The following is a 355,320-nucleotide window of genomic DNA, read 5'->3' on the forward strand; positions in this document are numbered from 1 at the left end:
TCTCATGGATAAATTGAATTTAGTTTGTTCTCAATTCTGACATTTAATCTCGCCAAAGGTACGGAAATAACAACAAAGAAATAGTGATGGTGATTACATTAATTGCAAGTAATACGATTATTTCTTTGCTGCTGGAAGCCCTTTCTAGGCCTTCTATTGCATTGCGAGACAGCTTGATTAATACGATCAGCAGCGGAATAATGGCGGGGAAACTCAAGATGGCCATTAGAGTGCTATTGTTGCCCGCTTTGGAGCTGATCCCGGAGATCATGGTAAAAACAGTAGCAAAACTAATGCTGCCCAAGATGACCGAAATGAAGTAAAGCGTTGGATCACCGACAGGGTTTCTGAATATTGTCGAATAGACAAAATAGGCAATGATGGCCAGCAGGCTCATCATCATCATATTGTAAATGACTTTCGCTAAAATGATTGCTCTGGGATCGACCAGTGAATAATAATAAAGTTGCCGGTTTGGGTTTTCTTGGACGAAGCTTTTGTTGATTGCATTGATCGAAGCGAAGAGCATAATGATCCAGAATAATGCATTCCAAGTAGCCGTATCAACTGATTTGAACGCTTGATAGCAGACGAAAACAGTTGATACGACATATAGTAGAATTCCGTTAATAGCATATTTTGAACGCCATTCCAGAATGATGTCTTTAAGAATTAAAGTTTTTACCTGTTGCAGCAAAGTCATATGCAGCAAAGATACAAATGTATTTTGACCACGAGAGTGACCAAAACCATCAATTCTTAAAAAAGCTGTTTTTTTACTTATGCGTTAGAAATTTTGGACTTTGCAGCATCAGTTGTATTGTCGATTTTGCTTGCCAAATTTTGAGCGGCATTATTGGCGTGGTCCAAAGCTTCTCTGCCGGCTTCTGTTGCTTTGTTTTTCAATGCATCTGCATCATCTGAAGCTCTGCTGAACGCTGCTTGTGCCTTTGATTTCAAATGGTCTAGTTCAGCCGAAGCTCTGTTAGCTAGTTTTTGTGCCTTTTTAGCTTCTTTTTTTGAAAGATCTTTCAATGACTTAGTTAAGCTTTTAATGCCATCATTTGCACGATCTAATTGTTTTTTTCCATCATCAGTTCCTAAAAGATACCATGCAGCAGCTCCCGCAGCTAATCCTACCAAAGCAAATGCCACTAATCCATTTTTGCTATTTTTCATAATTCTTCTATTTTGTTATATATTCAATTTTGTTATATATTCAAATGATAATCAAGTATGATACCAAATGAACAATCACAGGGTGAATTTGTTTAAAAAGAATCAATAATTAACAAAATTTTACATATCAATTTTCTGCTGCTTTGACTGTAGATTATACAGATGCTGATAGAGACCACTTTCTTTTTGGAGCAGTTCAAAGTGAGTGCCGCTTTCGGACACGATTCCATTTTCGACAACGATAATTTTATCGGCATCAACAATGGTCGATAGTCGGTGTGCAATAATGATCGAGGTGCGTCCACGCATTAATTCCTCCAATGCCTCCTGTACCTGTCTTTCTGACTCTGAGTCTAAGGAAGAGGTGGCTTCGTCCAGGATAAGAATTGCAGGGTCTTTTAAAAGTGCACGGGCAATGGCAATGCGCTGGCGCTGACCACCGGAGAGTTTAACGCCACGTTCACCAACGAGGGTGTCATAGCCTTCAGGAAAATTTAAAATAAATTGATGTGCGTTGGCTCGTTTCGCAGCTGCTATAATTTCATCTTCTGTAGCCTCGAGCTTACCATAAGCTATATTTTCACGTATTGTCCCGCCAAATAGCAAAACATCCTGTGGTACGATAGCGACTTGGTTGCGGATATCACAAAGTTCAAAATCGGATGCGGGTCTGTCGTCGTAACTTACTTCCCCTTTTTTTGCTGTGTAGAATTGCAGAATCAATGAAGCTATTGTTGATTTTCCGGTTCCACTTGGGCCGACTATGGCGACTTTATCGCCCGCATTGGCTGTAAAGTTGATGTCTTTCAGGATTTCAATATCGGGACGGCTTGGGTAGGCAAAGGAAACATGATTGAAGCTTAGTTTACCAGTCATGGTCTTGTGAATTTCCTTACAAGTCGGCTTCACATTGAGGTTTTCTTGCGGCTCATCTAAAATTTCCAAAATCCGTTCACTCGCTCCTAGGGAACGTTGGATATTGGCATATAGCTCAGGAAAACTACCCATAGAACCTGCTACAAACATCGAATATAGAATGTAGGTCGTGAGGTCGCCTACTGTCATTTCATGGATAGAAACTAATGCCGCTCCATACCAGATGACAGCGATCACAGCTCCGAAAATACAGAAGATAATAAAAGACGCAAAAGCACCTCGGAAAGTAGCTCCTTTGACCGCTAATTTCACGACCGAATCCATCTGATTACTGTAGCGGTTGAATTCGAAATATTCATTCACAAAGGCTTTTACGTTGCTTATTCCCAACAATGTTTCCTGAACAATACTATTTGACTCGGCCATTTTATCCTGTGCCTGCCGCGACAATTCGCGAATGAATTTTCCGAAAATAATAGCAGCCACAACAATGATCGGTAATATACAAAGGTTCATGAGCGCAAGTTTGGGCGATACCCAAACCAAAAGGAATACACCGAAACAAAGACTAATCAACTGTCTCAAGATTTCAGCCAATGTTGTTGTTAACGTGTCCTGAATCTGTGAAAGGTCTGCAGACAAGCGGCTGTTTAATTCTCCAACACGACGATTGGCGAAAAATTCGATTGGTAATGAAATGAGTTTGAGGTAGGTGTCCTTGCGTAATGCGGATAGCGTACGCTCAGCAATCTCAACAAAAATTCGTATACGAAAAAAAGAGACGACTGATAGAAAAGACAGAATAATAAAGGCAATTCCACCAATATAATAAACGTGTGGTGCAAGCCAGGGATAAGTTTGCTTGCCTTGCGCAGCATCAATCATAGCACCAAGCAAAGCCGGAAAGGCGAGCATGGCCAAACTGGATAATACCAAGAAAAACATGCCGACCCCAAATTTAAACCGATAAGGTTTTAAATAGGTCATCAATTTAGATGCTCTCAATAGGAGCTCCTTATTCAATTTTGGTTTTGGTAGATCTTCTTCTTGTTTATTACCGCTGTTGAATCCTCTTGCCATATCCGCTACTTCAAATTTTGTTGCGAGGACAAATGTAAAGAGATTAAAAATATTTTGCTATCATACTTTAGTCAATTTTTGAACAGAATCGTACTTTTTCTGATTTAAACAGCTGTTTTAAGTAGCTTGTCGTTGTGCAAATGCTTATCGCTGTGGTGCTTTATCCTAAATTTTGTTGTTTCGAAGCTGTTTGTTGCGCTTTAAATTTATAGAGTAAATATCCCAATACGGCGATAATAAGTAAAGCGATATAAAGGAGGATGTTGCTTAGCGGCAGATTCCCGGATGTTTTGTCTCCCTGTGCCCGCAGCTTTTCGTTTTCTTTTTGAAGCTTACTTATGGTTCCAATATAGGCTGAGACCTGCTTGTCGTAATCTGTTGCCAATTGTTGGTATTTATCCTTCTCAAAATCTTTGATTTTCAATAGTTTTTGGGTTTCCAGGAAAATGTTGTTATCTGTGATGACGATATCTTTTAGGATATCAATGCTCTTTTGCATATCACCTTTTGATTTGAAAAGGCCAAAAAGTCCTGTTTTTTGAGTGAGGCTTGTGTCATAAGCCCCGAATTTCTGTTGTCTAGCATCGAGTAGGTCATTTACACGGCTTCGTTGTACCTCAAAAGAGCTGGAGTCTGCGTTGTTTTGCGACTTGGCCTGTCCAAAGAAGCAAAATAGAACGGCGATTGGAAGTAGGAATCTTAAGAATTTCATCATGTATTTGGACGATCTATTTATCAAATGTTTAGTTTAAACTAACGTTCATGGTAAAATTTTATTTTGCCATAAAGCTACATCTACAATTTTAGCCCTATGATCAGTTTGACCAAGGATAAAAAAATGGAGCGAAAGCACTACAAATGAATTTATGAAATTAATCTTTAAATTCTATACGAATTACATTGGAATCGTCATCATGAAGTCCGAGTAGCTGGCTTGCATTACCTTTATTGATGGCGATTTCAAGGTAGTTGGAAATACCAAATAAACAAAGTTTCTCGCCTTCTCCAACTTCGTTGTAATGCCAGGAAAGGTTGGTAATGGTTTCATTGCGTTTGAAATAAAGGACAAAATGACGTTCTTTTTGAACTTTATTGAATAGATCTTTTGAGATATTGGTAATGGCGTTGCCGAAAGCATCAACATAAATGACGTTGCCTCGGATCATGTCTTTATCAAAGATAGGCTGCAAAGTTACTTTTTCGATGAGCTGTTGCATTGAAGTCCCGATTTCTTTCAGTTTGCCCCCCTTGGCAATATGACAAGCGGATTTAGAAAGGATATCTGCAAGCGGAAAGTGAAGATACCGAAGGTCTTGCATTAAGTTGAGCTCATAGAGTTCCTGTGGTTCATTGCCATTCAGCAATAGACTGAAAATACCATTGTCGGCCCCGACGAAATAATGATCGTTGTATTTCATGCCGATATATTTCGATTCTTCATGAAACAAAGTGTTAATTCCGATAATGTGTACAGTTCCTTTAGGGAAATAATGATAAGCGTTACCTAATACAAAGGCCGCACGAGGGATGTTGAACGCGGGAATTTCATGGGTAATATCAACAATATTGGCACCGGACAGCTGCGATAAAAGACTACCTTTTAACGCGGCTTGATAAAAATCTTTGTGTCCTAAGTCTGTTGTTAATGTAATTACTGCCATTATAATCTAAATCCTAGATCGAATTGCTGTCGAATTCCCTTAAATATACCCTTATATTTATCTAAATAGTGGACAAAATTACTATTTATCAGATGATTTATAAAGCTAATTGGATAACTTATTTTGAATCGGTCTTTTTTCGATTGATATACACAAACATAGCGAAGATTTTATGTATAATGAAATCTTTGTGTCCCTTTGTGGTCTGTCTCCATAAGCTTCTAAATCATCGTCGTTTGTACGCTGTATCTTCTTGGTTGTTTCGTTAGAATACGTTAATTTTGAATAGTATTATACAGGAACGATATTGTGTAATGGCTACAATCTAATTAATTCTAAATAGGATAAAATTTGAACGAATTACTAATTGCATTAGATGGTCTGAATTTGCCCATATTATGGGGAGCAGACAATGAGCACTTCGATTATTTGAAGAAGCAATTCCCAAAACTGCGGATTGTAGCTCGCGGAAGTGAAATGAAAGTGTTGGGAGACGCGAAGGAATTAGATCTGTTTGAGCAATCGTTTAAGGAAGTCATGGCTCATCTGGAGAAATTTAACAACGTTACTTTATTGGATTTTGAAAATCTCCTTGGAGCAAGTGCAGGTTCTGCTGTTCAACAAGAAAAAGAACTTGCGGCCAAACATGCAGCCTTTGGATCCGAACCGATCGTTTATGGGCCTAATGGTATTATTGTACGTGCACGTACGGCCAACCAGCGGAAGATGGTGGATAGTATTTCGAAAAATGACATCTTATTTGCTATCGGACCGGCGGGTACAGGAAAGACCTATACAGCGGTTGCATTAGCTGTTCGAGCACTTCGAAATAAAGAAATCAAAAGAATCATTCTAACAAGACCAGCCGTAGAGGCCGGCGAAAATCTCGGTTTTTTACCTGGCGACTTAAAGGAGAAGGTAGATCCCTATTTGAGACCGCTCTACGATGCGTTGGACGATATGATTCCAGCGGAGAAGCTAAAAGGTTATCTGGAAAATCGGACCATTGAGGTCGCCCCTTTAGCGTTTATGCGTGGACGAACACTTGATAACTGTTTTGTGATTCTGGACGAAGCTCAGAATGCAACGGATATGCAGCTGAAGATGTTTTTGACCCGTATGGGGCCAACGGCAAAATTTATCGTTACAGGTGATATGACACAGGTAGATTTACCGAAAAAAAATCAATCTGGATTATCTACTTCGATTCGTTTATTGGAGAATATCGAAGGAATAGACATTATCCACCTCAGTGGTGGAGATGTGGTTCGCCATAAATTGGTTCGCCGCATCCTCGAAGCGTATGGTGATATTTAATATTAAAAGGCAAATCGAGCAGAGCGAGCTCTTAAATCAATGCGCTGCATCTATGAATGCCATTAAACGCAGTCATAAATGAACAATTACTTACATTTGAATTTTACTTTGAACATGAATGCTATAAAAGAAACAAATTTCAATTTCGACAATCAGACTGCTTTTTACAGGGGAAAAGTACGTGACGTATATACGATTGCCAATACTTATTTGGCGATGGTTGCCTCAGATCGTATTTCGGCATTTGATGTGGTACTTCCACGCCCTATACCCTATAAAGGGCAGGTGTTGAATCAAATTGCGGCCAAATTTTTAAAGGCTACGGCTGATATTATTCCAAATTGGGTTGTATCTGTTCCGGATCCAAGTGTAACTATCGGTCAAATGTGTGAGCCGTTTAAAGTAGAAATGGTTATTAGGGGCTACTTGTCGGGACACGCTTGGCGTGAATACGCTGCAGGCAAACGTGAAGTATGTGGTGAGGCATTGCCAGAAGGACTGAAAGAAAATGACAAATTGCCTGAGCCAATTATTACACCGACAACAAAGGCTGCTGTTGGACATGATGAAGATATTTCACGTGCCGATATCTTGAAAAAAGGTATCGTAAGCGAGGAAGATTATGTTCAATTGGAGCAATATACCAAAGCGTTGTTCCAAAGAGGAACTGAAATTGCGGCGCAAAGAGGGCTAATATTGGTGGATACAAAATATGAGTTTGGAAAAAAAGACGGCAAAATTGTGCTGATCGATGAGATTCATACACCAGATTCTTCCCGTTATTTTTATGCAGAAGGCTATCAGGAACGCCAGGATAAAGGTGAGTCACAAAAGCAATTGTCGAAGGAGTTTGTTCGCAAATGGTTAATCGAAAACGGCTTCCAAGGGAAAGACGGTCAGGTCGTTCCGGAGATGACCGATGAGATCGTGGCTTCCATTTCTGAACGTTATATTGAGCTATACGAGCATATCGTCGGAGAGAAGTTTGTGTACCCAGATCAGGAAAACGTACTGGAACGTGTGGAAAGAAATGTGGCAAACGCCTTGAAAACGCTAAATTATTAGTACATTGTATCCTCAAACAAAGGAGATAGACTAATGAAGTATACCATTGATAAGCACGATCGCTATATTGTCATAGAACCTCATGTCGATGTGATTGACGCGGATAATGCCGCTAAACTCAAAGGGGAGTTTTTGTTGCGGAATACGATTGGACAACGGAATATCGTTTTGGATATGATCCACGTTAAGCAAACGGACGAGGTAGGTATCCGTTTAGGCGTGCTTGCCCATCGTTTATGTCAGTCTGTTGGTGGCATATTTATTTTGGTTAATCTTTGTCCAACGTTAATGGATATGGTTCGTGTATCGCATTTGGATAAATCGCTGAAAATAGCACCATCTTTAAAGGTTGCGGAGGATTTAATCTTTGCACACGAATTGGAATCTGAGTATCGGGGGACAATTGAGGATTAATATGAAGTTTGAAGTTCTGATATTAGGAAATAGCTCGGCAACGCCAATGTTTGATCGTCATCCGACTAGCCAAGTGTTGAACTTTAATGAGCAATTGTTTTTGATCGACTGTGGAGAAGGCACACAGATGCAACTCAGCAGATACGGTATCAAAAGCAATCGCATAGGACATATATTTATTAGCCATCTGCATGGGGATCATTATTTGGGCTTGGTGGGGCTGCTTTCATCAATGCACCTTGTCGGCCGAAAAAGTGATCTCCATTTGTATGGCCCACCTGCGTTAAAGGAAATTTTAGACGTGCAGTTTTTGCATTCCGAGACTATCTTACGCTATAATCTTGTTTTTCATCCGATTTCACCGGAACAGCCTGGCGTTATTTTTGAAAACAGAACATTAAAAGTAAGTGCTTTTCCATTAAAGCATCGTATTTCCTGTACTGGCTTTCGTTTTGATGAGGGACCCCGCGCGCGAACATTGCTTGGCGATGTTGTACAGGAATTAAATATACCTACCGCCTATTTTCCGATGATCAAAAAAGGATTTGATTACGTCGATGAAAGCGGTACAGTATATCGTGCAGACGACCTGAGCCTTCCTGCCCCCTTATCGCGCAGTTATGTGTATTGTTCGGATACCGTACGGACGCCAGAATATCTGCCTTATGTGCAAAAGGCTAATCTGATGTATCATGAGTCTACATTCTTGCACGATATGGTTGATCGCGCAAAAGAGACGTTTCACACAACAGCGCTGGAAGCTGGAGAAATCGCCCAGGAAACTCACGCAAAGAAGTTGCTATTAGGTCATTATTCAGCTCGGTACAGAGATTTAAATCCCCTGTTGGAAGAAGCGAGAACTGTATTCCCAAACACGGAACTCTCTGTGGAAGGTAGATGGTTTTCCGTTTAGTTTTTTTTGAATTTTCTCTTACATCCCAACGATGAATGGGTTAAGACCTATGAATAATTGCTTATTATATTGCATATGATGAACAATTTATCTAAGTTTACGGCTCTAATTTTTTTATAATGGATAATCCATTCAACTTAAACAACCTACTACGGGAAAATATTAAGAAGCTCGTACCTTATTCATCCGCAAGAGATGAATTTAAAGGGGAGGCATCCATATTGATTGATGCCAATGAAAATCCTTTTGGATCCCCCTTAAACCATGATTACAACCGATATCCAGACCCTCTCCAACATCAAGTTAAAGCCAAACTTTCTAAAATAAAAGGTGTACCATCAGAGAATATCTTTTTGGGAAATGGAAGTGATGAAGCTATTGATATTTTATACCGTGCATTTTGTACCCCTGGTGTTGACAATGTCATATTAGTTCCGCCAACTTACGGGATGTATGAAGTTTCTGCGAACATCAATGATGTTGCTTTCAAAAAGGTAAACCTTACTGCTGATTACCAGCTGGATTTGGATGGTATTGCCAATGCAATAGACGCACATACTAAACTGATTTTTATCTGTTCTCCAAATAATCCAACAGGAAACTCAATCCGTCGTCAGGATATTGAAACGATCTTGAATAATTTTCAGGGGCTTGTTGTTGTGGATGAGGCTTATATTAATTTTTCTGCTGTCAAGTCATTTACGCAAGAACTTGCTGAATACCCCAATCTAGTGGTATTGCAGACTTTGTCTAAAGCTTGGGGGCTTGCGGCCCTACGCCTGGGCATGGCTTTTGCCAGTAAAGAGATTATAGCTGTTTACAATAAAATAAAACCGCCATATAACATTAATCAGGCTACACAAGATATTGTGTTGGAAGCCTTAGATCAGGTTGATCAAGTCAATGACTGGATCAAGGAGACAGTGGCAGAGCGTGAGAAACTCGTGCGTGAATTGCTTGAACTGGACTATGTGCAGCATATTACACCTTCTGATGCCAACTTTATTTTGGTCAAGATGGAGCAGCCACGTGAAGTTTACGATTATCTAGTTCAGTATGGAATTATCGTTAGAGATAGATCCAAGGTCGAATTATGTGAAGGCTGTCTGCGGATCACTGTTGGAACGCCTGCCGAAAATCAAATATTGTTAGAAAAACTTAATCAAATCAATAAATAATACTATGCCTGAAAACTTAAAACGTGTACTGTTTATAGACCGCGATGGAACATTAATTTTGGAACCTGAAGACGAACAAATCGATTCTTTTACCAAATTAAAATTCTATCCTGGTGCTTTGCAGTATCTTCCACGTATCGCAAAGGAGCTGGATTTCGAATTGATCTTGGTTTCCAACCAAGATGGTTTAGGAACGTCTTCCCATCCGGAGGAGAATTTCTGGCCAGTCCATCATTTTGTGATTGATACGTTTGCAGGAGAAGGAGTAGTGTTTGCCGAGGAACATATTGATAAAACCTTTCCACACGAGAATGCGGAAACCCGAAAACCGGGAGTTGGTATGCTTGGAGCTTATTTTGATACGTCGAAATACGATTTGAGCCAATCCTTCGTCATCGGCGATCGTGTGAATGATGTTAAATTAGCACAAAACCTCGGCGCAAAGGCAATTTGGCTGCGTGCTAACGATCAATTAGGTGTTTTGGAAAACCTTGCGATAGATCCAACTGTTATAGCTTTAGAGACAACAGATTGGAAGACGGTGTATGAATTCCTTAAATTGGGTACGCGCACTGCCGAACATCATCGTAAAACCAATGAAACGGATATTTTTATTCAGTTGAATTTGGACGGTTCGGGTAAGTCTGATATCGAAACGGGATTGCCGTTTTTCGACCATATGTTGGATCAATTGGCTAGACATGGAGCACTTGATTTGACCATTAAGGCGAAAGGGGATCTTCATATCGACGAACATCATACCATCGAAGATACGGGTATCGCACTGGGCGAGGTCTTTTTGAAGGCTTTAGGAGACAAACGTGGAATTGAGCGTTATTCCTATACTTTGCCAATGGATGATTGTTTGGCTCAGGTTGCATTGGATTTTGGTGGTCGCAACTGGATTGTGTGGGATGCGGAATTTAAACGGGAGAAGATTGGCGATATGCCTACGGAAATGTTTTTCCATTTCTTTAAGTCGTTTTCAGATGCTTCACGATCGAATTTAAACATTAAAGCGGAAGGTGACAATGAGCACCATAAGATCGAAGCGATCTTCAAAGCTTTTGCTAAATCTATCAAGAAGGCGGTAAGACGCGATGCCGACCATATGCAATTGCCAAGTACAAAAGGAGTATTGTAAGATGATAGGAATTATTAATTACGGTGCGGGGAATATTTTCTCTTTGACAGCGGCACTGGATCGTGTTGGGCTTACCTATGGTATGGTCAATACCGCAGATGATATCGATCAATACGATCGTATCATCATTCCTGGAGTGGGGCATGCTGGCGCAGCAATGGACAAACTACAGGAATCAGGATTGGTGCCTTATATCAAAAAGCTAAAAAAGCCTGTATTGGGGATTTGTGTTGGTATGCAATTACTGACGGCTTTTTCAGAAGAAGGAAATGCCGAAATGTTAAAGCTATTTCCTTTGAAGACGTTACATTTTGATGTCGAAAAGTCGGGTAAAGTACCACATATGGGCTGGAATAGTGTTTCCGTGCCAGCAAATAGTCCTTTATTTGCACATATTGAAGATCAGACTTATTTTTATTTTGTCCACTCGTACTTTATCGAATTCGATGCGACATATACCGCGGCAAAATGTGTCTATGGACAGCCTTTTTCGGCTGCAATTTCTAAAGACAACTTCTTTGGCGTACAATTCCATCCAGAGAAATCTGGAAAAGCAGGAGAGCAGCTGTTGCTCAATTTTTCAACTATTCAAATTGATTAAAAATATTCGACTATGTATATCATTCCAGCAATAGACGTCTTGGACAAAAAAGTTGTCCGTTTGAGAGAGGGTAACTACAATGACGTTACAACGTATGCGATTAGTTTAGAAGAGCAAATCGAAACCTACCGTGCAAATGGTACGGAACTCGTCCATATCATTGATTTAAATGGTGCAAAAGGAGACTTCAGCAATCAGGCCTATTTATTTGATATCATCCAGAAGACGGATATGAAGATTCAATATGGCGGTGGTGTTAGAAGCATAGAGAAGGTTAAAGAATTGGTAGATGCGGGTGTTTATCGCGTTATTGTCGGAACACAGGCAATCACAAATCCTTCATTTTTGGAGGAACTGGCTACATTGAACGAAGGTAAAGTAAAATATGCCGACCACATCGTTATAGCAATTGACGTTTTGGATGAAGTCATCAAATACTCCGGGTGGCTGGAAAGTTCTCCAATCAAATTGATCGAATATATTGATAAATGCTTGGTTTTAGGATTCTTTAGGTTCTTATGTACCGATATTAGTAAAGATGGTAAATTGGGCGGTGCAGGCGTTGAATTGTACCAAAAGTTGTTAAACCATTCTCCAATTATCAAGTTAATTGCTTCTGGCGGGATCAGTTCAATGGATGATATTCAGAAACTTCAGGAATTGGGCAGTGTAGAATCTGTTGTCGTTGGTAAAGCAATCTATGAAAATAGAATCTCGATCGATGAAATCAAAGATTGGAATTTAAAATCGTTAATCAGATTTTAAAATGCTGGCAAAACGTATAATTCCCTGTTTGGATGTCAAGGATGGGCGGACTGTAAAAGGAGTCAATTTTGTGGATCTGCGCGATGCGGGTGATCCCGTTGAATTGGCCTATGAATATTCTCAACAAGGGGCTGATGAACTCGTTTTTCTGGATATTACAGCGACACATGAGGAGCGTAAAACGACAATTGATTTAGTCAAAGCGGTCGCACGTCAGGTGAATATCCCTTTTACAATCGGCGGTGGTATCAATGAAATCAAAGATGCTGACATCCTGTTGAATGCAGGTGCAGATAAAATTTCCATCAATTCCGCTGCGGTACGTAACCCCGCTCTTATCAATCAGATGGCGGCAGCTTTTGGTGCGCAGTTTGTTGTGGTTGCTGTGGATACTAGATCCATCGAAGGGCAGAATTTTGTCCATCTGAGTGGCGGGCGTATCAAGACGGAATTGAACACAGCAGATTGGATACTTGAAGCGCAGGAACGTGGAGCAGGAGAGATCCTGCTGACGTCAATGGATCATGACGGAACAAAAAATGGCTTTGACAATGGTTTTTTAAAAACAATAAACGACCAGATTCATATTCCACTGATTGCCTCTGGCGGAGCTGGTAATCAACAGCATTTTGTGGATGTTTTTCAGCAAGCTAACGTGGATGCTGCCCTGGCGGCATCGGTCTTCCATTATGGTGAAATATTGATTCCCGATCTTAAAGCTACCTTGCGTCAAAATGGAATTGTCGTAAGATAGGAAACAAGATTGATCAAGGAGAAGTAAGCCATAAACTTGCTGATTGAAATCCTGAGAAGTTAAAACAGAGCTCATGGCTCTTCGAAAATAATTAAAAATTGAAATACTAAAATCATGTTAGATTTTGCAAAAAGTGACGGCCTCGTTCCAGTGATTGTGCAGGACTTCCAAACGTTGGAAGTGTTGATGTTAGGCTATATGAACGAGAAAGCTTGGGAGAAGACACAAGCAGAAAAACGTGTTACGTTTTTCTCCCGAAGCAAAAATCGCCTTTGGACAAAAGGAGAGGAGAGTGGAAACTTTTTGAATGTAAAAAGCATCCATGTTGATTGTGATAAGGACACTGTTTTGATCAAAGCAGAACCAATGGGGCCAACCTGTCATACAGGGAGCAGAAGCTGTTTCAGTACAGACTTCAACCAAAACTTTCTGTTGGAGCTAGAGCGTATTGTCAACCATCGCTATGAACATCCTTCTGACGAATCTTATGTCAATCGTCTGCGTTCTCGCGGTATCAATAAGATTGCCCAAAAAGTTGGCGAGGAAGCCGTAGAAACAGTAATTGCAGCATTGACAGAAACAGATACTGATTTTATCAATGAAACTTCAGACTTACTGTTTCATTTGATCGTATTGTTGCGTGAGAAAGGATTTTCTTTGGAAACAATTGCGAAAAACCTCGAGAGCAGACATCAATAGGTATTTGGACAATGGCATTACCTGGAAAATGGCATTACCGTTGAACAAAATCCGAAGCCGGGAGAAGGCTTTAAGCTAAGATGACAAAATAATCTAAGAAGTGCAGTATATTTGTGGATATACTGCACTTCTTGTTTCTACGGGCTAACAATACGTATTGCTGTATTGATCTTTACTGGATGCATAGCTTGATCAGCGGAGAATTTAGCCCTACAGCATAAAAAATGGGCGTAAAATATGCGATCCGGATAGAGAAAGAGTTTTAGCGAAATTACTATGGATATTACATTAAAATCGACATTACCAGGACATCAAAACCCTATTTTTTGTGTAGAAAAGGGCTATTATACGCATACATTTTTTACGGCTGGTAACGATAAGGGCGTTGTCGAATGGGATATTGAGCAGAATGCATTTAAGCGTATTCTCTGCGCGGTAAGTTCATCGGTTTACGCTTTACGGTTGATAACGGGTACGCCGATTCTGGCCATAGCATTGCGCGAGGGCAAGCTGCTTTTTGTACATGTTGAAGAGCAAAAGCTTGTAGCAAGCATACAACTGAGCACCAAAGCTATTTTTGCATTGGCTTATATGTCCTGGAAAAATGAGCTTTTGGCAGTAGGTGAAGAGGGGACATTGTATGTTATTGATTTGGAAACTTATAAAAGTATTTACGAGAAGCGTATATCCCCAACAACAATTCGAGCAATTGCAATTGATGAAGGACTTGGACGAATAGCATTGGGCGATAAAGATGGAAAGGTTTATATGTTGGACAGTGCTGACTTTCATGTTATTAATGATTCAAAATTGCATAGTATGCCCGCTACGTCGCTGGCATTTATCCATAATAAATTGCTAAGCGGTGGAAGGGATGCGCAATTGGTGATTTCAGATCCAAATCAATTGACAACTAATTTTTCCTTTGTACCTCATCTTTTTACCGTATACGGAATATATCCCCATCCTGAAGCGCCAGTTTTTGCAACTGTCAGTCGCGATAAATCGTTGAAATTTTGGTCCACAGCCGATTTTGCACTATTGAAAAATATGAGCCGCGAGAAGATGCAAGATGGCCATCATTTATCTGTAAATGCAGGAGCATGGTCCGAAAATGGACAATATTTCTTTAGTGTCGGTGACGACAAATTAGTAAAAGTCTGGGAATTTCATTTATAAAAGATTGGGCAGAAGGTACGGACTAACTGAGCAGATAAAAAAATAGATTTCCTCTGTAGCGAATTCATAATTATATAGTTAACTATGGTAATTATAAATTTAATTGACCTTATAGTTATATTTTATGAAAAGAATTTGGCTTATCTTATTAGGCTGTATAGCGCTTTCGAGCTGTGATAAAATCGAAAGTAAAGGAATGTATCTGACTCGAGTGCCCATATTCGAAACAATGGAAAGTATACGGGCTAAAGCTAATCCCGTGAGCAGCCCCACGACAATTGTTCAAACTGGAAAGATCTATATTTATCAAGATTACCTGTTTATTAATGAGCCGGGTAAAGGTATTCATATTTTTAATAATGTCGATCCGTCAAAACCTCTGGCGATATCGTTCCTGAGTATACCTGGCAATGTGGATCTTGCGGTTCTAGATGGAAAGCTGTATGCTGATAGTTTTACAGATCTATTGACCTTCGATCTCGAAAACCCTGCATCTCCCAAATTATTGACACGGAATAAGGATGTGTTTAAGATGTTGCTTCAAATGGATTACTTCAATAACAGTGCCGATCGCATCATTACAGGATTCCGAGATAGTCTGGTAAGCTATAGCCAAAAAGATAAATATTCACCTTATGACCGAAAAGAACCTCTCTATAACGAGACCAATTCGGGATCAGGACAGGGCGGATCCATGGCGCGATTTACCATTGCGAATAAACACCTCTATGCTGTAGATCAAACGACATTACACCTTTTTAACGTACAGAATGCAAGTAAACCGGCCTATGTAAAGGATATCAAAATAGGCCCTGGTATCGAAACAATTTTTCCCTTTAAAAATAGCCTGTTTATCGGTTCCAATACAGGCATGGTGATTTATGATATCACGACGGCATCTGCTCCCGTAGAACTGTCACGTTATGCACATATTCGTGCCTGTGATCCTGTCGTTGTCAATGAGAAATATGCCTTTGTAACTTTACGTGCAGGCGTGGTATGTGGTGGACAACAAAATTTGTTGGAAGTTATCGATATCCAAGATTTGACAAAACCGATGTTGAAAAATACCTTCACTTTGGAGAATCCCTATGGCCTGGCGCTAGCAGACAAAACCTTATATGTCTGTGATGGAAAATTCGGATTGAAGTCATTCGATGCCAGTGATGTTAGCCAAACAGGTAATAAGCTTTTAGAAACTCACAAAGATCTGATGAGCATAGATGTTATCGCTGGACCAAAATCGCTGATCGTTGTTGGAGAAAAAGGTGTACATCAATATGATTATAGCAATAAGGCCAAATTGAAGGAATTGAGCATTATTCCTGTTATTAGATCCAATTAAGAAACTATTTCAAGAGCTTCATTATTCTGATATGAAAAGACTTTCGATTGCCATTTTGGCTCTTCTCGGGTATTTAACTGTTGATGCCCAAACAAAAAAATATACAAATCATAATGAATTTTCGGTTATTACTTATGGCCCTGCCTTTCTCGAATCTGGATTTGGTCTGCATACATTCCATGGGGTGCAGCTCCATGAAAATATCGCTCTGGGTTTAAATACAGGGGTGGATAGGTATCCTGTAAACAATGAAGGATCAAAATGGTTTTTACCACTCTCAGCCAGAGTGAATTATGTGGAATTCCCTGACAGAAAACGTAGTTTTTTTGCAGGATTGGATTTAGGCTATAGTTTTGCTTTCTTAAATAAAAATCTAGTCGAGAGCAATTTAAAATATGAATATCAGGGCGGCTTGTTGGTAAATCCACAGCTGGGTTGGCGCTTTAAATTTAAGAATTCAGCGAAATATTGGTCTTTGGCAACGGGATACCGGTATCAGCACTATAGCCGAAAGGATACTTATACGCGTCCCTCAGCAAACTTACCAGACACTAGCATAGGGTATGGAACAACACAAATGGATAAAAAATATGATCTGCACCGTTTTACTTTACAGGTAGGATTTGGTTTTTAGGTATCGATCGGATGTTTTTTTGGATTAACAGGTGTCGATAGCTTGAATTATAAAAAAATAGCGTAAGTATACGGTTCGTTTTTCAAATCTAGACCGATACTTACGCTATTTCACTCTTCAGTTGTAGAGCTTACTTATTCGTTGTCTAAAAGCTGTAATATCTGCGTAAGGTATTTCTCATCGACTTCATCAAAACTATTTAATTCACTGCTGTCAACGTCTAGCACACCGATAATCTGTCCCTGTTTAAAAACGGGTAGCACTATTTCGGACCGCGAGAGCGAACTACAGGCAATGTGTCCCGGAAATTGCTCCACATCAGGAACAATCAATGTTTTTTCCTGTGCCCAAGCACCCCCACATACGCCACGACCTTTTTTTATACGTGTGCATGCAACGGGTCCCTGAAAAGGGCCTAATACGAGCTCGTCTCCATCCACAAGATAGAAACCAACCCAGAAAAAATTGAATTGTTCTTTCAGTGCAGCAGCGATGTTAGCCAAATTGGCAATTTGATTAGGTTCGCCTTGCAATAGTCCTCCGATCTGAGGAAGTAAATTTTGATATTGTTCTTCTTTGCTACCTTTAGCTATTTGTAAATCCTCTGCCATAAAAATCTATGTAAAAAAAATAATCATGCATTTGCTATCAGGATTACAATTGCCAAGCATGTTTTGCCTGTCCGGAAGGCTTCACGGCATATTGCGTTCCAACCTGCATGAAATGAAAAAGCGCTAATACGCTGTTCAAAGTTAACAGAATATTAGCGCTTTCGCATCAGGCAAATGTTATTATTTCTTGGTGTTGATAATGTTCACCCGAATGTAGTTGCTTCTTTTGCCGGAAGGCGTTACAACAACGGCTTTGAAAACACGTTCCTTGCTATTAGGAACCGTAATTTTCACTGGACCTGTATATTCTAAATCCAATTCTGAAGGATCATAGTTGTCCAATGTGTAATAAATTTTGGCCCCTTCAACAGATGGTTTCAAACCTCTGATCGTATATTCCGAAGCATATACGGTGGTATCTGTTATGCCATATACTTCCGGTACACGATAGAATGTATTGGTTTGGTCAAGTTTAGCCAGCTGATTTGCTGCACGCTGTTCTGAGAAATTTTTCCAGTTCTTTTTCTCTGGCTGAGTCCAGGCAATTTCAGAAAGCGCTAAAACGCGCGGTAGCACTGTAAATTCGACTTTATTGGATGATCCAATATACTCTGTCCAAATATTTGCTTGTACACCTAAAACGTGTTTTTTGTTGTTCTCAGCAATTTTGCTAGGCATTGGGTCAGACGAATATACTTTGCTCAATGTGGAAAGTCCGCCGATACTTAAAGGTTCTCTGTTTTGATCAGGACCTTGTTTGTGATCAAAATATAGACCATAGCTGTTTGCCGTAATGATCACATCGTGACCTTGATTGGCTGCATCAATTGCACCTTGATCGCCTCTCCAGCTCATGACAGTCGCATTAGGCGCTAAACCGCCCTCTAAGATCTCATCCCATCCAATGATACGTTTACCTTTACTATTGATGTATTTTTCCATACGTTGGATAAAATAGCTCTGTAACTCATGTTCATCTTTGAGGTTGTTATCTTTGATTCTTTTTTGACAAAATGGACATGTTTTCCATTTTGTTTTTGGACACTCATCACCACCGATGTGGATATATTCGCTAGGGAATAAGGGAATGACTTCATCAATTACATCTTCTAACAATTTGAATGTTTCTTCTTTTCCGGCACAGAAAACATCGTCAAACACTCCCCAAGTCTGAGCAGCTGTATAAGGTCCTGGCTTATCACCACAGCCCAATTCTGGATAAGCCGAAAGTGCTGCTAGTGCATGCCCTGGCATCTCGATTTCGGGTATAACCGTTACATATTTAGCTTTTGCATAAGCAACCACTTCTTTGATTTGGTCCTGGGTATAGAAACCACCATAAGGTGTGTTGTCATAATCGCCATCTGTCTTGTAGTTACCCAGCAGTGTTTGCTTGCGGTAACCGCCAATTTGAGTCAATTTTGGATGTGATTTGATTTCTATACGCCAGCCTTGGTCGTCTGTCAAATGCCAATGAAACGTATTCAATTTGTAAGATGCCAGAATATCAATGTATTTTTTTACAAATTCTACAGGAAAGAAGTGACGGCCAACATCGAGATGTAATCCACGATAGGCAAAACGCGGTTCATCCTGGATTGAAGCTTGTTGAATTTCTATGCTGGCCTTTTTATCTACAGGTAGCAGTTGGATCAACGATTGCATACCATAAAATAGACCGGCAGCTTTTCCGCTAATAGTTGCGCGGTCCGAACTTATGTTAAGTTCATACGCTTCAGCATTAGTGGATTTTGCGTTTTTGGAGGAGAAATAGATCGTATTGCTGCTCGCTGATTTCACTACTGATAAATTGAGATTGTAGTTGCTTTTTAGGAAATCCTGAAACAGCGTTGCAACTTTTTTGTCCTCTTCGCTATCAAAGGCGATTTTGGTGTTAGCGTTGATTTTAAACGTGCCATTTTTAATTTGAACCTGTTGCGGTAATGGCACAATGTTCAAGGTAGCATCTTTCTTTTCTTGCGCAAATACTGCTGCTCCTACACTTAGAGCCAGCGCAAGTGAAAATAGTTTCTTCATGCGTGAGATTATAACTGAAATAAGAAGTCCTAAAAATAGGTGAATAAATACGTTTTAGCAAAGAGAAAATGTAACAAATAGGGTATAAAAACACTGTTAAAAGTGTTCTTGGGCACTTAGAAGTGTTTTGGGTAATAGCCTGTTTGAAGTAGATCAATCGTTTGTTTAGCCTGTTAAAGCTGACATTTTACTTCGAGGAATGCGATCTAAATTCGCGTAAAAAAAATGTGCTTTTTAACTGTTTTTTCTTTTTATGGCCGGATGATCTACCCATAAATATCATTTGCTGTGCAGGCGGCTGATTTAGACGATTGAAGCGATAGAGGAGATAATAACCTTGGACCATCTTCTGACGACAGCCATTTTTAATCTGTTATTACGACTTAATTTATAGGTATGTTAAACGGATCTTATAGGGGCTTATCCGAATAAGGTCCGAATGAGGTCCCTATAAAGTCCCTATTAGCTCCTTATAATTTATGGATATATTGTTTTGATGCTTTATATTTGAAGCACTGTGAATAGCGACCGATTTGTAGCAAAACTGAGGTTCGGGAAATGACAAAGGAACCCGAAGGTTCCTTTATATCTTTTACGCTACAGCATTAACAACATGTATTCATCATCCAATGATTGATATCGGATATGTTCAGCAAATGTTTATGCATTAAAGTCGTTTCAGTGCTAATTTGATCATATCTTCTACGGAAAGATTGCTTTCGGTCTTTAAAATGGTATTTAACACCTTCTCTGCCGCGGCTTTGTTGAATCCGAGCATAACCAGCGCTGATAAAGCTTCTTCTGGCACAGATTGGGATTGGATAGGTGATGCCAAGGCTTCGAAGCCCTGTTTTTTTAATTTATCCTGAAGTTCCAATATAAGACGTTGTGCTGTTTTAGGGCCGATTCCTTTAATCTTTTGAATTAGGGCAACCTGGCCATTGACGATGGCAGACTGGATCTCATCCGGTGTGTTTGACGATAGGATCATACGGCCTGTATTTGGGCCAATACCGGAAACAGAGATCAAATTTTCGAATAATTTTTTCTCGCCTTCTGTCGCAAAGCCATAAAGCGTGTGTGAATCTTCCCGAACTTGAAATGAAATAAATAGTTTACAATTTTCCTGATCCTTGATTTGGGAGAAGGTATAGAGAGAGATGTGGACATAATAACCAATCCCACTCACATCGATAACAACATGAGTGGGGGCTTTATATGCTAATTTTCCATTGAAATATTCGTACATAGTATACGAATATAGGAAGATTTTAAGCTATTCTATAAATTTTTAAGATGTGCTTGTACATCTACTACGGCAATGGTAACCATATTGACGATTTCGCGCACAGAGCTGTCCAATTGCAATACGTGAATTGGTTTGTTCATACCCAAAAGGATTGGACCTACAGCCTCAGCTTCACCAACTTCTTGCAATAATTTATAAGCGATATTTCCGGACTCCAAATTAGGAAATACGAGTGTATTCGCAGATTTTCCATTTAAGCAGCTGAAAGGGAAGTTTGCTGTCAACATTTCGCTGTTTAAGGCGAAGTTTGCTTGTAAATCACCATCAGCAATAATCTCTGGATGTTGATCGTGCAGGATCTGCGCTGCCGCTCTCACTTTTGTTGGCGTTTTTCCTTCACTTGAACCAAAATTAGAGTAAGATAGTAATGCAATACGTGGCTGAATGTTCATGCGTCTCACAGCTTTATCTAGTAACAGGGTAATGTCTGCTAATTCTTGTGCTGTAGGGTCTTCATTTACGGTTGTATCACCCATGAAGATTGGTCCTTTTTTAGTTAACATCATATACATACCTGCGACACGGCTGCCTGGTTTAGCACCGATTACATGTAATGCAGGACGGATTGTATTTGCATAATTTTTGGTCATACCGGAAATTAGGGTATCAGCTTCGCCAAATTCCACTAAAGAGGCACCAAAATAGTTACGGTCGTACATCAACTTACGGGCATCGTATTTCGATATACCACGGCGTTGTCTTTTGATGTAAAGATGTTCAATAAATTTCTTCGAACGCTCCGTTTCGTTGTCAACTTCAGCAACTGGGTCGATAATTTCAAGACCATCCAATTCAAAAGCATATTCTTTGATTAAACGTTCGATTTTATCTCTTCTACCTAAAAGAATTGGAATCGCAATGCCTTCTTCTTTAACAATCTGTGCCGCACGCAACGTTTTGTAATTGTCTGCTTCTGCAAAGACAACACGTTTAGGATCTCTTTTAGCAGCCATAGTCAAATTGCGCATAATCGCATCATCTTTACCAAGACGTTTACGTAGGGCATCGCTGTATTGATCCCAATCTTCGATTACGGTCTTTGCTACACCTGATGCGATGGCAGCTTTTGCAACAGCCATGGAAACTTCAGTGATCAAACGCGGATCAGTAGGTTTTGGAATGATATATTCTTCCGAGAATTTTAAATTACTCGTGTTATAGGCTTGATTTACTTCTTCTGGAACAGGTTGTTTCGCCAAATCTGCAATTGCACGCACTGCGGCAATTTTCATTTCCTCGTTAATTGCTGTTGCACGTACATCCAAAGCACCACGGAAGATATATGGGAAACCCAATACATTGTTTACTTGGTTGGGATAATCTGAACGACCTGTACCCATGATAATATCGTTACGTGTTGCCATCGCCAAATCATAAGCAATCTCAGGATTTGGATTTGCCATTGCCAATACAATTGGGTTTGGAGCCATCGATAACAACATCTCTGCCGACATGACGTCTGCTGCCGATAGACCGATAAATACATCCGAATCTTTTACAGCATCTGCCAGGGTGCGAATATCGCGATCTGTTGCATATTGTGCTTTCATACTGTCTAGATTTTCTCTATCAGTACGGATTACACCTTTGCTATCCAGCATCACAATATTTTCTTTGCGAGCACCTACTGAAATATACATTGCTGTACACGACATTGCAGCTGCTCCAGCACCATTGACGACGATTTTTACTTTTGAAATATCTTTACCGATAATTTCACAGGCGTTGATCAATGCTGCACCTGAGATGATTGCCGTACCATGTTGGTCATCGTGCATCACTGGGATGTTCATTTCTTCTTTTAGACGGCGTTCGATTTCAAAACATTCCGGTGCTTTGATATCTTCCAGGTTGATCCCTCCAAAAGTAGGCTCCAATGCTTTGACGATGTTGACAAACTCATCCACATTTTTGGTGTCCACTTCGATGTCAAATACATCAATGTCGGCAAAAATTTTGAATAATAAACCCTTACCTTCCATGACTGGTTTACCAGCTTGGGCGCCGATATCGCCTAAGCCCAATACTGCGGTACCATTACTGATAACAGCAACGAGGTTTCCTTTTGCGGTATATTTATAAGCATCTTCTTTGTTCTCAGCAATAGCCAAACATGGCTCCGCTACACCTGGAGAATATGCTAATGATAAGTCTCTTTGCGAATTTGTTGGTTTGGTCGGAACAACAGCTATTTTACCAGGTCTACCCATTGCGTGGTAGTTTAACGCTGCCTGTTTACGATTAGTGTTACTCATTACGATTTTATTAATTTAAGGCTACAAATCTATCATTCTTTTTGATAATTGGAAATATTTGCCAATATCTTATTATAATTAGACAATAATATGTTACTTCAGGACATCCAACAGTTTAAACATTTGCTGACGCATGCTGGAGGCCGACCCAGAATAGTTGTTAACCAGTAAAGTGTAGGTAAATGACTGTCCTGTTTTATTGGTATGTACACCTGTATAACCAAGTACGCCGCCGATTGTTCCACTTTTCATCTTCATATTGTTATAGGTGGGAAGACTTTCGTAGAAAGCAGGGTACCAACTTTGTTTTTGTGCATACTGCATAATCTTATTCATCGCTGATGTGGTCACTCGATTTTGAGGCGATAGTCCCGAACCATCCATACTATTGAGCTCACTGGATTTTATGCCTAATTTGGCATTCCAATATTTTTGGATATAATAGGCGCCATCGTCGGTGCCCGTTTTACCCGCTGTTGTATAAGCGATCGCTTTCAATAGAGCTTCTCCATAGAGATTGATGCTCTTTTGGTTAAACCAGTAGACAATTTTATCTAAGGTTGGGGATAGGTGAATATCCAGGGTTTGTTTTTTTGAAACATCGACTGAATCCATTTTTGCCCCAGTAGCAGGTCGTTCGCTGGCAACAATACCGTTGTTGTTTAAGACTTCGTTTAATTGATAAGCGAGATCGTAAGCCGGATCGGGAGAGGAGAGCTCAATTGTTTTCTTGAGATCCTGGCCATACGAACCACGCACAAATATCTTGGTTGAATAGGGGGCAGCATAGGCGTATACATTGTCGCCGCTTCCTGATTTACCAGTGGTTGTTTCATTGATAATTTCCAGATAGGGAACTTGGGCTGTATAACTAAGGATCTCCGCTTTGGCGCCAATTTTATTACTTGGGGTAAAATTGATGCCAAAAGCGTTCTCACACCAATTGAGCGAAGAAATCCCCGCGCCGTAGTAGTTACCCATGTCAGTCCAGATCCAGCCACCCGGAAGCTGGTTCCCATTATAAAGCCGATCATCGGCGATAATAGCGCCATTAATACTTTTGATACCGGCATTTTGGATCGCTGTAAGCCACTTGTTCAGTATCGTTGTTGCCTGAGTCTCCGGATAGCGAGCGCTGCCAAGGGTGGGGTCTCCCGTGCCTGTCACAATAATACTTCCGTTTAACACACCATTCTCGTCGATTTCACCTGTATAATACAGGGTTGTTTTGAACTGAAAATTCTTGCCCAGGAAGTCCAAGGCCGTCGCCGAAGTGATTACCTTCATGGTGGATGCGGTTGCTAGTCCGATATTTTCATTTGCCGCGAATACAGTCTGGCCTGTTTTTCCGTCGAAAACTATCAGTGAGCTCAAACCATTCCTGAGGCTTTCCTGATTTTGAAACTGCGTAAAAGCATCCTGAATTTTACTGCGAAGATCCTGCGCAAATAATGGAGTGGTAACGGTCGTTAACGCGTAAGTAGAAAAAGCAATGGTACTTAGCAGAAATTGGTTCATATATATTATTTTTTATCGTCCTATGGTATATCCCAGTTTATCTTCAATGAGTTTGTAAACACGGTTATCTCTATTCGTGCTGGCAATCATGGATATTCCATTGGATTTATCATGATGACTTGAACGCAGCCTATTTTAAGGGAAAAGCGTTCGCTGTACTTCGTTTGTTTTATTTGGCTTAAAGTTAGGCATTCGACCCTAAAAAATCCTAACTTGCATAAAATTGTATAGACGACATGAAGCATATCGAAAAATTAGCTGCCATTCGTGAGGCGATGAAGGTTCAGGGAATCGATGGATATATCATTCCATCTTCAGATCCTCATATCAGTGAATATCTACCGGAACGTTATAAATGCATTGCCTGGGCCTCGGGTTTTACCGGGTCAGCAGGTACGTTGGCAATCACACAAGATTTTGCCGGCCTTTGGACCGATTCTCGCTATTTTGTCCAAGCAGTGGAGCAATTGGCAGGAACAGGTTTTGAATTGGTGAAATTGAAAGTGCAGGGCGCAGCGGAGTATGCAGATTGGTTGGGCGAGCAGTTGGGTGCTGGTGCTAAGGTTGCTTTTGATGGCAATCTCGCTTCTTTATTGGTGGCTCAATCTGTTCAGAATACTTTGGAGCCTTTGGAGATTAAAGTAGATGGTCATGTTGACCTGTTGTCATCATTATGGGAAGGACGACCAGAGCTGCCTAAGGCACAGGCCTACCTGCTGGACGAAAATATTACGGGGCAGTCAACAGTTTCTAAAATTGAAGCTGTCCGCGCGGAGATGAAAAAGAACAGAACGGAGGCTCATCTGATCTCATCTTTGGATGACCTGGCCTGGTTATTAAACATCCGTGGTCAGGATGTACCTTGTAATCCTGTTGTTTTGGGATTTGTATTGATTACAGCAGAAAAAGCAACGCTTTATATTGAACCTTCGAAGTTGACAACTCAGGCAACGGAAGAACTGAAAGGCTATGGAGTGGATATTGCAGCTTATGAGGATGTTTTTAAAACGATTCCTACATTAGATATTACTTCAATTTTAATTGATCCCAAACGGACTTGTTTTGCTGTTTTCGACAGCGTACCTAAACAGGTTAAAATTGTTGAGAAAATAAACCCTTCGACGAGTTTAAAAGCAATTAAGAATAAGGTTGAAGTTGAAAATAACCGCCATACATTTGTAAAAGACGGTATAGCGTTGACTCGTTTCTTCAAATGGTTGGAAGAGAATGTCTCCTCTGGTGAGCTTTCTGAATTATCTATTGCTGACAAATTACGTGGATTTCGCGAAAGTCAAGATGGCTTTGTTGACGTCTCATTCACGACAATTGCGGGATATTTGGATCATGGTGCCCTGCCGCATTATTCGGCTAATGAAAAATCGAATTATGCACTAGAGCCTAAAGGTTTACTATTGGTAGATTCTGGGGGGCAATATACTACAGGTACAACGGATATTACAAGAGTGGTAACGCTTGGAGGCCTTACGCAGGAGGAAAAAGAGGATTATACGCTTGTACTCAAGGGAACAATAGAAGGTTCTCAGGCCATTTTCCCTACTGGAACACGGGGCTATCAGATCGATGCAATTACGCGTCGTCCATTGTGGGAAACATTACGCAATTATGGGCATGGTACGGGACATGGTGTCGGTTTCTTCTTGAACGTACATGAAGGTCCACAAGTGTTCAATGCAGCTGCAATAGATGTTGCTGTTGAACCAGGTATGATTACTTCGATAGAGCCTGGATTGTATCGCGTCGGCAAACATGGTATTCGCATTGAGAACCTCGTGTTGACCCGTAAAGCAGGATCTTCCGAATTTGGAGAATTTCTGGACTTTGAGACACTAACAATATGTTATATCGCAACCGATTTAGTCGAAAAATCCTTATTGGATAAGAAACATATTGCCTGGCTAAATAACTATAATCAGTGGGTATTTGATCAATTATCGACTCATCTTACTGTTGAGGAAAAAAATTGGTTGGCAGATAAGTGTCAGGCAATTTAATCGCTCAAAAAGAATAACGACAGTGGCTGTCCGCTGTCCACAACAATAAGTTGTCAAAATAAAAGGCCCCCCAATAATTAAGTAATAAAGTTTGGGGGGCTTTTTTTAATCGATTTTTTTCAAAATTTCATAAATAGATTCTTTTCCAAAAGGTTTCAGAATGAAACCGCTTATAAAAGGATAATTAGCCAGTTGCTCCTGATCGTTTTTGCTCGTAGAGGAACTGACAATAAAAATCTTGGTTCGTTTGATGAAGTCGGTCCTGTTTTCAAGTACATCCATTAGCTCCCAACCAGTCATAAATGGCATATTGATATCCACAAAGAGTATGGGTGGCATCAACGACTGGCTGATGTCATTGTTATCCAAAAAATCCAATGCATCCAGTGCATTTTTGAAGGAATGAAAGTCAATCTCATATTCGGTAAATCCCTGTAGCATATGACCGAAAATAGTACGTAAAATGGCATTATCATCAATGAGAATGATCGTTCTTTTAGTTTCAGGAGTCATGGTCTTTTTGATTAATAATTGTTTTCATCGTGTCAATAAACCTCATCTTTGTTGTTGATTGACATTGCAGTTTTTCTTTTACTCTTTTACTTGTGATATCACGCTGTCCAGGATCGTAGCAGTCATTTTCTACGAACAGGATTGAACACTATTTTTTTATTATAGTTGTATCAGCGGATCTTTATATGCTTTTTCTAAAAATTTGACATAAAAGGTACTACCCGAATCGATTTTACTTTGTACATCGATCTTTCCGCCCAATGATTCGATTTGATATCTAATGAGAAACAACCCGACACCTTTAGTCTCAAATCCACGGTGAAAAACCTTTTTAAACATAAACAGCTCAGATTTGTATTTTGGCAGGTTAATACCCAGCCCGTTGTCTTTAACCGTTAATAACGTTCCTTCTTGTTCCAGATGTGTATGTATTTCGATCCTAGGGGCTCTATCTTTTGTCGTAAATCGGAGTGCATTACTCAGGAGATTGCTTAAGATACTTTCCAGGTAAATCTTAGGATAATAAATGTCTTTTACATTGAATTCGATGGAAATAGTCGCATTTTTTTGCTGTATTTCTTCCATAAATTGCTGTTGCACTTTTTTGAATACGTCTAGAAAACTACATTGCTCGTAAATCAGTGAATTGTTTGATTTGATATCAAGTATACCCCCCAAATCATGTAATGTTTCGTTCAGGTTGTCACTGCTAATATGCAGAAGGTTCATAAAATCAGCCTTTATTTTTTCATCATCCGTTACCTTGATTTCGTCAATAAGCATCTGTATATTGCTGAGCGGGCCCTTTAGATCATGAGCGAGGATGTTAGCAAATTCTTCTAGTTGTCGTATTTTGGTTTCAAGATCTATTTTGACTAGATCCGATTCAATCTTTTGCCTTTTTAGGATTTCGATATTCTTTTTTGATTCTGAAATATCTTGCACCTGGACGATCAGAAATTGTGCGGTATTGGCATTATCAAAAACTGCCGCAACCGTTACAGAACACCATACAAAATGCCCTAATTTATGTAGATAGCGTTTTTGAAGCGTAAATGCTTCGATTTCGCCCCTGACAAGTTTTTCTCTAAGTTCAACATCTTTATCTATATCGTCTGGGTGTGTTCGATCAGTAAACTTGGTTGTCGACATTTCTTCATGAGAATAACCAAGAATTTTGGTTAACATGTTATTGGATTCTATGCAGTAACCTTCGAGACTTGTCAACGAGATTCCCAGACCAGATAAATAAAATGCTTGATTAAACTTGTGTTCATTGAATTTACTCTTTTCATTGGACTCGACTTGTTTTGTAATGTCGGAAATAACCAGGGCTACCCGGTTCAGCGCCCTATGTATAGGTTTAATCTGTAACCGGTACCATTTGTCTTTGTGCTCTTTTAAATTGGATTGAAAATCCATCTTAAGTTCGCGGTCCAATTTTAATGAACTTTGTATTAATTGAAGAGCGGGCACTGCAAGATCAGGTGGGAAGAGTTCCGTGAGGCTCTTATTTAGAAATTCTTCTGGCGTATAGAACAATAGATCCGGATTGTTGGTCCAGTAGTTTTTAAAAACCCCAGTATCGGTTACTTCGAATACAAGATCATTCAATGAGGCAACAAGCAATTGAAGTTGGTGTTGTTTATCTTCTAGGACACGATTTTTGTTGACCAATTTCGATACATCAATAAATGAGATTAAAAGACCTTTTTTATTGTCTTCTATAATAAGATGAACATTGAATTGATACCATCTAAACTCTTGATCCTTTTTTCGTCCTAGGATAATTTCATTTTGGTTTTGGTTTTTGGAAAGAGCACTAAAAAATGGCGTTTCTGTAGGCGATAGTTCTGAAAGATCATCAGCTGTATAAAACGTAATTAATTCATGTAGTTTGTTGGTATCTGCCGTACTTTCGAGGTCTAAAAGCTCTTGTGCGCGTTTGTTAAACAGTAGAATAGTGCCATCATCGGTGGTCGTGATTAATCCTTCCAACCTTGTATTTACAGTTTGGTCAGAAAGCATAGATAAAGAGTCCCGTTGCAGATGCATTATCCAACAATGTTTAGGGTTAATTTTCTCATTTATAAGCATAAGTGGCCTATCAGCCCCTATTTGCAAAATTGGTAACTTTTACCCCAAAATAATAAATAAATATTAAAATATGTAACTTTTTGTATAAATTACTAGCAAGCAGATTGTTATGTGTGCATAGTAATCTGCTTGCTGGTATTTTACATCTTCTGTACCTAAGGACTTATGTTTAATTCTTAATTTTTTCGAGCCACATCCAGTTAAACCAAAGTGGCTGTAATTCTTTACTTTTTAAGGTTACGATATATTTTCCGGGCTTATCGAATTTAAATTTGCCGATGCGGTTTTCGACAAATTCTTCTGTGTAATTGTTTTCATTGGGCTCGACCACCATTTTGTTTGTAGGAGCAAAACTTCCTTTCAGCAGCTGATTGGCAGTACTGACTTCAAAAACACTGTTTTGTTTATTGGGATTATGTGCTGAGAAATCGAGTGAGTAGACGCCTGCTTCAGGGATGGTTACCTCCCAATCGATCTTCGTATCACCCGTCAGGATCGCATGCGTTGGATTTTTGCCGTTATAGCGTACAATTTTGAGCCCTTGGTTGAGGCTATTGGTTGATTTCAACGAAAAGCCACCAAAGGTTGATTCCGGGATTGTATTTTTGTCCAATTCCAGCGGACTGTTAAAAGTCAATTTAACTTCTGAAACATAGTGGTCAGGTTGCGCGTCAGGTAATTGGATATGGATTAGACTGAGACTTTGATCAAATTTTAGTGCCGTAGATACACTTCCCTTCATTAGTGAAACCTGTTCTGGGGTCGATTTGATTCCTGTAATCCGAAGTGTATGATCTAAGGGCCAATTAAAGACGTGCGCATATACGACTGTTTTTTGTCCTTCTTTTTTGGTCGTTAGGTAACCCCAATCGAAATGATTGTTTTTTAGATCAAGGCCGGTACTGCCATAGATGCCCTCTCCATAGCTGTTTAGCCAATCTCCGACTTCGTGCAGACGACTGACACTTTCGTAGGGAACTGTTCCGTTGGCACGTGGCCCGATATTTAAGGTGAAGCCCCCGTTGAGACTTACATTGGAGATTAATGACTGGAAAATTTGACTGGTTGATTTCCATTCATTCTCCTGACCGTTGTAACCCCATGAATGCGCGATGGTGCCCGGTGTCTCCCATGGATGGTTAATGTAATTGCTGCCAAATTGGTTATCTCCTAATGTTTCAAAATCCACATTCTCCGCATCCGTAGGAAGACCTAGACGTGAATTAATCAGGCAATTAGGCTGTAGTTCACGGATCAGTTTGACAACTTGCAGTAATTGTTCTTTTTTAATGATCGACTTTTGATAAGGGATCCACATGTCGAACCATATCAATGCAATGTCGCCATAGTTAGTCATCAGTTCGCGAAGTTGAGGGATAACTTTTTCCTGCCAATATTGATTGTATTGAGCATCGGTAACATGTCCCGACAGCTCCTGTTGATGGTTCCAGCCGTATGGATGTTCCCAGTCAATCCAATGTGAATAATAAAAACCTAATTTCATGCCGTGCTTTCTACAAGCCTCTGCGATATCTTTGATGACATCCCGATTGGAACCACTCAATTTTGGGAGGCTATAATGACCAACTTTTGTGTCCCAAAGGGCAACACCATCATGATGTTTGGCGGTGATGATGATATATTTCATCCCAGCCTCTTTTGCTAGAAGAACCCATTGCTCAGGATCTATTTTACTCCAGTCGAAACGTTTTGCCAAAGTACCGTACTCTTCTTTGGAAACGCGGTTGCGATATCTTAACCACTCGGCATAGTTATTCATATAACGTAAAGGTTCACCCTTCCACATGCCTTCAGCCGCACTGTATAGTCCCCAATGAATGAACATGCCAAAGCGGGCATCTTTAAACCAAGAGGCTTTTTCAGAAGTTTGTGCAAATAGTTTGGCCGAAATACTGAATAGCAATAATGACAAAATCAGTAGTCGCTTGATTGATGGTATCATAAAGGTTGTTCTTTTTTTTTTGACTTACAAGATAGGCAAAAAATCGAACATCAATCCTTAAATTGGATTTTGGAGTGGTTGTAAACTATGGAATGTAGTCGGTGAAAAAGTGAAAACCCCTCGTATTTAAACTAAGGGGTTTCATGTTGTATGAAAACTTTAAAGCGATTATTTCAAGTTATAGGCTTGGATAATCTTTTTAAAAACGGATGTATTGTTGTAAATGCCCATAAAATTTTGCGCACCTGGTCCATAAGCAAAGACAGGTACCATAATATTGGTATGGTCATCGCTACTGAAATTACCCCTAACAGTTCCCTTTTTATAATTGGCATCCAATAGGGAAAGTCCGCCAGTTTCGTGATCTGCAGTGACAATGACTAGTGTTTCACCATCTTGGTCCGCAAATTTTAGGGCTTCCCCTACAAGCCGATCAAAGTCATGTTGCTCGGTGACAACATAGGGAAGATCGTTGGCATGGGCTCCATAGTCGATTTGTGCACCCTCGGCCATGATAAAGAAGCCATTTTTATTTTTAGACAAAAGCTGAATCGTTTTTGAGAGGGAATTTTTTAGCATTTCTCCCCGTCCATCGAGTATTCTTCTTGTCGCAGAATCCGCTAGGAGCACCAACTGTTTGCCCGATGTCGCTTTTTCAAAGTCGTCTAAATTTTGCTGAAGCTGATACCCTTTTTCGGTCAGTTGCTTCATCAGCGTGTTATCCTTGTTGTTGAGGAAGCTTTCGCGACGGGATCCAACTAAGATATCCACATGGCTATTTTTGAAATCTGCCGCAATTTCCTGTGACATTGTTCGGTCGATCTGATGTGCGTAAAATGCAGCCGGAGTAGCATCTGTAATATCTCCCGCACTGATGATACCACTTTTGATCCCATGTTGCGCCAGCGTATCTGGTATAGCGCTGATCAGTTTGCCATTGGCATCCACACCGATATACCGATTATTGGTTTTATGTCCAGTAGCCAAAGCTGTCCCGCCCGCAGCGGAGTCGGTAAAATCCGAATTGGATGCTTCGGTGCGCGAAAGACCAATATGTTTCATATTGATGATATTGGACTGACCAAAATTGGCACTTAAACCTGCTTGTATTTGGGCCAAGCCCATTCCATCACCAATAAGTAAAATAACATTTTTGACCTTACTTGTTGCGCCATCATTTTTATAGGTTGGCTGATAGGGAACGTAGGCCTTTGGATTTGCGTATTCGACTTTAGCGTTGTTTAAATAGAAATTCTTAAGCGCAGTAGGATGGTCTGTATTGATCCAGTCTACCCCCATGTGACCAAGTTCTTTCCAACTATTGGGACTGTCTTTGGTTGCCCAGAAACGAAAAGGTTTACCCAATTTATGCGCTTTGTCTATCACAGATTTCATCTTTTCAAGGTCGGGTGGAGTAGGCGTCCCTTTGCCATTCCAGACAGAATACTGTTTAATATCCTGACTGATCATCCCAATATGTTTGAGCTGTGCCGGCGTATAATCTTTTTCCGGCCGGCCATCAAAATAAATCATCGATGGATAATTGTCGAACTTTTCCGGCGGCGGGATTTCACCGCTGACGACAATTTTAATGGCGGAAGGATTTTTCTGCTGGTCGAATATAGATTCGTTGCCCTTCAAATCGGCCAACAATTTAGACAATACCTGTTCGTAATTTTCTTTGATATCAATCACGAGCTGTAAGGTCTGCTCAGGTTTGGCATAAGGTTTATTGCCGTTCTCCTTAAAGAAAGCAATTAAAGGGTCGATGTAAAGTTTTTTTAACGTCTTCCCTGGTTTGATTTCGCTGCTTTCATGGGCGACGTAAAGCTCTCCATTGCGATAGAAGACGTCCGCTTCGATAGAGCCCATTCCAGCATAGTAAGCCTCCAACAGCGGGATTTGTTGTTTGTAATCATTGTGGCTATGACCTGCATTGGCAGTCAGTTTCTGTTGTGCAGAAACTGACTGAATGCTTAGGCCGGCAAATAGCAGCCACATTAATTTATTGTTTTTTACCATCCTGCATTCTGTTTAATGACACCGGAACTGTTGTCGATCTCGCGTTGCGGAACTGCCCAAACATCATGTACTTGCGGATTGAAATTTCTAGCCGGCCAAATTACAGCACCATCGAAATCGTGTAAAGGTTTGGCATAGGTAGCTTGCGCATCGCCCCATCTGACCAAATCACGGTGACGGTCTGCCCATTCACCAGCAAGCTCATTGCGGCGCTCACGTTTTAGGTCTACAAGAGTCATTCCGCTCTTTGCTATTAAACCAGCTCTCTTCCTAATTTTATTTAATTCAGTATCACCGGCCCCAGCCCCATTTAAATTAATGGCTGCCTCAGCTTTAATCAATAATACTTCGGCATAACGCATCAATGGTACATTGAGGTCTGTTGTTCCGTTATCGCCATTTGGATTGACATGTGTTGGAATAGGGTCTTTATAAGAAAACGGCTCCATGTATTTCTTGAATTGGTAATTGGATGTAGCGCCTCCGTCTTTTGTGAAAGTGCGTTCATTGCCAAAAAACTGGAATTTATCCCCAGGTTTCAATATCGTCGCTTCACGGCGTAGATCTCCAGATTCAAAAGAATCATACAGTTCTTTTGTCGGTAGATAGTAGCCCCAGCCATTGTAGATTCCCCAAGCCTTGTTGGTGAGCATAACACCGGGAAGTTTACTTCCCCAGCCAGTACCACCGCCATTTGGTGTACAGACCACCGACCAGATATATTCTTTGGACCAGTTGTTAGCCGCTTTAAACACATCCACAAAATTGGTCAATAAATCATGTTTGCCCGAACTGATCACCATATCCGCGTACTTCACAGCATTGGTATAATCTTTTTTGTACAGATATACTTTTGATAAATAAGCCCATGCAGCAGTTTTGTGCGCTTTACCGTAATCCGAAGCATTCATATCTGAGAAATACGGAAGGTTTTCTGCTGCTTTTAGAAATAAAGAAGCAATGTAGTCATAGTTCTCGTTGACATTGTTAGCACGGGGTACGGGTACGGTTGCATCTGTTTCAGGTTTAACAATAGGCACACCTGCCTTGTCGTTGCCATAGTTTGCTGCCAATTGAAAATAAACCAGACCGGCATTGAAATAGGCATCGCCAATGATCTGTTTTTTTCGAGCTTCATCCATGCTTATATTGGGAACATTAATAATAATATCGTTAGCTCTTTTTATAATCGCATAACGCATGCTCCATTGAGATTCGGTATAACCACCACCGATGTAATTGCGGTTGAAGTTTTTGATATTATCGGCTTCCGGTTTGTTACGTCCCGTTACCATGTCGTCACTGGCATTAATAAACCAAAACATCCCACGACCGTAATAATCCTCTTCATTGTATTTTTCATACATACCAGCCTCCGCTTTGATGGCATCCTGTTCGGTTTTCCAAAAATTCTGAGCGGAAGGTGAACCTTCAGGCGTTATATCCAACTGTTTGTCGCACGATGCAAAAAGTGCTACTGCTGCTATTGCAAGGTATTTGATATTCGTTTTCATCGTTTTATTTTTTTAATGACTGATAAAACCTGGGTAAAGTCTTCCGTCTGTGAATGACAACTTTTATTTTTCGGTTTCATCATTTTTATTTTTCTCGTTTTAATAATCGATAAGATCTTAAACTAAATAATCCTTGTAAGAAGTAACCTTCGTTTAGATCCCATTGGCATTCTGCTAATATTAAAAATTGACATTTAGACCGAAGATAAAGCTGCGGGCTTGTGGGTAACGTCCGACATCAAGTCCATTGTTATCCATACCAATTTCTGGATCAAAACCAGTGTATTTTGTAAACGTAAATAAGTTGTTCGTAGTCGCATAGACTCTCACGTTTCCAAGTTTATATCTGTCAGTCAAAGATTTTGGTAGTGTATAACCTAATGTGACATTTCGGATACGAAGGAAAGAACCATCTTCAATATAGAAATCTGATGCATTAAAGTTTCCGTTGGCGTCTGAACTGGAGATAATAGGCACTTTCCCATTCGGGTTTTCTGGTGACCATGCATCTAGGATTCCTACTAATTTGTTGTATGAGGGACCGCTCGCGCTGTAGGTTGTTCTTTTGATGGCGTTAAATAATTTGTTCCCTTGTACACCTTGTGCAAAAATATTGAGATCAAAGTTTTTGTAATTCGCATTGAAGCTCAGACCGTAAGAAAAATCAGGATATGCACTACCGGCGTAATAGCGATCTTCTGGTCCGATCGAACCATTCCCATCGATGTCTACAAATTTGAAATCGCCCGCTTTTGCATTGGGTTGAATTTTTTGTCCATTGGCATTTTTGTAGTTATCAGCTTCTGCCTGACTCTGGAAGATACCATCCGTCTTTAATACGTAGTAACTGTAAAGAGGTTGGCCAACAGTAATTGTCAACGGAGCTAGCTCATTTCTAAAATTAGTACCTACTGCGATATTGTTCAATCCAGGAGCCAATTCTTGAACGTTGTTGGTTAATTTGGTTAGCGTCGCATTAATAGAGTACGAAAAATCTTTATTTTTAGCACTACTATAAGTTAACCCTAGTTCAATACCTTTATCTTTTACTAAACCCCCGTTAATCGTTTGTGTGCTCAAGCCCGCTGTTCCCGGAAGAGGTTTGGTTAAAATCATCTTATTTGTTTCTTTGACAAAATAATCTGCTACCAAGCTCAATCCATTCAAAATTCCAAGATCTAAACCTATATTGGTTTGTTTACTTTCGGCCCATCGCATATCCATATTGGGTAACACATTCTGAGCATATCCATTTTGTAGTTTTGGATTTTCACCAAAATAGGCATCGGCACGAATAAGAAGAGGGTTAACATCCAGTGGATTTAGGTTGGCTAGACCACCCAATTTACCGTAACTAGCTCTTAATTTAAGCTCGTTTAACCATTCTACAGATTTCAAAAAATCTTCTTTGTGTAGAGCCCATCCAGCAGATGTTGAATAATAGTACCGCGCTCTATTTTCTTTTAATGGAATTATGGATGAAGCATCTCTTCTGCCAATTAAGGATAGTAGGTATTTTTCATTGTAATTATAGTTCGCTCGTAGGAAAAGAGACGAAAGTGCTGTGGCTCCATAACCACTTTCTGACGGTTGTATTGTATTGGCGTTATTCAGGTATCTGTATTGTTTGGATTCGTCGTCAAAGCCGGTACCCGAAGCATTCAAATAACTACTTTTGGTTTTTTGAAAACTATAACCACCAGTCAAATCAAGTTGATGAACGTCAAATTTAGTCTTATAATTTAGCACTTGTTCGGCAAGGATATCATTTGCGTCACTCGCTCTTTCCACTAGACTATTGCTCAAAACGGGTTTCCCTATTTCAGGACGTTTTGGTGTAAAGCTTTTATATTTAATGTTCGATTTGGTAATGCTTAAGTTAGATCTGAACGTTAGGCCTTTTGCTAATTGGATATTGGCATATGGATTTACAACCAGGACACTGACAGGATTATTAATGTCTATGCGCATCAATTCTGCGACAGGGTTAATGATATCACCATAGTCGCCAGGGAAAGGTCCTGGCAAACCAGCAAAGCTCCCATCAGCATTGTAGGGCGTTCCATTGGTTGGATAATAAATAGCCGACAATAGCGCCCCAGTATAGTCGCTGCTCGTATTGGCGCCATTTCCATTGGTATTGCTGTAGGATAGATTTTCACCTACTTTTAACCACGGTGTAATTTGATGTTCTGAGTTTATCCTGAAGTTGTAACGTTGTGTTTTTGTATTGAGTACAATACCTTCTGCTTTACGGTAATTGAAGCTCAAGTAAAAATTTGACTTTTCATTTCCGCCATTTATTGCACCATTGTAATCTTGCAATGTCGCATTTCTAAATACTTCATCCATCCAATTGGTTTTTGTGACAAGCCCATCTGGATATTTTGTTGGATCGAAAGCTGGTAAAATGGCTGTTCCGCCATTTTTTGCTGCCGTTGCTGCTACCTCAGCGCGTTGTTCCGCATTTAAAGGCTGTAATTTACGCCATGCACTTTGTTGGCCGATTTTGGCATCGACACTGATCTGCATCTGTCCTTTTCTCCCTTTTTTAGTGGTGATCAATACCACACCACCAGAAGCTCTCGCTCCATAGATTGCTGCCGACGCGTCTTTAAGGACCGAAATGGATTCAATATCGTTGGGATTTAATTGTGGTGTACCTAAGAAAATCGAACCGTCAATAACGTAGAGTACATTTTCACCATTGATACCACCGGCACCCCGAATATTAATGCGAGGAGGCGAAGTTGGATCGCCACCTTCGTTTGTCACAATGACACCAGGAGATTTTCCAGCCAATACTTCTCCGACACTGTTTACCGATCGTGAGGATAATTTATCAAGGGAAACCACACCTATAGCACCCGTTAGTGTCTCTTTTTTCTGGGTTCCATAACCAACAACAACAACTTCGGATAGGGTCGAACGCTCTTCGCTTAGCGTTACATTTATAACTTCATTTTCACCAACAGAAACATCTTTAGAATGGAATCCGACCATCGAAAAAGAAAGTACGGCCTGTGGTCCAGCCTCGATTCGAAATGCACCCTTTGTATCTGTTGTGGTTCCTACCTGCGTACCCACTACTTTTACAGAAACACCCGCAATTGCAGTCCCTGTTGTATCTCTTACAAAACCGGTAACGATTCGGTCTGCCTTGATGTTTGCTTGCGTGTTCAGGATCACATAGTCCTCTTTTTCCACTGCATTGATTCCAAGCTTATTCAAGAGAGAGCGAACGGGTTCAGTTTTAAAGCTGCCGCTTAAGACTGTGTTCCGTTCTTGCAATAGATCGGGATTGTAAACAAAATGAAGGCCCGAAAGACTCTCGATTTTGTGGAGAATCACATCGAGTTTTTCGCCCTTGCTTATTTTGATGTTTACACTGCTTTTGTCCAAACGTTGGGCCATGCTTGGGGAGGCCATCAATGAACTGCAGAATACTGAAGTAATCGAAAATGCGATGCAGGGATACTTCATGATCCGGTAAAAAGAGAATTCTCTCTTGAATGCAGGTGTTTTCATTTTTTTGTAATAATTAGGTAATGAATTACGCATGGTGACTAAGATGTTTTAGGTAAATTTTTAGACATTATTTGTGGATTTTAAATACTTTATCCTTTTCAATCGTACTGTACTTTAGGTGATGCAGGCTGCAGATGATATCCAGTATTTCGGCCGGATTTTGTGTGCTATTGAATGTGGCTGTTGTTTTTAGAGACGTAAGCGATGTATCCTTTAAGATAATTTCAATGTTGTAGATATATTCCAGTTTTTTTGCGACCTCTTGTAGATTTGTTCCATCAAACGCTATGGCGACAGCTGTATTTTTTTCTACTACGCTACGTGAAGATTGTGCGGTTTCTTTGCTGTAACGTAGACTTTGGTTTTTGGTTAATATACCCAAGATTTTATCTTGTTGCTGTACCGCCACCTTACCGGTAGCAACGGTGACTTCGACTTGGTCGGAAGCCTGATAAGCTCTTATCCGAAAGGAGGTACCCAATACTTTAACCGCTAGCTTGGATGCAAGCTGTACCTGAAATGGGTGTTGTTCGTCGTGGGCAATATCAAAGAAAGCTTCCCCCTCGGTAAGTGCTATTTCACGGATATTTCCCTTGAACTTACTTGGATAGCTGATTTTTGAAGATGGTTCCATGATAATTTCCGAACCATCTGCCAATACAATCTTTTTATGTTCACCTGCAAGGGTTGTCGTGACGATCTGCGAAGATGGTGCGATAGGTTGATTATTTACTTTCCAATAAAGAAGTCCTATGGAAGCAATCATTAAAATAGCGGCCGCTATTTTGAATACAGGTGAATACGGCAGGGGAGCTCGTTTACTTTCCTTTTCTGAAATACCGGACTGGATATTGGCCAATAATTGTTCGCGCAGTGCTGCTTTGCGTTCCTGCGGAATTTTTTTTGATGCGTTATCCAGTTGGGCGTACCAATCTTCGACTTGTTTAATCTCGGCGGCGCTGGCCTCTCCATTTAAATATTTTTGCAGTAGCTGCTTTGCTTTTTCTTCCATCATTTGAATACATGTCACTTCAAATGGGAATTGGTACTAGTCGAAAATATTAGGAGTATATTAATTTATTGTTAACACTCAAAAAAATGTAGGAACTGCCTAAGAGAGGCTTTTTTTGAGCAGTTTCATGGCCGAGGTAATTTGATTCTTGACGGTTTGTACCGATACATTCAGCTCGCTCGCAATTTCCTTGATTGATTTTTCTTGCTTGCGGCTCATTGTGACGACCAGCCGCATACGTTCGGGAAGCTGCATTAAAGCTTCTTCAACTTTTTGCTGCGCATCTTTTAGGATCAGCAGGTCGTCCGCTGAATCAGCATATTGTTGGTTCATTAAAGTCGCTAGTTCGGCTTTGTGTCCATCTTTAACTGTCGTATTCCGAAAATGGTTGATTACTTTGAATTTTACAGCCCCATGTAGATAGGCTGCAAGGCCACCGGATATGATGACCTGCTCACGGTTTTCCCACAGCGAAATGAAGATTTCCTGGGTAATGTCCTGAGCCACATTTTCGTCACCTATTTTCTTAAAAGCTGCATCAAATATGGCTTCCCAATACAGATTAAAAATCTGTTCCATGGCAAAGTGGTCACCTTGCTTTAATGATGCTATCAATAATTCGCTCACAAGATCAGTTTTAATTGGACAAAGCTAATAACTCAGTATTCCTTTAAAGTTAATAAATCTTAAAGAGTATATTTTGTCTGTTATAAATTAATCTTGGGGATTTCTGCTGAAATTGAGCGGTATATTTTTATTCTTTATATTCCTCGCCTGTAGCGATGTCTATAAAATAGCTCTCATTCTGATTGTGTTCATTTTTATGCTGTACCCAACCGTTTGGATTGATGGTCATGTAGCTTTTGTTGCCGATTCGTTGTTTTGTCTTATTGTTGTATAAAGTATAGCGACCATCTTTATGTTCCTGTAATGCGAAGATTTGTCGTTTACCATCTAAGGTTTCAATATGTTCGAAATCGGGATTTATATCCCAAGTCTTTGCACTTGAATTCCATAGGCCTTTTGTAGGTTCCAGATCACCTCGTTTTACATCAATTAAATAAAGATCTTCTGATGAATCGATGTATTTTATTTTTCCGGTCTTCCATTTCTTCTCCATGGCATTTGAGGTGAGTAACATGTGTTTGTCTGGCCAGACCAAATTACCCACCTGATCCAGGATATAGAAATTCGGGGCTTTGATGGTGTCCAATAAGTTGCCATCTTTATCTATATATAGCCAATCATAAGCCCAGATGGCATGATCGTAGTTAAATCTGCCTAGAATAAAATAGGGCGAATTAGTCACCGAATAAACTAAGGATATTTCTTTTAGAAAGGCAATCTGTGTAGCATTGGCTTGTCTAATTTGTTTTGGAAAAGCTTTGTCGTATTGTGGAAAGGCATATATGCTGCCTGTATTATTGTCCTTTAGTAGTTTGGGGATTGCTGGGCTGTAGCGCTCCTGATTGATGGAATCGAGCTGTATGGCCTCATTTTTCCAAAGAAGGTCTATTTTGTCTATGCCTGTCAAAGCGGATAAAACCGGTTTTTTGCTTTGGATATCAAGGATGGCAAAACTGTTTGCTGATGCTGGAATATAACGTCCGTTTTCCAAGGGCATTTCAATGTGTTCTTCTATTTTCTTAAGTTTTTGATCTTTTAGCAGATACAGGTTCCCGTTGAGGATCAGGTGCTTGTCGCCTAAGGGGTAAGTTGCAAGGTTATACTCGTTCTCATCGTAAGGAATATCTTTTTTCAGCAGGACCTGATTACTTTCCAATACCCGTATTTCGAGCTTGACATAAGTAGCTGTTTTCTTGATATAACTGCTTAGGATATTCCAGTCCCATTTCCAGAAGGGCAATTTCTTTTCATATTCCTGGCGTTTCATTACGAGAGTCACCTGTTCGAGGTCTAAGAGCTGTAAATCTGCGTCGGAATAATGTTCGATAAATTCACCTTTGCTGTTAATGATCCCCGTTTGATCCTTTTCATTGGCTACCAGTGCATATCCTGTGGACGTGAAAGGCTGAGCCCAATGGAACTCTTGGGATAGCTTCTTATGGAATGCGCTGTCGACATAGACAAACTGCTTATTTTTGGTTTGATAGGGAATCCATTTAACCCGGTCATTTTTTGTGATTATGGCGGATTCCTGTGCACATGCTGTGATACATAGCATAGCTGTTATACTTAGCAATAATGATTTGATCATCCTTTTTTTTCTATAAATTGGACCTACTTGTTTGCAGCTCGCATGTTATTGCAATTGCTCTCGTTGATCGAGGCCGAATGCGAATCGTACACGCTCTGAAACGCGTTGGTTTCGAAGCTAAAGTAGTGGAAAACAAGCTTTAGAAAAATAGCCGATTTCAGTGATTATCTTGACGGCAATCAGGGGAGATTTAGTGTAATGAAAGTGAAATGGAATGCGGTATATTGTAAGTTATAGCCTGTTGGCGTGTAATATTAACCGTTGATTGGACAGATGATATCGGGAAGGAGTAGCGCTAATTTTGGGGTCGAGCCGATTAAATTGGTTAATCGGCTCAAATTTTGCTTATTGTTGAGCCGATTAGTGTGATCACTTTTTAGTAACCGGAACCAAAATAACCTCCCCTTTGTTGGTTTGGTACCAGTATTTGTTGCCCAGGTCATCTTCGAAATCATGGTTTACTCGCGACTTATCAACCTTTCTGAAGCTTTTTACATCAGGGCCATTGAATATTTTATTTCCAATGAAAATGTGGTTCGCGTCTTTTGCTACAGCGAACTTGAGAACCTCGAAGGTTTTCGGATCTGCTTCGGCAAATAATTGTTGCTCGTAATAGACATGATTTTTGTCGCGCGACCAAAGGACTTTTCCATTTGCCCCTTCCAATAGCTCGAAACTTTCGGCATCCACCGCTGCATATTCAAATTTCTTACCCAAGATAATCACCAATTGGTCAATGATTACTGTCTTATCATTAAGGAATTTTATGTTGTTTGACGAGGGAAGTTCGATCTCCAGTATGCCGATGTTTTGATAAGGCTCGTAGTAGAGCAGTATTCGGTCATTCAGTAGTAGATAGGCTATATTGAGAGCCTTAACGTTCTCTGTTTTATAGTGGAGCGGAAGAATCGCCTTGTCTGTTACTACGAAAAGCTGATTTTTATCTTTTACAAAATTACTGTTAACTACGTTGAATGAAGCATAGTCGACGTTCAGCGGTTGATACCTATAAAAGTAATGTGCTTTATCTTTAGCTAGTGCTGGAAGGTGATGATATAACGTTGTATACGTTGCAGGATCGGCACCTTCGATAATTGTAAGCTGGTTTTGATTGCACGTTGAAGTAGCCGAAGCAAAACCTTCAAACTTGAATACATGCTCCTGATCGATTGGAATGTTGTTTTTCAGTTGAAAGGTCTTTACATCGACCAGCTCTTGCGGGCATCCCATAAAATAGACGTGATCTTTATCGCGGGCATAGACCTCTTTGATCACAGCAAAACTTGCCAGATCGGCAACCATCTTTCTCGAACCTCGTTCAAAGCCGTTTCCGCCCGGTATAAAATAAATCGCACCGCTCTTTTTGTAGTAATCTTCAGACAAAGGACTCACTTGCTCTTTGCAGGAAAAGAGCAGACCTATCAAAGCACTTATTATTCCCATTTTTAAGATATTTTTCATACTCGCCAACGTTATACTTTATCGCAATTATTGATTATTCATTGATGTAACGCACCGCAAAATCGATCCAGTCTGTAATAGATTCATCCAGATAGATGTCTGGCTGTATACCTATATTGTCAATTGGATATTGTGGTAGTCGAGTAGATCGGTAGGTCGGCAAAAGGAGCTGGTAGTTGTCGCAACCAAATTTGAACTCACGTATAGAGCCATAATCAAGGGCGCCCATACTCGGGGTTCCCATGATTTTTACTTTTTTGCTCTGGCGGGAACTGAATAAAAAATTCTCCGCTGAACTGGCTACATTTCTATTGGCTAGGATAATGACCTGTTGCGGACTCTTTTTATTAAGGACAATCGTATCTATGATCACCTTCTTGTCACCATACAGTACAAATTTTCCGATATTCTCCCTGTATTCCCGCAGATCTTCGTCAATTCTCTTTACTTCATTCAGAGAATCCTGCTTGATATTCTTGATGGCATAATCACGCAAACCATTGACTAAGGTTTGTGTCGCAAAAAACTCAACACTCATAATCCGGATGGGATTAGTTAAGATGTAAGGCAACAGCGGCTGGTATACATCGTCCGTTCCACCACCGTTGTTTCGTACATCTATAATAAGTCCTTTACTGCTTTCGATCTTTTCTTTGTTTTTTTCGATCAGCTCTTTGAAAGGGGCTATGTTTTCATACCCGAAGCTTGAGATCTTAATATAAAATATATCGGGACTGATCGATTTTGAACTTATTTCCTCTTCTGGTTCTGCCTTTGGGGTTTCGGTACTTGTCTGTGGAGCATTTTTCTTTTTGGAAAGATCATCTAAGACAATGTGTTCATCGTGGAAGAAGTCAAGATATTCCTGCAAAAGTTGCATACAGGTCCCATTTGAAACCAGCAAGCTTTTCTTCGTTAATATATTTTTTTTAGCTTGATACAGGTCCTTATTCTGCTTGGTTTTTTCTGGAAAACCAGGGTACTCGCTCTCTATTTTTATAATTAATTGCTTAAGTGACTGTGAGCAGTTGCAGGTGGTTTGACCATATATTGGTCGAACAAAGAAAACAAGACAAAAGATGAGGAATAATTTGGTATTGGTCATGGATATGGTTGTTAAAATTAATGCAATTTAAGAAATAGCGTATTCTCTATAGCTTAATAATTGAATAGCCTAAAAATAGTAGAAATATATAATTGATTCGTGAGTTGTTTACAATTCGCAGCATATATTTATAATTTGTAAAAGCCGGAAATAAATGGTCGTGTGTTTATGTACAGGCCGATATCCTTTATTTAAAACTTTAATGATAAATAATATTTTGATTTGGTTTTGTTTATTTATATATTTGTATATATAAACTATATTAATGTATTCTATTTTGTTTTTCTTTTAATGGGAAAACAAAGTGTTTTATCTGTCTATATTGCCAGCGACGGGAAACACTTTTTCGCTAAATGAATGATTTGAATACATGTTGATTTAAATGCTGGTATTTCCTGAAAAGCCAAGGGGCGAACGTCTATATGTAGTAATGTGTTAACCCCTCTTTAGTCTCCTTGGTTGTAATACTGTTTTTTTTACAATAAAGTATTGATTATTTGCAATAATGATCTGTAACAGTCTGATCTGTTGGGGTAATTTATTGTGCCAAATTTTTAATCTTAAATCATTTAGTATGGAAATTAATAGCCAATTAATTATCGATCGGCTTTCTCAGCGTATGGATCTCGATCGTGCCTATCTTTTTAAATATCAGTTTCTCGGTCAGGAGTATTATCATTTGCTTCTGGCGCTCAAGCATGTGAGCGGGCTTTCACCGAAGGTCTTAAAGCCTATTGTGGAATTATGTTTAATGGACCAGAAGAATATTTCCTTTGAGCTGGTGCCAATTGCTGAAATGCTCAGTAAAGTCAAAGTGGGGAGTCTGTATTATTCCTATGCCTCCCTACCTAAAAATACCGTTCATCAGGCTGGTAGCAAAAAGAGCCCACCCCTTCAAGCGAAAGAGCTAAAAAGTGTTCTAGAAATAGCTGATGAATATTACCAGAAGCTCTTACCTATTTCAGCGGGCTTCTTACAGGGGGCTGAAACATTTGGTCAACAGGGCAACTATCAAAGGGCTGTATTTATGTTACATCAAAGTATGGAAAACCACTTGCGTTTTTTACAGCTAATGATTGACGGAAAAGCCAATAATGTACATCATGTTAATAACAGAATTAAAAGCCTCAATGAGCATTTTTCCATGTTAAGGGAGTCCCTTGTCGGAAAGGATGAGGAAGAAAAGAAACGTTTTAGATTATTGGACAGTGCCTTTGATGCGGTGAAACAAAACAAGGACCTCGAAATCTCCGCCTTTGATGCCTCCTGGCTTTATGAGCATTGCAAGTTTGTTCTTCATACAATTGAACAGCTGTACTTGAGTTTTATGGAAGGCCTTAAAATGGGCTATGAAAAATTGTTGGCAATAGCGGAACAAAAAGTCGCAAATAAAAACGTCGAAGTTGCAGTAGGTAATCTGGCGGCGAAGGAGACTACATTATCGAATGCCACGACCTCGCAGTTTCATGCATTTCCTTGGCCGGAGCGGTATAAGGCAGATATACTTCATGTGCTGGCTCAGATTCGTCAGGAGAATAATCCCGAACAAATGATGCTGCTCAATTATTACGTAAGCGATGCACATGGAAAAGGACTTTTTCATTTTCCTGCGGTGGAAAATGAAAAGGCAGAAATCTACCTTGCAGTAATAAAAAAGAAAATAGGTCACTGTCATTTTCGAAAAATCGTTTATGGTCGAGTTACTGCAGTTGTAGCTTTTATGAGTACAGATTTCCTGGCAACAAAACTGGATCTGGGCAGCCGTTTCTCCCATACCATCTGGAATGAATCTGTTGTTGTTTACCGTCGTCCGAGTTATAAGCCAACATATTCCGTTTCTCCTGTCAATTGGCATGATACATTGTTTAAGACATCCATTTCATGGACACGCAATTCAAAACTCATGCAGGATCTGCTAGGTGTATTTGCTTTTGAAGGACTTGCTAGTCCACAATTGGCTGTATTATTTTTAAATCAATTGACTTCAATTGGACTATACAGTTATCTCTACCTCCGGATCGGTTATGCCCCAATGAATGTGACTATAGCCGATCTGGTAGACTGGACCTGTATCTGTGATAAAAAAGTGAAAGAGTTTTTTACAACCAGAGCTGATATAGAAGAAATATTGAATGCAGAGTTATTAAAACAGATGAAAGGGCGGGTCTATGAGCTTCCTTCACAATTAGCTCAGCTTGATATGGACTACTTTAGGTCAAAAGCGAGAGAAATTACAGATTTCTTTGTCGATCTCTGTGGTCAGAGCATACGGTATATGGAGCTGAAATCGGAGGTTAATTTCAATAAGCACTAAAGAAGGATCTATGGGAAATAATGTTGAAAATCTGGGGCTAGCAACAGATGTTGCTCCGATTATACCTGACAAAGAGAAGAATAGCTTTATTATTCCCTGGGAAAACCGGGAGGATCTTTATATTTCATCAGACTACTTTCTTAAGCTCTATAAAGGAGAAATACCACTGGAAGATTTCCGTCTTTATAGTTACAGCGTTAGGATAATCAAAGTCAACAAGTTTAAATGGTCACTTTCTCTAAGAAGAGACGGAAATTATAAAAACAAATATCTCAAAATTGATCTCGAGATCAAAGAAATCGGATTGAAGGTTAAGTGTGATTGTAAAAAGCATCATGATAGTCTGTGTGATTATGTAATTATTGGGCTTTATCGTAAGTTTTTACTCAGTAATAAATTCTTACATGATTTATATGCAAAAGACATTGCCATCCTGCCCGAAAGTCAGCATAAGTTCTTTCAATTGGGTATTTCTAGACTATATTACCGCAATGATAAGGTTTGTATTGAAAACCATAAGCAATTTGGTCAGGTATATAATTATTTCGACCACCAGGAGCTTGAATCGGAATTGCTAGATGCAGCATCTGAAAATCGATGGCTGGGACAGCATGGGGCGCCTTTCCCGGATTTTATGTATGTTATTCCTAGTGAGCGTCAGGTGGACGGACTGCCCTTTTTAATACCTTTTGAAATAGACAGTAAGATAAATTATTTAGGAGAATTTGGTAATGAGTTGGCGAATTTTGCTGATAGTGATGTCTTAAAAATCGATTTATGTCGTAAGATTTTAGCCTTTTCCAAAAGTCCACAAAGACAAATAAGGGATAGGGAACAAGATAACCTGCGAAATGACTTTGATCATGTGGAGAAGGATTTTATCGTCAGTGCTTGGCGTAAACTTTTGGAAGGAAAATCGGATCAAAGATTACGTGTTGCCTTTGTCGATAGGAATAATTTTAAAACCACAATTGAAAACTTTAAATATCCATCCAAATATCGTACAACTTATCGGAATGTGATTTTGGCGGGCGATGATCTTAGCCTGAAATTTCATTTGAAAGAATATAGCGATCACCTGCTTCTATCGTTAATTCTTGTCTACAAAGGAGAGGAGTTGAAAGACTATACATCCGAATGTCGGTCCAATTTCTTCTTTATCAATCTAAATGAAGATGAGTGTCTTTTTGTTGATAATCTACAAAAGGAGTTTCTATTACGTTTCTTTCACAGTATTTCCACTAAAATAACGGTGTTAAAGAGGGACTATGAAGACTTCTTTACGCGTATGTTGATTCCATTGTCAACATCCCTTCATATAGACCTTGAACCTTTAAACAAGGATACAGTTTTTATTTCTAATACCGCTCATCATGTGCCGCAATTTAAGGTTGTGGTGGAGAAAGACGACGATGATCATTTAAATTTCGAATTGAAAGCTATGCTGAGTGAAAAGGAAGAATATGTAATTCCATATGGAGGAAACTTGATTTTAAAATCGGAAAATGGAACCTGCCTATATACTGAGCGAGATCTTGTTGGCGAGAATGAGTTTAATACCTTTATTGAAGCACAGTTGCCAAATTTGAAAAGTTGCAGCAATAGGATGGTTAAGCGCTTGGAATGGCAGGGGTATAGCAACAGAAATAGACTGTATGAATTTATAAAAAAATGTAAGAGCAAGGGGTACAAAACTATACTGAACAATATTTCAAAGGGAGCTTATTTGCTGCCGCACCAACTGAAATGGGAAGTATTGGATATTCGTCAGGACAATAATGTATTTTCCATTTACATGATTTTCAAATTTGGAACTATGATCTATTTACCGGGAGAGTTTGAAGAAAAGATCGTAAACGACTACAGTAGCATTCAATTGGCGGACAAATCTTTCGGATATATCAAAGCCTCAGATAAAGCATTATTTGATGTGCTGTTTAATTATGCGGTTGTTGAAACCGACTGTCTTAAACTCACTTCAGCCCAATTGCTATCTTTCCAAACACTGCTGGATCGAATTGATCCCCGTATTATTCAAAATAGCCTAGCGGAACGTCGAAAGAAACTGTTGAATACGGATGAAATAGCCTTGTTGGATGTTCCGAAAGAGATCCAGGCAGAGTTGCGCCCTTACCAACAGGCAGGGTTTAGCTGGATGGTATTCTTAAGCGATTTTCAATGGGGCGGTATCTTGGCTGATGATATGGGATTAGGGAAAACCTTACAGGCAATAACGCTTTTGGAATATTTCTATCAAAATAATCCAAAGGCAGCCCCCTCAATTATTATTGTACCCAATTCCCTGCTATTCAATTGGCTGGCAGAATTTAAGAAATTTTCCCCAAATCGTCGGACATCTATTTATCATGGACAAAAAAGGAGGGAAGTCACAGAAATAGAGAACGAATCCATCTTGATTACAACCTATGGAACAGTTATGATGGAGCTCGATTTTCTTAAATCCCAGTCCTTTAGTTACATGATTTTAGATGAGTCGCAGGCGGTGAAAAATCGTAATTCAAAAAGATTTAAATCGCTTACTGAGCTAAAATCCTGCTATCGCATAGCGATGACAGGAACACCTATTGAAAATGGCGTGGAGGATATCTATGCACAAATGAGTATGGTCAACCCGGGTTTTTTTGGAACTTATGGCAATTTTAATAACACCTATCGGGGGATCAAAGATGAAAATACAGCGCAAGAAACTGTCCTTGGCCTCCAAAAGATGATCCAACCTTTTATTCTTCGGCGTACAAAAAAACAGGTTGCTTTGGACCTTCCTGAAAAGACCGAAACAATTCTGTATATGGATATGCTTCCGGAGCAAAGGAAAATATACGATAAGGTCAGAAAAATATTCAAGGGAGAGATTGAAAATAATCTGAATAACGCTGATTCCCCGAAATCCAAATTTTGGGCGATCGAGGCGCTGCAAAAACTACGGCAGCTTTGCAACTCGCCCATTCTGATGAAAGATGGCGGCTTCGGTCATGAATCTATTAAATTGGATTTTATTGATGATATCATGGATGAAGTAGCTCCAAATCATAAGATTCTTCTCTTTTCGGCGTATACTTCCATGCTTAAGCTGGTGGCTCAACGAATCGAAAATAAGGGAATAGCTTATGCCTACCTTGATGGTAAGATGAATCAAGATCAGCGGCAAAATGCGGTCGAAAGATTTCAGAAAGAGGACGAATGCCGTGTGTTTCTCATCAGCCTTAAAGCGGGAGGAACAGGATTAAATCTAACGGCTGCCGACTATGTCTATATTTTGGACCCCTGGTGGAATCCTGCTGCCGAAGCACAGGCGATAGATCGTTGTTATCGAATAGGGCAAGAAAAGCATGTGATGGCTTATAAGATTGTTTGTCGGGATTCCGTTGAGGAGCACATCTTAGCCCTTCAAGAAAGTAAAAAACGAATATCCGAAGGACTGATTTTAGATGAGGCCAATCTAATGAAATCGATCAGTAAAGATGAGCTGCTTAAATTATTTGAATAACCAATTGTACACTATAATGATGAAAAAAGTATCTAGACTAAAGGTATCTTTTGGAGGAATGATGTATTCGCACGATTTTCAACTATGGTACACCTATCTAAAACGGAGGATAGAAAAGGGCTGGAGACCTGAAGAACTGTCGTTCCTGGTTGGTAGACCTGATCATGCATATTTAGACTTTGAAAAAATGTATCAGGTACGAAGTTTTTTGACCCAGGAATCGATCTTGCTGGATCGAATATACATGAGCTCATGCATTGAACCGATGGAATTCCATCGCGAAAGATATGAAGTTACCGAAGAACGTCTCGTCCGTCTTCATATTGAAGAGGACGAGGTCAGATGGCATTATTCTATTGAAATTCCTTGGCAGTTTGTCTCTCAAAAAAAGTCTTCAATTGCATTGCAATTTGAGGAATGGAAAGCTGAAAAGGATATCCAGCTTGAATCGGATGCGATGTTACATGTGCGCCAAAAGATTGAAGGGCTATTGGATCTGGAATTCTTTGTGCATGGCGCAGCTCCTTGGCAACTGTTTCGGAAAGTTAAGGAAACGGGGCAGGTTCATCTCCAGATTTATCCAAGGCATTTGAAAAATGTGCTGTATGGACTCATTCAGCAAAATAGGTTGGTCGTCAGAAATGTGGAAGGAAGGTATTCTTTTTATCCGGTTGATAGAAAGATGGGACATGAGAAATTCAATTAATGATAGTGAGAGATAAAACAACACATACAGCATAATGCTATGTTAAGTTTGATCAACCTTGTAAAATACGAGGATCAAAATGTTTAAACCTAACTAGTCATTAATAGGGCAACGATAGTGATTATAACATGCAATCAAAATGAATTGCTATATTTAATCATGCATGCAAAACCTGAACAACGAAAAACATCAATAGTACCAGTATTATGCAAAATTCTTGTTGGGACTATTGGTGTTTTTGCTATTTTGACCGCTTGTTTCTATCATAATCAACTTGATGTTGACGGCAGCTTGACGATAGGATTTCCCTGGACATTTTATAGGGAAGGAAGCGGTTATAGCCCAGATCTTAATGAGCAGGTCGGATACCATGAATTTGAACCTCTAAAATTGATCGGCAATATTCTTTTTGCTGCAACCCTGGCTTTGATGATTTTCCGGATTTATAGCGTCACCATACGAAAGCGCTAGGTGGTCTATGAATTTCATAAAGAATGTCAAGCATACCTTTTCTAATTTGAAGCTCTTTAGCTACATCAGATTATTCTCCTTAATAAGATTTCTGTAGAATTGTAAACTTTCCTCCAAATAAGAAATATAACTTTCTTTGTCCCGTAAAAGCTGCTTTTCCTTTGCTAAGGGTAATTTTTCTCCCTTTATCTGAGCTGTCGGAGGATTGATCAAGCTATTCATATCCGTTTGTAATATATCCGCAATTTGCTGTAGACGTTCAATGTCTATCTTCGTCGTTCCAATCTCAAGGTTCTGATAGGCTTTTAAGGAAATATATAGCTGTTCAGCCATTGCCCGTTGTGATATCTTGAGATATTTCCTACGCTCTTTAACGGCTTTGATAATTTCTTGTGATGTAACATTGCTCATGGTTAGTACAATTCAAATTAATGTGAACACAGGGTTTGGTATAGCCAAAGATAAGTAATTTGAAAATATAATCTACTTATATGGTAGTCTTTATTTTTATTTATTTCAAAACTACTGTTACCTCCTCGAAAAATCTTTCCCGCTAAGGCGTATTAAATGTTCATAGCACCATTTAATATAGGAATATTTTCTACCTAACTGTTGGAAATGAATAGTCAAACCCCTTATTTTTGAGTAGTCTACTTATTTAGTAGTTTTTATTAAAAAATAAACATATGACTAAAGTATTTACATTGATTGCATCGCTCACTTTCTCTACAGCGATTATGGCGCAGCATAAAACTGCCCTGCTAAACGGTCAAGTGACTGGCTATACAACGCAGGACAAAGCTTTTCTGAGCTATCGGAATGGTACACAACGCATAGCCGATTCGGTTATCATCGGTTCAAACGGAACATTTCAATTCAATTATACGATTGCCGATCCGACAATAGCTAGCCTTACGATAGGTAAAACACTGGCCTTAGCGCAACGTTCAAAAAGTCTGACGTTCTATCTTGAAAACACAGCGATCAAGGTTCAGTCTACCGATTCATTGAAAAATCCATCGGTTCAAGGAGGAAAGACAAATACGGAGCTTAGCCAATTAAAGACGCGGCTTGAAAAAATTGCCCCTTTGCGTGATGCGCTGAATACAAAATATTTTTCGGCAAGCCAAGAGCAACGAAACTCCCCCGAATTCAAAAAGGAAATCGAACAGCTCAGCGAAAACTATCAGCTTGAGAATAAAAAAATCCTGGAAACCTTTATTTCAGAGAATCCCAATTCTTTCGTCAGCCTAGACCGTATTGCAGAGGTCGTAGGCTATGCTCCCGAAGCTGAGGACCTGGATCGATATTTCAAACAGCTCAGTCCAGAAATACGTCATTCAGAAAAAGGAAAAGCTTTTGCACTACAGATTGATCAAACCAAAGCGACGTCGATCGGACAGATTGCTCCGGCTTTTACGCAAGCTAACCCAGAAGGTAAAAATATTTCCCTTGCTGATTATCGAGGTAAATATGTGTTGTTGGATTTCTGGGCAAGTTGGTGTGGTCCCTGCCGTCATGAAAATCCAAATGTCGTAAAAGCTTATCATGCCCTAAAAAACAAAAAATTTACCGTGCTCGGCGTATCTTTAGATCAACCTGGCAAAAAGAACAATTGGCTAAAGGCTATTGCAGATGATAAATTAGAGTGGGATCAGGTTTCGGATCTTAATTTTTGGGATAACCAGGTCGCTAAGCTTTATAATATCCGATCGATTCCTCAAAATTTTCTGATCGATCCCAATGGAAAAATAATTGCCAAAAACCTTCGTGGTGAAGATTTGGAACTCCAACTTTCTAAATATATCGTTGATTAAACAGTAAACATACAGAATTTATGAAAAGACAGTTATCGATTTTATCCCGTAAAAAATCCATTGCTACGACGACAGTGCATTTTGTTGATTCAGTCTATATTTCCCAAGCACGAATGTGCATGCCTATTCCATATATGTAGGTCTAAACTACTCCCTCTATTTTATTTATTGACGATATGGGGTTTACCTCATGTTGTTATATTTTTTGTCGCAAAAAGGGATGCTGAGCAAATGCCCCTAGGGCATTGCCTTGTCCCTGTGTGACATGCTACACTTTTATTAATCGAAAATTACAATGAAACAAAAATTAATCTATTTTTTGTTGGGGATCCTCTTTGCCATCCATGTTCAGGCACAGTCTTCTCGTAAAGTCAGCGGAATTGTATCTGCACCGGATGGTACTCCTTTGGCTGGAGTTTCTATCCGGGTGGAGAATACGAAGGAGGCCACACAAACAGGTAGAGATGGTCAATATAGCATCCGTGTCGCTGCTTCCGAAAAACTTATATTTAGCTTCATAGGCTATCAGGTCCGTCACATTGATTTAAAAGGACGATCATCGTTGGATGTTGTGTTACTGAAAGAGGAATCTGTATTGGATGAAGTTGTGGTATCAGCAGGGGGGATTCTCAGGACTCCCCGCGAGCAGGGCTATGCAACAACGCAGGTCACCGGCGAAAATCTCACCCAAGGGAAATCACCGACTATTGCTGGGGGGCTTCAGGGGAAGGTACCGGGATTGCAGATTAATCAGATCAGCAGTGGTGTGAACCCTAATTACCGGTTGGTGCTTAGAGGAAACAGATCTTTATTGGGCGACAATACAGCTTTAATCGTGTTGGATAATGCTGTTGTGAGCAGTGATCTGCTCAACAATATTAATCCTGCAGATGTAGAAAATGTACAGGTTCTGAATGGAGCTTCAGGTGCTGCTGCGTATGGAGCTGAAGGATCCAATGGGGTGTTAATCATTACAACGAAAAAAGGACAGGCGGGACGTACCGCGATCAACTTGAGTAATACCTTTACGTTGGAAGAAATCAGTTTCTTTCCGAAGTTACAGGATAAGTTTGGTGCAGGATCCACTTCGGGTACACAGATCTACAACCCCGAAGAAAACCAACAGTATGGTCCTGCTTTCGACGGGTCTACCGTTGCGATCGGTAATCCGCTGGAAAATGGGGAACAGCAATATGGTACTTATTCAGCACGTAATGATCGTTTTGATTTTTGGAATGTCGGCCGCAATAACCAAACTGATCTTTCGATCTCCTCCGGAAATGATAAATCTTCGCAATACATCGCCGGTCAATATCTTACCGGTCGAGGAACAACTCCCGGCGATAAATACAACCGGATCTCTTTTCGTTTAAACGGTACAAGAGCTTTTTATCCCAATCTGAATCTGGATTATTCAGCGAGTTATGTCGAGAACTTTTATGATATTACCTCAGCGACAAGCTCCATTTATACGCAGTTAACACAGACTCCAGCCAATATTCCATTATTGAGCTACAAAGACTATGTCAATAATCCCTTTGCGACACCTGATGGCTGGTACAATCCTTGGTACTTAAATCCTTATTGGACAGCGGATAATTATCGGTCGAAAACAAAAAACAGCTATCTGACAGCCAAAATCGAATTAAAGTATCGTCCGACAACTTGGTTAGAGTTTACCTATAGACCCTCAATTTCCAACCGATGGTATGATACAAAATCTGTTTCACCCAAACAGACTTATTCGAGCTATTCTGTCAATACTATTGGACGTACCAATTTAGCGGGTGGTGTTTCGGACACCGAATATAACAGTGCCCGTATCAACCATGATCTTCAGATAGGGATAAAAAAAGATGTCAATGACTTCTCTTTCAATTTTAATCTGACCGGTACTGCTATTAGCCGACGATATAAATCGGTAGCTGTTTCGGCATCGGGTCTTGAAATCCCAGGGCTTTACAATGTGTCCAACCGAATCGGGGAAGCTGGCGCCAGCGAATCGAATACCCTGGCACGTACATTTGCGGTATGGGGTGACCTCTTGGTCGGATACAAAGATTACCTTTTCTTACATGCTACAGGCCGAAACGATTGGACATCAGTCCTCAGCAAAGCAAATAGATCTTATTTCTACCCTTCTGTAGACTTGTCTTTCATTCCAACGGATGCCTTTAAGCAACTAAAAGACAATTCGATTGTCAATTACTGGAAGTTGAGAGGTGGTCTGTCGCGCACTGGCTATGTCAACGTGGATCCTTACTCGCTGGTACCTACCTTCTCCTCAGTTACAGGATATAGTAGCGGAACATTCTTTTCTCAGGGAAGCCGCATTATTTCATCTAATTTAAAACCAGAGATTACTACAGGGTTTGAGTTTGGTACCGATTTTAGATTGTGGGATAACCGCATTGATGCAAATATCACGTACTATCATACAGGAACAACAGGACAGGCGATTCCTGCCGGGATAGCGATTTCCTCCGGCTATTCTCAATTTTATGTCAATACGGGTAAAGTAACGAACGAGGGGATCGAAACCGCTTTGCATATCACGCCTATTCGTAGCAGGGATTTCCAACTAACAGTTGGCGGAAACTATACGCACAATAAAAACATCTTACAGGATCTTTACCCCGGGCTAGATCGTATTTCTATTAATGGAAGTAGTGTGATCTATGGACAGAAGGGCCTGGAGGTGAATCAGATCATCGTTTCAGATTATGCTCGTGATGAACAGGGCCGTGTCATCGTCGATGCAAATACAGGTTACCCTTCCGTGGCTTCTGAAAGTAAGATACTTGGCAATACCACACCACGGCACCGTCTGGGCCTTGACCTTTCTTTACGCTGGAAGGATTTCTCTTTCAGCACCCTTTTTGAATATCGTGGTGGGTACAAATTTGCCGCTATAGACCTCGGTAGCACGCTTGATTTTGGCGGGTCATCGGCTCGAAGTGCCTACTACAACCGGGAGGCGTTTGTCTTTCCAAACTCCTCTTATTTAGATGCTACCAGTGGTCAATATGTAACTAATGATCATATTACAGTTTCAGACGGTGGAGCTGGATTTTGGACTTCGGGCACATACAATAGAGGTGTGTACAGCAATTATGTGATTTCTGGTAATTATTGGAAATGGCGCGAGGCCTCGCTTTCCTACCGCTTACCACAGCGTATCCTTTCTCGCCTAAAAGGTGTTAAAGCTGCTTCGGTCAGCATCCAAGGACGTAATCTTTTGCTATTTACCCCTAAATCCAACGAGTATACCGACCCCGATTACAGTGCCAATGATAACAATGCCATAGGGGTCTCGACGACAGGGCAGACTCCACCTACACGCTATTTTGGGGCTACACTGTCACTTACTTTTTAACTAGTGAACTATCATACACTTATTCTCAATGAAAAAATTACATTTGAAAAATATATTGTCTCTTGGGATAATCATTGCACTATCTTCTTGCTCGCAATTGGATATCAATGAAAATCCCAATGCGGCAACCGAAGCGACCATAACACCCGACCTGGTGTTGACGCAGGCGATCGCGAGCACAGCTTCCAATATTGTTAGCTATCATTCTTATGGCGCATTTTTGGTTGGATATCAGCTTCCAGGTGGCGGAATTGGCGGTTATGGAGATACATATACCTATAACATTACATCCAATACCAACGTTGGATTGTGGAACAATGTGTTCAACAATCTTCGCGATTATCAGTTTATTATCAATTATGCACAAAAAAGTCCCGAGTATAAATTTTTTGGTGATATAGCGCGCATTTTTAAAGTATTCAATTATCAGTTGCTTGTCGATGCCTACGGAGATGTTCCTTACACGGAAGCGCTCCAAGGAGATAACAACTTGGCTCCTAAGTTTGACGATGATGCAGTCGTTTACCAAGCTTTGGTTACCGAGCTCGATGCAATTATCGCGGATATTAAGCAGTATAAAGGTGATCTAAATTACCGGAGTTTATCGAAAAAGACCGATCCGGTGTTTGCTGGTAATCTCGATAACTGGATTAAGTTTGCTAACAACCTTAAATTGCGTCTTTTGGTGCGGGCAAGAGGCACTTCTATTGACAGCTTTGTCCAATCGGCTTTTAGTAAATTCTCGACGGATGGATTTCTGATCGATGATGTACTCGTAGATCCCGGATATCAGGCCACGGCAACACAGAACCCCCTATTTGCAACTTTTCATAGCTCAACTGCTGGTTCAATTTCGACGGCAGCCAATTATTATGTGCCTTCTAAATATCTGTTTACCTTCTATGACGGTCGTAAAATAACCGATGAAAAACGGGGCAAGCTTACGTTCCGAAATTTCCCCAATACATCCATCGGTCAGCTCGGCGATGAAGTTAATAATCCCAATTCTGATGACTATGTCTGGTATGTTGGAACAGGAAGTGCAGATGCCCTAGGTGTATTGAAAGGACGTACCGCAGGTTTACCTATATTTCTTGCTTCGGAAACATATTTCTTATTGGCCGAGGCAGCTCTATATGGGCACGAGCTTAGTGGCTCGGCATCAGCCAACTTCGAAAAAGGCATTTTAGCTTCATTTACTTATCTGGAAAAGAATGCGACTAACGCGTTAGCAACAGGACAGGTACCTGCTAACGATGCTGCGAATTATAAAACAGAAAATAGTACAAATTATCTTGTCAATTACGCATTGGCTACCACAACCGCACAACGGTTGGAGGCTATCATCACGCAGAAATATATTGCTTTGAATTTTTTCCATGGTCATGAGGCCTGGAACGAATTTCGCCGTACAGGATATCCAAAAATTGTCAATGGTTCGCAAGTTGCCACGGAAACATTTGCATCGGTCCAATCGGGTTCGCCCCGTACAGATAAACTTCCAATACGCAATCTTTATCCACAGACTGAAATAAATTTAAATGCGAACGTTCCCAAATTGACGAATGGATTTTCGGATCCAATCTTTTGGGATATCAATTGATCAACATCATCAACTAAAGCTTGAAAATCAATGAAAATAAATAAAAAATCACTATTAGGCGTGGCAGCTGTCGCCTTGAGTATGACGCTCTGGGGCTGCGTGAAAGAAAAAGGTGTCTTTGAAGATGGTGGAAGTTCAGGTATCGTGCAGCTTGTACTTCCAGCACGGACAAGCAGTACGGCAATTGCCCGTGCTGTGACGACTGTTTTTGAAGCCCTGGACGTTGTGACGCTGCCTGTAAAAGTTCAGTTGACAGGTGCACAGGGTGCCACAGAAGAGCTGAAGCTAACCTTGAAAATAAACGACGGCTCTGTTGAAAAATACAACCTGGCCTGGCAATCTAAATATGAAGCATTGCCTACTCGTTTATATGCTGTGGACACTTATGATGTTATCATCCCCAAAGGGGCAAAAGAAGCTATCTTGAATATTAAAATTTATCCTCCACGTTTTACTGCCATCGATTTTACCAAATCCTATGCGCTTGGCGTTCAGATCCAGTCTGCGACAGGAGGAAAGATCAGCGGAAATTATGCCGAAGGGGTTTATGCGGTGTCGATAAAAAATAAATACGATGGTATTTATGAGGTCACAGGAACCTATCAGGACTATGTTAATGCTGCATTCACGGGAATCTATCCACAGACCGCAAATCTGGTTACGCTCACAGGTAATACCAGTGAAATTAATTATACAACCTTCAATAACGGTAGTTCTCCGCATTCCTATTACTTTAACGCAGGGGGATCAAATTCATATTTCGGCAATTGGAGCCCGATATTCACGTTTGACAATGCAACGAATAAGGTCACAGGGGTGGCAAACTATTATGGACAGGGTACCAATAGTAGTGGACGGTATGGCGAGATCGACAATACGGCAAATAACTATTATGATCCAGCAACTAAGACCATACATGTGACGTATTATCTTGTCCAGCCTTCCGGGCGGCGGGGGAAATTTACGGAGATTTATACGTTCAAAAAAACGCGTTAGTTGATACGAGGTTTCCGCAGCACTTTTTTAATATATTTATAGCTATTTTGCAGGGCGGCTGAGTACACAGTCGCCTTTTTCGTATTACCTTTTTGTTAAGCTTCCGTAGCTTGCTAACTCGGTTTAGTTAAAAACTGTTAATGTTTTATTGACCCTACCTTCATATAGCATTTGTAATCTTGTACCCATAAATCAAATGCGCTACTTATGAAATTTAAAGCCAACAATGTCTTTTGGTTGTTATGTGCCATTGCAGCGAGCTCACCCGCTGTTCAAGCCAAATCGCTCACACTAACCACGTCACAATTTACGTATGCACAGGGGATCGTTAAAGGCCGTGTCGTTGACGCCCAAGGAAATGCTGTCGCAGGAGCAACCGTTCAAAATTTGAAAAGTAAAAAATCTGTTCAGTCTGACGAAAAAGGAAATTTTCAGATCGAAGCCGAAATGGGTGATAACCTGGGTATTTCTTTTATTGGGTATAGCAGACTTGTGCAAGCTGTTACCCAATCCAATGGGCAGATATTTTCTCTACAGACCGATGAAAACACACTGGAAGAGGTGACCATCTCTATCGGATATCAGCGGATCAGAAAGTCGGACGTCACTGGCGCGATCGCTAGCGTTAAGGCCGAGGAACTTAATTTGAGCGCACCAAAATTATCCCAGGCATTGGTTGGTAAAGTAGCGGGCGTACAGGTGATGCAAACAAGTGGTGCTCCATACGATGGGACCAAAATGCGTGTTCGCGGAATGGGATCGATCAATGCTGGTTCGGATCCATTGTACGTTATTGATGGTTATCCAGCAGGGAACAATCTAAATATCAACCCCAATGATATTGAGTCTATCGATGTTTTAAAGGATGCCGCTTCTGCAGCGATCTATGGATCTCGTGGCGCTGGTGGTGTTGTATTGATTACGACCAAGCGTGGCAAGGAAGGTAAAAGTAATGTGGACTACGAAGTATTGGGGGGCTTTGGTCAACTTTCCAAGAAAATCGATGTTTTAAATTCGGAACAGTTTATTGATCTTTTGATTGATGGTCGTAACAATTCCTATAAAGACCTTCTGGCTACGAAAGGGATTGCTTGGAGTGATAGTAGACGCTTTGATGATAATAAAACGCGTATCGCCAATGTCGGAAATGCCGGTTCAGTAAGTATTCCTGAAGACTACTATGACTTTGCGTCCGGTACAGCAAAAAAAGCGAAATATGATACGGATTGGCAGGATGCCTTATACCGTAATGCTCCTTTCCAACGTCATAATCTCTCTACGTATGGCGGTAACGAAAAAAATCGCTATTTCCTAAGTGGATCTTATCAGAATCAACAAGGGATCATGCTTGGGACGGATCAAAAAGTCTTTAATTTTCGTGCCAATATCGATAGCAAAGTAAGCAAGAGGTTGACCGTCGGCGCAAATGTTTCGTTTACATATAACGACAATAACGAGGTGACGACAGGCCGTTACGACAGAAGTCCGTCTATGGCAGCTTTAATCTATCTGCCGACACTGCCGGTTTATAATGAAGATGGAACCTATGCCAAATACCTGATGGCCGATCTTTCGGCGAATAATTACGGTATCCAGAACCCTGAAAACCCATTGGCTTATGTTACTGAGATTAAAAACAACCGTCGTGGAAAGAGGGGGCTATACAACGCCTTTGCTGATTTTTCCATTATTGACGGCCTAAATCTAAAAGTAAACGGTGGACTGTCTACTTATGACGAGAAGTATGATTATTTCCGTCCGACAAGTATATCCGATGGAAACAACAAACCGTTTTCACCGCAGGCAATTTCTGCTGCCTATGCAGATGCCAAGACAAAAAATGAATTGGACAAATTGCTGGAAACAACGCTAAACTATAACAAGACCTTTGGTGGTAAACATCAGGTATCCGCTTTATTGGGCTATTCGGCTCAACGAACAGATTACGATTATCAAGGTGTGAGAGCCAACGGTTTTAATAATAATGCAATTGGGGAAATTACAGATAAGGGAGCCGATCCTTCTAATTTCCAATTGCTAAAAGACGATACGTTCAAACGTATAACAACGCTCCAGTCTTATTTCAGCCGCGTAAATTACAGCTTTGATTCGAAATATTTCCTTTCGGCATCCATTCGTACAGACGGTTCGTCGCGCTTTGGACCGAACAGTAAATGGGGAACTTTCCCATCGGTTTCAGCCGGGTGGACCCTCTCCAAAGAGGAGTTTTATACGGATTGGTTAGGGCAACAATCGACAGTCAAACTAAGAGCGAGCTGGGGTCGTAGTGGAAATAATAATATTGGTGATTACAATGCGATATCCGTGATCAACTCACCAGCGGGTGTGATCCTTGGGGATAAAGTAGAGACCTCTTATACGGCAGGCAATCTACTCGATCCAAAATTGAGCTGGGAAACAACTTCGCAATACAACGCCGGTCTTGATCTCGGTTTGTTGAAAGGCCGCCTCAACATTATGACCAACTTCTACCTGAGCCGTTCCTTCAATTTATTATTCAACCAGCCACTCTCCGCTGTATCTGGATCAACAACGATCTTGACCAATCTGCCAAATTCGAAGGTGCAGAATAAAGGTTTTGATCTACAGATTGATGCAACACTGATTCGCAAAAATGAATTTGAATTAGGATTCAGTGGAAATATCAATGTCAACAGAAATAAAGTGCTCGATCTTGGTGGGGCTTCTACCATCTTGACGAATGGTGCTGAACGCTCCTACTTAACGCATATTACACAAGAAGGAAGTCCAATTGGTATGTTCTATGGTTTTAAAGTTCTGGGGGTTGCAACAGAGGAAAACTATAAAACTGTCGCACCTTCAGCGGCTTCAACAACTCCGCTACAACCTGGAGATCTTTATTTTGAAGATGTAGATGGCAATGGTATCGTCAATGACGCCGATAAACGTGTGATCGGCAATCCGCATCCTAATTTTACCTATGGCTTTGCCGTCAACGCACGCTATAAGGCATTTGATCTACGCGCATCATTTAATGGCTCCCAAGGGAATAAAGTGCTGGATGGCTATGATTATTACCTCTACAATATGGAAGGTTCCGGCAATCAGTATGCGGATGTCGCACAACGCTACCGTTCGGCTCAAAATCCGGGAAATGGTAAAGTCTACCGTGCCTCGCGTGGCGGTACGCAAAGTAACAGTACACGTCTTTCCGATTTTTATCTGCAGGACGGTTCATTCTTGCGTATGACAAATATTGCTTTGGGTTATAATCTTCCCAAAAGCCTAGCAGAAAAACTAACACTTTCTGGGGTAAGAGTCTACGCGACAGTGGACAATCCATTTACGATTTCTAAATACAAAGGCTACAATCCGGAACCGGATTATAATCAACGCGGCAACCTGACTCCAGGTGTGGATTATGGGCTTTATCCATTGGTGAGATCATATAACCTTGGTGTGAAAGTAACGTTCTAATAGCAGGATCGATGAGCTATTGTGCATAGGAATATCAAGGAAAACCCCGTGTTAATAGCTCCAGTATTGTAAAAATAGTCCTACAGACTGCTCTTTGCCGTTCCGTGGGCTGATGAAAAATAAAAAAATAACAGGATGAAAAAAAGATATATATTACCCTTTGTTTTGTTGGCATTGTCTTCATGTACCAAAGATTTTTTAAATCAGAAAAATCCCAACGCCGTTACGATCGATGATTACTTTAAGTCAGAAAATGATGTGCTCTTGGCGGTTAACGGTCTTTACCAGTCCCTTCGTTCGGGAAGTACGATCGGTGAATCCAGTACATTGTATAACGAGGAACGTTCGGATAATAGTGGACGTAATGATAACCAATCCAACGCTGGGGAGCCATTCCAATTCAATGACTTTTCGTTGCTGCCAAGTAATACCTATCTAAAGACTCATTGGTCGGCTATGTATGCGGCAATCAGCCGCTGTAATGTGGTTCTATCACATGTCGACGATGTAACCTTTACAAGTGCAGAATTAAAAGGACGTTATATTGCGGAAGCGAAATTCGTTCGTGCATTATTATATTTCCATATGGTGCGTAAATTCGGAGATATTCCATTATCTACGGTACAGGTGACCAGTAAAGAGCAAGCAAATGAATTGGCTTTTCGGCAAAAAGAGTCGGTTGTGTACGAACAGATCATTAAGGATTTGACGGAGGCATTGTCCAGCAATCTTCCCAATATACAGAAAGATTACGTCATTGGCAGAGCATCTAAATCGGCCATTAATGCAATTTTGGGTCAAGTATACTTAACGTTGGGAGCAACGCAGACGTCGGGGAGTGCAGAAAATTTTGCGAAGGCAGAACAGTACCTCAATGCGGCCTACCAAATGCGAACTTTTGGCAAACTGAACGAAATCCCCTATGCGGATGTTTTCGATGTGACTAAGAAGAATAGCTGTAAAGAACTTGTTTTTCAGATTCAGTACAAACAAGGTGACCAAAACTATAGCTCGAGTATTGCCCGTAATTACCAGGCGAGAGGAGAGACCATCAACTCACGCTACAATTCAACAGGTGCTGGTGAGGTAGCAAAACTAGATCTGATTAAAGATTATGAGCAAGACGATATCCGAAAAGGCTTCTCGGTAAAGTTTGCAGCGAATACACAGGTTAACGATTGGTTTGTAACCAAATTTAGAGATAATAGTGACGCTGCCGGTACCAATGGTTGGGGCGGAAACGACTGGATCTTGATCCGTTACGCCGATGTGATGCTGTTGTTGGCAGAAGCAAAATATCACTTGGGTAAAGATGCGGAAGCTATCGCGCTTTTGGATCAAGTACGTGAACGTGCAGGATTGCCTTCGTATGCTACTTCCATGTTGAATACGGCTTATCGTAGTAAATATCCAACCTTAAAGGAGGCCATATTGCATGAACGCCGTGTAGAACTGGCATTTGAAAACCAACGTTGGTTTGATTTGATCCGTAATTATAATGCACAAGAACTGGTGACTTATTTCAAAACGAAGAGCCAGGCTGATTATGGAAATGCTAAAATCTCCAATATCTCGACAAAAGATAGATACTATCCAATTCTTTTTGATGAATACAAGCTGGATCCGGCACGTATGTATCAAAACCCCGGTTATTAATCTGCAATTGAATAGATATGATAAAAAATATCAGAAAGATCTTGTTACTTACCTTGGGAATATGCTGCCTGCATATTTCCAAAGGTCAAGTAAACAATATGCCTGTTGGTCCACAGGATTGGCTGATCAAGAAGAATTATTATGCATCCTATTTGCTCTTAAAAGATCCTGCCCTTATACAGGAGCTCGTGGGCTCCAAGCCGGTAGCACAGGTGTTGGAAAAACGGTTCGAACGTTTTAACAACAGCGCCAGTTGTCCTGATCTCATGTGCTATTTGAATGCCTTCAAATGGCAGGATAACGAAATTGACCTGTTGGCAGAGCAGTTGGCGGAGCAAATTGGTCATAACAAGAAATTGGACCAGCTTGTTCAGGCTAATCTTATTCCATCAATGACCTATGGTGTGTTGCATCATGAAACGGCAAAGGCCTATTTTATGAAAGCCTTGAAACAGGATTTAAAAGCAATGAATTATGTGGTGGACGTCTATGGAGGAGGCAAAAGTCCCAATTACCCCAAGATAGATTCGATCTCTTTCGATGTAAGACGTGCGGCCTACCTTCATCTTTTGGACGATGTTCGCCAAGACATCCGCAAAGATATTCCAACACATAAAACGGCATTTTTTTTGACCATGATGACTGCTGTACGCTTGTTGGAAATTAATGAGCGATGGGACGCGGCACAACTGGAGCCGCTGATTGAACTCGAAAACAAGAAAGCTTACGAAGCGGTCAAAAATACCGACTTCGCAAGCTATCCCTATAGTCTGTTGCTGACCTTAGGTGCAGGCCCCGAGGTGTATGGACAGCCTATTAGTCCTGGTGGAATGTTACGTGCGCGAATGGCAGCCCGAAGCTACTTTGAAAAACTAGCCCCTTTTATTGTGTTGTCTGGCGGTAAAGTACATCCCTATAAGACTCGCTTTATTGAGGCAATAGAAATGAAAAAGTATCTGATCGAGGTTATGGGAGTACCTGAAGCGGCAATATTGATTGATCCACATGCAAGGCATACGACCACAAATTTGCGTAATACTGCACGTATTCTGTTGAATTATGGTTTTCCGAAAGATAAATACGCCATCGTTAACAGTAGTAAAGTGCACATTGATGCGGTGGAAAAGATGGGCGATCGTTGTATGCGTGAATTGGGGTATATTCCCTATACATTGGGTAAACGAATTTCAGATGTGATCATCGAGTTCAAGGCAAAAGAAGAGGCCTATACAATCGATCCTGATGAACCCTTAGACCCCTAGTCGACTAACTAGGCCGATTGCTAATCTATTAACTGAGCAGATCGGGGTTGTATATGGCTTATGGGAAGGCATGAAAAAGGTCCGTAGCGGTGCAAGCTACGGACCTTTTTTATTTTAAAACAATGGATTTTCCTTCTTTAGCCGAGCGTTTTGCCGCTTCCAGGATTTCGACCACAGTGACATTATTATTGATCGATCCGAGATCATTTTCTGGTGGCATGGCATCTTTCAGAACCTGTTCCAGATAGGCAATATGGTTCTCAAAATAGGGGACCGTAGTCGTTATATTTGTAGGTGGATCATTCTGCTGTTTGTATTTTAGAAGCTCTTTATCGTTTTTAGCGTAGAGCTGAGCTTTTGTGCCAAAAACCTGCAGATCTTTAACACTGTATGGCCAAGCCCAAGAAGCTTGAATAATACCTGTGCTGCCGTCACGGTAGCTTAGTATGATGGTGGCATTGTCGTCTACCTTTGGATAAACATCTGGCTTGAGCTGTTGTGTAAAGGCTGTCACTGAAATTGGCCTTTCTCCATTTTTGAGCCAGGTCATCAGATTGGCACCATAACAACCAAAATCCATCACGGCACCGCCACCATTTTTTTTCGGATCAGTAAGCCAGTCGAGGAAGTAATTGCTACAGCCAATTTCTTTAGGTCCTTCGTGCCCGTCTTTTACAAGTATGCGTGTGATTTTTCCAATTTCACCCTTGTCGACCAGCTGCTTCAACTGTTGATTACTTTTATACCAGGTCGTTTCGTAATTTACCAAAAAGGGTGTTTCGAACTGTTTTGACAAAAATGCAATACGTTTTGCGTCAGAAAGAGTCGTAGCAAGGGGCTTCTCTACCATTACAGGGATCTTAAGCGGGAGACAGGTCTCTGCGACGCGGATATGCTCATCGGTTGGATTGTAGGCAAGTACCGCATCCGGTTTGACATGTTTCAATAAGCTGGGTAAGTCATGATAGAAGATTGCGTCAGGTAAATTATACTGCGTTCGTATTTTGTTTGATAAGGTTTGATTCGGTTCGGCAATACCGATAATATCGACTTTTTTATCCTTATATAAATTTAAAAGCAAGAATACGTGGTCATGGTTGAGCCCTGCAACAGCAACCTTAAGCCGTTCACTGGCCTGTGCAATTTGTTGGAAGAATAGGAGCAGGAAAACTAGGCGGATAAGATGCTTCATATGTTAAGTTTAGTTATTATAAATATACCGATTTGTGCTGAGGATACCCGTTGTAAATCCAGGTTACTTTGCGGTGCGATTGGATGATGTCGGCCACAATGTCAAAATAGGTTTCTCCACGACCAGCTTTTAGCTCATCGAGTTTCTTTTGAAAATGCGTTTGATTGAACGGTGATTCTGCTCCAAGTTTACCTTGATAATACGCCAAAGTTGTTTCAACGCCCAATGACGTCCTGCTGTGTGCAATATCCTTCCAAACAATGCAATGTGAAGCTGCGTCTTTGAAGGTCCCAAATCCACCGTAAAGCAGGTCGTCAAAGCCGTCTAGGCTTCCTATCTTCCAGCTTTCGCTGGACATGTAGACGGCATTGATTTCTTCGTAAAAACTTGCAATATCGTTGATGTTACAGCAATCAATCACAGCCACGCCGAGATCGGGATTGCTCCCCACAAGTTGCTTAAAATCCGTCCAGAGATCCTCCCCAAGAAAAACTGTTCCAGCAGCTTTGTTTTGCCATTTGTTCAACAATTGAACGAGTTCGGTTCTAATGGTACTGGGCTGATAGGTCAATGAACACAAAAATGACCTTAATGCAGTGCCATCCGAATCACTGACCAAAAAATGAGCAAGTGTACCGACCAATTTTTTTTCATCTGTTTTCATCTCTGACCTTTATTTTTAATCGTCTAAAAATAGCCTAACGAAATCGTTTGCGGTTTTTTAACAAAAAATCCTATACATTTAACGATACATTTAAGGATAAATCTAATGTTATGATCTACCGATTTACTTGCTATAGTATATTAACTCTTGTGAATATACTCTTTAGGTTTGGGATTCCTGTATTCGGACAGCAACATCCTAACGTTATTGTCATCCTGAGCGACGATGGAGGTTACGATGATTTTGGTTGTTACGGCGGTAAGGAGGTCTACACTCCAAATATTGATGCACTTGCGAAAAATGGCGTGCGTTTTCAGTCGGCCTATGCCTCAGCTTCAGTATGCGCTCCTTCTCGGGCGGGCTTACTTTCTGGCCGCTACCAGCAGCGCTTTGGTTTTGAACATAATATTTCGAAACGCCCGACTGCGGGTGTCGCACCGGAAGATATCGGAATGGATACGCAGGTAGCCACCATTGCTGACTTCATGAAGTATAACGGCTATAAAACTGTAGCGATTGGCAAATGGCATCAGGGGGATGGTCCACAATTTAATCCATTGAAACGTGGGTTTGAACATTTTTATGGTTTTATTGGTGGTGACCGGCCTTACTTCCCAATCCATGGAGCCGTGAAGCCAACGCAGCTGCTTTATGACGATCGACGTATAGTCCCCGAAGACTCAATTCATTATTTGACTGAAACATTGACCAATAAAGCAATTGCGTATATTCAACAGTATCGAAGCCAGCCTTTTTTTATGTATTTAGCTTTCAATGCTGTGCATACACCCGTCGAAGCGCCCTTGAAGACCATTGATAAGTATAAAGATGTAGCGGATCCTTTGCGACGTGCTTACTTGGCTATGTTGGACAATATGGATGAAAATATTGGACGTCTGATCGAACATTTAAAGCAAGAAGGACTTTATGAAAACACCTTAATTATTTTTATGAATGATAATGGTGCGGCAACAAATAATGGCGCAGACAATGGGCAATTGCGTGGTTTAAAAGGATCGAAATGGGAAGGTGGAATTCGGGTTCCCCTTATCATGCAATGGCCAGCCAAGCTACCGAAAGGGATAACATCAAATGCCATGGTATCGGGAATGGATATTTTACCCACCAGCATCGACGCAATAAAAGGGAAGAAAATCCAGGGTCAGCAAATCGATGGCATCAGTTTACTCTCTTCCTATAAGGATGTGAAAAATGGACACGACTATTTATTCTGGCGTCGAGGGATTGCACGTGCTGTGCGACACAAAGAGTGGAAACTGATTGTGGTTAAAGATGATCCGATATTATTGTTCAATCTTAGGGATGACCTTCGGGAACAGCATAATCTGGCCGCTAAATACCCTGAGCATGTAAAGGAGATGCTGCATAAACTGACGGAATGGGAAAAGGGACTGGAGAATCCCAAATGGCTGAGCTCCGTATTGGACAATGATCAAAATCAACTGATGAAACACCGGATGGATGTCGTCGGACGAGCCGCAGAACGACAATATCCTTAAGTAATGAATACTAAAAACAGATGAAAGGACTAATCCTATTTTTATTGTCCTTTGCCTTGGTTATGGCAAAGGCGCAGAACAGCGATACGTTTGTGCGTATTAAAAAGCATGTATACGATGATGAGTTAAGTGGCCCATTGCCAAATGCAGATAAAACGTTGAGCCTATGTAATCAACTGCGTACTGATGGTACTTGGGCAGATATCGATTACAGCAGTAAGTCAATATCGCTTTGGCCTCCGGGAGAACACTTGGATCGGTTAAGGACACTTATTGTCGCCTATGTGTCTCCACAAAGTGCATCTTATCAGCAAAAATCACTTTACGATAAAATCCTGCTTGCCGCACAATATTGGGCAAATAATCGTTTTGAGTCTTCAAATTGGTGGCATAACGAGATCGCTTCGCCAAAAGCCATCGGTGTCTGTCTTATCCTGATGAAATTTGGAAAGGAAAAAATTCCTACTACACTAGAGACTCCACTTGTTGAGCTGATGAAGCGTGGTGATCCTTACACAAAAACAGGGGCGAATAAAAGTGATATTGCCATGCACTATTTTTATCGTGCATTGATCTTGGAAGATGAAAATCTTTTAGCTGCTGCTATGGAGCAGCTGCTTTTTCCGATACAGCTCGTGAATGGCAAGGAAGGACTGCAATACGATTTCTCTTACTTACAACATGGCCCTCAATTATACATTGCAGGCTATGGGGAGGAATTTCTGAAGGGGATCTCAAAAGTTATGGCCTATGTGCGCGAGACACCTTATGCTGTAGACATGAAGAGACTCGGCCTTTTTGAACATTTTCTTACAGAAACCTACCTGCCAATTATTCGTTCGCGCTATATCGATTTTAATGTACATGGTCGCGGGATCTCACGCCCCAATATCTTGGAAAAAACACAGGAAACCGCCATATTACAACAAATGAAGTTGATTGATCCCGCCAAAAATACCATTTGGAATAAAGCGCTAGCGAAACTAGATAGCGTCCAGCCTTTTGACGCTGAGAATATCGAGGCTCACCGCCATTACTGGAAAGGAGACTACACGACTCATCTGCGTAAGCAATTCCATTTTAATGTTCGGTTGGCCAGTAGCCGTACCAATAAATCGGAGTCTGGAAATGGAGAAAACGTTCTTGGTCGCAATATGTCTGATGGTGTGACCAATATTCAGGTATTTGGACCCGAATATTATAATATTATGCCCGTATGGGAGTGGGATAAAATTCCTGGAACGACAACACGCGATTATCCAGGCGACCTGGAATTGAAAGAACAATGGGGAGCACTTGCTGCAAATAACTTTGCGGGCGGCGTAAGCAACGATAAGACAGGGGCTTCAGCTATGTCGGTCCAGTACGACGGGGTCAGGGCTCAAAAAGCCTGGTTCTTTTTCGATCGGGAAATTGTTTGTTTGGGTGCTGGGATTCATTGTGCTGCGCCAGAAGCTGTGGTAACAACCTTAAACCAAACTTGGCTGAATGGACCCGTTGTCTGGAATGGAAAGGAAATGTCTGCACTCGATTCAGTACAGAGACCTGTCAAAGCAGGCGATTTTATAACCCATAACAATGTTCTGTATTATTTTCCAGCAGCTATGAATGTTGGATTGACAACCAAAGATCAGGTTGGTTCCTGGTACCGGATCAACCGTTCCCGTTCCAAAGATGTTGTACATGGAAAGGTCTTCAAGCTTTGGTTTGATCATGCTGTTGCTCCAAACAATGCGAGCTATGCTTATATTGTTGTGCCTGGTACCAAAACTGTTGATACAAAAGTAATGCAGCAGCTAAAAATTTGGCAGAATACATCGGATTTACAGGCCGTGGAGCATGAAGGGAGCCGGATTCTACAAATTGTTTGTTATCAAGCAGGAACGTACCAAGTTGGCGATTGGTCTATAAAGCTCGATCAACCTGCTATCATGCAATTGAACCTACGAGAAGCAACTAGCATGCAGCTTGATGTGGCAGATCCACTCCAAAGAGCCAAAACAGTGAAGGTTCTGCTCGTCAATAAACAGCTTCGTGTAAATCAATCGTTGGAGGTTTCGCTTCCACAGGGCGAATACGCCGGGAGTACTGTAAGTAACCAAATCGCGATCGGGAAGAAATAATCCAGATTCAATTGGAAAGCTTATAAAAATACAAAGGGGAGATATTAAATATCTCCCCTTTGTATTTTTATTTTTTGAGCTGCTCCAACCGTGTCAAACCTTCCAGATAATAATAATCTGCATAGGTCAGCGGAACATCGATTTCCGAATGATGGGGTAAGCTACCCACACTATGCTGCAGTAAGAAACCGCCATTGCTTGCATATTTAGCAAAATAGGTGGCTCCTGATAGTGTTTGCAGGCTTTCCTGAGCAAATGTCAAATAGGATTTGCTTTCGGTGCCAGTGGTCAATGTTGAGAGTTCAATCAGTGCAGACGCAACAATGGCCGCAGCTGAGGCATCGCGCGGTACAAAATTTAATTTCAAGGAAGAAAAATCAGCATCCGATTTATAACCCGGCTTTCCGGCATTAAAATCCCAATACGGAATTTTATCTTTTGGAAGATTCGGATGGGTCATGTAAAACTTCGCCGCCGCTTTTGCCGTTTTAAGAAATTCTGGTTTTTTGGTCTCCCGGTACATCATGGTAAATCCATAAATAGCCCAGGCTTGACCGCGTGCCCAGGTTGAATTGTCGGCATATCCTTGGTTCGTTTGTTGGTGGATAGCATGGCCATTACCATCGTAATCGACAACATGGTAAGTACTGTAGTCTTTACGAAAATGGTTTTTCATGGTTTGGGTGGCGTGGCTGATGGCCACATCCTTATATTTGGTATCTCCAGTCAAGTCGGACACATAACACAGCATTTCCAGGTTCATCATGTTGTCGATAATAACTGGATATTTCCATAGGGTCTTGCCGTCCCAGGACTTCTTCTCGTTCCATGATTTGATGACGCCCACCTGTGGATTATAACGTTTAAGCGCAGTATTTGCCGAGTGGATGAGGATATCCTTATAAGCGGCAACCTTTTTGGGATCTTTGAGGTATTTAATGGCATTGCCATAGGAACAATACATCACAAAACCAATATCATGATGTTGATCAAGGTCTTTGGCTTTTTCAAGCGCCTCTGTCCATTTGATCGCCGCAGCTTCGGTCTCTTTGTTATGGGTATGGTTGTAGATATACCACAGTGACCCTGGGAAGAAACCGCCGGTCCAATCCCATTCGTCTGTCCCTACCAGTTTTCCTGCAGGACTCAATGTGCGTGGAAATTTGTGCTGCTTTTCTGCAGCTTGTTCTAAAAATTGATATTGTTTTTCTGCAGCTTTAAAACTTGTGTCAATAAAGCTTGGTTTTTGATCTGTAAAACTCAGTGCAATCAGACTGGATGTGATCACAAAAAGTGCTTTTAGACCAGGTTTTCTTTTTTTCATAACGGCTTATATTCTTAGTAAGTTACATAATAATCTCGATTCTTTTTATTTTATAGCCTCTTGGCGAATCGTAAAGGTGTATTTTCCAGCGGATTTGATGCTTTTAGCGGTGAGTTTGATACGATAGAGTTCCTTACCCCATACCTGACTCAAACGGGAGTCATCCTGAGGAATGACTTCGTAGCTCGCTGTGAACTGTCCGGCATCAAAGTGTAGGGTTGCGTGCCCATTATTGAGGCGGATTTCCCCTTTGCCAATTTTTGGTTCCTGAGCAACCAGAAAATGGATAATATTGGCCTGCTTAGGACCTGTGATTTTAAACTCATCCTGAATGTCCAGCCCGTTTTGTACGAGGGTGTAACTTCTATTCCAGTGTTCAACATTCGCCGACTTCGGATATGCTTTTCCAATATCAAGTTGGAATCTATTTTGTGCAGGCAGAAATGCTACATTTTCAGCTTTATATTCCTTTCCAAAAGATTGGTCGGCTCCATTGATCATCGGAACATTATGGTAAGCACTCTGCATCGTCCAGATACTGTATCTGTCATCGCTAAAGGTCTTTTTGGTATAGGTGCCGACGCCGGCATCAATGAACAGTGGTTGTTGATCTTCGTATAAGATAAAACTCCCGACATCGTTATGGTTGTGACTTTCATTATTGAAACCACCTTTGGCGGCAAAGAAAAACGGACCCTTTTTGAGATATATAAATTGTGTTTCCGGATACCACTTCGCATTATTTTGAGGGAGCGCAGCGGTAACACGCTCTAGTTGTGGATAGCATCTCAGGTCTTCGAAGGCGCGAAAAATATCCCTTGAAGGTTTGAAATTTGCAGTTTTGTCGCCGGTATTTTCCATATATCGGGCAAATTGCATCATCTCGCTACTATTGACATCCTGTCCATAACGGTAGATCAATAGTGGGTCGCCGCCCCCTTTTGCCGAAGCGTCGGCAAAATTAACTACCCATTTATCTCCGCCAATATAGGATTGTGCAATGTACTCGCCCATATCGCGAATTACAGGTTTATCAAAAATATTGATCTTGCCCTTGGTGGCCAGCGAAAGTATTTTTAAATAATCGTACAGTTTGCCCGCAGCATGGCCCCAATAGGAGGGACCCTCTTCGCAGGCACCGTCTGTTTTGACATAATTGATAAAGCGATCCACAGAAGACATTGTCTTATAAATTCCCGCCAGTTGTATATCGGGATTGTCCTCAACCAAAAGCAAGGCCGTAAGAACATTAAAGTTACACCATGGATTCCAGTTATTGACCACCTGTGTTTCCTTGAGTTCAAATGCCTGCCACCACATGTCGTTACGATCCAGATAGGGCTGTATAATGCGTTGTTGGATCTGTTGTTTTAGACGGGTACTGATTTCGGGGTTTATTGTATTGAATGTATCGCGGAAGAAATAATGAACCCAGGAGAGGAGCGAGCCTACATCACCGGCCATCAGATCGACTACTTTTGTGCGCTCTTGCGGCAATGATCGCTTACTGGACTGAAAGGCCCCAAGGTGTGCCGAGAGAGACCATGTTGCCATTTCCGTCAATTGCCAACTGCCGTTTAGGATTTGGTCAACAAAGCGCCCCTGTCCTTCTGCAAGCTCCGCCAACAGTAGGTTGGTCAGCGCGGTACAATTTTCATTCATTGGCTTTTCCATTATGCTGCGGTTGCCTGAACGCTCATATTCAAGGTAGTCGGTTGCTTTGACGACCTGCCATTGGTAGTTCAGGGCCTCGTTTCCCTTTTTTATAATACGCTCTTTAAAGGGAGCCATCAGCTTATCCCAGGCTAAACGGTCGGAATAAGCAGGGTAGGGAACCCAAGATTTGTCATCGCCTAGGCTGGCTTTCAGGTTCTCCTGTTTAAAAGCTCCTGTTAGCAGGTTCAGATCTTTCCCTAGCAGTCTTTGGAAAGAAAAACTGCTAAGGAAAAATAGTAGGATTAAGTAAATTCTCATAATTACCAATCTTGATTTTGTGGTAGTAATGCCGGGTTCATTTCAATCTCTTGCCCTGGTATTGGCCAAAGCTTATGACGGCTTTGGTAACCACGCGTAACGAGATTGTCTCCGGTAATACTTTTTTCAATGTAGTCTTTGGAGAGGCTTTCTAAAAGGTTCCAGCGCTTAAGATCAAAATAACGCCATCCTTCACCTGCTAGTTCTACAGCGCGTTCATGCTGAATACGTTTGCTCATATCTGCTTTGCTGCCGACAACCAAAAATGAGCTGCCACTATTTAGTGCTGGCATTTTAGAGCGTGTACGTACTTTATTAAGCTCAGTAATCGCTTTGTCCAATTGATTGGACTCGTTGTACGCTTCGGAAAGCATCAAAAGTACATCGCCCAAACGTATAATAGGGAAATTGATCGGTGTATGTGCACGATCGGTAATGGCGCCTTTTAGGTTCCCTTCAGGAACAAATTTCCGCCATAGATAGGTGTACCAACCCCGATTGTTGCGGATCTGACCAAAGTTTTCGTTTACACCGGTTGCCAATATCAGCTGCATATCTCTTTCTTTGTTGGCATTCCATCCTAAGTAATGCGAATAAGGTACGATCAAGGTTTGATTCATCCGAGGATCGCGATTGGCATAGATCTGACGCAGTTTTGCTGTATCTGGTACTTTGGTAAGCGTGCCTCCAGATTGCGTAGACTCCATCGCCTGTTTTTTGACCGCATTATCGGTTGTATAGTTGGGGAAATAATCATTCCAGTTGAATGGACTACCATCGCGGTTTTCGTAGCGATCAGCAAGACGTGTGCTCGGCATACAGTTGTTCCAGTCGCTACCAAAGGTTGAACGCGTTCCCATATAGAAGGCCATGGGCATACCATAAGGGAAGCCCGTACCACCCATATTCTGAATGGCAAAAATCATCTCCGGCGATTGATCACCATCCATGGTGAATAAGGTCGAGTAGCTTGTGCTTAAACTATAGCCATAGGTGTTGGTCTTGTTGTAAACAATCTCTTCAAAATCCCGGATTGCTCCCGCCCAATCTTTATTGTAAAGGGCTACTTTCCCTCTCAAAGCATACGCAGCTCCTTTGGTGACCCGGCCATAATACTTTGCATCATAGCTTACCGGCAATTTTTCAATTGCATAGTTCAGATCATTGAGGATAAACTTATTGACATCTTCTACCGAAGACCGACTGTTTTTAAGATCAGCGAAATCTTTGTTCAAGTCGACAGTTTCATCGTATATCGGCAAGGCGCCATATAGATTGGTGAGCTGGAAATACATGAGCGCACGTAAGAACTTCGCTTCTGCAATAAAGCCCTCCTGTTTGGCCTTGTCTATGGTCATGGGCTGGATATGCGCGATTGCATGATTACAACGTTGGATAAGATCGTAACCCGCTTGCCATCTATCCACAATAATTGACGAACGGTCCGTAAAAGTACCGCTGATTACTTCGCCCAAACCCGGAGGATCATAGCCCAGACCAATATCGGTAAGTCCATCGTAAGAAAATTGCAAGCCAAAGGTGGCTTCTTTTTTTAAGTCGTTATAACAGCCCAGTACGCCAGCTAAGGCCTGGTCTTCATTCTGCCAGAATGTGCTAGCACTTACCTGACTGTAGGGGTTGGTATCAAGCTTATAACAAGATGATAAAGCAATGCATCCGGCTATGAGTAGTGAAATCTTTTTCATGAGGTTTAATTAATTAAAAGCCCTATTCAACTTTTGTTCATAATTTATCTGTTACAGGTAGGGAACATATCCCCTGTCGCACACCTTTCTTCTTAAAAGGATAAGCTAACTCCAAAAACGGCCTGTTTCATTGTTGGATAGTTGGTACCGCTGATCTCCGGATCGAAACCTTTATATTTGGTAATGGTCCAGAAATTTTCCAGCGAAGCAAAGACGCGTAGGTTTTGTACCTGTATCCGCTTGGTGATATCGTTCGGAATTGTATAGCCCAGCTGGATATTTTTTACGCGGATAAATGCCTTGTTCTGTAACCAGAAATCACTGTTTTTGGTATTTCTTGTATCTGTATAAGGCAACAATCGCGGAAATTTTGCATCTGTTGCACCTTCAGTCCATCGGCCATCAGCAATTTCCTGATTGATTTGATAGCCCCAGCGAACAGTAGGTGTGTAATAACCGTCTGTCCACACGACTTTGTTGCCTGCGTTACCTTGCAAGAAGACTGAGAAATCAAATCCTTTATAATCGAATCCCATGTTAAAACCATAGGTCATCCGTGGCGCTGTACCATGACCTACCGGGACCCGGTCATTGTCGTTGATGACGCCGTCGCCATTGGTGTCTTTATACAAGAGATCACCTTTTTTAGGTGTACCATAGGATGCGAATGGATTGACTTTTTGATTGGTGTTTGGGTCGATTGGCGCATTATCGATCATCTGTTGCACGAGCTGCATATCAGCATCTGTCTGTAAAATGCGGTCTGTCAACAGAATATATTGGGTATTGATGGCATAACCTTCCTGAAGCAAATTGGAACCGCTAATAGACTTGTCATTGCCTTTAAACTTGACTACTTTATTGTCAATGAAAGTAAAGTTACCTCCAATGTTGAATTTAAAATTATCGCCAATTTTATCGCGGTAAGTCAAATTCAGCTCGACACCATTATTGCGTACTTTCGCTGCATTGGTGCGTGGTATTGTTGCATTTCCGACAACAAGCGGAGCGGGTAGGTTGATTAAGATGTTGTCTGTTACTTTGTTGAAGACATCGATCGAGCCTCCTAGTTTGTAATTGAAAAGGTCAAAATCTAAACCAGCATTCAGGATATAAGTGTTTTCCCAAGTCAGAAGCGCATTACTCAATACGGTCTGTGCAAAACCTACATAGAGCTGGTTGTTTAACACATAGTTTGTTGGATTATAAAGCGCTTGATATTCATAATTGTTGATGTTGGCGTTTTTGCGGAAAGACTCATCGGAGGTTCCATTGTTACCCAAGGCGCCATATGATGCGCGGAATTTCAAAGTGGGCATCCATTTGATGTCATAGAAATCCTCTGAAGAAACTTTCCAGCCAAAAGAAGCTGAAGGAAAAGTTCCCCATCGACTTTTTCCGCTCATAAAACGCGATGAACCGTCTGTCCGTAGATTGGCTTCCAACAAATATTTGTCATCCCAGGATAGGTTGATCCGACCAAAAAACGAACGCATAGCCCAATCGGTGATATTGCCGGATGCTGAGGCATCCATAGTCGCCGCATTCAGAACGGTCAGCGACGGATCTACAAGATCGAGTTTGGATGCAGCAAACCAGCCATCTTTAAAATACTCCTGGCTGGCACCGACCATGACTTCATAGTTCAGTTTCTCAAAGAGCTTGTTTTTATATTTGGCAATTCCATCCATGTAATAGCGGTAGGATTTGATTGATTCGTTAGTTACCGACGAACGGCCTGTACCCGCTGAGGCAATTGTATTTGTCAAAAAGTTCCACCGGTCATTGAACACGGGTTGGGAATAGACGAAATCATCATCATAGGTATAGGTGTATGATCCTTCGATGGAAAGTCCCTCAATGGGTTTCAGTTTTCCGTAGAAGCGCGACACGAAGCGGTTTTTGTTGATGTTACCTTTCTGCGCATAAAGGCGGTGAAGTACGTTGTTGGACTGCGGATCATCTTCCGGATTGTTTGGCGAACCAAATCTTCCATCTGGAGCACGCAGTACCATTCCCGGAGTACTTGCTGCAGCAAAAGTAAATACATCATCGATGATGTTGGTACCAATATCTGTTTTGGAAACGACACCATTGATGTTGGCTCCCAACGTTAACCAGGGTTTTACATCAGCTTCTAGATTGATACGTCCGGTATGACGTTTATAGGTTGCCTGTTCGATGATCCCAGGGTTGTTGAGGAGACCATAGGAACCAAAGAATTTGATTTTGTCACTACCTCCGGTAAAGGAAAGGTTGTGGTTTTGGCTGATTTTGTTCTGGAAAAGATCCGAAACCCAGTCCGTATTGGGATATTTCAATGGATCCTGTCCAGCGTCCTGGCGCCAAAGGTCAATTTTTTCCTGCGAAAATATGGGCTTAGCATTTGGATCGCCATTGCGATAGCCTTCATTGATCAGCTCCATATAGTTGGCATAGTTGGAAACCATTCCAATGGTATTGGATGGTTTTTGACTCGAGAAATAATTTTTGTAAATAACTTTAAATTGCTCCGATTTACCCTTTTTGGTTGTAATGAGGATAACGCCATTTGCGGCTCTTGAACCATAAATTGATGCCGAAGCTGCATCTTTTAAAACAGATATGCTTTCAACATCTTGCGGGTTGATCAGGTTCATGTCGCCAATAACACCGTCGATCACGACAAGAGGATTGGCATTATTGAGTGTTCCCTGTCCACGAACACGTAGTGTTCCCCCATCACTGCCCGGTCTGCCTGAGCCCTGATTAACATATAATCCCGGCGCCTGTCCAGCTAGACCAGCTGACAAGGAGGTTACAGGTCTGCTTTCCACAACCTCGGACATCTGGATGGAAGAGACCGAACCGGTTACATTCTCTTTTTTCTGTGTACCAAAACCGACAACAACAACCTCGTCGAGTCCCTTGGACTCATTCTCCAAGGTGATCGTAAGCGGGCTGCCAGCTTGCGCCTTCGTTTCGATACTTTTATAACCGATGCTCGTGAAAATCAATGTTGCGTCGTTCTGCTGACTCTTGATTTCGAATGAACCACTTGCATTGGTCGATGTTGCTAGATTCGTTCCTTTAATCTGAACGGTGACATTGGCGATGCCTTTGCCATCTTTGTCTACAACCTTACCCCGAATGGTTGTCTGCTGCATGGCCAGTGAAAGCTTGCTGTTTGTTTTAACAGGTGCAAATGGAGTCGCTTGTGTTGTCAGGCTAGATACGACCAACAAGCAGGATAATGGTATTGCCGGATACATCCAACGATTCTTCGAAACGGATGTGTTCTTGATCTTGATCATAGGCTTTTAGATTTAATTGGTCTGAAAAATGAATTTTCTGTGAAGTGAATTTACAGTATTGATAAAGAACAATAAGGACGTTTTCTCGCAATCGTTTTCGTAACAACCCGCCTAAAAACCGAAAGATTTTTGGTTAATATCTGTTTATAAAGGTATGCCTGCTGGGAGTATTTGGATCAATAATTCAAAGGTCAGTGTAGCGTCTGTAAGCGATTGTCGTTTAATAAGGAAATTATGTAAGCCTATTTCTTTTCGTATGATGAATATCAAATGGTGAATATCAAATGATGAATATCAAAAAAACCGCGTTATTGTTGTATCTGTCACTTGGAGCATATGCAGGCTATGCACAGACAAAATGGAATGTAAAAGCCGGAGTTGCCTTTTCAAATGTGGATGCTATACGTAACCGCCTTAGGTATTTCAGTTGGCTATCGGTTTTAGTAACTTAAAAACAGCGAATAATTAAGAGCGTTGTTGGAAGCATGAGCTCGTCTCATTAATCCAATCGTTTGTCTTCAGCGGCTAGTGTCTGGAGACAAACGATTGGAAATAAACCTTTTCGTTGTACTTGCTATTATTGCGTATTAGAATTCAATCCGGTAGTTAATGGTTGGAATAATACCAGTCCATTTTTGGGGTTCAATGATGCGTTTGCTGAAATTGTAGTGCATACCCACAGTGTTCTCTCTATTAAGTAGATTCTGAATATCCAAAATAAACAGATGGCTTACTTTTTTGCGGTTAACCCGATAGCTCGATGAGAAATCAACACGTACGTAGGGGGCGGCAGTCAGTGTATTGATGCGATCTTGGTCAATAACTTCTTCGTCTAAACGAAGCGATTCTTCTTCCAGAACAGGAGAGTACTTTCTTCCCCCGGCATAAATTAATTTTGCATTAAGACCGAACAGATTATTTTTACTCTTTCCCACGGTCCATTCTTTCCCCATCAGTATATTTCCTACATAACGTGTATTAAATGTGGTATTATATTCTTTGCCATTGCGTGCTTTGAATTTGGAATCAAAGAAGGAGGTCGTTACCATGAAGTAATAACCCTTACTCAATGATTTCTCAAGCGTTAGCTCAATGCCGTAATTTTTGCCGGTTCCTTTATTGATAAGCTGATGATAGTTTGATGTGCCAATGGCTGCAATATCCGATACATTGAGTAAGGAGAAGTTGATGTCGGAATCGGTAGATACTGGGACATCATAAAGATGCTGATAATAGATTTCTGTCTTAAACCGGAGTGTTCTGCTTAGGTTCTTTTCGTAGCCAATAACAGCCTGGGCAGATTTCGTTGGCGAAAGAGGCTTGTTTGGCTCAAGACTTGTTTGATCGCTACTTTTGGCAAAATAGTAGACCAAGGGCTCCAGTCGGTTATATAGACCAGTCCCAAAGGAGATCGTTTGATCTGTGGTAATACGCCAGTTTAGGCCAAGCCTTGGCTCGATAGACCAGCTCTTGCTCAAGGCGAAGTAATTTGCATGTATTCCTGTATTTAGCGTTATTTTGTCGTTCAAAACTGTTTTTAACTGTGCAAAAGCATCATAAGTACTTGTATTCCCAGTTTCATTAATCCGCTCTTTCAATGCCGCTAGCTCGGTGTCGTAGGACAGCGCATAGAGGTCATAGTGTAATAAACTTGCATTTAAGCCCGCTCTAATCGTGTTTTTACTGTTGGCGCGATAGTTAAGCGTACCCGCATAGCGAAGAGCCGTATTCGTAAATTTGTCCTTGTGATAAAGGCTGGAAATATAGTCCCGTGTTAATGTATCGGTGCTATTGGAATTACGGCTAAGGGACATGGAAACAATATCGGTGAAATATAATCTGTCGTTTGCAATGTATTGATGTTTTAGTCCAGCACTCCCCGCGTTGAACTTTAAATTTAGATCCTGGGCATCTGTTCGTTCCTCCCATTTTTCGTAATTACGCTCGGCAGTTTGTTGAAGTTTCCCCAAGCCACCTATACCGAATAAGGAAAAGGTTCCGGCTTTTTTTGTGGGAAATACAAAATTAAAAGAAAGGTCCTGATATTTTGGGACGCCAGTGTCTGAAACTTTTACACCTACTTTTTCCAGTAGACTCAATGAAGAATAGCGGTAACTAATCAAATAAGATGCGTCACTTCCTTTTTTGAAAGGCCCCTCTAACGTTGCTCCTACGCCCAGGACTCCGACGTTGAATGTGTATTCGCGTTTGTCGGTATTTCCTTTACGGAACCTAAGATCAAAAACACCTGCTGTTGCATTGCTGTATTCCGCGGCAAGTCCACCGGTATAGAAATCAGATTTTCCCAATACCATGGTATTGAGCATACTGATTCCGCCGCCTGCAGCGCCTTCGGCTCCAAAATGATTGGGATTTACAATTTCGATACCTTCAAGCCGCCATTGCAAGCTTTTGGGGGAATTTCCGCGAACAATAATTTCATTGTCATCGCCGCCGGCAGCAACACCTGGAAAACTCTGTGCCATACGGGCGGGATCAAAAAAGGCGCCAGCATAGCGGTTGGTCTCTTCCGGCGAAAAAGAGCGTCCACTCGTCATTGCCATCTGGTTGAGCGGTTGTTTTCCGGCATTGGCATAGACGACAGCTTCATTTAATGCATTTATTTGCGGCTCCATTTCCACATTGACCATATTCTCCCGTCCACTGGTGATCAGTAATTCCGTAAATTCTTCTGGTTTATATCCAGCCATGCGAACTTGAAGCTGTTGACGCCCAACCGGAACTTGCTGCAGCCGAAATATGCCCTGTGCGTCTGTACTTACAGACTTTGTCCCATCACTGGATGAAATGACAATTGTGGCACCTGTAAGCGGTAGTCTGGTATTTTTATCTATCACGGTTCCTTTGACAGTTTCGGTCACAACCTGATTTTTTTGCTTTGGCGATGCTGGTTGCTGGGCGAATGTAAACCCTGCTTGAAGCGATAATCCAATGAGTAAGATTGGCGATAGTTTCATAAAAGATTAGTTTTTATCTTTATGACAGCCGACTTTCAATTTACCCTTAGCTTTTACCGAATTTTTTGTTTTTCACCCCACGAATATGCATGATTCAACTTTTGTTAACATGTCATTACATGAAATTTATAGGTTTTACTGATAAGTAGTTATTAACATGAAGGTTGTTGATTACAAGTTAATTAACATTGTTGTTAACATTTTGTCTGAACTGTTTTTGCCCTAAATGCCTAATTGTAAAAAAATAGGAAGTCCGCTACGTTTTTAACAAAAGATCTGCTCTATACTAGAAAGTTAACATGTTTATTAACAATTTTTGGGACGTTTTTTTACAAATGCCAGGCGGAGTGCATTCAAATGGTGGAGTGCATTCAAATGGCGCAGTTCATTCAAATAAAAGCTTCCCGAAAAATTAACATTTTGATAATCTGACGAACCTATCTTTGTTAGGTGAAAACTACCGAAGCCAATGTAGATAACCACTATGTGTTGCGTTTTAAAGAAGGTGACCCCATTGCCTTTGCTTATTTCTTTGAGCGGTATTGGGAGGATCTATACACCGTCGCTTTTCGTCATCTTCGGGAAGAGGATCAGGCTAAGGATCTTGTGCAGGAAGTATTCATCCATATCTGGGAAAAACGATCGCTCGTGAGTACTGAATACTCCGATATAAAATTCTATTTTCACAAAGCCCTCAAAAACAAAATACTGAATTACTACGCCTCGGAGCGTGTACGAAAACAGGTCCTGGAGAAATCAATGGAACGCATGGAAGCTTTTTCCAATTTGGATAGCCAGGCCTTTGCCAGGTATAGGGCGCTGGAGGCTATTGTGGATGATTCGATAGACAAATTGCCTAAATTGATGAAAGCAGTCTATCTAATGCGTTCTGACAATTATTCAATAACACAAATTGCCAAGGAACTCAATCTGGCGGAACAGACCGTTAAAAATTACCTGTCAGAGGCCAAAAAGATCATGCGGTACGAATTGACAAGAAGATTTGCCAACCACGATTCTGTATTTTTATTGCTTGCGGGTAGCTATCTCCTTTATGATTATTTAATATAAAGAACATATTTAATTAAAGTACTTTGCCCGTTTTGATCTGTATTAGTATAAAAATTAATGCAGGTGAATTTAGAACGCTTTAAACTTATCATAACAGATTATCTCGAGGGGAAATTGACTGAAGGGGAAAAAGGTCATGTTGACGACTGGTACGAGTCTATTTCAAACGACGACATTCCACCTTTTATAGATGCAAATCATCGGGAAAAAATCAAACAAGAATTATTTATTCGTGTAGGAATAGCTGAAGAACCTGCCAGGGCAAAGAAGGTGCCCAACATACCGATCAGAAAATTCTCCTGGCTTTCTGCAGCGGCGGCTATTTTGGTCCTAGGAGGCATCAGTCTGCTATTTTTACAGCACAACCCGATGTCGCTTTCTCGGAAGCGTACAGAAACGGTCGCATTACTGACGGAAACGGTTACGAATGCGGGCGAATTGAAAGAAATTCAGTTACCTGATGGCACATCCATTTTTTTAAACGGAAATACACGTATCCGCTACGATCGTAAGAATTTTGCATCAAATAGAAGATTCTTTTTAGATCGGGGGGAGGCATTCTTTCGGGTCAGACGGGATACTTTACATCCATTTAAGATAGAAACAGGCAGCGTCTCTGTTGCAGTCCTAGGAACATCATTCAACGTCAACAATTCGATGTCTACTAAACATGTCACCGTCGAAGTTAAAACTGGGCGGGTGAGTGTTCTAAATGCAAAAAATGGAGCAAACCATATTCTTACAGCAGGTAAGGCCGTCCGGTATAGCGTAGATAAAAATGATTTTGAAACTTTCGATAGCGATGCAGCTTACATCAGTCTTTGGACACAAGGCGGTATGCAATTGAATAACATCAGCTTCAAGGAACTGAAAGAAATAATCTATAACCGCTTCGGTGTTGTGTTGCTTACCGAAAATCTGAATACAGATACTTTCAATTATTCGCTTATGATACCGCATGTACAGTCATTAGACCAGGTGCTGAATATCGTTTGCAATATTCATCAAATCAAATTTAGGAGGGAGAAAAATGAAATAATCTTATACAAATAAGCTGTAGGGGGTAGAACAGCATAATTTATCTGCCCAAGAAAAGTGCTCATCTGGCAAACCGCTAAATCGACCAGTGAGCACCTGAATATTCATGTTTAAAACATTCATACAAATATATGTATAAAATAATTAAGCTTACCGGCCTTGCGACAAAGCTTGCCATCTGCGCTATGGTCTCTTGTGCTGTAACCAATAGCCATGCTGAGGGATTGGAAAAGATCAATCACGCTTACTGGGATAATATCAATATTCATTTGTCTAGTGGTAACGCCGCGCAGGCGGTACTGCAGTTGTCAAAACAAACAGGTCAAGCGATCGGCTACGATCGGAGTATGCTCCAATTAGATCGGATTTTAATTGCCGAAAAAAAATTCCAGAATGCGAGCTTCGAGGAAGTCCTTGCCTATATCCTGAACGGGACCAACATTAAGTCAAAAAGAGTGTCAGGGGGTATTGTCCTTGTAAAAAATACGGGTAAACAAGAGTCTTATGATTTGAAATTGCAGCTTGTCGATCGCACAAAACGACCTATTGGAGGAGCTTCTGTACATATTCCACTGACTGGACAGAGCGCCTTGTCGAATGCCAAAGGTGAAGTGACCATTCGATTAGCTGCCGGCGTATATGATGTACTGATAAGCCATGTTGGCTATGAAAAAAAAGAGTTGAACGATCTCAAGCTCGATGCCAACACAGCAGGTATACGTCAGGTGGTCTTAAACGAAGATGACAACGAATTGGATGAAGTGGTCGTGACTGCATTGGGCATCAAACGACAGGATCGTTCCCTTGGTTATGCTGTCGGTAAAATTAAGGGCGAGGATATCAATCGGGTCAATAATGATAACTTTCTGGTTGGTATGGCAGGTAGAATACCCGGGGTTTCGATTAGTTCTACAGGACCCACCGGTTCCAGCGTGAATATGGTGATTCGGGGGGCATCATCGCTAAGTACAGACAACCAGCCGCTATTTGTCGTAGATGGAGTGCCCTTGATGAATAGTTTAAATAATGTTGGTCAGATCGGTGACGACAACAAAGTGGATTATGGTAATGCAATTGCCAATATCAATCCCGAAGATATTGACAATATTTCCATCTTGAAGGGGCCAAGTGCAGCTGCGCTTTACGGCTCACGTGCAGGTAATGGTGTGGTGCTGATCACAACCAAAAGTGGTAAGAATGCGGAGAAGATGACCATTGCTGTGACTAGTAACACAGTATTTGATATCCCGTATAAATTTATTGAATTGCATAACAAATTTGCAAGCGGTACCTTGCCATGGCGACCAGGCGACCTGCCCGGCAATTTAGTTATTGAGGAGGAGTCTAGTGTTATGGTAGGCCCTGCACTGGATAAGGGGTATAAAGCTGTCCAATGGAATAGTCCACTTGACGAGAACGGCAAGCCCATTCCTACGGAACTAAAAGCGTACCCAAATAACATTAAAAACTTTGTCCAGACTGGGGTCACAAGTACCAATGGGATTTCCCTCAGCAACAGAAGCGAAAAATTGGACTATCGTTTCTCGTATTCCAATATGGCCAATAAGGGTATTATCCCCAATTCGGATCTGTTCAGAAACACCTTGAATATCAATTCGACCATGCGCCTTCGCAATAGTTTGACATTGGGGCTCTCGCTAGATGCCAGCAGAAATAACTCCAACAATAGACCTGCGGGAAATCGGGGAACCAATCCGATGCAAGCGGCTTATGAAGTTGCACCTCACATCAATATTCTGGACTTACAGGATTATTGGCTGCCAGGGCAGGAGCAGATCCAACAGCGTTCACAGTCTATTGGCAACCACAATAATCCGTATTTCCTTGCTTATGGAGTAAATAATGCTTTTACAAGAGACCGCGTCTTTGGAAACTTACGGTTAGATTGGACCATCAAAAAAGATTGGACGGCCATGATACGGTACGCAACAGATATTTATTGGGAAAATAGGGAAACAAAAATCCCTTACAGTTATACGAACGAACCCAGAGGTGCTTATGGGATTGTTAATCTGATGAATATGGAACAGAATATCGATTTTCTGACAGCATATACAAAGAAGATGAGCGACTTTCAGATCACAGGGTCATTGGGTGGAAATTTGCGGTATAATCGTGGTAAATCCGTGCAAAATACCTCAAAGAATGGCGCAGGATTAATCACGCCGGGACTCTACACATTGGCCAATATCAGTCCATTAAATTTGGATTTCTACAGTACAATTTCTGAAAGAGCCATAAACAGTGTTTACGGACTGATCAATCTAAGCTACCGGGATATGGTTTATTTGGATGTGACTGGGCGCAACGACTGGTCCAGCACCTTACCTGTGAACAATCGATCCTATTTCTATCCTTCGGCATCCCTAAGTGTGTTGGCTAACCAGGTGTTTTCTCTGCCTAAAACGATCAATTTGGCAAAACTGAGAGCGGGTATTGCGCGCGTGGGAAATGATACTTATCCCTATAATCTCTCCAATGTACTGAGTAATCCCGGTAGCTGGGGTGATGTATTGCGACTAACACGTTCGGGGTCACTCTTGGTTCCTAATCTGAAGCCCGAAATTGCCACATCTTACGAATTTGGCTTGGATCTGGGCATGTGGAATAATCGACTGAAGTTTGAAGGAACCTACTATAAGCTGGAGAACAAAAACCAAATTATTTCAACAACACTTCCCGGATCAAGTGGTTTCAATTCGAAAAATATCAACGCCGGACTGTTAAGCAGCCGCGGTATTGAACTTGCTGTTTCCGGGCGACCTATTGCCAAGGAAAATTGGTCCTGGGACGTTGGTGTCAACTGGCATCGCAATCGTACTCGTATCGATGAGCTTTCTGATGGTGTAGAATTCTATACCTTTTGGACCGACGGTCGGGGTGGGGCACGTACCTATGTCGGGGAAGAGATCGGGGATCTGTACGATTCCAAGTTAGTGACCGTGGAGGATCAATCGTCGCCGTACTATGGTTTTCCTATTCTCAATAAAAATGGTTCTTGGCAGGCTGTACGGATCAATAATAGCCGAAACAAAATCGGAAATTTTAATCCCGATTTCACGATGGGCCTACAGTCAAGTCTTCGCTATAAAAAATGGACAATGAATATTGCCGCAGATATGCGTTTTGGAGGGAAATTTATGTCGCAGACCTATCGCTATTTCGAATCGAATCTAACCACGCAACGTTTTCTTGATCAGATGATCAATCCCAATGGGATGACAGGCGAAACGCTACGCAATTATTTGGTCGATAACAATCTTGTTCGCGTGCAGGGCAATAGGTATCCCATTGTTGGAGGACCAGGCGAAGAGTATGGTGGTTATCCGATCAGTGTGGGTGGTCTTGTTGGCAATTTTGGGGTGTTTAATCCAGGTGTTATCGCACAATATGATGATAAAGGTAATATCACAGGTTATACAGAGAATCTTGGTGGTGAAGGAACAAAATATATCGCTTATTCAGACAATTACCCTTGGGATTTTATGAATGCGGCGACATTTGATGCTTCTTTTATCAAGCTTCGGGAACTGTCCTTTAGCTACGATTTATCAGGAAAATGGCTGAAACGTCTTGGAATAGAGAATGGCAGCGTGGGAGTCTATACCCGTAACCTGATCTTATGGACCAAAGCGAAAGTAGGTATAGATCCGGAAATGGCCTTTCAGCCAGAAACTGGTGTTGGATTTAAACAGGGGATTGAGCGCTACAACGTTACCCCTTGGTCAATGCCTATTGGATTTAAAGTAAATGTGACATTTTAATATACGACATAAATGAAAAATCAGTTGAAGAGATTCACCATGGCTGTAGTAGGCCTTGGGATGGTATGGAATATTTCAGCTTGTAAAGATCTGACCGAACTTAATATCAATCCGAACGGTGTAAGTGAGGAAGATGCCAATCCCAATCTGTTATTGCCGACGATATTGACAGGAACAGCGAAAAAATACAACGAATTGAGTTTCTCAGATCTTGGCGGAGTTATGCAGCATACCCAATTTGATGCGTGGTTCAATTCACATAATGACTACGAATGGACAGGAGGAATTCTGAGCTGGGATGCCTATTATGGTTTTCTACGTGACAATGAGCTTATGCGTAAACGTGCGGAGAAATTGGGGCTAGATTTCCATAAAGGAGTTTCGCTCGTAATGCGCGCTTACTTATTCGGATTGGTGACTGATCTCTGGGGAGACGCTCCTTATACCGATGCCTTAAAAGCGGAACTGGGAGATGCTGTATATAATTTTCCGAAATACGATAGTCAGGAAATAATCTATAAGGGAATTATCGAGGAGTTGAAGCAAGCCAATGAACTTCTATCCCGCCCCGATGGTTCCTATGAGGTGCTGGCGAATGCGGATGTTTACTTTGGCGGAAAGGCTTCGAAATGGCGTCGTTTTGCCAATTCTTTGGCATTACGGTATTATATGCGTATTTCAGCAAAGTCTGCTGACTTTGCCAAACAGGGGATTGAAAGTATTGTTGCCAATCCCGATAAATTTCCAATTATTACGAGTACCACTGATGATGTATTGATGGATTTTGTTGGAAATAATGCAAATGACTCCTGGCCGTCAAATACGGTGTATGATGCCAGTGGAAGTAATTTTAGACGAATGAAAATGTGTGCAACACTGGTCGACCGACTACAGGAACTTGGCGACCCTCGTTTGGCGGTTTGGGCAAGAAAGGTAGATATACCCATTGAGATCCGCAGCAACGAGCCCGCAGGTACAGATAAGATCGTCAATGGTGTTCGTATTGTATCGCCTGACGTCGTCAAAGGTGTTCCCGTGGATACCGATAAGGAGTATGTTGGACTGCCGCCAAGTGTATCTAAAAACCCTTCAGCCTACAACCTCAATCCAACGCCCGGGCAGACCTCGATCAATCCGCATGTTTCTTACCTGAGTGATAGCTATCGTTCGGCGAAGGGAAGTTTATTAAAAGCACGCTTGCTTTCTGCTGCCGAAGTTAATTTTATTTTGGCTGAAGCAGCCTGGAAAGGATGGGGGCTGCCTGAATCAGCCAAGACCTATTATGAGCGTGCTATACAGGAATCGTTGGCAAGCTGGGGAAGGGGCGCAGACTATTCCAACTATGTCCGTCAGAAAGGTGTGGCGTTTGAAAATACGCAAGTGCAGATCATTGAACAAAAATGGATCGCCAGCTGGTCAACTGCCGCACAGTCCTGGTTTGATTATCGTCGCACAGGGTACCCCGCTTTAAAGGCCGGCCCCGCAGCCATTCGGACACAGCTTCCTGTTCGTGTACCTTATATGCAAACCGAAATGAGTGTGAATCAAAAAAATGCCGAGGAGGCCTTGAAACGTATTGAAAAGACGGCTTACTCACAGGCAGACAATGAAAATAGTGCCTGGTCAAAACCTTGGTTATTGCAAGGAACAAACAAGCCCTGGTAATTAGTAATCATCAATTAAAAATTATTAAACATAACAATCAAATCGCTTATAAAATCAATATCACAATGAAAATCAAACATATTCTTCTTGCTGTAGTACTGTGCTGTGCTTTATTGGAAGGGAAAAGCCAGACGGATAATAGGGACAAACAACCTGACCGGATTACGTTGACCTGGTCCGATGAGCCCAGCAGTACGCAGTCTGTTTCTTGGCGGATCAATGCGGATAGGACCAAAATAATTGGTCAGATTACTGAAGAACAGAGCAATCCAGAACTTGAAAAAAGCGCGATTACAATAAATGGAACAGCGCTATCTCTCGAGCGAGGACAGCAAGAGGATGCTTATGGACAGGTAACCTTCCGTGACCTGAAACCCGGTACAGTTTATGCCTATCGCGTTGGAGATGGCAGCAATTGGAGTGCCTGGAATCAATTTAAGACTGCGGAGCGTTCAGGCGCGTTTTCATTTATCTATTTGGGCGATGCACAGAACGACTTACGTTCACGCTGGGCACGTGCCATTCGGCGTGCTTTTCAGCAGGAAGCGAATGCACGCTTTATTGTTCACACGGGCGATCTGATCAATCGTTCGAATGCAGACGAGGAGTGGGCGGAATGGCATGAGGCAGCAGGATTTATTCATCAGATGATCCCTGCTGTTCCAACACCGGGTAATCACGAGTACCGTCGCGACTCGCTTGGGAAGCTTGTACTTGACCCGCATTGGAAAGTACAGTTCAACTTGCCGAGGAATGGCCCTGAGGGTATGCAAGACGCTGTTTACTACCTCGATTACCAGGATCTACGTATGATCTCCCTAAATTCTCAATTGATTATGCTCGACTCTACTGCAGCAGCGATACAGGAAAAGTGGCTGGAGAAAGTGTTGTCTTCATCACCAAAAAAATGGAACATTGTTGTCATGCACCATCCCGTATACTCTACGGCAAAAAATCGTGACAATACCATCTTGAGAGAACGTTTCAAACCTATTTTCGAGAAATATGGTGTCGATTTGGTCCTTCAGGGCCACGATCATACCTACGCTCGTGGCGGGCTGGGTAAAAAGCGGCCTGTCTATCTCCTGTCTGTAGCGGGGCCTAAGATGTACGAATCTGATTCTGAACGCTGGATGGAAGTTGCAACGTCACAGACGCAATTGTATCAGGTGATCAAGCTGACCGATAATAGACTGTATTTTTCAAGCTACAAGCTGAATGGGCAGTTGTTTGATTCATTCGAGTTGTCGAAAAGGTAGAACTACATAGACGGAAGGTGATCCATCCAAACCGGATTACTTTCCGTCAATATAGGTGCGGGATTCAATCCATGACGCGATTAAGATGTAACTGCGGCGAGATCGCCGGTTTCAAAGGTATAACAAAAAGAGATTGCAAAAAAATAGCTATACAGCAATGAAAAAGATTTTATTTTCTACTATCTTGTTGAGTATGATAGTAAGTTCTACAACCCACTTATATGCTCAGTCAAACGATTTAATAAAAAAAATAGATAAAAAAAGTTTACACGTTGCCGCACACCGGGGAGCTCATCTGGAGCAACCTGAAAATTCAATTGCTGCTATCGAAGAGGCCATTCGGCAGGGGGCTTCCGTGGTAGAGGTAGATGTGCGGGCCACCAAAGATGGTGTACTTGTGCTGATGCACGATAAAACAGTCAATCGGACGACAACCGGGCAAGGAGAGGTCGCCAAACAGACCTATGCCGAGCTTCAGCAGCTCCACTTACGCAAAAAGGCTAATGGTGAAGCCTCGGATCATGTTATACCAACCCTATCGGAAGCTTTGCGCGTTGCAAAGGGAAAAATCCTTGTTGATCTCGATTTTAAAGAAGATCGTAAAGAGTTTATTAAGAAAACCTATGCGCTTGTTGAACAGGAGGGGATGGAAGACCAAGTACTGTTTTTTCTTTACGATTACAAAGACATGCCCAAGATTTACAAATTCAATCCAACGATCACGCTTTTTCCGAGGGCACGAAGTATGAAGGATCTAACGGCCATACTGAAGATGAAATTAACCTCAATTGTCCATCTTGATGAATCATTTACTGATACCGAAAAACTTAATGCATTGCGCCAACAGGGCATTTATTTTTGGATGAATAGTTTGGGGGAATATGACGATAAAGCAGAACAGGAGGGAAGGGAGGCTTATCGATCTTTTTTGGAGAAATATCCTTTTGTACGTCTTATTCAAACAGATCATCCTAGCTTGTGGCGCGAAGTGCTTTCCGGCTCTTAGTCTATTTTTATCTGTTTAGTTAAAAATGCTTGATTTTATTGTAGCGATATTGGTAAAATGATCGTCATCAAGATATAACTAATGGAACCACAATGAATAAATTATTTACTGGAAGTTTTGCTATTCTCTTTTTACTGACGAGCTGCAGTAAGGAAAATGAAGTGACTGTACCTATGGATGTTCAAAAACAGCTGGAAAGTTTTGAATGGAGCCCTGTCGTGTCTGCGAAAGGGACGACAAACGAGCAATTGAAGCATAAACCGAAAGATTGTGAAAAGGATAATGTGTATACGTTTACATTTGCTGAACCAGCGAATAAGTTCACTGTCAATCGTGGTAAAGAACTATGTGGGGATGATAAGCTAACATTTGAAAGTTTGATTTTTGCTGAACTACAGCATCGCGCATTTACCTATGATAAAGAGAAGAAAAGTATCAAGTTTGCTGATAGTGATCCTTACCAAAGTTATGAGGTACAGCTTGATGCTGATCAGCTCATATTAATTTCGCGCAATAATAATCCTGTAGCATTAGCAGCACCAATTGAATACCATTTTCAAGGTAAGCGAACGGCTGCAACAAAATAAGTTGTATATTTCCTTTAACATTCAAAAGAAAGACGGCTAGCCGTCTTTCTTTTTTTGTTCAATTCTGTTTTGATGAAGTTGCAATTGAATATTTCACATTAATTTTTTCTTTGTCTAACTGTTTTGTTGTTGCCCAACGTGCAAGAATGAATTTCGTGAATATTTGCCATTTGTTCTCCTCTACTTCAATACATAAAGTAGACCCTGTGTCAGGTTGTTTAGATGAACGCTGTTCAAGCCAATGCTGCCGCCCTATAGATTGTTAAAAGAATTAGGAATCAAAATTTAACTTGATTATTTAGGCTAAATCGTTAATTTAGTGTTTTGGAAACCGGTTGCATAGATGGAGTGAAATAATAAAACCGGATCCAATTAATGAAGAAAACTAGATAAATAATAATCCACTTATGAAAGTCCGTATATTACTTATGGCGGCAATGACGACATTGCTCTGCCCACAACTTCAAGCCCAGCAATTGCCTTATAAGAATAGTACGTTACCAATTGAAAAACGGGTAAGTGATCTATTGGGAAGAATGACTGTGGAAGAGAAAGTCGGGCAATTGAGCAAATTGCTGGGCTGGGAAATGTATAGCAAAAACGGAAAGCAGGTTACAATCAGCAATAAATTGCGAAAGGCCGTAAAAGAACAGCATATCGGATTATTATGGGCAACCTTACGTGCCGATCCTTGGACACAGAAAACGTTGCTGAATGGTCTGAGCCCTGTAGAAGCTGCGCGCGCTACAAATGCGATCCAACGTTATATGGTGGATAGTACTCGACTAGGGATTCCATTGTTGTTGTCTGAGGAGGCGCCACACGGACATATGGCGATTGGTGCAACAGTGTTCCCTACCGCGATCGGACAAGCGAGTACATGGAACCCACAGTTGATTCAGGATATGGCATCAACAATCGCCATGGAGACTTATGCTGTGGGTGGTAAAAACGGCTATGGTCCTGTATTAGATTTAGCGCGAGATCCACGTTGGTCGCGTACTGAAGAGACCTATGGGGAGGATCCCTATCTGATCGGTCAGATGGGAACTGCAATGATCCGTGGTTTTCAGGGTGAGAAGTTAGGTGAGCGCGATAAAATAATAGGAACTTTAAAGCATTTTGTAGCCTATGCTGCTCCAGATGGCGGCCACAATGGTGAGTCCGTATCGTTTGGAGAACGAAGCCTGAGACAGTATTTTTTGCCGCCTTTTGAGCGTGCTGTAAAATCAGGAGCTGGGTCGGTAATGACAGCATATAACAGTATTGATGGTATTCCTTGTTCTGCCAATCCCTGGTTGCTGAATGACATTCTACGTAAAGACTGGGGATTTACGGGGTTTGTCGTATCGGATCTACTGAGTATATCAGGGCTCAATGGAGGGCATGCAACAGCAGCGACTGCAGAAGAAGCGGCTTCACAAAGTATACATGCCGGATTGGATGTCGATCTAAGCGGGACTGGTTATGGTTCAAATCTGCTTAAGGCCGTCCAACAGGGGTTCGTTGAACCTGCTGTTCTTGATACAGCAGTGGCCCGTGTACTGCGAATGAAGTTCAATCTGGGGCTTTTTGATCATCCTTATGTGGATGAAAAGTTGGTAGCGCAAAAAGTCGCTACGGCACAAAATAAAACGGTAGCAAGACAGGTGGCCCGCGAGTCGATTGTTTTGCTTAAAAACGATCAGCATATCTTACCCTTAAGTAAATCGTTGAAACGAATAGCCGTTATAGGACCGAATGCCGACAATGCCTATAATCAGCTGGGCGATTATACTGCTCCACAAGCTGAGGGAAAAGTTCAGACCCTCTTGACGGGAATACGGGCGGCAGTTGGTAACAGTACCAAGGTCGATTATGTGAAAGGTTGTGCGATCCGTGATACAAGCAATTCCGATATCGCTGCCGCCGTCGCAGCTGCAAAGCAGGCCGATGCGGTGGTTTTAGTCCTGGGTGGTTCGAGTGCACGTGATTTTAAAACGTCGTATCAAGCAACTGGAGCAGCCAATGTTGATCCCAATACGGTGAGTGATATGGAGAGCGGAGAAGGATTTGATCGCGTTTCTCTGGATATGATGGGCGATCAGATCAAGTTGCTGAAAGCGATACAGGCGACGGGAAAACCAGTTGTACTTGTTACGATTATGGGAAGACCATTGAACTTAAATTGGGCAGCTGAACATGTGCCTGCGATCGTGAATGCCTGGTATCCGGGACAGGAAGGAGGCCTGGCTATTGCCGATGTATTGTTCGGTGATTATAATCCGGCTGGAAGATTACCGATTTCGGTACCTCGTTCGGTCGGCCAGCTTCCGGTACATTACAACCATACAAAACCCAAACATCACGATTATGTGGAAATGTCGGCCAAACCATTGTATGGTTTTGGTTATGGGTTGAGCTACAGTAGTTTTGATTACTCCAATTTACAGGTCTCTCTGAAGGAGAATGGCAATGATTTTGTATGTATGGTGTCGTTCGACGTGGCAAATAACGGCAAATTGGCGGGCGATGAGGTCGCTCAGTTATATGTTGTGGACGAAGTAAGTTCGGTTGTGACACCTGTTATGCAGTTGAAGCGGTTTGAGCGTAAAAACATTGCCGCAGGAAAGAAAGAAAGTTATTCTTTTCAATTGACCAAGGAGGACCTCAAACTTTGGAATGCAGGTAACGAATGGAAGACGGAAAAAGGCAGGTTTAAACTTTTGGTCGGCGCATCTTCCGATGATATCCGGTTGAAGGGAGAAACGGTTTTAACAAAGGATTATTAATCCTAGACAAAAATATGAAATGGGGCGGTCCAGTTTTTTTGGACCGCCCCATTTTTTATCTTGCGAGTTGAAACCACCTACTGTATCATTTCAAACTGCTGTATTATTTCGAATATTGGGCCCACAGCGATTTATATTAAATGCTAGGCAGTCTCTTTTTTGCTGTACCAATAGCTTGGTGTCTTAGTCGTATCTACTGGCGCTGTTTCTGTTCAGGAACGTTACCTGAGCACAATATGCTTGATACTTTTCCTATTCCAGGTATAGGTGATATGGATAAGACCGTTTGTGTCCTGAATAATTGTCGGATAAGAATACTCATCGTTCTTTACCCCATCTTCAAGGGTTAGGACATCTTTCCACTGTAAGCCATCCTTTGATATGGCGACATGCAGTTTTGTGCGTCCTTCCCACCAGTCGTTGCCAGCGATGGCCGGATTGAAGACGATCATAAATAAACCATTATTTAAACGGATGGCATCGGTGGCTGAATTGGGATTGAGCAGGTTTGTCGCTTGCCAGGGGCTCCAGGTAAGGCCTTGATCTGTTGAGAATGCTGCCATCACCTTATTTTCTTTACTTCGACAGAGCACCTGAATGCGATCATCCGCATGTTGGATCACACTTGGCTGAATAACCTGGATACTGGTATCGGGGCGTATCGCGCTGACGGACCAGGAGCGGCCATGATCGCGGCTGATTTCCAGGTGTGCTTTCCAGATTTCTTCTTTGGACTCCGTGCTGGAAGGAGAGAGAATCAGTCCGTTTGTCAAGGTGAGCGGTTTATTCTTGATAGGTCCCAAAATACCTCCAGGCAACTGCTGCGCTGCAGACCAGGTCGTTCCTTTATCCAGCGAATGTTTGACATAGCCTTTCCATTCTCTGGGGTTGGGCCCTATTTTATAATACAAAGAGAGTGTATCACTGTGCGGGTATTGATAGAAGACAGGATTCCATGTTGGAAAGCGGTTGTCAGCAAGGATTCCATCTGCAATCTGTACAGGACGCTGCCATTGGCCATGGCTATACAGTGAACTCCATATGACAACATCGGGATTAGATTCATGCGTGCCGCCAAACCAGGCCGCCAATAAACTGTCTTTTCCGATGACTTGAATCGTGGAAGCATGGCATTGTTGGAATGGAACCTCGCCTGTTTTAAAAATTTGCTCTGACACCAGGATCTGAGGTTTATACGTTGTACATGAGGATAGAAAAAGAAGGATAAATAGTGGAAATAGGTTGATTTTTTTCATTGGAATTTAAGGTTCTAAAAACCCCATAGTTTGTTGATGACTTATTTTCTTATTCCTGAGCAGAAGCTTTGGGAATATTGAGATGTTCAGGCGGTGATCGGTAAATAATGACCTTGTTAAATGATAAAATTCCGTTGGATTATATCCAACGGAATTTTATATTATTTGCTTTGCAATTGAATTGCAGTAGCATAGCTAAATCGTGTGCTAGGGCTTCTCAAGGTAATTTGGTTACCACGTTGAGACCAGTCCAATTTACCTTTATGACCCAAAATAGCGATTTTCTTTACGCTAAAATTATCAGGTACTTGAAAGACGTATTCATTGGGTTGTTGGTAAGTATCACCTTCAGAAAGATGGAATACATTGACCACTTTACTGTCTTTGCTTCTAGTGTAGTAATAGTCACCTTGGTGATATGGAGCAATCGTACGTGTTGCAAACACTGCCGTTTGATTGATTTTCATCCAGGCTGCCAGTTCGTTCAAGCGATCGTATGCTGCCTGGTCATAATCTCCTGTTGGGCCAGGGGCTATGTTCAATAGGTAGTTTCCACCTCGGGAAATAATTTTTACCAATGTTTCAACAATCTTTTTGGTCGGCTTGTATTGGTCGTTGGGCACATAGCTGAACGAATTACCCATGGTGATACAGCTTTCCCATGGAATATCCAACGGATGTTCAGGGATCGCTTGTTCAGGTGTAACATAATTTTCCCAGTTTCCAGGTACTGTACGGTCGACAACGATAATGCCGGGTTGATTTTTCCTTGCCATGCCACCAATGCGGTCCATGTCAATATTCTGATCCATTTTGATTGTTTGCTGCCAGTCAACAGATTTGTCAACGGTTTCTAAGGGGCGCACCTGGCCACCATCCAACCAGAGGATATCGACTTTGCCATATTCTGAGGTCAGCTCGTTGATTTGATTGTAGGTAAAATCTTTGAATTTTTGCCAACGATCCGGATATTTTTTAGGATCATAATTTACATTTCTGTCTTTTGGCGGAAAGTATGACCACCAGTAGTAATCGGAGTGCCAGTCCGGTTTGGAGAAATAGGCCCCAATTTTAAAACCGTCATTGCGGAAGGTATTGAAGATTTCTTTGGTCACATTTGCCTTTGGATTTGTCGAAAATGGTGTTTTGGAGGATGTAATTTTATAATCCGACTCTTTGGTATCGAACATGGCAAATCCATCGTGATGTTTTGTTGTAAAGACGACATATTTCATGCCGGCAGCTTTCGCGGCATCGGCCCATTTTTGTGGATTGAAATCCGTAGGATTAAAGGTGGTCTGTAGATTTTCGTAGTTCTTTAGGTATTCAAAATAAGTTTTACCATGTTCGGGTTTGCGTTGGGTCCAGCCTTCATCTTCAGGGCAGATACTCCAGCTTTCAACGATTCCCCATTGACTATAGGTACCCCAGTGCATGAAAAGACCAAACTTCATATCTTGCCATTGTTCGAGATTTTCAATTACTAAGGGATCAGTCGGTTTTTGATAGCCATTAGATACGTTGTGTGCCTGGCCAAACGCTAGTGTTGCGCTTGAAGCAATCAGCGCAGTGGATATAATGGTTTTTAGTGTTTGCATTTCTAAAGATAATGAAAATGATAAAAAGAAGGCCACCTTAGGTGGCCTTCTTATAGATACATGTAGTTTATGCGTTAATTAACGTCCCAGAAAAGTTTGGTATTGACATTGTCTTGTGCTTTTACAGCATTGTAATTTGCTGAATTATAAACGCTTTCTGAAGGTGGTAAGTTGAATTTGACGGGTACTGTCTTTTGAATGTCAGCGTTTTGAACAACAAATTCAAATTTAGGCAGATCCAAACGACGTTGCTCGGACCAAGCTTGTACAGTTTGCAAAACATTAAAATGTATCCATTTTTGCGTTGCAATTAGTTCAAGTTTATTAGATGCGCCAGCCCAGTTTACATTATTGATATAGGTAGTGATCGCTTCAGTAGTTGGAGCAGCGGGCGCAACAACTGTATTGTCGTTGGATCTGCTTCTAATAATGCGATATAAATCAACAGATTCTTTAATGCTGTTTTCAAATGCTGTTTTCGCGGACGATGCATTTCCAGCTTTATTGTAGTATTCCGCCAACAGTAAATTTGTTTCTGTTGCTGAAAATAATATACCTGGGAAATATTGATTTCTTGAGTATGTAGATCGATTATAGATGGCTAAAGTTCCACCTATTGCCAAGGCATTCTGATCTGCACTTACTTTACTTTGATCTAAACCTATGTATTTGCCAGCAGCTTTTGCTCCAGGCTCAAACATAAAAGGTAATCTTGGATCTACTTTTTCAAGCATGTTGTCGATCATCCGCTTACTAGCTAAGTTTGCATACCAACCACTAGCTTCGAAGGCATCTTTGATATTTTTAGTTTGGATACTGTTATCGTCGAGGTTATAAATATCAAGTTGGGCGTTGTCTGCATTCGTTAAGATCAAGGGGTTAGTCGTTTGATTATTAACAATTTCTGCAATTTCTTGATTTGCTTGTGTAGCGAATTTTGAACTGGCGGAAACTCGTGTTAAAATTCTTAATCTAAGTGAATTACAGTATTTTCTCCATAGAGAGATGTCGCCATTGTTGATCAAATCTTGCGTCTTGAATTTGTTGGCCGTAGCGGCGCTAACAGCAATTGAATTCAGTTCGGCACTTATGCTCTTTAAGTCAGTCATCATAGTCGAATAGATATCTTCCGGTTGATCGTAAGCAGGGTATGAATTTTGATAGTCACTGTTATTTGTACTTAGCATACCCGCTTTAGACCATGGAATGGCCCCATGTAGGTCGACGGTTTGCTGTGTTTCATCGTAAAATAGAACTTTAGCAGTTAGATAGTAGATTCTACTCTCTTTCTTATCTATTTCATCAGATTTATTGTAGATTGTTTCAAGTTCTCTATATTGTGCAAGTCCTTCGTAAAATCTTGACCAACGGTCTTCTATAGCAGCGGCTCCTGGCAATAACTGGTTTGTCTCATTAATCCAGCCAGTAGTATGCAAATATCTAAATATGGTCGGTCTAAGCGTAACAAATAAATTTCTATATTCAGGGACAATTAGTTGTCTGTAACTGTAAATCATACCTGCAAACTGTTTTTCGACGGTTGTCTCGGTTACTTTTCCTGGGTCACGGTAGTTTTCATCAAATGAACTCTTGCTGCAAGAATTTGTGAAAGCTAATGTGGCTGCGCACAGCCCCATATATAATATGTATTTTTTCATGTCTTTAATAATTAGAAGCTAGCACGTAGCATTAAACCATATGTTCTTGTTGCCGGACTTGTTCCTGCATTGGAAACTTGATCGACCCAATTTGACCCACCAGTCATTTGTTCAGGATCTAGATCCTTTATACTTCTGTATATAAAGAATAAATTACGTCCAAATGCAGAGATTTGAAGGTTTTTAGCCCTTAATTTCTGTGCAACTGATTTTGGTAGGCGATAAGCTATTGAAAGCTCGCGCATCTTGATATAATTATTCTTTTGTACATATAGTTCGTAACGTGAGTTAGAATATTGTGGTCCGCCCCAGTTGTATGTGTTGTTGTAATAAACGGCTTGTGAAATAATGTTGTCGTTTTGCGATCCGTCGGCTTTAACTCCAGACATCAACATCCCATCATGATAAACAGTCTCTCCATTTGGACCTGTACTTCCGGTTGTTGAGATCCCTTTCCCATTAGCGATATAGTAGCTAAGCCCACCATGTTCTGTATCCATGTTGTTTAAACTTTCCTCTAAGAGACCTCTACTGATCATCCAGTTTATACCGGTAGGCATAACATGGCCACCCCAGCGAAAATCAAGTAAGGCATCCAAGGTGAAATTTTTATACGTGAATGTATTTGTTAAACCACCGACAGCTTTAGGCATTGCATTTCCTGCTTTGATCCAAGAATTGGCATCCACTTGGTATAAGCCGTTATCTTGGACAATTTTGTTACCATTTGCATCAGTAGCCAATGGGTGTACCATGATATCGCCCATTGGTTGACCTACCTTTGATACCAATTGTGCTGCTGAACCATCATAATCTTTATGCAAAAGCTCGGAAACGCCTCCAGGTAGCTCTTCTACGATATTTTTGTTCATCGAGAAGTTTAGTACTGTATTCCATTTAAAGTTCTCATTTTGAATTGGTGTGCCCGTGATTCCAAACTCCCATCCTTTATTGCGTAATGTTCCTACATTGGCCACGATTGAACTTGAACCCATAGAGATCGGTAAAGTATAATTTAGAATTTGATCTTGAATTAAGCCGTTATAGTAGGTGATATCAAAACCTAAACGATTATTTAGTAATCTTGTTTCTAAACCGAATTCATATTCTTTTTTGCGCTCAGATTTAATCTTTTCATTTCCAAAGGCACTTGTCGGTACATTCGTATAAATTACAGCTTGCCCACCCTGAGTTTGTACTCCCATGGTGTTCTGCGTATAACTTAATGGACTTTGGTAGATCTGTGGATAGTTACCAACAATACCAAATGATCCCCTTAATTTAGCGTAACTAAATATTTCAGGTAAATGGAAAGCTTCTGACAAGACTAAGCTTGAGTTTACGGAAGGATAGAAAGTAACATTGTTGTCTGGATGCATAGTAGAGATAATTTCTCTTCTCAATGTTCCCTCAACAAACCAATAATTTTTATAGTTGAAATTCAAAGTTCCGAATAACGCATCTCTCAATTGATTTCTGCGGTAATTGTATTTTGAATTTCCACCAATAGTATTTACCGAAGCGTTGATATCATACCAATTTCTTACGCTTAGTCCACCGGCAGTTTCCCGTTGTACATAGGTATCCTGACTCTTGGTCGCAGTATAACCGAGCATAGCACCAACTTTGATGTCTTGATTGATCTGTTTGCTATAAGAAGCCAAGAAATCTGCATAATAAATATTGGCATTTTGTTGGCCTAGACCAAAATACCCTGTATTTTCATAAGCTAGCGGTTTTTCATTAGGTTGTTTATCTTCGGTACGGAGTGAGGTCATATCTGCGGAGAATCGTGCTCTCAAAGAGAAATCACTTGTCACTTGCCAGGTATTGGTTACCGAACCCAACACGCGATTGGAATACTCATCATATTGTCTCGCTTTTGAATTCCAGATAAAATCCAATACGTCTGTTTTATACCCATTATAGATTAAATTTTCAGATGGTGTTAAGCTTTGGTCTGTGCCGGTAACATATTTATAGCCTAAACTCGTTTTATATTTGTTTAGATACCACTCAGGATTGTCAAATGTTGAAATCATCCCGGTGAAGTTATTGATTAAACGATCCGTAAGGAATGGTCTGTTATGTGTATGTTGGTTCACATAATTAACTACCACGTCTGTTGTTAGTTTATCCCAAAGTTTGAACGAGGAATTTAAATTGGCAATATTCTTCTTGTTTGAAGATTCAAGCGCGGTCATCTGATTATCCTGGCGTGTGACCGAGAATCTTGTATTTGAATTTTCAGTAGTATGACCGAGGGCTAAATTGAATGAAGTATTGTTTGGGTTGTTGAATAGTTTGTTGTATGAATTTTGAGCAGAATATGGGCGTACAACACCGTCCCAAGAAATAATGTCTTTACCGTCAAATTTAGGTCCGAAGTTTACTGTTGCTGGAAGTACGCCGCGCGTTACGCCGTTGATAGCTCGGCTATTATCATAATAGAAAAACATATCATCAGCCTGTCCATCATTCTGATAAGCTTTTGTATAACCAGGGCCTCTGACATCTTGAAATCTTGGTAGATAAGCAATTTTATCATGAGTGTAGGTCGCATTAAAATCTATAGAAAAGCCCTTTCCACCTTTCCCAGATTTTGTCGTTACCAATACCACCCCGTTCATTGCCTCTGACCCATACAAAGCTGCTGCAGAAGCACCTTTTAGAATGCTGATATTTTCAATATCTTCAGGGTTGAGATCTTCTAAACCATTTCCGCGAGCACGTTGATCACCCCAATAATCCGAATTGTTAAAGCTTGATTGTCTCATCGGTACCCCATCAATGATAACCAGTGGCTGTGAGTTTCCTGTGATTGAGTTAGTACCACGGATATTGATGTTAATACCCGATGTTGCTCCTCCGGGTGCTGCTGAAATACGAACTCCAGGAGCTTTACCATACAATGCCCCCGCAAAGTTCGGTGAACCGGTTTTTGTTAACTCTTTAGAGTCGACCGTACTCATGGCATAACCAAGTTCCTTTGGAGCTCTTTTAATGCCCATGGCAGTAACAACAACCTCTTCCAGGTTGGAAGCATCTTCTGTTAATTTGATATTAATCGTTTTTGAGGAACCAACGACTATTTCTTGGGACTTGTATCCGACAATGGATACACGTAAGACTTCACCTTGGGAAGCTTGAATTGTAAAAGACCCATTGGCCCCTGTTTGTGTACCCCTAGTTGTTCCCTTAACGGAAACTGTTGCGCCAGAGACTGGTCCATTAGCATCTGAAACTATTCCAGAAATGCTTTGCTGCGCATAAAGCGATGTAGCACTGAAAAGTGTACATAACGCCAATCCTGCAGTTTTTTTGTAAAATAGACTCATGTTTTAGGTATTTGTGTAAAACGTTAGTTAATAATGTTTGTGATGTATTTTTCTATGACTAATGCTGTTGTGCCGAGTTGCTGTGCTCTTTTGTGGAGGTCGGAGATCTCAATGCTTGTTTTCTTCGATATTTTAGGAATGCTATATTCATTTACTGCAACTTGAATATGAGGCGCAAGGATATAACCGATTTCCGCTCCACGACCACTGATGATAATTTTGTTCGGATTGAGAATATGTATCAACGTTGATATTCCTTTACCTAGTAAGTACCCAATTTTTCCGATATTATTGATTGCTATCTGATCACCAATGTGAACGGATTCAATAAGAGCTTCAGCTTTGTTGTCATATTCTTCTACAAGTTTTTCATATATAGAGTATTCGCCGTTCTTTATATCCTTTTCAATATTACGGATAGCAGCGCTAACAGAAGCTTCCACTTCTAAGCAGCCTCTCTTTCCGCAAGAGCATAGTGTTAATTCGTCGGAAAGAGGGATGTGACTGAACTCGCCAGCAAAACCAGAAGTTCCTTTAAAGATGTCGTCATTAATAAGAATACCCAAACCTACCCCCCAATTAAGATTAATGACAAGGGAGTGCGAGGAATCTTGTGCATTCCCAAATTTTTTTTCAGCCCAGGCGACACAACGTGAATCGTTGTCAATTACTGCAGGCACGTTAAACTTTTGTTCGATGAGTTCCTTTATATTATATAAAGGGGAATCACTGTTGTAGGATTCATTTAGCCCTGTTTCTGAATTGACAAAGCCCGGCATGCTAATCCCTATGCCGATAACCTGTTTTAAATCAATATTATTTGAAGAAAAAAAGCGATCTACGGTTTTTAATAGTACGTTTGCTGCATCAGGATCTTTAAGATCAATCGGAAGATTCTCTAACGATGACATGATATTCCCTTTAAGGTTTGATAAGGTAATTGCTGTGTAGAACTGGTCGATCGTTATGCTAATGATCGTATAGTTTAGATCTTCACTTAGCATAAATCGCATTGCCTTTCTGCCACCAGTTGATGCAGCATGGCCTTTCTCAACGACGATATTCTTTGAAAGAAGTTCGTTGATCTGTTTGGTAACAGAAGGTATACTTCGTGAAAGTGAGTTCGCAATATCTGCAATCGGTTGCATTGGCCGATAATACAGTTTTCTTAAAATCTCTACGACCATCTCTAGTTAAACATTGTTAATGCGTAATTTTTTGATTTATAATATCTTTTAAAATATGATATTATCGTTTTGTAATATCATAGGTAGTTGGTTTTCACCCATCTGATTTGTTTAATTTAGATTCGAGGCAGATGAGTTTTGTTTATGCTTGTTTTTAGTTTATAATCTAAAGATATATATAGTTTATTTTAAGTTCCAAATTCTTTTTAAATTTTTTAAAAAGAATTCAAAAGATCCTTTATTTTGACTAAAATTGCCCTTTTTTTGACCCTTTATTAAATGTTATTGTAACAAATATATGTGGACATACTGCCTTAAAAACAAAAAAGCCAGCTTTAAGCTGGCTTTTTTGTTTTTAAGGAAAGCTATTTCTGCTTAGCCCACCAAAGTGGTGTTAATACTTTGTCAGTGCCGCCCAATAAGCTTACAGCTTCCTGGTATCCTGCTGGATCGGTATCCCTAAATGATGACGGGAATGCTAACCGTTGAGGGAAGAATTTAATGCTGCTTGTCATGTAATTTGCAGATGTAAGATCAGGCAAGTTTGGCAATGCATTTTCAATAGCTGGATTCTCAAAGAATGGTAGTCCCAATCTTCTTTGGTCATTCCAAGATTCTAATGGTAACCATGGTAAATTAGCAATGAATTTTTGGGTAATAATTTTTGTTAACAAGTCATTGCGTACTGTTCCATTTTTATAAAGTGTATTTACGGGATACTTGATAGTTGCGGTTCCTGCAACATTTGTATAACCATCAATATAATTCATAGTATGGGAATCCCCTGGTTCGGCTACATGCGTAAAGCTAACAGATGTACCAACACGATTGTAATCCATCGAATTAATATATTCCGTCGCAAATTGACCTACACCCCAGTAATCGAAATTGGCTTTAATCCCATTTTCATATGCAGCTTGTGCTGAAGTTCCAGTAGTCCAGCCTTTTAATGAAGCTTCTGCCAGAAGAAAATAAGTTTCCCAGTTAGCGAAGAAAATACGACTATTTGCACTTCTTCTGAATTGTACACCAATCGCTGGAACTTTCCCTACAAGTGTACTTCTTAATCTATTATTTGTCCCTTTTGCAGCCCAGTCACCTAATGAAAATGCATTCCATGTATATTTGGTGTTAACAGCAATTTTAGTACTGCCGTTAACCAGGGTATCAACGGTTGTTTCTGAATCGTCGCCATTCATAAAGAAATTCTGATTACTGAAATCACCCGGAATGAAAAATGCTTTTAAAGCACGTGGGTCAATTTTATTTGGCAGACCATCTAACCAGTATCCCGCAGAAGGGTCATTTGTCATTGTGGTGAAATGGTTACTATAGCGTTTCCCAATGTAATTATCGGCTTTCACAGAAGATTTTAATGGCTCTGCAACTTGTTGTTCCGTTGGAATACCACCTAGCCCAAGGTATAGATTATTTAATGTAGCAGAAAGTGCTTGGTAGTTCCAGCTCCGGCTCATAACTCCAGTTAATGGGTCCCAGCCATCTTTTTCGGCCACCGTAAAATTATCCACTGTATTGATGATAAACTTATTGGATGCTACTGCTGCTTCAAACTCAGATTTCGCTTTCGTAGCATCTACTTCAGAAAGGCGCATTGCAAGACGCATACGCATGGAATTAGCATATTTGATCCATTTTTCATCATTGAAAGCATAAGCTCGGTCAAACTTCATCACATCGTCGGGTACTTTGACTCCTGACTTCATTTTGGATGTAGCATCTTTCAGCTCCTCAAAAAGATAATAGTAAACATCTTTAACAGAGCTGTATTTGGGATTAACACCTTGCGCAAATTCAATTGGCATAGGACCAAAGTTGTCTGCTGCTTCGCTGATCAGATATGCTCTCCAGATACGGGTAATCTGGAGCAGATTGTTGGTATATTCTTTTGCCGATCCTGCATTGATCTCGTTGGTGGCAATTTCGATCCCCTTTGTTGCATTTTTGATCCATTCAGCTGAATATCTGTAATACTCTTTTGACCAATCGTCGTTTACAGTTCCTGTTGCAAGACCATTGGTCATATGTTGGCGACCTGTAGTTTTCCAGTCCAAAACAAAGATACGCTCCGCAATATTAGGATCTTGTTGTGCTCCAGTAAGGGAATTGTTAAAAAAGAATTCAATTTTGACCTGATCGTCTGAGGCTTTATAGGGATTATTGTTCATCTCATCAAATTTGGAACATGAGCTGATAACTCCCCCTAGGAGTAAAGCAAAACTTATTTTTGATATGATATTTTTCATCTATTTAAATGTGTTTATTCATGAGCCTATTTTCTCTTTAAGGCATTCATGCCGCCTTCCGCGGTTTCAATTGTGATGAAGCCGTCAAATTTGTTTATTTCTATGTGAAACGGAATTTGTCGTGATGGCTTCATTATTTATCGTTTTTATTTGATTAGAATCCTAACGTGACATTAAGGAAGAATGATCTGGATGTTGGTGTTGAAAAGTTTTCAAAACCAGTTGCATTCGAGTTGATCGCAAATACAGATTCTGGATCTATACCGTTTGCATAACTCTTAATCATCCAGACATTATTTGCGGTCAAACTAACTTTAGCACGCTGTACGATACTGTTGCCAAGAATACTCTTTGGAAAATTGTAACTTAATGTCACATTTCTTAAACGGATATTGGTAGCATCATATACGTTCTGTTCTGTAATACCGTAGTTTCCTGAGGTAGATGTTACTTGAGTCCAGTATAACTGTTGTGTTGTTTGGACAGTATTTTTTGTATAAGATCCGTTGGATGTAATTACTCCATCAACCACAAATGGATTACGTTCTCCATTTGGAGCCGTAACAGCAGCATTACCATTTGCCTGTAAATTAAGATTCGTTCCGGAGAAGAATTCGCCGCCAAATCTTCCATCTACCTGAAAGCTTAAGCCAAAGTTTTTGTATGCAAAATTATTGCTCCAGCCTACTAATGCTTTAGGCGCTTGGTTTCCAAGTTTATGTAGTCCGCTCGCTGCTTGAGGCAATCCACTGCCATTTAGGATTAATTGACCATTGAATTCACTGTTAGAATCTTCAACACGTAAATATTTGGTTCCATAGATATCACCATACAATCCACCTTCTAATGCTCTAATCGATACATTGTCATATGAACCTAACGGATACATATCTACACCATCAGCCAAACTGATAATTTTATTTCTATTTCTTGAAAAGTTCAAGCTAGAATTCCAGATTAAACCTTCCTTGTTGGTTAAGATTCTTCCGTCTAATACGATCTCGAAACCCGAGTTTTGGATATTACCCGCATTAATTTTTTCGTACTCATAACCGCTAAACGGATTCATTGGAAGATCAATTAACTGATTAGTTGCGTTGGTTTTATACCATGCGAAATCCAAACCGAGTCTGCCGTTGAATAATCTTGTGTCAAAACCAAACTCGATCGTTTTAATGAGTTCACTAAGAATATCCGGACTAAACTTCGTGTTGCCCATTCCTGCGGTTGTGTTTCCATTTGGATCTTTCCCGATATTAAACACATTGTACAATTGAAAAGAGGGAAGGTCATTACCAACTTCGGCATAAGATCCTCTTAATTTAGCGAATGTTAACCAGCTTGGCAATGAACCACCATTTTTACTAACCATATCTGAGATAACCCATGATCCGCTGATGGAAGGGTAGAAGAATGATCTGTTATCTAATCCCAAGGCAGACGACCAATCGTTTCTTCCGGTCACATTAAAGAACAAGTAGTTGTCGTAGTTGATCTCCGCTGTTGCATAAAGTGAGTTTATCTGTTTCTGTAGTAAGCTCTGTTCGATGGTAGGGAAAGACTTACTATTATTGATGTAGAATAGATTTGGTACTTGTAATTCTCCTGTACTAGCGTCGATTCCTGTAGATCTCGTCTTCATGATCTGTCCAAATAAAGAGGCAGATCCACCCCATTTTCCAACCAAATTATCTTTGCGGGCGTTTACTGCCAACGTAAAATTATTTTCAAAGAATGTATTTTTACCGACACCATAGCTTCCGCCTGTAATTAATGGACTTCCACCATAAGTTTTGTTTTCGTAGTTGGTTGTATACTGATCTCGACCGAACCTAGCTTCAGCATTTAACCAGTCATTGAACTTATATTTGATATTGCCGTTCATAATAAAACGGTCACGGATATCATTGTTTAAGCGGTATTTTTCAAGCCAGTAAGGGTTCATTGTTTTGTTTTCACTCGTTCCGTACCAAGCCATATCACCAACAGAATTCAATGGATTTTTGAAATCCAAAATGTTCATGGAGCGAGGCATGGTAAATAAAGTGCTGTATACATTCGAATTGTTTTGCCCTGAAATTGGTCTATTTTTGGCATTCATGTTCATATACTGCACTTTGACATCGGTTGTCCAACGTTTGTCTGGGCCAAATGATGAAGTGACCTTCGTCATCAAATTGATCCTTTCTAATGAAGAACCCGGGATCTTACTTTGGTCATTTAAATAAGTCGCGGAGGAGTAAATATTTGTTTCGCCAAGTTGTTGTTGGAAAGCAAGGTTTTGCGTATGGTTGACCCCTGTGTTAAAATAAGCGCCGATGTTGTCGTAAACCTTCGTCGCTTTATCACCCCAACTCGTCGTGCTTATTGGATTGTAGACCCCATCTTTACCTTGACCAAAACTATTCTGGAGTTTAGGTGTCATGAAGATGGTTTCAATACCTAATGTAGAGGAATACGTAATACCAGCTCCTTTTTGAGCTTTACCTGATTTTGTGGTAATGACAATAGCGCCATTTCCAGCTCTTGAACCGTATAAGGCCGAAGCTGCGCCTCCTTTCAGCACAGACATACTTTCTATGTCGTCAGGGTTGATATCACCTAGACCACCTCCCATATCTGTTGCTGGGTTCCACATGTCGTTATTTTTATCACCATTTCCTTTCATACCACCAAGGAAATTATTCATTGGTACGCCATCAACAATGATTAACGGCTGGTTGTCACCAGTTAAGGAATTGTTTCCACGGAGTGTGATTTTTGTCGAAGAGGCAGGCCCTGCTGATCCTTTGATAACCTGAAGACCAGAAACTTTACCGACTAAAGCATTGGCAACGTTTGTTTCTTTTGCATCGGTAAGCTGTTCAGATTTAACTTCTTGAAAAGAATAACCCAGTGTTTTCTTCTCTCTTTTTATACCCATTGCTGTCACAACGACTTCTTCCAGCGCCGATGCATCTGCTGTTAGTGTGATGTTAATCGTTTTAGTCGAGCCAACAAGAATTTCTTGTGATTTATAGCCTACGATGGTTACGCGAATAGTTTCGCCTGGAGCTGCATCAATATGAAATGATCCGCTTGCATTAGTCTGGGTAGCTTTTGTAGTTCCTTTAACAGTTACAGTGGCTCCTGAAATAGGTCCTTTGTCGTCGGACACTTTGCCAGTAATCGATTGTTGTGCATATAGGGCTGATGCGCTGAATAACGTGCATAGCGCCAACCCCGTTGTCTTTTTGTAAAATAGACTCATTTTTTAGGTAATTAAGTAAGCTTTTTTAATTCGTTAAAATGTGATTGATATAATGTTCGACAACTAAAGCTGTTGTCCCTTTTTGTTGCGCCGTTTTATGTAAATTCGAGATTTCTATTTCGGTCATCCTAGCAATCCGGGGGATACTAAATTCATTCATTGCATTTTGAATTTGAGGAGCCAGTATATTTCCAATTTCAGCCCCCCTACCGCTAATGATAATCTTGTTTGGATTGAGAATATGGAGCAGCGTAGATATTCCTTTCCCAATCATAAAACCAATTTTTCCGATTTGATAAATGACCAACTGATCGCCAATTTTGGCAGCTTCAATCAGTGCATTGCTCTTGTTGCTCATCGTTTTTATCAATGTACTATATATTGAATATTCACCTTGTTGGATTGATATTTCGGTTTGATCAATAGCCGATTTTAAAGAGGCTTCGACCTCAAGACAGCCCCTTTTGCCACATGAACACAAGCTATTTGTGTTGGATAATGGGATATGGCTAAATTCGCCCGCAAATCCTGTTGCTCCCGTGAATATTTCACCATTGATGATAATTCCCAACCCTACTCCCCAATTCAGATTAATAACCAGAGAATGTGTACTGTTGATTCCGCTGCCAAATTCTTTTTCAGCCCACGCAACACAGCGAGAGTCATTGTCAATGACGGTCGGTATATTAAATTCTGTCTCAACGATTTTTTTGAGATTGTACAGTGGGTTATCCTCTGTGTATGAGTTGTTAAGGCCTGTGGTTGAGTTGACAAATCCTGGCATACTTATTCCGACACCAATTACTTTTTTAGTGTCGATATGGTTGTTTTCGATGAAGATTCTAAGGTGCGTAAGGATAGCAACACCGGCAGTTGGATCTGTGAGATCTAATTTGATGTCAACTTCCTCTCCTAAAATTTCTTGATGTAAATTACTGAGATGTATAGAAGTGTAAAATTGGTCAATTGATATACTAACGATTAAATTGTCGAGGTTTTCATTTAAAGAATACAACGCTGCTCTTCGGCCTCCGGTAGATGCAGCTAGTCCTTTGTCGACAATGATTCTTTGTTCGAGCAATTCATTAATTGCTTTTGTAACAATCGGTGTGCTTTTTGAAAGGCTTTTTGAAAGCCCTGCAATAGACTGTTCCTTTAAATAATATAGATAGGTAAGGATTTTCTCCTTTAATTCCATGTAATAATAAGTGTTTCGTTAGTGTATCCCTTTTAGCGTGTGCTAAAGATATGTTATTTTTATGTTAAGATAAAATAACTTTTTAAAAATTTTAAAAAGTTTTATTTTTTGATGAGCGTCTTTTAAATAGATTGGTATGATCATAAAAAAGAGCGCTCCAGTATTGGAGCGCTCGTGTATTAAGAAACTTTAGGACTTAATTAATATTTCACCACACTTTGCTTTTTTTGCCATTCGGTACTGTTGATTTCTCCTTTTGACGCTAAGAGTGTATTTTCTCGGTTGTAATTGAGGGTAACTATAATTTCATTAGCTTAGTTGCGTATTCGTATGATTTTTTGATCTAAATTTGCGGCGGTATTGCTACCTAAATCTGCTTAGTTTATGATGTTTTCTATTAGATGGTCTGCAACAAGTGCTGCAGTCCCCATCAGTTGTGCATTTTTATGAAGTGAAGATATTTCAATGGTTGTCATCTTCGCTATTTTCGGTATACTGAATTCATTAATGGCAACTTGTATTTGTGGTGCTATAATATTTCCCACTTCAGCACCGCGTCCACTGATAATTATTTTGTTTGGATTGAGGATATGTAGCAATGTTGAAATCCCTTTGCCTAACATGTAACCTATTTTTCCGAGGTTATTAATTGCAATCTGGTCTCCGAGTTTGGCAGCTTCGATTAATGCATCGGATTTATTGCTGCTTGCTTTTACGAAGGTGGAGTAGATAGAATATTCGCCATTTTCGATATCAGATTCTGTGTTTTGTATAGCTGCATTAAGAGATGCTTCAACTTCTAGGCAACCTCGTTTACCACAAGAGCACAAGGTGTTTTTGTCAGACAAAGGGATGTGACTGAATTCTCCCGCAAATCCGGTAGCACCTTTGAATATTTCTCCATTAATGATGATTCCCAAGCCGACTCCCCAATTTAGATTGATGACAAGTGTGTGCGCAATGTCAACTCCGTGTCCAAATTCTTTCTCTGCCCAAGCAATACATCGCGAATCGTTATCGATAACTGTATTGAGGTTTAACTTATCTTCGATTTGCTTATAGAGATGATGAAGAGATGAATTTTTAGGATAAGAATCGTTAATCTTCTCTTCGGGATTAACAAAACCTGGCATACTGATGCCGACTCCAATTATATGTTTTTTATCTATTTCACTTGTTGCTATAATACGTTCTAAATGCTGTAATATCATTTCTCCAGCGTTTTGATCTTTAAGATCTATGCCAACATCTTTTTGTTGAGCAATGATATTATGGGCTAAATCGGATATTGTGAAAGAACTGTAGTATTGATCAATAGCGATACTTGCTATTAGATGCGGCAGCTGTTTGTTTAATCCATATTGGGATGCACGTCTTCCACCTGTAGATTCTCCAAGTCCAGTGTCGAGGAGTATACCTGATTTAACAAGCTCATTAATCGTTTTTGTGACAATTGGTGTACTTTTAGAAAGATATTTTGAGATTTCCGCAATGGATTGCATTTCATTATAATATAATAATCGTAATATGTCAGCTTTCATCATTAGTGTAATTGGCTTGTGAAATAATGGTTATAATTCTATAATAAAGATAAAGTGTTTTTATCGTAAGTTCAAAATACTTTTTAAAAGTATTTAAAAAGTTGTGATTGTTCAAAACACTAGGTTGCATTGTTGTAATAAAGTTGCTGATCGCAAGGTTGAAGTTATAATCTATATATCTGTTGGAATTTTAAATGTACGCTTGTCAGAATCTTTTTTTAATAAAAAAGCTATTTTCCAAATATGGTTATTCTTGATCATTCCTATGACGTCGCTTGATCGGAGAGATTTCTTAGTGAGTATGAATTGCAGTGGAAAAAAACATGTTTTTTTCCACTGCAATTCGACAGTTCCTTCATTTTAGCGCGTTGCTTATTCGACAAGCCAATCATTTGTATAAAAGCCCGCATCAATAAGTGAACTTGGACCATATTTCAACATATCCAACTTGAAAAACATATAATCCGGGAAACCACTTGCACCAGCAAAGTATTGGTTTGCAGTAGCGGCTTTCATACCTTTGATTCCAGTGCCGGTAATAATGCCGATCGTATGGATATTACTTCCCTGCTTTTTCCAGATAAAGTAACCACCTAGATCATTACCTTCATATTTATGCACTCCCAATTTTATTGCTGAAGATGTTACGGAAATAGGACAGTCTGTCAAGAGTACGTTCCAAGCGCAGTTGGTCTGGCTGTTGCCGATAAGAATAATATTTCTATTGGCATATGCTGTGGTGTCAAATTCAGTGTCGGCGATGATGTCAAATGAGCCATTACCGCGGTAATACCATGACTCAGCATCGTATTTCGCTTTTTCAATTGCCCATTTATTTTCCTCGGGTGTACCTTTCGTACCATAAACGTATACCATGTTGTGGTTGAAGGCCTCTTTGAACATTCCGTTTCGGTGTGGTCCCTTTTCGGCAGGCGAAGGCTTTTCGATGATCTGCCATCCCTGTTTCGCCTTCCTTAAATAGATCATCGCATCTTTTGCTGATCTTTGGTAGCTGATCTGTGATAGCGAATCCAACATGATATTAATATGTTGACCTTCAGGAAAGGCGTCCAGATTTAAGGCCAGGGTTTTTAAATTGTCTGTTCGGCCTTGGATCGTATTGTTTTCTAGGTCACGAGTGAGCTGGATGTGTGAATAGGATAGTGCTTCTTCCTGTTGATAAATGGTGGCCCAATAGTAAGAAGCCGATATGCCTGGATTTGCTGTTTTAAAATCAATCTTATTGACGTCCTTATCGACTTTACGTTTATGCCATTTGAAATAATCAAACATGGGTTTCCAATCTACACTTTCATTACTATACCAGTGCGATCCACCGGGATATTCGTAATAACTGAAATCAGGATGGAATTCACCAAGAATGTTGCGCATTTGACGTGCATAGCTTATCGGTACGGTGCGATCGGCATCGCCGTGCAAGACGTAAATTCCCAGTGGCTTGTAGTTTGATGTGTAGGCGATGACGTCACTTTGGTTACTCGAACGGAGTAAAATATTTTCCATTTCATTGCGGCCTTTTTCGGGAATTAATCCGTCTGCCGAGCCGTAGCCTTTAAGTGTCGGGTAGCCGGCGCAAGGAGCAATTGCAGCCCATTTATCTGGATAAGTAGCGCCTAAGAACCAAGTTCCATGCCCGCCCATAGAATGTCCGGTTAAATATACACGCTGTGTGTCTGGTTTTAATGTCTGTTTTGCTAAAGCAAGTACTTCTAATGCATCTAAGCGTCCCCAATCCTCCCAGTTGAATCCACGAGGCCTACGGTTTGTTGGAGCTACTAATGTTCCCCAGTCTTTTGCGTGATAGGCCTGGGCCTGCCCTAATGCTTCCACGCCCGCACCGTGTACGGAGAAGAATAAAGCATCGCCTGATTTTTCACCGCCGGTCGCGGGATTCACCGCAAAATACTGTAGACTACCGTCGATTTCACTGGTAAAAGTATGGCGGTAGGGAGTGCTTGCAGATACGCTACGCAGGTTGATATTTTTCTGATCGATCAGTTTTCCTTTTTTGAACAAACCGAGCTTTACTGTGGGCGAACCGATGGCTACAATTTTTGACGCATCTATCTGCACGCTAATTTTTCTCGTACTATATGCCGGGATAACTGGAACATGTGTTGTACTTGTGGATCCTTCAATAGTATTCTCTATATTAAGGTCATACATGTTCTTGGATGTATTATTGATCACAACAACACCCGCCAGTAATTTACTGTTATTTTTACCCAAAACGATATCAGGAAGTGTAGCGTCGTTAATGTCCAATATCGCTGGCTGAGTAGGAAAAGATAGCTCAGCCTGTACCAATATACCACGTACATAAAATTCATTCAATCCTTTATTTAGTTGTACAGGAATGTTTAACCAGCCCATGCGATAGGGGTCACCGGAATGGAGTTCGCCGTTGATCAAAACAGCACTGTTGCCTTTGATATTAAGAATAGCAGCTTGCGCTTTCTTTGCGTTATAAGTCAGATACAAATAGGTAGGACCTAATCCACGTCGTGGGTTAGCGTTTTGTTGTGTACTGGTAGAATTAGCTATCTTTTCGATTCTTCCCGGGCCTGCAGGGTTATTGGGATTTCGTAGGTTTCCCCCCATACCGGGCGACGGTCTAAAAAAACCAGAGGTGTCAGTCTGGATAAAAGTCCACTTTGCTTGATCAACCTGCTTTCCATTTATGCTTTTCCCTTCTTTTGGCTCAATAAAGGTTCCATTGTAATAGTTCCAAAGAAACTCGTCTGAATAGACTGCTTCTCTGCCATAGGAATGCGTAATTTGTAAGTATAGTCCTTTTTCAAAACGATATTTGTTTTGGGCAAGTAAGCCAAAATGTAAAAAAGCGAAAGGTATTATAATTAATTTACTAACTGCGCAGGAGAAGATTTTTTGTGTCATCATTTTGATTCTTCTAAAAGTTGTTAATTATTATCGAGTTTAATAACAAATATTGTTAGTCAGGCGAAGTGCTGAGCTTTTCGTCATCTTCCTTGTATGGTACATAAATAAGTAGCATTGTCATCATCTCTTGGTCGGATTGCATATTGGAGTAAGAATATATATTTTGTGGTGGATTGAACGGATTGAATGGGTTTTTTTCGGTATTATCATACGTACATTCCATATGTATAGTAGAGCCGCGGGGTATCTTCATAAATTTTTTATAGCGATACATCTCTTGCCATCTATAATCCCATTTTGGAATATTTACGAGTGGAATAGTATCTCCCAGATTATTGGTGTAGTATGCCTTGAACGATTTCCCGATATAATGCATGTGTGGCCATATATAAAGTAAAGAAAGATCTTCGGTGGGATTTGTAAATTTCAATGTATAATCCTTTACTTGATTAGCTGGGATCATAAAAAAGGAAGGTCTAATATCCTTTTCTCCTAAACCGCCAGAGCCGAAGCTTACAACAGTAACTTTTCTTTTTATCGGTTTTTTGGTAAAAAATAAATGTATACCATTAACGGACTGCTCATCAATAGGTGTAGGAGAAAAATGGATAGATAGCAATATTATACCACGTTTAGGCATTGTCCATCCTATTCCTTCGGGATAAGATTCAGGTGACGAGCCTGGGATCCATCCTCCATAGTATGCCATATCACGCTTGAAAATTCTGTATGGATCTGTATAAATAGTATTGCCGTCGGTATGATTGGCAAATTTTGGTTGTTGATGAATATCTATTGCTGGATCTGAAATAACCTGTACTGAATAGTTAGCATGGTGGATTAAGCGTTTATTGTTGCTAAAGAATTCTACTCCTTCTATAGCTTGTTCTTGATCCAATTCAAAAGGTATCTTGAATTCTACGAAACGTTCTTTGTTATTTCCTTTGACGGTAAATGTATCTAAAGCTGTCAGTGTCAAATCTGGAGTTCGTCCATATCCAGTGATACTATACAGTTCACTTATTTCAGTAGTTGATTTTTTGCCTTTTTTTACTCCGTTATCGATCCAGTTGACGACTGTTTCGATTTCTTTTTTAGTCAGTGACCTATCGTTAGAAAAATGGACATAATTATTATCTGCAGTCCAAGGAGGCATGTATCCTGAAGTGATTACTTTTTTTATGAAATTACTTCGTTTAGAAATGTCGTTGTAGGTCAAAAGTGGAAAAGGAGCTGCTTCACCGGGTCGATGACAGGGTGCACATTTTGATAAAATAATAGGTTCGACATCTTGATAATAGGATTGAGCATAAGAATTTGTATCTATAAAGCCCACTACTATAAATATTGTTTTTAATACACTTGATATAACTTTATAAATAGCTGTTTTGTTCATGGCAATATTAAATGAGCGAGTCAATATCAGTTAATGATACACCCGATAGGTTCTGTCTTTTTTATAGTAATCGCTTGTTTTGACAGGTGTTGTCGTAAAGCATCTGCTAAATAGTGTGCTGTTGTCACTGTTCTTTTTTTGCCCAAATCAATTGCCCAATTATCAATAGCTCCAAAATAAATTACTTTTCCTTTTTCGACGAACGTAACTGTGGGAGTGATTTTAACATGAAGAAAATTGGTTAGATTTAAATTGCTGTCTCGGAATAATGGTATGTTAAGTTTGTATTTCGTTGCAAAAGCCTGAATTTCGGAGGACTCGTATAATTCTCCAGGAAAAATACCAATAAATGATATTTTATCACCATACTGCTTTGCCAAGGCATTTATGTCTTTTGTATAGTTTTGACACAATGGGCATTCGGGCGATAAAAAGATATAGACTGTAGCCAATTCAGAAGGCACAAATGAAGTGTCTGAATTTTTATTGATGTCTGTCAACCTAAATATTTCTTTATTTATGGTTTGTAAGAATGCTTTCGAAGGAAAGAATAACATCAATAGAAGGCTCATCATGAGTCCTTTTCCAAGTAATCTTTGGATATTTATTATGGGCATAACATTTTCCAGTTTATTAAAGTAAAAGAACTTACCTGATCCAATAAAGGGTCAGGTAAGTTGCATTGTGTTGTATTATTCACTTTTGTCCCACCATACACGTCCCAATATGCTTGTTGGCTCTCCGAAATCAGGATCTTTTCTCATTTCTTCGATTGCATCGAAACGATTTTGATAATTGTAATCGCCTGCTAATGGATAGTTTATTACGAATCTCCGTGGCATTTTTATTGCTTGACCTTCAACGAACCAAGGTTCAAAAGCAATTGCCGTGTTATTATTTGGCATATTTGTTCTTTTTACTATTGCCCACGCTTCATTATAATTTTTGAAGAAATTTAAATAAGCTTGCAATACAATTTGTTCTAATCCTTTGCTTGCTTTGAATTTAATGTCCGGCTGTTGTTTAAACGTTGCTATTTCAGTATCTGTCAAAGGAGAGTAGTCATAGATAAGCGCTTTTTTTGCTGCTTTATCATAAAACTTTAAAGAGGCTTCAACACCTTTATAGTACCATTCTTCAGCACTTTCGCTAGTTGTTCCACGTTGGGCTAGTTCAGCACGCATAAAGCATACATCAGCATAAGTTATCAATGGCATTGTACCTAATCCCGTGCCACCGTTATTTTCGGGTTGGAATAATCTATCTTGTATTCTGGAAACTGTATCTAATGTAATCGTACTTTGGCCATTTGCTATCTGAATTGGCGTAAAGAATCTTGATTTTTTTGGATCGTTTGGAGACGAAGGGCTAGAGTACTGACCATAATAACGCCTTGTATCAAAAATGGATGAGGACGGTATTTTGCCTTGTGCTTTAGCTAAAGCGAAATTATCTTCGCTCCACATATTTTTCACAAAGAAGAAACGTAAGCGCGGATCTTGATTATTCCACATATAATCAATCACATCGTGGTCTCCTACAAAAGCCCTTCCGTTGCCTGTAATGTTCCAATTGCCACCGCCAGTAAACTGAGCTCCTGGATAAAATACCCATTCTTCATCTGCACTGTTAATTACATTACTACTATTGGCAAGTACTTCTTTAACAATCGTTGCCATGCGTTGCGGGTCGCGTTTTGACAAGCGTAATGCAATTTTTAAACGAAGCGAATTAGCTGCCTTAATCCATCGAGACACATCACCTTTGAAATAAAGATCACTGTTACCATAGCTAAATTGTTCAACGGGTTGTTCTTTTTTTAGAACTTCTACTGCTGCCTTTAATTCTTGATCAAAGGTCGCATATAATTCGCTTTGTGTTTCGTATTTAGGGGTTAAGGTACCGCCGTATCTCGCCCCAAATGCCTCGGTATAAGCTAAACTGCCGTTAACGTCAGAAACATACCAGGCGTTATATACTTTTAGTATTGTTGGAATGGTGCGCATATAGACATATCTGGCCTTTTCGTCTTCACTCATTTTATCGACAGTTTTTTGGATATCAACAAGGACATTCCCAACACCAATATAAAATCTTCCATAGCGATTATTTGTATTGGCCGCATTTTCTGAAACCGTTATACCATTTCCTGTTCGTGACAGAAAAGCACGAGACCATCTTGAAATGAAATTGTAATTATCATAAAACGCTTCGAAATCATTGTTGTGGGCTGAAGTGATTGCTTGCGCGAATAGTGGTGGTAAAGAGATATTAATAACCGCATCAGGATCCGTGTTATATTCTGCGAAATCTTTTTTGCTACACGCACTTAGTGTAGCGATAAATATAGATAGAATAGTAATTCTATTTAAGTGTCTTGATAATATTTTCATGATCAAACTTTTTAACTTAAAAATTGGTGTTTAACGTGACAGAGAAGCTTCTTATTAGTGGCGTTCCTCCACCTAAAAATGCAGATGCAGATCCAGTACTACGATAATCTTCTGGATTGATATTGTCTGGTAAACTATTGTAAAGATATCCTAAATTCCTGCCAGATAGTGTCATGCGCAAATTGTTAAGTTTGAATCTTGATGCTGTTGTACGAGGCAAGTCGTAGCTTACAGAGACGTCTCTTACCATTACCCATGAGGATTCGAACGCAGATTTTTCGCGGATACCAGCACCCCAACCGAATGTGTTATTGTAGTATGCATAGGTGAGCATAGGATTTTTTAATCCCTGATCTACTGCTTCCTGATAGCTCATACCTCCAACATCTTTACCGCCTAACATTGTTCCTTGGGCAAAAACGCCATCGGGAATAAGTCCCCAAGCCTCATTTCCATTTGCATCCTTAAATTGTATCCCTCCAGCTTCTCCTTTTCGACCGTATAATGTACTCGCTATTTGTCCAGTTTGAGAGCCATAATTGTATGTTGGAGAATATACATATCCGCCAAATTTAGAATCGAGCATTACACTTAATGATAGGGCTTTGTAGTTCACGGTGTTAATAATGCTTCCGAGGAATTTGGGTTGTGTGGACCCAATTTTAACTTCTTTCTCTAATCCTTGCGCATAGTTTTGCGAACGTACGTACGATGCTCCCGTTGTTGTAGGTGACATAACGTATTTACCATTGCTCGGATGATCTATTGGATTTCCTGAACCATCTCTTGCCTGGAAACGAGCTAGACCATAAGAGGCAACCATAACGCCGTATTCTCCTCCTACTTCAGCGATAGCCCTAATACCGTCATCGCCTTCTAGTGATGAGACTGTTACACCTGGTGCCAATGCAATAATTTTGCTTCTATTACGCGTATAATTAAAAGCTACGTCCCAAGAAAAATTTTCTTTTTTAATGGGAGTACCATATATCTTAGCTTCGATTCCTTGGTTTCGGATATGACCACTGTTGATAAGCGCATTGCTTACGCCTGATTCTTGTGAAACTGGTAGGTTGATAATCTGATTTTTAGTGTTTTTTTGGTAATATGTAAAATCAATTCCCAAACGATTATTTAAAAATCTTAAATCAGTACCTGTTTCCCAGGTAGAGCTTTTTTCTGGGACAAGATGCCTGTTTCCTAAATTATTTGAGTCGAAATAATAACGCGTTATTTCGCCGTTTTCTGCACTAATATAATTACTAGTAGGAAGATAATATCCAGTCATCGCTCTGTATGCATCAGTTCCCTTTCCTACGATATTGTAAGAAAATCTTAATTTGGAGAAGCTGAATATAGTGGAAGGTAATTTCAAAGCGTCATGGAATGTCCACGCTAGATCCATTCCTGGGTAAAAATAGGAGTATGTACCAGTCTGGTCAGGGTATAGAAGAGATGAATCCCAGTCATTACGTCCGTAGAGATTTAATGTAAGCCATTTTTTATAGGTGACTGCACCTTGAAATAACAAGGAAAAACTTTGACTAATATAAGGTTTGCTTTCAGAATAGCCTATAGCGTTTGTTGAATTGGAAAGACGGAATATGTCTGGGATACGCATGCCATTGGTCCACGCTTCTAACCCCTTACGTTCGGAGCGATTTACTTCAGCTCCTCCTAATGCAGTGACTTCAAAGTCATTGAAAGTTTTTCTATAGTTAATATTACTATGATATCTTGTTTGGATTACTCGATACTGATTTGTGCGGTAGCTACCTCCGTTAAAATTAGATTCTTGTCCCCTGTTTCTCTGTTCGTTATTGGCATTGAATAGATTTACGCTGAAGATATTTTCCATTTGTAGCCAATCCGTGAAGTTAATCTTTGCATTGATATTACCACGGAAGTTTTCTTCTTTTTGAAGTTGTTTTTGTTCGTACAACGTGAAAAATACGCCTTGTGATGAAGTCGGATCTTGATCACTAACACCGCCATTGATAGGGTTTAGATATTGATCTTTCCAATACATTAGGTCATACTCTCTAGGCATTCCCCATGTGAGACCATACATTAAATTGTTTCCTCCAGAAGAACGATTTGGGTTGAAACTGTTGCTCCCAACATATGTTGCCCCCGCATCTATTACGACAGCTTTTCTAATGCGATGAGTAGCTCTTAATGCAATACTATTTCTATCAAATTTATTTTGTGGAACTACTCCTTTTGCATACGAATTTGAATAGGAGATACGAAATGTCGTTTGTTCGTTTCCTCCAGAAAGCGCTAAATTAGAGTTTCTGTATTGGCCTGTCTGGTAGAGATCAAGGATGCTGTTGTTTGGCTGAAATTTTATTTCGTGCCCGGCAGGATCTTTCAGCGTGCGTCCGTCAAAGGCTGGTCCAAAACTATAGCCAAAATAAGTGGCGGGAATCTGTTCTAAGCCATCATTACCTTTGGGATAAACGTAGTTCGGTAATATTCCGGTGCCGTATTTATCTTGAAAGTCTACTGTTGCATAAGGATCGTCGATTCCTTGTGTGTGGGTAAAAGAAACTCCCAGTCCACGTTGAGAATAACCTTTTTTGGTCGTAATTAAAATTACCCCATTACTTGCTCTACTGCCATAAAGAGCGGTAACGGACCCTCCATTTAAAACAGAGATAGATTCGATATCATCTAAGTTGAAATTTTTAAGAATGTTACCGAAATCTTGTTCTCCACCGCGATTTGGTATGACGACGTCATCATCCATAATGATACCGTCTACGACAATTAAAGGGGTATTGCCGAAAGGATCGAGCGAGCTTGCCCCCCGAATAAGAAAACGCGGAGTCGATTGAGGGCCACCGGTACCAACGTTAACTTGCATGCCGGGGACCATTCCTTGCAAAGCTGCAATTGGGTTAATAGCATTTGTTTTTGCAATGTCTTCTCCACTGATTTGTGTCATTGCGTATCCCAGTTGTCGACGCTCTCTGGATTCACCTAAGCCAGTTACAACAACTTCATCTAAAGCGGATGCATTTTGTGATAATGTGATACTAATTTTTGTATTGGTACCGACTAAGATTTCTTGTGGAGTGTAACCAACTCGTGTTATACGAATCGTTTCGCCCTGTGCCGCTTGGATATTGAAGGATCCATTTACGGTGGTTTGTGTGGCCCTAGTAGTGCCTTTTACAGCAACTGTTACCCCAGAAATTGGTCCATTGGCATCCTTTACCGTTCCGGTAATAGTCTGCTGCGCATAGAGAGCCGATGCACTAAAAAGAGTACATATCGCCAATCCTGCGGATCTTTTGTAAAATAGACTCATGCTTATAATATTTAGTATTAATAATGATTAGTTTTTATTTACAACTTCTAACGTTGTTTAAGTTTGTTATATGGTCTCTCATTCGTTACCGTTACTGCTAACGGTTGATATGGATGGCTACTAAAATAATTTACCGCTAATTTTAAGGCTTTTATTTTCTCCATTCAGCCCTAGGCTAACGGCATATGATTTACTTTATAGCCTGATCCAAATTCATTCGGGTGTTCATCGAAAAGATATTGACTATCAGATTGATTTGATAATTGTTAAGGCTTTTCTTTACAGTTTAAGATTGTTTAAATAATTTTTTTTGCACTTTGTGGGCAACTTAAAATAGGATTTACGTCATTTCAGGAAGCTGAGAGATTGAATAGCGTGCTTGCCTCTCTCGCTGAATTAATAAAGTTCGTTGTGCTTGCTTGGAAATTGTACTAAGCGGCTTCACTTGCTTTTTCGCTTGTTTTTTTTGCGTAATAAATTCATTTTCTATTATTTAAGGTTAGTAAAGTTGTTTTATGATGGGCAAATCCATGGGATTACACCTGATGTTTACTGTTAATCTAAGGTACTTTCGTTAATAATTTTTTATGGCCAGACGGTTATTTCTGACTGTTTCGTTTAAACAACAAAATATGGTTAGTATAAAAGTTGTTGGCTAAAATTAGTTATTTACCGTTAAGTTTCAAATACTTTTTAAAAATATTTAAAAAGTATTTGATTCTTAGCCATTAAATCTATGCAAACGTTTGTTATTGTAACAATCTTATCGTTTAACCTTCCTGTTTATGCCATTAAATTGTGGATTAGGCATAAAAATGAAGGTCAAATACCTTATATTTACCTCTTAATTATAGTATCTGATTATGAAACAACGCTATTACTCCTTGGATGTCTTTCGTGGGGCTACTGTGGCACTGATGATTATGGTAAATAATCCAGGGACATGGGCTCATATGTTTGCACCGCTAAAACATGCAGAATGGCATGGATGTTCACCTACAGACCTGGTTTTTCCTTTCTTTCTTTTCGCAGTGGGTAATGCCATGTCTTTTGTTATACCTCGTTTACAGGAGGCGGGGCCTACAGTATTTTGGCAAAAAGTAATTAAACGGACGATCTTGATTTTTGCGATTGGACTTTTCATCAATTGGTGGCCTTTTGTGAAATGGGATGGTGCGGAGCTTATTTTTAAACAATGGGTTGATGGCACTGATCCGAGCCGGGGAATTCGGATTTTCGGTGTACTCCAACGCATCGCAGTTGCATACTGTTTTGCTTCGATTTTAGCTTATTATTTTAAAGAAAAAACGATTATTTGGATCTCGGCAATCATACTGTTGTTATATTGGGCAATCTGTGCAATAGCCGGAGGAGCAGATCCCTATAGCTTAGAAGGCTGGTTCGGTACAAAGTATGATATAGCAATCCTAGGTTTACCGCATGTTTACAAAGGGGAAGGGGTGCCATTTGATCCAGAAGGGCTGATGAGCACATTACCGACAATTGTTCAGGTCGTCTTTGGCTATTTAGTTGGTGTATTTATAAAAAAGCAAGGTCAGGTGGATTGGCTTTGGTCCAAAGTGCCGGCCTCGCATGAGCCCCATTTTAAATTGCTGGCGGGGATGTTTGTGACCGGATTTATTTTGGTCGTATTGGCTTGGATATGGGCTTTGGGTTTTCCGATCAACAAAAAAATATGGACAAGTTCCTATGTGCTCTATACAACAGGTTTGGCAACTATGACACTAGGTGGTATGATCTGGTTTATTGAGGTACAGGGTGTCAAAAATAAATTGACACAGTTTTTTGATGTTTTTGGTAAAAATCCGTTATTCATCTTTGTATTGAGCGGGATTTTGCCACGCTTTTTGGGATTGTTCCGTATTCCCGATGGTGTAAAAGAGGATGGCACGCAAAAATACCTCGACGCTTTTGCCTGGTTCTATAAATACGTTTGTGCGAAAGCCCCCGGGATACCGGAAGTAGGCTCTTTTGTATATTCCTTATGTTTCCTGACGTTGATGTGGGTAATCTGCTATTGGTTGGATAAAAAGAAAATTTATGTAAAGGTGTAGCATCAGCTGGATCTTTGCTTGTTAAATTATTTTGGCACTCAAAGATTTTTACTATCTTTGCAGCCAATTAATAAAATTTTTAACGCTTTAATATTATTCAGGAAATGTATTTAAGTAAAGAGTACAAAGCTGGAATCTTCGCAGAATTTGCTGGATCAGCTACAAACACAGGATCTACTGAAGGTCAAGTTGCTTTATTCACTAAGAGAATTGCTCACTTAACTGAGCACTTGAAAAAAAACAGAAAAGATTTCGGTACACAACGTGCCCTACAAATGTTAGTAGGTAAACGTCGTTCATTATTAGCTTATCTTTACAAAAAAGATATCAACCGTTACCGTGCGATCATTAAAGGTCTAGGTTTACGTGATATTATCAAATAAGCTTTAATACAAAGGTGTTAAGAAAGCCATCCAATTTTTGGATGGCTTTTTTTATTGTGCTTATCGTGCCCGAATTGTTATAGGACTTTTCGCATCAGCATGGTCGTTTTCTGTTCGTCATGGCTTTTGTCGTAGTTCAGGACTTCCTTAGGTTAGCGGACGAGATTGGGCTAGTTGTCCCTTACTTCAGTTTCACTATTTAGTCGTTATTTAATCGCTTTTTCCTCGGAGCTTGTTCGCTATTTCTTCGCTACCAACCGAAGAAGTACCGAAGAAGCTCCGAACAAGTACCGAAGAAGCACCGAGGAATCTCCGAAAATGATAACTATGTCTTATACTTGTTTTTATTGTCTTATACTGCGCAATAGGTTAAATCCACCGTTACAACTGATAGGTCTTTGTAAGCCTTTTTCGAGAGATAAGAGAACTTGAGGGAACTTCAATCGATTCATTGCTTGACAGATTAAGGCAGTTGCTGCCGTATTCCGATGGTTTGATGATTTAGCCTGCTGTTAATTGCATTAATCTTAATATTTTAATTTACCTTTGTGCTGAAATCTAATGTATTTAAAATATTGGCATGCTGCCAACAAGATGAAAAGCATGTCGCAAACAAGATTAAATGAATTACAACGAAATTAAAACGACCATCGATATGGGTAATGGCACCCAGATCGAATTGTCTACAGGGAAATTAGCAAAACAGGCTGATGGTGCTGTAGTATTAAAACAAGGTGATACGATGTTGCTTGCAACAGTCGTTTCAGCTAAAGAAGCTAAATCTGGCGTTGATTTTTTACCTCTTTCGGTAGATTATCAAGAAAAATATGCGGCAACAGGACGTATTCCAGGAGGTTTCTTACGTCGTGAAGCTAGACTATCGGATTATGAGGTATTGATCTCGCGTTTGGTAGACCGCGCATTACGTCCTTTGTTCCCTGAAAACTATCACGCAGATACACAAGTGGCAATCAGCTTGATCTCTGCAGATAAAGATATTATGCCTGACGCTTTAGCAGGTTTGGCTGCTTCTGCAGCTATTGCTGTTTCTGATATTCCTTTCAATGGACCAATTTCTGAAGTTCGCGTAGCAAAGATTGATGGTCAACTGGTGATCAATCCAAAATTATCTGAACTTGAAAAAGCAACTTTAGAATTTATTGTTGCTGGTTCTGCACAAGATATCGGTATGGTTGAAGGTGAAGCGAAAGAAATTTCTGAAGCTGAGATGGTAGAAGCGATTGCTTTTGCTCATGAAGCTATCAAAAAACAAGTTGCTGCTCAAGTAGAATTGGCTAACTTAGTTGGTAAAACTGTGAAGCGTGAGTATAACCATGAGCCTGAAAACCTTGAATTGAGAGATGCTATTTTTGCAGCTACTTACGATAAGGTTTACGCTATTGCAAAATCTGCTTCTGCAAAACATGACCGTTCTGAGAACTTCGCAAAAATCGCAGAAGAGTACAGAGCAACAATGCCAGAGGAATTGGATGATGACACGGCATTCTTATTTAAAAAATATTTCCACGATGTTCAGTATGATGCTGTCCGTAACCTAGTTTTGGATGAAGGTATGCGTTTAGATGGACGTGATGTACGTACTGTACGTCCGATCTGGTCTGAAGTGGATTACTTGCCTGCTGCACACGGTTCGGCTGTATTTACGCGTGGTGAAACACAAGCATTGACTTCGGTTACTTTAGGTGCTAAAGACGATGAGCAAATGATCGATGGTGCTTTTATCAACGGTTATAACAAATTTATTCTTCACTACAACTTCCCTGCATTCTCTACAGGTGAGGTAAGACCTAATAGAGGTCCAGGCCGTCGTGAAGTTGGTCACGGTAACTTAGCAATGCGTTCATTGAAACAGGTACTTCCTGCAGACAGTGAGAATCCATATACTATCCGTGTTGTTTCTGATATCCTGGAATCAAATGGTTCTTCTTCTATGGCAACTGTATGTGCTGGTACATTAGCACTTTTGGATGCCGGTGTAAAATTGAAAGCGCCAGTTTCAGGTATTGCCATGGGATTGATTTCTGATGAGAAAACTGGTAAATATGCGATCTTATCGGATATCTTAGGTGATGAAGATCATTTAGGTGATATGGACTTTAAAGTAACTGGTACAGAAAATGGTATCGTTGCTTGTCAAATGGACTTAAAAATCAATGGTTTGAAATGGGAAGTGTTGACGCAAGCTTTGGATCAAGCAAAAGAAGCGCGTTTACACATCTTAGGTGAGATGAAGAAAACAATTTCTGCTCCACGTGAAGACTACAAACCACATGCACCTCGTATCGTTCAACTGTTGATCGATAAAGAATTTATTGGTGCTGTAATCGGACCGGGTGGTAAAATTATCCAAGAGATGCAACGTGAGACCGGTGCTACAATTTCGATCGAAGAAGTTGATAACAAAGGTGTTGTTCAAGTATTCGCAGATAATAAAGCGGCTATCGATGATGCAGTAGGTCGTATTAAAGCAATCGCTTCTAAACCAGAGATTGGTGAAACTTACGAAGGTAAAGTGAAATCAATTATGCCATTCGGTGCTTTCGTTGAAATCATGCCTGGTAAAGATGGTTTATTGCACATCTCTGAAATCGACTGGAAACGTCTTGAAACAATGGACGGTATCTTTAAAGAAGGTGATAAAGTAACGGTTAAATTGTTGGATATCGACAAACAAGGTAAAATGAAGCTTTCTCGTAAAGCGTTATTACCTCGTCCTCCGAAAGAAGACAAACCAAAGCAGGATAAACCTGCTGGCGAAGCTCCTGTAGCTGGCGCTGGCCAAGAATAAGTTTATCTTTTCAAATGATAAGAAAAGCCCGCTTTAAGCGGGCTTTTCTTATGGAAAATAAGGCTTACCTGCATCTTTATCCTATGAAAAGTATACTTCGTTTGTTTCTGTTTAAACCTGGTCAGATTTTGGTGTTTGTCCTCATGCATGTGTCAGTGCATGGTCAGCGGTCTTACGGGGATAAATTCCAGGAGCTGTCTGCCACTGTACAGCATTATGCAGATAAAAATAATATGATCTTGCCCAAGGGGCGTTATGAGTTTTATAAACTGGATCGTGCCATTTTGTGGTCCTATAAACAGGATTTATTTTGGCCTCTTAATAGGTTAATCTTAAAGGATAAAGCTATCAGAGATTCAATGACAGATGAGCTTTACATTAATTTTGATCGGGAATATAACCGCTTTGTGGTGGATGTGTATGAAAGCCCTTATAAATTTAACGAGGCGAGACCATTTGAAGCACTTTCCGTGCAGGGCTCATTCAGAGGTGGGATGTCACCGCTTGTGGAGCGTTTGTCCAAGTTTTTATTGGATCATCAAGGACGCTGGGGCCTCAATCTGTCTTCTTTTACCTTATATATGGATCGTGAGCTTAGTGCTGTGCCCTTAGCATACGATGGCGAGCCAGAAGTAGTGAAATTGCTCAAGCAATTTTTTGAGGAGGCCAAGATTCCCCATAAACCTGGTATTTACTATGGGAATCCAATGTATTGTTCGTATCGATTTGACTGGATGGCTAATAAAAATAAAGAGATTACGCTCGATTGCTCAGTATATAAAGACTATTTTAATATACTGTTTAGTGAAACGAAGTTATATGCGCTGGGCGGGACTTGGAATAGCTTGAATGGACAAATGTCTTTCTTTTATGATCGGAAAAATAGCTGGAAACAGTTTGCTGCCCGACGGGATGTCAAACGAATTTTTGATTTTTTAAATGAGGAGACTGCTGTTAATCTATTCAAGTTGCACTATGCTAGTAAGAGATTTAGCGGCGATTATTGGCTTGATGTCGTTATGATGAAATAGGGGAGTAGTAAGGCTAATATGTAGATCAGAAAACAAATCAGGCTGTCGAATTGACAGCCTGATTTTGTGGTTTTATAACATGATAACACCTTTTATCTTCGCTACTTCTTTGTAGAAGTAGATCACCTGATCGGCGTCTTTTACGTTCAAGTTTACCGTAATTGAAGTATACTTACCTGTTTTGGAATCCTTAAAATCAAACTGAGCACCTGTTTCATCAAATATGCTCTGGATTTGATTGAAGTGGTCCTGATCTTTTGGTAAGATAAATTTATACGTATAGTCCTTTGGAAATGTTTCTAAGTCTTCTAAGCGCTCTTTGAAAGTTTCATAGAAGTCTTTTGGATTATCACCTCCATCGGGGATATCTTGTATATTGATGTTTTTGTAATCTGCCATGTTTTGTTTCTCCTTAAATATGTTATTAAGGTATTAACAAATATTAATCCAGTAATGTTTTACTGACAATTTTTCAGTTAATTATTGTCAATGCTTGAAGGCCAATCGGCTTTGTTTTTACCAAAGTTTTTGTTTGGCGTAGCACTCATCTCGATTTCCATCTGTCCACCTTCTAAAAGCTGTGCGTGTGTAATGAACGATTTAGCATAAGGTTTACCATTCAATTTGATCGATTTAATGTATTGATTTGCTTTACCTTGATTTTTAACATCGATAGCTAAAGTTTTGCCATTTGGTAAATTGATGTTCGCATGTTGCATCATTGGAGAGCCGAAGACATAAACACCACTCATTGCATTCAGTGGATAGAAGCCCATTGCTGAGAACACATACCATGCGCTCATTTGTCCGACGTCATCATTGCCACATAGACCAGCTGGACTGTTTGTGTAAAACTCCGTCATCGCTTTACGTACTAAGGCTGCACCTTTCCAAGGTTGTCCAGCGTAAGCATATAAATAAGGGATATGGTGATTAGGTTCGTTACCTTGCGCATATTGGCCGATTAGTCCTGAAATATCTGGAGAAGCTTCACCACCAAGATCCGATGACATGGTCGTAAAATAATCTAGTTTTTTCAAAAATTTCTCCTCACCACCGAAAAGATTGATCAGACCTTTGACATCTTGAGGTACTAACCAGGTATATTGCCATGCATTTCCTTCGCAATAATCATTCTCGCGGTGTTTGGCCATTAGCGGGTCGAAAGGTCTGCGGAACTCGCCATTGGCTTTTTTACCGACGAAATGACCTACTTCTTTGTCAAAATACTGCTCATATAGTTTGTAGCGTTTTTTGAAATAGGCAGCGTCTTCTGTTTTACCTAGCTTTTCAGCAATTTTATAAGCACCAAAGTCGGCAATCGCATACTCTAATGCCCATGCTACAGACTCATTAGGCATGCTGTCGATAGGAATGTAAGTCAGCTCACGGGCATATTTCAAGCCGTGATCATTGCCCATAGCTGTGGTCTTAACAGCTTCCCAAACCAAATGATAATCTTTCTCGTCAATAATTCCTTTTAAGAAAGCGTCTGCAATCACTGGAATCGCAGGCAGGCCCACCATGGTATTGGTTTCATTGCCTTGTAAGTGCCACATTGGCAATTTACCTTGTTGTTGATAGATAGCCAACATCGTCTTGATAAAATCCTGGTTGATTTTACGGTCCTCCAAGATGGTCATCAAAGGGTGAAGCCCACGGTAGGTGTCCCAAAGCGAAAATACGGTATGGTTGACAAAATCCTGTTTTTCGTATACTTGTTTGTCAGTTCCTAAATAATCGCCATTTGCATCGTTAAAGATGGTAGGAGCGAAGTAGGTATGGTATAATGCGGTATAGAAGATGGTCTTCGTATCTTTGTCGGCTTCAAATTGAATCTTATTTAAGGTTTTGTTCCAACGTTGATCGGCTTCTTGCTTTACTTTTTCAAAATTCCAGCTTGGAATCTCTGCATTGATATTATTCAGGGCATTGGTCGAGCTTACGGGAGAGATACCAACTTTGAGTTCGATGGTTTTGTTTTTAACAGCATCAAAGAATAAAGCTGCTTTGATCGCCTGTCCTTTAAATGTTGTTTGGCCTAATTTTTCTTCTTTACCGTCGAAAAATCTTACTTTTTGTATCGGCTGGGAAGTTCTGATCGCAAAATACAATTTTTGGTCAGTTGCCCATCCTGTTGAAAAGCGGTAACCAACAAAGGTCGAGTCGTTAACCTGTTTGATGTAGGTGTCTGTCGGTTTATCCCAATTGATATGGTAACCTAAGTCCACTAAAATATGTGCATTATCTGTTTTTTCATAGCGATATTGATGATAGCCAACACGTTCGGTAGCCGTCAAATTGGCCTGTACCTGATAGTCATCTAAATAAGCGCTATAGAATCCGGGCTTGGCAACCTCATTTTCCTTTTTGAAGGAAGAACCATAGCCTGTATTCATTTTATTGAATTCCGCTGGCGTTAATTGTAATTTTCCGTTGGCTGGAACAATCATGAGGTCGTTGAGGTCACCGATACCTGTTCCGCTCAGGTGGGTATGGGTAAAACCCAAAATTTCCTGGCTTTTGTAATTGTATCCACTGCACCAATCCCATCCGTTGAACTTGTCCCAAATCTGTGGAATTTGGGTAGGTCCCAATTGTACAGCACCTAAAGGTACATTTGCACCAACAAAGACGTGACCATGATCCGCTGACCCAATAAAGGGGTTGACATATTGCGTAAGATTTTGCTGGGCTTGCGCACAAAATGGCAAAATTATTGTGCCCAACACTGTTTTGAGTAGTTTATTTCCTGTCATAGGTTTTGTTCGGGTATTTGAAAACTGCTTAAAATTAGTAAATAAAACCTTTTAGCGCAATTTTATTATTATTTTAGTAAATTGTCGTTAAATTTTTTACTTTAGTAATCTTCGTAATAAAAAACTTAACAAACCTACTACTACTACATGAAGAAACGTATTCTGATCAGTGATATCGCAAAGGCGTTGGGGATTTCTGTAACTACTGTGTCCTTTATTTTGAATGATAAGGCAAAAGAAAAGCGTATTAGTGAGGCTTTGACTAAGCGGGTTTTGGACTATGTCAAAAAGGTCGGCTATAAGCCCAACGAATTGGCGAAAAGTCTCCGCACAGGGAAGACGAAGATTTTGGGTTTGATTATCGAAGATATTTCCAATCCTTTTTTTGGGAATATAGCACGTCTGATCGAAAGTAAGGTCTATGAGCAGGGCTATCGTATTATTTATTGTAGTACCAACAATGATGTGGAAAAAGCGAAGGAGTTAATCCAGATGTTTTACGATCGGCAGGTAGATGGTTTTATTATTACACCTTCCGATGGTTTGGAAGATACAGTAAAGCAGTTGCAACAGAATAATATTCCGGTTGTGCTCTTCGACCGTTATTTTCCGGATCTTGAAACAGACTATGTTGGTGCGGATAATTTTCAGGGGGCCTTTGATGCCAGTAACCATTTGTGCCAACAGGGCTATAGACGTATCGGATTTGTATCGCTCTATTCGGATCAGACTCAAATGAAGGAGCGTTCAGATGGCTATATGAAGGCTATGGATAATAATAAGCAGCAAAGTTTTATTCAAAAGATTCAGATGGATGCTTCGGATGAGGAAGCAATGGAATCTTTGCGGGAGTTTATCTGTGAAAATAGGCTGGATGCCGTTTTGTTCTCAACGAACTATCTGGCGATTTCGGGTTTGAAGGCTTCCAAAAAATTTAATTTTACGATGCCGGCGGTGATTGCTTTTGACGACCATACGGTTTTTAAGCTGGTCGAACCTTCTATTACGGTTGTTTCGCAGCCGATCAAGGATATTGCTGAGAACCTGATCAATATTTTGTTGCTTCGTCTTCAGGGTAAAATAAAAGCAACACGTAGAATGGTGTTGCCTTGTGAACTGAAAGTTCGTGAGTCGACTAAAGTGAAAGTTACTTCGTAGTATCGGCTACAAATTTCATTGAAATAGAATTAACGCAGTGACGCGTGTTTTTTGTCGTAAAGCCTTCTCCGAGGAATACATGGCCTAAATGCGCGCCACATTTACTACAAAGGATTTCAGTGCGGCGACCATCGGCATCGGTGATCCTTGTAATTGCTCCAGGAATCTCATCATCAAAACTTGGCCAGCCACAGCCAGATTCAAATTTTGACTCCGAACGGTATAGTGGACTGTCACAACGGCGGCAGATATAGGTTCCCTTGACCTTATTGTCTAAAAGTTCGCCGGTAAAAGGCCGTTCAGTTCCCTTATGTATAATAATGTATTCCTCTTCTTTACTTAACGGGTTGTATTCTTTGTTTGTTTCCATGATTGTCTTGTGTTTAGTGTTGAAGCTGGCTTTACTAGGAACTACCCAATAGGAATGCGTTATTCTTTCGATTTAATGAGCTATTCCTTCTATATAAAGACATCATCCAGATTTTTTTATTGTTAGCTTGGGACCTGACCCTGACCAGATTTCCGTTCATCTTGATAAAGTTCTCGATTCGTCTTATAAAGGTACGGAAATTAGGCCGAAAAAAAACTTTTTGTGTCTTCTGCGATCCGCTGTTTTGAGTATTTTAAATTGTCATGGAATTGTCTTATATTTGAGTGGCTATCCAAATGAAAAGTTGTAGCGATGGAACCACTTTAATAGCTTAATGCTGTTTTTATCCTTGTTTAAACGCATTTGTTTAGAATGATTATAAATTGATATTAAAGGTCACAAAATTGTCAGCGATTTGTTAATAAATCATACTTTTGTGGCATTGTTAGGGGGGTAGTGGCTCCTTTAACCATGGGAGTTAATTTTTTACATTCACAAATAAATAGTATAAAGTGCTAAATATGAGAACTATCTCATCCGTTTTGGGAAGCCTTGCGAGGGTGGTGTCAACGAGTTTGATGCTATTATTTGCCGTTACGACGTTGCATGCGCAAGATGTCAAGGAAGGTGAAAAAATCTTCAAATCTAAGTGTACATCCTGTCACGCCATTGACAGAAAAGTGGTTGGTCCTGCTTTAAAGGGGATTCCAGAGACGAAAGACGAAGCTTGGTTAATCAAGTGGATCAAGAACTCTCAGGCTTTAATTGCGTCTGGCGATGCTGATGCAGTTAAAATCTTCGAAGAGAACAACAAGCTTGTGATGACTTCTTTTACTGATTTATCTGACGATCAGATCAAGTCGGTATTAGCGTATATCACAGATGCTTCTAAGGAGAAACCGAAAGAGGCTGCTGCTGGTGGCGCTGGAGCTAAAGATGATAACGCGTCTATGTTCATGATTTTGGGCTTGATCGCAGTTGTTGTTTTGGCTGTAGTAGTTATCGTGGTGTTGAATCGTGTGATCCGTACCTTAGAAAATGTAATTGCTAAAAACCAAGAAGCTATTGCTGCGCAACAAGAGCCAGAAGATAGCCAACGCTTTGTGAAGTTTGCGAAAGCATTCGTTAAAAACAAGAAGTTGGTTGGCTTTACAGTCTTGATGTTGGTTGCATTATTAGCTGTAGGTGGTTGGAAAACAATGTGGAACGTTGGTGTTCACCAAGGCTATCAGCCGGTTCAACCAATTAAGTTCTCGCACCAAATCCACGCAGGTGTTAACAAAATTGAGTGTCAATACTGTCACGGTGGAGCATTTAAATCTAAAAATGCGTCTATTCCATCGGCCAACGTATGTATGAACTGTCACAATACAATCACTGCTTCAGAGCATTATGATGGTGAAATTTCTCCGGAAATTGCTAAAATCTATCGTGCATTGGATTGGAATCCTGATACGCGTACTTACGGTAACAATCCGAAACCAATTCAATGGGTTCGTATCCACAACTTACCTGACTTTGCTTACTTCAACCACTCACAACACGTTGTGGTAGCTGGTGTTGAGTGTCAAACTTGTCACGGTCCGATCCAAAATATGGAAGAAGTATACCAATACTCTCCGTTGACGATGAAATGGTGTGTTGATTGTCACAAAAAGACAGATATCAAATCGGATAACAAATACTATGAAGATTTGATTAAAGCACACGAAAGAATTAAGAAAGGTGAGAAAATGACTGCAGCCATGATCGGTGGTCTTGAGTGTGGTAAGTGTCACTATTAATAATTATTTGAAATACGCAATCTTATATACAGCTTAAATGGATAGCAATAAAAAATATTGGAAAGGTTTGGAAGAGTTAAATCAAACTCCTGCTTTCGTTGAAGGAAGCAAGGGTGAGTTTGCCGAATCTATTCCTGTAGAAGATGTATTAAACGAAGCTGGCTTGAGTACTAAAACTCCTCGCCGTGACTTCTTGAAAGCATTAGGATTTGGTTTGGGTGCTGTTTCTTTAGCGGCTTGTAACCGTACTCCTGTGCATAAGGCAGTTCCTTATTTGATTAAACCTGAAGAGGTAACTCCAGGTATCCCTAACTATTATGCTTCGACGTTCAACGGTCAAAGTATCTTGGTTAAAACTCGTGAAGGTCGTCCGATTAATGTTGAGCCTAACCCGAATGCAATTGGTTTGAACCAAGGTTTGGATTCAACGACTGCTGCTTCTGTATTGGATTTATATGATGAGTCCAAATTGAAACAGGCGCAATTGAAAGGTCAAGATGTTGAGTGGTCTAAATTGGATGGGGAAGTTGTTAAAGCTTTGAATGCAGCAGCATCTTCTGGTAAACAAATTACGATCGTTTCTAACACCGTAAACAGCCCTTCAACGTTGGCGGCTATCGCTGCTTTCGCAACGAAATTCCCAACAGTTAACCATGTACAATACGATGCTGTTTCTTACAGCGGTATTATCGAGGCGAATAAAGCTTCATTTGGTAAAGCTGTTGTCCCTTCATACAATTTTGAAAAGGCAAATGTGATTGTTTCCGTTGCAGCTGATTTCTTAGGAACTTGGTTAGCAGGTGAGGAGCATACACAACAATACGCTAAAAACCGTGATTATAAATCGTTGAAAAACGGCAAAATGTCACGTCACGTGCAATTTGAGTCTGGTCTTTCCATGACGGGTACAAATGCGGATGCACGTATCGCAATCAAACCTTCGGAAGAAGGTGCTACATTGGTTGCTTTATATAATGCAATCACTGGTCAGTCTTTGGCTGGTGCTACTGCAAACAAAAAAGCACAAAAAGGTGTCGCTCTAGCGGCGAAAGAATTGGTGAACAGCAAAGGCGCAGCAGTTGTTGTTGCTGGTTCTAACGATGTCAATGTACAGGTATTAGTTAATGCAATCAACGTTGCATTAGGTGCTTACGGTACAATCATCGATTTGGATAACTATTCTAAACAATACCAAGGTTCGGATTCTTCGTTCCAAGCTTTCTTAGCAGCAGCGAAATCAGGTCAAGTTGGTGTTGCGTTCTTCTTGAATAGCAACCCGGTGTATGACTACTTCAAAGCAGATGATGTAAAAGCAGCGTTGAAACAAGTTCCTTTCACCTTATCATTTTCGCAACGTGCGGATGAAACAGCTTCTGAATTGACAGCGATTGCTCCAGCAAGTACGTTCTTGGAATCTTGGGGTGATGCGAATCCAAAAGAAGGTTTGTTCTCTATCGTTCAACCAACAATCAATCCTGTTTTCAAAACACGTCAAGTTGAACAAAGCTTGTTGACTTGGGCAGGAAATGATACTGATATGTACAACTTCGTTAAGAACTTGTGGTCTACACAAATCTTAGCGGGTTCTACGAAAAACTGGGATGCTATATTGCAAACTGGTTTTGAATATAAAGGTGCTAAAGCTGCAACAGCTCCTACATTTACAGGAAATGCTGCAGCAGCGGCTTCGGCAATTGAAGCATCAAGCAAAGCAATTACCGGTGAGTTTGAGTTGAAACTTTACGAGCCTTCTGCACTTCGCGATGGTCGTTATGGAAACAATGCTTACTTGCAGGAATTGCCTGACCCGGTTTCTAAAGTAACTTGGGATAACTATGCTGCTCTTAACCCGAAAGATGCTGAGAAATTAGGTTTGGGTGAAGATGGTAAAGTAACTGTAAAAGCAAATGGTGTTGAATTGGAATTGCCAGTTGTACAACAACCAGGTCAAGCACAAGGAACAGTTTCAGTTGCTGTAGGTTACGGCCGTACAAAAGTTGGTAAAGCAGGTAATGAAGTTGGTAAAAACGCATTCCCTTTTGCTTCTATCATCAATGGTACAGTACAAGGTGTTGCTAAAGCAACTGTAGCGAAAGCGTCTGGTACTTACCAATTGGCACAAACACAAACACACCACACGATCGAGGGTCGTAACGTTATTCGTGAAACGACATTTGCGAATTATTTGAAAGATCCTAACTCTGAGGCAGGACGTTTTTCAGATAATCACAAAACATACGATTTGTGGAACAAATATGAGCAACCTGGTCACAAATGGGTGATGGCGATCGACTTGAACGCATGTACAGGTTGTGGTGCTTGTATCGTTGCTTGTAACGTTGAAAATAATATTCCTGTTGTAGGTCGTGATGAGGTTCGCCGTCGTCGTGAAATGCACTGGTTACGTATTGACCGTTACTATACGATCGAAGGAAAAGATCAAGATCTTACAAAAGAGAAAGAAATTGCAAGAGCTTCGGCTGATTTAGATTTCGAAGATATCACTGTTGTTCACCAACCGATGTTGTGTCAACACTGTGGTCACGCACCTTGTGAAACGGTTTGTCCAGTATTGGCAACAGTACACTCTTCAGAAGGTTTGAACCATATGGCATATAACCGTTGTTTTGGTACACGTTACTGTGCGAACAACTGTCCTTTCAAAGTTCGTCGTTTCAACTGGTTTGCATACTGGAATGATTCACGTTTTGACAACTACTTGAACAATGAGTTCACACAATTGGTATTGAATCCAGATGTTGTTACTCGTTCACGTGGGGTAATGGAGAAATGTTCAATGTGTATCCAACGTATTCAAGCAGGTAAATTGCAAGCTAAGATTCAAAATCGCAAAGTTAAAGATGGCGATATCCAAATGGCTTGTCAACAAGCATGTTCTGCAAATGCAATCATCTTTGGAGATGCAAATGATCCAGAATCAGAAGTATCTAAAGCATTACGCAACGAGCGTGTTTATTACGTACTTGAGGAAATCAATGTTCAACCGGGTATCGGTTATATGACAAAAGTTAGAAACACTTTTGAGGCGTAATCTTGTACAATATTTGAAATAAAAATACTATGTCATCGCATAACGAATCAATATTAAGAGAACCATTAATGACCGGTAAGGACATTACGTATGCAAAAATTACGGATGATATCTTACTACCGGTTGAAAATAAACCGAATAAAGCATGGTGGATTGGTTTTACCGTTGCTGTATTAGGTGCTTTATTATGGGTAGTTAGCGTTAGTTATACCTTTTGGACAGGTATCGGCGCTTGGGGTCTGAATAAAACTGTAGGCTGGGCTTGGGATATCACCGACTTCGTATGGTGGGTAGGTATCGGTCACGCGGGTACGTTGATTTCAGCTGTATTATTAATCTTCCGCCAGAACTGGCGTAATTCAATCAACCGTTCTGCAGAGGCGATGACGATCTTTGCGGTAATCTGTGCGGCTACATACGTTGTAGCTCACATGGGTCGTCCTTGGTTGGCTTATTGGATTTTCCCACTTCCAAATCAATTTGGATCACTTTGGGTAAACTTCAACTCTCCTTTGGTATGGGATGCGTTTGCGATCTCAACTTACTTTACAGTATCCTTGGTATTCTGGTACTGTGGTTTGTTGCCGGATATCGCGACAATTCGTGACCGTGCTACTGGATTAAAACAAAAAATCTATTCTGTATTATCATTCGGATGGAATGGTTCAGTTAAGACTTGGCAACGTTTTGAAATCGTGTCATTGATCTTGGCAGGTATTTCTACTCCGCTGGTACTTTCTGTACACACGATCGTATCCATGGACTTTGCAACTTCGGTTATTCCTGGATGGCATACGACGATCTTCCCTCCATATTTCGTGGCGGGTGCGATCTTCTCTGGTTTCGCGATGGTACAGACTTTATTGTTGATCTTACGTAAAGTAATGAACTTTGAGAACTACATCACGATGTTCCACATTGAGTCGATGAATATCATTATCATGACGACAGGTTCTATCGTGGGTGTAGCTTATTTGACTGAGTTGTTTATCGCAATGTACTCTCGTTCAGAATACGAAATGTATGCTTTCGAGAACCGTATGTTGGGTCCGTACGCTTGGGCTTACTGGTCAATGATGACTTGTAACGTAATTTCTCCACAGTTATTCTGGTTCAAAAAAATCCGTACAAGTATTCCAATCTCATGGATCTTATCGATTGTTGTAAACATCGGTATGTGGTTTGAGCGTTTTGTAATTATCGTGACTTCATTGCACCGTGATTACTTGCCTTCATCTTGGGCAATGTTCTACCCAACTTGGACAGACGTAGGTATCTTTGTAGGTTCAATTGGATTATTCTTTACGTTATTCTTATTGTTCTTACGTTTCTTACCGGGTATCGCTATCGCCGAAGTGAAATTGTTGTTGAAATCATCTTCATTACAACATAAAACTAAATTGGCTCAAGAAGGCGCATTCCCTGAGGAACAAGTTAAGTACTTCCAAGAGTCATTAGAGAAATATGATTCAGTGACAGAAGAAGAGATTAAAGAATTATCAGTTAGAAAATAATCAGCAATGAGCAATACAAAATATATAATAGGTAGTTTTGCGGATCCCGATGAAATGATGCATGGGATCGACAAATTGCAAGCAAATAATATAAGTATTTACGACTGCTTTACTCCGATGCCTATTCACGGCATCGAAGCGAAGTTAGGTGTGAAACCTTCTCGCTTGCCTATCGCAGCATTTTGCTTTGGAGCATTAGGAACGACATTGGGTTTTAGTTTGTTGTATTATACAATGGCATACGATTGGCCGATGAATATCGGTGGTAAACCATCATTTGGTATGCCAAACTTTGTTCCGGTTACATTTGAGGTTACTATCTTATTGTGTGCCTTGGGTATGGTTGCTACGTTTTTCTTCCGTAACCACTTATTTCCAGGACGTGCACCTCGTGTAATGGACTTGAGAGCAACAGATGATCGTTTCATCCTTGCAGTAGATGCCAATGAAAATACAGATCACGCTTTGATCGATAGCTTATTGAAAGAAGCTGGCGCTGTTGAAGTTAAGTACAATGATAGAAAATATGTTAGCTATGAATAAGAAGAATTTACTTGGAACGCTATGCGCAGCTGTGGCATTGACAGCACTTGTTTCTTCTTGTGGTGACAAAACAACTCGTAGTACAGGTTTAGAGTTTTCTCGTAACATGTACGATCCGCTTGCTTTCAATCCGGATCAACCTAATGCGAATTTTGCTGATGGAAAAACAGCACAGGCACCTCCTAAAGGTACAGATCCAATTGGTTTCACTCGTTTTGAGTACGCCAATACATTAGAGGATTATGAACGCGCAGGAAGAGAAGCAAAAAGTCCTTTGGTCGTAAATGCCGAGAATCTTGAAAAAGGTAAAGCTTTGTTCACAACTTATTGCTCTATATGCCATGGAGTAGAAGGTAAAGGTGATGGTCCTATCACGAAAGATCGTAGCGTGACTGATTCAAGAGGCACTCGTCAATTAGAGAACTTTCCTCCGCCACCATCTTATCATAGAACAGATGCGGCGAGCTCTTCAAGAGGTGGTTTGATGGCTGACTTGACTGATGGTAAAATTTACCATACAATTTATTACGGACACAACTCCATGGGATCACATGCATCTCAATTGTCTCCAGAGGAGAGATGGAAAGTTGTTATGTATGTTCACGAATTACAAAAGAAATAATCTAACATCAGATATATAAATGGGAACTCACAGTCATCATCACGATTATAATTTCAACGAGCGATACGAGTTTGCTGGCAAAGCTAAAATGTTCAGTATTGTCGCTGTTGTACTAGGCGTAGCTGCTGTAGCTTTCGGGTTGCTTTCGGGCGATCACGTTACTGTAGAGCGTACTTATGCCAACTTGTTATTGATGGGTTATTACTTTACATGTGTATGCGCAGCTGGAACATTCTTTGTTGCCTTGCAATATGTAACACAATCTGCATGGTCTGCAGGTTTGGTACGTATACCTCAGGCTATGGCGGGTGTTTTACCAATTGCTTCATTGATTTTATTGGTTATTGTAGGTTTAGGTTTAACCACACATAACTTATATCATCACTGGAATGCAGACGGTATCACTGATCCGCATAGTACAAATTTTGACCCTATTATCGCAGGTAAATCTGCTTATTTAAATGTTCCATTCTTCTTGATCCGTCAGGTCGTATTTATGGGTACATATAGCATTTTTGCCGTTATTTTTGCGAAACTTTCTTATAAAGAAGATTTGGAAGGCGGATTGACTTCTTATAAAAAGTCATTCAAATTGTCGGCGATCTTCTTAGTTATCTTCGGTTTTACTACACCTATCTGGTCTTTCGATACAATAATGTCTTTAGAGGCACACTGGTTTTCGACAATGTTCGGTTGGTATAACTTTGCAGCAATGTGGGTAAGCGGTATTTCATGTATCACGATCATCGTTGTTGTATTGAAGAAAGCTGGTTATATGAACTGGGTAAACGAAAATCATTTACACGATTTGGGTAAATTGATGTTCGGTTTCTCCATCTTTTGGACTTACGTTTGGTTTGCACAATTCATGTTGATTTGGTATTCAAACATCCCAGAGGAAACAGTTTATTTCTACAAACGTTGGGAACCTGAATACAAACCTTGGTTTTGGTTGAGTATTATCATTAACTTTGTGGCACCATTGTTACTATTAGTGGATCGCGATGCTAAACGTAAACAAAACGTGATGTTGTTCGTAGCGATTCTATTATTGGCTGGTCACTGGCTAGATTATTATATCATGATCATGCCTGGTACTGTTGCTGAACATAGAGGATTTGGTATCATTGAAATCGGAACTGCACTTGGTTTCTTAGGTTTGTTCATCTTTTTAGTGATGAGTAAATTGAGCAAACAAGCATTGGTGCCTAAAAATCATCCTTTCTTGGATGAGAGTTTGCATCACCAGATATAGTTTCACTTTTAAAGGAAGGTTACGTAAAAACGTTATAAAAGAAATGAGCTTTAAATTAAATAATAGATTCAAATCCATCTCGGGTTTTGTGCTTGCACTAGGATTGCTTTTTGCGACTCCTATCCTTGCAAGTCAACAAGATACAGTAGCATCTGATTCTGCTAAAGCGGCGACTACAGCAGTAGCTGCCCCTGCAGCAACGGATTCGGTTGCAAAAGATACAACAGCGGCAGCAGGTACTGCTGCTGTTGCATCTGCTAGTTCTTCTACTGAAGCTAGTGCTGCTGCTCCTGCTGTTGAAGAAGTGAAGCAAATAGACCCTCAGGTTTATAAAAACTTCACATATTATGTCTTGTTATTCTTGGTTATATGTACAGTTGTTGCCGTTATTGGTAAAGTACTTTCGATCTATGAATTGACAAGAAAGATGAACGGTAAATACAATCCGTTTGCGAATAACACGTTTCAATCTGCATTGTTATTCATTTTCTTGGTTGTATTCCTTTACGGTGTATATTGGTCATATGTACACTGGGGAGCCGCTTATTGGAGATCGGCAGTAACTGAGCACGGTGAGCGTATTGATACAATGTTTATCATTACCACAGCAATTACAACATTTGTATTGGTTATCACACACATCTTGTTGATGACATTTACATTCTTGTACCGCATGCGTGCAAAACGCCAAGCTTATTATTACCCACATAATAATGCGATCGAGAAATTGTGGACAATCGTTCCTGCTGTTGTTTTGACAGTATTGGTATTGTTCGGTTTCTTTACATGGAGATCAATCACAAATATTCCTGAGGATCTTCAAAAATCAGCATTACAAATTGAAGTATTGGGCGAGCAGTTCCAATGGAATGTACGTTATGCTGGTTCGGACGGTATTATTGGTAAACGTAATTATAAAATGACTACGCCAACGAACCCGTACGGTATTGACTTTAATGATAAAAATTCTTGGGATGATATTCAAGGATCTGAAATCTGGTTGCCTGTAAATAAACCTGTACGTTTCCATATCGTTTCGAAAGATATTATTCACTCTTTCTTTATTCCAGATTTCCGTGTTCAAATCAATGCGGTACCGGGGATGACCAACTATTTCCAATTCACACCTACTGTAACAACAGAAGAGATGCGTGATCGTTTGGGTGATTATAATTATGACTTTGTGATGTTGTGTAACAAGATCTGTGGATCTGGTCACTACAATATGCAAAAGAAAGTGGTTGTCGTAACTGAGGAAAAATATAAAGAATGGTTAGCTAAACAAAACAAGTATTTTACTGAGGATTTGCAAAAAGAGTTCAGCGGTAAAACAGCTAACGTGAAAAAGGATAGCGTACAAGTTACAGCATCTTTGAACTAATTAAGAATTTTTGAATATAAAATCGAATATGTCAAGTACAGTAATATCGCATAGCGCTGAACATCACGATTCGCACGGCCATCATCACGAAGAGTCGTTCATCAGAAAGTATATCTTCTCGGGTGACCACAAGATGATTGCTAAGCAATTCTTGATCACTGGTATCATCATGGCAGTTTTTGCGATGCTTTTATCAGTATTATTCCGTATCCAATTAGCATGGCCGGATAAAGAGTTCCCTATATTAGAAGTATTCTTGGGTAAATGGGCTGAAGGTGGTCGTATAAAACCGGAGTTTTTCCTTTCCCTGGTAACCATTCACGGTACCGTTATGGTATTCTTCGTGTTAACGGCTGGTCTATCAGGTACTTTTAGTAACTTATTGATTCCATATCAAATCGGAGCACGCGATATGGCATCTCCTTTTATGAACATGTTGTCTTACTGGTTGTTCTTTGTAGCATCAGTGATTATGGTTGCATCGTTCTTTGTAGAAAGTGGACCTGCTTCTGCTGGTTGGACGATCTACCCGCCATTATCGGCTGTACCTACAGCAATCGCAGGATCTGCAACAGGTATGACGTTGTGGTTGGTGAGTATGGTTCTATTTGTAGCTTCACAGTTGATCGGTGGTATTAACTATGTAAGTACAATTTTGAACATGCGTACAAAAGGAATGGACTTATGGAAAATGCCTTTGACAATCTGGGCGTTCTTCTTAACTGCTATCGTGGGTATGTTGTCATTCCCAGTATTGGTTTCGGCGGTTGTTCTTTTGATTTTTGACCGTGCTGCTGGTACGTCATTCTATTTGTCGGATCTTGTTGTTCAAGGACAAATTTTACCAAACGAAGGTGGTTCACCAATTTTGTTCCAACACTTGTTCTGGTTCTTAGGTCACCCTGAGGTATATATCGTTGTTATGCCTGCTTTAGGTTTAACTTCTGAGGTTATTGCAACCAACTCACGTAAACCAATCTTTGGTTACCATGCGATGGTTTATTCGTTGATCGGTATCACTGTATTATCGTTTATCGTATGGGGTCACCACATGTTTGTAACAGGTATGAACCCGTTCTTGGGTGGTGTATTTATGATTACAACATTGATTATCGCGGTTCCTTCTGCTGTAAAAGCGTTTAACTATCTTGCAACGTTGTGGAAAGGTAATATCCGTTTCACTCCAGCGATGATGTTTGCTATCGGTTTGGTATCATTCTTTATCTCTGGTGGTTTGACCGGATTATTCTTAGGTAATGCGGCTTTAGATATCAACTTACACGATACCTATTTTGTTGTTGCCCACTTCCACTTGGTAATGGGATCGGCGTCAATCTTCGGTATGCTTTGTGGTGTTTACCACTGGTATCCTAAGATGTTCGGTCGTATGATGAACACAAAATTGGGTTATTTACACTTTTGGTTGACTTTCGTTGGTGCTTACATGGTATTCTTCCCAATGCACTTTATGGGTATCGATGGTGTGCCTCGCCGTTACTATGCATTTACTGAGTTTGCTTTCATGGCGAAATGGGTTTCTGTAAACAAATTGGTAACTTGGGCTGCAATCATCGCCGCTTTAGGTCAGATAGCTTTCTTGTGGAACTTCTTTACATCGATTTTCTTCGGTAAAAAAGCACCACAAAACCCTTGGCAGTCAAACACGTTGGAATGGACTACTCCGGTAGAGCATATCCATGGTAACTGGCCAGGAGAGATTCCAACTGTACACCGTTGGCCTTACGATTACAGTAAGCCAGGTCATGGTGAGGATTTTATTCCTCAAAGTGTTCCTTTCTCTGAAACAATGAGCTCTAATCTGCCTCATGATTTCGAAGGAGACGAGGAAGCTGAGCGTATCCAGGCAGAATGGAATGCTCAAAATGGTAGAAAAGACTAATAAAATCTTATAAAATAGAGTAGGGATTCCTACTCTATTTTATAGAAGTTTGTATTTTAAGAGGTAGGGGTAGTATTATGTTTCCAGCAGCTGAGAAGCGATTTATAAAGACCAATTTTATAACGATAATTGTATTGTTTTTGGTCATTATTGCTGGGGGAGTTGTTCGGAGTACAGGGTCAGGAATGGGATGTCCAGATTGGCCTAGATGTTTTAACCGTATTATTCCTCCAACAGATATCTCCCAATTACCTCAAGGATATGAACAGCATTATATTGAAGGAAGAGCAAAGAAGAACGAACGTTTCGCGAAAATTGTAGAATTTTTCGGGGATAAGGAAATGGCTTACAAGCTCCGTACCGATAAGAGTATTTTGCAGCATGAAGAGTTTAATGTTGCGAAAACTTGGACGGAATATATCAATCGGTTGGTAGGCGTTGTTTCCGGATTCTGTTTGTTATTTACAGCTATTTATTCTTTCACCTATTTAAAATCAAAAAGCTCGATCGTTGTTTGGTCAGTGATTAATCTTTTTGTTGTAGTAGTTCAGGCTTGGCTGGGATCGATCGTTGTATCGACCAATTTGATGCCCTGGATTATTACGGTACATATGCTCTTAGCCATTGTAATTGTTTGTATTAGTATTTATACATATTTCAAAGCAGTTACTTTGCGAAATAAGACCTTACTGGTCAATCGTTCTTTGGGTATATTAAAAGGACTTGCTATTGCTTCAATTTTATTGATGCTAACACAGGTAATTGTCGGAACGGGAGTTCGTGAGGAGGTTGATTTATTAACCGGTTCAACGATAGCCCGGACTGATTTTATAACAACTATTGGTCAACAGTTTGAGTTACATCGCTGGTTGGCATATTGTTCTTTGATTTTAGTTATTGTATTATTCTTTTTGGTCCGCACAAGTTTTAATACGGGTTCTAAGCAATATAAATTTGCTTTAATCGCATTGATTCTAGTGGGTATCCAAATGCTATCAGGAATTATCTTAGCTCGATTTGCAATACCTGCATTTGCACAGACAACGCATTTGGTGGTAGCGACGCTTCTATTTGGCGCACAGTTCTACCTGTTGTTATTGTTAAACAAGCAAAGGCACTAATCTTGGAATTCGGGATGTTTATGTTTAAAAGTACGTGTTTAATTACACTGATAGTAGGAGGTCTCTTTTAGTTATGAAAGAATTTATTTCAGATTTCAAAAAGCTTGTTAAGTTGAGACTTACGTTGACGGTCGTATTTTCTGCGTCAATTGCTTTTCTGATAGGATCAAAACAACAGGGTGATATATTCTGGTTCAATTGGTTATTGTTGACTATAGGTGGTTTTCTGGTGACAGGTTCTGCCAATGGTTTTAATGAGATCATTGAAAAGGATTTGGATAAACTGATGAAACGTACGGAGGACAGACCGTTGCCATCAGGCCGCATGACAACAGGACAGGCTTTGGTATTGAGTGTCTTTATGGGCATCTTAGGAACCTTGGTGCTTGTTCGTTTAAATTTTGTCGCTGGTCTGCTGTCTGTTTTCTGTATCCTTCTTTACGCATTTATCTATACACCATTAAAAAGAAAATCACCAATAGCAGTGTTTGTCGGGGCGTTTCCGGGTGCATTTCCGCCATTAATTGGATATTATGCAGCCTTTTCGCAAGATGATTTGGCCTACTATAGTGGACATAACGAAGCGGCAATTATTATTATTCCCTTTGTGTTGTTTGCTATTCAGTTTTTATGGCAGTTTCCGCATTTCTGGGCAATTGCCTGGGTTGTGGATGACGACTATAAATTAGCGGGTTTTCGCTTATTGCCGACGACAAAACGTGATAAGATATCTGCTTTTATGGTATTCATTTCAGGTTTGTTTATGATACCTGCAGGTTTTATACCTTATCATTTTGGCTTTGGTGGGATTTGGTTTACGATTGTATCCGTGGTCGGTGGAATAATGTTTGGTTATTACGGTTATTTGCTGTTTAAGAATTGTGATATTCCTTCAGCGAAGAAAGTGATGTTTACCTCATTTATCTATTTGCCTGTGACACAACTCGTATTATTGCTTAACTTTATTCCGTTGAAATAATGTTAGATATACAAGCACAAACTGACGAGAAGTTAGTACAGAGAAAAGCCCAAAAGTTCAACCTGTGGTTGGGTATGTTGGGTATGTTCATGATGTTTGCTGCGTTATCCAGTGGTTTCATTGTATATACAGCGAGCGGCGTGGACAAAGGGATTAAGACCCTATTGCCAAATGCACTTTTATATAGTACCTTGGTGATTGTGGTTAGTAGTCTAACGATGTTTTTAGCACATAGAGCGGCTAAAAATGGCGAGTCTTCCAAACAGCGGTTGTTTTTGATAGCAACTTTTATTTTGGGAGTTGTATTTTTTGCCTTGCAAGTTCATGCTTGGAATGTATTGATCGATAGGGGTGTTTATTTTGTGAATAACAATGCATCGCAATCTTTTATTTACGTTTTTATCTGGATGCACTTGGCGCATATTATTGCGGGGTTGATCGTTTTGATTGGCGCGATTATAGGAATTAACAAACTTCCTAAAGACGGCAATCTTTTCCGCATGGATCTTGCCAGTATTTTTTGGCATTTTCTCGATCTTTTATGGATTTATATATATGTTTTCTTACTTTTGAATCAATAATAGTAAACAATGAGTACAACAGTATCGCAATTGGATAAGGTAAAAACTGGTCCATGGAATGGTGGAAAATCACCTTGGAACTTAGAGTATGGAAAAATCATGATGTGGTTTTTCTTGGTAGGGGATGCCTTCACATTTTCTGCATTTTTGGTTTATTATGGCGCACAACGATTTTCACACGCTGTATGGCCGGATCCTGATAAGGTTTTTCAATCTATTCCAGGAATTACTGACGGGGGACAACCCTTAGTATTTGTCGGTTTGATGACATTTATTTTGATTATGTCTTCAGTAACTATGGTGTTGGCGGTTGAAGCTGGACATCGTAATTCGAAGCATGAGGTTGTTAAATGGATGTTATGGACAATCTTAGGTGGTCTTTGTTTCGTTGGTTGTCAGGCATTAGAGTGGACGCATTTGCACCACGAAGGCTTTTGGTTCGGACGTAATCCTGCTACTGATATTGCTACACATATGGAAGGCGGAAATGTTGTTGAAAAATTGAGCCATTTCTTTACGGGAGATGTGTCGTATACATCAGCACTTCAGTTTGCAAACCTATTCTTTACAATTACTGGTTTCCACGGTTTCCACGTAACTGTTGGTATTATTTTGAACATCATTATTTTGTGCATGACTTTAAATAATACTTTTGAAAAAAGAGGGTCATATTTAATGATTGAAAAAGTAGGTCTATATTGGCACTTTGTGGATTTAGTGTGGGTATTCGTGTTTACACTTTTCTACCTTGTTTAGTAAAACAATTTAATTACAAAAGCTATGTCACAATATCAAGATAATATCGCTCACGGAGAGCACGCTCACGAAGGTGGGTTGGATAAAAAGGCTATATGGAGAGTGTTTGGAGTACTTTTGGCCCTTACTTGCCTAGAGTTCTTAATCGCATTAGGCTTCGTTCACCACTGGCAAATTCTGTCTAAAGGGGTATTGGTTAATTCAATTTACATTATACTTACTTTAGTTAAAGCTTATTATATCATTGCATTCTTTATGCACTTGAAATTCGAGAAATCGAGCTTCATTGTCACTGTAGGAATCGTCTTTATTTTTATTATTTATTTTATTGTTTTGATGCTAGTTGAAGGAGGCCATTTAGCTTCTGCATTCCAAGAACATCAAATATTTCCAAATAAATAGATAAAGTGAATGGATAATAATACTGGACAAAAGAAAGGTATTAAAACTATATTGATCCTGGCTGTAATTCTTTTACTGCCAGGATTTTTATATTTTATACTAAATAAAAGTGGCTCGAATAGCTACGCTTCTTTGCCAATTTTTGGGAAGAAAGAGGTTCCGGGAACCACTCATCGTAAATGGGGACGTGATATTCCCGATACCATCTACCATACTGTACCCCCGGTTGATTTTGTGAATTTTGATGGCAAGAAAGTGCATCTATTGGATAATGATACAACACTTTCTGTCGTCCATCTGATGTACTCTAGAGATGCTTCATTATCGCGGACAATGATTAAGCGTTTAGATCAAATCGCTAATCGATTTATTCAGAATAAGAAGGTTCGCTTGTATTCAATTACGGTTGATACGGCATACGATACACCAGAAGTGTTAGCTAAATACTCAAAAGTTTACAAACCTTGGACCAAATCTTGGTTTTTTGTGACAGATCCTTCTGTTGATATCTTTAAATTTGCCAAGGAAAGTTTGCTGCAGGATGCACTTGTCAACAATGAAGGCGGCAAACCATTTATTATTGGGTCTAATTATCTTTTACTTGATACAAAAGGAAGGATAAGAGGGATGTATGACATCAATGTCAAAACAGATGTTGACCGCCTTGAGGATGAAATTAAATTATTATTGGTCGAGGAAATCCGAAACCATCCAGCTACAATAGAACAAAAAAGGTAATTATATCATGGAAGAGAGTCTTAACAAGGAAAAAAAGTATAGTAAATGGATTTGGTTGTTATCTATTGTTATACCGATAGTGGTTGCTATCCTTTTTACGGTGAATTTACAAAAGCTGGGTTATGATGTAAAACCGCTAACATTTTTGCCTCCTATCTACGCGGCTATCAATGGAATTACAGCTGTATTGCTTTTTTGGGCCGTGGCTGCGATAAAAAAAGGCAATAAGCCCTTGCATGAGCGTTTGATCAAAATGTGTATTGCTTGTTCCTTAGCTTTTCTGGCGATGTATGTCGCTTATCACATGACTTCAATCGAAACGAAATATGGCGGCGAGGGAATTTTGAGACCGATCTATTTCTTTATCCTGATCACGCATATTTTGCTTTCCATTATCATCATCCCTTTTGTACTCTTTACATTTGTTAGAGGTATATCGGGTTCTTATGAGCGTCACAAAAAGCTTGCCCGTATCACTTATCCCATGTGGCTTTATGTGGCTGTTACTGGGGTGATCGTTTATTTGATGATCTCTCCGTATTATATTGGTTAGTGATAAGAGTTGAGGGGCAGGGTATTGTGATCAAGTACAATGGCACGCCGGATTCGATTTGTTGAATCTGGTTTAATATTTAAATGAAATTGGATGCGATGGAGACTATATTCCATGTATCTGGGAGTATAAACAGTATAGGATTAATCAGTTGATTCGTATCGGCTAGATGGATCTGTAAAAAATCATTCACATATGAAGCGTATTTGGATTTATCAGGCAGATCGTCTATTAACGGCGGCAGAGGGACAAGAAATTGGTACTGAGCTTGAAGCTTTTGCTGAACAGTGGAAAGTACATGGAAAGCCACTTTCTGCTTCCGCAGAATTGCGGGATAATCTTTTTATCATCCTTAAGGTGGACGAGGAAGTCGCGGCTGCATCAGGTTGTTCTATTGATAGTTCGGTTCGATTTTTAAAAGGAGTTGAATCCAAGTACGGTATTCAACTATTTGATCGAATGCAATTTGCTTATAAAGCGGATCAGGGAATAGGCGTAGTTAACCGTGACGGATTTGAGAAGTTATTGGCAGACGGTACCATCAACGATAATACCTTAGTATTTGATAATACCATTACCCATGAGCATCAAATGGAAGACGCTTGGGTAATACCCTTCCATCAAAGCTGGCATAAACGACTTTTTAGATAGGTTGTAAAACCATGTTATATAAGAAAGGCCATAGTTACATATGGCCTTTCTTTTTGATCTATAGATCTGTATTGCTTCTCTTCTGATCGATCCGCCGAACAGCGATAGTTTCGCTTATTCGGGAATAGTATAATGATGCATATATTTTGCTATCGCATTTGCACGTCTATTGACATAAGCAGAAGGGTTACGCGCATCCCATTCTCTTGGGTTTGGCAATATGGCTATGATCAATGCGGCTTGTTTTTTGGAAAGATTGCTGCCTGTTTTGCTAAAGTAATACGAAGCTGCCGCATCGGCACCATAAACTCCCTGTCCCATTTCAATCACATTGAGATAAACTTCAAGGATGCGTTTCTTGCTCCAGAATGTTTCGATAAGAATGGTAAAATAGGTCTCGAAGCCTTTTCTTAACCAGGAGCGCCCAGGCCATAGAAAGACATTTTTGGCTACCTGCTGACTGATTGTACTTCCGCCGCGTAATTTCTTTCCCTGTGCATTTTTTTTAATGGCATTCTGAATGCCTTGCATGTCGAACCCCCAGTGTGTCATAAAGTGAGCATCTTCTCCTGCGATGGCTGCTAACTTTAGGTTGTCCGAAAGTTCATCGTAATCCAGCCAGTTTTTTTCCAGTTTAAATCCCTTGCCCTGTTCTTTTAGCTCAAACCCACGTTGAATCATCAACCAAGTGATGGGAGGATTAATAAACCGCAGGCTAATGACCCAAAAGAGTGAAATACCAATAAAATAGAGGACTACCCGTGTCACAATGCGCAGGATAGGAGATTTTATGGACCTCAATGGGTTGAAGGATGTTTTTTTGAAGGTATTTTGTTGTTTGCTGGACGTATTTTGTTTACCAGATCTTTTGATGGCCATGACTAATTTTTTTCGGATACAAACTTAGCTTATATTCTTGTTTAATGGAAATGATTTTGTCGAGAAGTTGAGTGTATCGTTTGCCAAAGCGACGATATTATCCTATTTTTACGCTTCATAAAAATTGATTTTAAAAGTTGGCAAAAGAAAAGAAAGTGACCCCATTGATGCAACAGTACAATGCGATCAAGATTAAGTATCCTGGAGCGTTGTTGTTGTTCCGTGTTGGCGATTTTTACGAGACATTTGGTGAGGATGCGATCAAAGCTGCCCAGATTTTGGGCATCGTTTTGACGAAGCGTGGCAATGGCTCGGAATCGGAAACTGCATTGGCTGGTTTTCCCCATCATTCACTGGAAACCTATCTTCCGAAACTGGTGCGTGCTGGCCAACGGGTGGCGATCTGTGATCAGCTGGAGGATCCGAAGACGACAAAAACAATCGTTAAGCGCGGTGTGACCGAGCTGGTGACGCCTGGAGTCTCCTACAGTGACAATATTGTTCAACAGAAATCGAATAATTATTTAGCATCAATTTTTATCGAAAAGGAGCGGATCGGTATTTCTTTCCTCGATATTTCAACAGGCGAATTTCTGGTTGCTCAAGGTAGTGTGGCCTATATCGATAAATTGCTTCAAGGTTTTAAACCGAGAGAAATTATTCTTTCCAAAAAACAGAGCAAGGATTTTACAGAGCAGTTTGGATCACAATATTACACCTATTTTCTTGACGAGTGGCCTTATACGGGTGATTATGCCACTGAAACGCTATTGAAGCATTTTGAAGTCTCCTCGATGAAAGGATTTGGCGTGGACCGCATGACAGCAGGAGTTGTTGCTGCTGGTGTAGCATTACATTACCTCAATGAAACCGAGCATCGTAATCTGCAACACATTTCTACGCTTTCCCGTATTGAAGAGGACCGTTTTATGTGGCTGGATCGTTTTACGATTCGCAATTTGGAATTAATCGGATCGTTGAATGAAAATGCGGTTACGCTATCCGATGTACTGGATCATACATCCAGTCCAATGGGAGCGCGTCTGCTTAAGCGCTGGATCGTGATGCCGCTGAAAGACAAAAAGAGTATTCAGGAGCGATTGAATGTGGTCGATTTCTTTTTCACTAACCGTGATTTACGGGATGAACTGATTGGTCAGATCAAGCAGGTAGGAGATCTGGAACGTTTAATTTCCAAGATCGGACTGCAAAAAGCGAATCCGCGGGAAATTGTGCAATTGAAGCGCGCATTATATGCTATTGAGAAATTGAAGGAACTTACAGATCGTAAAGATGCTGATGCTCTTCGGACAATCTCAGATCAGTTAGATGCTTGTGCTGTTATACGTGAAAAAATAGAGCAACAGGTTCAGGCGGAACCTCCTGTCGCAATCAATAAGGGGAGTGTAATCGCGGAAGGGGTAGACCCTGAATTGGATCGATTGCGCAAGATCGCTTTTGGTGGCAAGGATTATCTGCTTGAGATCCAAAAAAGGGAAGCGGAGCTCACAGGGATTCCTTCTTTAAAAATAGCGTTCAATAATGTTTTCGGTTATTATCTGGAGGTCACTAATACACACAAAGATAAGGTTCCGACGACGTGGATCCGTAAACAGACACTGGTGAATGCTGAACGTTACATTACGGAGGAACTTAAAGAATATGAAGAACAGATTCTCGGTGCTGAGGAGAAGATCCAAGCGCTTGAGAATAGATTATATGCTGAGCTATTGGTTGCCATTGCTGAATACATCAAACCTATTCAGCTCAACGCCCAGCTCATAGCTAAGTTGGATGTACTGCTTAACTTTGCTGTTGTAGCGGAGAAAAACTATTATGTAAAACCCGAAGTCAGTGAGAGCAAGATTTTGGATATTAAAGGTGGAAGACACCCTGTCATTGAAAGAAACCTGCCAATAGGTGAGGATTATATTACCAATGATACTTTTTTAGATCCGAAAACACAGCAGATTATTATTATTACGGGCCCTAACATGGCGGGTAAATCTGCATTGCTCCGTCAGACTGGATTGATCGTGCTAATGGCGCAAATTGGTTGCTTCGTTCCGGCAAAAGAGGCTAAGATTGGCCTGGTTGACAAAATTTTCACCCGTGTAGGTGCTTCGGACAATCTTTCTTCGGGGGAATCTACGTTTATGGTGGAGATGAATGAAACCGCGAGCATCATGAATAATCTATCGGACCGCAGTCTTATTCTTTTGGATGAAATCGGTCGTGGTACAAGTACTTATGACGGTATTTCTATTGCCTGGGCTATTGCCGAGTTTTTACATAATCATCCTGCTGCTAAGGCAAAAACCTTGTTTGCCACGCATTACCATGAATTAAACGAGCTGACTACTTCGCTGGATCGTATAAAAAACTATAATGTAACGGTGAAGGAGGTTAATAACAAAGTTATTTTCTTACGTAAACTTGTTCCAGGAGGCTCAGAGCATAGTTTCGGAATCCATGTGGCAAAGCTCGCTGGAATGCCGCAAAAGTTGCTTAATCGGGCTAATCAAATCTTGAAAAGGCTGGAGCAGGAGCGTACAGGTGGAGAGCAGATTAAAGATAGCATGCGCAAAATCCAGAAGCAGGCCTACCAATTGCAGATGTTTTCTATCGATGATCCTGTCTTGAATAAGATCAGGGATATGCTGAATAATCTGGATGTTAATTCGCTTACTCCGGTTGAAGCATTAATGAAATTGGATGAGATACAACGCCTTTTAAAGAATTAAATCTTCCTTTGGGCTTGGACACTTGCTCTCAAGCGGAATTTGTTTTTTCGATTTACATACGCCAGATGATGTTTTTTAATACAGACATCATCTGGCGTATTTTTTTTCTGAAAGTGTCTGATCTTATTGGTCAGAAAGAACCTTCAGCTCGCTTTTATTACTGTTGGTGTCTGCGAAGTCATCAGGTTTTTGAGGGCTATTTGCTTAAAATCTGAAGAATAGCTCCAAGCTTCCGTAATTTGCCTGTATCGGGATCAATACCTTGCTGCTTGCATCATAAGGCGTGTAATGATAGCCGAGTTCGAAACCAATGTACTTTTGGTTTTTCATGCGAAATAGGGATGCGAGACCAAGTCCTAGGTGCACATTATTGATGGTTACCATACGATCGGTGTACCCACCATCATAATAATAACCATCCGGATCATAATAACCAGAGGAATAAGCACTTTCTGTAATGCCGGTATCTGTAATATCTATGCCAAGAATACCTTTTGGAATCAGTATAAATTTGTCGTTGTCAAAAACTTTGTAACCTACAGTACCGCCCATAAATGCGGTCGCTGAAGAATTGACCGAAACATTGGAGCCCTCGTAATTGTAATCAATATTGCGGTCGTTTGAGTTGATGCGCACCTTGAAGCCACCTTCGAAAATAAATTTTCTTTCCAGCGAGCTCATCAGCATAAATCCAAAGTTTATGTTGGTTCCGAAAATTTTGTTGGCTCCGCCAAGTGGGGTGACTACACCGATTGACGGAACATAGCCCAGTTTGGCTTTCTGTCTATCTCTGTACACTTTGGGGGCTGGAAACCGCTGTTGATTATCTTGTTCGTTAGCTTGTCGGTCTTGTACGGTACTGGCAACTTCAGTATCTGAAAAAAGCTGTAAAATATCTTTTTCCTGATCGGTTAGCGTATAACTATCGGAAGCAAGAAGGGCTTTGGCTCTTACTTTTATCAGGCCGTCCAGGGGATGCCTTAATGGCACAAAATTGTATTTTTCCTTATGCTGTTCGTATTGTGTTGAAAAATCGTCCTGGTCTGCCGCATTCAGTCTCTGTAGAAAATTTTTATCGAATTGATTGTCTACATAATGTTTGATCTCTGTTGTGGTATTCTTTTTTTCAATGATGTATATAAGAATACGTAAACGCTGTACAAACTCGTTGGTACCACAGCTAGCTTGTATGCTATTGAGTAAAGGATCAATTTTGTCAAAGTCATTGTTGTTCAATGTTTTTGTCAATAAGGGAAGTATTTCAGCTGTATGCCGGTCACAATTCTCTTGTGCATGCAATAGTTTTGTAGGAAGCACACCAATGATGATCAATATCATAAGAGCAAGCTGACGGATATTCATGGCTTATATAGATTTGTTGCTGACTAAATTAGCAAATAAATTGCAGGATACACTGGTTTGTTTGTACCAAAGGTTCTAAAAGTTTTATCTTTGACGTATGGCGTCGATATTTCGGTTTAAACAGTTTGAGGTTGATCAGTCTGACTGTGCAATGAAAATTAACACAGATGGCGTACTGCTGGCTTCCTTGCTGGAAGTAGAACCTGTGGACCGGGTACTGGATGTAGGTACAGGTACGGGTGTCATTGCATTGATGTTGGCTCAACGGCTCGTAGACAGTAGGGTAGAGGCTGTCGAAATTGACCCTTTGGCTGCAGCGATGGCTGATAGAAACTTCCGTAACTCCATTTTCCAGGAACGTTTAGAGCTGCATGCTACCTCCTTTCAACAAATGGATGTACAATGGCATTATGATCTGATCGTATCAAATCCACCCTTTTATACAGATTCCTTACATAACCCTGATGAACGCAAGAAGCTGGCGCGACATACCGATCTGGATTTTTTTGCTGAACTGTTGGATTTCGCTGCTTTACGCTTATCGGATCGGGGAAAATTAGTGCTGATCGTTCCAACGGCATTAGCGGAAACGTTGACTAAAATTTCGGCAGAAAGGGAATTATACTGTTCCAGTGAAGTACAAATAAGCTCCTTTGAAGGGGAATCGGCCATTCGGAAAATCGTTACATTTGAACGCTTACCTGTCGAACTGCTCGCTCAACGTACGTTTGTTATTTATGCCGCCAAGGGTATTTATTCAGAAGCTTATCGAAATGCCTTGGCACCTTATTTTTTAGCTTTTTAAGTGATGACAAAGATCGGATTACTCTCAGATACACATTCTTTTTTAGATGACGCTGTATTTACTCATTTTGCAGCCTGCGACGAGATATGGCATGTGGGCGATTTTGGTGATCCTGATGTTGCGGATCGGTTAGCAGCTTTTAAACCACTGCGCGGCGTATACGGAAACATTGATGGTCAGGAAATTCGTTTACAATTTCCAGAAGATTTGAGGTTTAGGTGTGAGGAAGTGGACGTCTTTATGACACATATTGGTGGTTATCCAGGGAAATATGCTGCACGCATAAAAGGGGAATTGATGAAAAATCCGCCTAAATTATTTATTACTGGACATTCACATATTCTAAAGGTTATCTTCGACCCTAAGATTCATTGTCTCCATCTCAACCCTGGGGCGGCAGGTAAGCAGGGCTGGCACAAAGTAAGGACATTAATGCGGTTTGATATCAATAAAGATAAAATTGAGAACCTGGAGGTTATTGAACTCAAAGACCGTTAAGTCACCTAGACTCTTCTTTAGTCTTTTTTGTGAATAGACAGCCGGACGATACTTTGGGTAATGGCAAAGAGATCGTGCGGTACATTCGGCTCTAATGTCACTAACATGCCTTTTGTTAGACTGATTTTGCTTCCGTTAACGCCAAAATCAATATTGCCTTCGACAATTTCTACAATAATTGATGCAGCTGTTTTATGCTCCTTTAGATATTGCCCTTCTGCAAAAGCCAAGCGATATTCTTTGCTGCCATTTGTTTCTAGCAGGAGGTCCATTTTGGGTTTTTTGTCCTGAAATGTGACGTTTTGAAAAATAGATGCTGTCTGCATGGTCATTGTGCTATTATCTGTTGTTGCTAATATATTTTTGATAAAGGTCCTGTAAATAGGTCTGTAAGATCAGGGCGTGGGTATGTAAGGTGATGGGGGGCTGTATCATATATTTTTTTTAGCACAATTTTCATGGCTATATTTATAAAATAACGCTATTACTGATATTAAAATAAATATATGATTTTCAGCTGTAAAATGTGTCAGCTCGTTATCTTATTTCTTCTATAAATCGAACGAATTTCCTCCTCGGATAGACGGGAAGAAGTTGGTCAAAACGATGGAAAGTTTCCTATTGCAGGAGTTTTAAAAAGAAGTTCTCAGGTACTATAGTGAATCACGAACTTCAAGAAGAAAGTTCTTCAACCGCTCCAATGAATCTACAACACGTTGATTTTCTTTTGCCTCAGATTTGTTGTCACGCAGGTAATCACGTGCTCCCTGTAGTGTATAACCTTTATCTTTAACCAAATTGAAGATGATCTTTAAATTGGCAATATCTTCTTGCGTAAATAAGCGATTACCCTTTTTATTTTTCTTAGGTTGTAGAATGTCAAATTCACGCTCATAAAAACGTATTTGGGACGCATTTACATCAAACATTTCTGTAACTTCTCCCATTGTATAATACAATTTATTTATTTCACGCTCTTTGTACGGCATATCTTCACGATTAATCTATAGCAAACTTAATAAAAATTCCAATTCAAAAAGAAATTTTTGCGATCTCTTATCTGATCAGGGACTGACTGAGAGGGATATCGTGCAATTCATGAGAGGCCAACAATAATTGTGTATAAAGGTAAATTTTTCTAAGTTTGACTAGTTTGAAAACGGTCTAGACATCATATATGATTATAGTTAGTAAATTTTGGACGAATTTCTTCTCTTTTGGAAAAGCCAATGCAATTACTATTTATCCTTTTATCTTTCTGAAAAATACCGTCTTTAAACAGCAGGACGACTTGATTCGTCATGAGCGTATACATTTGCGACAGGCGCTTGAATTAGGTATTCTCTTTTTCTATATATGGTATCTCATTGAATTTGCCGTTCATTTTATTCAATTAAGAGATTTTGATAAAGCTTACCGGCGTATTTCTTTTGAGCGGGAAGCGTATGACAGGGAGGGCGAAACGGATTATTTGTCCAAAAGAAAAATATGGGCTTTTTGGCGATATCTTTAAAAGGATGGTCTATTCAACCCTGTTATAAAACCGTCATAAGGTCGCAGGCACAACAATTATGAGATGAATTGAAGATGCTTTCTAGCGGATAAAAGAGATACCTTCAAAATAGAAAGCGGTGCCAAGAATATTCTTGGCACCGCTTTCTATTTTATTTTGAGGATGATTATCCCACTAATTTAAGATAAGTAGCTACTTTGTTTTTTAACTGTCTACGGTCGACAATGAAATCCAAAAATCCATGCTCAAGAACAAATTCTGAAGTCTGGAATCCTTTTGGAAGATCCTTTTTGATTGTTTCTTTAATGACACGTGGTCCTGCAAATCCGATTAATGCTCCCGGTTCTGCGATATTTACATCACCTAACATCGCGTAAGATGCTGTAACTCCTCCGGTGGTAGGGTCTGTCAATAAACAAACGTAAGGAAGTCCTGCCTTTGCCAATAATGCTAATTTAGCCGAAGTTTTAGCCATTTGCATCAATGAAAATGCGGCTTCCATCATACGTGCACCTCCTGATTTGGAGATTAGCATAAATGGAATTTTATGCTCAATACAGTAATCTATGGAACGTGCGATTTTTTCACCAACGACAGATCCCATTGATCCGCCGATGAAACTAAAGTCCATACAAGCAATAACGATGTCTTGACCATTCATTTTTCCATGGCCAGAACGTAAAGCATCTTTCAGGCCTGTTTTGGCTTGACTTTCCTTTAAACGCTCAGGGTATGGCTTTGAATCGAAAAATTCTAATGGATCGCCAGAATTTAGATTAGGAAATAGTTCTGTAAATTCGTTATTGTCAAATAAAATTGAAAAATATTCTTTGGAGCCAATTCTTAAGTGGTGCCCACAATATTGACAAACATAGTCGTTTTCTACTTGTTCAAGATGCAACAATGGTTTTTTACATGTGGGACATTTGTTCCACATACCATCAGGTGCTTCTTTTTTATTAGCGGTAGCTGTGCTAATACCAGCTTTTTCTCTTTTAAACCAACTCATACGATAGTTCTTATTCGATTACAAACTTATATAAATTTGCTTTTATATACAATTATAATTGTGTTGAATGTACATGCCAAGCGATTAAAACTCCTTGTGTAACAGGGCTTCTATAAATAGGGGAAATGCGGGTAACAATTGGGATATATAAGATATTTAGCTGATTATTAGGTTAGAATTGAATTTTGGACCGGAGGATTAGTCAAAAAAAATGGGCATAAAAAAAGGGTAAGCTACTCCTATCGCACCGCTCAACCAAATACCCTTGCTTTGTTCCCAACCTGGGGGAGTCAATGGGAGCTGGTCGTAGAAGACTTACCCGCCACAAAAGTAGAAAAAAAAACAGTTTTAGGAAAGAAAAAATGCTATTTTATCTTATGCTGCTGATTATCATTGTAATAAATTGTATTTAGTAGCTGCTCGTGGTACTATTTTATGGTGAAATATAGTTGGTATCTGTGTAAACCCGCTAAAAATGGCGTAAATTAAGTGCTTGACGAAGTCCATTGGCCGTAATCGGTCTTTTGAAAACGTCGGAAGTAGAATAATCTGGCGTATAGGAGATCGACTTTGAAGAGGCTGAATAGTCTAATTTCCCTTATTCAAAGTCGATCTCATTTTTTGGACTACATTTTTTCTTGATTGTATTCGCCCAATAGGGAATAATAGCCAAATAAGCCGAGTCCAATGGAGATTATAGGGGTCAAGATGCACAGGATAATGATGCCAAATACCAGATCTTCCTGATGTCCCGTTGAAATCTTTGGCAGGGCCAGTTCAAAAATGGAGAAATAAGCAGTAAACAATGCTAAAACGATCCAAAGTATGCCGAGGAATTTTTTGAGATTATTCATGTGTTGCGGGAGTTGATTTGTTGTTGATATAAATACTTCCAATGATAAAACATACAATGGCAATGATAATAGGGTACCACAAACCTGCAAGATAGAATTGCGGGGTATTGGATGCTTCAGCATTTGTCGTTAAGTATGTCGATACCGCAGGAAGGAGGCCGCCGAATATTCCATTTCCAACATGATAGGGTAAGGACATGGATGTGTACCGGATCTTTACAGGGAATAGTTCAACAAGAAATGCCGCGATGGGCCCGTACACCATTGTAATATAAATCACTTGTATAAAGATCAGCAGGACGAGCAGCATATAGTTCTTGCCTGCAAGATGGACTGTGGTTTTGGTCATTGGCTGTCCTTTGAGTTTTCCTGATTGATGTATCATGCTGGTTCTTGTAACTTCTGTCTGGTCCTCATATTGAGTCTTGGTGATCGAAATGATTTCCGTTGATTGCGGCCCGCGGGGGAACTCCGTTGTTTCGTTCACCTTGACTTTCTGTTCTGCATTAGAAAGTTGGTACATGGATTCGTAAATCGGGCGGTAAGTCAATACGGCAAGTAACATCCCACCGAGCATAATCCATTTTCGTCCAATTTTGTCACTTAGCCACCCAAATACGACAAAAAATGGAGTTCCCAAGAGTAATGCGATGCCGAGGATGGTATCGGCCTGGTCAGATTGAAGGTGCATGACCGTTTTCATGAAACTCATCGAGTAAAACTGTCCGGTGTACCAAACAACGCCCTGTCCCATGGCTGCACCAAAAAGTGCGAGCAGCACAAATTTGAGATTGTAGCGGTTGCCAAAGCTTTCTTTTAGCGGATTTGTACTTGTTTTTCCTTCCGCTTTGGCCTTGCTAAATTCGGGTGATTCCTTCATCTTCTTACGAATAAGATAGGAAACATATACCATGACTAAAGATAGGAGGAAAGGAACCCGCCATCCCCAAGAATCAAATTGTGATTCACTGAGAAAGCCTTTGGTCAGGAGGATGACAACGAGTGATATGAAAAGGCCAAAAGTAGCTGTTGTTTGTATCCATGATGTCCAATAGCCCCGCTGGCCCAATGGGGCATGTTCGGCGACGTAAGTTGCTGCACCTCCATATTCTCCTCCTAGGGCAAGACCTTGCAAGAGACGAAGGATCAACACGAGCAGCGGTGCCCAAAAACCAATACTTTCATAGCTGGGGATACAACCTATGAGAAATGTTGCTCCGCCCATGAGCATTAAAGTAACCATAAACGTATATTTTCGACCGATAATATCACCTAGTCGCCCAAAAAATAGGGCGCCAAATGGTCGGACAACAAACCCTGCGGCAAATGTGGCTAGGGTTGAAAGAAAAGCCGCTGTTGGATTTTCTGCCGGAAAGAATTTGGTGGAAATTACAATGGATAGGCTGCCAAAAATGAAAAAGTCATACCATTCGATTAGTGTTCCCATGGAGGAGGCTCCGATGACTTTCCAGATACTTTTTGTATTGTTTTCGTTCATTAATTCTTGGTTTTTGGTTGGGTATAATGGTGAATTTTTATTGTGCTTCGAATAGCATTTCGGCGCTGGTGCATGCTATGAAATGAGCTAATTTTTTTGAATTTCCGTCTGTCCGGCAGTTTTATACCGTTTTCCGGGTAGGGCGTGAATGAGTGACTGCATTTCAAGTTCCAATAGAATTAAGGCCAATTTACTTTGTGGCCATTTTGTGAGGTCAATCATGTGGTCTATTTCTAATTGACCCTTTTGCTGAATGAGTGTAAAAAGGAGCTGTTGGTCTTTTGTCAGTGTCAAAGGAAGGCTAAGCTGTTGGTCAACGGCTTTTGTGCTGATTTCCCAATTCATGAGGTATTCGAGATCCTGAAGACCTCTAATCATATGAGCACGGTTGGTTTTGATGAGGTAGTTTGTGCCTTCAGAACTTTTTTCATAAACGGCTCCTGGAAAGGCGCATACATCGCGATTGTAGCTGTTGGCAATTTCAGCGGTAATTAATGCGCCCCCTTTAATTGCAGCTTCTACGACAATGGTGACATCTGCCATACCGGCTATGATGCGATTGCGCATAGGAAAGTTACTGCGCTCAGGTAATGTGTTGGATGTAAATTCTGTCAATAAACCGCCTTGGTCTAGCATTTTTGTGGCAAGTTCGCGATGAGATGCAGGGTAAATTCGATCGAGACCATGCCCTAATACAGCAACGGTTGGAATATTATTTTTTAGTGCGTTGCGATGTGCTAAAGCGTCAATACCATAAGCAAGACCACTAACAATTAAGGTGTCTTTGGTACAATTCATGGCTTCTAGCAAATCTTCGCATATTTTCTGGCCATAATAGGTCGCATGTCTAGTGCCAACGATACTAATAACTTTTGCGCTGTTGAGTGGTTGGTTCCCTTTATAATAGACAACAAGCGGAGCGTCTTCACATTGCCGCAGCCTTTTGGGGTAATTTTCGTCTTCCAGCCATAACGCTTGTATCTGATGTTTTTCGATAAAAGCGAGTTCTTTTTCACAGGCGGACATATAGCTTTTATTGTATATTGCTTCGGCGATTGGCTCACGTATCCCAAGAATTTGCATCAAATCTTTTTTTGAGTACGCAAATAAGTCCGCTAAATCGTGACCTTGGTCAATGATGTGACGCGCTGTTCTAGGGCCAATCCCCTTGATTTTCGTCAAAGCTATGGGATAAATTAGTTTCATAATTGGGTTTATCTAAATATATGAAAAATATAACTAGCTGTCGTACTTTTTGTTAGAATTGCTCAGGCTTCTTGTATTTTTAGTAGAATTGCGAAGTTCTTAATCGGAGGAGATCACGTGCTTGCTGGAATACCCGCGGATTGTTATGGAATGAATGCAATTTTCCCGAGCTTATTTGAGATCGCGTGGGATGAAATATTGGTCAATTTTGGAAAGAAAGAAGAGGAATTGGTAACTTTGAACGATTAATGATATTTTAACTATGGAAATGAAAGAACCTTTTGATATCGAATTGGGGGATATAGTTTATTCTGTTTTCCCTGAGGAAGAAGATACGTATGTTATTTTTAAGGATGGTGTGGAATACGTAAAGATTATTAAAGACAATGATACAAACTGGTTGAAACTGAATCCAGAAACGGAACTTCCTATGTTCGGTATGGATGAAGAAGTCAATCTAATTGGCCTAGAAATTAAAAAGGAATTAGGTCTTTAGTTCCTTAAGTTAAAGATAGTTAAATACTTTTTAATTTTATTTATAGTTGGTTATTTTGGTTTATCAATTATAAATATGGTACGTATCGGATTTCTATCTTTATTGTTTTTCTGTGTCTACTTTTCATTTTATCGGCAGGGACTTTTTGCCCATCCAGCGGAATTTTATCATCAGGATACCATTGGGAAAAAAGGAAGTCAAAACGATACTTTACGTTTGGATACTGTTTCGATCAAACGTAAATCAGCAGCGGATAAATGGGAAGAAAAAAAGGAGGAGTATAAGTCGATCTTTTTCTGGGGTGATACGAAAAATATGGTGACCTTGCCTCATCAGGGGGGAATTGCTGTTAATCTGAACAAGCTTTACAATAAATTCAGTCGAAAGGGACGAAATTCGAGGAAGCTTCAACGTCAGTTTGAAAAAGAATACCAACAGGATCTGATTCGCGAGGAATGGTATCCTTTGACAGGGGAATACAGTAAGCTGTCGGGAGATTCTTTGCGCAAATTTAGGATATACTATGAGCCTTCCTTAAAGTGGCTTCGTGAGAATGATCGTTATGAGAAGATCGCTTATATCCATAAGTGTTTAACGAACTACCTCGATTCTGTAGACATTATCCATAGGCGACTTCAGTTTCCTATGGGTAATGCCAAACTTTAACTACATAGGTACGTATACCAGGTATTTTGTATCAAAGAAATCTTCTTTAAAGTAACCCGAAAGCGGGTGTAATTCTGCTTTGAGCTTAGATTCTTTGATCTCTTCGGAGAGATCTCCGCCTTTTAAGTAAAGAATTCCATTAGGGATACCGTTTTTATCTTTTTTTGCGAATTTATTCTGTATCCAAGGCGTAAATTCTCCAAGTCTTGTCACCGCACGTGATATGACAAAATCATATTTGTCGTCGAGTTGTTCTGCGCGAATATGATCTGCTTCGACATTTTGGAGACCGAGCCCAGCCGCAACTTCGCGTACGACTTTAATTTTTTTGCCGATAGAATCGACCAAATGGAATTTGACTTCAGGAAACATAATGGCCATTGGGATACCTGGAAAGCCTCCTCCGGTCCCCACATCCAAAATTTGTGTTCCTGGCGTGAGCTCTTGGACAAATTTAGCGATACCTAGCGAGTGTAACACATGGTGCAGGTAGAGGCTATCAATGTCTTTACGTGAAATGACATTGATTTGGCTATTCCAAAATGTATAGAGGTCGGCAAGTTTTGCAAACTGTTCTTTTTGAATATCCGTTAATTTTGGAAAATAGTTATAGATGATATCAACTGTTGGATTCAAAGCTTCATGTTTTAAAAGTGAATTATTTCCAGCTTATTTTTTTCTTTTTTCTGCTGAAGATGCCATTGATGCAAATATAGAAATAGTAGATGAAGTCTACCAAAGGCAGCCACCAAATCAGTTCCTTTACTTCTAGTTTTTTATAGATGTTGGCAAATATTATCCATTGTGCAATCAGCCTTAGCAGGTAGGCTGTAACAGGAACATACCAGTACATTGGAAAGGCAATCGCTGTTGCGATAAGTGCTATGTAAAAGAAGACTGCCGATACCAGCTGGGTGCCCAGCATGCGCTGATGTCGCTTTTTGTAAATAGTAGAGGCTCCTGAGTGTCTTGCTTTTTGCTTGTAATAGCTCCTCCAGGTCGCTTTGGGTTCCGAATAGACAATGGATTCGGCTGCCAGTGCAATGTTAACGTTGGTCGGATTTGCATTTTGGTTGACAAATAGATCATCATCACCCGATTTAATATGCATATGGGCAGCAAATCCTTTGTTACGAAAGAAAAGGTCTTTTTTGTAAGCCATGTTACGCCCTACTCCCATATAGGCATCTCCCTTTAGTGCATAGGAGAAATAACTCATGGCGGTATGGCTGGTTTCAAATCGAATCAATAGATTTAGCAAGCTCTTTTTCTTAAAATAAGGAGAATAGCCTAGTACAATTTCTGTTTCTGGTCTGAAAGCTGCTGCAATTTCTTTGAGCCATTGATCGGATTGTGGCGCACAATCCGCATCGGTAAACACCAGTGTCTGGTGCTTTGATGCTTTGATACCCATACTAACGGCAAACTTTTTACCATGTTTCAAGCGAATATGCTCTTTGATATCCACAATTTTTAAATGGGGATATTTTGCTTCGAAATCATGCAATATCCAAGGCGTATTGTCTGTCGAGAAGTCATTGACAACAATTACTTCAAAATTGGGATAGTCTTGATTCAGTATACTCGGAAGGAATTCAGGAATATTATCCTGTTCATTGTGCGCACAAATAATAACGGATAGCGGTGGGAATTCAGTTCCTTCTTGTACAGGTTCAATTTGATAACTACTCAATTTACTATATACAAATAAGATGTAGTACAATTGTATCAATAGGAAAAGACCCAATACTCCGAAAGCAATATATGGAAGATTGGCCAAAAATACGTGAAGGTCAAGCATAGCTCACAAAGATAAGTGCTTTCCGCAACTTTTTTATAGGGGAAAAATGATAATTTATTTTTGAAACATCCTGTTTGCAAATCTTTTTATAGTATTTTTGCAACGTATTCTAGGGATGAATCCGAGCTTGGGTGGAAATTAGGAAAGCTATAACGACTTTTTAAGTTGCAACTAGTTGAAAATGAGTTTTTAATTTTTTTTACTCCAAATGCCGATATCGCCATGTCCATGGCAAATCATCCTTTAAAATAGAAATAGTCTCAGAGGAAAAATATTAATGAAATTTACGCTACAAGCACAAGATAAGTTATCAAAAGCACGTGCAGGTGTTGTCGAAACTGCACATGGTCCCATTCAAACACCTATTTTTATGCCTGTTGGTACGGCAGGTACAGTGAAAGCAATTCATCAACATGAATTGAAGAACGATATTGAAGCGCAGATTATTCTGGGTAATACGTACCACCTCTATTTACGTCCAGGGTTGAATGTGTTGAATAAAGCCGGCGGATTGCATAAATTCAATGGTTGGGATCGACCTATTTTAACAGATTCTGGTGGTTATCAGGTGTATTCGTTGACAGAAGTACGTAAGATCAAAGAAGAGGGAGTTACTTTTCGTTCCCATATCGATGGGTCGAAACATCTATTTACACCAGAGAATGTAATGGATACGCAACGTATTATTGGTGCGGATATCATTATGGCATTTGACGAATGTACGCCTTATCCATGTGATTATGGGTATGCACGTCGTTCTTTGGATATGACCCATCGTTGGCTGAAACGCTGTGTAGATCGTTTTGATAGCACAGATCCGCTTTATGGGTATGATCAGACTTTGTTTCCAATTGTTCAAGGATCTGTTTACAAAGATTTAAGAATAAAATCTGCGGAGACTATTGCTTCGTTTAACCGCGAAGGAAATGCGATAGGTGGATTATCGGTAGGCGAACCTGCGGAAGAAATGTATGCTATGACCGAAGTTGTCTGTGATATCTTACCGTATGACAAACCACGTTATCTTATGGGGGTAGGAACACCGGTAAATATTCTTGAAAATATTGCTTTAGGGGTGGATATGTTCGATTGCGTTATGCCAACCCGTAATGCTAGAAATGGTATGCTTTTCACACAAAATGGTATTATCAATATCAAAAATGAAAAGTGGAAAGACGATTTTTCACCAATAGAAGCGGAGAGTGATCTGCATGCAGATCAATTTTATTCGAAAGCCTATCTAAGGCATTTGATTAAATCGCAAGAAATTCTTGGGGCACAAATTGCTTCTTTACATAATTTACATTTTTACCTTTGGTTGGTTAATCAGGCTAGGGAGCGAATCATTGATGGAACTTTCTACGATTGGAAAAACAAAATGGTGAAAATATTGGATCAACGTTTGTAAAACTAAATAGCTCAAGTAAAAAAATGCTGTCGTTAATCGATCGTTACATTATCAAAAAGTATCTAAGTACTTTTTTATTCACTATGGCGATATTTACTGTTGTCATGGTGGTTTTTGACGTGTCCGAACGATTGGATGATTTTTTAAAATATCATGCACCCCTCGATAAGATTATTTTTGAGTATTATGCTGGATTTATTCCCTTTTACTTAAACTTTCTTTGTCCGCTGATCAACTTTATTGCGGTTATTTTCTTTACATCCAAGATGGCGGATCAAACTGAAATTGTCCCGATTCTAAGCGCCGGGTATAGCTTTAACCGTTTGCTTCGTCCCTACATGATAGCAGCAACCCTAATCTTTGGCATTTCTTTGGTATTCAACATCTTTATTATTCCGAATACCAATAAGATGAAGGTTGATTTTGAAAATATCTACGTAAAGCCACCCAAGGATAACTCGAGGGTTTCTACCCACATGCAATTGGACAAAAACAGCTATGTTTATATAGACAATTTTGATAATACAACCAAAACAGGATACGGCTTTGTACTTGAAATTTTTAAAGGGGATACCCTCAAGGAAAAAATGATGGCTGACCGTATTACTTGGGACTCGGTGGCAACAAAATGGAAGATCGAAGGGTATACCAATCGTATTATCAACGGACTGCATGAACGCATGGACAAAGGAGCCGTTAAAGACACAACCTTGGATATGAAACCTTCGGATTTTGAGGTGCGTGATAATATGTTTACCGCCATGGATACACGCGAATTAAATATTCGTATCCATAAGGAGGAGATCAGGGGAACCGGAGTTATGAACGACTTATTACTTGAGAAATATAAGCGTTATGTGTATCCATTTTCAGCTTTTGTACTGACCTTGATGGGCGTTGCACTGTCATCCAAGAAAGTACGTGGGGGGATAGGATTGAGTCTTGGTATTGGTATCGCGTTAAGTTTTACGTATATCGTCTTTATACAGTTTGCAACTATGTTTTCTTTGAAAGGGGGACTGCCACCGTTGATAGCCGTATTAATTCCGAATGTTACCTTCTTTTTGGTAGCATTATACCTGGCGATAAAAGCGCCAAAATAATTTTTTGTTCAGTTTTCAATAACTTCAGTGAGCTTGCCTTATAAAGGGAAATAATAGGTAGTGCTCATCATTTCTATACAAATGTATTCTAGAGAATATGACTAAAATTCAATTAAATCGGAATATTCTAATTCTGCATTTAACAATACTTATTTGGGGATTTACCGGAATTTTGGGTAGCCTAATTTCCGTATCTGCCCTTCATTTAGTGTGGTATCGTGTTGCAATAGCGTCTATCACGCTGCTGATCTATTTCTTGGTAACCAAACAATCGATTGTAGTTTCGAGGAAACAATTTCTCCAATTTTTTATGGTGGGGGCCGTTGTTGGGCTGCATTGGGTATTATTTTTTTATTCAATCAAAGTATCTACCGTATCAGTGACATTGGTTACACTATCCTCGGTGACTTTATTTACTGCGATATTGGAGCCTATTGTGAATAAAAAGCGCATTGCGCTGTTGGATATTGTAGTTGGTTTGGTAATTATCATCGGTATTTATACGATCTTTTCTTTTGAAACACATTACCTCGTTGGTCTATTGGCGGGGCTTGGTTGTGCGTTTTGCGCGAGTATATTTTCTATAGCTAATGCGCGCATGGTTAAAAAATCGAGCCCAACCCTGATTACGTTCTATGAAATGATGGGGGCATGCTTCTGGATCAGCATATTGATGTTGTTTACAGGAGATTTCAATGCTGAAATGAAATTGGGGCAGCAAGATTTAATTTATCTGCTGTTGTTAGGTGTGGTTTGCACGGCGGTGGCCTATGTTATGGGGGTTGCTGTCATGAAGGAATTATCTGCTTTTACTGTTGCGCTGACAACCAACCTGGAGCCTGTTTATGGTATTCTGTTGGCGATGTTGATATTTGGGCAAAAGGAGACCATGAGCGGCGGATTTTATCTTGGAGCCTGTATCGTTTTAGGAGCAGTATTTACTTACCCCTATGTAAAAACCAAATTAGAGAATAGACAAAAGGATCTGGTTATTCGTAAATTGCATTAATTGAGACAGTGAAGTCAATTTATTGACTTCACTGTCTCTGGTAATCTACTGGAATGAAAATTCGCCAATCCCAATATTGCGCTCCTTATTGCGTTCAAGATAGATTGTAACGATTTTTCGTTCTTGCTTTCCACTACTATAGTAGGTATAGATTTCAGCCATAACAGCCGCTGGACCTGCTAGCGTCAGGGAACCATCGTTAAAGAAATCAACTTCAATTTTATATTTTCCTTTTAGTGCTTTTTTCAATAAAAATTGTTCAGGGCCATAGCCGCCAGTAAAGTCATTGCTGAGTCGACCCCCAATCGCTGTGGCTGGATTACTATAAAAGCATTTTTCTTGATTTGGATCAGTTACCCAAAGGTCTATATCGGTGTTTTGTGAATTCCAATTGATGACAACACGAATGTCAACGGGTAGATCCGCAATTAATTTTTTGTTCACGGTAACTGTGGAGCTTGCAGCTTTGTTTGCTTTAATGAGATTATTGATTTCCATAACCAATGTTTCTTCAATACCGTCATCGCGGTCGGCGGCTTCCGGGGAGTAGCTTTGGGTCAAAATCCCATATAATTGTTCTAGTGCTTCCTTGAACATACCTTTGTCTTGTAAGACAAGGGCATAATCGCGGTGGCTTTGTGGATCCATTGGACGCCATTTTAATACCTTAGCTGTAATGAATAGTGCATTGTCGTAATCTCCCCATTCCCGTAACTTATAAGAGATGGTTTTGTAGAGATCTGCATTTTCAATTTGTAAGTCTGCAAGTGCACTTAAAATGAGTAAGGCTTTGTCTCGATCTCCTCTTTTGAAAAAGAAGTTTGCGACATCAAAATAAAAAGTTGGCGTTCCCATATACTGATTCCGAAGTTGGAGATAGCTTTTGTAAGGATCTTTGGATTGAATAAGGTCCTGTAAATAGGCCTGGTCTTCTTTAATTTCGGGGATGCTGATTTTTCCACGTATGTTGTTAATGCTGCTTGCCGTTTGTAGGCCAGCTATACGTCCTTCTAAGGATTGAACAACAGCGAATTCCTGAAGAACGTCCTCAGATGCGGCCGCCCTCGCCAATTCGCTGGTTGCTGCATGGGCAGTGCTTGAATTGCTAGTTGCCGAGATGCTTTTCGCTAAGGTTCCGTCAGATGAACGCGATTCTAAGGCTAGCGTGGGAGCTGCAGGACTAGCTGTGGGGCGCGACGGAATGGGTGGAACAACAACATTTGGAGCGAGTTCTTCTTCGACAGCCATATAATCTGCAGATTGAAGCGACTTATTCCGTTTTGGGTATTTCTTTTTTTGCTGAAAATCGGTATTCCACCAGGACTGAAGCTGTTTGGTAATGTCTTGAGCCTGATCCAACAAGTCTGCTACACGTTCTTCCTTTGCTATGCTTTCTTCTTTTATGAGCCGATTGAATTCGGAAAGCAATTCGGCAGGTGGAGTTATTGCATAACGTATGTAATCTTCTACAGTTTCCAGTACAATTAAGCTGGTATTTCGGGTAACAATACCGAACTGTTTACCAAGGGTTTCAATTTCTTCACGATTGTCTTCGTATTGAAGATCCAGCGCTTCAATTTTCTTTTGTGCCCAGATCTGCTGTAGGTCAATTTCACCATGGTCAGGCTGCAGAGCTATACTAATCTCTTGTGGTGCTTGTTGCCCATCTCCTACAAGTACTGTGAGCTGCTTCAATCCGGGGCGTTTCCCTAAGCCTGCGATAGAAAAATTGGCTTGTATTGCGGAGCCTTTTTGAGGATAAACTTCCTCAAAATCATTTTTTTCTTTTATCCCCAGGTAAATCAGGTTTATCGTATTTAGCTTATGATAAGCTTCAGTTATTGAGGTATTGGCTAAATTGATCATCTTTCCAATATGTTTTTGGGCAATTTGTTTTAGAACACCATAGTCCGATCCACTGGATGAAGTAATGCAATAGACTGGATTGTCAAGGCTCATTTTACTTTGACTAAATGTAGAAAGGCCGTCGCTAAACAGCAGGTAATTGCTGGCCTGTATTACACCTGCCTTTATTTGGCTATAGTCTGTACCGCCATCGTAATCAATTCCTTTGATGTAGTTTTTGAGATCATTCCAATTACCTTGTCTTACCTGAAACGTATGCCCTTTTACAAAGCGGATGTCCAATAAGCCCAGATCAACAGTCATATTGGGGTTTTCTTTAAAAAAGAGATCTAATAGTGCGAGTTCCTTTTCTATATCTCTATTTTTACTGCTGAGCGAACGGTCCCATATAATTCCAATGCTGTGTCCCCATTTTTTCTGAGCAGGTTTTGTAGAGTTTACCGTTGCATTGGCAAGAAAGTAGAAGGTTTTATCGCCATTTGCTTGAAATAGGCCTGATGCTTCCCTGTTGTCTGTCGGCAGTTGAATAACTAAATTTCGTTGGGATTTAAACTGTTGTTTATGTAAAGAAGCTGTGTAATTGCTGTTATGTTGTGAGAATGCCAAAGAACCGTCTGGTTTTTCTGTGAAATCTGGCTTATGTGTGTCTTGAAAGACATGGATATCCAAGGCGAAATTTTCAATGGGGGACGTATAGTTTAAGGGTAGAAGATAGTAACGAGCCTGATCGGATTCTGTTGTCAGATTTTCCGAATAGCTAATCTGAACGGTGCGCTTCCCATTCGCTGGTAATGGGTAAATTCGAGTTCGGAAATTATTTCCTTCGACTTTTTCCAATAGACCCGGATCGACCCGGCGTGTTTCTATACTTTCAAATATTTCGGTTCCTTTATTTTTATCGACTGGAACTGCTTGGCGTAATTTGCCGTTTATATCTAAGGCGTAGCCGCTCACGGAGACACCTTCGGGCATAGGGAATGTCAACTCGCCCTCGAGATCGCGATTGGTCTTATTGTCGAAGACCATTGTCATCGTCGTTTTGGCTATATTTCCGAAGATGACGACATCTACTTTTAGGTCTGCCAACATCACCTTGTTTTGCTGGCCATCGTCATTTTTAATTTTTAAGCTGGGTATTTCGCGTGTAGTTCTGATCTGAGATTTCGTATCCACATTAGAAAATACCAAAATTATGCAAAGGGCAACTATGATCTTTTTCATCTTTCTATATTTAGTAGGTGAGGGCAGAGAATGTACTGTTGATTCGCTGCACAATTAGCTATTTATTTTTCTAGTGATGCAGGAAAATTCAAAATTCCATAACCGAGGGTATTTAATTTTTATAGGATGTTTTTTTACGAGAGATGCAGTTTATTTAAACTTATGTTAATGATTGGCTAATATCTGGCAATTATGTTTGCATCAGTATTCGGACAGCCAACCAAGCATAGATTGTTTAAACTAACCGTACTGTTTTATCAGATATGCAAGGCGACAGGAATAAAATTTGGCTATTCGAATAAACCTGAACAGCAGTAAACATTATTTGAAAAATTTGTACAGATGAAAAAAATATATAGTGTACTCGGAATGGCCCTATTGTGTGCTTCATGTAGTAAAGATGATGTGTCGCAGATTACTGACCCGATAGAACTGACCTATCCGCAAAAGGCAATAGCAACAGACCCAAAAGTAATAAGTGATATTAATGGTGTAAAAGTGTATAATGGAGGCTATGGGTCTTCGATGGTCCAAGATCCTACTGATAAATCTATATTTTATCTTTTAACTGATAGGGGACCAAATATTGATGGGACAGAAAGTGATAGTAAAGTATTTGCTACTCCGGCATTTGCACCACAGATTGGTAAATTCAGATTAAAGGAAAATACGCTAACATTGGAATCTGTTATCGAATTGAAAAATAAAGATGGTGTGAAATTGAATGGCCTGCCAAATCCTGAAGGGAAGGGTGGTTCTGGAGAAAAAGCATTGGGGGTTGATGGTAAAGATCTAGGGAAAAGTGAGGATGGAATCGATTCAGAGGGACTAGCGAGAGCGGCGGATGGTTCTTGGTGGGTCAGTGACGAATACGGACCACATATCGTTCATTTTGACGCTTCGGGAAAAGAAATCGAACGGATTAACCCTTGGTCTACGGGTAAAAAGTTGCCTTTGGTATTTGCCAAACGTCGTCCTAATCGCGGAATGGAAGGATTGACGCTTACGCCTGACGGTAAAACACTGGTCGGAATCATGCAATTTCCGCTGTATAATCCATCTAAAGATGCGATTAAAAATTCGTTGGCAATCCGTATTGTTACGCTCGATATTGCGAGTGGCGCCACGAAACAGTATGTCTATATGATGGAGCGTACCGATTTGCAGGCTGTAAGTGAAATTGCTGCCGTGAGCAATTCAACATTTATTGTATTGGAACGTGATGGGGAATACGCGACAGAAGCAACTCGCTCTACTGTATTTAAGAAAATTTATAAAATTGATCTTTCTGGCGCAACAGATATCTCGGATGCGAATAATACCGCAACTGGGAAATTATTTGACGGTAAAACTGTCGAGGAACTCAAAGACGCAGCTACATTGGCAAAATATAATATTAAACCAGTCAATAAGACATTGGTTGCCGATTTAATGACTGACATCAAGGAATTGTATCCGCATGATAAAGCAGAGGGCTTGGCTGTCATTAATCCGTTCATGATCGCGGTATGTAATGATGATGATTTTGGGGTGACTGGAAAAGGCTTCTATGAGTCGAAAATATTGCCTTATATAAAGACTGTAGACAAAAACAGTATTTATTTTGTTCAGCTTAAGGACCCATTGAAATAGGGACTAATTACTGACTATAAAAAAGGTCCGTTGAATTCTCAGCGGACCCTTTTTATGATTTTATACTGTCCAAGCTTTTCTCCTTATTATTAAAGATTAAACGGTGGCTTGGCGTATCACTGGTACGACCTCTCTGTTGAGTGCGACCTACTTTTATGCATTTATTGTCGTCAGAAAGTCTTTACTTTCAAGCTCTGAATACCCCATTAGGTATTCATCGACTTTTCGAGCACATTCGCGTCCTTCGGAGATGGCCCAAACAACAAGCGACTGGCCTTTGCGGCAGTCTCCGGCAGTGAAGATATTATCAATTGTCGTTTGGTAGTCTTTGTCATTTGCAAGGATATTTCCTTTTTCATCTACACGAACACCTAACTGTTCTAAGAGCATATGTTCAGTATGTTGATAACCAATAGCCAATAATACGAGGTCTGCCGGTATTTCACGGATCTCGGATTCTCCTAAGCGGGTTCTTTTTCCAAATTCATCAACTTCGTATTGAACCTCTTTGATTTTTATAGCTTTGATATGGCCATCTTCATCTTTAATAAATTCTTGCGTTTCCGTAGCCCAAAGTCTTTCACAGCCTTCTTCTTGGGAAGAGGAGGTTCCGAATGTGAGCTTGTCCATCGGCCAAGGATTGTTCTTTAGACGTTGTTTAGATGGTGTAGGTTTGCGGGCAATCTGTGTGATACTTTTTGCACGATGACGATTGGATGTACCAATACAGTCTGATCCGGTATCACCGTCACCGATGACAACAACATGTTTGTCTGTTGCCAAGATACGGTCTTGTTCGACCGCAATTCCACTTACTTCTTTATTCTGTTGGGTCAAAAAGTCCATGGCAAAATGGATGCCTTTAGCTTCATGTCCCGGTAATTGCATGTGCCAAGGAACGGTTGAGCCAGTGGCCAATATAACTGCATCATAAGCTTTTAATTCATAAAAGCTTATGTCTCTGCCAACTTCTGTATTAACCTTGAATTCTATTCCCGATTCTTTCATGAGATTAACACGGCGATCGATCACTGATTTTTCTAATTTAAAATCCGGAATACCATAGCGGAGTAAACCTCCAACCTGGTCATCACGTTCGAAGACGATAACATCGTGACCAGCCTTATTGAGCTGAGCGGCAGCCGCTAGTCCTGCTGGACCAGAGCCCACTACAGCGACGCGTTTGCCTGTCTTTAAATAGCTTTTATGCGCTTTGACATAACCCTTTTTAAAAGCAATCTCAATAATATGTTTTTCGATCTCCTCAATAGTGATCGGAGTACTATGTATGCCAAGTACACAGGCTGATTCGCATGGTGCCGGACATATTCTACCTGTAAATTCAGGGAAGTTATTGGTGGAGGACAAAATCTGATAGGCCTCTTCCCATTTTCCATCGTATACGGCATCGTTAAACTCGGGGATGACATTGCCCAGTGGACAACCTGAATGACAAAATGGAATGCCGCAGTCCATGCAGCGCGCGGCCTGCTTATTGAGCTCGTTCTCCGAATACCCTTTATTGAATTCCTTAAAGTGCTGTACGCGACCTTCCACAGCTTCTTTTGTTGGAAGCACGCGCTCAAATTCTTTAAAACCTGTAATTTTTCCCATGATCTGTGCTTCCTATATTATGCTTCAACTAATTTTTGACGAATGACATTTTTGTATTCTCTTGGGAATACCTTAATGAATTTATTTTTTTCTCTTGACCAGTTTTGTAGAATGAAATCTGCTCTACGACTATTGGTGAGCAAGATATGACGTTTCAGTAAGGCGATAATTGCGGTTTCGTCTTCACTTTCCAATGGATCAAGGTCGACCATTTCCTGATTACAGTTTTCGCGGAAATCTTCGTTAATGTCGTAGATCCATGCGATACCACCGCTCATTCCGGCCGCAAAGTTACGACCCGTTGCCCCTAAGATCAGCGCACGGCCCCCAGTCATGTACTCACAGCCATGGTCACCAACACCTTCAACTACAGCTGTTGCACCTGAGTTACGTACGGCAAAGCGTTCACCGGCCTGTCCGTTGACGAATAGATGTCCGGATGTTGCTCCAAATAGCGCAACGTTACCGATAATGATATTATCTTCCGGTACAAGAGCACTTTCTGCAACTGGATAGATTGCTAACTGAGCTCCTGATAGTCCTTTTCCAACATAATCATTGGCTTCACCTTGTAATTCAAATGAAAGACCCTTTGTTGAAAATGCACCGAAACTTTGTCCGGCCGAACCTTCAAATTTAAAATTGATGGTATTGTCAGGTAGGCCTTCAGAACCATAGAGTTTTGAAATTTCATTGGACAACATTGTTCCGATCGTACGGTCTGTATTTTTGACCTTAAAGGTGCCAAATACAGGAGTTTTGCTGTCTAAAGCCAATTTTGACTGTTTTAGAAGGCCCCAATCCAAAATCATGGCCATACCGTGATCCTGCTCTTCGGTATTGTATAACGATTGTCCAGGCTCGTTGCGTTCCACATATAGAATGTCTGTGAAATCAATTTTCTTAGCTTTCCAATGGTTTATATTCTCGCGTTTTTTCAAGAATTGAGCTCTTCCCACCATTTCGTTGATGGTACGGAAGCCTAGATAAGCCATTGTTTCCCGGACTTCCTCCGCGAGGAAGGTAAATAAGTTGACAATATCTTCTGGTTTTCCAGAGAATAATTTGCGCAGTTCTGGATCTTGGGTTGCAACACCTACAGGACATGTATTCAGGTGGCATTTACGCATCATGATACAGCCGCCGGCAACCAATGCTGCTGTAGATACGCCCCATTCCTCAGCGCCCAATAGTGTAGCGATGATGATGTCGCGACCTGTTTTTACCTGGCCGTCCGCTTGTAACACGACACGACTGCGCAATTTGTTTTTAACAAGTGTCTGATGCGCTTCTGCAAGGCCTAATTCCCAAGGCAGTCCAGCATGTTTGATTGAACTGATTGGAGATGCACCTGTACCGCCATCAAAACCTGCAATAAGAATGACATCGGCATGGGCCTTCGCAACTCCGGCAGCAATGGTACCAACACCTGCTTTAGAGACCAACTTTACGTTGATTCTTGCTTGACGGTTAGCATTCTTTAGATCAAAGATCAGCTGGGCTAAATCTTCGATGGAGTAAATATCGTGGTGGGGTGGTGGCGAAATCAGACCGACACCCGGTGTAGAGTGTCTGGTTTTTGCAATCCAGGCATCCACTTTGGGACCAGGTAATTGACCTCCTTCTCCCGGTTTGGCACCTTGGGCCATTTTGATTTGTAGTTCGTCCGCTTGTGTCAGATAATTGGACGTGACACCAAAACGAGCCGAGGCAACCTGTTTAATTGCCGAGCGCATCGAATCTCCATTTGGAAGCGGTTGATAACGCAATTCATCTTCTCCACCTTCACCAGTGTTCGATTTTGCACCGATGCGGTTCATGGCGATGGCAAGGGTACTATGCGCTTCGTGGGAAATTGATCCAAAGGACATCGCTCCGGTTGCGAAACGTTTTAGAATTTCACTAGCAGGTTCTACTTGCTCCAATGGAATAGAATTGCGATGTTTTGCAAAGTCCAACAATCCACGAAGAGTAAACATATGTTCTTTCTGCTCATTGATTTTCTGCGCATATTTTTTATAGGTTGCGTAGTCTCCTGTGCGACAGGCTTGTTGCAATAGGTGAATCGTGTCGGGATTCCAAAGGTGGCCTTCACCGCGGCGTTTCCATTGGTAAATACCGCCTTCTGGCAATAGATTTTGCGGTGTACGGCTTTTTTCAAATCCACGCCAGTGTTTTGAGAGGGCTTCTTTGGCAAGATCATCTAATGTCATGCCACCGATACGTGAGACTGCTCCGCAGAAAAATTTATCAACGACAGATTTGTCAATGCCGAGTACCTCGAAGATCTGTGCTCCGTGGTAGGATTGCAATGTGGAGATCCCCATTTTGGAGAAAATTTTCAACAAACCATTATTGACGGCCTTGACGTAGTTTTTGGATAATTCTGGCCAAGTGAGCTCTGTATCCAAGGTATTTTGTTCCTTCATCGTACGGATGCTCGCCAATGCCATATAAGGGTTGATCGCAGTGGCACCGAATGCCAATAGGCAGGCAAAATGGTGCACTTCCCAAGCATCACCGGCTTCGACCACGAGACCTACAGCACCACGGTTACCTGTTTTGATCAAGTGGTGATGGACCGCTGAAACAGCAAGTAATGAAGGTATAGCTGCATGTTTGGAGTCGATCGCACGATCTGAAAGAATTAAGACTTCAAAACCATCACGTACGGCATCATCCGCATAACGGCACAAGCGTTCCAGACCTGCTTCCAATGATCCAGGTTTACCATCTGAGCGGAAATAAGACTGAATGGTTTTTGCTTGGAACAATCCTGTATCGATCGAGCGCAATTTCTCCAGTTCTTTGGAGGTCAGGATCGGATGCGGCAAAGTCACACAGTGACAGAATTTTTTGTCTTCGATCAGGATATTGCCTGCATTACCGATGAATGTTGCTAAACTCATGACCAAGCGTTCACGAATCGGATCGATTGGTGGATTGGTTACTTGGGCAAAAAATTGCTTAAAATAACTTGAAATATGCTGTGGTTGATCGGAAAGAATGGCCAGCGGAACATCGGACCCCATTGAGCCTGTCGGTTCGTACCCTGTCAATGCCATTGGGGTCAGGATGGTTTCCAGATCCTCGCGGGAGAAACCAAATGTCTTTTGATATTTGAAAACGGAATCTTTGGAAAGATAGGTGTAGGTTACACGAGGCTCTTCCAGTTCTTCCAATTTGATTTTGTAATTGTCCAACCAATCGCTGTAGGGCTGCTGGTTGATCAGTTGATCTTTTACTTCGTTATCGGTGAGGATACGCCCCTGTTCCATGTCGACAAGAAAAATCTTGCCTGCTTGTTGACGGCCTTTTTTGATGATGGTAGACTCTTCGATCGGAAGCGCTCCCGCTTCAGAAGCAACAACGACGCGGTCGTCTGAGGTTACGGCATAACGTAGTGGACGTAAGCCGTTGCGGTCTAATGTAGCGCCAATATGCTTACCATCGGTGAAGCAGAGTGCTGCAGGACCATCCCAAGGTTCCATCAACGTTGCGTGGTATTCGTAGAAAGCACGTTTTAAAGGGTCCATTTGCGTATTGCCATCCCAAGCTTCAGGGACCAACATCAACATGACATGGGTGAGACTACGGCCGCTGTGTAAAAGAAGTTCCGCTACATTGTCGAGGCAGGCCGAATCGGACTGACCACGGTCAACGATTGGAAGTAAGATTTCCATCTCTTCTTCCGTAAAATAGGGTGATGATAAAGCGCGCATACCTGCATAAAACCAATTCAGGTTACCTGTCAACGTATTGATCTCCCCATTGTGCGCCAGCATACGGAACGGCTGAGCGAGGGACCATGAAGGGAAGGTATTGGTGGAAAAGCGCGAGTGAACTAAGCCAAAAGCAGATACCACACGAGGATCGCGTAAGTCAAGATAATAAGTTCCGACTTGGTATGTTGTTAATTGACCTTTGTAAATAATTGTTTTGCAAGAAAGCGATGCAAAGTAAAGGGGGAGAGGGTATTCTTGTTGTTGTTTAACTTTTTGAATGATCAGGCGACGAAGTACAAAAAGTTTGCGTTCAAATTCTTCAGTGTTTGAAACGCCGTCCGGTCTGCTGACAAAAAATTGGACAATTTCAGGTTCTGCACTGAGCGCTGTTGGTCCAATACCTTCACGATTGACTGGTACTGGACGGTAGCCAAGGAATTTCATACCCCTTTCTGCTGCCGCTTCCTCAATCAAATCCCGACATATTTTGTTCATGTCTTCTTCTTTAGGAAGAAAGACCATACCTGTGCCATAATAACCTGGCTCTTCCAGTTGTATACCCAAGTTGATACATTCTTCCCATAAAAATTCATGGGGAAGCTGGATCATGATACCTGCTCCGTCACCACTTTCTGGGTCACAGCCACAAGCACCGCGGTGCTCCATATTTTCCAGCATGGTTAATGCATCTTTTACTTGTGCGTGTGATTTATTCCCTTTGATATGGGCGACAAAGCCTACCCCACAGGCGTCATGCTCAAAATTAGGGTCGTAGAGGCCCTCCGTTTTCGGTCTTTGTTGAATCATCTTTCCTTTTCAAATATTATACATTGCTAATATAGGAATAAAAAACGTAAATATTGTAAATATTCCAATGAAAATGTGTTTAATTTGATTTTATCATTTCTTTTGATGTGTTTTGTTGCTGATATTGTATTTAAAATTCATTGCTATTAATACAGTTTGATGCGTAGCTGAATAATGCAACATTTGGCAATATTTTTTTGTCGGATATGGAAAAAGCATCCCAAGATTGCGAGAATATATATAAATTAGGCAAAGTATTGCATATCCTTTTATGCTGTATCGACATGGCTTAACTAAAGAGAATGAGATGAAAATAACTGAAATTGAAATTTATCGACTAAGCATTCCTATGGAACCTTTTGTCATTGCGACAGGGACGATGGACTATGCGCAAAATACTTTTATACGTATATATACCGATGCCAATATATATGGTGTGGGCGAATGTTCTGCCTTTCCGATGATCGTTGGAGAAACACAAGATACTTGCTTAGTTCTGGCAAGAGATTTTGCAAAGATCTGGAAGGGGCGCGATCCTTTGGCCATTGAAGAGCGTTTGGCTGAATTGGATTTGTATATTGCCAGTAACAAAACGATCAAATCGGCGTTTGATATGGCCTTGCATGATCTGGCTGCCAAACATGCTGGTCTGCCGCTTTATCAGTTTCTAAAGGGAACGAAACGAGAGATTACGACAGATATCACTTTAGGAATTGCATCTCCGGAAGAGATGGCGCTGAAGGCAAAGCGTTTACAGGACGAAGGTGCGGTCATGTTGAAAGTTAAACTGGGGAAGGAACCAAAAACGGATATTGTGCGTATTCGTGAAATACGTAAGGCTGTTGGATTTGAAATGCCTATTCGCGTGGATGCAAATCAAGGCTGGTCTTATGAGGGGGCAATAGAAGCATTGCAGGGGCTGGAGCCTTTTAAGATACAATTTTGTGAGCAACCAATGCGTACCTGGGATGACGAATATTTACCGCAATTGCGCACAGAAACTATTGTTCCCGTGATGGCGGATGAATCTGTTTATTCTCACCATGACGCAGAGCGCCTTTGTAAAGCTGATGCTTGCGACTATATCAATATTAAATTTTCGAAATCAGGAGGTATTCAAGAGGCCTTAAAAATTAATCATATTGCCGCTGAATACGGCATTACTTGTATGATCGGAGGGATGCTGGAATCTCGCTTGGCTTTGGCTGCTAAAGTACATTTCGCTTATGCTGCCCCGAATGTCAAGTTTTTTGATCTAGACACTTGTATGGTTGGCCATCTGGAGGATCCTGTTATCGGCGGTATTCAATATGACGGATACAAAATACATATCTCAGACCACATTGGAATCGGCGCAGATATAGACCAAACTTTTTTAGATCAATGCGAGAAATGGATCATTTAAATTGGAAAAAAAATTATGAATAGTATGAACTGGGGAATAGGGACACAAGAGATTATTGTCCTGATTATTATCGTTATCTTTTTGGTGGCGGCCTATTTGTTTTTCTCTAAGTTGTTGAAAAAGTAGGTTTTATTAGCCTTTTTTTGATTGAATATCTTCTATAAACTTATTTTTCAGTTTTATAACTTGTTTTTAAGTTGTAAAACTGAAAAATAAGTTATAGCTTTATGTTAGTATAAACAACGTATCAAATTATGGAAGAATTAACAAAAAAAGAAGAGGAAGTCATGCAGGTGATCTGGAAGCTCAACGAGGTCTTTGTCAAAGATATTATTGAGTATCTGGATCCAAGTAGTTCCATACCCTATAATACAATCTCCTCGATTGTAAGAATATTGGAAAAAAAAGGGTATGTAGGTTATAGAGCCTTCGGAAAAACTTATCAATATTATCCTTTGATTTCGAAGATGCAATACCGAAAGTTTTCATTTTCAAGAGTGCTCGATCATTATTTTGATGATTCGGTTGAGAATTTACTGTCTTTTATGGTAAAAGAAAAGAAGCTTTCGGCGGAGGATATTCAGAAAATAGAACAACTCATCAAAAAACACGAAGATCATGAATAGCTTACTTTATTATTTATTTGAAGTTAACTGCAGTCTGGTAATCGGGGCAGTTCTTTATTTTCTGGTATTCAGACAGCTTTCATTTTTTCAATGGAACCGTTATTTTATCCTGGGTTTATGTTTGTTGAGTCTGCTTCTGCCATTTGGAACTGTACGTTTGGGCGAACTATTTCTTTCGTCGACAAGTTCTGTGCTCGCTTTTGAACAATCGAACACAGTTGCTCATTCGATAGAAACTTCGGGTGATCTCGTATCTGAAACAGAAATGGTCGATTCTTTCTGGCATTCCTTTTCGATTGGATATGGCATTGCTTATGGATATCTTTTGGTATCTTTTGTTTTGTTGTGCCGATTTGCGTTACGCTATATCCACTTATTCCGCCGTATTAGACAGCTGAGTCAGTATAAATTTGATGGGTTTACGATGGTTGCTCCCTTTGGACATTATGCGAATTGTTCAGTTCAGCATGTAATTGTTATGGAAGAAGATCAGCTTGATTCGGCAGATGGAAAATTAATTTTTGAACATGAGAGCCAGCATATTGTTTTTAAACATCGTTGGGATAAATTGTTTATAGAAATTTTTCGTTGCCTTTTTTGGCTAAATCCATTTGTTTATTGGATGCGTAGACAGCTGTATTTGGTGCATGAATATCAGGTTGATGAGGTGTTGGCCAATCGATATGGTAACAGCAGCTATGCCCGTTTTCTACTGACTTTAACACAGCAGGCCTGTCCTGCTGGATTGCAGAGCAGTTTATTTAACAATAGGCATGAGCTGGTCGAACGGGTTCAGGCCATGATGGCAAAACCTTCCTCTAAAAAGAATAGATGGCAATATGTATTGACCGTTCCTTTATTAGGCCTTTTACTGCTATTTTACTCTTTTATTAATCCCCCGAAGAGCGTTTGGTTTTCAGCATCTTTAAATGGGAAAAAGAATCCGTCTAAAACGATCATCCTTGACCCCGGACACGGAGGGAAAGACACGGGGGGGATTTCATCTTTCGGATTGGAAGAAAAATCATTGACCTGGGAAACCTGTTTACTTTTGAAACAGGAGCTGGAGCGCAAGGGGTACAAAGTAGTGTTGTCAAGGGCTGCTGATGAATATAAATTACTCAGAGACCGATCGAACTTTGAAGGGGATTTATTGCTATCGATCCATTTCGACAATGTAAAAGACAAAGAATCTCTTCCTATTCGAATATTATATCAGTCGGGGGTTAATCATACGATGCTAGAAGAGCTTAGCCGCAAATTTGCGTTTAGTTTGGGACAAAGGTTGCAACAGAATGGACTGGCTGCGAGTGCTCCGGCGATAAATACAAAGCTAGCGATTTTACGTGGTGCTAAAATACCTGCACTTCTTCTTGAGCTGGATAACATCAATGCTATTGATAAAAATGTGAAACCTGACTTTGTCAATAAACTAGCCCACGCTATAGATCAAAGTTTCGAATACTAAGCACTAATTTTCGTTTATATCATGAAGTTTAGGATACTCTTATGGTTATCCATGGCATTGCCATGTCTGTTATTGGCGCAAATGGTTCCCAAAACTAAACAACAATTAACTGACAGTACGATGCTGCGGAATAATGGATCCGATTCAAGACGGATAGACACAGTGCTTGTAGAGGGGGCAAGGCCTCTCGAGCAGCAGCTTTTGGATCGGGTCCGTATTCGACCAGGCAGCAATCCCGTTTTATTGAATGGAAATACTTTCGCTGTTTTAAATGCCATTCCGAGTATAGAGGTAGACGAATTAGGGAACTTGTCGTTACAGGGAAAAACGGGCGTATTGATTACCATCAATGGCAAGCAGACCTATCTAACCGGAACTTCCTTGGTCGGCTATTTAAAATCTATACCGGCAAGCTCTTTAGAGAGCATTGATCTCATGACTATACCACCTGCGAAATGGAGTGCGGAGGGGGCTGGTGGGGTAATTGATATTCGTTTAAAAAAGGATGTACTGAAAGGTCTAAAAGGAAATGTTTTTTTAGGTGCATCAAAGGGTAGGCTTTGGAAGTATAATAATGGCGTGAGCCTTCAGTATGGAATGAAGAGATGGTCCTTAAACTCCAGTTTTTCCGTTGCACGCTCTTCGAATTATTTTGATGTTGACCGCAAGCGTGAACTTGCGTATAGTGAAAATGTTCATTATGTGATCGGACAGCTGAATAAGGAAACGAATAACACACAGGAATTAAATGGTCGTTTGGGCATGAATTATCGGATCGACAAGCAGTCGTCTGTTGAACTGAACTGGAATTATCTTCGTAATAATTATAAAGAGATAGGTGTCTATCAAAATGATTTTTCAGCCGATGGAACATTGAAGCAATCCACTGCTTCAACGAGTAACCTGAGAAATCCGCTGCATAGAAATAGTATAAATCTTCACTATGATTTTGCTGGGGAAAATAAGAATAAAGCGCTTCAGTTCGATTTTGATTATTTGCGTTACAGCAGTATTAGGAAACAGGACTTGAAGACAAGGACAGTACCTTTTTTTTCTGACCAGCAAGAGCAGCAGCAATTTTTGCGATCAAATAACCCGTTCTCTGTTGATCTTTTTGGTATCAGGGGTGATTTTCAACGGAAACTTAGCGGGTCCTTTTCTATGGAAGCAGGCTTTCAGGCGAGTCGGTCCCAACGTCAATCGTATGGACATTATCAAAAAGGGGAAAAAGAGTATGTAATGGCCGAAGATAATAGCCTAGAAAATACTTTTAAACAAACCGAATACCTGGAAGCGATTTATACGGATTTTCAACTAAAACTTGCGCAATGGGAGATTAAATTAGGTGTACGGGCTGAATACGCACAATTTCAGACGAAAATTGACTACATAGATCGAAACACGAATGGGAGGAAGCAAATGTTCAATCTATTCCCGACCGTGTTTGGTATTTATCGAATAGCTGAAAATAATGGTCAAGCGGTACAGGTCGCGTATGGGCGAAGAATATCACGGCCTAATTATCAAGATCTGAACCCTTCCATTTTCTTTTTCGATCCAAGCACAACCTATCAGGGTAATGCGCAGCTTTCTGCTCAATTGTCAGATAATATGGATCTTAAATATGTTCATGGTCAAAAATGGAATATTGGACTTTCTTTGATCAATCATCGAAATTATATCTCCATGGTCCATCAGCTTAGTGAGCAAAATTATACGCAAACCTATCAGAATATTGCCGGTGTTAAGAGTGCTGCTATCTCGATGAATATGGGAAAAGCCATTGTTAAAAATTTGATGCTCTATGGTTTTGGTCAGATTCAATATATACATTATAAAAATATACCAACGGAGTTGAATGATCTTCTGATCAATCGGGGGATTTGGTCCTTTCAGAGTAATCTTATGATGCAGTTAAATTTGCCTTATCAAATGACTGTAAATTGGACAAACTCATACCGAACTAATGTGCTTTATGCACAGACAGTTATAAAACCTTTATATGAAATGCATCTGGCGGTCAATAAGCAATTTTCGAATGCGTTAAGTCTTGCGTTGACAGTACGGGATCTGTTTCATAGCCGTGTTTTGAAACGAGAGATTTTGGGACAGGGATTCAATATTTATTCTAAAACAGTGGTCGATTCAAGAATTATTGGCCTAAATTTTAACTATACATTTGGCCTTTATAAAAAGCAAAAGGTCAAACAGACTTCAATTGAAGGAGAAGTGTCACGTTTATAATCGTAGCATTGGAATACCATTCTTTTTACATTTGTTAAAAAAATGTGGTCTATACGCGTTTTGAATCTCTATTTGGACGAAAATAGATTATATTCAGTACCTTTGCGGTACTTATTATTTTATAAAAGTTAGAAAATATCATGAGTACTCAAAAAGGACCTATTTCTCAATTTATTGAGCATAATTACCGTCACTTTAACGCAGCTGCATTAGTAGACGCTGCAAAAGGTTACGAGGAACATCTATTAGATGGTGGAAAAATGTTGATCTCTTTGGGAGGTGCAATGTCTACTGCTGAATTGGGTGTTTCTTTGGCAGAAATGATCCGTCAAGATAAAGTACACTTTATTTCTTGTACTGGTGCTAATTTGGAAGAGGACGTGATGAACCTTGTCGCACACTCACATTACAAAAGAATCCCGAATTATAGAGATTTGACAGCTGAGCAAGAAAGAGAGCTGTTGGATAATCACTATAATCGTGTTACAGATACTTGTATTCCGGAAGAGGAAGCTTTTCGTCGTTTGCAAAAACATCTTGAAGATGTTTGGCATGCTGCTGAGGCTAAAGGCGAGCGTTACTTACCACATGAATTTCTTTATCAGGTTGTTAATTCAGGCATATTAGAACAATATTATGAGATCGACCCGAAAGATTCTTGGATTGTTGCAGCGGCTGAGAAAAATTTGCCGATTGTATGTCCGGGATGGGAAGATTCAACGACAGGTAATATCTTCGCTTCCAATGTGATCAAAGGTAAATTGAAGGCAAGTACAGTAAAATCGGGTATCGAGTACATGATTTACTTGACAGAATGGTACCGTAACAACTCGGCAGGTAAAGGTGTTGGATTTTTCCAAATCGCAGGTGGTATCTCTGGCGACTTCCCAATCTGTGTAGTTCCGATGATGTATCAAGATCTTGAATGGGAAGAAGTACCTTTCTGGGCTTATTTCTGTCAAATTTCGGATTCAACAACTTCGTATGGTTCTTACTCTGGTGCTGTTCCAAACGAGAAAATCACTTGGGGCAAATTAGATATTGATACACCTAAATTTATCGTAGAATCTGACGCGACGATCGTTGCGCCATTAATCTTCTCGTATATCTTAGGTCATTAATCTTTTTGACATATAGAAAGGAGCGATTCTTCGCTCCTTTTTCTTTTCTCTTTTTCTTCTTTATCTTTACTGTCTAATATTTCTTTTCCCGATGAGCAATCTTACAACAGATAATCCCGTTGCACTTCAGACCTTAATGGATGAAACAATCTTTGGAAATGGTTTTGATTTTCGAGCCGATCTGTCTGCACATCCTTTACAGGAGGAGAATAGTGCTCATGCGCAAGCAGCTATTGTACAAGCATCATCGACAACGAAGGATACCTCGTATGTGGCAGTAGGTTTAGGTGCGGAGCAGGCCGCTGTGGCTATTGAGACCGGCAGGGACGGCGATACTGTTAACCATCTGGAGGTATTGGGTGGTGAATTTATATATCAAGGAAATAAGGATCAGGGAGTACTTTTTATTTTACGCTACGAGCAATATCCCTACTTTTCTCCAGCCGCATTGGACGCTTTTGAAAAAACAATTGGTGCCTTGAAATTGACCAAAGAGACCGTTGCGGTACTCAATTTGGCAAATTCCCATAACCCGAATGATTTTAAGCGCATTATGCAGTTTTTCCAACCAACTAAGATTATATTGTTGGGTGTGGAACCCGCGTCTTTGAAACTTCCATTTATTGAACATAATTCCTACATGAAAGGCCGTATTGCAACGGTTTTTAATACGTTCAGTTTTGAAGAGATGTTTGTCGATGTGAATAAAAAGAAGCTGTTCTGGAACGAATTTAAGACCTTTATTGTTTCTTGATTTTTATCAGATACTTGTTATGAATAAAAATTGGGATTTAAGAGGGAATGTAAGCTCTTAAACCCCATCTATTATTTAATCTTCTTTGTTATTAATTTGGCAAGGGACTTTGCAGTTTTAGCGTAACCCTCAGCTATTCTGTCATTGGAATTGGGTATCCCGACGAAATCAAAATCTCCAGAAAGAGCTTTCATTTTTTGTGCAAATGAACTGCTTGGCGACACCATCGCTAAGGTAAGCAGTAGATGAACTGCTAAAGAAAACTCTTTCATTATTTTTTATTGGGTTAATAGCTGCCAAATATAAGTTTTATTACAGAATATATATATCGTAATGCTTATTTTTGGGGGTGTGACTTCATGGAAAGATCGTAGCCCGCTGCAAAGTGAGGAGCACTGTCGATAAAGCGAAAGAACAAACAAAAAACTAAATTTGAAGAAGATGCTAGAACTTGTATTTGCAACCAATAATGCCCATAAATTGGAGGAAGTCCAAGCGATCGTGGGGAGTGCTTTTATCATTAAAAGTTTAAATGATATTGACTGTAACGATGATATTCCAGAGACAGGAGTGACCTTTGAGGAAAATGCCCAGCAGAAAACGGACTATTTGGTGAACAAATATGGTCTTTATTGTTTTGGAGATGACTCAGGCTTGGAAATTGATGCATTAAATGGTGAACCTGGAGTTTATTCAGCACGTTATTCCGGATCGAGGGACATGGAAAAGAATATTGATCTTGTCCTTGAAAATTTAGGCGATAACCCCAATCGTACCGCGAGATTCAAAACAGTTATTTCATTATATTTGAATGAGCAGCAGCACTTTTTTGAAGGAAGTATCGAGGGGAAAATTATTGAAGAGCGTAAGGGTATTGATGGTTTTGGTTATGATCCCATTTTTATTCCGAATGGCTATGATAGAACGTTTGCCGAAATGACTGCGGCGGAAAAAAATAGCATTAGCCATCGGGCGATTGCTGTAGGCAAACTCGCTGAATACCTAAAAACAAAATAGGTTAGTATTTTTTTTATTTAGATTAGAAGTAAGGAGCTTCCAATTTAACGGGAAGGGATAATCTGATGGGCTGAGGCCTTGAAATAACAAAAAAGGAAGCGTAAAACAATTTGTTTTACGCTTCCTTTTTTGTTACTTCTGCTATTTATTTAGCTTTTACTTTTGTTTGGATACTGTCTTTAGCAGGTATTATCGCTGATTTATTAGTTGTTGAGTCGGACTTTGCAGCTACTTTGTCGGTTGCGGTCTTTACATTTGTTTTTGTAGCGCTAGCTTTATCCGTTGTTTCAGATGGCTTCGCTGTTTTGGTTACAGCATTCGATTTATTGTTTGCAGCCTCCACCTCTTTTTCATTCTCGAGCGTTTCGTTCGCACCAACTTTCTTGGCGGCACCTTTTTGAGGGGTAGTTGTTTTATCACCTTTTTTAATAGACTTCATTGTGCCAGATTCTTCACCTTCTGGTGCAGTCGGAACTGTAAATGACGCTTTTGAAAGATCCCTTTTTCGATTTAATAAATCATCTTTTGATTTAGGTCGATCTTCGGGGCGCCAGGTGAAATTCGGAAGAAACTCCTTGTCGGCCGTGACTTCAGCAATAGGATAGACTTTGCCATCCACTTTTCGAATAGATACATATTCCTTCAACTTATTATCTTCCATCAAGATCTTGAAACGACTGCTTCGATCATGCACAAGCTCAGTGGTTACATTGGTCTTTTCATCAATATTGTAGAAGATATTTTCTGCATTGCCATCAACAAACAGACGTTCCATACGGTTATTGGTGAAAAAGCTGGTAATCTTCCGACCTTTAATCTGATTGAATTTCAATGAGTCGCTTGTTGCGTTTACCATGAAAGCATTACCGACGAGTAAGGAATTGTCTAATTTCTGATTCTTTACCTGTAGAAATATGGTATCTCCGGAGATTTGTGAGTTTTCGGCCCACATCATTGGTTTTCCCATCAGTCTGAACATGGAATCTTGCATGCCATAATACATAGAATCTGCTACAGCCTGCAAGTCCGATTTAAATAATCGTGCATTATAGTAGGCTTTTATAATCCGTGTTTTAGCTGTATCCTGGGCGAGAGAATCCCGTTTACTCTCTTGGGCATTTTTTAAAGCTGCTCCCATCAGTTTATCGGATTCACCGCCTTTGGGGATGATCGCTTTTTTACGCAATACACTATCAGCCTTAAGGTTTTTTTCAATTTCTATCTTGTTTTGATCACCGACAATAGCTGGTATTTTCTTTGATGCAATCGGTTTTTTATTTGTAAGTGTATCTTGTACTTTTTTAATGCTCTTTTCAAGAACCGGTTTGCCACTGTCTTTTTTAGACAAACTGTCTATTCCCTTGTGAAGGTTAACTCTTGTGTTATCTAATGTACCTGTAGAATCAACTGTTGTTGAGCTGGAATCCTGGTCACCATAATCGATCTCATTATCATCTTCAATAGCCCCACCTTCACGATTCAATTTAAAATCTTTTGCAATATAATCTCGGCGAAATATCATCTGTGAGAAGAGGGTGTCGGCTGTCATAAAAACAGAATCGACTTGTGGATCAGCCTTAAGGGATTTACTATTATCGCTTTTGATATTTTTACCTGGATGTTCCTTTTCTTCTAGAACAACTTGCGATGTGGCTTTATTTGATTTGAGTTCATCTTTGTGTTGTTCTTTTTCAATCTTCTTCAATTCTTTAGCTTCATTTTTTAGCTCTTTCTCCGATTTTTGTTGGACAGGAGACAAAGAAGATACAGAATCTTTTTGTGTTGAATCTTTTTTGACCACCGAAATGATCAGGGGTTTGTCTGTCATTGTAATGGATTCGTTCCTCCCGTTGTACAAACCAAATCCACCATAGGCATAAAATTTGTCTAAGGTATCAACAAAGACGACATTTTTTACGGCTTTGCCGATTCCCACTTGTCTATCGTAGAATAGGCTGTCTCCTTTAAGAAACTTTGTCCCTTCTGTGTAGAGGTTGTTTTTAGAGAAATAAGCCTGCCCCGTTGCCATATGGTATCGGCCTTTTTCAGTATACAGGTTTTCCCCTTTATTTCCCTTGATATTTGTAGGGCCATAGAAATCAGTAATGCGTGTATTACCATTATATTTCATGGAGTCTGTGTAGACTTTTACATTGGTTGATCGGACGACAACTTTTTGATTGAAATAAGATTCCCCTGTATTTTCGAAATAAGTAGCTCGCTGGCTTGTAATTGTATCGCTTCCTGATAGAATACGCCCGCCGCTGTAATAATTGCCGATTTTACTTCGCATATTGTAGACAAGATGATCGGTTGTTAATACAGATCCACTAGTACTGACCATCCGAACAGCGCCTGTAAGCGTAGCGAGCTGCATTGCTGCTTCATAATGTAATTTATTGGAAAATATCTGCGTACCGTCGGGTTGAGTAATGATCACGTTTCCAAAGGCTTCAAAAAATTGTCGGCCAATGTTGTCTTTATGTAAATAGCCACTATCTGATGATAGCGTTGAACCCACATGTTCATAGACTGGACGGTAAAACAAAATATTGCCGTCTTTCCCCGTAATAATATGGGATGATGAAAGAAGCTTTAGTTCATCCTGTTTCTGTGCTTGGACCGACAAGCCAGTTAAAATAAATACAATAAGTGTATAAATGTATTGTTTCACAAGGGCAAAAATATGGATTTTAATTGCTACTTCACTGGATTTCACAAATTTTAAGAGTTGAATTTATTATTCGGACAAAATATACCGTAACTTTGTTCTATGAATGTGCTGGAAAGACTAATGGGCTATATTGAAAAGGAGCATTTGTTGATGCCTCATGATAAAATATTGCTTACGGTGAGTGGGGGAAAGGACTCGATGTTAATGGCACATTTATTTGCAAAAGCAGGGTATACTATTGCGATTGCACATTGCAATTTTCAATTAAGGGGAACAGAATCTGATGAGGATGAAGCTTTAGTTCGGAAATTTGCAACGGAAAATAATGTTCCAATATACGTGAAGCACTTTGATACAAAAGCTTACGCAAAGGATCATCAAATTTCGATTCAAATGGCTGCACGGGAACTTCGTTATGCTTGGTTTGAGAAATTGCGACATGAGCTGCAGTTCGATCGAATTGCAGTAGCTCAGCATCTGAACGATCATATCGAAACGGTACTCCTGAACCTTTCACGTGGAACCGGTCTCCAAGGACTCCAGGGTATTTTTCCTATCAAAGAACGCATCATTCGGCCACTACTTTTTCTGAAGGCAAGCGAAATTGAACATTTTGTTAATATGTATGGGATTGCTTATCGAGACGATCAATCCAACTTTTCAACAAAATATGCGCGTAATAAAATAAGGATTGATATCATCCCACATTTTAAAAAACTTCAGCCAGATTTTGAGATGGTCTTCGAGCAGAATATCAATCATTTTAAGGAATCTTACCAGCTGTTGCAGCAATTTGTGGAGCCCATTCGGAGAAAACTGTTTTATCCTATAGATGAGGGTTGGGGAGTTCGGAAAGAAGATCTGGAACCCTATATGGATAATTTGCCTTTACTCTATGAGTTGTTTTCGGCATTTAATTTCTCAAAAGCGGTACTAAGTGATCTTCAACAGGCTTGGACAAGAGAGTCTGGGCGTATTTTTCAATCCGATGCCTACCATATGCTCTTGGATAGAAATGAGCTTTTTATTCGTGAAAAGGAATTTATTTCTCCCGACGAGGCTTTAATCACCTCCGAAACTTCGACAGTGGAGTGGAAACACTATTGTTTTCATGCCGATGTTTCTTCGGATCTAGCTATTGTCAAAGCGAGTGAGGTTGCAAAGTTGGATTATGATGTATTAGTTTTCCCACTCACGATTCGATCATGGAAAGTTGGCGACAGCTTTTATCCTTTAGGTATGGAAGGGCGGAAGAAATTGAGCGATTTTTTTATCAATAAGAAGATCAGCTTATTTGAAAAGGAAAATATTCCGATCGTGGTGAATGGAAATGGAGATATCCTATGGGTAGCCAATTATCGCATGGACAATCGTTATAAAATTACCGCCAATACAAAAAAAGTCCTTACTTTAGTTTGCAGAACTGATTAGCAGCAAAAATTGCTGATGTTAATCAGCGCCAAGGGTCTCTGTTTTGAGAAATAATGCCATATGGTTGATAGTCAAACAATGGACCCTGGTGGTGACAAAATCTATAGAAGTAAAAACGAAGTTATTGAGGAGCTCTGCTATTAGGAAACAAGGGTGTGAAGTCTCCAAATTAATAGCTAAATCTTAAGTAAATGAAAGAAGGTGTACTTTATTCGGAAAATCAATATTTAGGTCGTGACCGTGTTTGGATCAGCGTGCGTTTAGTGCTCGTACTTTTTTGTTTTACGGCATTTTATTTGAATTTAGACCATTTGATATCGAGCCAATTGTTCTTTATCGTAGGAGTAGGTATTATCATCACGTCTATTGTTATGATGTATATGGTGTTATTCCGTACGGAAGTATTTCAAGACCATATACTTATTAGTGGACTATGGTCTACTCGGGTCGTCAAAATCGATCTTGCCTCTATTACAAAAATAGAAAAGGCGCCTTATAGCACATTCTTTTTCAATAATCCTGTTTATAATCTGCATACAAAAGGAAAGATTAAATTCTTCGCTGGAGGTAAAAATGCTGTTTTTTTAACAGATAAAGATGGTCTTACCTATGTGTTGGGAACACAGCGCCAGGAAGAGCTCTATCGAATTATTTTGGAAACAAAAGGGCGATTAGGAAAGTCTTAAAATTTGTTAATAAATTCTTATCTGACAATTTAAAGACAACAGTTTATCGAGTTATTGGTTAAATTTGAGAAAATAGCAACGAATTAACTATGGCATTTTTAAAATTTATACTTATTACATTCGCTGTTTACTTTGTAGTAAGATTCTTATTTAGATTATTTTTACCATTTGCAATGCGTAAAGCAGCTGAAAAGTTGATGAAAAAAGCGCAGCAGCAAGGTGGAGCATACGGTAGCCAAGGATCAGGCGGTACATTTTATTATGAATTTAATGGTCAAGGACAACAGGAAAGTAAAAGGTCTCAGCCCGAAGGGAAGGTACATGTCGATTACATTCCACCGAAAGAAAGCCCTGAACGCAAAGGGACTGAAACAGCAGGTGAGTTTGTGGATTTTGAGGAAATAAAATAATTTTTAGCAATCCAAATAGCGTATCTTTGTGCTATGTGGCTGAAGCAACTTTCTGTTCTAAATTTCAAGAATTACTCGGAATCATCTTTGGAATTTCTCCCCGAGGTAAATGCGTTTACAGGGAATAATGGTGTTGGTAAAACCAATCTTTTGGATGCGATTCACTATTTATCACTCTGTAAAAGTTATTTCAATCCAATTGATTCGCAGCATATCAAATCAGGCAATGACTGGTTTATGGTACAGGGTGAATTTGATAAAGAATCAATTAGTGATTTCATTTCTTGTAGTCTTAAAAAAAATCAGAAAAAGCAATTTAAAAAAAATAAAAAGGATTATCCCCGACTGGCTGATCATATAGGCTTATTTCCTTTGGTCATGGTATCCCCAAATGATAGCATCATCGTAACAGATGGGAGTGAAGAGCGCAGAAAATTTGTGGATAATGTGATTTCCCAGACAGATAATAAATATTTAGATACCCTAATTATTTATAATAAGTTTTTAGCCCAACGTAACAGTCTCCTTAAACAAGCACGTCAAACCAGTGTATTGGATCTTGGCCTAATCGAAATTCTCAATTTTCAACTTGAAGAAGTTGGAAATATTATTTTTCAAAAAAGAAGGTCTTTTATGGAGGAATTTCAGCCGGAGTTTGACCGACACTATCAGTTCCTCACCGAGGATGCAGAGTCTGTTCAATTACAATATGAATCGCCTTTAATGACAGATTCGTTTCTAAATATTTTAGAGAAGAATTTGGAACGTGACCGTATGCTGGAACGCACAACGCAAGGAATACATAAAGATGATCTGATCTTTACCATTCACGGTGGAATGCCCTTGAAGAAGTTTGGTTCTCAGGGCCAACAAAAATCTTTTCTAATTGCTCTGAAGCTTGCACAATATTCTTATCTCCAGCAGAAAAAGGGTTTTAAGCCCTTACTTCTTTTGGATGACATCTTTGATAAACTTGATGATCGCCGTACACATAAATTGATGCAGATGGTTTCAGAAGATGATTTTGGACAGATTTTCCTGACGGATACAGATTCCATGAGAATTCAGCGAATCTTTGACGAAATCAGCCGACCTGTTCGTATATTTGATATTGAAGGAGGACAAGTCAATGTATAAGAAGCAAACTAAAAAAAGCCTAGAATTCATTCGGTCAAGCGACGATATGACGATTAAGGAGGGGGTTGAGCGTCTTCTTGAAGCTTATAAACTACGAAGGAAATTTGATGAAACTTCGATCGCATCTGTTTGGCCTCAATTGATTGGTAAAGCTATTGCTAATCGCACGCAGCAGCTATATGTTCGTGATAAAAAACTGTTCGTACGTGTAGAGTCTGCTGTTATTAAGAATGAATTGGCGCTTATGCGAAGACAAATTCTAGGAAGGGTAAATGAATATGTAGGTCACGTCATTATTGAAGAAGTCGTGATTTTATAAATCCTCCTTTCATGTTAGATCAACTCTTTCGAGATTTTTTCCCTATTTCTGAGGCTAGTGCCTTAAAACTTTTCTCAAACTTCGAGCGTATTGAATTAAAACGAGGTGAATATCTGATCAAGGCGGGCGATTACTCTTCCAATCTGTTTGTGATAGAATCCGGATTAATCCGTCAATATGCTTGGTCAAAAAAAGGAGAGTTTACGCAATGGATAGGTACAAGGAATCATTTTGTGACAGATCTTGCTTCTTTCATTTTTGACAGGGCTTCCATATGGAATTTCCAATGCATTAGCGATTGTACGGTATACCGTTTGTCAAAGTCCGATTACCAGAAAATGGAATCGGAAATTGTGGAATGGAATAAATTTGAGAAGGCTTTTTTAGCAAAATGCTTTTGCACCATGGAACAGCGAATCTCGGATTTTATTTGCCTAACTGCTGAAGAAAGATATGTCCAATATTTTGAACAACATAAATTATTATTCCAACAAGTTCCCCTTCAATATATCGCCTCCGTATTGGGTATGAGCCCAGAAACCCTGAGTCGTATTCGAGCAAAAATAAGTTCTTGATAAAAGTCAAGAGCGAGCTGTCTGTCTTTTTCTAGTTTTGTCCTGTAGCTGTTAACGAACAGTTTGCTTAATGGAGCACGTAACCAAAAATTTATGTATTTATACATTTACACGGTTCATATTAAGCTTGGAGTAGTTTGTTTGCAGTTGTAATAATTGAAATTAAGACGAAACTAGAATAGCATCACATACGCTTTATCGTTATTTGAAGACAGGTGAAGGAGTTTGAGCTATTTTGTCGTTTCAACGATAAAAAGAAGACAAATGAAAAAGATTGAAACGAGTATTCTCATTGATGCAACAGCAGAAGAGGTTTGGCAGGTATTAAGTGAATTTAAGGCTTATTCCCAATGGAGCCCAACAATCAAACGGTTTGAAAAGCAACCGGTAGTAGGAAAACGCTGCAAAGTGCTTTTAGAACAACCAAACGGATTTAAGATCAAAATGAATCCAAAATTCCTTTCTATTGAACAGAATAACGAGCTGCGCTGGAAAGGAGATTTATTCTTTCCAGGTATTTTTGATGGTGAGCATTATTTTAGGTTAGAGCAAGTGGGCGCTACACAAGTTAGATTTGTCCAAGGTGAATTGTTTTCTGGATTGTTGGTTCCTTTTCTGGGAAAACTCCTTATAGAAACAAAGCGCGGATTTGACCTTTTCAACATGGCGATAAAAAGGCGGGTGGAGTATGGTTCTTAACTTTCCACAGGGATCTGTTAGTATAGTTTTTTTATAAACATGCTATTTAACGGATTTGTCGATGAATGCTATCTTATACACATTTTTATGTGTATAACCCCCTAGTTTTACACAATTTGTTATTTTTTTGAATCCTTTCGCTTTGTGTTATTAACAATATGGTGTTGATAAGTGGCTACTTATACACATTTTATGCTAATATGCATATGTCAACAAGTCACTTATTAACATTTATTGTGTTAATAAGTGACTTGTTTTGTTAATAAGTATGTTGGTGGGAGTAATTTATGCACAAATTACCAACAATGCTGCTGGAGGGAATTTTGCAAATAGGTTAATATGGGGAATTTCTATTGAAAGTTGGTTTTTATAGGAATTGCTCCAAATCACCTTTTCCTTCACGAATAACATCAAAAGTTCCTTCTGTAAGATCAACCACGGTAGATGCGACATTATCGCCATAACCGCCATCTATAACAGCATCAACTAGATCTTCGTATTTTTCGTGAATTAATTCGGGATCAGTAGAATATTCAATAATTTCATCTTCATCGTGAATGGAGGTTGTCACAATAGGGTTGCCTAATTGTTTAACAATTTCACGAACAATATTATTGTCTGGCACACGGATACCCACAGTCTTCTTTTTGGAACTTAGCAGCTTAGGGACTTTAGTTGTTGCGTTAAAAATAAAAGTAAAGGGTCCAGGCAGGGCTTTTTTTAATACACGGAATACGGAGGTATCGAAGGATTTTGTGTATTGCGAAATATCTGTTAAATCATAGCATATAAATGATAGATTAGCCTTTTCTGGTTTTAGACCTCTAATTTCACATACTCGTTCTATGGCTTTTTGTTGCGTGATATCACAGCCAATACCATATACAGTATCGGTAGGGTAGATAATTACACCACCACGGCGAAGAATATCAACCGCCTGTTCTATTGCCTTGGGGTTGGGATTGTCGTTATATATTTTAATGAGCATTTTCTATTTTTGTTAAGTACCTGAATTAGGTCTAATCTCAGGCCCTGTTGTAGGATGTCAATAGGGCAATGGTTATTATCTGCATTCAGATACGCTATATCTAAAAGAACAACAGCCAAAATATTTTGTTTTGGCTGTTGTTCTTTATATTAAAATTCTGCGTTTTTCGGCGTACGTGGGAATGGAATGACGTCGCGGATATTGGTCATTCCCGTCGTGAATAAAACGAGGCGTTCGAAACCTACGCCAAATCCTGAATGTGGTACCGATCCAAATCGGCGCGTATCCAAGAACCACTCCATTTCTTCAGCAGGAATACCAACTTCAGCCATGCGATCGAGTAAGCGATCAAGATTTTCTTCACGCTGTGAACCACCGACCATCTCACCAATACCTGGGAAAAGAATATCCATGGCACGTACGGTGTTTCTTCCTTGCGCATCCGGCTCATTTTGCTTCATATAGAAGGACTTGATTTCGCGCGGATAGTCTGTTAAGATAACAGGTTTCTTGAAGTGTTTTTCAACCAAATAGCGTTCGTGTTCAGATTGTAAATCAGCGCCCCAATCATCAATTAAATATTTGAATTGTTTCTTTTGGTTTGGTTTGCTACGCTTTAATATTTCAACGGCATCTGTGTAGGTAACGCGTTCAAAATCGTTTGTTAATACGAAGTTTAATTTCTCAACAAGATTTAATTCTGAGCGTTCTGCAGCAGGCTTAGATTTCTCTTCTTCCAATAAACGATTGGTTAAGAACTCAATTTCTTCTGGACAGGTTTCCAAAGCGTATTTAATCACATATTTCAGCAAAGCTTCGGCCAAGTCCATATTGTCTTCTAATTCATAGAAAGCCATTTCAGGTTCGATCATCCAAAATTCGGCTAAGTGACGTGTTGTATTTGAGTTTTCCGCTCTAAATGTTGGACCGAACGTATAGATGTTTCCAAATGCCATGGCACCAAGTTCCCCTTCCAATTGGCCCGATACAGTAAGGTTCGTCGGTTTTCCAAAGAAGTCTTCTTTGAAATCGATATCTCCATTTTCTTTGCGTGGAGGATTCTTTAAATCCAGGGTTGTAACCTGAAACATTTCTCCGGCACCTTCCGCATCCGAACCTGTGATGATTGGCGTATGCATATAGACAAAGTCGTTTTCCTGAAAAAACTTGTGTACAGCAAATGCCAAAGCATTACGCACTTTGAATACCGCATTGAATGTTCCGGTACGGAAACGCAAATGCGCAATTTCACGTAAAAATTCTAAGCTATGCTTTTTGGGTTGTAATGGATATTTTTCGGGGTCAGAGTCGCCAATAATACTTACTTCAGTAGCTTTAACCTCAACTTTTTGTCCTTTACCCAGTGATTCTATCAACTGACCTTTTACGCGAACTGCTGCTCCAGTGGTGATACGTTTTAAGATATCCTCAGGTGTATTTTCAAAATCGACAACTGCTTGAATATTATTGATTGACGAACCGTCATTGATTGCTATAAACTGATTGTTGCGGAAAGTTCTTACCCAACCTTTAACAACGACCTCTTTGCCAAATTCTGTGGCATTCAATAGTTCCTTTATTCTTGTGTGTTCCATCTTAATTTTTGGAGATTGACTTGTAAAAGATGCTTTGTCAAAAAAGCAATACAAAAATAAGCTATTCTGTTGGTTTATTGGTTATAAATGTTGATTTAATTCACTTCATGATGGTTCATTATAGCGCATAGAGGAGATATATTTTGAAATAAAGACAGGTGAAAACTCAAAGATTGGGAAATGGCACACAGCTCGTTTTGCGATGAATATAGGTTTGCTAAGAAGAGAACTTTTTGTCTGTGTGGCGAACGATAGGAGGAGTAGAAACAAAAAGCGCAGATTATTTCTAATCCGCGCTTTTTGTTATGATGATTAAAGGAATTAACCTTTTAATACTTTCGTTACCAATTCAGCAGCTTCTTTCAATAAGATTGCAGAATAAACTTGTAAACCGGACTCATCAATTAATTTTTTCGCTTCTTCAGCATTCGTACCTTGAAGGCGAACGATGATTGGAACAGGGATGTTACCGATTTCGCTGTAAGCATCAATTACACCTTGAGCAACACGGTCACAACGAACAATACCACCGAAGATATTAATTAAGATCGCTTTTACGTTAGGGTCCTTTAAAATGATATTGAAACCAGCTTTTACAGTTTCAGCATTTGCAGTACCACCTACGTCCAAGAAATTTGCAGGTTCACCACCAGCTATTTTGATAATATCCATTGTAGCCATTGCTAAACCAGCACCATTTACCATACAACCTACGTTACCATCTAATTTAACATAGTTTAGGTTTGATTCACCAGCTTCAACTTCCGTTGGATCTTCCTCAGTTACATCACGCATAGCAGCGTAATCTGGGTGACGGTACAATGCGTTCTCATCAAGATTTACTTTCGCATCAACTGCTAAGATCTTGTCGTCTGAAGTTTTTAATACCGGATTGATCTCAAACATAGAAGAGTCTGTAGAATCGTATGCTTTGTAAAGAGCGGCAACAAATTTTACCATTTCTTTGTGTGCAGCACCAGAAAGACCAAGATTGAAAGCAATTTTACGTGCTTGGAATCCTTGTAAGCCTACTTTTGGATCGATTTCTTCTTTGAAAATCAAGTGTGGTGTTTTTTCTGCCACTTCTTCGATGTCCATACCACCTTCTGTAGAGTACATAACGATGTTACGTCCTTTAGCACGGTCTAATAATACAGACATGTAGAATTCTTTTGTTTCGCTCTCGCCTGGATAATAAACGTCTTGAGCTACCAAAACTTTGTTTACTTTTTTACCTTCAGGTCCAGTTTGAGGCGTTACTAATTGCATACCAATGATGTCAGTTGCTCTTTGTTTGACTTCATCTAAGTTCTTAGCTAACTTGACACCACCACCTTTACCACGGCCACCAGCGTGAATTTGAGCTTTAACAACAACCCAATCAGAATTGTAGTCTTCTTTCATTTTTTTGGCCGCTTCCACAGCTTGCTCTGGAGTATCTGCTACGATACCTTCCTGTACGCGCACACCAAAGCTCTTTAGTATTTGCTTTCCTTGATATTCGTGAATGTTCATTTGCAAAAATATTTGGCGTAAAAATATAATTTTTTGGGGGATAAGACAAGGGATAAGTTGCTCTTTTATCTATTTTTTGACATTTAGACAAAATAAAATGGCTGGAATAGAGAAATAACAGCTTATTTATTCAAACACGTGGTATCGTAAATTTATTTATCTTTGTCCTATGATGTTACATGCCAAAGGAATTCACAAAGCTTATGGGTCATTACCGATTTTGAAAGGTGTTGATATCGCTGTTGAAAAAGGGGAAATCGTCAGTATTGTTGGTGCCTCAGGAGCTGGTAAAAGTACACTGTTGCACATCATTGGTACCTTGGATAAGCCAGATCAGGGAACGGTTTCCATCAATGGTGTTGATGTTCAAAAATTGAATGCTAAAAAGCTCAGTGCTTTCCGAAATGAACATATTGGTTTTGTTTTTCAATTTCACCATTTGCTGCCTGAATTTACTGCCTTGGAAAACGTATGTATTCCAGCTTTTATTCAGGGAAAGGGGAGGTCCGAGGCGGAAGCTAAAGCAAAAGAATTGCTTGAATTATTGGGGGTTTCTCATCGCATTGACCACAAGCCTGCTGAAATGTCTGGCGGCGAACAACAACGTGTTTCTGTGGCTCGTGCTTTGATCAACGATCCTTCCATTATTTTGGCAGATGAACCTTCGGGTAATCTTGACTCAGAGAATGCAGCGGCTTTACATCAATTGTTTTTTGATCTTAGACATAAATTTCAGCAGACCTTTATTATCGTTACCCATAATGAGGAGCTTGCCCGAATTTCGGACCGAACGATTCATATGCGCGATGGGTTAGTTGTGTAACAGTAATCCAGATTATAATTATATTTTTAATGAAGAAAATACTCATAACTTTCGGAACCAGACCTTTGGCGATGCGTATCGCTAAAAGACTTGGGGCTGATTTCGAAATATTATATGCAAGTTCAGAAGATATTCCCGAATTGCTTTTAGCATCAGGGAAATATGCCAAAATTCCAAAAGGTCTTCTTCCTACTTTTGCACATGAGATACTCAAATTAAGTTTAGACCAAGAGGTTGATTATGTGCTGCCTTTAGGTGGTTTTGAGCTGGAACCATTGTCCACAGCCAAAGTTTTATTTGAGGAATATCAGATTTCAGTTCTTGTCCCCGATAAAGATCTGCTTGAAACTATTCCTGTTATGGAAAATCCGCCTGCTGATTTGCCTTATAGACTCCTGTCAAAGGGCAACAGTTTATTGGATTCGGCGACTTTCGAAAGATCATTGGATGGCTTGTTTGTTGCTTCGGATTCAGGCGAGGATTTAGCGTTAATCTGTGTATCCAAATAGAATCTTATTTTTGTGGCCAGTGTCATTAAGGTTTTAACAATGTCGACACAGCTCTTAATTTTAAGCTTTTACATATCATGATGTTCCCAGAAGAAAAAAAGGTATATGTTTTTGAATTAGATGATGTTGTTTTTCCTAAAAGGGATTACTTACTTCAAGTATATTATCTTTTTGCTAATTTTATAGAATTTACAGAGACTGTTCCGGCTCAAGCACATTTGGTTCAATTTATGAAAAATCACCTTGAGCATCAGGGTGAGAATTTATTGTTCGAACATGCGCAGCAAACTTTTGGATTTGATCAAAAATATAAGGAGAATTTTGAGCGGCTTCATGTCAATGCAATTTTGCCGCTACGGTTACATTTGTTTGATCATATTAATACGCTGTTTAGGCAGTTAAAAGCCGCAGATAAACATGTTTGTATTTTGACGAAAGGAAATCCGCTAGAACAACTCAATAAAGTTAAATTTGTGGATTGGGGTGAATATGGGGATGAGATAAAAGTTTACTTTCTGGATGAACTCGTTTTTAGGGGAATTGAACCACTGGAGTTCCTTGCCCATGAGTTTACCGTAGAAACGACCGCAATTCAATTTGTAGACTAAGTTTACAGTAAGTATCTTTGTTTAATCTACCAACAATAATTGTCATTAAAATCGTCGTCAATATTGTTGAAAAAAAATTATGATTAGGGATATAAAAGCCCTATTTTTATATAAAGCCCTTGGATTTATGAATAAAGTGAACAAGCCTGCCACGATTAAAGAAATTGCCAAGAAGCTGAAAATCAGTCCTTCGACGGTTTCTAGAGCATTGAATGATCATCCTAGTATTGGATTGGTAACAACAATGCGCGTAAAAAAAATGGCCGAAGAATTGAATTATGAACCCAATCAAACGGCTATATTCTTCAAGCAGCGTAAAACATTTACGATTGCTGTTATTTTACCGAGTCTGTCTGAACCGTTTTTTTCTTTCGCCATTAGTGAAATTGAAAATGTTGCATCAGAACATCGATATACTGTGCTGATGGGACAATCACTGGATGACCCCGAGCGTGAAGAGCAGATCTTAAAAACATTTAAAAACCATCGTGTCGATGGGATTTTGATGTCTATAGGTAAAAAGACGACCAATTTAGAATTCATTGAGAAATTGGAAGCGTCTGGTATCCCGATTGTCTTCTTTGACTGTGTGCCTAGTTTACCCAATATCAATAAAGTACAAAGCGATCTTTCTACGGGTATGAACGAAGCTGTGGATGCTTTCGTAGCGCGTGGACATAAAGTTATTGCACTTGTAAATGGGCCGAAAACCTTGCCGGCTAGTGAAGATCGAAAAGTAGCTTATTTATCTGCCATGAAAAGGAATGGGATGGATATTCTAGAAAAGAATATCATCGAAACAGACCTGAGTACGGAAGGAAATGAAAAGGCTATGGATAGTATATTCGCAATGTCTGAGCGACCTTCTGCAATTATATCTTTTAATGACTTTGTTACACTTGATTTGATGAAAGCGGCCAGACAAAAGGGGCTTGTCTTAAATCAAGATATTTTCTTTATTAGTTATGCGAACTATCCGTTATGGCAATATATGGAAAATCCGCCAATGGGACGCATAGAGCAATTTCCGGGAATGCAAGCGCGTAAAGCGGCTGAAATTTTATTTGAACGCATTGACAACACCGAAATTGTCGATCAACAAATCGTCTTTAAGTCGCGATTGGTTATGTAATCGCTATTATCCATTCGGTCATAAAAGTAAAAAGGGGAAAATCGTTAGATTTTCCCCTTTTTACTTTTATTTGTTTTAATACTACAAGTGAATGACTTCACCGTAAGCATCAGCACAAGCTTCCATAATCGCTTCACTCATTGTTGGGTGAGGATGGATCGTTTTAATCATTTCATGACCTGTTGTTTCCAGTTTGCGGGCAACAACAACTTCTGCAATCATTTCTGTAACATTGGCTCCGATAAGGTGTGCGCCTAGAAACTCACCATATTTAGCGTCAAAGATAACTTTAACAAAGCCATCTTTCGCACCAGCAGCTGAAGCTTTTCCTGAAGCTGAGAATGGGAATTTACCAACTTTAATTTCATAGCCGGCTTCTTTCGCCGCTTTTTCGGTATAACCTACAGAAGCAATTTCTGGGGAGCAATATGTACAGCCAGGGATATTATTGTAGTCAATAGGTTCAACATGTAGACCTTTGATTTTTTCAACACAAGTGATCCCTTCTGCTGAGGCAACGTGAGCCAAGGCTTGGCCTTTAACGATGTCACCGATAGCATATACACCTTCGATGTTTGTTTTGTAGAAATCATCTACAACAACGCGGCCGCGATCAGTTTTTACACCAACCTCTTCCAAGCCGATATTTTCGATATTTGGAGCGATACCAACAGCCGATAATACAATCTCTGCTTCGATAACTTCAATGCCTTTTTCTGTTTTGATAGAAACTTTGCTCAACTCACCTGTTGTGTCAACGGATTGAACTTCAGACTTCGTTAAGATGGTGATACCTTGTTTCTTTAAGCTTTTCTCTAATTGTTTTGAAATTTCTTCATCTTCAACAGGAACGATTCTATCCATAAATTCTACGATAGTTACTTTTGTTCCGATTGCATTATAGAAATAAGCAAATTCAACACCGATAGCACCTGAACCAACAACAACTAGAGATTTTGGTTGTTTAGGAAGTGTCATTGCTTGACGGTAGCCGATAATTTTTTTACCATCTTGAGGTAAATTAGGCAATTCACGTGAACGTGCACCAGTCGCTAGGATGGTATGTTTTGCCGAATATTCTTTAGTAGAACCGTCTGCTGCTTTCACATCGATTTTACCATCTTTTTTAATTTTTGCAGTTCCATTGATGACGTCGATTTTATTCTTTTTCATCAAGAACTGAATACCTTTACTCATTCCTTCAGCAACCCCGCGACTTCTTTTGACAATAGCGTCAAAATCAGCCTCACCACCTTGAACATTGATGCCGTAATCAGCGGCATGGTTTAAATATTCAAATACCTGAGCACTTTTCAATAATGCTTTTGTAGGGATACAGCCCCAGTTTAGACAGATTCCGCCTAATGATTCGCGTTCAATAATCGCTGTTTTGAACCCTAACTGAGCGGCTCTAATGGCAGCAACATACCCGCCTGGACCACTACCGATTACAATGATGTCGTAATTCATATAAATAAATATTCTGTAGTTGAGTGTTATAGCTTCAAATGACAAAATATGTGAAGCATATATTCATTCAAAAGTACGCATTTTTTCTGATGAATATGAACTATTTATTGTAAAATTGGCGGTTTCTGATAAAACACTGTCGCTGTTTCTAGGTCAATGTCACATCTTGGTAAAAGGGGGAAAAATAATAGATAAACCGTATTTAGAGTCTTATTTTTGAAATTCACAATACACAGTTTATCATTATGTTAAGAATATTCAGACAGATCGCTCTGTGGGAAGCAATCTCCACCATTTGCTTGTTTTTTATTGCTATGCCGTTGAAGTATTTTGCGGGAATCCCCGAAGCAGTCAAAATAGCCGGTTCCATTCATGGCTTCTTTGTCGTTATCTTCGTCGTCATGCTGATCATGTCAACTGTAGAATACAAGTGGCCTATATTAAAGGCCGTGAAATATTTCTTGGCTTCTTTGATCCCTATTTTTGGCTTTTGGGTGGAATTAGATCTTAAAAAAGAGATCGAGGGAAAAAGACAAAAATCTTAGTCTTTTTCTCTAAAATTCTAATAGCTGAATTTCCGCAAGGAATTGGGTAGAGGATAGATTAAAAGAATACCAGTATATAAGACGAATAAGTGTTTCCGTCGCTAATGAGTGGATATACTAAATTTATAAAGACAGGGGAGATGTTTAATCATCTCTACCTGTCTTCTCAATCCCCATATAAGCATAGGTAATGCTATCTTTTCCGTGAGGAGCGGAGTTACCATCCTCATCCAGGTTTACAAAGACCAATTTATCGATCGATAGAATTGTTTTCCTGGATATTTTATTGCGGACCTCGCAGCGCATCGTTAACGATGTTGTTCCAAAATTAATCGCTTCAATACCCAGTTCGAGAATATCGCCTTGCTTGGCTGAGCTTACAAAGTTTATTTCTGAAATAAATTTCGTAACCACTTTGGGATTTCCTAATTGAACGATAGCATAAATGACCGCTTCTTCATCAATCCATCGCAGTAGTGTTCCTCCAAATAATGTTCCATTGGGATTTAGGTCTTCGGGTTTGACCCATTTTCTTGTATAAAAATTCATCGTATATAGGTATTTATGACAAGGGGGAAAAGTTTCCTTTTCCCCCTTGAATATTCGATATTTATCGCCTAAGCGTGTATTGCTCTGTTTGCTGTAGCTGCTAGTGCCGCCTCTTTGATTGCTTCAGTATAGGTTGGGTGTGCATGACAAATACGTGCGATATCTTCTGCAGATGCACGGTATTCCATGGCTACGGTTGCCTCACCAATCATATCTGCTGCACGAGGACCAATCATATGTACACCTAATACTTCGTCAGTTGTCGCGTCTGCCAGTACTTTTACAAAACCATCGGTGTCACCAGATGCTTTTGCACGACCAGAAGCTTTGAAAGAGAATGATCCAGCTTTGTATTTTACACCTGCCTCTTTAAGTTGCTCTTCAGTCTTTCCAACAGAAGCAACTTCAGGCCAAGTATAAACAACACCTGGAATCAAATTATAATCAATATGTGGTTTTTGACCTGCGATATATTCAGCAACATATACACCTTCGTCCTCAGCTTTGTGTGCCAACATTGCTCCAGTGATCACATCACCAATTGCAAATACACCTTGTACAGCTGTTTCCAGATGGGCATTAACTGGGATCTTCTTACCTCTTTCTTCTACTGTGATGCCGATATTTTCTAATCCTAAGCCTTCAGAATATGCGGTACGACCAACGGCTACGATACAATAATCACCTTCTAAAGTTACTTCTTGTCCTTTTGGATCTTCAGCAGTTACTTTTACAACTTTACCTTTCGCGGAAGCTCCAGTCACTTTATGACCTAAATAGAACTCCATGCCCAACGATTTTTTCAAAACACGTTGTAGTTCTTTTCCTAAGCCACCATCCATTGTACCGATGATAGATTTTGCAAATTCAACAACTGAAACTTTTGAACCCAAACGAGCATAAACTGAGCCTAATTCCAAACCAATAACACCGCCACCAATGACAATAAGGTGTTTAGGTATCTCTTTTAGGTTAAGTGCTTCGGTTGAGGTAATGATTCTTTTTTTATCAACAGGTAAGAAAGGCAATGAAGTCGGTTTCGATCCCGTTGCGATAATTACATTTTTACCAGTGATCTGCTCTGTAGAACCATCTGCTTTCGTTATTTTGATGGTGTTTTTGTCCACAAATGAACCCACACCCTGAAAACTGTCAATTTTATTCTTCTTGAATAAGAAGGTGATACCAGCAGTATTTTGGCCAATGACATCGTCTTTACGAGCAATCATTTTTGCCATGTCTACTTTCAGGTCTTTCAAGCTGATGCCGAATGCATCAAAATTGTGCGCAGCATTGTGGTAATGCTCCGAAGAATCTAAAAGCGCTTTTGAAGGAATACATCCAACGTTAAGACAAGTACCACCAAATGTGCTATATTTTTCAATAACAGCTGTTTTTAATCCTAATTGGGCACAACGGATAGCTCCTACATATCCGCCTGGACCACTTCCGATTACAATTACGTCGTATTGCATTGATTACGTTTTATTTTTTTGTACCACAAATTTAATGATTATTAATGGGATAGGAAATCAAAACTTAAGATTTGTGACCAAAGATCCTTACTTTACATTTTTTTGATAAAAGAATGTAAATTATGCACCTTGTGGAACAATGAATCGGTGCTAGTGGGGTATAAATCGAAAAAAGGATATTCATATTTTGAATATCCTTTTTTACTTATTTGTTATTCTGCAACAATTTTTCCTTGCATGACACCATAGTGACCAGGGAAGCTACAAATAAACGTATAAACTCCTTTTTCAAGTGTAAAAGTGATTTTATCAGTTTCTCCAGGTCCCAATAATTTTGTGTGGGAAACAATTGAAGATAAAGCTGATTTTGGAATATATTCGTCTGCAGCAGCTGCAGCAGCCTCAGCACCAAAAGTTGGAAGGTCAACACCTGGTTTTAGGATAACTACGTTATGTCCCATGGACTCTTTTGGCATAGTACCTGCATTTTTGAAAGATAATTCTACTGGCTCACCCGCTTTTACACGGAATAAATCCTTATTATATTTCATTTGATCGTTACCTTCTAAAGATAAGCTGTTGGAAATAGCTACGTTTTCAATACCAGGCACTGTTTCTGTTGCTTGGCTTTCGGTTGAAGTTGTCGCTTCTGTACTAGTTGATTTTTCAGACTTGTCACTGTTTCCACCACAAGACGCAATTGATAAAGCAACTGCAACTGCTGGTATCATAAAAAGTTTTTTCATTTGAATGATTGTTTGTTTATCTTTTATTTATTGTAGGCATTTCCGCAGCCTTTAGCGGTTTAGTGATGAAGTTATGACGAACGTAATTCCTTTCTGGATGCGCGTTCATGAGAAATAACATCAAAACATCTTGTTTATGTTCTAAAATTAATGATTTCATTGATAAATTGAAACTATCATTTCAATTTTGACAATAAAGTATCAATTGTTTTATATAATTTGATAGGATCGAATGGCTTTCCGACAACTTCATTGGCTCCGGCATCGAGCGCTTCCTGTTGTTCGGCTTGGAGCACAGAGGCTGAAATGGAAATAATCGGCATGTTTGCGATTAACGGATTAGTGTTTCGACGTATTTCCTTGATCGCTTCAAAACCACTCATGAGTGGCATATGGGCATCCATAAACACCAGATCAATTTTTTTCTTATTGATTTCTTCTAATGCAATGAGGCCATTGGTCGCCAAAGTGATTTCGCAATTCCAGCTCTTCAGGATATTTGCCAGCATAAAACTGTTTAATTCATTGTCTTCAGCAATCAGGATCATCGGAAAGTTGAACTTGGGTAATTCTGTATAGAGTACCTGCGTTGCTTTCTCTACCGGTTTGTCTTTGATTTTGTCGAAAGTACATTCAAAGGAAAATATACTTCCTTTACCATATTCACTTGAAGCAAAAACCCGACCGTTGAGCAGTGCAGCAATACGTTTTACAATCGCAAGACCTAATCCTGTACCGCCAAATTTTTTGGTGATACTATCTTCTCCCTGTTCAAACGCAATAAATATTTTTTCCAGGGCGTCTTCTACGATGCCGATCCCTGTATCTATAACCTGAAACCGTAAACAGATGTTATGGTTATCTTCTGTTAGGAGCTGAATTTTTAATACAACAGAACCTTCGGAGGTGAATTTAAAACTATTGGAAATAAAGTTGGTCAATATCTGTTTCAACCGTAATGGATCTGTCAGAAAATAACTTGTGATCCGATCGTCTACATCAATTGAAAAATTGAGCCCTTTATAGTTGGCTTTATCAATAAAGAGATTGTTTAGATCATCTGTAATATCGTGCACTGATGTCGACTCCATATTAAGCTTCATCATGCCCGAATCAACTTTTGAGAGATCCAATATGTCGTTGATAATGGTCAGCAGATTTTGTGAGGCAGAATCCAGTTTATTGATCCAGTTTTCTTGTTCAAAAGTGAGCTGGGAGTTTTTTAGCATCTGTGTAATGCCCATAATGCCATTAATAGGCGTACGAATCTCATGGCTCATATTGGCTAAAAAGGTTTCTTTCGACTTTCTGGCAAGATCGGCCTCTTCTTTAGCTTTGAGAATGGCCTGTTTTGATTCTTCTAAAGCAATGTTTTTCTCTTTAATTTCCTGCTGTATCAATAATTGTTGGACAAAAGATTTTACTTTCGCGATGGTTGCTTCCGGGTTAAGCGGTTTATATAGATAATCCACAGCTCCGCTATTAAGTCCCTGAATGAGGTATTTGTCTTCTTTTGAAATCGCTGTTACCATAATGGGGATAATATGGTTTGTTTTTGGATTCTTCTTTAGGAAGGAAACAAATTCAAAACCATTGATTTCTGGCATCTGCACGTCAACGAGCGCTAAGTCAATATCCTCTTTCCAACAGATTTTTAAAGCTTCGTTGGGATCTGTGCTCGTCACTATATTTATATTTTCGATATCCTCCAGCAGTGCTGTAAGACTGATAATATTTTCAATTTTATCATCGACAATCAATATATTTATCTTCTTCATTATAGCAAATCTAAATACAATTTTAAGTCAATTGCTTGATGTAGTCTTTAATTTCTTGAATGCTCAAAATGCGTTCCTGTGCATCGAGTTGAATAGCTGCTTCAGGCATAATGGGAACTTCAGCCGTCGCAGGGTCTTGTACAAAAGTCGTCCCGCCGTATCTTTTTATCATTAATAATCCCTGTGCACCATCCTGATTCGCTCCAGAGAATAAGATAGCCGTACAATTTTCTTTATATATTTCGGCCACGGATTCAAAAGTCACATCAATTGATGGTCTTGAGTATTGAACAGGTTCCGAGATATCCAAAGAAAAGCTATAGTCTGGTTCAACTAAAAGATGATAGCCAGCAGGGGCAAAATAAATAGTCCCATCTTCTATCGCTTCCTTATCATCTGCAGTTTTTATTTTTTGAACAAGCGCTTTGGAAAGCGTGTCCTCAATACTAGAAGCATATTTAGGGTTTCTATGTACAATGACAATAACGGGTATGCGGATTGGTCGTTCCAATGACTTTAATATATTTAGAATGACACTAAACCCACCTGCAGACCCCGCTAACAAAAGAATTTTTCTTTCCATCACCTACTACCCAATTTTTTGGTAAATATTCTGTTTTTTGTTTACGATCTTAAATTTAGCAGCGTCTTTATAGTTGATTAAAGATTCTTTCGCTCCCAAACATAAGAAGCCCAGATGGCAAAGAGAATGATAGAATAAATCCAGGACTTTATTTTGCAGTTCAGTATCAAAATAGATCAATACATTACGGCAGGTAATCAGTTGAAATTCATTAAAAACGCCATCGGACACCAAGCTATGCATGGAGAAAAGGACATTTTTTTTCAGACTATTATTAATGGTAGCGGCGTTGTACATCGCTGTATAATAATCCGACAATGAGTTTTTTGGTTCTGTTTTAATAAAATTTTCCGAGTATTCTTTAACTTTTGCAAGAGAATAGATACCGCGTTTTGCCTTTTCTAACACTTTGCTGTTAATGTCGGTACCATAAATAAACGCACGTTGGTAAAGATTTGCTTCTTCTAACAATATGGCCAGCGAATAAACTTCTTCGCCAGTAGAACAGCCTGCACTCCAGAGTTTTATATGTGGATAAGTTGCGAGATAGGGAAATACATCCGTTTTTACAGCTTTATAAAAATCGGGATCCCTAAACATTTCAGTCACATTGACTGTAATTTCCTGTAGGAAATAGGTGCTGAATCCGGGCTGATTGATCAAATTGGACTTTAGCTCCTGTAGATTGAGCTTGTTAAGTTCCATTATTCTAGTCACACGTCTTTTTAAAGAAGCTCTTGTATAGCCGGACACATCATAGCCGTGGAGATTTTTTACTATATCAATAACTTCTTCCAACTCTTCAAAACTTATCATTGCTACTATTTTATCGGTTAACTCAGCCATACGCGCATTAGGGATATTAATTTGTCAACATCAACCGGTTTACTAATATAATCGTTTGCTCCAACAGCAATTGTTTTTTCTCTATCACCTTTCATTGCTTTCGCTGTCACAGCAATAATAGGAAGGTTTGCAAATTTCTTGTTTGCCCTAATTTTTTCGATAGCCTCATAACCATCCATAACGGGCATCATGATATCCATTAAAACAAGGTCAATCTGTTTATTCCGTTCAAGAATATCTAAAGCTTCCTGACCATTGTTGGCAATTTCAATGTTCATATCATAGCTTTCAAACGCCGTGCTAAGGGCAAAAATATTCCGCATATCGTCATCTGCCAGTAATACTGTTTTGAAAGCTAAATTGTTTTCCGCAATTACAGAGGATCCTGAGTGATTGAACATCGTGTATTCGTGCTTATTGCCGCGAATTTTATTTAAGAATAAATTAACTTCATCAATCAGACGATTATTTGATTTAGCTGACTTAAGGACCATCGCTTGGCTGTGATGCAAAATTTCGGAAGTCTGCTCTGTTGTGAGTTCCATTGCCGTATTGATGATAATGGGTAAATCCTTAAATTGATTGTTCGATTTGATTTCATTCAGGAGTTCAATGCCTGATTTGTCAGGGAGATTCAGATCCATAATGATGCAGTCAAACAATTTCTCTTGATCTAATAAATCGAGGGCTTGTCTCGCATTGAAAGCCTGAAATATCTGAATATGTTGTTCTTCTAAAGATTGTTTGATAAAATCGCTTTGAATTTCCTGATCTTCCACCAGCAGAATTTTTTTCAATGGATGACTAGTCGATGCTTTTATTTTTAAGAATGTTTCAGCCAAAGAGTCTTCTGACACAGGTTTAGCCATAAACCCGATGGCTCCTGCAGAAATAGGTTCATCATGTAAAAATGTTCCTGCCGACATCATGTGCACGGGGATCTCTTTGGTGCTGTCAATTTTTTTGAGGTTACGAAGAACTTCCCAACCATCCATTTTAGGCAACATAATATCTAAGATAATTGCGGCAGGTCGTAAATTTTGTGCTTTTTGTAAACCATCTTGCCCATCATAACTGATGTATACATCGTAGCCATTTTGTTCGGCGTAGTCTTTTAGAATATCTGCAAAAATAAAATCATCCTCAATAATGAGAAGTTTATTGTGTTTTCCATCGTTGTCGATCGACTTCGTTTTTTCGACTATAGGATTTTCCTTCGGAATTTGCGTTGGCGGATTACTTTCTTTTTCGATAGATGTTACTTTCGGGACTGAAATTTGAATCTCCTGTTCTAGCGGGATACTGAAGGTGAAGATACTACCTTCACCAACCTTACTGGATAAGGTTATTTTCCCTTTTAATAAGCTAGCAATTTCACGGCATATTGATAGGCCGAGACCAGTGCCACCATATTTACGGCTAGTTGAACCATCTTCCTGTTTAAAAGCATCAAAGATTAGCTCTTGTTTTTCAGGAGCAATGCCAATACCGCTATCTTCAACCGTAAAAAGAAGATTTTCTGCTTCAGCTTTTATTGCTAAAGAGACCTCGCCCTTTTCACCCGTAAATTTAAACGCATTCGATAATAAATTCTTGAGGACTTGTTGTATACGATGTTCATCACCAATGAATTCCTGCGGTGCATTTACGTCGACATCGAGTAAGAAGTGAATATTTTTCGACGCTGCGGTATCACTGAAAAAATCTTTAATATAATTGACAAGATAGTTCGTGTTGATACGTTCTTTTTGGACGTCGACTTTGCCCGATTCAATTTTTGCCAGATCCAACAATTCGTTAATTAAATGTAGTAGATCTGAGCCGGCACTATGAATAACAGAAGCATATTTTATTTGGTCCTCACTGAGGTTTTTCTTTTTGTTATCCTGAAGTAATTTGGCAAGAATGAGAATACTATTAAGTGGTGTCCGCAATTCATGGCTCATATTGGCCATAAATTCAGATTTATATTTGCTAGAAAGCTCTACTTCCTCTATTTTTTGGGCTATGGCCTGACGGGCTTTTTCCAGATCTTCATTTTGTGCAAAGAGCAATTTTGCCTTCTCGTCCAGCTCATTATTGGTTTGGATAAGTTCTTCCTGCTGTACTCGAAGCTCTTCCTCAGAAGCCTCCAACAAATGTGTCTTATGGATTAACTCTTCATTAGTTGTTCTCAATTCCTCCTGTTGAGTCTCTAATTCCTCCGTTTGTTGTTGAAGTTCCTCATAAAGATCGGCAAGCTTTCCATGAGTTTGGGCTACTTTGATGATAACGGCAATGTTATCTTTTGCTTTATCCAAGAAGTTAAATCGCAGTTGCTCGTCCTTCTCATTGATAATGGGGCAACAAATCTCCATAACACCGACACAATGGCTTTCATAAGAGAAGGGTACAATATAAATCTCAGCTTCTAAGTGATCAGATAATGAGGTCTCTAAGATAAGGTGCTTGTGGTCAATATCTTTTATTTTAACGACTTTATGATTGTTTGCGACTTCGCCCAAAATACCATCGTTTTCCTTAAACGTTCGTTTGATATACTGTGTGGAGGAAATGCCAATTTTGTGGCATAGCTGATATTCCTGATAGTTATCATCGAAAATATAAATAGTCCCACCTAATGCTTTTGTCGTGGAAGCAATAGCATGTAGGCTTATTTCAGCAATTTTCTTGTCTGTATAATCACCGCGTAACTGTTCGTCGATACCGTTAATAGCATTCAAAATCCAGTTATCACTGTTAGTCTGGTCTTGCAATAGTTGGAGGCGGTTATTGGATTCTTGTTGACTTTTCACTGTAGACCTCAGAAATCTAGAGATTGAGGAAATTTTAGCGAGAATATAGAAGAACCCACTTAAGCCAATGGCGATGAAAAGGTAAGTAATGTACTGGGCAAGTTGCAGTTCATTTCGAGACTGTTCTAACCTTTTTGCCCGTTGGTCTAATAGGTCTCTCGACATTAGATCGATCTGATTTAATATTGAGGCCTTTCGCTCGTGAATATTATGGGATATGGATTGAGTTTCCTTTGTATGATCGATATCCTGCTCAAAGTCATAAAATGCAACAATATCTTTACGGATGTTTTCAGTGCTATTTGGTTGAACATGGTAAAAATCATCTTTCAGACTTAAAGATCGTAACAGTTCATCCATTTTTTTTAATTCCATTTTATAAGGAATAAATAGCGAAGCGTCTTTCTTATTCAGGTAATCAAGTTTGATGTCATTTACCTCGTCTACACTTGATTTAATTTCATTAATGATATTGAATCTATTTTCGGCAACACGAACAATACTTCGCTCGTTATTTAAGTTATGATGCAGCGATATGAAAAAATATAGGGCTGAAAGGAAGATAAGCGAAAAAGAAATTATCACTCCTATGGTAATTTGCTTTCTATAATTTTTTCGATCCATGTTAGAATGAGTTTATCGTTTACTTTTCTGTAGGTATTGTGTTTCGATGGTACCTGGGGAAAAAGATATATGTAAAATAACAAAAAAACTTGCTATTCCTAAAATAATCAAAAGTCAGAATAGAAACAAACCTATAAACAGTCAAGGGGCATCCTAAAATAATCGATTACCGCGCAATAGCGATTTTTTGTTACGTAAGCGTAGCTCATAGCATTTTTTGTCTTTTAATTCTGAGTTGCAGCAAGTAGGGATCAAGCAGTGATCAAATTAGGCCTTTTAACAGTACTTGTTCAGTGTTTGTTCAGTGATTGTTCAGTGATAACTCAGTGTAGACTGAATAATCAGTGACTGATCACTGTCTAAAAATTGATTGAAAATTGTTCTTAGCTATATGTTGGTAGGGAGATGGTTCGGTCAAGTCTATTAAATAGAAGAAGAAAAAACGCTTATAAAAACAAAACCCTGATGATGGGCACCAGGGTTCGTTACTAACCAATTATAAACCTAAATTATGAAAAGACTTTTTAAGGGCTTCTAAACTAAATTAGTTGCCGTGTTGTGCCGTGAAAACTAAAAATGATTGTTTTTTTAAATCTTATGCAAGCTTCAAGTAAATAACTCTTCTGACTGCTTGCTGTTAGTGTTTCATAGCGAGATAACCTTTAATTATCTTCTACAAAGATACGGTAAATATACAGTAGCATCCAAATATTGTTGAGAATAAGTTGCTAATACAACTATGTTGTGACACACAAATGATATTTTGGCTTAACTGAATAATTATCTGACGGCCCTGTCAATTAGATCAGTATCGCTACGCGAATTATTACTCGAAATGCCTTACTTTTACAAAAATAAATTTTTATGGTATTGACCGAATTTAAATCGATAAGAGCATTTGTATTGGATGTAGATGGTGTATTGACTGATGGTACTGTACAAGTTAATGAAGAAGGGCATCAGTTACGTACATTTAATATAAAAGATGGCTATGCTATGCAGTTGGCGATCAAGAAAGGCTATCCTATTTTTATTATCACAGGGGGAGGTTCGAAGGGGGTCGAGCAGCGGATGAAAGGTTTGGGAATCAAAGAAGTGTATTCAAAAGTTACTGACAAGCTGTCTAAAATGAAAGAACTTGCTTATGATTACAAGCTTGAATTAAATCAGTTGATGTACATCGGTGACGATATCCCTGATTTTAGCTGTATGAAGTCTGTTGGAGTAGCTGTTTCTCCGGCAGATGCAGTAGAAGAGATCAAGAAAATTTCACATTATGTGTCTGGTTTTTGTGGCGGAAAGGGAGTTGTGCGTGAATTGATCGAAAAGGTCATGAAAGTACAAGGCAATTGGTATGAGGATGAAACAGTAAAAAGTATATAAGGATGTTGAAAAATCTAAAAAATAGAACAATTATATTAGGGTCTCAATCTCCACGGAGAAAACAGCTGTTAGCAGGGCTTGGGCTGACATTTGAAGTAGACGTTCGGGAAACGGCAGAATACGTGGATCCGAATTTATCCGCTGCTGAGGTCGTTCGCCAAATCGCTATTTGTAAAGCGGAGGCATTTGGGGATAAAGACGATTGTTTGGTTATCTGTGCTGATACTATTGTCGTATCGGATAAGGGCGAAATTTTAGGTAAACCCAAAGATGAACAGGAAGCCAGAGCAACGCTAACAAACTTGTCTGGTAAGAAACATTTGGTGTTGACTGCTGTAGCGATCTCATGGGAGGGTAAGATTAGTACTTTCGTCGAAACGACAACTGTTTATTTTTACGAATTAGATGCGGATGAAATCGATCATTATGTTACTAAATTTTCACCATTAGATAAAGCGGGTTCTTATGGAATACAGGAATGGATCGGTTTAATCGCCGTAAAAAAAATAGAGGGAGAATATAATAATGTGGTCGGATTGCCGACGGCAAAGCTTTATCAAGAATTGAAAAAGTTAATGTAAAAAAAGCGGCAAAAGCCGCTTTTTTATTATTCCTTGATTTTTTTAGCTGAGCTGTTATTTGATGAAATAACGAACCCCAGTGTAGAACATGCGTCCTGTTAATGGTCCCCAAAGCATTGAAGTATCAAAATAGTTTCCAAAGGGTTGATCCGCTGCAAGTATTGGCATATTTTGGAAATAATTAGACAGATTTTCTCCGCCCACATATACAGTGAAGTTTTTCTCTTTCCCAAAAGTTTTGCTAATCTGCGCATTCATGGTCGCATAAGCTTTTGATGCTGTAGGCATTTGATATTCAACGGGGTTCTCTGCTGTTGACGGAATGCGTTTTTGTCCAACAACATTCAACGTATAGTCTACACTCCAGCCAGAATGGTGATTATAAGCTAGGTTGACAAAACCACGGTGTTTGGCCAATAGCGGTTTGGTCTTTCTGCCACTTTCAAAATCAGTTTGGACATCAAGTAAGCGATAGGCCAATCTCGTTTCAAAATGTGGTGCTGGCATAAAGCGAAATTCTGTTTGCAAGCTATTGGAGAAAGACTTCCCATTCAAATTGTAAAAATTGATCTCTCGGGGATTTTCGTAATCGACCACGACCTGGTTAGAGAAGCTGTTGTGGAAAAATTCAACGGATGCCGAAGCCTCACGTCCAAAGATCCGCATACTTTGGTCTATCGCTATTCCGCTATTCCAGGAGACTTCAGGTTGTAGGCCATAAGCTTTATCGTATATATTAGGCGATTGAATAACCAATTTTCTACTGCTTGCCAAGACGGCCGTATTCTCTGCAAATATATTTGCTGTACGTTGACCTCTTCCTGAGCTAGCTCGAACCGTTGTTCCCGCAATCGGTGCATAACGTAAATGGATGCGTGGTGTTGTAAACCAACCATATAGGGAATTGTAGTCTTGACGGAGACCAAGAATGGCATCAAATTTTTCTGATGGACTATAGGTATATTCTGCAAATGCTCCCGAAACCACTTCTTTCCTTTTGAAGTTTTGATCTTTTAAATACCACTCATTGTAATTGTCATAATTAATGGAGGCACCAACGCGATACTTATGAGCGACTGTGCCGATAATATCTTGAAATAAGAGGTTAGCATACCCATTTTGTTGGTCCGAATTGTAGTTATTGAGTCCAAAATAGCTTTTTTGATTGTAATTTGATCCTGCAAGCTGGAGACCTATGCTGCGGTGCTTATTTTCGGGGAACACATAACCAATTTTAGCGAAACCTTCTACACGTTCAATATCAAACCCCAAACCATAGCGATTCGTTGTACCCTTATCTGTCTTTTCGTTAAAATCAATCTGCCCGCCTGTACGGTCGTCATTGAGATATTTTACCCCAAATTGTACCATAAGTCCTTTTCCATTTTCATAAAACCAACGGTTGACACCAGAGAATAGATTGCCAACAGGCACATCTCTAAACCCGTTGTGACTAAAGTTCATGGATTTGTTGTACATGAAATTGTCGTGCAACAGAACAGCAGTGGACCAATGCTGGCCAATTTTTTGTGAAAGATTTAAGTTGACATCTGTGCGTCCCATGTTGTTAGCATAGGCATTAAAAAACAATCTTTCTGAATTTTGAGGTTTTTTCAATTCGACGTTGATCTGCCCGGCCATGTTTTCGAAACCGTTGGCTACGGAACCGATACCTTTCGCGATTTGAATTGATTCAATCCATGTTCCTGCAATAGAATTTAACCCTAAAGGAGAAGCGAGCCCACGAGGTCCGGGTAAATTTTCAACGGTTAATTGGGTATAAATACCACTAAGGCCTAGCATTTGAATCTGTTTGCTGCCTGTTACAGCATCAGCACTGACGACATCGACGGAGGCATTGGTTTCAAAGCTCTCGCTTAAATCACAGCATGCCGCTTTGAATAACTCTTTTCCTGTAAGAACTTCCAGTCGTGCAGGTGTCATACGGTCGATGTAATTTGAGCGTCGTGTTCCTTTAACCTCGACTTCCATCAACACATTTCCCTTTGCTGTAATCATGATGACTTCATGAAGATCTTTGACCGTGATGGTGTCAGGTTTCATTCCTACATAACTTACAACTAATTTGTTGAACCCTTCTTTATGGTCCAATTTAAAAACACCATTTTCGTTTGTCCTTGTGTTTTTTGTTGGAAGGTTGGCCCAGTGTAAATTGGCACCAATAATGGGTTTAAGATCCCCCTTTTCGTTTTCTTCAACTACAACACCGGTAACTGTATGTGGATGGTCATGGTTATCGGTTGTTACAATTTTCTTTTCGGGTATTTTGCCATTTTCCAATCGCGGATACATACAACATTCATGGAGTTTAGCATAGGATTCATCAGTGGCAACCAAGTTGTCTACATCATGACCAACTTGAGCAATATTTTTCTTGATTGCCTCCAGTTGAACTTTTTTGGGGTTATATTTGATTTGCAATAAATTGTCTCCCGCATTCCAAACAGCCGTTTCTACGCCATGCATTTTTGCGGCAGTTTCAATACGTTTTTTACACATGGCACAATTTCCAGCCACGGTAAGAGTCCTCGTACTGTCGGTCTGTGCCTGTACAAATGCCAGAAAAAATAAGCATAGAATGGTTGTCGTATATATTTTTTTGAAAATTTGATTCATCATTTTAATTAAGAGTATTCGCTTCAACTAGCATTTAATTTTTACCTTCATGATACCGCGCAACCACATTCAAGGGGTACGGATTTATTTTTTCAGTTCTACTATTTTTGCTGAATGATTTAAAATCCACTGTTTTTTGTTCCGTGACAAGCTACGGAAAGATCAATGCTGGGAATAACGGTCTGCCGTTCTCACGAAATATAAAAACTATACTGGACTTCGGTCAATTCAAGAAAATGAACTGTGTTCGGTGAAAAGAGGTGATATTAAATTCTAAAATTTTGATTGAGAATAAAAACAGGCGGGTTCTGTCTATTGTCGCTCGCAAAATCGGTATACTTTAGTTTAGAAAAATCGTCCTCCTCCCCAGAGAAATGATAATAATTAAGTATCCAATGAAGCGTAACTATTGCGGGAGAAAAAGTGTTAAAATCAAGATTTTGTGTTACTCGGCTGAAGTGATCAACCTTTTGTGCTTCGATCTTAACATCTTTACAGCTTCCTGTTTCATGACAGTGGTTCTGCTGTTTTTTTGCAGACTTGGCACAAAGAGGGCAGGCCATATTATGGCTTTCCGATAATGATACACTTTTTGTTTCCCCTTGGCAAAAATGAAGATGCAGTGAGGCACCACTTGCTGCGAGCAAATAGAAAAATAAGCCAATAAATAGTGCAATTTTCTTCATCGAAGCAAAAATAAAGAAAATATGTAATTTTTTTTTGTAATATTTTGGATAAATGTTATAACTTGTAGTAACAAATGAAAAACCAAAAATTACCAGAGTTATGTATTTATTATTTATCAATCCGGTCAGCTCGTATTTGTTAGCTATCTTTTTAATTGTTGGGGCAATTCTATTGTACAAGGGATTCTATCATCTGGTTCGTCGTATACAGGAATAGTACAGTGTGTTCGATCTTTTTCGGAGGACTTTATCGGATAACAGCATATGTAATTTAATTCCTGAAATTTACCTATTCCAGGAAGATGTTATAAGGAAGACATTATAAGAATGGGAACATTTTTTAAATGCTCCCATTCGTTTTGTTTATCGGCTTAATAGAGGGTCACTTTTTCCCGCATTTCCAATCTCGATACGACCCGCATATTGTTCCTCAAAGTTTAGAAAACCAGTGCAGGTGAGGCGGAAATCATACCAAAAATTTTGCTTAGCCAAATCAAAATGTATCCTAATGGATTGTCCACCTTTAAGTTGCAGACTCTTTTTTTCTTTTCCATAACTGATATCCTCAAAAACAAGTTGCTGAGTTGTTTTCCCCTTGTTTGTACATGAAAAAGATAAACGCCCAGTAAACGCTGATTCATTTTTACTTTTTTCATAGGTACAGCGGATCTTTAACTCTGGGTTGTTTGTGTCACCTTTAAACGCTCGATAAAATCCATTTGGGCCATAGATTTCGAGGTGGTACATTTTTTTGTCGAAGGCGTCTAGCGACCATTGGTCCGTTACACGATCTCCAGGAGAAATAGCATAATTTCTTGAGGTTCCAACTTCTCCTTTGTAGCTAGCAGCATGGTAGACTGTAAAAGGTGAACCCGAAGCGTGTTTGCCAAAAATTTTATTTGAAGCTTCAAATGTGACCAAGTAATCCCCTTCGGATTGATATTCGCCATGCACATAAAGTTCATAGGGAAGGATACATGAATCCCGGAGCCCTTTTTCTTGTTTTGGGAAATAGGGTGAACTGCTGGGGTCTTGCTCTATTTGTTTGATCTCCATTGCGCTGAGCGCTTTGAAGCCCATGGGAAGGCCTTTGAACTTGGCTTGGTGAATCTCTTGGATAAAAGGCTCCCGTTCTAGTACAATAGGTTTGTTCATGGTTTCGCCATGGTAAGGCCTAAATGCCGAAGTTAAATCTCCACAAACTGTACGCCGCCAACTGCTGATGTTGGTTTCTTTTATATCTTTCTTGATTTTGTGGTTAATAAACTTCTCTAGGAATTGTAAACTGGAGGTATGGTCAAACACTTGCGAATTGACCCAACCGCCTCTGGTCCATGGTGAAGCAATGATCATAGGTACACGATAGCCAAGACCGATATTGCTTTCTCTTCCGCTTTCAGGATAATATTGCTCATCACGGCGTACATATTCTAACCCAGGGTTGATTCCCGCTGATACTTTTCCGCTTTCTGTATCATCCGGATTTGGAGCTGTAAAGGGTGCAAAGTGGTCAAAATACCCGTCGTTCTCGTCATATGTAAGGATAAAAATTGTTTTTTTCCAAACTTCTGGATTTTGGGTAAGAATGTCCATGATTTCGCTAACATACCATGCGCCAAACCAAGGGGAATCAGGATGGTCAGAAAAAAGCTGCGGTGGAGCCAGCCATGATACGGTTGGAAGTTTACCTTCCTCGACATCTTTTCGGAATTGATACAGGACATCTCCTTTAGGGATCTGTAACTCGCGCTGTTGCCCCCCTTCTTGATAATGCATTGTTTCTAATTCCATATAATCGGGTTGTGCACTGTTGTTAACAAAAGCACGGCGATGAATATCTTTTGTCCGCTCATCGAGCTTTTCAAAGTTCTCGGCTGTATATAGCTGTAATTCTTCTTGAATATGCTTGAGATTTTTCTTTAAATTTTCAAGTGCTTCGGCAGCTGTTGTTTCGCTAATTTTGCGCTCGAGATCTTCTTTTTTTAATGTCAGGAGCTGACGATAGCGTGGATGATATTTGACTTGATATTGGGGGAAGTACTCCATCGGATTACAACCAAAATTGGCGAGCCAGCTGTTTGCCTCACCACTATAGCCAGCGCTACTCGAAGAAATTTCATTTTGATAGATTTTCCAGTCTACGCCTAGTTCCGAAAGGCGTTCGGGGAAAGTTGTCCATGTTGCTTTCCCGCTAAACTCGGAGTCTCCATTCCAAACTAAGGCCTTTCCTGTAAGATTTTCCCGGATATTGGCTGTCCAAAAATAAAGCCTATTCGGATTTGTGCCGGTGATGCTCGAACAAAAGTGTTGGTCACAGATTGTGAAAGAGTCCGCGAGAGAATAGTAAAATGGAATATCTTCGCGACTATAATGTCCCATAGTCAACGGTAGATTCGAAAATTCTTTAAATCCGGAATGTTTTACATCCAACCATTTGTTCATCTTGCCTTTATTGCGAGCATCTGTTTGATCGGTCCAGTTGTGCGGGAGACAACCCATCCAGGTGACTTTTGAATCTTTGATATCCAATCGGAAGGGAGCAAATGTTTCGCCGGATTTTTGTGTCTGAAACCAGACTTTATTCCGATTGGGTTGACGGATAGCTCTAGGATCATTGAAGCCTCTTACACCACGCAGTGTTCCAAAGGCATGATCAAATGAACGGTTTTCCTGCATTAATAAAACAACGTGTTCGGCATCATAAAACGTGCTGCCCAATGCTGGATTAATAGCCATCGCTTTCGCAATAGCGGATGGAATAACATGGGAGATAGAAGCTCCCCCAGCAAGCATAGCCGCTTTCTTTAAAAAATCTCTTCGAGTATCCATGGTTATATCAGTATTGATTTGATTGGCTGCCTATTGCTTGGTTGATCAAGGCTGCAAAGTTCTTTCTCTTCGAAAAAACACATTTTCGAAAACTGTCTTAAAAATAAGAGTTCGATCCAAGAAAAAAGACTTTAGACCGAACTCTTATTAAAAAATTAACGCTTTGCTAATTTCTAGCCTACATATTAGGCTTTGATAGACGCGATAAATGCTGGCATCTGTGTAAGATAATCCGGTTCTTTTAGCCGTTTGACAAATGCTGTACCTATAATGGCACCCGCCGTATGCTTACTTGCTTTTTGAAAGGTAGGTTTATCGGAGATACCGAAACCAACGATCAATGGGTTTTTTAATTGGAGATCATGTATCCGCTTGAAGTAAGCAGCTGTATCGTCTCCAACATCAAGTGTTTTACCCGTCGTTGCATTGGAAGAAAGTAAATAAATAAAGCTCCTAGAAAGGCTGTCTATTTTTCTGATTCGTTCTTCAGAAGTCTGCGGTGTTACAATGAATATATTTGCAATCTCATTTTTCTCGAACGTCTCTTTGTAAAGTTCTTCGTATTCATCCATGGGTAGGTCAGGTATAATGACACCGTTCACGCCTACATTTTTACATTCTTCACAGAATCTTTCAACACCAAATTGGAGCACAGGATTAAAGTAGCCCATCAAAAATACGGGAATGCTAACATGTTTACGGAGGTCAATCAATTGATCGAACAACTTTTTTACGGTCATGCCATTTGCCAAAGAGACTTCTGAACTGTGCTGAATGACAGGTCCGTCTGCCACTGGGTCGGAATAAGGAAAACCGATTTCCAAAAAGTCCGCGCCAGCTTCTTCCAATTTCTGGGCAATACTTATTGTGCTGTCCAATGTTGGATACCCAGCTGTAAAATATATCGATAAAAGGGGAGTACCTTCTTTTTTTTCAATTGTATTCATGCCTTAAAAATCAAAGTATTTCATATAATTATCTAGATCCTTGTCACCACGTCCAGAAAGACAGACAACAACAGTCTCATCACCTTTAAAAGGTATTTTTTCCAAATAAGCCAGGGCATGAGAACTCTCAATAGCCGGTATGATACCTTCTAGTCGGGTAAGCTCAAGACCTGCATGCATCGCTTCGTCGTCAGTCACACTGACATAGTTCCCTCTACCGGATTTGAATAACCAAGCGTGTTGAGGGCCAATACCGGGGTAATCGAGTCCTGCGGATATGGAGTAAGGTTCTATGACCTGGCCATCCGCTGTTTGCATCAGTATAGATCGGCTTCCATGTAAAACGCCCTCTTTTCCTAATGCTGTTGTAGCAGCGGATTCGCCTGAATCAACACCGTGGCCAGCTGCCTCTACTGCATATAATTGAACCGATTCTTCATCGAGGTAATGATAGAACATACCTGCCGCATTGGAGCCTCCACCGACACAAGCCAATACTATATCTGGATTTTCTCTTCCTGTTTTTGTCAAGAGCTGTTTTTTCGTTTCTTCAGAAATAATAGACTGAAAGCGAGCAACCATATCGGGATAAGGGTGTGGTCCCACAACAGACCCAATGATATAATGGGTGTCGACAGGATTGTTGATCCAATCTCGCAAAGCTTCATTGGTAGCATCCTTTAGCGTTTTGGAGCCTGATGTTGCAGGAATAACTTCGGCACCCATCATTTTCATCCGTGCTACATTTGGAGCTTGACGTTGAATATCAACTTCGCCCATGTACACTGCACATTGTATACCTTTCAGCGCACAAACGGTAGCTGTGGCAACGCCATGTTGTCCTGCGCCTGTCTCCGCAATGATGCGCTTTTTACCTAAGCGTTCCGCTAATAGAATTTGGCCAATGGTATTGTTGATTTTATGCGCTCCGGTATGGTTAAGATCCTCCCGTTTTAAGTAAATCGTAGTTCCATATTTTTCAGAAAGACGCTTGGCATGATATAATGGAGAAGGACGTCCGACATAATCGCTGAGCAGTTGGTTAAATTCCTCCTGAAAGCTCTCTTCTTCGATAATTTTGAGATATTCTTCACGTAGCTCTTTCACATTTGGATAGAGCATCTCAGGGATATAGGCTCCTCCAAAGGGACCATAATATCCTTTTTCATTGACTTGATATATACTCATTTTTTAATAGTATTTATACTGTGACTTAATAGCTCAATATCTTTTAAGCCGGGTTCTACTTCAAATTTTGAATTTAAATCCAGTGCATATAGCCGTGGATCATTTCTTTCTAGCGCTGTTTTGATATTTTCGGGATCTAAACCGCCGCTGAGAAAATAGGGGGTAGTAAGTTTGTATTGGTCCAATAGGGACCAGTCAAATTGTACTCCTGTACCACCATAGTAACTACTTTTGGTATCAAATAAAAAGTAGTCCACAATTTTAGCGTAAGGATCCAGCTGTATCCAGTCAAAGTTTTGATCGATTCCGAAGGCTTTTACGAGGGTAATTGCTGATTTTTCTTTCAATTCAAGACAGAATTCTGCAGATTCATTTCCATGCAGTTGAATTGCATTTAGTTGGAATTCAGTTATTTTATCTAGAATTTCTGAAAGGCTGGCATTGACGAAAACTCCGACCTTACTTAGGCTGTCAAGATCCTTAATGTATGAGGAGGAGCTTTGACCAACATAACGTTTGGATTGATCATAAAATATAAATCCCATATAATCGATGCCCAATGAGGCTACAGCGGTTATATTGTCGGGATATTTCATGCCACAAACTTTTACTTTGATCGCCATTTTATTTTTTGATTAGTTTTTGGAAACTGCGCAAAGCTTTACCTCCCATTAATGAACTTTCAGCTTCATAAAAACAGTCGCCAAAAGATTTTTCGGGATTAAAGGTCTTAATTGCAAATGCGGCATTGGTCAAAACAACATTGTTCTGCACATCTGTACCCTGATTGTTCAATATAGATAAGAATGTCTGGGCGGCATCTGCTATAGTTTCACCTCCCGTTAACTCCTGAGCTGAGACTGGGGTAAAACCAAGCTCTTCCATGTTGTAGTAATTCTCTCCTTGGTTGTTGATTACCTTAAAATCACCGGTCATGGATATCTCATCGTAACCGTCCAAAGCATGAATAATGGAATATTGTTTGTTGGTATTTTGGTATAGGTAACCGTACAGTCTTGCTAATTCTAAACTAAATACACCAACAGACTGAAATCTAGGATTGGAAGGATTTGTCAATGGTCCCAGCATGTTAAAGAAAGTCTTAACACCCAATGCACGACGTATCGGAGCAACGGTTTTCATGGCAGGGTGAAACAATGGTGCATGTAGGAAACAGATATTGGCTTCATCAAGCTGGCGTTGTAGTTCAGACTTATCGTTGCTGAATTGATAGCCTAAATATTCCATGACATTGGATGAACCACAGCTCGAAGATACCCCGATATTACCGTGTTTTGCGACATGGTAACCAGCCCCAGCAGTGATAAAAGATGCTATTGTCGAGATATTGAAGGTATTTTTACCATCCCCACCTGTACCGCAAAGGTCAATTAAATCATAACCGTTAAAATCCAGCTTGAGGCATAAATCATACATCGCATCTCTAAACCCTCCAAGCTCTTCAACGCGAATACTGCGCATACCATAAGCCGTCATAAATGCCGCAATTTGGTGACTGTCATATTTGCCCATGGCAATGTTGGTTAGAATCTCGTAGGCCTCTTGCCGAGAAAATGTCTTGTATTCAAATAAATGCGCTAAAATTTCTTTCATGGTAATTTAAATAAAAAAAGGGCTTACCTTATTTAGGCAAGCCCATCATATCTTGACGTATCAATCAAATAATGCAATAGGAGTTTGCCACAACGTTATTCGTTGTGCCACCACCAAGCTTTATTTGATACAGTTGTTATCATTGTTATTTTTATTAATACAAATATGGTTGATAGAATTATAAAATGCAAGTGTTTTTATTGAAAAATTTTTAAGAAAGCATCATTGGCTTAATATTGCTCACAAATATACTGTAAAATAAAACCTGATGAGCGTGCATTTATGTAAGACTAAGCGTGATATTTAAGGATTCTAAGAGCCGGCGTCTGATAAAATAGGGGCGATGAAAACTAATAGAATACAAAATGGGCCTTATTATTACCTTTGGAGACTAATGTAAAAGAAGCAATTTTTCTATCACGAATGACTGCCGCAAATACAAAACGCTTGAGGTATTTGACAAAGTAGACTTGTTGTGGATCAATACCTTCGAGATCGATATCACTTGTTTCTTTTCTTCCTGCTTGAGCAAAGCTAAGATATTCCAGTTGGTTGATATCCTTGCTCTGTACATTTATCCTGATTTCATCGATGCTTGCCAATAGGTATTCCTGTAAATCTTCATCCAGTTTTTTTGATGTTATTAGATCTTGACTTAGCATAATATCAGTAGCTAGATTCGGATCATGTAAACGTTGAACAAACCTTTTTAAAACAACAATATATTCATTGGAAGTTTGTTGTTCCTGAGCAAATAGGCTTTGGCTGACTATACAGCCAATAAACATAAACAACAATAGCTTTAATTTTATCTTCATATCTGTAAGACTTAGCTTCATCAAAATAGATTAAAACTAGGGAATAAAAACCTTCGGGAGCTAATCGGTATAATCCGTATCGAGTTGTCTCCGAAAAGAGGGCGATGCCTTCAATAAAAAACGCCTTTGAATAAAGGCGTTTTTTATTTTTTAGTATTCATCTTCATTGAAGAAGAAATCGTCTTTTGTTGGATAGTCGGGCCAAATTTCTTCGATATTTTCATATGGCTCACCATCGTCCTCAAGAGATTGTAAGTTTTCAATCACCTCAACAGGTGCACCCGAACGAATAGCGTAATCGATTAATTCATCTTTTGTTGCTGGCCATGGTGCATCTTCTAGATGCGAAGCTAATTCTAATGTCCAATACATATAAAAACAATTTAAGTTCTCTATTTTCGCAAAACTATGATTTAATTTAACTTAAGCAAGTAAATCACGTGTTATTTTTGCTGTATTAATGTAAGTTATTGATTTTTAGAGTTATAATATTTTTAGATATTCTCAAAATCACTCCCCTTTTCGTTTAACGCATCAAGTCTTGGTGACACTGATTTGATTTCAGGGTTTGGATAATCATTTTCGATCAAGCCATCTCGCATGCGTACAATACGGTGTGCATGTAATGCGATATCCTCTTCATGTGTCACTAGAATAATGGTATTGCCCTTGGAGTGAATTTCTTCCAGTAGGCCCATAATTTCAATGGACGTTTTGGTGTCAAGGTTTCCTGTTGGCTCATCGGCAAGTATAATGGAAGGATCGTTGATCAATGCTCTTGCAACAGCAACGCGTTGTCGTTGTCCTCCCGAGAGTTCGTTAGGTCTATGATCCATACGATGCCCTAAGCCGACACTTTCCAACGCTGCAGTGGCTTTTTCCTCTCGTTTAACTTTATTATAGCCCGCGTAAATTAGGGGAAGTGCAACATTTTCAAGTGCTGTATTCTTTGGTAATAGGTTAAAAGTTTGAAAGACAAACCCAATTTCTTTGTTCCTTACTTCGGCGAGTTCATCGTCAGTCATGTCACTCACATTAATCCCATTGAGGATGTATTCTCCTCGGCTTGGTGTATCCAAGCAACCGAGAATGTTCATTAACGTGGATTTGCCTGATCCTGATGGCCCCATTAAGGCAACAAATTCTCCTTTATGGATGTTGAGTGTAACGGAGCTTAAGGCATGAATTGTTTCCGCACCAATTTGGTATTCTCTAGCAATATCCTTGATTTCGATTAAGATCTTTCCTGACATATTTTTTGGAGGTTCTCTAGGTTATGAAAATACGATTTATTCTTCATAATCCAATAGGAATGCATTTTGTCATATACAACTTTTTCTAGTTCTGATGCATTATCATCGTTAAAATCTTTAGTCTCTATCGGGTTGAATACATGTATTTTAACTATTCCCGGCCGAGATCCTCTTTTCGAGCCGTCATCGAAAAAGATATCCCAGGCATTTTCTATGATAATGGGTACTGTGGGAACGTCATTCTGAATAGCGATTCGAAAGGCTCCGGATTTAAATGCGTGAATCTGTGGAGGGAAACCATCATCGATTTTTCCTTCTGGAAAGATAACGACACTTCTGCCATTTCGGACGAGTTCATTGGCACGTTGGAAGGCCTTGAAAGAAGAGACTTTACTTCTTCTTGTGACCGGGATATCTATTGTTTTGAAAAAAATACGTGTAACCGGATTTTTAAGCAATGAAGCTTTTCCGATAAATGAAAAAGGAGCTGGGCACAAATAGGTGAGGGCTGTTATATCCAAGACCGAAGTATGATTGGGACACAATACCATGGAACGGTTCCAATCTATTTTTGATTCATAGCTCACCTTAAAAAATACACCAGCTAGGGCCGAACCACCAACTGATACCCAGCGTCGCATACGGGCGATTCTAGCATAGTTTTTTTCGGGACGCCGTGCTAAAAAATAGATATAAGGGAAAAACAGAAGAAAAACAAGTAGAACGCTGATAAAATACCAATACCGATGGAGTTTTTTGAGCAATAGGATCATACAAGTCAACTAATTTTGACCTAAAGTAAAGAAAGAAAATGGATAATTAATTATCCATTTTCTTTTTTAGTCTACTGTGAAACCATATTTCTTGTAAATATTCTTGGCTGTTGGCGAGTCCATGAATTTTAAAAAGTCATCTGCAGCCTGCGCATGGGGTGCGTTTTTAAGCTTTGCAGCAACGTAAGTTGCAGTTGTATTTTGTGCATCAGGAATGGTGATCCCTTCAACTGGATGGCCAATTAGTTTTTGGTAAACGACTTCAGAAGCCCAAACCGGAGCTGCGTCTGCCTGTCCATACAATATACGCATGGGGCTCTCCCTATGGTGGATCTTGGTCAGATAAGTGCTGCCATCTTTGACCTTATCATCCATGATTTTCTTGACGAGTTGTTCGCCCCCGGCTTTTCTATAGGATGCTTTGATTTGCTCCCCAATTCCTTCCCATTGGGGATTAGGCATGCTGATACGAACTTTGTCATTCCCCAGATCATTCAATGTTCTGATATTACCTGGATTTCCTTTTGGAATCATCAAACAGATATTGTTGTAGCAATAAACCTGTGTATGACTGAAGTAATCTGCCATCTCGTTGATCGCTCGTTTACTCGCTGTGTAAATATCGGGCTTATGCGTAATGCGTAGATTGCCTATCGTGATTGATCCGCCTTTAATCTGTTTAGCTAAAATGCCTGGCGGCAGGGTTTCAACAAAAATACGTTCGTATTGTGGGTATTCTTTTTTGAATGATGCAAGTAGATCATCGACAACCATAAATTGATTGCCCGCGAAAAAAACGGTAAGCTGCGGATTCTCGATATCACCATATAAATCTGGAATATTGTCTATCCCGGGTACCGTAAAATTTAGAGCCGATTCTGGTGGATTATTCCAGGGTGGGTCAAAACGATGTTCTTGTGCCTTAATTTCCTGGGCTCCCAATAATGCTATTGTTAGACCAAGCAGTAGAAAATTCTTCATTATACTTATGGTTTAACGATAACCCAACCTTCATTTGCTCTTAAGATTAATTCACCATTTCCGCTAGGAACATAGCCTATAAAATCAAATAGTTCTTCTTTGGCAATATGTTTCTCTTCCAACGTATTCAGGCATTGCGCTACGATAACGCCTTTCTCGACGAGGTCTTTCAAAGGTTTCTCGTATTGGCTGTTCTTTTTTAGGTAAGCTTCGGTACCACCGGAAAATGCAACCAACTCAACCTGTAAGTGTCCTTTTAACCGTGGGTCTTTCAAGACATTGTTAATATTACGGATTGCTTTTTCAATTGTTTTTGGATCATTGCTGTCCAGCTGATAGATGGCTTTATACGCTTTTTTCTTAGCAACAGCACCGCTGTATTGATGGTTATTGAGCAACAATTTATTGTCCTGTGCTTTCGCTTGAATAGTCGTTATCGCTACTAAAATGCAAGCGATTGTAAATTGTTTTTTCATATTTATTATTGATTTAATGGGGTATTTATGTTTAAAAATTAAAAGGTCCGAGTTTATGTTGTTTTATACTAACGTTATCGGCATAAGGTGGATAGGGGCTATCTTTGGGTTTTTTGCTTAGATTAGGATAGTCCAATTGCTTGTTTGTTTTTTGAGGTCTATCGAAAGAATTGATGTATGCTGCGACATCATAGGCCTCGTCGTCTTTCAATTGAGGTGAATCATAAGTTGCGCCCAAAGGCATATTAGCTTTGATAAAACGTGTGGCGGTCAGTAATCGTGCCATTCCAGCGCCGTCATTGTAGCTGTCTTTTCCCCATAAGGGTGGATATTGATATCCTTTTCCCGCTGTTTGTAGTAGCCCCTGACCATCTTTTCCATGACAACTTGTACATTTGTTCTCAAAGACCAATTGACCATGTTTCAAGTCCGCCGAACGGTTGGGAATATCCATTTTTATAAATCCTTGGCCTGCCAACCGACCTTTATTAACTGTATTTATGCTGATGTTTTTAATATAGGTGATAATGGCTCTCATTTCCTTGCTATTTTCAGGAATGGCTCGGCCGTTCATGCTTCTCTCAAAACAACCATTGATGCGCTCTTCAAGTGATTCAACCTTATTTTCTCGTCCAATATAGGTTGGAAAGACATTGGTGAGCCCGACGTAGGGAGCAGCAAAAGCCTTTGTGCCTCCATTGAGATGGCAGCTGCTACAGGCAAGCTTGTTGCCGATTTTGACCTCCCCATCATAGAAATAATCGTATGTATTTTTGATTAGCTTTTCACCATAACTGGCCATTTCACCTTCGGGATTATCTTTGAATGAGATTTCCTTAAATTGCGAAACGTGCGTAATAAGCGAGTCGTTGCGCATTTCAAGAGAATCTGTTTGCTTTTTGTTTTCCTCATGTTTTAGTGGAAATACACATAAGGTCGTACATGTAATAACCAATGCTACAATGATCCAGCTGAGTGCCTTTAAATAATCTGTTAGTTTTTTATATTCCATTACGCTAATTCATTTGTACAAATCTAGCCGCCTCAAATCTGGAATTAAAACGAAGTTTGTTTATGAGATATAACATTTGGTTATAACTTGAAGTTTTGCCGCAGACAGAATTGCAGAAACTGGTTGGGCGTACCGGCAAGTCCTCCATATAAATGGGTAAAATAGAAATAACGTTCTATTGTCAATTGTGGAATATCAACAATGGTCAATAGATTATTTAACACTTCTTTTTGCACCGTATGAATAGATAAAAAAGCAAAGCTGTTGCGACGTGCAAGGTAGCCTTTGATACTCTCTGTTGAAGGCAAGATCATTTCTATCTGTACTTCGGATAGATTAATGCTGTTATCTTTTAGTGCATTCTCAATAATTGTTCGTGTACCCGATCCCTGCTCACGTAGTACCAAAGGTAAGCGCGTGATATCGGATAGTATTGGATTTTTTAATTGAGCTAATAGTGGGTTTTGGCTATTTGTGACCAAAACTAACTCATCCTTCATAAAAGGAATGTATTTCAGCGCCCGGTTGTCGGTAGACCCCTCGGTGATACCTAAATCCAATGTTTTGTCGACAAGCTGCTCCTCAATACTGCGGCTATTGGATTGAAAAGACTGGATACGGTTGTTGGGATATTGGGATAGAAAATCGGCAAGTAGAGCGGGTAAAACATATTGGGAGATGGTTGTACTGGCTCCTAAAACGAGATTTCCTTTTCGCCCTTCCTGCAATTCCTGTATTTCTTGACCCGCCTGATTATATAGGTTGATAATCTGTTGGGCATATTTATAGAGAATCTGACCTGAATCAGTTAAATTAAGATTGTTGCCCTTTCTTTCGAAGAGTGGTACGCCAAGTTTCTTTTCTAGTTCTTGGATGTTTTTGCTTACGGCTGGTTGTGAGATGAAAAGGGCCGAGGCCGTTTTGGTGAAATTAAGGTGCTGAGCCGCAGTGTAAAATACAATTAAACGAAAATCAAAATCCATAAAACGATAAAGGGTTATTTCTAAAATTTAAAAATAACCCTTTATCTAATGAAAAACTAAATTATTTGCTTAGTTCCGCGTAATATTTATGAAATAAAGGAATTGTTGATATTCCCATAAGGTAATTCTCAATACCATACTTTTCATTTGGAGAGTGTAGGTTGTCACTATCCAGACCGAAGCCTAGAAGTACAGTCTTTAAACCCAATACTTCTTCAAAAAGAGCGACGATTGGGATTGAACCACCACCACGCGTTGGGATAGGCTTAACACCAAAGGTGTCATGGAGGGCTTTTTCTGCTGCTTTGTAAGCAACACTGTCGGTCGGTGTGACGACAGGTTCACCACCATGATGAGGTTTAACTTCTACTTTCACATAATCTGGTGCAATAGATTCAAAATGTTTTTTGAAAAGCTCCGTAATACGGTGAGAGTTTTGGTTTGGTACAAGACGCATTGAAATTTTTGCATTCGCTTTTGAAGGTAATACCGTTTTGGCGCCTTCACCGATATAACCACCCCATATACCATTTACTTCCAAGGTTGGGCGAATACCGGTGCGTTCTAATGTCGTGAATCCTTTTTCCCCCCAGATATTTTGGATGCCCAGGTCTGTTTTGTATTCTTCAATATCAAAAGGTGCTTCATTTAATGCTTTACGTTCTTCAGCAGTCAATTCGACAACATCATCATAAAATCCAGGGATAGCGATATGATTGTTTTCGTCATGTAATGATGCAATCAGTTTTGCTAATATCGTCGCCGGATTGGCTACTGCTCCACCATATACGCCGGAGTGTAAATCTCTATTAGGCCCCGTAACTTCAACTTCAACATAAGAAAGTCCACGTAAGCCAGTTTCTAACGATGGTTGAGCCATGCTGATCATCGATGTGTCAGAAATAACAATAACATCAGCTTTCAGTCTTTCAGTATTTTCTTTAACAAATGTACCCAAATTGACTGAGCCCACTTCCTCTTCACCTTCAATCATAAATTTGATGTTGCATGCTAATGCATCATTTTTAATCATGTATTCGAAGGCTTTTACATGCATATAAAACTGACCTTTATCATCGGCAGAACCACGTGCATAAATTTTGCCATCACGGACCGTCGGTTCGAAAGGAGGGGTATCCCACAATTCGTATGGATCAGCAGGTTGTACGTCATAATGACCATATGTCAACACTGTAGGAAGTGCCGGATCGATAATTTTTTCTCCATAAACGATTGGATTACCAGCGGTAGGACAAACTTCTACATTGTCGGCTCCGGCTTCACGCAATTTCTGAGCAACAAATTCAGCAGTCTTTTCAACATCTCCTTTAAATTTAAGATCGGCACTTACTGATGGTAAACGCAATAAATCAAACAACTCATCCAAAAAACGTTGCTTGTTTGCTTCTACATATTCTTTAATGTTTTGCATATTGTTTGTGTTTGAAACAAATTTACACAAATCGAGACATTTAACTCAATTTGTTGTAACCTTTTCAGGAATGGCTGTGACTAATGTAAAAACTAATTCAAATAATTATGGAAAAGCAATCAGTAGGAGCCATTTTAGGAATCGGACTATTTACATGTATCACCTTGTGTGTTTATTTTATTATGCGGTATCGGAGTATGGCTGTACAGATTCCGGGTGAAAATAAGAAAAGAGAGTCACTAGATTGGCAAAAGCCTGGGATTTTGGTGCTTGGTATAGGAATAGGATTATTCATTGTGGGAATTTTGGATAACTACATGAATACTGATTTGCCAGATTCACTTGCCGTCTCAATTTTGATTATTTCTGCGGGTGTTGCAATGATAATTGCTAACCGATTGGATAAAAAACGCGATATTTAACCCGCCAATGGATGAAATCTATATTCGAAAAGTTCTATCAGGCGATGTGGAATCCTATCGTTATTTTATAAAAACGTATAGGGATATGGCATTTTCTGTCGCTCTTTCTATTGTAAAGGAAGAGCATTTGGCAGAAGATGTCGTTCAGGATGCATTTATAAAATGCTATCAATCGCTGTCTTCCTTTAAAGGGAAATCGAAATTTAGTACCTGGTTTTACCGAATTGTTGTACATGTTGCTTTTAATGCCATTCGTCATAAGAAACTGGAGTTGGTCAATTTTGATCTATCCCACCATGACATGTCGCATGAAGATTCCGTATTGGATGAGATAATCGATCACGAAAGAAAAGAAATGATCAACGATGCACTCACTATTTTGCCCGCTCGCGAGTCTGTTGCATTACGGTTGTTCTATCTCGAAGAACAGTCGATGGATGAAATTAAAGAAATTATGGGCTGGACATTAGCGAATACAAAAGTGATCTTGCACCGGGCCCGTAAAAATATGCAGATCATTTTAAGTCAGTTAATTAAAAAAGCGGAGTATTATGGATAAGGAACAGGAAAAATTCAAAAAAGTTATGCAAATGAGTAAAATAGAAATGCCATTTGACGATTTTGAACAACGTATCATGAACGGTATCGCTGCGCTCGAGAAAGATAAAGAGAAAGCCCTGTCAAATAAAAAGTATGCGATTACATTTTTTCTTCTTGGGACTGTTTGTGGCATGATGTTCAATAATTATCTGATGGCCAAAATTCAAGTTGCAGACATAGCCCCGGATCTTAAAAATTATAGTGCGATTGGTGGCCAGTTATCTTTTGCTGTTTTGATATGCTTTTTCTGTCTTCAGTTGTGGCGTTTGATCAATATGCAACAGAAGAGGGACTATCAAGCATAGTGAAGATCTTTTGTATGAATACATCGGATCTGAGCTTCTGTAAAAAGGACCTCTTATTTTGCTCGAATGGGGAACTATGAACCAAAATCCGTTTTTTAAGAAATAAAATTAAATTTACTGTAACAAAACATTGGCTTTATCTACTAATGTTATATTGATATTAATTTACTATCCAACAATTTTATGAAAAGAGTTTTACAAATTCTCTTATTTTTCATTTTTGCTATTCCTGGTTTGGCTTCGGGTCAATCCAAGATTGCTGGAAAAATAAGTGATGTAAAGGACCAACTAAAGTTATCAGACGCAACAGTTATGCTGTTGACCGCTAAAGATTCCATATTAACAGGCTTTACGAGATCTGACGAAAATGGTCTGTTTTCCTTAGCCAAGCCCGATACAGGAGCTTACGTGCTGATTGTGAGTTATCCCAAGTATGGCGATTTTTATACGGAGATTCAATCTGGTGTGGATTACTCCAAATTGGCTATTGGTCTAACAAATACAGCCACATTATTACAAGAAGTCATCGTTACTGGACGCATCCCAATTACAATTAAAGGTGATACCACAGAATATGATGCCGGCAGTTTTAAAGTTGAGAAGAATGCCAAGGTTGAAGACCTGTTGAAAGCTTTGCCTGGCATCACGGTTGATGCATCTGGAAAGATTACTGCACAAGGTAAAACAGTCAAAAAAGTATTGGTAGACGGTGAGGAATTTTTCGGTGATGATCCGACACTGGTGACACGAAATATCCGATCGGATATGGTGGATAAAGTTCAGGTTTACGAGAAAAAATCTGAGCAGGCAGAGCGAACAGGAGTGGATGATGGTCAGCGTGAGCAAACGATCAATGTAAAGCTAAAAGAAGGCTCTAAAAATGGCATGTTCGGAAAAGCGCTTCTTGGCGGTGGAACCGACGACTACTATATGGGGCAATTGATGTTGAACAAGTTTAAGGGATCGCAGAAAATATCAGTTTATGGGCTTTTCGGTAATAATGGTACCACGAGCATGAACTGGCAGGATGCACAAAAGTATGGTGGTGATTCAGGTGTGTCCTATGGTGATGATGGATCGATGAGCTGGTCTAATTTTACGGATCCTTTTTCTGGGCAAGGGGTTATCGGTGTACCTAAGGCTATAAATTCGGGCGTTAACTTCTCGGATAAATTTGATAAAGATAAACATACAGTCAACATTAACTATAAATATGGAAGATTGAGCAGTGATGGAAATGATGAAACGATTATGACCGGTTTGATCAATAACAAATCAGTGAAGAATGTAGATTCTGAAAATGACCAGCATCGTGCCAATCTGAAATATGATCTGAAATTAGATTCGTTAAATCTCTTAACCATACGAGGGGGGGCATCAAGAAAGAATCTTTGGTCAGATAACAAGCGTGAAGCTTACCAATTTGGCCAAAAATCAGATACAACCATTGCTGAGAATACACGCGAATTGGTGAAAAATAACATCAACGAGTTCAATTTTAGTACTTATTTTACGCATAAATTCAAGAAAAAGGGACGTTCTTTTACATTTGATGGTCAATGGAAAAGAAATGAGATGAAAGGTACTGGACATTTGAATTCCGACCTGCGAAATTATAGCTTAAAAACAGATTCAACTACAGATCAAAGTAAGGTACGTAACAATACAAGTGATGTGCTAAGCGCTTCAATTTCCTATACCGAACCCTTATCCAAAATTTGGAACCTTGTTGTGGGAACAGGAATTGAGCAAAGTAATAGTAGTTCCATTGTGGAGTCTTTCAATATTGATGGAGAGGGAAATTATACTCAATTGGATCGTCGTTTCAGTAATAACTATGATTTTGATAGAAGCAGCAATAGGTACAAATTGGCCATAGTTCATACAACTGAAAAATTTAAGTTCACTGTGGCTAATAATTTCAATAATGACAAATTGAAACAGTTCAATAACTATACAAGCGAGGGGATTACAAGAAGTTACTTTACGTATAATCCAAATGTAAGTGCAGGCTATTCCTTTACAAAAACTAAGGGGTTATGGATGAACTATACCGGCAAAAATCAATTGCCTTCTTTGAGCCAGATCCAACCGATCTTGGATAACTCAGACCAGATTAATCGCTATTTGGGAAATGAAAACTTAAAACCATCGTTTAGAAACTCATTAAATCTGAACTATAATTCGTTCCGTGTTTTGACCGGGAATTACGTTTATGTCGGCGGTAATATTTCTACCGAAAAGAACCCGATTACGCAGAATATTGATACCCTAAAAGGAATCAATACATATACTTGGAATAATGTTGATGGTAAGACAAATACTTCCCTGAACGTATGGTCTGGAGTTTATTTCAAGCTGAGCAAAAAACTTGGCCTTTCCAACTCGCCACAGTTTTATGTGAATATGAGTGATAATTATAATATGTTCAATCACCAGTTGAATAAAGTAAATACGACGAACTTTAATTTTACGTATAATTTCAAAAGAGATACCAAGACAGGTTTAAATTTTGACCTGAACTTTAGTCCACAATATCGTTTGATGAAATCAAGTTTGGAACGCAATACCAACAGTAATGGTTTCGTATTCGCTTCCAACGGAAGTGTGGAGTATTTTTTCAACAAAACATTTAAGGTTTATACCAATTATACCTACTCCTACGAGGCGGCCACCAAAGCTTTTGATGAGAAGTTTGAGCAGTTTTTGTTGCATCCGGGTGTAAGCAAGAAATTCCTGAAAAATGAATCGTTGGTGTTGGATTTTATGATCAACGATGTTCTTAACCAAAACAAAGGCTTTAGTCGTTCGGCATCGACTTCTGTCTTTACGCAACGTCGATATGATACGATACGCAGATATTATATGCTTAAACTATCATGGGATTTTACAAAAATGTTTTTATAAAATATTAAGCGAAATACAATGTTAAAATATATCTTTTTTATCTTCTTCTGTTGTTCAGCCTTAGGTCTTAAAGCACAGTATACGTTGTTTGGTCGATCGGGAACTATTTCCTACGATAAGACGATGTATATGAAGAACATCGTAAGTAAAAAATTCATCGCTAAGGCCGATGATAACTCAAAACAGTTTTTTGAGCGTATAATACCGAGATTACCAGAAAGTGCCGTGTTAAAGAAGTCAATGAAATTCAATACCACGGAGACTTTGTTCGAGTCGGTAAAAGACGAGAGCCTGGATGCAGAGATTAAGCAGTATATTATGATGCTTGCGCTAGACTTTGATGCAGCAACACTTTCAAATATGTCTAACCGATCTTTTTTGAGATACAATGATATTGTAGGTGAAAAAATTATCGTTCAGGATTCCATGAAACGTGTCAAATGGAAAATCACAGATGAATACCGTGAGATCGCTGGCTACAATTGCAGGAGAGCCAATGGTATTACACCGGACTCCATTTATGTCATTGGATATTACTGCAATGAAATTCCTATTAGTGGTGGCCCAGAGTCCATCAATGGTCTTCCGGGAATGATTTTAGGCTTGGTCGTACCTAGTCAGCACGTTTCCTATTTTGCAACAAAAGTCGAACTCAGCAACACAGTTGTGATGGACAAAAAGAAATTTGAGAATACAAAGGTAAAACGAATGACAAGAAAGGCCATGACAGATCAGATTACAGGTGTGCTGTCTCAACACATGAATAAAGAAACTGTTCAATTTATTATGGAACTTGGCAATTTATAAAAATCACAGCATGCTGTTCACACAATATGTTGTGTATTTCTAACTGTTTAGATAAAAAAGCTCTTCAAAAGAAGAGCTTTTTTTATGGTTTTTAATTTGTATTGTACTGTTAAACAGTTTTTTGTGTTGTTTTTTAATGTCTTTTTATTACGTGTATTTTTTTTGAGATAAACTTAAATTAACTGAAACAAAATATTAGTTTTGTGCACGAATTTTATTATTTATATAATTATATACTATCCAAACCATATTATGAAAAGAGTGGGGCAACTACTTTTACTTATTTTATTCTGTTTATGCGGAATAGTTCATGCTCAATCCCGGATTGAAGGAAAAATCAGTGATGTAAAAGATCAGCTTAAGCTGCATAATGCAACAATTATGTTGTTAACAGCCAAAGATTCCATTTTGACCAATTTTGCCCGTTCGGATGAAAATGGTAAGTTCTCTCTTGAGCGGCCTGATACTGGACAATATTTTATCATTGTCACCTATCCGAAGTATGGTGAATATTACGCGGAGATCTTGCCAGGGCAGCATTACAATAACATGTCTATTGGAATGACCAGCAGCACAACCTTGCTGGAGGAAGTCATTGTTATGGGACGGGTGCCTATTAGTATCAAGGGCGATACAACGGAATATGATGCCGGAAGTTTTAAAGTGGAAAAAAACGCTAAAGTTGAAGATTTGTTGAAAGTCTTACCTGGGATTACCGTCGATGCCTCTGGAAAAATTACTGCCCAAGGAAAAACAGTAAAGAAAATGCTTGTTGACGGGGAGGAGTTCTTTGGTGACGATCCCATTTTAGTAAGCCGGAATATTCGTTCTGATATGGTTGATAAAATTCAGGTCTATGAAAAGAAGTCTGATAAGGCTGAGAAAACAGGAATTGATGATGGTGAACGTACACAGACAATCAACGTGAAGCTAAAAGAGGAAGCGAGACGCGGAATATTCGGCAAAGTAGATGTCGGTGGAGGTAGTGATAAGTTCTACGCTGGACAGGGCTTTTTGAACTATTTTAATCAATCGTTTAAAGCTTCGGCTTATTTGATTGCAAGTAATACCGGCAAGAGCGGGCTCAGTTATGAGGAGGTATCAAGCATGGGGGGTGATTACGATAGAGGCGATAATTTTAATGGTGAAGGTATTCCTAAGTCCTTGAATACGGGATTTCTATATTCAGATAAAACCGCTAACAAAAAACATGCTTGGCGGATCGACTATAAGCATATCCGGTCTGATGTTGATTTGGATCGCAACGTGTTCACGCGAAATGCGGCACGCGACACGATATTGACTAGCAATAGCAGCACATTGGCGTCAAATGAGAACAGAAAGCATAATATTGGTTTGAAATATGAATTTAAGGTCGATTCCATGTCGGATTTAACGGTTTGGGCAGGTGCAAACAAAAGACATGATAATAGTTCTTCAGAGACACAATCAACTACTGTAAATCAATTTGATCAAAAGATCAACGATAACATGCGAAAGTTTAAGAACGATTCTAGATCCGAACAGTATAATGCCTCTGCACTCTATGTAAGACGTTTTAAAAAGAAAGGCCGTTCGTTATCATTCAACTATTTTACATCGGGCAATAAACAGGATGGTGAGCAAGATTTGTTTTCTAAACTTAGATTTTACAAATTAGGGAATGTTGAAAGAGATTCGACTCTCGACCAGAAGAAATTTGTGAAAAATAGCTCTTTTTCCACGGGGGGTGAATTTGCTTATTCCGAACCGATTTCAAAAAAGATTATCCTTTCTTTCGAATATGGATTGAATTTCAACAGAAATAACAACGCAGTTAGGTCTTTCGATAAAAATCAGAATACCGGTAGTTTTGATAGACTAGATAGTTTGTATAGCAATGATTTCTTATACAAAACGACAAAAAACACGTATAATCTTGCTATTAATTACAAGCCTCTGGAAAAGTTGGTGGTCAATGTCTCGAATAAGTTCGAGAACAGTAATCTGTCGCAATTAAACCGCATGGAGAATTCGAGACTCTCACGATCATTTTTTGTGTATAATCCGGTGGTTGATGTTAATTATGAAATACAGAAAAATAAATCGATCAATCTAGAATATCAGGGTACCAATGGTTTGCCCTCTTTAAATCAGATCCAGCCACTCCGGTCGAATTTGGACCCTTTGAATGAATATCTAGGTAACGAAAATTTGAAACCATCCTACACCAATAATTTGAATCTAAGCTTTAGAACGTATTCCGTATTGGAAGATAAGTTTATAGGTATCTTTTTAAGTGCATCACGTACAAACAATGCTTTAGTGCAAAATACAACGATTGATTCATTGGGTAAGACGACATTTGTTTGGGGAAATTTGAATCATAATAGCAATAATCAAATTAGCATCAGGCCAATGTATTACGGCAAATTATGGAAAAAAATTCAATTGAGACATGGTGGCGGTCCATCGGTATCTTTCAGCAACAATTATAACTATGTCAATACTGTTTTGGCGAATGCCAAAGTGCAGCGTTATGGGATGAATTATAGTCTACAGCGATCGACAACCAAAGGCTTGGACTTTGGTATTGAATTGTCTCCAGGCTATCTTATACAAGACAATTCCATTGGTGCAATGGAAGATAGTAAGGGATTTACGTTTTCATCTGAGGGAAACCTAAAGTACTTTCTTCCGGCTAAATTTATTGTGCGGGCAGATTTTAGCTACAATTATCAGGCTCCTACAGCGGTGTACAGTAAAAAATTTGAACGATTTGTGCTGAGTCCCGCATTATCAAAAAAATTCCGAAAAGATGAAAAGCTTGAATTGACCTTTATGGTTAATGACCTCCTCAAACAGAATGTGGGTTTTGACAGAAGTCAAAACGGGACACTACTGACCGAACGCCGATACAACACAATCAGCAGATATTATATGGTTAAGCTCACTTGGGAAATAAATAAAATGCTCGTAAAATCGAAATAAAATGAAAGATATCAAAAATTTACTCGTCCTATTGCTGTTCTTTTTCTGGGGAGCCACAGCTTTTGGACAATATGCTTATTTTCCTACGCAAGGAACAATTACCTATGACAAAACCGTGTTTCTTAAAAACCTGCTCAAACGCTATGCAACATATGCAAAAGACGAGGATACACGTAACTCCATCAAAGAAATGATCGGGCAGATTCCCGAAAACCAGGTGTTGAAAAAGAAACTGACATTTTCCAATGATGAGGTCCTCTATGAGCATATTGCTGAAGAGTATTCGGACGTTGTTAGCGGGCTGATGCGGTCTGGTATTTTTGAGTCTGGGATAAGTGGCTACCAAAATTTGAAGAGTAAAGCATTTAATTCTGTCTTTGAGTTAGGGGGGGAACGGGTTGTCGTGGCAGATTCGACATTAAAGATCAAGTGGAAAATCACGAATGAATACCGTGAAATCGCAGGTTACCCCTGCCGTAGGGCCAATGGACTTGTATTGGATTCCATCTATGCCGTTGCTTTTTATACGGATCAAATCCCTGTTTCGGGAGGTCCTTCGGCCTTTAATGGACTACCGGGGATGATTCTTGGTTTGGCGGTTCCAGAGCTGCATTACAATATGTTTGCAACGAAGGTGGAGTTGGGAGCCGTAAACCCTTCATCGGCTACCTTGTTAAAGAAGAAAGATAGACCCTTGACAAGGCAGCAGGTTTATGATAAACTGAAGGCCTCTTTCGGTGATTACCTGGGTATTAAGATTTACAATTTGGTGATAGCCTGTACATTTCTGTAAAAACCAACAAAAAAGGCCTTTCATTTGAAAGGCCTTTTTTATGTTTAACTTCGAAAAAACTATTTTCCGTCGTTTTTCTTAGAAGTAACTTCGTTACGAAGTTCTTGTGCTAAGGTTTTGATTTCTTGTAATCCTTTACGTACACGTGTACCAGCTGCAGAATTACCATTGTTGAAGAACTTGTCTGCATCAGCTTCGATAGAAGCTACTAACTCTTTTAATTTTACGTAGTTTTCCATTTTTTTATAATTATAATTTTAGTTTTTATGGTTTTTCCTAAACACTCCTTAAATATACAAAAACGAATCAAATAGAAAATAAATTTCGTTTTTTTTTATCGAAAAAGCTTAAAAAAAACTATTCAACAATCTTAAGTTCGTCAATAATGTTGGTTGCTCCTGCAAATTTATCGATGATAAATAACACATATCGGATATCAACTGAAATTGTACGTTGTAGCTTGTGGTCGAAGATCACATCACCAGCCATAGCTTCAATATTACCATCAAAAGCTAGGCCAATTAATTCACCGTTGCCATTTATTACGGGTGAACCTGAGTTTCCGCCTGTTATGTCGTTGTCACTTAGGAAGTTCACTGGTAGATATCCTTTCTTGTCTGCATAACGACCATAGTCCTTATTATTGTACAGATCCATCAAAGGTTGTGGTAAATCAAACTCTTCGTCGCCCTTTTTGTACTTCGCAATAGTACCTTTTAACGTTGTGTAAAAGTTTTTGTCTGCATCGTTACGGGGATCTTGTGGTAGGCCCTTGATCGAACCGTAACTTAAACGTAACGTACTGTTCGCATCTGGATAGAATTTGCCTTTTGGATTCGAAGCCAATACCCCAGCGACATATTTACGATAAGCACCTTCAAATTTGTCATCTTGTGTTTTCCAGCTAGGATCTACTTGACGGTATCTGTTAAGTAAGGCCGAAGAAAGTTTATACAATGGGTCATTGGCTAAAATTTCAGCGTTAGGGGTCTCCAGGTAATTGTTCAAACGTTCAGCAGAAGCGAAGATGCTGTTCTTCACAGATTCTTTGACATAAGCCGTAAAGTCACCGTTATTTTTAGCAGCCAATTCTGCAATATATGGCGCAATATTTCCTGCTTTTTTAGCATAAAGATTCAATTCGTCAATCAATACTTGCTCTTCAAGCGGCATGTACATTTTTTCATAACCTGCATCGATGGCAGATTTTAAACGAGGAAGAATAGCATTTCTTCTTGCTTCATCTCCAGCAGTATATACTTCTAAACCTGATCCAATTGTGTTCGGTAAAGCTGCAATTGCACTAGAACGCAACATACCCATTAAATAGTTGTCATGTCTAGCTTTCTCGTTTGTCGAAGCATAAAATTCGTTGATTGTTTTGATGACATCACCGTATTCTGCTTTGTTTGCAGCTTTATTTGCCCATTTGTCAAATTTAGCTTCGTCTTTTGCTTTAGATTCTGCAGTTTTATGTAATGTCAAAGCATCAATCATTCCTTGACGGTTTTTCCAGTAGTTAGCTACCTGAGAGTATTTTGAAGCATAGTTCAATTTTACAGCTTGGTCTTGATCCATGAATTTTTTCATGGCATCCATACCTGTTTTAGAAGCTTCTACCCAAGCTGGATAAGCGAATTTAACATTCTGATTGATTCCTCCAGCAGGCATCCAACGATTGGTACGACCTGGATAGCCTAAGATCATCGCGAAATCTCCTTCTTGAACACCTTTTAAGCTGACAGGTAGGAAATGTTTAGGTTTCAAAGGGACATTTTCTTGTGCATACTCTGCTGGATTACCATTTTTATCAGCGTAAACTCGGAAAATTGAGAAATCTCCCGTATGACGTGGCCATTCCCAGTTATCCGTATCACCGCCAAATTTTCCAATGCTATTTGGGGGTGTTCCCACCAAACGGACATCATTGTAATCTTGGTATACAAAATAATAATACTCATTGCCTTGGTAGAACGATTTTACTTCAACCACATACTTACCATTTTCGCTATTCTCTTTTTGAATTTTGGCAATTTCAGCGGCAATGATTTTTTTTCGTTCATCTTCAGCCATTTTGTTGTTGACCAAACCTAAGATTCGTTTTGAAACATCATCCATGCGCACAAAAAAGCGAACCGACAAAGATTTAGGTTTTAACTCTTCATTTTTGGATTTGGCCCAGAAACCATTTGTTAAATGATCATTTTCTGGTGTAGAAAGTTCAGCAATAGCACCATATCCACAGTGATGGTTGGTGAATACCAAGCCTTGATCAGAAACGATCTCAGCAGTACAGCCACCATTGAATTGTACGATTGCATCTTTTAAGCTAGAGTGGTTAATGCTGTAGATTTCTTCGGCACTTAAGCGAAGCCCTTTTTTCTGCATATCTGACTCATTCAGACGCTTTAGATACATTAAAAACCACATTCCCTCATCGGCAAATGCAGCAAAGCTTGTTGTGATGAACAACAAACACATCCATAATTTTTTCATATCAACCTGATAAAAAGTTTGTTTATACAGTACAAAAATGCTTTAATTCTCTTAAAAACCAAAATATTAGACTTTATAATATGCTTTTTACCAATTTTTATGTCAATTGAAAGTAAATGTGTGCCGTATTGGTTGTCAAGGAAAGTCAAATGGACTCTTTTCCTTATCTTTGCAAGATGCAGCAATCATTTGAAAATTTTAAATTCAATAAACAGATCTTAAATGCGATAGCGGAGGCGGGGTATCAACAACCGACAGAGATCCAAGAAAAGGCAATTACTCCAATATTGGCCGGGCAGGATGTGATGGGAATCGCTCAGACGGGAACTGGAAAAACCGCGGCATTCGTGTTGCCCATGTTGATGAAGTTAAAGTATGCTCAGGGAAATGATGCGCGTGCGTTGATTTTGACACCAACGAGAGAATTGGCTATGCAGATCGAAGAAAATATTAAGCTGTTTTCTACTTATCTTGATTTGCGTTCAGTGGTACTTTATGGTGGATTAGGACCAAAAACTCAGATAGAAATACTTGAAAAAGGAGTGGATATTATCGTGGCAACTCCAGGTCGATTTTTAGACTTGTACCTCGAAGGGCACATTGTTGTCAAATCACTCAAATTTTTGGTCTTGGACGAGGCCGATAAGATGATGGATATGGGTTTTATTAGTAAGATCCATCGTGTGCTTGAAATCGTACCACGCAAACGTCAGAACTTATTGTTCTCAGCAACAATGAGTGAGCTTGTTCGCAAAATTGCAGGTGATTTCTTAGCATTTCCGACCGTTATTGAGGTGTCGGAACAAGCTACACCAGCAAAAACGGTGAGTCAGGCATTGTATGTTGTACCCAACCAAAAGACAAAATTGAATTTGCTTCAGCATCTCTTGCAAGATGATGAAGCGTTTAGCCGATTGATTGTTTTCTGTAAGACAAAGCAGGTAGCAGACAATGTTTTCCACTTTTTGGAACGTAAATATGGTAAAGATGAGGTTCGTGTTATTCATGCCAATAAGGGGCAGAATACACGTATCAACTCCATCAATGCGTTTAAGGAAGGGAATATTCGTATTTTGGTCGCAACGGATGTGGCGGCGCGAGGACTTGACGTTTCTAATGTAAGCCATGTGATCAACTTTGAAGTACCTATTGTTATAGAAGATTATGTGCATCGTATTGGACGTACCGGGCGAGCTTTCAATGAGGGGGATGCTATCACGTTCTGTAATGATGCCGAAAAATATTATGTTCGCAAAATCGAAAAATTGATCAAGCAAAGTATACCTGTCTACGCACTACCAGAGGATGTCTTTATAGAGAAAACACCCTATCATGAAAAACAGGATATTGCGCGCGAGATTGATAATCAAAAACGAAAAGATGATCCAGATTTCCAAGGTGCTTTTCACGAAAAGAAATACGTTATCAAACAGAAAGAAGTGCGGGAGGCACAACGAGCTTCCGGATTTAAACCAAAAGCAAAAAGTAAAAGTAAGTCTGCAGGTGGAAAATCGGGAGGAACAAATCGCAATTTTAAAAAACGTTAATTTATTGTGCGCTTTACACCACTAAATATCGCTAGTGCATGCCTTGTTGCCTGGTTTGTTATGGAAAACCCCAATGATGAAAAGGCTTTATTTACTTGGGGCGCATTTATCCTATTGTTGTTGATATTGACCGTTATTGATATTGTGTTTAGGGTCTTTGTAAAGCCAAATAAAAAAATGTGGTTATTACAATTGGCATTTTTGGTAGTCGTTTGTGTCACCAGTTTAATTGTCAAAGTAACCTTTGGGTAAGAGGTAAAATTAAAAATAAAGACGAGTTAGGTTGTGAATCGATGGCAAATATAGTTCCTGTTTCAAAAAACATAGCTCAATATAAATAGCTCAATAATATTAAAATGAAAAAAGCTGAAATAAAATTACAGGTAGAGTTAGATGAAAACAACGTGCCTGAAAATATCATGTGGTCTTCTACAGATGGAAATAATGCGGAGGAATTACCTGCAAAAGCGATGTTTTTAGCCCTATGGGATTCACATTATAAAAATTCAATGCGTATCGATCTTTGGACTAAAGATATGCCCTACGATGAGATGAAACGTTTTTTCTATGAAACGCTGCAAACATTGGGCGACTCTTTTATCCGTTCTTCAGGCGGTGATCCGATGGCAGAAAAAGTTATTGGCGACTTGCGTGATTACTGTGCGCATTTTGCAGATAAAATGGAAGTTTTAATGCCACAACAATAGTTTTTAACGCTTAACAGAAATTTGACCATGCAATACTTCTTAGTAAAATCTGAACCATTTAAATATAGCTGGGAACAATTTAATAAAGATGGCCGTACATTTTGGGATGGCGTTCGTAATTATCAAGCTAGGAATAATATCAAAGCTATGAAAGAGGGGGATCTGGTCCTGTTCTACCATAGCAATGAAGGAAAAGAAGTTGTGGGGGTGGCGAAAGTCGTCAAGGAATTTTATCAAGATCCGACAACAGATGATGAGCGTTGGGTCGTTGTGGATCTGGCACCTGTAGAGACGCTGAAGAAATCCGTTACGTTGGAAACTATCAAGGCTGATGAGCAGTTGCAGGATATCGCTTTGGTCAGACAAGGACGTTTGTCTGTAATGCCTTTGAAGCCAGAAGAATTTGATCGAATTTTAGCGCTTGGTAACGCGTAAGCTACCGCGAATAAATCAACCCAGTATATGGGGATATAACTCAAAAAGGGAAAACGATCATTTTCCCTTTTTGATTATTTACACGGTATGTAAGTCATGAACATTAAACATTAGTTCTTTTGACTAAAAAGACTGACCAGCGCTTTTAATTTTTTTGCATTTTCAGGCTTTAATTTCCCCGCGAGAATAAGGCGCAGTTCTCTTCGTTGTAATGCATCTTCGTAAGCTTTGTGTTCTATATCTGTTTCCGGAATTAATACAGGCACAGCTTTAGGGTTGTTATCCGCATCAACAGCAACAAAGGTATAATAAGCTTCGTTGGTTTTTACACGGGTGCCTTCCGGTAAATTAGACGCGAAAATTTCCATGCGTACTTCCAAGGAACTATTAAACGCACGCGTTACCTGAGCTTGTATCGTGACGACCTCACCAAGTTTAATGGAGCGCTTAAAAGATACATTGTCGACTGATACTGTTACGACGACATTGCTACAGTGTTTTTGAGCAGCAATAGCTGAACAGATATCCATCCAATACAATAAACGGCCACCCATCAAATTCCCAAAAGTATTTGTGTCGTTGGGTAATACCAATTCGTTCATCTCAGTGTATGACTCTCGCGCAAATTTCTCTATCATATCATTATTTGTCATTATCGTCCAAACGTTTTGAATTGATTATCTATGATTGCCAAAGAATCCATAAATGACGTCGGCACATAACCCAATTCAGCGTTAGATCTAGTCAGATCAAAGCCTGTCTGCCGTGGCCTGTTCTCCGCCTGTCCAATGCTGGCAGCACTGATCTCCGAAATCAATCCTTTATCTAGTTGCCAGTAGTCTGCAATTTTGTAGACAGCCTCATTGATCGACATTAACTCTGCTCCTGAAATATGAAATATTCCCTGCGCTTTTCGGTCAATAGCGAGCTGGCAAGCATAAGCTAAATCATCCACAAAGGTAGGCATTCTCCATTGGTCATTGACTACTTTTATGGGTTCATTTTGCGACAACTTACTTTTAGCCCATAATACTAGATTCGAACGATTGGGGTCAGCATTGATCCCATAGACTAATATCGTGCGAAGGATAGCATAATTGCAGCTGGACCGCACAAGCACTTGTTCGGAAGCGTATTTACTCTTCCCATATTCACTTTGCGGATTGGGGAGATCTGTTTCATCATAAGGCGCATTTTTTTTGCCATCAAATACAAAGTCTGTAGATAAGTGGATCAGTTGGGTCTGATGTGTAGTACAATAGGAAGCCAAATAGGCTACGAGATCGACGTTAAGCGATTGACATGCTGCTTGATCTGCTTCACAAGCTTCCACACTTGTCATGGCTGCTGTATGTACAATTGCATCAAAAGTTTGTGCAGATAAAAAATCTGTCAGTTTTTCCCGATCCGATAGGTCTACTTGAAAGAAAGCATAATCCACTTGATTCGGGTTGCGATTTGGACCCTTTGAAATGGCAACAACATCATATTGGTCATTTTTAGCAAGTAAATCAACGACTTTTTGGCCAAGGAATCCATTGGACCCTGTCACTAGAATTTTTTTCATCAACAATAATTAAATGATATCCAAGCACCTGTTTATAAAAACTCGTTTGCAGGGTCTTAAGTGTGCTGTTTAGTTTATTCGTATATGTCTACAAACTAATTTACTAATCTCTGTTATAGCATTTTAGCATATAAAAAGCTAGATTATCACATTTTGTTAGACACAAATCCGCCTTTTTTGTTTTAGTTGGTCCATATAAAATCCATTTTACTGGATTGTTTCATGATATTTTCAACTACTGTTTTTTCTAGATCTAAAATGGACTTTAAAGCGTTGTAATCAATTTTATCGGCATCATCGGTCGGCATATGGTAGTCTGGGTGTCCACCAGTATGGAAAAACAACACCGGTATATTCTTTTTGTAGAATGAAGTTTGGTCAGATCCGCCGTTGCCATCCTTGCTAAGATTAAATTTTATAGGTGCCTGAACATCTTTGAATATAGGTGGCCATTGACTACTTGTTCCATAGCCGATTACAGCAAGGCCATTGCTGGGATTATAGCGGCCGATCATATCCATATTGAGCATGGCTGTGATTTTCTCCAATGGTAGAGTAGGGTGTTCCGTAAAATATTTGGAACCAACTAATCCCAATTCTTCCGCCCCGAAAGCAATAAACAATAAGTTGTAGGGTTCTTTTTCATTGTTGCTGCTAAAGTAACGTGCGAGCTCCAATAAACCAGCCGTACCAGAGGCATTATCGTCGGCTCCATTGTGGATTTTGCCTACTCCTAAGGAATCTTTTGAACTTCCTTGACGACCTGTTCCCAAGTGATCGTAATGTGCACCTATAACAACTGTTAAGTCTGCACCATTGTCAATAAATCCAATGATATTATCTGCATTGCGAATGCTGTCTGCAACTTTTACTTTCCAGACTTTGGCTTTGAAGGATTGGCGGTATCCTTTTTCACCTTTAGGCTCAAGTTTGTATTTTTTGAATTCCTTTTCAATATAATCTGCAGCTTTAAATACTTCCTTACTGCCCGTTCCTCGTCCCTGCATTTTGTCGTCGGCGAGGTAATAGATATGTTTCTTTAAGTTAGAAACTTCGATCTGTTGTGCCTGTGCTATTTGGATTCCTAGTAGGCAGCAAAATGTCAGAAGTAGGCTAATGTTTTTCATGCTAATAGTAGAGTTTAAATCGTTGTATTGGGTTATATGTGCAAAAAAATAAAAGCCTTGGGATTAACAAGGCTTTTAGGGATATTTCGTTAATCTTCAACGATTTCACTGTGGATGCTGGATTTCTCTTCTTTTTCTGTTTTGAAATACCGTTTTTGAAATAACAGGATCAAAACCACCCCAACAGAAATTGCCGAGTCGGCAATGTTGAATACAGGTCGGAAGAAGAGGAACTCTTCACCGCCCCAAAAGGGCACCCAAGAAGGGAAGTTGCCTTGAATTAATGGGAAATAAAGCATATCGACTACTTTTCCGTGCAGGAAGGAAGAATAACCACCACCTGCTGGGAATAAACTCGCTTTATCATACCAGGTACTTTCACTAAAGATGACACCGTAAAAAGCAGAATCGATGATATTTCCTAAGGCACCGGCAAGAATTAGGGCAACATTTAAGATGAATCCACGGTTATACTTATTTTTGATCATGTAATGTAGGCCGTATCCAATACCAGCTACGGCTAAAATACGAAATACCGTCAAAAATAATTTTCCATAATCACCGCCAAATTCCATACCATAGGCCATTCCATTGTTTTCAATAAAATGAATCTGGAAAAATTTGCCCAATACATGGTGGCTTTGTCCAATTGTCATTGTGAGCTTAACCCATATTTTTGACAATTGATCTATTAAAAGTATCGCTACGATGAGCGCGATCGGTTTCGTATAACCCTTCATTGTGTTATAAAAATGGTCCTTGCCTAAGCAAAGACCATATATTTAATGCCTAAAATTAATATTGTTTGTTTTTCGCTTCGATGCTCAACGTTGTATGTGGAACAGCTTTCAAACGTTCTTTTTGAATCAGTTTTCCTGTTTCTCTACAGATACCATACGTTTTGTTCTCGATGCGCACCAACGCCGCTTCTAGGTTGTCGATAAATTTCTTTTGACGAGCAGCCAATTGATTTGTTTGCTCTTTTTCTAAAGTAGCTGAACCGTCTTCCAATGTCTTGTACGTTCCAGCAGTATCGTCGGTACCATTAGCATTACTGTTATTAAGCGTTGCGGTCAACGAGGAAAGCTCTTCTTTTGCTATTCTAAGCTTGTCCAAGATAATATCTTTGAATTCTTGTAATTCTGAATCGCTATAGCGTGTTTTCTCGTTGTTGTTTGCCATAATTTAATTTTTTTGGATTAATGCCTTAAGTTCTTTGCCATCGATCTCGATGGTCTCTCCTTCAGTTAGTGAATCTTCAAATACCAATGAATCGGCCAGAATTTCGGTGCAAATATACGATAAATTTTCGTTGGCAGCATTAACCACTTCTGAAGCAGCTGTTAACTTTACGTTAATTCTATCAGTGACTTCTAATCCTTTATCCTTCCTTAGATTTTGTAGGCGGTTGATCAATTCTCTTGACAAACCTTCTTTTTTCAATTCTTCGGTGATATGTACATCTAATGCTACGGTCAATTTACCTAGATTCGCTACTTGCCATCCTTCAACGTCTTCTGCTATAATTTCTACATCGCTCAGTAAAATCGTATATGGCGTGCCTGCTAGGGCCAATTCGCCTGTTGATTCCAACGTGCTGATTTGATCTATAGTCAACGATTGGATAGACGAAGAAACTAACTTCATATCCTTACCAACTTTCGCGCCAAGAGCTTTGAAATTTGGTTTTATTTTTTTCTTAATAATACCAGTGGTATCTGTAATGAACTCGATATCTTTGATATTGGTCTCAGAAAGTATCAGATCTTTTACTTTCTCTACCTTTTCTTGGAAAGCACTATCCAGTACCGGAACCAAAATTTTATTTAATGGTTGACGTACATTGATGGAAGTTTTCTTCCGTAAAGAAAGTGTCAGCGATGAGATATCCTGCGCTAAAGCCATACGTTCTTCCAGATCTTTATCGACTAGACTTTCATTATAAACCGGGAAATTCGCCAGGTGAACAGATTCAACTTGTTCCTTGTTCGTGGCTGAATTCAAATCCAGGAATAATCTATCCGAGAAGAAAGGTGATATTGGCGACATCAATTTCGCAATCGTTTCAAGACATGTATAAAGTGTTTGATAGGCCGAAATTTTATCTTCTGAATAATCTCCTTTCCAGAAACGACGACGGCAAAGACGGACATACCAGTTGCTGAGATGTTCATCAACAAAGTTTTGAATAGCGCGCGCGGCTTTTGTAGGCTCGTAATCCGCCAAGTATTCGTCTACTTCCTTGGTCAACGAATTTAACAAGGAGATAATCCAACGGTCAATTTCAGGACGTTTTTCCAAAGCAATATCTGGTTCTGAATAGGAGAACTTATCGATATTGGCATACAATGCAAAAAAAGCGTAGGTATTATATAAAGTACCAAAGAATTTACGGCGGACTTCATCCAACCCTTCCATATTGAATTTAAGGTTGTCCCATGGTGCGGCATTACTGATCATGTACCAGCGTGTTGCATCAGCACTGTATTGATCGATCGTCGAGAATGGATCAACACCATTGCCCAGGCGTTTGGACATCTTATTTCCATTTTTATCCAATACCAAGCCATTGGAAACCACGTTTTTGAAGGAAACCGATTTGTACATCATTGTAGAAATCGCATGTAAGGTGAAAAACCAACCCCGTGTTTGATCCACCCCTTCAGCGATAAAGTCTGCCGGGTATGCGTGATCGAATCCAGCTTTAAAAGGAAACTCTTCGCCTTTGGCTAATTTTTCGTGATCCAATCCCCATTGTGCATAAGGCATTGCGCCGGAATCAAACCAGACGTCTATCAGATCAGGTTCGCGGAATAACTTTTGTCCGGCATCAGAAACAAGAACGATATCGTCCACATATGGACGGTGAAGATCCAGTTGCTCGGTGTCGAATTTATCCAAGTAAGCTTTATTCTTCGCTTTTTCATCGTCAGACAAAACGTCTGAGGTCAAAGAAGCTTCCAATAAAGACTTTAATTCAGGTAAGGAGCCGATACAAACTTCTTCATTTTCGTCTTCTGAACGCCAGATAGGAAGTGGAGTTCCCCAGTAACGCGAACGCGAAAGGTTCCAGTCTACCAAGTTTTCTAGCCAGTTTCCGAAGCGGCCGGTACCGGTTGCTTCAGGTTTCCAGTTGATGGTTTTATTTAATGCAACCAGATCTTCCTTCACTGCTGTGGTGCGGATAAACCAGCTATCTAATGGATAGTATAGAACAGGTTTGTCGGTACGCCAACAATGTGGATAGGTATGCTCATATTTTTTGACATCGAAAGCTTTGTTGTCCTCTTTCAGTTTGATAGAGATCAACACGTCTGTAGGTTTGAAGTCTTCTTTTGAACGTTCCTCAGCGCTGTAATATTCCTCTTTGACAAATCTTCCGGCAAAATCTGTGATTTCACTTACAAAACGTCCAGTACGGTCAACAGTAGGTACCTCTTTTCCATTTTCATCTTTCACCAAGATGCCCGGTACACCATGTTCTTTTGCTACACGAAAGTCATCCGCACCATAAGTAGGAGCAGCGTGGACGATACCGGTACCGTCTTCAGTCGTAACAAAGTCGCCTGGAATAACGCGGAAAGCATTTTCTTGTAAGTCCTCGTTGGTGATATAAGGCAACAATTGCTCATAGCGCAAGCCAACAAGTTCTTCTCCTACAAATTCTGCTGCAAGCTCCCAAGGAATTACTTTGTCGCCCAATTTATAGTCTTGGAAGGATGCATTTTCCCCTTCCGCTTTAAAATGTTTGCTGATCAAATCTTTCGCTAATACGACAGATACAGGAGCACCGGTATATTTATTGAAAGTTCGGATCTTAACATAATTTATTTTCTTGCCTACAACCAAGGCTGTGTTGGATGGTAAAGTCCATGGCGTGGTCGTCCAGGCAATGAATGCTACATCCTCCGCATCGTCGTCAACTAATTTTTCTATAGCGGGATGAAGCTGACTTTTGATAAGTCTAAATTCTGCAACGATGGTGGTATCTTTAACATCTTTATAGGTGCCGGGCTGGTTAAGTTCATGCGAACTCAATCCTGTACCTGCTGCCGGAGAGTAAGGTTGTATCGTATAACCCTTGTACAAAAGACCTTTTTTGTAAAGTTCTTTCAATAAATACCATAAGGTTTCGATGTATTCATTCTTGTAAGTAATATAAGGATGTTCAAGGTCAACCCAATAGCCCATTTTGGTGGTTAGGTCATTCCATACATCGGTATATTTCATTACTTCCTTGCGACAAGCGTCATTATATTGTTCTACGGTAATCTTTTTGCCGATATCCTCTTTTGTGATTCCAAGAGCTTTTTCGACAGCAAGTTCAATGGGCAGACCATGGGTATCCCAGCCGCCTTTTCGTTTCACTTGGTAACCTTTCAAAGTCTTGTAACGACAGAAAATATCCTTAATCGTACGTGCCATCACGTGGTGAATTCCAGGCATTCCATTTGCAGAAGGCGGACCTTCAAAAAATGTATAGGTCTTGCTTTCAGGACGATTATTGATACTTTTTTCGAATATTTTTTCCTGTTCCCAACGGGTCAAAATCTCTTTACCTATCTCGGGTAAATTTAACTGCTTATATTCTTTGTACATCAGACTGTTGTATGCTTCTTTTCTAAAGGTCGCTAATTTAGTGATTTATGATGGAAAATGAAAGAGGGCTTTGTTGTGCTTATATCATTAAATCGAGGTTGAACTTTTTGAAATCTCCCCCTTGATCAACTCGCGAAAAATGACGGAAGCATCTGCTACGACAAAGGGACTGCCATCGGCAGTCCCTTTGTTATTTCATTCGTGCTGAAATTCAGTTATGCTGAAAAACTGCTTCCACATCCGCAGGTACTTGTTGCATTGGGATTATTGAATGTGAAGCCCCTTGCATCTAGTCCTGATTTGAAGTCGATTTCCATACCGGCAAGATATAGGCCATGTGCTTTGTTCATAAAGATGCGAATTCCTTGAATTTCGTATTCGTTATCGCCGTCCTTTTTCTGGTCAAAGCCCAAGATATAACTCATACCGGAACAACCGCCGCCTTCAACACCGACACGTAAACCAAAATCATCAGAGATTTCTTGTTGATCCTTTAATTTATTTAGTTCCTTGATTGCCCCTTCTGTTAAAGAAACAGGAGCAACTGCTGTATGTTCTGTACTCATTGTAATAGTGTTTTAGCCAATCCAATACAAAAATACATTTTTTTAATGGCAAATTGCTTGACCGGGATTTTTTGACATTTTCGAAACATTCAATTCTTCGTACGCTTATTCGGTCCGATAGCACCATAAAATGATCTTGACCTAATTAGGTAATTCGCATAAATAAGGCTATTTTTCTAAGAATATTTAATAAAATAGGACTTTTTGTCGATATTCTTTATGGAATATGCTATCTTTGAGGCATTAAAATAAACTACAAAATTTACTTTACAACATTTAAAAACAATGGAAAGAGATCAAGCCATTTTTAATTTAATAGCTGATGAGCTTAAACGCCAAGAAGAAGGTATTGAATTAATTGCTTCAGAAAACTTTGTTTCAAAACAAGTGATGGAAGCTGCTGGTTCAGTGTTGACAAATAAATATGCAGAAGGCCTCCCAGGAAAACGTTACTATGGAGGTTGTGAAGTTGTGGATGAGATTGAAACCATCGCAATTGATCGTGCAAAACAATTATTTGGCGCAGAATGGGTAAATGTTCAGCCTCACTCTGGTGCTCAAGCAAATGCGGCTGTTTTTTTGGCGACAATCAAACCCGGCGACAAAATCTTAGGTCTTGATTTATCTCACGGTGGTCACTTGACACACGGTTCACCAGCGAACTTATCTGGTAAGATCTATCAACCATTATTTTATGGTGTAAAAGAAGATACTGGTCTAATTGACTATGAGCAATTGGAAGAAACAGCGCTTCGTGAAAAACCAAAGATGATCATCTGTGGTGCTTCGGCTTATTCTCGTGATTGGGATTACGCACGCATTCGTAAAGTTGCAGACGAAATTGGTGCTATCGTAATGGCTGATATTTCTCACCCTGCAGGTTTAATCGCTCGTGGTTTATTGAATGATCCACTTCCACATTGCCATATCGTTACGACAACGACACACAAAACGCTTCGTGGTCCACGTGGTGGTATGATTATGGTCGGTAAAGATTTTGAAAATCCATGGGGTATCAAAACACCTAAAGGTGAAATCCGTACAATCACGCAATTATTGGATTTAGCTGTATTCCCAGGTACACAAGGTGGTCCTTTGGAGCATACAATCGCAGCGAAAGCGATCGCTTACGGTGAGGCTTTATCCGATGAGTATATGGAATATATCGTTCAGGTAAAGAAAAATGCAGCTGCATTGGCACAATTCTTTGTAGAAAGAGATTACAAGATCATCTCTGGTGGTACAGACAATCACTTGATGTTGGTGGATCTTCGCAACAAAGATATTTCTGGTAAAGAAGCTGAAGCTGTATTAGGTAAAGCCGGTATCACAACAAATAAAAATATGGTTCCTTTCGATACACGTTCTCCTTTTGTGACTTCAGGTGTACGTTTTGGTACTGCTGCAATTACAACACGTGGTATTAAAGAGAATGAAATTATACAAATCGGCGAATTGATCGATGAGGCATTGAAAAATGCATCTAACGATGCTCAACTGGATTTGATCCATGGTAAAGTAAGAGCAATGATGGCTGAGTTCCCATTGTATAAATAAGAAATTCCCCTAGGAATAAAAAAAAGCGGAATCACCAATGCGGTGGTTCCGCTTTTTTTATTTTCTTACAGCTATTTTCAGCGTAACATGTATGGTATAAGTCCGTACCAATTTAACTTATCAAAGAAATTATATAATAACCTGAACCGTATTTTATACGGTTCAAATAGGGGCTCATCCGAATGAGGTCCCTATTAGGTCCCTATTAACTCCCTATAAAGTTCGGATTAAATAATGCCGCATTGGCGTGTTGTCCTTCTCATGTACAACTGCTGGTTCTAGCTTGTTTCGGAGGGATTGGGAGAATTGCCTTAAGAGCTCGGTTTGGAAATGTGAGGCAGATAACTTATTTTTAAATGTTAAAAAACCTTAAAATAAATTGTAATAATTTGATTACTCATTTATTTTGCGGTAATTTGGTTTTAGATTAATTGATTGTTTTACAATAAGAAAGGATAGTTTATACGGCAAACATTTACATTTTAACACAGAACTGATAATTTATTTGCGAACTGCTAAAAAAGTAAGTGACGTATGAGACTTCTAAAAGGTAAAAGCGATCAAGAGTTGATCCAAATGTATGTCGGTGGCCAAGAGTCCGGTCTAGAGGCATTGTTGAATCGATATAAATCGAAAATATATACTTCTATATATATGAAAGTAAAAGATGAATATCTTGCTGAAGATATTTTCCAGGAGACTTTCATTAAAATCATCAACACATTAAAATCCGGTAAATATAATGAAGAGGGTAAATTTTTACCTTGGGCTATTCGTATAGCACACAATATGATTGTTGACTTTTTTAGAAAAGCAAAACGTGCTCCAAATATTGTGAATGCGGATGGATTTGATATTTTTGAGGTGCTCGAATTTAGTGATGAAAGCGCAGAGTCAAAAATGCTCAAACAGCAGGTTGATGTTGATCTTAAGAAAATGATCCAAAAACTTCCGGACGATCAAAAAGAAGTGCTCATTATGCGACACTTTTGTGATATGAGCTTTAAAGATATTGCGGAAATAACCGAAGTAAGTATCAATACTGCTTTGGGGAGGATGCGCTACGCATTGAGCAATTTACGTAAGATGATTGAAGGTACTGATCTCACCCTGCAAATGGGCTATTTGTAATAAAGGGGGCATTGCAAAACGCCCCTTCTTATTTACATTCCTAATTTGGATTACAGGAAGTTTCGCTGCTTTTGTATTTTCCCACTGTTTGTTTGTAATTAAGGCAATGCTACAATCCTTTGCGCATCATGCCTTCAAAAGCCATTTCCTTCAATAATCTGCTCCTGATTGAACTTAAAATAACTGTGCGCCTTCGGAAATGACTGATGAGTATACGTATTGAATTCTTGTTAATCAGTGTAAGTGTTTCGTTGGACCGAAGCTGAAAGCGGAGTTATTTGTCCAAATGATGTGGCAATTATGTCATGTGGAGATCAGAAGAACCTGTTCTTTTTGTCAGGTCAAAGACTTTTTTTATCTTAGAAATTTATGCATATACCTTTTTTCAACGATTGGAATAAGGTTTGATAGTCATATTATAACTATAAAACGATTGAATAGCTATGTACTTGATTTTATTTATTGGAATAATGGTGGTAAGCCTAATTGTCCAAACAAGATTCAAAAACAAATTTAAGAAATACTCCGAAATGCCTTTGAGCAACGGGATGTCTGGAGCTGAGATTGCGCAAAAAATGTTAAATGATAACGGTATATATGATGTAAAGGTATTGTCTATCCCAGATCGTTTGGGAGATCACTATAATCCGTCAGATAAAACCGTTAATTTAAGCCCCGAAGTTTACAGTGGCCGCAGTGTTGCAGCTGCAGCGGTAGCGGCGCACGAATGTGGTCATGCTGTACAGCACGCCAAAGCCTATAAATGGTTAGGATTCCGTTCGGCAATGGTACCGATGGTCAATGCGGCTTCCAAAATGACATCATGGGTATTGATGTTGGGCGTTATGCTGTTTGCTTTTTCTAAAGGTGGTAATCCATGGCTTTTAGCTGTTGGAGTTGGGGCGCTGGCTATTACGACCTTATTTTCTTTTATCACCTTGCCCGTCGAGTTTGATGCGTCGAACCGCGCACTGGAATGGTTAAACCATGCTGGTGTAACCTATAATGGTGAAGAACATGACGGTGCAAAAGATGCTTTGAAATGGGCCGCGATGACGTATGTTGTAGCAGCGTTAAGTGCGTTGGTAACACTTTTATATTATGCATCGATTTTATTCGGTGGCCGTAGAAGTGATTAAATACGGGGATTGTAACTTTATCCTACAAAAATGCGATTATTTTTTATAGTCGCATTTTTTATGGTGTGTTAATGAGGTTACTATAGACAATTTTTTTAACTTTGCTGTTTATATAGAATAAGATTCAGATTTTATGTTTTCAAATCTTCAAGATAAGTTAGATAGGGCCTTTAAAGTATTAAAAGGACAAGGTAGTATTACCGAGATCAACGTTGCAGAAACGATGAAAGAAATTCGCAAAGCGTTGTTGGATGCCGATGTGAATTATAAAACTGCCAAAACTTTTACCGACGATGTTAAACAAAAAGCTTTAGGCGAAAATGTACTGACAAGTATTTCCCCAGGCCAATTGTTGACGAAGATCATGAATGATGAGTTGACAGCTTTGATGGGCGGATCTGTTACAGAGCTTGAGACAGGAAAAAATCCAACAGTGATTTTAATTGCGGGTTTGAATGGTGCTGGTAAAACAACGTTCTCAGGTAAGTTGGCCTTGTACCTTAAAGATAAAAAGAATAAAAAACCATTGTTGGTGGCTGGTGACGTTTACCGTCCTGCAGCGATTGATCAATTGGAAGTGCTCGCGGAACAAGTGGGCGTACCAGTGTATGTGAATCGTGAATCTAACGATCCTATTGCAATTGCCAAGGCGGGTGTGGAAGAAGCAAAACGTAATGGAAATAATATTGTAATCATCGATACAGCTGGTCGATTGGCGATCGATGAGCCTTTAATGGTTGAGATTACTGCAGTTAAAGAAGCGACAAAACCAGACGAAATCCTATTTGTTGTGGATTCAATGACTGGTCAAGATGCTGTGAATACAGCTAAAACGTTCAACGACCGTCTGGACTTTACAGGTGTAGTATTGACTAAGTTGGATGGTGATACACGCGGTGGTGCTGCATTATCGATTAAATCTGTCGTTAATAAACCCATTAAGTTTATTGGTACAGGTGAAAAGATGGATGCATTGGATGTATTCCACCCTGATCGTATGGCATCCCGTATTTTGGGTATGGGTGACGTCGTATCCTTAGTGGAACGTGCGCAGCAACAGTTTGACGAGAAGCAAGCTGCAGAGCTCCAAAAGAAAATCCGTAAGAATAAATTCGATTTCAACGATTTTAAATCCCAGATTCAACAAATCAAGAAAATGGGTAATATGAAAGACCTTATGGGAATGATCCCTGGTGTTGGTAAAGCAATGAAAGATATTGAAGTAGATGACAATGCTTTCAAACCCATTGAAGCGATTATCGATTCCATGACACCTTTTGAACGCGAAAACCCGGATGTCATTGATCAAAAACGTCGTTTACGTATTGCGAAAGGATCAGGTACTGATATTAATGAAGTGAATAAGTTATTGAAACAATTTGGTGATATGCGTAAAGTCATGAAGCAGATGTCTAATCCAGCGATGGCAGCTAAAATGATGCGTAATATGCCCAAAATGCCAGGAAAAATGTAATTTTTAGAGAATAGTTACATCATAAGAAGGGCATCGTTTTATACGATGCCCTATTTTTTTTTCTGAAAGTGTCTGATCTTATTGGCCAAAAAGAACCTTCAGTCCGCTTTCATTGCTGTTGGTGTCTGCGAAGTCATGAAGGTTTTGATCATTGTATTGCCTTTTTGATTAATTTTTTCGTTTCTATTATGCGCTGTGCAAGATGAATCTAGGTTACTTGCGGACAGGATACTGGTGGTTGATTCCGCAAAATTCGAACTGTTTTTAAAGAAATAATTCGTAATTTCAAGTTCCTCACCCGAGTGAACGAAATATTTGTTAAATTTGTAATTATTATGGATGACCCCGCGCAATTATCGGAATACGGCAAAATCCTTATCATTCTTCTGATAGGGGCGCTGTTAGTCTGTGCGACCATTTTTCTTGCACGTTTAATCTCTCCGAAAAAGAATAATCCCATCAAATCTGGTACCTACGAATGTGGTGAGGATCCCATTGGTTCTTCTTGGGTTCAGTTTAATCCACGGTTTTATGTGATCGCCCTCGTATTTTTACTTTTTGATGTGGAGCTTATTTTTATTTTTCCATGGGCCACTGTATTTGGACAGTCCGAATATATTGCGGCAGATGGAAGATGGGGGTGGTTTACCATGATAGAAATGGCTATGTTCATTGGTATTTTAATTCTAGGATTGGTTTTTGTCTGGAAAAAGGGTGATTTAGAATGGGTTAAACCGAATGTGTCCTTACCTAAAGTTCCTGTACCTATTCCGGATAGCGCCTATGCGAGCCTGAATAGTAAGACTTATCAGGTGCGTGATTTTGCACTTGTTGTAGATGAAACTGTCGCACACAAAACAACGGTAGATGAACAGGTGTCGACGCCGAAACCAGCCTTTAAACCTCGATTTAAAAAACCTGAGTAAGCATGAGTTTAGATAGTCAATTGCAGAATAATGGTGTTATTGTTGCCAAATTAGATGATTTGCTGAATTGGGCAAGATTATCTTCGATGTGGCCTATGAGCTTTGGTATTGCTTGCTGTGCCATTGAAATGATGGGGGCAATGGCTTCAACTTACGATTTAGATCGGATGGGCGTATTCCCAAGGCCTTCTCCAAGGCAATCCGACGTGATCATTATTGCTGGAACGGTTACCTTTAAGATGGCCGATCGTATCAAGAAACTATATGAACAGATGCCAGATCCTAAATATGTTATTTCGATGGGCTCTTGCTCCAACTGTGGTGGTCCATATTGGCAGCATGGTTATCATGTGGTCAAGGGGGTAGATCGCGTTATCCCTGTGGATGTTTATGTCCAGGGATGTCCGCCACGTCCCGAGGCACTAATTGGTGCTTTTATCGAGTTGCAAAAAAAGATAGACAAAGAAAGCTTGTTAGGTGAGCAATTGTTCAGCGGAAAAGCTTAAAAGATAAATTTTATAAGATTTTAAATCAATTATGGCAAAAGATTTTTATGGTGAATTGCAATTGGGTATTCTTGGCGGTGGTCAACTGGGAAGAATGCTCATCCAGGAAGCCATTAATTACAATATAAACGTTCATGTATTGGACCCGGATAAGAATGCTCCTTGTCGCAAGTTGTGCAATAAATTTGAATGTGGTTCATTGGGCGATTTTGAAACGGTCTATAATTTCGGTAAGGATTTGGACATGATCACCATCGAGATCGAGAAGGTGAATGTAGATGCTTTGGAGAAACTGGAAGGCGAGGGAGTAATCGTGTACCCACAATCACGTATCATTCGTCTGATTCAAGATAAAGGTCTACAAAAGCAATTTTTTAAACAAAACGATATACCAACTTCGGCGTTTCAATTGATATCCAATAAGGATAATTTAGTAAATGCCTCGTTAAGCTTACCGTATATCCAGAAATTGCGTAAGGATGGATATGATGGAAAAGGGGTGAAGAAGATTGTTACCCAACAGGATATACAAGAGGCGTTCGAAGAAGCTAGCTTAATTGAAGAATGGGTAGATTTTGAAAAGGAAATTGCGGTCATTGTTGCCCGGAATGATAAGGGGGAGGTGTCTACATTTCCAATGGTGGAGATGGAATTTAATCCTCAGGCTAACTTGGTGGAATTTTTGATTGCGCCTTCTTTGTATGGTGTAGAGATTCAACAACGCGCAGAGGCGATAGCAAAAAAGATTGCCGATGATTTGCAGGTCGTAGGTATATTGGCTGTAGAGATGTTCCTAACGAAAAATGGTGATATTTTGGTCAACGAATTGGCGCCGCGCCCTCATAATAGTGGTCACCAGACAATAGAGGGTAATTATGTGTCGCAATTTGCGCAGCATTTAAGGGCTATATTCAATCTACCGTTAGGTGATACCAGATGCAGAACGAATGCCGTTATGATTAACCTGTTAGGTGAACCTGGCTATGAAGGATTGGCCAAATATGAGGGAGTAGAAGAGGTGTTGGCAATGGAAGGCGTATATATCCATTTATATGGGAAGAAATATACGAAGCCATTCCGCAAGATGGGCCATGTTTGTATCATCAATGATGATCGGGAGAAAGCGATCTCCAATGCAAGAAAAGTACAAGAAATATTAAAAGTTAAAGCTTAAACAATACTATGTCAGTCAATAATAAGGCCCAGGTAGGCATTATCATGGGAAGCAAATCAGACCTTCCTGTTATGCAGGATGCTATAGATGTGCTCAAAGCCCTTGGGGTGGAATTTGAGGTAACGATCGTCTCAGCACATCGTACGCCACAACGTATGTTTGATTATGCGAAAAATGCAGCATTTCGTGGTTTGAAAGTTATTATTGCTGGAGCGGGTGGTGCGGCGCATTTGCCTGGAATGGTTGCTTCTATTACACATTTACCTGTGATAGGCGTGCCTGTAAAATCATCAAATTCCATTGATGGATGGGATTCGGTACTTTCCATTCTTCAGATGCCCAATGGTATTCCTGTAGCAACTGTCGCTTTAAATGCTGCGAAGAATGCAGGTATATTGGCTGCTCAGATTCTTGGTACACATGATGAAACAATCAGCAAGAATATCATCGAATTTAAAGAAGAGTTGGCGAGAAAAGTAATCGAGACCGCAGTAGAGGTAGAAGATACCGAATTTTAAGCTGACAATCTTACAAAATAAAAAAGGGAGCATTGCTCCCTTTTTTATTTTGTAAGATTTGCCTGTACATAGTCGTAGCTTTTTTTGAGACTTTCCATCTTATTTGGCATATAGATATTGTCTTGCTCAACAAAAGCATATTTAAGTCCGGCTTTATTCCTTTCTTTAACGATTTCAGGGAAGTTGATGCTTCCGGTCCCCACTTCGGTATACTTGATATCATTGAAGATTTGCTCAATCGGCAATTTCCCATCTTTGGGCCATTCAATAGGATTGGATTTTGTTTTATCCATATCCTTGACATGCCAAAGTTTAAAACGATTCGGAAACTTTTCGAAGAGTGCTATCGGATTTTTACCCGCTTTCTCTGCCCAGAAAAGATCTAATTCAAAATCGACCAGGTCGGGCTCAGTAAATGCAAGCATTACCTCTTCTCCAGTTGTATTATTTCCGAGATCCCTGAATTCCCAGAAATGGTTGTGATAAGCAACTTTTAAGCCCAGCTTTTTAGCCTGCTCACCAGCTTTATTTAATTGTTCCGCAGCATAGAGATAATCGTCTTTTTTCAATGCATTCAGATCAAACATCGGTGTTACAGGAGCAATTACATATTCTTGACCAAGCTCTTTTGCTGCATCAAAATAAACTGTAAGGTCTTCTTTGTCGGTGTGGGCTTTACTTAGGTATTTGGACATGTCGTAATGGCCTGAATGTGTTTTTAGACCGTTATCATCCAATATTTTCTTCAACTCTTTGTAGGGCAATTTCCAGAACTGCTTGGCTGTGGCGTCTATACCATAGAGCTCAACATGTTTATACCCAATTTTGGCAATTTGTTCCAAAGATCCTTTCGGATCTTTATCCATTAAATCGCGGATGGAATAAAGCTGTACGCCTATATTCTGTAATGGATTGTCGCTGATTGCACCGGCTTTATTTTGACAAGATATAAAGTTGGGCACTAGATAAGCTGCCGAAAGACCTATTCCAGCTTGCTTTAAAAATTGACGGCGAGAATTGTTCATCATATAATTGATTACTTGTTAGTGTACAATGTACAATTATTTGTTCAGAAATCAATGGTGCAACAAGGAATATTTTTGAAGAGTATGTTGATTTTATAAACTATAAAATCTTCGGAGAGATTAGGTATTGTGGGGCGGTAAGAGTCCGTTTTAGGTGAGAAGTGGGGCGGTCTTCATACCAATAAAAAAGGTCTGAATATTTTTCAGACCTTTTTTCTATTCAAGTAGGAACACTTAAACAGTCATGATATCTTTTTCTTTCAGTTCAGCCAATTTATCAACTTTTACAATGAATGCATCCGTTAACTTTTGAACCTCACCTTCGGCAGTTTTAATTTCATCTTCTGAAGCACCGTCATTTTTTAATTTTTTGATGGATTCGTTGACATCCTTACGAATATTACGAACACCAATACGGCCTTTTTCAGTTTCCTCTTTTACTTTTTTAACCAGGTCACGTCTTCTTTCTTCTGTCAAAGGAGGAACATTTAGACGAATAACGATACCGTCATTCTGCGGATTGATTCCTAGGTTGGCGTCTGTGATAGATTTTTCAATTGCGTTGATAAGCGATTTTTCCCAAGGCTGAATGACAATAGTCCGTGCATCAGTTGTATTGATGTTGGCCACTTGTGAAAGCGGAGTGGCGCTACCATAATAGTCTACTGAAATTCCATCTAACATAGATGGAGAAGCTTTACCGGCACGAATTTTAGTTAATTCGGATTCGGTGTGAGCAACTGCTTTGGACATCTTGTCTTTACAATCGTCCAATTCAATTGAAATTAGTTCGTTCATATAAGATTACGTTTTTTACAGATTTAAATTATTTAACCACAGTTCCGACATGTTCACCATTGGCAAGTTTTAATAAATTGCCAGGTTTGTTCATATCAAATACAATGATCGGTAATTTGTTTTCTTGACAAAGGGTAAAGGCAGTCATATCCATGACATTTAATCCTTTCTCATAAACCTCTGTGAATGATATTTCTTCAAATTTTGTTGCACTAGGATCTTTTTCAGGATCGGCAGTATAGATACCATCTACACGTGTTCCTTTCAATACAGCATCTGCATTGATTTCGATTGCACGCAAAGATGCAGCAGTATCTGTCGTGAAATATGGGTTTCCAGTACCAGCTCCGAAAATAACAATACGGCCTTTTTCCAAGTGGCGAACGGCTCTTCTACGAATAAATGGTTCGCAGATTTGCTCCATTTTGATCGCAGTAAGCAAACGTGTCTTTTTCCCAACCTTCTCAAGCGCATCTTGAAGAGCCATGCTGTTGATGACTGTGGCAAGCATGCCCATATAGTCTGCTTGAACACGGTCCATGCCTGATTTTTCAGCGCTTAGACCACGGTATATATTACCGCCACCGATAACAATTGCAATTTCTAAACCTTGATCGTGAATTTCTTTGATATCATTAGCGTATTGTGATACACGGTTAATATCGATACCATAGCTTTGGTCACCCATTAAGGATTCACCGCTAAGTTTTAATAAGATACGTTTGTATTTCATAATTGTTTTTTTGGAAATTTTCCAAAGGTCAAAGATAAAATATTTTTTTCATCCCTTAAGCCTTAAAGTGATATTTATTGTGCTTTTATTGTTTGATTAATGACTTCTTGGTAATACTGCTCATACAAAGGCATAATATTAGACAATTGGAATCTTTTTGCATGATTTAATGCTGCTTCTTTAAACTTCTCTAAGCGTTCCCCATCTTCAAGGATATAAATTGCATTCTTCGCCATATCATCAACATCACCTACAGCACTGAGAAATCCAGTGATACCGTTTTCATTCAGTTCAGGTAAACCACCGGTGTTGGAAGAGATCACTGGAACTTGACAGGCCATGGCTTCTAGGGCCGCTAGACCGAAGCTTTCCGAGCTTGAAGGCATCAGGAAAAGGTCCGATACAGACAATATTTCTTCTACTGCATCCTGTTTCCCCAAGAAACGTACGTCTTTGCATACATCAAGTTCTCTGGATAGTTCCTCTGCATTTCGACGCTCTGGACCATCACCTACCATTAATAATTTGGAAGGGATTACATCATGTACTTTCTTAAAAATACGAATAACATCTTCTGTATTTTTAACTTTCCTAAAATTGGAGGTATGAACCAATATACGTTCATTGCCCGGTGCGATGGCTTTTTTGAAATGTGACCGATCTTTATTGCTGAATCTGTCCAGATCAATAAAGTTTGGGATCACTTTGATGTCTCGGGTAATGTCAAAGTATTGGAGCGTTTGATCTTTCAGATTCTGTGATACCGCAGTTACGCCATCGGATTGATTGATGGAGAATGTAACAACAGGACTAAAACTCTTGTCTTTACCAACCAGTGTAATATCTGTACCATGTAAGGTCGTTACTACAGGAATATTAATGCCATACGTAGTGAGTAAGATCTGTTTTGCCATAAATGCCGCCGATGCATGTGGAATGGCATAGTGGACGTGAATCAAATCCAACTTTTCAAAACGAACAACATCAACCAGTTTGCTGGCTAATGCAGATTCATAGGGTAGAAAGTCAAAAAGTGGATACTGCGAAACAGCTACCTCATGGTAGTATAGGTTTTCAGAGAAGAAATCCAGACGTGCGGGTTGTCGGTAGGTGATAAAATGGATCTCATGTCCATTAGCGGCCAAGGCCTTTCCTAGTTCGGTTGCAACAACACCACTTCCACCAAAGGTGGGATAACAAACAATTCCTATTTTCATCTGCGTAATTATGTCTGAGCGTATATTTTTAACGGCATCCCGTTATACGCGCTGTTTAATTTGTGTTTAAAGGCTCCAAGGAACCTAATGTTAGTATTCTGCGTGTTGTCGTCCAAGACATGTGACGTCTATCACATATAAACTATTTTTATTCATGAGGCGCCGACCAAGTTATTTACCTTAACAATTGTCTTTTTAAATTATTTCATGCTAACATGAAAAATTGATAACGCTTATTCATGAATTTTGTGTTGCAAATTTCGACTATTTATGCGTAAAATAACAAAAACCAATTGCCATAGTTTTGTGAATTTTTTGATTGGTTAAAAAGCACTATCTTTAAATAGACATTAAATCGGTATATGGATAACTTTATAAGTGATATTTCAGGACAGCAATTTCCTTCAGAGCAACGTATTTTGGGGGCTTCAATCCGACAACCTATTTTCAAGCTGATAAAAAAGGAATATCCAAGTTTTAGTAAGGACAAGTATATCGCCGCAAGCGAGTTGACACGATTTAAGGAAACTTATATCTCCGAATTTTTGAAGGATGAGTCGGGGCAATTAAGTCAATTGGACCAACAGGTAATCAATAGCTTTAAGGAAAATAAAGTAATCAGTGCAAGTTTAGACGGAGATAATAAGGAGCCAGTCAGCGTAGGAGATCGGGTTGCAGATAAAGTGGCTGAGTTTGGCGGAAGCTGGACCTTTATTATTTCCTTTATCTTATTTTTGATTGTTTGGATTGCAGCCAATTTCTTTTGGCTAAATAATAAAGGCTTTGATCCTTATCCCTTTATTTTACTTAACTTGATTTTGTCCTGTGTAGCGGCCTTGCAAGCTCCAGTTATTATGATGAGTCAAAACAGACAGGAAGATAAGGACCGTGAACGCGCAAGAAATGACTATATGGTCAACTTAAAAGCTGAACTCGAAATCAGGGAATTACATGAAAAAATAGATCATCTCATTATCCGCAAAGAACAAGAACTTGTCGAAGTTCAACGGGATCAAGTGGAAAAATTGAGCTTTCTATTAAAAAAGATGGAAAAAATAGAAGAAGCATTTAAAAATAAATGAATTTAGAAGGAGTAATAGGAGAACTTACGTTTAAGTTTTCCAGGTCGGGTGGAGCAGGTGGACAACATGTAAACAAGGTGTCATCGAAAGTATTGCTGCAGTGGGATGCTGCGCTATCGACAGCTGTTTCTGTTGAAGAAAAAGCAATGGTTTTCACCGCGTTGGCAAATCGTATAAATAAAGAAGGAATACTGCAATTGGAATGCGATATCGATCGGTCGCAGGTCCGTAATAAAGAAATCGCAATCGATCGCTTTAAGCGTATATTGACGGCCGCACTTGTGCCAGCAAAACCTCGTAAGAAAACCAAAACTCCGTATTCGAGTGTTCTTAAAAGGCTGGATCGAAAGAAGCAACAATCTCAATTGAAAGCTTCAAGGAAAAAGAATTTCGATGAATAAAAATGACTACATTACAGATTAAAGAAAAAAATAATACGCTGATTGTCAGTTTGTTTATGTTTGAACTAATTTATTAGTTGTAAAACTATGTTTTTAGTTATACCTTGTCTATTGATTTATTATTCAGGTATTTATTTTATTCTTGAGGAGTTATGGAGGATTTTAAAGAGTTAACGAAAGCTGAGGAGCAGATTATGCAAGAGCTCTGGGAGATGGGCCGTGGCTTTGTCAAAGAGATTATTGATCGACTTTCGGAACCGAAACCGGCCTACAATACGGTCTCGACCATCGTTCGTATTCTTGAAACGAAGGGCTTTGTAACGCATGAATCTTTTGGTAAAAGTCATCAATATTTACCAAAGATTTCAAAAGAGGAGTATAAGAAAGGTATTACAGGTAAGTTATTAACCAATTATTTTGATAATTCGCCCAAAAGTATGCTCTCTTATTTTTTGGAGGAGAATAGGTTGGACATCAAAGAACTTGATGACATCTTGTCCATCATCGAACGTAATAAATAACAACCAATACTCTTTTATAAACTTTTGATTATGATTTACTTATTGATTGTCAATGTTTCATTGATTATCAGTTTTGTGCTCTACAAACTGATTTTTAGAAAACTTACTTTTTTTCAATGGAATCGGATCTATCTGATTGGAATGGTTGCATTCTCTTTATTAGCTCCCGTGGGTATTTTTATTGAATTGCCCAAGACAGAGATGATTTCCAATCATATTCCACAGGTCGATTTAGGAACATATATGGATGTCGAAATCGGGAGCCCGATCGAAGAAAAACCTCTTTTTCTGTTGGATATTCTTACCAAGATTTATTGGATAGGAGTGGGAGTCGCCTTTTTTTTCCTGGTGATACGCATCAGGCAACTTGTTCGGGTATTGCGCTCTTCTCCTGAATACCTGAGTTTTTCTTTTTTTAATAGGATCGTGATTGGAAAATCGATTAAAAACAAGGAGAATATTGCATGGCATGAGCAGGTCCATACTGCGCAGGGACATTCCTACGATTTGGTGTTGATTGAGCTGCTCAAAATTTTCAATTGGTTCAATCCTGTTGTGTATTTCTTTCAAAAGGAAATAAGGTTTCAACACGAGTATATTGTTGATGAAATTTGCTCGACCGATAAAGTGGCTTATGCAGAAATGCTGGTTGCTCATGCATTACGTACAGATCAATTGGCTTTTTCACATGAGTTTTCCAACCATTCTTTTTTAAAGCAGCGCATCACGATGTTATTTAAAGTTAAATCTGTACAAAGGCAACGCTTGTTATATGTGATTGTGTTGCCCATGCTATTGGTGGTAGCGGGGTCTACGTTGGTCTTTAATACGAGTAGGGCCAAGGATATGGTAGCGGATGTTGAAGAAAGCGTCAATAGGTTAACTGTGACTGATGAGCAGACATTATCGAACCAACCTGAGGAGTTAAAAAACGAACAGGTAAATGAAGACAGGAAGGTCTACAAAGATCCAGAGGTATTGGCCATTCCAGTTGGAGGAATGAAAAAGTATGTCATGGGATTGAGCAGTAGAATTCAAGTGAGTGATGAAGCTATCAAGAATAATGTGATCGGGGTAATTGTCATCACAGCCATCGTGGAGAAAAATGGTGAGTTGAGCTATATAAAGGCTAAGAATGATTTGGGCTATGGCCTAGCATCAGCTGTGGAAAATGGTATAAAAGCAAGTGGGAAATGGAAACCTGCAATCGTCAATGGGAAAGTCGTTCGATCGCTGCTTTCCTTACCCGTTACCGTTGGCGGAAAAACAACTTATTATTGGGAGGAAACCGACACATTGGGCAGAAAGGTTCGGATGTCATCTCATTCATTCCCCGGCGCTGAATCTGGTGAAGAGACGGAAAAACAACTCAAGGAAGTAAAAGCGATAAGGACGGAAGATGAACGCGACCGCTGGAATCTTTCGTTGGATTTTCAGTCCGATTTAGTAACTTTTGATAAAGTTGAGGTGCAACCAACACCTATTGGGGGAATGCGATCTTTTATGATCTGGGTAGGCGATAATTTTGTTTTTCCTGAAGCAGCAATTAAACGGAGTGTTAACGGTATTGTTGAAGTGGCTTTTATTGTCGAAAAGGATGGTAGTTTATCCCATTTTGATGTAAAAAAAGATCTTGGTTATGGAACCAAAGAGGCGGCATTGGAGCTCTTAAAAGGTGCAAAAAAATGGAAGCCGGGGATAGTTAACGGTAAACCGGTGCGAGTTGCTTACACATTGCCGATTCGTTTAAATTTAAAGAAGTAAAGATTAGATCATAAATATGCAGAGCAGATTCATTCAAATTTTCTATTTTATTGTGGTTTTGGCCATGCTTTCGTCCTGTAAGTCCTATAAAGTGGTTCCCAACGGTTTTGCTGTACAAGGAGATGAGTATTTTGTTAATATTAACAAAGAGCTCACCGTATTCCTCGGGGATGATATTATGGAGGAGAAAAATTGGCAAGGTAAGACTAATCCAATTAATGCAAAGCAGGTTGACAATCGATTTCGTCGTGTATTGCGCCATTTACGCTATTCAGATACCGCGTATCAGGTTTTGTTTTCTGGACATCTGGAAGGAAAATATCAGTATGACATGCTTGCTGTAGTGAACAACTCGCCAAATGTAAAAGGGAAGAAAAATCACCTACTTGATTTAAGTTCTTTTCAACGGGAGCAAAATAAGGAAGGGCGATATTTTTATACGACTACAACTTTTAAGGGACAAAAGCTGCTTCATTTTGTAATTCCGTTTAATGGACGCCTTTGGCAAGAGAAAATGGTGTCGCTGATCTTTCTCTTCCCTGAGGATTTTACCGATATCGCGTGGGCGAAGGATGTGGTCATGTCTAATGTTGCTATGTATCGCGACCGTTATAAATTTACCCCGAGCCGCACAGAGATTTTATGCCCCGATGATGGTAGTAGCCGTTCACATTTGGATTATAAAATCCCTGAAGAAAAGGTGAATAAAACAGGCTATATGTTAATGAAAGCTTATGGTGAAGTTGGCGGAGAACGAAAACTGGTTGTTTACCGCGTGATGAAGCCCGGAGATTTTTATGGGTCCTTTGTGACCTGTAAAGGGGATTATGAAATTCTGTATACCACATTGCAAGACAAAATTGTTTGGCAGACTAAGGTGAATACAGAGCGGGATGTCGAATTCTAAAGAATAAATTGAAAGCCTTGGATCAATAATCCAGGGCTTTCAATTTATTCTTTAAATGCAAAATTTCATTTTGGAGCTGCTCAACTTTTTCCAATAGATGGCTAGCAACCTGAATTCCTGCAGGGTTTACTTCAAGGTCATAATAGAGATTTGAAAAACGCTCCAATTTTTGGAGCTCCTCTTCATCAATATATTGTTCTTCTTGTTGAATGACAATATGTATGAGTCCGTATTCCTCCATGCTTTGCAGAAAGGTTGTTTCAACCTTTCTTGACTGGCAGAAGTCAATGACTTTAATGAGTGTCGTTTCCATAAGATTATTGTTTTAAATCCTTCAACTGTTGGAACAATGCCTTTTCCTCGGCAGACAGATTATTGGGCATTTGGATATTCAATGTGACATACAGGTCGCCAAATTCACCTTCCTTGCGATATAAGGGGAATCCTTTTCCTTTAAGTCGCATTTTTGCGCCATTTTGACTTTCGGCTTTAATTTTCAGTTTAACTTTTCCGCCGAATGTATCTAAGGTCACTTCGCCGCCTAGAATAGCTGTATAAAGGTCTACATCAAGTGTAGTGTATAAGTCATTCCCCTGGCGTTTAAAACGGGCATCTGGTGTGATATTAATTGTAATATAGAGATCTCCCTTTGGTCCTCCGTTGATGCCCTCACTGCCATACCCTTTCAGTTTGATTTTTTGACCATCTTCCACTCCAGCATGAATCGTGATGCGGATACTTTTTCCATTGATATTGAAGGTCTGTTGATGTGTGGTGTAAGCTTCTTGTAAGGTTAAGCTGAGTTCAGCATTAAAGTCCTGCCCACGAAATGTACTTTGGCGGCCTCCCCCGCGTCTGCTGCCAAACATCTGTTCGAAGAAATCCGAGAATTGCCCATCATCAAAGTTTCCAGTGTACTCGTGGGAACCGCCGCTACCAAATGGATTTCCCCCAGCTCCGAATGGATTTCCTCCGGTGGATTGGGACTGACGGTATTGTTGCTGCGCTTTTTCATACTCCTCTCCATGTTGCCAATGTTCACCGTATTGGTCATATTTTTTGCGCTTTTCGGGATCGGATAATACTTCATTTGCCTCATTAATCTCCTGAAATCGTTGTTTGGCCTCATTGTCATTGGGGTTGACATCAGGGTGGTATTTACGGGCTAGTTTTCGATATGCTTTTTTGATCTCATCAGCTGAAGCTGTTTTATCAATGCCAAGCACTTTATAGTAATCTACAAAAGCCATAAATTATACTTGTTTTGTATTAAAGATAACAATAATTGTGGATAAAAGGTTTATGCTAAAGGTCATTTTAATACATAAAAAAGCAAGTAAACAATCATTTACTTGCTTTTTTATATAGTATAAAGTAATCCTTATTACAGCCGATAATTTGACCTTACTCTTTATTATTGTCAACCACCAGGCGATTTTCTCGATTGGCTATTTGCCATGCGGTGTAAAATGCGAGCTTTTCACGTTTAACCATCAATGGAAAGTCGATCTTGTCATAGGTATCTGCAGGCGTGTGGTAGTCCGGATGCAAGCCCGAAAAGTAAAACACAGATGGTATACCTTTCTTGGCAAAGTTATAATGATCGGAGCGATAGTAGAGGCGCATAGGATCCTTTGGATTGTCATACATATAGTCAATCTCCAGTTTCGTATTTTTTTCATTCTCATTTTTATTGATCTGATATAACTCCGAGCTCAATTTATCTGAACCGATCGCATGGATATAATCGTGATTACCTTTGAGATGTTTGTCGTCAACACGGCCGATCATATCAATATTAATGCAGGCAACGGTGTTTTTCAATGGAAATATGGGATTTTCTGTATAGAATTTGGAACCCAGTAAACCTTTTTCTTCTGCCGCATAGGTGATGAACAAAATACTGCGCCGTGGGCCATTTCCGGTTGATTTAGCTTTAGAAAAAGCACGTGCCAACTCAAGGACAGCTGTTGTGCCCGAGGCATTGTCATCGGCCCCAAAGAAGATATTTCCTTTGGAATCTATTCCATCGTGGTCATAGTGGCCCCCGATCACAATGATTTCGTCTTTTTTATCTGTTCCTTCCAGGTAGCCAAGAATATTAGGATCGGCTAAAGGAGCCGCATTGGTGCCAAACTCAGCTTTAAAATTTGTTGAAATAGCAAAGGAATTCGGTTGTCCCGTACGATTAATCTTTGCAACCACAGTAGCAAGATTGGTTCTCGCTAGGTTTAGAATATAATTTGCTGCATGGTCTGTAATATTGACCACAGGGATCATCGGCGACTTTTCCGGCGCGGGTTGGTCCACCGCCAAATTATAACGGCCCTCAATAGCACGGTCTCCTGCATCCTCCAAAAGTTGAGACAGCTGACTATTGATGGCTAGTACCATTTTGGGACTGTGTTTAAGGATCTCTTTGACTTTTTTATTTCGGGTTGTTGCCCAGTCCGAAGCAGTCTTTTTGCTGGTAATCCATGAATTCCCTTTCTCATCTGTTGGCTCATTTTCATTGATCAACATAACAATCTTATTGTGGAGATCCATGCCTGAGATATCCGAATACTTGGGATCATCTATGCCATAGCCAATAAACACAATTTCATTGCTTTCGAAGAACTTGTTCTCATTGTTGCCAATGACAAAAATGTCCTTACCATGCTGGAATGGTCTATCGTTAATACTAAATTGCTTTACCTTAAAGCTGTTGCGAATTAGCTGCAGGGGTTGGAAATAGGATCCATTGACAGGCGCACTAAGGCCATATTTTTTAAATTCATTGGCAATATATTCTGCTGCCAGGCGCCCCCCTTTTTGGCCGGTCCCTCGGCCTTCAAAATCGACAGAAGCTAATGTGCGCAGATGCTTCTGTGTAGATTCTACTGTGATTTCATCCGCATATTTACTGTTTACGTCCTGTGCTTTTGCACAGCTCATCAGGGAGCATGCGATCCAAAGCAGGTTGTATATTTTTTTCATTGTTTATTTTTTACTAGTGCGACTTTCAACGCTTTATTTTTGTAATTCTAATTAACCGGATTAAGCGAGCATCATCTGCTTAATTCGTATAACAGGTGTCAGTATCTGCACAATATATAAAAAAAAGCGGATGAAAAGTGTAGTTTACCTTTCATCCGCTTCTTAAAAAATGTTAATTTATTAACAGCTACAAGCTATTTTGTTTACACGGTTAGCGTGACGTCCACCCTCGAATTCCGTGTTCATAAATGTGTTGACGATCTTTTTAGCAAGGTCAAGGTCAATAAAACGTGCAGGTATACATACGACGTTCGCATCATTATGCTGACGGGCTAAGGCCGAAATTTCCTCCAACCAACAGATCGCAGCACGGATATTTTGGTGTTTATTCGCTGTGATAGCAACACCATTTGCACTTCCACAAATTAAGACTCCAGCATCAGCTTCTTTGTTTTCTACCGCTGATGCAACTGGGTGTGCGAAATCTGGATAATCAACTGAATCTGGAGAATTTGTTCCAAAGTCTGTTACTTCATATCCCAGTTCATTTAGAAAATTTACCAAAGCTGTTTTGTATTCAAAACCCGCGTGGTCACTTCCAATCGCAATTTTCTTTACGCTGCTCATTTTTATTGTTATTTTATTTTTCTTGTGCTATTTTTTTTCTTTTGACATCCGCAGAAACCATGATACTGATCTCATATAATAAGAACATTGGTGCTGCAACGGTCAACATGGTGATCACATCTGCAGAAGGTGTAATGATAGCGGCTATCACTAAAATAATTACAGTTGCATAACGACGGCTGGCCCGCATAAATTCAGGGGTCATAATGCCTATTTTCGAGAGGATAAATACCAGTATTGGAAGTAGGAAAACAATCCCACAGCCCAATGTTAACGTTGATATCGTAGAAAGGTAGTTATCAATAGTAATCTGGTTGACGATTTCATCACTTAGGGATACATTTGCTAAAAAGTTGATGGATAAGGGTACAACGATGTAGTATCCGAAGAGTGCACCTAAGATAAACAATAAAGAAGCGTAAAAGACAAAACCACGTGCAGACCGTCTTTCTACATCGGTCAATGCTGGTTTTACAAATAACCAGATTTCAAAAAGAAGGTAAGGGAAGCCCATCATCAAGGCCATCAATAAACAGGAGTTTATCTGAAGCATAAATTGACCTGCTAGTTCGGTATTGATGATATTAAAGGGGATTTTCTTGACACAGAAGTCCGCTAAATTGAAAGCATCTGCGGCTTTACACATCATGCGATAGGTCCAAAAATTTAGATTCTTTGGCCCCATGATGATATCGTTGAATACGAAATCGTAGAATGTAAAGGCAATACCTGCAAAGATACAGATCGCAATTGCTGAACGGACCAAATGCCATCTCAAAACCTCAAGGTGGTCAAAAAAAGACATTTCTGCTTCTATATTCTTCCCTTTATCTTTAATAGCTTGTATTAGATCTTTCGAATTAGGTGTACTCATAAAAATTGTTTGGAAACAAAAATACCATTCTTATTGTAAAGAATGGTATTTTTTATGTATGTAAAGATAATTTTATTTAATCTTCTGCTGGATATTCCGTTAGGTCGAAAGTTTCCATAAACTTTGTTGTGAAATTGCCGGCTCTAAAGTTAGGGTCACGCATCAATCTCAAATGCAAAGGAATGGTTGTTTTGATCCCTTCAATGACGAATTCGCTCAATGCACGCTCCATAGTACAGATGGCCTCTTCACGTGTTTGTGCCACAGTGATCAATTTAGCGATCATCGAGTCATAGTTCGGCGGAATTGAATAACCAGAGTAAACATGTGTATCTACACGTACACCATGTCCACCTGGTGAGTGGAAGTTGGTGATTTTACCTGGTGAAGGACGGAAATTGTTGAAAGGGTCCTCCGCATTGATACGACATTCAATCGCATGCATTCCTGGTTCATAGTTTTTACCAGAGATCGGAATTCCTGCGGCCACTTTTATCTGCTCTTTGATCAAATCAAAGTTGATTACTTCTTCCGTTACAGGGTGTTCGACCTGGATACGGGTATTCATTTCCATGAAATAGAAATTACGGTGTTTGTCAACCAAGAATTCGATTGTACCAGCACCTTCATAGTTTACAGCTTTGGCACCTTTGACTGCAGCTTCACCCATCTCAGCTCTCAACTCAGGAGTCATAAAAGGTGATGGAGATTCTTCGATCAATTTTTGGTGACGACGTTGTATCGAGCAGTCACGTTCAGATAGGTGACATACCGTGCCAAATTGATCGCCCACAATTTGGAATTCGATGTGACGCGGTTCTTCTACATATTTTTCAAGGTAGATGCCATCGTTACCGAAAGCAGCAGCAGATTCAACACGCGCAGAATCCCAAGCTGGTTCGAACTCTTCGTCTTTCCAAATGATTCGCATACCACGACCACCACCTCCAGCAGTTGCTTTGATGATGACTGGGTAGCCAATTTCATTCGCTAATGTAATACCTTCTTTTACACCTGAAATCAAACCTTCAGATCCCGGAACTGTAGGAACTCCAGCTTTTTTCATGGTATCCTTAGCACGGGATTTATCACCCATTTTTTCGATCTGTTCTGCAGTAGCACCAATAAATTTGATACCATATTCTGCACAGATTGCTGAAAAGCGTGCGTTTTCCGATAAGAAGCCATATCCTGGATGAATTGCATCTGCATTTGTCAATTCAGCAGCAGAAATAATATTCGGAATGTTTAAGTAAGAATCTCTACTTGGAGGAGGACCAATACAAACGGCTTCATCCGCAAATCTTACGTGTAAACTATCTCGATCAGCAGTGGAATATACTGCGACACTCTTGATACCCATTTCACGACAGGTACGGATAATGCGCAGGGCAATCTCGCCTCTATTTGCAATTAATATTTTTTTGAACATTGTCTTGAATTATGAAGTTTGCAAAAAATGTAGCCCTTTGGAGGCTACATGTATTCATTTACGTAATTGTAAATTACTTAGGCTCAACTAAGAATAATGGTTGGTCGAACTCAACAGGTTGAGCGTCTTCTACCAAAATCTTAACGATTTTACCTGAAACTTCAGATTCAATTTCGTTGAATAATTTCATTGCTTCAATGATGCATAATACAGAACCGGTATTGATATCATCACCAATATTGACGAAAGATGGTTTACCAGGTCCAGCCGAACGGTAAAATGTACCGATCATAGGTGATTTGACTGTAATCAAGTTTGCTTCAGCACTTGCGGCAGGTGCTGCAGGGCTAGCTACTGGAGCTGGCGCCGCTGCTTGTGCAACTTGAGGAGCAGCAATTGGAGCAATAGCAGGAACAGTAGCTGTTACGTACGTAGGCTCTTGATTTGTTTTTATTGTAATTTTAAAATCTTGCTCTTCAATTGAGACTTCATTCACACCTGATTTTGAAACGAATTTAATCAAGTCCTGAATTTGTTTGATATCCATACCCATAGTATTCTAGGTTTTGTTTGTTTCTAAAAAATTCTAACTGTCAAAAGTAATAAATTATACCATAAAATGGACAATTAATACGCCCATTTTAAATAGATGGATCCCCAAGTGAAACCACCGCCAAAAGCTGCAAGGATAAGATTATCTCCTTTTTTCAATTGAGATTCCCATTCCCATAGGCATAAAGGGATAGTACCACTGGTGGTATTTCCATATTTTTGAATGTTCACCATCACTTTTTCTTCTGGAAGACCCACACGTTCTGCAGTTGCATCAATAATACGTTTGTTGGCCTGATGAGGTACCAACCAAGCAATATCTTCTGCCTTTAAGTTATTTTTGACCATAACCTCATGTGCAACATCTGCCATATTGGTTACTGCAAATTTAAAGACCGTACGACCTTCTTGGTAAGCATAATGTAATCCTGCATCTACAGTTGCATGCGACGCCGGATTCAGTGAACCCCCACCTTTGATATTCAAAAACTGTCCTCCGGAACCATCGGTTTTTAAAATAGCATCTTGTATACCCATTCCTTCTTCATTTGGCTCCAACAATACACAACCACAACCATCACCAAATAGGATACAGGTATTACGGTCTTGATAATTGATTACCGAAGACATTTTATCTGCACCGATAACAAGGACTTTTTTATGTGTACCAGCAGTGATAAATTGTGTTCCCGTATTCAGACCGAACAAGAAACCTGAACAAGCAGCCTGAAGATCAAATCCCCATGCATTTGTTGCTCCGATTTTATCGGCCAGAATATTTGCAGTCGCAGGGAACAGCATATCTGGTGTGCTTGTACAAAAGATAATAAGGTCAATATCTGTAGCAGCTATACCTCTTTTTTTCAATAAACCTTGAACCGCAGGTACAGCAAGATCTGAAGTAGCAAGCCCTTCACCTTTTAAGATGCGACGCTCTTTGATTCCCGTTCTGGAAACAATCCATTCGTCGTTGGTGTCGACCATTGTTTCCAATTCTTTGTTAGTAAGGATATAATCCGGAACGTAACCATTTACAGCCGTGATTGCGGCGTGAATCTTTGACATAAATATTCTAATTGAAAATAGATCTGATGCTGTCAATGAACTTAGACTCGATCATATCTCTTGAAAATAAAACCATATTTTTAATGGCCTCAGGCGTCGAAATACCATGGCCAATAATGACAGGAGCATTAACTCCCAAGATGGGGCTTCCGCCGTACTGCTCGTAGTTGAATCGGTCGAAGAAATCATCTTTAAAACCTTTTTTCAATGTCACTACATAAAATGATTCTGCGAGTTTCAAGACGACGTTGCCTGTAAATCCATCACAGACGTAAACGTCGGCATGGTCACTGAACAGGTCACGGCCTTCTGCATTTCCGATAAAGTTAATCTTGTCGTTGGCTTTAAGTAGGGGGTAGGTAGAGGTTGTTAGGATGTTTCCTTTTTCTTCTTCTTCTCCGATATTCAATAATCCCACTTTAGGGTTGGATACATTAAACACATGTTCGGCAAAGACGCTTCCCAAGATTGCAAATTGGTTCAACATCTCTGGTTTACAGTCCGCATTAGCGCCGACGTCCAATAAGATTCCGAAGCCTGATTTTAATTTGGGAACAATGGATGCTATTGCAGGACGTAATACGCCTGGGATAGCTTTAACGCTGAACATTGAGCCCACAAGCATGGCGCCAGTATTACCAGCAGAAGCGAATGAGTCAATTTCTTTTGTTTTTAAATATTCAAATCCCTTCGCAATACTTGAGTTGGGTTTTTGAGTTATCGCTTTGGTTGGATGTTCACCCATTGCAATGACTTCTGGAGCCTCTACATATTCAAAGTCAGATGAATTTCCTCCGGCTTGATTGATTAATTGTTTAGTCTCTTCAGTTTTACCAAAAAGGACTATTCTTTGGTCTCCAGTAAGCTGTTTTTGTGCTTCAATAGCACCTGTTATCGTTGCTTTAGGAGCATAATCTCCTCCTAAAATATCTAAACCAATCTTCATCCGTTATTATTTAGTAAATCAATAATACGCAAAAAACATCCCAAAGTAAAGCAAATTTCTAAAATAGTGCTTGTCTGGGATGTTTTGGTGTTATGAAAGGTTTACCTTAGACAACAGCTGTATTTTCAATGATCAATTTACCGTTGTAGTACAAGTTTCCGTCTACAGTATACGCACGGTGAGGTAAATGAACTGCGCCAGTTTCTTTACATACTGTCAAGCTTGGAGCTTCAGCTTTATAATGTGTTCTTCTTTTGTCTCTTCTTGATTTAGAAGTTTTACGTTTTGGATGTGCCATCTCGTATTTTTGTTTTAGTTATTTTTAATATTTCTCAATGCTTCCCAACGTGGGTCGATAATTTCTTCTTCTTTTTGTTCTTCTGAATCAGGCTCGCTTGTAAATAACGCGAGCATCTCAGGATCACATTGTATGCCTTGTCCCTGCTCTTCACATTTAACGAAATAGGGAACAGCTAAATTAATGTATTCGTATAATAACTCAGCTATATCCAACTCATGGTCGCTTTTGGATAAGATCAACACCTCTTCGGTATTATCTGTCCAATCTTCATCCGTGAATTTGACTAATATTCGTTCTTGAATTGAAATCGGTGACATAAACTCTTTTAAGCAGGTATCACAAGTCAATTGAATTTCGCCTTGGATATCAAAATGCAAAATCAATAGATTTTCTTGTTTTTGCAATTCAACTTCTGCTTTCAGGTTGCCATCTTTTACAATCGAATGTTCGTAGCAGTCAAAGAACTTTTTATTAATGTCAAACTCAAAATTGTGCTTTCCAGCGTTGAGCCCCGAAAAGGGAATTCTGTATTGTTTTAGATGTTTCACAATCTTGCATTTGAGCCTGCAAAGGTATGTATAAAATCATTAGGATAGAAATATTTTTTTAAATATTCCGAAGCAAAGCTTTATATACACCAGTAACAGGGCTTATTCATAATAATTTTTGCCTAACTCTATCTTTTCGCGCCCATGTGCCATACGCCATTTGTTGGTGTCACGTAGCGAATAAGCACAGCCGCAATATTCCTGCATATAGAACTTCTCCTTTTTGGAGACTTCAAGCATACGGGCAGAACCACCTTTCTTGCGCCAGTTGAATGTCCAATACTCCATCCCTTCATGGCGGGAGGCAGCACGTAAACCACAATCATTGATCTGCTCCATGTTTTTCCAGCGGGAGATACCCAGCGAACTTGAAATCACATCAAAGCCATTCGCAGCCGCATACTCAGCTGTTTTTTCAAAACGCATATCAAAACACATGGTGCAGCGAATGCCTCTTTCAGGCTCTTGCTCCATCCCTTTGGCCAAATCAAACCAATGATCAACATCGTAGTCCGCATCAATAAAAGGGATATTATGTTTTTCCGCAAATCGTATGTTCTCGTCTTTGCGTAAATCATATTCTTTGCGGGGATGAATATTGGGATTGTAAAAATAGATTGTAAAATCGATATCCGAAGCAATGAGCGCTTCCATCACTTCTCCTGAACAAGGAGCACAGCAGGAGTGTAAAAGTAATTTTTTGCCCTCTCCCGGTAATGCCAACGTCTCCCTTACAAATTCCTTATTTTCCATAATCGTATGTGCTAACAAAAAACAAGGACAATTTTAATCAAAAAGTAGCGAATTGACAAATATTTCCGTTTTACTTATGCGAGTTTGTCCTTAAAAGAATTATATAAATTCGTTTATATGCTGCATATATTAGTAGATTTGTATGTTTAACGCAATACGCTATTTTTAATAAAAAATATATGAAATTTTCATTTCAATCCTTTGTTATTCTATTCTTTGCCAGTATAATAGGTTTCACAGCCTGTAAGAAACTGGATGATGAACCTCAGCGAACAGAGGCTACTTTGATCTCCAGATTGTATGTTTCTTTCTTGGATTACGACCAGAACAATTCTGCGCTTAAAAACATGATGATTATCGATCCGGCTGATACGACCAACTTGGATAATATCTATCAATATCTTTCTCCGGCAAAGGGTGGTGGTCCAATTCTTTTTGATGCTGCTGCCCGGGCTATCTTTCAGGCGAGTGTTACGGCACAGGATACCTTTCTTCAAGTGATTCCATTTGCCAATGAGATCTATGGAATTCCTGGTAATGCAGGTGCTATTGGATACACCGGTTTTACCAATGTAAGGGGGTTGGGCTACTATACTTATGCCCAACAAAATGGTGCTTCTGGATCTGTTACAACACCATTTCTTTTGGCTGTTACAAATCGTGGAGCAGGTAACTCCATGTTATATGCTATAAGTACACCAAGTGGAAAAGTAGGTTCAAAAGGTGGAGCACCGATCATTGACAAACAGATTAACCTTGGGACCATTGTTCCGAGTTCACTGACCTTATTGAACAGCATCACGAGTGATAGTAATGAGAAATTGGTGCTGATTGGTTTTAATAATGAAGGAACAGAAAATAAAAGTGGTTTTGCGGTATATTCACAACTCAAACAAGAACTCATCGACCGTGCTCGCGATACCATTGTAGCTTCCACTAGATTTACGCCAATGATGAAAGTATATATCAATGGTAAAACGGGATTAGGCTCGGTGTCATATGCTCCCAAAAAGAACTTGTTGGCGGTAACTTCCGGTAGTGAAGTACTATTTTTTAAAGATCCAAAAACCTTATTTAGCGGCGCCACGGATAAAACGAACGTGGAGCCGGACTATGTTGTCGGTGGGGCTAATACAGGCTTAGTAAAACCTTGGGGGATAGCCATTGATGACCGTACAGAACAAGGGAAATTCTTTTATGTTTCTGATCTAACGAATCGTACAATTTCGCGTTTTCCATTAGTTAGCTTAGGCGAAGGCAATGTAAAACCCGATATTGCGGCGAAAACCTATGGCTCCATGACACCTAATTATATCTTTTTAGATGCTCGTGAAGCTAATGTTTTCTAACATGCAGTTTAAGCAAGCAACTGGAAAAGCTCTTTGATTTCTTGTTGCTTGTTTGAACTTTCATGTTCTTCGTAGGCAGACATCAGGTTTCGTAAAGCTCGTTTAATGATTGTCACATTGTCGCAGGGATAGGTAAATTCTCTATCCGGATTGAGGTTCAGTTGCTTCAAAAATGAATTTACATCGCTTTTCTGCATAACCTGCCCACGATTAAAGGCATTGATGTAAAACAGCACATTTTCATTCCCTTCTTCATCCGAATCCATATACGCCAAAACAAAATGCTTTGGTAAATTAATACCGTAGATTGGAATGTCCAATTTTTGTGCAATGATACTATAAATGCAGGATAGGGTTAAGGGATTTCCCTGTTTGGTATCGAGCACTTGACCAATATAGGAATTCTGTGGGTGATGATAATCCTTTGTATTTCCTGCTAAGCCGAAGGAGCCAAAAAGAACATGATTCATCAGGTTCACTTTTTCCAGTGGGCTCATGTCGTAATGCAAACCGCGCCATACCTCAGTTTTGAGATCCTCTATCGCCAAAATAATCTTGTGGTCTTGATAAGAAGGATATTGATAATTATTGAGGATAATTAATCCTTCCAGTAGATTGAATGAGTTACTCAGGTTCCAGATCTGTAACTCGTTTTTGGTCTGATCAAATTGAATTTCATGAATGATATTCTCTAACCGCCCCTGTATTCTGGGATCGAAGCTTGATTCCCAAAATTTTTCCAAATAGGGTACAACCTCAGGACCTTGGCTTTTTAACTGGTGTTCCACTTCCTGAATAATCTGTTGGTCGGTGTCGTCCAACAGGGATATAAGCGATTTCAACTCTCTCTCATTCATCATAACGAAGTTAAAGAATTGATTCGAAATATGAGCTAAAAAAATCCCTAGCGTAATTGATGTACTGCGTAGGGATTATCCAGGTTAAATTGGCATACAATTATTTGAGCTGACCATCCAGCATATTGACAACTCTTTTGCCGTATTCGGCATTCTTTTCAGAGTGGGTTACTTGTATAATTGTAACACCATCATCGTTGAGCTGTTTGAATAGATCCATGATTTCTTCACCTTGTTTGGAATTTAAGTTACCCGTAGGCTCATCGGCCAGCAATAACTTGGGTGATCCCGCTAATGCACGCGCTATACCTACAATCTGTTGTTGGCCACCGGATAGCTGGGCTGGGAAGAGATCCTTCTTACCAACAATACCAAAGCGATCGAGCATATCGGCAACAATAGCTTTTCTTTCTTTGCTCGAAATGTCCTTATAGATCAAGGGTGTTTCAATATTTTCATATACGGTCAATTCATCCAGGAGATGGTAAGCTTGAAATACATAGCCGATGTGAGATTGGTATAGTTGCGTTCTTTTTTTCGCTTTCATTTCCAATACATTCTCGCCCATAAAGATATATTCACCTTCATCAGGTTCATCGAGCATACCGATAATATTTAATAAAGTCGATTTTCCAGACCCTGAAGGTCCCATGATGGAGATAAAATCACCTTCAGCGATATCGAGACTTACATCTTTAAGGACGAATGAGCGTGTACCACCTACGTTATACCACTTGAATAAATTTTTTAATTGTATCATTTTTTAGTATTGAGATCTTAGATATTCGTATTTATATTTTTACTAGTAACCATATTTATTGTTCGATTGTGGGGTAAGGCCCTCTCTGCTCATATTATCTTTTATTCATCGCGCAAGCTATCTATTGGATTTGTTTTTGCGACTTTGATAGATTGGAAACTGATGGAAACCAATATGAGTATAAATATGCAAAATATTGGGATCAAAAACGACCACCAGGACAGCTGAATGTGATAGGCGAAATTGGAAAGCCACCTATTCATGAGCAGATATGCTATTGGAAGGGCTATGCCGATCCCGATCAGAAAGAGCTTGAAAAATGGTTTGTTCAATTGAATAAAGAGCAATTGTACCGACGCTCCTAGTACTTTACGGATGCTCATTTCCTTTTTTCGTAATGCCGCCTGATATGCCGCCATACTGAACAGCCCTAAGGCCGCGATGATAACAGAAAGGCTGGTGAAACTATTAAAAGCAGTCTGCAATTCTTGCTGTTTTTTGTGCTGTAAAGCATATTGCTCATCCATAAAGGAATAATCAAGGGGCAGATCTTTTGTGGATGGATTTTTCTCCCACTCTGCTTTGACTGTTTGAATTGCCCGATCGACCATTCCTGGTTTTGTTTTGACCATGAGGGTTGTTTGCAAGCGCATGCTTCCGCATTCACTTTTAAATGAATAGATGGTCGGTTGAACTACATTTTCAAAACCATAAGCTTTACTGTCTTTGACCAGACCGACAATTTCGAAGTTGACATCACAGCCTTTAATTTTAGCCCCCATAGGGTTTTCAAGTCCTAAATTTTTGGCTGCAGATTCGTTGATAATAGCATAGTTGGCCAAGGAATCGCGAAGCAGTTGATCTATTGAAATATTGGTGTTCCCCTGTATGCTGGGGATATTTAACGTCTTGAAGTATTTAGGATCAATGCCGACATGTGCGAATGAAACAGTTTTTTGTGCATAAGAAAAATCCATTTTAGGAGGCTGTTCGCCCTCTCCTGGGATATTTGTTGCCGATGCGGTAGCTGCAATACTCGGGTCATTTTCTAATCGACGTTTTAATTGATTGTAGGTGTCTTTATTGTAATACATACCTACACCTTTGAAATTGACAACTTGTGCAGGCTCAAACCCTTTATCCGCCTGTTGCATATAATTTAGCTGTGCTCTAATAACCAACATGCCCGAGATAAAGAGGATAGCCATACTGATCTGGAAAGTTAGCAAGGCATTTCGGAATGTTCCTTTCTTTAGTATTGAGGATAATCCGCCTTTGAGCAGATTGACGGATTTGAAGCCAGAGAGTACGATCGCTGGGTATATTGCCGATAGAATTGTTGTCAATAGTACGGCAATAGCAAGTTGGGCGATTGTCTCCGAACTCAAAATATACCCCTTAAGATCATCATTGAACCATTTTTGGAGGATATTTCCTGTGAGGGCCAAAGTAACGAAACTTAGGATTGCAGCACTGAAAGTCAGAATAAATACTTCCAGTACCAATTGCCTGACGATAGCCCAACGTGAGCTTCCCAATATTTTTTTTAGGGCAAGCTCTTTAAGTCGTTGATCCGCCTGTGCCATAATCATGTTGGCAAAATTGGCCGAAGCAAGTAAAAGAATCAAGACCGAAAGAATACCAATAATCCACGTAATGATATAAGCCGTGTTATTTCCCGTTTTTGGCCGAAGGTGAAGGTTGGCAAGTGGATCTAGATAGATTTTTCCCTTGGCATAACTGGATGAGCGTATTTTATCTTTTGGTGCAATTTCTTTCTGGTAAAGCGCATTGATGCGATTGGTCAACTTTGTGATATCCGTACCGGGCCGAACCTGAATATAAGTTTGATACAAAAAGGGATTATTATCGGCAAAGAGATCCTGCGGTTCACGGATAAAAAGGAGATCGTAATCAATCATGGACAGACCTTGCTTTTTGATGGTGCCGTAGATTGTTTCCTTCATTCCAATTTGTAGACTTAGAGCTGGAATCGACTGGGGACTGTCAAAATTTAAGTCTTCTTTTTTGAATAGTTGTTCGGCAATATGGCTTTTGACCATGGTCGCATCCTTTTGGTCCTTGTTTTTGTAGAGCGGTCCGGTCGCATTTTCGATTTGAAAGATTCGTGCGGCTGAGGAGTCAATCAGTGCAGCATTTTTAATAAGGACTGTTTTTTCACCAAAAAGGGGATAACTTCCGTAATTGTAAACTATTTTTCTACCTGCATATACAATATCAGGTAAATTCTGTTTTAGCAATGGAGCCAGAGAAGGTGAAGTTTCGTCCGTAAATGCACCTTCTGCTTCAAGGCCAATTTGGTAGATATCCTTAAAATGTGGATTCCATTTATCGTAACTCGTTTCCCGATTGATGTATTGATAGGAAAGGATAAAACCCGTAAAACCCAAGGTCAGACCAACAATATTTAAGAAAGTAAAACCTTTATTTTTTAGGAGTTTACGCCAAGCTAGTTTGAAATCATTTTTTGCCATTTTTTGGAGGATATTATGTTTAAACTAATGCGAACCAATTCACTCAATTAAAATCACAATCCCCTTGCCAGTGTCGTAATAGTTTTATTATAAATCACTTATCGTGTTTTTGTTTTGTTTTTGGATGTTCGATTTCGAACAGTTTACGTCCAGAATCGAACATCCACGCCCCCTGAGCCATTGGTTCATTGCCCACCACGCAACAGGCAAGGCAATTACCAAGGCAACAAACACCAATTTTTAAGATCTTCTGACTTTATTCATCCCTTAAACTATCGACTGGATTGGCACGGACGACTTTCCAAGTTTGATAACTAATGGTTCCAAATGCAACCAGGATTGCACTGAGACCCGCTAGAATAAAGTAGAACCAATTGATTTCTATTCGATAGTTGAAATCTCTCAACCATTGATTCATTGCCCACCACGCAACAGGTGTGGCAATGACCAAGGCTACAAACACCAATTTTATAAAGTCTCCCGAAAGTAGTCGGAGTAATCGGATGGAACTCGCGCCGAGAACCTTACGGACACCGATTTCCTTGGTACGTTGCTGGGTCACATAGGTTGCCAGTCCGAAAAGTCCCAGAGCTGCAACAAAGATGGCTACAAAAGCAAAGCAGCTGAAGATATTTTTCGTCCGTTGGACATCTTGATAAAGGGAAGCAAAGCCCTCATCCAAAAAGCTGTAATTGATTTTTTGATCAGGCGCAAATTTATTCCATACCATATTTATCTCATCCAAAGTTTTAGCCATATCGGTTGACTTGGTCTTGATCGAAAACATGGAAGGACTATTGGCTAGTGTCATACAAACGGGATAGTAGCCCTCATCTTTCATCGATTCAAAGATAAAATCGTCGACGACGCCGATAATGGTCCACGTCATGCCATTAGTAATTTGTGCCCCAATCGGATTTCCCTTGATGCCTAGATCAGCAAGCATTCTTTTGTTAACAATAGCGCCAGTACTATCCGAAGTGATATGTGGATCAAAGTTTCGGCCTGCTATAAGTTTTAGTCCAAATGTAGTGAGGTAGCTTTCGTCGATATTCCAGAATTGCCCACCTTCTCCCAATTCAAGATCTTCTTTTCCTTTGGCCCAAAAAAGATTCCCATTTCTTTTTGCACCATCCAATTGAACCGGTAAGTAGTCGCCGATGGAGACATCACGAACTGTTGGAATGGCTTTCAATTCATTTTTTAATTCTTTTGCCCGAGAGGCAATACCTGTTACACCACGAAGTACAATGACCTGATCTTTATCAAAGCCAATGTCTTTATTAAGCATAAAACTGATTTGCTGATTTGCAATGAGTGCACTGATGATCAGTATAATAGATGTTGCAAACTGGAAAATAACCAGTCCATTACGTAGCAACGAAGATTTAGGATTAGCAACCGATTTACTTTTTAATGCGTTGATAGGTTGAAATCCTGATAAATAGAACGCTGGGTATAAGCCAGCAAGGATACCGATGAACAACATGCTCAAAATCAGCGAAGGAACAAAGTACCACACTGTCCACGGTATAAACAGCGCTTTGTTGGCTAGATTGTTAAATAGCGGTAATAACAGGAAGGCTAATAATAACCCTATAAGGAGTGAAATAAGACTGTAACATATCGCTTCGGTCATAAATTGGATAATCAGTGTCCGTCGATTTGATCCAATGGTTTTTCGAATCCCGATTTCTTTGGCTCGCGTTGCTGCATTCGCCGTTGATAGGTTGATGAAGTTTATACAGGCAATCAATAATATAAAAAATGCAATGCCCGCAAATATCCAGACCATCTTAATGTCGCCTTGATATTGTGTCGCCATTCCATATTCCGAAATATTCTTCGAGTGCAGGTGCATATCAAGCGCGTTTTGAATCAATACGGTTGATTGCATCATTTCGGGTGATATTTTCATTCCATTTTTTTTGTTGAGCAAAATATAATGGTCCTGAATATAGTTTTTTGAAATGCTACGCTGTGCGTTGGCAATATCTGTATTCTCCTTCAGTTTTACATAGGTAATGTAATTTGTCGCGCCCCAATTGTTTTGTTCACCCGGATAAAATGGTTCCCCTGCTAGGGATATAAAATAATCATAACCATAAAGACTGGAATTGTTTGGAACATCATCGATCACAGCCGTTATGTTGTATAAAACATTTTTATTATTGTTCAAATAGATGGTTTGTCCTACTGCATTTCCTTTGAAATATTTCTGAGCCCTACTTTTGGTAATGACTATCGCATTGGGTTTGTCCAGCGCATGTGATAACTGTCCTTGTACGACCGGAAGCGGAAATATTTCCAAAATGGACTGATCAATATAAACAAAACCTTTATCAAGGTAGTTCTCCGCACGGCCATTTACAGTAAACAAATTGCTTCCGGCACCAAATAAGGTATTGGGTAAAATGCGACCGGCTAACTCAACACTTGGGATTTCCTCTTGCAAGGTTTTAGCTGCTGGGGCAGGAAAGGAAAAGGTTTGCCTTACTTTATCTCCATCGGGTGCTGAAACGATAAGACGGAAAACACGGTCCATGTTGGGATACATTTTATCATAACTCGTTTCATGTCGAATGTACAGCATAATAAGAATGCAAATGGCAATGCTAAAAGCGAACCCGCCGATCTTGATGATCGAGTAAAGCTTATTGTTGACCATATTTCGCCAAGCGATCTTTAGATTATTTCCTATCATAATAAAAGTCTTTTACGGTTTTGTATTTATTCATCACGCAGGCTATCCACAGGATTGGTGCGAATTGCTTTCCATGTCTGATAGCTGATTGTGCCTAAAGCAATTAAAATGGCACTCATTCCCGCAAGAATGAAGTATAGCCAATTTATTTCGATTCGATAGTTAAAATCTGTAAGCCATTGGTTCATTGCCCACCACGCAACTGGTGTGGCAATGACCAAGGCTACAAACACCAATTTTATAAAATCTCCAGACAATAATCGGAGTAATCTAATCGCATTGGCTCCAAGTACCTTACGTACGCCAATTTCTTTGGTCCGTTGTTGTGTCACATAAGTTGCGAGACCGAAAAGCCCGAGTGCAGCAACAAAAATGGCAACAAGAGCAAAACAAGTGAATATATTCTTGGTCCGTTCCACGTCTTGATAAAGGGCCTCAAAACCTTCGTCCAAAAAGCTGTAGTTAATTTGTTGATTTGGGGCAAATTTGTCCCATACTCCTGTGATATCAGCGAGCGTCTCTTTGAGATGTTGCGGTTTTACCTTAATAGAGAGAAGGGAAGGATTGCCTTGTAATGTCATACAAAGCCCTGCGTACCCCTTATCCTTTAGCGACTCAAAAATAAAATCATCTACTACGCCAATGACCGTCCATGTATTGCCATTGGTGATTTTTGCTCCAATGGGATTCTTTAAGTGAAGTTCGTCGGCCAATTTTTGATTGATAATAGCCGAACTGCTATCGGTGGCTCTGGTAGGATCAAAATTTCGTCCTTTATTTAAATGAAGACCGAATGTGCTCAGGTAATCCTGATCGATTTCCCAAAATTGGCCCTGTGTAGCCATATCAAGATCTTTTCTGCCATCGACCCAGAACGGATTGCCATTTCGTTTGGCACCATCGATGGGGACTGGAAGAAAATCACCCATGGAAACTGAAGCAACATTGGGGAGGCTCTTTAGTTCATTTTTTAAACTTGGAAGCTGTTTCGATAATGTTCCAATACCGCGAAGCACAACGACTTGTTCCTTGTCAAATCCCAGATCTTTGTCCAATATGTAGTTTATCTGTTTATTGGTCACCAATGCTCCAACGATAAGGATAATTGAGGTTGCGAATTGAAAGACAACCAAACTATTCCTAAAGAGCGAAGATTTAGCGCCAATGACATTGTTTTTCAGTGCGGTGATTGGTTTAAATTTGGATAGATACAGTGCTGGATAGATCCCGGCAAGGCCACCGATCACCAATATAGCCACCAAAAGAGAAGGAAAGAAGTACGCTGCTATCCAAGGAATGGTTAAGGATTTGTTGGCTAGATGGTTGAATACGGGTAGTAGTAGCCAGCTAAGAAAGAGCCCAATAATCAGTGACAATACACTATAACAAATTGCTTCAACAAGAAATTGTCCAACAAGCAGCTTCCTGGAGGAGCCAATAGTCTTACGGATACCAATTTCTTTTGCTCTCGTTGCTGCATTTGCTGTCGATAAGTTGATGAAGTTAATACAGGCAATGAACAAAATAAATAAAGCTATTGTTGCGAAGGTCCAAACCATGCGAATATCCCCTCTGTTCAATGTACTAACTTTATCGTCGCTTATATCCGCAGATTTTAAATGCATGTCGAGTGCATTCTGTAAAGTTATTTTTGCCTGCTTGAAAAGCGGATTAAGTTTACGTCCTGATTTTAGATATTCAGGGAGATAATGTATCTCTAAGTAATTCTTTGAAATTTCTTTTTCTGCCAGTGCAACATTTACGTTGGGTTTTAATTTGACATAAACGGTATAATTGTTATTGAGCCAAGCAGTCTGTTCGCCTTGATAAAAAGGTTCTCCAGCGAGCGACATAAAAAAACTATAACCGGCAAGGGTCGAATTGTTGGGCATATCTTCAATGACCCCGGTGATGGTATACGCCTTAGATTTATTGTTGTTGAGATAGATCGTTTGTCCAATTGGATCATTTTTAAAGTATTTTTCGGCTTTGCTTCTGGTGATAACCAATGTGTTGGGCTTGTCGAGTGCATGGGACAGCTGGCCCGAAACCATTGGCATAGGAAACATGTCGAGAATGGACTGGTCGACATAGACAAATCCATCATCGTAATGGCTATCAGGGCTGTTATTTAATGACAATTGGTTGCTGCCCGCACCGAATAACGGATTGGGTAGGATGCGCCCCGTTTGCTCAATGGACGGTATTTCTGCTTTTAGGGTTGGCGCTACCGGTGCAGAAAGTGAAACCCAGCGCTCGGTTTTATTCTCAATAGGTAACTGAACAACCAAGCGGTAAATTCTATCCATAGCCGGATAAAACTTATTATAGCTTGTCTCATGTTTTATATATAAAACAATAAGAATACAGATCGCAATACTAAAGGCAAAGCCACCAATCTTGATGAATGAATATAGCTTGTTTTTTGCCATATTCCGCCAAGCTATTTTGAGATTATTTCCTATCATAGCAGAATTTTTTTAGCGCCTGAATGACTGGTAGTTATAATCAAAACAGACGTTTAAGCTGAAATCAATTGCGTTGCCATTTTGTTAATATGTTGATAACTAGTTTGTTGGTTTAAATTTGAAACGCCAGTCTGTACGATATCGAACAGTTTGGCGTTCAGTATCGCACAGACGTTCTAGGCGCTGGCGTTAAATAGAGAATTGCTTAATCTTCAATATCTTTCAGCTGGAGATGATCACATAGTTCGAACATCATTTTAGCTGGATCAGTATCAATAGCCAATGCGATCAGGTACATTTCATCCAAACGCAATTTAGCCGTTTCGGTCATCGTTAACTCATTGATTCTCGCCTTACTTAAACCTGTTTTGCGTGCAATTCGCGATTTATTAACGGATTTCTTCTCTAAAAATTCACCTAGTTTTGTCATAGTTATGATTTAGTATGCTCTTGTTTTGTATAGATAAATATACAAAATGTTATTTTTATTTATACATATGTTTTTATTTTTAGAATATTTTCTATTCTTTTGTATTGAATAACTATACAAATAAATTGAGCATATTATGAAAAAGAAAAGTAACCAACACTTAACTAAGCTTTGTAAGAGAAAATGTGATGAAATAGAAATCTTAATATTTTATAGTATGCTTTTGCAGCGTGTCTCACTCGGTCTATCTCCACAAGAAGTTTCTTTTTTAATGGGGAAACCATTGGATTTTATGAGCAAGATTGAGTCTTTCAAAATTAAAACGATTCTTGCTATTGATTACTATATATTTTGTCGTGTGTTGAATGTGAGTAGTACGAATTCCATAATGCTGCCAGGTATGGACATAAACTTACAGAAACATACTTACGAACTCGAAGTGACAACGCTCAATGATCGTGTTGTTTATTTGTTAAGCCGACTGGATGTTGAAGAGGGGCAACGGATAATAGAGTTCAAGTTGATAGATGCTCGTCATGATATTGATCCTTATGAAGACGCTACAAAGTTAACTGTCGAAAAAATTAATAATTTGATAACTGCGGAAATAAATGAAGGATATTTTAGTGTAGATAGAAGCCCTTCCGAAATACATAAACGCTGTTGTGAAAAGCTTGACAAATATATCCAACCTAAAAACCTGATGAAGATACTTGAAGATTTGCTCAATCGGTCTGATGAGCTTAAACTTATTCGGAAAGAATCAAAATATGGATTTGTTTATCTATCGAAAAGCTATGGTGGTTAAAGGAATAAGGAGTTACTCTTCCAGTAGCTGTTCGCAACGAATAGCTACTGGAAGAGTATAAAGATACTGAGCCGTAGGGAACCAATTATAAACTACTACACCCAATTCAGCTTGATAATAATTTTCGCACACCCTACGGCTTATTTTTCTTATTCATCTCTTAATTTTTCAACTGGATTAAACCGAGTTGATCGAAATACAATAATGCCAACCAATAAACTCAGCAAACCAATCAACGTCCCCAATGGTAACAAGTAGGTAAATGCATTGATTTCTACTCGGATAATGTAATTTTGTAGCCAGTATTGCATCAATAGATAGCTCAGTGGAACTGTCGTAAATGCAGCAAATAGGAAGATTCCGTAGTACTCTTTTGAAAAGAGCAACATCAAATGTGCTAGTGAAGCCCCAAGTACTTTACGAATGCCAACTTCTTTATTGCGCAGATGGATGGAAAGCGATATTAATCCGGTAAGTCCCAATGCCACGATCAGTAGTGAAACAACCGTAGCAATCTGGGAAGCGCGATGCAGCTGCAACTCAGTTTCATATAAACTTTTGATACGTTCATCCATAAACTGATACTCGAACGGTGCATCAGGTAGCAACGTTTTCCATTTTTTTTCTAGTTGTTGTACTGCATTGGAAAGAGAGCCTTTTTGTAAGCGAATACTGAGGTATCGGTATTGAAGGCTCTCATGTACATCTATCCAGATAATAGGCGGGGATGCCTGATGAAGTGTGTTGGCTACAAAATTTTCAGCAACGCCCACAATAGTCATTTTGTAACTAGGATCATTGATTGCTATTTGCTGACCAATAGCCTGCTCGGCATTTTTAAAGCCAAAATCATCCATAGCTTTCCTGTTGATGACAACTGGTCTATTATCCGCATGAGTAGCATAGTTTTTAGGAAGAAAAGTTCCGGCAATTAGCGGTATCTCATAGGTTCCCAAAAAGTGACTATCACTTGTAATCCGTTGTACCTGGATTTCTTTGTTTTCAATCGTACCGAATGCAGATTGCATATTGAATCCCAGTAATCCAGGTGTTTCATAAGATAAGCTTACAGATTTTACTTCTGGTTGCTGGCTGAGTTCATGTTGTAAAGTCTCCATTTTGCGAACACCATTTTCGGACCAATCTCTAGGTACTTGAACGGTTAATAAGTAGTCCTTGTTGTAACCTAGATTGCTATGGAGAAATAGGTCCACTTGTTTGGAAATAATTAGTGTGCAGGCCAGCAGGAGCAAGGCTACCCCAAATTGAAAAAACAAAAGAATTTTTCGTACCAGCTGTTTGCCTCCCAACGTCGAAAACTGATTTTTGACTGCAGGAAGTACCGCTATATTGGAAAGCTTAATTGCTGGATATAGACCCGCCAGTAAACCAATTAATAACGTCATTATACCCAATAGACCAAAAAAATAAATCGGCAATTCCATCAACGTAGGCAGCTTGCGCATCAGGATATGTTCGAAAATTGGACTTGTGACGATATAGATTGGCAGACTGATTAATGTTGCTATGGCCACGATCAGGATATATTCGGTCATCAGTTGTCTAATAAGCTGCACTCGAGATGATCCCATCATCTTGCGAACACCGATTTCCTTTAATCGGGTAATGTGCTGAGCGATACTAAAATTGATGAAATTGATGATAGCCATGATCAAGATAAAAATGGCAGTCCAAATCAACGTCTGTATCATTTTACGGACAGCCCCTTGATTGTCATCCAAATAATAAGTTTTCAATGGTTTTAGATTGGGGCTATATTGACTGGAAAATTCTTTATCGGTATTTTTTCTTACCAGCGTTTCGATGGCGGCATCTACTCGTTCCAAGCTTACACCTGGTTTCAATTCAATATAACCCGCAATATAAGGGTTATTCCAATTGTCGATAGATCGGCCAAAGAATTGCTCGTTGATGATCGGTAAAAATATGTCGGCATGCATATTTTTTGTGAGATCCATAATGGCATTTTGGACATCGGATTTGATGATTGCTGTAATTTCAAAATCGTGTTTTTCACCCTTGAAATTTTTTATTTGTAGCGATTTTCCAAGTACATCCACATGTCCGAAATATTTTATGGCGGCTTTGTCACTGATGACAACTGAAAAGGGATTATTCAAAGCCGTATTTGCATTGCCCGCTAAAATATGGAATCCAAACATTGTCAATAGACTAGGATCTCCGAGAGACATCCCTTCCTCATGGATTGTCGCACCGTTTGCTACGATACCTGTTAATCCATCAATCCGATAATAATTAGAGACCAGATTGGGATACTCCTCATGTAAGGCTTTGGGGAGCGACCCTAGTGTGGTTAAGTTAATACCAAATCCTTCTTTTTTATACTTGCTTTGCAACAAAAATTGCCGATCAATATTTTTGATATTGCTATTCACTTGATGTACATCCCATACATAGGCGCCTACAAGTAGTAGAAAAGTAATACCGCAGGTCAATCCAATTAGATTGATCAGATTTTGCACTTTTTTCTTTCCGATATTTCGCCAAGCAATTTTGAAGTTTGTAAAGTTCATTGTCTTATACTAAGAATTTATTCCGGTCGTGGAGCTGCTGATAGCTTGTATGCTCCACTTATAAAATTAAAAATACAAATGTTTAGCCAAGTAATTATCCTGTTGATCATTAACGTATTGCCTTCCTGATTCTTTTACTTGCTGTTCGATATCGGACAGTGCTTTGTCCACAGCTGAACAGACAAGTTTATTTTTATTCATCACGTAGACTGTCAACAGGCTTTGTTAGAGCCGCTCGTATCGCTTGTGAACTTACAGTAATTAAAGCAATAAAAACGGCTAGCGCTCCTGCTAGCACAAACATCCACCATTGCATCTCAATACGGTACGCAAAATTCTCTAACCATTTGTGCATCATCCACCAAGCTAGGGGAGAAGAAACGATAATGGCAATTAGAACGAGTTTGACGAACTCAGTGGAAAGCATGCGTGTGATGTCGGGAACTGTAGCTCCAACAACTTTCCGGATCCCTATTTCTTTTCTGCGTTGATTGGCGGTGAAAATAGCCAAGCCGAATAAACCAAGGCAGGCCACAAAAATAGTCAGTCCCGCAAAGATGCTCAGTAATTTACCTGTTTTCACTTCTGCTTGGTAGGTTTGTGCGTATCGGTCATCCAAAAAGGAATAGCTGAATGGAATGTCTGTTGGAAAGGAACGATAGAGAGACGCTAATTTTTGAATGAGCTTCTCCATATCGGCTGTTTGGGTTTTGAGAATCAAACTCCCGGCTTGATCGCTAAGAACCATCACAAGCGGAGAGATCTGCTCATGTAAAGAGCGAAAATGGAAATCCTTAACGACACCAATAACACGATAGCTTTTGTTGTCTTTATTGGTCAATATTTTGCCAAGGCTATGATCGTTCCAACCTAGATCTTTTGCTGCAGTTTCATTGATGATGACAGAAAGGCTGTCATTACCAAATGTTTTTGCGAAATTTCGTCCTTCTTTAAGCTGCATACCCATAACCGGAATATATTCTTCATCTATATCGTAACGAATCGTTTTGACCCATTGATCAGTATTGCCATCTGGATAGATGAAAAAATTGTTGTTGTTACTTTCTCCGGCGGGGAGATAGGACGAATGAGAGACATGCTTGATTCTACTATCTTGCATCAATAAATTATAATATGTCTTTTCGTTTTTCCCCAAAGGCCAGCTCTGTATAATAAGGACATTATCCTTGTTATATCCAAGTTTAATATGACGCATATAATCCAGCTGCTGAACAACCACCACGGTTCCAAAGATAAGTCCGACGGAAATGATGAATTGAAATACAACAAGCCCACTGCGTAAATTAAGGCCTTTAGTCGAACGACTTATTTTCCCTTTTAATACACGGAGCGGATTAAATGAGGATAGATATAACGCGGGATAGCTGCTGGAAAATAGACCGACGACTAAACCAAAAGTCAGTAGGAAGGGGATAATTTTAAAAGCTTCAAGTTTTTGAATTTCAATCTCTTTGCCTGAAATCTGATTAAATAGAGGAAGGGCAAGTAAAACAATTCCCAAAGCTATTCCCAAGGAAATATAAGTCAGGAGGACGCCCTCCAGCATAAATTGTCGCATCAGGTTTTGTTTGTCGGCACCCAATACTTTTCGTACTCCTACTTCTTTACACCGTCTAAACCCACTGGCTGTAGATAGATTCATGAAATTAATTGTGGCAATCAATAGCATAAAGAGTGCAATAGCACTAAAAATATAAACATAACGTATATCCCCCGGAGCGCTGAGGTCGTAGTTGAAATTCGAATATAGATGGATATCTGTGAGCGGCTGTAGGTAAAGACCGATCTTATTTCCCGTTTTCTTGTATTCTTGGTAACTCATGCCAAAACCTGCTATAAATTGTGTAGCAACATGTTTGTCGAATAGAGTGGCTAAGTTTTTTTCGAGCTTTTCACGTGAAGCATTCTTCGAAAGCAGCGCATAAGTATAATATTCGGAAGTCATCCACGAATCTGATCGTGAATCTTCCAGTGCATCCAAAGAGGTAAATACATCAAAATGAAAATGAGAGTTTTTAGGGACATCTTTGATTACTCCAGTGATTTTGAGGATATTTGGACTATCTTTGATGATGAGGTCTCGACCGACAACATCGTTTGTGCCGAAGTATTTTAAGGCGGTGGATTCGGATATCACTGCAGAATTTGGGGAAGAAATAGCTGTAGACAAATTCCCTTTGATAAAAGGGAGCGTGAAAATTCTGAAGAAAGAAGCATCCACGAAAGCCATTTTTTCTTCGTGAAACACTTTATTATTGACGACAAATAGAGGGGATCCACCGATTCTTAGTCGTGCAGTTTCTTCAACTTCGGGCAGCTCTGACTTCATTGTCGAAGCTACAGGTGGCATCACATGTGCCTCATTGATCGTTCCGCCCTTGACAGTTCCTCTGAAAACAACACGTACAATACGGTCTGCATGCTCGTTGTAACGATCAAAACTAAATTCATCGGTCACATATAAGCTGATCAAAAGGCAGGTTGCAATTCCCATGGCCAATCCAACGATGTTGATAAACGAAGTGGAGAAATTGCGGGTTAAATTTCTCCATGCTATTTTTAAATTATTCTTGATCATATTGAGGCCCCTTTATTACTATAAATGAATATTTACTCGTTTCGTAAGCTATCTACTGGATTGTTTAGTGCGGCACGTATTGTTTGGAAATTGACAGTAATGATGCTGATTAAAAAGATGGCAAGCGCGGCAAGGATAAAGAACCACCATTGTACGCTCACATTGTACGCATAATCTTCGAGCCATTTTTTTGAAAAATACCCCGCTATTGGACTAGCAATAAAAATAGCCAAGGTCGTTAAGATGAGATAATCTTTTGAAAAGAGACGTGATATGTCGAGCACTGTTGCGCCTAGGACTTTGCGTATGCCAATTTCTTTGGTACGTTGTTCGAGATTTTGCATAATCAATCCTGTGATTCCTAAGGCAGAAATCAACAATGTCAATGCACTGAATAGGATAAATAATTGCACTTGCTTGCTCTCTTTTTCATATTGTTTTGCAATCAATTCATCTATCCAATGGAAGGAAACGTGTTTATCTGGATAGGTATTTTGTATAATTTGAGATACCGATCGAAAGATTTGTTGTTCTTGTCCTTTCCCTACTTTTATCAGAATATTGCCGCTTCCGTTAAAATCTTTTGCCAAAATCACTGTTGGTACTATTTTGCTACGAAAAGACTCACTATGGAAATCTTTAATGATTCCGACGGGGATAATTTGAAGGTCTTTATACAGGATACCGAGTTTTTCTATCCCAAGCTTTTTTGCCGTACTTTCGGTCACAAGGGCATTATTGATACCTTCGTCTTCTCCCAAATCCATTTCAACATGCGTATAATCTTCAGCAGTCAATAATCGACCCTTAACCAACTGGATTCCCAAAGTCTTGGACAAATCGACATCGCCACCGATGAAACTGACTTGGATATTTTTCCCTGGATCGTCCTTGTCAACGATTGTCTTGGCGAGGTAGCCTGACCCGATTGTCGGCGTCCAGGCAGCGACGCTGACCGATTCAACCCCGGTAAGTTGACCAATTCGATCTTTTATATTTGTATTCTGTGTACCCTTGTTGAAATAATCGATGTTAAGCACATTTTTGACTTCCATTCCCAAGGGAGCTGCTTGCATATAGCTGAGTTGGGACTTGATTGTTATAAGGCCAATGATGACGATAATGGCAATGCTAAACTGTGTTGTGATAAGCATTTTTTTGATAAAGACTTCTGCATTGGGAATTTTTGATAGCTTATTTTTTAAGGCATCTGAACTCTTAATACCGGAGATCAGCCATGCTGGATAAAAACCAATTAGCAGGCCGAGGGCAATTGCAGTCGTGATAAATGCCAATAGCAACGGGAGTTGTATGGATTTAATATAAGCGAGATCATAGCCTATAAAGTGTTCCAGTTGGGACAATCCAAGTCTAAAGAGTAACAAACTACATAATGCAGAAATAAAAAACAGTAGGATTGTTTCCAATAGCATTCGTCTGATCATTTGGGCTCGGCTGGCCCCCAATACCTTATGTATATGAAGTGCTCTTAATTTTTTAACTGTTCTTACGGCGTAAATATTAATAAAATTGATACAGGAAATAATAAAGACCAAAACGGCAACACCTACAAATATGTTTGTTGTTTTTTGGTTGCCGCTGATATCAGCACTGCCTAATGGCTCCATATATATATCCTGAATAGGCTGCAAGCGAAAGGAAGTCACCTGTTTTGTGTTAGGACTGAGGTATCCTTTATACCAATGATTTAGTTTCTGCTCAAGATCTATTCTTGGTGTCCCGGGTTTTAGCTGTACAAATTGTTCGGTGTAGTAGCCTGAGCCATCTTTGCTTAATTCCATCGATATTTTGGGGACTAAAGCAATGGCGGAAGCTCTGAGCGTTGAATTATAAGGAAGATTATCCATAACACCCGTAATGATATAATCGGATGGCTGATCGGTATAGGGGTCGGCACTTTGGATGACTTTGCCGATGACATTTTCGTTCTTAAAGTACTTTTCTTTGAATTCTTTGCCGATGAGCAAGTTTGTTTTTCCTTGGACCAGCTGTTTGGGATTGCCTTCGAGAACCTTGATGCTCAACATATCCAAGATGTTTATTTCCGACTCCAAAACCTGTATGCCTATGGGCTGTGCTGAGCCTGCATGCGGTTTTAAATAATATTTTCTGGATTCTATCCGAGCCTCATTTTGAATCTCCGGAAATACTTGTTTGAGTTCCGTACTTAAATTAACGAATGTTCGGGACATTTGGCGTTCAAGGCCAGCCGTTGAATCTATAGTGACAATCCGAAAGAGATGATCCGCATTTTTCCAGCTTTTGTCATATGAATTTTCTTCAATGACAAGAGCGAATACGAGAAGACACAAGGAAAAGCCAATACTTAACCCTAAGATATTGATCCAGGTATATTGTCGGTTGCTAATGAGGATGCGAAAAGTAAGTTTGAATGAATTCATGCCTTTCTTTATGGTCTAAAACTATAGGAAACAATGTTGTTAAACTTTGGGCTACTCATCGCGTAAACTGTTAACAGGATTACCTAATGCAGCTTTAATTGCTTGATAGCTTATCGTGGCCATACTAATCAGAATAGCTAATAGTCCAGCAATGACAAAATAATACCACTGTATCTCAATTCGATAACTGTAATCTTGTAACCATTTATCCATGGCCCACCAAGCGATAGGTGTGGCGATAAAAATTGCGACCACAACAAGCTTAATAAAATCGATTGATAGTAAAGAGGTTACTTGGGTGACACTTGCTCCAAGAACTTTGCGGACAGCAATTTCTTTCATGCGCGTTTCAGCCATATAGGCGATTAATGCCAGTAAACCCAGACAGGAAATAAAGATCGTCAATCCTGCAAAGATCATGGCCAGTGTACCTATAGCTTTTGTCTCTTTAAATTTTTCTTCGTAGGTCTTGTCAATGAATTGATATTCAAAAGGATAATCTGGGTTGAACTTTTTAAAGATTGATTCAATCGTTTTTAAGTTGTCTGCGATATTATTGTTTGGATTTAGACGATAATGGATCGTTGTAAACCAGGCTTGCGGTCCTAATATCACCATAGGTTTATTGTCTCCAAATGGCGATCCAATAATGAAATCTTTGACCACTCCAACTACGGTCCATTTTGTTCCATCGCCATCCACAATGCTGTTTATAGGGCTCTTTAGATGGAGACTTTTAACGGCAGACTCATTTAAAATTACGGCTGTACTGTCCGTTGCAAATTTATAGATATCGATGTCGCGGCCTTGGATCAATGTCAAACCAAGGTTCTTTACAGCATCGGCATCGGTACTAAAACGGTTATAGGAAATGCGTTTGTCCTGTTCCGTTGGTGTCCCGGAGGTAAATCCCCAGCCATTGCTATAGAAATCAGTTACCGGCGACATGTTTTTCGAAACAGAAACAACTGCGTTGCTGGCTAACAATTCATTTCTAAGAATTTTGTAATTCTTCTCAAGATCACCTTGGATACTGCTATAAAGTAGTCCATTTTCATTATAACCCCGGTCGCGCTGCTTGGTATATTGGATTTGTTTCGCGACAATGACTGTTGCGATAATCAATATAATAGCGAGACTAAACTGAATGACGACTAAGAGCGAGCGAATACTAAGGCCTCTTGTTTTAGAAACAAATTTCCCTTTCAAGGTCTTGATAGGCTGAAATGAAGAAAGGAAAAAGGCCGGGTAGGTACCCGCTAACACACCCGTAAATAAGGCAAAACCAATTAAAAAAAGCCAGGTTGGTAAGTTTAATAACGATAAGCTAAGCTGTTTTCCGACAAGCTCGTTAAAAAATGGCAGGACAATAAAAACAAGTATAGTCGCGAGTACCATGCCGATCAGGCTAATCAATATGCTTTCAACCAGGAACTGCACCATTAGGCTTGTCTTATTAGCTCCAATTACTTTGCGGACACCGACTTCTTTTGCGCGGCGTTCGGAACGTGCCGTACTCAAATTCATAAAATTGATGCTTGCCACCAATAAAATAAATACACCAATCCAAGCAAATAGCTTGACGATATCGATACGTCCGGAAGTATAATTTCCTCCTTTTCCGCTATTGTAAAGGAAAGAATCTGGATAGGGGAAGGCAAAAATCTCACCCGTATTTCTTGCAGAAGTATAACCGGCAGCTTTATTACTCGTATTGATATGATCTCTCAGATAGGTTCTGATTTTGTCGTTAAATGCGTTGACTGAAGCACCTTCTTTTAACAGGATATAGGTAGTTATTGAATTATTGCTCCAGTTATCGTCTACGTAACCAATTATTTTTGCATATTCAAATGGGAGGAGGATGTCAAATTTGAAACTTGAATTACTCGGAAGATCTTTAAGTATAGCTTGTACGGTGACTTGATTAACTGAGTCTATCCGAACTGATTTTCCAATGGGATCTTCATTTCCAAACAGCGCTTTTGCGTAACTTTCCGTGAGAACAAGACCTTTGGGATGATCAAATCTCACATTCTGTTCTCCTTTCACAAAAGGCAAAGAAAACATTTTGAAAAAACCAGGATCGATGAAAACAGTATTTGCTATCAGTTTCTTTTCATTGAAAGTTGTTAAAAATTGCGGTCCCTCATTATATCTGGTAAAAGCTTCGATATCTGGAAAATCTGCAGCCAATGAGGGCGCTAATATTTTAGGCGTATAGGCCCAGGCTGATTTTTCGCCTTGAAATTCGTCACGATTACTCAATACGTGCAGGCGATCACCCTTCTCATGAAAGCGGTCCATGGTTAACATGTTCTGCAACCAAAGTGCTATAAGTAATGCTCCGGCCATACCGATCGCCAATCCGATGATGTTAATCAAGGAGAAGGATTTGTTTTTCATCAGGTTGCGCCACGCGATTTTGATGTAATTTTTAAGCATATTTGTCGTATTTTTATCGATAAATAGAAAAAACTTGAATTTAAAGGTCCCGCTTGTTATTTATCAGGTGTCTTTATTTTTAATAGCTACTAAAACAATTACTCGTCTCTTAAACTATCAACCGGGTTCAGAATCGCAGCTTTTATGGTTTGAAAACTAATGGTGATAAATGATACCAATAATGCACTTATCGCCGCCACAATAAATACCCACCAGTCTAGCGTGATGTGGTAAGCAAAATTTTCTACCCAGCGGTGCATAGCATACCAGCCCAAGGGTAAACTGATCAATACGGCACACAGGACCAGGGCCATAAAGTCAACACTCAATATGTTGACAATCTTGATCGTTGAAGCACCTAATACTTTACGAATACCGATCTCTTTGAAGCGTTGTTGCACGGCATAAGCTGATAATGCAAATAGTCCCATACAGGCGATAGCAATTGTAATGATGGAAAATAACTGCATTACCCATGTTGTTTGCTGATCTTTGAGATATAACTTGTTATAATCATCATTGAGAAAGTGATATTCAAAACTGTTTTTTGAATCAATATCTTTTATAACAGCTTTTATCTGCGCAAGAACATCTTTTACCGGCGATGTCGGATTGAGTCGAATAAAAATATTGCCGAAATAATCATATTCAGGAAAAAGTACAATTGGTTTGACTTCGTTGTGTAATGATGCAAAGTTAAAACTAGCAACAACTTGTTTGATGCTGCCCTTACGTCCGTTCAAGTTGATTTTCTTTCCAATAGCCTGTTCGGGAGTAAAACCCATGGCGGATGCAGCAAGTGTATTCACTACAAACCCATATTCTGGTGAAATAGTGTCTTGCGCGCGCAAAATGTCCGCATCTGACAGCGGTGCGCCGGCAACGGATGGAATATGAAAAACGGATACGAAATCTTTTTCAATCGGAATTGCAGTGACATCCATATCAAAATCATTGGGTTGGCCTTCTACTTCACTGACGCTGTAGCCACCTTGAATATTGACGGGATTGTCATACGAAGCGGTAACGCCCTGGACATTATTGAGCTGCATTAACTTTTCTTTTAATAGCTGCCTTTCTTTATTTTGCCATCCTCGGCCATCAATGACCAACATATCAGAGCGATCCAATCCTGTGTTTTTAGACTGGATAAAATCCATCTGTCTACTCGCAAATAAGGTGCAGATAATAAAAAATATAGAGATACTGAATTGAAAAGTAACGAGTACCTTGCTCAATGATATACCATGTCGTTTTTCAGTTAGTTTTCGCTTAAAAATGGAAATAGGTTTTGAGCTAGCGATTGAATAGGCAGGCCAGCCACCTGACAGCAGCGTCAACAAGGCTATGAAAACAAGTAAAATCGTATAAAACCGAGGGTCTGTCCATACGGTTAATCTCATTTCGGTACCCATAAATGAACTGAATACGGGTAACAAGAGTACCGTAGTCAGAAGGCTAAAACCAACAGCTAGAAAAACCATGAGGCTACATTCAAAAAAGAACTGAAAGAATATCGTTTTCTTTGCTGCACCCAAAACTTTCTTGACACCGATTTCTTTCTTGCGTTCAAGCGCATGTGCTAATACCAAATTTGTAAAATTGATGCAGGTTAAAATAATAAGCGCAGCACCTAACGCCATTAAAATATAGATATAAGTAATGTTTCCTGTGCCTGCTGCTTTGGAGTGGAGATGGATATCGGTCAGCTTTTCTAGGACAAATCGAAATTGATAGCCTTGTTTTGTTGCTTCGGCGAATTTTGATTTTGTCATTTGGTCCAATTTCTGTTGGATTGAACCGAACTGATCTTTGTTTTTTAGGAGCGCTATGGTTATATCATTTGCAGATGACCAAGCCATTTCTTTGTAGCGTTCTAATCCTTTGTTGGAAAGGAGTGCAGAGAAGTTCAACTGTGTATTTGTGGGCAAGTCTGCAATGATACCTGTGATTTTCCAGTTGACTTTGTCAATGGATAGTGTCTGACCGATGGCCGACTGATTGGGGAAATATTTCGCTGCGAGTTTTTTTGTTAAGACAATCTGATTTGGTTCTGCTAAGGCTGATCGTGAATCACCTTCGAGAAAGGTAAAACCTAAAGTTTTAAAAACATTTTGGTCAGCATAAAGTAGGCCTTTTTCAGTTATTAGTCCCTCTTTGGATTCTATTTTACCGCCTTTGGAATAGCTGTAGAATCTGGTTGCCTGTTCTACATCCGGAAATTCAGCTTGTAAAGCAGGCGCTAAGCCTGTTGGTGTTACTGCAGAATTTACTTCTTCCGTGCTATTGGGTGCTTTATAGGTGAGGCTAATATAAGCTAGACGGTCCGCATTTGGAAGGAAACGCTCATAACTGGATTCATGATATATGTACGCTGCCAACAATAGAAAACATGTTATTCCGATACTGAGGCCAAACATATTTAAAAGAGAAAATCCTTTGTTTTTTCTGATATTCCGCCAAGCAATTTTAAAATAGTTCTTTAACATGGTTATGAGCATTTAGACTGTTAATTAGGCTATATTCTTGTCACTTAGCTCGCTTTAGTAGAAGGCTCCGTTATTCGAAAAATAGCAAAGCCAAGTAGTTCAATTCGTTTGCCATAAATATAATGTATTGATTTTTAGGTTTTTGGTGTGTTTTTATGGCGGTTTTAAATGTTCGGAAACGGACAGTATAGTGTCCGTCCCCGAACAAATTGGTATTATTCGCTTCTTAAGGTTTTTACAGGATTTGCTAATGTTGCTTTAATCGCTTGGTAACTAACGGTTAATAAGGTGATGATTAGCGCGGTTAAGCCTGTGATAGCAAAGACCGTCCATGTAATTGATATGCGGTAGACATAGTCTTCGAGCCATGATTCCATGAGGAGATAGGCTAAAGGGGCTGCGAGTAAAAAGCCAATGCCTGTGAGCCAAATGTATTCTGTGGAAAGTAGTCGCCACAAGCCAAGTTCTGATGCACCCAATACTTTACGAATGCCGATTTCTTTTTCTCGTTGCTCCGTAAGAAAGGAAACCAGTGCGTAGAGACCGAGACATGAAATGAGTATGGCCAACCCTGTAAATAAACTGGTTAAGCTCTTGATCATTTCCATCTGTTGAAACTCTTTGGCATATTCCTGATCCGTAAATGTATAATCAAAAATGAGATCAGGATCTATGCGATTGAACGCTGTGGAAATCGCTTTTAGGTTTTGTTTGAGATCTTGATTTTCATCCAGTTGAAGCGTTATCTTATTCTTTGGTAAAAATTTTAGAAAATAAGCCGTCGGTGTAATGGATTTGAAAGGAGATTCGGAAAGCGTATTTTGAATAATACCCAAGATGTGGTAATTGATACCGGCACGTGAAAGCTGTTTGCTGTTTAGGTCGGTAACTGCCATAAATTTGGCCGCCGCTTCGTTCAGAATAACAGCAGTTGAATCTGTTTTGAAATCTTTTGAAAAATTGCGTCCTTTTATAAAATTCCACTGTACAGTATTAGCAAAGTTTTCATCTACGGTGAAGATCCCCATGATCGCACCGTCTTTGGAATCATTACCTTGCCAATTAAAACCACCACCTGTTAAGGATAGGTGGTTCACAAAGTTGGAAGAAAGGGCGGCATCAGCGACAAGGCGCTGACCGATCAACTCTTTTCGAAGTACATCAAAGTTTTTGACGATAGTTGAATTGGATGAAGTAATGTTTATCAAATTTGAACTTTTATAACCTATTGGACGATCCTTGGTGAAATGCAGTTGCTGAATCACCAGATAAGTAGATATCATTAGGAAAATAGAAATAGCAAATTGCACGATGACCATTGCCTTTCTACTTCTTGATCCGCCTTTTCGGCTGTTAATTTTACCTTTAAGTGCAAGAATAGGATTAAAAGCCGATAGAAATAACGCGGGGTACATACCTGCTAAAAGACCTATAACGCCTATTCCTATTAGGGAGTAGCCATAGAAACGAATATCGGTAAAAGGGATATGCAGTGTCGTATGTGTAATCGTTTTGACCCAAGGCAAAAGCAATGTAGCGAATAGAACAGCTAACAAAAATGCGCAGGCTACAGCGAGGATTGACTCAACAAGAAAGCCTGCAATAAGCTGCCGGCGGTTGACGCCAACAGATTTTAAAACCCCGATTTCTTTTCCTCTTTTTAAGCTTCTAGCCGTACTCAGGTTAATAAAATTGATACTGGCCAATAAAATGATGAATACGCTTATCCAAACAAACATCCATACATATTGAATCTGTCCGCCTACGTTCTTTCCATTCTTGAACGAATCATATAAATGCCATTTGGACATCGGATGTAACAGGATTTCAGGTTTTATATCCGTCAGTTTTTTGTTGATGATATTTGTTAGTTTATTTTCCAAAGCGGGAACAAAGGCATCATTGTCGATCTTGGCGAAAGTGCTGAAATAGCAGCTGGACCAGCTTTCTTCAATACCTTGGTCTTTAGCAAGATAATCGACAAACGGCAATACATAATCTAAGCCATAAAAAGTGTTGTTTTCAGGAATATCTTTATAAACACCTTGAACAGTATACTGTTCTTTACCATTCAATTGAAGTGTTTTCCCGATGATATCTACCTTATCAAACAGTCGTTTTGCTAAGGATTCTGAAATTATGATGGTCGATGGATTGCTCGGTGTGGTACTATTTCCTTGTACAGATTCGAGAGAAAATAATTCGGCAAATTTTCCCATAGCATAAAACCCTGGTGCATTAAGCTTCTTATCACCTACCTTAAGATTGTTGCTTTCCATATTCGTGATCAGTGCTGCATCTTGCATTTCATTTTTGAAATCAGACGCGATCGTTTTGACCAAGGGAATAGGGGTGGAGCGATCAGTAGATTTCTCATCATTGAAAGTTCCAGTCATCATGACCTGATAAATATGTTGATAATTGCTGTAATGCTTATCAAAAGAAAATTGTTTCAGTACCCATAATGTACTTATCAGGGCAACAGTAAACCCCAGTGCTAATCCCAAAATATTTATTGTTGTGTTTAAGGGACTGCGCTTCAAATTTCTCAGCGCTGTTTTTAGGAATAATCGAATCATTTTATGCTGTTGTTTTGGTTCTCAAATATAAACTATTCATCGTGCAAACTTTTTACAGGATTGGCGTATGCCGCTTTGATGGACTGGAAACTCACCGTAAATAATGCAATAGCAATGGTTATCCCCGCCGCATATAGAAATATGGTAAATGGGAGAGTCGTTCTGAAGGCAAAACCATCGAGCCAATTTATGCTGAAATATACAGCGATTGGTACTGCGATGACATTGGCTAAAATGACTAAGAGTAAAAATTCCCTGTTTAGTAATTGTATAATGTTAAATACAGTTGCGCCAAGAACTTTTCTGATTCCAATTTCTTTGGTTTTAACCTGTGCGGTGTAAGTACATAATCCCAAAAGTCCCAGGCAGGATATCAGGATAGCGACCAGTGCGAAAAAATTGAATAGCGCACCCTGTTTCTGTTCATTCATATATTGGTTCTGGTAACTTTCATCAAGGAAACTATAGTTCATCGGCATATCATCATAATAGCTTTTCCAGATCTGTTGCAGTGAGTTCAGCGCGGAACCAGCCCCGGAAGTCGTTGTTTTGATATAAAGCTGCCAGCAATCTTTGGGGCTATATTGGAATACCATGGGTTCAATTTTTTGTCTCACGCTTGCATAATTAAAATCTTTTACAACCCCAATAATAGTTCCTGGAACTGTTCGAATACGTAAGCGTGTGCCAATGGGATCTTTTAGCCCCATTTCCCGTACGGCCGTTTCATTGATAATGAAATGGGTTGAATCTGCTGTTGATCCCGTAAAATTACGACCTTGTGTAAGTTTTATCTTGAAAAAATTGAGCGCAGATTGATCGGAATACGTGATGTTAAACCAGAGGTTTGATTTACTGGGTTTTCCGTCCCAGTCGTTATCTCCAGTAGAACCACCGCCATAGACCATATCTCTACCGAGGCGAATAACGGCATCAATATCCTTATTTTTTAGAAGTTCACTCTTTACTGCATCAAAATGTTTAGACATTTTCGGTGCCATGGCAACGGAAATAATGTGATCTTTTTCGTAGCCTAAATTTTGATGTTTTATATAATCTAATTGACGACCGATAACAATTGTTAAAGTGATAAGGATTATAGAAACAGTGAACTGTAGGACAACCAGTATTTTTCGTGCACTGGAGTTTTTTAATGCAAACCGACCCTTCAATACCTTAATTGGATCAAACTTCGATAAAAGCAGAGCGGGATATATACTGGTGAGTAACAACGTACCCAGGAGCATGGCCAATACACTTGACCATAGCATAGGGTTGGAGAGTTGCAGAGAAATATGTTTTCCGGAGAAGTTATTAAACAAAGGGAGACAGCTGAAAACGATGGCTAATGCTAGGGTTGAAGCAATGGTAAAGAGCATAGTTGTTTCCAATATAAATTGGAAAAAAAGTTCCTTTTTACCTGCGCCGATAACTTTACGTATACCCACTTCTTTGGCGCGTGACAACGAGCGTGCAGTAGAAAGATTGATATAATTAATACTTGCAATTACAAGAATCATAATCGCCACACCTGTGAAAATTCGAACATTTCCAATACCGCCGTCACTACCATCCATTTGGTATAGATGGACCTTCGCCAGCGCTTGAGCAACGTAGGGTACAGGGGCATCCTCGGGTTTATTTCGCTCGTGTATGGATTGTAGTATTTGTGCGACTGCCGTCGGGTTAGCATCAGGTCTCAATTGTAGGTAGGTCTCAAAAGAAAAACTAGACCAATCCTCATCCATGGACGACAGAAAAGTTTTATTGTCGTAGGTAGTTTTATTTTTGATATAGGCTTGCTCATTAAATCTAGAAAGGGGCATCAGCACCTGATATTGAAAGGTGGAATTTTCAGGGTAATCGGCAATAACGCCGGAGACGACACATAGATCTTCTATTCCTAATACGACGGTTTTTCCAATTGGATTTTCATCGCCAAAATAACGGCGTGCTGTACGCTGGGTGATTACAATTGAATTGTTATCAGGGAAAGGTCGCTTTGGGTCGCCTTGCAATATGGAAAAGTCAAAAACACTAAAATAGCTGGGATCCACAAACGCAAAGTTCTTTTCATTAAACCTTTTATCTTTATACTTGATGGCGGCATCGCCGATTTTAAATATGCGTACAGCATCCTGAACTTCGGGAATCTCCTTCTTGGCAGAACTTCCAACCGGAGCAATGATGGATCCAAAGATTCGTTTTGATATCCCCGTTCCCCCTTCTATTCCAATTTTGTAAATGGAGCGCTGATGTTTATGGAATCGGTCAAAGGATAGCTCATCTTGTATCCATAGCAATAGAAATATCCCCACAACCATTCCTGCTGTTAATCCTAAAATATTAATGGCACTGTAGAATTTATTAGAAAAAATACTTCGCCATGCGGTTTTGATGAAGTTCTTTATCATTGTTATGGGGTTTTAAGTTCTTAATACATGTTATGAATACACATAAACCTATCTCTTTTACTCGCTTATTTACTCATCCCTTAGACTATTAATCGGGTTTGCTTTTGCTGCAAAGACACTTTTGGTTGATAGTACAAGACTTGCAAATGCAATCAACCCCAGTGCAGACAGTCCAAAAATCCAGGGACTTATCGTAGTTCGATAAACAAAGTCGTTCAGCCAGCTATGCATAAAATAATAAGCAATTGGAAAAGCTACTAGACAGGCTATTGCAACCAGTGATAGCAAATTCCGAAGCAGTAAAAATGTGATCTGGAAAACAGATGCCCCCAGTACTTTACGGATTCCAATTTCTTTTGTGCGTTGATTTGCCGTAAATATGGCTAATCCAAATAAACCCAGTCCGGCGATGATCATAGAGAGCCCTACCGCCCAGGATAAGAGTTTAGACAGCTGCTTCTCCTGTGTATAGAAGTTTTGGATGACCTCATCCACAAACCGCAGGTCTAATTCATCATCAGGAAAAACCGATTTGTAGCTTGACGTTATTTTATCAATGGCATTTTTCCAGTTTTCGGGATGTGATTGCTCCAAAGCGATATGGAGTACGTATCCTTCTTTGCTACCGGTATAAAGAACCGGTTTGACCCCTTGTCGAGCAGAAGCCAAATCAAAATCCTCCATTACACCAACGATGATATTTTGTCCATTTTCGAAGGTTTTGCCAATGGCATCCTGCGGATTTTTGATATGTAGTAGCTCAAGGCCCTTTCTATTAATCAGCATTTCACTGGTTGAATCCAATAGACGGATATTTCTTCCTGCTAAAAGTGGAATCTGATAAACATCTAAATAGTTTTCATCACCAGAGCGGCTATCAAAAGTCAAGGATTCCTTGTCCGGCGATTGATCGTAAGAGATTGCGGTAGTCATCCAGCCGTTCATCGCAGGAGCAATGTTCCCGAAACTGATTGCCTTAATATCTGTTAGCTTTTTGAGCTCATTTTTAAGGACTACACCTTTTGCCGAATTTTGAAAAGCTCCCGGAATATAGACATTAACAATAGCGTCCTTTTGAAATCCCATGTCTCGATGGGAGACGTAATTGATTTGCCGGACAACAACGAGCACACAAATCAAAAAAGCCTGAGCTAATACAAATTGGAAAATAGTCAGTGCTTTGCGTATCCATGCGCTTCGGGAAAGATTCGTGTTCTTTCCGAGCTGATTTTTGAGTGCTAGCACCGGAGCATATCCTGTCAGTACCCAGGCAGGGTAAAATCCGGCTAGTAAGGTTACTAAGACCAATTGTCCAAATAGAAAGAAAACAATAACGCTTTTGTCCAGACCTTCCATGCTTAGGTTTTTCGGAATAAATCCTTCAAAGACATGTAAGAACAATGGCAATAATAAGACTGCAAGTAGTGTTGCTGTCAAAGTGATCAGAAAAGTTTCGATCAAAAACTGTTTGATCAATGTAGTTTTAGAACTACCCAACGTCTTACGAATGCCCACTTCTTTGGCTCTTTCAATAGACTGAGCCGTGGATAGATTGATAAAATTTACGGCCCCCAGGGCTAAGAGGAAGACTGCAAGTAAAATAAGGTTGCGTAGTGCTTCCGGATGGGTAGCGTCATAATTAAATCTTGTATCAAAATGTACATCTGCCAATGCTTGTAATTCAAGTTTGTCGTTGATTTTCTCTCCTTCTTTGTATTTATATTTTTTAAGGAGATTAGCAATATTTCGTTCCAGTAGATGCGGATTGCTTTGTGCTTTTGTTTTGATAAGTACTTGATGTGAATCCGATATGCTATTCCAAGCTTCCCATGTATACATGTTTTTTAAATTGTTATCCTGTGGGATCGTCGACTCAGCGATGAAGCTTTCAAAATTGAAATCCGAATTATGCTGCGGATTTTCAATTACACCAGCGACCTGAAGTGGGATACTATCTGCATAGATGATGGTTTTGCCAATCACATTTGCAGGCAGTTCTTTTCCATAAAACTTTTCTAATGTTTTCTCTGTAAGGATAATATTTCCGGATGAATTCAAAGCCTTAGCACTTCCAGCCAACCATTTTGAAGGGAAAATATCAAAATATTGACTGTTCGTGAATACCATCTTCTGTTCTTTCGGGAAAGTCTGGAATTTGTCTGTTGCCAGAGAAACTTTCAGCTTTTGGACATGGCTTCGATAAATCGGGGCTACGGCCTCCAAGTTGGGTAACTCTGCTTGCATGGTGCGTACCAACGGTACGTAGACGCCGGCATTTTTGAACTCTCCGTTATTGACAACACGATAGACCTGTTGTTGATTGGGAACATGTTTATCAAAACTGTAGTCGTATTGGATCATCAGGAAAATAACCAACGTCGCGGTAATACCAATCGCAAGACTCGTGATATTGATAAACGTGATCAACTTATGTTTTTTTAAAAAACGATAGGCTGTTTTAAGTGAATTTACAATCATTGTTATTTCGTTTTTTGTTAACCCTCTGATTTGATATACTCGTGTCGCTATTCGTCCCGTAGGCTATTGACAGGATTTTGGATAGCCGCCTTGATCGATTGAAAACTAATGGTCAGTACTGCCGCAAATAGTGCAAGTCCAGCGCCTAAGATAAAAGGTGTTGCCGTAAGGTCGATGCGGTAGTAAAAATCTTCCAGCCACTTGCTACACGTCCACCAGGTCAATGGTGCGGCAATTAGGATACTGATTAAAATGAGCTGTACGAAGTTCTTTGCCAATAAATGAAAGATACTAGGAATACTTGCACCCAAAACTTTGCGTATACCGATCTCTTTGCTGCGTTGGAAAGCCGCAAGGGTAATCAGCCCAAAGAGACCCAAACAACCGATTAAAACAGCAACAATTGTACTTACGTTGATTAATTTGGCCAGATTTTGCTCTTTTTGATAAAGAGAGGCAATCGTTTCATCGTAAAATTTTACTTCGATTGGGTATTCCGGGAAAAACCGCGCATATATTTTATTGATCGCTTCGATACTACCTTTCCATTCCTTGCTGTTTCCCGATAGTTTCATGTTAAAGGTATATGCACCGCGACTAAAACTGCGCAAAGCCAAAGGTGTAATTTCTTTATAGAATTCCTGGGCATGAAAATCTTTAATAACGCCAACGATCGGGAAGGTACTGTCTTCTTGACCAATTGACTTCCCGATAGCATCTTGAGGGGAATTGAAACCGAATGCCTTGACAGCAGATTCATTGATAATATAGGCATTGACAGTATCGGATTGTGGTAGGTTATTTCCCGCGATTAGCTTCATGTCATATACAGCTATATAATTCGGATCTGCATTTTTAAAGAAAATATCGGATGAAATTTTTTCTTTTAGTGTAGGGTCTTGTCGATGAAACCAAGATGATGAATAATTATTTGATAAGGGCTTGCTACCGATTGACGCTGCCGAAACACCTTTTATTTTTTGGATCTCATGTAGGAGTGTTTGTTTCTTACTTTGATCCAGTTTTTCCTCATAAAATTTGTTGATGAGCTTGGAAGGTAGATCGAAGGTAACAACAGCATCTTTGTCAAACCCCATATCTTTGTTGAGGGTATAGGAAAGTTGTTGCCCGATAATGAGGGCCGAAACCGTAAAAAATTGAGCAATAAAGAATTGGAATACAATCAACGTTTTCCGAAGGTTGATTTGTGTTTTTCCGATTTGGAACTGCTTGCCGGCACGAAATAAGTTGACAGGCTGTACCTTTTTAATTAACCAAGAAGGATATGCCGAGGAAATTAAAGTCGTTACGGTCAGTAAAATTGCGATAAACAGCATTGATGTCGTCGAACTGGTAAAATCCTTAACTTTCTCCGGAATCATTTCCTGAAAATAGAAAAAGGCCAATTTCGTCAGAAAGACCGAACAAACAAGTGCAATGGCAATGGTTAAAAGCGATTCAAAAATAATTTGGCTAACCAATTTTCCCTGACTACTTCCCAATGTTTTACGGACACCGATATCTTTACTTCGTGCTGGGATTTGTGCCGTACTAAGATTGATATAGTTGATACAGGCCAAAAGCATCAGAAAAGCAGCTACGGCAATCAACCCATAAATAACGGTTTTGCTTGTTCTTTCGGCGTACCATTCTTTAATGTGGACTGCAAAATGGGAATCTTTTAGCGGCATGACCACGACCTTACGGTTGTAATCAAACTTAGGTTTTTTTTCCTGGCTGAATTCCTGCCATTTTTTTTGTCCGATTTTATTGATAGCTGCCTGGATTGGAAGGTCTTTTACACCATCTTTTAATCGGATATAAAGTTTGTCGGAACCATTGGTATTCGTCCAGACATTCAGTGGGTAGACTTCTTCTTTAAGCAATATGAATTCTGTACCATTGAACTCCGTGTTGAAGCCAAGGTCATCAACAATGCCAGTAACCGTTTTGGGTATGCTGTCGTTATAAAAGATGGTTTTGCCGATCAAGCCCTGGGCAGCCTGGTTTGGGAAATAAATGGCAGCCCTTTTTTTTGTCAGTACAATGTCGTTGGCAGTTGAAAATGCGTTCTCAGGTGAACCTGCTAACCATTTGTAGCCAACGAGCTTGAAGTAGTCGCTGGTAGTCTCCGTCACATTGCCTTCAGCCTCATCAAAGTCCTCGACAAGTTTTTGATTTTTTTGTCCCTTGTTGATTGTGACGGATTCCATTTGATAATTTCTGAATGCTGGAGCGACCAGTTCCACGCCCGGAATTTCTTTTCGGATGGCCTGATAAAACGGCTTGGCCAATCCCCCATTGTAATTATCCTTGCCATCATTTTTAAACTGAGAAATGATCCGATAGGTTCGATCAAGCGGAGGAACTCCAGCTTCAAAACTATACTCATAATTGACAATCTTAAATATGACCCAACAGGACGTAATGCCGATGGCTAGTCCAATAATATTTAATAGGGAGAATAGTTTATTCTTCCAAAGTTGTCGAATTGCCGATTTTAATAGAAGGTTGCTCATAGCTGGAGTATCGTGATGGGATTAAATTATATTGTTATTCGTCTCTTAAACTATCTACAGGATTTGCCTTGGCAGCCTTGAGTGTTTGAAAACTCACAGTTACTAATGCGATAATGATTGTAGCAAAACCAGCAAAGACAAACATCCACCATTGTGGTTCAATGTGATAAGCAAAATTGTCAAGCCATTTTTTCATCGCCATCCAAGATAGCGGTGTCGCGATGAGAAGCGCTACAGCCAATAACTTGATGAAGTCGGAAGAGAGCAGGAGGATTAAATTATAAATGGATGCACCGAGAACTTTCCGTACGCCGATTTCTTTGGTACGCTGTTGGGCTGTATATGTAACAAGTCCCAATAAACCTAAACAGGCAATAAAAAGTGCCAGTCCGGAGAAGGCTGTGAAAAGTCTTCTAAAATTAAAATCCGCTTCATATTGACGATTGAAATTGTCGTCAAGAAAGCTATATAAAAATGGACGGTTTGGTACAAGTTCATTCCACAGCTTGCCGATTCTGGCAACGGTCTCAGGCTGGTTTACATGTTGGATATTCAAGGTTAAATATCGGCTGCTGCTTGGTTCAAGTCGCAAAGCTAAAGGCTCAATCTTACGGTGCAAAGAAAGGTAGTTGAAATCTTTCACCACACCGATAACCGTTCCTTCTCTTCCCCATTGACGAAATTGTTTGCCAATAATATCTTGTGGATTTGAATAGCCCCATTGTTTTGCGGCAGATTCATTGATAACAAGTGAATGGACCGTATCTGCTGGGAAATCTCTGGAATAGGCACGCCCTGCGGCCATTTGCAGACCAATATTAGGAATAAAGTCAACATCGACTTCATATAAGAAAGGAGCAAATTGACTCATTGTTCCATTTGCTGACATGATTTCTGTCCCTGCATTTGGAAAAAATGTTCCCGGTACCGTACGTGATGCCGTGACAGACAAAACATCTTTATCTTTTGCAAGTGTAGATTTTATCGCTTCAAGGTTATTGTTTACTTTATCATCAAAATTATAATCAATGACCAGTCGTTGATCTTTTTGAAATCCAAGATCTCGGTGCTGTAATTGATCTAGTTGAGAAAAGACGACGACTGTACCTGCAATGAGCGCAATAGAAAGGCAAAATTGGAAAACGACTAATACGCGACGTAATAATATACCCCCTTTGCTGTTGCTATAACTTCCTTTAAGTACTGTAATGGGGTTGAAATTAGCTAGAATCAACGCGGGATAACTGGCAGCAAGAAGTCCTGTAAAAATGGTAGTGAATAGGAATATTGCCCAGGTCGTTCCATCTTTCAGGGACGAATAATTGAGGTGTTTGCCCGAGAATGTTTCCAAAAAGGGAAGAAAGGCCATAACGAGCAGTATAGCCAAAATACTACTGACGAATACAAGAACCAATGATTCAGACATAAACTGAAAGATCAGATTGCTTTTGCTTGCTCCTATGGTTTTTCGTACGCCTACTTCCTTTGCTCTTTCCATTGACCTTGATGTAGCCAGATTCATAAAGTTCACACAGGCAATCAGTAATATGAATCCGCCAATAATGCTGAATATGTATAAATTCTGATAGCTTCCATTGGTACCGGGTTGACGATCCGCAGACGAGTGCATGTAAGCTTGCAGAAGTGGCTCGATATGGAAATTGTATTTTGCGTTTGGGTTTTCATTTGTTGGGAGATTCCGTTTGAGAAACTCCGGTATTTTTTGGTCGAACTTTACAGGATCAAAGTCTTTTGAAGCGAGAAAGTAGGTGTAAAAATCGACATAATCCCAGCCTTCTTTATTAAAAACATCGGGTCTTGCGTTTCGGAATGTACTCATCGAGAGCAGTGCATCGAACGTAAAGTGTGAATTAGCAGGTACATCAGCCATTACAGCTGTTACAGTATATAGACCTGCGTCAGCACGGCCCGCAGCTAAGCCTCCCTCAAGCGTCTTGCCAATGGGATTTTGATCTCCGAAATATTTCTTAGCGGTACTTTCTGTTAATACGACAGAATAGGCGTTCTTTAAGGCTGTATGAGGGTCGCCGGCCAAAACCTTCCAACTGAAGACATCAAATGCAGTAGAGTCCATGAAAAATACATTTTCCTCCTGGAATCTTTTATCGCCTTGTTTGAGCAGGATAGACGTTTGTCCTGAAAATTGAACGACCTTCTCGATTTCAGGGAAATCTGCTTTGATGGCTTCACCGATTGGACCATTGCCCCAGATTTGATGCTGCTCTGTGCTGCTTATATCTTTATAGTCATGGACGATGCGGTAAATTCGATCTTTATTCACATGATATTTGTCGTAAGACAATTCATTTTGTACATAAATTGCTATCAATAGGCAACAGGCTAATCCTATTGCCAAGCCAATTATGTTTATGGTTGAATACCCTTTATTTTTAGAGATATTGCGCCAGGCTATTTTTATATAGTTCTTGATCATTGTTTTATTCTTTAGTTTTAGTGTATCAATATGTTTAATCCACTTTTACTGTATTTTTCTTTTTATTCGTCTCTTAAACTATCTACGGGATTGGATAAAGCTGCCCGAACAGCCTGGTAGCTGACGGTAATAATGGCGATCAGCAAGGCCAGGATACCACCGAAGACAAATGTTTGCATCTCTAGATCTGTTTTATAAGCAAAATTGCTTAACCATTGTTTCATTAGGTAAACTGCAATAGGGCAGGCAATCAGAATGGAAATGGAGACGAGTATCACGAAATTTTTCCCCAATAGCCGGACGACTCCAAAGGTGCTAGCTCCAAGAACTTTACGGATGCCGATTTCCTTTACACGCATTTGCGCTTCGTGAGTTGCCAACGCAAACAGACCTAAAGCAGATATAAAAATGGCGATGCCAGCGAAAATATTGAACAACAAACCTGTGCGCTGCTCGGATTTATATAGATTATCAAATTGCTGATCAATAAAGGTGTAGTTAAAAGGAGCATCTGATGGATATCGGTTATAGATCTTTTCTAAAGCTTTAATGGCCTCAGGGGCTTTTGTCGTACTCGTTTTAACATAAAGTGTGCCTGATCCCCAGCGCGTCCAGAAGACCATTGGCCCTATTTTATCTTTGATGGATTTGAAGTGAAAGTCTTTCACAACACCGATAATTTGCCCAGGGAAATCGTGGAAACTCATATTGGATCCTACGTACGGCGGTTTTAATCCCATTTGTTTCGCCAAGGTCTCGTTGATGATATAGCCGGACGAATCAACCGGCATGCCGCTAAAGTTTTTTCCTTCGAGGAATTGCATGTTCATCAAGGGAATAAAATCCTTATCGATGGTCGCTTGAGCAACAATGAGTTTGTTGTCTTTGGACTTGCCGGGCCAATCTATATCGCCCGTGGCATTTCCGAAATCCGTCATGTTGTAAACACCGGATAGAGAGACCGCCTGTATGGCATTGTTGCTTTTGAGTTCGGCACGTATAGCGTCCATATGTTTGTAGGCTTCCTCTGGAAGGCCTAGGGTTAGCACATGGTCTCTGTCATAGCCGAGGTTGATCTTCTGGATAAAAGCCAATTGGTTTCGGATCACCAATGTACATACAATAAGGGTCACGGAGAGCGTAAACTGGAAAACCACCAATATTTTACGCATGGTATTTGAGGAAATACCTTTTACTGATTTTCCTTTTAACGAATTAATGGGATTGAATGAGGAAAGCTGTATCGCAGGATATATACTGGACAGTCCCAATGTGCCTATAATTGCTGCCCCAATATACAGCCATATCGTCGTATTATGGAAAGATAGGCTGATTGATTTTTGTGCGATCTGATTATATCCGGTATGAAGAATCACTATAAGGATGAAAGCGATCAGTAGTGAACAAAGAAATACAACAACAGTTTCTGTGATAAATTGTAGGAATAAATGGAGACGGTTGGCGCCGATTATTTTACGGATACCGACATCTTTCGCCCGATCCAACGCTCTTGCAGTACTCAGATTGACATAATTTACCGCACCGATCACCAGAAGTAATATTGCAATGATCCCAAAAATCTGAACCATGCGAAGCGTCGATTTATTTCCGTCAGGAGCTATTAAATGCATGGTTTTGAGTGGATCTAAAACAAATATAGTCGAGTTTTCACCGTCGCGGGCTTTGGTATAAGTGTCTGTGACCGATTTTCCAATAAGTGCGGCAGAAGCATGAGGTTTGACTTTAATATAAGTTGAAAAACTATAGTTACCCATATCTTCATCTATAGTTTTCCATTTACCGTTACCGCCCCAGTTTGTAAACCGCTGTGCATGATAACCCAGTGGAATAACTACATCGAATTGCATCGAAGAGTTTTGTGGAATATCGTTTAGGATACCCGCTACAGTGAAGAGATCTTTTTGGTAACGGAAAGTTTTTCCAATGGCTTTTTGCGTACTAAAAAGTTTCTCGGCTGTTGAAGCCGTGATCAGTGCCTGCTTATAATTTTCCTGAAAACCTGAGAGAGAGCCCTCTTGCAATGGAAAATGAAACATCTTGAAAAAATTACCATCTACATAATAGATGTTCATATCAGTTACCGGACGTTTCAGTTTGTCATTGACCAATGTGGTACTGTAATCCTGCGAAACTCGCGTTGCGTAATCTACCTCCGGTACATTTTGTGCATAGTTTCCTATCGGCCCGGGAGATGTCCCCCATATCGAACCGTTGTGCTCGGGATCCAAATGAGAATTGACTTTGTAAATCTGTTCAAAGTCTGGATGAAATTTATCAAAGCTCTTTTCATCCTGTACCCAGAAGATAATTAATATAGAGGCAGTAAGGCTGACCGACAGACCTAATATATTGATAGCAGTATAGAATTTTCTTTTCCTTAATTCTCTAATTGCGGTTATTAAATAGTTCTTTATCATAGGGACAGGTGTTTGTTGTATTGATCACTATTGAGCTTCTTTATGATCTTATTCATCTCTTAAGCTATTTACGGGGTTTGCACGTGCCGCTTTTATGGATTGGTAGCTCATCGTAAAAAATGCAATAAGTAGGGTTGCGGCAGCTGGAATGATAAACATCCACCAGGATAGTTCTATCTTATAAGCAAAATCATCTAGCCATTTGTGCATCGCCCACCAGGCAATTGGGGTAGCGATCAAAATAGAAATGAGTATAAGTTTGATATAATCTTTTGATAATAATCCAATAATCCCCAGGACCGTGCTTCCCAACACTTTTCGAATACCAATTTCTTTTGTGCGTTGTACTGTGGTAATGGTAACCAGACCGATCAATCCCAAGCAGCTGATGAGAATCGTCGTTGATGTAAATAGATTGATGATCTTCGAGAATTTTAGATCACTGCTATAGAGTTCTTTGATTTGCTGATCATAGAAATCATATTTGAATGGGGCTTTTGGATAATATTTTTTCCATTCTTTCCCAATCTGTTTTAAAGTTTCCGGCCAGGTAGTTGAATTATTGTTGAGTTTGACACTTAGTCTGTTTAATTCCCATTTTTTAATGGAACTCAGCATGACAACAGGTTGAATGGCTGCATGGAGATTTTTTGTGTGAAAATTGTCAGTTACGCCCACAATCTGCCGCTGTTTGTCTGTATACGTAACAAAGCTCCCTACAGCATTTTCAGCAGATTTAAAACCTAATTTTTGAACGCTGGCTAAGTTTAACACGATGCCTGTGCTCGTATCGGCCAATTGCAGCGGGCGGCCAGCAAGCATTTTAAAATTATAGAGCTTAAAGTTATCTTGGTCGACAAATTTCATTTGTACATCGGCTTGTACCTGCCCCGTATCACTTTTCGCAAACAAGGCATTTCCCCAATGGTCGTTACTCATGGGCAGATGCCCCAAGGAAGCCTGCTCTACACCTGTGATGTGCTTAATCGCTTGTTTGAAAACAAAAGGATCAACATTACTGTCCTGATAACTTTTACTCGGGAAACGTAGGGTAATGATCGCATCCTTATCGAAGCCGGAGTTATTCTGTAGTGCATGTTTCAACTGCAGACCAATGATGCAAGTTGAAATAACAAATAGCTGAGCAATCAAAAATTGAAAAACAATGAGCATTTTTCGAAAAGAAAGATTGCCAAATTTAAGACTTTGCGCATTCGAGATTTTAATGACTTCAACAATCTTGACTTTGTTTGTCAATAAGATCGGATAACCAGCGGAAATTAAGGTAATCGTAATTGTAAGTGTTGCTAAAAATAGCGATACGCCCCAGGGATCTGGATACAACTTGAGCTGATCGGGAATATATGCTGCTAAAACTGTTTGAATGAGAATAAGTAAGGGCCAAGATAAAAGCACCGAAAAAGCCGTAATGCAAAATGTTTCTAGCAGAAAGGATTTTGTAATTCTTTTCTGGCTTTCTCCCAATGTCTTTCTGATACCAATTTCCTTCGCGCGTTGTGGGATTTGGGCGGTAGCGAGATTGATGTAATTGACACAGGCGAGTAAGAGCAAAAATATACCTATGCCGATAAGACCATACATTATTTTCTGATCAACGTTATTTTGCGCGTAAGAAGTAAAATGTAAGTCTTTTAAAGGAACTGTATTTACATGCATTTTAAATCCAAACTTGTCAAATTCGGCATGTGTCATCTCATACGCCTTTTTGTCGGCTGTCTTTATGAGGTTAGGAATGGAAGCCGATGATTTTACCTTAATAAAGAGCTGCCAATTTGAATTTGAATTGTTCCAGTTTGTACTATTCCATTCCTGTTCTGGAATCCGTATAAATTCTTTACCCAAAAAGCTGCTTGGATGCGCTAGATCTTTTACAATACCGGTGACATTATACAATGTACTATCATAGGATAAGGTCTTTCCTATGATTTGGTCTATTGACGTGTTTGGGAAATACAATTTAGCCCGCGATTCTGTCAGGATGACTTCATGGCTATTTTTTAGTATATTCCTTTGGTCGCCAGCTAACCAAACATAAGGTGTCATTTTGAAATAGTCTCCCGTGGTACTGATGATTTCGGGCTGATCTTCAAACTCTATTTTCTGCGCTCCGCGATTATTACTGACACGCTCGAAGTATTGTTTAAAGATGGGTACTGTCAGTTCAACATTGACAAAGTTTTCCTTGATATATGCCGGTAATGGTGCGGGAACACCATCGAAATGATCTAATTTATCCTTTTCTTCATAGGAGGTATGGACCTTGTAAATCTGCTCACTTTCCGGATGATGCTGGTCAAAACTAAATTCATAATTGACGATGCGGAAAATTAGCCAACAGGCACTTATTCCGATGGCAAGCCCAAATACATTTAAAAATGTGAAAAGACGGTTGCGCCATAGTTGTCTGAAAATTAATTTAATCGTGCTCATCATCTATAGGTTATTAGGAGTAATATCTTGGTTATATATGAGTTGTCTTATACCGAAGTTGTTTCCATAATCACTTGTCCGTCTAGCATGCGGATTACACGGTCAGAGAATTTTGCATCGTGCTCACTGTGTGTTACCATGACGATGGTTGTGCCGGCCTCGTTCAATTCAGTCAGGAGTTGCATAACTTCGTTACCATTATTGGAATCGAGGTTACCTGTAGGCTCATCGGCAAGGATCAGTTTTGGATTATTCACGACGGCGCGAGCGACAGCTACACGTTGCTGTTGACCTCCGGACAGCTGTTGTGGAAAGTGATTGCGACGGTGCATGATCTGCACTTTTTCCAAAACCTCTTCTACACGTTTTTTGCGTTCTGCTGCTGGAACATTGGTATAAACCAGTGGAAGTTCCACGTTTTCAAATACTGTCAGTTCATCGATCAAATTGAAGCTCTGGAATACAAAACCAATGTTATGTTTGCGAAGATCTGAGCGACCGCGTTCTTTGAATTTGGCAACTTCAATCTCGTTGAACAGATAGCTTCCTTCATCCAAATCATCCAATAGACCAATGATATTGAGTAAAGTCGATTTCCCACAGCCCGAAGGCCCCATTACAGCAACAAACTCTCCCTCTTTGACATGGATATTGAGGTTGTTTAATGCGACGGTTTCAACTTCTTCTGTGCGGTAATACTTTTGAAGATTTGTGATTTTGATCATATTTTTTGTGCTCATGGTTTTTATGTTTTGTATCCTTGGCGAAATTGCTTTGGACAGTTACTATTTCTGTTATTAAATTCTTTTTTATTGTTTATTGATCTCTTAAAGTCTTTGTCGGATTGGCTATCGCTGCTTTAAATGCCTGTGAACTGATTGTCAATAGGGCAATGATAATAGCTGTCAGACCACTGATGACAAAAATGGTCCAGGAAATATCGATATGATGTGCATAATTAGTTAGCCATTTGCTCATGATCATCCACGCAATAGGAAAGGCAATGATACATGAGATCGCTACAAGAATGACAAATTCACGGTTGAGCATTTGGATAAGTCCCGAAACAGAGGCGCCCAAGACTTTACGGATGCTGATCTCTTTTGCGCGTTGCTCAGTTGCAAAGGCGGCTAAACCAAATAGACCTAAGCAGGAGATAATGATGGACATGAGTGCAAATACACTGGATAGTTGCTGTACGAAAAGCTCGGCTTTAAATTTATTGTTGAAGCTATCATCCAAAAATTTGTAGTCAAAAGGGAAGCCTGGGTTATTTTTGACGATGACCTTCTCGATTTGTTGAATGGCATCTGGTAAATCTACTCCAGCCTTTGTCTTAATGGTCATGATCCCATTATCTCTATTCATTGGTAGAAACAGCATCGGCTCAGGATCGGCATACACATTGTTATAAACGAAGTTCTTGACGACACCGGCGATGGTAAACTTTTCCTCACCGTAACTGATGATGCTACCGGCCACAAGGCCATCTTTTTTGATCAGTTTTGCAAATGCTTCGTTGATGACAACCGAGGTGCTATCACCTGCAAAATTTTGATGGAAGTTTCTACCGTCAAAAAGTTTTAAATCCAAAGCTGGAATAAGACCCTCATCAGAACGTAACATACCAATCAAAATACTGGCATTTGGGTCTTTTCCATCCCAGCTAAAACCGGACGTATTGGAGTTGATATTGAGGATACTCATGTCACTGACACCGACTTCTTGAACAACTCCTGTTGCCAATAATTGATTTTTAATGAGCGGCAGATGTTTGGCCATATCGCCTTGTAGCGCTGTAGTCAACACCTGACTCTTATCAAATCCGAGATCCCTGTTCTTGTTGTGCTGAATCTGTTGGTAGATAATAATGGTACAAATAATTAATACAACTGAGGCTGTATATTGCAGGATGACCAACCCTTTACGGACAAGACTTCCACTACCGGCCTTCTGTTTCGCCCCTTTGATCGTTGAAAGCGGCTTGAATGCAGAAAGGAAAAATGCGGGATAGCTACCTGCAAATAATCCACATGCTAATGTTATTGTCGTTAAAAATAGCAGGTGTGAGGGAGCCAAAAGATTAACCTGAAGATCCTGGCCTATCATGGTGTTGAACGGCCTGATGAAGATATAGATTAGTAATATGGCAACAAGAGAGGAAATAATTGCCAACACAAGGGATTCTCCCAAGAATTGCATAATGAGCGATTTGCGACTTGCACCAACCACTTTGCGCATCCCAACTTCTTTTGCTCTTTTTTCAGATCTTGCAGTTGCAAGATTCATGAAATTGATACAGGCGATCAGTAAGACAACCCATGCAATCAAGGTAAATAGACGAATATTTTTAATGCCACCTTCTTTTTCAATACCACTGTTATCAAACTGATTGTAGGTAATCCAACGTTCCATTGGATAGAGAAAATTCTGTGAGAAAGTGACTTCACCATTGGTCTTGTGTTTGACGAAATCCATCATCTGCTTGTTAATCTGATCGACGTTGGCATTATCTTCGACCTGAACTAGCGTTTGAACACTATTGTTCCCCCAATTTTTTAGAAAATCCTGACCAGCTTCAAATTTTTTGAAAGGGATGAGCCATTGAAAATCATATGTGCTATTTTTCGGAAGATCCTTAATAACGGCAGTGACGATGAAAGGTTCACTATTGTTTGTTTTGACAGTTTTTCCCAATGCAGGACGGTTGCCAAATAATTTCTTCGCTGCAGTTTCTGATAATACAATGTTATTGACTTGATCAAAAGCAGTCTTTCGATCACCTTCAAGAAATGCTAGGGATAGCACATCGGCGATGCTTCCATCGGCATATACACCATTTTGAAATATATTATTGTCTCCGACGGAAAACAGCATTGGCGAATTCCAGCTAATGCGAACGGCATGCTTGATGCCAGGAATTTCTTTTTCTACGCTCTGGGCAAATGGTCCAGGTGTTGATTCGAAAACATAGGTGGCACCATCGTATGTCTGTTTTGATTTGACAATGTAGATATCCTTTTTGTTGGCGAAATTATCGTTGAAGCTCAACTGATTTTCAACCCATAAAAAAATCAACGATGCCGCAGCAATCCCGACCGCCAGTCCAAAAATATTGAGAAAGCTGTACCCTTTGGTTTTCCAAAGGTTACGAAGTGCGGTTTTAATAAAGTTTTTAATCATCGTATATCTTGTATTATTTATTTTATTACTCTATTCGTCTCTTAAAATTTTTGTAGGGTTGACCATTGCCGCTTTGAGCGAAACTGAACCGGCTGTAAGAACAACCAATAAAATAGTTGTTATCGCCGCTAATAAGAAAACCCAAGGATCTATTGATGTGCGGTAAACATAATTGTCAAGCCACTTGGAAATAATCAGCCAGGAAATTGGAAAAGCAATAAGGAATGATACGATCACTGGGATCATATAATCTCTACCGATCATCATAACAATATCCCGTTTCGATGCACCTAGGGTTTTACGGATTCCAATTTCTTTCAGTTTAGATTCTGTGCTGAACAATACGAGCCCAGATAATCCGATACATGAAAGTAAAATGGTTATAGCGGCAAATAACTGAACAAGTTTTCCATGGATAATATCCTTTTTATACATTTTATCAAAAGATTCATCCATAAAGGAATAATTGAAGGTTGATTGGGGGTTGTATTTGTTCCATAGCTTTTGGACGGCAGCAAGTGCCTGTTCTTCATGTCCTGGGCTGGTCTTGATATACATTCCGCCAAGTGCATAGCCCATACCGGAAAAAAAGATGCAGGGTTTTATAGCTGTTTTTAGGTCATTAAAATTAAAATCCTTCATGACGCCCACAATAGTCAGTGTTTTTCCCTGAAAAGTAATGGTTTTACCAATGGGATTTTTTAAGCCCATTTGTTTAATTGCAGTTTCATTCAGTAGTGCATGACTGCTATCGGAAGGATTTTTTGTAAAACCAGCTCCTTCGGCTAATTTGATATCTAAAACAGAAGTGAAGTTTGGATCAATAGCAACGCGTCTAATGAAAAAATTAGACTGCAGTTGGTCTTTTCCATCCCAATTAATGTCGGCGGTTTCAGATCCGATGTTACTGATGTCGTTGCTGGCGGCGGTAACTCCTAAAATACCCTGTTGATGCTGTAGTTCGTTTCGGATTGCTTCATAATGGGGCAAAAAGTTTTTCTGTTCAAATAGAAAGACATTTTCTTTATTGTATCCTAAATCCTTGTGACGCATATAATGCAGTTGTTTCTCAAAAATAAAAGTGGTGATAATGAGTATAACTGTGCAGCAGAATTGTAGGACAACAAGTCCTTTTCGTAGATTATTTTTGTTGCCAAATAGTGTGCTGTTATTTTTTAGCTGGCTCAACACCTTGTTGCTTGAGAAAAGTACAGCAGGGTAGATTCCTGCAATTAGTACCGTTGTTATAAAGGTGAGTAGAAAGATAAACCACAGTTCGGAAGAAAGAAGGCTGAATTGAATGTTTTTTTCAGCGAGCACATTAAAAAATGGGATCGCTAGATAAGCGAGTAGGGTAGCAATACCTAATGAAATCAAAAACAGCACCGCAGACTCGGTCAGATATTGAAGAAAAAGATGACTTCTCTTAGCGCCAATAATTTTACGAATACTGATTTCCTTTATTCTTTTTGTAACTCGGGCCGTAACCAAATTGACATAATTGATACAGGCAACTAGTAAGATAACAAAGGCAATGACTGCAAATATATAAACGGACTGCATACCGCTGTCACCACCTTTAGGAGTATATAGATTTGTTTGTGTTATTTTCTGTAGGAAGAATGCAAATTTAGTATACAGCGTATTTCCTTGAAAATTGTCTTTTTGGATGGCGGTGAGCTGCTGTGCCACCTGATCCGGATTGGCACCTGGCTTTAGCAAAAAATAAATGTAATATTGAAAATTGCCCCATTTTTCATCCAGAGGCTCTTTGGATAGACTGGCCAGTAGTTCAAATGGTAATAGATAATCAGCCTTAATGGAACTATTGCTAGGGAAGTCTTTGATGACTGCTGTAATTAGAAAAGGCTGTTTACCAGTTTTCAGAATACGGTCAACTTCTAAATAGAGCGTTTGTCCTAATGGATTTTCATTTTTAAAATATTTATTGGCAATCTTTTCTGTAATAACGATTGACTGTTTTCCTTGGAATAACTTTTCGGGAGTCAACGATTCTGTACTAGCATCGAATACGTTGTTAAAGGTACTGTCAACATACACCCCATGTTCGCTGGCCATCAGTTCATCTTTATTGAACTGTATGTCCTGCCCAGCACTTATGCGACACGCCTCTTGTATTGCGGGAATTTTTAATTTTCCATATAGCGCAATTGGCGGTGGTGCAGCATGAACGAATTGGTCATTTTCCTTATCGAAGTTTGTCGACAGTTCATATACTCGATTCGCATTATTGAAGACCTTATTAAAGGACAATTCATCCGTGATCCAAAGTGCAATGACAATAACCACTGTTAGACTAATACTTAGTCCGGCAATATTCAGAAGTGTAAACTTCTTGTTTGTAAGCAAGGAACGAATTCCAGTTTTGATCGCGTTCTTTATCATTGTTCTTTGAATAGGATCATAGCGGTTATCAAAAAGATTTGATGCACTTAATCAAGTCTCTTCGATAACCGCTATATGATGTTACTTTTTAATATTCAACTCTTGAACCTTATCGTAGGTCTCATAGCTCGATACGATAACTTTATCCCCCGGTTGTAGACCTTTGATAACCTCATAATATTCCGGATTCTGTCGCCCTAATTGGATATCGACACGATATGCTGTGCTTCCATTTTTATCCAATTTGAAGATCCAGTTACCACCGGTCTGTTGATAGAATCCTCCTTTTGCCAGTAATAATGCTTTTGTCTCGTCACTTAACGCTAAACGTATCTGTAAAGTTTGTCCACGACGAATCCCTTTTGGAACATCATTGATAAATTCCATGTCAACCTGGAATCGACCATTGGTGACCTGTGTATAGACTTTCTTGATACGGAGTTTGTAGGTTTTTTCACCGATAGAAAATTCACCTTGTAGATCTGGGAAAATACGGTTGATATAATGTTCGTCAATATCAGCACGCACTTTGAATCCTGTCAAGACGTCGATTTGTCCCAACCGTTCCCCGGCGTTTTTGTTTTGTCCGATTTCTGCATCGAAGGCTGTCAATTGTCCGTCAACAGGTGCTCTAACGATCAGATCACCAATTTTTCTTTTCATCAGTTCCAATGCGCTCTGTGTACGTTGATAAGTTTGCTTATCCTGATTAGTTTTTTGCGCATTAGAGATTTCGTCCTGTTTTAGGATCTGCTTGGTCAAGTTGACCCGTTCTTTTTGATAGTTATAATCGTTCTTTGATTTTTCGAACTCTTGTGTACCAATGGCTTTTTCAGCGAGTAATTTTCTATTTAAGGTATAGATACGTTCAGCTTCTCGGTAGGCTTGTTCTACATCAGCCATTTGGTTGCGGTTGTTAATCGATGCTTGTTGTGCATTGGTCTGCGCTATTTGGGACTGTGTCAATAGATTCAGCACTTGCGTTTCTTGTTGTACCAAGGTAAGCTCCTGATCGGTATTGGAAAGACGCATGATTGCATCCCCTTTTTTTAAGATAGTGCCATCTTCTACAAACTTTTCTTCTACGCGTCCACCAACAGAAGCATCGAGGTATATGCTGCTAATAGGAAGCACAGTGCCATTTATAGGGATAAATTCCTGAAAGTTTCCATTTTTTATTTCGACGATAGAGATGCGGTCAGCTTCAACATTCAGTTTGCTTTTGCCGGAGGTAAAATAGAAACTGGCGCTGATCAATCCAACTAAGCCAGCAACCCCCACAATAGTCATGATACGTTTGCTATTCCACTTCTTCTTTTCTAAAGGTCTGTCCATAATTTAATATCAATTTTGTATATAACTATGAAAGCTGTGCCAAGAATGTAATTTATTGATTGATAGATTCTTATTTTGTTTAGTTTGAAGCTTGGTGTTCGATAGCGGACACTTCTTGTACGAAGGCGTACAACTGGAAGTTTTTTGCTGTTTAGGGCGTCAACTGAAGCGCTTTTAGCAAATATAATCTGGCTGCCGTGAAGCACATTAGTTCCGGTGGGGCAAAGGCTACTCTGTTGGGGCAAATTAGGTAAGAGGTAGGTAGCTATATTGACCGATCGGTCCAAAAGGTTGGTAAAAGTGGTCTGTTAAAATTTAGGATTTAACTATATTACTTTCGTTGTTTACTCGGTGCTTGTTCGGTACTTAGTCGGAGCTTGTTCGGAGCTTGTTCGGTTGTAACCGAAAAAAATCCGAACAAGCTCCGACTTATATCCATTGAATAGAAGAATAAATGTCGAATTTGATTTGAATTATTCTTCTATTTATACAGTTTGTCTTTGCTATTGTCCAACTACGCACACCGACTGTTCATTAATGAACATTTTTGAAAATATGTTTTTTGTATCTATTTGATAGTTAGTGTTTTTGTTGTTTGGCATGGCGATGGTCAGCAACAAAATAAAAAATGGATATGAAGAGAGTCTATATATATAGTACATTATGCTTTTTATTGAGTTATGCCAAGGCAGGGGCGCAACAGACGGAGCAGCGACTAACGGAAAGAGTAACGGGGACAGCAACAATTGCAGCGGTAGACGATAAACAAATTGCCAAGCGGAGCTTAGCTGAGTGTATTCAGTTGGCAATAAAGGCCAATCCAGCCTTATTGCAGAATGAACTCGATGTGAGGCGTGCGGAAGTGAATTTAGCACAGGCTAAAGCGAATAGACTTCCCGATGTTGACGCAAGCTTACAGCATAGCCTAACATCAGGAAGATCTCAGGATAATTCGACCCTTCAATATATTTCATCCAACAACTCAACAGGGAATTTTTCTTTGGGCGCAAGCCTTCCAATATTTAGAGGGTTCCGTTTATTTCACGATATCCGGATGCGTGCTGATGCAAAGACTGCCGGTAAATTGACTTTTGATACACAGATTAATGCTTTAAAACTGGACGTTATTACCGCTTATATCCAAAGTTTGACTGCTCAGGACATATTGCGGCAATCAGAAATGCAGACTGAGGTTACCCGAGAACAGGTCAGACGTGCGGAGAGCATGCATAAGGAAGGCGCAATTAATCCTGGGGATTACTTTGATTTGAAAGGACAACTGGCAAATGATGTTAACACGATTGAAAATAATCGTCAGTTACTATACAGTAGCCGGGTGAAACTTGCTGCCTTATTAAATATGGATGAAAATCAATTGGGCGAATTGGATAACCTCGGAATAAAAGAGAGCGGGCAGCGACTGGATGCGAAACAGCTCTATGAAATGGCTGTTGATCAATTGCCGGATATACAGGCGCTGGATTATCGGATCAAAGTGGCGGAGCGGGATATTAAGATTGCGAAATCATACTATTATCCGTCCTTAAGCCTGAACGCTGGTTTAGGATCAAATTATTCTAAATTGGGGATTCAAGGAACGTATTGGTCACAAATGCGTAATAACGTAGGAAAGTATATTTCTCTCAATCTTTCTGTTCCGATTTTTAATCATTTGCAGGTTTATAACAACGTCCGCTTGGCAAAACTAGATTTGCAGACGGCTAGATTTCAAAAAGAGATCCAACAAAATGTTTTACGGTCGGCGACGTCCAATGCGGTTTTTAACTTGCAGAACGCAAGCAATATGATTACACAATTGCGTAGTCAGAATGAAAATTATGCGGAATCTTTTCGTATTGCCAAAGTAGTATTCGAATTGGGAAATAGTAATTCAGTGATATTTTTGACCGCAAAAACGAAATTCGACAACAGCCAGATTCAATTGGTCGTCAAGCAGTATGAATGGCTGCTGCAAAAATATATCAATGATTATTACGCAGGCTCGTTGAATTTATAGTTATCTTAGTATCTTCAATGAAGTCAGGAAGTATGAAAAAAGCATCTATTTTAGTCGTTGATGATGACCAGGATTTATTAACTGCGGCAAGAATCTTGCTTAAACCTAAAGTTAGTCATATTCAAGTTGAACCCAATCCGGAGAACCTAATAGCACATCTGGAGAAGACACCTTACGATCTGGTGCTTTTAGATATGAATTTTAAAAGTACGATTAATACCGGTAATGAAGGATTATATTGGTTGTCTCGGATCAAAGAAAAGTTTCCACAGGTACACGTCATTATGATTACGGCTTATGGAGCTGTTGATCTCGCTGTAAAATCGCTGAAACAGGGAGCATCAGATTTTGTCGTGAAACCTTGGGAAAATGAGCAATTATTGGCAACGATCGAAAGCGCTCTTGCTGAATCAAAAAATAAAGAAAAGAAAAGTAAAAGTTCCTTGCTCAGTAGTGCGAATAGTCCTGATTTGATTGGTAATTCCATTGTTATGGACGAACTGCAATATAAATTGGAGAAAATTGCACCTACAGATGCCAATATATTAATATTAGGTGAAAATGGGACCGGGAAAGACCTGATTGCTCAAGCCATTCAGCGAAGATCCTTACGTTCAGACCGGACCTATGTTAAGGTTGATGTCGGGGCGCTGACAGAAACATTATTTGAAAGCGAGCTTTTCGGTTATAAGAAGGGCGCATTTACAGATGCCCGTGAAGACCGCCAAGGTCGATTCGAAGCAGCAAACGGGGGGACATTGTTCCTCGATGAAATTGGCAATATCTCTTTGCAGCAACAGGCTAAATTGTTAACCGTACTGCAGAATAGACAAGTGACACCGTTGGGTTCCTATCAACCAATCTCGGTGGATATACGCTTAATCTCAGCAACTAATGTTCCGTTGAAACAGCTCGCAGATGAAAGTCGTTTTCGAAAAGACTTAATTTATCGGATCAATACCGTGGAAATTCAGGTGCCGCCTTTGCGTGAGCGAGGAGAGGATATCAAGCTATTGGCTGATCATTTTCTCGATATCTATTCGAAGAAATACAATAAGCGGATTGAAGGCTTTGAACCGGATGCGGTTAAAAAAATGTGTGCATATCATTTCCCGGGCAACGTCCGAGAACTCCAATACAGCATCGAACGTGCCGTAATTATGGCTGATCAGCTCAGTATTGCCGGAAATGATCTCTTTTTCTCGCCAATAGAACAGCAAATGGATAACAGCGTTGTCGAATCCAGTCCCAGCAGTCAAAATCTGGAAGAATTGGAACGTAAAGCAATCAAATCGGCGATTGAGCGGTATAACGGAAATATCAGTAAAGCAGCAAAAGAATTAGGGCTTACCAGGGCGGCGCTTTATAGACGTTTGGAGAAATATGATATTTAGTCGATGAGGCACGGAAAAATCTTAAATGCAATCAAGGTTATATTACTGCTGGTAGCGGCACTTGCGAGCGCTTATTTGCTACTAAAAAGGGAATATGTACAGGCGGCTTTGATCTTTTGTATGATGCTATACCTAGGTTTTAACCTATATGCACAGTATAATTTTTTGACCAGGCAACTGATTGAATTTTCCGAAGCGGTCAAATACCGCGACTTTACCAGACGTTTCTTGGTGAAAAATACAAAGTCAGTAGAGGGGCAGCTTTTTCTGGCCTTTAATCAGATCAACGAAACATATAAGGAGATCAGCATTAAGCAGGAGATTCAGCACCAATACCTGGATCGTGTGATCAATATGCTGAATTCGGCGATTATCTTTTATGAGATGGATAGTGGTAAGGTCATGTGGGTGAATGAGGCTTTCAAACAGCTGTTTCATTTGCCACACCTTGGAAACATCACGGGACTGAAGAAAAAAAACAATGATCTTTACGAAAAAACCATGTTACTTGAAAACGGACAGCAACAGATGGAGTCCATTCAATCAAGTAAAGGAAAAATAAAATTATTGATTCAGAGCTCAAGCTTTGAGACACAGGACGCCTTGTTTCGCATTGTTGTGTACCAAAATATCAACGAAGCAATTGATGAGACTGAGACGAAGGCATGGCACAAGTTATTACGTGTACTAACGCATGAAATCATGAATTCCATTGCCCCGATCAGCTCACTTGCTGAAACCTTAAACGGTCGTTTGGACCATTTTAAAGGAGCTGAAGATATTGATGATCTAAAAACAGGTATTTCCACCATCAAACGTCGTAGTGAAGGACTTTTACATTTTGCGAAGAGTTATCGTATGATCAATAAGGTCGATCAGCCTCAGCTAGCGCCGATCCAAATTTCGCAGTTATTTGAACATATTTATCAGCTGCTTGAACCAACCTTGATCCAGAAAAATATTGATGTCGATATTATTCTGAAAAATACACGGCTAATCTTATCTGCCGATGTCAATTTGATCGAGCAGGTTATTATTAACTTAATGTTGAATGCAATAGATGCGGTTAAAAATAGGGAAGAAGCCTATATTAGTTTATCTGCTCTTGAAGTAGACGGAAAGGTGCAGATTCGGATTGAAGATAACGGAGCAGGAATTCCTGCCGATCTTCAGGAACAGATCTTTACGCCATTTTTTACAACAAAGAAAACGGGTACAGGGGTCGGCCTGACCCTAAGCAAACAGATCATGCTTTTGCACAAAGGAACTATTTTCCTCAATAGTACGGAAGGAGAAGGGAGTGTTTTTGTTCTCCAGTTTTAAGGGGTCATTCCTGCAAACTAAAACCCGATGTTCCATGTGAAAAATCATAAAATTTAGCGATGTTTGCAGCGAAATGAACTACATGCTTAAGTATTGGCGGCATTATTTTGTATCCCATAGTCGCCATGGGACCCATTCTCCTTTTGTTTATAAATTGGTAGACGAAGTGATCTATCAAAAGACATCCAAAGAAAGTATTTCAGAACTACCGCAAACTATTCAAAACGAGAGCAAGGTAGAACAGAAAAAGTATGCATTAATCGATCGATTATTAAGGATATTTGCTTACGACAATTTTAGCTATTGGGCCGATCGTCCGCTTGAAAGTTATAAGAAACTTTTACAGGACCAATGCGGAAGCTATGCGTATCGACATATTTATTATATTGATCTGGATGATCTCGACCTGAATTTTTTGGAAAATGTTGGCGATCGAGATTTATTAATTATAAACGAGCCCCATTTATCAGCGAAAAGGGAAGCCTATTGGAATAAGCTGAAGGAGGATGATCATAGTGTAGTTACGATAGATCTATACCGAATTGGGTTGGTTTACTTTAGAAAAGAACAGCGAAAAGAGAATTTTCTGATTCGATTTTAGGCTGCTGTTCCGACCTCTTTTTGACTGTCGATGGTCAGTCATCTACCGCGTTCCGTTGGGCATCAAGTATTTTATCTGAAGTTGAGGGAATTGGAGAGGAGGGGAAAAAGGAAAAGGTGGATGCCATTAGGCAAGAATAAACAAGAGCATCCATAAATATATGGATGCTCTTGTTTATTAAAAAGCTTCACTTAGGGACAGATAGAAACCCGACTGTCTTTTTTCTCCGGGTCTTTGTTCACCAAAAGAATAATCAAAGCGTATGCTGCTATTGTGTTCGAGACTAAAGAAGTAGCGTAAACCACCACCATAACTTGCGACATATCGGCTGCTATTTTCCTTGGAAAAGGTCGACCCGAGCCCTGAAAAACCAACAATACCAAAGCGTGGATGAAAGCGATAACGTAGTTCAGCCTGCGAGGCAAGGTAATTCTTGTCACGATATCGCCCGAGGTAATAACCGCGCATCATCATGTCTCCACCGAGTTCACGGTAGTTGTAAAATGGGACTGTTTTTCCAAATGTGGAACGAAAGATTCCTTGCAGGGCCAGCGTGACTTGGTTGTGCAGAGGAATAAAGCCACGGAGATCCAGATCGAGGTTTGCCCCCGTAAAATCAGTACTTGTCCATAACTTTGGAGCATAGGCCAGCCGCAATTTAGCATAATACCCCTTTGTTGTATAAGAAACGTTGTCCCTATTGTCAAACAATTGCGAAAGACCTACGAGTAGCTGTTGTCCGCCATGCTTTCCAATAAGATCGGAATGATTAAAAATGCGATCTGCACTATCGCTACGAATCGTGAAGTTATCGTATTGAATGTTGATACCCGAATACAGGTTGTTGCTGATTTTTTTCTCGGCTTCGAGTTTGACGCGAAATAATTTTTGATCAATGCGTTCTTCATCGGCTTTCCAAGTGTCCATACCGACACCATAATAGTTAAAGGGCCAATTACGGTAGCGTATTTCACTAATCAGATGGTAGTCGTTGTTTTTAGTCCAAAGATCGGTCTGCAGTTTGAAGTTGGACTGACTATTGGATGTAAAGGTTCCCATGACCATGACAGTGGAGGTGCGGATTTTGGGATCAGATTTGTCCAGATAAAAATTATAAGCGCTTGCCAGGCCATATTCGACGCCTGTTTCCTGCGCATAACCAACGGCCGGTAAAACCATAAAACTACCGGAACGTGTAGAATCTCTTTCAGAGGAAAGAAATTTTTTACTCAATTTTTGAATAATATTTTGAGCTTTCAATTCGGCCGATCCCATTAAAAGTACCGTAAATAGTACGGAGTATCGGGTAAGTTTTGAAAGTGATTGCGGTAAAATTTGCATGCCCAAAGATAGTATATTAGCCAAATAACCAAAACAGGTAAATATGCAATGAAAAATTATTGTGCTGCATATCAGTATAATTGCCAAAAACTGTCTTTTTTTTTTGACAAATATTTTTGTAAAGTGAGTTTTGTGTCTATCTTTGCATCAGCAAACAAGGGAACAACGGTTCAAAACAACGAAAGTTTGCTTAGTTCTTTAAATGAAAAAAAATAAAAAATAAACTTGCAGAAATCAAAAGTAAATTCGATATTTGCACTCGCTGAAAAGGTAGAAATGCTTAGTCAGACGTTGATAGAATGTAAGTTTAAATAAAGATATTAGAAGCCTCTTTAGCTCAGCTGGTAGAGCAACTGACTTGTAATCAGTAGGTCATTGGTTCGATTCCGATAAGAGGCTCTAAATGTAACGAAAGTTACAGGTCTGGAGGGGTTCCAGAGCGGTCAAATGGGACGGACTGTAAATCCGTTGCTTCGGCTTCGAAGGTTCGAATCCTTCTCCCTCCACACTTTATTTTAATTAGAGTATTAGGTTTATTCTAGTTTCTAATTATTAAGCGGAAGTAGCTCAGTTGGTAGAGCGATAGCCTTCCAAGCTATAGGTCGCGAGTTCGAACCTCGTCTTCCGCTCAAATTTTTCAAGTATTAAATTTAGTCTCTATCTTCTTTGATAATAATGTATCTAAAGGTGGGGGCATTAATACGTAAATAAGGTTTTTTAGTAAGCCGAAGTAGCTCAGGGGTAGAGCACTTCCTTGGTAAGGAAGAGGTCGTGGGTTCAAATCCCATCTTTGGCTCGTACTTGTGTAAAAGTTAAGCAAGAGTATATAACAAATAGAAATAATTTATAATTACTAATTCGCATAAACATGGCAAAAGAGAAATTTGACCGTAGTAAACCACACTTAAACATTGGTACTATCGGTCACGTTGACCACGGTAAAACTACAACTACAGCTGCTATCACTAAAGTATTGGCTGATAAAGGTTTGTCAGAAGCTCGTTCATTTGATTCAATTGACTCTGCTCCTGAAGAAAAAGAGCGTGGTATCACAATCAATACTGCACACGTAGAATATTCTACAGCTAACCGTCACTATGCACACGTTGACTGTCCAGGTCACGCTGACTACGTTAAGAACATGGTAACTGGTGCTGCTCAAATGGACGGTGCTATCATCGTAGTTGCTGCGACTGATGGTCCTATGCCTCAAACTCGTGAGCACATCTTGTTGGCTCGCCAAGTAGGTGTTCCTGCGTTAGTAGTATTCATGAACAAAACTGACTTAGTTGACGACGCTGAGTTGTTAGACTTAGTTGAAATGGAAGTTCGTGAGTTATTATCATTCTACGAATTCCCAGGTGATGATATCCCTGTAATCAAAGGTTCTGCTTTAGGTGCATTGAACGGTGAGCCTGAGTGGGTTGAGAAAATCATGGAATTAATGGATGCTGTAGATAACTACATTCCAATTCCTCCACGTTTGACTGAATTACCTTTCTTGATGCCAGTAGAAGATGTATTCTCGATCACAGGTCGTGGTACAGTTGCTACAGGTCGTATCGAAAGAGGTGTAATCAACTCTGGTGATCCAGTTGAGATCTTAGGTATGGGTGCTGAGAACTTGAAATCTACAGTAACAGGTGTTGAGATGTTCCGTAAAATCTTAGATTACGGTGAGGCTGGTGATAACGTAGGTTTATTGTTACGTGGTATTGAGAAAACTGATATCAAACGTGGTATGGTTATCTGTAAACCAGGTTCAGTAACTCCTCACGATCATTTCAAAGCTGAGGTTTACGTATTGTCAAAAGCTGAAGGTGGTCGTCACACTCCATTCTTCAACAAATACCGTCCTCAATTCTATTTCCGTACAACTGACGTAACTGGAGAAATCTCTTTACCAGAAGGTACTGAAATGGTTATGCCAGGTGATAACGTTACAATCAGCGTGAAATTAATTTCTGCTATTGCAATGGAAAAAGGTCTACGTTTCGCTATCCGTGAGGGTGGTCGTACAGTAGGTGCTGGTCAGGTAACTGAAATTATCTAGTCTTTAATAAAGATTTAGAATCACATAGAATAAGCTAATCGACTGAGGTTGATTAGCTTATTTTTTCGATAAGCGATTTATCGGATTAAAATAAAAAAAAGTGAAAAAATATTTGCAGAAAGTGGTTTAAAACACTATATTTGCATCACAAAATAAGAAATACACGGGCATAGTTTAAAGGTAGAACGAAGGTCTCCAAAACCTTTGGTCTGGGTTCGAGTCCTGGTGCCCGTGCTTATAAAAACAGATAAACTAAAATGGCAAAAGTACTTGATTTTTTTAAAGACTCTTATGTAGAGATCACTGAGAAAGTGACTTGGCCTACATGGTCTCAGTTACAAAGTTCAGCTGTTATTGTGCTTGTTGCATCTCTTCTTATTGCATTGGTTGTCTTTGTAATGGATAAAGCTTCAAGCGTAGGGTTAGAATTCTTGTACGGTATTGCTTCTTAATTTTTCAATCGTATTTATTTATGGCAGATCAAGGTTTAAAGTGGTACGTAGTTCGTGCTGTAAGTGGTAAAGAAAAGAAAGTAAAGCAATATATTGATGCCGAAGTTAGCCGTTTAGGTATTGAGCACTTGATTCCTCAGGTGTTGATTCCAATGGAAAAATACTACTTGATGCGTGATGGAAAGAAAGTTGCTAAAGAGCGTAACTACTATCCTGGTTATGTATTATTAGAAGCAGCTCTTGACGGTGAGTTAGAGCATATCATCAAAAATATCAATAGCGTAATTGGTTTCTTGGGAGATAAAGCTGGTAATGCGGTCCCTTTGCGCCAAGCAGAAGTAAATCGTATCCTAGGTAAAGTGGATGAAATGGCCGAGCAAGGTGAAACCATTAACGTTCCTTACTATGTGGGTGAAACAGTGAAAGTAAACGATGGTCCTTTCAATGGATTTACCGGAGAAATCGAAGAAGTCCACGAAGATAAAAAGAAATTAATCGTGATGGTGAAGGTCTTCGGTCGTAAGACTCCACTTGAACTAAACTACATGCAAGTAGAAAAAGAGTAAGATTAGTAATTAACGATAGAGAAAAGCTTTTCATGAAAATTGGAAGGCTTTTTTTTGTATCTTACTACAAATGAAAAGGCCAACTATTTATCTATTTGTATTGGTGTATGTGCTGACATTGCTGAGCTGTGCAAATGTCGAGAAGTACAATCGGTTTATTGAAACTCCCCTGGCAGTGGAAGCTATGCAGCAAGATATCAACTATGTTGAGCATAACTTATGGAAAATGCATCCAGACTTGTTTCTGTATGTGGGGGAGGATCAGTTAAAGGTTAAGTTCGACAGCCTTCGTAGGGCGATCCACCAGCCATTATTGCCCAATCAGTTTCAGCTGGCATTAGCTTCTGTACTGGCCCAAGTTCGGCAGGGACATATGACCCTGAGTCCGCTTATTTCCAAATTTGATCCGAAAGGTAAAGATAAGGTCCGCTATCAAAAAAGCAAGGGGCCCTTTTCGCAATTGGGCTTTCATTGGCAAGAAAATACACTCTATCTCTCAAAAAATGGGACGTTAGATTCAAGTTTGGTACCAGGCTCTAAAATTCTTGCCATTGAGGGGATACAACCGCAAAATCTGTACACAAAATATCGTCCAACCTTTACGTCGGACGGCTATAATACAACATTTATAGATCAGGCTTTCGAGCGTTTATTACCACGGTATTACCAATTGGAACTGGGGTATAAAGATTCTATCTCGGTTTTGTTTTCTCGTGCCGATAGTACATATGAGCGGACTGTTGTCAGAAGGTTTGAAGCCGCTGAACAGAAGGGAAAGGTGGGAACCAGCCATGCTGCGACAGAAAAAACGAATAAGAAGCCTTCCGAAAAGAAGTCCGACACGAAAAAGCAGCGCAAAATATTCGGTTATAATGCCAATCTAAAAAGAATGAGTAAACAGCTCTCTTTCCCTGTCAAAGGCGATAGTAGTGTTGCTTTATTGAAAGTGGTTGACTTTTCGTATGGGCGTCCAAAAGAAGCCTATAGAAGAATTTTTGATCGCCTTGAGCTTAATTCAGTACAATACCTGATCTTGGATCTTCGTGGCAATTTGGGCGGACGTTTGTCCGATGTCCGTGAATTATATAGCTATCTGGTTGAAGCAGATAAATTCCAATTTGTTCAGCCGGCAGTTATCACCTCAAAATTCAACTTGCCGTTTTATCAGATAAAAGGATTGCCGGGCTGGTCTTATCCCGTTTTATCACCATTTATTATACCAAGTGCTGTCGTGTCCTGGACAAAAAGCTTTTCCAAAGATGGGATAAATTATACCCACCTTACAGGGAGTAAAGTCGAAAAATCCAAAAGTAGTCGCTATCGTGGTAATTTATATGTACTGATTGATGGCGGGACTTTTTCTGCAGCGAGTTTAATTGCTACAAATCTAAAAGTTGGGAAGCGGGCTGTTTTTGTGGGGGAGGAAACTGGTGGGGCTGCCAATGGGACAGTTGCCGGATCTCTTCCTGTGCTGAAACTTCCGAACTCCCATCTACGTTGGCGTTTTGGCTTAATGGATGTCAAACCTTATTATCAAGTGTCAGAAGAGGGGCGGGGTGTAATGCCGGATGTTCCTGTCGTACGGAGTGTTGATGATGTTATCAAGGGTAAAGATCCGGTATTGGATAAGGTGTTGAAGTCTATTAAAGGACAGTAGAGCTGATGTGAATTTGCTAAAACCGATAATTCTAGTGTTAATATTTAGAAAAGTGTCAAGATTTTTTTTGTAGAAGGATGGGCAATCTGGGCTAGGATGTAAAAAAACATAAATTCCTGAAAAATTAAAAGTTAGATACTTGCAGGATTCAAATCTTCTTATTAACTTTGCACCTCGGTTGGGGTGTTACGTCCTGGCCGATGAATGTTACGTTATTTGCTTCCAACTTACTAACAGACATTTAACAAAATTAAATTCAAAACAAAATGGCAAAAGAAGTCAGTGCGTTAGTAAAATTACAAGTTAAGGGCGGAGCTGCGAATCCTTCACCTCCAGTAGGACCTGCATTAGGTGCTAAAGGTGTGAATATCATGGATTTCTGTAAGCAGTTTAACGCTCGTACGCAAGACAAACCAGGTCAAGTATTACCTGTTGTCATTACAGTTTACGCTGATAAATCATTTGATTTTATCATCAAGACTCCACCGGTAGCTGTTCAGTTGAAAGACGCTGCTAAATTAAAAAGTGGATCTGGCGAGCCTAACCGTAAAAAAGTTGCGGCTATCACTTGGGAACAAGTTGAGACAATCGCTAAAGATAAAATGCCTGATTTAAATGCATTTACTGTAGAGGCTGCTATGAGAATGGTAGCTGGTACAGCACGTAGTATGGGTATTACTGTATCAGGTAATGCTCCTTGGAACAATTAATTAAGAAATCAATTTAAGAAAAGTGGCTAGATTAACAAAAAATCAAAAAGCGGCACTATCCAAAATTGAAGCTGGTAAAGCATACTCTTTAAAAGAAGCTTCGGCTTTAGTTAAAGAAATCTCATTGACCAAATTTGATGCTTCTGTGGATATCGACGTTCGTTTGGGCGTAGATCCTCGTAAAGCAAATCAAATGGTTCGTGGTATTGCAACATTACCTCACGGTACTGGTAAAACTGTTCGTGTTTTAGTTTTATGTACTCCTGATAAGGAAGAAGAAGCTAAAGCGGCAGGTGCAGACTACGTAGGTTTAGATGATTACATCAGCAAAATTGAAGGTGGTTGGACTGACGTTGATATCATTATTACTATGCCTAGTGTTATGGCTAAAGTTGGTAAATTGGGTCGTATTTTAGGCCCGAGAAACTTGATGCCTAACCCTAAAACTGGTACAGTTACAACAGAAGTTGGTAAAGCTGTAACAGATGTAAAAGGTGGTAAGATCGATTTCAAAGTTGACAAAACCGGTATCATCCATACTTCTATTGGTAAAGCGTCGTTCGATGCAGATAAGATATATGATAACGCACTAGAGGTATTACAAACTCTAGCTCGTTTGAAACCATCTGCAGCTAAAGGAACTTACTTTAAAAGTATTCACATTTCCTCAACTATGAGTCCTGGTATTCATATTGAGACTAAATCAGTAGCAGGTATTTAATCATGAGAAAAGAAGAAAAACAAGAAATTGTTCTAGCTTTGGCCGAACAGATTAAATCTTACGGTAACTTCTATATTACCGATACTGCTGAGTTGTCCGTTGAAAAAGTGAATAACATTCGTCGTAAATGTTTTGAACAAGGCATCGAGATTAAAGCTGTAAAAAACACTTTAATCAAGAAAGCATTAATCGAAGCTGGTGTTGATGAAGAAGAAATCTTTGGAACGCTTAAAGGAGCGTCTACAATGATGTTTTCGGAAGTCGCTAACGCACCTGCGAAATTAATCAAAGAATTGCGTAAATCAGGTGAAAAACCGTTGTTAAAAGCGGCATTCATTGAAGCAACTGCATTCGTTGGAGATAATCAATTAACTGCATTAGTTAATCTTAAATCTAAAAACGAACTTATTGCGGACGTTATCGCAGCCTTGGAATCTCCTGCGAAAAATGTTATTTCAGCTCTTCAATCAGGAGGAAATACTGTTGCAGGTTTAGTAAAAGCTTTAGAAGAAAGAGGTTAACGAATCCTCTAGAACAGAAACATTCGTTACAATTTAATTAACAATTTTTATAAAGTACATTCAAAAATTCAAAATAAAATGGCAGATTTAAAACAACTTGCTGAACAGTTAGTTAACTTAACAGTAAAAGAAGTTAAAGAATTAGCTGATATCTTAAAAGACGAGTATGGCATCGAGCCTGCTGCTGCTGCTGTTGCTGTAGCTGCTGCTCCAGCTGAAGGTGGTGCTGCTGCTGCTGAAGAGAAAACTTCATTTGACGTTATCTTGAAAGAAGCTGGTGGTCAAAAATTAGCTGTAGTTAAATTGGTTAAAGATTTAGCTGGATTAGGCTTGAAAGAAGCTAAAGATTTAGTTGACGGAGCACCTAAAGAATTAAAAACTGGTGTATCTAAAGACGAAGCAGAAGCTTTGAAAAAACAATTAGAAGAAGCTGGTGCTGTTGTTGAGATTAAATAATCTCAACTAATTAGCCCGAAAAGGTTTAGACTCTGACGATTTTTCGTCAGAGTCTATTCCTATTTATATCAATACGCCACTATGCTGTGTATATGCTGGGCACAGTGGAAAGGTGGTTTACAGCATAAGTGTAAGCGCAGTTTTTTTAAAACTAAAATTCATATCCCTTGGCAAACAATAATATTCAACAAGAAAGAATAAACTTTGCGACAAGTAAGAAAGTATTGGAATATCCAGATTTCTTAGATGTGCAATTGGAATCTTTCAAGGAGTTTTTTCAATTAGAAACTACTTCTGACAACCGCCATCAGGAAGGGCTGTTCAAGGTATTCTCGGAAAACTTCCCTATTTCTGATTCAAGAAACATTTTTGTGCTAGAGTTTTTGGATTATTTCATTGATCCACCACGTTATGATATCCAAGAGTGTATCGAGCGCGGCTTGACTTATAGCGTTCCTTTAAAGGCTAAGTTAAAGTTATCTTGTAATGATGAAGAACACGAAGATTTCGAAACCATTGTTCAGGATGTATATTTAGGGACTATCCCTTATATGACTCCTAAAGGTACTTTCGTGGTAAATGGTGCAGAGCGTGTCATCGTATCGCAATTACACCGTTCACCAGGCGTTTTCTTTGGTCAAAGTAGACACACAAATGGTACTAAACTTTATTCTGCAAGGGTAATTCCTTTCAAAGGATCTTGGATCGAATTTGCAACTGACGTAAACAACGTCATGTATGCTTATATCGACCGTAAAAAGAAATTTCCAGTTACGACCTTATTGCGTGCTATCGGTTACGATTCGGATAAAGATATCTTAGAATTGTTCGATTTAGCGGATGAAGTAAAAGTTAGTAAATCTGGTCTTAAAAAATATGTTGGTCGTCGTCTTGCGGCTAGGGTATTGAAAAAATGGGTAGAAGATTTCGTGGATGAAGATACAGGTGAAGTAGTATCTATCGACCGTAACGAAATTATCCTTGAGCGTGAAACTGTTCTAGAAGAAGATCACATTGATTTGATTATCGAAGCTGGCGTTAAGTCTATTATCTTAGCAAAAGATGATGAGTCAAACAATGCGGACTATTCTATTATATATAACACTTTACAAAAAGATACGTCCAACTCAGAAAAAGAAGCGGTGGAGCATATCTATCGTCAATTGCGTAACGCTGAACCACCAGATGAGGAAACTGCTCGTGGTATCATCGATCGTTTATTCTTCTCTGACAAACGTTACGATTTAGGTGATGTAGGTCGTTACCGTATCAATCGTAAGTTGAAGTTGGGAACTCCGGATGAGACGAAAGTATTAACCCGTGAGGATATCATTGCGATTGTGAAGTATTTGATCAATTTGATCAACTCTAAAGCTGAAGTAGATGATATTGACCACTTGTCAAACCGTCGTGTACGTACTGTAGGTGAACAATTATATGCTCAATTTGGTGTAGGTCTATCTCGTATGGCTCGTACAATCCGTGAGCGTATGAACATTCGTGATAATGAGGTGTTTACACCTACCGATTTGATTAACGCACGTACACTTTCGTCGGTAATCAATTCGTTCTTCGGTACAAACCAGTTGTCTCAGTTCATGGACCAGACTAACCCTCTTGCTGAAATTACGCACAAGCGTCGTTTGTCAGCTTTAGGTCCAGGTGGTCTTTCCCGTGAGCGTGCAGGTTTCGAGGTTCGTGACGTTCACTATACACACTACGGTCGTCTTTGTACAATTGAAACTCCTGAGGGTCCAAACATCGGTTTGATCTCCTCATTGGCTGTACATGCGAAAATTAACCACTTAGGATTTATCGAGACTCCTTACCGTAAGGTAAAAGATGGGATTGTTGTGGTTGACGAGCCAGTCGTATATTTATCTGCTGAGGATGAAGATGGTAAAACAATCGCACAAGCGAATGCTTTGTATGATGACAAAGGTAATTTCGAAGATGCGAAAGTGAAAGCCAGATATGAGGGTGACTTCCCAATTATCGAGCCTAATATGCTTGATTATATGGACGTTGCTCCAAACCAAATTACATCTATTGCGGCTTCATTAATTCCTTTCTTGGAACACGATGATGCCAACCGTGCATTGATGGGATCGAACATGCAACGTCAGGCCGTGCCTGTATTGCGTCCACAAGCTCCTATTGTAGGTACTGGTCTTGAAGGTCGTGTTGCGAAAGATTCACGCACATTGATCAATGCGGAAGGTCATGGTGTGGTAGAATATGTAGATGCTGATGAAATCAAGATCCGTTATGACAGAAACGACGATGATCGTCTTGTATCATTCGATGATGATGTCAAAACATATAAATTGATCAAATTCAAGAAAACCAACCAAAATACATGTATGAACTTGAAGCCTATCGTTAAGAAAGGTCAGCGAGTTGAACCAGGACAGGTATTATGTGAAGGTTATGCGACTGAAAATGGTGAATTGGCATTAGGTCGTAACTTGAAAGTAGCGTTCATGCCTTGGCAAGGATATAACTTTGAGGATGCGATCGTAATTTCCGAACGTGTAGCGAAAGAAGACTGGTTTACTTCTCTTCACATTGAAGAATTCGAACTTGAAGTTCGTGATACAAAACGTGGTGAAGAAGAGTTAACAGCTGATATTCCTAACGTATCTGAAGAAGCGACAAAAGACTTAGACGAAAACGGTATTATCCGTATCGGTGCTGAAGTTGGTGGTGGTGATATCTTAATTGGTAAAATCACACCTAAAGGTGAGTCTGATCCTTCTCCAGAAGAGAAATTGTTACGTGCAATCTTTGGTGACAAAGCTGGCGACGTGAAAGATGCTTCATTGAAAACTCCACCATCATTAAAAGGTGTTGTTATCGATACGAAGTTATTCTCGCGTGCGAAGAAAATGTCTAAAGAGGTTGAGCGTAAAACTTTAGAGAAACTAGAGGTTGCTCACGATAGAGCTGTTAAATCATTGAAAGATCGTTTGGTTGAAAAATTATTCACTGTAGTGAATGGTAAAACAAGCCAAGGTGTTTACAATGTATATAAAGAGTTGTTGGTTGCTAAGGGTGCTAAGTTTACACAAAAAATCTTAGCTGAATTGGATTACAACAACATCAACCCAATGGGATGGACAACTGACGAAGATAAAAACGAGTTGATCAAAATGGCCCTTCATAATTACAATATCAAAATTAATGAAGAGCTAGGTTCATTCAAACGTGATAAATTCGCAGTATCTGTCGGTGATGAACTTCCATCAGGAATTGTGCAGATGGCTAAAGTTTACGTTGCTAAAAAACGTAAGTTGAAAGTAGGGGATAAGATGGCCGGTCGTCACGGTAACAAAGGTATCGTTGCACGTATCGTACGTGACGAGGATATGCCATTCTTAGAAGATGGAACACCAGTTGATATCGTGTTGAACCCACTAGGGGTACCTTCACGGATGAACTTGGGACAGATCTACGAAACCGTATTGGGTTGGGCAGGTCAAAAATTGGGTGTGAAATTTGCTACACCTATCTTTGATGGTGCTGAAATGGACCAGGTACAAGATTGGGTTGCGAAAGCTGGCTTACCAAAATCTGGACGTACATATTTGTACAACGGATTGACAGGTGACCGTTTCGATCAACCGACGACAGTGGGTGTAATCTACATGTTGAAATTAGGTCACATGGTTGATGATAAAATGCACGCACGTTCAATCGGTCCGTACTCATTGATCACGCAACAACCTCTGGGTGGTAAAGCGCAATTCGGTGGTCAACGTTTCGGTGAGATGGAGGTTTGGGCATTGGAAGCATTTGGTGCGTCTAACATCCTTCAAGAAATCTTGACTGTGAAATCGGATGACGTGGTTGGTCGTGCCAAAACTTACGAGGCAATCGTAAAAGGTAACAACCTTCCGACACCATCGGTACCAGAATCGTTCAACGTATTGGTACACGAGTTACGTGGATTGGGTCTAGATATCACATTGGATTAATTAAGCAAATAGGGCTTTGAAGGGCTCAGTCCTTCAAAGCTTCTTTATAAAGCTTTAACTTTTGAATAAGTATGTCTTACAAAAAAGATAATAAAATTAAAAGCAACTTCACTTCGATTACGATCAGCTTGGCTTCTCCAGAAACTATTTTGGAACGCTCAAGTGGTGAAGTTACAAAACCGGAAACGATTAACTATCGTACCTACAAACCAGAACGTGACGGTTTATTCTGTGAGCGCATTTTTGGTCCTGTAAAGGATTACGAATGTCACTGTGGTAAATACAAACGTATCCGTTATAAAGGTATTGTATGTGACCGTTGTGGTGTTGAAGTAACAGAGAAAAAGGTACGTCGTGAGCGTATGGGACATATCAACTTGGTGGTTCCTGTTGCGCACATTTGGTACTTCCGTTCTCTTCCTAATAAAATTGGTTATTTATTGGGACTTCCTACCAAGAAATTGGATATGATCATTTACTACGAACGTTATGTGGTTATCCAAGCTGGTATTAAGGAAGAAGATGGTATCAACTTCATGGACTTCTTGACTGAAGAAGAATATTTAGATATTTTAGATACCTTACCAAAAGAAAATCAATATTTAGACGATAACGATCCTCAAAAATTCGTTGCTAAGATGGGTGCTGAGGCGTTAGAAGATTTGTTGAAACGTATTGATTTGGATCAATTGTCGTACGACTTACGTCACCAAGCTGCTAATGAGACTTCTCAACAACGTAAAAATGAAGCGTTAAAACGTCTTCATGTAGTTGAGGCTTTCCGTAGTTCACGTGAAAATATCGAGAATCGTCCAGAATGGATGATTGTGAAAATCGTTCCAATCATTCCACCTGAATTGCGTCCTTTAGTGCCTTTGGATGGTGGTCGTTTTGCGACTTCGGATTTGAATGACTTATACCGTCGTGTGATTATCCGTAACAACCGTCTAAAACGTTTGATCGAAATCAAGGCTCCTGAAGTAATCTTACGTAACGAAAAACGTATGCTTCAAGAAGCGGTAGACTCTTTGTTTGACAACTCACGTAAAGTGAACGCTGTTAAGACAGAAGGTAACCGTGCATTGAAGTCTTTATCTGATATTTTGAAAGGTAAACAAGGTCGTTTCCGTCAAAACTTGTTAGGTAAGCGTGTGGATTATTCAGCTCGTTCGGTAATTGTTGTAGGTCCTCACTTGAAATTACACGAGTGTGGTCTTCCTAAAGATATGGCTGCTGAACTTTACAAACCGTTTATCATCCGTAAGATGATCGAACGTGGTATTGTAAAAACAGTAAAATCAGCTAAGAAAATCGTTGATCGTAAAGATCCTGTGGTATGGGATATCCTTGAGAATGTATTGAAAGGTCACCCTGTATTGCTAAACCGTGCACCTACGCTTCACCGTTTGGGTATTCAGGCTTTCCAACCTACATTAGTAGAGGGTAAAGCTATTCAATTACACCCATTAGTGTGTACAGCGTTCAACGCCGATTTTGACGGTGACCAGATGGCAGTCCACTTACCTCTTGGTAATGCTGCAGTTTTGGAAGCCCAAATCTTAATGTTAGGTGCGCACAATATCTTAAACCCTGCGAATGGTTCTCCAATCACAGTACCATCTCAAGACATGGTATTGGGTCTTTACTATATTACTAAAGGCCGTAAAACTGCTGGTGATCAAATCGTAAGAGGTCAAGATATGATTTTCTATTCGGCTGAAGAGGTTATCATCGCTTTAAATGAGAAGCAAATTGATCTTCACGCTTGGATTAAAGTAAAAACAAAAGTTAGACAAAAAGATGGTAGCATTGTTGATACCTTGTTAGAAACAACTGTAGGTCGTGTGATCTTCAATCAAGTTGTTCCTGAGGAAATGGGTTTTGTCAATGAATTGCTTACGAAAAAATCTTTGCGTAATATCATCGGTGAAATTGTGAAGACTACGGGTATGGCTCGTGCAGCACAATTCTTGGATGATATGAAAGAATTGGGATATCAAACAGCCTTCAAAGGTGGTCTTTCGTTCAACTTGGAAGATTTGAACATTCCTGCTGCGAAAGCTGAATTGATTCAACAAGCAACTAACGAGGTTGAAGAAGTAATGAATAACTATAACATGGGTTTCATTACAAACAACGAACGTTATAACCAAATCATCGATATCTGGACGCGTATCAACAACAGATTGACTGCACACGTTATGGATATTCTTTCGAATGATAACCAAGGTTTCAACTCAGTTTACATGATGTTGGATTCTGGAGCGCGTGGTTCGAAAGAGCAGATTCGTCAGTTATGTGGTATGCGTGGTTTGATGGCGAAACCTCAAAAATCAGGTACTTCTGGTGGTGAGATTATCGAAAACCCGATCTTGTCAAACTTTAAAGAAGGTTTGTCCGTATTGGAGTACTTTATCTCTACCCACGGTGCGCGTAAAGGTCTTGCCGATACGGCATTGAAAACAGCGGATGCGGGTTACTTGACTCGTCGTTTACATGACGTAGCGCAAGATATGATCGTTGTGGAACAAGATTGTGGTGGTTTACGTGGTATTTATACAACAGCATTGAAAGATAATGATGATGTTGTTGAGCCATTGTTCGATCGTATTTTGGGTCGTACACCATTGCATGACGTTCTTCATCCGGATACTGACGAATTGATCGTTTCTGCAAATGAAGATATCACTGAGGAAATTGCTGAAACTATCGAAAAAGCAGGTATCGAAGGAATTGAGATTCGTACGGTGTTAACTTGTGAGTCTAAGCGTGGTGTTTGTGCTTGTTGTTACGGACGTAACTTGGCGTCAGGTAAGCGTGTTCAGTTAGGTGAAGCTGTGGGTGTTATTGCCGCTCAATCAATTGGTGAGCCAGGTACACAGTTGACACTTCGTACATTCCACGTGGGTGGTACGGCATCGAACATTGCTGCTGATTCAAGTATCATTTCTAAATACGATGGTAAAATCGAATTTGAAAACGTACGTACTGTTTCGCAAACAAACGATAATGGCACACATCAGGTAGTCTTAGGACGTTCTGGTGAGGTTAAGATCATTGATGCACATAATAAAATCGTATTCCAACAAAATATTCCTTATGGTTCACAGTTGTTCGTTGAGGATGGCGGTACAGTAGCTAAAGGTGATAAATTGGTCGAATGGGATCCATATAATGCAGTAATTATTTCGGAATTTGCCGGTAAAGTTGAATTTGATGCAATCATCGAAGGTGTTACCTTCCGTGAAGAGTCAGATGAGCAAACTGGTCACAAAGAGAAAGTAATTATTGAAACACGCGATAAAACGAAAAACCCATCCATCAAGATTCTTGATAAATCGGGAGAGGTTATTCGTACCTACAATATCCCAGTAGGCGCCCACGTTGCAGTTGCTAATGGTGTAACAGTGAAAGAAGGTGGTATCCTTGTTAAAATCCCTCGTTCTACAGGTAAAACGCGAGATATCACAGGTGGTCTACCACGTGTAACGGAGTTATTCGAAGCACGTAACCCTTCTAACCCTGCTGTTGTAACAGAAATCGACGGTGTGGTAACATTGGGTGGTGTGAAACGCGGTAACCGTGAGATGTCTATCGAATCTCGTGATGGTCAAATCAAGAAATACTTGGTACCTCTTTCTAAACATATCCTTGTTCAGGATAATGACTTCGTGAAAGCTGGTATGCCATTATCAGATGGTTCGATCTCTCCTGCGGATATCTTGTCGATCAAAGGTCCATCAGCGGTGCAACATTACATTGTGAATGGTATCCAAGAGGTATACCGTCTGCAAGGTGTAAAGATCAACGATAAACACTTCGAGACGATCGTTCACCAAATGATGCAAAAAGTTAACATCGAAGATCCAGGAGATACGCGTTTCTTAGAAAAAGAAGCAGTTAACAAATGGGATTTCATGGAAGAAAATGATTCCTTGTTTGACAAGAAAGTTGTTGTTGATGCGGGAGACTCCAATAATTTACGTCCGGGACAAATTGTTTCTTTACGTAAGTTGAGAGAAGAAAACTCTAGTCTGAAACGTCGTGACTTAAAACTTGTTGAAGTTCGTGAAGCAATTCCGGCGACTTCAAGTCCATTGTTGCAAGGTATTACCAGAGCTTCATTGGGTACGAAATCGTTCATCTCTGCAGCCTCTTTCCAAGAGACTACAAAAGTGTTGAACGAGGCTGCTATCGCAGGTAAACGTGATAACTTATTAGGTTTGAAAGAAAACGTAATCGTTGGTCACTTGATCCCTTCAGGTACAGGTATCCGTCAATACAGCAACTTAATTGTCGGTTCTCGCGAAGAGTACGATCAATTGTTGGCTTCGAAAGAAGAAGATTAATCTATCATAGATTATTTTATATAGAAAGGTCCAGACATTCGTCTGGACCTTTTTTGTTTCTATAGCGACCTTATATGATATAGAAGAACGTAGTAAAATGTATTTAAACTTGCCCTTTTAGTTGTGAAATTGCTTGTTAAGGGAGGGGGGCAAACTGAAATTTATAGCAAGCAGCTTGGCCGTTTAATTGGTTAATTTTACCTGATTGGACGGCTTAATGCATATCTATCTTAAATGAATCGTTCAATGTTACAGTTAGTTAACCTTAATGTTAAAAAATAATAAACAAAAGGCTTGGAAGTTTGTTAGTAAACTCCCTATCTTTGCACCACTCCGCAAGGGAGGAACGGTTACCCCGAAAGAGGGAATCATGAAAAAAGAAGGGTTTAAGAGAAGCCTGACAGGATTTAAAATCCCGCTCAGTTTATTTTAAACGCGGAAATCGAAAAAA

General features: G+C 39.7%; 265 protein-coding genes, 5 tRNA genes and 1 other RNA gene (1 of these 271 cut by a window edge). 132 read left to right on the top strand and 139 right to left on the bottom strand.

The features are described from left to right. From ccsA to M2419_RS18440, 6 genes are all read right to left on the bottom strand, one after another. A protein-coding gene (gene ccsA / locus M2419_RS18415; protein ID WP_153847489.1) for a cytochrome c biogenesis protein crosses the window boundary here: on the bottom strand, positions 1-6 show its 5' end (the start). It extends 657 nt beyond the left edge of the window; only the first 6 of its 663 coding nucleotides appear in the window; its start codon is at positions 4-6; the stop codon falls past the left edge of the window. 37 nt (positions 7-43) lie between these two features. Next, positions 44-703 carry a heme exporter protein CcmB gene (locus tag M2419_RS18420; protein ID WP_153847488.1) on the bottom strand — a complete coding sequence of 220 codons (660 nt, stop codon included), beginning with the start codon at positions 701-703 and terminating at the stop codon, positions 44-46. 77 nt (positions 704-780) lie between these two features. Beyond that, positions 781-1,179: a hypothetical protein gene (locus tag M2419_RS18425; RefSeq protein ID WP_153847487.1), complete on the bottom strand. Its 399-nt coding sequence runs from the start codon at positions 1,177-1,179 to the stop codon at positions 781-783. Positions 1,180-1,299: 120 nt separating this feature from the next. After that, on the bottom strand, positions 1,300-3,135 hold the full coding sequence (locus M2419_RS18430) for an ABC transporter ATP-binding protein (RefSeq protein WP_153847486.1): 1,836 nt from the start codon (positions 3,133-3,135) through the stop codon (positions 1,300-1,302). Between the two features lie 160 nt (positions 3,136-3,295). Further along, positions 3,296-3,850, bottom strand: a complete 555-nt coding sequence (locus M2419_RS18435) for a hypothetical protein (protein ID WP_153847485.1) — start codon at positions 3,848-3,850, stop codon at positions 3,296-3,298. A gap of 157 nt (positions 3,851-4,007) precedes the next feature. Continuing rightward, complete coding sequence (locus M2419_RS18440) at positions 4,008-4,796, bottom strand: S-adenosyl-l-methionine hydroxide adenosyltransferase family protein (protein WP_259255503.1); 789 nt, start codon at positions 4,794-4,796, stop codon at positions 4,008-4,010. Between the two features lie 351 nt (positions 4,797-5,147). On the opposite strand from M2419_RS18440, the gene M2419_RS18445 reads away from it, so the two are divergent. From M2419_RS18445 to M2419_RS18505, 13 genes are all read left to right on the top strand, one after another. Next, positions 5,148-6,113: a PhoH family protein gene (locus tag M2419_RS18445; RefSeq protein WP_153847484.1), complete on the top strand. Its 966-nt coding sequence runs from the start codon at positions 5,148-5,150 to the stop codon at positions 6,111-6,113. Positions 6,114-6,227: 114 nt separating this feature from the next. Next, the gene (locus tag M2419_RS18450) at positions 6,228-7,178 is read left to right on the top strand and encodes a phosphoribosylaminoimidazolesuccinocarboxamide synthase (protein WP_153847524.1); all 951 of its coding nucleotides are present in this window, start codon (positions 6,228-6,230) and stop codon (positions 7,176-7,178) included. 33 nt (positions 7,179-7,211) lie between these two features. Continuing rightward, positions 7,212-7,592 (top strand): STAS domain-containing protein, encoded by a 381-nt coding sequence (locus M2419_RS18455; protein ID WP_075990983.1) that lies wholly within the window; start codon positions 7,212-7,214, stop codon positions 7,590-7,592. A 1-nt stretch (position 7,593) separates the two neighbouring features. Beyond that, positions 7,594-8,505: a ribonuclease Z gene (locus tag M2419_RS18460; RefSeq protein ID WP_153847483.1), complete on the top strand. Its 912-nt coding sequence runs from the start codon at positions 7,594-7,596 to the stop codon at positions 8,503-8,505. Positions 8,506-8,624: 119 nt separating this feature from the next. Continuing rightward, entirely contained in the window at positions 8,625-9,683 is a 1,059-nt protein-coding gene (hisC, locus tag M2419_RS18465) for a histidinol-phosphate transaminase (protein ID WP_120333585.1), read from the top strand. A 4-nt stretch (positions 9,684-9,687) separates the two neighbouring features. Beyond that, the gene (gene hisB / locus M2419_RS18470; RefSeq protein ID WP_153847482.1) at positions 9,688-10,827 is read left to right on the top strand and encodes a bifunctional histidinol-phosphatase/imidazoleglycerol-phosphate dehydratase HisB; all 1,140 of its coding nucleotides are present in this window, start codon (positions 9,688-9,690) and stop codon (positions 10,825-10,827) included. Position 10,828: 1 nt separating this feature from the next. Next, entirely contained in the window at positions 10,829-11,428 is a 600-nt protein-coding gene (gene hisH / locus M2419_RS18475; protein ID WP_153847481.1) for an imidazole glycerol phosphate synthase subunit HisH, read from the top strand. A gap of 12 nt (positions 11,429-11,440) precedes the next feature. Continuing rightward, complete coding sequence (locus M2419_RS18480; protein ID WP_075990987.1) at positions 11,441-12,193, top strand: HisA/HisF-related TIM barrel protein; 753 nt, start codon at positions 11,441-11,443, stop codon at positions 12,191-12,193. Position 12,194: 1 nt separating this feature from the next. Further along, positions 12,195-12,947, top strand: coding sequence for an imidazole glycerol phosphate synthase subunit HisF (gene hisF, locus M2419_RS18485; protein WP_153847480.1), 753 nt, complete (start codon positions 12,195-12,197; stop codon positions 12,945-12,947). Between the two features lie 114 nt (positions 12,948-13,061). Next, a complete protein-coding gene (gene hisIE, locus M2419_RS18490) occupies positions 13,062-13,646 on the top strand; it encodes a bifunctional phosphoribosyl-AMP cyclohydrolase/phosphoribosyl-ATP diphosphatase HisIE (RefSeq protein WP_075990989.1) in 585 nt (194 codons plus the stop codon). A 276-nt stretch (positions 13,647-13,922) separates the two neighbouring features. Beyond that, positions 13,923-14,825 carry a WD40 repeat domain-containing protein gene (locus M2419_RS18495; protein WP_153847479.1) on the top strand — a complete coding sequence of 301 codons (903 nt, stop codon included), beginning with the start codon at positions 13,923-13,925 and terminating at the stop codon, positions 14,823-14,825. Positions 14,826-14,949: 124 nt separating this feature from the next. Further along, the gene (locus M2419_RS18500; RefSeq protein ID WP_259255504.1) at positions 14,950-16,170 is read left to right on the top strand and encodes an LVIVD repeat-containing protein; all 1,221 of its coding nucleotides are present in this window, start codon (positions 14,950-14,952) and stop codon (positions 16,168-16,170) included. 31 nt (positions 16,171-16,201) lie between these two features. Beyond that, the gene (locus M2419_RS18505; protein WP_153847477.1) at positions 16,202-16,804 is read left to right on the top strand and encodes a hypothetical protein; all 603 of its coding nucleotides are present in this window, start codon (positions 16,202-16,204) and stop codon (positions 16,802-16,804) included. 134 nt (positions 16,805-16,938) lie between these two features. Here the strand turns inward: M2419_RS18505 and M2419_RS18510 are convergent, their stop codons facing one another. The 5 genes from M2419_RS18510 to dacB form a co-directional block, all read right to left on the bottom strand. Continuing rightward, entirely contained in the window at positions 16,939-17,415 is a 477-nt protein-coding gene (locus M2419_RS18510) for a GAF domain-containing protein (RefSeq protein WP_153847476.1), read from the bottom strand. Between the two features lie 180 nt (positions 17,416-17,595). Beyond that, the gene (locus tag M2419_RS18515; protein ID WP_153847475.1) at positions 17,596-19,452 is read right to left on the bottom strand and encodes a beta-N-acetylhexosaminidase; all 1,857 of its coding nucleotides are present in this window, start codon (positions 19,450-19,452) and stop codon (positions 17,596-17,598) included. A 667-nt stretch (positions 19,453-20,119) separates the two neighbouring features. Further along, positions 20,120-20,701, bottom strand: a complete 582-nt coding sequence (ruvA, locus tag M2419_RS18520) for a Holliday junction branch migration protein RuvA (RefSeq protein ID WP_153847474.1) — start codon at positions 20,699-20,701, stop codon at positions 20,120-20,122. A 32-nt stretch (positions 20,702-20,733) separates the two neighbouring features. Beyond that, on the bottom strand, positions 20,734-23,016 hold the full coding sequence (locus tag M2419_RS18525; protein WP_153847473.1) for an NADP-dependent malic enzyme: 2,283 nt from the start codon (positions 23,014-23,016) through the stop codon (positions 20,734-20,736). 93 nt (positions 23,017-23,109) lie between these two features. Next, positions 23,110-24,534, bottom strand: coding sequence for a D-alanyl-D-alanine carboxypeptidase/D-alanyl-D-alanine-endopeptidase (gene dacB, locus M2419_RS18530; RefSeq protein WP_159730654.1), 1,425 nt, complete (start codon positions 24,532-24,534; stop codon positions 23,110-23,112). Between the two features lie 236 nt (positions 24,535-24,770). Here dacB and M2419_RS18535 point away from each other — a divergent pair, with 236 nt between their 5' ends. Further along, positions 24,771-26,546: an aminopeptidase P family protein gene (locus tag M2419_RS18535; protein WP_159730652.1), complete on the top strand. Its 1,776-nt coding sequence runs from the start codon at positions 24,771-24,773 to the stop codon at positions 26,544-26,546. Between the two features lie 105 nt (positions 26,547-26,651). On the opposite strand, the gene M2419_RS18540 is transcribed toward M2419_RS18535, so the two are convergent. The 11 genes from M2419_RS18540 to M2419_RS18590 form a co-directional block, all read right to left on the bottom strand. Then, complete coding sequence (locus M2419_RS18540; protein WP_153847470.1) at positions 26,652-27,059, bottom strand: response regulator; 408 nt, start codon at positions 27,057-27,059, stop codon at positions 26,652-26,654. Between the two features lie 159 nt (positions 27,060-27,218). Beyond that, positions 27,219-29,114, bottom strand: a complete 1,896-nt coding sequence (locus tag M2419_RS18545) for a PAS domain-containing sensor histidine kinase (protein WP_194932912.1) — start codon at positions 29,112-29,114, stop codon at positions 27,219-27,221. Between the two features lie 211 nt (positions 29,115-29,325). Next, positions 29,326-31,119 (bottom strand): alpha-L-fucosidase, encoded by a 1,794-nt coding sequence (locus M2419_RS18550; RefSeq protein ID WP_227550288.1) that lies wholly within the window; start codon positions 31,117-31,119, stop codon positions 29,326-29,328. Between the two features lie 168 nt (positions 31,120-31,287). Continuing rightward, on the bottom strand, positions 31,288-33,141 hold the full coding sequence (locus M2419_RS18555; protein WP_153847468.1) for an alkaline phosphatase: 1,854 nt from the start codon (positions 33,139-33,141) through the stop codon (positions 31,288-31,290). Then, positions 33,135-34,655, bottom strand: coding sequence for a RagB/SusD family nutrient uptake outer membrane protein (locus M2419_RS18560; RefSeq protein WP_153847467.1), 1,521 nt, complete (start codon positions 34,653-34,655; stop codon positions 33,135-33,137). Before M2419_RS18560 ends, M2419_RS18555 begins: the two co-directional genes overlap by 7 nt. A gap of 180 nt (positions 34,656-34,835) precedes the next feature. Continuing rightward, positions 34,836-38,183, bottom strand: coding sequence for a TonB-dependent receptor (locus M2419_RS18565; protein ID WP_227550287.1), 3,348 nt, complete (start codon positions 38,181-38,183; stop codon positions 34,836-34,838). 67 nt (positions 38,184-38,250) lie between these two features. Next, the gene (locus M2419_RS18570) at positions 38,251-39,198 is read right to left on the bottom strand and encodes a FecR family protein (protein ID WP_159730648.1); all 948 of its coding nucleotides are present in this window, start codon (positions 39,196-39,198) and stop codon (positions 38,251-38,253) included. Positions 39,199-39,294: 96 nt separating this feature from the next. Then, positions 39,295-39,822: an RNA polymerase sigma-70 factor gene (locus M2419_RS18575; RefSeq protein WP_112373850.1), complete on the bottom strand. Its 528-nt coding sequence runs from the start codon at positions 39,820-39,822 to the stop codon at positions 39,295-39,297. Between the two features lie 127 nt (positions 39,823-39,949). Continuing rightward, on the bottom strand, positions 39,950-41,413 hold the full coding sequence (locus M2419_RS18580) for a hypothetical protein (RefSeq protein WP_153847465.1): 1,464 nt from the start codon (positions 41,411-41,413) through the stop codon (positions 39,950-39,952). Between the two features lie 369 nt (positions 41,414-41,782). Continuing rightward, complete coding sequence (locus tag M2419_RS18585) at positions 41,783-42,874, bottom strand: DKNYY domain-containing protein (protein WP_153847464.1); 1,092 nt, start codon at positions 42,872-42,874, stop codon at positions 41,783-41,785. A gap of 34 nt (positions 42,875-42,908) precedes the next feature. Then, complete coding sequence (locus M2419_RS18590; protein WP_159730644.1) at positions 42,909-43,754, bottom strand: S41 family peptidase; 846 nt, start codon at positions 43,752-43,754, stop codon at positions 42,909-42,911. 799 nt (positions 43,755-44,553) lie between these two features. On the opposite strand from M2419_RS18590, the gene M2419_RS18595 reads away from it, so the two are divergent. The 4 genes from M2419_RS18595 (at position 44,554) to M2419_RS18610 (ending at position 50,978) form a co-directional block, all read left to right on the top strand. After that, positions 44,554-46,293, top strand: coding sequence for a hypothetical protein (locus tag M2419_RS18595; RefSeq protein ID WP_153847104.1), 1,740 nt, complete (start codon positions 44,554-44,556; stop codon positions 46,291-46,293). A 10-nt stretch (positions 46,294-46,303) separates the two neighbouring features. After that, entirely contained in the window at positions 46,304-49,801 is a 3,498-nt protein-coding gene (locus tag M2419_RS18600) for a DEAD/DEAH box helicase (protein WP_153847103.1), read from the top strand. Positions 49,802-49,817: 16 nt separating this feature from the next. Then, a complete protein-coding gene (locus M2419_RS18605; RefSeq protein WP_159730640.1) occupies positions 49,818-50,507 on the top strand; it encodes a hypothetical protein in 690 nt (229 codons plus the stop codon). A 159-nt stretch (positions 50,508-50,666) separates the two neighbouring features. Then, on the top strand, positions 50,667-50,978 hold the full coding sequence (locus tag M2419_RS18610; RefSeq protein ID WP_182330223.1) for a hypothetical protein: 312 nt from the start codon (positions 50,667-50,669) through the stop codon (positions 50,976-50,978). A gap of 60 nt (positions 50,979-51,038) precedes the next feature. On the opposite strand, the gene M2419_RS18615 is transcribed toward M2419_RS18610, so the two are convergent. Continuing rightward, a complete protein-coding gene (locus tag M2419_RS18615; RefSeq protein WP_120333559.1) occupies positions 51,039-51,389 on the bottom strand; it encodes a helix-turn-helix domain-containing protein in 351 nt (116 codons plus the stop codon). A 275-nt stretch (positions 51,390-51,664) separates the two neighbouring features. Between M2419_RS18615 and M2419_RS18620 the strand changes: the two genes are divergently transcribed. The 7 genes from M2419_RS18620 to M2419_RS18650 all read left to right on the top strand — a co-directional run bounded on the left by M2419_RS18620 (position 51,665) and on the right by M2419_RS18650 (position 65,147). Continuing rightward, positions 51,665-52,795, top strand: coding sequence for a TlpA disulfide reductase family protein (locus M2419_RS18620; RefSeq protein ID WP_182330222.1), 1,131 nt, complete (start codon positions 51,665-51,667; stop codon positions 52,793-52,795). 295 nt (positions 52,796-53,090) lie between these two features. Next, positions 53,091-56,171, top strand: a complete 3,081-nt coding sequence (locus M2419_RS18625; RefSeq protein WP_182330220.1) for a SusC/RagA family TonB-linked outer membrane protein — start codon at positions 53,091-53,093, stop codon at positions 56,169-56,171. A gap of 28 nt (positions 56,172-56,199) precedes the next feature. Then, the gene (locus M2419_RS18630) at positions 56,200-57,774 is read left to right on the top strand and encodes a SusD/RagB family nutrient-binding outer membrane lipoprotein (RefSeq protein WP_159730636.1); all 1,575 of its coding nucleotides are present in this window, start codon (positions 56,200-56,202) and stop codon (positions 57,772-57,774) included. Positions 57,775-57,804: 30 nt separating this feature from the next. Continuing rightward, positions 57,805-58,770, top strand: coding sequence for a DUF1735 domain-containing protein (locus M2419_RS18635; RefSeq protein WP_159730634.1), 966 nt, complete (start codon positions 57,805-57,807; stop codon positions 58,768-58,770). Positions 58,771-58,977: 207 nt separating this feature from the next. Then, positions 58,978-62,229: a TonB-dependent receptor gene (locus tag M2419_RS18640; RefSeq protein WP_153847095.1), complete on the top strand. Its 3,252-nt coding sequence runs from the start codon at positions 58,978-58,980 to the stop codon at positions 62,227-62,229. A 135-nt stretch (positions 62,230-62,364) separates the two neighbouring features. Further along, a complete protein-coding gene (locus M2419_RS18645) occupies positions 62,365-63,885 on the top strand; it encodes a RagB/SusD family nutrient uptake outer membrane protein (RefSeq protein ID WP_259255506.1) in 1,521 nt (506 codons plus the stop codon). Positions 63,886-63,902: 17 nt separating this feature from the next. Beyond that, entirely contained in the window at positions 63,903-65,147 is a 1,245-nt protein-coding gene (locus tag M2419_RS18650; RefSeq protein WP_235032953.1) for a YdcF family protein, read from the top strand. 109 nt (positions 65,148-65,256) lie between these two features. On the opposite strand, the gene M2419_RS18655 is transcribed toward M2419_RS18650, so the two are convergent. Next, positions 65,257-66,339 carry a Gfo/Idh/MocA family protein gene (locus M2419_RS18655; protein WP_153847093.1) on the bottom strand — a complete coding sequence of 361 codons (1,083 nt, stop codon included), beginning with the start codon at positions 66,337-66,339 and terminating at the stop codon, positions 65,257-65,259. Between the two features lie 16 nt (positions 66,340-66,355). Further along, complete coding sequence (locus M2419_RS18660; protein ID WP_227550259.1) at positions 66,356-67,003, bottom strand: hypothetical protein; 648 nt, start codon at positions 67,001-67,003, stop codon at positions 66,356-66,358. 110 nt (positions 67,004-67,113) lie between these two features. Between M2419_RS18660 and M2419_RS18665 the strand changes: the two genes are divergently transcribed. Together M2419_RS18665 and M2419_RS18670 are read left to right on the top strand one after the other, a co-directional pair. Beyond that, the gene (locus M2419_RS18665; protein WP_153847092.1) at positions 67,114-68,523 is read left to right on the top strand and encodes a sulfatase-like hydrolase/transferase; all 1,410 of its coding nucleotides are present in this window, start codon (positions 67,114-67,116) and stop codon (positions 68,521-68,523) included. Between the two features lie 20 nt (positions 68,524-68,543). Then, positions 68,544-70,646: a polysaccharide lyase 8 family protein gene (locus M2419_RS18670; RefSeq protein WP_153847091.1), complete on the top strand. Its 2,103-nt coding sequence runs from the start codon at positions 68,544-68,546 to the stop codon at positions 70,644-70,646. A 67-nt stretch (positions 70,647-70,713) separates the two neighbouring features. Here M2419_RS18670 and M2419_RS18675 read toward each other — a convergent pair whose 3' ends face one another. From M2419_RS18675 to M2419_RS18695, 5 genes are all read right to left on the bottom strand, one after another. Next, the gene (locus tag M2419_RS18675; RefSeq protein WP_153847090.1) at positions 70,714-71,970 is read right to left on the bottom strand and encodes a glycoside hydrolase family 88 protein; all 1,257 of its coding nucleotides are present in this window, start codon (positions 71,968-71,970) and stop codon (positions 70,714-70,716) included. 45 nt (positions 71,971-72,015) lie between these two features. Further along, positions 72,016-73,944, bottom strand: a complete 1,929-nt coding sequence (locus M2419_RS18680; protein WP_259255507.1) for a heparinase II/III-family protein — start codon at positions 73,942-73,944, stop codon at positions 72,016-72,018. 2 nt (positions 73,945-73,946) lie between these two features. Then, positions 73,947-75,650, bottom strand: a complete 1,704-nt coding sequence (locus tag M2419_RS18685; protein ID WP_153847088.1) for a RagB/SusD family nutrient uptake outer membrane protein — start codon at positions 75,648-75,650, stop codon at positions 73,947-73,949. A 92-nt stretch (positions 75,651-75,742) separates the two neighbouring features. Beyond that, the gene (locus M2419_RS18690; RefSeq protein WP_259255508.1) at positions 75,743-78,943 is read right to left on the bottom strand and encodes a TonB-dependent receptor; all 3,201 of its coding nucleotides are present in this window, start codon (positions 78,941-78,943) and stop codon (positions 75,743-75,745) included. A 587-nt stretch (positions 78,944-79,530) separates the two neighbouring features. Then, positions 79,531-81,921, bottom strand: coding sequence for a TonB-dependent receptor (locus tag M2419_RS18695; protein ID WP_153847086.1), 2,391 nt, complete (start codon positions 81,919-81,921; stop codon positions 79,531-79,533). Between the two features lie 450 nt (positions 81,922-82,371). Between M2419_RS18695 and M2419_RS18700 the strand changes: the two genes are divergently transcribed. The 8 genes from M2419_RS18700 (at position 82,372) to M2419_RS18735 (ending at position 95,103) form a co-directional block, all read left to right on the top strand. Continuing rightward, positions 82,372-82,992: an RNA polymerase sigma factor gene (locus M2419_RS18700; RefSeq protein ID WP_153847085.1), complete on the top strand. Its 621-nt coding sequence runs from the start codon at positions 82,372-82,374 to the stop codon at positions 82,990-82,992. Positions 82,993-83,055: 63 nt separating this feature from the next. Then, positions 83,056-84,045 carry a FecR family protein gene (locus M2419_RS18705; protein WP_182330208.1) on the top strand — a complete coding sequence of 330 codons (990 nt, stop codon included), beginning with the start codon at positions 83,056-83,058 and terminating at the stop codon, positions 84,043-84,045. A 116-nt stretch (positions 84,046-84,161) separates the two neighbouring features. Beyond that, positions 84,162-87,815: a SusC/RagA family TonB-linked outer membrane protein gene (locus M2419_RS18710; RefSeq protein WP_202883700.1), complete on the top strand. Its 3,654-nt coding sequence runs from the start codon at positions 84,162-84,164 to the stop codon at positions 87,813-87,815. Between the two features lie 12 nt (positions 87,816-87,827). Next, positions 87,828-89,480 (top strand): SusD/RagB family nutrient-binding outer membrane lipoprotein, encoded by a 1,653-nt coding sequence (locus tag M2419_RS18715; protein ID WP_259255509.1) that lies wholly within the window; start codon positions 87,828-87,830, stop codon positions 89,478-89,480. Between the two features lie 65 nt (positions 89,481-89,545). After that, positions 89,546-90,739, top strand: a complete 1,194-nt coding sequence (locus M2419_RS18720) for a metallophosphoesterase family protein (RefSeq protein WP_259255510.1) — start codon at positions 89,546-89,548, stop codon at positions 90,737-90,739. A 157-nt stretch (positions 90,740-90,896) separates the two neighbouring features. Then, a complete protein-coding gene (locus M2419_RS18725) occupies positions 90,897-91,745 on the top strand; it encodes a glycerophosphodiester phosphodiesterase family protein (protein WP_259255511.1) in 849 nt (282 codons plus the stop codon). Positions 91,746-91,837: 92 nt separating this feature from the next. Next, on the top strand, positions 91,838-92,332 hold the full coding sequence (locus M2419_RS18730; protein WP_259255512.1) for a hypothetical protein: 495 nt from the start codon (positions 91,838-91,840) through the stop codon (positions 92,330-92,332). Positions 92,333-92,739: 407 nt separating this feature from the next. Continuing rightward, positions 92,740-95,103 (top strand): glycoside hydrolase family 3 N-terminal domain-containing protein, encoded by a 2,364-nt coding sequence (locus M2419_RS18735; protein ID WP_259255513.1) that lies wholly within the window; start codon positions 92,740-92,742, stop codon positions 95,101-95,103. Between the two features lie 221 nt (positions 95,104-95,324). Here M2419_RS18735 and M2419_RS18740 read toward each other — a convergent pair whose 3' ends face one another. The 14 genes from M2419_RS18740 to M2419_RS18805 form a co-directional block, all read right to left on the bottom strand. Next, positions 95,325-96,359: an exo-alpha-sialidase gene (locus M2419_RS18740; RefSeq protein ID WP_153847079.1), complete on the bottom strand. Its 1,035-nt coding sequence runs from the start codon at positions 96,357-96,359 to the stop codon at positions 95,325-95,327. 161 nt (positions 96,360-96,520) lie between these two features. Continuing rightward, entirely contained in the window at positions 96,521-97,957 is a 1,437-nt protein-coding gene (locus M2419_RS18745; protein ID WP_153847078.1) for an alpha-L-fucosidase, read from the bottom strand. A gap of 74 nt (positions 97,958-98,031) precedes the next feature. Next, positions 98,032-99,615: a SusD/RagB family nutrient-binding outer membrane lipoprotein gene (locus M2419_RS18750; protein ID WP_153847077.1), complete on the bottom strand. Its 1,584-nt coding sequence runs from the start codon at positions 99,613-99,615 to the stop codon at positions 98,032-98,034. An 11-nt stretch (positions 99,616-99,626) separates the two neighbouring features. Then, positions 99,627-102,953: a SusC/RagA family TonB-linked outer membrane protein gene (locus tag M2419_RS18755; RefSeq protein WP_153847076.1), complete on the bottom strand. Its 3,327-nt coding sequence runs from the start codon at positions 102,951-102,953 to the stop codon at positions 99,627-99,629. Between the two features lie 23 nt (positions 102,954-102,976). After that, positions 102,977-104,101, bottom strand: coding sequence for an ROK family protein (locus M2419_RS18760; protein ID WP_194932902.1), 1,125 nt, complete (start codon positions 104,099-104,101; stop codon positions 102,977-102,979). A gap of 404 nt (positions 104,102-104,505) precedes the next feature. Further along, entirely contained in the window at positions 104,506-106,404 is a 1,899-nt protein-coding gene (locus tag M2419_RS18765; protein WP_153847074.1) for a SusD/RagB family nutrient-binding outer membrane lipoprotein, read from the bottom strand. Between the two features lie 154 nt (positions 106,405-106,558). Next, a complete protein-coding gene (locus M2419_RS18770; RefSeq protein WP_153847073.1) occupies positions 106,559-109,654 on the bottom strand; it encodes a SusC/RagA family TonB-linked outer membrane protein in 3,096 nt (1,031 codons plus the stop codon). 25 nt (positions 109,655-109,679) lie between these two features. Further along, positions 109,680-110,852 carry an ROK family protein gene (locus M2419_RS18775; RefSeq protein WP_153847072.1) on the bottom strand — a complete coding sequence of 391 codons (1,173 nt, stop codon included), beginning with the start codon at positions 110,850-110,852 and terminating at the stop codon, positions 109,680-109,682. A gap of 377 nt (positions 110,853-111,229) precedes the next feature. Continuing rightward, positions 111,230-112,354 (bottom strand): ROK family protein, encoded by a 1,125-nt coding sequence (locus M2419_RS18780; protein WP_259255514.1) that lies wholly within the window; start codon positions 112,352-112,354, stop codon positions 111,230-111,232. Between the two features lie 411 nt (positions 112,355-112,765). Continuing rightward, entirely contained in the window at positions 112,766-115,315 is a 2,550-nt protein-coding gene (locus tag M2419_RS18785) for a prolyl oligopeptidase family serine peptidase (protein ID WP_259255515.1), read from the bottom strand. 52 nt (positions 115,316-115,367) lie between these two features. Next, complete coding sequence (locus tag M2419_RS18790; protein ID WP_182330166.1) at positions 115,368-116,711, bottom strand: cytochrome c; 1,344 nt, start codon at positions 116,709-116,711, stop codon at positions 115,368-115,370. 26 nt (positions 116,712-116,737) lie between these two features. Then, positions 116,738-117,328, bottom strand: coding sequence for a redoxin domain-containing protein (locus M2419_RS18795; RefSeq protein WP_182330164.1), 591 nt, complete (start codon positions 117,326-117,328; stop codon positions 116,738-116,740). A gap of 75 nt (positions 117,329-117,403) precedes the next feature. Beyond that, positions 117,404-119,104, bottom strand: a complete 1,701-nt coding sequence (locus tag M2419_RS18800) for a SusD/RagB family nutrient-binding outer membrane lipoprotein (protein WP_182330162.1) — start codon at positions 119,102-119,104, stop codon at positions 117,404-117,406. 16 nt (positions 119,105-119,120) lie between these two features. Continuing rightward, a complete protein-coding gene (locus tag M2419_RS18805) occupies positions 119,121-122,420 on the bottom strand; it encodes a SusC/RagA family TonB-linked outer membrane protein (RefSeq protein ID WP_182330160.1) in 3,300 nt (1,099 codons plus the stop codon). An 863-nt stretch (positions 122,421-123,283) separates the two neighbouring features. Here M2419_RS18805 and M2419_RS18810 point away from each other — a divergent pair. From M2419_RS18810 to M2419_RS18825, 4 genes are all read left to right on the top strand, one after another. Further along, on the top strand, positions 123,284-124,495 hold the full coding sequence (locus M2419_RS18810; protein WP_259255516.1) for an acyltransferase family protein: 1,212 nt from the start codon (positions 123,284-123,286) through the stop codon (positions 124,493-124,495). 104 nt (positions 124,496-124,599) lie between these two features. Further along, complete coding sequence (gene rpsO / locus M2419_RS18815) at positions 124,600-124,878, top strand: 30S ribosomal protein S15 (protein WP_159730588.1); 279 nt, start codon at positions 124,600-124,602, stop codon at positions 124,876-124,878. 622 nt (positions 124,879-125,500) lie between these two features. Next, a complete protein-coding gene (pnp, locus tag M2419_RS18820) occupies positions 125,501-127,687 on the top strand; it encodes a polyribonucleotide nucleotidyltransferase (protein ID WP_153846067.1) in 2,187 nt (728 codons plus the stop codon). A gap of 50 nt (positions 127,688-127,737) precedes the next feature. After that, a complete protein-coding gene (locus M2419_RS18825) occupies positions 127,738-128,718 on the top strand; it encodes a hypothetical protein (protein WP_259255517.1) in 981 nt (326 codons plus the stop codon). Positions 128,719-128,790: 72 nt separating this feature from the next. Here M2419_RS18825 and M2419_RS18830 read toward each other — a convergent pair whose 3' ends face one another. Together M2419_RS18830 and M2419_RS18835 are read right to left on the bottom strand one after the other, a co-directional pair. Next, complete coding sequence (locus M2419_RS18830; RefSeq protein ID WP_153846065.1) at positions 128,791-129,117, bottom strand: DUF493 domain-containing protein; 327 nt, start codon at positions 129,115-129,117, stop codon at positions 128,791-128,793. 77 nt (positions 129,118-129,194) lie between these two features. Next, entirely contained in the window at positions 129,195-131,477 is a 2,283-nt protein-coding gene (locus M2419_RS18835; RefSeq protein WP_259255518.1) for a GH92 family glycosyl hydrolase, read from the bottom strand. Positions 131,478-131,624: 147 nt separating this feature from the next. On the opposite strand from M2419_RS18835, the gene M2419_RS18840 reads away from it, so the two are divergent. Then, positions 131,625-132,635 carry a LacI family DNA-binding transcriptional regulator gene (locus M2419_RS18840; RefSeq protein WP_153846063.1) on the top strand — a complete coding sequence of 337 codons (1,011 nt, stop codon included), beginning with the start codon at positions 131,625-131,627 and terminating at the stop codon, positions 132,633-132,635. Here the strand turns inward: M2419_RS18840 and M2419_RS18845 are convergent. Further along, the gene (locus tag M2419_RS18845) at positions 132,625-133,068 is read right to left on the bottom strand and encodes a methionine-R-sulfoxide reductase (RefSeq protein ID WP_259255538.1); all 444 of its coding nucleotides are present in this window, start codon (positions 133,066-133,068) and stop codon (positions 132,625-132,627) included. The two genes, M2419_RS18840 and M2419_RS18845, sit on opposite strands and share 11 nt — an antisense overlap. A gap of 458 nt (positions 133,069-133,526) precedes the next feature. On the opposite strand from M2419_RS18845, the gene M2419_RS18850 reads away from it, so the two are divergent. The 16 genes from M2419_RS18850 to M2419_RS18925 all read left to right on the top strand — a co-directional run bounded on the left by M2419_RS18850 (position 133,527) and on the right by M2419_RS18925 (position 150,837). Next, on the top strand, positions 133,527-134,789 hold the full coding sequence (locus tag M2419_RS18850; protein ID WP_070563536.1) for a cytochrome c3 family protein: 1,263 nt from the start codon (positions 133,527-133,529) through the stop codon (positions 134,787-134,789). Positions 134,790-134,826: 37 nt separating this feature from the next. After that, a complete protein-coding gene (locus tag M2419_RS18855; RefSeq protein WP_259255519.1) occupies positions 134,827-137,841 on the top strand; it encodes a TAT-variant-translocated molybdopterin oxidoreductase in 3,015 nt (1,004 codons plus the stop codon). A gap of 29 nt (positions 137,842-137,870) precedes the next feature. Then, complete coding sequence (nrfD, locus tag M2419_RS18860) at positions 137,871-139,355, top strand: NrfD/PsrC family molybdoenzyme membrane anchor subunit (protein WP_046674137.1); 1,485 nt, start codon at positions 137,871-137,873, stop codon at positions 139,353-139,355. Positions 139,356-139,361: 6 nt separating this feature from the next. Continuing rightward, complete coding sequence (locus tag M2419_RS18865) at positions 139,362-139,898, top strand: DUF3341 domain-containing protein (RefSeq protein WP_153846060.1); 537 nt, start codon at positions 139,362-139,364, stop codon at positions 139,896-139,898. Further along, entirely contained in the window at positions 139,882-140,520 is a 639-nt protein-coding gene (locus M2419_RS18870; protein WP_376778456.1) for a c-type cytochrome, read from the top strand. The genes M2419_RS18865 and M2419_RS18870 overlap by 17 nt, the downstream gene beginning before the upstream one ends. 19 nt (positions 140,521-140,539) lie before the next feature. Next, a complete protein-coding gene (locus M2419_RS18875) occupies positions 140,540-141,775 on the top strand; it encodes a quinol:cytochrome C oxidoreductase (protein WP_153846059.1) in 1,236 nt (411 codons plus the stop codon). Between the two features lie 43 nt (positions 141,776-141,818). Then, positions 141,819-143,156 (top strand): cytochrome c oxidase subunit II, encoded by a 1,338-nt coding sequence (locus M2419_RS18880; protein ID WP_153846058.1) that lies wholly within the window; start codon positions 141,819-141,821, stop codon positions 143,154-143,156. A gap of 28 nt (positions 143,157-143,184) precedes the next feature. Continuing rightward, entirely contained in the window at positions 143,185-145,056 is a 1,872-nt protein-coding gene (locus M2419_RS18885; RefSeq protein WP_182330148.1) for a cbb3-type cytochrome c oxidase subunit I, read from the top strand. A gap of 77 nt (positions 145,057-145,133) precedes the next feature. Next, the gene (locus M2419_RS18890) at positions 145,134-146,177 is read left to right on the top strand and encodes a heme A synthase (protein WP_153846057.1); all 1,044 of its coding nucleotides are present in this window, start codon (positions 145,134-145,136) and stop codon (positions 146,175-146,177) included. 73 nt (positions 146,178-146,250) lie between these two features. Beyond that, positions 146,251-147,156 carry a heme o synthase gene (gene cyoE / locus M2419_RS18895; protein ID WP_070563553.1) on the top strand — a complete coding sequence of 302 codons (906 nt, stop codon included), beginning with the start codon at positions 146,251-146,253 and terminating at the stop codon, positions 147,154-147,156. Further along, positions 147,156-147,737 (top strand): cytochrome c oxidase subunit 3, encoded by a 582-nt coding sequence (locus tag M2419_RS18900; RefSeq protein ID WP_070563556.1) that lies wholly within the window; start codon positions 147,156-147,158, stop codon positions 147,735-147,737. Before cyoE ends, M2419_RS18900 begins: the two co-directional genes overlap by 1 nt. Before the next feature lie 9 nt (positions 147,738-147,746). Next, positions 147,747-148,493 carry a cytochrome c oxidase subunit 3 gene (locus M2419_RS18905; protein WP_153846056.1) on the top strand — a complete coding sequence of 249 codons (747 nt, stop codon included), beginning with the start codon at positions 147,747-147,749 and terminating at the stop codon, positions 148,491-148,493. A gap of 24 nt (positions 148,494-148,517) precedes the next feature. Beyond that, positions 148,518-148,895: a cytochrome C oxidase subunit IV family protein gene (locus M2419_RS18910; protein WP_070563563.1), complete on the top strand. Its 378-nt coding sequence runs from the start codon at positions 148,518-148,520 to the stop codon at positions 148,893-148,895. A 9-nt stretch (positions 148,896-148,904) separates the two neighbouring features. Continuing rightward, the gene (locus M2419_RS18915) at positions 148,905-149,633 is read left to right on the top strand and encodes an SCO family protein (protein WP_153846055.1); all 729 of its coding nucleotides are present in this window, start codon (positions 148,905-148,907) and stop codon (positions 149,631-149,633) included. A 7-nt stretch (positions 149,634-149,640) separates the two neighbouring features. Then, entirely contained in the window at positions 149,641-150,186 is a 546-nt protein-coding gene (locus M2419_RS18920) for a DUF420 domain-containing protein (RefSeq protein ID WP_088160236.1), read from the top strand. A gap of 195 nt (positions 150,187-150,381) precedes the next feature. After that, positions 150,382-150,837 carry an ABC transporter ATPase gene (locus M2419_RS18925; protein WP_153846054.1) on the top strand — a complete coding sequence of 152 codons (456 nt, stop codon included), beginning with the start codon at positions 150,382-150,384 and terminating at the stop codon, positions 150,835-150,837. Between the two features lie 114 nt (positions 150,838-150,951). Here the strand turns inward: M2419_RS18925 and mtgA are convergent, their stop codons facing one another. Beyond that, entirely contained in the window at positions 150,952-151,716 is a 765-nt protein-coding gene (gene mtgA, locus M2419_RS18930; RefSeq protein WP_153846053.1) for a monofunctional biosynthetic peptidoglycan transglycosylase, read from the bottom strand. A 137-nt stretch (positions 151,717-151,853) separates the two neighbouring features. Between mtgA and mutS the strand changes: the two genes are divergently transcribed. Then, complete coding sequence (gene mutS / locus M2419_RS18935; RefSeq protein WP_153846052.1) at positions 151,854-154,460, top strand: DNA mismatch repair protein MutS; 2,607 nt, start codon at positions 151,854-151,856, stop codon at positions 154,458-154,460. A gap of 204 nt (positions 154,461-154,664) precedes the next feature. Here mutS and M2419_RS18940 read toward each other — a convergent pair whose 3' ends face one another. Then, on the bottom strand, positions 154,665-155,822 hold the full coding sequence (locus tag M2419_RS18940; RefSeq protein WP_153846051.1) for a hypothetical protein: 1,158 nt from the start codon (positions 155,820-155,822) through the stop codon (positions 154,665-154,667). Positions 155,823-155,919: 97 nt separating this feature from the next. On the opposite strand from M2419_RS18940, the gene M2419_RS18945 reads away from it, so the two are divergent. Next, entirely contained in the window at positions 155,920-156,627 is a 708-nt protein-coding gene (locus M2419_RS18945) for a tRNA1(Val) (adenine(37)-N6)-methyltransferase (protein WP_153846050.1), read from the top strand. Between the two features lie 3 nt (positions 156,628-156,630). Then, positions 156,631-157,125, top strand: a complete 495-nt coding sequence (locus M2419_RS18950; RefSeq protein WP_153846049.1) for a metallophosphoesterase — start codon at positions 156,631-156,633, stop codon at positions 157,123-157,125. A gap of 17 nt (positions 157,126-157,142) precedes the next feature. Here the strand turns inward: M2419_RS18950 and M2419_RS18955 are convergent, their stop codons facing one another. After that, a complete protein-coding gene (locus tag M2419_RS18955) occupies positions 157,143-157,451 on the bottom strand; it encodes a cupin domain-containing protein (protein ID WP_120333520.1) in 309 nt (102 codons plus the stop codon). Positions 157,452-157,778: 327 nt separating this feature from the next. Then, a complete protein-coding gene (locus M2419_RS18960; RefSeq protein ID WP_046674120.1) occupies positions 157,779-158,114 on the bottom strand; it encodes a MerR family transcriptional regulator in 336 nt (111 codons plus the stop codon). A 188-nt stretch (positions 158,115-158,302) separates the two neighbouring features. Between M2419_RS18960 and M2419_RS18965 the strand changes: the two genes are divergently transcribed. Beyond that, the gene (locus tag M2419_RS18965; RefSeq protein WP_153846048.1) at positions 158,303-158,638 is read left to right on the top strand and encodes a hypothetical protein; all 336 of its coding nucleotides are present in this window, start codon (positions 158,303-158,305) and stop codon (positions 158,636-158,638) included. Positions 158,639-158,804: 166 nt separating this feature from the next. On the opposite strand, the gene accD is transcribed toward M2419_RS18965, so the two are convergent. The 5 genes from accD to dprA form a co-directional block, all read right to left on the bottom strand. Beyond that, positions 158,805-159,647, bottom strand: coding sequence for an acetyl-CoA carboxylase, carboxyltransferase subunit beta (accD, locus tag M2419_RS18970; protein ID WP_088160245.1), 843 nt, complete (start codon positions 159,645-159,647; stop codon positions 158,805-158,807). 223 nt (positions 159,648-159,870) lie between these two features. Continuing rightward, positions 159,871-159,968: signal recognition particle sRNA small type (gene ffs, locus M2419_RS18975), an RNA gene on the bottom strand. A gap of 305 nt (positions 159,969-160,273) precedes the next feature. Next, on the bottom strand, positions 160,274-160,501 hold the full coding sequence (locus M2419_RS18980; RefSeq protein ID WP_075991056.1) for a DUF6814 family protein: 228 nt from the start codon (positions 160,499-160,501) through the stop codon (positions 160,274-160,276). Next, a complete protein-coding gene (locus M2419_RS18985) occupies positions 160,494-161,999 on the bottom strand; it encodes an MFS transporter (protein ID WP_153846047.1) in 1,506 nt (501 codons plus the stop codon). The genes M2419_RS18980 and M2419_RS18985 overlap by 8 nt, the downstream gene beginning before the upstream one ends. A gap of 87 nt (positions 162,000-162,086) precedes the next feature. Continuing rightward, a complete protein-coding gene (dprA, locus tag M2419_RS18990) occupies positions 162,087-163,205 on the bottom strand; it encodes a DNA-processing protein DprA (RefSeq protein WP_159730532.1) in 1,119 nt (372 codons plus the stop codon). Between the two features lie 262 nt (positions 163,206-163,467). Between dprA and M2419_RS18995 the strand changes: the two genes are divergently transcribed. After that, a complete protein-coding gene (locus tag M2419_RS18995; protein WP_120333516.1) occupies positions 163,468-163,701 on the top strand; it encodes a hypothetical protein in 234 nt (77 codons plus the stop codon). 75 nt (positions 163,702-163,776) lie between these two features. After that, complete coding sequence (locus tag M2419_RS19000) at positions 163,777-164,367, top strand: hypothetical protein (protein WP_153846045.1); 591 nt, start codon at positions 163,777-163,779, stop codon at positions 164,365-164,367. On the opposite strand, the gene rsmG is transcribed toward M2419_RS19000, so the two are convergent. Further along, positions 164,368-165,003: a 16S rRNA (guanine(527)-N(7))-methyltransferase RsmG gene (gene rsmG / locus M2419_RS19005; protein WP_153846044.1), complete on the bottom strand. Its 636-nt coding sequence runs from the start codon at positions 165,001-165,003 to the stop codon at positions 164,368-164,370. It abuts the gene before it with no gap. A gap of 22 nt (positions 165,004-165,025) precedes the next feature. Further along, positions 165,026-166,168 carry a glycosyltransferase gene (locus M2419_RS19010; protein ID WP_159730528.1) on the bottom strand — a complete coding sequence of 381 codons (1,143 nt, stop codon included), beginning with the start codon at positions 166,166-166,168 and terminating at the stop codon, positions 165,026-165,028. Between the two features lie 277 nt (positions 166,169-166,445). Here M2419_RS19010 and tgt point away from each other — a divergent pair, with 277 nt between their 5' ends. The 3 genes from tgt (at position 166,446) to M2419_RS19025 (ending at position 169,688) form a co-directional block, all read left to right on the top strand. Continuing rightward, positions 166,446-167,576, top strand: coding sequence for a tRNA guanosine(34) transglycosylase Tgt (tgt, locus tag M2419_RS19015; protein ID WP_153846042.1), 1,131 nt, complete (start codon positions 166,446-166,448; stop codon positions 167,574-167,576). A gap of 26 nt (positions 167,577-167,602) precedes the next feature. Then, a complete protein-coding gene (locus M2419_RS19020; protein WP_153846099.1) occupies positions 167,603-168,679 on the top strand; it encodes an LptF/LptG family permease in 1,077 nt (358 codons plus the stop codon). A 97-nt stretch (positions 168,680-168,776) separates the two neighbouring features. Next, on the top strand, positions 168,777-169,688 hold the full coding sequence (locus M2419_RS19025; RefSeq protein WP_153846041.1) for a DMT family transporter: 912 nt from the start codon (positions 168,777-168,779) through the stop codon (positions 169,686-169,688). 45 nt (positions 169,689-169,733) lie between these two features. Here the strand turns inward: M2419_RS19025 and M2419_RS19030 are convergent, their stop codons facing one another. After that, positions 169,734-172,775, bottom strand: a complete 3,042-nt coding sequence (locus M2419_RS19030) for a VIT domain-containing protein (protein ID WP_153846040.1) — start codon at positions 172,773-172,775, stop codon at positions 169,734-169,736. 342 nt (positions 172,776-173,117) lie between these two features. Here M2419_RS19030 and M2419_RS19035 point away from each other — a divergent pair, with 342 nt between their 5' ends. After that, the gene (locus M2419_RS19035; protein WP_227550179.1) at positions 173,118-174,407 is read left to right on the top strand and encodes an esterase-like activity of phytase family protein; all 1,290 of its coding nucleotides are present in this window, start codon (positions 173,118-173,120) and stop codon (positions 174,405-174,407) included. 153 nt (positions 174,408-174,560) lie between these two features. Here the strand turns inward: M2419_RS19035 and M2419_RS19040 are convergent, their stop codons facing one another. Together M2419_RS19040 and gltB are read right to left on the bottom strand one after the other, a co-directional pair. After that, positions 174,561-176,021 carry a glutamate synthase subunit beta gene (locus M2419_RS19040; protein ID WP_153846039.1) on the bottom strand — a complete coding sequence of 487 codons (1,461 nt, stop codon included), beginning with the start codon at positions 176,019-176,021 and terminating at the stop codon, positions 174,561-174,563. Positions 176,022-176,038: 17 nt separating this feature from the next. After that, positions 176,039-180,553, bottom strand: coding sequence for a glutamate synthase large subunit (gltB, locus tag M2419_RS19045; RefSeq protein WP_153846038.1), 4,515 nt, complete (start codon positions 180,551-180,553; stop codon positions 176,039-176,041). 307 nt (positions 180,554-180,860) lie between these two features. Here gltB and M2419_RS19050 point away from each other — a divergent pair, with 307 nt between their 5' ends. The 6 genes from M2419_RS19050 to M2419_RS19075 all read left to right on the top strand — a co-directional run bounded on the left by M2419_RS19050 (position 180,861) and on the right by M2419_RS19075 (position 188,171). Then, complete coding sequence (locus tag M2419_RS19050) at positions 180,861-181,958, top strand: mandelate racemase/muconate lactonizing enzyme family protein (protein WP_153846037.1); 1,098 nt, start codon at positions 180,861-180,863, stop codon at positions 181,956-181,958. Positions 181,959-182,212: 254 nt separating this feature from the next. Continuing rightward, positions 182,213-182,584: a BlaI/MecI/CopY family transcriptional regulator gene (locus M2419_RS19055; RefSeq protein ID WP_153846036.1), complete on the top strand. Its 372-nt coding sequence runs from the start codon at positions 182,213-182,215 to the stop codon at positions 182,582-182,584. After that, on the top strand, positions 182,577-184,052 hold the full coding sequence (locus M2419_RS19060; protein WP_153846035.1) for a M56/M15 family metallopeptidase: 1,476 nt from the start codon (positions 182,577-182,579) through the stop codon (positions 184,050-184,052). The genes M2419_RS19055 and M2419_RS19060 overlap by 8 nt, the downstream gene beginning before the upstream one ends. A 21-nt stretch (positions 184,053-184,073) precedes the next feature. Then, on the top strand, positions 184,074-186,296 hold the full coding sequence (locus M2419_RS19065) for an outer membrane beta-barrel family protein (protein ID WP_259255520.1): 2,223 nt from the start codon (positions 184,074-184,076) through the stop codon (positions 186,294-186,296). A gap of 140 nt (positions 186,297-186,436) precedes the next feature. Further along, positions 186,437-187,417 carry a deoxyhypusine synthase family protein gene (locus M2419_RS19070; RefSeq protein ID WP_153846032.1) on the top strand — a complete coding sequence of 327 codons (981 nt, stop codon included), beginning with the start codon at positions 186,437-186,439 and terminating at the stop codon, positions 187,415-187,417. 91 nt (positions 187,418-187,508) lie between these two features. Next, positions 187,509-188,171 carry a hypothetical protein gene (locus M2419_RS19075; RefSeq protein ID WP_227550178.1) on the top strand — a complete coding sequence of 221 codons (663 nt, stop codon included), beginning with the start codon at positions 187,509-187,511 and terminating at the stop codon, positions 188,169-188,171. A 71-nt stretch (positions 188,172-188,242) separates the two neighbouring features. Here M2419_RS19075 and M2419_RS19080 read toward each other — a convergent pair whose 3' ends face one another. Continuing rightward, positions 188,243-188,443, bottom strand: a complete 201-nt coding sequence (locus tag M2419_RS19080; RefSeq protein WP_153846031.1) for a hypothetical protein — start codon at positions 188,441-188,443, stop codon at positions 188,243-188,245. A 169-nt stretch (positions 188,444-188,612) separates the two neighbouring features. Here M2419_RS19080 and M2419_RS19085 point away from each other — a divergent pair, with 169 nt between their 5' ends. Beyond that, positions 188,613-189,188 carry a non-canonical purine NTP diphosphatase gene (locus M2419_RS19085; RefSeq protein WP_153846030.1) on the top strand — a complete coding sequence of 192 codons (576 nt, stop codon included), beginning with the start codon at positions 188,613-188,615 and terminating at the stop codon, positions 189,186-189,188. A 145-nt stretch (positions 189,189-189,333) separates the two neighbouring features. Here M2419_RS19085 and M2419_RS19090 read toward each other — a convergent pair whose 3' ends face one another. Continuing rightward, a complete protein-coding gene (locus M2419_RS19090) occupies positions 189,334-191,862 on the bottom strand; it encodes an OstA-like protein (RefSeq protein WP_153846029.1) in 2,529 nt (842 codons plus the stop codon). A gap of 99 nt (positions 191,863-191,961) precedes the next feature. Between M2419_RS19090 and tilS the strand changes: the two genes are divergently transcribed. From tilS to M2419_RS19125, 7 genes are all read left to right on the top strand, one after another. Beyond that, positions 191,962-193,293: a tRNA lysidine(34) synthetase TilS gene (gene tilS, locus M2419_RS19095; protein WP_153846028.1), complete on the top strand. Its 1,332-nt coding sequence runs from the start codon at positions 191,962-191,964 to the stop codon at positions 193,291-193,293. 191 nt (positions 193,294-193,484) lie between these two features. After that, positions 193,485-193,979, top strand: a complete 495-nt coding sequence (locus M2419_RS19100) for a hypothetical protein (RefSeq protein ID WP_153846027.1) — start codon at positions 193,485-193,487, stop codon at positions 193,977-193,979. Between the two features lie 89 nt (positions 193,980-194,068). Then, positions 194,069-194,389: a DUF4834 family protein gene (locus M2419_RS19105; RefSeq protein ID WP_088160261.1), complete on the top strand. Its 321-nt coding sequence runs from the start codon at positions 194,069-194,071 to the stop codon at positions 194,387-194,389. A gap of 33 nt (positions 194,390-194,422) precedes the next feature. Beyond that, entirely contained in the window at positions 194,423-195,526 is a 1,104-nt protein-coding gene (gene recF / locus M2419_RS19110; RefSeq protein WP_153846026.1) for a DNA replication/repair protein RecF, read from the top strand. A gap of 46 nt (positions 195,527-195,572) precedes the next feature. After that, positions 195,573-195,845, top strand: a complete 273-nt coding sequence (locus M2419_RS19115) for a DUF721 domain-containing protein (RefSeq protein WP_227550177.1) — start codon at positions 195,573-195,575, stop codon at positions 195,843-195,845. An 11-nt stretch (positions 195,846-195,856) separates the two neighbouring features. Further along, positions 195,857-196,420, top strand: coding sequence for a Crp/Fnr family transcriptional regulator (locus M2419_RS19120; protein WP_153846025.1), 564 nt, complete (start codon positions 195,857-195,859; stop codon positions 196,418-196,420). Between the two features lie 264 nt (positions 196,421-196,684). After that, positions 196,685-197,119, top strand: a complete 435-nt coding sequence (locus M2419_RS19125) for an SRPBCC domain-containing protein (RefSeq protein ID WP_153846024.1) — start codon at positions 196,685-196,687, stop codon at positions 197,117-197,119. A 367-nt stretch (positions 197,120-197,486) separates the two neighbouring features. On the opposite strand, the gene M2419_RS19130 is transcribed toward M2419_RS19125, so the two are convergent. The 3 genes from M2419_RS19130 to sucC all read right to left on the bottom strand — a co-directional run bounded on the left by M2419_RS19130 (position 197,487) and on the right by sucC (position 201,217). After that, the gene (locus M2419_RS19130) at positions 197,487-198,107 is read right to left on the bottom strand and encodes an L-threonylcarbamoyladenylate synthase (protein WP_120333498.1); all 621 of its coding nucleotides are present in this window, start codon (positions 198,105-198,107) and stop codon (positions 197,487-197,489) included. A 149-nt stretch (positions 198,108-198,256) separates the two neighbouring features. After that, positions 198,257-199,702 carry an asparagine--tRNA ligase gene (gene asnS / locus M2419_RS19135; RefSeq protein WP_088160265.1) on the bottom strand — a complete coding sequence of 482 codons (1,446 nt, stop codon included), beginning with the start codon at positions 199,700-199,702 and terminating at the stop codon, positions 198,257-198,259. Between the two features lie 321 nt (positions 199,703-200,023). After that, complete coding sequence (gene sucC / locus M2419_RS19140; protein ID WP_153846023.1) at positions 200,024-201,217, bottom strand: ADP-forming succinate--CoA ligase subunit beta; 1,194 nt, start codon at positions 201,215-201,217, stop codon at positions 200,024-200,026. A gap of 172 nt (positions 201,218-201,389) precedes the next feature. Between sucC and M2419_RS19145 the strand changes: the two genes are divergently transcribed. From M2419_RS19145 to M2419_RS19160, 4 genes are all read left to right on the top strand, one after another. Beyond that, entirely contained in the window at positions 201,390-202,040 is a 651-nt protein-coding gene (locus M2419_RS19145; RefSeq protein WP_182333244.1) for an ABC transporter ATP-binding protein, read from the top strand. Between the two features lie 29 nt (positions 202,041-202,069). Continuing rightward, positions 202,070-202,549, top strand: a complete 480-nt coding sequence (locus tag M2419_RS19150) for a hypothetical protein (protein ID WP_153846021.1) — start codon at positions 202,070-202,072, stop codon at positions 202,547-202,549. 77 nt (positions 202,550-202,626) lie between these two features. After that, a complete protein-coding gene (locus M2419_RS19155) occupies positions 202,627-203,157 on the top strand; it encodes an HAD family hydrolase (protein ID WP_153846020.1) in 531 nt (176 codons plus the stop codon). Between the two features lie 127 nt (positions 203,158-203,284). Then, the gene (locus M2419_RS19160) at positions 203,285-204,289 is read left to right on the top strand and encodes a LacI family DNA-binding transcriptional regulator (protein WP_120333605.1); all 1,005 of its coding nucleotides are present in this window, start codon (positions 203,285-203,287) and stop codon (positions 204,287-204,289) included. An 81-nt stretch (positions 204,290-204,370) separates the two neighbouring features. Here the strand turns inward: M2419_RS19160 and lpdA (M2419_RS19165) are convergent, their stop codons facing one another. Further along, positions 204,371-205,759 carry a dihydrolipoyl dehydrogenase gene (gene lpdA, locus M2419_RS19165; RefSeq protein ID WP_153846019.1) on the bottom strand — a complete coding sequence of 463 codons (1,389 nt, stop codon included), beginning with the start codon at positions 205,757-205,759 and terminating at the stop codon, positions 204,371-204,373. A gap of 245 nt (positions 205,760-206,004) precedes the next feature. Between lpdA (M2419_RS19165) and M2419_RS19170 the strand changes: the two genes are divergently transcribed. Next, positions 206,005-206,304: a DUF3817 domain-containing protein gene (locus tag M2419_RS19170; RefSeq protein ID WP_046674086.1), complete on the top strand. Its 300-nt coding sequence runs from the start codon at positions 206,005-206,007 to the stop codon at positions 206,302-206,304. Positions 206,305-206,448: 144 nt separating this feature from the next. On the opposite strand, the gene M2419_RS19175 is transcribed toward M2419_RS19170, so the two are convergent. The 7 genes from M2419_RS19175 to M2419_RS19205 form a co-directional block, all read right to left on the bottom strand. After that, on the bottom strand, positions 206,449-206,853 hold the full coding sequence (locus M2419_RS19175; protein WP_153846018.1) for an acyl-CoA thioesterase: 405 nt from the start codon (positions 206,851-206,853) through the stop codon (positions 206,449-206,451). Between the two features lie 68 nt (positions 206,854-206,921). Next, entirely contained in the window at positions 206,922-208,328 is a 1,407-nt protein-coding gene (gene lpdA / locus M2419_RS19180; RefSeq protein ID WP_159730507.1) for a dihydrolipoyl dehydrogenase, read from the bottom strand. Positions 208,329-208,540: 212 nt separating this feature from the next. Then, complete coding sequence (locus M2419_RS19185; protein ID WP_075991088.1) at positions 208,541-209,074, bottom strand: plastocyanin/azurin family copper-binding protein; 534 nt, start codon at positions 209,072-209,074, stop codon at positions 208,541-208,543. Positions 209,075-209,250: 176 nt separating this feature from the next. Then, positions 209,251-210,852 carry a response regulator gene (locus tag M2419_RS19190; protein ID WP_153846016.1) on the bottom strand — a complete coding sequence of 534 codons (1,602 nt, stop codon included), beginning with the start codon at positions 210,850-210,852 and terminating at the stop codon, positions 209,251-209,253. 22 nt (positions 210,853-210,874) lie between these two features. Next, on the bottom strand, positions 210,875-211,435 hold the full coding sequence (locus M2419_RS19195) for a chemotaxis protein CheB (protein ID WP_200845652.1): 561 nt from the start codon (positions 211,433-211,435) through the stop codon (positions 210,875-210,877). Positions 211,436-211,441: 6 nt separating this feature from the next. After that, positions 211,442-212,281 (bottom strand): protein-glutamate O-methyltransferase CheR, encoded by an 840-nt coding sequence (locus M2419_RS19200; protein ID WP_227550176.1) that lies wholly within the window; start codon positions 212,279-212,281, stop codon positions 211,442-211,444. Continuing rightward, positions 212,269-215,700 carry a response regulator gene (locus tag M2419_RS19205; protein WP_153846013.1) on the bottom strand — a complete coding sequence of 1,144 codons (3,432 nt, stop codon included), beginning with the start codon at positions 215,698-215,700 and terminating at the stop codon, positions 212,269-212,271. The genes M2419_RS19200 and M2419_RS19205 overlap by 13 nt, the downstream gene beginning before the upstream one ends. A gap of 864 nt (positions 215,701-216,564) precedes the next feature. On the opposite strand from M2419_RS19205, the gene M2419_RS19210 reads away from it, so the two are divergent. After that, positions 216,565-217,083: an HAD family hydrolase gene (locus M2419_RS19210; protein WP_153846012.1), complete on the top strand. Its 519-nt coding sequence runs from the start codon at positions 216,565-216,567 to the stop codon at positions 217,081-217,083. 2 nt (positions 217,084-217,085) lie between these two features. After that, the gene (locus M2419_RS19215) at positions 217,086-217,664 is read left to right on the top strand and encodes a nucleoside triphosphate pyrophosphatase (RefSeq protein ID WP_153846011.1); all 579 of its coding nucleotides are present in this window, start codon (positions 217,086-217,088) and stop codon (positions 217,662-217,664) included. Positions 217,665-217,718: 54 nt separating this feature from the next. Here the strand turns inward: M2419_RS19215 and M2419_RS19220 are convergent, their stop codons facing one another. The 16 genes from M2419_RS19220 to M2419_RS19295 form a co-directional block, all read right to left on the bottom strand. Then, a complete protein-coding gene (locus M2419_RS19220) occupies positions 217,719-220,304 on the bottom strand; it encodes a TonB-dependent receptor domain-containing protein (protein WP_153846010.1) in 2,586 nt (861 codons plus the stop codon). A 263-nt stretch (positions 220,305-220,567) separates the two neighbouring features. Next, positions 220,568-221,167: an HYC_CC_PP family protein gene (locus M2419_RS19225; RefSeq protein WP_153846009.1), complete on the bottom strand. Its 600-nt coding sequence runs from the start codon at positions 221,165-221,167 to the stop codon at positions 220,568-220,570. 183 nt (positions 221,168-221,350) lie between these two features. Next, on the bottom strand, positions 221,351-223,816 hold the full coding sequence (locus M2419_RS19230) for a phosphocholine-specific phospholipase C (RefSeq protein ID WP_182330098.1): 2,466 nt from the start codon (positions 223,814-223,816) through the stop codon (positions 221,351-221,353). A 185-nt stretch (positions 223,817-224,001) separates the two neighbouring features. Then, positions 224,002-224,763: a tryptophan synthase subunit alpha gene (gene trpA, locus M2419_RS19235; protein ID WP_259255522.1), complete on the bottom strand. Its 762-nt coding sequence runs from the start codon at positions 224,761-224,763 to the stop codon at positions 224,002-224,004. 3 nt (positions 224,764-224,766) lie between these two features. After that, positions 224,767-225,951, bottom strand: coding sequence for a tryptophan synthase subunit beta (trpB, locus tag M2419_RS19240; RefSeq protein WP_153846006.1), 1,185 nt, complete (start codon positions 225,949-225,951; stop codon positions 224,767-224,769). Beyond that, a complete protein-coding gene (locus M2419_RS19245; RefSeq protein ID WP_153846005.1) occupies positions 225,948-226,574 on the bottom strand; it encodes a phosphoribosylanthranilate isomerase in 627 nt (208 codons plus the stop codon). Before M2419_RS19245 ends, trpB begins: the two co-directional genes overlap by 4 nt. A 1-nt stretch (position 226,575) precedes the next feature. After that, entirely contained in the window at positions 226,576-227,565 is a 990-nt protein-coding gene (trpD, locus tag M2419_RS19250) for an anthranilate phosphoribosyltransferase (protein ID WP_153846004.1), read from the bottom strand. Positions 227,566-227,915: 350 nt separating this feature from the next. Then, positions 227,916-228,383, bottom strand: coding sequence for a hypothetical protein (locus M2419_RS19255; RefSeq protein WP_153846003.1), 468 nt, complete (start codon positions 228,381-228,383; stop codon positions 227,916-227,918). A gap of 150 nt (positions 228,384-228,533) precedes the next feature. Continuing rightward, positions 228,534-228,755, bottom strand: coding sequence for a DUF2795 domain-containing protein (locus M2419_RS19260; protein WP_028072584.1), 222 nt, complete (start codon positions 228,753-228,755; stop codon positions 228,534-228,536). Positions 228,756-228,877: 122 nt separating this feature from the next. Beyond that, positions 228,878-229,636, bottom strand: a complete 759-nt coding sequence (locus M2419_RS19265) for an ABC transporter ATP-binding protein (protein WP_153846002.1) — start codon at positions 229,634-229,636, stop codon at positions 228,878-228,880. Next, the gene (locus M2419_RS19270; protein ID WP_088160278.1) at positions 229,618-230,409 is read right to left on the bottom strand and encodes a 1-acyl-sn-glycerol-3-phosphate acyltransferase; all 792 of its coding nucleotides are present in this window, start codon (positions 230,407-230,409) and stop codon (positions 229,618-229,620) included. The genes M2419_RS19265 and M2419_RS19270 overlap by 19 nt, the downstream gene beginning before the upstream one ends. Before the next feature lie 66 nt (positions 230,410-230,475). Further along, the gene (locus M2419_RS19275) at positions 230,476-231,390 is read right to left on the bottom strand and encodes a substrate-binding domain-containing protein (RefSeq protein ID WP_153846001.1); all 915 of its coding nucleotides are present in this window, start codon (positions 231,388-231,390) and stop codon (positions 230,476-230,478) included. Between the two features lie 5 nt (positions 231,391-231,395). Then, on the bottom strand, positions 231,396-231,866 hold the full coding sequence (locus M2419_RS19280) for a DsrE family protein (RefSeq protein WP_153846000.1): 471 nt from the start codon (positions 231,864-231,866) through the stop codon (positions 231,396-231,398). A 31-nt stretch (positions 231,867-231,897) separates the two neighbouring features. Continuing rightward, positions 231,898-232,878, bottom strand: coding sequence for a c-type cytochrome (locus M2419_RS19285; RefSeq protein WP_259255523.1), 981 nt, complete (start codon positions 232,876-232,878; stop codon positions 231,898-231,900). Positions 232,879-232,958: 80 nt separating this feature from the next. Further along, positions 232,959-233,861: a LysR family transcriptional regulator gene (locus M2419_RS19290; RefSeq protein WP_153845998.1), complete on the bottom strand. Its 903-nt coding sequence runs from the start codon at positions 233,859-233,861 to the stop codon at positions 232,959-232,961. Positions 233,862-233,922: 61 nt separating this feature from the next. Continuing rightward, complete coding sequence (locus M2419_RS19295) at positions 233,923-235,293, bottom strand: dipeptidase (protein WP_153845997.1); 1,371 nt, start codon at positions 235,291-235,293, stop codon at positions 233,923-233,925. Between the two features lie 107 nt (positions 235,294-235,400). Between M2419_RS19295 and M2419_RS19300 the strand changes: the two genes are divergently transcribed. From M2419_RS19300 to M2419_RS19330, 7 genes are all read left to right on the top strand, one after another. Next, positions 235,401-235,715: a hypothetical protein gene (locus M2419_RS19300; RefSeq protein ID WP_153845996.1), complete on the top strand. Its 315-nt coding sequence runs from the start codon at positions 235,401-235,403 to the stop codon at positions 235,713-235,715. Between the two features lie 7 nt (positions 235,716-235,722). Then, complete coding sequence (locus M2419_RS19305) at positions 235,723-236,274, top strand: RNA polymerase sigma factor (protein ID WP_159730492.1); 552 nt, start codon at positions 235,723-235,725, stop codon at positions 236,272-236,274. A 31-nt stretch (positions 236,275-236,305) separates the two neighbouring features. Then, on the top strand, positions 236,306-236,620 hold the full coding sequence (locus tag M2419_RS19310) for a hypothetical protein (protein WP_182983273.1): 315 nt from the start codon (positions 236,306-236,308) through the stop codon (positions 236,618-236,620). 183 nt (positions 236,621-236,803) lie between these two features. Then, positions 236,804-239,527: an outer membrane beta-barrel protein gene (locus M2419_RS19315; RefSeq protein ID WP_153845993.1), complete on the top strand. Its 2,724-nt coding sequence runs from the start codon at positions 236,804-236,806 to the stop codon at positions 239,525-239,527. Between the two features lie 18 nt (positions 239,528-239,545). Further along, a complete protein-coding gene (locus tag M2419_RS19320; protein ID WP_153845992.1) occupies positions 239,546-240,334 on the top strand; it encodes a GLPGLI family protein in 789 nt (262 codons plus the stop codon). A 252-nt stretch (positions 240,335-240,586) separates the two neighbouring features. After that, entirely contained in the window at positions 240,587-243,304 is a 2,718-nt protein-coding gene (locus tag M2419_RS19325; protein ID WP_159730490.1) for an outer membrane beta-barrel protein, read from the top strand. A 1-nt stretch (position 243,305) separates the two neighbouring features. Then, on the top strand, positions 243,306-244,097 hold the full coding sequence (locus M2419_RS19330) for a GLPGLI family protein (RefSeq protein WP_153847225.1): 792 nt from the start codon (positions 243,306-243,308) through the stop codon (positions 244,095-244,097). Positions 244,098-244,156: 59 nt separating this feature from the next. On the opposite strand, the gene M2419_RS19335 is transcribed toward M2419_RS19330, so the two are convergent. Then, positions 244,157-244,336, bottom strand: coding sequence for a histone H1 (locus tag M2419_RS19335; protein WP_153847224.1), 180 nt, complete (start codon positions 244,334-244,336; stop codon positions 244,157-244,159). Positions 244,337-244,454: 118 nt separating this feature from the next. Next, positions 244,455-246,593 (bottom strand): S46 family peptidase, encoded by a 2,139-nt coding sequence (locus tag M2419_RS19340; RefSeq protein WP_153847223.1) that lies wholly within the window; start codon positions 246,591-246,593, stop codon positions 244,455-244,457. 176 nt (positions 246,594-246,769) lie between these two features. Here M2419_RS19340 and M2419_RS19345 point away from each other — a divergent pair, with 176 nt between their 5' ends. The 4 genes from M2419_RS19345 to M2419_RS19360 all read left to right on the top strand — a co-directional run bounded on the left by M2419_RS19345 (position 246,770) and on the right by M2419_RS19360 (position 249,282). Next, complete coding sequence (locus M2419_RS19345; protein WP_153847222.1) at positions 246,770-248,140, top strand: DEAD/DEAH box helicase; 1,371 nt, start codon at positions 246,770-246,772, stop codon at positions 248,138-248,140. 6 nt (positions 248,141-248,146) lie between these two features. Then, positions 248,147-248,392, top strand: coding sequence for a hypothetical protein (locus M2419_RS19350; protein ID WP_075991115.1), 246 nt, complete (start codon positions 248,147-248,149; stop codon positions 248,390-248,392). A 104-nt stretch (positions 248,393-248,496) separates the two neighbouring features. After that, positions 248,497-248,847, top strand: a complete 351-nt coding sequence (gldC, locus tag M2419_RS19355; protein ID WP_088160288.1) for a gliding motility protein GldC — start codon at positions 248,497-248,499, stop codon at positions 248,845-248,847. 27 nt (positions 248,848-248,874) lie between these two features. Beyond that, the gene (locus tag M2419_RS19360) at positions 248,875-249,282 is read left to right on the top strand and encodes an EVE domain-containing protein (protein ID WP_075991117.1); all 408 of its coding nucleotides are present in this window, start codon (positions 248,875-248,877) and stop codon (positions 249,280-249,282) included. Between the two features lie 110 nt (positions 249,283-249,392). On the opposite strand, the gene M2419_RS19365 is transcribed toward M2419_RS19360, so the two are convergent. The 7 genes from M2419_RS19365 to M2419_RS19395 form a co-directional block, all read right to left on the bottom strand. Next, positions 249,393-249,920 carry an acyl-CoA thioesterase gene (locus M2419_RS19365; protein ID WP_046674180.1) on the bottom strand — a complete coding sequence of 176 codons (528 nt, stop codon included), beginning with the start codon at positions 249,918-249,920 and terminating at the stop codon, positions 249,393-249,395. 14 nt (positions 249,921-249,934) lie between these two features. After that, positions 249,935-250,849, bottom strand: coding sequence for an SDR family oxidoreductase (locus M2419_RS19370; RefSeq protein ID WP_259255524.1), 915 nt, complete (start codon positions 250,847-250,849; stop codon positions 249,935-249,937). A 182-nt stretch (positions 250,850-251,031) separates the two neighbouring features. Next, positions 251,032-251,976 (bottom strand): M20/M25/M40 family metallo-hydrolase, encoded by a 945-nt coding sequence (locus M2419_RS19375; protein ID WP_259255525.1) that lies wholly within the window; start codon positions 251,974-251,976, stop codon positions 251,032-251,034. 89 nt (positions 251,977-252,065) lie between these two features. After that, positions 252,066-252,716 carry a lipoprotein signal peptidase gene (locus M2419_RS19380; RefSeq protein WP_075991120.1) on the bottom strand — a complete coding sequence of 217 codons (651 nt, stop codon included), beginning with the start codon at positions 252,714-252,716 and terminating at the stop codon, positions 252,066-252,068. Positions 252,717-252,771: 55 nt separating this feature from the next. Continuing rightward, the gene (locus M2419_RS19385; protein ID WP_046674049.1) at positions 252,772-253,158 is read right to left on the bottom strand and encodes a TraR/DksA C4-type zinc finger protein; all 387 of its coding nucleotides are present in this window, start codon (positions 253,156-253,158) and stop codon (positions 252,772-252,774) included. 3 nt (positions 253,159-253,161) lie between these two features. Beyond that, positions 253,162-256,575 (bottom strand): isoleucine--tRNA ligase, encoded by a 3,414-nt coding sequence (ileS, locus tag M2419_RS19390; RefSeq protein WP_153847220.1) that lies wholly within the window; start codon positions 256,573-256,575, stop codon positions 253,162-253,164. Positions 256,576-256,790: 215 nt separating this feature from the next. After that, positions 256,791-257,141: an iron-sulfur cluster assembly accessory protein gene (locus M2419_RS19395; RefSeq protein WP_046674047.1), complete on the bottom strand. Its 351-nt coding sequence runs from the start codon at positions 257,139-257,141 to the stop codon at positions 256,791-256,793. A gap of 285 nt (positions 257,142-257,426) precedes the next feature. On the opposite strand from M2419_RS19395, the gene glyA reads away from it, so the two are divergent. The 8 genes from glyA to purE all read left to right on the top strand — a co-directional run bounded on the left by glyA (position 257,427) and on the right by purE (position 265,566). Next, positions 257,427-258,698, top strand: coding sequence for a serine hydroxymethyltransferase (glyA, locus tag M2419_RS19400; RefSeq protein WP_075991122.1), 1,272 nt, complete (start codon positions 257,427-257,429; stop codon positions 258,696-258,698). A gap of 534 nt (positions 258,699-259,232) precedes the next feature. Beyond that, positions 259,233-259,829, top strand: coding sequence for an RNA polymerase sigma factor (locus tag M2419_RS19405; RefSeq protein WP_075991123.1), 597 nt, complete (start codon positions 259,233-259,235; stop codon positions 259,827-259,829). Between the two features lie 443 nt (positions 259,830-260,272). After that, entirely contained in the window at positions 260,273-260,968 is a 696-nt protein-coding gene (locus M2419_RS19410) for a zinc metallopeptidase (protein WP_088160292.1), read from the top strand. Between the two features lie 133 nt (positions 260,969-261,101). Further along, positions 261,102-262,442 (top strand): signal recognition particle protein, encoded by a 1,341-nt coding sequence (gene ffh / locus M2419_RS19415; protein ID WP_159730484.1) that lies wholly within the window; start codon positions 261,102-261,104, stop codon positions 262,440-262,442. Between the two features lie 335 nt (positions 262,443-262,777). Then, positions 262,778-263,368, top strand: a complete 591-nt coding sequence (locus M2419_RS19420) for an NADH-quinone oxidoreductase subunit A (protein ID WP_159730482.1) — start codon at positions 262,778-262,780, stop codon at positions 263,366-263,368. 2 nt (positions 263,369-263,370) lie between these two features. Then, complete coding sequence (locus M2419_RS19425; protein WP_046674041.1) at positions 263,371-263,874, top strand: NADH-quinone oxidoreductase subunit B; 504 nt, start codon at positions 263,371-263,373, stop codon at positions 263,872-263,874. 31 nt (positions 263,875-263,905) lie between these two features. Beyond that, positions 263,906-265,048, top strand: a complete 1,143-nt coding sequence (locus M2419_RS19430) for a 5-(carboxyamino)imidazole ribonucleotide synthase (RefSeq protein ID WP_153847218.1) — start codon at positions 263,906-263,908, stop codon at positions 265,046-265,048. Positions 265,049-265,056: 8 nt separating this feature from the next. Then, positions 265,057-265,566 (top strand): 5-(carboxyamino)imidazole ribonucleotide mutase, encoded by a 510-nt coding sequence (gene purE, locus M2419_RS19435; protein WP_088160297.1) that lies wholly within the window; start codon positions 265,057-265,059, stop codon positions 265,564-265,566. Between the two features lie 44 nt (positions 265,567-265,610). Here purE and M2419_RS19440 read toward each other — a convergent pair whose 3' ends face one another. The 4 genes from M2419_RS19440 to bshA form a co-directional block, all read right to left on the bottom strand. Beyond that, positions 265,611-266,594, bottom strand: a complete 984-nt coding sequence (locus M2419_RS19440; protein ID WP_235032947.1) for a sugar phosphate isomerase/epimerase — start codon at positions 266,592-266,594, stop codon at positions 265,611-265,613. Positions 266,595-266,825: 231 nt separating this feature from the next. Then, positions 266,826-267,389, bottom strand: coding sequence for a ribosome recycling factor (gene frr / locus M2419_RS19445; protein ID WP_075991131.1), 564 nt, complete (start codon positions 267,387-267,389; stop codon positions 266,826-266,828). 28 nt (positions 267,390-267,417) lie between these two features. Next, positions 267,418-268,122, bottom strand: coding sequence for a UMP kinase (gene pyrH, locus M2419_RS19450; protein WP_075991132.1), 705 nt, complete (start codon positions 268,120-268,122; stop codon positions 267,418-267,420). Between the two features lie 74 nt (positions 268,123-268,196). Continuing rightward, on the bottom strand, positions 268,197-269,339 hold the full coding sequence (bshA, locus tag M2419_RS19455) for an N-acetyl-alpha-D-glucosaminyl L-malate synthase BshA (RefSeq protein ID WP_075991133.1): 1,143 nt from the start codon (positions 269,337-269,339) through the stop codon (positions 268,197-268,199). Positions 269,340-269,701: 362 nt separating this feature from the next. On the opposite strand from bshA, the gene M2419_RS19460 reads away from it, so the two are divergent. The 5 genes from M2419_RS19460 to M2419_RS19480 all read left to right on the top strand — a co-directional run bounded on the left by M2419_RS19460 (position 269,702) and on the right by M2419_RS19480 (position 274,014). After that, positions 269,702-270,421, top strand: coding sequence for a DUF1003 domain-containing protein (locus M2419_RS19460; protein ID WP_153847216.1), 720 nt, complete (start codon positions 269,702-269,704; stop codon positions 270,419-270,421). Beyond that, entirely contained in the window at positions 270,418-270,822 is a 405-nt protein-coding gene (gene arfB, locus M2419_RS19465; protein ID WP_153847215.1) for an alternative ribosome rescue aminoacyl-tRNA hydrolase ArfB, read from the top strand. Before M2419_RS19460 ends, arfB begins: the two co-directional genes overlap by 4 nt. A gap of 152 nt (positions 270,823-270,974) precedes the next feature. After that, positions 270,975-271,343, top strand: coding sequence for a BlaI/MecI/CopY family transcriptional regulator (locus M2419_RS19470; RefSeq protein ID WP_075991136.1), 369 nt, complete (start codon positions 270,975-270,977; stop codon positions 271,341-271,343). 30 nt (positions 271,344-271,373) lie between these two features. After that, positions 271,374-273,107 carry an energy transducer TonB gene (locus M2419_RS19475; protein WP_227550264.1) on the top strand — a complete coding sequence of 578 codons (1,734 nt, stop codon included), beginning with the start codon at positions 271,374-271,376 and terminating at the stop codon, positions 273,105-273,107. 16 nt (positions 273,108-273,123) lie between these two features. After that, entirely contained in the window at positions 273,124-274,014 is an 891-nt protein-coding gene (locus M2419_RS19480; RefSeq protein ID WP_153847214.1) for a hypothetical protein, read from the top strand. 22 nt (positions 274,015-274,036) lie between these two features. Here M2419_RS19480 and M2419_RS19485 read toward each other — a convergent pair whose 3' ends face one another. The 12 genes from M2419_RS19485 to M2419_RS19540 form a co-directional block, all read right to left on the bottom strand. Continuing rightward, positions 274,037-274,327 carry a chaperone modulator CbpM gene (locus M2419_RS19485; protein ID WP_088160304.1) on the bottom strand — a complete coding sequence of 97 codons (291 nt, stop codon included), beginning with the start codon at positions 274,325-274,327 and terminating at the stop codon, positions 274,037-274,039. A 4-nt stretch (positions 274,328-274,331) separates the two neighbouring features. After that, complete coding sequence (locus M2419_RS19490; protein WP_153847213.1) at positions 274,332-275,264, bottom strand: DnaJ C-terminal domain-containing protein; 933 nt, start codon at positions 275,262-275,264, stop codon at positions 274,332-274,334. A gap of 154 nt (positions 275,265-275,418) precedes the next feature. Next, entirely contained in the window at positions 275,419-276,993 is a 1,575-nt protein-coding gene (locus M2419_RS19495; RefSeq protein ID WP_259255526.1) for a M28 family peptidase, read from the bottom strand. Between the two features lie 180 nt (positions 276,994-277,173). Beyond that, on the bottom strand, positions 277,174-277,620 hold the full coding sequence (gene rpiB / locus M2419_RS19500) for a ribose 5-phosphate isomerase B (RefSeq protein ID WP_153847211.1): 447 nt from the start codon (positions 277,618-277,620) through the stop codon (positions 277,174-277,176). Between the two features lie 13 nt (positions 277,621-277,633). Further along, entirely contained in the window at positions 277,634-278,494 is an 861-nt protein-coding gene (gene tatC / locus M2419_RS19505) for a twin-arginine translocase subunit TatC (protein WP_153847210.1), read from the bottom strand. Positions 278,495-278,570: 76 nt separating this feature from the next. Continuing rightward, positions 278,571-279,926, bottom strand: a complete 1,356-nt coding sequence (gene accC, locus M2419_RS19510; RefSeq protein WP_153847209.1) for an acetyl-CoA carboxylase biotin carboxylase subunit — start codon at positions 279,924-279,926, stop codon at positions 278,571-278,573. 73 nt (positions 279,927-279,999) lie between these two features. Next, entirely contained in the window at positions 280,000-280,479 is a 480-nt protein-coding gene (gene accB / locus M2419_RS19515) for an acetyl-CoA carboxylase biotin carboxyl carrier protein (protein WP_153847208.1), read from the bottom strand. Between the two features lie 74 nt (positions 280,480-280,553). After that, positions 280,554-281,543 carry a beta-ketoacyl-ACP synthase III gene (locus M2419_RS19520; RefSeq protein ID WP_153847207.1) on the bottom strand — a complete coding sequence of 330 codons (990 nt, stop codon included), beginning with the start codon at positions 281,541-281,543 and terminating at the stop codon, positions 280,554-280,556. 7 nt (positions 281,544-281,550) lie between these two features. Then, a complete protein-coding gene (gene plsX, locus M2419_RS19525) occupies positions 281,551-282,489 on the bottom strand; it encodes a phosphate acyltransferase PlsX (protein ID WP_153847206.1) in 939 nt (312 codons plus the stop codon). Positions 282,490-282,595: 106 nt separating this feature from the next. After that, positions 282,596-282,787 (bottom strand): 50S ribosomal protein L32, encoded by a 192-nt coding sequence (rpmF, locus tag M2419_RS19530; protein WP_046672269.1) that lies wholly within the window; start codon positions 282,785-282,787, stop codon positions 282,596-282,598. Positions 282,788-282,801: 14 nt separating this feature from the next. Then, the gene (locus M2419_RS19535; RefSeq protein ID WP_153847205.1) at positions 282,802-283,338 is read right to left on the bottom strand and encodes a DUF177 domain-containing protein; all 537 of its coding nucleotides are present in this window, start codon (positions 283,336-283,338) and stop codon (positions 282,802-282,804) included. A 102-nt stretch (positions 283,339-283,440) separates the two neighbouring features. After that, positions 283,441-284,091, bottom strand: coding sequence for an epoxyqueuosine reductase QueH (locus tag M2419_RS19540; RefSeq protein WP_153847204.1), 651 nt, complete (start codon positions 284,089-284,091; stop codon positions 283,441-283,443). A gap of 179 nt (positions 284,092-284,270) precedes the next feature. Here M2419_RS19540 and M2419_RS19545 point away from each other — a divergent pair, with 179 nt between their 5' ends. Beyond that, complete coding sequence (locus M2419_RS19545; RefSeq protein WP_259255527.1) at positions 284,271-285,440, top strand: hypothetical protein; 1,170 nt, start codon at positions 284,271-284,273, stop codon at positions 285,438-285,440. Between the two features lie 8 nt (positions 285,441-285,448). Here M2419_RS19545 and M2419_RS19550 read toward each other — a convergent pair whose 3' ends face one another. The 6 genes from M2419_RS19550 to M2419_RS19575 form a co-directional block, all read right to left on the bottom strand. After that, positions 285,449-286,300 (bottom strand): transglutaminase-like domain-containing protein, encoded by an 852-nt coding sequence (locus M2419_RS19550; RefSeq protein WP_310442314.1) that lies wholly within the window; start codon positions 286,298-286,300, stop codon positions 285,449-285,451. Between the two features lie 97 nt (positions 286,301-286,397). Then, on the bottom strand, positions 286,398-287,057 hold the full coding sequence (locus M2419_RS19555; RefSeq protein ID WP_046672265.1) for an ABC transporter ATP-binding protein: 660 nt from the start codon (positions 287,055-287,057) through the stop codon (positions 286,398-286,400). Positions 287,058-287,158: 101 nt separating this feature from the next. Then, positions 287,159-289,552, bottom strand: coding sequence for an ABC transporter permease (locus M2419_RS19560; protein ID WP_182330073.1), 2,394 nt, complete (start codon positions 289,550-289,552; stop codon positions 287,159-287,161). Positions 289,553-289,808: 256 nt separating this feature from the next. Further along, complete coding sequence (locus M2419_RS19565) at positions 289,809-292,256, bottom strand: FtsX-like permease family protein (RefSeq protein WP_259255528.1); 2,448 nt, start codon at positions 292,254-292,256, stop codon at positions 289,809-289,811. 26 nt (positions 292,257-292,282) lie between these two features. After that, positions 292,283-294,724, bottom strand: a complete 2,442-nt coding sequence (locus M2419_RS19570) for an ABC transporter permease (RefSeq protein ID WP_153847200.1) — start codon at positions 294,722-294,724, stop codon at positions 292,283-292,285. Between the two features lie 205 nt (positions 294,725-294,929). Continuing rightward, positions 294,930-295,154, bottom strand: coding sequence for a helix-turn-helix domain-containing protein (locus M2419_RS19575; RefSeq protein ID WP_153847199.1), 225 nt, complete (start codon positions 295,152-295,154; stop codon positions 294,930-294,932). A gap of 136 nt (positions 295,155-295,290) precedes the next feature. On the opposite strand from M2419_RS19575, the gene M2419_RS19580 reads away from it, so the two are divergent. Next, entirely contained in the window at positions 295,291-295,962 is a 672-nt protein-coding gene (locus tag M2419_RS19580) for a hypothetical protein (protein ID WP_153847198.1), read from the top strand. A 149-nt stretch (positions 295,963-296,111) separates the two neighbouring features. Here the strand turns inward: M2419_RS19580 and M2419_RS19585 are convergent, their stop codons facing one another. The 17 genes from M2419_RS19585 to M2419_RS19665 form a co-directional block, all read right to left on the bottom strand. Then, a complete protein-coding gene (locus M2419_RS19585) occupies positions 296,112-298,517 on the bottom strand; it encodes an ABC transporter permease (RefSeq protein WP_182330069.1) in 2,406 nt (801 codons plus the stop codon). 66 nt (positions 298,518-298,583) lie between these two features. Continuing rightward, positions 298,584-298,718, bottom strand: a complete 135-nt coding sequence (locus M2419_RS19590) for a hypothetical protein (RefSeq protein ID WP_259255529.1) — start codon at positions 298,716-298,718, stop codon at positions 298,584-298,586. Further along, positions 298,711-301,116 (bottom strand): ABC transporter permease, encoded by a 2,406-nt coding sequence (locus M2419_RS19595; protein ID WP_182330067.1) that lies wholly within the window; start codon positions 301,114-301,116, stop codon positions 298,711-298,713. Before M2419_RS19595 ends, M2419_RS19590 begins: the two co-directional genes overlap by 8 nt. Before the next feature lie 32 nt (positions 301,117-301,148). Next, a complete protein-coding gene (locus M2419_RS19600) occupies positions 301,149-303,539 on the bottom strand; it encodes an ABC transporter permease (RefSeq protein ID WP_259255530.1) in 2,391 nt (796 codons plus the stop codon). Positions 303,540-303,590: 51 nt separating this feature from the next. Next, positions 303,591-305,984 carry an ABC transporter permease gene (locus tag M2419_RS19605; protein ID WP_259255531.1) on the bottom strand — a complete coding sequence of 798 codons (2,394 nt, stop codon included), beginning with the start codon at positions 305,982-305,984 and terminating at the stop codon, positions 303,591-303,593. 98 nt (positions 305,985-306,082) lie between these two features. Beyond that, the gene (locus M2419_RS19610; protein ID WP_194932907.1) at positions 306,083-308,473 is read right to left on the bottom strand and encodes an ABC transporter permease; all 2,391 of its coding nucleotides are present in this window, start codon (positions 308,471-308,473) and stop codon (positions 306,083-306,085) included. Positions 308,474-308,688: 215 nt separating this feature from the next. Further along, positions 308,689-311,052, bottom strand: coding sequence for an FtsX-like permease family protein (locus M2419_RS19615; RefSeq protein ID WP_259255532.1), 2,364 nt, complete (start codon positions 311,050-311,052; stop codon positions 308,689-308,691). Positions 311,053-311,084: 32 nt separating this feature from the next. Continuing rightward, a complete protein-coding gene (locus M2419_RS19620) occupies positions 311,085-313,466 on the bottom strand; it encodes an ABC transporter permease (protein ID WP_153847191.1) in 2,382 nt (793 codons plus the stop codon). A gap of 69 nt (positions 313,467-313,535) precedes the next feature. Further along, positions 313,536-315,944, bottom strand: coding sequence for an ABC transporter permease (locus M2419_RS19625; RefSeq protein WP_259255533.1), 2,409 nt, complete (start codon positions 315,942-315,944; stop codon positions 313,536-313,538). Positions 315,945-315,991: 47 nt separating this feature from the next. Then, positions 315,992-318,463: an ABC transporter permease gene (locus M2419_RS19630; protein ID WP_259255534.1), complete on the bottom strand. Its 2,472-nt coding sequence runs from the start codon at positions 318,461-318,463 to the stop codon at positions 315,992-315,994. 34 nt (positions 318,464-318,497) lie between these two features. Next, entirely contained in the window at positions 318,498-320,918 is a 2,421-nt protein-coding gene (locus M2419_RS19635; RefSeq protein ID WP_182330056.1) for an ABC transporter permease, read from the bottom strand. A gap of 62 nt (positions 320,919-320,980) precedes the next feature. Next, a complete protein-coding gene (locus M2419_RS19640; RefSeq protein ID WP_259255535.1) occupies positions 320,981-323,356 on the bottom strand; it encodes an ABC transporter permease in 2,376 nt (791 codons plus the stop codon). 48 nt (positions 323,357-323,404) lie between these two features. Continuing rightward, complete coding sequence (locus M2419_RS19645) at positions 323,405-325,810, bottom strand: ABC transporter permease (protein ID WP_153847186.1); 2,406 nt, start codon at positions 325,808-325,810, stop codon at positions 323,405-323,407. Positions 325,811-325,854: 44 nt separating this feature from the next. Next, positions 325,855-326,532 (bottom strand): ABC transporter ATP-binding protein, encoded by a 678-nt coding sequence (locus M2419_RS19650; RefSeq protein ID WP_046672289.1) that lies wholly within the window; start codon positions 326,530-326,532, stop codon positions 325,855-325,857. A 91-nt stretch (positions 326,533-326,623) separates the two neighbouring features. After that, a complete protein-coding gene (locus M2419_RS19655; RefSeq protein WP_153847185.1) occupies positions 326,624-328,990 on the bottom strand; it encodes an ABC transporter permease in 2,367 nt (788 codons plus the stop codon). A 30-nt stretch (positions 328,991-329,020) separates the two neighbouring features. Next, positions 329,021-331,396, bottom strand: coding sequence for an ABC transporter permease (locus M2419_RS19660; protein WP_153847184.1), 2,376 nt, complete (start codon positions 331,394-331,396; stop codon positions 329,021-329,023). A gap of 81 nt (positions 331,397-331,477) precedes the next feature. Next, complete coding sequence (locus tag M2419_RS19665) at positions 331,478-332,731, bottom strand: efflux RND transporter periplasmic adaptor subunit (protein WP_153847183.1); 1,254 nt, start codon at positions 332,729-332,731, stop codon at positions 331,478-331,480. Positions 332,732-333,365: 634 nt separating this feature from the next. On the opposite strand from M2419_RS19665, the gene M2419_RS19670 reads away from it, so the two are divergent. From M2419_RS19670 to M2419_RS19685, 4 genes are all read left to right on the top strand, one after another. Beyond that, positions 333,366-334,748, top strand: a complete 1,383-nt coding sequence (locus M2419_RS19670) for a TolC family protein (RefSeq protein ID WP_159730438.1) — start codon at positions 333,366-333,368, stop codon at positions 334,746-334,748. 32 nt (positions 334,749-334,780) lie between these two features. Further along, complete coding sequence (locus M2419_RS19675; protein ID WP_153847181.1) at positions 334,781-336,142, top strand: sigma-54 dependent transcriptional regulator; 1,362 nt, start codon at positions 334,781-334,783, stop codon at positions 336,140-336,142. 3 nt (positions 336,143-336,145) lie between these two features. Beyond that, positions 336,146-337,465: a PAS domain-containing sensor histidine kinase gene (locus M2419_RS19680; protein WP_182330052.1), complete on the top strand. Its 1,320-nt coding sequence runs from the start codon at positions 336,146-336,148 to the stop codon at positions 337,463-337,465. A gap of 82 nt (positions 337,466-337,547) precedes the next feature. Then, positions 337,548-338,066: a hypothetical protein gene (locus M2419_RS19685; protein ID WP_259255536.1), complete on the top strand. Its 519-nt coding sequence runs from the start codon at positions 337,548-337,550 to the stop codon at positions 338,064-338,066. A gap of 177 nt (positions 338,067-338,243) precedes the next feature. Here M2419_RS19685 and M2419_RS19690 read toward each other — a convergent pair whose 3' ends face one another. Continuing rightward, complete coding sequence (locus tag M2419_RS19690) at positions 338,244-339,407, bottom strand: BamA/TamA family outer membrane protein (protein ID WP_153847178.1); 1,164 nt, start codon at positions 339,405-339,407, stop codon at positions 338,244-338,246. A gap of 326 nt (positions 339,408-339,733) precedes the next feature. Between M2419_RS19690 and M2419_RS19695 the strand changes: the two genes are divergently transcribed. From M2419_RS19695 to rpoC, 15 genes are all read left to right on the top strand, one after another. Continuing rightward, positions 339,734-339,806, top strand: a tRNA-Thr gene (locus tag M2419_RS19695). A gap of 26 nt (positions 339,807-339,832) precedes the next feature. Next, a tRNA-Tyr gene (locus M2419_RS19700) sits at positions 339,833-339,913 on the top strand. A gap of 50 nt (positions 339,914-339,963) precedes the next feature. Continuing rightward, positions 339,964-340,036 (top strand) — tRNA-Gly (locus tag M2419_RS19705). 95 nt (positions 340,037-340,131) lie between these two features. Then, positions 340,132-340,203: transfer RNA gene (locus M2419_RS19710), tRNA-Thr, on the top strand. Between the two features lie 72 nt (positions 340,204-340,275). Further along, on the top strand, positions 340,276-341,460 hold the full coding sequence (gene tuf / locus M2419_RS19715) for an elongation factor Tu (protein WP_153847177.1): 1,185 nt from the start codon (positions 340,276-340,278) through the stop codon (positions 341,458-341,460). Between the two features lie 163 nt (positions 341,461-341,623). After that, positions 341,624-341,694 (top strand) — tRNA-Trp (locus M2419_RS19720). Between the two features lie 23 nt (positions 341,695-341,717). Then, positions 341,718-341,912 carry a preprotein translocase subunit SecE gene (gene secE, locus M2419_RS19725; protein ID WP_028072657.1) on the top strand — a complete coding sequence of 65 codons (195 nt, stop codon included), beginning with the start codon at positions 341,718-341,720 and terminating at the stop codon, positions 341,910-341,912. Positions 341,913-341,932: 20 nt separating this feature from the next. Beyond that, the gene (gene nusG, locus M2419_RS19730) at positions 341,933-342,478 is read left to right on the top strand and encodes a transcription termination/antitermination protein NusG (protein ID WP_046672242.1); all 546 of its coding nucleotides are present in this window, start codon (positions 341,933-341,935) and stop codon (positions 342,476-342,478) included. Positions 342,479-342,548: 70 nt separating this feature from the next. After that, positions 342,549-344,135, top strand: coding sequence for a S41 family peptidase (locus tag M2419_RS19735; protein ID WP_182330048.1), 1,587 nt, complete (start codon positions 342,549-342,551; stop codon positions 344,133-344,135). A 266-nt stretch (positions 344,136-344,401) separates the two neighbouring features. Next, complete coding sequence (gene rplK / locus M2419_RS19740; RefSeq protein WP_028072660.1) at positions 344,402-344,845, top strand: 50S ribosomal protein L11; 444 nt, start codon at positions 344,402-344,404, stop codon at positions 344,843-344,845. 22 nt (positions 344,846-344,867) lie between these two features. Then, positions 344,868-345,566, top strand: coding sequence for a 50S ribosomal protein L1 (rplA, locus tag M2419_RS19745; RefSeq protein ID WP_046672240.1), 699 nt, complete (start codon positions 344,868-344,870; stop codon positions 345,564-345,566). A 2-nt stretch (positions 345,567-345,568) separates the two neighbouring features. Next, on the top strand, positions 345,569-346,087 hold the full coding sequence (gene rplJ / locus M2419_RS19750) for a 50S ribosomal protein L10 (protein WP_046672239.1): 519 nt from the start codon (positions 345,569-345,571) through the stop codon (positions 346,085-346,087). Between the two features lie 78 nt (positions 346,088-346,165). Then, on the top strand, positions 346,166-346,543 hold the full coding sequence (gene rplL / locus M2419_RS19755) for a 50S ribosomal protein L7/L12 (protein ID WP_003011668.1): 378 nt from the start codon (positions 346,166-346,168) through the stop codon (positions 346,541-346,543). Between the two features lie 167 nt (positions 346,544-346,710). Next, positions 346,711-350,520, top strand: a complete 3,810-nt coding sequence (gene rpoB, locus M2419_RS19760; RefSeq protein ID WP_153847175.1) for a DNA-directed RNA polymerase subunit beta — start codon at positions 346,711-346,713, stop codon at positions 350,518-350,520. A gap of 71 nt (positions 350,521-350,591) precedes the next feature. After that, on the top strand, positions 350,592-354,869 hold the full coding sequence (rpoC, locus tag M2419_RS19765; RefSeq protein ID WP_153847174.1) for a DNA-directed RNA polymerase subunit beta': 4,278 nt from the start codon (positions 350,592-350,594) through the stop codon (positions 354,867-354,869). The last annotated feature ends 451 nt before the right edge of the window (positions 354,870-355,320 follow it).

The organism is Sphingobacterium sp. BIGb0116 (assembly GCF_024808035.1).
GTDB lineage: Bacteria > Bacteroidota > Bacteroidia > Sphingobacteriales > Sphingobacteriaceae > Sphingobacterium > Sphingobacterium paramultivorum.

What these genes read in the sequence shown, in the direction of transcription:
- hisC (WP_120333585.1), top strand. Translation starts at nt 8,625, where the DNA reads ATGGATAATCCATTCAACTTAAACAACCTACTACGGGAAAATATTAAG.
- M2419_RS18840 (WP_153846063.1), top strand. Translation starts at nt 131,625, where the DNA reads ATGAAGAAACGTATTCTGATCAGTGATATCGCAAAGGCGTTGGGGATT.
- M2419_RS19100 (WP_153846027.1), top strand. Translation starts at nt 193,485, where the DNA reads ATGAAAGAAGGTGTACTTTATTCGGAAAATCAATATTTAGGTCGTGAC.
- M2419_RS19615 (WP_259255532.1), bottom strand. Translation starts at nt 311,052, where the DNA reads ATGATTCGATTATTCCTAAAAACAGCGCTGAGAAATTTGAAGCGCAGT.
- dprA (WP_159730532.1), bottom strand. Translation starts at nt 163,205, where the DNA reads ATGAAACTAATTTATCCCATAGCTTTGACGAAAATCAAGGGGATTGGC.
- M2419_RS19375 (WP_259255525.1), bottom strand. Translation starts at nt 251,976, where the DNA reads ATGAAAAACATTAGCCTACTTCTGACATTTTGCTGCCTACTAGGAATC.
- bshA (WP_075991133.1), bottom strand. Translation starts at nt 269,339, where the DNA reads ATGAAAATAGGAATTGTTTGTTATCCCACCTTTGGTGGAAGTGGTGTT.
- M2419_RS18620 (WP_182330222.1), top strand. Translation starts at nt 51,665, where the DNA reads ATGACTAAAGTATTTACATTGATTGCATCGCTCACTTTCTCTACAGCG.
- lpdA (WP_159730507.1), bottom strand. Translation starts at nt 208,328, where the DNA reads ATGCAATACGACGTAATTGTAATCGGAAGTGGTCCAGGCGGATATGTA.
- M2419_RS19610 (WP_194932907.1), bottom strand. Translation starts at nt 308,473, where the DNA reads ATGTTAAAGAACTATTTTAAAATTGCTTGGCGGAATATCAGAAAAAAC.
- M2419_RS18875 (WP_153846059.1), top strand. Translation starts at nt 140,540, where the DNA reads ATGGGAACTCACAGTCATCATCACGATTATAATTTCAACGAGCGATAC.
- M2419_RS18610 (WP_182330223.1), top strand. Translation starts at nt 50,667, where the DNA reads ATGCATGCAAAACCTGAACAACGAAAAACATCAATAGTACCAGTATTA.
- M2419_RS19065 (WP_259255520.1), top strand. Translation starts at nt 184,074, where the DNA reads ATGAAGTTTAGGATACTCTTATGGTTATCCATGGCATTGCCATGTCTG.
- M2419_RS19495 (WP_259255526.1), bottom strand. Translation starts at nt 276,993, where the DNA reads ATGAAAAAAATATACAACCTGCTTTGGATCGCATGCTCCCTGATGAGC.
- hisH (WP_153847481.1), top strand. Translation starts at nt 10,829, where the DNA reads ATGATAGGAATTATTAATTACGGTGCGGGGAATATTTTCTCTTTGACA.
- M2419_RS19690 (WP_153847178.1), bottom strand. Translation starts at nt 339,407, where the DNA reads ATGCAAATTTTACCGCAATCACTTTCAAAACTTACCCGATACTCCGTA.
- M2419_RS19485 (WP_088160304.1), bottom strand. Translation starts at nt 274,327, where the DNA reads ATGGAAACGACACTCATTAAAGTCATTGACTTCTGCCAGTCAAGAAAG.
- M2419_RS19575 (WP_153847199.1), bottom strand. Translation starts at nt 295,154, where the DNA reads ATGACAAAACTAGGTGAATTTTTAGAGAAGAAATCCGTTAATAAATCG.
- M2419_RS19565 (WP_259255528.1), bottom strand. Translation starts at nt 292,256, where the DNA reads ATGATAGGAAATAATCTAAAGATCGCTTGGCGAAATATGGTCAACAAT.
- M2419_RS19645 (WP_153847186.1), bottom strand. Translation starts at nt 325,810, where the DNA reads ATGATGAGCACGATTAAATTAATTTTCAGACAACTATGGCGCAACCGT.
- M2419_RS18735 (WP_259255513.1), top strand. Translation starts at nt 92,740, where the DNA reads ATGAAAGTCCGTATATTACTTATGGCGGCAATGACGACATTGCTCTGC.
- gltB (WP_153846038.1), bottom strand. Translation starts at nt 180,553, where the DNA reads ATGATTCAACAAAGACCGAAAACGGAGGGCCTCTACGACCCTAATTTT.
- tatC (WP_153847210.1), bottom strand. Translation starts at nt 278,494, where the DNA reads ATGAGTACACCTAATTCGAAAGATCTAATACAAGCTATTAAAGATAAA.
- M2419_RS18440 (WP_259255503.1), bottom strand. Translation starts at nt 4,796, where the DNA reads ATGGCAGTAATTACATTAACAACAGACTTAGGACACAAAGATTTTTAT.
- M2419_RS19305 (WP_159730492.1), top strand. Translation starts at nt 235,723, where the DNA reads ATGGATGAAATCTATATTCGAAAAGTTCTATCAGGCGATGTGGAATCC.
- M2419_RS18505 (WP_153847477.1), top strand. Translation starts at nt 16,202, where the DNA reads ATGAAAAGACTTTCGATTGCCATTTTGGCTCTTCTCGGGTATTTAACT.
- M2419_RS19320 (WP_153845992.1), top strand. Translation starts at nt 239,546, where the DNA reads ATGTTAAAATATATCTTTTTTATCTTCTTCTGTTGTTCAGCCTTAGGT.
- M2419_RS18825 (WP_259255517.1), top strand. Translation starts at nt 127,738, where the DNA reads ATGGAAAATAAGGCTTACCTGCATCTTTATCCTATGAAAAGTATACTT.
- M2419_RS19155 (WP_153846020.1), top strand. Translation starts at nt 202,627, where the DNA reads ATGATGTTCCCAGAAGAAAAAAAGGTATATGTTTTTGAATTAGATGAT.
- hisIE (WP_075990989.1), top strand. Translation starts at nt 13,062, where the DNA reads ATGTTAGATTTTGCAAAAAGTGACGGCCTCGTTCCAGTGATTGTGCAG.
- M2419_RS18450 (WP_153847524.1), top strand. Translation starts at nt 6,228, where the DNA reads ATGAATGCTATAAAAGAAACAAATTTCAATTTCGACAATCAGACTGCT.
- M2419_RS18920 (WP_088160236.1), top strand. Translation starts at nt 149,641, where the DNA reads ATGGAAGAGAGTCTTAACAAGGAAAAAAAGTATAGTAAATGGATTTGG.
- M2419_RS19290 (WP_153845998.1), bottom strand. Translation starts at nt 233,861, where the DNA reads ATGGATTTTGATTTTCGTTTAATTGTATTTTACACTGCGGCTCAGCAC.
- M2419_RS18870 (WP_376778456.1), top strand. Translation starts at nt 139,882, where the DNA reads ATGTTAGCTATGAATAAGAAGAATTTACTTGGAACGCTATGCGCAGCT.
- tuf (WP_153847177.1), top strand. Translation starts at nt 340,276, where the DNA reads ATGGCAAAAGAGAAATTTGACCGTAGTAAACCACACTTAAACATTGGT.
- M2419_RS19170 (WP_046674086.1), top strand. Translation starts at nt 206,005, where the DNA reads ATGTTAAGAATATTCAGACAGATCGCTCTGTGGGAAGCAATCTCCACC.
- M2419_RS19685 (WP_259255536.1), top strand. Translation starts at nt 337,548, where the DNA reads ATGCTTAAGTATTGGCGGCATTATTTTGTATCCCATAGTCGCCATGGG.
- M2419_RS18855 (WP_259255519.1), top strand. Translation starts at nt 134,827, where the DNA reads ATGGATAGCAATAAAAAATATTGGAAAGGTTTGGAAGAGTTAAATCAA.
- M2419_RS19380 (WP_075991120.1), bottom strand. Translation starts at nt 252,716, where the DNA reads ATGAAGGGTTATACGAAACCGATCGCGCTCATCGTAGCGATACTTTTA.
- M2419_RS18510 (WP_153847476.1), bottom strand. Translation starts at nt 17,415, where the DNA reads ATGGCAGAGGATTTACAAATAGCTAAAGGTAGCAAAGAAGAACAATAT.
- M2419_RS19680 (WP_182330052.1), top strand. Translation starts at nt 336,146, where the DNA reads ATGAGGCACGGAAAAATCTTAAATGCAATCAAGGTTATATTACTGCTG.
- M2419_RS19185 (WP_075991088.1), bottom strand. Translation starts at nt 209,074, where the DNA reads ATGAAAAAACTTTTTATGATACCAGCAGTTGCAGTTGCTTTATCAATT.
- M2419_RS18430 (WP_153847486.1), bottom strand. Translation starts at nt 3,135, where the DNA reads ATGGCAAGAGGATTCAACAGCGGTAATAAACAAGAAGAAGATCTACCA.
- M2419_RS18800 (WP_182330162.1), bottom strand. Translation starts at nt 119,104, where the DNA reads ATGAAAATATTATCAAGACACTTAAATAGAATTACTATTCTATCTATA.
- M2419_RS18905 (WP_153846056.1), top strand. Translation starts at nt 147,747, where the DNA reads ATGAGTACAACAGTATCGCAATTGGATAAGGTAAAAACTGGTCCATGG.
- M2419_RS19280 (WP_153846000.1), bottom strand. Translation starts at nt 231,866, where the DNA reads ATGAAAAAACAATTTACAATCGCTTGCATTTTAGTAGCGATAACGACT.
- M2419_RS19630 (WP_259255534.1), bottom strand. Translation starts at nt 318,463, where the DNA reads ATGAGCAACCTTCTATTAAAATCGGCAATTCGACAACTTTGGAAGAAT.
- M2419_RS19200 (WP_227550176.1), bottom strand. Translation starts at nt 212,281, where the DNA reads ATGGCTGAGTTAACCGATAAAATAGTAGCAATGATAAGTTTTGAAGAG.
- M2419_RS19080 (WP_153846031.1), bottom strand. Translation starts at nt 188,443, where the DNA reads ATGAAAGAGTTTTCTTTAGCAGTTCATCTACTGCTTACCTTAGCGATG.
- M2419_RS19210 (WP_153846012.1), top strand. Translation starts at nt 216,565, where the DNA reads ATGGTATTGACCGAATTTAAATCGATAAGAGCATTTGTATTGGATGTA.
- M2419_RS19395 (WP_046674047.1), bottom strand. Translation starts at nt 257,141, where the DNA reads ATGAGTACAGAACATACAGCAGTTGCTCCTGTTTCTTTAACAGAAGGG.
- M2419_RS19105 (WP_088160261.1), top strand. Translation starts at nt 194,069, where the DNA reads ATGGCATTTTTAAAATTTATACTTATTACATTCGCTGTTTACTTTGTA.
- M2419_RS19275 (WP_153846001.1), bottom strand. Translation starts at nt 231,390, where the DNA reads ATGAAGAATTTTCTACTGCTTGGTCTAACAATAGCATTATTGGGAGCC.
- M2419_RS19660 (WP_153847184.1), bottom strand. Translation starts at nt 331,396, where the DNA reads ATGATAAAGAACGCGATCAAAACTGGAATTCGTTCCTTGCTTACAAAC.
- M2419_RS18535 (WP_159730652.1), top strand. Translation starts at nt 24,771, where the DNA reads ATGAAGCATATCGAAAAATTAGCTGCCATTCGTGAGGCGATGAAGGTT.
- M2419_RS19325 (WP_159730490.1), top strand. Translation starts at nt 240,587, where the DNA reads ATGAAAAGAGTGGGGCAACTACTTTTACTTATTTTATTCTGTTTATGC.
- M2419_RS18525 (WP_153847473.1), bottom strand. Translation starts at nt 23,016, where the DNA reads ATGAGTAACACTAATCGTAAACAGGCAGCGTTAAACTACCACGCAATG.
- M2419_RS19120 (WP_153846025.1), top strand. Translation starts at nt 195,857, where the DNA reads ATGTTAGATCAACTCTTTCGAGATTTTTTCCCTATTTCTGAGGCTAGT.
- M2419_RS18625 (WP_182330220.1), top strand. Translation starts at nt 53,091, where the DNA reads ATGAAACAAAAATTAATCTATTTTTTGTTGGGGATCCTCTTTGCCATC.
- M2419_RS19520 (WP_153847207.1), bottom strand. Translation starts at nt 281,543, where the DNA reads ATGTCAAAGATTCACGCCGCAATCACGGCTGTAAATGGTTACGTTCCG.
- M2419_RS18915 (WP_153846055.1), top strand. Translation starts at nt 148,905, where the DNA reads ATGGATAATAATACTGGACAAAAGAAAGGTATTAAAACTATATTGATC.
- M2419_RS18865 (WP_153846060.1), top strand. Translation starts at nt 139,362, where the DNA reads ATGAGCAATACAAAATATATAATAGGTAGTTTTGCGGATCCCGATGAA.
- M2419_RS19060 (WP_153846035.1), top strand. Translation starts at nt 182,577, where the DNA reads ATGAATAGCTTACTTTATTATTTATTTGAAGTTAACTGCAGTCTGGTA.
- M2419_RS18420 (WP_153847488.1), bottom strand. Translation starts at nt 703, where the DNA reads ATGACTTTGCTGCAACAGGTAAAAACTTTAATTCTTAAAGACATCATT.
- M2419_RS18725 (WP_259255511.1), top strand. Translation starts at nt 90,897, where the DNA reads ATGAAAAAGATTTTATTTTCTACTATCTTGTTGAGTATGATAGTAAGT.
- M2419_RS18565 (WP_227550287.1), bottom strand. Translation starts at nt 38,183, where the DNA reads ATGAAAACACCTGCATTCAAGAGAGAATTCTCTTTTTACCGGATCATG.
- M2419_RS19560 (WP_182330073.1), bottom strand. Translation starts at nt 289,552, where the DNA reads ATGGCAAAAAATGATTTCAAACTAGCTTGGCGTAAACTCCTAAAAAAT.
- M2419_RS18660 (WP_227550259.1), bottom strand. Translation starts at nt 67,003, where the DNA reads ATGAAAACAGATGAAAAAAAATTGGTCGGTACACTTGCTCATTTTTTG.
- M2419_RS19265 (WP_153846002.1), bottom strand. Translation starts at nt 229,636, where the DNA reads ATGTCAGGAAAGATCTTAATCGAAATCAAGGATATTGCTAGAGAATAC.
- M2419_RS19125 (WP_153846024.1), top strand. Translation starts at nt 196,685, where the DNA reads ATGAAAAAGATTGAAACGAGTATTCTCATTGATGCAACAGCAGAAGAG.
- M2419_RS18595 (WP_153847104.1), top strand. Translation starts at nt 44,554, where the DNA reads ATGGAAATTAATAGCCAATTAATTATCGATCGGCTTTCTCAGCGTATG.
- M2419_RS18745 (WP_153847078.1), bottom strand. Translation starts at nt 97,957, where the DNA reads ATGCAAACACTAAAAACCATTATATCCACTGCGCTGATTGCTTCAAGC.
- frr (WP_075991131.1), bottom strand. Translation starts at nt 267,389, where the DNA reads ATGAACGAACTAATTTCAATTGAATTGGACGATTGTAAAGACAAGATG.
- M2419_RS18545 (WP_194932912.1), bottom strand. Translation starts at nt 29,114, where the DNA reads ATGCATCTGCAACGGGACTCTTTATCTATGCTTTCTGACCAAACTGTA.
- nrfD (WP_046674137.1), top strand. Translation starts at nt 137,871, where the DNA reads ATGTCATCGCATAACGAATCAATATTAAGAGAACCATTAATGACCGGT.
- M2419_RS19115 (WP_227550177.1), top strand. Translation starts at nt 195,573, where the DNA reads ATGACGATTAAGGAGGGGGTTGAGCGTCTTCTTGAAGCTTATAAACTA.
- M2419_RS19555 (WP_046672265.1), bottom strand. Translation starts at nt 287,057, where the DNA reads ATGATACAATTAAAAAATTTATTCAAGTGGTATAACGTAGGTGGTACA.
- cyoE (WP_070563553.1), top strand. Translation starts at nt 146,251, where the DNA reads ATGAAAGAATTTATTTCAGATTTCAAAAAGCTTGTTAAGTTGAGACTT.
- M2419_RS19245 (WP_153846005.1), bottom strand. Translation starts at nt 226,574, where the DNA reads ATGGCGATCAAAGTAAAAGTTTGTGGCATGAAATATCCCGACAATATA.
- M2419_RS19600 (WP_259255530.1), bottom strand. Translation starts at nt 303,539, where the DNA reads ATGAATTCATTCAAACTTACTTTTCGCATCCTCATTAGCAACCGACAA.
- ffh (WP_159730484.1), top strand. Translation starts at nt 261,102, where the DNA reads ATGTTTTCAAATCTTCAAGATAAGTTAGATAGGGCCTTTAAAGTATTA.
- M2419_RS19580 (WP_153847198.1), top strand. Translation starts at nt 295,291, where the DNA reads ATGAAAAAGAAAAGTAACCAACACTTAACTAAGCTTTGTAAGAGAAAA.
- M2419_RS18945 (WP_153846050.1), top strand. Translation starts at nt 155,920, where the DNA reads ATGGCGTCGATATTTCGGTTTAAACAGTTTGAGGTTGATCAGTCTGAC.
- M2419_RS19655 (WP_153847185.1), bottom strand. Translation starts at nt 328,990, where the DNA reads ATGATTAAAAACTTTATTAAAACCGCACTTCGTAACCTTTGGAAAACC.
- M2419_RS18960 (WP_046674120.1), bottom strand. Translation starts at nt 158,114, where the DNA reads ATGCCGTACAAAGAGCGTGAAATAAATAAATTGTATTATACAATGGGA.
- M2419_RS18685 (WP_153847088.1), bottom strand. Translation starts at nt 75,650, where the DNA reads ATGAAAAAGATTTCACTACTCATAGCCGGATGCATTGCTTTATCATCT.
- rpsO (WP_159730588.1), top strand. Translation starts at nt 124,600, where the DNA reads ATGTATTTAAGTAAAGAGTACAAAGCTGGAATCTTCGCAGAATTTGCT.
- pnp (WP_153846067.1), top strand. Translation starts at nt 125,501, where the DNA reads ATGAATTACAACGAAATTAAAACGACCATCGATATGGGTAATGGCACC.
- M2419_RS19190 (WP_153846016.1), bottom strand. Translation starts at nt 210,852, where the DNA reads ATGAAGAAGATAAATATATTGATTGTCGATGATAAAATTGAAAATATT.
- M2419_RS18910 (WP_070563563.1), top strand. Translation starts at nt 148,518, where the DNA reads ATGTCACAATATCAAGATAATATCGCTCACGGAGAGCACGCTCACGAA.
- M2419_RS18850 (WP_070563536.1), top strand. Translation starts at nt 133,527, where the DNA reads ATGAGAACTATCTCATCCGTTTTGGGAAGCCTTGCGAGGGTGGTGTCA.
- sucC (WP_153846023.1), bottom strand. Translation starts at nt 201,217, where the DNA reads ATGAACATTCACGAATATCAAGGAAAGCAAATACTAAAGAGCTTTGGT.
- M2419_RS19620 (WP_153847191.1), bottom strand. Translation starts at nt 313,466, where the DNA reads ATGATAAAGAACTTCATCAAAACCGCATGGCGAAGTATTTTTTCTAAT.
- M2419_RS19335 (WP_153847224.1), bottom strand. Translation starts at nt 244,336, where the DNA reads ATGGAAAACTACGTAAAATTAAAAGAGTTAGTAGCTTCTATCGAAGCT.
- M2419_RS18640 (WP_153847095.1), top strand. Translation starts at nt 58,978, where the DNA reads ATGAAATTTAAAGCCAACAATGTCTTTTGGTTGTTATGTGCCATTGCA.
- M2419_RS19300 (WP_153845996.1), top strand. Translation starts at nt 235,401, where the DNA reads ATGGAAAAGCAATCAGTAGGAGCCATTTTAGGAATCGGACTATTTACA.
- M2419_RS19030 (WP_153846040.1), bottom strand. Translation starts at nt 172,775, where the DNA reads ATGAAAAAGATCATAGTTGCCCTTTGCATAATTTTGGTATTTTCTAAT.
- M2419_RS18980 (WP_075991056.1), bottom strand. Translation starts at nt 160,501, where the DNA reads ATGAATAATCTCAAAAAATTCCTCGGCATACTTTGGATCGTTTTAGCA.
- pyrH (WP_075991132.1), bottom strand. Translation starts at nt 268,122, where the DNA reads ATGAAATACAAACGTATCTTATTAAAACTTAGCGGTGAATCCTTAATG.
- M2419_RS18555 (WP_153847468.1), bottom strand. Translation starts at nt 33,141, where the DNA reads ATGGTAAAAAACAATAAATTAATGTGGCTGCTATTTGCCGGCCTAAGC.
- rpmF (WP_046672269.1), bottom strand. Translation starts at nt 282,787, where the DNA reads ATGGCACATCCAAAACGTAAAACTTCTAAATCAAGAAGAGACAAAAGA.
- M2419_RS18765 (WP_153847074.1), bottom strand. Translation starts at nt 106,404, where the DNA reads ATGAAAAATATCATATCAAAAATAAGTTTTGCTTTACTCCTAGGGGGA.
- rplL (WP_003011668.1), top strand. Translation starts at nt 346,166, where the DNA reads ATGGCAGATTTAAAACAACTTGCTGAACAGTTAGTTAACTTAACAGTA.
- M2419_RS19460 (WP_153847216.1), top strand. Translation starts at nt 269,702, where the DNA reads ATGGATAACTTTATAAGTGATATTTCAGGACAGCAATTTCCTTCAGAG.
- M2419_RS18995 (WP_120333516.1), top strand. Translation starts at nt 163,468, where the DNA reads ATGGAAATGAAAGAACCTTTTGATATCGAATTGGGGGATATAGTTTAT.
- M2419_RS18435 (WP_153847485.1), bottom strand. Translation starts at nt 3,850, where the DNA reads ATGATGAAATTCTTAAGATTCCTACTTCCAATCGCCGTTCTATTTTGC.
- M2419_RS18760 (WP_194932902.1), bottom strand. Translation starts at nt 104,101, where the DNA reads ATGCAACCGATTGCAGATATTGCGAACTCACTTTCACGAAGTATACCT.
- M2419_RS19160 (WP_120333605.1), top strand. Translation starts at nt 203,285, where the DNA reads ATGAATAAAGTGAACAAGCCTGCCACGATTAAAGAAATTGCCAAGAAG.
- M2419_RS18560 (WP_153847467.1), bottom strand. Translation starts at nt 34,655, where the DNA reads ATGAAAACGAATATCAAATACCTTGCAATAGCAGCAGTAGCACTTTTT.
- M2419_RS19215 (WP_153846011.1), top strand. Translation starts at nt 217,086, where the DNA reads ATGTTGAAAAATCTAAAAAATAGAACAATTATATTAGGGTCTCAATCT.
- M2419_RS19675 (WP_153847181.1), top strand. Translation starts at nt 334,781, where the DNA reads ATGAAAAAAGCATCTATTTTAGTCGTTGATGATGACCAGGATTTATTA.
- rplJ (WP_046672239.1), top strand. Translation starts at nt 345,569, where the DNA reads ATGAGAAAAGAAGAAAAACAAGAAATTGTTCTAGCTTTGGCCGAACAG.
- M2419_RS18740 (WP_153847079.1), bottom strand. Translation starts at nt 96,359, where the DNA reads ATGAAAAAAATCAACCTATTTCCACTATTTATCCTTCTTTTTCTATCC.
- M2419_RS18890 (WP_153846057.1), top strand. Translation starts at nt 145,134, where the DNA reads ATGTTTCCAGCAGCTGAGAAGCGATTTATAAAGACCAATTTTATAACG.
- M2419_RS18635 (WP_159730634.1), top strand. Translation starts at nt 57,805, where the DNA reads ATGAAAATAAATAAAAAATCACTATTAGGCGTGGCAGCTGTCGCCTTG.
- M2419_RS18985 (WP_153846047.1), bottom strand. Translation starts at nt 161,999, where the DNA reads ATGAACGAAAACAATACAAAAAGTATCTGGAAAGTCATCGGAGCCTCC.
- M2419_RS19550 (WP_310442314.1), bottom strand. Translation starts at nt 286,300, where the DNA reads ATGATGAATGAGAGAGAGTTGAAATCGCTTATATCCCTGTTGGACGAC.
- M2419_RS18755 (WP_153847076.1), bottom strand. Translation starts at nt 102,953, where the DNA reads ATGAGTCTATTTTACAAAAAAACTGCAGGATTGGCGTTATGTACACTT.
- M2419_RS18715 (WP_259255509.1), top strand. Translation starts at nt 87,828, where the DNA reads ATGAAAAATCAGTTGAAGAGATTCACCATGGCTGTAGTAGGCCTTGGG.
- M2419_RS18710 (WP_202883700.1), top strand. Translation starts at nt 84,162, where the DNA reads ATGTATAAAATAATTAAGCTTACCGGCCTTGCGACAAAGCTTGCCATC.
- M2419_RS18425 (WP_153847487.1), bottom strand. Translation starts at nt 1,179, where the DNA reads ATGAAAAATAGCAAAAATGGATTAGTGGCATTTGCTTTGGTAGGATTA.
- trpB (WP_153846006.1), bottom strand. Translation starts at nt 225,951, where the DNA reads ATGAGTATATATCAAGTCAATGAAAAAGGATATTATGGTCCCTTTGGA.
- M2419_RS18880 (WP_153846058.1), top strand. Translation starts at nt 141,819, where the DNA reads ATGAGCTTTAAATTAAATAATAGATTCAAATCCATCTCGGGTTTTGTG.
- ruvA (WP_153847474.1), bottom strand. Translation starts at nt 20,701, where the DNA reads ATGTACGAATATTTCAATGGAAAATTAGCATATAAAGCCCCCACTCAT.
- M2419_RS19285 (WP_259255523.1), bottom strand. Translation starts at nt 232,878, where the DNA reads ATGGAATATAAAAAACTAACAGATTATTTAAAGGCACTCAGCTGGATC.
- purE (WP_088160297.1), top strand. Translation starts at nt 265,057, where the DNA reads ATGTCAGTCAATAATAAGGCCCAGGTAGGCATTATCATGGGAAGCAAA.
- M2419_RS19420 (WP_159730482.1), top strand. Translation starts at nt 262,778, where the DNA reads ATGGATGACCCCGCGCAATTATCGGAATACGGCAAAATCCTTATCATT.
- dacB (WP_159730654.1), bottom strand. Translation starts at nt 24,534, where the DNA reads ATGAACCAATTTCTGCTAAGTACCATTGCTTTTTCTACTTACGCGTTA.
- M2419_RS18885 (WP_182330148.1), top strand. Translation starts at nt 143,185, where the DNA reads ATGTCAAGTACAGTAATATCGCATAGCGCTGAACATCACGATTCGCAC.
- accC (WP_153847209.1), bottom strand. Translation starts at nt 279,926, where the DNA reads ATGTTCAAAAAAATATTAATTGCAAATAGAGGCGAGATTGCCCTGCGC.
- M2419_RS19365 (WP_046674180.1), bottom strand. Translation starts at nt 249,920, where the DNA reads ATGATAGAGAAATTTGCGCGAGAGTCATACACTGAGATGAACGAATTG.
- M2419_RS19035 (WP_227550179.1), top strand. Translation starts at nt 173,118, where the DNA reads ATGAAAAAAATATATAGTGTACTCGGAATGGCCCTATTGTGTGCTTCA.
- M2419_RS18500 (WP_259255504.1), top strand. Translation starts at nt 14,950, where the DNA reads ATGAAAAGAATTTGGCTTATCTTATTAGGCTGTATAGCGCTTTCGAGC.
- M2419_RS19050 (WP_153846037.1), top strand. Translation starts at nt 180,861, where the DNA reads ATGAAAATAACTGAAATTGAAATTTATCGACTAAGCATTCCTATGGAA.
- M2419_RS18835 (WP_259255518.1), bottom strand. Translation starts at nt 131,477, where the DNA reads ATGACAGGAAATAAACTACTCAAAACAGTGTTGGGCACAATAATTTTG.
- M2419_RS19195 (WP_200845652.1), bottom strand. Translation starts at nt 211,435, where the DNA reads ATGGAAAGAAAAATTCTTTTGTTAGCGGGGTCTGCAGGTGGGTTTAGT.
- tilS (WP_153846028.1), top strand. Translation starts at nt 191,962, where the DNA reads ATGAATGTGCTGGAAAGACTAATGGGCTATATTGAAAAGGAGCATTTG.
- M2419_RS19340 (WP_153847223.1), bottom strand. Translation starts at nt 246,593, where the DNA reads ATGAAAAAATTATGGATGTGTTTGTTGTTCATCACAACAAGCTTTGCT.
- M2419_RS19295 (WP_153845997.1), bottom strand. Translation starts at nt 235,293, where the DNA reads ATGCAAAACATTAAAGAATATGTAGAAGCAAACAAGCAACGTTTTTTG.
- M2419_RS19735 (WP_182330048.1), top strand. Translation starts at nt 342,549, where the DNA reads ATGAAAAGGCCAACTATTTATCTATTTGTATTGGTGTATGTGCTGACA.
- M2419_RS19205 (WP_153846013.1), bottom strand. Translation starts at nt 215,700, where the DNA reads ATGGATCGAAAAAATTATAGAAAGCAAATTACCATAGGAGTGATAATT.
- M2419_RS19490 (WP_153847213.1), bottom strand. Translation starts at nt 275,264, where the DNA reads ATGGCTTTTGTAGATTACTATAAAGTGCTTGGCATTGATAAAACAGCT.
- M2419_RS18600 (WP_153847103.1), top strand. Translation starts at nt 46,304, where the DNA reads ATGGGAAATAATGTTGAAAATCTGGGGCTAGCAACAGATGTTGCTCCG.
- M2419_RS19145 (WP_182333244.1), top strand. Translation starts at nt 201,390, where the DNA reads ATGTTACATGCCAAAGGAATTCACAAAGCTTATGGGTCATTACCGATT.
- M2419_RS18955 (WP_120333520.1), bottom strand. Translation starts at nt 157,451, where the DNA reads ATGCAGACAGCATCTATTTTTCAAAACGTCACATTTCAGGACAAAAAA.
- M2419_RS18720 (WP_259255510.1), top strand. Translation starts at nt 89,546, where the DNA reads ATGAAAATCAAACATATTCTTCTTGCTGTAGTACTGTGCTGTGCTTTA.
- hisF (WP_153847480.1), top strand. Translation starts at nt 12,195, where the DNA reads ATGCTGGCAAAACGTATAATTCCCTGTTTGGATGTCAAGGATGGGCGG.
- plsX (WP_153847206.1), bottom strand. Translation starts at nt 282,489, where the DNA reads ATGAAGATTGGTTTAGATATTTTAGGAGGAGATTATGCTCCTAAAGCA.
- lpdA (WP_153846019.1), bottom strand. Translation starts at nt 205,759, where the DNA reads ATGAATTACGACATCATTGTAATCGGTAGTGGTCCAGGCGGGTATGTT.
- M2419_RS18900 (WP_070563556.1), top strand. Translation starts at nt 147,156, where the DNA reads ATGTTAGATATACAAGCACAAACTGACGAGAAGTTAGTACAGAGAAAA.
- ileS (WP_153847220.1), bottom strand. Translation starts at nt 256,575, where the DNA reads ATGTACAAAGAATATAAGCAGTTAAATTTACCCGAGATAGGTAAAGAG.
- M2419_RS18650 (WP_235032953.1), top strand. Translation starts at nt 63,903, where the DNA reads ATGATAAAAAATATCAGAAAGATCTTGTTACTTACCTTGGGAATATGC.
- accD (WP_088160245.1), bottom strand. Translation starts at nt 159,647, where the DNA reads ATGAGTTGGTTTAAAAGAGAAAAAGCTGGTATTAGCACAGCTACCGCT.
- M2419_RS18585 (WP_153847464.1), bottom strand. Translation starts at nt 42,874, where the DNA reads ATGAAAAATATCTTAAAAATGGGAATAATAAGTGCTTTGATAGGTCTG.
- secE (WP_028072657.1), top strand. Translation starts at nt 341,718, where the DNA reads ATGGCAAAAGTACTTGATTTTTTTAAAGACTCTTATGTAGAGATCACT.
- M2419_RS19130 (WP_120333498.1), bottom strand. Translation starts at nt 198,107, where the DNA reads ATGCTCATTAAAATATATAACGACAATCCCAACCCCAAGGCAATAGAA.
- M2419_RS18770 (WP_153847073.1), bottom strand. Translation starts at nt 109,654, where the DNA reads ATGAGTCTATTTTACAAAAAGACAACGGGGTTGGCGCTATGCACGTTA.
- M2419_RS19440 (WP_235032947.1), bottom strand. Translation starts at nt 266,594, where the DNA reads ATGATGAACAATTCTCGCCGTCAATTTTTAAAGCAAGCTGGAATAGGT.
- M2419_RS19310 (WP_182983273.1), top strand. Translation starts at nt 236,306, where the DNA reads ATGAGTAAAATAGAAATGCCATTTGACGATTTTGAACAACGTATCATG.
- M2419_RS19605 (WP_259255531.1), bottom strand. Translation starts at nt 305,984, where the DNA reads ATGCTTAAAAATTACATCAAAATCGCGTGGCGCAACCTGATGAAAAAC.
- M2419_RS18965 (WP_153846048.1), top strand. Translation starts at nt 158,303, where the DNA reads ATGATTATAGTTAGTAAATTTTGGACGAATTTCTTCTCTTTTGGAAAA.
- M2419_RS19360 (WP_075991117.1), top strand. Translation starts at nt 248,875, where the DNA reads ATGCAATACTTCTTAGTAAAATCTGAACCATTTAAATATAGCTGGGAA.
- M2419_RS18785 (WP_259255515.1), bottom strand. Translation starts at nt 115,315, where the DNA reads ATGATGACACAAAAAATCTTCTCCTGCGCAGTTAGTAAATTAATTATA.
- gldC (WP_088160288.1), top strand. Translation starts at nt 248,497, where the DNA reads ATGAAAAAAGCTGAAATAAAATTACAGGTAGAGTTAGATGAAAACAAC.
- trpA (WP_259255522.1), bottom strand. Translation starts at nt 224,763, where the DNA reads ATGAATACAATTGAAAAAAAAGAAGGTACTCCCCTTTTATCGATATAT.
- M2419_RS19330 (WP_153847225.1), top strand. Translation starts at nt 243,306, where the DNA reads ATGAAAGATATCAAAAATTTACTCGTCCTATTGCTGTTCTTTTTCTGG.
- M2419_RS19270 (WP_088160278.1), bottom strand. Translation starts at nt 230,409, where the DNA reads ATGATCCTATTGCTCAAAAAACTCCATCGGTATTGGTATTTTATCAGC.
- M2419_RS19070 (WP_153846032.1), top strand. Translation starts at nt 186,437, where the DNA reads ATGAGTACTCAAAAAGGACCTATTTCTCAATTTATTGAGCATAATTAC.
- M2419_RS18675 (WP_153847090.1), bottom strand. Translation starts at nt 71,970, where the DNA reads ATGAAAAAAAGAAAACCTGGTCTAAAAGCACTTTTTGTGATCACATCC.
- M2419_RS19475 (WP_227550264.1), top strand. Translation starts at nt 271,374, where the DNA reads ATGATTTACTTATTGATTGTCAATGTTTCATTGATTATCAGTTTTGTG.
- mtgA (WP_153846053.1), bottom strand. Translation starts at nt 151,716, where the DNA reads ATGGCCATCAAAAGATCTGGTAAACAAAATACGTCCAGCAAACAACAA.
- M2419_RS18495 (WP_153847479.1), top strand. Translation starts at nt 13,923, where the DNA reads ATGGATATTACATTAAAATCGACATTACCAGGACATCAAAACCCTATT.
- M2419_RS19545 (WP_259255527.1), top strand. Translation starts at nt 284,271, where the DNA reads ATGAAATTTTCATTTCAATCCTTTGTTATTCTATTCTTTGCCAGTATA.
- M2419_RS19255 (WP_153846003.1), bottom strand. Translation starts at nt 228,383, where the DNA reads ATGAAGATAAAATTAAAGCTATTGTTGTTTATGTTTATTGGCTGTATA.
- M2419_RS18795 (WP_182330164.1), bottom strand. Translation starts at nt 117,328, where the DNA reads ATGCCCATAATAAATATCCAAAGATTACTTGGAAAAGGACTCATGATG.
- M2419_RS19175 (WP_153846018.1), bottom strand. Translation starts at nt 206,853, where the DNA reads ATGAATTTTTATACAAGAAAATGGGTCAAACCCGAAGACCTAAATCCC.
- M2419_RS19540 (WP_153847204.1), bottom strand. Translation starts at nt 284,091, where the DNA reads ATGGAAAATAAGGAATTTGTAAGGGAGACGTTGGCATTACCGGGAGAG.
- M2419_RS18605 (WP_159730640.1), top strand. Translation starts at nt 49,818, where the DNA reads ATGATGAAAAAAGTATCTAGACTAAAGGTATCTTTTGGAGGAATGATG.
- M2419_RS18460 (WP_153847483.1), top strand. Translation starts at nt 7,594, where the DNA reads ATGAAGTTTGAAGTTCTGATATTAGGAAATAGCTCGGCAACGCCAATG.
- arfB (WP_153847215.1), top strand. Translation starts at nt 270,418, where the DNA reads ATGAATTTAGAAGGAGTAATAGGAGAACTTACGTTTAAGTTTTCCAGG.
- M2419_RS19040 (WP_153846039.1), bottom strand. Translation starts at nt 176,021, where the DNA reads ATGGGAAAAATTACAGGTTTTAAAGAATTTGAGCGCGTGCTTCCAACA.
- M2419_RS19670 (WP_159730438.1), top strand. Translation starts at nt 333,366, where the DNA reads ATGAAGAGAGTCTATATATATAGTACATTATGCTTTTTATTGAGTTAT.
- M2419_RS19480 (WP_153847214.1), top strand. Translation starts at nt 273,124, where the DNA reads ATGCAGAGCAGATTCATTCAAATTTTCTATTTTATTGTGGTTTTGGCC.
- M2419_RS18830 (WP_153846065.1), bottom strand. Translation starts at nt 129,117, where the DNA reads ATGGCAGATTACAAAAACATCAATATACAAGATATCCCCGATGGAGGT.
- M2419_RS19075 (WP_227550178.1), top strand. Translation starts at nt 187,509, where the DNA reads ATGAGCAATCTTACAACAGATAATCCCGTTGCACTTCAGACCTTAATG.
- M2419_RS18680 (WP_259255507.1), bottom strand. Translation starts at nt 73,944, where the DNA reads ATGAGAATTTACTTAATCCTACTATTTTTCCTTAGCAGTTTTTCTTTC.
- M2419_RS18480 (WP_075990987.1), top strand. Translation starts at nt 11,441, where the DNA reads ATGTATATCATTCCAGCAATAGACGTCTTGGACAAAAAAGTTGTCCGT.
- M2419_RS18590 (WP_159730644.1), bottom strand. Translation starts at nt 43,754, where the DNA reads ATGCAACTTTTGCAGGAATATCTTGACTTCTTCCACGATGAACACATT.
- M2419_RS19625 (WP_259255533.1), bottom strand. Translation starts at nt 315,944, where the DNA reads ATGATTGTAAATTCACTTAAAACAGCCTATCGTTTTTTAAAAAAACAT.
- M2419_RS18455 (WP_075990983.1), top strand. Translation starts at nt 7,212, where the DNA reads ATGAAGTATACCATTGATAAGCACGATCGCTATATTGTCATAGAACCT.
- M2419_RS18580 (WP_153847465.1), bottom strand. Translation starts at nt 41,413, where the DNA reads ATGATCAAATCATTATTGCTAAGTATAACAGCTATGCTATGTATCACA.
- M2419_RS18655 (WP_153847093.1), bottom strand. Translation starts at nt 66,339, where the DNA reads ATGAAGCATCTTATCCGCCTAGTTTTCCTGCTCCTATTCTTCCAACAA.
- M2419_RS19425 (WP_046674041.1), top strand. Translation starts at nt 263,371, where the DNA reads ATGAGTTTAGATAGTCAATTGCAGAATAATGGTGTTATTGTTGCCAAA.
- rpoC (WP_153847174.1), top strand. Translation starts at nt 350,592, where the DNA reads ATGTCTTACAAAAAAGATAATAAAATTAAAAGCAACTTCACTTCGATT.
- M2419_RS19000 (WP_153846045.1), top strand. Translation starts at nt 163,777, where the DNA reads ATGGTACGTATCGGATTTCTATCTTTATTGTTTTTCTGTGTCTACTTT.
- M2419_RS19025 (WP_153846041.1), top strand. Translation starts at nt 168,777, where the DNA reads ATGACTAAAATTCAATTAAATCGGAATATTCTAATTCTGCATTTAACA.
- trpD (WP_153846004.1), bottom strand. Translation starts at nt 227,565, where the DNA reads ATGAAAGAAATTTTAGCGCATTTATTTGAATACAAGACATTTTCTCGG.
- M2419_RS19585 (WP_182330069.1), bottom strand. Translation starts at nt 298,517, where the DNA reads ATGAACTTTACAAACTTCAAAATTGCTTGGCGAAATATCGGAAAGAAA.
- M2419_RS18790 (WP_182330166.1), bottom strand. Translation starts at nt 116,711, where the DNA reads ATGAACAAAACAGCTATTTATAAAGTTATATCAAGTGTATTAAAAACA.
- M2419_RS19470 (WP_075991136.1), top strand. Translation starts at nt 270,975, where the DNA reads ATGGAGGATTTTAAAGAGTTAACGAAAGCTGAGGAGCAGATTATGCAA.
- M2419_RS19595 (WP_182330067.1), bottom strand. Translation starts at nt 301,116, where the DNA reads ATGATCAAGAATAATTTAAAAATAGCATGGAGAAATTTAACCCGCAAT.
- M2419_RS19405 (WP_075991123.1), top strand. Translation starts at nt 259,233, where the DNA reads ATGAGACTTCTAAAAGGTAAAAGCGATCAAGAGTTGATCCAAATGTAT.
- M2419_RS19370 (WP_259255524.1), bottom strand. Translation starts at nt 250,849, where the DNA reads ATGAAAAAAATTCTAGTGACAGGGTCCAATGGATTCCTTGGCCAAAAA.
- M2419_RS18670 (WP_153847091.1), top strand. Translation starts at nt 68,544, where the DNA reads ATGAAAGGACTAATCCTATTTTTATTGTCCTTTGCCTTGGTTATGGCA.
- nusG (WP_046672242.1), top strand. Translation starts at nt 341,933, where the DNA reads ATGGCAGATCAAGGTTTAAAGTGGTACGTAGTTCGTGCTGTAAGTGGT.
- rpiB (WP_153847211.1), bottom strand. Translation starts at nt 277,620, where the DNA reads ATGAGCAGCGTAAAGAAAATTGCGATTGGAAGTGACCACGCGGGTTTT.
- M2419_RS18775 (WP_153847072.1), bottom strand. Translation starts at nt 110,852, where the DNA reads ATGGAATTAAAGGAGAAAATCCTTACCTATCTATATTATTTAAAGGAA.
- asnS (WP_088160265.1), bottom strand. Translation starts at nt 199,702, where the DNA reads ATGGAACACACAAGAATAAAGGAACTATTGAATGCCACAGAATTTGGC.
- glyA (WP_075991122.1), top strand. Translation starts at nt 257,427, where the DNA reads ATGGAAAGAGATCAAGCCATTTTTAATTTAATAGCTGATGAGCTTAAA.
- M2419_RS18750 (WP_153847077.1), bottom strand. Translation starts at nt 99,615, where the DNA reads ATGAAAAAATACATATTATATATGGGGCTGTGCGCAGCCACATTAGCT.
- M2419_RS19570 (WP_153847200.1), bottom strand. Translation starts at nt 294,724, where the DNA reads ATGATAGGAAATAATCTCAAAATAGCTTGGCGGAATATGGCAAAAAAC.
- M2419_RS19635 (WP_182330056.1), bottom strand. Translation starts at nt 320,918, where the DNA reads ATGATCAAGAACTATATAAAAATAGCCTGGCGCAATATCTCTAAAAAT.
- M2419_RS19410 (WP_088160292.1), top strand. Translation starts at nt 260,273, where the DNA reads ATGTACTTGATTTTATTTATTGGAATAATGGTGGTAAGCCTAATTGTC.
- M2419_RS19430 (WP_153847218.1), top strand. Translation starts at nt 263,906, where the DNA reads ATGGCAAAAGATTTTTATGGTGAATTGCAATTGGGTATTCTTGGCGGT.
- M2419_RS19650 (WP_046672289.1), bottom strand. Translation starts at nt 326,532, where the DNA reads ATGATCAAAATCACAAATCTTCAAAAGTATTACCGCACAGAAGAAGTT.
- hisB (WP_153847482.1), top strand. Translation starts at nt 9,688, where the DNA reads ATGCCTGAAAACTTAAAACGTGTACTGTTTATAGACCGCGATGGAACA.
- M2419_RS18550 (WP_227550288.1), bottom strand. Translation starts at nt 31,119, where the DNA reads ATGATACCATCAATCAAGCGACTACTGATTTTGTCATTATTGCTATTC.
- M2419_RS18730 (WP_259255512.1), top strand. Translation starts at nt 91,838, where the DNA reads ATGAATAAATTATTTACTGGAAGTTTTGCTATTCTCTTTTTACTGACG.
- M2419_RS18665 (WP_153847092.1), top strand. Translation starts at nt 67,114, where the DNA reads ATGATCTACCGATTTACTTGCTATAGTATATTAACTCTTGTGAATATA.
- M2419_RS19055 (WP_153846036.1), top strand. Translation starts at nt 182,213, where the DNA reads ATGGAAGAATTAACAAAAAAAGAAGAGGAAGTCATGCAGGTGATCTGG.
- M2419_RS18925 (WP_153846054.1), top strand. Translation starts at nt 150,382, where the DNA reads ATGAAGCGTATTTGGATTTATCAGGCAGATCGTCTATTAACGGCGGCA.
- M2419_RS18690 (WP_259255508.1), bottom strand. Translation starts at nt 78,943, where the DNA reads ATGATCAAGATCAAGAACACATCCGTTTCGAAGAATCGTTGGATGTAT.
- M2419_RS18780 (WP_259255514.1), bottom strand. Translation starts at nt 112,354, where the DNA reads ATGCAATCCATTGCGGAAATCTCAAAATATCTTTCTAAAAGTACACCA.
- M2419_RS19010 (WP_159730528.1), bottom strand. Translation starts at nt 166,168, where the DNA reads ATGCTTGACCTTCACGTATTTTTGGCCAATCTTCCATATATTGCTTTC.
- M2419_RS19315 (WP_153845993.1), top strand. Translation starts at nt 236,804, where the DNA reads ATGAAAAGAGTTTTACAAATTCTCTTATTTTTCATTTTTGCTATTCCT.
- M2419_RS19385 (WP_046674049.1), bottom strand. Translation starts at nt 253,158, where the DNA reads ATGGCAAACAACAACGAGAAAACACGCTATAGCGATTCAGAATTACAA.
- M2419_RS18570 (WP_159730648.1), bottom strand. Translation starts at nt 39,198, where the DNA reads ATGATGGAAGAAAAAGCAAAGCAGCTACTGCAAAAATATTTAAATGGA.
- tgt (WP_153846042.1), top strand. Translation starts at nt 166,446, where the DNA reads ATGAAATTTACGCTACAAGCACAAGATAAGTTATCAAAAGCACGTGCA.
- M2419_RS18695 (WP_153847086.1), bottom strand. Translation starts at nt 81,921, where the DNA reads ATGAAACTATCGCCAATCTTACTCATTGGATTATCGCTTCAAGCAGGG.
- M2419_RS18940 (WP_153846051.1), bottom strand. Translation starts at nt 155,822, where the DNA reads ATGAATATCCGTCAGCTTGCTCTTATGATATTGATCATCATTGGTGTG.
- M2419_RS18630 (WP_159730636.1), top strand. Translation starts at nt 56,200, where the DNA reads ATGAAAAAATTACATTTGAAAAATATATTGTCTCTTGGGATAATCATT.
- M2419_RS18540 (WP_153847470.1), bottom strand. Translation starts at nt 27,059, where the DNA reads ATGACTCCTGAAACTAAAAGAACGATCATTCTCATTGATGATAATGCC.
- M2419_RS18805 (WP_182330160.1), bottom strand. Translation starts at nt 122,420, where the DNA reads ATGAGTCTATTTTACAAAAGATCCGCAGGATTGGCGATATGTACTCTT.
- M2419_RS18615 (WP_120333559.1), bottom strand. Translation starts at nt 51,389, where the DNA reads ATGAGCAATGTTACATCACAAGAAATTATCAAAGCCGTTAAAGAGCGT.
- M2419_RS19590 (WP_259255529.1), bottom strand. Translation starts at nt 298,718, where the DNA reads ATGAATAAAAATAAACTTGTCTGTTCAGCTGTGGACAAAGCACTGTCC.
- M2419_RS19260 (WP_028072584.1), bottom strand. Translation starts at nt 228,755, where the DNA reads ATGTATTGGACATTAGAATTAGCTTCGCATCTAGAAGATGCACCATGG.
- M2419_RS19640 (WP_259255535.1), bottom strand. Translation starts at nt 323,356, where the DNA reads ATGATAAAGAACTATTTAATAACCGCAATTAGAGAATTAAGGAAAAGA.
- M2419_RS19665 (WP_153847183.1), bottom strand. Translation starts at nt 332,731, where the DNA reads ATGGACAGACCTTTAGAAAAGAAGAAGTGGAATAGCAAACGTATCATG.
- M2419_RS18515 (WP_153847475.1), bottom strand. Translation starts at nt 19,452, where the DNA reads ATGAAGAAACTATTTTCACTTGCGCTGGCTCTAAGTGTAGGAGCAGCA.
- M2419_RS19220 (WP_153846010.1), bottom strand. Translation starts at nt 220,304, where the DNA reads ATGATGAATCAAATTTTCAAAAAAATATATACGACAACCATTCTATGC.
- M2419_RS19150 (WP_153846021.1), top strand. Translation starts at nt 202,070, where the DNA reads ATGAAGAAAATACTCATAACTTTCGGAACCAGACCTTTGGCGATGCGT.
- M2419_RS18645 (WP_259255506.1), top strand. Translation starts at nt 62,365, where the DNA reads ATGAAAAAAAGATATATATTACCCTTTGTTTTGTTGGCATTGTCTTCA.
- accB (WP_153847208.1), bottom strand. Translation starts at nt 280,479, where the DNA reads ATGGGTATGGATATCAAACAAATTCAGGACTTGATTAAATTCGTTTCA.
- M2419_RS18950 (WP_153846049.1), top strand. Translation starts at nt 156,631, where the DNA reads ATGACAAAGATCGGATTACTCTCAGATACACATTCTTTTTTAGATGAC.
- M2419_RS18810 (WP_259255516.1), top strand. Translation starts at nt 123,284, where the DNA reads ATGAAACAACGCTATTACTCCTTGGATGTCTTTCGTGGGGCTACTGTG.
- M2419_RS19085 (WP_153846030.1), top strand. Translation starts at nt 188,613, where the DNA reads ATGCTAGAACTTGTATTTGCAACCAATAATGCCCATAAATTGGAGGAA.
- recF (WP_153846026.1), top strand. Translation starts at nt 194,423, where the DNA reads ATGTGGCTGAAGCAACTTTCTGTTCTAAATTTCAAGAATTACTCGGAA.
- M2419_RS19345 (WP_153847222.1), top strand. Translation starts at nt 246,770, where the DNA reads ATGCAGCAATCATTTGAAAATTTTAAATTCAATAAACAGATCTTAAAT.
- M2419_RS19230 (WP_182330098.1), bottom strand. Translation starts at nt 223,816, where the DNA reads ATGGATACTCGAAGAGATTTTTTAAAGAAAGCGGCTATGCTTGCTGGG.
- rplK (WP_028072660.1), top strand. Translation starts at nt 344,402, where the DNA reads ATGGCAAAAGAAGTCAGTGCGTTAGTAAAATTACAAGTTAAGGGCGGA.